Source organism: Roseibium sp. QJM3NY_11, assembly GCF_056173175.1.
This window is the reverse complement of the sequence record NZ_CM149660.1, coordinates 1,925,842-2,377,772: the sequence shown is the minus strand read 5'-3', so window position 1 is coordinate 2,377,772 and position 451,931 is coordinate 1,925,842. Positions and strand designations below refer to the sequence as shown.

418 protein-coding genes, 2 tRNA genes, 2 other RNA genes, 4 pseudogenes and 1 riboswitch (2 of these 427 only partly in view) are annotated in these 451,931 nt (G+C 61.8%); of the genes and pseudogenes, 204 read left to right on the top strand and 222 right to left on the bottom strand.

Translation table 11 applies throughout. The features are described from left to right. The 7 genes from cckA to flgB form a co-directional block, all read right to left on the bottom strand. On the bottom strand, positions 1 to 1,128 hold the beginning of the coding sequence (gene cckA / locus AC0VX3_RS10895; protein WP_475524718.1) for a cell cycle histidine kinase CckA. The gene continues 1,446 nt to the left of window position 1, outside the view; 1,128 of the gene's 2,574 nt are visible here — the first part of the coding sequence; the start codon lies at positions 1,126 to 1,128; its stop codon lies beyond the left edge, outside the window. A 149-nt stretch (positions 1,129 to 1,277) separates the two neighbouring features. Beyond that, positions 1,278 to 2,360 carry a flagellar biosynthesis protein FlhB gene (gene flhB / locus AC0VX3_RS10890; RefSeq protein WP_475524717.1) on the bottom strand — a complete coding sequence of 361 codons (1,083 nt, stop codon included), beginning with the start codon at positions 2,358 to 2,360 and terminating at the stop codon, positions 1,278 to 1,280. Positions 2,361 to 2,369: 9 nt separating this feature from the next. Next, the gene (fliR, locus tag AC0VX3_RS10885; protein ID WP_342892107.1) at positions 2,370 to 3,143 is read right to left on the bottom strand and encodes a flagellar biosynthetic protein FliR; all 774 of its coding nucleotides are present in this window, start codon (positions 3,141 to 3,143) and stop codon (positions 2,370 to 2,372) included. Between the two features lie 8 nt (positions 3,144 to 3,151). After that, on the bottom strand, positions 3,152 to 3,418 hold the full coding sequence (gene fliQ / locus AC0VX3_RS10880) for a flagellar biosynthesis protein FliQ (protein ID WP_342892106.1): 267 nt from the start codon (positions 3,416 to 3,418) through the stop codon (positions 3,152 to 3,154). 38 nt (positions 3,419 to 3,456) lie between these two features. Beyond that, on the bottom strand, positions 3,457 to 3,771 hold the full coding sequence (fliE, locus tag AC0VX3_RS10875; protein ID WP_342892105.1) for a flagellar hook-basal body complex protein FliE: 315 nt from the start codon (positions 3,769 to 3,771) through the stop codon (positions 3,457 to 3,459). Between the two features lie 130 nt (positions 3,772 to 3,901). After that, positions 3,902 to 4,312 carry a flagellar basal body rod protein FlgC gene (gene flgC / locus AC0VX3_RS10870; protein ID WP_342892104.1) on the bottom strand — a complete coding sequence of 137 codons (411 nt, stop codon included), beginning with the start codon at positions 4,310 to 4,312 and terminating at the stop codon, positions 3,902 to 3,904. A gap of 32 nt (positions 4,313 to 4,344) precedes the next feature. Then, a complete protein-coding gene (flgB, locus tag AC0VX3_RS10865) occupies positions 4,345 to 4,749 on the bottom strand; it encodes a flagellar basal body rod protein FlgB (RefSeq protein WP_342892103.1) in 405 nt (134 codons plus the stop codon). 419 nt (positions 4,750 to 5,168) lie between these two features. Between flgB and AC0VX3_RS10860 the strand changes: the two genes are divergently transcribed. The 3 genes from AC0VX3_RS10860 to AC0VX3_RS10850 all read left to right on the top strand — a co-directional run bounded on the left by AC0VX3_RS10860 (position 5,169) and on the right by AC0VX3_RS10850 (position 8,888). Further along, positions 5,169 to 6,968, top strand: a complete 1,800-nt coding sequence (locus AC0VX3_RS10860) for a flagellar biosynthetic protein FliO (protein WP_475524716.1) — start codon at positions 5,169 to 5,171, stop codon at positions 6,966 to 6,968. Further along, the gene (gene fliP / locus AC0VX3_RS10855; protein ID WP_342892101.1) at positions 6,968 to 7,735 is read left to right on the top strand and encodes a flagellar type III secretion system pore protein FliP; all 768 of its coding nucleotides are present in this window, start codon (positions 6,968 to 6,970) and stop codon (positions 7,733 to 7,735) included. Before AC0VX3_RS10860 ends, fliP begins: the two co-directional genes overlap by 1 nt. 97 nt (positions 7,736 to 7,832) lie before the next feature. Beyond that, the gene (locus AC0VX3_RS10850; protein WP_475524715.1) at positions 7,833 to 8,888 is read left to right on the top strand and encodes a DUF2336 domain-containing protein; all 1,056 of its coding nucleotides are present in this window, start codon (positions 7,833 to 7,835) and stop codon (positions 8,886 to 8,888) included. Positions 8,889 to 8,959: 71 nt separating this feature from the next. On the opposite strand, the gene AC0VX3_RS10845 is transcribed toward AC0VX3_RS10850, so the two are convergent. The 5 genes from AC0VX3_RS10845 to AC0VX3_RS10825 form a co-directional block, all read right to left on the bottom strand. Continuing rightward, positions 8,960 to 13,348, bottom strand: coding sequence for a hypothetical protein (locus AC0VX3_RS10845; protein ID WP_475524714.1), 4,389 nt, complete (start codon positions 13,346 to 13,348; stop codon positions 8,960 to 8,962). 168 nt (positions 13,349 to 13,516) lie between these two features. After that, positions 13,517 to 14,245: a MotE family protein gene (locus AC0VX3_RS10840; protein ID WP_475524713.1), complete on the bottom strand. Its 729-nt coding sequence runs from the start codon at positions 14,243 to 14,245 to the stop codon at positions 13,517 to 13,519. Further along, the gene (locus AC0VX3_RS10835; protein ID WP_475524712.1) at positions 14,242 to 14,778 is read right to left on the bottom strand and encodes a DUF6468 domain-containing protein; all 537 of its coding nucleotides are present in this window, start codon (positions 14,776 to 14,778) and stop codon (positions 14,242 to 14,244) included. Before AC0VX3_RS10835 ends, AC0VX3_RS10840 begins: the two co-directional genes overlap by 4 nt. After that, on the bottom strand, positions 14,775 to 16,010 hold the full coding sequence (fliM, locus tag AC0VX3_RS10830) for a flagellar motor switch protein FliM (RefSeq protein ID WP_342892096.1): 1,236 nt from the start codon (positions 16,008 to 16,010) through the stop codon (positions 14,775 to 14,777). The genes AC0VX3_RS10835 and fliM overlap by 4 nt, the downstream gene beginning before the upstream one ends. A gap of 8 nt (positions 16,011 to 16,018) precedes the next feature. Next, the gene (locus AC0VX3_RS10825; RefSeq protein WP_475524711.1) at positions 16,019 to 16,534 is read right to left on the bottom strand and encodes a flagellar basal body-associated FliL family protein; all 516 of its coding nucleotides are present in this window, start codon (positions 16,532 to 16,534) and stop codon (positions 16,019 to 16,021) included. A 325-nt stretch (positions 16,535 to 16,859) separates the two neighbouring features. Between AC0VX3_RS10825 and AC0VX3_RS10820 the strand changes: the two genes are divergently transcribed. The 7 genes from AC0VX3_RS10820 to AC0VX3_RS10790 all read left to right on the top strand — a co-directional run bounded on the left by AC0VX3_RS10820 (position 16,860) and on the right by AC0VX3_RS10790 (position 24,210). Further along, positions 16,860 to 17,558 (top strand): flagellar hook-basal body complex protein, encoded by a 699-nt coding sequence (locus tag AC0VX3_RS10820; RefSeq protein ID WP_475524710.1) that lies wholly within the window; start codon positions 16,860 to 16,862, stop codon positions 17,556 to 17,558. 21 nt (positions 17,559 to 17,579) lie between these two features. Beyond that, positions 17,580 to 18,362, top strand: a complete 783-nt coding sequence (flgG, locus tag AC0VX3_RS10815; RefSeq protein ID WP_348149310.1) for a flagellar basal-body rod protein FlgG — start codon at positions 17,580 to 17,582, stop codon at positions 18,360 to 18,362. A gap of 18 nt (positions 18,363 to 18,380) precedes the next feature. After that, positions 18,381 to 19,364 (top strand): flagellar basal body P-ring formation chaperone FlgA, encoded by a 984-nt coding sequence (gene flgA / locus AC0VX3_RS10810; RefSeq protein WP_475524709.1) that lies wholly within the window; start codon positions 18,381 to 18,383, stop codon positions 19,362 to 19,364. Beyond that, a complete protein-coding gene (gene flgH, locus AC0VX3_RS10805) occupies positions 19,364 to 20,113 on the top strand; it encodes a flagellar basal body L-ring protein FlgH (protein ID WP_348149314.1) in 750 nt (249 codons plus the stop codon). Before flgA ends, flgH begins: the two co-directional genes overlap by 1 nt. Positions 20,114 to 20,310: 197 nt before the next feature. Then, positions 20,311 to 21,072 (top strand): NAD(P)H-dependent oxidoreductase, encoded by a 762-nt coding sequence (locus AC0VX3_RS10800; protein WP_475524708.1) that lies wholly within the window; start codon positions 20,311 to 20,313, stop codon positions 21,070 to 21,072. 173 nt (positions 21,073 to 21,245) lie between these two features. Next, positions 21,246 to 22,052 carry a lytic murein transglycosylase gene (locus AC0VX3_RS10795; protein ID WP_475524707.1) on the top strand — a complete coding sequence of 269 codons (807 nt, stop codon included), beginning with the start codon at positions 21,246 to 21,248 and terminating at the stop codon, positions 22,050 to 22,052. Positions 22,053 to 22,227: 175 nt separating this feature from the next. Beyond that, positions 22,228 to 24,210: a bifunctional 2',3'-cyclic-nucleotide 2'-phosphodiesterase/3'-nucleotidase gene (locus AC0VX3_RS10790; protein WP_475524706.1), complete on the top strand. Its 1,983-nt coding sequence runs from the start codon at positions 22,228 to 22,230 to the stop codon at positions 24,208 to 24,210. 118 nt (positions 24,211 to 24,328) lie between these two features. Here the strand turns inward: AC0VX3_RS10790 and dksA are convergent, their stop codons facing one another. Together dksA and AC0VX3_RS10780 are read right to left on the bottom strand one after the other, a co-directional pair. After that, positions 24,329 to 24,745 (bottom strand): RNA polymerase-binding protein DksA, encoded by a 417-nt coding sequence (dksA, locus tag AC0VX3_RS10785; protein ID WP_342892087.1) that lies wholly within the window; start codon positions 24,743 to 24,745, stop codon positions 24,329 to 24,331. Between the two features lie 165 nt (positions 24,746 to 24,910). Next, positions 24,911 to 25,333: a flagellar assembly protein FliX gene (locus AC0VX3_RS10780; protein WP_342892086.1), complete on the bottom strand. Its 423-nt coding sequence runs from the start codon at positions 25,331 to 25,333 to the stop codon at positions 24,911 to 24,913. 313 nt (positions 25,334 to 25,646) lie between these two features. Here AC0VX3_RS10780 and AC0VX3_RS10775 point away from each other — a divergent pair, with 313 nt between their 5' ends. The 9 genes from AC0VX3_RS10775 to flaF all read left to right on the top strand — a co-directional run bounded on the left by AC0VX3_RS10775 (position 25,647) and on the right by flaF (position 35,167). Beyond that, the gene (locus AC0VX3_RS10775) at positions 25,647 to 26,789 is read left to right on the top strand and encodes a flagellar basal body P-ring protein FlgI (RefSeq protein WP_342892085.1); all 1,143 of its coding nucleotides are present in this window, start codon (positions 25,647 to 25,649) and stop codon (positions 26,787 to 26,789) included. After that, positions 26,789 to 27,112: a rod-binding protein gene (locus tag AC0VX3_RS10770; protein WP_475524705.1), complete on the top strand. Its 324-nt coding sequence runs from the start codon at positions 26,789 to 26,791 to the stop codon at positions 27,110 to 27,112. The genes AC0VX3_RS10775 and AC0VX3_RS10770 overlap by 1 nt, the downstream gene beginning before the upstream one ends. Continuing rightward, positions 27,109 to 27,603, top strand: coding sequence for a flagellar protein FlgN (locus tag AC0VX3_RS10765; protein ID WP_475524704.1), 495 nt, complete (start codon positions 27,109 to 27,111; stop codon positions 27,601 to 27,603). The genes AC0VX3_RS10770 and AC0VX3_RS10765 overlap by 4 nt, the downstream gene beginning before the upstream one ends. A 293-nt stretch (positions 27,604 to 27,896) precedes the next feature. Then, on the top strand, positions 27,897 to 28,292 hold the full coding sequence (locus tag AC0VX3_RS10760) for a flagellar protein FlaG (protein WP_342892082.1): 396 nt from the start codon (positions 27,897 to 27,899) through the stop codon (positions 28,290 to 28,292). A 707-nt stretch (positions 28,293 to 28,999) separates the two neighbouring features. Next, positions 29,000 to 30,502 carry a flagellin N-terminal helical domain-containing protein gene (locus AC0VX3_RS10755; protein WP_475524703.1) on the top strand — a complete coding sequence of 501 codons (1,503 nt, stop codon included), beginning with the start codon at positions 29,000 to 29,002 and terminating at the stop codon, positions 30,500 to 30,502. Positions 30,503 to 31,042: 540 nt separating this feature from the next. Next, positions 31,043 to 32,545: a flagellin N-terminal helical domain-containing protein gene (locus tag AC0VX3_RS10750; RefSeq protein ID WP_475524702.1), complete on the top strand. Its 1,503-nt coding sequence runs from the start codon at positions 31,043 to 31,045 to the stop codon at positions 32,543 to 32,545. Between the two features lie 286 nt (positions 32,546 to 32,831). Next, positions 32,832 to 34,325 carry a flagellin N-terminal helical domain-containing protein gene (locus AC0VX3_RS10745; RefSeq protein ID WP_475524701.1) on the top strand — a complete coding sequence of 498 codons (1,494 nt, stop codon included), beginning with the start codon at positions 32,832 to 32,834 and terminating at the stop codon, positions 34,323 to 34,325. A 91-nt stretch (positions 34,326 to 34,416) separates the two neighbouring features. Then, positions 34,417 to 34,911, top strand: a complete 495-nt coding sequence (gene flbT / locus AC0VX3_RS10740) for a flagellar biosynthesis repressor FlbT (protein ID WP_348149331.1) — start codon at positions 34,417 to 34,419, stop codon at positions 34,909 to 34,911. Further along, positions 34,793 to 35,167 carry a flagellar biosynthesis regulator FlaF gene (gene flaF, locus AC0VX3_RS10735; RefSeq protein ID WP_475524700.1) on the top strand — a complete coding sequence of 125 codons (375 nt, stop codon included), beginning with the start codon at positions 34,793 to 34,795 and terminating at the stop codon, positions 35,165 to 35,167. The genes flbT and flaF overlap by 119 nt, the downstream gene beginning before the upstream one ends. Positions 35,168 to 35,269: 102 nt before the next feature. Here the strand turns inward: flaF and AC0VX3_RS10730 are convergent, their stop codons facing one another. The 3 genes from AC0VX3_RS10730 to AC0VX3_RS10720 form a co-directional block, all read right to left on the bottom strand. Continuing rightward, positions 35,270 to 36,805, bottom strand: coding sequence for a flagellar protein (locus AC0VX3_RS10730; RefSeq protein ID WP_475524699.1), 1,536 nt, complete (start codon positions 36,803 to 36,805; stop codon positions 35,270 to 35,272). A 14-nt stretch (positions 36,806 to 36,819) separates the two neighbouring features. Beyond that, entirely contained in the window at positions 36,820 to 38,673 is a 1,854-nt protein-coding gene (locus AC0VX3_RS10725; RefSeq protein WP_475524698.1) for a flagellar hook-associated protein FlgK, read from the bottom strand. Between the two features lie 70 nt (positions 38,674 to 38,743). After that, complete coding sequence (locus AC0VX3_RS10720) at positions 38,744 to 40,126, bottom strand: flagellar hook protein FlgE (protein WP_475524697.1); 1,383 nt, start codon at positions 40,124 to 40,126, stop codon at positions 38,744 to 38,746. A gap of 312 nt (positions 40,127 to 40,438) precedes the next feature. Here AC0VX3_RS10720 and AC0VX3_RS10715 point away from each other — a divergent pair, with 312 nt between their 5' ends. The 7 genes from AC0VX3_RS10715 (at position 40,439) to AC0VX3_RS10685 (ending at position 47,729) form a co-directional block, all read left to right on the top strand. Further along, positions 40,439 to 41,284 (top strand): AAA family ATPase, encoded by an 846-nt coding sequence (locus tag AC0VX3_RS10715; RefSeq protein ID WP_475524696.1) that lies wholly within the window; start codon positions 40,439 to 40,441, stop codon positions 41,282 to 41,284. Between the two features lie 122 nt (positions 41,285 to 41,406). Continuing rightward, positions 41,407 to 41,943 carry a hypothetical protein gene (locus AC0VX3_RS10710; protein WP_475525163.1) on the top strand — a complete coding sequence of 179 codons (537 nt, stop codon included), beginning with the start codon at positions 41,407 to 41,409 and terminating at the stop codon, positions 41,941 to 41,943. Positions 41,944 to 42,006: 63 nt separating this feature from the next. Further along, positions 42,007 to 42,531, top strand: coding sequence for a SixA phosphatase family protein (locus AC0VX3_RS10705; RefSeq protein ID WP_475524695.1), 525 nt, complete (start codon positions 42,007 to 42,009; stop codon positions 42,529 to 42,531). Positions 42,532 to 42,612: 81 nt separating this feature from the next. Beyond that, positions 42,613 to 44,127 (top strand): YcjX family GTP-binding protein, encoded by a 1,515-nt coding sequence (locus AC0VX3_RS10700; protein ID WP_475524694.1) that lies wholly within the window; start codon positions 42,613 to 42,615, stop codon positions 44,125 to 44,127. Beyond that, positions 44,124 to 45,164: a YcjF family protein gene (locus AC0VX3_RS10695; protein ID WP_475524693.1), complete on the top strand. Its 1,041-nt coding sequence runs from the start codon at positions 44,124 to 44,126 to the stop codon at positions 45,162 to 45,164. Before AC0VX3_RS10700 ends, AC0VX3_RS10695 begins: the two co-directional genes overlap by 4 nt. A 105-nt stretch (positions 45,165 to 45,269) precedes the next feature. Next, positions 45,270 to 46,433, top strand: coding sequence for a polyphosphate kinase 2 (gene ppk2 / locus AC0VX3_RS10690; protein ID WP_475524692.1), 1,164 nt, complete (start codon positions 45,270 to 45,272; stop codon positions 46,431 to 46,433). Between the two features lie 120 nt (positions 46,434 to 46,553). Further along, positions 46,554 to 47,729, top strand: a complete 1,176-nt coding sequence (locus AC0VX3_RS10685) for a vWA domain-containing protein (protein ID WP_475524691.1) — start codon at positions 46,554 to 46,556, stop codon at positions 47,727 to 47,729. Positions 47,730 to 47,734: 5 nt separating this feature from the next. Here AC0VX3_RS10685 and AC0VX3_RS10680 read toward each other — a convergent pair whose 3' ends face one another. Next, positions 47,735 to 48,163 (bottom strand): universal stress protein, encoded by a 429-nt coding sequence (locus AC0VX3_RS10680; RefSeq protein ID WP_342892067.1) that lies wholly within the window; start codon positions 48,161 to 48,163, stop codon positions 47,735 to 47,737. A gap of 67 nt (positions 48,164 to 48,230) precedes the next feature. Next, positions 48,231 to 49,019: an AraC family transcriptional regulator gene (locus AC0VX3_RS10675; protein WP_475524690.1), complete on the bottom strand. Its 789-nt coding sequence runs from the start codon at positions 49,017 to 49,019 to the stop codon at positions 48,231 to 48,233. A 235-nt stretch (positions 49,020 to 49,254) separates the two neighbouring features. On the opposite strand from AC0VX3_RS10675, the gene AC0VX3_RS10670 reads away from it, so the two are divergent. Further along, positions 49,255 to 50,481, top strand: a complete 1,227-nt coding sequence (locus AC0VX3_RS10670) for an MFS transporter (RefSeq protein ID WP_475524689.1) — start codon at positions 49,255 to 49,257, stop codon at positions 50,479 to 50,481. A 24-nt stretch (positions 50,482 to 50,505) separates the two neighbouring features. Here AC0VX3_RS10670 and AC0VX3_RS10665 read toward each other — a convergent pair whose 3' ends face one another. The 3 genes from AC0VX3_RS10665 to AC0VX3_RS10655 form a co-directional block, all read right to left on the bottom strand. Continuing rightward, a complete protein-coding gene (locus tag AC0VX3_RS10665; protein WP_342892064.1) occupies positions 50,506 to 50,826 on the bottom strand; it encodes a 2Fe-2S iron-sulfur cluster-binding protein in 321 nt (106 codons plus the stop codon). A 118-nt stretch (positions 50,827 to 50,944) separates the two neighbouring features. After that, entirely contained in the window at positions 50,945 to 51,307 is a 363-nt protein-coding gene (locus tag AC0VX3_RS10660) for an Hpt domain-containing protein (RefSeq protein WP_342892063.1), read from the bottom strand. A 251-nt stretch (positions 51,308 to 51,558) separates the two neighbouring features. Beyond that, the gene (locus AC0VX3_RS10655) at positions 51,559 to 51,873 is read right to left on the bottom strand and encodes a hypothetical protein (RefSeq protein ID WP_475524688.1); all 315 of its coding nucleotides are present in this window, start codon (positions 51,871 to 51,873) and stop codon (positions 51,559 to 51,561) included. A gap of 280 nt (positions 51,874 to 52,153) precedes the next feature. On the opposite strand from AC0VX3_RS10655, the gene AC0VX3_RS10650 reads away from it, so the two are divergent. Continuing rightward, the gene (locus AC0VX3_RS10650; RefSeq protein WP_475524687.1) at positions 52,154 to 57,526 is read left to right on the top strand and encodes an apolipoprotein A-IV repeat region-like domain-containing protein; all 5,373 of its coding nucleotides are present in this window, start codon (positions 52,154 to 52,156) and stop codon (positions 57,524 to 57,526) included. Positions 57,527 to 57,966: 440 nt separating this feature from the next. Here AC0VX3_RS10650 and AC0VX3_RS10645 read toward each other — a convergent pair whose 3' ends face one another. From AC0VX3_RS10645 to AC0VX3_RS10630, 4 genes are read right to left on the bottom strand one after another with little or no spacing between them, the layout of a single operon-like run. Then, positions 57,967 to 58,572, bottom strand: coding sequence for an ABC-type transport auxiliary lipoprotein family protein (locus tag AC0VX3_RS10645; RefSeq protein WP_475524686.1), 606 nt, complete (start codon positions 58,570 to 58,572; stop codon positions 57,967 to 57,969). Between the two features lie 28 nt (positions 58,573 to 58,600). Beyond that, positions 58,601 to 60,595: an MlaD family protein gene (locus AC0VX3_RS10640; protein WP_475524685.1), complete on the bottom strand. Its 1,995-nt coding sequence runs from the start codon at positions 60,593 to 60,595 to the stop codon at positions 58,601 to 58,603. A 10-nt stretch (positions 60,596 to 60,605) separates the two neighbouring features. Next, positions 60,606 to 61,415, bottom strand: coding sequence for an ABC transporter ATP-binding protein (locus AC0VX3_RS10635; protein ID WP_342892058.1), 810 nt, complete (start codon positions 61,413 to 61,415; stop codon positions 60,606 to 60,608). A 7-nt stretch (positions 61,416 to 61,422) separates the two neighbouring features. After that, entirely contained in the window at positions 61,423 to 62,571 is a 1,149-nt protein-coding gene (locus AC0VX3_RS10630; RefSeq protein WP_475524684.1) for an ABC transporter permease, read from the bottom strand. A gap of 125 nt (positions 62,572 to 62,696) precedes the next feature. Here AC0VX3_RS10630 and dgcN point away from each other — a divergent pair, with 125 nt between their 5' ends. Then, entirely contained in the window at positions 62,697 to 63,710 is a 1,014-nt protein-coding gene (gene dgcN / locus AC0VX3_RS10625) for an N-acetyltransferase DgcN (RefSeq protein WP_475524683.1), read from the top strand. Beyond that, positions 63,707 to 64,690 (top strand): N-acetyl-D-Glu racemase DgcA, encoded by a 984-nt coding sequence (gene dgcA, locus AC0VX3_RS10620; RefSeq protein WP_475524682.1) that lies wholly within the window; start codon positions 63,707 to 63,709, stop codon positions 64,688 to 64,690. Before dgcN ends, dgcA begins: the two co-directional genes overlap by 4 nt. 251 nt (positions 64,691 to 64,941) lie before the next feature. On the opposite strand, the gene AC0VX3_RS10615 is transcribed toward dgcA, so the two are convergent. Then, the gene (locus AC0VX3_RS10615) at positions 64,942 to 65,895 is read right to left on the bottom strand and encodes a DMT family transporter (RefSeq protein ID WP_475524681.1); all 954 of its coding nucleotides are present in this window, start codon (positions 65,893 to 65,895) and stop codon (positions 64,942 to 64,944) included. 90 nt (positions 65,896 to 65,985) lie between these two features. On the opposite strand from AC0VX3_RS10615, the gene AC0VX3_RS10610 reads away from it, so the two are divergent. Further along, complete coding sequence (locus AC0VX3_RS10610) at positions 65,986 to 66,903, top strand: LysR family transcriptional regulator (protein WP_475524680.1); 918 nt, start codon at positions 65,986 to 65,988, stop codon at positions 66,901 to 66,903. A 120-nt stretch (positions 66,904 to 67,023) separates the two neighbouring features. Here AC0VX3_RS10610 and AC0VX3_RS10605 read toward each other — a convergent pair whose 3' ends face one another. Then, positions 67,024 to 68,184: an MFS transporter gene (locus AC0VX3_RS10605; protein WP_475524679.1), complete on the bottom strand. Its 1,161-nt coding sequence runs from the start codon at positions 68,182 to 68,184 to the stop codon at positions 67,024 to 67,026. 120 nt (positions 68,185 to 68,304) lie between these two features. Between AC0VX3_RS10605 and AC0VX3_RS10600 the strand changes: the two genes are divergently transcribed. Next, positions 68,305 to 69,495 carry a protein phosphatase CheZ gene (locus tag AC0VX3_RS10600; RefSeq protein WP_475524678.1) on the top strand — a complete coding sequence of 397 codons (1,191 nt, stop codon included), beginning with the start codon at positions 68,305 to 68,307 and terminating at the stop codon, positions 69,493 to 69,495. A 344-nt stretch (positions 69,496 to 69,839) separates the two neighbouring features. Here the strand turns inward: AC0VX3_RS10600 and AC0VX3_RS10595 are convergent, their stop codons facing one another. The 3 genes from AC0VX3_RS10595 to AC0VX3_RS10585 all read right to left on the bottom strand — a co-directional run bounded on the left by AC0VX3_RS10595 (position 69,840) and on the right by AC0VX3_RS10585 (position 72,828). Beyond that, on the bottom strand, positions 69,840 to 70,835 hold the full coding sequence (locus tag AC0VX3_RS10595; RefSeq protein ID WP_475524677.1) for a threonine ammonia-lyase: 996 nt from the start codon (positions 70,833 to 70,835) through the stop codon (positions 69,840 to 69,842). Positions 70,836 to 70,978: 143 nt separating this feature from the next. Continuing rightward, positions 70,979 to 72,028 carry a glycosyltransferase family 4 protein gene (locus AC0VX3_RS10590; RefSeq protein ID WP_475524676.1) on the bottom strand — a complete coding sequence of 350 codons (1,050 nt, stop codon included), beginning with the start codon at positions 72,026 to 72,028 and terminating at the stop codon, positions 70,979 to 70,981. After that, complete coding sequence (locus AC0VX3_RS10585) at positions 72,025 to 72,828, bottom strand: UDP-2,3-diacylglucosamine diphosphatase (protein WP_475524675.1); 804 nt, start codon at positions 72,826 to 72,828, stop codon at positions 72,025 to 72,027. Before AC0VX3_RS10585 ends, AC0VX3_RS10590 begins: the two co-directional genes overlap by 4 nt. Positions 72,829 to 73,156: 328 nt before the next feature. Between AC0VX3_RS10585 and AC0VX3_RS10580 the strand changes: the two genes are divergently transcribed. After that, complete coding sequence (locus AC0VX3_RS10580; RefSeq protein ID WP_475524674.1) at positions 73,157 to 73,936, top strand: SDR family oxidoreductase; 780 nt, start codon at positions 73,157 to 73,159, stop codon at positions 73,934 to 73,936. Positions 73,937 to 74,016: 80 nt separating this feature from the next. Here the strand turns inward: AC0VX3_RS10580 and AC0VX3_RS10575 are convergent, their stop codons facing one another. From AC0VX3_RS10575 to AC0VX3_RS10555, 5 genes and pseudogenes are all read right to left on the bottom strand, one after another. Continuing rightward, positions 74,017 to 74,733: an OmpP1/FadL family transporter gene (locus AC0VX3_RS10575; RefSeq protein WP_475524673.1), complete on the bottom strand. Its 717-nt coding sequence runs from the start codon at positions 74,731 to 74,733 to the stop codon at positions 74,017 to 74,019. Positions 74,734 to 74,791: 58 nt separating this feature from the next. Next, a pseudogene (locus tag AC0VX3_RS10570) lies at positions 74,792 to 75,223 on the bottom strand (OmpP1/FadL family transporter); the annotation flags it as partial. Between the two features lie 579 nt (positions 75,224 to 75,802). Then, positions 75,803 to 76,930 carry a TRAP transporter substrate-binding protein gene (locus AC0VX3_RS10565; protein ID WP_475524672.1) on the bottom strand — a complete coding sequence of 376 codons (1,128 nt, stop codon included), beginning with the start codon at positions 76,928 to 76,930 and terminating at the stop codon, positions 75,803 to 75,805. Position 76,931: 1 nt separating this feature from the next. Beyond that, entirely contained in the window at positions 76,932 to 77,738 is an 807-nt protein-coding gene (gene thiD / locus AC0VX3_RS10560; RefSeq protein WP_475524671.1) for a bifunctional hydroxymethylpyrimidine kinase/phosphomethylpyrimidine kinase, read from the bottom strand. A gap of 32 nt (positions 77,739 to 77,770) precedes the next feature. Then, the gene (locus tag AC0VX3_RS10555) at positions 77,771 to 78,544 is read right to left on the bottom strand and encodes a hydroxyethylthiazole kinase (RefSeq protein ID WP_475524670.1); all 774 of its coding nucleotides are present in this window, start codon (positions 78,542 to 78,544) and stop codon (positions 77,771 to 77,773) included. A 128-nt stretch (positions 78,545 to 78,672) separates the two neighbouring features. Next, positions 78,673 to 78,783: riboswitch (TPP riboswitch) on the bottom strand. 147 nt (positions 78,784 to 78,930) lie between these two features. Here AC0VX3_RS10555 and AC0VX3_RS10550 point away from each other — a divergent pair. Together AC0VX3_RS10550 and AC0VX3_RS10545 are read left to right on the top strand one after the other, a co-directional pair. Further along, positions 78,931 to 79,167, top strand: coding sequence for an Lrp/AsnC ligand binding domain-containing protein (locus tag AC0VX3_RS10550; RefSeq protein ID WP_342892608.1), 237 nt, complete (start codon positions 78,931 to 78,933; stop codon positions 79,165 to 79,167). A 73-nt stretch (positions 79,168 to 79,240) separates the two neighbouring features. Beyond that, the gene (locus AC0VX3_RS10545; protein WP_475524669.1) at positions 79,241 to 79,639 is read left to right on the top strand and encodes a hypothetical protein; all 399 of its coding nucleotides are present in this window, start codon (positions 79,241 to 79,243) and stop codon (positions 79,637 to 79,639) included. Between the two features lie 82 nt (positions 79,640 to 79,721). Here AC0VX3_RS10545 and AC0VX3_RS10540 read toward each other — a convergent pair whose 3' ends face one another. Beyond that, positions 79,722 to 80,723: a DMT family transporter gene (locus AC0VX3_RS10540; RefSeq protein WP_475524668.1), complete on the bottom strand. Its 1,002-nt coding sequence runs from the start codon at positions 80,721 to 80,723 to the stop codon at positions 79,722 to 79,724. 363 nt (positions 80,724 to 81,086) lie between these two features. Here AC0VX3_RS10540 and AC0VX3_RS10535 point away from each other — a divergent pair, with 363 nt between their 5' ends. After that, positions 81,087 to 82,100, top strand: coding sequence for a putative transporter (locus tag AC0VX3_RS10535; protein WP_475524667.1), 1,014 nt, complete (start codon positions 81,087 to 81,089; stop codon positions 82,098 to 82,100). 105 nt (positions 82,101 to 82,205) lie between these two features. Here the strand turns inward: AC0VX3_RS10535 and AC0VX3_RS10530 are convergent, their stop codons facing one another. The 5 genes from AC0VX3_RS10530 to AC0VX3_RS10510 form a co-directional block, all read right to left on the bottom strand. Continuing rightward, positions 82,206 to 84,503, bottom strand: coding sequence for a xanthine dehydrogenase family protein molybdopterin-binding subunit (locus AC0VX3_RS10530; RefSeq protein ID WP_475524666.1), 2,298 nt, complete (start codon positions 84,501 to 84,503; stop codon positions 82,206 to 82,208). A gap of 153 nt (positions 84,504 to 84,656) precedes the next feature. After that, a complete protein-coding gene (locus tag AC0VX3_RS10525; RefSeq protein WP_475524665.1) occupies positions 84,657 to 85,718 on the bottom strand; it encodes a succinylglutamate desuccinylase/aspartoacylase family protein in 1,062 nt (353 codons plus the stop codon). Beyond that, positions 85,715 to 86,620, bottom strand: coding sequence for a 30S ribosomal protein S6--L-glutamate ligase (gene rimK, locus AC0VX3_RS10520; RefSeq protein WP_475524664.1), 906 nt, complete (start codon positions 86,618 to 86,620; stop codon positions 85,715 to 85,717). The genes AC0VX3_RS10525 and rimK overlap by 4 nt, the downstream gene beginning before the upstream one ends. After that, positions 86,617 to 87,165, bottom strand: a complete 549-nt coding sequence (locus tag AC0VX3_RS10515; RefSeq protein ID WP_475524663.1) for an ATP-dependent zinc protease family protein — start codon at positions 87,163 to 87,165, stop codon at positions 86,617 to 86,619. The genes rimK and AC0VX3_RS10515 overlap by 4 nt, the downstream gene beginning before the upstream one ends. Positions 87,166 to 87,343: 178 nt before the next feature. Continuing rightward, positions 87,344 to 87,925: a VOC family protein gene (locus tag AC0VX3_RS10510; RefSeq protein ID WP_475524662.1), complete on the bottom strand. Its 582-nt coding sequence runs from the start codon at positions 87,923 to 87,925 to the stop codon at positions 87,344 to 87,346. A 185-nt stretch (positions 87,926 to 88,110) separates the two neighbouring features. On the opposite strand from AC0VX3_RS10510, the gene AC0VX3_RS10505 reads away from it, so the two are divergent. Next, complete coding sequence (locus AC0VX3_RS10505) at positions 88,111 to 89,091, top strand: DMT family transporter (protein WP_475524661.1); 981 nt, start codon at positions 88,111 to 88,113, stop codon at positions 89,089 to 89,091. Between the two features lie 122 nt (positions 89,092 to 89,213). Here AC0VX3_RS10505 and AC0VX3_RS10500 read toward each other — a convergent pair whose 3' ends face one another. The 3 genes from AC0VX3_RS10500 to ade all read right to left on the bottom strand — a co-directional run bounded on the left by AC0VX3_RS10500 (position 89,214) and on the right by ade (position 94,085). After that, the gene (locus AC0VX3_RS10500) at positions 89,214 to 90,884 is read right to left on the bottom strand and encodes a long-chain-fatty-acid--CoA ligase (RefSeq protein WP_475524660.1); all 1,671 of its coding nucleotides are present in this window, start codon (positions 90,882 to 90,884) and stop codon (positions 89,214 to 89,216) included. A 306-nt stretch (positions 90,885 to 91,190) separates the two neighbouring features. Further along, positions 91,191 to 92,348, bottom strand: coding sequence for an AAA family ATPase (locus AC0VX3_RS10495; protein WP_475524659.1), 1,158 nt, complete (start codon positions 92,346 to 92,348; stop codon positions 91,191 to 91,193). 15 nt (positions 92,349 to 92,363) lie between these two features. Next, complete coding sequence (gene ade, locus AC0VX3_RS10490) at positions 92,364 to 94,085, bottom strand: adenine deaminase (protein ID WP_475524658.1); 1,722 nt, start codon at positions 94,083 to 94,085, stop codon at positions 92,364 to 92,366. A 386-nt stretch (positions 94,086 to 94,471) separates the two neighbouring features. Between ade and AC0VX3_RS10485 the strand changes: the two genes are divergently transcribed. The 8 genes from AC0VX3_RS10485 to eda all read left to right on the top strand — a co-directional run bounded on the left by AC0VX3_RS10485 (position 94,472) and on the right by eda (position 104,320). Continuing rightward, entirely contained in the window at positions 94,472 to 95,794 is a 1,323-nt protein-coding gene (locus tag AC0VX3_RS10485; RefSeq protein ID WP_475524657.1) for an ROK family transcriptional regulator, read from the top strand. A 25-nt stretch (positions 95,795 to 95,819) separates the two neighbouring features. Next, positions 95,820 to 96,836 (top strand): substrate-binding domain-containing protein, encoded by a 1,017-nt coding sequence (locus AC0VX3_RS10480; RefSeq protein WP_475524656.1) that lies wholly within the window; start codon positions 95,820 to 95,822, stop codon positions 96,834 to 96,836. Positions 96,837 to 96,915: 79 nt separating this feature from the next. Beyond that, on the top strand, positions 96,916 to 97,998 hold the full coding sequence (locus AC0VX3_RS10475) for an ABC transporter permease (RefSeq protein WP_348149412.1): 1,083 nt from the start codon (positions 96,916 to 96,918) through the stop codon (positions 97,996 to 97,998). Next, a complete protein-coding gene (locus AC0VX3_RS10470) occupies positions 97,998 to 98,771 on the top strand; it encodes an ATP-binding cassette domain-containing protein (RefSeq protein WP_475524655.1) in 774 nt (257 codons plus the stop codon). Before AC0VX3_RS10475 ends, AC0VX3_RS10470 begins: the two co-directional genes overlap by 1 nt. 105 nt (positions 98,772 to 98,876) lie before the next feature. Continuing rightward, on the top strand, positions 98,877 to 99,824 hold the full coding sequence (locus AC0VX3_RS10465; RefSeq protein ID WP_475524654.1) for a carbohydrate kinase family protein: 948 nt from the start codon (positions 98,877 to 98,879) through the stop codon (positions 99,822 to 99,824). A gap of 114 nt (positions 99,825 to 99,938) precedes the next feature. Then, complete coding sequence (gene zwf / locus AC0VX3_RS10460; protein WP_342892024.1) at positions 99,939 to 101,414, top strand: glucose-6-phosphate dehydrogenase; 1,476 nt, start codon at positions 99,939 to 99,941, stop codon at positions 101,412 to 101,414. A gap of 151 nt (positions 101,415 to 101,565) precedes the next feature. Further along, positions 101,566 to 103,386, top strand: a complete 1,821-nt coding sequence (edd, locus tag AC0VX3_RS10455) for a phosphogluconate dehydratase (RefSeq protein WP_475524653.1) — start codon at positions 101,566 to 101,568, stop codon at positions 103,384 to 103,386. 295 nt (positions 103,387 to 103,681) lie between these two features. Next, complete coding sequence (eda, locus tag AC0VX3_RS10450; RefSeq protein ID WP_475524652.1) at positions 103,682 to 104,320, top strand: bifunctional 4-hydroxy-2-oxoglutarate aldolase/2-dehydro-3-deoxy-phosphogluconate aldolase; 639 nt, start codon at positions 103,682 to 103,684, stop codon at positions 104,318 to 104,320. 71 nt (positions 104,321 to 104,391) lie between these two features. Here the strand turns inward: eda and AC0VX3_RS10445 are convergent, their stop codons facing one another. Next, positions 104,392 to 104,949 (bottom strand): PilZ domain-containing protein, encoded by a 558-nt coding sequence (locus AC0VX3_RS10445; protein WP_475524651.1) that lies wholly within the window; start codon positions 104,947 to 104,949, stop codon positions 104,392 to 104,394. A 216-nt stretch (positions 104,950 to 105,165) separates the two neighbouring features. On the opposite strand from AC0VX3_RS10445, the gene AC0VX3_RS10440 reads away from it, so the two are divergent. The 5 genes from AC0VX3_RS10440 (at position 105,166) to AC0VX3_RS10420 (ending at position 108,898) form a co-directional block, all read left to right on the top strand. After that, positions 105,166 to 105,954, top strand: a complete 789-nt coding sequence (locus AC0VX3_RS10440; protein ID WP_475524650.1) for a delta-class carbonic anhydrase — start codon at positions 105,166 to 105,168, stop codon at positions 105,952 to 105,954. Positions 105,955 to 106,079: 125 nt separating this feature from the next. Beyond that, positions 106,080 to 107,702 carry a glucose-6-phosphate isomerase gene (gene pgi, locus AC0VX3_RS10435; protein WP_475524649.1) on the top strand — a complete coding sequence of 541 codons (1,623 nt, stop codon included), beginning with the start codon at positions 106,080 to 106,082 and terminating at the stop codon, positions 107,700 to 107,702. A gap of 234 nt (positions 107,703 to 107,936) precedes the next feature. Next, positions 107,937 to 108,206: a glycine zipper domain-containing protein gene (locus tag AC0VX3_RS10430; protein ID WP_475524648.1), complete on the top strand. Its 270-nt coding sequence runs from the start codon at positions 107,937 to 107,939 to the stop codon at positions 108,204 to 108,206. A gap of 49 nt (positions 108,207 to 108,255) precedes the next feature. Next, positions 108,256 to 108,525 (top strand): glycine zipper domain-containing protein, encoded by a 270-nt coding sequence (locus AC0VX3_RS10425; protein WP_342892018.1) that lies wholly within the window; start codon positions 108,256 to 108,258, stop codon positions 108,523 to 108,525. Positions 108,526 to 108,625: 100 nt separating this feature from the next. Further along, on the top strand, positions 108,626 to 108,898 hold the full coding sequence (locus AC0VX3_RS10420) for a hypothetical protein (RefSeq protein WP_342892017.1): 273 nt from the start codon (positions 108,626 to 108,628) through the stop codon (positions 108,896 to 108,898). 127 nt (positions 108,899 to 109,025) lie between these two features. Here the strand turns inward: AC0VX3_RS10420 and ald are convergent, their stop codons facing one another. Continuing rightward, positions 109,026 to 110,165: an alanine dehydrogenase gene (gene ald, locus AC0VX3_RS10415; protein WP_475524647.1), complete on the bottom strand. Its 1,140-nt coding sequence runs from the start codon at positions 110,163 to 110,165 to the stop codon at positions 109,026 to 109,028. Positions 110,166 to 110,349: 184 nt separating this feature from the next. Between ald and AC0VX3_RS10410 the strand changes: the two genes are divergently transcribed. Then, a complete protein-coding gene (locus AC0VX3_RS10410; protein WP_342892015.1) occupies positions 110,350 to 110,820 on the top strand; it encodes an Lrp/AsnC family transcriptional regulator in 471 nt (156 codons plus the stop codon). 84 nt (positions 110,821 to 110,904) lie between these two features. Further along, complete coding sequence (locus AC0VX3_RS10405) at positions 110,905 to 111,795, top strand: SMP-30/gluconolactonase/LRE family protein (protein ID WP_475524646.1); 891 nt, start codon at positions 110,905 to 110,907, stop codon at positions 111,793 to 111,795. Positions 111,796 to 111,839: 44 nt separating this feature from the next. On the opposite strand, the gene AC0VX3_RS10400 is transcribed toward AC0VX3_RS10405, so the two are convergent. The 3 genes from AC0VX3_RS10400 to trhO form a co-directional block, all read right to left on the bottom strand. Next, positions 111,840 to 112,064 carry a hypothetical protein gene (locus AC0VX3_RS10400; protein WP_475524645.1) on the bottom strand — a complete coding sequence of 75 codons (225 nt, stop codon included), beginning with the start codon at positions 112,062 to 112,064 and terminating at the stop codon, positions 111,840 to 111,842. A gap of 52 nt (positions 112,065 to 112,116) precedes the next feature. Continuing rightward, positions 112,117 to 112,707, bottom strand: a complete 591-nt coding sequence (locus tag AC0VX3_RS10395) for a hypothetical protein (RefSeq protein WP_475524644.1) — start codon at positions 112,705 to 112,707, stop codon at positions 112,117 to 112,119. 91 nt (positions 112,708 to 112,798) lie between these two features. Beyond that, the gene (trhO, locus tag AC0VX3_RS10390) at positions 112,799 to 113,623 is read right to left on the bottom strand and encodes an oxygen-dependent tRNA uridine(34) hydroxylase TrhO (protein ID WP_475524643.1); all 825 of its coding nucleotides are present in this window, start codon (positions 113,621 to 113,623) and stop codon (positions 112,799 to 112,801) included. Positions 113,624 to 113,903: 280 nt separating this feature from the next. Here trhO and AC0VX3_RS10385 point away from each other — a divergent pair, with 280 nt between their 5' ends. Further along, a complete protein-coding gene (locus tag AC0VX3_RS10385) occupies positions 113,904 to 114,584 on the top strand; it encodes a GntR family transcriptional regulator (protein WP_342892010.1) in 681 nt (226 codons plus the stop codon). A 140-nt stretch (positions 114,585 to 114,724) separates the two neighbouring features. Here the strand turns inward: AC0VX3_RS10385 and AC0VX3_RS10380 are convergent, their stop codons facing one another. From AC0VX3_RS10380 to AC0VX3_RS10350, 7 genes are all read right to left on the bottom strand, one after another. Beyond that, positions 114,725 to 115,606, bottom strand: coding sequence for a dioxygenase family protein (locus AC0VX3_RS10380; protein WP_475524642.1), 882 nt, complete (start codon positions 115,604 to 115,606; stop codon positions 114,725 to 114,727). Between the two features lie 9 nt (positions 115,607 to 115,615). Next, positions 115,616 to 116,923: a TRAP transporter large permease gene (locus tag AC0VX3_RS10375; protein ID WP_475524641.1), complete on the bottom strand. Its 1,308-nt coding sequence runs from the start codon at positions 116,921 to 116,923 to the stop codon at positions 115,616 to 115,618. Beyond that, positions 116,920 to 117,531, bottom strand: a complete 612-nt coding sequence (locus AC0VX3_RS10370; protein WP_475524640.1) for a TRAP transporter small permease — start codon at positions 117,529 to 117,531, stop codon at positions 116,920 to 116,922. Before AC0VX3_RS10370 ends, AC0VX3_RS10375 begins: the two co-directional genes overlap by 4 nt. A gap of 81 nt (positions 117,532 to 117,612) precedes the next feature. Next, positions 117,613 to 118,698, bottom strand: coding sequence for a C4-dicarboxylate TRAP transporter substrate-binding protein (locus AC0VX3_RS10365; RefSeq protein ID WP_475524639.1), 1,086 nt, complete (start codon positions 118,696 to 118,698; stop codon positions 117,613 to 117,615). A gap of 31 nt (positions 118,699 to 118,729) precedes the next feature. Continuing rightward, on the bottom strand, positions 118,730 to 119,188 hold the full coding sequence (locus AC0VX3_RS10360) for an OsmC family protein (RefSeq protein WP_475524638.1): 459 nt from the start codon (positions 119,186 to 119,188) through the stop codon (positions 118,730 to 118,732). A gap of 6 nt (positions 119,189 to 119,194) precedes the next feature. Then, positions 119,195 to 119,875, bottom strand: coding sequence for a malonic semialdehyde reductase (locus AC0VX3_RS10355; RefSeq protein WP_475524637.1), 681 nt, complete (start codon positions 119,873 to 119,875; stop codon positions 119,195 to 119,197). Beyond that, positions 119,872 to 120,753: a fumarylacetoacetate hydrolase family protein gene (locus AC0VX3_RS10350; RefSeq protein ID WP_475524636.1), complete on the bottom strand. Its 882-nt coding sequence runs from the start codon at positions 120,751 to 120,753 to the stop codon at positions 119,872 to 119,874. The genes AC0VX3_RS10355 and AC0VX3_RS10350 overlap by 4 nt, the downstream gene beginning before the upstream one ends. Before the next feature lie 586 nt (positions 120,754 to 121,339). Between AC0VX3_RS10350 and AC0VX3_RS10345 the strand changes: the two genes are divergently transcribed. From AC0VX3_RS10345 to AC0VX3_RS10330, 4 genes are all read left to right on the top strand, one after another. Further along, positions 121,340 to 121,726 (top strand): YciI family protein, encoded by a 387-nt coding sequence (locus AC0VX3_RS10345; RefSeq protein ID WP_475524635.1) that lies wholly within the window; start codon positions 121,340 to 121,342, stop codon positions 121,724 to 121,726. Between the two features lie 112 nt (positions 121,727 to 121,838). Beyond that, positions 121,839 to 123,116: a malonyl-CoA decarboxylase gene (locus AC0VX3_RS10340; RefSeq protein WP_475524634.1), complete on the top strand. Its 1,278-nt coding sequence runs from the start codon at positions 121,839 to 121,841 to the stop codon at positions 123,114 to 123,116. Positions 123,117 to 123,383: 267 nt separating this feature from the next. After that, positions 123,384 to 123,845, top strand: a complete 462-nt coding sequence (locus tag AC0VX3_RS10335) for a hypothetical protein (protein WP_475524633.1) — start codon at positions 123,384 to 123,386, stop codon at positions 123,843 to 123,845. Then, the gene (locus AC0VX3_RS10330; protein WP_342891999.1) at positions 123,842 to 124,105 is read left to right on the top strand and encodes a hypothetical protein; all 264 of its coding nucleotides are present in this window, start codon (positions 123,842 to 123,844) and stop codon (positions 124,103 to 124,105) included. Before AC0VX3_RS10335 ends, AC0VX3_RS10330 begins: the two co-directional genes overlap by 4 nt. A gap of 353 nt (positions 124,106 to 124,458) precedes the next feature. Here AC0VX3_RS10330 and AC0VX3_RS10325 read toward each other — a convergent pair whose 3' ends face one another. Beyond that, entirely contained in the window at positions 124,459 to 125,232 is a 774-nt protein-coding gene (locus AC0VX3_RS10325; RefSeq protein ID WP_348149458.1) for a hypothetical protein, read from the bottom strand. Between the two features lie 371 nt (positions 125,233 to 125,603). Here AC0VX3_RS10325 and AC0VX3_RS10320 point away from each other — a divergent pair, with 371 nt between their 5' ends. Further along, positions 125,604 to 125,954, top strand: a complete 351-nt coding sequence (locus AC0VX3_RS10320) for a hypothetical protein (RefSeq protein WP_475524632.1) — start codon at positions 125,604 to 125,606, stop codon at positions 125,952 to 125,954. 382 nt (positions 125,955 to 126,336) lie between these two features. Here AC0VX3_RS10320 and AC0VX3_RS10315 read toward each other — a convergent pair whose 3' ends face one another. The 6 genes from AC0VX3_RS10315 to AC0VX3_RS10290 all read right to left on the bottom strand — a co-directional run bounded on the left by AC0VX3_RS10315 (position 126,337) and on the right by AC0VX3_RS10290 (position 133,706). Continuing rightward, on the bottom strand, positions 126,337 to 126,909 hold the full coding sequence (locus tag AC0VX3_RS10315; protein ID WP_475524631.1) for a helix-turn-helix domain-containing protein: 573 nt from the start codon (positions 126,907 to 126,909) through the stop codon (positions 126,337 to 126,339). A gap of 543 nt (positions 126,910 to 127,452) precedes the next feature. After that, positions 127,453 to 127,528 (bottom strand) — tRNA-Lys (locus AC0VX3_RS10310). A 140-nt stretch (positions 127,529 to 127,668) separates the two neighbouring features. Continuing rightward, positions 127,669 to 130,878 (bottom strand): 4Fe-4S double cluster binding domain-containing protein, encoded by a 3,210-nt coding sequence (locus AC0VX3_RS10305; RefSeq protein WP_475524630.1) that lies wholly within the window; start codon positions 130,876 to 130,878, stop codon positions 127,669 to 127,671. Positions 130,879 to 130,882: 4 nt separating this feature from the next. Then, on the bottom strand, positions 130,883 to 132,187 hold the full coding sequence (locus tag AC0VX3_RS10300) for a TRAP transporter large permease (RefSeq protein ID WP_475524629.1): 1,305 nt from the start codon (positions 132,185 to 132,187) through the stop codon (positions 130,883 to 130,885). Beyond that, positions 132,187 to 132,708, bottom strand: coding sequence for a TRAP transporter small permease (locus tag AC0VX3_RS10295; RefSeq protein ID WP_342891992.1), 522 nt, complete (start codon positions 132,706 to 132,708; stop codon positions 132,187 to 132,189). Before AC0VX3_RS10295 ends, AC0VX3_RS10300 begins: the two co-directional genes overlap by 1 nt. 5 nt (positions 132,709 to 132,713) lie before the next feature. Then, positions 132,714 to 133,706 (bottom strand): TRAP transporter substrate-binding protein, encoded by a 993-nt coding sequence (locus AC0VX3_RS10290; protein WP_475524628.1) that lies wholly within the window; start codon positions 133,704 to 133,706, stop codon positions 132,714 to 132,716. Positions 133,707 to 133,921: 215 nt separating this feature from the next. On the opposite strand from AC0VX3_RS10290, the gene AC0VX3_RS10285 reads away from it, so the two are divergent. The 4 genes from AC0VX3_RS10285 (at position 133,922) to AC0VX3_RS10270 (ending at position 138,683) form a co-directional block, all read left to right on the top strand. Then, positions 133,922 to 134,638, top strand: coding sequence for a GntR family transcriptional regulator (locus tag AC0VX3_RS10285; protein ID WP_475524627.1), 717 nt, complete (start codon positions 133,922 to 133,924; stop codon positions 134,636 to 134,638). Positions 134,639 to 135,161: 523 nt separating this feature from the next. Next, entirely contained in the window at positions 135,162 to 136,937 is a 1,776-nt protein-coding gene (locus tag AC0VX3_RS10280) for an acetolactate synthase 3 large subunit (RefSeq protein WP_342891989.1), read from the top strand. 29 nt (positions 136,938 to 136,966) lie between these two features. Beyond that, the gene (gene ilvN, locus AC0VX3_RS10275; protein WP_342891988.1) at positions 136,967 to 137,542 is read left to right on the top strand and encodes an acetolactate synthase small subunit; all 576 of its coding nucleotides are present in this window, start codon (positions 136,967 to 136,969) and stop codon (positions 137,540 to 137,542) included. A gap of 310 nt (positions 137,543 to 137,852) precedes the next feature. Beyond that, the gene (locus AC0VX3_RS10270) at positions 137,853 to 138,683 is read left to right on the top strand and encodes an arylamine N-acetyltransferase family protein (protein ID WP_475524626.1); all 831 of its coding nucleotides are present in this window, start codon (positions 137,853 to 137,855) and stop codon (positions 138,681 to 138,683) included. A gap of 173 nt (positions 138,684 to 138,856) precedes the next feature. Here AC0VX3_RS10270 and AC0VX3_RS10265 read toward each other — a convergent pair whose 3' ends face one another. Together AC0VX3_RS10265 and AC0VX3_RS10260 are read right to left on the bottom strand one after the other, a co-directional pair. Then, the gene (locus AC0VX3_RS10265) at positions 138,857 to 139,339 is read right to left on the bottom strand and encodes an SRPBCC family protein (RefSeq protein ID WP_475524625.1); all 483 of its coding nucleotides are present in this window, start codon (positions 139,337 to 139,339) and stop codon (positions 138,857 to 138,859) included. Positions 139,340 to 139,367: 28 nt separating this feature from the next. Next, a complete protein-coding gene (locus AC0VX3_RS10260; protein ID WP_475524624.1) occupies positions 139,368 to 139,787 on the bottom strand; it encodes an SRPBCC family protein in 420 nt (139 codons plus the stop codon). A gap of 45 nt (positions 139,788 to 139,832) precedes the next feature. On the opposite strand from AC0VX3_RS10260, the gene AC0VX3_RS10255 reads away from it, so the two are divergent. Together AC0VX3_RS10255 and serA are read left to right on the top strand one after the other, a co-directional pair. Further along, positions 139,833 to 140,165 carry an ArsR/SmtB family transcription factor gene (locus AC0VX3_RS10255; protein ID WP_475524623.1) on the top strand — a complete coding sequence of 111 codons (333 nt, stop codon included), beginning with the start codon at positions 139,833 to 139,835 and terminating at the stop codon, positions 140,163 to 140,165. Positions 140,166 to 140,334: 169 nt separating this feature from the next. Next, positions 140,335 to 141,579, top strand: a complete 1,245-nt coding sequence (gene serA / locus AC0VX3_RS10250) for a phosphoglycerate dehydrogenase (RefSeq protein ID WP_475524622.1) — start codon at positions 140,335 to 140,337, stop codon at positions 141,577 to 141,579. Between the two features lie 176 nt (positions 141,580 to 141,755). Here serA and AC0VX3_RS10245 read toward each other — a convergent pair whose 3' ends face one another. The 4 genes from AC0VX3_RS10245 to AC0VX3_RS10230 all read right to left on the bottom strand — a co-directional run bounded on the left by AC0VX3_RS10245 (position 141,756) and on the right by AC0VX3_RS10230 (position 146,056). Further along, positions 141,756 to 142,382: a DUF1826 domain-containing protein gene (locus tag AC0VX3_RS10245; protein ID WP_475524621.1), complete on the bottom strand. Its 627-nt coding sequence runs from the start codon at positions 142,380 to 142,382 to the stop codon at positions 141,756 to 141,758. Beyond that, positions 142,379 to 143,593, bottom strand: coding sequence for a GTP-binding protein (locus tag AC0VX3_RS10240; RefSeq protein WP_475524620.1), 1,215 nt, complete (start codon positions 143,591 to 143,593; stop codon positions 142,379 to 142,381). Before AC0VX3_RS10240 ends, AC0VX3_RS10245 begins: the two co-directional genes overlap by 4 nt. A 215-nt stretch (positions 143,594 to 143,808) precedes the next feature. Continuing rightward, positions 143,809 to 145,068, bottom strand: coding sequence for a GGDEF domain-containing protein (locus tag AC0VX3_RS10235; RefSeq protein WP_475524619.1), 1,260 nt, complete (start codon positions 145,066 to 145,068; stop codon positions 143,809 to 143,811). Between the two features lie 484 nt (positions 145,069 to 145,552). Continuing rightward, the gene (locus AC0VX3_RS10230; RefSeq protein WP_475524618.1) at positions 145,553 to 146,056 is read right to left on the bottom strand and encodes an isochorismatase family protein; all 504 of its coding nucleotides are present in this window, start codon (positions 146,054 to 146,056) and stop codon (positions 145,553 to 145,555) included. A gap of 91 nt (positions 146,057 to 146,147) precedes the next feature. On the opposite strand from AC0VX3_RS10230, the gene AC0VX3_RS10225 reads away from it, so the two are divergent. Beyond that, positions 146,148 to 147,083: a GlxA family transcriptional regulator gene (locus tag AC0VX3_RS10225; protein ID WP_475524617.1), complete on the top strand. Its 936-nt coding sequence runs from the start codon at positions 146,148 to 146,150 to the stop codon at positions 147,081 to 147,083. Between the two features lie 129 nt (positions 147,084 to 147,212). Next, positions 147,213 to 147,962: a pyridoxine 5'-phosphate synthase gene (locus tag AC0VX3_RS10220; protein WP_475524616.1), complete on the top strand. Its 750-nt coding sequence runs from the start codon at positions 147,213 to 147,215 to the stop codon at positions 147,960 to 147,962. 35 nt (positions 147,963 to 147,997) lie between these two features. Here AC0VX3_RS10220 and AC0VX3_RS10215 read toward each other — a convergent pair whose 3' ends face one another. From AC0VX3_RS10215 to AC0VX3_RS10205, 3 genes are all read right to left on the bottom strand, one after another. Beyond that, positions 147,998 to 148,795, bottom strand: a complete 798-nt coding sequence (locus AC0VX3_RS10215; protein ID WP_475524615.1) for a siderophore-interacting protein — start codon at positions 148,793 to 148,795, stop codon at positions 147,998 to 148,000. Positions 148,796 to 149,037: 242 nt separating this feature from the next. Beyond that, a complete protein-coding gene (locus AC0VX3_RS10210; protein WP_342891975.1) occupies positions 149,038 to 149,532 on the bottom strand; it encodes a YHS domain-containing (seleno)protein in 495 nt (164 codons plus the stop codon). Between the two features lie 156 nt (positions 149,533 to 149,688). Further along, positions 149,689 to 150,294 (bottom strand): TetR/AcrR family transcriptional regulator, encoded by a 606-nt coding sequence (locus AC0VX3_RS10205; RefSeq protein ID WP_475524614.1) that lies wholly within the window; start codon positions 150,292 to 150,294, stop codon positions 149,689 to 149,691. 154 nt (positions 150,295 to 150,448) lie between these two features. On the opposite strand from AC0VX3_RS10205, the gene gatC reads away from it, so the two are divergent. The 6 genes from gatC to mdoH all read left to right on the top strand — a co-directional run bounded on the left by gatC (position 150,449) and on the right by mdoH (position 157,678). Then, positions 150,449 to 150,736 carry an Asp-tRNA(Asn)/Glu-tRNA(Gln) amidotransferase subunit GatC gene (gatC, locus tag AC0VX3_RS10200; protein WP_342891973.1) on the top strand — a complete coding sequence of 96 codons (288 nt, stop codon included), beginning with the start codon at positions 150,449 to 150,451 and terminating at the stop codon, positions 150,734 to 150,736. Between the two features lie 101 nt (positions 150,737 to 150,837). Continuing rightward, positions 150,838 to 152,322 carry an Asp-tRNA(Asn)/Glu-tRNA(Gln) amidotransferase subunit GatA gene (gene gatA / locus AC0VX3_RS10195; protein ID WP_475524613.1) on the top strand — a complete coding sequence of 495 codons (1,485 nt, stop codon included), beginning with the start codon at positions 150,838 to 150,840 and terminating at the stop codon, positions 152,320 to 152,322. A gap of 290 nt (positions 152,323 to 152,612) precedes the next feature. After that, on the top strand, positions 152,613 to 153,707 hold the full coding sequence (locus tag AC0VX3_RS10190) for an NAD(P)/FAD-dependent oxidoreductase (RefSeq protein ID WP_475524612.1): 1,095 nt from the start codon (positions 152,613 to 152,615) through the stop codon (positions 153,705 to 153,707). A gap of 230 nt (positions 153,708 to 153,937) precedes the next feature. Continuing rightward, positions 153,938 to 155,515, top strand: a complete 1,578-nt coding sequence (locus AC0VX3_RS10185) for an OpgD/OpgG family glucan biosynthesis protein (RefSeq protein WP_475524611.1) — start codon at positions 153,938 to 153,940, stop codon at positions 155,513 to 155,515. After that, a complete protein-coding gene (locus AC0VX3_RS10180) occupies positions 155,512 to 155,901 on the top strand; it encodes a hypothetical protein (RefSeq protein WP_475524610.1) in 390 nt (129 codons plus the stop codon). Before AC0VX3_RS10185 ends, AC0VX3_RS10180 begins: the two co-directional genes overlap by 4 nt. Position 155,902: 1 nt before the next feature. Next, positions 155,903 to 157,678 (top strand): glucans biosynthesis glucosyltransferase MdoH, encoded by a 1,776-nt coding sequence (gene mdoH / locus AC0VX3_RS10175; protein ID WP_475524609.1) that lies wholly within the window; start codon positions 155,903 to 155,905, stop codon positions 157,676 to 157,678. A gap of 43 nt (positions 157,679 to 157,721) precedes the next feature. Here mdoH and AC0VX3_RS10170 read toward each other — a convergent pair whose 3' ends face one another. From AC0VX3_RS10170 to AC0VX3_RS10150, 5 genes are all read right to left on the bottom strand, one after another. Then, positions 157,722 to 158,072, bottom strand: a complete 351-nt coding sequence (locus tag AC0VX3_RS10170) for a ribbon-helix-helix domain-containing protein (protein WP_342891966.1) — start codon at positions 158,070 to 158,072, stop codon at positions 157,722 to 157,724. 153 nt (positions 158,073 to 158,225) lie between these two features. After that, entirely contained in the window at positions 158,226 to 158,816 is a 591-nt protein-coding gene (locus tag AC0VX3_RS10165) for a DJ-1/PfpI family protein (RefSeq protein WP_475524608.1), read from the bottom strand. Between the two features lie 180 nt (positions 158,817 to 158,996). Further along, complete coding sequence (locus AC0VX3_RS10160) at positions 158,997 to 159,623, bottom strand: DUF998 domain-containing protein (protein ID WP_475524607.1); 627 nt, start codon at positions 159,621 to 159,623, stop codon at positions 158,997 to 158,999. A 32-nt stretch (positions 159,624 to 159,655) separates the two neighbouring features. Then, on the bottom strand, positions 159,656 to 160,423 hold the full coding sequence (locus tag AC0VX3_RS10155; RefSeq protein WP_475524606.1) for a class II aldolase/adducin family protein: 768 nt from the start codon (positions 160,421 to 160,423) through the stop codon (positions 159,656 to 159,658). Beyond that, positions 160,420 to 161,550, bottom strand: coding sequence for a TauD/TfdA family dioxygenase (locus AC0VX3_RS10150; RefSeq protein WP_475524605.1), 1,131 nt, complete (start codon positions 161,548 to 161,550; stop codon positions 160,420 to 160,422). Before AC0VX3_RS10150 ends, AC0VX3_RS10155 begins: the two co-directional genes overlap by 4 nt. A gap of 168 nt (positions 161,551 to 161,718) precedes the next feature. On the opposite strand from AC0VX3_RS10150, the gene AC0VX3_RS10145 reads away from it, so the two are divergent. Then, positions 161,719 to 162,609, top strand: coding sequence for a LysR substrate-binding domain-containing protein (locus AC0VX3_RS10145; protein WP_475524604.1), 891 nt, complete (start codon positions 161,719 to 161,721; stop codon positions 162,607 to 162,609). Between the two features lie 155 nt (positions 162,610 to 162,764). Here AC0VX3_RS10145 and AC0VX3_RS10140 read toward each other — a convergent pair whose 3' ends face one another. Together AC0VX3_RS10140 and AC0VX3_RS10135 are read right to left on the bottom strand one after the other, a co-directional pair. Next, positions 162,765 to 163,178, bottom strand: coding sequence for a L,D-transpeptidase (locus tag AC0VX3_RS10140; protein WP_475524603.1), 414 nt, complete (start codon positions 163,176 to 163,178; stop codon positions 162,765 to 162,767). Positions 163,179 to 163,346: 168 nt separating this feature from the next. After that, positions 163,347 to 165,347: a putative bifunctional diguanylate cyclase/phosphodiesterase gene (locus AC0VX3_RS10135; protein WP_475524602.1), complete on the bottom strand. Its 2,001-nt coding sequence runs from the start codon at positions 165,345 to 165,347 to the stop codon at positions 163,347 to 163,349. A gap of 376 nt (positions 165,348 to 165,723) precedes the next feature. Here AC0VX3_RS10135 and AC0VX3_RS10130 point away from each other — a divergent pair, with 376 nt between their 5' ends. Then, positions 165,724 to 166,374 (top strand): TetR/AcrR family transcriptional regulator, encoded by a 651-nt coding sequence (locus AC0VX3_RS10130; RefSeq protein ID WP_475524601.1) that lies wholly within the window; start codon positions 165,724 to 165,726, stop codon positions 166,372 to 166,374. A 109-nt stretch (positions 166,375 to 166,483) separates the two neighbouring features. Next, the gene (ilvC, locus tag AC0VX3_RS10125) at positions 166,484 to 167,503 is read left to right on the top strand and encodes a ketol-acid reductoisomerase (RefSeq protein ID WP_475524600.1); all 1,020 of its coding nucleotides are present in this window, start codon (positions 166,484 to 166,486) and stop codon (positions 167,501 to 167,503) included. Between the two features lie 329 nt (positions 167,504 to 167,832). Here ilvC and AC0VX3_RS10120 read toward each other — a convergent pair whose 3' ends face one another. The 4 genes from AC0VX3_RS10120 to AC0VX3_RS10105 are packed head-to-tail and all read right to left on the bottom strand — an operon-like array spanning position 167,833 to position 170,926. Next, positions 167,833 to 168,717, bottom strand: coding sequence for a D-alanyl-D-alanine carboxypeptidase family protein (locus AC0VX3_RS10120; protein ID WP_475524599.1), 885 nt, complete (start codon positions 168,715 to 168,717; stop codon positions 167,833 to 167,835). A 28-nt stretch (positions 168,718 to 168,745) separates the two neighbouring features. Then, on the bottom strand, positions 168,746 to 169,507 hold the full coding sequence (locus AC0VX3_RS10115) for an ABC transporter permease (RefSeq protein ID WP_342891954.1): 762 nt from the start codon (positions 169,505 to 169,507) through the stop codon (positions 168,746 to 168,748). Then, entirely contained in the window at positions 169,504 to 169,995 is a 492-nt protein-coding gene (locus tag AC0VX3_RS10110) for a GNAT family N-acetyltransferase (protein ID WP_475524598.1), read from the bottom strand. Before AC0VX3_RS10110 ends, AC0VX3_RS10115 begins: the two co-directional genes overlap by 4 nt. Before the next feature lie 7 nt (positions 169,996 to 170,002). After that, positions 170,003 to 170,926 carry an ABC transporter ATP-binding protein gene (locus AC0VX3_RS10105; protein ID WP_342891952.1) on the bottom strand — a complete coding sequence of 308 codons (924 nt, stop codon included), beginning with the start codon at positions 170,924 to 170,926 and terminating at the stop codon, positions 170,003 to 170,005. A 244-nt stretch (positions 170,927 to 171,170) separates the two neighbouring features. Here AC0VX3_RS10105 and AC0VX3_RS10100 point away from each other — a divergent pair, with 244 nt between their 5' ends. The 3 genes from AC0VX3_RS10100 (at position 171,171) to AC0VX3_RS10090 (ending at position 174,494) form a co-directional block, all read left to right on the top strand. After that, complete coding sequence (locus tag AC0VX3_RS10100; protein ID WP_475524597.1) at positions 171,171 to 172,073, top strand: pirin family protein; 903 nt, start codon at positions 171,171 to 171,173, stop codon at positions 172,071 to 172,073. A 148-nt stretch (positions 172,074 to 172,221) separates the two neighbouring features. Beyond that, the gene (locus AC0VX3_RS10095; RefSeq protein ID WP_475524596.1) at positions 172,222 to 173,418 is read left to right on the top strand and encodes a GNAT family N-acetyltransferase; all 1,197 of its coding nucleotides are present in this window, start codon (positions 172,222 to 172,224) and stop codon (positions 173,416 to 173,418) included. Positions 173,419 to 173,561: 143 nt separating this feature from the next. Further along, positions 173,562 to 174,494 (top strand): PhzF family phenazine biosynthesis protein, encoded by a 933-nt coding sequence (locus AC0VX3_RS10090; RefSeq protein ID WP_348149537.1) that lies wholly within the window; start codon positions 173,562 to 173,564, stop codon positions 174,492 to 174,494. Positions 174,495 to 174,548: 54 nt separating this feature from the next. Here the strand turns inward: AC0VX3_RS10090 and AC0VX3_RS10085 are convergent, their stop codons facing one another. Next, positions 174,549 to 175,205 carry a glutathione S-transferase family protein gene (locus tag AC0VX3_RS10085; protein ID WP_475524595.1) on the bottom strand — a complete coding sequence of 219 codons (657 nt, stop codon included), beginning with the start codon at positions 175,203 to 175,205 and terminating at the stop codon, positions 174,549 to 174,551. A 146-nt stretch (positions 175,206 to 175,351) separates the two neighbouring features. Between AC0VX3_RS10085 and AC0VX3_RS10080 the strand changes: the two genes are divergently transcribed. The 4 genes from AC0VX3_RS10080 (at position 175,352) to AC0VX3_RS10065 (ending at position 179,101) form a co-directional block, all read left to right on the top strand. Then, entirely contained in the window at positions 175,352 to 175,675 is a 324-nt protein-coding gene (locus tag AC0VX3_RS10080) for an ArsR/SmtB family transcription factor (protein WP_475525162.1), read from the top strand. Then, entirely contained in the window at positions 175,672 to 176,163 is a 492-nt protein-coding gene (locus AC0VX3_RS10075; RefSeq protein ID WP_475524594.1) for an SRPBCC family protein, read from the top strand. The genes AC0VX3_RS10080 and AC0VX3_RS10075 overlap by 4 nt, the downstream gene beginning before the upstream one ends. Before the next feature lie 141 nt (positions 176,164 to 176,304). Continuing rightward, a complete protein-coding gene (locus AC0VX3_RS10070; protein ID WP_475524593.1) occupies positions 176,305 to 177,024 on the top strand; it encodes a DUF899 domain-containing protein in 720 nt (239 codons plus the stop codon). A 520-nt stretch (positions 177,025 to 177,544) separates the two neighbouring features. Beyond that, complete coding sequence (locus AC0VX3_RS10065) at positions 177,545 to 179,101, top strand: 2-isopropylmalate synthase (RefSeq protein WP_475524592.1); 1,557 nt, start codon at positions 177,545 to 177,547, stop codon at positions 179,099 to 179,101. 336 nt (positions 179,102 to 179,437) lie between these two features. Here the strand turns inward: AC0VX3_RS10065 and AC0VX3_RS10060 are convergent, their stop codons facing one another. Continuing rightward, entirely contained in the window at positions 179,438 to 179,977 is a 540-nt protein-coding gene (locus AC0VX3_RS10060; RefSeq protein WP_475524591.1) for a GNAT family N-acetyltransferase, read from the bottom strand. A 211-nt stretch (positions 179,978 to 180,188) separates the two neighbouring features. Beyond that, positions 180,189 to 181,139: a tRNA (adenosine(37)-N6)-dimethylallyltransferase MiaA gene (miaA, locus tag AC0VX3_RS10055; RefSeq protein ID WP_475525161.1), complete on the bottom strand. Its 951-nt coding sequence runs from the start codon at positions 181,137 to 181,139 to the stop codon at positions 180,189 to 180,191. On the opposite strand from miaA, the gene serB reads away from it, so the two are divergent. Beyond that, positions 181,138 to 182,028: a phosphoserine phosphatase SerB gene (gene serB, locus AC0VX3_RS10050; RefSeq protein ID WP_475524590.1), complete on the top strand. Its 891-nt coding sequence runs from the start codon at positions 181,138 to 181,140 to the stop codon at positions 182,026 to 182,028. The two genes, miaA and serB, sit on opposite strands and share 2 nt — an antisense overlap. Positions 182,029 to 182,123: 95 nt before the next feature. Here the strand turns inward: serB and AC0VX3_RS10045 are convergent, their stop codons facing one another. The 6 genes from AC0VX3_RS10045 to AC0VX3_RS10020 form a co-directional block, all read right to left on the bottom strand. Next, on the bottom strand, positions 182,124 to 183,611 hold the full coding sequence (locus AC0VX3_RS10045; RefSeq protein WP_475524589.1) for a Do family serine endopeptidase: 1,488 nt from the start codon (positions 183,609 to 183,611) through the stop codon (positions 182,124 to 182,126). A gap of 142 nt (positions 183,612 to 183,753) precedes the next feature. Continuing rightward, entirely contained in the window at positions 183,754 to 183,939 is a 186-nt protein-coding gene (locus tag AC0VX3_RS10040) for a DUF2065 domain-containing protein (RefSeq protein WP_342891941.1), read from the bottom strand. After that, entirely contained in the window at positions 183,936 to 184,868 is a 933-nt protein-coding gene (hflC, locus tag AC0VX3_RS10035; protein WP_475524588.1) for a protease modulator HflC, read from the bottom strand. The genes AC0VX3_RS10040 and hflC overlap by 4 nt, the downstream gene beginning before the upstream one ends. A gap of 2 nt (positions 184,869 to 184,870) precedes the next feature. After that, positions 184,871 to 186,058, bottom strand: a complete 1,188-nt coding sequence (gene hflK, locus AC0VX3_RS10030) for an FtsH protease activity modulator HflK (protein WP_475524587.1) — start codon at positions 186,056 to 186,058, stop codon at positions 184,871 to 184,873. A gap of 230 nt (positions 186,059 to 186,288) precedes the next feature. Then, positions 186,289 to 186,750: a GNAT family N-acetyltransferase gene (locus AC0VX3_RS10025; RefSeq protein WP_475524586.1), complete on the bottom strand. Its 462-nt coding sequence runs from the start codon at positions 186,748 to 186,750 to the stop codon at positions 186,289 to 186,291. Then, the gene (locus tag AC0VX3_RS10020; protein WP_475524585.1) at positions 186,747 to 187,283 is read right to left on the bottom strand and encodes a dihydrofolate reductase; all 537 of its coding nucleotides are present in this window, start codon (positions 187,281 to 187,283) and stop codon (positions 186,747 to 186,749) included. The genes AC0VX3_RS10025 and AC0VX3_RS10020 overlap by 4 nt, the downstream gene beginning before the upstream one ends. A 156-nt stretch (positions 187,284 to 187,439) precedes the next feature. Between AC0VX3_RS10020 and AC0VX3_RS10015 the strand changes: the two genes are divergently transcribed. From AC0VX3_RS10015 to AC0VX3_RS10005, 3 genes are read left to right on the top strand one after another with little or no spacing between them, the layout of a single operon-like run. Continuing rightward, positions 187,440 to 187,814 carry a TfoX/Sxy family protein gene (locus tag AC0VX3_RS10015; protein ID WP_475524584.1) on the top strand — a complete coding sequence of 125 codons (375 nt, stop codon included), beginning with the start codon at positions 187,440 to 187,442 and terminating at the stop codon, positions 187,812 to 187,814. Next, a complete protein-coding gene (locus tag AC0VX3_RS10010) occupies positions 187,811 to 188,491 on the top strand; it encodes a DUF2461 domain-containing protein (protein WP_475524583.1) in 681 nt (226 codons plus the stop codon). The genes AC0VX3_RS10015 and AC0VX3_RS10010 overlap by 4 nt, the downstream gene beginning before the upstream one ends. Positions 188,492 to 188,551: 60 nt before the next feature. Then, positions 188,552 to 189,910: a GH1 family beta-glucosidase gene (locus AC0VX3_RS10005; RefSeq protein WP_475524582.1), complete on the top strand. Its 1,359-nt coding sequence runs from the start codon at positions 188,552 to 188,554 to the stop codon at positions 189,908 to 189,910. 132 nt (positions 189,911 to 190,042) lie between these two features. Here the strand turns inward: AC0VX3_RS10005 and AC0VX3_RS10000 are convergent, their stop codons facing one another. After that, positions 190,043 to 191,113, bottom strand: coding sequence for a serine hydrolase domain-containing protein (locus AC0VX3_RS10000; RefSeq protein WP_475524581.1), 1,071 nt, complete (start codon positions 191,111 to 191,113; stop codon positions 190,043 to 190,045). Positions 191,114 to 191,289: 176 nt separating this feature from the next. Between AC0VX3_RS10000 and AC0VX3_RS09995 the strand changes: the two genes are divergently transcribed. Then, entirely contained in the window at positions 191,290 to 192,675 is a 1,386-nt protein-coding gene (locus AC0VX3_RS09995; RefSeq protein ID WP_475524580.1) for a multicopper oxidase family protein, read from the top strand. 11 nt (positions 192,676 to 192,686) lie between these two features. On the opposite strand, the gene AC0VX3_RS09990 is transcribed toward AC0VX3_RS09995, so the two are convergent. Next, complete coding sequence (locus AC0VX3_RS09990; RefSeq protein WP_475524579.1) at positions 192,687 to 193,481, bottom strand: thymidylate synthase; 795 nt, start codon at positions 193,479 to 193,481, stop codon at positions 192,687 to 192,689. Positions 193,482 to 193,634: 153 nt separating this feature from the next. Between AC0VX3_RS09990 and ssrA the strand changes: the two genes are divergently transcribed. The 4 genes from ssrA (at position 193,635) to AC0VX3_RS09970 (ending at position 195,200) form a co-directional block, all read left to right on the top strand. Beyond that, positions 193,635 to 194,004: a transfer-messenger RNA gene (gene ssrA / locus AC0VX3_RS09985) on the top strand. A 172-nt stretch (positions 194,005 to 194,176) separates the two neighbouring features. After that, the gene (locus tag AC0VX3_RS09980) at positions 194,177 to 194,755 is read left to right on the top strand and encodes an SspB family protein (protein WP_475524578.1); all 579 of its coding nucleotides are present in this window, start codon (positions 194,177 to 194,179) and stop codon (positions 194,753 to 194,755) included. Between the two features lie 16 nt (positions 194,756 to 194,771). Continuing rightward, entirely contained in the window at positions 194,772 to 194,981 is a 210-nt protein-coding gene (locus AC0VX3_RS09975; RefSeq protein ID WP_475524577.1) for a DUF4169 family protein, read from the top strand. Between the two features lie 6 nt (positions 194,982 to 194,987). Then, a complete protein-coding gene (locus AC0VX3_RS09970; protein WP_342891928.1) occupies positions 194,988 to 195,200 on the top strand; it encodes a ribbon-helix-helix domain-containing protein in 213 nt (70 codons plus the stop codon). Between the two features lie 44 nt (positions 195,201 to 195,244). Here the strand turns inward: AC0VX3_RS09970 and AC0VX3_RS09965 are convergent, their stop codons facing one another. Together AC0VX3_RS09965 and AC0VX3_RS09960 are read right to left on the bottom strand one after the other, a co-directional pair. Continuing rightward, the gene (locus tag AC0VX3_RS09965; protein WP_475524576.1) at positions 195,245 to 199,054 is read right to left on the bottom strand and encodes an AsmA family protein; all 3,810 of its coding nucleotides are present in this window, start codon (positions 199,052 to 199,054) and stop codon (positions 195,245 to 195,247) included. A gap of 193 nt (positions 199,055 to 199,247) precedes the next feature. Then, positions 199,248 to 200,672: an FAD-binding oxidoreductase gene (locus tag AC0VX3_RS09960; RefSeq protein ID WP_475524575.1), complete on the bottom strand. Its 1,425-nt coding sequence runs from the start codon at positions 200,670 to 200,672 to the stop codon at positions 199,248 to 199,250. Positions 200,673 to 200,797: 125 nt separating this feature from the next. On the opposite strand from AC0VX3_RS09960, the gene AC0VX3_RS09955 reads away from it, so the two are divergent. Both AC0VX3_RS09955 and AC0VX3_RS09950 read left to right on the top strand, forming a co-directional pair. Next, positions 200,798 to 201,292, top strand: a complete 495-nt coding sequence (locus tag AC0VX3_RS09955) for a thioesterase family protein (protein WP_475524574.1) — start codon at positions 200,798 to 200,800, stop codon at positions 201,290 to 201,292. Positions 201,293 to 201,428: 136 nt separating this feature from the next. After that, positions 201,429 to 203,072, top strand: a complete 1,644-nt coding sequence (locus AC0VX3_RS09950) for a chloride channel protein (protein ID WP_342891924.1) — start codon at positions 201,429 to 201,431, stop codon at positions 203,070 to 203,072. Between the two features lie 25 nt (positions 203,073 to 203,097). Here the strand turns inward: AC0VX3_RS09950 and AC0VX3_RS09945 are convergent, their stop codons facing one another. Together AC0VX3_RS09945 and AC0VX3_RS09940 are read right to left on the bottom strand one after the other, a co-directional pair. Continuing rightward, positions 203,098 to 204,132, bottom strand: a complete 1,035-nt coding sequence (locus AC0VX3_RS09945; RefSeq protein ID WP_475524573.1) for a phytanoyl-CoA dioxygenase family protein — start codon at positions 204,130 to 204,132, stop codon at positions 203,098 to 203,100. A gap of 85 nt (positions 204,133 to 204,217) precedes the next feature. Then, a complete protein-coding gene (locus tag AC0VX3_RS09940) occupies positions 204,218 to 206,032 on the bottom strand; it encodes an aminopeptidase P family protein (RefSeq protein WP_475524572.1) in 1,815 nt (604 codons plus the stop codon). A gap of 250 nt (positions 206,033 to 206,282) precedes the next feature. Between AC0VX3_RS09940 and AC0VX3_RS09935 the strand changes: the two genes are divergently transcribed. Further along, positions 206,283 to 206,486, top strand: a complete 204-nt coding sequence (locus AC0VX3_RS09935) for a hypothetical protein (RefSeq protein WP_342891921.1) — start codon at positions 206,283 to 206,285, stop codon at positions 206,484 to 206,486. A 94-nt stretch (positions 206,487 to 206,580) separates the two neighbouring features. On the opposite strand, the gene AC0VX3_RS09930 is transcribed toward AC0VX3_RS09935, so the two are convergent. Further along, positions 206,581 to 207,471, bottom strand: coding sequence for a 50S ribosomal protein L11 methyltransferase (locus AC0VX3_RS09930; RefSeq protein ID WP_475524571.1), 891 nt, complete (start codon positions 207,469 to 207,471; stop codon positions 206,581 to 206,583). Positions 207,472 to 207,612: 141 nt separating this feature from the next. Between AC0VX3_RS09930 and AC0VX3_RS09925 the strand changes: the two genes are divergently transcribed. Continuing rightward, positions 207,613 to 208,179 carry a tetratricopeptide repeat protein gene (locus AC0VX3_RS09925; RefSeq protein ID WP_475524570.1) on the top strand — a complete coding sequence of 189 codons (567 nt, stop codon included), beginning with the start codon at positions 207,613 to 207,615 and terminating at the stop codon, positions 208,177 to 208,179. A 2-nt stretch (positions 208,180 to 208,181) separates the two neighbouring features. On the opposite strand, the gene AC0VX3_RS09920 is transcribed toward AC0VX3_RS09925, so the two are convergent. Both AC0VX3_RS09920 and AC0VX3_RS09915 read right to left on the bottom strand, forming a co-directional pair. Further along, positions 208,182 to 209,570 (bottom strand): ATP-binding protein, encoded by a 1,389-nt coding sequence (locus AC0VX3_RS09920; RefSeq protein ID WP_475524569.1) that lies wholly within the window; start codon positions 209,568 to 209,570, stop codon positions 208,182 to 208,184. Then, positions 209,554 to 210,282: a response regulator gene (locus AC0VX3_RS09915; RefSeq protein ID WP_475524568.1), complete on the bottom strand. Its 729-nt coding sequence runs from the start codon at positions 210,280 to 210,282 to the stop codon at positions 209,554 to 209,556. The genes AC0VX3_RS09920 and AC0VX3_RS09915 overlap by 17 nt, the downstream gene beginning before the upstream one ends. A 204-nt stretch (positions 210,283 to 210,486) precedes the next feature. On the opposite strand from AC0VX3_RS09915, the gene AC0VX3_RS09910 reads away from it, so the two are divergent. Then, positions 210,487 to 210,957 carry a hypothetical protein gene (locus tag AC0VX3_RS09910; RefSeq protein WP_342891916.1) on the top strand — a complete coding sequence of 157 codons (471 nt, stop codon included), beginning with the start codon at positions 210,487 to 210,489 and terminating at the stop codon, positions 210,955 to 210,957. Positions 210,958 to 211,156: 199 nt separating this feature from the next. On the opposite strand, the pseudogene AC0VX3_RS09905 reads toward AC0VX3_RS09910, so the two are convergent. The 3 genes and pseudogenes from AC0VX3_RS09905 to ligA form a co-directional block, all read right to left on the bottom strand. Next, a pseudogene (locus AC0VX3_RS09905) lies at positions 211,157 to 213,596 on the bottom strand (ATP-dependent helicase). 416 nt (positions 213,597 to 214,012) lie between these two features. Beyond that, positions 214,013 to 215,881: a methyl-accepting chemotaxis protein gene (locus AC0VX3_RS09900; protein ID WP_475524567.1), complete on the bottom strand. Its 1,869-nt coding sequence runs from the start codon at positions 215,879 to 215,881 to the stop codon at positions 214,013 to 214,015. A 449-nt stretch (positions 215,882 to 216,330) separates the two neighbouring features. Then, complete coding sequence (gene ligA, locus AC0VX3_RS09895; protein WP_475524566.1) at positions 216,331 to 218,493, bottom strand: NAD-dependent DNA ligase LigA; 2,163 nt, start codon at positions 218,491 to 218,493, stop codon at positions 216,331 to 216,333. Positions 218,494 to 218,641: 148 nt separating this feature from the next. Between ligA and AC0VX3_RS09890 the strand changes: the two genes are divergently transcribed. Further along, complete coding sequence (locus AC0VX3_RS09890; protein ID WP_475524565.1) at positions 218,642 to 218,827, top strand: hypothetical protein; 186 nt, start codon at positions 218,642 to 218,644, stop codon at positions 218,825 to 218,827. A gap of 155 nt (positions 218,828 to 218,982) precedes the next feature. Here the strand turns inward: AC0VX3_RS09890 and recN are convergent, their stop codons facing one another. The 20 genes from recN to AC0VX3_RS09790 all read right to left on the bottom strand — a co-directional run bounded on the left by recN (position 218,983) and on the right by AC0VX3_RS09790 (position 243,446). Continuing rightward, positions 218,983 to 220,650, bottom strand: coding sequence for a DNA repair protein RecN (recN, locus tag AC0VX3_RS09885; RefSeq protein ID WP_475524564.1), 1,668 nt, complete (start codon positions 220,648 to 220,650; stop codon positions 218,983 to 218,985). A 104-nt stretch (positions 220,651 to 220,754) separates the two neighbouring features. Next, the gene (locus AC0VX3_RS09880) at positions 220,755 to 221,603 is read right to left on the bottom strand and encodes an outer membrane protein assembly factor BamD (RefSeq protein ID WP_342892604.1); all 849 of its coding nucleotides are present in this window, start codon (positions 221,601 to 221,603) and stop codon (positions 220,755 to 220,757) included. 216 nt (positions 221,604 to 221,819) lie between these two features. Then, positions 221,820 to 222,764, bottom strand: a complete 945-nt coding sequence (lpxC, locus tag AC0VX3_RS09875) for a UDP-3-O-acyl-N-acetylglucosamine deacetylase (RefSeq protein ID WP_475524563.1) — start codon at positions 222,762 to 222,764, stop codon at positions 221,820 to 221,822. 254 nt (positions 222,765 to 223,018) lie between these two features. Then, complete coding sequence (gene ftsZ, locus AC0VX3_RS09870) at positions 223,019 to 224,800, bottom strand: cell division protein FtsZ (RefSeq protein ID WP_475524562.1); 1,782 nt, start codon at positions 224,798 to 224,800, stop codon at positions 223,019 to 223,021. A gap of 115 nt (positions 224,801 to 224,915) precedes the next feature. Next, the gene (ftsA, locus tag AC0VX3_RS09865; protein WP_342891909.1) at positions 224,916 to 226,238 is read right to left on the bottom strand and encodes a cell division protein FtsA; all 1,323 of its coding nucleotides are present in this window, start codon (positions 226,236 to 226,238) and stop codon (positions 224,916 to 224,918) included. Continuing rightward, positions 226,235 to 227,149: a cell division protein FtsQ/DivIB gene (locus AC0VX3_RS09860; RefSeq protein WP_475524561.1), complete on the bottom strand. Its 915-nt coding sequence runs from the start codon at positions 227,147 to 227,149 to the stop codon at positions 226,235 to 226,237. The genes ftsA and AC0VX3_RS09860 overlap by 4 nt, the downstream gene beginning before the upstream one ends. Beyond that, the gene (locus AC0VX3_RS09855; protein WP_475524560.1) at positions 227,137 to 228,063 is read right to left on the bottom strand and encodes a D-alanine--D-alanine ligase; all 927 of its coding nucleotides are present in this window, start codon (positions 228,061 to 228,063) and stop codon (positions 227,137 to 227,139) included. The genes AC0VX3_RS09860 and AC0VX3_RS09855 overlap by 13 nt, the downstream gene beginning before the upstream one ends. Further along, entirely contained in the window at positions 228,063 to 229,034 is a 972-nt protein-coding gene (murB, locus tag AC0VX3_RS09850; protein WP_475524559.1) for a UDP-N-acetylmuramate dehydrogenase, read from the bottom strand. Before murB ends, AC0VX3_RS09855 begins: the two co-directional genes overlap by 1 nt. Before the next feature lie 13 nt (positions 229,035 to 229,047). Continuing rightward, positions 229,048 to 230,448: a UDP-N-acetylmuramate--L-alanine ligase gene (gene murC / locus AC0VX3_RS09845; protein WP_475524558.1), complete on the bottom strand. Its 1,401-nt coding sequence runs from the start codon at positions 230,446 to 230,448 to the stop codon at positions 229,048 to 229,050. Next, entirely contained in the window at positions 230,445 to 231,551 is a 1,107-nt protein-coding gene (gene murG, locus AC0VX3_RS09840; RefSeq protein ID WP_475524557.1) for an undecaprenyldiphospho-muramoylpentapeptide beta-N-acetylglucosaminyltransferase, read from the bottom strand. The genes murC and murG overlap by 4 nt, the downstream gene beginning before the upstream one ends. An 18-nt stretch (positions 231,552 to 231,569) precedes the next feature. Next, the gene (gene ftsW, locus AC0VX3_RS09835) at positions 231,570 to 232,727 is read right to left on the bottom strand and encodes a putative lipid II flippase FtsW (RefSeq protein WP_348149616.1); all 1,158 of its coding nucleotides are present in this window, start codon (positions 232,725 to 232,727) and stop codon (positions 231,570 to 231,572) included. A 1-nt stretch (position 232,728) separates the two neighbouring features. Next, positions 232,729 to 234,129, bottom strand: a complete 1,401-nt coding sequence (murD, locus tag AC0VX3_RS09830) for a UDP-N-acetylmuramoyl-L-alanine--D-glutamate ligase (RefSeq protein ID WP_475524556.1) — start codon at positions 234,127 to 234,129, stop codon at positions 232,729 to 232,731. Between the two features lie 4 nt (positions 234,130 to 234,133). Beyond that, positions 234,134 to 235,219 carry a phospho-N-acetylmuramoyl-pentapeptide-transferase gene (gene mraY, locus AC0VX3_RS09825; RefSeq protein WP_348149620.1) on the bottom strand — a complete coding sequence of 362 codons (1,086 nt, stop codon included), beginning with the start codon at positions 235,217 to 235,219 and terminating at the stop codon, positions 234,134 to 234,136. Positions 235,220 to 235,229: 10 nt separating this feature from the next. After that, complete coding sequence (locus tag AC0VX3_RS09820; protein ID WP_475524555.1) at positions 235,230 to 236,660, bottom strand: UDP-N-acetylmuramoylalanyl-D-glutamyl-2,6-diaminopimelate--D-alanyl-D-alanine ligase; 1,431 nt, start codon at positions 236,658 to 236,660, stop codon at positions 235,230 to 235,232. Then, positions 236,657 to 238,126 (bottom strand): UDP-N-acetylmuramoyl-L-alanyl-D-glutamate--2,6-diaminopimelate ligase, encoded by a 1,470-nt coding sequence (locus tag AC0VX3_RS09815; protein ID WP_475524554.1) that lies wholly within the window; start codon positions 238,124 to 238,126, stop codon positions 236,657 to 236,659. Before AC0VX3_RS09815 ends, AC0VX3_RS09820 begins: the two co-directional genes overlap by 4 nt. Positions 238,127 to 238,227: 101 nt before the next feature. Then, on the bottom strand, positions 238,228 to 239,940 hold the full coding sequence (locus tag AC0VX3_RS09810) for a peptidoglycan D,D-transpeptidase FtsI family protein (protein WP_475524553.1): 1,713 nt from the start codon (positions 239,938 to 239,940) through the stop codon (positions 238,228 to 238,230). Positions 239,941 to 239,950: 10 nt separating this feature from the next. Further along, a complete protein-coding gene (ftsL, locus tag AC0VX3_RS09805; protein WP_342891897.1) occupies positions 239,951 to 240,304 on the bottom strand; it encodes a cell division protein FtsL in 354 nt (117 codons plus the stop codon). Position 240,305: 1 nt separating this feature from the next. Then, positions 240,306 to 241,346 carry a 16S rRNA (cytosine(1402)-N(4))-methyltransferase RsmH gene (gene rsmH / locus AC0VX3_RS09800; RefSeq protein ID WP_475524552.1) on the bottom strand — a complete coding sequence of 347 codons (1,041 nt, stop codon included), beginning with the start codon at positions 241,344 to 241,346 and terminating at the stop codon, positions 240,306 to 240,308. After that, positions 241,343 to 241,810 (bottom strand): division/cell wall cluster transcriptional repressor MraZ, encoded by a 468-nt coding sequence (locus AC0VX3_RS09795; RefSeq protein ID WP_475524551.1) that lies wholly within the window; start codon positions 241,808 to 241,810, stop codon positions 241,343 to 241,345. Before AC0VX3_RS09795 ends, rsmH begins: the two co-directional genes overlap by 4 nt. 637 nt (positions 241,811 to 242,447) lie before the next feature. After that, positions 242,448 to 243,446: an AraC family transcriptional regulator gene (locus AC0VX3_RS09790; protein WP_475524550.1), complete on the bottom strand. Its 999-nt coding sequence runs from the start codon at positions 243,444 to 243,446 to the stop codon at positions 242,448 to 242,450. Between the two features lie 182 nt (positions 243,447 to 243,628). On the opposite strand from AC0VX3_RS09790, the gene AC0VX3_RS09785 reads away from it, so the two are divergent. Then, on the top strand, positions 243,629 to 244,075 hold the full coding sequence (locus tag AC0VX3_RS09785) for a cupin domain-containing protein (RefSeq protein WP_475524549.1): 447 nt from the start codon (positions 243,629 to 243,631) through the stop codon (positions 244,073 to 244,075). Between the two features lie 33 nt (positions 244,076 to 244,108). After that, the gene (locus AC0VX3_RS09780) at positions 244,109 to 245,596 is read left to right on the top strand and encodes a flavin-containing monooxygenase (RefSeq protein ID WP_475524548.1); all 1,488 of its coding nucleotides are present in this window, start codon (positions 244,109 to 244,111) and stop codon (positions 245,594 to 245,596) included. A 13-nt stretch (positions 245,597 to 245,609) separates the two neighbouring features. Here AC0VX3_RS09780 and rnpB read toward each other — a convergent pair. Continuing rightward, an RNA gene (rnpB, locus tag AC0VX3_RS09775) (RNase P RNA component class A) lies at positions 245,610 to 246,034 on the bottom strand. 358 nt (positions 246,035 to 246,392) lie between these two features. Here rnpB and AC0VX3_RS09770 point away from each other — a divergent pair. Next, positions 246,393 to 246,995 (top strand): hypothetical protein, encoded by a 603-nt coding sequence (locus AC0VX3_RS09770; protein WP_342891891.1) that lies wholly within the window; start codon positions 246,393 to 246,395, stop codon positions 246,993 to 246,995. Positions 246,996 to 247,008: 13 nt separating this feature from the next. Beyond that, positions 247,009 to 248,694 (top strand): methyl-accepting chemotaxis protein, encoded by a 1,686-nt coding sequence (locus AC0VX3_RS09765; protein ID WP_475524547.1) that lies wholly within the window; start codon positions 247,009 to 247,011, stop codon positions 248,692 to 248,694. A gap of 149 nt (positions 248,695 to 248,843) precedes the next feature. Here AC0VX3_RS09765 and pdxR read toward each other — a convergent pair whose 3' ends face one another. Continuing rightward, a complete protein-coding gene (gene pdxR / locus AC0VX3_RS09760) occupies positions 248,844 to 250,304 on the bottom strand; it encodes a MocR-like pyridoxine biosynthesis transcription factor PdxR (protein WP_475524546.1) in 1,461 nt (486 codons plus the stop codon). Positions 250,305 to 250,388: 84 nt separating this feature from the next. Here pdxR and AC0VX3_RS09755 point away from each other — a divergent pair, with 84 nt between their 5' ends. Next, on the top strand, positions 250,389 to 251,078 hold the full coding sequence (locus tag AC0VX3_RS09755; protein WP_475524545.1) for a pyridoxamine 5'-phosphate oxidase family protein: 690 nt from the start codon (positions 250,389 to 250,391) through the stop codon (positions 251,076 to 251,078). An 87-nt stretch (positions 251,079 to 251,165) separates the two neighbouring features. Here the strand turns inward: AC0VX3_RS09755 and AC0VX3_RS09750 are convergent, their stop codons facing one another. The 3 genes from AC0VX3_RS09750 to AC0VX3_RS09740 all read right to left on the bottom strand — a co-directional run bounded on the left by AC0VX3_RS09750 (position 251,166) and on the right by AC0VX3_RS09740 (position 253,512). After that, entirely contained in the window at positions 251,166 to 251,762 is a 597-nt protein-coding gene (locus AC0VX3_RS09750) for a lytic transglycosylase domain-containing protein (RefSeq protein ID WP_342891887.1), read from the bottom strand. Positions 251,763 to 252,040: 278 nt separating this feature from the next. Continuing rightward, the gene (locus tag AC0VX3_RS09745) at positions 252,041 to 252,823 is read right to left on the bottom strand and encodes a peptidoglycan recognition protein family protein (RefSeq protein ID WP_475524544.1); all 783 of its coding nucleotides are present in this window, start codon (positions 252,821 to 252,823) and stop codon (positions 252,041 to 252,043) included. After that, positions 252,820 to 253,512 carry a molecular chaperone DjiA gene (locus AC0VX3_RS09740; protein ID WP_342891885.1) on the bottom strand — a complete coding sequence of 231 codons (693 nt, stop codon included), beginning with the start codon at positions 253,510 to 253,512 and terminating at the stop codon, positions 252,820 to 252,822. Before AC0VX3_RS09740 ends, AC0VX3_RS09745 begins: the two co-directional genes overlap by 4 nt. A gap of 539 nt (positions 253,513 to 254,051) precedes the next feature. On the opposite strand from AC0VX3_RS09740, the gene AC0VX3_RS09735 reads away from it, so the two are divergent. Then, the gene (locus AC0VX3_RS09735) at positions 254,052 to 256,097 is read left to right on the top strand and encodes a putative bifunctional diguanylate cyclase/phosphodiesterase (RefSeq protein WP_475525160.1); all 2,046 of its coding nucleotides are present in this window, start codon (positions 254,052 to 254,054) and stop codon (positions 256,095 to 256,097) included. Here the strand turns inward: AC0VX3_RS09735 and arsH are convergent. The 7 genes from arsH to AC0VX3_RS09700 form a co-directional block, all read right to left on the bottom strand. Next, on the bottom strand, positions 256,081 to 256,839 hold the full coding sequence (gene arsH, locus AC0VX3_RS09730; protein ID WP_475524543.1) for an arsenical resistance protein ArsH: 759 nt from the start codon (positions 256,837 to 256,839) through the stop codon (positions 256,081 to 256,083). The genes AC0VX3_RS09735 and arsH overlap by 17 nt on opposite strands. Then, the gene (gene arsC, locus AC0VX3_RS09725; protein WP_475524542.1) at positions 256,832 to 257,245 is read right to left on the bottom strand and encodes an arsenate reductase (glutaredoxin); all 414 of its coding nucleotides are present in this window, start codon (positions 257,243 to 257,245) and stop codon (positions 256,832 to 256,834) included. The genes arsH and arsC overlap by 8 nt, the downstream gene beginning before the upstream one ends. A gap of 14 nt (positions 257,246 to 257,259) precedes the next feature. After that, on the bottom strand, positions 257,260 to 257,598 hold the full coding sequence (locus AC0VX3_RS09720; RefSeq protein ID WP_475524541.1) for an ArsR/SmtB family transcription factor: 339 nt from the start codon (positions 257,596 to 257,598) through the stop codon (positions 257,260 to 257,262). A gap of 78 nt (positions 257,599 to 257,676) precedes the next feature. After that, positions 257,677 to 258,225, bottom strand: a complete 549-nt coding sequence (locus tag AC0VX3_RS09715) for a winged helix DNA-binding protein (protein WP_475524540.1) — start codon at positions 258,223 to 258,225, stop codon at positions 257,677 to 257,679. 28 nt (positions 258,226 to 258,253) lie between these two features. Then, positions 258,254 to 259,558 (bottom strand): TRAP transporter large permease, encoded by a 1,305-nt coding sequence (locus AC0VX3_RS09710; RefSeq protein ID WP_475524539.1) that lies wholly within the window; start codon positions 259,556 to 259,558, stop codon positions 258,254 to 258,256. Continuing rightward, on the bottom strand, positions 259,558 to 260,115 hold the full coding sequence (locus AC0VX3_RS09705) for a TRAP transporter small permease (RefSeq protein ID WP_475524538.1): 558 nt from the start codon (positions 260,113 to 260,115) through the stop codon (positions 259,558 to 259,560). The genes AC0VX3_RS09710 and AC0VX3_RS09705 overlap by 1 nt, the downstream gene beginning before the upstream one ends. Positions 260,116 to 260,186: 71 nt before the next feature. Continuing rightward, complete coding sequence (locus AC0VX3_RS09700) at positions 260,187 to 261,182, bottom strand: TRAP transporter substrate-binding protein (RefSeq protein ID WP_475524537.1); 996 nt, start codon at positions 261,180 to 261,182, stop codon at positions 260,187 to 260,189. Between the two features lie 217 nt (positions 261,183 to 261,399). Here AC0VX3_RS09700 and AC0VX3_RS09695 point away from each other — a divergent pair, with 217 nt between their 5' ends. The 3 genes from AC0VX3_RS09695 (at position 261,400) to AC0VX3_RS09685 (ending at position 268,649) form a co-directional block, all read left to right on the top strand. Further along, on the top strand, positions 261,400 to 262,854 hold the full coding sequence (locus tag AC0VX3_RS09695; RefSeq protein ID WP_475524536.1) for a glycosyltransferase family 39 protein: 1,455 nt from the start codon (positions 261,400 to 261,402) through the stop codon (positions 262,852 to 262,854). Between the two features lie 205 nt (positions 262,855 to 263,059). Next, entirely contained in the window at positions 263,060 to 266,644 is a 3,585-nt protein-coding gene (locus AC0VX3_RS09690; RefSeq protein WP_475524535.1) for a hydantoinase B/oxoprolinase family protein, read from the top strand. 250 nt (positions 266,645 to 266,894) lie between these two features. Next, on the top strand, positions 266,895 to 268,649 hold the full coding sequence (locus AC0VX3_RS09685) for a methyl-accepting chemotaxis protein (RefSeq protein ID WP_475524534.1): 1,755 nt from the start codon (positions 266,895 to 266,897) through the stop codon (positions 268,647 to 268,649). A gap of 36 nt (positions 268,650 to 268,685) precedes the next feature. On the opposite strand, the gene AC0VX3_RS09680 is transcribed toward AC0VX3_RS09685, so the two are convergent. Continuing rightward, positions 268,686 to 269,444, bottom strand: a complete 759-nt coding sequence (locus AC0VX3_RS09680) for a HugZ family pyridoxamine 5'-phosphate oxidase (protein WP_475524533.1) — start codon at positions 269,442 to 269,444, stop codon at positions 268,686 to 268,688. A gap of 209 nt (positions 269,445 to 269,653) precedes the next feature. On the opposite strand from AC0VX3_RS09680, the gene AC0VX3_RS09675 reads away from it, so the two are divergent. Next, the gene (locus AC0VX3_RS09675) at positions 269,654 to 270,109 is read left to right on the top strand and encodes a BA14K family protein (RefSeq protein WP_475524532.1); all 456 of its coding nucleotides are present in this window, start codon (positions 269,654 to 269,656) and stop codon (positions 270,107 to 270,109) included. A 123-nt stretch (positions 270,110 to 270,232) separates the two neighbouring features. Here the strand turns inward: AC0VX3_RS09675 and AC0VX3_RS09670 are convergent, their stop codons facing one another. Both AC0VX3_RS09670 and AC0VX3_RS09665 read right to left on the bottom strand, forming a co-directional pair. Then, positions 270,233 to 271,453: an alanine racemase gene (locus AC0VX3_RS09670; protein ID WP_342891872.1), complete on the bottom strand. Its 1,221-nt coding sequence runs from the start codon at positions 271,451 to 271,453 to the stop codon at positions 270,233 to 270,235. A gap of 72 nt (positions 271,454 to 271,525) precedes the next feature. Continuing rightward, positions 271,526 to 272,374 (bottom strand): extensin-like domain-containing protein, encoded by an 849-nt coding sequence (locus AC0VX3_RS09665; RefSeq protein WP_475524531.1) that lies wholly within the window; start codon positions 272,372 to 272,374, stop codon positions 271,526 to 271,528. Positions 272,375 to 272,433: 59 nt separating this feature from the next. On the opposite strand from AC0VX3_RS09665, the gene AC0VX3_RS09660 reads away from it, so the two are divergent. Beyond that, positions 272,434 to 273,060 (top strand): LysE family translocator, encoded by a 627-nt coding sequence (locus tag AC0VX3_RS09660; RefSeq protein ID WP_475524530.1) that lies wholly within the window; start codon positions 272,434 to 272,436, stop codon positions 273,058 to 273,060. Between the two features lie 18 nt (positions 273,061 to 273,078). On the opposite strand, the gene AC0VX3_RS09655 is transcribed toward AC0VX3_RS09660, so the two are convergent. The 22 genes from AC0VX3_RS09655 to AC0VX3_RS09550 form a co-directional block, all read right to left on the bottom strand. Beyond that, positions 273,079 to 274,146 carry a DUF2336 domain-containing protein gene (locus AC0VX3_RS09655; RefSeq protein WP_475524529.1) on the bottom strand — a complete coding sequence of 356 codons (1,068 nt, stop codon included), beginning with the start codon at positions 274,144 to 274,146 and terminating at the stop codon, positions 273,079 to 273,081. Between the two features lie 884 nt (positions 274,147 to 275,030). Then, entirely contained in the window at positions 275,031 to 275,630 is a 600-nt protein-coding gene (locus tag AC0VX3_RS09650; RefSeq protein WP_475524528.1) for an FMN-dependent NADH-azoreductase, read from the bottom strand. A gap of 173 nt (positions 275,631 to 275,803) precedes the next feature. After that, positions 275,804 to 276,058 carry a hypothetical protein gene (locus AC0VX3_RS09645; RefSeq protein ID WP_475524527.1) on the bottom strand — a complete coding sequence of 85 codons (255 nt, stop codon included), beginning with the start codon at positions 276,056 to 276,058 and terminating at the stop codon, positions 275,804 to 275,806. A gap of 230 nt (positions 276,059 to 276,288) precedes the next feature. Then, positions 276,289 to 276,636 carry a hypothetical protein gene (locus AC0VX3_RS09640; protein ID WP_475524526.1) on the bottom strand — a complete coding sequence of 116 codons (348 nt, stop codon included), beginning with the start codon at positions 276,634 to 276,636 and terminating at the stop codon, positions 276,289 to 276,291. Further along, positions 276,633 to 277,097 carry a lysozyme gene (locus AC0VX3_RS09635; protein WP_475524525.1) on the bottom strand — a complete coding sequence of 155 codons (465 nt, stop codon included), beginning with the start codon at positions 277,095 to 277,097 and terminating at the stop codon, positions 276,633 to 276,635. Before AC0VX3_RS09635 ends, AC0VX3_RS09640 begins: the two co-directional genes overlap by 4 nt. Next, a complete protein-coding gene (locus tag AC0VX3_RS09630; protein ID WP_475524524.1) occupies positions 277,087 to 277,302 on the bottom strand; it encodes a DUF7940 domain-containing protein in 216 nt (71 codons plus the stop codon). The genes AC0VX3_RS09635 and AC0VX3_RS09630 overlap by 11 nt, the downstream gene beginning before the upstream one ends. A 554-nt stretch (positions 277,303 to 277,856) precedes the next feature. Beyond that, positions 277,857 to 278,123, bottom strand: coding sequence for a TylF/MycF/NovP-related O-methyltransferase (locus AC0VX3_RS09625; protein WP_475525159.1), 267 nt, complete (start codon positions 278,121 to 278,123; stop codon positions 277,857 to 277,859). Positions 278,124 to 278,153: 30 nt separating this feature from the next. Then, positions 278,154 to 280,127 (bottom strand): collagen-like domain-containing protein, encoded by a 1,974-nt coding sequence (locus AC0VX3_RS09620; protein ID WP_475524523.1) that lies wholly within the window; start codon positions 280,125 to 280,127, stop codon positions 278,154 to 278,156. Between the two features lie 192 nt (positions 280,128 to 280,319). Beyond that, positions 280,320 to 281,798: a hypothetical protein gene (locus AC0VX3_RS09615; protein ID WP_475524522.1), complete on the bottom strand. Its 1,479-nt coding sequence runs from the start codon at positions 281,796 to 281,798 to the stop codon at positions 280,320 to 280,322. Positions 281,799 to 281,817: 19 nt separating this feature from the next. Continuing rightward, positions 281,818 to 282,318, bottom strand: coding sequence for a hypothetical protein (locus AC0VX3_RS09610; protein WP_475524521.1), 501 nt, complete (start codon positions 282,316 to 282,318; stop codon positions 281,818 to 281,820). 2 nt (positions 282,319 to 282,320) lie between these two features. Continuing rightward, positions 282,321 to 284,753 carry a phage tail protein gene (locus AC0VX3_RS09605; protein ID WP_475524520.1) on the bottom strand — a complete coding sequence of 811 codons (2,433 nt, stop codon included), beginning with the start codon at positions 284,751 to 284,753 and terminating at the stop codon, positions 282,321 to 282,323. Continuing rightward, positions 284,750 to 285,337 carry a phage connector family protein gene (locus tag AC0VX3_RS09600; RefSeq protein ID WP_475524519.1) on the bottom strand — a complete coding sequence of 196 codons (588 nt, stop codon included), beginning with the start codon at positions 285,335 to 285,337 and terminating at the stop codon, positions 284,750 to 284,752. The genes AC0VX3_RS09605 and AC0VX3_RS09600 overlap by 4 nt, the downstream gene beginning before the upstream one ends. Positions 285,338 to 285,377: 40 nt before the next feature. After that, entirely contained in the window at positions 285,378 to 285,737 is a 360-nt protein-coding gene (locus AC0VX3_RS09595) for a hypothetical protein (protein ID WP_475524518.1), read from the bottom strand. Positions 285,738 to 285,817: 80 nt separating this feature from the next. Then, positions 285,818 to 286,855: a hypothetical protein gene (locus AC0VX3_RS09590; protein ID WP_475524517.1), complete on the bottom strand. Its 1,038-nt coding sequence runs from the start codon at positions 286,853 to 286,855 to the stop codon at positions 285,818 to 285,820. A gap of 18 nt (positions 286,856 to 286,873) precedes the next feature. Continuing rightward, positions 286,874 to 287,749: a hypothetical protein gene (locus AC0VX3_RS09585; protein ID WP_475524516.1), complete on the bottom strand. Its 876-nt coding sequence runs from the start codon at positions 287,747 to 287,749 to the stop codon at positions 286,874 to 286,876. A gap of 2 nt (positions 287,750 to 287,751) precedes the next feature. Further along, on the bottom strand, positions 287,752 to 288,063 hold the full coding sequence (locus AC0VX3_RS09580) for a Bbp19 family protein (protein WP_348149698.1): 312 nt from the start codon (positions 288,061 to 288,063) through the stop codon (positions 287,752 to 287,754). After that, positions 288,053 to 289,756, bottom strand: a complete 1,704-nt coding sequence (locus AC0VX3_RS09575; RefSeq protein ID WP_475524515.1) for a portal protein — start codon at positions 289,754 to 289,756, stop codon at positions 288,053 to 288,055. The genes AC0VX3_RS09580 and AC0VX3_RS09575 overlap by 11 nt, the downstream gene beginning before the upstream one ends. Continuing rightward, entirely contained in the window at positions 289,756 to 289,983 is a 228-nt protein-coding gene (locus tag AC0VX3_RS09570; protein WP_348149701.1) for a hypothetical protein, read from the bottom strand. Before AC0VX3_RS09570 ends, AC0VX3_RS09575 begins: the two co-directional genes overlap by 1 nt. Before the next feature lie 427 nt (positions 289,984 to 290,410). Further along, positions 290,411 to 290,836 carry a hypothetical protein gene (locus AC0VX3_RS09565; RefSeq protein WP_475524514.1) on the bottom strand — a complete coding sequence of 142 codons (426 nt, stop codon included), beginning with the start codon at positions 290,834 to 290,836 and terminating at the stop codon, positions 290,411 to 290,413. 46 nt (positions 290,837 to 290,882) lie between these two features. Beyond that, the gene (locus AC0VX3_RS09560) at positions 290,883 to 292,088 is read right to left on the bottom strand and encodes a hypothetical protein (RefSeq protein ID WP_475524513.1); all 1,206 of its coding nucleotides are present in this window, start codon (positions 292,086 to 292,088) and stop codon (positions 290,883 to 290,885) included. A 161-nt stretch (positions 292,089 to 292,249) separates the two neighbouring features. Then, entirely contained in the window at positions 292,250 to 292,789 is a 540-nt protein-coding gene (locus AC0VX3_RS09555; RefSeq protein ID WP_475524512.1) for a hypothetical protein, read from the bottom strand. A 19-nt stretch (positions 292,790 to 292,808) separates the two neighbouring features. Continuing rightward, positions 292,809 to 293,216 carry a rhodanese-like domain-containing protein gene (locus AC0VX3_RS09550; protein WP_475524511.1) on the bottom strand — a complete coding sequence of 136 codons (408 nt, stop codon included), beginning with the start codon at positions 293,214 to 293,216 and terminating at the stop codon, positions 292,809 to 292,811. 80 nt (positions 293,217 to 293,296) lie between these two features. Between AC0VX3_RS09550 and ftrA the strand changes: the two genes are divergently transcribed. Further along, positions 293,297 to 294,313 carry a transcriptional regulator FtrA gene (gene ftrA / locus AC0VX3_RS09545; protein WP_475524510.1) on the top strand — a complete coding sequence of 339 codons (1,017 nt, stop codon included), beginning with the start codon at positions 293,297 to 293,299 and terminating at the stop codon, positions 294,311 to 294,313. A 97-nt stretch (positions 294,314 to 294,410) separates the two neighbouring features. Here ftrA and AC0VX3_RS09540 read toward each other — a convergent pair whose 3' ends face one another. From AC0VX3_RS09540 to AC0VX3_RS09525, 4 genes are all read right to left on the bottom strand, one after another. After that, on the bottom strand, positions 294,411 to 294,890 hold the full coding sequence (locus AC0VX3_RS09540) for a hypothetical protein (RefSeq protein WP_475524509.1): 480 nt from the start codon (positions 294,888 to 294,890) through the stop codon (positions 294,411 to 294,413). 44 nt (positions 294,891 to 294,934) lie between these two features. Beyond that, positions 294,935 to 296,515 (bottom strand): hypothetical protein, encoded by a 1,581-nt coding sequence (locus AC0VX3_RS09535; protein ID WP_475524508.1) that lies wholly within the window; start codon positions 296,513 to 296,515, stop codon positions 294,935 to 294,937. Beyond that, on the bottom strand, positions 296,487 to 297,005 hold the full coding sequence (locus AC0VX3_RS09530) for a hypothetical protein (RefSeq protein ID WP_475524507.1): 519 nt from the start codon (positions 297,003 to 297,005) through the stop codon (positions 296,487 to 296,489). Before AC0VX3_RS09530 ends, AC0VX3_RS09535 begins: the two co-directional genes overlap by 29 nt. A gap of 392 nt (positions 297,006 to 297,397) precedes the next feature. Beyond that, positions 297,398 to 302,215: a choice-of-anchor D domain-containing protein gene (locus AC0VX3_RS09525; protein WP_475524506.1), complete on the bottom strand. Its 4,818-nt coding sequence runs from the start codon at positions 302,213 to 302,215 to the stop codon at positions 297,398 to 297,400. A gap of 649 nt (positions 302,216 to 302,864) precedes the next feature. Between AC0VX3_RS09525 and AC0VX3_RS09520 the strand changes: the two genes are divergently transcribed. The 5 genes from AC0VX3_RS09520 (at position 302,865) to AC0VX3_RS09500 (ending at position 306,320) form a co-directional block, all read left to right on the top strand. Beyond that, on the top strand, positions 302,865 to 303,377 hold the full coding sequence (locus tag AC0VX3_RS09520; protein ID WP_348149719.1) for a phage tail protein: 513 nt from the start codon (positions 302,865 to 302,867) through the stop codon (positions 303,375 to 303,377). Positions 303,378 to 303,393: 16 nt separating this feature from the next. Continuing rightward, positions 303,394 to 303,912 (top strand): phage tail protein, encoded by a 519-nt coding sequence (locus AC0VX3_RS09515; RefSeq protein WP_475524505.1) that lies wholly within the window; start codon positions 303,394 to 303,396, stop codon positions 303,910 to 303,912. A gap of 9 nt (positions 303,913 to 303,921) precedes the next feature. After that, a complete protein-coding gene (locus AC0VX3_RS09510; protein WP_475524504.1) occupies positions 303,922 to 304,449 on the top strand; it encodes a phage tail protein in 528 nt (175 codons plus the stop codon). Between the two features lie 76 nt (positions 304,450 to 304,525). Beyond that, on the top strand, positions 304,526 to 305,752 hold the full coding sequence (locus AC0VX3_RS09505) for a DUF8189 domain-containing protein (protein ID WP_475524503.1): 1,227 nt from the start codon (positions 304,526 to 304,528) through the stop codon (positions 305,750 to 305,752). A gap of 13 nt (positions 305,753 to 305,765) precedes the next feature. Beyond that, complete coding sequence (locus AC0VX3_RS09500) at positions 305,766 to 306,320, top strand: GNAT family N-acetyltransferase (RefSeq protein ID WP_475524502.1); 555 nt, start codon at positions 305,766 to 305,768, stop codon at positions 306,318 to 306,320. Here AC0VX3_RS09500 and AC0VX3_RS09495 read toward each other — a convergent pair. The 4 genes from AC0VX3_RS09495 to AC0VX3_RS09480 all read right to left on the bottom strand — a co-directional run bounded on the left by AC0VX3_RS09495 (position 306,313) and on the right by AC0VX3_RS09480 (position 307,982). Further along, positions 306,313 to 306,606 (bottom strand): DUF6916 family protein, encoded by a 294-nt coding sequence (locus tag AC0VX3_RS09495; RefSeq protein ID WP_342895285.1) that lies wholly within the window; start codon positions 306,604 to 306,606, stop codon positions 306,313 to 306,315. The two genes, AC0VX3_RS09500 and AC0VX3_RS09495, sit on opposite strands and share 8 nt — an antisense overlap. A 133-nt stretch (positions 306,607 to 306,739) precedes the next feature. Next, positions 306,740 to 307,117, bottom strand: a complete 378-nt coding sequence (locus AC0VX3_RS09490; protein WP_348149731.1) for a hypothetical protein — start codon at positions 307,115 to 307,117, stop codon at positions 306,740 to 306,742. Between the two features lie 110 nt (positions 307,118 to 307,227). Continuing rightward, a complete protein-coding gene (locus tag AC0VX3_RS09485) occupies positions 307,228 to 307,644 on the bottom strand; it encodes a hypothetical protein (RefSeq protein WP_475524501.1) in 417 nt (138 codons plus the stop codon). Then, positions 307,644 to 307,982: a hypothetical protein gene (locus AC0VX3_RS09480; protein ID WP_475524500.1), complete on the bottom strand. Its 339-nt coding sequence runs from the start codon at positions 307,980 to 307,982 to the stop codon at positions 307,644 to 307,646. Before AC0VX3_RS09480 ends, AC0VX3_RS09485 begins: the two co-directional genes overlap by 1 nt. A gap of 247 nt (positions 307,983 to 308,229) precedes the next feature. Between AC0VX3_RS09480 and AC0VX3_RS09475 the strand changes: the two genes are divergently transcribed. Beyond that, positions 308,230 to 308,964 (top strand): LexA family protein, encoded by a 735-nt coding sequence (locus tag AC0VX3_RS09475; protein WP_475524499.1) that lies wholly within the window; start codon positions 308,230 to 308,232, stop codon positions 308,962 to 308,964. A 298-nt stretch (positions 308,965 to 309,262) separates the two neighbouring features. After that, a complete protein-coding gene (locus tag AC0VX3_RS09470; protein WP_475524498.1) occupies positions 309,263 to 309,445 on the top strand; it encodes a hypothetical protein in 183 nt (60 codons plus the stop codon). 53 nt (positions 309,446 to 309,498) lie between these two features. Here the strand turns inward: AC0VX3_RS09470 and AC0VX3_RS09465 are convergent, their stop codons facing one another. After that, positions 309,499 to 309,978, bottom strand: a complete 480-nt coding sequence (locus AC0VX3_RS09465; RefSeq protein ID WP_475524497.1) for an RNA polymerase sigma factor — start codon at positions 309,976 to 309,978, stop codon at positions 309,499 to 309,501. A gap of 301 nt (positions 309,979 to 310,279) precedes the next feature. On the opposite strand from AC0VX3_RS09465, the gene AC0VX3_RS09460 reads away from it, so the two are divergent. After that, positions 310,280 to 310,711 carry a hypothetical protein gene (locus AC0VX3_RS09460; RefSeq protein WP_475524496.1) on the top strand — a complete coding sequence of 144 codons (432 nt, stop codon included), beginning with the start codon at positions 310,280 to 310,282 and terminating at the stop codon, positions 310,709 to 310,711. Positions 310,712 to 310,772: 61 nt separating this feature from the next. On the opposite strand, the gene AC0VX3_RS09455 is transcribed toward AC0VX3_RS09460, so the two are convergent. Beyond that, entirely contained in the window at positions 310,773 to 311,723 is a 951-nt protein-coding gene (locus AC0VX3_RS09455; protein WP_475524495.1) for a GlxA family transcriptional regulator, read from the bottom strand. Positions 311,724 to 311,800: 77 nt separating this feature from the next. Here AC0VX3_RS09455 and AC0VX3_RS09450 point away from each other — a divergent pair, with 77 nt between their 5' ends. The 5 genes from AC0VX3_RS09450 to AC0VX3_RS09430 all read left to right on the top strand — a co-directional run bounded on the left by AC0VX3_RS09450 (position 311,801) and on the right by AC0VX3_RS09430 (position 318,217). Then, a complete protein-coding gene (locus AC0VX3_RS09450; protein ID WP_475524494.1) occupies positions 311,801 to 312,961 on the top strand; it encodes an acyl-CoA dehydrogenase family protein in 1,161 nt (386 codons plus the stop codon). Then, complete coding sequence (locus AC0VX3_RS09445) at positions 312,958 to 314,991, top strand: acetate--CoA ligase family protein (protein ID WP_475525158.1); 2,034 nt, start codon at positions 312,958 to 312,960, stop codon at positions 314,989 to 314,991. Before AC0VX3_RS09450 ends, AC0VX3_RS09445 begins: the two co-directional genes overlap by 4 nt. Further along, a complete protein-coding gene (locus AC0VX3_RS09440) occupies positions 314,991 to 315,773 on the top strand; it encodes a carnitinyl-CoA dehydratase (protein ID WP_475524493.1) in 783 nt (260 codons plus the stop codon). Before AC0VX3_RS09445 ends, AC0VX3_RS09440 begins: the two co-directional genes overlap by 1 nt. Before the next feature lie 108 nt (positions 315,774 to 315,881). Then, entirely contained in the window at positions 315,882 to 316,793 is a 912-nt protein-coding gene (gene bcoG / locus AC0VX3_RS09435; protein WP_475524492.1) for a 3-dehydrocarnitine:acetyl-CoA trimethylamine transferase BcoG, read from the top strand. Then, complete coding sequence (locus tag AC0VX3_RS09430; protein WP_475524491.1) at positions 316,790 to 318,217, top strand: carnitine 3-dehydrogenase; 1,428 nt, start codon at positions 316,790 to 316,792, stop codon at positions 318,215 to 318,217. The genes bcoG and AC0VX3_RS09430 overlap by 4 nt, the downstream gene beginning before the upstream one ends. A gap of 58 nt (positions 318,218 to 318,275) precedes the next feature. Here the strand turns inward: AC0VX3_RS09430 and AC0VX3_RS09425 are convergent, their stop codons facing one another. The 3 genes from AC0VX3_RS09425 to AC0VX3_RS09415 all read right to left on the bottom strand — a co-directional run bounded on the left by AC0VX3_RS09425 (position 318,276) and on the right by AC0VX3_RS09415 (position 321,245). Further along, on the bottom strand, positions 318,276 to 319,823 hold the full coding sequence (locus tag AC0VX3_RS09425) for a bifunctional AfsR/SARP family transcriptional regulator/alpha/beta hydrolase (RefSeq protein WP_475524490.1): 1,548 nt from the start codon (positions 319,821 to 319,823) through the stop codon (positions 318,276 to 318,278). Between the two features lie 258 nt (positions 319,824 to 320,081). Then, positions 320,082 to 320,375, bottom strand: coding sequence for a BA14K family protein (locus tag AC0VX3_RS09420; protein ID WP_475524489.1), 294 nt, complete (start codon positions 320,373 to 320,375; stop codon positions 320,082 to 320,084). A 168-nt stretch (positions 320,376 to 320,543) separates the two neighbouring features. Beyond that, entirely contained in the window at positions 320,544 to 321,245 is a 702-nt protein-coding gene (locus tag AC0VX3_RS09415) for a Crp/Fnr family transcriptional regulator (RefSeq protein ID WP_475524488.1), read from the bottom strand. Between the two features lie 126 nt (positions 321,246 to 321,371). Between AC0VX3_RS09415 and AC0VX3_RS09410 the strand changes: the two genes are divergently transcribed. Together AC0VX3_RS09410 and AC0VX3_RS09405 are read left to right on the top strand one after the other, a co-directional pair. Next, a complete protein-coding gene (locus tag AC0VX3_RS09410) occupies positions 321,372 to 321,884 on the top strand; it encodes a FecR domain-containing protein (protein ID WP_475524487.1) in 513 nt (170 codons plus the stop codon). After that, positions 321,881 to 323,740 carry a CHASE2 domain-containing protein gene (locus tag AC0VX3_RS09405; protein ID WP_475524486.1) on the top strand — a complete coding sequence of 620 codons (1,860 nt, stop codon included), beginning with the start codon at positions 321,881 to 321,883 and terminating at the stop codon, positions 323,738 to 323,740. Before AC0VX3_RS09410 ends, AC0VX3_RS09405 begins: the two co-directional genes overlap by 4 nt. A 51-nt stretch (positions 323,741 to 323,791) precedes the next feature. Here AC0VX3_RS09405 and AC0VX3_RS09400 read toward each other — a convergent pair whose 3' ends face one another. Further along, a complete protein-coding gene (locus AC0VX3_RS09400; protein ID WP_475524485.1) occupies positions 323,792 to 324,352 on the bottom strand; it encodes a cytochrome b in 561 nt (186 codons plus the stop codon). Positions 324,353 to 324,936: 584 nt separating this feature from the next. Beyond that, positions 324,937 to 325,140 (bottom strand): hypothetical protein, encoded by a 204-nt coding sequence (locus AC0VX3_RS09395; protein WP_475524484.1) that lies wholly within the window; start codon positions 325,138 to 325,140, stop codon positions 324,937 to 324,939. 239 nt (positions 325,141 to 325,379) lie between these two features. Here AC0VX3_RS09395 and AC0VX3_RS09390 point away from each other — a divergent pair, with 239 nt between their 5' ends. From AC0VX3_RS09390 to AC0VX3_RS09360, 7 genes are all read left to right on the top strand, one after another. After that, a complete protein-coding gene (locus AC0VX3_RS09390; RefSeq protein WP_475524483.1) occupies positions 325,380 to 326,981 on the top strand; it encodes a hypothetical protein in 1,602 nt (533 codons plus the stop codon). A gap of 27 nt (positions 326,982 to 327,008) precedes the next feature. Continuing rightward, a complete protein-coding gene (locus AC0VX3_RS09385; protein WP_475524482.1) occupies positions 327,009 to 328,307 on the top strand; it encodes a phosphatase PAP2 family protein in 1,299 nt (432 codons plus the stop codon). A gap of 24 nt (positions 328,308 to 328,331) precedes the next feature. Beyond that, on the top strand, positions 328,332 to 330,680 hold the full coding sequence (locus tag AC0VX3_RS09380) for a S8/S53 family peptidase (RefSeq protein WP_475524481.1): 2,349 nt from the start codon (positions 328,332 to 328,334) through the stop codon (positions 330,678 to 330,680). Between the two features lie 672 nt (positions 330,681 to 331,352). Next, a complete protein-coding gene (locus AC0VX3_RS09375) occupies positions 331,353 to 331,859 on the top strand; it encodes a hypothetical protein (RefSeq protein WP_342895308.1) in 507 nt (168 codons plus the stop codon). A gap of 272 nt (positions 331,860 to 332,131) precedes the next feature. Beyond that, the gene (locus tag AC0VX3_RS09370; RefSeq protein WP_475524480.1) at positions 332,132 to 333,031 is read left to right on the top strand and encodes a hypothetical protein; all 900 of its coding nucleotides are present in this window, start codon (positions 332,132 to 332,134) and stop codon (positions 333,029 to 333,031) included. A gap of 22 nt (positions 333,032 to 333,053) precedes the next feature. Then, positions 333,054 to 333,362 carry a hypothetical protein gene (locus AC0VX3_RS09365; protein ID WP_475524479.1) on the top strand — a complete coding sequence of 103 codons (309 nt, stop codon included), beginning with the start codon at positions 333,054 to 333,056 and terminating at the stop codon, positions 333,360 to 333,362. A gap of 80 nt (positions 333,363 to 333,442) precedes the next feature. Further along, on the top strand, positions 333,443 to 334,339 hold the full coding sequence (locus tag AC0VX3_RS09360; RefSeq protein WP_475524478.1) for a hypothetical protein: 897 nt from the start codon (positions 333,443 to 333,445) through the stop codon (positions 334,337 to 334,339). Positions 334,340 to 334,413: 74 nt separating this feature from the next. Here AC0VX3_RS09360 and AC0VX3_RS09355 read toward each other — a convergent pair. After that, positions 334,414 to 334,490 (bottom strand) — tRNA-Ile (locus AC0VX3_RS09355). 293 nt (positions 334,491 to 334,783) lie between these two features. On the opposite strand from AC0VX3_RS09355, the gene AC0VX3_RS09350 reads away from it, so the two are divergent. After that, positions 334,784 to 335,833 carry an AI-2E family transporter gene (locus AC0VX3_RS09350; RefSeq protein WP_475524477.1) on the top strand — a complete coding sequence of 350 codons (1,050 nt, stop codon included), beginning with the start codon at positions 334,784 to 334,786 and terminating at the stop codon, positions 335,831 to 335,833. 145 nt (positions 335,834 to 335,978) lie between these two features. Further along, a complete protein-coding gene (locus AC0VX3_RS09345; RefSeq protein ID WP_475524476.1) occupies positions 335,979 to 336,722 on the top strand; it encodes an SIMPL domain-containing protein in 744 nt (247 codons plus the stop codon). 49 nt (positions 336,723 to 336,771) lie between these two features. Here the strand turns inward: AC0VX3_RS09345 and AC0VX3_RS09340 are convergent, their stop codons facing one another. Then, complete coding sequence (locus AC0VX3_RS09340; protein WP_475524475.1) at positions 336,772 to 337,359, bottom strand: GNAT family N-acetyltransferase; 588 nt, start codon at positions 337,357 to 337,359, stop codon at positions 336,772 to 336,774. Positions 337,360 to 337,512: 153 nt separating this feature from the next. Then, positions 337,513 to 338,610, bottom strand: coding sequence for an NAD(P)/FAD-dependent oxidoreductase (locus tag AC0VX3_RS09335; RefSeq protein WP_475524474.1), 1,098 nt, complete (start codon positions 338,608 to 338,610; stop codon positions 337,513 to 337,515). A gap of 366 nt (positions 338,611 to 338,976) precedes the next feature. Between AC0VX3_RS09335 and AC0VX3_RS09330 the strand changes: the two genes are divergently transcribed. After that, complete coding sequence (locus AC0VX3_RS09330) at positions 338,977 to 339,519, top strand: dimethylsulfonioproprionate lyase family protein (RefSeq protein ID WP_475524473.1); 543 nt, start codon at positions 338,977 to 338,979, stop codon at positions 339,517 to 339,519. 13 nt (positions 339,520 to 339,532) lie between these two features. Here the strand turns inward: AC0VX3_RS09330 and AC0VX3_RS09325 are convergent, their stop codons facing one another. The 4 genes from AC0VX3_RS09325 to AC0VX3_RS09310 form a co-directional block, all read right to left on the bottom strand. Then, positions 339,533 to 340,390, bottom strand: a complete 858-nt coding sequence (locus AC0VX3_RS09325; RefSeq protein WP_475524472.1) for a transglutaminase-like domain-containing protein — start codon at positions 340,388 to 340,390, stop codon at positions 339,533 to 339,535. A 10-nt stretch (positions 340,391 to 340,400) separates the two neighbouring features. Further along, on the bottom strand, positions 340,401 to 341,516 hold the full coding sequence (locus AC0VX3_RS09320; protein WP_475524471.1) for a permease: 1,116 nt from the start codon (positions 341,514 to 341,516) through the stop codon (positions 340,401 to 340,403). Next, complete coding sequence (locus tag AC0VX3_RS09315; RefSeq protein ID WP_342895319.1) at positions 341,509 to 341,859, bottom strand: ArsR/SmtB family transcription factor; 351 nt, start codon at positions 341,857 to 341,859, stop codon at positions 341,509 to 341,511. The genes AC0VX3_RS09320 and AC0VX3_RS09315 overlap by 8 nt, the downstream gene beginning before the upstream one ends. Positions 341,860 to 341,984: 125 nt before the next feature. Beyond that, positions 341,985 to 342,650: a TetR/AcrR family transcriptional regulator gene (locus AC0VX3_RS09310; RefSeq protein WP_475524470.1), complete on the bottom strand. Its 666-nt coding sequence runs from the start codon at positions 342,648 to 342,650 to the stop codon at positions 341,985 to 341,987. 178 nt (positions 342,651 to 342,828) lie between these two features. On the opposite strand from AC0VX3_RS09310, the gene AC0VX3_RS09305 reads away from it, so the two are divergent. Further along, positions 342,829 to 343,740, top strand: coding sequence for a shikimate dehydrogenase (locus tag AC0VX3_RS09305; RefSeq protein WP_475524469.1), 912 nt, complete (start codon positions 342,829 to 342,831; stop codon positions 343,738 to 343,740). 46 nt (positions 343,741 to 343,786) lie between these two features. Further along, positions 343,787 to 344,215: pseudogene (locus tag AC0VX3_RS09300) on the top strand (3-keto-5-aminohexanoate cleavage protein); the annotation flags it as partial. Between the two features lie 59 nt (positions 344,216 to 344,274). On the opposite strand, the gene AC0VX3_RS09295 reads toward AC0VX3_RS09300, so the two are convergent. After that, positions 344,275 to 344,868, bottom strand: coding sequence for a TetR/AcrR family transcriptional regulator (locus tag AC0VX3_RS09295; protein ID WP_475524468.1), 594 nt, complete (start codon positions 344,866 to 344,868; stop codon positions 344,275 to 344,277). 86 nt (positions 344,869 to 344,954) lie between these two features. Between AC0VX3_RS09295 and AC0VX3_RS09290 the strand changes: the two genes are divergently transcribed. After that, positions 344,955 to 345,755 carry a crotonase/enoyl-CoA hydratase family protein gene (locus tag AC0VX3_RS09290; RefSeq protein WP_475524467.1) on the top strand — a complete coding sequence of 267 codons (801 nt, stop codon included), beginning with the start codon at positions 344,955 to 344,957 and terminating at the stop codon, positions 345,753 to 345,755. A 33-nt stretch (positions 345,756 to 345,788) separates the two neighbouring features. On the opposite strand, the gene AC0VX3_RS09285 is transcribed toward AC0VX3_RS09290, so the two are convergent. Further along, complete coding sequence (locus AC0VX3_RS09285) at positions 345,789 to 346,229, bottom strand: ketosteroid isomerase-related protein (protein ID WP_475524466.1); 441 nt, start codon at positions 346,227 to 346,229, stop codon at positions 345,789 to 345,791. Positions 346,230 to 346,516: 287 nt separating this feature from the next. Between AC0VX3_RS09285 and AC0VX3_RS09280 the strand changes: the two genes are divergently transcribed. Together AC0VX3_RS09280 and AC0VX3_RS09275 are read left to right on the top strand one after the other, a co-directional pair. After that, positions 346,517 to 347,632 (top strand): PAAR domain-containing protein, encoded by a 1,116-nt coding sequence (locus AC0VX3_RS09280; RefSeq protein ID WP_475524465.1) that lies wholly within the window; start codon positions 346,517 to 346,519, stop codon positions 347,630 to 347,632. Continuing rightward, the gene (locus tag AC0VX3_RS09275) at positions 347,562 to 348,677 is read left to right on the top strand and encodes a hypothetical protein (protein ID WP_475524464.1); all 1,116 of its coding nucleotides are present in this window, start codon (positions 347,562 to 347,564) and stop codon (positions 348,675 to 348,677) included. The genes AC0VX3_RS09280 and AC0VX3_RS09275 overlap by 71 nt, the downstream gene beginning before the upstream one ends. A 173-nt stretch (positions 348,678 to 348,850) precedes the next feature. Here AC0VX3_RS09275 and AC0VX3_RS09270 read toward each other — a convergent pair whose 3' ends face one another. The 4 genes from AC0VX3_RS09270 to AC0VX3_RS09255 all read right to left on the bottom strand — a co-directional run bounded on the left by AC0VX3_RS09270 (position 348,851) and on the right by AC0VX3_RS09255 (position 355,307). Continuing rightward, the gene (locus AC0VX3_RS09270; protein WP_475524463.1) at positions 348,851 to 350,101 is read right to left on the bottom strand and encodes a DUF930 domain-containing protein; all 1,251 of its coding nucleotides are present in this window, start codon (positions 350,099 to 350,101) and stop codon (positions 348,851 to 348,853) included. 118 nt (positions 350,102 to 350,219) lie between these two features. After that, a complete protein-coding gene (gene rpoD / locus AC0VX3_RS09265) occupies positions 350,220 to 352,211 on the bottom strand; it encodes an RNA polymerase sigma factor RpoD (RefSeq protein WP_475524462.1) in 1,992 nt (663 codons plus the stop codon). A 486-nt stretch (positions 352,212 to 352,697) separates the two neighbouring features. After that, positions 352,698 to 354,629 carry a DNA primase gene (dnaG, locus tag AC0VX3_RS09260; RefSeq protein ID WP_475524461.1) on the bottom strand — a complete coding sequence of 644 codons (1,932 nt, stop codon included), beginning with the start codon at positions 354,627 to 354,629 and terminating at the stop codon, positions 352,698 to 352,700. A gap of 177 nt (positions 354,630 to 354,806) precedes the next feature. Then, entirely contained in the window at positions 354,807 to 355,307 is a 501-nt protein-coding gene (locus AC0VX3_RS09255) for a GatB/YqeY domain-containing protein (RefSeq protein ID WP_342895330.1), read from the bottom strand. A gap of 244 nt (positions 355,308 to 355,551) precedes the next feature. Between AC0VX3_RS09255 and carA the strand changes: the two genes are divergently transcribed. After that, positions 355,552 to 356,748, top strand: coding sequence for a glutamine-hydrolyzing carbamoyl-phosphate synthase small subunit (gene carA / locus AC0VX3_RS09250; protein ID WP_475524460.1), 1,197 nt, complete (start codon positions 355,552 to 355,554; stop codon positions 356,746 to 356,748). Positions 356,749 to 357,004: 256 nt separating this feature from the next. Here carA and AC0VX3_RS09245 read toward each other — a convergent pair whose 3' ends face one another. After that, positions 357,005 to 357,442 carry a MerR family transcriptional regulator gene (locus tag AC0VX3_RS09245; protein WP_342895332.1) on the bottom strand — a complete coding sequence of 146 codons (438 nt, stop codon included), beginning with the start codon at positions 357,440 to 357,442 and terminating at the stop codon, positions 357,005 to 357,007. Between the two features lie 833 nt (positions 357,443 to 358,275). Here AC0VX3_RS09245 and AC0VX3_RS09240 point away from each other — a divergent pair. From AC0VX3_RS09240 to AC0VX3_RS09225, 4 genes are all read left to right on the top strand, one after another. Further along, complete coding sequence (locus AC0VX3_RS09240; RefSeq protein ID WP_342895333.1) at positions 358,276 to 358,518, top strand: helix-turn-helix domain-containing protein; 243 nt, start codon at positions 358,276 to 358,278, stop codon at positions 358,516 to 358,518. A 172-nt stretch (positions 358,519 to 358,690) separates the two neighbouring features. Beyond that, positions 358,691 to 362,053: a carbamoyl-phosphate synthase large subunit gene (gene carB / locus AC0VX3_RS09235; RefSeq protein ID WP_475524459.1), complete on the top strand. Its 3,363-nt coding sequence runs from the start codon at positions 358,691 to 358,693 to the stop codon at positions 362,051 to 362,053. 122 nt (positions 362,054 to 362,175) lie between these two features. Further along, positions 362,176 to 362,649: a transcription elongation factor GreA gene (greA, locus tag AC0VX3_RS09230; RefSeq protein WP_342895335.1), complete on the top strand. Its 474-nt coding sequence runs from the start codon at positions 362,176 to 362,178 to the stop codon at positions 362,647 to 362,649. Between the two features lie 112 nt (positions 362,650 to 362,761). Continuing rightward, entirely contained in the window at positions 362,762 to 363,247 is a 486-nt protein-coding gene (locus AC0VX3_RS09225; RefSeq protein ID WP_475524458.1) for a hypothetical protein, read from the top strand. Positions 363,248 to 363,278: 31 nt separating this feature from the next. On the opposite strand, the gene AC0VX3_RS09220 is transcribed toward AC0VX3_RS09225, so the two are convergent. Continuing rightward, on the bottom strand, positions 363,279 to 363,746 hold the full coding sequence (locus AC0VX3_RS09220; RefSeq protein ID WP_342895337.1) for an Lrp/AsnC family transcriptional regulator: 468 nt from the start codon (positions 363,744 to 363,746) through the stop codon (positions 363,279 to 363,281). 197 nt (positions 363,747 to 363,943) lie between these two features. On the opposite strand from AC0VX3_RS09220, the gene AC0VX3_RS09215 reads away from it, so the two are divergent. The 3 genes from AC0VX3_RS09215 to AC0VX3_RS09205 all read left to right on the top strand — a co-directional run bounded on the left by AC0VX3_RS09215 (position 363,944) and on the right by AC0VX3_RS09205 (position 367,024). Beyond that, complete coding sequence (locus AC0VX3_RS09215; RefSeq protein WP_475524457.1) at positions 363,944 to 365,014, top strand: mitochondrial fission ELM1 family protein; 1,071 nt, start codon at positions 363,944 to 363,946, stop codon at positions 365,012 to 365,014. A 97-nt stretch (positions 365,015 to 365,111) separates the two neighbouring features. Beyond that, complete coding sequence (gene trxB / locus AC0VX3_RS09210; RefSeq protein WP_475524456.1) at positions 365,112 to 366,080, top strand: thioredoxin-disulfide reductase; 969 nt, start codon at positions 365,112 to 365,114, stop codon at positions 366,078 to 366,080. 47 nt (positions 366,081 to 366,127) lie between these two features. Next, complete coding sequence (locus AC0VX3_RS09205; protein ID WP_475524455.1) at positions 366,128 to 367,024, top strand: LysR family transcriptional regulator; 897 nt, start codon at positions 366,128 to 366,130, stop codon at positions 367,022 to 367,024. 563 nt (positions 367,025 to 367,587) lie between these two features. Here the strand turns inward: AC0VX3_RS09205 and msrP are convergent. Both msrP and AC0VX3_RS09195 read right to left on the bottom strand, forming a co-directional pair. Next, the gene (gene msrP, locus AC0VX3_RS09200) at positions 367,588 to 368,550 is read right to left on the bottom strand and encodes a protein-methionine-sulfoxide reductase catalytic subunit MsrP (protein ID WP_475524454.1); all 963 of its coding nucleotides are present in this window, start codon (positions 368,548 to 368,550) and stop codon (positions 367,588 to 367,590) included. Positions 368,551 to 368,657: 107 nt separating this feature from the next. Next, positions 368,658 to 370,721: an elongation factor G gene (locus AC0VX3_RS09195; RefSeq protein ID WP_475524453.1), complete on the bottom strand. Its 2,064-nt coding sequence runs from the start codon at positions 370,719 to 370,721 to the stop codon at positions 368,658 to 368,660. Positions 370,722 to 371,126: 405 nt separating this feature from the next. On the opposite strand from AC0VX3_RS09195, the gene AC0VX3_RS09190 reads away from it, so the two are divergent. Further along, entirely contained in the window at positions 371,127 to 371,426 is a 300-nt protein-coding gene (locus AC0VX3_RS09190) for a hypothetical protein (RefSeq protein WP_475524452.1), read from the top strand. Positions 371,427 to 371,453: 27 nt separating this feature from the next. Here the strand turns inward: AC0VX3_RS09190 and AC0VX3_RS09185 are convergent, their stop codons facing one another. Both AC0VX3_RS09185 and AC0VX3_RS09180 read right to left on the bottom strand, forming a co-directional pair. Further along, on the bottom strand, positions 371,454 to 371,933 hold the full coding sequence (locus AC0VX3_RS09185) for a DUF992 domain-containing protein (protein WP_475524451.1): 480 nt from the start codon (positions 371,931 to 371,933) through the stop codon (positions 371,454 to 371,456). A 504-nt stretch (positions 371,934 to 372,437) separates the two neighbouring features. Further along, positions 372,438 to 373,637, bottom strand: a complete 1,200-nt coding sequence (locus AC0VX3_RS09180; protein ID WP_475524450.1) for a pyridoxal phosphate-dependent aminotransferase — start codon at positions 373,635 to 373,637, stop codon at positions 372,438 to 372,440. Between the two features lie 289 nt (positions 373,638 to 373,926). On the opposite strand from AC0VX3_RS09180, the gene AC0VX3_RS09175 reads away from it, so the two are divergent. After that, the gene (locus AC0VX3_RS09175; RefSeq protein ID WP_475524449.1) at positions 373,927 to 375,660 is read left to right on the top strand and encodes a caspase family protein; all 1,734 of its coding nucleotides are present in this window, start codon (positions 373,927 to 373,929) and stop codon (positions 375,658 to 375,660) included. Positions 375,661 to 375,701: 41 nt separating this feature from the next. Here AC0VX3_RS09175 and AC0VX3_RS09170 read toward each other — a convergent pair whose 3' ends face one another. Further along, positions 375,702 to 376,829 (bottom strand): hypothetical protein, encoded by a 1,128-nt coding sequence (locus AC0VX3_RS09170; protein WP_342895347.1) that lies wholly within the window; start codon positions 376,827 to 376,829, stop codon positions 375,702 to 375,704. A gap of 265 nt (positions 376,830 to 377,094) precedes the next feature. Continuing rightward, positions 377,095 to 377,667, bottom strand: coding sequence for a TetR/AcrR family transcriptional regulator (locus AC0VX3_RS09165; RefSeq protein WP_342895348.1), 573 nt, complete (start codon positions 377,665 to 377,667; stop codon positions 377,095 to 377,097). Positions 377,668 to 377,736: 69 nt separating this feature from the next. Between AC0VX3_RS09165 and AC0VX3_RS09160 the strand changes: the two genes are divergently transcribed. From AC0VX3_RS09160 to AC0VX3_RS09135, 6 genes are all read left to right on the top strand, one after another. After that, entirely contained in the window at positions 377,737 to 378,144 is a 408-nt protein-coding gene (locus AC0VX3_RS09160) for a RidA family protein (RefSeq protein ID WP_475524448.1), read from the top strand. Between the two features lie 88 nt (positions 378,145 to 378,232). Next, positions 378,233 to 378,553 (top strand): hypothetical protein, encoded by a 321-nt coding sequence (locus AC0VX3_RS09155; RefSeq protein WP_475524447.1) that lies wholly within the window; start codon positions 378,233 to 378,235, stop codon positions 378,551 to 378,553. 97 nt (positions 378,554 to 378,650) lie between these two features. Continuing rightward, a complete protein-coding gene (locus AC0VX3_RS09150) occupies positions 378,651 to 378,860 on the top strand; it encodes a hypothetical protein (protein ID WP_475524446.1) in 210 nt (69 codons plus the stop codon). 506 nt (positions 378,861 to 379,366) lie between these two features. Continuing rightward, the gene (locus tag AC0VX3_RS09145; RefSeq protein WP_342895352.1) at positions 379,367 to 379,777 is read left to right on the top strand and encodes a DUF3775 domain-containing protein; all 411 of its coding nucleotides are present in this window, start codon (positions 379,367 to 379,369) and stop codon (positions 379,775 to 379,777) included. A 219-nt stretch (positions 379,778 to 379,996) separates the two neighbouring features. Beyond that, positions 379,997 to 380,122, top strand: a complete 126-nt coding sequence (locus AC0VX3_RS09140) for a hypothetical protein (RefSeq protein WP_342895353.1) — start codon at positions 379,997 to 379,999, stop codon at positions 380,120 to 380,122. 67 nt (positions 380,123 to 380,189) lie between these two features. Continuing rightward, positions 380,190 to 381,149 (top strand): heparan-alpha-glucosaminide N-acetyltransferase, encoded by a 960-nt coding sequence (locus AC0VX3_RS09135; RefSeq protein WP_475524445.1) that lies wholly within the window; start codon positions 380,190 to 380,192, stop codon positions 381,147 to 381,149. Here AC0VX3_RS09135 and AC0VX3_RS09130 read toward each other — a convergent pair. Next, complete coding sequence (locus AC0VX3_RS09130; protein WP_475524444.1) at positions 381,141 to 382,016, bottom strand: phosphotransferase; 876 nt, start codon at positions 382,014 to 382,016, stop codon at positions 381,141 to 381,143. The two genes, AC0VX3_RS09135 and AC0VX3_RS09130, sit on opposite strands and share 9 nt — an antisense overlap. A 76-nt stretch (positions 382,017 to 382,092) precedes the next feature. Between AC0VX3_RS09130 and AC0VX3_RS09125 the strand changes: the two genes are divergently transcribed. After that, positions 382,093 to 382,392, top strand: coding sequence for an Rdx family protein (locus tag AC0VX3_RS09125; protein WP_475524443.1), 300 nt, complete (start codon positions 382,093 to 382,095; stop codon positions 382,390 to 382,392). A 383-nt stretch (positions 382,393 to 382,775) separates the two neighbouring features. Here the strand turns inward: AC0VX3_RS09125 and AC0VX3_RS09120 are convergent, their stop codons facing one another. Continuing rightward, positions 382,776 to 383,174, bottom strand: a complete 399-nt coding sequence (locus tag AC0VX3_RS09120; RefSeq protein WP_475524442.1) for a carboxymuconolactone decarboxylase family protein — start codon at positions 383,172 to 383,174, stop codon at positions 382,776 to 382,778. Beyond that, positions 383,113 to 383,604, bottom strand: coding sequence for a MerR family transcriptional regulator (locus AC0VX3_RS09115; RefSeq protein ID WP_475524441.1), 492 nt, complete (start codon positions 383,602 to 383,604; stop codon positions 383,113 to 383,115). Before AC0VX3_RS09115 ends, AC0VX3_RS09120 begins: the two co-directional genes overlap by 62 nt. Before the next feature lie 227 nt (positions 383,605 to 383,831). On the opposite strand from AC0VX3_RS09115, the gene betC reads away from it, so the two are divergent. The 3 genes from betC (at position 383,832) to AC0VX3_RS09100 (ending at position 388,814) form a co-directional block, all read left to right on the top strand. Then, positions 383,832 to 385,346 (top strand): choline-sulfatase, encoded by a 1,515-nt coding sequence (betC, locus tag AC0VX3_RS09110; RefSeq protein ID WP_475524440.1) that lies wholly within the window; start codon positions 383,832 to 383,834, stop codon positions 385,344 to 385,346. Positions 385,347 to 385,522: 176 nt separating this feature from the next. Further along, a complete protein-coding gene (uvrB, locus tag AC0VX3_RS09105; protein WP_475524439.1) occupies positions 385,523 to 388,423 on the top strand; it encodes an excinuclease ABC subunit UvrB in 2,901 nt (966 codons plus the stop codon). 157 nt (positions 388,424 to 388,580) lie between these two features. Beyond that, a complete protein-coding gene (locus AC0VX3_RS09100) occupies positions 388,581 to 388,814 on the top strand; it encodes a hypothetical protein (protein ID WP_475524438.1) in 234 nt (77 codons plus the stop codon). Between the two features lie 258 nt (positions 388,815 to 389,072). Here the strand turns inward: AC0VX3_RS09100 and AC0VX3_RS09095 are convergent, their stop codons facing one another. Beyond that, complete coding sequence (locus AC0VX3_RS09095) at positions 389,073 to 389,360, bottom strand: GIY-YIG nuclease family protein (protein WP_475524437.1); 288 nt, start codon at positions 389,358 to 389,360, stop codon at positions 389,073 to 389,075. Between the two features lie 247 nt (positions 389,361 to 389,607). Continuing rightward, positions 389,608 to 389,781, bottom strand: a complete 174-nt coding sequence (locus AC0VX3_RS09090) for a hypothetical protein (RefSeq protein ID WP_475524436.1) — start codon at positions 389,779 to 389,781, stop codon at positions 389,608 to 389,610. Positions 389,782 to 390,193: 412 nt separating this feature from the next. Here AC0VX3_RS09090 and AC0VX3_RS09085 point away from each other — a divergent pair, with 412 nt between their 5' ends. Next, positions 390,194 to 391,396 carry a DUF1176 domain-containing protein gene (locus AC0VX3_RS09085; RefSeq protein ID WP_475524435.1) on the top strand — a complete coding sequence of 401 codons (1,203 nt, stop codon included), beginning with the start codon at positions 390,194 to 390,196 and terminating at the stop codon, positions 391,394 to 391,396. 35 nt (positions 391,397 to 391,431) lie between these two features. Here the strand turns inward: AC0VX3_RS09085 and AC0VX3_RS09080 are convergent, their stop codons facing one another. Then, the gene (locus AC0VX3_RS09080) at positions 391,432 to 391,788 is read right to left on the bottom strand and encodes a hypothetical protein (protein ID WP_475524434.1); all 357 of its coding nucleotides are present in this window, start codon (positions 391,786 to 391,788) and stop codon (positions 391,432 to 391,434) included. 262 nt (positions 391,789 to 392,050) lie between these two features. Here AC0VX3_RS09080 and AC0VX3_RS09075 point away from each other — a divergent pair, with 262 nt between their 5' ends. After that, complete coding sequence (locus tag AC0VX3_RS09075) at positions 392,051 to 393,526, top strand: coiled-coil domain-containing protein (RefSeq protein WP_342895366.1); 1,476 nt, start codon at positions 392,051 to 392,053, stop codon at positions 393,524 to 393,526. 83 nt (positions 393,527 to 393,609) lie between these two features. Here the strand turns inward: AC0VX3_RS09075 and AC0VX3_RS09070 are convergent, their stop codons facing one another. Beyond that, entirely contained in the window at positions 393,610 to 394,611 is a 1,002-nt protein-coding gene (locus tag AC0VX3_RS09070; protein WP_475524433.1) for an NAD-dependent epimerase/dehydratase family protein, read from the bottom strand. Between the two features lie 97 nt (positions 394,612 to 394,708). Beyond that, on the bottom strand, positions 394,709 to 395,011 hold the full coding sequence (gene clpS, locus AC0VX3_RS09065) for an ATP-dependent Clp protease adapter ClpS (protein ID WP_342895368.1): 303 nt from the start codon (positions 395,009 to 395,011) through the stop codon (positions 394,709 to 394,711). A gap of 369 nt (positions 395,012 to 395,380) precedes the next feature. Between clpS and AC0VX3_RS09060 the strand changes: the two genes are divergently transcribed. From AC0VX3_RS09060 to AC0VX3_RS09045, 4 genes are all read left to right on the top strand, one after another. Beyond that, the gene (locus AC0VX3_RS09060) at positions 395,381 to 395,941 is read left to right on the top strand and encodes a chalcone isomerase family protein (protein WP_475524432.1); all 561 of its coding nucleotides are present in this window, start codon (positions 395,381 to 395,383) and stop codon (positions 395,939 to 395,941) included. Between the two features lie 28 nt (positions 395,942 to 395,969). Beyond that, the gene (locus tag AC0VX3_RS09055; protein WP_475524431.1) at positions 395,970 to 397,256 is read left to right on the top strand and encodes an MFS transporter; all 1,287 of its coding nucleotides are present in this window, start codon (positions 395,970 to 395,972) and stop codon (positions 397,254 to 397,256) included. A gap of 35 nt (positions 397,257 to 397,291) precedes the next feature. Then, positions 397,292 to 397,660, top strand: a complete 369-nt coding sequence (locus AC0VX3_RS09050; protein ID WP_475524430.1) for a DUF6665 family protein — start codon at positions 397,292 to 397,294, stop codon at positions 397,658 to 397,660. Between the two features lie 275 nt (positions 397,661 to 397,935). Then, positions 397,936 to 398,871, top strand: a complete 936-nt coding sequence (locus AC0VX3_RS09045; RefSeq protein ID WP_342895518.1) for a DUF1402 family protein — start codon at positions 397,936 to 397,938, stop codon at positions 398,869 to 398,871. 3 nt (positions 398,872 to 398,874) lie between these two features. On the opposite strand, the gene AC0VX3_RS09040 is transcribed toward AC0VX3_RS09045, so the two are convergent. Continuing rightward, a complete protein-coding gene (locus AC0VX3_RS09040; RefSeq protein WP_342895519.1) occupies positions 398,875 to 399,537 on the bottom strand; it encodes an MBL fold metallo-hydrolase in 663 nt (220 codons plus the stop codon). Positions 399,538 to 399,746: 209 nt separating this feature from the next. Here AC0VX3_RS09040 and AC0VX3_RS09035 point away from each other — a divergent pair, with 209 nt between their 5' ends. The 7 genes from AC0VX3_RS09035 to AC0VX3_RS09005 all read left to right on the top strand — a co-directional run bounded on the left by AC0VX3_RS09035 (position 399,747) and on the right by AC0VX3_RS09005 (position 405,430). Beyond that, positions 399,747 to 400,844, top strand: coding sequence for a DUF1176 domain-containing protein (locus AC0VX3_RS09035; protein WP_475524429.1), 1,098 nt, complete (start codon positions 399,747 to 399,749; stop codon positions 400,842 to 400,844). A gap of 214 nt (positions 400,845 to 401,058) precedes the next feature. Continuing rightward, positions 401,059 to 401,868 carry a cold-shock protein gene (locus AC0VX3_RS09030; protein ID WP_475524428.1) on the top strand — a complete coding sequence of 270 codons (810 nt, stop codon included), beginning with the start codon at positions 401,059 to 401,061 and terminating at the stop codon, positions 401,866 to 401,868. A 178-nt stretch (positions 401,869 to 402,046) separates the two neighbouring features. Beyond that, positions 402,047 to 402,571, top strand: coding sequence for a GNAT family N-acetyltransferase (locus AC0VX3_RS09025; protein ID WP_475524427.1), 525 nt, complete (start codon positions 402,047 to 402,049; stop codon positions 402,569 to 402,571). Continuing rightward, positions 402,568 to 403,416, top strand: coding sequence for a 23S rRNA (adenine(2030)-N(6))-methyltransferase RlmJ (locus AC0VX3_RS09020; protein WP_475524426.1), 849 nt, complete (start codon positions 402,568 to 402,570; stop codon positions 403,414 to 403,416). Before AC0VX3_RS09025 ends, AC0VX3_RS09020 begins: the two co-directional genes overlap by 4 nt. Positions 403,417 to 403,510: 94 nt before the next feature. Further along, on the top strand, positions 403,511 to 403,957 hold the full coding sequence (locus AC0VX3_RS09015; RefSeq protein WP_348149894.1) for a cytoplasmic protein: 447 nt from the start codon (positions 403,511 to 403,513) through the stop codon (positions 403,955 to 403,957). A 30-nt stretch (positions 403,958 to 403,987) separates the two neighbouring features. After that, on the top strand, positions 403,988 to 404,674 hold the full coding sequence (locus AC0VX3_RS09010) for a ribonuclease T2 family protein (protein WP_475524425.1): 687 nt from the start codon (positions 403,988 to 403,990) through the stop codon (positions 404,672 to 404,674). A 105-nt stretch (positions 404,675 to 404,779) separates the two neighbouring features. Further along, positions 404,780 to 405,430, top strand: coding sequence for a glutathione S-transferase family protein (locus tag AC0VX3_RS09005; protein WP_475524424.1), 651 nt, complete (start codon positions 404,780 to 404,782; stop codon positions 405,428 to 405,430). A gap of 48 nt (positions 405,431 to 405,478) precedes the next feature. Here AC0VX3_RS09005 and AC0VX3_RS09000 read toward each other — a convergent pair whose 3' ends face one another. The 3 genes and pseudogenes from AC0VX3_RS09000 to AC0VX3_RS08990 all read right to left on the bottom strand — a co-directional run bounded on the left by AC0VX3_RS09000 (position 405,479) and on the right by AC0VX3_RS08990 (position 407,493). Next, a complete protein-coding gene (locus AC0VX3_RS09000) occupies positions 405,479 to 406,279 on the bottom strand; it encodes an SDR family NAD(P)-dependent oxidoreductase (protein WP_475524423.1) in 801 nt (266 codons plus the stop codon). A gap of 61 nt (positions 406,280 to 406,340) precedes the next feature. Then, a pseudogene (locus tag AC0VX3_RS08995) lies at positions 406,341 to 406,652 on the bottom strand (dihydroxy-acid dehydratase); the annotation flags it as partial. Positions 406,653 to 406,806: 154 nt separating this feature from the next. Beyond that, positions 406,807 to 407,493, bottom strand: a complete 687-nt coding sequence (locus tag AC0VX3_RS08990) for a GntR family transcriptional regulator (protein ID WP_475524422.1) — start codon at positions 407,491 to 407,493, stop codon at positions 406,807 to 406,809. 246 nt (positions 407,494 to 407,739) lie between these two features. Here AC0VX3_RS08990 and AC0VX3_RS08985 point away from each other — a divergent pair, with 246 nt between their 5' ends. The 3 genes from AC0VX3_RS08985 to AC0VX3_RS08975 all read left to right on the top strand — a co-directional run bounded on the left by AC0VX3_RS08985 (position 407,740) and on the right by AC0VX3_RS08975 (position 411,251). After that, positions 407,740 to 408,753: a TRAP transporter substrate-binding protein gene (locus tag AC0VX3_RS08985; protein WP_475524421.1), complete on the top strand. Its 1,014-nt coding sequence runs from the start codon at positions 407,740 to 407,742 to the stop codon at positions 408,751 to 408,753. An 88-nt stretch (positions 408,754 to 408,841) separates the two neighbouring features. Continuing rightward, entirely contained in the window at positions 408,842 to 409,654 is an 813-nt protein-coding gene (locus AC0VX3_RS08980) for a TRAP transporter small permease subunit (RefSeq protein ID WP_475524420.1), read from the top strand. A 4-nt stretch (positions 409,655 to 409,658) separates the two neighbouring features. Further along, positions 409,659 to 411,251, top strand: coding sequence for a TRAP transporter large permease (locus AC0VX3_RS08975; protein ID WP_475524419.1), 1,593 nt, complete (start codon positions 409,659 to 409,661; stop codon positions 411,249 to 411,251). On the opposite strand, the gene AC0VX3_RS08970 is transcribed toward AC0VX3_RS08975, so the two are convergent. The 3 genes from AC0VX3_RS08970 to AC0VX3_RS08960 all read right to left on the bottom strand — a co-directional run bounded on the left by AC0VX3_RS08970 (position 411,246) and on the right by AC0VX3_RS08960 (position 416,851). Continuing rightward, positions 411,246 to 414,428 carry an efflux RND transporter permease subunit gene (locus AC0VX3_RS08970; protein ID WP_475524418.1) on the bottom strand — a complete coding sequence of 1,061 codons (3,183 nt, stop codon included), beginning with the start codon at positions 414,426 to 414,428 and terminating at the stop codon, positions 411,246 to 411,248. The genes AC0VX3_RS08975 and AC0VX3_RS08970 overlap by 6 nt on opposite strands. A gap of 44 nt (positions 414,429 to 414,472) precedes the next feature. Beyond that, complete coding sequence (locus AC0VX3_RS08965) at positions 414,473 to 415,984, bottom strand: efflux RND transporter periplasmic adaptor subunit (RefSeq protein WP_475524417.1); 1,512 nt, start codon at positions 415,982 to 415,984, stop codon at positions 414,473 to 414,475. 198 nt (positions 415,985 to 416,182) lie between these two features. After that, complete coding sequence (locus AC0VX3_RS08960; protein ID WP_342895387.1) at positions 416,183 to 416,851, bottom strand: outer membrane protein; 669 nt, start codon at positions 416,849 to 416,851, stop codon at positions 416,183 to 416,185. 362 nt (positions 416,852 to 417,213) lie between these two features. Here AC0VX3_RS08960 and AC0VX3_RS08955 point away from each other — a divergent pair, with 362 nt between their 5' ends. From AC0VX3_RS08955 to AC0VX3_RS08930, 6 genes are all read left to right on the top strand, one after another. Continuing rightward, on the top strand, positions 417,214 to 418,233 hold the full coding sequence (locus tag AC0VX3_RS08955) for a calcium/sodium antiporter (protein WP_475524416.1): 1,020 nt from the start codon (positions 417,214 to 417,216) through the stop codon (positions 418,231 to 418,233). Positions 418,234 to 418,312: 79 nt separating this feature from the next. Further along, positions 418,313 to 420,298 carry an excinuclease ABC subunit UvrC gene (uvrC, locus tag AC0VX3_RS08950; protein WP_475524415.1) on the top strand — a complete coding sequence of 662 codons (1,986 nt, stop codon included), beginning with the start codon at positions 418,313 to 418,315 and terminating at the stop codon, positions 420,296 to 420,298. Positions 420,299 to 420,440: 142 nt separating this feature from the next. Then, complete coding sequence (locus tag AC0VX3_RS08945; protein ID WP_475524414.1) at positions 420,441 to 421,550, top strand: endonuclease/exonuclease/phosphatase family protein; 1,110 nt, start codon at positions 420,441 to 420,443, stop codon at positions 421,548 to 421,550. A 97-nt stretch (positions 421,551 to 421,647) separates the two neighbouring features. Next, positions 421,648 to 422,226, top strand: coding sequence for a thymidine kinase (locus AC0VX3_RS08940; RefSeq protein WP_475524413.1), 579 nt, complete (start codon positions 421,648 to 421,650; stop codon positions 422,224 to 422,226). 446 nt (positions 422,227 to 422,672) lie between these two features. Beyond that, positions 422,673 to 424,391: an ORC-CDC6 family AAA ATPase gene (locus AC0VX3_RS08935; protein WP_475524412.1), complete on the top strand. Its 1,719-nt coding sequence runs from the start codon at positions 422,673 to 422,675 to the stop codon at positions 424,389 to 424,391. Then, complete coding sequence (locus AC0VX3_RS08930; protein ID WP_475524411.1) at positions 424,388 to 425,218, top strand: hypothetical protein; 831 nt, start codon at positions 424,388 to 424,390, stop codon at positions 425,216 to 425,218. The genes AC0VX3_RS08935 and AC0VX3_RS08930 overlap by 4 nt, the downstream gene beginning before the upstream one ends. Positions 425,219 to 425,688: 470 nt before the next feature. Here the strand turns inward: AC0VX3_RS08930 and AC0VX3_RS08925 are convergent, their stop codons facing one another. Continuing rightward, positions 425,689 to 426,546, bottom strand: a complete 858-nt coding sequence (locus tag AC0VX3_RS08925) for a hypothetical protein (protein ID WP_475524410.1) — start codon at positions 426,544 to 426,546, stop codon at positions 425,689 to 425,691. Positions 426,547 to 426,898: 352 nt separating this feature from the next. On the opposite strand from AC0VX3_RS08925, the gene AC0VX3_RS08920 reads away from it, so the two are divergent. Together AC0VX3_RS08920 and AC0VX3_RS08915 are read left to right on the top strand one after the other, a co-directional pair. Next, entirely contained in the window at positions 426,899 to 427,420 is a 522-nt protein-coding gene (locus AC0VX3_RS08920; RefSeq protein WP_475524409.1) for a helix-turn-helix domain-containing protein, read from the top strand. 146 nt (positions 427,421 to 427,566) lie between these two features. Then, a complete protein-coding gene (locus tag AC0VX3_RS08915; protein ID WP_475524408.1) occupies positions 427,567 to 428,511 on the top strand; it encodes a glutathione S-transferase family protein in 945 nt (314 codons plus the stop codon). A 648-nt stretch (positions 428,512 to 429,159) separates the two neighbouring features. Here AC0VX3_RS08915 and AC0VX3_RS08910 read toward each other — a convergent pair. Next, the gene (locus AC0VX3_RS08910) at positions 429,160 to 429,402 is read right to left on the bottom strand and encodes a type II toxin-antitoxin system Phd/YefM family antitoxin (RefSeq protein WP_475524407.1); all 243 of its coding nucleotides are present in this window, start codon (positions 429,400 to 429,402) and stop codon (positions 429,160 to 429,162) included. A 567-nt stretch (positions 429,403 to 429,969) separates the two neighbouring features. Here AC0VX3_RS08910 and mscL point away from each other — a divergent pair. The 6 genes from mscL (at position 429,970) to AC0VX3_RS08880 (ending at position 433,872) form a co-directional block, all read left to right on the top strand. Then, the gene (mscL, locus tag AC0VX3_RS08905) at positions 429,970 to 430,416 is read left to right on the top strand and encodes a large conductance mechanosensitive channel protein MscL (RefSeq protein ID WP_475524406.1); all 447 of its coding nucleotides are present in this window, start codon (positions 429,970 to 429,972) and stop codon (positions 430,414 to 430,416) included. A gap of 225 nt (positions 430,417 to 430,641) precedes the next feature. Continuing rightward, a complete protein-coding gene (locus AC0VX3_RS08900; RefSeq protein ID WP_475524405.1) occupies positions 430,642 to 430,944 on the top strand; it encodes an HlyU family transcriptional regulator in 303 nt (100 codons plus the stop codon). 136 nt (positions 430,945 to 431,080) lie between these two features. Then, positions 431,081 to 431,653: a CDP-diacylglycerol--glycerol-3-phosphate 3-phosphatidyltransferase gene (gene pgsA / locus AC0VX3_RS08895; RefSeq protein WP_342895398.1), complete on the top strand. Its 573-nt coding sequence runs from the start codon at positions 431,081 to 431,083 to the stop codon at positions 431,651 to 431,653. 41 nt (positions 431,654 to 431,694) lie between these two features. Next, positions 431,695 to 431,946 carry a molybdopterin converting factor subunit 1 gene (gene moaD / locus AC0VX3_RS08890; RefSeq protein ID WP_475524404.1) on the top strand — a complete coding sequence of 84 codons (252 nt, stop codon included), beginning with the start codon at positions 431,695 to 431,697 and terminating at the stop codon, positions 431,944 to 431,946. A gap of 4 nt (positions 431,947 to 431,950) precedes the next feature. After that, a complete protein-coding gene (locus AC0VX3_RS08885; protein ID WP_475524403.1) occupies positions 431,951 to 432,442 on the top strand; it encodes a molybdenum cofactor biosynthesis protein MoaE in 492 nt (163 codons plus the stop codon). A gap of 122 nt (positions 432,443 to 432,564) precedes the next feature. After that, positions 432,565 to 433,872 (top strand): multidrug effflux MFS transporter, encoded by a 1,308-nt coding sequence (locus AC0VX3_RS08880; RefSeq protein ID WP_475524402.1) that lies wholly within the window; start codon positions 432,565 to 432,567, stop codon positions 433,870 to 433,872. Positions 433,873 to 433,942: 70 nt separating this feature from the next. Here AC0VX3_RS08880 and AC0VX3_RS08875 read toward each other — a convergent pair whose 3' ends face one another. Further along, positions 433,943 to 435,034: an alcohol dehydrogenase family protein gene (locus AC0VX3_RS08875; RefSeq protein WP_475524401.1), complete on the bottom strand. Its 1,092-nt coding sequence runs from the start codon at positions 435,032 to 435,034 to the stop codon at positions 433,943 to 433,945. 68 nt (positions 435,035 to 435,102) lie between these two features. On the opposite strand from AC0VX3_RS08875, the gene AC0VX3_RS08870 reads away from it, so the two are divergent. Continuing rightward, complete coding sequence (locus AC0VX3_RS08870) at positions 435,103 to 435,624, top strand: TetR/AcrR family transcriptional regulator (protein ID WP_475524400.1); 522 nt, start codon at positions 435,103 to 435,105, stop codon at positions 435,622 to 435,624. 314 nt (positions 435,625 to 435,938) lie between these two features. Here AC0VX3_RS08870 and AC0VX3_RS08865 read toward each other — a convergent pair whose 3' ends face one another. Continuing rightward, the gene (locus AC0VX3_RS08865; protein WP_475524399.1) at positions 435,939 to 436,841 is read right to left on the bottom strand and encodes a branched-chain amino acid aminotransferase; all 903 of its coding nucleotides are present in this window, start codon (positions 436,839 to 436,841) and stop codon (positions 435,939 to 435,941) included. 245 nt (positions 436,842 to 437,086) lie between these two features. Between AC0VX3_RS08865 and AC0VX3_RS08860 the strand changes: the two genes are divergently transcribed. Genes AC0VX3_RS08860 through AC0VX3_RS08850 form a run of 3 tightly spaced genes read left to right on the top strand, consistent with a single transcriptional unit; the run spans position 437,087 to position 439,790 of the window. Next, complete coding sequence (locus AC0VX3_RS08860) at positions 437,087 to 437,650, top strand: MarR family winged helix-turn-helix transcriptional regulator (protein ID WP_475524398.1); 564 nt, start codon at positions 437,087 to 437,089, stop codon at positions 437,648 to 437,650. Positions 437,651 to 437,685: 35 nt separating this feature from the next. Beyond that, the gene (locus tag AC0VX3_RS08855) at positions 437,686 to 438,384 is read left to right on the top strand and encodes a response regulator (protein ID WP_475524397.1); all 699 of its coding nucleotides are present in this window, start codon (positions 437,686 to 437,688) and stop codon (positions 438,382 to 438,384) included. A gap of 11 nt (positions 438,385 to 438,395) precedes the next feature. Further along, positions 438,396 to 439,790 carry an ATP-binding protein gene (locus AC0VX3_RS08850; protein ID WP_475524396.1) on the top strand — a complete coding sequence of 465 codons (1,395 nt, stop codon included), beginning with the start codon at positions 438,396 to 438,398 and terminating at the stop codon, positions 439,788 to 439,790. 6 nt (positions 439,791 to 439,796) lie between these two features. On the opposite strand, the gene AC0VX3_RS08845 is transcribed toward AC0VX3_RS08850, so the two are convergent. Together AC0VX3_RS08845 and AC0VX3_RS08840 are read right to left on the bottom strand one after the other, a co-directional pair. Beyond that, positions 439,797 to 440,168, bottom strand: a complete 372-nt coding sequence (locus AC0VX3_RS08845; RefSeq protein ID WP_475524395.1) for a tRNA-binding protein — start codon at positions 440,166 to 440,168, stop codon at positions 439,797 to 439,799. Positions 440,169 to 440,237: 69 nt separating this feature from the next. Further along, the gene (locus AC0VX3_RS08840; protein ID WP_475524394.1) at positions 440,238 to 440,936 is read right to left on the bottom strand and encodes a TetR/AcrR family transcriptional regulator; all 699 of its coding nucleotides are present in this window, start codon (positions 440,934 to 440,936) and stop codon (positions 440,238 to 440,240) included. 315 nt (positions 440,937 to 441,251) lie between these two features. Between AC0VX3_RS08840 and AC0VX3_RS08835 the strand changes: the two genes are divergently transcribed. Beyond that, entirely contained in the window at positions 441,252 to 441,725 is a 474-nt protein-coding gene (locus AC0VX3_RS08835; RefSeq protein ID WP_475524393.1) for a YciE/YciF ferroxidase family protein, read from the top strand. A 71-nt stretch (positions 441,726 to 441,796) separates the two neighbouring features. Here AC0VX3_RS08835 and proC read toward each other — a convergent pair whose 3' ends face one another. The 3 genes from proC to AC0VX3_RS08820 all read right to left on the bottom strand — a co-directional run bounded on the left by proC (position 441,797) and on the right by AC0VX3_RS08820 (position 443,722). Then, positions 441,797 to 442,615, bottom strand: coding sequence for a pyrroline-5-carboxylate reductase (proC, locus tag AC0VX3_RS08830; protein ID WP_475524392.1), 819 nt, complete (start codon positions 442,613 to 442,615; stop codon positions 441,797 to 441,799). Next, positions 442,612 to 443,112, bottom strand: coding sequence for a type III secretion system chaperone family protein (locus tag AC0VX3_RS08825; protein WP_342895411.1), 501 nt, complete (start codon positions 443,110 to 443,112; stop codon positions 442,612 to 442,614). The genes proC and AC0VX3_RS08825 overlap by 4 nt, the downstream gene beginning before the upstream one ends. Before the next feature lie 343 nt (positions 443,113 to 443,455). Then, a complete protein-coding gene (locus tag AC0VX3_RS08820; RefSeq protein ID WP_342895412.1) occupies positions 443,456 to 443,722 on the bottom strand; it encodes an accessory factor UbiK family protein in 267 nt (88 codons plus the stop codon). Between the two features lie 206 nt (positions 443,723 to 443,928). On the opposite strand from AC0VX3_RS08820, the gene lgt reads away from it, so the two are divergent. The 10 genes from lgt to AC0VX3_RS08770 all read left to right on the top strand — a co-directional run. Beyond that, entirely contained in the window at positions 443,929 to 444,765 is an 837-nt protein-coding gene (gene lgt / locus AC0VX3_RS08815) for a prolipoprotein diacylglyceryl transferase (RefSeq protein ID WP_475524391.1), read from the top strand. Beyond that, complete coding sequence (locus tag AC0VX3_RS08810) at positions 444,762 to 445,850, top strand: class I SAM-dependent methyltransferase (RefSeq protein WP_475524390.1); 1,089 nt, start codon at positions 444,762 to 444,764, stop codon at positions 445,848 to 445,850. Before lgt ends, AC0VX3_RS08810 begins: the two co-directional genes overlap by 4 nt. A gap of 54 nt (positions 445,851 to 445,904) precedes the next feature. Continuing rightward, positions 445,905 to 446,669: a peptidoglycan editing factor PgeF gene (pgeF, locus tag AC0VX3_RS08805; RefSeq protein WP_475524389.1), complete on the top strand. Its 765-nt coding sequence runs from the start codon at positions 445,905 to 445,907 to the stop codon at positions 446,667 to 446,669. A 9-nt stretch (positions 446,670 to 446,678) separates the two neighbouring features. Continuing rightward, positions 446,679 to 447,836 (top strand): M24 family metallopeptidase, encoded by a 1,158-nt coding sequence (locus tag AC0VX3_RS08800; RefSeq protein ID WP_475524388.1) that lies wholly within the window; start codon positions 446,679 to 446,681, stop codon positions 447,834 to 447,836. A gap of 91 nt (positions 447,837 to 447,927) precedes the next feature. Next, positions 447,928 to 448,461, top strand: a complete 534-nt coding sequence (locus AC0VX3_RS08795) for a hypothetical protein (protein WP_342895417.1) — start codon at positions 447,928 to 447,930, stop codon at positions 448,459 to 448,461. A 242-nt stretch (positions 448,462 to 448,703) separates the two neighbouring features. Continuing rightward, positions 448,704 to 449,636, top strand: coding sequence for a ribose-phosphate pyrophosphokinase (locus AC0VX3_RS08790; protein WP_342895418.1), 933 nt, complete (start codon positions 448,704 to 448,706; stop codon positions 449,634 to 449,636). 431 nt (positions 449,637 to 450,067) lie between these two features. Beyond that, on the top strand, positions 450,068 to 450,343 hold the full coding sequence (locus tag AC0VX3_RS08785; protein WP_475524387.1) for a hypothetical protein: 276 nt from the start codon (positions 450,068 to 450,070) through the stop codon (positions 450,341 to 450,343). 52 nt (positions 450,344 to 450,395) lie between these two features. After that, the gene (locus tag AC0VX3_RS08780; protein ID WP_475524386.1) at positions 450,396 to 450,578 is read left to right on the top strand and encodes a hypothetical protein; all 183 of its coding nucleotides are present in this window, start codon (positions 450,396 to 450,398) and stop codon (positions 450,576 to 450,578) included. Positions 450,579 to 450,705: 127 nt separating this feature from the next. Beyond that, positions 450,706 to 451,380, top strand: a complete 675-nt coding sequence (locus AC0VX3_RS08775; RefSeq protein WP_475524385.1) for a lasso peptide biosynthesis B2 protein — start codon at positions 450,706 to 450,708, stop codon at positions 451,378 to 451,380. After that, a protein-coding gene (locus AC0VX3_RS08770) for an asparagine synthase-related protein (protein ID WP_475524384.1) crosses the window boundary here: on the top strand, positions 451,377 to 451,931 show its beginning. 1,116 nt of this gene lie beyond the right edge of the window; the window shows 555 of its 1,671 coding nt (coding positions 1–555); its start codon is at positions 451,377 to 451,379; its stop codon lies beyond the right edge, outside the window. Before AC0VX3_RS08775 ends, AC0VX3_RS08770 begins: the two co-directional genes overlap by 4 nt.

Here is a 451,931-nt window from a genome sequence, read left to right as displayed (position 1 = left end):
TTTCAGGAACGGCGCGTTGGTGCGGAGCACCCGTCCTTCCTTGTCGAGGGAGGCAATCGCGATCGGTGTGTTGTTGAAGAACCGCGCGAAGCGCACCTCGGCGGCCCGGAGCGCTTCGGAGACCTCCTCACCGCGCGAACGGTTGAGCACCAGGGTCCGGCTGTCGCCCGGCTGGCCGTTTTCGCCGAACGGCACCCGGTGCAGCAGGCGCACCGGCAGGCCGCGTCCGTTGCGCGTGACGAAGTCCAGATCGAAGGTCTCGCTCTTGACCTCGCCGGCCTGGCCCTTCAGGGAGCGGATCAGTTCCGTGCCGTCGCCGCGCACGATGCTGGACAGATCCAGATCACCTGCATCGAACTGGGCAAGATCGTAGCCCAGCCAGTCGGCCAGCGTCGCATTGAGATAGACGATGCGGCCTTCCCCGTCGCAGGAGAAGAACCCGGCCGGCGCATGGTCGAGAAAATTGATGACCCGCTGGAGCTCCTGGAAGGAGTTCTCCTGTTCCGCCCGGTCGCGGGTGATGTCCGACAGTTGCCAGACGGCCATCGGCTTGCCGCCGCCGCGTTCCTTGGGAACCTGCAACGGCCGGATCGACACGCGGTACCATCTGGCGGTGCCGTCCGACCGCCCGAGCGGAAACGGCATGCGGATTTCTTCCTGTGCCCGCCGGCCGTCGCGCATGGCCTGCGACAGGCGGAAAATGGCATCGGCCGCGTCCGGGTCGGACGAGAACACCCGTTCGACCACCCGGATGTCCTCGGCGGTTTCCGCACCGGTCAGATCGGCATAGGCCTTGTTGGCATAAACGAGCCTGCCGTCCAGGTCGGTGATCAGAGCACCGTCCTCAAGCGTGTCGACAAAGGCGGACGCCAGCGGATTGCTCTCGCCGGGACGGGCCGACAGGCGCAGAAACCCGATGGCTCCGGCGAACAGGCAGAAGACACCGACCACGGCCAGGATGCCGAGCAGCGCCAGAATGAACGGCTGGGCAACGTCCCGGTCCATCACCGCAAAGGCAGCAGCCGCTCCGACGAGCAACAGTGCCAGGCCGACGAGCAGGCCAATGTTCCCGGATCGCTCCGGACGGCTGATCATCGGTCCGGTCGGCGGTCCGTCCATGTCATTCATTCATCCAGTCTCCCCGGCCCGATTCGCATTTGAATGGACCGTTTATAAGCATTCTGCGCTTAATAGCCGATTTCAACCGGTATGCGACCAAGTCTTGTTGAAAATAACCTGTTTGCTGTGGTCTTTGTGCCAAGCATCCACCACGGGGATCACGGGTTCCGCCGCCAGGCAGCGCGCTTGCGCATGCGGAAGACGAAGCCGATGACTTCCGCCACCGCCTTGTAATGATCTTCCGGAACGTCCTGGTCGATCTCGACCGTCGCGTAGAGTGCCCGGGCCAGCGGCGGGTTTTCGATCACCGGCACATCGTTTTCCTTGGCGATCTCACGCATCCTGAGTGCCACGGCATCGGTGCCCTTGGCAAGGCAGAGCGGCGCGCCCATGCCTTCTTCGTATTTCAGCGCCACCGCGTAGTGGGTCGGGTTGGTGACCACCACGGTGGCCTGCGGCACGGCCGCCATCATGCGCTTGCGTGAACGCTCCATCCTGAGCTGGCGGATCTTGCCCTTGACCTGCGGGTCGCCCTCGGTCTGCTTGTATTCTTCCTTGATCTCGCGCAGCGACATTTTCTGTTTGTTGAACCATTTGTTCTTCTGGTAGGCGAAATCGGCCGCCGCGACGACCGTCATCACCGCCAGGATCGCGGCCAGGCATTGCAGGATCAGCACCCTGGCTTCCGGCAGGATCACGCTCGGATCCGCGAAAATCATGATGTCGGCTTCGTCGCGGTGCGGCCACACCACCGCCACCATGACCGAGCCGACTATCAGGATCTTGGCCATTCCCTTGGCGAAATTCACCAGACTGTCGGCGGAAAACAGGCGTTTGAAGCCGGACGCCGGTGACACCTTGGACAGTTTCGGCTTGATTGTTTCCGCGGTCAGCAGCGGCGGGTTCTGAACCAGATTGCCCGCCACCGCCATGGCCACGAGGGCCAGAAGCGGCACGCCGACAATCAGGGCGACGGACTGGCCGGTGTCCCGCCACAAGGCCTTCAGCGCGTAGCCGTCGACGGGGATCTGGTGGGAATGTTCCAGATAGCCCTTCATCAGATCCGCCAGGGACACCACCGTTCCCGGCGCGAAAATAGCGATGATCAGCGTGGCCCCGGCCAGGGTGAACCAGGTGCTGACTTCCTGCGATTTGGGAATGTCCCCCTTGTCATGCGCCTCCTTGAGGCGTTTTTGTGTGGGGTCCTCGGTTTTCTCCGACTGGTCGGTTTCGTCAGCCATTTCTCACCGCTACCCCACGATAAACTTGCCGAGCGCTTCCTGAAAATGATCCAGATAGAACATCATCAGGGTCGCAACCAGCGCCAGGAGGAGAAAGAACCCGATCGCGATATTCACGGGCATGGCGATAAAGAAGATCTGCATCTGCGGCATCAGCTTGTTGAGCAGGCCGAGGCCGAAATAGAACACCAGTCCGACAACGAGAAACGGCGCGCTCATGCGTATCGCGATCGAAAAGACATGGGCGACGGTTTCCACCGCGTTCTGGGAGAAATCCCCCACCGGCGGCGCCAGTCCGGGCGGAAAGATCGTGAAGCTGTCGTGAAGCGCCGCGATCACCAGATAATGGCTGTCGCTGACGAAGACCAGGGTCATGCCCAGTATCGACAGGAAGTTTCCGTAGAGCGCGCCCTGCTGGCCTTCATTGGCGATATCGGTTCCGAGGGCGAAGGCAAGCCCGGACTGGTTCGCCATGATGACGCCCGCGATCTGCAGGACGGACGTGATCATCTTGGCACACAGGCCGATGCCGAAGCCGATGGCGAGCTCGCTGAAGAGAAAGAAAGCCAGTCTCGGTGCGTTCTCCGTCAGCCCCTCGGGATATTGCGGTGCGCCGATCGGGTAGAGCACCAGGGTCAGCGCCAGAGCGATTGTCAGGCGGAAACGCGTCGGGATCGTGCTTTCCCCAAGCGCGGGCAGCAGCATCACCATTGTGCCCAGCCGCGCGAACATGAGCATGAATACGGCAGCGACCTGGGGCAGATAATCAAGCTGGATGGTCATCTTCGATCCTAACCGGTGGTCAGGATCAGCTCGGTCACCCGCGCCATGAACGCTTGCAGCAACTGGCTCATGAACGGCAGCGTGATCAGGATGGTCACGAAGATCGCCAGGATCTTCGGCACGAACACCAGTGTCATTTCCTGGATCTGGGTCAGGGCCTGGAACAGGGCGATGACAACGCCGACCAGCAGACCGACGACCATGATCGGTGCGGACACCAGGATCATGGTCCAGACGGCTTCACGGGCAAGGTCGAGAACTTCACCGCCGGTCATGTCATACTCCCCGGGGCAAGGCCCCTAAACGGTACCGATCAGATCGGCATCCTCATGATTTCCTCATAGGCGGAAATCACCCGGTCGCGCACGGCCACCATGGTTTCCAGGGCAACTTCGGTTTCCGCGATCGCCGTGACCACATCGACGACGTCGGCCTTGCCCTCGATCATGTTGACGGCCTTCTGGTCGGAGACGCGCCCGTTTTCGACAACCGCGCCGACGGCTTCCTGCACCATCTTGCCGAAATCAACAGTCTCCGCCTGCGTATCGCCGACTTCCATGGCGCGCGCCTGCTGTTGCAGCTTGGCGGCCATCTGGTAGGCGTTGTTTGCAATCGATGGGCTGGACATGGCTCCGGCTCCCTTCCCGTGTCAGATTTTGAGCATCACGCGTGCAGTCGGCGCGCGCGCTGCGAGTTTCCGGTTTCGATCAACTTTCGCGCATCGACCGGACCGCGCACGGCGCCGGCGATCCCGCGGATCAGGTGCGCAGGATGTCGATGGTCCGCTGCAGCATCTTCCGCGTCGAATCGATGACATTCAGGTTGGCTTCGTAGGTCCGCTGCGCTTCGCGCATGTCGGTGGTCTCTATCAGGGAGTTGACATTGGGATGCAGCACGTAGCCGTTCTCGTCGGCTGCCGGGTGCCCGGGTATGTGCACCGACCGGAACGCGCTCTGGTCTTCCGCGATCTTGCCGAGCTCGACGGTGTTGGCTTCCAGTTCCCTGTCGAAATGTGCCTTGAAGGTGGGCACCTTGCGTCGATAAGGCTCTTCTTCCGGGGTCTTGGCGGTCGAATTCGCGTTGGCGATGTTCTCCGCGATGATGCGCATGCGCCCATTCTGGGCCCGCAAGCCGCTCGCGGAAATGAACAGGGATTTGATCAGGTCCATTTTTTCGGTCCTTTATGTCTTCCGGCTGCGCCTCAGGCGCTCTTCGACAGGGCTTTGCGGATCAGGCCGAGGCCCTTGGTGTAAAGGGTCGTCGCGGCCTGGTAGTCCATCTGGTTCTCGGTGATCTTCATCATCTGCTCCTCCAGATTGACGCTGTTGCCGTTTGGCGTGACTTCAAACGTGTCACGCCCCTCGACCTTCGCGTCCGTCTGCCCCGCCAGTGTTCCGGTCAGATGCCCGGCATTGGTCGTGAGCGTCGACAGCCCGAAGGTCTCCCTCCCGATATGTTCCGCGAAGGTGTATTCCTTCACGTCGCGTGCGCCGTATCCCGGCGTGTCCGCGTTGGCGATGTTTTCGGCAAGAACCCCCTGCCGGGTCTGGTGCCAGAGCATCTTCGATTTGAGTGCCTGGAAGAGCGGCACATCCGTTACGGCCATCCGATTCACCATTCGTTAACCACATCGGCAATGATTGCCGGTCAAATGGTTAACGAATGGTTAACGCCAATCCCGCACACGCGGCGCAACTCCTTCAATAACCGGTGGAAGAGACAACATTCCTTTGCATTTCGCGAAAAGAACCCTGCCGCCGGCAGGCAAATTTTGCCTGCTTCTGTTAACTTTCATCACTAGGGAGATTCGAGGTGGATCGGCAAGCGGGCGATGCCGGTCTGGACGGCCCCGGGCGGCACCCGCCGACGGGAAAGACCAGATAACCGAAAGATTTGAGACAGCATGTCAGCGCGAAGCGTCGCACGGATTTACTGGGGATAAGAACACGCCTCCTCATTGGGGGCTAAAAATCGACGTAACCGGCAATTGCATTCAAGGCGCAGGCGGGGCGGCACGAGGGTAAGATGTACAACTGGATTGAAACGACTTTGAACGTGAGCGGGAGCGTCACCCAGATAATCGCGGTCATTCTGGCGCTCGCGGTGGTGCTGCTGCTGTTCGCGCTGTTCATATTCATCCTCAAGCGGCTGACGGGCAATCAGTCGACACAGAGCCGCAACCGTCAGCCGCGTATCGCGGTGATGGACAGCGCGACGATAGACACCCGCCGCCGGCTTGTGCTCATCCGCAGGGACAATATCGAGCACCTGATCCTGGTCGGTGGCCCGAGCAACGTCGTCGTGGAACAGAATATCGTCCGCAACACGCCCCTGACACAGGCCCAGAAACAGACCATGCCACAGGCACGGTCCGGGCAGCATCCGGGCTCCGGCATCGGCGGGACTTCTGCAATGAGGTCACCGATGGCGCCCGGTCCGGACATTCCGGCACGTCCGGATGACACGGTCGTAAACGGCGAAACCACGCCTCCTTCTCCGGCCATGCTCGCCAGAGCTCCCGCACCCGCCCCCGCGCCAACTCCCACACCTGTCCCCACGGCCCTCGCCGCGCCCGTTGCCGCTTCTGTTGCCGCTTCCGTCGCCGCGTCCACTCCGGAAGCGCCCGCCGGGGCAGCGGACACCAAACCTCAGACCGCACCGGTCGCCGGCTCCGGACCCGAAACCCAGGGCAGGACACAGGCCGTACGGACGCCGCTGCCCATCCGGGCAAAGACCGAAGCCGGTCGGGAGTCCGGCCAGGCGTCGGACCTCCTTAAGGCGGCGACCCGGAACGGCTTCAACAAGTCCGTGACCAAGGGGCCGGCTACGGACAACCCACCCGACAATCCGCCCTCCGCCCCGCCGGCTTCACCTGCCGCGGTGCCCCCTGTCGTGCGGCCGGCTTCCCAGCCGCCGATATCAAAGTCACCGGCGGTTCCGCCCGCACAGCCGGAAACCAGGGCAGGCGCGGCGCTCAAGTCCCTGGCACGACCTTTCAGCCCGCGTGACCGGCCCTCCTATGGCACGCACTCGATCACACCGCCGGCCTCGGGTCCTGCAGCCCGCGCGAAGACGGCCCTGATGAAGCCCACCGAGCCCGAGCAGCCGGCCGATGCCGGCGGGTCGAACCTCGCCGCTTCGCTGCCGCCCCACATGAGCCAGGCCCAGGCCGGCGCCGTTCAGGCGAAAGATGCCGTGCGACCGGCCGGCGCCGCGCCCGGGGAGACTTCACCGGAACAGGCCCAGCCTGTCACGGCAGGCACCGCGTCCGATGTTCCGAAGCCGGACCCGGCTCCGGTCGTGACGGCGGAACCGGCCATGCCCAAGGATGCGCCCAAAGGGAGCGACGAGAGCCCGAGCGGCGGCACGGACGGGGAAAAGCTTTCCCCGACACCTCTGGCCACCGCTGGAACGGCCTCCCCGAATCCGGAACAGAAACGGGATCTCGCTCAGGAACCCGCCCCCGTCGTTGCAGTGCCAAAGGACATCAAACTCGATCCGGACGACCTGCTTGAAGACCCGCCGGCTGCTGTTGCCGAGGCCGCTGAAACCGGGGCCGCCGAAACCGGGACCAAGGTCAAAGCGACCGGGCCGGAACAGGACCAGCACCAGTCTTCCAGCGTGAATCCGCCGGATGGACCCGTCGGCGACGAAAGTTCTTCAAACGGCGAGACCGATCAAAAAGGAAACGCCCCACCTGTGAAGGCAGTCTCTCAACCGACGGCAGGGCCGGCAGCAGTTGCGAAACCGGGTCTGGGCGACAAGAACCCGATTGAAGAAGAGATGGCGAAGATCCTCGACGAACTGGGTGGGCATCCGAACTGATGCAAGGACCCTCCCGAAATTCGCGCAAGGTCGGTTGGACCTGTCTTGCGGCTCTCCTGACCGCGTTTCTTGTCATCCTTGCCGGTCCGGCTGCGGCACAGGAAATCTCGGTCGGGTTCGGCGAGGATGCCACCCTGACCGAACGCGCCGTCCAGCTCGTCATTCTGCTGACGGTTCTCTCGCTGGCGCCTTCGATCCTGATCATGGTCACCAGTTTCACCCGCATCGTCGTGGTGCTGTCACTGCTGCGTTCGGCCATCGGACTGCAGACGGCGCCCCCCAACATGGTGATGGTCAGTCTTGCACTGTTCCTGTCCGCCTTCATCATGATGCCGACGCTTCAGGAAGCCTATGACGCGGGGGTCCAGCCGCTCGTCGACGGCGATATCGAGATCGAGCAGGCCTATGAGCGCGCGTCCGACCCGTTCCGCTCTTTCATGCTTTCCCAGGTCCGTGAAAAGGACCTTGCCCTGTTCCAGGAACTTTCCGGTCAGGACGCCCCTGAAGGGCCCGAGGACCTGTCGATGGCCACCCTCGTTCCGGCTTTCATGATTTCCGAGCTGCGGCGCGCCTTCGAGATCGGCTTTCTGCTGTATCTGCCGTTTCTGATCATCGATCTGGTGATTGCCTCGGTGCTGATGTCCATGGGCATGATGATGCTGCCGCCTGTCGTGATCTCGCTGCCTTTCAAGCTGATTTTTTTCGTTCTGGTGGATGGCTGGAACCTGGTCGCAGGATCGCTGGTGAAAAGTTTCGGCGGCGGCTGAGACTTCGGCCCGCCGGTAGAGAAAATTTAAGACAAACCTGTAAATATTGCGGACCGGCGTCGGGTGGTCATGTCCGGATCTTAATAGTGGCGGGTCAGTGTTACCAGAACAGCTAGAACAACTTGCAAGGCTCAAGGATCCGGAAGCGAGATCCAGGCTCATCCGTACCCTTGTCGGCGAATATGCGCGCTCGGAAGACCACGATCCGAGCGAAACCGAACGGGAGCTGTTCTCCAGGATCGTCCTGTCCGTTTTTGACCAGCTGGACCGGGAAGCGCGATACGAACTGGTCGTGCGTCTTGCCAAAACCGATCGCATCATCCCGGATCTCGCGGACCGCCTGGCCCAGGAAGACTACGATCTTTCGGAGCCGGTCATCGAAAGCTCGCCGATGATCAGCCAGTCCGCTCTGATGAGCCTGGCCAAGTCCGGGGGCAACGACAAGCGGCTGTCCGTGGCGCGGCGTCCGGATCTGAGCGAGGAAATCACCGACACGCTGATCGCGCGCAGCAGCCGGGACGTGGTGCATGCCCTTCTTGACAATCTGGACGTCCCGTTTTCCGTCAAGGGAACGCTGGCCATTCTGATCTTCGCCAACACGGAGGCAGCAGTGCTTGCCGCGATCGCCCGCCGCGCGATCAAGGACGAGGACTTTCTGAACACGCAGATGCATGTTCTGGAAACCAACTGTCCCCTGATCCCACCACCGCTCAGGAAAGCTCTGGAGACGGGCGACCTGGAACGGCTCGCCGCCTCGATTGAAGAAAACAGGAGAGACGGCGACATCGAACTGGACGGCGTTCTTTTTTCGCGGCACGAGGCAAGCATCCAGATCGCCAACGGCGAATTGTCCTTCGATGCGATCCTGAGAACCCTGTTCGAACAGGAACGTCTTGACGCCGCGATCTGGCTCATCAGCCGCAAGATCAATCTCGCCGACGAAGTCGTCGCCGACACGCTGAAGTCGGACGCGGATGGCGCAATCATGCGCCTCATGCTTCAGACAGGCATTCACGACAAGACCTACCGGGATTTTCTGAAGGCCCGTTGCGACTGGCTGGATCGCAGCACCAGATCCATTCCGGATCTGGTCATGCGCTACAAGGCCGAAATGAAAAAGCCGCACCTGGCGGGCGCCCTGCCCGCACTTTGAACACCAAGCGCCCTCCGCCTGCCGGCAGAGTTGGCATCAGGTAAGGATCCATCGCGCTTGCCCGTGGCCGGTCAGCCTGCCGCATCTTCCGGCTCGGGAACGGCGGCAGCCTGATCGGGACTGCGATCCGGCGACATGTATTGCCGGCGGTATTCCTTCAGGAATGTTTCCAGGGAATCAATATCCGCGAGCCGGTTCGCCACTTCGAGGAACTCGACCCCCTGCGCTTCGATCGGCCGGGTCACGACATCGAAAGCCAGTGCCTCCGAGCTGTCGGACATCTTCTCCATGTATTTGGTCTGCAACCGCTCCAGGCTCAGCTGGTCGCCGGCGAGCGAGTAGGCGATGGCCGCCCTGAGGATGTCGCGCCGTTCAAGGTCGTCCAGCGGAATGTTGTCCGACCAGCGCGACCCGTGCATGGCCTCGAGCTGCTCCCCGGTCTCGCGCCAGCTTTCCGCGGCCCAGAACGTGTCGGCTCTCAGCCGGTCGACATCCGAGCCGCGCATGTTGCGGACAAGCTCCAGAGCGAGGTCGGGACGTCCGCTTTCCGTCAGTGCCCGGGCCTCGACGATGTTGCGCTGGCGTTCGAGGGTGGACGGCAGGCTGGCCTGCCGTGTCCGGTTCAGTACACGCAGCGCCTGGTCGGCCTTGCGGTCCATGAGATAGATCGCTGCCAGGTCGGCCGCGATCTGCGCCCGCGCCGCGCCTTTCAGCCGGTTGTCCACCTGGTGGCGCAGCAGATCGGTCGCCTGGTCGAGCAGATCGACCTCCACCAGCCGTTTGGCGAGAAGCCGCACCATCTCGTCGCCCTGACGGCCGATCGGCGTCATTTCCCGGAAGTCGTAATAAAGCGCCAGGGCCTTGACCGGCGGCATCTCGCTGGCCTTGCCGTCAAGGAAGAGAGAATTGAACAACCCGTTCATCTCTTCCTGCAGCAGGCGTGTCGTGTCGCTGTCCGGTTCCGCCTGCACCGCCGATTTCATGGCTTCGAACGCTTCCCGGTACTGGCCACGCTCCGCGAACAGTTGTGCCAGGAAGCGCAGCGTCTTCAGCTCGATTTCGTCGCCGCGCCAGGAGGTTGACAGTCCGGCCAGCCGGTCGATGGTCTCGTCGACATTCTGTTCGCCGTCCCGGTAGCGGATCCTGAGGGCCCGGTATTCGGCTTCGGCCGCGCGCGGCCTGTCATCGGAGCGGGTGACCAGATCGAACACTGTCAGGGCTTCCTGGGACCGGCCGGAAGCGTCCGCGACCCGGCCTCTCAGGATGTCGTAACGGGCCGCCTGGGCCTGCGTGACCTCCGACGGCTCGATTTCAGCCAGAATACTGTTGGCGACGCCGAAATCATTGACCTCGACCATGGACTGCGCGGCGGCGAGCTTGAACTCGGTCTGAATGGCCGACGGATAGTTTCCGACCACGGCACGTCCGCGCGGCATGGCAATGCGCGCCGGTGTCCAGTTGCCGAGCTTGACATCGACAATCGTTTGCCAGACGGCGGCATCCGGGCTGTTCTTCAGGTCCGGCCGGTTCAGATAGGCATAGGCCTCGTCGGGCCGCCCGGCCATGGTCTGGGCCGCGCCCATCATCAGGTTGAACGAGCTGTCCTCGGCCAGAGCCGGTTCTTCCTCGAGCGCCAGCTTCATCAGACCGAGCGCTTCCTGGGGAAACTGATGCGCCAGGTAGAATCGCGCAAGCGCCATGAGCGGTTTCCGCCGCTGGCTTTCAGGCGAGGCGGACAGATTGGCTTGCAGCGCCAGAAGTCGGGTCCGGTAGGCACCGGGGCCTTCGGTGCTCAGGGAAACGAATTCCAGATAATTGCCGTCATCAGGATCGACGATCGTGTTCAGGGAACCGGTCCCGCCCCGCAGATGGCGGCTCGACAGCGCCAGTCCGCCTTCCTTTTCGATAAGCACATCGTCCCCGAGGATCTGCATCTTGACGTTGTCGGATTTCGTCACGATCGCAATACCCTGCGCGGAGCTCAGGGCCTTCAGGTCGACAAAGGTTTGCGGCTTCAGAAGTCCGCGCGGCGGACCGAACCCTGTGACCAGGGAGATTGAATCTCCGACGAACGGGTCCGTGACCTGACGGATGTTCTGCGGGTCCTGATAATAGACCCTGAGGACGGAGCCGCCGTCTCCCCGGACGGTTCGCTCAAGCTGCAGGGGCCGCGAAGGCTCCAGAATCATGTCTCCGATCACGAGGGACCAGGCATTCCCGTCGACCCCCACCGTCGCCAGGACAGGATCGTTCATGTCCATGCGCAGGATCTGATAGTCATCAAACTGCTGGACATCGATGGTTTCCGCCGTTTCCGCCAGCGCGGAGGCCATACCGCGCGTGTCGATGGTCGCATCGGTATCGAAGACAAGCCAGATGCTGTCGTTGCGGCGGAATACGGCACTCGAGACGGGTTCGGAAAACGGAAACACCACCCGCACGGTGTTGCCGATGCGCCTGGCTTCCGCGGAGACGAAATTGCGGGCTTCCTTGGCAAAACTGTCTGGCGGCCGCTCCGGTGAGGGCGGCATGCCGTCGGGATCACTGCCGGAGGAAGCACGCCAGGCCTCCGGTGCCGCGCCCTGGGGCCGATCGGGCAACTGAATGCCCGCGGGCACGCCGCTGCCCAGGGACGGTGTGGTCTGAATCTGGACCGGCGCCGTGTCGAAGGGCGCCTCCGGCTGGTCGCCGCTGCCGGGCACTTCGGCCGGCTGGATAGTCGGAATGCCGTTGTTGCCGGCTTCTTCCTGTTCCTGAGGCTGACCGATCTGCTGGGTCGAAAGATCAAGCATCGGCGCCTGTCGCACGATGTCTTCTTCCGGCAGGGTTTCACCCAGGGGCAGCGCGCCCGGAGCTGCCTGCGCGACAACAACCGGTTCCTGTGCGGCCTGCCCGACAACAACCCGTTCCTGCGCAGCCTGCGCGGCAATGTCCAGATCTTGCGCGCCGTCGCCGATCCCGCTCACCGAACGATCCGCCGGACCCGTTGGGCCACCGGAAATGGCCGCGGTTGTGAGCACTTCATCTGCCGGCTCCGCACCAGCGTCTGCCGCTGCGGGTGTTGCAGCCGCCAACTCAGGAGCGGGAACCGTTTCGACCGCCGCTGCCGCCATTGCCAAATCGGTGGCCAGATCGGTCGCCAGATCGGTTTCCAGATCCGTCTCGCCGTCCGTTGCCGAAACCGCGACATCGCTCGTCATGAGCCCTGCCGGTATCTCCGGCTGCGGACCCGCTGCCTGCATCGGAGCTTGCGGAGCGGCCGCGACAAGGACCGGCTTGGGCCGAGGCGCCATCGCGATCCGCGGCGTTGCCGCATCGCTCGCCGGTTCTGCATCCGGCCCGGTCGGGTGCGGTATCGCCGCGGACAGATCCGGGGAGCCCTCCGGCATCCGGTCTGTATCCGGGGCCCGGGCACCATCACTGCCGCCGTCATTGCCACCGCCGCCGAGCGGAACGACGGTATAGGCCGGAGACTCGTCCGCCTTCGATTCCTTGAGCGCGCCACCGCCACTGGATGCGCCCGTGTCTGCGCGTGGAAGTCCGCGCGGATCCGTGACCTCACGCGTGTCCCTGAGGCCGGGCGCGGTAATCATGTTCTTGCGGTTTTCATTGTCCGCGACGGACAGTTCCTTGTTGATGAGCGCGTTGGCCGGATCGTTGACTTCCATGTTCTCCGGCGTGACGTCGATCACGTAGGTCTGTTCCTCGCGGAACGCCCTGATGTCCACCGACGGTTCGACCCGCATCAGGAACTTCAGCTTGCCCTGGTCCAGAAACGAGGTCGCATCGATCACGCCTTGCGGCAGATGCGCCCTCAGATGGGCGATATCGAGCTGCGCCGGATGGTTGAACGTCACCTTGATGATGTCGTTTTCGCGAACGAATGCCGTATCGAACTTGATGGACCAGTCGAACACAAGGCGGGTGAACGTCGGATGTTCTCCCACATGGAGGGTCACTTCGGGACCCTCTTGTGCTTTCAGCCGCGCCTGCTCCAGTGCGCGAACCTTGCGCATGGCTTCCTCGGCCCGCTTTGCCAGTTTGCGCACGACATCGTCCGGCAGGCCGGGCGGCAACCCCTGCCAGGTCATCGGCAGGATGTCGACAAACAGCTTTTCACCGGCTTCCAGCGTGTTGATCTGGTACTGCGCCTTGAGCGCAAAACGGATGGCGCTGCCATCGGGATCCCGCCGGGCGATCGTCACATAGTCGCCGAGATCGAGCGGCACGTTGTCCACGTTGATATCGATGGGTTCTTCGAAGGATATTCTCAGCACGCCGCCGGTGATGACCGCGTCGTAGATCGGCAACAGGGTGCGGTCCTTGAAGGTCAGCACGATGCGGCCATGGCCGTTTTCCTGCGAGACGTCGACCTCGACCGGCTCCAGTTGCTGGGCCTGAACCTCGATCCCGGACACGGCTGCGAGAGCCAGCAGCGCGAACCGGAGAAAAGCCGCCACGCACAGGGCCCGCCACCTCCCGGCCGCGAGACCGGTTGAGCAGATCTTCTGATATGTCAGGAACGGTCCTGGCAAGGTGTTCAGTCCTCGGATGACGCCAACGCGATATTGTTAGTCAGGTCTTGTTAACGTGCCCTTACGCCAACTTCGTAAATCCGCCGGAACCGCTCAGTTTGACGGGATTTTCGGCAGCGTGTCCTGGCCCGGCGCCCGTGCCTGAACGGGTTGTGCCGGTGCGATCGGCGCGGACGCATTGGTGGCGATCGCGACGGTCAGCCTCTCCGCGGCCTCGGGAGACATTCTGGCCAGAACATCCGCCATCTTGCGCGGCTTCATCTGGCGGACGACTTTCAGCAGGATCGGCAGGCTCAACCTGTCGAAGATCCGCGCGGCGTCCTTCGGTTTCATGTTCTCGTACATGGTGACCAGGCCGGCGATTTCGTCTTCTTCCTGCTTCTTCTTCGCTTCGACCGCCGCCTCGATCCGTCCTTCGAGCTTCTTCAGTTCCTCGACCTGCTGCTTGATGCGCTCTTCGGTCGCCTGAAGAAGCTTTTCCCGCAGGTCGAGCTGACCTTCCTGTTGCTGCAAGGACTCGCGGCGCTTGCCGAGGCTCTGCAGCACCGCCCGCTCCGCGGCAGACCCGCCTATTTCCAGGCTGTCCGGCAAAACCGGCTGGTCCGGCAGCTCACCTCCTCCCGGAGGTGGCGGCGGAGGCGGTCCCCCGGGCTCCATGGCCGGGTCCGCGGCTTCCGCGGCATCGCCGGCGGCTGTTTCCTGCGCGACCGCGCCATTGATGGAAATCTGGCTGCCATCGGGCCCGAGTGTCAGGCCCAGCAGCTTCAGGGCGAGCAGCGCGCTCGCCGAAATTCCCAGCAATGGCAAAAGTCTCAAGTTCATGCAGCAGCACCATTGCGTTTGCGGAATTGTTCCAGACGCGCGGTCGCTTCAGCGGCAGCGCTGCGAATGTCGGACGCACGCGTGGCCCGCCGGCGTTCCGGCTCCACGGCAGTCGGCTGCGGCGCGTAGTGATTCGGGTCCGCAGCAGGCTGAACCGCATAGGCGTCGCTCCGCGGCGCGGGCTCGCGAAGCGGCCCTGCCGAGCGGGCTGCCTCCGCAATCTGCGTTATTCTGGTAAAGACTTTCTCACCTTCGCCGACGTGTTCGGCAAGTTTGTGGGACATGGTTTCCGCTTGCTTAAGACGGCTGCCGAGGGTCTTGTCCACGTCCGCGGCCGTCGTCTTCAGGCCGAGGATGGCCCGCTCCGCGATTTCCGTTGCCGTCATCAGTTCGGAAATGGTTGCCCTGAGCACCTGCTCGTCCGCGCGCAACCGCTGCAGCCTGCGGTTCAGAATCCAGCAGTAGCAAATGGTGATCAGCAGCAGCACTGCGACCAGGCCTTCAATGATCATTCCAAGTGGCAGTGTGCTCATGATGAGTCCATCTCATTCTGCATGGCGCGCTCGAAGGCGGCCAGGGTCATTTTGGGCTTGCGCAGGTTCTTTGCGACACGAATGGCGATGGAATCCTCCACCTTTCCGAGCGTGCCCTCACTCAGGGGGACATTGCCGCACTTGATCAGCACGGGATCGCTCGGAGCCACGTCGAAGACGAGGGTCTGGCCGACATCCAGGCTGAGGACCCGGCCGAGCGGCAGATAAGTTTCGTGCAGCACGGCATCTATCTCGATTTCCGCGGCATGGATCTCGGACGCCAGGTGTCCTTCCCAGATCGGGTCGCGGCCGAACTTCTCGCCCATGAACATCTGCAGCAGCAGATCGCGGATCGGCTCCAGCGTCGCATAGGGCATCATGATCTCGACCGAACCGCCGCGATCTTCCATATCGATGCGCAGTTCGACGAGAATGGCCGCGTTGGCCGGACGGGAAATCGCCGCGAAACGCGGATTGGTCTCCAGACGTTCCAGATTGAAATGCACCGGCGACAGCGGCGCGAAGGCCTGCTCGGCGTCCTGGAGGATCAGCGCAACCATCTGTTGCACGAGACCGGTCTCGATGGTCGTGTAGGGGCGACCTTCCACGCGCACGGCAGAGGTGCCGCGGCCGCCGCCCAGCAGAACGTCGATGATCGAATAGATCAGACTCGATTCAACCGTGATCAGTCCGAACCCGTCCCATTCCTCGGCCTTGAAGACACCGAGAATGGCCGGCAGGGGAATGGAATTCAGATAGTCGCCGAAACGGACCGAACTGATGGAATCCAGCGAGACTTCCACGTTGTCCGACGTGAAATTGCGCAGGGAGGTCGTCGTCAGCCGCACAAGCCGGTCGAAGACGATTTCCAGCATCGGCAGACGTTCATAGGAAACCATCGCCGAGTTGATCAGCGCGCGGATACCGCTCTGGTCGCCTGCGATCGTGTCCTCGATATTGAACCCCAGGAGGTTATCGATTTCCTCCTGGTTGAGGACACGATCGGCGCCGCGTGTCGCGTTTTCCAGATCCGGCTCGCTGTCGTCGATCATCGCGGCCCATTGAGCCGCCATATCGTCGGAACCGCCAGCGCCCTGCTCCTCCAGAGCAGCGCCCCAGGCGGCCGCGAGATCGTCGTCTTCTTCGCCGGCGGCACCCTGCTCCGCAAGGGCGGCACCCCAGGCGTCGGCCATGTCCTCTTCGGACAGATCGTCTTCTTCGGTATCAGCCATTCATCAATTCACTGAACAAGGATTTCCTTGAACAGCACCCCTTCAACCTTCGCCGGATAGACCGACAGATTGATCCGCCTGAGCAATTCTTCCTTCAGACGGAACAGACCGGCAGACCCTTCCAGGTCCGCGGGGCGCAACTCGCGCAGATAGATCTGGAACGCATCCAGAATTCTCGGCAGATACGGCTGGATCTGATCGATCATCGCGCGATTTTCGACTTCCAGCGCAATCCTGACCTTTAGGTAGGTGGTGCGCCCGTCCGTCGCCAGATTGACCGTCATTTCCGGCAGATCGTAGAACATCACCGGTTTCTGGACTTCCTGGGCCGCCTGCGGGTCCCCGGGAACCGGTGCTGGATCACCGCCGCCCATCAGGAAGAAGTAATAGACCGCCCCGCCGACAACGAGCAGAAGAACCAGCCCGATACCGCCGAACAGGATCATCTTCTTCTTGCCGCCACCGGCAGCTTTTTCCGCGTCGTCGTCGCCGTCATCGTCGGCTGCGGCATTTTCGTCTGTCATTCGGCACTCCGCATCCAGCCAGGCGCTCGCGCGCGCCATTTGTTACTAAAGTGTTAATGGTTAACGAAAGGTTACCAGGCCATTAACGCGAGTCACCGGGCAAAAATTGCCAACCGGTTAACTTCTGCCGGAATCTCTTGCCGCACGCACCCTCCCCTTTCGCGTTTTACCCACATTTTCCAAGGATTTATAAACTGGCACGCCTCGTGCATTAACCATACCGAGCCCGTGGATCTGGGGAGATCGACCGGCTCGTCGGGGAGCATGAAGGGAACCGTTCGCCATGGAGAACGCACAACTAGTCGCCTTATCGAGACAATCGATTTTGCGGAATCATCTGGATGTCATCGCCAACAACATGGCGAACATCAACACATCCGGCTTCAAGTCGCAGAATATGCATTTCGCGGAATACGTGATGCCGGTCGCCGACGGCACTGCTTTCGAGCAGCCCGATCGCAAGATTTCCTATGTGGACATGTTCACGACCAGGACCGACTTCACGCATGGTCCCGTGAAACTCACCAATAATGAATTCGATCTCTCGCTCAACAGCGAAGGGTTTTTCGCGGTTCAGCTGGAAGACGGCACTGAAGCCTATACACGCAGCGGCGCCTTCCGGCTTGATTCCACCGGACAGCTCATTTCCGCCGATGGCCGCCCGGTCATGACCGAGGGCGGGCCGATCTCCTTCACTGTCGAGGACGGTCGTGTCGAGATCGCCGGCGACGGCACCATCGCCACGGAGCAGGGCATTCGCGGAAAGATCAAGGTCGTCGACTTCGAGGACGTCCGCACCCTGGAAAAAATCGGCGACACAATGTTTCGCGGAGAGAACCCGCAGCCGGCCGCACAGGTGCGACTTGTGCAGGGCGCTGTTGAAGGCTCCAACGTCTACGGGGTCACCGAGGTCACCCGCCTGATCGAGGTCACCCGCGCCTATGACGCGACCTCCAAGGTGGTCAAGGATCTGGACGAGCTTCGCCAGCAAGCCATCTCCACACTCGGCAAGTTTCAGGCCTAACCGGCATCAGGGAAGAATACGATGAAAGCACTCCACATTGCCGCCACGGGCATGAAAGCCCAGGAACTGAACGTCGAAGTCATTTCGAACAACGTCGCCAACATGCGCACGACGGGTTTCAAGAAGCAGCGCGCCGATTTTCAGGACCTGCTCTATCAGAACCTGAGACGCATGGGCACGGAGACATCCGACGCTGGCACGATCGTTCCGACCGGCATCCAGATCGGCTCCGGCGTCAAGATTGCTTCGACGGCCCGCATCATGTCCCAGGGGTCTCTCGAACAGACCGGCAAGAATCTCGACCTTGCCGTCCGCGGCGAGGGTTTTTTCCAGATCGACCTGCCGGACGGCAACACCGGTTACACCCGCGACGGATCGTTCGAGCGGGATGCCGACGGCCAGCTCGTGACCGTTGACGGATATGCCGTCGTTCCCGGCATCACGATCCCGGAAACCGCGCAGGATATCACGATCTCCAATACGGGCGTCGTTCAGGGTGTCGACGTGGGCGGCAACACCGTCCAGCTCGGACAGATCCAGCTGGCCCGGTTTGTGAACAAGGCAGGCCTTGAAGCGATCGGCGACAATCTTTTCCTTGAAACCGACGCCAGCGGCGCGCCTGAAAGCAGCAACCCGGGGGATGACGGTTTCGGCTCCCTGCAGCAGTATTTCCTCGAAATGGCCAATGTCGATGCCGTGACCGAGATCGCCGACCTGATCTCGGCGCAGCGCGCCTACGAGATGAATTCCCAGATCATCCAGGCTGCCGACGAGATGTACTCGACAACCACCAACCTCCGCTAAGACGGGAAGGCTGACACCATGATGAAACACCTGCTGAAAGCCGTGACCGGCCTGCTGCTGGTGGGCATCTCCGCCTCCCTGGCTCTGGCGGACGAGCGCCCTGTGCTGCGCTCTCAGGTCATGACACTGTCCGATATCGTGACCATCGGCGATTTCTACTCCAACACGGGCCTGCTCGCCTCCAAAGCGCTGTTCAGGTCCCCGGACATGGGCACCTCCGGCAATGTCCCCGCCAGTCTGGTCGCCGAACGGGCCAGGGCCGCAGGTCTGACAGCGGCAGGCACCGACGGCCTGCGGACCGTCGTTGTCTTCCGGGGCGCCACCAGGCTCAACCGCGACCAGCTCGCCGGCCTGGTGCGCACATCGCTTGCGGACCGCAACGCCGGACTGGATCCCGACAGGCTCGACATCCGGTTGCTGCAGGCCCCCGACCAGGTGCTTGCGGACCCCAAGGTGCACGACCCTATCCGGATCGACCGGATCGAATGGTCCCGGAACAGTGGCCATTTCACGCTCCACGCCACGGTCGCGGTGGAAATCGGAACCCAGCCGCTGATCCTGTCGGGTGTCGCCACGGAAATGATCGACGTGGTCGCCGTAACGCAGCCCTTGCGGCGCGGCGACATTCTGAAGGAAGAGAATCTGGACGTCATCCGCATGGCCCGCAGCAAGGTGCCGGCAGGCGCGTTGACGGATCCGGACGACGTGGTCGGCAAACAGGCGCGGACGAACATTCGGGCCAATGCCCCCCTGGCGCGCAAGGACTTCCAGCGCCCCATCCTGATCCAGCGCAGTGAAAAGGTCACGGTCACATACCTGATGTCGGGAATGAAACTGACTTCCCGTGCCCAGGCCATGGATGACGGTGCCAAGGGCAACGTCATCGATGTCATGAACCTGCAGTCCCGGCGCATCGTCCCGGCGATTGTCACCTCCCGCGGCCAGGTACGCGTTCATGCCGCCAATCCAGTTGTTGCAAGCTTGAACAGCGAGACAAACTAATGCTGAGATCCGTTTCCAGAAATCTGCTGGCAAGCATCGCGCTTTCCGCCCTCGTCGCCGGTTGCGGCACCGCCGACAAACTCGCCAATGTCGGCCAGCAGCCGGCCCTGAACGCCATCCAGGACCCGACCACCACGCCGGGATACCGTCCGGTCCAGATGCCCATGCCGGAACCCCAGCAGGCGCATTACAACCCCAATTCCCTGTGGCAGTCGGGCAGCCGGGCCTTCTTCAAGGACCAGCGCGCCAGCCAGGTCGGTGACATCCTGACGGTCGTCGTCACCATCGACGACGAGGCCGAATTCGAGAACGACACCGAACGCAGCCGGTCCGAAAGCAGCGGCGCGGGTGTCGGCGGGGCTCTCGGCACCGCCATCGACACGATCTTCATGCCCGCAAGCGCGGCCGCCAGCGATATCGCCAACACCAACAGCAATTCGAACTTCCAGGGATCCGGCAGCGTCGACCGAACAGAAAGCCTGCAGACCACCGTGGCGGCGGTCGTCACCCAGGTCCTGCCCAACGGCAACATGGTGATCGAGGGCCGCCAGGAAGTCCGTGTGAACTTCGAAGTCCGCGAACTGATCGTCGCCGGCATCGTCCGGCCGGAAGACATCACCGCGAACAACCGCATCGCCAGCGAACAGATCGCCGAAGCCAGGATCGGCTATGGCGGGCGCGGCCAGATCACGGATGTTCAGCAGCCGCGTGTCGGCAACCAGGTGCTCGATATCCTGCTGCCGTTCTAAAAGTACGGAGCAATGCAGGTTTAAAGTCCCCCGGCCGGAACCGGTGGCATGTTCTAGAAGTCTCACAGGTTCCGGCTGATGACGGGCACGACGTCTCGCTCCCCGAGCGTCGTGCCCGTTCTCTTGTTTGGCTCTCGGTCGCAGTCGGGAGTATCCCCGGACCAGGCGAATGCCAGGGACGCAGAAGGCGGAAAACCATGACCACAACCCTGATCGTGCTCGTGCACCCTGCCCCGGACTCCTTCAATGCCTCCTGGGCGAAACAGACGGACACGAGCTGCAGTTCCCTGGGTGACGCAGTGCTCTGGTCCGATCTCTATGGCCTGGGCTTCGACCCCGCCGAACGGTCGTCTCATTACCCGGCAGACAGCGTGAGCGCGCCATATGACGTGCTCAGGACCCAGCAGGCGGCGTCAGAAGCGGGCTGCCTGCCGGAGGCCGTGCAAGACGAAATCGACAAGGTCCGCGCCGCCGACCGGATCATTGTCCATTTCCCGGTCTGGTGGTTCGCGCCGCCGGCCATGCTCAAGGGCTGGTGCGAACGGGTTCTCGTCAACGGCGGGCTGCACGACACCGGCAACCGGTTCGACACCGGCCGCTTCCGCGGCAAATCCGTCCTGTTCTGCGCGACCACGGGATCGAGACAGGCGGAAAGTGCCCACAACGGCAAGGAAGGCGATATCCAGATGCTGCTCTGGCCCCTCGCCTACACCTTTCGCTACCTCGGATTTGACGTCTTGACGCCGAGGCTCATCCACGGCGTGCATGGCTACCACAAGGGTACCGCCAGGCACGATCTGGAAACCCGGCTGAGGGCGGAACTTGCCGGCCATCACGACACCATCGCCCGTTACGACGCCCTGCCGCGCCTGAGTTTCAACGCCGATGACGATTTCGACCGGGGCCGCTTGCGCTCCGATGCTCCGAGCCATTCGCGCTTCATACGGCACGAGCCGTGAGCCTTAACCAGCCAGGTGCCATCGTCGGTTTCCGGTTGCAACCTGCCGACCCGATGTCCCCCGCCAGCATCCGGCGTGCATCCGGTCCGGAACCTTCTTTTTCCTGTCGGGATGACGACGGGCTGTTTTGAGCTAGAATGCCCAAGGGTTAATTGCGATTCAGCGAGGATTTCATGCGCGGTTCCATCTTTCTCATCTTCGGTGTCTTCCTCCTGGCCGCGACGCCGGCATGGAGCGCGAGCTGCGGCAACGGCCCGGCCGGGTTCGACGCATGGAAACAGGCATTCATTGCCGGATCCGCGCAGCACGGCCTGAAGCAACGGGTGGTGCAGCGGGCCCTGAAGGATGTCCGCTACAATCCGAAGGTGGTCCGGCTGGACCGCAACCAGAAATCCTTCAAGCTGAGTTTCGAGCAGTTCTACGCAAAGCGCGTCAACAACGCCATGATCCGGCGCGGACAGAAGCTCGGCAAGACCTATGGCCGGATCTTCAAGGGCATCGAGCGCAAATACGGCGTTCCTGCTCCCGTGATCCTGTCGATCTGGGGCCTGGAGACCAATTACGGCAGCTTTTCCGGCAACATGCCGGTGCTTCAGTCGCTGGCCACGCTAGCCTATGACTGCCGCCGCGCCAGGTTTTTCACCAACGAGCTGGTCAACGCCCTGATCATCGTGCAGCGCCGGGACATGACGCCCGCCGAGATGAAGGGAGCCTGGGCCGGCGAAATCGGCCAGACCCAGTTTCTGGCCTCGTCCTACGTCAAATACGCTGTCGACTACGACCGCAACGGCCGCCGTGACCTGATCCGCTCCATCCCGGATGTGCTCGCCTCAACGGCAAACTACCTTGCCAAACACGGCTGGCGCCGGGGTCAGGGCTGGGCACCGGGCACTGCGAACTACAAGGTCCTGCAGAAGTGGAACAAGGCCGGCGTCTACGTGAAGGCGATCTCGGTCATGGCGGCCAAGATCGGCGGCTGAGGTGGACGTTCAGACTTGACAATATCTGCGGCTCAGGCAGCCTGATCCGTCATACGGTTGCAATCGCGGCGGCGCAAAATCCCTGCGTCAGTATGGCATGCGTCAGCAAGGCATGCGCCCTACGGGGACGCCGCCCCGCGAGAACACGCGGCCGCAGCCGAACAGGAGCATTGTCATGTCCATCTTGAAAGACGTATCCCTCTCGCGCCGCGGCCTGCTGACGGGAGCCGCCGCGACCGGCCTTGCCGCGGCCCTTCATCCTTATTCCGTGCTTGCGAGCGACGGCACCGCGCACATCCGGTTGATGGAAACGACCGACCTCCACGTTCATGTGTTTCCCTATGACTACTACGGCGACCGCCCGGTCGACACGGCGGGTCTTGCCCGCACGGCCACGCTGATCCGGCAGATCCGCGACGAGGCCACCAATTCGGTTCTCGTCGACAACGGCGACTTTCTGCAAGGCAATCCGATGGGCGACTTTGTCGCCTATGAGCGCGGCCTGCGCGACGGCGACGTCCACCCGGTCATCAAGGGCATGAATGTCCTGAATTTCGACGCCGCCACCCTTGGAAACCACGAATTCAACTACGGTCTGGACTTCATGATGAAGGTCCTGTCCGGCGCCAAATTCCCGGTCGTCTGCGCAAATCTGGTCAAGGGCACCACGCTCGCCGGCAACGCCCGCCAGGATTCCCTGTTCCTGAAGCCCTACGTGATCCTCGACAGGCAGGTCACCGACGGCGCCGGCAACAGCCATCCCCTCCGGATCGGCTTCATCGGCTTCCTTCCGCCGCAGATCATGAGCTGGGACCGCCGCCACCTGGAAGGCAGCGCCAACACCCGCGACATTGTCGATACGGCAAAGGCATTCGTGCCGGAAATGCGCGAACAGGGCTGTGATCTGGTGGTCGCGCTGTCCCATTCGGGTATCGATGCCGGCAGCGCCACCGACGGCATGGAGAATGCATCGCTGCACCTGGCGGCGGTCGAGGGCATCGACGCGGTCTTCACCGGCCACCAGCATCTGGTGTTCCCCGGTCCGGCCTATGAAGGCCTGCCGGGTGTCGACAGCCAGAAGGGAACCTTGTTCGGCAAACCCGCCGCCATGGGCGGTTTCTGGGGCTCCCATCTCGGGGTGATCGACCTCATGGTCGAGCGCGACGGCAACGGCTGGCGCGTCGCCAACTTCATGACCGAAGCCAGGCCAATCTATGAAAAGGAAGGCCGCACGGTCACGCCGCTCGTGGACAGCCAGCAGGATGTGCTCGACGCCGTGCGGGAAGATCACGAAGCAACGCTTGCCTATGTGCGCCGTCCGGTCGGCAAGACCTCGGCACCGCTGCATTCCTATTTCGCGCTGGTCGCCGACGATCCCAGCGTCCAGATCGTCTCCAGGGCACAGATCTGGTACATCGAACAGATGCTCAAGGGCACCGAATGGGAAGGCCTGCCGGTGCTGTCCGCCGCCGCGCCTTTCAAGGCAGGTGGACGCGGCGGTCCGGACTATTACACCGACGTGCCAGTCGGAGATGTTGCCATCCGGAACGTCGCGGATCTATATCTCTACCCCAACACGGTGCGCGCGGTCGCCATCAAGGGCAGCACCGTCAAGGACTGGCTCGAACGCTCCGCAGGCATCTTTTTGCAGGTGGAACCGGGCAAGGCCGACCAGCCGCTGATCAGTCCGGACTTCCCCAGCTACAATTTCGACGTCATCGACGGCATCACCTATGAGATCGACCTCACCCAGCCGTCTAAGTTCGACCCGAAGGGCGACCTGGTCAATCCCGAGGCCAGCCGCATCGTCAATCTGGCGTTCAACGGCGCGCCCCTTGATCCCGACCAGACCTTCGTGGTGGCCACCAACAACTACCGGGCCGGGGGCGGCGGAAATTTCCCCGGCATCACCGACGATGTCGTGGTTTTTGTCGGGCCCGACACCAACCGGGACGTTCTGGTCCGCTACATCGTGGACCAGGGCACGATCAACCCGTCCGCGGATGCCAACTGGGCCTTCCGTCCTGTCGCCGGCGCCACGGTGCTGTTCGAAACCGGCCCGGGCGGCGCGGAGCATGCCGCATCCGTGAAGGGCGTGCGGATCGAACCGGCCGGCGACGGCGCGGACGGTTTCGCGCAATACCGGATCACTCTCTGACCACACGGTCCCGGCAAGGGTCAGAGCAGCGGAAAACAAAAAACCTTCCCTGACAGGGAAGGTTTTGAAAGGAATTCAGGTTCGCCGAGCAAGCGGCAAACAGGCCGTTTTCTGGAAGTCAGTCGTCCCGGTACACTTTTTCCCGGCGCTCATGCGCCTCCTGGGCTTCGATCGACAAGGTCGCGATCGGACGGGCCTCAAGGCGCCTGAGAGAGATCGGCTCACCGGTCTCTTCGCAGTACCCGTAACTCCCGTCCGCAATACGCTCCAGGGCGTCATCGATCTTGGAGATCAGCTTGCGCTGACGATCCCTGGCCCGCAACTCGATGGAGCGGTCCGTTTCTGACGACGCGCGGTCCGCGAAGTCGGGATGATTGGTGTTTTCTTCCTGAAGATTTGTGAGCGTTTCCTTGCTCTCTTTCAGGATCTCGTCTTTCCAGGCAAGCAGCTTGTTTCGAAAATATTCGCGCTGCCCGTCATTCATGAACGGCTCGTCTTCTGAGGGTCGATATTCAGACTCAATTTCAACCGACATCGATAGCTCCGGATTCCCGTTATGCCGGGCGCAATATATAGCCGGTTCCGTCAGCCTACAACGGTTCATTTATTAAAAAAGGCAGAATGGAAAACCTATATCTTTCAGAGCCTTGCGTAAATTTCAAACGATTTCACGGCAAAATTGAACCGTTTCGCACACCTGTCAGTCCGTGAATCGGCCGAGCTTGGCCAATTCGACTTTGACCCGCAATTCGATCTCTTCCAGCACCGAATCGATCTGTTGGTCACCGCTTGGCGGACGGCTCGCAACCTGACTGGCGAGCAGTTCCAGTCGGTCCTCGGAGACCTGGCCTGCCAGCAGATCGGTCTTCACCGACTCCAGCGTGTCGAGCAGCGAGTGGCCATGCCGCGTGGCCCGGGAACGGCGTTCGGCGCGTTCATCCACTTCCTGCAGGGCCAGCAGCGCATCCATGCCCTGGATTGCCGCCCCGCCCGCGGTCTGTGACGAGTGCGCAACTTCCGCGCCCATGTCCGGCGCGAACTGGTCCGCTCCCGCGGAAGCCTTCTTCTTTGCGCCTTTCCCCTGCACACCGGTAATGGGTTTGTTGCTGGTGATACGCATCATCGACCTTTCAGTAGGAATGACGGCAATCGTGACCTGATCACGGCAACGCCTGTCAGTTTCTGCCGGGAAGGGTAAATGAGTCCTTGTGACGGAGGCAATATTTGCCGGGCCACACACACAACTCTTTAACCCGTCTCAACAGTTTTGCGTGGATAGGCTGGCAATGATAGCAGCATTTGGCGCAGAATCCGGTCAGATTGTGTGAAAGAACCGTATTCACCGGAAAAGTGGCACGGCTCTCGCATTGCAAAAGCCCAGACAGGACCTCCGGCACAGCTGGCCGGACTTCAAAATGGCGGACCAGAATTAGCTAATGCGATATCTCGGTGAAAAGATTTCCGGAAAAGTCGGTCGGCGCGTGCTCGCTGCCGCAGCCCTGGCATTTGGACTGGTCGCGGTGCTGGTTCCGGCGCACGCCGCGTCACGGATCAAGGACATTGCCGATTTCGAGGGCATTCGTGAAAACCAGCTGATCGGTTACGGCCTGGTCGTCGGTCTGAACGGCACCGGCGACTCCCTGAACAACTCTCCCTTCACCCAGCAGAGCCTGCAGGCCATGCTGGAGCGGCTGGGCGTCAACACCCGCAACGTCGATCTCAACACCGATACCGTTGCCGCCGTGATGGTAACGGCCAACCTGCCGCCCTTTTCCACCCAGGGCACGCGGATCGACGTGAATGTCAGTTCCCTCGGAGATTCAGAATCCCTGCAAGGCGGAACACTGCTTGTGACCCCCCTGGTCGGTGCGGACGGTGAAGTCTACGCCATCGCGCAGGGCTCTGTTGCCATCGGCGGGTTCTCGGCCCAGGCGGACGCGGCCTCGGTCGTTCGCGGCGTGCCCACGGCCGGCCGCATCGCCAATGGCGGCCTGGTCGAGCGGGAGTTGGACTTCAAGCTCGCCTCGCTAACCACGCTGAGACTGGCCCTGCGCAACCCCGACCTGACCACCGCACGGCGCGTCGCGCTGTCCATCAACGAACTGATCGGCCTGCCGACCGCCGAACCGCTTGATCCGGCAACCGTGCGCCTGGATCTGCCGCAGCAGTATGACGGCAACATCGTCGATCTTCTGACCGATATCGAGCAGCTCATCGTCGAGCCGGATCTTGCCGCCCGCATCGTGATTGACGAGAACTCCGGCATCATCGTGATGGGCCAGGACGTAAAAGTGTCCATGGTGGCCGTTGCCCAGGGCAACCTGACGGTGACGATCGCGGAAACCCCTCAGGTCGTGCAGCCTCTGCCGTTCGCGAACGGCGAGACCGCCGAGGTGCCGCGTTCGGAAGTCACGGTCAACGAGGACGGCACGAAACTCGCGATCGTTCCGGAGACAGTCACCCTGAAACAGCTTGTCGACGGCCTGAACGCCCTCGGGATCGGACCGCGCGACATGATTTCCATCCTGCAGGCGATCAAGGCTTCCGGCGCCCTGCAAGCCGATATCGAGGTGCTGTGATGATGCAACAGGTCTCGCCCCAGATGACAACCGCTGCGCTTCAGTCCGACCCGCAGGACGCCCTGCGCGGGGTCGACCGCAGCAACAAGTCCGCCGTCCGGGATGCGGCCGTGGAATTTGAGGCCGTGTTTCTCAACACCATGCTCCAGAGCATGTTCACCGGCCTTGACGAGGGCGGCACCTGGGGCTCAGGCCACGGGGCGGATGCCTGGCAGAGCCTGTTGATCGACGAATACGCACGCTCCATCGCCGAAACCGGCGGCATCGGCCTCGCCGACAGCGTGGAACGCGAACTGCTTGCATTGCAGGAGGGGTCACGATGACCGCACAACCCAACGCCAATACCTTTCCCTTTTCACTCGAGCGGCCCAACAGCCAGCCGGATGCGGAGAGTTTCTGTTCCGCCCTGTCCGGCACCATGGAAGCGCTGCTTTCGGTCATTGAGATGGAAACGGATCTGGTGCGGGCGGGCAAGCTCAAGGAAGCCGGCGAATTGCAGCCGGACAAGGCGCGCCTGATCCACGAATACACGCGCGGCATGATGACCGCCAAGGACCATGCGGTTGCACTGGGCAACCTGGCCCCGGCCGCGACGCAGAACCTGCGCCGCCAGCACGGCGAATTTCAGCCGGTCCTGCGCATCAATCTGGCGGTTCTTTCCACCGCGCGCGATGTCGCCGGTTCCATCGTTTCCACGGTTGCCAAGGTGGCCGGGGCCAGGAACCCAACCGCGCCGACCACCTATGGCAGCAACGGCTCGGCGCCCACAGGCCCGCAATCGGCTCGCGGGATCGCGATCAACCAGTCGCTTTAGGCAGCGCTCACGATCAGCGCGTCGAAGACGGTGCCCCCCCCAACGCAGGTCGAGCGCGGGAGGCGGCCGGACAGGCCGCTGATGGGTGGCGTCTCCTGGTTTGGCCCGGCCATGTGAAAGCTGCTGATACCCTTTGAAATGGCGCCGGAGGGTACAAGACGACATTTTGGAACGGCTCCAGACGGATAAGCCGGGTTCGCTAAAATTCTAATCATTCCGTGAACGGAACATTCATTCCCTTACGTTAAGTTGGGCCTTGAACGGGTAATCGTATCAACCGCCCGGAGGGAATGATGCTGGACACGGGATTGGCCCGGCCGCCATCGCCGACCTACACGGCGATCACGCCGGCAACACGGGCTTCGGAACAGAACGAGCCGTCCTCCAAGACGGAATTGCCGGTCGAAGAAACGGTAACGCCGTCGACGGAAACGGACAACAGCCAGAGATCCGCGAACAACGAACGCGATCAACGTTCGCTTGCCGAGCAGCTTGCGCCGACCGTCGAACGCCAGAACGTGATCGATCCGGACAGTGAAAGCCTCGTCTACGTCGCGACCAACACGGAAACGGGTCAGGTCGTTCGACAAATTCCGAGCGAAACACTGTTGCGCATGCGTGCCTATGCGAAAACCGTCGAAACGCAACAGACGCAGGAACCGGCTCAGCCGTTCCAGCGCGTCGTCTGACACTGCACAACACCAGCCGCGACAAACAAGTCACCGCCTGACAGTGTCTCAAGGTGCGCTCCGGCCCACCTGACAGCTCCCGGCTGCTCGAACGGCGACATGATCTGTCCGCCAGGCCATGTCGCACCAGGCCGGTTGGTTTCCCCCTTCCCCCGCCGCAGGCAATCCGGAAAGTCGACATCCGGCGGTTTCCAGTTCCTTCCGCCTGTTCCGGGCCCCTCCCCGATTTGCCAACCCCGTTTCGCCAGGCTCGTTTGTCTCCCCAGTTTTGCCGGCTCCGTTTTTCCAGCCTTGCAAAGCGCCCGCGCAAGCCTGCCCGCACTATTTCTTCCGGCCGGCCGGTTTCGATCCGGCTGTCCGAAAGACCCCTGTTCTGGTGAGTGGGACAGCGAGCCGCCGGGACGCGTTAAGACCTTTGGCGCAAAGGCGCCGGTTCTGACCGGATTGCGACCGCACGCGGGGGATTTCCCCGCCCGATCGACGGGCTTGGGGCACACCGGCAGGCAAACAGGTCGAATCTTCCAGGCATTTGAAATCAAAAGCTTTTACGGAATCGACCTTCAGCTTTACTTAGGCAGTTTTACGGGCTGTTAAGGTTAACATGTGCTAACCACGTTTCTTTAGAAATTGTTTCAGCAAACCACGGATAGATGAGCGCCGGATCCAGGAAGGATCCTTGTATCTTGTACTCCTAGAAAGGAAACATTGTGAGCGATATCACTCTCTCCAGCGCAGTTCGCGCAAACCTGAACACCCTTCAGTCCACCGCCGATTTCATGTCCGATGTCCAGAACAAACTGGCCACCGGTAAGAAAGTGAACTCCGCACTGGACAATCCGAACAGCTTCTTCACGGCTTCCGGCCTGACGTCCCGTGCAAACGACCTGTCCACTCTGCTGGACGACATGGGCCAGTCGGTTCAGACCCTGAAGGCTGCGGATGAAGGTATCTCCAGCATCACCAAGCTGGTTGAATCCGCCAAGGCGAAAGCCAACCAGGCGCTTCAGTCCCAGAGCCAGTACGAACGCAAGCAGTTTGCGGGCCAGTACAACGACCTCCTCACCCAGATCGAAGATCTGGCCAAGGATTCCGGCTACAAGGGCAAGAACCTGCTCGCCGGTGACGGCAACGAGCTCACCACGATCTTCAACGAAGACTCCACGTCCAAGCTGAAGATCGACGCAGTCGACTACACCGACAGTTCCCTGTCCACCGGCCTGAACCTTTCGGATCTGGAAGAAGGCCAGGGCGCGACGACTTCGTTCACCCTGCAGGGCGGCAAGTCCACCATCACCCTGACGGACGGCACCACGACGCTGAACTCCAGCTCCACGCTGTCTGATTCCAACGTGATCTCCACCACGACCACTCTGGAATTCGTGAACGCGATCGAATCCCCGAACGCTGTCATTGGCGGCTCCGGGTCGGTGACCGCCGGCGCAAGTGTTCAGGACCTGGTTGACGGACTGAACGACATTGCAGGTGTTCGTGCCGAGTTTGACGACACGTCCGGTGAACTGACCATCTACAGTGATCAGGACTTCCACATCTCGGATACGGTTGACACGCACTCCGCTGCCCTGTCGACCTTCGAAGTCGCAGCAACGGCACTGGCCACCTCCACGTCGCTTCTGGCCGATACCGGTTCGTTCGCAGTTGGTGACACGCTGACGCTGACCGACGGCAACGGCTTTGAACTTGGTGCTCTGGAAATCGAAGACGACACCTCCGTTGACGACCTGGAAAACTTCGTCAATGACTTCCAGGGTGTATCGGCATCGTTCAACTCCTCTTCGGGGCGTCTGGACATCACCTCCGAGGTCGACCTGTCCCTGACCAGTGACAACGATGACTTTGCAAGTGACGGCTTCACGGCCAACACCTCCGGTGTTTCGCTTTCAGCGATCTCCGACAGTGGCTTTGCAACGGATTCCGACATCAACCGCACGGTTGACCGTCTGAACACGGCGCTCAGCTCCCTGCGGACACAGGCGTCTGAATTCGGTACCAATCTCTCCATCGTGGAAAACCGTCAGGACTTCACCAAGAACCTGATCAACACTCTGGAAGAAGGTTCCGGCCTCCTGACCCTGGCAGACACCAACGAGGAAGGTGCGAACCTTCTTGCTCTGCAGACACGTCAGAGCCTGGCATCCACCTCGCTGTCCTTCGCGGCACAGGCGGATCAGAACGTTCTGCGTCTCTTCTAAGAACGAAGACGACAAAAAACACGGGAAAGCGGGCTTCGGCCCGCTTTTTCTTTTTTGGGGTCCGGCCCCTGCGAACCGGTGCCCAATCGCGCCAATCAGCCTGCCCCCCTGCCCGTGACAGCCGCAGACGCAGCCTCAGACGCAGATCTCGGCGCATAAACGCCTTGTGCTTCCAGTCCGCAAAAGGCGGATCCGGCAGAACAACAAGCGCCCGTCAAAAAAATTTTCCGATTCCTCTGTCCGGAGCCGTCTCGCTTCGGCCGGCCCATCAGATTCAGCGGAAATCCGCGCCCGCAGCAGGGACATCTGCCGGCCATCGCCGCTTTTCGGCATTTATCACAATGCGATTTCCACGACCCGCGCAGCCTCGATAAACGCAGCGTCCTTCGCGATTCCTGGCAGGCATCGACAGCACGACAACGCTCTGCCAATCCCAAAATTCAAGCGCTTAACCATTGATTAAGGTTAACGGAGAATGATCGTCCTCAACCTGCTCAGGAAGAGCAGTCGTACATTGTGACCCAGGAAAGGGATATTCAGATGGCGGACATTACTCTGTCTGCTGCCGTAAGGCAGAACCTCCTCACTCTTCAATCCACCGCTGATTTCATGGCAGGCGTCCAGAACAAACTGGCCACCGGTTTGAAGGTCAATTCCGCGCTGGACAATCCGAACAGCTTCTTCACGGCTTCCGGCCTGAACTCCCGCGCCAGCGACCTGTCCACCCTCCTGGAAGACATGGGCCAGTCCTTGCAGACCCTGAAGGCAGCCGACAAGGGCATCCAGACCATCACGGATCTGGTCGAGACCGCCAAGGCAAAGGCCAACCAGGCCCAGCAGACCCAGAGCCAGTATGAGCGCAAGCAGTTTGCCGAGCAGTACAATGGCCTGCTCGAGCAGATCGAAGATATCGCGAAGGACAGCTCCTACAAGGGCAAGAATCTTCTCGCCGGCGAAGGCAACGACCTCACCACAATCTTCAACGAGGACTCCACGTCCAAGCTGAAGATCGACGCGGTCGACTACACCGACTCCTCTCTGTCCACTGGTCTGAACCTTTCGGATCTGGAAGAAGGCCAGGGCGCGACGACCTCGTTCACCCTGCAGGGCGGCAAGACCACCATCACCCTGACGGACGGCACCACGACGCTGAACTCCAGCTCCACTCTGTCTGATTCCAACGTGATCTCCACCACGACCACTCTGGAATTCGTGAACGCGATCGCATCCCCGAACGCTGTCATTGCCGGTGCCGGTACGGTGACCGCAGGTGCGACAGTTCAGGAGATGGTTGACAGCCTGAACGGCATTGCAGGTGTTCGTGCCGAGTTTGACGACACGTCCGGTGAACTGACCATCTACAGTGATCAGGACTTCCACATCTCGGATACGGTTGACACGCACTCCGCTGCCCTGTCGACCTTCGAAGTCGCGGCAACGGCACTGGCCACTTCCACGTCGCTTCTGGCCGATACCGGTTCGTTCGCGGTTGGCGACACGCTGGCACTGACGGACGGCAACGGGTTCGAACTCGGCTCACTGGAAATCGAGGACGACACGACGGTCGATGATCTCGAGAATTTCATCAGTGACTTCAATGGTGTTGACGCGGCCTTCAACACATCCTCGGGCCGCCTGGACATCACCTCCGAAGTCGACCTGTCCCTGACCAGTGACAACACTGATTTCGCTTCCGACGGCTTCGCAGTCAACACGAGCGGCGTCAGTTTGTCGGCAATATCCGACAGCGGGTTCGCGACCGACTCCGACATCAGCCGGGTTGTCGACCGCCTGAACACCGCTCTCGGCAACCTGCGCTCCCAGGCGTCCGAATTCGGTACCAACCTGTCCACTGTAGAGATCCGTCAAGACTACACAAAGACGATGATCAATACTTTGCAGGAAGGTGCAGGACTTCTGACCCTGGCCGATACCAACGAGGAAGGCGCGAACCTCCTGGCCCTGCAGACCCGTCAGCAGCTTGCCTCGACGTCCCTGTCCTTCGCCTCTCAGGCCGATCAGACAGTGCTATCCCTCTTCTAGGAAAGCAAGAATCAGCCGCGCGGCTGATTCACCAAAACGGCACCTGGAAACGGCGGATCATTGGTCCGCCGTTTTCGTTTTCAAACGCAAGCGTACTTTGGAAACATCGATTTTCTGCATATTTTCAATGTCTTGCAAGAAACCTTTTGGTAACTTTTATTTACAGTAAGTTAACCTGCGCATCAGTGATTAACTTTCTATTCAGATTTGCGACGAGGGCACATGGCTCGACCTTGCGGTCTTGCAAGCCACTCGTGGTGTACTGAATAGGAAACGGTGAAGTCTGATGCCTGATATTGTTCTTTCAAGTGCCGTCCGGGACAATCTCCTGTCACTTAAACAGACGGCTGACCTGCAGTCGATCACGCAGACGCGGCTGGCGACCGGCCTCAAGGTCAACACCGCGCTCGACAATCCCAACTCCTTTTTCACCGCACAGTCCCTGAATGACCGGGCCAGCGACCTGACCAAGCTGCTCGACAACATGGGACAGGGCGTCCAGACCATCCGGGCCGCGGACAAGGGCATCACGTCGATCACGAAGCTGGTCGAGACAGCCAAGGCAATGGCCAATCAGGCGCTGCAGACCTCGAGCGAATACGAGCGCAAGCAGTTCACGGCCCAGTACAACGATCTGCTTGAGCAGATCGAGGACATGGCGCGGGATTCCAGCTACAAGGGCAAGAACCTTCTGGCCGGTGCCGGCAACGAACTGGAAGTCATCTTCAACGAGGACAGCACGTCCAACCTGACGGTCGATCCGGTCGATTTCACGGACACCTCGCTGGATGACGGGCTGAACCTGGACGATCTCGATCCCGGTGGCACCGGCACGTCCTCCTTCAATCTTTACGGCGGCACCACGCAGTTGACTCTCACCGGCTTGCAGGCGTCGTCGAACCTGAGCGATCTGGGCGACTGGTCTGTCGGCGACGTGGTCACGGTGACCGACTCCTCCGGGACCACCAACCTCTCGATCGGCACGACGATCACCACCGTGCAGGATTATGTCGACGCCCTGAACGATATGAGTGGGGTTCATGCGAGCTTCGACGAAGATACCGATTCGATCACCATCGTGTCCGGCCTCGACAATCCGCTTTACGTTTCCAAGGACGCGGCCGGTGGCGGCACGGCCACCGACGGTGGCGCAACCGGCGGCACGACATCGACGCTGTCGGTCACCCCGCTGAGTTCGACCGCCACCCTGATCTCCTCCGGTGGCTTTCAGGCAGGCGACACGATCACAATCACCGACGGCAACGGCTTCGAACCGGCCTCGCTAGAACTGGATGACGAAACGACCGTCAGCGATCTGGTCACCTTCATGGATAACGTGAAGGGTCTGGACGCCACCTTCTCCGGCGGCGGCATCAGCCTGATCGGCGAGGTCTCCTTCAGCATCTCAAGCGACAACGTCGACTTCAACCGGATGACGCTGGGCAGCGCCACGAGCACGGTGGACCTGGCGGCGGCGGCTTCCGAGTTCAAGACCGACACGGATATCAACCGGACCCTTCAGGCGATCAACGCGGCCCTGGACGAGCTCCGGTCAGCAGCCCGGCAAATGGGCACGGCGCTCTCCACGGTGGAGATCCGAACGGATTTCACCGAGAACCTGATCAATACGCTTGAAGTCGGCGCCGGTGAACTCACCATTGCGGACATGAACGAGGAAGGGGCCAACATGCTGGCCCTGCAGACACGTCAGCAGCTCTCGTCAACCGCTCTGTCGCTTGCGAACCAGGCGGACCAGAGTGTTCTCAGCCTGTTCGGTTAACATCGAGGGCTTGTATCATTAAGGTATCGAGGACACTCGTTAACTGTTTCGTTAACGTTTTACAGCGATACTCATGCGTGGAGGTCACGGAATGGCGCTCAAGGTCGAGCTGAAACCGGGCGAACGGATTATCATTGGCGACAGTGTGATCACCAATGACAATCAGCGAACCCGCCTTTTTATCGAAGGCCAGGCTCCCATTCTGCGTGAGAAGGACATTCTTACGCCGGCCACCGCCGATACACCGGCCAAACGGGTCTATCTGGCCGTTCAGCTGATGTATCTGTCAACGGACATAGAGAGAATTCAGGAGAACTACTTCACTCTTGTCAATGACATTGTAAAGGCCGCGCCGAGCACGATCCCCTATGTTACCAGGATTAGTAACGCCATTCTAACCGGCGCCTTCTATAAAGCACTGAAAGAAGCACGTAAGCTCATTGAGTATGAAGGGACGCTGATAAGCCATGTACAAACAGGCAGCGCAGGCTTACCAGAAAGCGAGCCAGGTGGCAGTGTCACCGAGGGAGCTGGAAGCGAATCTGCTGATGAAAGCCGCAGCCCGGCTTCAGTTGATCAAGGATGAATGGGACGACTCTTCCCTGGCGGAAAAAGACGACGTACTGGTCTACAACCGCAAGCTCTGGACGATCCTGGTGACTTCGGCCACCAGCGTCGAGAGTGAATTGCCGCAGGACATCAAGAACAACATAGCCTCTCTGGGCGTGTTCGTGTTCAAGCAGACCATGGCGATCATCACGTCCGACAACGTCACCAAGGTCGGTGTTCTCATTAACATCAACCGGGCGATTGCCGAGGGTCTGAGGTCCCGGCCGGAATAATTTGAATACACGCAATCCGATGAACAAAAGGCCGGCGCATCCGCGACCGGCCTTTTTTGTTGCCTCCGGCCCGGGCCGGAATTGCGTCAGTCACACGGACTGTCAGAGATAATCGGACAGGGTCAGGTTGAAGACGATCGACGAGGCCTGATAGGAGACTTCGATATTTGTCTTCAATTGAAGGATCTCCGCAGCGATAAGGTCCTGATCTATCCCCTCGATTTCCGCAATGGTGCCTTCATAGGTGTTTTTCATCTGCACATGCCGGTCGCCGGTCAGCGACACGGTCCGGTGGGTGATCGCGATGTCCGTCGCGATATCGACGATCCCTGACTGGTCAACGCCCGGCGGGTGCAATGTGGTTCTCAGGTTGGTCGACAAGGCGTTGTAATATTCCTCGTCGACCTGTGTTCCGCCGGAGAAATCCGCGGCGACGAACGCCGCCAGTGACTGAACCAGCTCCCTGAGCGGGGTCTCGTTCGCGCGAACGCCGTAGTCCACTGTCAGATTGCTGTCGACCACCGCGCTCTTGTCGTCACGCGGGTCCGTGGTCGTGGTGTTCCGGCCGGTATACCATTCCACCGTGGTCGCGCCGCCAGCCATCAGGGCTGTCGCCGTATCATAGGGAGGCCCGTCGATACGTTGCGGCTCTTCGCCGTTGTAGGTACTGAAGAACTCCTCCGCCGCCCACTCGTCGGAAACGGCCCGCAGGGTGGTCTGGGCCTGGTTCTCGATCTCGGCTTCCAGCAGGTCGCGCAGGTTTTGCGCGGTTTCTTCCAGATCCGCGCCGATCGCGAAGGTTCCGTCGGCTTCGTTCGTGGTCGCCGCCGTGAACTCGACCATGATCGATTCCGCATGATCGGGCGGCAGGGTCAGCTCCAGAGAAATCGTTTCCCCGAGTTCCGGCTGCCCCGTGAACTGGATATCGACGCTGTCGGGATCCGCCGCCAGCGGCCCGGTGACCGTCACGTTGGACAGTGTCGAGGTGACGGCGGCAATGTCGAAGCCGAAGTCGTGGGCACCATCCTCGGAAATGGTGAACGTGGAATCCGTCGGCACAATGCCGGCATAGTTGGTCACAAGGGCCGACGTGTCTGTCCGGCCATTGTTTCCCGCGCCGAGATTGGCCGATGCAAACTCGCTGATATAGCTGCGCAGACCGTCCAGCCCCCCTGCCCCGTCCAGGATCGTGTCCATGGTGGCGACCGGGTCATTCACCGCGTCCGTGCCGCCGAACACGTAGTAGCCGGCCACTTCCGAATTCAGAATGTTGAGCGTTTCGGTGAGCAGCAGCTCCGCCCGCGACTGGGTCTGGGTCTGACCGTCGGACTGCATCACGAAGTCATTGGTATCCAGGGCGGATTTTGCGTCCTGCCGGAGATCCTCCAGCCGGTCGAGCGCCATGTTTGCCGTTTCAAGATGCAGGTTGGCGACCGTGATGGTGTGCTCGTAGGTCTCGATCATGCTGACCTTCTGGGTCAGCTGGATGTCGAGGAGGCGGCGGTCGCCGACTTCCCCGAAGGTCGTCCCGACCTTGCCGCGGGCAAGCTGCGTGGTCTTTTCCGTCAGCTTGTCGTTCAGCTCGCCAAGCTGCTGGGTCAGATAACTCCGGGACGTGGTGATATTGGAAATGGCCATGACGCACCTAACCCTTAAACGATGTTCAGGAGCTCGTCGAAGAGCTCGTTGATGGTCTGCATGACGCGCGCATTGGCTGCGTAGGCGTTTTCAAGCTGGACCATGAAGGCAAGTTCCGCATCCAGATCGACCGCGTAGCTCTCCTCGTAGCGGATCGCCAGGTTCATCGTCAGTGCTTCTTTGGAATCCGCGTAGGTCGCCGCATCCTCGGCCTGGTTTCCCTGAAAGGCGACGGTCTGGTTGACGAAGTCGAGGACAGTGCCCTGGAACGGAGAGGAAGACGTGCCGATCCCCGAACCGGGGTCGTAATAGGTCGTTGCCGTGGTCATCGCTTCTGACAGATACTTGACCCTTGCAGGATCGTTGGCGGTGTTGGCAGACGGTGTCGTCTGGTAGTTCACCAGCAGCGCGCTGTCTGCGAGAAGGTCCGGATTGACACTGATCGCATTGGCGTAACCGATCCGCTGGCCACCATCTTCCAGCGCGTCGGTGAAGAGTTCCGGTGCGTCCCGGCTGTCGACAAAGATCGCCAGACCGAGGCCCTGATCGCTGTTCGCCGTCACCGTGACATCCGCGGTCAGGCTCTCGACGGTTGTCGGCCCGCCGGTGTCGCCAAGGACACGCAGTTCGTCCGAGCCATTGTTGCTGACCTGAAGCCCTGTTGCACCGAGCGCGGTGATGATATCGGCGATATAGGTTGCCGGCGTCCCGCTCGAGATATCGATCCCGAAGACGGTGTCGTCCGGATTGGGCGTCGCGGAATTGTCGAGCGGCAGCAATGCCGGATCGTCAACACCGACCAGCGTCACGGTCTGCGCCGCACCGCTGGTATCGGTATATTCGACTGTGATGGTGTTGCCGGACTGAAGCGCCGAAACATCCAGATCGAAACCGTCGTCGAGACCGACGGTCACCGCCGTGCTTTCCACCGTGACATTGGAAAAGGCCAGGGAGACCTCGGCCGCGATCGTATCCAGCTGCGCCTGGGCTTCAAGGAGAATGTCGTCCCTGAGTTCGGCGGTCGCAACCATGACACCCGAGCGCGAACCTGAAATCAGGTCGAAGGTCGTCCCCCCCGGTGTCGTCACATACACCGAGTTTCCGCTCTCACCGGGTTGCAGCGAATGCGTTTGCGAGAAGCTCAGGGTCGAGGCCTTGTTGTCCGCGTAAAGCTGCTGGCCGTCGGCTGTCTGGATGAAGAGCGTTTCGTTCGCGCCCTTGGAGATGTCGACATCCAGATATCCGGAAAGCTGTTCCACGAGCCTGTCGCGCTCGTCTTCCATGTCCACCGTCGAAATGCCGGACTGCGCCGCATCCCGGATGGCGGCATCGATATCCTCGATGCTGCCGAGCAGACCGTTGACGCTGTCCGCCTGGCTGGCCAGCGCATGATCGGCTTCCTGACGCAGGTCGGTAATCTGCTGGTAGGATGCATTCAATTCACGCGCGAAGGCGTCGGCCACCGCGATCACGTCGCTCTGGGCGGCGTAATTGCCCGGATCATTGACCAGAATAGACAAGGAGGAAGCCAGGTCGCCCGCCAGCGACGTCAGGTTGCTCTTGTCGTCAAGCGTCCCGAAGATGTCGTCAAGCCGGTCGGTGAAGTTCGAGATCTGCCTTGAGTAGTTGGTATCCGCCAGGGAGTTGAAATAGTCGGTCTGGATCTGCTCGTCGACAATCCGGCGGACTTCCGCGGCATTCATGCCCGCGACATTGCCCGACCCGTCGAAAAAGACGTTGGCGGAGATGGTTTTCTTGGAATACCCGACCGTGTCAGCGTTGGCGATGTTGGTCGCGGTCACGTCCAACTGGCGCTGATTGTAAGTGATTCCGAAAACCGCCGTATTCATGGCGCTGGTCAATCCCATGGCGGCTTCTCCTTCGTGAAACGCGACTAGGCCGGAGAGACCGGCGGGTCAGGCCCGCCGGTCCGTTTTGTTACCTGACCATGTTCAGGGCATCGTCGAGCATCTCGTCCGCCGACGTGACGATCCTCGAATTCGCGGAATAGGCCTGCTGGGTGATGATCAGCTTGGAGAATTCATCCGCGATATCGGCGTTCGACAGTTCCAGGTTGTTGGACAGGATCTGTCCGCCCCCGCTCAGGTCGGCTTCGCCGGACGAGGTCGTTGCCGAGAACGCCGCACCATCGACGCGCTGGAGGTTCTGTTCGGCCTCGAACGTCGCCAGCGGGATTTCATAGACCGCACGTTGCTGGCTGTTGGAATAGTTTGCGATCACCCGGCCCGATTCATCCACCGCAACGCTGGTCAGTTCACCGGCCGCATAACCGTCCTGATCAAGCGAAACGGAACTGGCCGTGCCGTCCGGGTCCGAATACTGGGTCAGGGATCCGTTGGCGAACGAGAACTCGACATTGGCGGCCGTGGTGCTGCCGATCGTCAGCGAGGCGACGGTGAACCCGTCGCTGGTGCCGTTCACGGCGCCGATCACGCCCGCGGTCATTCCGCTCAGGGCACCGGTTGTATCGAATTCGACATCGCCGACATCATACCAGGCGTTGGTTACATCGCCGCCGGACCCGATGTACATGGACCATGTGTCGGCCACGGGACCGACGGAATCATAGTTCAGCGTCTTGGCGTAGCGGACCTCGACGTTCATTGCGGTTCCGTTTTCATTGTAGATCGTGATCGACCCGCCGGAAATGGAACTGTCGAGGAAGTCCTGCTCGTCCGCAACGGCGACGTTGCCCGCACCGACAGCGGCGGCCAGCAGGGCCGTGTCTTCGTCCGTGCCGTCATAGTCCTCGGTATCGGGAACACGCGGCAGGTTGGCCTGGTAGTCGACCGCTGTTGTAGCGGAGGCCGCCAGAGGCTGGTTTTCGATCTGGACAACCGTCGGAGCATCACCGATCGCATTGCCCGTATCCGGATCAAGTTCGAACCCCTGCAGGTAATACCCTGCCGCGTTGATCAGGTAGCCTTCCTTGCTCCGCTCGAAATCACCGCCACGCGTATAGTAGGTTTCCTCGGCGAATGTGGTCGACCCGTCGACCACGTCCGAAGCCTTGGTGACGACGAAGTAGCCTTCGCCGTTGATGGCCATGTAGGTATCAACATCAACGGACGTGATGTCGCCCTGCACCGTGTTCGTCGCGCGGGAGGTGGCGAAGGTGGTTCCGGAGACCTGCTGGGCCTGGATCGCCCCGCCTCCGGACACCATGTCGGAGAATGTCGTATCAAGCCGCTTGTAGCCACTCGTCTGCGAGTTGGCGACGTTACCTGAAATGTTCTCCAGAGCCGTGGCCTGCGCCGCCAGTCCGGAGACGGCCGAATTAATAGCCCCATAAATACCCATTTTCGGTCCTCTTTATAGATTGGGCACTGCTGACCCGGGCATGCGCCCACAATCGGCCTGTTCACGCAAAGCCCGTGCCAACCCCAAGAGAAGATGCATTAATTAAACAATTTCAATAAGTTAAAAGAACAATTCCGCTGAAGAATCCGCCCTAACGCCCCGGCAAGCACCGCCCTGCCGGGCAATTTCTTCCCCGCCTGATCGGCAAGTCTGTCCCTTTCGGATTGCACCGGGACCCCTGCCTTTTAATGGCTTGCGTCGCCGGTCCCGGCCTGCCACCTTGCGCCGGAATGACGAGGAATGGACGGCCACATGCGTTTTGAAGGAACTGCAGACTACATAGCGACGGAGGACCTGCGGATTGCGGTCAATGCGGCCGTCGCGCTCGAGCGCCCCCTCCTGATCAAGGGCGAGCCGGGCACCGGCAAGACGGTCCTTGCCGAACAGGTGGCAGGTGCCCTGGAGGCGCCTCTGATCGAATGGCATGTCAAATCGACCACCAAGGCCCAGCAGGGCCTTTATGAATACGATGCGGTGTCGCGCCTGCGGGACAGCCAGCTGGGCGATGAGCGTGTTCGGGACATCAACAACTACATTCGCAAGGGCAAGCTCTGGGAAGCCTTCGACGCGCCCGTGAAGCCGGTCCTGCTGATCGACGAGATCGACAAGGCGGATATCGAGTTTCCCAACGATCTGCTGCTGGAACTCGACCGGATGGAGTTTCACGTCTACGAGACCGGCGAGACCGTGCGCGCGAAACAGCGTCCGGTCGTGATCATCACCTCGAACAATGAAAAGGACCTGCCGGACGCGTTCCTGCGCCGCTGCTTCTTCCATTTCATCAAGTTCCCGGATGCCGACACCATGACGGAAATCGTGGAAGTTCATTTCCCCGGGATCAAGCAAAGGCTCCTGTCTGAAGCCCTGCGGCTGTTCTACGATGTCCGCGATGTCCCGGGCCTGAAGAAAAAGCCCTCGACATCGGAACTGATCGACTGGATCAAGCTGCTTCTGAACGAGGACGTTGACCCTGAAACGCTTCGTCAACAAGATAGTGCCAAGCTGATTCCGCCGCTGCATGGCGCGCTGCTGAAAAACGAACAGGATGTTCACCTGTTCGAACGGCTCGCGTTCATGGCACGCAGGGAAAGAAGCTAGAACGGTCCTTGTCCGCCCGGAGGCGGGCAAACTGCTCTGAAATCGAGCGTCCGCTCAACCGTCGGCTGATCCGCCGGGCTGAGCGGGCATCCGCCGTTCCGGCGACACGGGAGACCGTCTTGATGCGACTGGCCGCATTGATATCTGTTTTCGCCGCCGTCGGCCTGTTGACCGGTCCAGGTGGCCTCGCCTGTGCCCAGGTTCCGCCCGAAAAGGATGCCGGCTGGCAGAGCGATGTCGGCGGCCTGCGCCATTTCACGGGTCTGCGCTGTCCCGACATGATCGGCTCCTACTACCGGATCAAGGTGATGGAAGGCAACGAGGTCAGCCTCGCCGGCTGCATCTATACCGGCCGCGACGGTGTCACCGCCGTGCTGCGCAAGCATATCGAGGGCAGCGGCCGGCGCGAAGCCCTCGCCTTTTCCAGAAGTTACAAGGCGGCGGGTTTCGAGCCGATCAAGCTGTCGGGCGCGGCCGCTTCCGGCATTTCCTTTCGTACGCGCAGCTGGACGCCGACCAGTCTGTGCGAGACCCTGTGGTACTTTTCGGGCGCGAAGGCGGACTTTACCCTTTGGCTGTCCTATACGCTGCCGACCCAGGAAATCGAGGTCGGCCCGGCCGTGGCCGCCTTCACCGGGGCCCTTGCCAGCCAGAACTGACCCCGGCCGGAAAAGGGCCGGGTTTCGCGTCCAGCCTGCGCAACACGAGAACTGGATACCAACATGCGGCTCCTACTGCTCAGACACGCCAAATCCGACTGGGGGGAACCTGATCTGGCAGATTTCGACCGCCCCCTGAACAACCGCGGCAAGGCCGCCGCGTTCAAGATGGCGCGTTACTTCAAGGACAACGGCCTGCTGCCCAGTCAGATCCTGTGCTCCACGTCCCTGAGGACCCGCGAAACGCTTGCCCGGCTCCTGCCCGGCTTTCCGCAGGAAGCGCAGATCCATCTTCTTTCCGATCTCTACAGCGATAGCGAGGGCGATTACCTTGGCTTCATCCGCAAACAGGGAGGACGGGCGCAAAGCCTGATGGTGATCGGCCACAACCCGGCAATGGAGAACACAGCCCTCACGCTGACGGGAACCGCAGATGCGGCAGCTGTTGCAGATCTCAGGGAGAAATATCCCACCGCCGGTCTCGCGGTGATCGATTTCGACATCGCCGACTGGTCCGAGCTGCAGCCCGGGACCGGCCATCTCGACAGGTTCATCAAGCCCCGCGACCTGAAAGACGATCCCGCTTAGGCCACGTTCGAGACAACCACGCACGGTTCCAAAAGACAGCGCTTCGGTCTTCCATTTGCACTTGGGCCGGCCCGCGCCTACATGAAGCCGCTGGAGGCGCATGTGAACCCACTGACGACACTTACCGAGGAAACCAGGCTGGCGCTGGCGAACCTGGCCGATGCGGCCACGGATCTGACGGTGCCGAGCCTCAGGCTCGGGGTGACCGGGCTTGCAAGAGCCGGCAAGACCGTTTTCCTGACCGCTCTCGTCCACAACCTCGTTCACGGGGGCAGACTGCCGCTGTTTTCAGCGGCAGCCGGGCAGCGGATGACGGGCGCTAGCCTTCAGCCGCAGCCGGACGACGCCGTGCCGCGCTTCGACTATGAAGCTCATGTGCGCGCACTCGTGGGCGAGCGGATCTGGCCCGAGTCCACACGCCAGGTGTCGGAATTGCGTCTGACCATCGACTACGAAAGCAGCTCCTATTTCTACCGCAAGCTCGGACCCGGCCGCCTGCATCTGGACCTGGTCGACTATCCCGGCGAGTGGCTGCTCGATCTACCCTTGCTGGACAAGGATTATGCGTCCTTTTCCGCCGAGGCCCTGCAGCGGGCCCGCGCGGGCAGCCGCGCGAAAATCGCCGCGCCGTTCTTCGAGACACTCGCGCGGACCGATCCCGACGCGCCCGAGAGCGAGCCTGCGGCGCGCCAGCTGTCCGAGGACTTCAAGACCTATCTGGCGGCCTGCCGTGCCGACGCCCATGCCCTGTCGATGTTGCCGCCGGGCCGCTTCCTGATGCCCGGTGACCTGGACGGATCCCCTGCCCTGACCTTCGCACCGCTCGATATTCCCGAGGGTGCCCATGCCGCCCGGTCCGGCACCCTGCGTGCCATGATGGAGCGGCGCTATGAGGCCTACAAGTCCCACGTGGTGCGCCCGTTCTTCCGGGACCATTTCGCCCGGCTCGACCGTCAGATCGTGCTCGTCGATGTGCTCCACGCACTCAACGCCGGGCCTCATGCGGTTGCGGATCTGGAAGTGGCGCTGAGCGAAGTGCTCGGTGCGTTCCGGCCGGGCAAACGCAGCTGGCTGTCTTCGATCGTGTCGCGCCGGATTGACAGGATCCTGTTCGCCGCGACAAAGGCCGACCATCTGCACCGCACGGATCACGACCGGCTGGAGGCCATCCTGAGACGGCTGGTCGCACGCGCCGAGGAACGTGCCCGGTTCAAGGGCGCGGAGGTCGACGTGCTGGCGATAGCCGCGGTGCGCGCAACGCGCGAGGCAACCGTCAAGCACCGGGGCGACGAATTGCCCGCCATTCTGGGCACCCCTTTGCCGGGAGAGCGCCTGCACGGCGACACCTACGACGGCAACTCGGAAATAGCCATGTTTCCCGGGGACTTGCCGAAGGATCCTGAATCACTTTTTGGAAAGGATGACTCGGTTTCTGAAGGAGTTCGACCAGAGTTTCAAACCGCCCAGGCCGAGCTTCAGTTTCTGCGGTTCCGTCCGCCGGTCCTGGACACCACCGCGGAAGGTCTGACCTTGTCCCTGCCCCATATCCGCCTGGACCGGGCGCTTGAGTTCCTGATCGGAGACCGACTGGCATGACCGGATCAACGCCCCCCTCCGGACGCAAGCCGGCCGCCTTCCGCCTCGATGACAGCAAGGTCCGGATGAGCGATGGCGAAACAACGCGCGCGTCCGCGGACGAGGCCCTGGTCACCCCGACCGTTGCCGACGACGAAGAGCCCCGCCTGCCCCGCGAGGTGAGCACACCGAAGACGGCCTTCGGTTTCGGCAAGTGGCTGATGATCGGCCTGTCGGGCCTTGTCTCGCTTGCCGTCGGCCTGGCCGTGGACAGCCTGATCCGCGACCTGTTCTCGCGCACCGAATGGCTCGGCTGGCTGGGCGTGGCCCTGGCCGGTGTCGCGGCCCTCGGTCTGCTCGGACTGATCGTGCGGGAAATTGCGGGACTTGTCCGTCTGGGCAAGATCGATCATCTCAGGGACAGGCTTCTGGACGCCGCCGAAACCGACGACACAAGAGCCGCCACGGAAGGGCTGCGAGAGCTGCTCGCGCTCTACCGCGACCGTCCGGAGACCGCACAGGGCCGGACGGCCCTGAACGGGCACATGCGCGAGATCATCGACGGCACGGATCTTGTCAAACTCGCCGAACGCGATCTGCTCCGGCCGCTGGATCTGGAAGCGCGCCGGATCGTGCTCAACAGCGCCAAGCGGGTGTCCATCGTCACCGCCGTGAGCCCAAGGGCTCTTGTCGATCTCCTGATGGTCCTGTTCGAGAACCTGCGGGTTATCCGGCGGGTCTCCACACTCTACGGCGGCCGGCCCGGCACGCTTGGGTTCCTGCGCCTGGCAAGACAGGTTGTTTCCCACCTGGCGATCACCGGCGGCATGGCTGCCGGCGACAGCCTCACATCGGATCTGCTCGGCCATGGCCTCGCCGCCCGTCTGTCCACCCGTCTGGGCGAAGGGGTCGTCAACGGCCTCCTGACCGCACGGATCGGGATCGCCACCATTACCGTGTGCCGGCCCGCCCCGTTCATCGACGGCCCGGGCCCGAGGGCGTCGGATTTCATGAAAGAGCTGGTGCGCACGGCAGAAAAAAACGCTCCGGAAAAATGATCCGGCAAAGCAATTTTCCGTCGCGGATCACAAGATTTGAGCGGCATCAATGCGCCAGATCAAACCAGGTGTTACCGACCCCGTGTTCAGAACAAGGGGATATTCATGCCTGTGCTCACGAGAAAAACCAATTCCGTCACTGATGCCGAATCCGCAGCAAAAAAAGTCGATGAGACAGTAACGCCTGCAGCCGCTCCCGCGGCGGCGATGGCGACCGGGACGACAAAGTCAGAAAAACTTCCGAAGACCGCCGCAAAAAAGGCATCCAGGTCTCGCAGTCCCAAAGCCTCAGGCGACGAGCCCGAGCACCGCGAGGCCGAGGCAACGACCACTGACGCCTCGCCTGTCGCGGAAGCCAGGCCGCCTCGCGGAACCACCCTGCACACGCTGGCCCAGATGCGTCATGATCCATCGGCCATCCATCATGTGTTCGAGACCGGCGAATACCCCTACACGACCAAGCTGCGCCGACAAGTATACGAAAAACGCAAGGCCAGGCTGCAGGCTGAGCTCTTGAAGGCCCAGCGCTGGATCCAGGAATCCGGCAAGCGTGTGGTGTTGCTGTTCGAGGGGCGCGACGCGGCCGGCAAGGGCGGCACCATCAAGCGTTTCATGGAGCATCTGAATCCGCGAGGAGCCAGCGTCGTAGCTCTTCAGAAACCGACCGAGCGCGAAAAATACCAGTGGTACTTCCAGCGCTACGTGGAAAACCTGCCCTCTTCCGGTGAACTCGTCCTTTTTGACCGGTCCTGGTACAACCGTGCCGGCGTGGAACGGGTGATGAACTTCTGCACCCCGAACCAGTACCTTGAATTCATGCGCCAGGCTCCCGAGCTCGAACGCATGCTCGTGCGCGACGGGATTCTTCTTTTCAAGTACTGGTTTTCCGTCACCCGCCAGGAGCAGCTCCGTCGCTTCCAGCAACGTGAGAAGGACCCGCTGAAACAGTGGAAGCTGTCCCCGATCGACAAGGCTTCTCTCGACAAATGGGATGATTACACCGAAGCTAAGGAGGCCATGTTCTTCTATACGGACACGGCCGACGCGCCCTGGACTGTCATCAAGTCCGACGACAAGAAACGCGCCCGTCTGAACTGTCTGGAACATTTCCTCAACTCCCTGCCCTACCCGGACAAGGACACAAGGATTGTCGGCAACCCCGACCCGCTCATCGTCGGCTCGAGCCAGCATGTCATCGGCCGCGACAGTCACATCCTCGGCAAGACACTGCACCCGGACCTGAAAGGCGGCCGCTCCGGCGACAGCTGATCAGTCCAAGAAACCGCTCGGGTGGACAGGCAATCCCCGTCCGCCCGCCCCCGGTGTCCGGCCTCGCGAACACCTTTTGGCTGCTCGACAGGATCAGGGGGAAGCGGTAGGGTCCGCGCCATGTTCATCACCTTCTTCACCGAACTCAAAGCTGCGGGAATTCCGGTCTCGCTCAGGGAATACCTGACGCTGATGGAGGCGCTCGACCGGGACCTGGCGGAAAAGAGCGTGGAGAATTTCTATTTTCTCGCCCGCCTGACCCTGGTGAAGGACGAGAGCAACCTGGACAAGTTCGACCGGGTCTTCGGCCATGTCTTCAAGGGGCTGGATCTTCTCAGTGACGTCCCTCAGACCGACATCCCGGAAGACTGGCTGCGCAAGCTTGCCGAAAAGCACCTGAGCGACGAGGAAAAGGCGCAGATCGAGGCCCTCGGCGGCTTCGAGAAGCTGATGGAGACATTGCGCGAGCGCCTGAAAGAACAGGAAAAGCGCCACCAGGGCGGCAACAAGTGGATCGGCACCGCCGGCACCTCCCCTTTCGGGGCCTATGGCTACAACCCGGAAGGCGTGCGCATCGGCCAGCACGAAAGCCGGCACCGGCGCGCGGTCAAGGTCTGGGACAAGCGCGAGTTCAAGGATCTCGACGACACCCAGCTGCTCGGCAGCCGCAATATCCAGGTCGCCCTGAAACGCCTTCGGAACTTCGCCCGCACGGGAGCGGCCGACGAACTGGACCTGGATGACACCATCCGTTCTACCGCGCACAAGGGCCTGCTCGACATCAAGATGCGCCCGGAACGGCACAACGCCGTCAAGGTGCTGCTTTTCTTCGACATCGGCGGGTCCATGGACGACCATATCCGGGTCTGCGAGGAACTGTTTTCAGCGGCCCGGTCCGAATTCAAGGTGATGGAGCATTTCTACTTCCACAACTGCCTGTACGAATATGTCTGGAAGGAAAACCGGCGCCGCCACACCGAACGCATCGACACCATGGACGTGCTGCACAAATACCCGGCGGACTACAAGATCATCTTTGTCGGCGACGCCTCCATGAGCCCTTACGAAATCGCCTATGCGGGCGGCTCGGTGGAACACTGGAACGAAGAAGCCGGAGCCGCCTGGATGGAGCGGCTGACCGGGCTCTACAAGAGCGCGGTCTGGCTCAATCCCGTGCGCCGGGAACACTGGCACTACACCCATTCCATCCAGATGCTGAACGAACTGATGGACGGCCGGATGTTCCCGATGACCGTCGAGGGTCTGAGCGAGGCGATGAAGGAACTCGCCAGGTAAAGCCCTCAATCGCCGCGCAGCACCAGCACCGAGCACGGTGCATGGCGGACGATATGGGCCGCGTTCGAGCCGACGAAATACGTCGACAGACCAGGCTTGTGCGATGTCATCAGGACAAGATCGCAGGCAGCCTTTTCAGCCTCCTCGATCACCTCGTGATAGACGGACCCCATTCGCACCGTCACGTCGACCGCCCCGGCCGGTACGTCGAGACCGGCTGCGATCTTGTCGAGAATGGTGCCGGTCTCATCGAATTCACGTTCCTGCCACCCTTCCGGCAACTGGCTGGCCACGAAACTCTGGACTTCCGGACAGACCGCCAGCAAATGGATCTTTGCGCCGTAATCGCGCGCCATTTGCGATGCTTTCGCGAGCGCGTCCTCGGCAAAGCCCGTTTCGGCAGGATCGACGGGCACGAGGATTTTCTTGAACATGGCATGTCTCCCCAAAAAGATTATCCCTCTTTTTGGAACGCGGCACGCGGGGCCGCCATGAGCCAGATCAATCGGCTTCGCCGCCGCCGAAATAGCGGCCCGGCGTAACCCCGAACGCTTTCCTGAAGCTCGATACGAAGGCGCTGGGGCCCTCATAACCAAGCTTGTGGGAGACATCGGAAACGCTCCGGCCGGACGCCAGCAGTTCCAGGGCCCGGAACAGCTTCACCTGCCGGCACCATGTCCGGTAGCTCAGACCCGTTTCCGCCTTGATCCGTCGTTCGAAGGAACGCACGGACGTGGCGCATCGCTCTGCCGCCTCCGACAGCGAGGGCACATGGGCCGGGCAGCGGACCACCCCTTCGCACACGTCCCGCAACCGCTGTTCCTGCGGCATGGGCAACTGCAACGGCGCCGCGGGCAGCATCTTGAGCTGGTCCAGGATCACCCCGGCGATCCTTGCCGCCGGACCGTCCGCGGTCTGGGCGCGCGGATAGGACATGAATTCAAGGATCAGGGCCCTCAGGAGCGTCGTCACCTGCATCACTTGCGGTGTCTGCGGCAGGTCCCTGGCATGCTCGAACTGCACGTAGATGTAGCGCAATTCGGTGTCCGTCAGATAGCGTGTCTGGTGCCCGAGCCTGGGCGGCAGCCAGACGGCCCGCTCGGGGGGCACGAAATAGGTGCCCATGTCGGTGTCGATGGCGATGGATCCGCGCACCACATGAAACAGTTGGGCCGCGTCATGCGCATGCCAGTCGTTGTTTTTGCCTTGCCGTCGCGTGCGCGCGTAGCCAATGATCGGAGCGGCGATCGCCTCCCGGGGAAATTCGGCCAGTTCCGGATGTATGCTCATGATACCGATCGCGATCCTTGTGCCAAAAAGGGGTGATCAACCCGCTTTGGCATGACCTGACGCCGGGTCCGCCCGGGGCAATGCGTTCATGCCGTTCGATTATAGTGCGGAAAGCGAGGGATTTTGGCAAGTCAGCAACATTTCATGACAAAACGGCGCTAACACGCAAGGTCGGGATCAGTTTAGAAGCGTGTCTCGATATTGTTGAACATTTTCCAGATTGCACGGCCACGGAATGACCTACTTCACGCAGAATGCGCACCCCGACGACCTCAAAGGCTGGCGCTCGCCGACCGTTCTGTTGATGATCATGGCCGGCGCCATGCAATTGTCATTCGCGGCCTGGTGGAACCTGATGAACAATTTCGCGGTTCAGGAACTGGATTTCACCGGACGTGAAATCGGGATCCAGCAATCCATCCGCGAGATCCCGGGGTTCCTCAGCTTTCTCGCCGTCTATCTCCTGCTTGTCATGCGCGAGCAGACGCTGGCCTATCTGTCCCTGCTGCTGCTCGGCGTCGGCGTCGCGATCACCGGCTATTTTCCCACGGCGATCGGCTTTTATCTGACCACGCTGCTCATGTCGGTCGGCTTCCACTATTACGAGACCATGGCCCAGTCCCTGTCCCTGCAGTGGCTGCCCAAGGCGACGGCGGCTGCCAGCATGGGCAAGATCATCTCCGTGGGCGCCTTCGCCCAGTTGATCGCCTACGGCCTGATCTTCGTCGCCTGGAAGACATTCGACCTGTCCTTCACCGCGGTCTTCGCAATCGCGGGCGGGCTGACACTGGTCGTTCTGGCTTTCCTGATAATGGCCTATCCGCACTTCCGAGAGGGCGTGCCGCAGCACAAGAAACTGATCCTGCGCAAGCGCTACTGGCTCTATTACGCCCTCACTTTCATGGCCGGTGCCCGGCGTCAGATCTTCACCGTCTTCGCCGGTTTCCTGATGGTCGAGCGTTTTGGCTACGACGTCCACGAGGTCGCCGGACTGTTTTTGCTGAATGGTGCCTTCAATATGGTTCTGGCCCCCAAGATCGGCGCGCTGATCGTACGCTTCGGCGAGCGCAAGGCCCTGATCCTGGAATATGCCGGCCTGATCCTGGTCTTCACGACATATGCGTTCGTCACCAACGCGACCCTGGCGGCGAGCCTCTACGTGATCGATCACGCGTTTTTCGCCATCGCGATCGCGATCAAGACCTACTTCCAGAAAATCGCAGACCCGGCGGACATCGCCCCGACAGCGGGTGTCGCTTTCACGATCAACCACATCGCGGCCGTGTTCATACCGGTTCTGTTCGGATTGATCTGGCTGGTATCGCCGGCGGCCGTATTCCTCGCCGGCGCGGCCATGGCTGCGGTCAGTCTTTTCCTCGCAAGCCTGATACCCGGCAATCCGGACAAGGGCCGGGAGGTCGACTTCTGGTACCGGAAACCGCTGGCTCAGCCGGCGGAGTGAGCCGGATAGCCGGAATTGCCGGTGTCAGGCCTGCCGCTCGGGCACATGGATCACGAGACCGTCCAGGTCACCGGTGACCTTGATCTGGCAGGACAGACGCGAGTTCGGCTTCACGTCATAGGCAAAGTCGAGCATGTCCTCTTCCATCGGCTCCGGAGACCCGGTCCTGTCTTTCCAGGCATCGTCGACATAAACATGACAGGTGGCGCAGGCACAGGCGCCGCCGCATTCCGCTTCGATTCCCGGAACCATGTTCTTGATGGCGTTCTCCATCACCGTGGAGCCTTCAGAGGCGTCCACGTCGGTCTGGTTTCCGTCAGCGGTTACAAATGTGATTTTCGGCATATGTCGCGTCCAAGCCCTGGAAATGAGGATCCCAGTTGACCGACATAAAGATTCCACACGAAAGGTCAAGGACCCTGCCTTGTCTGCGCGTCAATCTGACACCGGCCAGGACGGAATTTCAGCCTTCCAGAAGATCCCGGATGTAGGCATTGACCTCGTCGACCACAGCGGCGAGATCCGTCGTCGACCCGTCCATGCCGGAATGCATCCGGTTTTCCAGGGTCTCGCAAGCCAGGGCGACCCGTTCGGCGCCGATTGCCCGCGCGGAGCCTTTCAGCGTGTGCACGAGGTCGAGCCGGATGGCCGTGTCCGCTTCACCTGAGAGCCGCTCGAGCGTGTTGGTCGACTGGGATTTGAACAGATGCAGGACCTGGACCTCGAGATCACGGTTGCCCAGCGTGTTGGTGGCCAGTTGCACCAGATCGATCGGTGCCACAGAGCCGGTCTGACCGGCAATACGGGCCAGGGAAGAAGAGGCCATGCTGTGCTCCACGCTACGCGCTGCCTGCCTGACGGCACCCTGCCGCAGGCTCGTGATGTCGAACAGTGTGCGCGCGGATCCCCAAACAGCGGGTTAAGCGGGGCGTCCGATCGGGCCGATCACGGCAAAGTCCCCAAAAAACTGATTTCTTGGTTAACGTGTTTTAACGTGCCCGGCAAAAGCGGCTTAAAAAATCCTTGCATTTCCGGTCTTTTTTTGAATCGCTAAAATTTTAGACATCTGATTCGCCGTTAACTTTTTTTATGTTTTTGACTTGCGGACAAGACCTCGATCGCTGCAGGCGTCAGTTTGCAAACGAGCCAATCGGGCTTGATTGGGTTGGAAAACCAAGGTTCTGCCCAGCCCGCGTCGATACAGGCACGGATTGTACGCGCAGGAACTTCGCGGCCGTTTTCATCGAACAGGGGCAGCTTTCCACCCGGCTGTTCGAGCCCCTTCTGCAACCACCGCTTTTGCGGCGCGGTCAATTTGCCTGGCTTTGGTGCATCGTGCGCCGGACCGCCGCCACCGGTTTCCGCAGCGTTGTTTTTCTTCGATTCTGGCATTCGGACCGCCCTCTAAGTGACTCACGCTGTTGCCGTTTCTTGTTCGTTAGGAGAGATTGTGCCATTACAGTTACTGATGCGGCAAGGTGGGGAGTGAACCGTCGAACGAAAAGTTCACGGTCGGTCAGCGGCGGCCCTCCCACACGAACAGGTTTTGCGGCGCCGGTCCCCTGCGACGGCGCGCAACGAGGACGCATCCGGTAATTAACTTTAACAGGCTGCGCCAGCAGCCTGGCTTGAATACCGGTGTGTAATGAGTACGGATGTGAGGCGACCCTAAATGGCAAATCCGACAAAGGCGAAAGATCCTGCGGAAGCAGCTCTGTCTGCGGTGGAAGAGGCCCTGAAACTCGATTTCGGCGGCCCTGAGGCCGCTGCGTCAGAGTCAGCAGCCGAAGCAAACACGGTGGCAGCCGACCCGGCGAACCGGCCCCAGGCGGAACCACGAGGCCCGACACAGCGCGAGGAGCGCCAGTCGCGCCGCCGCGGCCGCGGCGGACGTCCGCCGGCAGCCAATGACGACCGCCGCAACATCGGCAACCTCATCTATGCCTTGCAGCGCCGTCCCTCTTCCGCCCCCTTCTGGGGCGCCCTTGCCCTGAGCGCGGTCTGGGCCGCACTCGGCAGCAGCCTTTTCATGAGCGCATTTTCCGACAAGGTCGCTTCGTTCAGCGACCCTCAGGCTTTGTTGTCCTCGCCCGAGATGATCCTGGCCGCCGTCGGGATCGGTGTCCCCATCATCTTCTTTTTCGTCATGGCCATGATGATCTGGCGCGCGCAGGAAATGCGCATTGTCGCCCGCGGCATGACTGAAGTCGCCTTGCGGCTGGCCGAACCGGAAGACATGGCCAAGGAATCCATCCTGAGCGTCGGACAGGCCATCCGCCGGGAAGTCGCCGCCATGGGCGACGGCATCGAGCGCGCGATCGCCCGCGCCAGTGAGCTCGAGGTCCTGGTCCACAACGAGGTGTCTTCCCTCGAACGCTCCTACAACGACAACGAACTCAAGATCCGTTCGCTGATCGACGAACTGGTCAGCCAGCGTGAATCCATCGTCATGAATGCCGAGCGCGTGCGCGAGACCATCGCCGGTGCGCACGAGAACTTCGCCTCCCAGCTTTCCAGCACCTCGGGTGAACTTGGCAGCACCGTCGACAAATCCGCTCAGCGCATGATCGACGCCGTCAACAGCCGGGTCGAGGAACTGACGGCGACCGTCGACAGCCGCATCGAGTCGCTGGGAGCCACCCTGAACGCATCGGGCAATGAACTGGTCGATTCCCTGACGGTCCGAGCCGACGACTATGTCGCCCGCCTGTCGAGCACCGGCAGCGAACTGGTCGACAGTCTGGCCGAGACCGGCGCGACCATGTGGGAAACGCTCACGGCCCGCGGCAACGACGTCAACGAACAGTTTGCGACGACAGCCGGCACGTTTGTCGAGACGCTGTCCGCGCGCAGCGCCGAGATCAATCAGACACTGGCATCGTCGAGCAATTCGGTGATCACGTCCCTGAGCGACAAGGCAGACGAATTCCGCACCACCCTGGAGACCACCGGCACAAAGGTCGGCGACATCATCACGGTCCGGGGCGAGGAGATCAACGCCAACCTGTCGCTGACATCCGGACGCCTGATCGACACCATCACCTCGCGTACCGAGGAACTGGTCGCCACCGTCGACACCCGCGTCACGACACTGGATGAATCCCTTGCCGAAACCGGCAACCGGGTTGTCGAAAGCATCTCCGAAAAGGGCCAGGAAGTCACCAACACCATTTCCATTCGGGGTGCGGAAATCGTCGACACCTTGTCGAGCCGCTCCACCGAAGTTGCCGAAATTCTGCGGGGAACCGGCGAAAGCATCGTGGTCGACCTGTCCCTGCGCGGCGGCGAAATCGCGGCCAAGCTGGACGAGACAGCCGGCTCGCTCACGGAAACGATCACCGTGCGCGGCGGCGAGCTGGCCGAGAAGTTCGACACCATCTCCGAACGCATCTACACCGCCATTTCCATCAACGGCAGCGAGCTGGACGAACGCCTGGCTGCCCGCAGCAATGAAATGGCGACCATTCTCGAGCAGCAGACCTTCGATTTCCGCCAGACACTGGAAAGCGTCTCGGGCCAGTTTGCCGCCGGCCTCGGCGAGCAGACCGGCGCATTGACGCTGAGACTGGCCGAGACCGGTACCCAGCTCGCCGAACTGATCGGCAGCCGCGGCGACCGGGTCACGGGCGACATCAATGAAATCAGCGGAAAGATAGCCGAAACGCTGGAAGTGCGCGGCCAGGCGCTGCAGGACGGCCTTTCAAGCCGCCTCACCGAGATGGAGACCATTGTCGGCGAACGCGGTGGACAGCTTGTCGAGGCTTTCGACGCCAAGACCACGCTCCTGTCCGAAGCCCTCGACACCCGCCTGTTCACCCTCGACACCACCTTCGCGGCCCGGATCGACACGATGGACGTTTCGCTGGGCGAACGCATCTCCACCATGGATGCATCCCTGGGCAGCCACATCAACACGCTGGATCTCACGCTTGACCAGCGCACGGCCGCCTTCGAGGCCACGCTGGAGGCCCGCACCCAGATCCTTTCGGATGCGATCGAGAACAGAACCTCCGGCATCAGCGAAGCGCTCGAGGAAAAGACCCGCAACATCTCCGACGTGCTGGGCGACCGCTCCGACGCGATCACGCTCCAGCTCGGCCAGCGCATCGAAGCGGCCGGCAACACGCTTGCGGAACGCGCCGAGAACATCGGCCAGTCCCTGTCCGAGCGTGTGGACGGCGCCGCGACTTCCATGGCCGAAAAGGCGGAACTGATCTCCGCCTCCATGAGCAGCGGCACCGACCGGATCGACGAGACACTCGATGCCCGTGCCCGCCAGATTTCCGAAACGCTGATTTCCCGCACCAAGGAAATCGCGAGCGCATTTGTCGAAGGCCAGGAGGAAATGACCTCCGCCCTCGACAACCGCCTCGCGGAGGCCGGCAGTGTGCTTGGCAAGCAGAGCGAGCAGCTGACGGAATCCCTGTCCGAGCGGATTGCCGAGATCAACGTTTCGCTGGGCGCAAAGGTGTTCGAGGTCGCAGAAACCCTCGACAGCCGCGCAACCCAGCTGGAAAGCCTTCTGAACGAGCGGCTGGAAAGCATTTCCGGCACCCTCACGGGTGAAAGCGAGCGTGCCCGCGACATTCTCACGGCCGTGATTTCGGAGGCAGGTGCAACGCTTTCCACGGAGAGCACACGCCTGCGCGATGTTGTTCAGGAAGCCGTCACCGCAGCGGTTCAGACCCTTGCCGACGAGCGCACCAGAACCGTCGAGATCGTCGACGGCGCCCTCAGCCAGGCAACCGAGAAACTCTCCGGTGAAGGCGACCGCATGCGCCAGATCGTTCTGGGCACCGTCGGCGAAGCCCGCGGCGTCCTGGTCGGCGAGAGCCAGAAAGCGGCCGACGCCGTCACCTCGGCAATGCAGCAGGCAACCGGCGCCATGTCCGGCGAAAGCAGCAAGGTCCGCGAGCTTGTCCTGTCGGCCGTTGGCGAGGCAGCCCGCGCCATGGCCGCCGAGAGCGACAATGCCAGAACGCTTTATGCCGGCACCCTGGCCGAATTCACCGGCTCGCTGACCGGTGAAAGCGAGAAGGTCCGCAACGACCTGTCCGGTCTGATCGCGGAGATCTCCGGTAACCTGTCTGCGGAGAGCGAACAGGCCCGCATGACGCTGGCGAAGACCCTGGAGGAAATTCGCGGTCAGATGTCCAGCGAGGCCGGCATCGTGCGTGCCCGCGTCAACAGCGCGGTTGCGGAAGCCGCCGATCTTCTGGTCGGACGCGGCAATGAAGTCGCCAACGAACTGCTTGAGAAGGCAACCAGCCTCAACGAGGCCTTCGGTGCCCGCTCCGGCGAACTGGCAAGGATTGTCGGCACGGACGGCAACGAGCTCATCAACGCGATCGAAACCCGCGCCAGTGACCTCACCGGACGTTTTTCCGAGGTCCACAGCGCGATCCTGGAAGCCATCACCGTCAAGGGCCGCGACGTGACCGACACGTTCGCCCACACCGGCCTGGATGCGACACGCTCCCTCGTCGAAGCCGGCGACCGGATCGTCTCCAGCATCAGCGAACGCAGCGAACAGGCAACCACCCTGCTCAGCGACACCAAGCGCCGCCTGGAAGCCGACGTGACCAACATCCTCAACAAGATCGAGGAATCCAACACCAACCTCCAGAACATCGTCTCCGTTGCCGGTGAAAACCTCAACGAGGTGGAAGGCAACCTTGCCCGCCGCGCCGGTGAATTCCGCTCCGCGGTCGACCGGGCCGTCGGGGAGACCAATTCGACCACAAACCTCATCACGGAACAGGTTTCCAACCTGCGCGATGTCACCGAGACGACGCTCGCCGATATCCAGAACCTCACCAGCCGCTTCAGCGGCCAGTCCGAGGAACTGACCAAGGCCGCGCGGCATCTGGAGGACACCAACCGCTCCGTCGAATCCCGCGTGGCCGACCGCCGCACAGCGATCGAGGAAGTCGCCGACACGCTCCTGTCCAAGACCGAGGCTGTCGACACGCTCATGCGGTCCTTCACCCAGACATTGTCTTCAACCCTGGAAACAGCCGACGACAAGGCCCGGGACGCCGCCAACATGCTCAGCGCCGCGGCAGAAGCCGCATCCAAGCAGGTGTCGGAGCAGTTCGAATCCATGCGCCTCACCGCCGGGATGGAGGGTCAGAAGGCCCGCGACGCCATTCGCTCCGCCCAGGACGACATCATCTCCGAAATGTCGCGGACGGTCACCGATGCCTCCGAGCGCTTCAATGATGCCGCCACCCGGATGCGCGATGTCGCCCGCGAGGTTCACCATGAACTGGAGGCAACCCGCTCCGAGTTGAAGCAGGGCGTTCTCAACCTTCCTGACGAGGCCGAGGAATCCTCGGCGGCGTTGCGCAAGGTGGTCAACGAGCAGATCCGCGCGCTGACCGAGCTTTCCGAGATTGTCGCCAAGCAGTCCAACGTGCTGGACATCTCCCGGCCTCAGGCCCAGGCGTCCACCGGCACCGCCCCTGCGCGGCAGCCGGCCCCGCAGCCCGCGCCCGCGCCCGCCAGCTATACCCCGGCAGCACCGGTCACCGAGTCCCGGCAACCACAAAGCCGGCCGGCGGAACCGCGCCGCCAGCAACCGGCTCCGGCCAACGCCGGCGGATCCGGCGGCAAGGGCTGGGTCGCCGATCTCCTGCGCCGCGCCTCCCGCGACGAGGACGATGCCGGCTCGGACACGGACATGAGCCGCACACCGCTTCAGACGGTCGAAAGCCTGAACTCCCTGTCCGTCGACATTGCCCGGGCAATCGACCACGAGACCTTCATCGATCTGTGGAACCGGTACCGGAACGGTGAGCGGCATGTGTTCACGCGCCGTCTCTACACCCTGCAGGGTCAGCAGACCTTTGACGAAATCCGTCAGAAGTATGCACGCGACCCGGAGTTCCGCACCGCCGTCGAACGCTATGTCGCCGACTTCGAGCAACTGCTGGCCCAGGTATCGCGCAATGACCGGGACAACATGCTTGGTCAGACCTACCTGACATCGGACACCGGCAAGGTCTACACCATGCTGGCCCATGCCAGCGGCCGCCTCGACTGACAGATCCGGCGAAACCGGACCATGAAAAAGCCGGCCTTCGGGGCCGGCTTTTTTTGTCTGCGAACGAAGTCACGCGGTCATTGCGAACGGTCTGCAGCGCAGCCTCGCTGCGCGGGCATCCTGGCTCGCAAGGCAAAGGTGCGCTGACCGCCGAGGTTCCGCGCACCTCGTCCGCTCACCCGTTCCAGTGGGACGGCAAGGCTCTCAGGGAGCGCTTTCGAGATTGCAGGAAACCATGAGCAGATTGACTGAAGAAGGTTCACCGACAAGGGCCGCGTGATCTCGGCACCAACCGGACGAACCTTCAAGAAAGGTCCGTCACCAGCTCGTGATCAGGAGACCAATTGCCCGGCATCTCCGCAGCCAGTCTTGCGGAACCAGTCTTATGGGACCAGCCTTGTAGTACCGGGTATGTGGTGTCGTGGATACGATCGGTTCGCTCAGACGTTCCGGAGCGCCCAGCCTGCCATCTCGGCGAAGACCCGGTCGGCGGAGGCGTTCATTGCCTCGACCGCCTTGTCCACCGTGGTGCTGCCGCTGGGCGTCTCGGCACGGAAGACTTTCGTGGCGACAGTGCGGCCGTTGCGGTCGTTGACCACCCGTGCGGAGATTTCGACGACACCGCGATTGGCGCCTTCGATCTGAAGTTCGAACGCGCGGATCTCGGTCTGCAGCTGGTAGTCGATCAGGAGACCGTCGCCGGGAAGGCCGACGCCGCGCAGACGGCCGGTGTTCTGCAGCGTTTCGACCAGCTTGAGCTGGACCACATTGGGAAGGGTATCCGCCCAGGCGGAGCCCGGGAAATAGCTGTAGACCGGCCCCTTGTCGACAACGGCGATGTAACTGGTGTCGAGCGCCTTGAGCGCGCGCGGTGAGGCCACAAGCATCTGGACACGGCTGGACCGCCCGGCAAGACTGCCGACGTTGGCGGCACCGATGCTGTAGTAGGCGGACGGCGTGGTACTGGCGCAACCGGAGACCAGCATACCGACCCCGAGCGCTCCCAGAACGCCGCGGCGGCTTATCTCTGTGGTTGCCTTCGTCATAAACCCCTGCCCTCGCACATTGTCACTGTCACCTGCGCCGTCCGCCGGTATAGGTCGGAACGTCCTCACCGCCGAAAATCACCCGGTTCGGACTGCGTTCGAAGCTTTCCGCCGCCCGCTGGATCGATATCAGCGTGCGGTTGACCTGCGCCAGCGCGGCCGCGAAATCGGCGGAGCCCTGTGTCGCGAACTTGGACAGGCCACCGGCGATTGAATCGGCCCGGCTTTCGAATGCCACCGCAACCTTGCGGATCGCCTCGGCGGCCAGTGTTGCCTCCTTGATCAGGCCTTCGCCGTCGCCGTCCACCATGGTCGAGACTTTCTCGACCAGGCCTTCCACGCGCACCGAGGTGGCGTTCAGCGTCGAGGTCATCTGTTTGGCATCGGTGATGATCTGATCGACATCCGGCGTGCGTTTCGAAAGGTTCGCCGTCATCTGCTCGACATTGTCCGCGGCCTTGCGGGCGGTTTCCAGGATCGCGGGAATACCGTCCTGCGGATCAGAGAGGCCGGAGGTCGCGGATTCCACGGAGCCGACGATGCTGGCGACCTTTTCCGGATCCACGGCTTCAAGCAGCTCGTTGGCCGTTTCCAGCGTCCCCGCGAAACGTTCCGCTGCGGTCTGCACATCCGTGATCAGGGCCGCGATCCGGTCGTCCTGGCCGCGCACGGTTGCCGACACGGCCTCGAAATTCTGGACCGTCGACTTGGTGGAGGCGATGATCTCGTTGATCTGGCCTTGCTGGCCCTTGAAATTGTCGATGATGCCGGTGACGTTATCCACGGCCTTGCCGACCTTCTGCGGATCGACATTCACCAGGATCTCGTCGACCCGCGCGAGAGAGCCGTTGAGGCCATCCGTGAAGGTGCTGACCGAAGCAACCACCTGTTCGATTTCGAGCGGATCGATGGCCGTTGCGATTTCAACACCGCGGCTCACGATGTCGTCGACTTTCGCAACGACGTTGCGGCCGCCTTCGAGAATATCCGCGATCGCGCCTTCACGCTGCTGTATCGTACCGACAATCTCGTTGACATTGTTCATGGTCTCGCTGGTCGAGACGATCAGCTTGTTGATATCGTCGGTGCGCTCATCAAGCACCGCGCCCAGGGCCGCTGCGCCCTTCATCACCTTTTCGACTTCTTCCGGTTTGACCGCCGCGACAATCTTGTGGACGCTGTCGAGACCCACATTCAGGTTCTTGGTGAATGTTTCCAGTTCCTTGGCGGCGCCCTGGGCGTCCGCCATCAGCAGATCGATGTCGTTGCTGGCCTTGCCGAGGCTTTCGGAAAACTTGCTGAAATCGTCGACGATGGCGGTAACCTTGTCGGAGGGCACCGCGGCAAGCAGGCGTTCGCCCTGGTCGACCAGCTTTTCCAGCCGGCCGGACAGACTGCCGAATGCGTCCGAGGCCTTGCCGATGCTGGCCATGAAGTCCTTCACGCCATCGGAATTGGCCGCCAGCGCTGCGGAGAACGTCTCCGCGTTGTTGACGATCTTGGTAATGGCCGGAGCGTTGTCGTGCAAAAGGTCATCGACGGTCTTCATCGTCGTGTCCGCGCGCTTCAGAACGTCCCGCGCACCATCGACGATATCATCGAAGAAGGACCGGTCGGCGTAGATCACCGGAACAGTGTGTTCGTTGCCGTCGAGCATGAAATCCGATTGCTGCGTGCCACCGCTCAGATCGACATAGGCGACGCCGGTAAGCCCGGTAAAATTCAGGGTTGCCTTGGAATCCTTGCGCAAGGGCGTCGTCGGCTTGATGCCGACGGTGGCCACCACCTTGGTCGGGTCGTCCGGGGCGAAATCGAGCGACTTGACGTCCCCGACCTTGATGCCGTTGAACAGCACCTGACCGCCCACCGGAAGACCGGTGACGGGGCCGGGAAAGATGATCTTCATCTCCACGTTCTGCCTGGATTCCGCCGTCACGGCGAGCCAGTATACAAAGCCGAACGCACCGATCAGGATGGCCACCATAAAAGCGCCGATCAGAATGTAGTTCGCTCTGGTATCCATTCAGTCCAACCTATATTCGACGCAACGCCCGTTCTCCCCGGAAGTAGGAAGTAATCCAGGGATCGTCATTAATCATCATGTCGTCCAGTGTTCCGATGGCCAGAACACGCTTATTCCCAAGAACAGCGATTCGATCACAGATAGAATGCAGACTATCGAGATCGTGGGTGACCATGTAAACAGTCAATCCGAGAGTCGAACTGAGATTTGCTATGAGCGAATCAAAGGCCGCCGCCCCGATCGGGTCGAGACCGGACGTTGGTTCGTCCAGAAACACCAAATCCGGATCAAGCGCAAGGGCGCGCGCAAGGCTCGCCCGCTTGATCATGCCGCCGGAAAGTTCCGATGGCAGCTTGTCGGCTGCGTCCTGCGGCAGCCCGACCAGTTCGAGCTTCAATGTCGCCAGTTCGTCCATCAGCCGCGGCGACAGTTTCAGGTGCTCGCGCATGGGCAACTGGATGTTCTGCTTGACGGAAAGCGACGAAAACAGCGCGCCTTGCTGAAACAGCACGCCCCAGCGGCGCTCGATCGCCTTGCGCTCCTGCCCGCTGGCCGTCGACAGGTCATGACCGAACACCGAGATGCTGCCGGAGCGCTTCGGGGTCAGCCCGAGTATGGTGCGCATGAGAACGGACTTGCCGGTTCCCGACCCTCCGACAAACCCGAGCACCTCGCCCCTGCGGACGTCCAGATCGAGGTCCTGCAGAATGATCTTGCTTCCGAAACCGACGGTGATATCGCGGACGGACAGCACGTTTTCCGAACTGTCGCCCGTCTCGGCCGGCGCATGGGAGGAGGTATCTGCGTCAGTCAACGTCATCGGCCGATCAAACTCCTATGGCGGCAAAGAATATGGCGAAGAACCCGTCCACAACGATGACGAGGAAAATCGCCTTGACCACCGACATGGTCGTATGGCGTCCGAGCGACTCGGACGAGCCCTCGACTTTCAGCCCTTCGACACAGGCGATCAGGCCGATGATCAGCGCCATGAACGGTGCCTTCACCAGTCCGACGGCGACGGTTTTGGTGGTGATCGCGGCCTGCAGCTGGGTCAGAAAGGCAGCTGGCGGAATGTCCAGATAGGCCCAGGTGACCAGGCCGGAGCCCAACAGGGCCGACATGTCGGAAATGAAGGTCAGGATCGGCAGCGCGATCATGAGCGCCAGGATGCGAGGCAGCACCAGCACTTCGGTTACGCTCAGTCCGATCACATGCAGGGCATCGACCTCTTCCTGCATGCGCATCGAGCCCAGTTCCGCCGTGAAGGCCGATCCGGACCTGCCCGCCACCATGATCGCGGTCAGAATGACGCCGATCTCTCTCAGGACCAGAATGCCGGCCAGGTCGACGACGAAGATATCCGCGCCGAATTGCCGGAGATAGAACCCGCCCTGCTGCGAGATGATCGCGCCGATCAGGAAACTCATCAGGGCAACGATGGGCACCGCGCCGATGCAGCTGCGGTCGAACTGGACGGCGATGGAAATACTGCGCAGGCGCTTGGGCTGCAGCAGGACTGTCGACAGCACCAGACCGAGCGAGCCCAGAATGTGCAGCATCGCCAGGGTGTCCTGGTAAATATCGACCATATGCCGTCCGGTGGTCTCCAGAAAGCCCGCGATGGAAAATGCCTGCCGGTCCGGTTTCCAGTTCGGCGGATGGTGGCGTTCGATTTCATCGAACAGGGACTGGCGCACCTCTGACACCCCGGTCAGGCCGACCTTGCGGCCCTTGAACTCCAGACGGCCGCGGGTGCGGTGGATCAACCAGGCCCCGCTGGTGTCCAGATGATCGATTCGCGAGACGTCAATACAGGTCAGGTGGTCCCAGGGGACAGTCAGATCCGCCAGCATCTTTTCGGCATCGCCGATGGTGCTTACGGCCCAGTCACCGGCGAAAACCAGACGGTGCCGGTCGGGACCGTCCGCTTCCAGAGCGATGGAAGGTGCCGTGTTTTTCTCCAAGAATGCCATTCCGGCTGGCTGCCCTCTTGCCGCTGGTTGATCAACACCCGTATACCTGAAGGACAAGATCAATACCAACCGTCAATGTGAACGGATCCGGTCGACCGTCCAGACGCCACTTGAAAGCTCTCCCAATGGAAATAGCCCGCCCCTACCTGTTGTTCCTCGGTGATGTTCCCGATGCGCTCGCGGCCAAGACCGCCATCGGCATTGTGGATTGGCGCAAGGACTGGTGTCTCGGCCAGGTGCGTTTGCCCGGCTGCGGCGCGGACACGGGCCTGCCCGACATGTCCGTCGCGGACGGCGCCGCCGCCGGCGCGAAGACCTTCATCATCGGGGCCGTCAATGCCGGTGGACGCCTGCCGGACCATTGGGTGGACTCCGTGGTTGCCGCGCTCGAATCCGGCATGGATGTCGCGTCCGGGCTGCATGTGCGCCTCGCCAGCGTCACCGCCATCCGCGAGGCTGCCGAGAAGAACGGCCGCCAGCTTCATGACGTGCGCCACAACACCGAGGCCTTCGCCACCGGAAAAGGCAGCAAACGCGCCGGCAAGCGCATTCTGGCCGTCGGCACGGATTGCTCGGTCGGCAAGAAATACACCGCGCTTGCCATGGACAGGGCCATGACGGAGCGCGGATACACCAGCGCCTTCTGCGCGACCGGCCAGACCGGGGTGTTCATTTCGGGGCGGGGCATTTCGCTCGATGCGGTGATCGCCGACTTCATTTCCGGCGCCGCGGAATGGCTGTCGCCGGAAACCCCGGAGGATCACTGGCAGATCATCGAGGGCCAGGGATCCCTGTTTCATCCCTCTTTCGCCGGCGTCACGCTCGGTCTGCTGCACGGCTCCCAGCCCGACGGCTTCATCGTCTGCCACGAGCCGACCCGGACAAAAATGCGCGGCGTCGACACACCGCTGCCGAGCATCCAGCAGGTCATTGACATGACCATCGCCTGCGGAAAACTGACCAACCCGGATATCCGCTGCGTCGGTATCGCGGTCAACACGACCGCGCTCGATGACGACGAGGCCCTGGCCTATCTGGCCAAGGTCGGCGAGAAACACGGCCTGCCGGCAACCGACCCGGTGCGCTACGGCATGGAAGCGGTCGTCGACAAGGTGTCCGCGGAATTCGGTGCGCCATGAGCCTCGAGGTAAGCATCCGGGCGGAGCGTTTCGAAATTGCGGGCGGTTTCAGGATTTCCCGCGAGACCCGAACTCATGCCCAGGTCGTGGTCGTCACTCTGCGGGACGGCGCCCATGCCGGACACGGGGAATGTGTTCCCTATCCGCGCTACGGCGAATCGCTGGACAGCGTGCAGGCGCAGATCGAGGCCGTCGTGCCGGATCTGAAAAACGGCCTGAACCGGGACCGGCTGCTGGGTGCCATGCCCGCCGGCGCGGCCCGCAATGCGGTCGATTGCGCCCTGTGGGACCTGGACGCCAAACGGGCCGGCAAACGGGCCTATGAACTTGCCGGCACCGCCGCCCTGCACCCGGTCACGACCGCCTTCACCATCAGCGTCGACACCCCGGAGGCGATGGCTGAAAAAACGCGCGCGGCCGCGCATCGGCCGCTTCTGAAGATCAAGCTGGCCGGCGCCGGAGACGATGCCCGCATCGCCGCCGTTCGTGCGGCCGCACCGGACAGCACTTTGATCGTCGACGCCAACGAAGCCTGGGATGAAAGCTGCTTTGAGACCAACATGGCCGCCTGCGAAGCCGCCGGCATCGCCCTGATCGAACAGCCGCTGCCGTCTGCCGACGACGGCCTGCTGGCCGGGCTTGAGCGCCGGGTCACGATCTGCGCCGATGAAAGCCTTCACCCGGGCAGCGGCATCGATGGCCTGAAAGCAAGATACGACGCGGTCAACATCAAGCTCGACAAGGCCGGCGGACTGACAGCGTCGCTGGAACTGGTCAAGGCGGCCAGGGCCGCGGACCTCAAGATCATGGTCGGCTGCATGCTCGGCACGTCGCTCGCCATGGCCCCCGCCGTGCTGATCGCGCAAGCGGCCGACTATGTCGACCTCGACGGGCCGTTGCTCTTGGCCGAGGACCGGACACCGGGCCTGCGCTTCGAAGGCAGCACGCTCTATCCGCCCGAGCCGGAGCTCTGGGGGTAGCCGGAGCTGCGGTGTAAGGGTATCGCGAGAGCGCCGGACCATTGGGCTTTTTGCTTCGTCTCACACTGAATGAAGGTCTGGTTCGGGAGCGAGAAGAGACGGTCGGCTTGCGGTCGTCGACCGGTGGAAGCGGACATTCCTCTGTCCTGGCCGCGTTGACGCTACCGGCCCTTGGAAGACTTTTGATTGCAAGCAGCAAAGAGCCGCTTCCAGCTCATCAACGGCGTTCGCCAGTTCACAGCGAACGGCGGCTATTCTTGCCCTGATTTTTCTGCAAGCTTGATTTTGCTTTCGCCGGCTGCCGCTTTTGTGCCAGCGAGAACGAGCATTCCAGCAATGACAATCAGCGTCATCCCGGCGACCGTAGCGCGGTCCGGGACCTCTCCAAAGAACACAAACCCCCAGAACACGGCAGAGATCAGATAGGCGTAGTCGAACGTTGCGATGACCTGCGGACGAGGGGACTGGTAGGCCCGCGCCAGTCCTATCGTGACCGCAACTATCAGCAGCGCCATGACGAGAAGAACAGACATGGTGTCGGGATCGACGGGGGACCAGGTTCCGAGCAGAAACGGGTAGTCTGCCGCCCCGCCCGGCTGAACGAGGATGAGAGCCCCGCTGACGACGGATCCGCAGACCACCAGTGCGATGTTCAGGCTGATGGCCAGAGCGACGGGCGCCTCATCTGCGCATTTGGCGCGTGTCAGGACAGCGGCTGCCGCATAGAGGAATGCGGCAGCTACAGGGACGAGCGAAAGAGGCGTGAAGTCCGAGCCAACCGGCTGGACCACGAAGAGGACGCCGACAAAGCCAAGTGCCACGGCAACCCAATGCGCCGGTCGGACAGCGTCATTCAGGAAAACCGCTGAAAGCAAAACGATAAAGAGCGGCGCGGTGTAAAGCGAAGCTGCAATCACCGACAGATCAAGCACGGGGATCGCCGCGTAAATTGCCAGATACATGGCGACGAGCAGAGTGCTGCGAAGCGACACCCACCCCACTGCGCGCGGCCAAAACCGGCCCCATGCCAACAGCATCAGGACCGGCAAGGCAAGGCACGACCGGCAGACGTAGATCTGCCAGAGCGTCATGTCGGGACTGGCGTATTTCACAAAGGCGTCCGTGAGGGCCATTGCGGATACGGTAAGCAGAATGGTGACGACACCGGATGTGACGGTGCGCTCCGTAGCGGCTGATGTGGTCATGCGAGGTCCTTCCTGCCCCGCATCGTAAGGATTTACGAATTAGGTCTGAATGCTATATATTCTCAGCATCATGATTAGAAAAATTACACAATGAACCGAGCTGAACTTCTTGGCCTTCGCACTTTTCACACGATCGCGGAGCACAGGACGCTTCGGGCCGCGGCAGCGGTTCTCGGGGTCAACGCATCCGCCGTTTCCCAGCAACTGAAGGCATTCGAGGAGCAACTCGGAACGGCATTGTTCGTGCGCAACACCCGCTCCGTCGTGCTTACGGATGCGGGCCACGCGCTCCACGAACGGACGCGGCATATGCTGTCCGAGGCAGATGCGGCTCTCGAGGCCATAAGGTCTTCCGCAGGCGAAGCGTCCGGTCCGCTACGCATCACGTTGCCATTTCGTGCCTGGCAGTTGGCGATCGCTCCACGTCTGGCATCTTTCAGAATGGCCTTTCCCGGCGTCGAACTCGACCTCTCAATCGACGAAGAGCTGACGGACATAGTGGCCCGGGGCTTTCATGCGGGAATCCGGCTTGGAGACTATCTGTCCGGTGACGTGATTGCTGTGGCGCTGACCAAGCCCATGCAAGGTGCGTATGTCGCGGCACCCGCCTATCTCGATACCTTTGGACGCCCGAAGGAACCGCGCGACTTGCTTGACCACGAATGTATTCGCTATCGCCGGATCAGCACCGGGCAGATTGCACAATGGGAGTTTCTCGTGAATGGGAACGTACAGACGATCAGCGTGTCCGGCTCTCTCGTATTTAACGATTTACGATCTGTCATCGATGCCACCTGCCATGGTTTTGGAATCGGATGGTCACTGAAGGCAGGGCTGGACCGTCTTATCGAGAGTGGATTGCTTGCTGCCATCCTGACGGACTTCACACCTGAACGCCCGGGGTTCTTTCTCTATTTTCCACGTCAGCTGCAAGACATGCCTCGCTTGCGTGCATTCATTGATCATTTCTCTCTCGGAGCTGCGCCATCGCCGGAACGCAGTATGTAGATAAGATACCTCAATACCACCGGGCCCCGAAAACAGACGTTTAGCCAGCGGCAGGATTGCAGATAGGACCGGGGGTCGATGAACGACCAGTTTTACGGCGCTAAGCAGACCTCCCCCCCCTCACCCCATCCGCCGGCGCACCAGCGGTGTCAGGGCCAGCATGATGAGGGTTCCGGCCAGGGACACCACGGCCATCAGATGGAACGGCCAGTCCGGATTGATGTCGTAGAGCGCGCCGCACAGGCTGAGGCCGACGGCCATCTGGATGCCGATGGAGGTGGCCAGCAGGCCCTGGCCGGTGCCGCCCCAGCGGCTCGGCACGACTTTCGAAAGGATGGCGACGGCCCCCAGATGGGCCGCGCCGAAGGACAACCCGTGCAGGAGCTGCAGCGCCGCCATGGTGGCCAGGGTGTCGGCAAGCGGGAAAAGACCCCAGCGCAGCACCGCAGCAACCCCGGCGGCAATCAGAAACACCGGCGGATCGAAACGCTGCGCGAGCTTGCCCGCCACCGTGAACAGCGCGATTTCGGCCAGGACCCCGACGGCCCACAAGCCCCCGATGACAAAATCCGGCACCGCCATGGCCTGCCAGTACAGCGTGCCGAAGCCGTAAAAGGCCGCGTGACTGGCCTGAAACAGTCCGAGCACGGCGATCACGGGCCAGAACCAGACGCTGCGGAAAGGCGTTGCGACCGGCGCGGCGCCGGAAGTTTGGCCGTGACCGGCCCTCTCCTGGCGCGGCAGGGACATCGCCACGGCCCCGGTTGCCAGGGACGCGGCCACGATGGCCAGAACGATGATCCAGGAGGTCCCTGCCGCGGCAAGCGCACCGCCGACCAGGTTGGCAAGGACGAAGCCCGCGGAGCCCCACAACCGCATCCGGGCATAATCCGCGCCGGTATTGCGCTGCACGTCGAGCGCATAGGCATCGCTCAACGGCACGATCGGGGCATTCATCACCATGTAGCCGATGACCGCTACCGCCAGCAGGGAGGAGCTGCCGGGAACGAACAACAGCGTCAGGAAGAGCGCGCCGGTCAGCGAATAGACCAGCACGGACAGGCGCCGCTGGCCGGTCCTGTCGGACAGGTTCGACAAGGCCGGGCTTGCCGCGATGCGCAAGATCGTGCCCGCGCCGAGAATGAATCCGATCTCCGCGGCGCTCAGGCCGCGAAAACCGAGCACCACGGGGAAGAACGGCAGGAACAGACCAAAGCCGAAAAAATGGCCGGCAAACAGGCCCGAAACCCTGGCGCCGATGGAGGGGAGAGAAATTGACATGTCAATCCTGACGAGGAATCGCCTAAAAAGGATGTTAACGATTTTCGCCGTACCTTGCAGGAGGAGTTGCCCGTGTCACGGCAATAATCGACCCTCAGGCAAGTTGAGAATCGCGGCCACATGAAAGCGGAAGCAACACAGGAACAGCCGGAGCTGATCGGCGAAGCCGAATATCACACTCTTGAACAGACGCTGATGGAGTCCGATCGCGGTCGTCGGTTTCTGAAAGAATTTCTCAATCGGCACAAAACGCCCGAGACCACTGAAATCCTGGGAGCCATACACCGGCTCGAGAAGGTCGTGACTCGCGAGCGAAAGGTTCCCGATCTCGACAAGATCCGTCTCGACATCGGCGAAATGCACGAGGCGATCGAACGAACCAAGGCCGAGATCTCGAATATCAAGGCCGAAGGCGAGGAAAGCAACCGGTTCGTCGATGCCTCGCACGAACTCGACCTGATCGTCACGCAGACCGAAGGCGCCACCCAGAACATTCTTGAAGCTGCCGAGCAGATTCAGGAAAAAGCCTGGGTGTTGCGTGAGAACGGTGCCGACAACGCCACCTGCGACGAAATCGACGCCAGCGCGACCGAAATCTTCATGGCCTGCAGCTTCCAGGATCTGACCGGACAGCGCACCAACAAGGTGGTGCAGGTTCTGCGGTATCTGGAAAGCCGGATCAACACGATGATCGGCATCTGGGGCATCGAGGAGCGGGAAGCCGACGATTCGGCCGGACCTGTCGACAGCCGTCCGGACTCGCATCTTCTGAACGGTCCTCAGCGTGACGGCGACGGCGTCTCCCAGAACAACGTCGACGAACTCATGTCCGTGAGCGACAACGTCTTCGACGCGGCGATCAAGGCAACCGATGCCGCCCCGGAAAAACCTGTCCATGCGAGCGACGCGGACGTGGATGCCATCATGGCCAGTGCAGGCGCAAGCGATGCCGGCGACGACACGTCAGGCGACGGCGAACCGATGGACGCCGCCGCGATCGACGATATGTTCGCCGCACCGGCTGCTGCGGACGCCGCCCCGGAAGAGGACGTGGCCGAAGCCGAGGAAACCGGCACCGACGATGCGGACGCCACGCTTGATGAAGACGCGATTGAAATGCTGTTCGACGCCGAGGTGAACGCCGAAGCAGAAGAAGCGAAAGCGGAAACAGAAGCTGAAGCAGAGACAGAGACAGAGGCAGAAGCGGAAGCCGACGCTGACTGGGAACTGACCGCGGAAGCTGCCGAAGAAGACGGTGAAGATGCCCTGAAAAGCCTGACCGAGGCGGAACGCCAGGCGCTCTTCAACTAGGCCGGCAGGCGACGGAAACACGAAAGGCGCTACCGGTCCGGTGGCGCCTTTTCGCATTTCGGCAGATCTCCACCGGACGCCTCATACCAACCTCAACAAATAGAAACCCATTGGATGGCTTGTTCAGGGCTGCCGGCAAGGAGCGGTGCGCAGATCGGCCTGGTTGGCCGGTCAAGGGGCGCAACGCAGTCCGGTGGGCCTGAACAAGCCACCGGAGGCCATGTCATGAGAGTGTTCCGCCGCGTCGCGCGTCTTGGCTGATGTCCCACATCGCCCTGCGACACGCTCCTCACGGAACACTCTCATGTCATGGTCGAATAGGTTTCTATTTATTGAGGTTGGTATCAGGCGGCAAGCGCTGTCATCAGCATCTGCGGATCAATGTTGCCGCCGGTCAGAACAACCCCCACGGTCTTGCCGGCCAGGGGCAGCTTTCCCGACAGAACGGCGGCGAGCGCCACGGCGCCGCCGGGCTCCACCACGAGTTTCAGCTCCGTGAAGGCAAATGCGACCGCGGCAAGCACTTCCCCGTCCGTCACGGTCACGCCTTCCCCGGCCAGCCGGCGCAGAATGGAAAACCCGATTTCGCCGGGGCTGTCAGACAGAAGCGCGTCGCAGATGGAGCCGGTCTTTGCAGGGTTGGAGAGGATCTCGCCGGCTTCCAGCGAGCGCTTGTAGTCGTCGAACAGGGCCGGCTCGACCGTATGAAAGCGTGTTGCCGGCGATCTGGCGGCCAGCGCAAGCGCGATGCCGCTGGACAGGCCGCCGCCGCCCGTACAGGCCAGAACGTCATCCAGTTGAAGACCGAGCGCAGCCGCCTGGTCAGTCAGTTCCAGCCCGACGGTCCCCTGCCCGGCAATGACCGCCGGATCATTGTATGGATGAACGAAGGTGGCATCGGTCTCCCGGCAAAGCGCTGAGGCAATCACTTCCCGGTCCTCCGTTTCCCTGTCATAGGTCACGACCCTGGCTCCCAGGCCGCGGGTGCGCTCCAGCTTGATCGCGGGGGCGTCAGCAGGCATGACGATGGTCGCCGGCATGCCGAGCAGCCGCGCGCCTGACGCAACGCCCTGGGCGTGATTTCCCGAGGAACAGGCCACCACGCCCTTCGGCCGGTCTTCGGCCGGGATCTGGCAGAGCCGGTTGAACGCACCACGAAACTTGAACGACCCGCTGCGCTGCAGGTTCTCCGGCTTGATCAGCACCCGGGCCGAGGCGCGCTCGTCCAGAAGCGGGTGCCGCAACACCGGTGTCACCAGCGCCTCGCCGCCGATCCGTCCGGCCGCCGCCAGAATATCCTCAAAGGAAACCGCCAGTTCGGAAGTCTTCGGGTTTGCCATCGACAGGCTCCTGTTCCAGGAAAGAGTTACCGGCCGACAGTGATTTCACAGCACGGCACCAGGTGCCAGCAAGAAATTGTCCCGGTGTCAATTTGCCGGATCGGCATTAAAGCCGGGAGCGTGGGGCAAAAGCCCCGGCCCGATTATTCCGCAGCCTTCGCGGCGGCGGAGCGGGCATTGTAGAGATCCCGCGCCTCGATGCAGTTCTCCAGGAACTGGCGCGCACTGGCCGCCCAGGTGTAGTTCATGGCGATTTTCCGGCAATGATCCCGGGGAATGTCCAGGGCCGCTTCGCATGCTTCCCGAAGGTCCTTGGAAAGAACGCCCGAGCCCGTGTCGCCGATGACATCCAATGGCCCCATCACCGGGAAGGCGGCCACCGGAACACCGCAGGCAAGAGCTTCCAGCATCACGTTGCCGAACGTGTCGGTCAGCGAGGGAAACACGAACACATCCGCATCGGAATAATGCCGTGCGAGATCCTCGCCCACCTTCGATCCGGTAAAATGCACACCGGTGTATTCGCGGCGCAGGCTGTCGAGCTGCGGGCCGCCGCCGACCACCACCTTGGAGCCCGGCAGATCGAGATCCAGAAACGCCTTGATGTTCTTTTCGATGGCGACCCGGCCGACATACATGAACACCGGACGCGGCAGGTCGGCGGGCAGGACAGACCCCTCGTAGGGTTTGAACAGCTGCTCGTCCACACCCCGCGACCAGCGCATCAGGTTTTCAAATCCCCGCTCGCGCAGATCCTGTTCGAGAGAGCGCGTCGCCACCATGCAGCCGCTGGCCCCATTGTGGAACCACCGCAGCCAGCTGTAGGACCAGGTCAGCGGGACCGGCAGCCGGGCCGACACATATTCGGGAAAGCGCGTGTGGTAGCTGGTGGTAAACGGCCGGCCGGTCTTCTTGGCGACACTCGCCGCGAGCATTCCGAGCGGTCCCTCGGTCGCGATATGCAGATGCTCGCAGCCGTAGTCCTCGATCTTGCGCCGCACGATGCCGCGATGGGTCAGGGACAGCCGGATTTCCGGATATGTCGGACAGGGAAGTGTCTTGAACTCCAGCGGCGACAGAAATTCGACACGCACGCCGATCGCCTCGAGTTCTTCCGCCGTACGTTCCAGCGACCGGACCACACCGTTTATCTGCGGATGCCAGGCATCCGTTACAATCAGGATCGAACTCATGCGGCGACCGGTGCTTCCTTGGATTTCACCGGCGCGGCTGTCGCCTGGGTATTGTCCACCCATCGGATCACCTCAAACGTACCATCGTGGTGTTCGGCAACGGCCGTGCAGCTTTCGACCCAATCGCCTGTATTGATATAGTGGATACCGTTCATGTCGCGGTCGGCGGCATGATGAATGTGCCCGCAGATCACGCCGTCCACGCCCTGCCGGCGCGCTTCGTCGGACAGGGCCTCTTCGAAACGCCCGATGAAACTCACGGCGTTTTTCACTTTCAGCTTTGCCCAGGCCGACAGCGACCAGTAGGTCAGACCGAGCCGGCGGCGCACGAAATTCACCCAGGTGTTGATGCCAAGGGCGCTCACATAGGCCTTGTCACCGAAAAAGGCCAGCCACTTGGCATGGCGGATGACCACGTCGAACTGGTCTCCGTGGATCACCAGGTAGCGTTTGCCGTTGGCGGCTTCGTGCACGATGCTGTCTGCGACCTCGACCCCGCCAAAATGGGTCCCGAGAAAACTGCGCAGGAACTCGTCGTGATTGCCCGGAATATAGACGATCCGCGCGCCCTTGCGGCCCTTGCGGAGGATCTTCTGGACGACGTCATTGTGTGCCTGGGGCCAGTACCAGGCGCGTTTCAGGCGCCAGCCGTCCGCGATGTCTCCGACCAGATAGAGGGTCTCTGCATCATAGTCCTTCAGAAAGTCGAGCAACAGCTCCGCCTGGCACCCGCGCGTACCAAGATGAACATCTGAAAGAAACAAGGCCCGATAATGTCGCGAAGCCTCAGCGGTCGACATGGCGCATCTCCAAAATCCTGTTGGGGCGCTATAGACGCGATTCAGGTATCACTATTATGACAACGCGGGAACCGCCAGGGCCGGGTTTGTCTTCCACCGGAATGATTAGAAACTCTTGCCCCTGGGGAATGGCACAGGTCTATCGGCTGCCCGCGCGTGTGAAATCTTGTCGGGTCTGCCCCCCGCTTGCGGCATGACCTTGCCTCCCTGCACCCGTCCCCCTTGAACCGGGTCCCTCATCTGCCGCCTTGCTGCCGCGCTGCGGGTTTGACAGCTCCCGCTTCGGGGGTCACATAGGGACCCACAACCATCACGAAGGAGATCGGTCATGGAGCTTGGCCTGAAAGGCAAGAAGGCAATCGTGTGCGCATCCAGCCGCGGACTGGGCAGAGGCTGCGCCGAAGCACTGGCGGAAGCGGGCTGCTCGATCGTTCTGAACGGACGTGACGAGGCGGCTCTGGCAGCGACACGCAGCACCATCGAGGATCGATTCGGTGTTGAGGTGCGCGTCGTGGCGGCCGATGTTTCCACCCGTGCGGGACAAGAGGCTCTGCTGTCCGCCTGCCCCGAGCCCGATATCCTGATCAACAACAATGGCGGACCGCCCCGCAAGGACTATACGGAACTTGATCGCGAAGCGCTTCTGGAAGGGGCCCTCCAGAACTTCGTGACCCCGGTCGAACTGATCCAGGCCGTCACGCCGGGGATGAAGCAACGCGGCTTCGGGCGCATCGTCAACGTCACCTCGCTGTCGGTGAGGATGCCGATCGAGGGCCTTGACCTGTCCAGCGGGGCCCGGGCCGGACTGACCGCGTTTCTGGCCGGCGTCTGCCGCCAGCTCGCCCCTCACGGTATTACCGTCAACAATCTGCTGCCCGGCAAGATGGACACGGACCGCCTCAAGGGCGGTTTTGCCCGTGCGGCCGAGCAAAGCGGCCGCAGCATCGACGAGGTTCGGGCCGAACAGGCTGCCGAGATCCCCGCGCGGCGTTTCGGAACGGCGGAGGAGTTCGGCCAGACCTGCGCCTTCCTGTGCTCCCGCCAGGCCGGCTACATCACCGGCCAGAACATCCTGCTGGACGGCGGGCTGTTTCCCTCGGCCTTCTGAGACCCAATGCCGTCCATCGAAACGCGAAAGGCCGGGGAACACCCCGGCCTTCCTTGTTTTCGTGACCGTGAGGATTCGGTTCAGAACTTGTAGCGCAGCGATGCGGAGACAATGTTCACATGGCTGTCGACATCAGCCGCGTAGGTGCCGAAGGTCGAATTGTAGTCCTGATGGTCCGCATCGATGTTGATACTCGTCGATTCCGGGATGATGTGGGTGTAGCCCAGATCAACGGACAGATTCTGGTTGAAGTTGTAGCTGGCACCGGCGGACAGCCACCAGCGATTGTTGTCCGGCAGGCGGGTCGAGCGGATTTCCTCGTCGATCGGGGAAATTTCATACCCCAGACCGGCGCGCAAGGTGAGCTTCTCGTTGAAGTCGTACTCGCCGCCAAGCGAGAAGAACCAACCGTCATCATAGTTGAAATGCAGGGTGGTCAGCGTGGCGCCGGTTGCGTCGGAGGTCGCCCGCGGCGATTTCAGCCGGCTCCAGTTGGTCCATTCGACGGTTCCCAGAACCCGGAACTTGTCGGTCAGCCGCTGTTTGGCGGAGATGTTGACCATATCCGGCGTCACCACGCCAAGCCCGATCGCACTTCTGGTCCCGCTGGCGAACAGGTCGCCTTCCAGATCGTGACCGACACCAGAGCGGTAGCCGATGCCAATTTCGGTGCCTTCGAAGGGGCGCACGGTCAGACCGGCCGTGACACCGAAACCGATGCTGTCGCCCTTGATCTCGTTCGACCGCGGAAAGCCTGCGCCCGAGGTCGCATCGGCGGACTTCAGGGAGACGTTCAAGATACTGAACCTGGACGCCGACCGCGACCGTGACCATGTCGTTGATCTGATAGGCGATGGCCGGGTTCACGTTCAGGGAAAAGACCGAGGACGACCTTGAATAGAACTGGCCGGCCCAGTTCAGATCGGGTTTGGTGGACAGACCGAAGGGCGCATTGATGCCGACACCGAAGATCAGCTTGTCGTTGAGCCGGTAGGCGGCGTAGGACGCGGGAATGAAAGCGTCGGAGGCGATATCGCCGCTGCCGACGGACGACGTTCCCAGCAGCCCCCCGGACAGGGTGCCATCGATATCCGACACCGGGAACAGGCCCGAGCTGTGCGCCTCCACGGTCAGCCCCTGCTGCGCGCCCATCAGGGACGCCGGGTTCCAGTATATCGACGAAATGCCCCCACCCGTCGTTCCGTATCCCGCAAAGGACATCCCCTGAAAATAGGCACTCTGTTCACGCAGCGCGAAGCCACCTGCATGCGCAGTTCCCGCAATCATGGATAGTGCTATCGCAGTCGATGCAAATAGAACCGAATTTTTGTTTGCGCTCTTCATAGCGTTTCCTCCCTTGTCCGCCCCACCGGGACGGGTCACGACATCCAGTGACTGATTTTTCGGAGAAAGAGCCGGGATACAACACAATAATAAGGGCGATTGCGTATGCGACAACACATGCTGCACTGCAAAATACGATGCAGGAAGACGAGAAATTTCTATCGGAGGGCTTCAGAAACTTCCAAAACAACACTTCCGGAGACTGTTCTTCATGGTATCGACACACTTTCGATCACTTGCCCAAAAAACAGGCAATAATTCCATGACCTTCCGATAACGTCAATTAGCACCGCAACGTTGCGACTTTGTCACAGGTTTCCTAAGGGAATATGTTCACTTCTTGCCATAAGTGCCTTGCAATCACTTGGTAAAAACATCGATGGAAAGTCTTCCTTCCCGGTCAGATCCGGCTCGGCCCCAAGAGACCGGCCTGCCCTGCCGGGGTCTCCTGGGGTGGTCTCCTGGGGTGGTCTCCGGGGCGATCTCCGGGGCGATCTCCCGAACCCGGTCCGGCGGACCGGGTCAATCCCGACGCGCAGGGCGCTCGCCGTCACGTGCCGCCATGAACCGGCGCATGGCGACATCGCTCCAGGGTGAAAGGCGGGACAGCGCAGCCTGCTGACTGTCGTGGATCCGCCTGCCGAGGGCGTCCTTGTCCGCGAAGTCCGCAAGGACCTTTGCGGAGGTCTCTCGCAGGGCCGTCATCACGTCGTCCGGATAGGGCAGCACGGTGACCCCGTCCCTTTCCTGAAGCAGACGCAAGGCCCCGGCATTTTCCCAGTCGCTTTCAGCAAGCGAGCGGCCGTTTTCCGCCCGGCAGGCTTCCAGCACGATGGCCCGGAGATCCTCCGGCAAACCTTCGAGCGCCACCTGATTGAAAAGCGCTTCGCCGGTGCCGTTCGGCTCGTGGAAGCCGGGTGAGTAATACGAGCTGGCGACCTTGTGAAAACCCATCGCCCGGTCGGACCAGGGACCCAGAAACTCCGTTGCATCCAGAACGCCGCTCTGAAGGGCCTGGAACAATTCGCCCGGCGGCAGGCTGACCGGTGTCGCGCCGAGCCGGCGCATCACTTCGCCGCCAAGACCCGGCATGCGGATCTTCAATCCCCTCAGGTCGTCGAGGCCAGTGATTTCGCGCTTGTACCAGCCCCCCATCTGCACCCCGGTGTTGCCCGCCATCACCGGCTTCAGTCCGAAGGGAGCATAGAGTTCGTCCCAGAGCGCCTGCCCGCCGCCCTGTTCGATCCAGCTGATGTGCTCATGCGGCAGCAGGCCGAAGGGGATTGCGGTGAAATGGACGGCGGCCGGGATCTTGCCCTGCCAGAAAAACGAGGCCGTGTGCGCCATCTGCGCCGTTCCGGCGGAAACCGCGTCGAAGACGCCGAGCGCCGGCACCAGCTCTCCGGCCGCAAACAGCCGCACGCGCAGCCGCCCCCCGGACATCCTGCCGATGCTGTCGGCGATCCGCCGCGCGGTCACGCCGGGTCCGGGCAGGTTCTTCGGCCAGGACGTTACCATCTTCCATTCGATGGTCGCCCCGTCCTGCGCAAGCGCCGGCGCGGCCAGTGCCGCCGTGCCGGCAGCCGCGGACGCCCCCAGAAGAGCTCTCCGGTTGATCAGCCTGGTCTTGTGCGAACGTCCTTCGGACATGTCATTTGCTCCAGATTTCATGAAAATGGTGGACCGGTCCGTGCCCCGCGCCGATCACGAGCCTGTCGGCGGCGGCAATGGCCGCGTGGACATAGGACTTGGCATCCCGGATCGCGCTGTCCAGGTCCTTGCCGAGGGCCAGTCCGGCCGCGATCGCCGAGGACAGGGTGCAGCCGGTGCCATGGGTGTTGTCCGTGGCGACCCGTTTCGCCCGGAGCCAGGTCACGTTTCCCTGCGAGTCCGTGAAAAGATCCGCGCTTTCGTCCGTGGTGCCGTGTCCGCCCTTCAGCAGCACCGACCGCGCACCGCGCCTCAACAGGCTGTCGGCCTGCGCGCGCATGGCCGTTTCACTGTCCGCCATCGCTGTCTCCAGCATCCGGGCGGCTTCATGAAGGTTGGGCGTGACGACATCCGCGCGCGGCACGAGCACCGACATCAGGCAGTCGACGGCGCTGTCGGCCAGCAGCGGGTCTCCGGACGCGGCCACCATGACCGGATCCAGCACCACCGGCCCCGTGTCATGCCGCGTCAGCCCTTCGGCAACCGCCTCGATCACGTCGACGCGGGCCAGCATGCCGATCTTGGTCACGTTCACCTTCAGATCCGAATAGACCGCATCCATCTGCGCCAGAACGAAATCGGGCGGCACCTCGTGAAGGGCGCTCACGCCCAGCGTGTTCTGCGCGGTCAGGGCCGTCAGCACGCTGGCGCCATAGACACCCAGAGCGGAAAATGTCTTCAGGTCGGCCTGGATGCCGGCCCCACCGCCGGAATCCGAGCCTGCTATGGTCACCGCGATCGCGGTCATGGCGTCTCCTTCGTGTGTTCTGAATACATGTTTCAGGCGGCCTTGAGCCGGGCCTCGATATCGCCCAGGCTCATCGCGTAAAGCGCGTCGAGCAGTTCAGGAACCAAGGTTCCCGGCCCGCCGGCCCTGGCGGCCGCCATTTCGCCGGCGATGTTGAACACCGACAAGCCACAGGCGGCAGCCAGCGCCCGGTCGGGCTCGACGCTGGCAAAGGCGGCCAGAACCGCGCCGCCCGCGCAGCCCGTGGCGGTGACACGTGCCATCAGCGCATGTCCGTTCATGAGCCGGAAATCCCCGCCCCTGCTCTCGATCTTGTCTTCCGCGCCGGTCACCGCGAACACCGTGCCGCCCGCGATCAGCTTTTCCACGCTGTCGCGATCCGGGAACAGCGCCTCCATTTCCGGCCCATTCAGACGCACAAGATCCGCCCCGTCCGCCAGCAGCTTCCCGGCGAAGGCGCAGCGGACGGGCGACCGGTTGACAAAGACCGGATCGAGGCAGACCGGATGCCCGGCCGCCCGCGCCGCCTGAACGGCAAGCGGGATCGCCACACGGCGGCTCGCATCGAGTGTTCCCAGATTGACCAGCAGTGCGTCCGCGCTCGCGGCAAAGCCGGCGACTTCGTCTTCGGCGATGGTCATGGAGGGCACGGCACCGAGCGCCAGCAGCACATTGGCGGTGAAATTCTGGGCGACTGCGTTGGTGATCGCATGAACGCGCGGCGACTTCTGCCGCACCCGCTGCAACAGATCGTGAACCGTCACAGCGGCAAGAGGCGCGGTGGATGCGGCGACGCTGAGGCTCATGAGGCACCTCCGGCAACGGCTGACCACATGCCGGTTACGTCTGTGCCGAGATCGCACATTCCGGTATCGCCAGCGCCAGTAGCGCCAGTTCCGGCATCGCAATGAAACTGAAACGGGCCGGTGGCCCAGAAGGTCATCATCTCAAATCCCTCCGCCGGTACAAGCCGGATCAGGTTCAAGGAGTTGGCCAGCCGCCTCTCAGCCCGATCCACGATCGCCGGGCACCCCCATGAGATATCGAACAGCTAACAAGGCTCGACCTGCAATGCAAGTCCCTGATCGCTGCGGGACATTGCCGACGGACAGCAGAAGCGATTGACTGGATTGGCGAGATGCGCGATGTCCTAGGTCATCATTTTGCACTGTCCCAGCATCCGGAGCGCCGCATGACCCCGTTTTTCGTGATGATCAAATGCCAGCTCGGCAAGACCTACCAGGTCGCCAACGCGATCGCGGACGCGGAGATTGCCTCCGAGGTCTATTCCACCAGCGGCGACTACGATCTTCTGGTCAAGGTCTACATCGAAAACGGCGCGGATATCGGCCATTTCGTCAATGAAAAGGTGCATCCGATCGATGGCATCCAGGACACCAAGACGATCATCACCTTCAAGGCCTTCTAACCCATCCTGCCACCCTATGGACGCAGGCTGCCCGAACGTGTTTTCCACCGCTCCGATTGTCAGGAGAAGCCCCATGCGTATTTTGAAATCCGCCGCCCTCGTTTTCGGTCTCAGTCTCCTGCCACTTCCGGCGACCGCCCAGGGCATGCCGCCGGAGCAGATCAAGCAGATCCTCGACGTGACCAAGGCAAGCTGGGTGTCCTTCCGCGACTGGCAGGGCCAGGATCTGGTCTATTTCACGCATCTGGAAGCCTGGAAGTGCGGCATCGAATATGTGTTCTACGGTGTCAACGACGGCCCGATCGACCAGGAGTGGGCGCTGGACGCCTGCAATCCGGACGCGCCCAACGCGGTTCTCAAGGACAAGCCCTATATCGCGCGGCCCGGTGGCTCGGTGCAGTCCGTCAGCGTTCAGCTGATCTACCCGGACGGCACGAAAAGCCCGGTCGAGCGCTTCGAATACAAGCGGTAACGGTCACCGGATTCGGGAACTTCGGACTGGGCGGGCGGATCGGGACTGAACCCTGCCCCTGCCCCTGCCCGTAAAGGCAATCTCACGATCTCGACGGCGACGAGGCCCGGCGGGCCTTGGTCCGGTCGAGGCCCAGCTTGTGCTCGCGGAAGATGACGAAGATCCCGGCGGCGATCACGATCAGCGCCCCGGTCACGACTTCCGGCACGGGCACCTCGGAAAAGACCACCCAGCCGACGATGATCGCCCACAGCATGTTGACATAGTCGAACGGGGCGATGGTGGATGCATCCGCGAAACGGTAGCTCTGGGTCAGCAGGATCTGCCCGACCCCGCCGGCAAGGCCGAGAAGGACCAGAAGGCCGGCGGTCGGAAGATCCGGGACGATCCACGCCTGCCCGGGCAGAACCAGCCCGAGCGGCAACGTCAGCAGCGCCAGCACGGTCGAGGATCCGGCAAACCAGGTGACGATGGTCGACGTGCGCTCCGTCTCGCAGAGTTTGCGCACGGTGATCATGGCGAGCGCGGCGAAGCCGGCCCCCACAACCCCCAGCATTGCGCCGAACTTGGACGGCCCGTCGAGATCTCCCTCGCCGAGATGCGGCGACAGCACGACCAGAATACCGATGAAGCCGACGCCGACCGCGCTCCAGCGATAGATGCGAACGGTTTCACCGAGCAGGAAGAAGGCCAGCACGACCACAAACAGCGGTGTGGCAAACCCGATGGCGGTGGCATCGGGCAGAGGCAGAAGGTAAAGCGCGGTGAACGAGCAGACCATCGCCGACAGGCCGACCGTTGCACGCGTCAGGTGCCTTCTCGGGTTGGCTGTCCGGAACGCGAGACTGAGTTCGCCCCGCATCGCCACCATCATCAGAACCGGAAACAGGCCGAAAAAATTGCGCGCGAACACGAGCTGGCCGATGGGAACCGTCTCCGCGGCAATCTTCAATGCCGTCGCCATCACGAAAAAGACCAGCGTGGAGGCCAGTTTCAGGCTGATCCCGAGCAAGGGGGCCTGCCGGGTCATGCCGGTCGGGGCCGGCGGACCCGCAGGCCCGGATTTCAGGGTCGAAGACGCCATGTCGGGGATATCCAGATGCCGGCAGAAACGCCCCCCGAACGGAGGGCCGGGCGCACGCAGACCTGAGAAAGTCCAACGCTGCATCCGGACGAATTTCTGCGGCGGTTTTCGGGTGCCCGCCTGCCGGCGGACGACGTGAGGGACGGGTTCGGTTGGGACAGGACAGCCAGTATCTCGTGACAGCGGCCCCTTTGCAATCTGCCGAAGCAACATTTCGGCGCACCCGACCCCATGCCCACTCGGTATTTGTGCCCGGTCGCGGTCAAAACCTCTTCAAAACCGCTTCATCGGGCGCCACCGCTCTCCCTTTGCCGGAGCGGTTATCTATAATCAGCGAAACCCCGATTCGAGAGGCTCGACCACATGTTCCGTTCCTTTTTCCAAAACCGCACATGGTTCCTGTGGGCCTGGGTCGGGTCGGTGCTCATTCTGTGGGTGACCTGGTACAAGGTTCAGCTCGATGTCAGGATCAACGAGTGGTTCGGCAGTTTCTACGACATGATCCAGAAGGCACTGACAGAACCGGGCAGCACCACTTTCGAGGCCTATATGGCCGAACTGTCGACGTTCTTCTGGATCGCTGCGCTCTACGTTGCCATCGCCGTCGTTCTGGATTTTTTCATCAAGCATTTCATCTTCCGCTGGCGCACCGCCATGAACGACTACTACATGGCCTATTGGCATGTGGTGCGCGACATCGAGGGCGCCGCCCAGCGCGTTCAGGAAGACACCATGCGCTTTGCCCGGATCATGGAGGGGCTCGGGGTCGCCTTCATGCGCTCGGTGATGACGCTGATCGCCTTCCTTCCGCTTCTGTGGGAATTGTCCAAGAACGTCACGGAACTGCCCTGGATCGGGCCGGTTGACCACGCGCTTGTCTATGTCGCCCTGCTGTCCGCCGCGTCCGGCACGGTTCTGCTGGCCGCGGTCGGTTTCAAGCTGCCGGGCCTGGAATTCAACAACCAGAAAGTGGAAGCCGCCTATCGCAAGGAACTCGTCTACGGCGAGGATCACGAGGAGCGTGCCAGGCCGGAAACCGTGGCCGAGCTTTATGCCGGCGTCCGCAGGAACTACTTCCGACTGTTCTTCCACTATCTCTATTTCGATGTGGCCAAGTGGTCCTACCTGCAGGCGACCGTTCTGGTGCCTTATCTCGCCCTGGCGCCGACCATCATCGCGGGAGCGATCACCCTGGGCGTGATGCAGCAGATCGTTCGGGCCTTCAGCCGGGTCGAAAGCTCGTTCCAGTACCTGGTCAATGCCTGGACGACGATCGTGGAACTGATTTCGGTCTACAAACGTCTGAGGGCGTTCGAGACTCATATCTGGGAATACGAGCGCAACGGCGGCACACCCCAGCCGATGCCCGCGGAATAAGGCCAGTGGAATAAGGCCTGGGACAGGGCCACACTCAAAAAGCCGCCCGGGCGGGCGGCTTTCCGAATGCTGCAGGACAGTGGTGACGCGGTGAAACGCCGGCGCCTATCTTGCCGCCTGAATCGCGTCCCAGACCCGAAGTGGAGTTGCCGGCATGTCGATCAGGTCGGTGACGCCGGCGCCTTCCCTGAGGGCCATCTGCAGCGCATTCATCACGGAGGCGCAGCCGCCGATGGATCCGGCCTCCCCGGCCCCCTTGATGCCCATGGCATTGGTCGTGGAGGGAATATTGCGGGTCTCGAAACGGATTTCGGGAAGATCGCCCGCCCGGATCATCTGATAGTCCAGCAGGGACGCCGTCAGGAGCTGACCGTCGTCATCGTAGACCGTGTGTTCGCACAGCGCCTGGCTGATCGCGGACACCGTGCCGCCATGGACCTGGCCGACCAGCAGCATCGGGTTCACCGTGACACCGAAATCATCGACGATGACATAGTTCACCACCTTGACGTTACCGGTCTCCGGATCGACTTCCACTTCGCTGATATGGGTTCCGTTCGGATAGGTGGCTTCGCTCTGCGAGACCTCTTCGCTGGCCTTCAGCGTTTCCCCCGCCGAAGCGGCGATCTCGGCCAGTGTGACCTGCTGGTCGGTTCCCACCACCCGCACGACACCGCTGTCCAGTTCGAGATCCTCGATCCCGGCTTCCAGTTTGTCGGCCGCCAGTTCCTTGACCTTCTTGACCAGCGCGACGCTGGCATCGCGCACCGACGGCAGGCCGATGGGGATCGACCGCGAGCCCCCGGTGCCGCCGCCCTTGCGCACCCGGTCGGTATCGCCCTGGATGAATTCGATGTCCTCGATGGTCACCCCGAACTGCTCGGCGACAACCTGGCTGTACGCCGTTGCGTGCCCCTGGCCGTTGGTCTGTGTGCCGATCAGCAGGGTCAGGCCGCCAGAGGCATCAAGTTCGAGTGTCGCTTCCTCGCTGCCGGGAAACGCGCAGGCCTCCACGTAGCTGCAGATGCCGATGCCGCGGTATTTGCCGTTTGCCGCACTGGCCTGCTGACGCGCCTTGAAGTCCGCCCAGCCGGCGACCTCAAGGGCCCGGTCCAGATGGCCCGCGAAATCTCCCGTGTCGTACATGCGCCCGGTGCCGGTGGTGTAGGGCAACTGCTCCGGCCGGATGAAATTCCTCCTGCGGATTTCCACCGGACCAAGCCCGGTCTCTTCGCCGGCCTTTTCAATCAGCCGCTCGATCAGATAGGCGGCTTCCGGCCGCCCCGCCCCGCGAAAGGCATCCGTCGGCACCGTGTTCATGTAGACCCCCTCCACTTTCGCGAACACGGCGGGGATGTCATAGAGACCGGAAGTCATGGACGTGCCCACATAGGGAATGAACGGTCCGAACTGGTGCAGATAGGCACCCATGGCGGCCTTGACGTCCACCCTGAGCCCGAGGATCCTGCCGTCGCTGTCAAGCGCCAGCTCCGCATGGCTGAGATTGTCCCGGCCATGGGCATCGGTGACGAAATGATCCATCCGCTCGCCCGCCCAGCGCACCGGCCGGCCGAGTTGCTTCGCCGCGATCATGGCCAGCGGATACTCCCGGTAGCAGAACCCTTTCGTGCCGAACCCGCCACCGACTTCCGGCGTGATCACCTGCAGGTCTTCCTCCGGAAGATCCAGTATTTCGCAAATGACGTTGCGCATGCCATGGCCACCCTGGGTGCCCAGGGTCAGCTTGAAACGCCCGCTTTCAGAGTCGAATTCGGCCACGCAGCCGCGCAGCTCCATGTAATTGGCCACGACGCGGTTGTTGACGAGATCGACGGAGACGACCTTGTCCGCGCCGGAAAAGGCCTCTTCCGTCCGGGCCTGATCGCCCTGGCCGTAGGTAAAGGCGACATTGGTTCCGAAGTCCGGCCAGACCTTCACCGCATCCGGCGCAAGCGCGTTTTCGATCCCGACGACCACGTCCAGAGCATCGTAATCGACCTCCAGCGCTTCGGCGGCGCTGCGGGCTGTCTCGAGGTCATCGGCAACGACGAACGCGATCGCATCGCCCACATAGCGAACCTCGTCCGCGCACAGCACCGGCTGCTCCGGAACCCGAAACCGGGATCCGTCGATCTGCTTCAGCAGGGCCTTGCACGGCATGGTTCTGCCGGCCAGCTCTGCCCCGGTCAGAACCTGGCGGACCCCATCCATCGCGCGCACGTCCTCGACATTGTCGAGCCGGATCCGCGCGTGGGCCATGGCTGAACGCAGGACGTACCCGTGCAGGCATCCATCCGGCTTGTAGTCCGCCGTATAGACACCGCGCCCGGTCAGGAGCGGTTCATCTTCCTTGCGGCGCAGCGCGGCGCCAACGCCGAATTTCGGAGTGACCATCTGGTTCATGAAACTGGACCTGCTAATTTGGGAAGGCAATCCCGAGAACGATTGAGCTTTGTTCGCGACGACCGGGTTGAACATAGCGCCCTGAAGGCACCTGGGCCAGAGGGGCTTGATGTCCAATGCACCGGCGAGAACGCTTTGTCTGGTGCGACGAAGTTATATGATTTCATCCTCGTCGAACAGGGGATCGGCTTCAAGTTGGGACGCGAGACTGTCGAGGGTCAGTTCCGCGTCGTCTTTCTCGCTGATGGCGGCAATGTGAAACAATCCGTCGCCTTCGTTGACCACTGGCAGATGGGTCCGCCCCACGATCAGCCCGCCATAATCCGCAATCACGTCCCGTTCGTTCTCGCCGAAGGGATCGGAGACGATCCCCAGCAGCATGCCCGGCTCGATCATGTCACCGGTCGACTTGAACGGTCGCAACAGCCCGCCCGCCGGAGCGCGCACCCAGTAACTGGACTTCGTCAGCATGGAGCGGGCCTTCGGCCGTGTGATGCCTCTGGAGCCGACCATCTTCAGCGCCCGCATCACCCGCAGGATGCCGGAGACGCCGGCACGAATGGCCATCTCGTCGAAACGCAGGCCCTCCCCCGCCTCGAATACCAGCACGTCGGTCCCCTTGGCCTGGGCGGCCGCGCGCATGGACCCCTCGCGCAGTCTCGACGTCATCATCACCGGAGCGCCAAAGGCCCGCGCCAGGGACAGGGTGTCCGGCCGCGTCGGCGAAAACCGGATCTGCGGCAGGTTGATGCGGTGGATCGCCGCCGAGTGCAGGTCGATGCCGTAATCCGCCCGGTCGACGATCTCGCGCATGAAAAGTTGCGCCAGCCGTCCCGCCAGGGAACCGCGCTGGCTGCCGGGAAAGCACCGGTTGAGATCGCGGCGGTCCGGCAGATAGCGGGAATGGTTGAGAAATCCGAAGGCATTGACGATCGGCACGACCAGCACCGTGCCTTTCAGTTTCTCAAGTTCAGGCGCGTCCAGTTGCGGTGCCTTGAGGATCCGCCGCGCGATTTCAACGCCGATGATCTCGTCGCCATGGACCGCCGCACTGACAAATAGAACGGGCCCCGGCTTGCGCCCGTGCAGCACATGCACCGACATGGTGACCGGGGTGTGGTCCGACAGCACGCTGACCGGCAGATCGATCGTGCGCCGGGTCCCCGGAGCGATCTTGTGATCGCCGATCTCGAAGGCCTTGACGCGCGGGCTCAACCGCGTCCCTTTGTCTTGGTCTTGCCGGCTTGCGCGGTCTTGCTGAGAAAGTCGATGATCTTGCCGGCGACGTTGATCCCCGTGGCTTTTTCGACCCCTTCGAGCCCGGGTGAGGAATTCACTTCCATGACCACCGCGCCGTGGTTGGACCGCAGCATGTCGACCCCGCAGACGTTGAGCCCCATGGTCTTGGCCGCCCTCACCGCCGTGGAGCGTTCTTCCGGCGTGATCTTGATGGAATTCGCGGTGCCGCCCCGGTGCAGGTTGGACCGGAACTCGCCCTCCGCCCCCGTGCGTTTCATGGCCGCGATGACCTTGCCGCCGACAACCAGCGCCCGGATGTCCGAGCCGCCCGCCTCCTTGATGAACTCCTGCACCAGAATATTCACATTGGCGCCGCGAAAGGCCTCGATGACCGACTTGGCCGACCGTTCCGTGTCCGCCAGAACGACCCCGATTCCCTGTGTGCCTTCCAGCAGCTTGATCACCACGGGGGCGCCGCCGGCGGTCGCCAGGACTTCCTCGGTCATTTTCGGATCATGGGCGAAGGTCGTGACCGGCAGACCGATCCCGTCGCGCGCCAGCAACTGCATCGAACGCAGCTTGTCGCGGGACCGGCCGATCGCAACGGATTCATTGAGCGGGAACACCCCCATCATCTCGAACTGGCGCAGCACGGCAAGGCCGTAAAAGGTGATCGAGGCCCCGATTCTCGGGATCACCGCATCGAACCCGGTCAGCTTGTCGCCGTTGTAATAGATCTCCGGCCGCCGCGAGGCGATGTTCATGTAACACCGCAAGGTGTTGATGATCTCGAGTTCGTGCCCGCGCTCCTCGGCGGCTTCCTTGAGGCGTCGATGCGAATAGAGCTCCGCGTTCCGCGCCATCATTGCAATCTTCATCGGTCCTCGTCCCCTGGTCTCGGTAGGGTGGCTGAGTCTTGGCGGGTAGCTGAGCGGTGGCTTGTCACCTGTGACGCGGCACCGGCCACGTCCGGCTTGCCGGCCAGAAACGACCGGCCCGCATGCACCAGAACCTTGTGCCGCCGGATGGCCGTGCGCCCGAGGATCATGTCAAAGCCCATGTTGGTCCGGTCCGCCAGCGACACGTCGACCTGCCAGCGATGGCTGCCCAGATGCAGCAAGGTGCGTATGACAATCCGGCGCTCCGGCACACCGCTCGTATTCTTGATGCTGCGCTCGTCGAGAACCGGTACTTCAACCCGGAAATCGCTGTGATAGCGGGACGCGGGAACGCGAAACCGCACCCAGTTCCGGCCGTCCCGGTCGAAGACTTCCTGGTTCTCTGCGTGAAGCGCGGATGTCCGCGCTCCGGTATCGATCTTGGCACGCATGTCGAACACGCCCAGTTCAGGCAGACTGACGATTTCACGCCAGCCGATCACGTCGTCAGCGGCGGCGGGACGCTTCTTTTTCGCGGTTTTCATTCATTGAAGTCCTGGCGCCCCGTCACGGGATCACCGATTGGTTCACTTGCCGGGCGAGGATGGCATGGCCTGCATTGCGGCGCAATATGGGACAGCCCCGTCTCCGCACCGCTCCTGGCCGACGGACCGGATCAAGCCATCGAACAGGTCCTTGTGTGTTGAGCCTGCCGGTGTGCCTTCAATAGGGATCTTTCGGCGTCCTGTCCTCCGACAGGCTGCGCCGCGTGTCCCGGGTCAGAAGTTCGATCGCGTCCGCCATATGCGCTTCCTGGATATTGTAGTCGCCACGGGCGACCCGGATGCGGTGAGCTTCCAGCATGACCTCGCCCATCGGCACCCCCTTGGGTGGCACGAAGCGGTAGCTTGCCAGCTCGATCAGAAGACCGAGTGGGTCACGGAAATAGATCGAATCCATGAACCCCCGGTCTTTCGGGCCGCTGTGCTCGATGCCGCGTGCATCCAGCCGTCCGGCGATCTGGCGAAACGTCGCCTGGGACACGTCCAGCGCCAGATGATGGACGCAGCCGATGGTCTGCGGTGCCGGCTCCCGGTCCGGTGTGCGCTCCTCACTGGTGAAAATCGTGATCAGCCGGCCATCGCCCGGGTCGAAATAAAGATGGCTCTGATCCGCATCGTCCAGATTGGGCTGCTCGAACACGAAAGGCATGCCCAGCAGGCCCTCCCAGAAGTCGATGGAGGTCTGCCTGTCGGCCCCGACCAGCGTGATGTGATGAATGCCCTGTGTCTGGATCTTCTGCATGGTTTGCCTCCCCTGTTTGGAGGATTATGCCGTTCCGGAGCGAATGGGCCAACCGCAGGGCCTATCTTTCTGGACGAAACGCGCTAAGCTTGCCGCAACTGCAACGAAAAGCCCAATCCGGCACGTGCTCTTGCTCCGGCCCCCACGGCCCGCCGCATCCGCATGCCGTCCGCCCGGAAACCATTATGGACATGCAAAGCAAGCCGCCGGCGCCTCCCAGGGCCGCCGGCAATCGTTTCCATCGCAGTCTCGCCAGAAGGACGGCGCACCTGCCGTCCAACACCATCGGCGCGCTCTGGATCCTGCTGGCGGCCTTCCTGTTTTCCATCATGGTCACGCTGATCAAGTTTGTCGGCCAGGATCTGGGTGTCTTCCAGATCCTGGTCGTCCGCCAGGGTGTCATGCTGATCATCGTCGCCCCGAAGATCCTCAGCGGCCTGCCGACGTCCCTGGCAACCAGGCGGCCCGGCCTCCAGATCACCCGCATCGTCGTCGCCGCGACAGCCATGCTTTTCGGCTTCACCGCGGTCATCGAGTTGCCTCTGGCGGACGCGACCGCGATCAGTTTCTCCAAGACCTTCTTCCTGACGATTTTCGCCATCTGGCTGCTCGATGAAAAAGTCGGCGTGCACCGCTGGGGGGCGACCATCGTCGGCTTCCTCGGCGTCGTGCTGATGCTGCGTCCCGATGGCGATGGCCTGTTCGACCCCTTCGCCCTGATGGCCCTCGCCGGAGCGGCCTGTGCCGGCATGGTGATGATCGTGGTGCGCATGCTCACGCGGACAGACGCACCGGTCACCATCCTGACCTATCAGGCCTTCGGCGTCGGCCTGATCATGCTGATCCCCGCGGTGCTCACCTGGCAGGCACCAACACTGACGCAATGGGGGGTACTGATCCTGATCGGCATCGTGTCCTGGGCGGCCCAGATGGCAAACATCCAGGCGTTCAAGGCCGGCGAAGCCACCGCCATTGCCTCTCTCGACTATACCAGGCTGCTTTACGCCACCGTTTTCGGTGCCCTGGTCTTCAGCCAGTGGCCCCGGCTGGAAACCCTGATCGGTGCGGCAGTCATCATCGCCGCCTCGATCTACACGGTCCGGCGCGAGGCCAAACGCGGCCGCGAACTCGCCCGCGCCGCCGAGGGGCGCGGGTATAACAACTGAGGTTTGCGCGCGATCGCGAAGACCCGCAGACCTGAACGCCTGGCATCATTCCGGGCAGGTCCGGCAGATGGCGGACACCGATCCGGGGGTGTGCGTTTCCCCGCATCGGCATCGTGAAAGCCTCAGCCGCGTTGTGCCTCGGCCTGGGCCCGTTTTTTCGCCTCTTCCTCGACCAGTTCCTTTTTCGACAATTTGCCGACCATGGTTTTCGGCAGCTCGTCCCGGAACTCGAATTCCCGCGGCAGCTCGATGGTTGACAGGTGCTCCCTGAGGAAGGTCTTCAGATCCTCGCCTGTGAGGGAACAGCCGTCCTTCAGCTTTATGAACGCCTTGGGCGACTGGCCGCGGTATTCATCCGGAATTGCGATCACGATCGTCTCGTCGACCGCCTCATGCTGGTAGATCGCTTCCTCGATCACGCGCGGATAGACGTTGTAGCCGGAGCACAGGATCAGGTCCTTGATCCGGTCGACCAGATAGATGAAACCGTCCCCATCGATATAGCCGACGTTGCCGGTATGCAGGTAGCCGTCCCCGGTGATGCTGTCGGCTGTGGCATCCGGGCGTTTCCAGTAGCCCTTCATGATCTGCGGACCATGAAGCATCAGCTCGCCCTTTTCGCCGGACGGAACCTCGCTGACCCTGTCCTCGATACTGACGAAGCGCGCGCTTGTTCCCGGCGCGAGCCGGCCGATGGAGCCGGCCCTTCGGCTATCGTTCAGCGGATTGACCGCGGCCACCGGCGAGGATTCGGTCAGGCCGTAGCCTTCCACGAGGACGCAGCCGGTGATCTTCTCGAAACTTTCCTTTACCTCGACCGGCAGTGGCGCCCCGCCGGACAGGCACAGATTGATGCTGGAAAGATCGTATTTCTCGGTGATCGGCGCGTTGTTGATTGCCGTGTAGATTGTGGGAACGCCCGGAAAGAGCGTCACTTTCTTGCGCACGATCGCCTCGAGCAGCGCTTTCAGCTCGAAGCGCGGCTGCAACACCATTTCCGCGCCCAGAATGATCGACAGGTTTTGCGCAACCGTCATGGCGAAGACATGAAAGAACGGCAGCACGCACAGCATGCGCTCCTCGCCCTCGCGCGCCTTTTCGAAGATGCAGCGCATCTGCTCGATATTGGCGGACAGGTTCCTGTGCGTCAGCATCGCGCCCTTGGGCACACCCGTGGTACCGCCGGTATATTGAAGCACCGCAACCGTCTCGTTGACGTTGATCTCGACCGGCGCGGGCGTGTTGCCGCTGGTCTGGAGCTCGTGAAACCGGATGTGGGCCGCGTCCCCTGGAATGTCGGCCAGTTCCTTGCGCTTGAACAGGCCGAACAGGATCTTCTTCAGCGTCGGCAGGCAAAAGCTCATCGGACAGACGATGATCGTGTCGAGGATCTTTTCGCGCCGGACCTGCTCCACCTTGTCGTAGATGATCTTCAGATCCATGGTCACCATGATGCGCACATCGGCATCGCGCGCCTGGAATGCGAGTTCGCGCTCCACGTAGAGCGGATTGAAATTGACGACGGTGGCGCCGGTCTTCAGGATCGCAAAATAGAAGATCGTGTAAAAGGGCGTGTTCGGCAGACACAGTCCCACATGGCCCCCCGGCCCGACACCCATGGCCTGCAGGCCGGCGGCTGTCGTGTCGACCAGGTCTCCCAGCTCCGCATAGCTCCAGACCTTGCCCATGAAATCGGCGGCCGGCCGTGCGCCGAACCGGGACACGGTGGCATCGAGATAGTCTTGTACTGGACGGGGCTCAAACGCCGCGTTCCACTCCTCCGCAGTCGTCATAACGTTCTCCAACGCATCGTTATCGCTTCACTGCGCGGATCGGCTGCAAACCAGAAATTCCCGGAAATTCAAAGACCTCCCTGGAACTTCTTTCCTCCATTGCACCCGGGCGTCAGCAAAGTGTCACCTCTCTGGGTCTCTTCTGACATGACGCAACCTTCCGTTCACGTCAACTCGCGACGTAACGACACCCCGGTACTTTTTTTGCAACCGCCCCTTCATGACAGCTAGATAAGACCTCCTGGGCGGTTGGCAATAGTTTCGGCAAATCAGAAACTTATGGAACACGTTTTGAATTCTTGACGGTCACCGTTTCGGCCACGCCCACCTGGGTGCATCGACACCGTCCACAACCGTCTCTCCCAGCTCCTTTCGCAATTCATACCGGACGCAGTCTTTCTCGGCGGCCAGTTCGCTGACCAGGGGCAGCGCATGCGAAACGACGATCACCTGTGTCTTTTGCGCGGCCCGGCCGATCAGGCGCGCAAGGGGTTCCAGAAGCGCCGGATGCAGGCTGGTTTCCGGCTCGTTCAGCACGACCAGCGGCGCGGGCCTGGGCGACAGAAGCGCCGCCGTGAGCAGCAGATAGCGCAACGTACCGTCCGAAAGCTCGCTCGCCCTGAGCGGTCTCAACAGTCCCTTCTGCCGCATCAGCAATTCGAAATAGCCGTCATTTACGGAGATTTCGATACCGCCACCGGGAAAGGCGTCGTCGATGGCATCCGCGAGCCCGCGCTCGTCGCCGATCTCCAGAATGGTCTGAAGCGCCGCCGCCAGATCGCCGCCGTCGCCGCCAAGAACCGGTGTCCTTGTTCCCACCTTCGGAAATCTGGACGGCGCGTCCCGGTCGGTCCTGAGATGATCGTAAAACCGCCAGGCACGCATGCGTTCGCGCATGACCAGCAGCTCAAGCCCGTCTTTCGGATCCGCCGCATGGGTCATCATGCTGTCGAAGCGGGCAAGGTTCTGCAGGACGGGCAGTCTCTGCCCCCGCTCGTTCAGCACGCGCACGGCCGGGCCGTTGCGGCCCGCGATTTCATTCGACCGCGACAGGGCCTCCCCGGCCCAAAGGGCTTCGGCCTTGATTTCGGGATCCATGGAAAACATCGAATGGCCCGCATCCGCCGGAAGCCCGAGATCTATGGCATAGCCATAGTCTTCATCGGCAAATCCCAGCTTCAGGCTGACAACGCCCTTGCGCAGAACGCCCTGCACCGGCTGTTCGCCTGTTTTCATGGCCCGGGAGAACGCCTCGGGACCGGCCCAAAGGGTCGAATTCAGGCCTCCTTCCGCGGCCAGCGAGGCGATCGCCTGGCCCTGCGCCACCTCGGCCAGCAGGCGGATGGACCGGTAGAGGCTCGACTTGCCGCTGCCGTTCGCCCCGGTCACCAGCGTGATCCGGTCCAGCGGCAGCACAAGATCGCGCAGTGAACGGTAGCCGGAGACGGCAAGGGTCAGGATCATGGCGAATGTCCTTTGTCAGGATCCCTGATCGATGAGCTCGAACCTGTTGACGTTGAACATGCCGAAATCGGTGATCTTCAGATGCGGAATCACCGGCAGCGGCAGGAAGGCGACCTGGAGAAAGGGTTCCGCAAGCGTACAGCCGAGCTCCTTGGCGGCGGCGCGCAGGTGTTCCAGCTCCGTCTTCACGGTCTCGAACGATTCCAGGCTCATCAGACCGGCCAGCGGCAACGCGAGTTCGGCCTTGACCCCGTTCTTGTCGGCTACCGCAAAGCCGCCCTTCATGGCGATCACCCGGTTGACCGCATGGGCCATGGCCTCCTCATTGGCGCCGACCACGCAGATGTTGTGGCTGTCGTGCCCGACGGACGAGGCGATCGCGCCGCGCTTCATGCCGAAGCCGTTGACGAACCCGAGGCCGATATTGCCGGTGCCCTTGTGCCTTTCGACCACGGCCACCTTCAAGACGTCCTGATCGAGATCGGCAAGCGTCTTGCCGCCCGTCACCGGCAGGGTCCGCTTCAGGTGTTCGGTGATGATTTTTCCCGGCACGACACCAATGACGTCCGCTTCGCTGTTGCGGGCGGGAATTTCGAATTTCATGGCGGTGACCGGCCCCACCTTGACGCTGTCCAGACCGACAGGTGCAACGATCTTGCGCCTCTGAAAAACCTCGTCACGAACAACAACACCGCCGCTGACGACCTGGGCGACCCGGCAATCCTCGAAATCGCTCAGGAGCGCGATGTCCGCCCGCTTGCCCGGCGCGATCACGCCCCGGTCCTTCAGGCCGAACGCATTGGCGGCCGACCAGCTCGCGGCCCGGTAGACGTTGAGCGGCCTGATGCCCTTGGCGATCAGACGGCGGATCATGCTGTCCAGATGACCTTCTTCGGCAATGTCCAGCGGATTGCGGTCGTCCGTGCACAGCGCCACGAAGGCCGACACGTCCGGCGTCAGGATCGGCGCCAGCGCCTCCAGATCCTTCGACACCGAGCCCTCCCGTATCAGGATGGCCATGCCCTTGGCGAGTTTCTCCAGGGCCTCTTCGGCCGTGGTCGCCTCATGATCGGTGCTGATACCCGCCGCCAGATAACCGTTCAGGCCGTCCCCTCTCAACAGCGGCGCGTGGCCGTCGATATGACCGCCCTGAAACGCCGCCAGCTTGGCAAGCACCTTGGGATCGCGCGCCAGAACCCCCGGAAAATTCATGAATTCGGCAAGGCCGATGACACTGGAGTGATCCCGGAACGGCAGCAGATCGCCGATTTCCAGACACGCTCCGGAGGTCTCAAAGGCCGTCGCCGGAACGCAGGAAGACAGGTTGACCTTGAGGTCCATGACCGTTTCTAGAGAGGATTCCAGGAAGTAGCGGATCCCGTCCGCCCCCAGGACGTTGGCGATCTCGTGGGGATCGCAGATGGCCGTGGTCACCCCGTGCGGCAGCACGCAGCGATCGAATTCGAACGGCGTGACCAGGGAGGATTCCACGTGCAGATGCGTGTCGATGAACCCGGGGACGGCCGTCAGGCCGGTGCCGTCGAGTTCGACCTTGCCCGAATAGCGGCCATGGGTGCCCACGATCCTGTCGCCGACGATGGCAATGTCTGTTTCCACCGTCGTTCCGTTGACCACGCTGAACAGATGGACGTTCCTGATCACCAGGTCGGCAGGCTCCGCGCCCGTCCCCGCGGCGATTGCCCGCGCCAGAAACCCTTCGTCGTGATTGACCGGCATGCGCTCTTTCTCCGATTCTCCAAGTCCAGAGACAATACGGCACTTGCGCGCATCGGCAACGGGGTCACTCAAGCGGACCGGCGATACCCCCCCATTGCAACCGTTCAGGCCGACCGGGCAGCAAAATGGGACGATAAACAGCGCGCTCTCTCCGGTTCCGCTCTGCAAACGTCCTTTCACGGCCCTTCGGGTCCCGGCGCGGATCTGGGTTTTCAACCTTAATTCCAGAAACTTGCCGCACTACAATGCAGAAACATTGCGCTGCAACAGCATTTCGGAATTGACAGCGCGATCGAACGGACAAATAATTTCATCAAAATAATTTATTCTGAAGTGCCTGACCCTGTCGAGATTACGGACAGGCGCGAAACCCGGGAGCGAGAATTTTGGAGGGAACCCGCAAAAGCGGGCGCGGATCGAATTCCGCGCAATTGCGGCGCTACAACGAACGCATTGTTCTGCAAATTCTCAGACGCGCCGGAGAAGCGTCCAAGGCCGAACTTTCCAGAGCCGTGCAACTGACCAATGCCGCCATCGGCGCGATTATCCAGAATCTGATCGAGGAAGGCCTGATCGTCGAGGCGGGAAAACGCCATGACGGCGGCCGCGGCCAACCAGCCACCATGCTCCGGCTTGCCTCCGGGGGCGCCTATTCCTTCGGCGTCCGGCTGGACCGGACCAACATGGAAACGGTGCTGATGGACTTTTCCGGCCGGCTCGTCGCCCGCCGCCTTCACGACCTGATCCTGCCCGCGCCCGAACGCGCCCTGGAAATCCTGACCGAGGACCTTGCGATCCTGCGCAGCCACCTGAGCGAAGAGCAGCAAACGCGCATCACCGGGATCGGCCTGGCACAGCCGTTCAACCTTGGCGCCTGGCTGCACGAGCTTGGCCTGCCGGCGGCCCACTTCAGGGAATGGGACGACTATGACCTGGCGGAGGCGCTGCAGGGCGCGACGGGTCTTCCCGTTTTCAGCGAGAATGACGGCACGGCGGCGGCCGTTGCGGAGCACTTTTACGGCCTCGGCCGCCAGAACGACGACTTTCTCTATATCTTTCTGGGGCCGGCCATTGGCGGCGGCCTGATCGTGAAGGGCGACGTCCTGCGCGGTGTGACCGGAAATGCCGGAGATGTCGCCATGATCCCCGTTCCGCCGAGCCGATTGCCGACCGCCCCCAAGGCACGCCATTCCTGGGACCTGCTGATCACGCGCGCCTCCCTGGTGGCGCTGGCACGCAATCTGGCGCCGGAGGATTTCGGCGGGCTGCAAAGGACGGACCTGCAGCAAGCGGTCGATGACGATGCCCTCCCCTATCGAGAATGGATGGAGGATTGCGCCGAGGCACTCGCGCTTGCCTTGCGCTCGGCCTATGCCCTGTTGGACATGCCGCTGATCATTGTCGACAGCGATCTCGGCGGCACCTTTCCAGACACTTTCAAATCTCTCCTGAAGCAAGCCGTCGAGCACGCCGCGCCCGAGCAACGCCAGTCTCCGGAAATCGCATTCGGCAGTTTTGGCCAGGACGCCGGTGCCATCGGCGCGGCCAGCCTGCCACAATTCTTCAATTTCTCGCCCCGGGCAGCGATCCTGACCGGTGGACGAGACAGCGGACCCGCCGGAGCTGGCGGCTCGGAAGACAGAGCCAGCTTTCCGGCAAGGGCAGCACGGTTGGGAACACATCTGGCCACACCCGACCGTTCTAATTAAGACAGGGCCAGGGAGGAAGAAAAACATGATCCGCAAACTACTTGCGACAGCATCCGTTCTCGCCGTTACGGCGGTTGCTCCGGCCGCGGCAGCAGATATTTCTGCCTGCCTGATTACCAAGACCGACACCAACCCGTTCTTCGTGAAGATGAAGGAAGGGGCGACCGCCAAGGCTGAAGAACTCGGCATCGAGCTGAAATCCTTCGCCGGCAAGGTCGACGGCGACCATGAAACCCAGGTAGCGGCCATCGAGACCTGCATCGCCGATGGCGCCAAGGGCATTCTTTTGACCGCGTCCGACACGTCGTCCATCGTGCCGGCTGTTCAGCAGGCCCGCGACGCCGGTCTGGTCGTGATCGCTCTCGATACGCCGCTTGAACCGATCGATGCCGCGGATGCGACCTTCGCAACCGACAATTTCCTGGCCGGTGAACTGATCGGCAGCTGGGCTGCCGCCAGCCTCGGCGACAAGGCCGCGGATGCAAAGATCGCCATGCTGGACCTGGCCATCAGCCAGCCGAGTGTCGGCGTTCTGCGCGATCAGGGTTTCCTGAAAGGCTTCGGCATCGACCTGGGCGATCCGAACAAATGGGGTGACGAGACCGACGCCCGCATCGTCGGCAACAACGTCACCCAGGGCAACGAGGAAGGCGGCCGCCGGGCCATGGAGAACCTTCTTGCCAAGGACCCCATGATCAACGTCGTCTACACCATCAACGAACCGGCGGCTGCCGGCGCATATGAAGCCCTGAAGTCCATCGGCCGCGAGAACGACGTTCTGATCGTGTCCGTCGACGGCGGCTGCCCGGGTGTGCAGAACGTCAAGGACGGCGTGATCGGCGCCACGTCGCAGCAGTATCCGCTGCTGATGGCCTCGCTCGGCATTGAGGCGATCAAGTCCTGGGCCGACAATGGCACGAAGCCCGAGCCGACACCCGGCAAGGATTTCTTTGACACCGGCGTTGCTCTGGTCACCGACAAGCCCGTCGACGGCGTTGACTCCATCGACACCGCCAAGGGCACCGATCTCTGCTGGGGCTAGATTTCCCCGATAGCAAGACACGAAGGGGGCATGGGAGACATTGCCCCCTTCAGGAATGGCGCAGGGAGGAAAAACAGGCATGACCTCAGACACAAAACCGGCCGGTGACCAGGCCGGCTTCGAAGCCGCCGCGGCAGCCGCTCCGCAGGCCGTCGCCTCATTCGATGACCACGGTCACGGCATCGGACAGAAAATCCAGCACAGGCTGCACCAGACACCGTCGCTGGTACCGCTGATTGTCCTGGTCCTGTCTCTCGTCGTCTTCGGGCTGCTGCTGGGCTCGAAACTGTTCTCGCCGTTCGCGCTGACCCTGATCCTGCAGCAGGTGCAGATCGTCGGAATTGTCGCCGCAGCGCAGAGCATCGTCATCCTGACCGCGGGCATCGACCTGTCGGTCGGCGCGATCATGGTGCTGTCTTCTGTGGTCATGGGTCAGTTCACCTTCAGATACGGCTTGCCGGTGGAAGTGTCCATCGCCTGCGGCCTCGTCTGCGGCACCCTGTGCGGCTATCTCAACGGCTTCCTCGTCGCCGTTGTGAAATTGCCGCCCTTCATCGTGACGCTCGGCATGTGGCAAATCGTGCTGGCAACGAATTTCCTCTATTCCGCCAATGAGACCATCCGCTCCCAGGACATCGCCGCCAACGCTCCGCTGCTGCAGTTCTTCGGCACCAAGGTCAATGTGGGCGGTGCGATCTTCACCTATGGTGTGATCTTCATGGTGGTCCTGATCCTCGTCTTGGCCTATGCCTTGCGGCAAACCGCCTGGGGCCGCCACGTCTATGCGGTCGGAGACGATCCGGAGGCGGCCAAACTGTCCGGTGTACAGGTCAAAAAGGTGCTGATCTCCGTCTACATGGTGTCCGGCCTGATCTGTGCTTTCGCCGGCTGGGCGATGATCGGCCGCATCGGCTCGGTCTCGCCGACCACCGGTCAGCTTGCGAACATTGAATCCATCACCGCCGTCGTGATCGGTGGCATATCGCTGTTCGGCGGGCGCGGATCGGTGCTGGGCACGCTGTTCGGCGCCCTGATCGTGGGCGTGTTCACGCTCAGCCTGCGCCTGCTCGGCGCGGACGCCCAGTGGACATACCTCCTGATCGGCATTCTCATCATCGGTGCGGTCGCGATCGACCAGTGGATCAGAAAGGTGTCAGTCTGATGGAACCTGTTTTGCAGGCGCGCAAACTGGTCAAGCGCTACGGCCGTGTGGTGGCCATGGACCACGCCGATTTCGAACTCTATCCGGACGAGATCCTGGCGGTGATCGGCGACAACGGGGCTGGCAAGTCCACCCTGATAAAGGCCCTCAGCGGCGCGGTGCTGCCCGACGGCGGCGAGATCCTCCTTGATGGCAGGCCGGTGCATTTCGGCTCGCCGATCGACGCGCGCGATGCCGGCATCGAGACGGTCTACCAGACCCTTGCCATGTCCCCGGCCCTGTCGATCACGGACAACATGTTCATGGGCCGCGAGCTGAGGAAACAGGGCTTTCGCGGCACCTGGCTGCGCCAGCTCGACCGCAGGAAGATGGAGGAGATTGCCCGCGACAAGCTGAACGAACTGGGCCTGCTGACGATCCAGAACATCAACCAGGCGGTGGAGACCCTGTCCGGTGGCCAGCGCCAGGGCGTGGCCGTCGCCAGGGCCGCGGCCTTCGGCTCCAAGGTGGTCATCATGGACGAGCCGACGGCGGCCCTCGGTGTCAAGGAAAGTCGGCGTGTCCTGGAGCTCATCAAGGATGTGAAGGCAAGAGGAATGCCGATCGTCCTGATCAGCCACAACATGCCCCATGTCTTCGAGGTCGCCGATCGCATTCACATTCACCGGCTCGGCAAGCGCGCTTGCGTGATCAGGCCCTCGGACTTTTCCATGTCCGACGCGGTCGCGATCATGACAGGGGCCATGGACCCGCCCGGGAGCCTTGCGGCGTGAGGCCATGTCTGAATAGGTGGCCTGAAAAAATCGGCTGAATGCCGTCGGAAACGGCGCATTGCCTGCGCCTATCCCTGAAAAGAAAACAAGAGTTCTGGAAGACATATGTATCTGATTTGCGGTGAAGCGCTGTTCGATCTCTTTGGCGAAAACACGACCGGCGACAGCGTCTCCTTTGACGGGCGTATCGGCGGTTCACCTTTCAACGTGGCCATGGGACTTGCACGACTGGACCAGGACGCCGCCTTCTTCGGCGGCATCTCGAACGATGCGCTGGGTGAGAAACTGGTCGGAAAATTCCGCAAGGAGGGGGTCTCGGAGCGGTACATCCTGCGCACCGATCACCTGACGACGCTGAGCGTGGTACAGAAAGACGATCGCGGATCGCCTGCCTATACGTTCTATGGCGAAAACGCCGCCGACCGCATGATCACGGAAGCCGATTTGCCGGATTTCGAAGCGCCGCCCTCGTTCGTGCATGTCGGCTCCTACACGGCACTGGTAGAACCGGTTTCCAAAGCCCTGAAAGCACTGATAGAACGGGAGAGGCCCCATGCGCTGATCTCCTTCGATCCGAACATCCGCCCGACGGTTGTCGGCGACATGGACCGGTGGCGCCGCAACACGGAGGCATTGATCCCGATGACAGACCTCGTCAAGGTAAGCGACGAGGATCTGGAGCTGATCGCCCCCGGTGAACCTGTCACCGAGATCGCGCGCAAGTGGCTCTCCGCCGGCGCCAGCCTCGTGATCGTCACCAGGGGCGAAGACGGCGCTTCGGCCTATGCGTCCGGTGTCACCGTCGACTGTCCTGGCATCAGGGTACAAGTCGAGGATACGGTGGGGGCCGGAGACACTTTCCAGGCGGCACTTCTGGCCGGCCTCGGACATCTGGGCGTCCTGAACCGGGAGACACTCTCGACCCTGGACGAGGCGCGCCTGAAACGCCTTTTGAAGTTCGCCGTCAAGGCAGCCGCGATCACCTGTTCCAGGCGCGGCGCCGACCTGCCGCGCAAAAGCGAACTGGAAAAAGAATGGTCCGCCTTGAATTGAGGGGCTGACAAGAGAATTAAACCGATTTAAAAACCTGACGCACAGGTGCAGTGCAACATTGACCGCGCCACCAGTGCTCCGCAGGACAGCAAAGCTGTAGAGAAGGAAAGAAGCATGGCGGTACGCGTCATTGAAGTGGATGAATTCGATCTCATCGTGTTCGGGGCCTCCGGCGATCTTGCCCACCGCAAGCTTCTGCCGGCCCTTTACCATCGCGATGCCGACGGCCAGATGCCGGAAGAGGCCCGCATCATCTGCAGCGCGCGCCGTGATTATTCCGACGACGACTACCGGGACTATGCCAGAAAGGCCCTGGAAGAGCATGTCGCCGATCTCGATGACGCACACCTGGAACAGTTTCTGAAGCGCCTGCGCTACGTCAAGATCGACATTGCCACAGGCGTGGGTTTCGAGGACCTGAAGACCATCCTTGATGACCGTCCGGACGTTATCCGGGCCTTCTACCTGGCGGTCGGACCGGATCTGTTTGGCACGATTTGCGAAAATCTTGGCCGGATCGGCGCCGTCAACGAGCATTCCCGCGTCGTCATGGAAAAACCGATCGGCAAGGACGGCGCCTCCGCGAAAGCGCTCAACGACACGGTCGGCGCCGTGTTCGAGGAAGACCAGATCTTCCGTATCGATCACTATCTCGGCAAGGAAACGGTGCAGAACCTGATGGCTCTGCGGTTTGCCAACGCGCTGTTCGAGCCGCTCTGGAACGCGGCGCATATCGATCATGTGCAGATCACCGTGGCCGAGTCCCTGGGGACAGGTGGCCGCGCCGGCTACTACGACACCGCCGGGGCCCTGCGCGACATGGTCCAGAACCACATCTTGCAGCTGCTGTGCCTGGTGGCGATGGAGCCGCCGGAATCCATGAACGCCGACAGCGTCCGGGACGAAAAGCTGAAAGTGCTGAAGGCGCTCGCCCCGATCAGCGAACAGAATATCGACAGGCTGACGGTGCGCGGTCAGTATCGGGCCGGAGCCTCGGCCGGCGGAGCCGTTCCCGGATATCTGGAGGAGCTCGGCAATGACGAGAGCCGCACGGAAACATTTGTCGCCCTGAAGGCCGAAATCGCCAACTGGCGGTGGGCGGGTGTGCCGTTCTATCTGCGCACCGGCAAGCGGCTTGCCCAGCGCGTGTCGGAAATCGTCGTCCAGTTCCAGCCAATCCCCCATTCCATCTTCGATGCCGAAGCCGGCGCGATCACCGCAAACCGCCTGATCATCCGCCTGCAGCCCGATGAAGGTGTCCAGATGCAGATCATGATCAAGGACCCCGGCCCGGGCGGCATGCGCCTGCGTCAGGTGCCGCTCGACATGAGCTTCGCGGAAGCCTTCAAGGTGCGCAACCCGGATGCCTATGAGCGGCTGATCATGGACGTGATCCGCGGCAACCAGACCCTGTTCATGCGCCGGGACGAAGTCGATGCCGCCTGGGCGTGGATCGACCCCATCCAGGCCGCGTGGACCGCGTCCAAGGACACGCCGAAGGGATACACCGCGGGCACCTGGGGACCTTCCGCCTCGATCGCCCTGGTGGAACGCGACGGCCGGACCTGGGCGGAGGACGACGGGGCCTGACCCCGCGGTCCGGACCACCCGGCAGCGCCTTTCCCGGCAGCGCCTTCGTCGGTCAAATCGATTGAACGGGGTACGGGCGCGCGAGGAGCGCCCTGTCTGCCGGATAACGCAAGAGCCAGGCCGCCCGACGGCTAGCAAAGGAAACACAGGTATGACCATCCAGGATCGCATTGGCGACGTTACCGAACGGATCGTCAAACGCAGCCACGACAGCCGCTCCCTCTATCTGGACCGGATCGGCCGGGCCGCCGACAAGGGACCGCAGCGCTCGCGCCTGTCCTGCGGCAACCTGGCCCACGGCTTCGCCGCCTGCGGTGTTTCCGACAAGCAGGCCTTGTCCGGTGACGTGGTGCCCAATCTGGGCATCATCACCTCCTACAACGACATGCTGTCGGCCCATCAGCCCTATGAAACCTATCCGGCCCTGATTCGTCAGGCCGCTCATGAAGTCGGCGCCGTCGCCCAGGTCGCCGGCGGCGTCCCGGCCATGTGCGACGGCGTCACCCAGGGCCAGGACGGCATGGAACTGTCGCTGTTTTCCCGTGACGTGATCGCCATGGCGGCCGCCGTCGGCCTGTCGCACCAGATGTTCGACGCCGCCGTGTTCCTCGGCATTTGCGACAAGATCGTCCCGGGCCTGGCCATCGCCGCGCTGTCCTTCGGCCACATGCCGGCCGTGTTCGTGCCTGCCGGCCCGATGACCACCGGCATTTCCAACGACGACAAGGCCAAGGTCCGCCAGCTCTATGCCGAAGGCAAGGTCGGCCGTGACGCCCTTCTGGAAAGCGAATCCAAGGCCTATCACTCTCCGGGAACCTGCACCTTCTACGGCACGGCCAATTCCAACCAGATGCTGATGGAGATCATGGGCCTGCACATGCCGGGCGCATCCTTCGTCAATCCGGGCACGCCGCTGCGCGACGCGCTGACCCGCGAAGCCGCCAAAAGGGCGCTGGCGATCTCCGCACTCGGCAACGAGTTTACGCCTGCCGGCGAGATCATCGACGAGAAGGCCATCGTCAACGGTGTGGTCGGCCTACACGCCACCGGCGGCTCCACCAACCACACCATGCACCTGGTGGCGATCGCCGCCGCCGCGGGCATCCGGCTGACGTGGGACGACATTTCCGATCTCTCCGACACGGTCCCGCTGCTTGCCCGTGTCTACCCGAACGGCAAGGCGGACGTGAACCACTTCCAGGCCGCCGGCGGGCTTGCCTTCCTAATCCGCGAACTGCTCGGCGACGGCTACCTGCACCAGGACGTTAAGACTATTCACGGCACCGATCTGTCGGGCTATACGGTCGAAGCCAGGCTCGACGCCAACGGCAACGTGGTCCGCGAACAGGTCCCGGCGGTTTCCGGCGACGAAACGGTTCTCGCCCCTGTCTCCAAGGCCTTCCAGCCGACGGGCGGCCTGAAGATGCTGACCGGCAACATGGGCAAGGCCGTCATCAAGATCTCGGCGGTCGCCCCGGATCGCCACATCATCGAGGCGCCCGCGCGCGTGTTCCATGATCAGAACGACTTCCTGACAGCCTTCAACAACAAGGAACTGACCGGCGATGTCGCCGCCGTTGTGCGGTTCCAGGGCCCGAAAGCCTGCGGCATGCCCGAGCTGCACAAGCTGACACCCTGCCTCGGCATCCTCCAGGACCGCGGCCACAAGGTCGCCCTGATCACCGATGGCCGCATGTCCGGGGCCTCCGGCAAGGTGCCGGCGGCGATCCATGTGACGCCGGAAGCCGCCGACGGCGGTCCGATTGCGCGGATCCGGGACGGCGACATGATCCGGGTGGACGCGATCAGCGGCGATTTGACGGTTCTCGTCGATGAAGCCGAGTTCAACGCCCGCCCCCTCGCCCAGGCCGACTTGAGCCACCATCAATTCGGCGTCGGCCGCGATCTCTTCGCCGCCTTCCGCAGCAATGTCGGAACGGCAGACACCGGAGCGCATGTGTTTGGGGAATAGGAGCCAGCACGTGGAAACTGACGTTGTGCCATCAGTCGACCGTCGTTTGACCGCGCGTTGCCGCATTTCACGGTCTCGCTTTTTGTTCGGCGGTGTTCTTCTGCGCCCTTGTCGGCCGACACGATCGATCGGTTAGGGGCGAAACCGGTCTCGCGAAGGGCCGTCCTGTTTGACGGAAAGACACTGCGGAGCACGGGATTGCGCTCGGAAGGTTACGGGCCGCACCGATCCTTCCAACTGGAATTCAGATCTATCGGTGCGGTCAACACACACTAAAAGAATACAGGGAGGCGATATGGCCCAGGACATAGAAAAGATCGAACAGGTGATGTGCGCCGCGCCGGTGATCCCGGTGCTGGTGGTGGAGGACCCGAAAAAGGCTGTGCCCATGGCCGAGGCCCTGGTGCGCGGCGGACTGCCGTCGATTGAAATCACCTTGCGCACGCCCCGTGCCCTGGAAGCGATCAATGCGGTCAACGAGCATGTCAAAGGCGCGATCGTCGGCGCGGGCACGGTGCTCGACGACAGGCAATATGATGCCGCCATCGCCGCCGGTGCGCGCTTTATCGTGTCTCCGGGCGCGACGGAGGCCCTTCTCGATGCCGCTGACCAGCACAGCGTCCCCCTGCTGCCGGGCGCGGCCACCGCATCGGAAGTCATGTTCCTGCTGGAGCGCGGCTATCAGCGGTTGAAGTTCTTCCCTGCCGAGCAGGCAGGCGGCGCCTCCTACCTGAAGTCCCTCTCCTCGCCGCTGGCGGCTGCGAAGTTCTGCCCGACGGGCGGCGTCAGCCTCGACAAGGCCCCGGACTACCTGAAGCTTCCGAATGTTTTGTGCGTGGGGGGATCCTGGATCGCCGATGCCAAGGCCATCGCCGCCGAGGACTGGCAAGGCATCGAGGACCGCGCGCGGGCTGCCGCGGGTCTGAAAGGCTGACAACCGCAGCGCGGTCTCATGTCATGCCCGGGCGTCTCGTCCGGGCATCTCGTCCGGGCCGGGCACCGGCCTCAGGCCTTCTCGTTTTCCTCGAGCGTGCGGTCCCACAGCAGCCGCAGACCTGCGGACGCTTCATTGCGCCATGCGAATTCCGCGATGACCGGGCGGTCGAACTTCTTCATGGTGAGGACCACTTCCTCGGGCAACGCGGTCATGCCGTCCGCCATGATACGGCATCCGTTGTTGCCCGCGTCCACGATTGTTCCCGTGATCTCGGTGATCCCCTCGAGATCCGACAACTTGGCGGCGATATTGACGTTGTTGCGTTTCTCCCGGCGCTTGTCGCTGACTGTCTGTTCGGACTTGGCAAAGACGACCACCGCGAAGTCCTTCTTGGCGGATGTCACGAGAGCCTTGACGAGCTTGTTCGACCCCTGGGCGCGGATACCGATGTTCTTGTAGAGCTCCTTGATCTCGGCCGAGGCAATACGGCATCCCCATTCGTTGACGTTGGAGATGACTGCTTCGATGACCGACATCGTATCGAAATCAACAATCAGCACGTCTTCTTCCGCGTCCGGCTGATCCAGAAGATGAGAGAGATCGCCTAATTTGTCTTCCGGCTTCATTTCCAAATCATCCGAGGCTGGGACATGCGGATTTCCAATCGATAAAAATCTATTGAAAAGTACCACACGACGGAAGTTTAAGTTCCTTTAAGGTGGCGATGCAAACCGTCACGATTCTCATTTACACATCAGGTGTCTCCGCAAATTTTCCATTCGGCGCGGAGCCCAGAAGTCTGACGGACGATGCCAGCAGATGGCAAGGCAAGAGAGAAGAAAATGACCGGTGTTCTTAAAATTTCCGCGCTGTTCTGCGCGGTCTCGTTTCTGGCCACGTCGGCTCATGCCGCCGCCCTGTGCCAGGGCTTCGGCCCTCAGACGCCCCGGGACATTGCCGACAAAAACGGCTTGAATACGCACGCGGTGTCCATCGCGCCCGCGGCCGATCAGCTGAACCTCTGCAATATCCACACGCACACAAATGCCGAACACAAGGGTCCGGGCTTTGCGATCTTCGCCGGCGATGGCGAGTCGGGCGGCTTCAGGTGCAACGGCACCGACGGCCTGACCGCGGCAGAGCTCGCCGAACCTGACAGCACCGCCTTTCACGGCGTCAGGCCGGGCGACACGATCGAGGTCCACTGGGTTTATTCCTCCTGCGACATCGAGCCGGGCAAAGGCCTTGACTCCTGCATGTCGGAGACCTGCGCCAATCCGCAGCTGCGTGTGGAAGCCCAGGCCTTTCTCGTCGTGAACGACCCCGCCGCGCTGGATTTTGGCGGATTTTCCTATGACGGCACGATGCGCGAGGGTCTGCATCAGCCCAAGGCCCTGCCCTCGGGAACCGGAGCCCCGGTCACCTTTATCGGCTCCACCACCGGACCGAGCTACACCGAGGAAGTCTGCTCGCCGCTTCAGGTGACCTGGAGCGTCCGCCCCCAATGCGCGAAACTGGATATCAACTCGTTGAACGCCTGGGCCCGGAACGGCAACGTCTTCGAAGAAGATCATTCTCACGGCGTGCGCCAGCTCGTGACCGCACCGGAACTTCTGGCCCCGATCAACTGAGCCTCGCACCGGTCCGGAGGCGGCGCCGCAATTTTCACTCCACCTCGCAGGACCTCTGTGGTATTCGGGGCGCCGCCGGCATCGGCAGGAGACCGGCCTGTTAAATCGGTTGAAGGGGATTGTTCATGGCTCTCGACGAAGCATTTGAGGCCCTCGCGCGGCAGGCCGGACAGCTGCGCAAGACCAACCTGCGCGCGCTTTTCGCAAGCGACCCGGACCGCTTCGACAGCTTCTCCGCCAGTTTCGACGATCTCCTGCTCGATTATTCGAAGTCGAAGATCGACGCCACGGCCTTCGCCCTGCTGCTCGACCTGGCCAGGGCCGCCGATGTGGAAGGCCGGCGCGCGGCCATGTTTTCCGGTGAAAAGATCAACACGACTGAGAACCGCGCGGTCCTGCACACGGCTCTCAGGAACCGCTCCGACCGTCCGGTGCTGGTCGACGGCAAGGACGTGATGCCCGACGTGCATGCGGTCCTGGACGCCATGGCCGACTTTTCCGAAGCCGTCCGCTCCGGTGAGCTGACCTCCTTCACCGGCGATGCCTTCACCGATGTGGTCAATATCGGCATCGGCGGCTCCGACCTCGGCCCGGCCATGACCACCCTGGCGCTCAGGCCTTATCATGACGGCCCGGAACTCCACTATGTATCGAACGTGGACGGCGCCCATATCGCCGACACGCTGGAAAGTCTCGATCCGGCCACGACCCTGATCATCGTGGCGTCGAAGACTTTCACCACCATCGAAACCATGACCAATGCGCAGACCGCGCGCACCTGGATCGCGGACGCCCTGGGCGAGGACGCCGTCGGCGACCATTTCGCGGCCGTGTCGACCGCCCTCGACAAGGTTGCCGCCTTCGGCATCGACGAAACCCGCGTGTTCGGTTTCTGGGACTGGGTCGGTGGCCGGTATTCCATCTGGTCGGCCATCGGCCTGCCGCTGATGATCGCCATCGGCCCGGATGCCTTCACTGATTTCCTGGAAGGCGCACACGCGCTTGATACCCATTTCGCCGAAACCCCGCTCGACAGCAACCTGCCGGTCCTGATGGCACTGATCGGGGTCTGGAACCGGGATCTCCTGGGATACGGCGCAAGGGCGGTGCTGCCTTACGACCAGCGCCTGTCGCGTCTGCCGGCCTATCTGCAGCAACTCGACATGGAATCCAACGGCAAGAGCGTGCGCCTGGACGGAAGCCCGGCGGCGCAGGACACCGGTCCCCTCGTATGGGGCGAACCGGGGACCAACGGCCAGCACGCCTTCTACCAGTTGCTGCATCAGGGAACGACGGTTATTCCCTGCGAGTTCCTGATCGCCGCAAACGGGCACGAGGACGATCTCAAGCATCACCACGATCTGCTGATCGCAAACTGCCTGGCGCAGTCCGAGGCGCTGATGCTCGGCAGGACCCTTGACGAGGCCCGGGACAACCTGAGCGCTGCGGGCCTGTCCGGCGAGGACGTCGACCGTCTCGCGCCGCACAAGGTGTTTCCCGGCGACCGGCCCTCGATGACGCTGGTTTACGACCAGCTGACGCCATTCGCACTTGGCCGCCTGATCGCGCTTTATGAACACCGGGTCTTTGTCGAGGGCGTGATCTGGGGGATCAATTCCTTCGACCAGTGGGGCGTCGAACTGGGCAAGGAACTTGCGACCGCCCTGCTTCCCATGGTCAAGGGCGAGGCACCGGCGGCATCCAAGGATTCCTCTACAAAAGGGCTTTTGATGAAACTTCGAGGCTGATCGAAGGAACTTTCTTTACTCAATGGCGTTTACACCTTGGGCGCTCTCGCCATAATTTCGCCCGACCAGAGCGGTCTGGTCCACCATGCCGGGAGCCTGAATCGACTGTCCGGCAGGACGCTGACCTGTAAGGCAATGAGAGATTGCCCGTGCCGGGAAAGCGGCTTAGTCTCGGCGAGGCTTATATTTTGTCGGTCGCGCCGCCATCGGCGGACCCCAAGGGAGATGGTATCGATGAAAAAACTTGTTCTGCTCGCAGCAGTTGGCCTTGCTCTGGCTGGGTGCCAGTCCGACAGCCAGCGTGACCGCGCCCTGGTAGGCGGCGGTCTGGGTGCTGCCACGGGCGCTGCTATCGGCGCAGCTGCAACAGGTGATGTCGGCGGAGCCCTGATCGGCGGTGCGATCGGTGCGGCAGGCGGTGCGATCGTCGGATCCGCAACCACGCCGAAGAACTGCGTTGCCTATGACCGCTACGGCAACCCCTACAGGGTCGCCTGCCCCTGATCCCAGCAGGCACATTTCAGACTGAGATGCTAACTTACAGGTAGAATTGATGAAAAGACTTGTTCTGGTTGCCGCGGCAGCCATGTTCGTTGCGGGCTGCCAGTCCGACAGTCAGCGGGACAGAGCGCTGGTGGGCGGCGGCCTTGGCGCCGCGACCGGTGCCGTGATCGGCGCTGCCGCCGGCGGCGGCGTGGGTCCGGCACTTGTCGGCGCGGCCATCGGCGGGGCCGGTGGTGCCATCGTCGGATCGGCGACCACTCCGAAAAACTGCGTTGCCTATGACCGCTACGGCAATCCCTACAGGGTCGCCTGTCCCTGATACCGGCATCGTAAACCGGGATAACCGGACTGATGGTAACGATCTGTTAACCATCTGACGACACCCTTGGCGGATAACTGTTTTCGCCAGGGGAATCAGGATGAAACCCATCCTTGTCGCATCCGCACTCGCGCTCTTTCTTGCCGGCTGCGCCAATACTGAAAGCCAGCGGGACAGAATGCTGATCGGCGCCGGTCTCGGTGCCGCCACGGGTGCCACAATCGGCGCCATCGCCGGATCGACCGTGAACGCCACCCTCGCCGGCGTGGCGCTCGGCGCCATCGGCGGCGGTATCGTCGGCGTCGTCACCACCCCCCGCAACTGCATCGCCCGCGACCAGGACGGCACCCCCTACAAGGTGCGGTGTCCTTGAGGTCCAAAAAGATCTCCATCTGATTTTTCGCTCGAACCATCCCGAACGCGGTGGCAGAGCGCGCCAGCCTGAACAAAAGGCCGGCTCCTGAAAGCCGGCCCTTGTCGTGTTTCGAAATCAACCCTGATCAGGCCGCGGCGCTTGCCCGTGCCTGCTCCAGCGCCACCTTCGGATCGACATAGTCGTACCCCAGAGCGGTGGCAACCGCTTCGCAGGTCACCTGCCCGCCGATCACGTTGAGCCCCGGCAAAAAGTGCGGATCGTCGAGCAGCGCCTTTTTGGCGCCCTTGTCGGCCAGTGCCAGAGCGAACGGCAGCGTCGCGTTGTTGAGCGCGTGGGTCAACGTCTTCGGAACGGCTCCCGGCATGTTGGCCACGCAATAATGCACGACATCGTCGATGATATAGGTCGGGTCGGAATGCGTGGTCGCCTTCGAGGTGGCAAAGCAGCCACCCTGATCGATGGCAACGTCCACCAGCACCGAACCCGGTTTCATCCGGCTGACCAGATCCCTGGAGACCAGCTTGGGGGCCGCCGCACCGGCCACCAGCACGGCACCGATCACGAGGTCGGCGTCCAGCACATGCTTTTCCAGGGCAGCTTTCGTGGAATAGATCGTCGTCAGGGCCGGTCCGAAGGTCTGGGCAAGCTCTCCCAGAACCGCCGTGTTGCGATCAAGCACGGTGACATCCGCGCCCAGTCCGACCGCCATGGTGATCGCATGGGAGCCAACGACACCGCCGCCGATCACAACGACCTTTGCCGGTGCGACACCGGGAACACCGCCGATCAGGGTCCCCGAGCCGCCATGGGCCTTTTCCAGTGCCTTCGCGCCGGCAATCACCGCCAGGCGCCCCGCCACCTGGGACATCGGCACCAGCAACGGCAGCCCGCCGCGGGCATCGGTCACGGTTTCATAGGCAATGCAGGTCGCGCCGGACTTCACCAGATCGGCTGTCTGCTCCGCGTCCGGCGCCAGATGCAGGTAGGTGAACAGAATGTGATCCGGGCGCAACATCGCGCGCTCGACCGCCTGCGGTTCCTTGACCTTGACGATCATCTGCGCGCTTTCGAACACTTCCCCGGCACTCGACAGGATCCGCGCACCGGCGGCCTCGTAGTCGGCGTCGGCGGCACCGATACCGGCCCCCGCATTGGTTTCGACCACGACTTCGTGGCCGTGCGCCACCATCTCGTGGACGCTGTCCGGGGTCAGGCCGACCCGGTATTCATGATTCTTGATCTCTTTGGGAACACCGATGCGCATGACCAAGTCTCCTCTGGAAGCCGGTTTGATTGCCTCCAAGTTTACGCCCGGCTGGATCGCATGTGCTTGCGTTCGGAGGGAGGAAAGAGCGATTTTGCGCAATTTTATTGCAACAGGTTGACCATTCATCAAATTTAATGCTGGATACCATCCCGATGTCAGCAATAATTGCGGTGCAGCATACATGAAGCTCGATCGTCTCGACCGGAAAATTCTCACCGTCCTGCAAAGCGACGGCCGGATCGCCAACGCGGACCTTGCAGAAAAGGTCGGCCTGTCCGCTTCCGCCTGCCTCAGGCGCATGCGCGCCCTGGAAGATGCGGGCATCATCGAGAACTACGTGGCGCTGCTGAGCCAGAAGAAACTCGGCCGGCACATGGACATCTTCGTGGAAATCTCCCTGACCGGACAATCCAGGGAAACACTGGAGAATTTCGAACGCGCCGTCGCCCGCTCGGAGGAAATCATGGAGTGTTTCCTGATGGCGGGCGACGCCGATTATATCCTGCGTCTCACGGCCGCAGATCCGATCGATTTCGAGCGCATCCACCGTGACCACCTCTCCCGGCTGCCGGGTGTGCTCAGGATGAAATCGTCCTTCGCCATCCGGCCGATTGTCCGCAGGACGGCTATCCCGCTGGAGGCGGCCCAATAACCGCCAGCAGCCTCGACGCAGAAGGCGCTGCCCGCTATAGTCCGCATCCGTTCAAATGCCCGGCTTTTCAAGGAACCCGCCACGGTGTCCCACACGATTACCCGTTTTATCGACACGACGTATCAACTTGCCGAATGCCCGACCTGGGATGATCGTAAAAACCGCCTGCTCTGGGCCGACATCCAGGGCCGCACCATCCAGTCGATGGACTGGGAAAGCCGCAGCATCACCACGTGGCACTTCGACAATGAAGTCGGCTCCTTCGGCCTGACCGACGATGACAGGCTGATCGTCGGCGTCTGGGACAAGGTCATCCTGTTCGATCCGGACACCGGCTCCAGGGATGTTCTGGCGGACGTGCAGGCGCACGAGCCGCGCACCCGCCTCAACGACGGCAAGGTCGGCCCTGACGGGGCTTTCTGGGTGGGCACGATGGACACCAGTTCACCGCGCGCGCCGATTGCCGGCCTCTACCGGATCGACGCGGGTGGCGAGGTCGCCGAGATCCGGGACGAATTGCAGTGCTCCAACGGCCTCGCCTGGACGCCGGACGGCACCTACATGTTCCATTCCGACACGTCGCCCGGCTGGATCGAGCGCTACGGCTTCGACCCTGAGACCGGTGCCCTCGGCTCGAAGATGCTCTTTTCCCAGCAGACCAATGCCACCGGCCGTCCGGACGGAGCCACGGTGGACGCAAACGGCAATTACTGGAGCGCGGGTGTCTCCGCCGGCGTGCTGAACTGCTTTGCCCCCGACGGCAATCCGCTGGAGGCGATCGGTCTTCCGGTCGCAAAACCGACCATGCCGTGCTTCTGCGGCCCGGATCTCGATCACCTGATCGTCACCAGCATCAGACAGCCGGCCGACCCGACCGCAACCGAACCGGACACGATGTCGGGCGGGCTGTTTCTGGTGGAAGGTCATGGCCGGAAGGGCTTGAAGACATACCGGTTCAGAACCGCGGCGGCCTGAGCAGCGAGCGACGCAAGGCCTCCTGAGCCCTGCCCGACCATCTGTCAGTCTTGCTGACGCCCGCAGGTCTTCAGCGCTGCGATCACCTGTTCAGCAGTGACACCGGGCACCTGGATCTTGGTCTCGCCGAAGAGATGCACGATGGCCTGATCGCCGCTGGCGGTCTGCTCGTTGTAGATGCGCACTGACTGGTTTTCGGCAATGAGCACCGCCATCGAACCGCCTTGCACGGAGAGCAGGATCGACGACGCGACCAATGTGCAAATCATGTTTCAGCCCCGCTGATGGAGTATCGCGATCCTGTACCGGACCGATCCGGCGTCAGTACCGGCAACCACGCACCCGGACCGGCTTCCAGACCGTCTGCGCGGGCTGGACCAGGATCTGCCGGGCCACGGTCCTGTAGACGGCCGGTTTTTGCACCCGGTAACTTGAGGCGGGCTGGACCACAACCTTTTCCCTGACGGTGCTGTAGATGGCGGGCTGCCGGACGGCGACCTTCGAGGCCCGCTGAACCAGGACCCGCTGATTGATTGTCTTGTAAACCGCCGGGTGCTGAACCTTGCACAGGATCTTGCGCCCCTTGATCATCCGGTACTCCCAGCCGACGCTGGCCGGTTGCACCAGTGCCCGGCTCCGCTGCGTCTGGTAGACCGCCGGTGAGGTGCGGTAGCTGACTCGCTCCGGCTGCACCAGCACGCGCCGTGTCTGATAGCCGTAGACGGCGGGTTTGCGAACCAGATGGCTCGACGCCGATTGAACCAGAACCTTCTGATGCACCGTCCGATAGACGGCCGGCACCGTGGCCTGCTCGTAGCAGGACAATGCCCGCCCGCCGGCATGAACGGAAGAACCAAGAAACGGAATGACGGCCAGCGCAACTGCGGCGGCGCTCCAGAACCTGTGACGCATGAACTTCCCCCAGTCTGGTGCAGGCACTTTCTGTGCACTGCTGACTTTAGGAAAGATTCACAGGGCGTTAAAGCGAAAAAGTTAACAAACGTTAAGATTTGGTTTCCGCGAGGGCACCCGCACCCACGCTCAGGCCCTTTTCGTAATCCGTATCCTCGTTGAGGATATGGCGCGCTTCCTCGGGAACCCAGGCGCCCCAGCACGGCTGAAGCTGGTGATCGACGGACACCCGGTCGTCGAACACGAAACATTCGCCTTTCCACAAGCTCTGGTCCTGCGGCACTGTCTCCAGGTAGTTCAGGATCCCGCCTTCCAGGTGGTAGACGTCCTCGAAGCCGTTCTGCAGCATCCATGCGGTGGCCTTCTCGCAGCGAATGCCTCCGGTACAGAACATGGCCACCTTCGGTTTGGCCTTCAACGGGGCCGCGCCCTCAACCCAATCCGGAAACTCCCGGAAGGCCTGGGTTTGCGGATTGAGCGCCCGCTCGAACGAGCCGAAAGCAAACTCATAGTCGTTTCGGGTGTCGATCACGACCACGTCCGGGTCGGAAATGAGATCGTTCCAGTCTTCCGGCTTGACGTATTGGCCGACGATCTCGTTCGGATCGATACCGTCCACCGCAAGCCTCACGATCTCCTGCTTCAGGCGCACCTTCATCCGCTTGAAGACGTGGCGATGTGTCCAGGCCTCCTTGTGAACCAGCCCCTTCAGCCTTGGATCGCTGCGCAGGTGATCCAGAACTGCGCGCACGCCGGCCTCCGGACCGCACAGGGTGCCGTTGATGCCTTCCGCGGCCAGCAGCAGGCTGCCGCGCACATCCCGGGCCTCGCAAAAGACCTTGAGCGGGTCACGCATCGCCTCGAAGTCGTCGAGTGTCGTGAACTGGTAGAGGGCTGCAACAAGAATGTCGTTCATCAGGCTTGATCTTGTGTCCGGAACATGGGGCCGGATCGGGCGGGCGCACCTGGCGACCTGCGTCGCGATCCGGTTTTCTGGCGCCCTCTATACAGCCCCGGAGCCTCGACTGCAAAGTCCGCATTTCCCCGGACCTGGCCGGGACCATGCCGGGCTCCTGCCTTCCGGCTGGGCCCGACCGGCGCCAGGTCCGCTCGTGCACAAATTTCTCTTTGTGGCGACCGGTGGATCAGCGTAAATGAAACTGGTATACCCGTCAGAAAATCGATATTATAGAAAAATGGCCATAAAACCGCATACTGATCCCGCTCAGGAGCCCTCCGCCACCCAGCGCGCATATCTTGCCATCAGGCGGATGATCCTGATCGGCGAACTGTCGCCCGGCGAAAAACTCAAAATCGAGAACCTGCGCAAGTTCCTGGACATGGGTGGCTCCCCGATCCGGGAGGCGCTGACCCTGCTGGTGTCGGACCTGCTGGTGGAACGGCTCGACCAGAGGGGATTCCGGGCCGCGGAAATCAGCCCCCACAATTTCGCGGAAATCCTGAAGCTGCGCTGCCAGCTTGAGGAAATGGCGCTGCGCGAGAGCCTGAAACATGCGAGCACCGACTGGGAGGACACGCTCGTCCTCAGCCATCACCGGATGGTGCGCGAACCGCGCGAGAACATTGAGCGGTTCGAGGAGTTGCACAAGGCCTTTCACATGAACCTTATCGGTGCCTGCCACTCGCCGGTGCTGCTGAAGTTCTGCAATCAGCTCTATGACCTCAACATCCGCTACCGGTACCTTGCAGGCAGGGCTTTGAATTATTCCAAACGGGACATCGGCAGGGAACACACGGACATCATGAATGCCGCGGTTGACCGCGACACCGATACCGCATGCCGGCTGCTGCTCGACCACTACCGCACCACAGGCGCCTTTCTGGAAAAACACTTCCGGGCGGAAGCCGCGGAGTAGGCCCGGCTTCGAACGACCGCTGCCTCTTCCGAAGCTCGTGGCGGAAGGTCGTCGCGGAAGGTGGTGACAGTCGCATTCGATCGAACGCGAGCTTGAACCAGCCGAATGCGGTGCCCTGCTCCGCAAGCCGGGGAGAGCTGTTAGCGCTCCCCCTCCTCGCGAACCAGAACCAGGTCGAACGCGGCCTCCAGATAGGGCCCGTCGACCTTGCCGGAGAGAGCGAAGCCTTCCGCCGGGAAGGACTCGGCCGGCTGTTCCACATAGGTCATGACAAGATCGTCGCGCACACCGAAAACCGTGTCCTGGTCGAGATACGGATCGTCATCGGGGAAGATTTCCGTGACCAGCGTCTGGAAACCCGGCGCCTTCACAATGTAATGGAGATGGGACGGCCGCCAGGGATGGCGCCCGCTGGCGCGCAGGATGTCTCCCACCGGACCGTCGCTCGGCACGGTGTAGCTGACCGGCTTGACGGTGGTGAAGCCATAGCGCCCGTCCTCCCCGGTGACCTGGAGCCCGTGAAAGGAATAGGTGTCCTGGTCGGGGTCCTGGCTGGAATAGAGCCCGTTCGGCGCTGTCTGCCAGATGTCGAGTTCCGCGCCCGCAATGGGATTTCCGTCCGTATCGCGGACGGTTCCCACGGCCAGCAGCACCTGATCCGGAAAGTCCTTGCGCAGATCCCCGCCCAGGGGCAGCGGCGGCGACCCGGTGATGTGGAACGGCCCGAGCACGCTCGACGATGTGCCTTGCGGGTGCGAATGCAGCATGTCGACGAGAGAAGACAGACCCAGCACATCCGAAAGCAGAACGAATTCATGCCGTTCGGCATCCGAGATCGTGCCGGCCCGTTCGAGAAACTCGACCCCCTTGCGCCATTCGTCATGGGTGAGGTTGGTTTCGCGAGCGAACGCATGCAGGTGTGTGACAAGGCTCTTCAGGATCTGCTTCAGTCTCGGGTCGGTCTCCGGCCCCAGATAGTTCATGAAGACGTCGGTGATGTTGTCCTTGGTGACGTGACGCATGGAACCCTCTTAGTTCAAGATGGCAAGGCTGAGCGACGGCCAGCGGATCAGCGCGATCAGGACGACCAGCATCACCAGCGCAAAGGGGAATGCGCCGATGAAGACGTCCTTCAGCGAGATCCTCGGATCGTTCAAGGTGGCCTTGATGACAAAACACGAAATGCCGAGCGGCGGGGTCAGAAGACCGATTTCGGCGCCGACGACGGTGACGATCCCGAACCAGACCAGAGACAGGCCCATCGGTTCGACCAGCGGCAGGAACAGCGGCACGACGATCAGGATGATCGAGGCCGTGTCGAGAAGCGTTCCCAGGAAGATCATCATCGCCACATAGATCAGCATGATCCAGAAGAAACTCATCTCCGTCTCGGTCAGCAGGTCGCCGAGTTCGTTCGGCAGCCCAGCCAGACCGAGCATGCGGCTGTAGATCGATGCCGCCGTGATCAGGAACAGGATGGAAGCCGTGATGTGGCCGGTTTCCAGGAGTGCGTTCCAGAGGCTCTGCCAGGAAAGCTGCTTGCGCTGAAGCGCGATCAGCAACCCGAACAGGGAGCCTGCCGCCCCGGCCTCGACCGGTGTCAGCCAGCCGGTATAGATGCCGCCCAGAACGGCAACGATCAGGAGCAGCGTCGGCACCGTCTTGTCCGCGATCTCCCGCAGCGACATCCACTCGCTTTCCTCGACCTTCCGTCCGCCGACAAAGGCAGGCGTGAAGCGCCCCATCAGGAAGATCGCGACCACATAGGCGATCGCCAGCAGGATCCCCGGAACGACGCCGGCCAGGAACATGTCGCCGACGCTCTGCTCGGCCACGAAGGAATAGATGATCAGCATGGCCGAAGGCGGAATGATCATGCCCAGCACCGACGATCCCGCAACCACGCCGACCGCGAAGCGCGGATTGTAGTCGAATGCCAGCATCTGCGGCACGGAGACCTTCGAGAACACCGAGGCAGAGGCGATCGACGAGCCCGTCACGGCGGCAAAGACGGCGTTGGCGCCGACTGTCGCCATGCCGATCCCGCCCTTCACGCGACGAAAGCCGGTGTTCATGACCTGATAGATATCCGCCCCAAGGCCCGCCTTGGCGACGATCAGCCCCATGAAGGTGAACAGCGGCACGGTGGCGAACGTGTATTCCATGACGCTGTCGCCGATGGCGATCTTCAGCAGGTTGACCGCGAGGTCGAAATTGTCGCGCATCAACAGGATCGAAACGAACGACACCAGGCCGAGGGCGATGGGAATATAGACACCGAGATAGACCAGAAAGACGATCGCGACGACCGACAGGATACCGATTTCGATGGGGCTCACGCGGTATCTCCAGACTTGTCGTTTTCTTCACCCAGCCGGACCGGAGCAACCGGGCGGGCGGGCGAGAGGACCTTGAGCAAAAACAGAACCGTGCACAGAACGGCACTCAGATAGATGGCCAGCTTGAGCGGCCACCAGGGTGCGGTAAACACGCCGGGCACACCGAAATAGTCCCGGGTCTCGTACATTTCGACGAATTCGGGCCAGATGGCATAGGCGACCAGCACCATGAACAGCGCCGACGCGAGATTGATCAGCCTCCGGAGCGTTCCGGCCAGTTTCGGCCGGGTCATCTGGAGGATGGTCAGGAATCCGTCGGAGCGGGTCAGCCGGTCCGTGCGCACCACGTCCGGCAGCTGCAGGAAGACAATCAGGACCATGGTGAACTGCACCACCTCGACCGCGCCCCGGAACGGTGCATTGAAGAAACCGCGCGCAACCACGTCGTAGTTCACGACCATGATCAGGGCGAGCACGATCAGCGTGCCGAAGGCATTGGCCGCCATGGCCACGGCATTGGCCAGTTTGGATAGGGCGCGCACGCCATCTGCAAGGGGACGCAGCATTCCGGAGACCCCGTCGGTGCGATTGAAAGGACGAGAGATCATCGGTCTTCCGACAGAGCCGGATCACCGATGCCGGAACCATGCCGCTTGTCCAGGGTCGCGGCATGGTTCGTCTGACAGGCGTTACTGGGGCAGATCAGCCGACCAGTCGCGCACGGGTGTGAAACCGGCCGCTGCCAGCTTCGCCAGATAGGCTTTCAGCATGTCGCTGCCCGGCTCGTCCTTGCCATCCAGGTCGGTCGCCCATTCCACCGCGATGTTCGGCATGGCCGACGCCCATGCGGCACGCTGGGCAGGGTCCATTTCGACCACGGTCCCGCCGGATTCGACGTAGGCGTTCCGGCTTTCCTCCGCCCGGTCCATGGCAATGGCGGCAACATGGTCGCGATAGGCAACGGCAACTTCCTCAAGCGCGCCTTTCACTTCATCCGGCAACTTGTCCCAATAGTCCTTGTTGACGGTAATGGTCTTCGAGTTCACCGCTCCCAGATCGGCTTTCAGCATGTAGGGCGCGACTTCGGCGATCTTGAAGGTCTTGGCGGCTTCCGGCCACAGCAGCGCGTTGTCGACGAGCCCGGTCTGCAGCATGTTGTAGAAGTCGGTCAGACCGCCGCGCACACCGGCAGCGCCTTCGATGCCTTCCAGGTACCGCAGGTTCATGCCCGCTCCGGCCACTTTCTGACCTTCAAGATCGGAGACCACATTGACCGGTTCCTTGGAAAACACCTGATAGGTGTCGAGCACCACGCCGGTCGCCAGATAGACCTGGTTCTGGGCCTCGAACTCCTTCTGCATGGTCGGGAATTCCTTGGCGATCTCGTCCACTGCCTTGGCGACAGCCCGCGAATCGGCCGAAACAAACGGCGTCACCGCGGCAATCGCCTGGCTCGGCAGCTTCGAGGAATGGAAGATCGTGGTGACGATGCCGATGTCACCGAGGCCGAGCTTGACGCCTTCAAGAACACCCTTCGGCTTGACGATGGAGCCGCCGTAGCTTTCCTGCCAGTCCATCTTGTAGTTGCCGGTCGCGGCAAGGCGCTTGTCGACCTCGGGGATGAAGAAGTTCGTGAACTCCTGCACCCACAGTGCCCGGGCCGGATAGCCGTCGATAACGACCGCCTTGATGGTTTCCGTTGCCTGGGACGGCAGGGACGCCGCGCTCAGGAGCGCCAGTGCCAGAGCGCTGCGCCGTGTCATTTTACCAATCATGCTATTCTCCTCCCAAAGAATACAAGACGGCTCAGGCTTTCTGCCAGTCCGTCCGGATCAAGGTACCCGCCTGCTCAAACAGCTTGGACAGAGGGCAGTATTTGGCGACGTCTGTTGCGACGTTTCGAAGATCCGCTTCCGTAAGCGGGCCGTCACAGGTCACCACCTGCCGCAATTCGACAAACGGGACGTCAATCTCTTCCGTGAGCGTGACGCCCCTGCGGTCGAAAGCGCAGGAAATTTCGATTTTCAGATGCCCGAGATCGACACCCAGCTTGCCGGCGCATTTGTGGCCGATGACATTGGTGCAGCCCGCAAGAGCCGCCAGCGCGGCCTCCGTCGGAGCAGGACCCAGATTGGTACCGCCTCGTGCGACCGGCTCGTCGATCGAAAAGCTCAGGTCGCGAACGGTGATGTCGGCCCGCGAATGCGACAGGCCTTCACCTGCCGCCCGCAGCTTCACCACAGTTTTATCTCTCAAGGCAGCCATGGCATCTCACAGAAACCGGCAAGCCATGTCGAACGGCAGGCGCGGCAGTTTGTGAAACAGCGCCGTCTCGTCGGCATAACCAAGATTGCACAGAAAATTGGATTTCAGCGTCGTTCCGGAGAAGAACTCCTCATCGACAATCTTGTTGGAGAAGCCGGACATTGCGCCGACATCCAGCCCGAGCGCACGCGCCGCGATCATGAAATAGGCGCCCTGCAGGGTCCCGTTTCTGAATGCAGTCGCTTCGCAATGTTCGGGCTTGCCCTCGAAATGCGGCCGCCGGTCCTCGTGCGGGAACAGGTACGGCAGCTCTTTCCAGAAATCCAGGTCATGGGCGATGATCACGCTCACCGGCGCGGACATCATCTTGTCGATGTTCTTGTCCTTCAGGGACTTGGCCAGCCGCTTCTTGGCCTCCGGTGTCTCGATGAAGAAAAACCGCGCCGGACAGGTATTCATGCTGGTCGGACCGGCGGCCGTGATCTCGTAGATCTGTTCAAGAAGGTCACGCGGAACAGGCTTGTCCTGCCACGCATAGTGGGACCTGGCGGTTCTCAGGATCAGATCGATGCTGTCATCGTCGAGCCTGCCGGCACGCTCGCGCAGCGCGCGAACGCTCTCCTGAGCCTCGGCGCGCAACCTGGCCAGGGCTTCTCCGGTCGGGGCTTTCGAAGCGATGGTGGTCATTCGGCGGCCTCCGTCGCGCGGATTTCCTCCTCGGCGACAATCGGATTGGCGCAGATGCCGAGGCCCTCGATTTCGATCTCGACCGTTTCACCCGGCCTCAGCCAGCGCGGCGGCTTCTTTGCATGTCCAACGCCCGGAGGCGTGCCCATGGCAATGTAGTCGCCCGGCTCGAGCGTGGTGAATTCGGAAACGGTCGAGATCGTCCGCGCCACGCTCCACAGCATGTCCGAGGTCGATGCGCTCTGCAGGATCTCGGAGCCGACACGGGACTCGATCTTCAGGCCTTCCATCCCGGTCGGCAATTCGTCCGGAGTGACCACGACCGGCCCCACCGGGCCAGTGGCGTCGAAGTTCTTTCCGGGCGTCCACTGGTGTGTCTTGCGCTGGTATTCGCGCACGGAGCCGTCATTGAAGATGGTATAGCCGAACACATGCGCGAGGGCGTCTTCCTCGCGGATATGCTTGCCGCCCTTGCCGATGATGACCATCAGCTCCGCTTCGTAGTCAAGCTGCTCGGAGCAGGATGGCCGGACCATCGGCGCACCCGCCGGGATCATCGATGTGTTGCAACGCATGAACAGCGCCGGATAGACGGGGATTTCGTAGCCGCCTTCCTTGATGTGATCGACGTAATTGAGCCCGAGGCAGATGATCTTGCCGGGCTGCGCGACCGGAAGACCGGGTTTGATCGATGCGATCGGCTCGGCGTTGATCTCGCCCCGTCTCGCAAGAAGGCCGTCCAGCTCGACGCGTCCCTCGATGATTGCCCGCAGGTCGGTGCCGACCCGTCCGTCGAGCGCGGTCAGGCTCCAGGCCTTGTCACCCTCCACGAGATAGACACCCTGCCCCGACACACCCGTCCCAGTCATAAATCGCATAATCGCCTCGGTGTTTCCCAATTTTTTGTGACTTTGGCGACTATTTTTAATTTTGTCAAATAATATCGATTTTTTTGAAGGCGATAAACCTGCCCACTGCCGGACTGGTCCGCGCCAGTGGCAAAACGTCAAACCATTCAGGGAAATAGGCGCCTGCCGTTTTTAACGAAACCCGGCTTCCCATCACTCGGCCCTGTCGAAATACCGCTCCAGTCCTTGCCTGTTGGGGACCTGCCCGCTTCGCAAGGACAGCATCAAGTAGGGTGAACGGTTCCCGGCGGCACGGACCGCAAGCAGGATCGCCTTGTTTTCCTGAACCGCCGTCACGCCATTCGCCCCCTGAAATTTCCCATCAGGGTTCCGGTGGCGTTCTCGTTCACGTAGCCTTCGGTTCGTTCCATGAGAATGACACCACACAGAAGTTTGCGAACATCCGCGTCGTAGACCGGACGGCAAGAAGCGACGGCACACTGCCCATCGCGCGGTCCCTTCAGCGGGGCCAGCCTCAGGCAGGCTTTAGCGACTATTTTTCATATTGCCAGTTAATATCGATTTTTTTATAAACAGGGGAAACGGGAGATGCATCATGCCGAAATGGACGGACTACAAGCGCGCCGCACGCGAACGCGGCGCTCTCGCACTTGAACTTTTCGTCGTGACCTCGGTCACCGCCGGCCCCAACGCGGACATACCCGGCACGCTGCCCGACCATCTTGCCTATCAGGCGGATCTGGAAGCTGCGGGAAAGCTGACCTTTGCAGGACCGCTCTCGGATGCCACGGGCGAGGAAATCCAGGGAGACGGCCTGATCGTCTACAGAGCGGCCAGCCTTGCCGAAGCACGGGCGCTCGCCGAGGAAGACCCCATGCACAAGAGGGGCGTCAGGACATTCACACTGCGCCGCTGGCTCGTCAACGAAGGCAGCCTCACCCTGTCGGTCGGACTGTCGACCCGAAAGGTCGATCTGGCATAGACGCCGCTCCGGCCGGAAAACCGGATTTTGCCTCCCTTGCCCGGTTGGGTCTTGAGGAGAGGATGCTTATGTTCATGCCGGCACTTGGAACCCGACATTCCTGGAGAAGATCATGTCCCTATTCGGCGATCTGCTGTCGACCATATTCGAACGCCGCGCGCTGACATTCTCACCGGGCCGGCGCGATCCGCGCCCGCTCGAAGAACTTGTCGGCGCCCTTGTCGGCGCCACAGGAGAAGTCACCGGCCTTGCCGTGGCCGCCAGCATCCTGCAGCGCTACCAGGAACTGGACGACGATGCCAAACTGGCGTTTTTCCACCATCTTGCCGGCAACATGAACATCGATCCGGACCGGGTGCGCGCGACGCTCGACGCCTACCAGGCCGAGCCCGGCAAGCAGACCTACCGCGCCTTCATGTCCGCCGTGGAGCCGGACCGTCAGGAATTCCTGCGCCGGCTGAACCAGATCCCGGGCGCGACGGAGATGCTGGTGCGCATGCGGGCCGATCTGCTGCGTCTTGGCGGCAAGGATTCCGAGATCCAGGCACTCGACCAGGATTTCCGGCATCTGTTCGTGTCCTGGTTCAACAGGGGCTTTCTGGTGCTCAGGCCGATCAGCTGGGAAAGCCCGGCCCATATCCTGGAAAAGATCATTGCCTATGAAGCGGTGCATGAAATCGAGAGTTGGGAGGACCTGCGCAGGCGCCTGGTGCCCGGCGACCGGCGGTGCTTCGCCTTTTTCCACCCGGCGATGCCTGACGAACCGCTGATCTTCGTCGAAGTCGCCCTGACCGCCGACGTTCCGGGCTCCATTCAGGACCTGCTCGCGGAGGACCGGGAACCGCTCAGCGCGGAAAAGGCCAGGACAGCCGTCTTCTATTCGATTTCCAATTGCCAGTCGGGTCTTGCCGGTATCTCTTTCGGCAATTCGCTGATCAAGCAGGTCGCCGCGGATCTGGCCAGCGAATTGCCGAACATCCGGACGTTCGTTACCCTGTCGCCGATCCCGGGCCTGACCAGATGGCTCGTCGCCGAGGACATTCCGTTCGCGGACGCGGATCCCAAACGGCTGCGCCAGCTCGCCGCCCATTATCTGCTGTCGGCAAAACGTCCGGACGGTCTGCCGGTCGATCCGGTCGCCCGTTTTCACCTGGGCAACGGCGCCCAGGTCCACGCGGTCCACACGGAGGCCGACACGTCGGAAAAAGGCCGCGTCCAGTCGGCCGGCGTGATGGTCAACTACCTTTACGACCTCGGCAAAGTCACCCAGAACCACGAACGCTACGCAGCCCAGAAGGAAATCGCCGCGTCTTCGGACATCCGCGGACTGGATGCGGCCGTCAGAAAACAGGACCTGAGGAGAGCGGTGAGCGAGCAACCCGCGGCGTAATGCGCCGGAGTAATGCGCCAGACCGGCCCGCCTGTTCTGCCGGCTTTCCTGTCCCGCCGGCTCGTCTCTCCTGCCGATCGATCAGACCGGGCAGCCAGCCTTCGCGGCGATCCGGTGCATTGCTGTCCGGCGGGCGGATGAACACCGTCACCCGCAGTGAGGCATCGTTCCTGAACGACCGGGAAACCATAAACCGTATTCGGTGTCGATTTTGGACATGCTGCATGCTAATCAGGAAAGCAGCCCAACAGGACAGGGACGAATACCGTGTCATTTCATGCCGACCCCGAGACGCCGCCCGCCGGATCCCGGGACACCGATCAGGTCATTCATGCCTGGTTTCTGGATCTGCTCGGCACGCGTCCGGACAAGGAGATTTCCGACTTGCTGGGAATCACCAGTTCGAAACTCTGGAAGCTCAAGAAAGGCCACCAGCGCCTGCAGGCCGCCGAACTGGTGATCCTGCACCAGGGCCTGAACGCACCGCTTCCCCGCCTGGTTGCCGTTGACGGCGCACCGGCAGATGACCTTGCGGCCCTTGCCGGGCCGGCCAGATCCGTCGACGACAAGGCCCTCTTCGATTTCGCCTATTCGCGGGTCTCCGACCTGGAGGCCGGGAAACCTGCCGACCAGCGGGCCAATGAATTCGAGAAACTCAAACGTGTCTTCCACATCCTGGAGACGATTCGCGACACACCCGATGCGCTGGAACTGAAGGACATTCAATGAGCAACAAGGACGAATTCACAAAGGAACAAATGAAATTCCTTGAGCTGTTTCACATCGCGGCCCTGTTCGATTGCCTTTATATTCTCGACTTCCACTGCATGAACGAATTCAACCACGACAAGGTGTCGGACCTGACCGACCAGGGCCGCTATCACCTTGCCGTTCTAGCCGAAAAAGAGATCTTCGAACACGCGATCGAGTCCGGATACCAGCCGCCACGGCCATTCAAGGGAGACGGGGACCGTGATTTCGTTTCTTGAGCAACTGCCTCTGAAACACGTCGAACACGGCGCCGCCGGCGAGGAGGCGCGGTTCCTGTTCAGCTTCTGGCGGCGCAACGAAGGCATCATGCGGCCCGACCCCGGCATGATCCACCTGTCCAGAAAACTGCTGCTGTTCAAGCCGCTGTTCATCCCCGGCGACGTGCCGCCGTCGACAATGATCGGCCAGGACACGACGTTCCGGAAATTCCTGCCCCCCACGGACAAGCCAACCTCACTGCCCCCGGCCTACCGCGAGCTGGTTGCCCCCGGCTATCACGCCTCGATAGACGGCGAGCCTTGGTTCGACATCCAGCGCACCGGCTCCATGATGGGCGAAGGCACCCCGGACCTCACTCTTGAACGCCTGATTCTGCCGTTTCGGACACCTGGAGGGTTTGTGCGGATTTTCTGTCTGCTGACGCTCTTGGAGGAACACTCACGATACGGTCGATCAGATCCAGAACGTCGTCCCGCGCGTTTCCGGCCAGAAACAGATCGTTGTCAATCGGGATGGGACCACCGGACGCCCACCGCACCGCGTTTTCATGCAACCGGGTGAACCCGCATGAGCGCAGGAAACCGTCCTTGAACACCCGTTTTTCCATCCAGCCATAGTAGAAATCCGCGTCCCATTCGTCCAGCGCCTCGATCTGGACAATGCGGTTGAGCAGACCGCCGAGATGCGCGTTCTGCCATTCGGGCTGAACCTGGGTTCCGCCCAGATAGACCGTGTCTCCCGTGATGGCCTGGGCGAAGCGCGGCTGCTCCGGCGCCAGCACAACCTGGCCACCGGTCTCGGCGGGAAAACAGCGGTAGAAGTGCTTGCGCCAGTAGTCGGCCAGCGACTGCGGCGGCCGGATCCGGTCCAGGCGCGCGCACACGCGGCCGACCAGGCGCCCGTTTGGTTCCGTTAGCCCCAGCCAGAATGCCTGACCGCTGGAAAATGTCTGTGTGCCCGGTGAGAAATGCGCCTCCAGCAGCTTCAGGCCGCTGTTTGCAGCCATGGCGTCGATCCGCTCGAAATCGTGTCCCCGCTGCAGCGTGAGCCCGTAGTCGCCAAACACCTTGTCGATTGCGCCCCAGGCGCGCTTCAACAGGATTGGATCGACCGCAGTTCGCAGCATGCTCATGTGTCCGCCTTTATCTGTTTTTGTATTACCTTGTCCGCAATCGAACAACGCCGCCGCGGTGTGGCGCACATCTCGTATTATCACCAAGGTTGAGGAATGGACGTTCGAGAATACCGACACAGGCATTACGGTAAATGTACCGACCATCTCAACAAAGAAAAATGTCCCGGGGCACTGGATGGCCTGTTTCAGGGGGGGCGGGAGCTTATTGGTCACAGTCCGGTGGCGTGCAAGAGACTTGCTGCGATCAAAGAGACCAGCCGTGTGGACCAAAGCCATTTCAAAGAAAAGGCTTTGACGGGGAGCATGCCACGTGCGTCAAGGACGTTCCCGGCGCCAAAACGGCTGTGCTATGGTCATCTCCGATGACGGAAGCTGAAGAACTGATTGTACTTGCCGCGTTGCTTTGGCCCGTAGGCTTCTTGTGGCTGGGCCGGCTGACACGCGGAAGGCGATTTCGGCGGACGGCCTGGATGACCTCGGCTGCCTGGTGGGGCGCGGTGCTGGTTTATGCCAATGTCGACGGCAACTGTTCCGGTGGCCTGATCTTCGGCTATCGGAGCTGCGGCTGGATTCAAGACGATACCGCCAACACTCTGGCATTGAGTGCCGTTTTTTTGATCGGACTTGGTGTTCTCATGTGGATTGGTCTTTTTTTCTTCGGGCTTGTGCCCGCCCTATGGCGCAGCCTGCGCAAGGTCCGTGTTACCCGTTAAATAGGGTCAAAAGAGAAACGCTCCGCAAGGTTGCAAAACCAGACCATTCCGGCGACGAATACGTGGCCAAGAACGATCGCTATTGGGCGTAAATTATTGAAGAGAATGGTGGGTGAGTGGGGGCTCGAACCCCAGACCCGCTGATCAAGAGTTATGAGTAGATTATGCATTTTCAATAACTTACGGGAAGAAAACAATCAAGTCGTACGGTTTTGGGATGGCAAGGGTTACACGATACGAGATGGCACACTTGCGGACATTTCGGACGTCGCAACTAATGATAGTTTCGGCCCTAAACCATCGTTGATGCCGACCACAGCGAATGACTGATGTTGCCCACCCTTGCCATTGAAATGCATGTAACAGACTTACAAATTCCGTTTCACGCTGCGAAAGCCTGAGGTAGTGTGCGCAAAAAGCTAAGCTTTATATCAACGGGCCCATAGGGCGTTTGAATTCTTAGGGGCACACCTTGTCTGGCGGGAATGCGCACATCGATCGGAAACTTGTATTCGGCGGGCTGCCGAGGCACACCTTGAACAAGAGGAACACCCGCCGCCACCGTTAGCTCTAGCCTCACATCCATAAAGTTGGGCTCGTCTCGGCATGGCTCATATGTGCCGTCGTATGAAACGCCGCCATCATGTCCAAACACCAGCCCGTCGACGAATACAAGGGCCGCCACGCCATTTCCTGACGCTCCAACATATTCAACCGAGTACATTCCATCATACATGATCGGGTTCTCCTGATAAATGCGGGCAATTTCACGCGCCTGGAGTGCGCGTGGTAACGACTGCAAAAGTTTGATGTATGCGGTCGTCGAACTCGGAACTTCTCGATCTCCTGAACACCACATGTTTACGGCGCGGGTAGTGACGCCCAGCAGAAGGGCGAGTTTCTTTGGATCTAGGCCAAGTGCGTCCAAAGTTTCGGTGAGCTGTTGTGCATTCATAATTTCTTAATAAGCCAGACAACGTTTCAAGTCAACACTTGTTCTCAATTTTAAGAACAAAATGCATCACTTCAACAGAACAGATAGTGTCTAAATATGTTTCCTTTGAAGAGGATTTTTCGAATCCTGTTGCATATCGAAATGAGCGGCTGGCGTTCACGCAGTGTCTGAAAGTCCGCACAAAAGCCGTTCATTGAATGCGCAGAGAATTCACACTCCCCGCCCAAAATTCGATTTGAGAGAACTGGCGCGCAGGTCACTCACGGGCTCGCTTTGTCCTATCCCCCCTTGGTTGCTTATTTCTAGAAGCACCCCTAGTCCCGGCTCTTCAGGTCCCGCTCCAGGCACTGCGGCGCCTCCCGGATCCAGCGCATGTCCGCGCGCATGTCAGCCACGTCCCGGGCTTCGCGGATCCGTTCAGCCATTCGCGCTCTGGAGCTCTCTTCCAGGTCGCGGATCCGCTGGTCACACGTTCCCAGCCTGTTCACGGCGCAAGAGATGCGCTTTTCCGGCAAATACCCAGCGATTTCAAGGAGAAGAGAATGGTGGGTGAGTGGGGGCTCGAACCCCAGACCCGCTGATTAAGAGTCAGCTGCTCTACCAACTGAGCTACACACCCATCAAGCTGCAGCGAAAGCATATCATATGCCGCAGCGAAGGTGCGCTGTATAACGGACCTGTTTCACCCGCGCAATGGGGATGTGACACTTTTTTGTCGCCGAGGCCGGAAATGCCCCCCGGCGGAATGACTGCCGCGTTTCAGAGATCGACCGCGATTTCCCCGCCCGGTTCCGCCGCGCGCGACTGGCACAGGATGATGGCATGGGCACGCTGCGCTTTCGAGAGCACGAAGTCGCGGTGCTCCACCTCGCCCGAGACGAGACCGCATTTGCACACACCGCAGATGCCGTCGGCGCATTTGACGTCGATGTGGATGCCGTTTTCGGCCAGGACATCCGTCGCCGACCTGTCGGCGGGCACCAGCAACGACTTGCCGGATTTCACCAGTTTCAGGGTGAAATCGTGGTTTTCGTAATCCGGCACTTCCGGAACGGAGAAATATTCCAGGTGCCTGGCCTCGTCCGGGTACCCCTGCCGCTGCGCGGCCTCCACGACCGAGGTCATGAACCGGTCCGGCCCGCAGGTATAGACATGCCAGCCGTCGCGATAGCCGGCGAGCACCGTGTCGAGATCGGCCCGGCTGCCCTCGGCGGAAACGTGCAGATGCACCCGGTCCGCCCAGGGCATGGCGGCGAGATCCGCGAGATAGCCGCCGCTGTCGCGCGACTTAACCGAATAATGCAGTTCGAATTCGCGGCCCAGCGCATGCAGGCGATGGGCCATGGCGATCATCGGGGTGACGCCGATGCCGCCGCCCATCAGCAGCGACTTCGCCGCCCCCTCCTCCAGCGGAAAATGGTTGATCGGCCGGGAGACGAAGATCTTGCGTCCTTCGGAGAAGATCCGGTGCAGCAGCTTCGAGCCACCCCGGCCCATGTCCTCGCGCAAAACACCGATCTGGTAGACGGACCGGTCGGCGGGATTGCCCGACATGGAGTATTGCCTCAGGAACTCGGGGGCGACGACGATATCGAGATGCGCGCCCGCCTCCCAGGCCGGCAGGTCGCCGCCATCGATGGCCCGGAATTCGTATTTGGTGACATCCCCGGTCATGTGCGCGACCTTGGAGACGACCACCCGCACGACCGGGCTTTCGCCGGCCGCCGTATAACGGTGAATGACACTGTCGTCGCCCGCCTCCAGCCGGCGCTTGTATTCCTCTGCCGTGACCATCGCCTGATAGGCCTCGATGCCGGCCTCCCGGTCCATCGGAAACGGATAGGGAAAGGGGTGCGGTGCCAGCGGCGCCGGATAGACGGCCAGCGTCTGGTCCTCGTATTTCAGGTCGAGATCCTTTTGCAGGTCGCGCGCATTGACCGGCAGGCGCGCGGGCTTGTAGCCGCCATCCTCATGGAGCTCCAGGTCCCACCACCATTTCTTCACCGGGTTGAGCCCGCCCCGCCCGGCCATGTCGTCCAGCTTCGCCAGATACGGCGCAGCGCCCGGAAGCGTCATGGCGGCCCAGCGGAACGGCTTTTCGGCAAACAGTCCCTCCAGGTTCCAGGGACAGGTCTTCATGCAACGCCCGCACATGGCGCCACCTTCGGTGGTGATCCGGTAGGTCGCGCATTTCTGGCTGTCGCTCTTCCAGATCTCGTAGCCGTTGAACATCAGTTTCGGCCCGGCGGTGATCGCCCCGCTGGGGCACTCGCGCGCGCATTTGTTGCAGGCGCCGCAGAAAGCCTGCAGGCCGAAATCGATCGGTTTGTCATGGGCCAGCGGCATGTCCGTGGTGACCACGCCGGATTTCAGACGCGGCCCGAGGAATGGATTGAGGATGACCTCGCCGATGCGGCTGACCTCGCCGAGCCCGGACAGCAGCAGCAGTGGCGGTTGCAGCACCTCGCCGTCGAGCACCGAATGCGCCTTGGCCTTGTAGCCGAGGCGGCGGATCTGTGCGGCGATCACACCGCCCAGAAGCGAAAACCTTAAATAAGCGCGCATCGACTGGGCGACGGAAATCCAGTCGTCTCCCGACGCGCCCTCCATCGTTTCATACCCCTGATCGATGATCATGCTGATCGCCTGATCGTGGGGCGGATCGATGGCGGCGCCCGTTGCGTCGTGGGAATACCAGGTCCAGTCCGGACAGCGGCTGATGCCGACTGCGTCGACACCGAGGAAATAGGCCGCCGCCTTGACGTTCAGCGCGTCGCGCTGTGGATCGGCCACAGTTTGTCCGGTGGCGGACGCGCCATCCTGCAACAGCACGAAGGCACCCAGCATCCGGCGCTGCGCCATGGACGGCGCCGCCTTGCGGGCGTAATAGCCGCCCTTCGCGCCGTTCTGAAGGGCCTTGCCCATGTCGCCGAACTGCGCCCGTGCGAACATGTCCGTGCGTTTGGGCACCCGCGCCACATGCGCCTCGTCGATATAGGTCGTCGGCGTGTCGACCCGTTTCAATGTCTCGAACGGATGCGGTCCCATGACAAAATCGCGCTTGTCAAAAGGATCGCCGTTGAGCGCAGAGCGCCGGAAGCCCGCCCCCACCCACCAGGCGGGGCCCTTGGTCCTGAACCAGGGCTGGTCCTTCATGGCCTTCAGCGGGCCGTCCACCGCGAGATCGAAGGTCGTCGTGATCGCGGCGACGCCAAACCGGTCGCCGACATAAGGATTGACCAGCCGGCCGTCCTCGACGCTTGCCAGCCCCGCAGCCACGGTTGCGATGTTCAGATCGATGTCCGAGCTGGTCGCCGTATGCGCCTTGGCGTCCCAGCCGAGCAGGCGGATGTAGTTGGCCAGCACAACCGCCGTCTCGCTCGCCCTGAGGCAGGCGCGATGCGCCTGGGCATCGCCGAGCCAGTCGGTCCCGGGCTCGTCCGGCCTCGGATCGCGGGTATGGTCGTAGAGAAAGACGATCGTGCGGGTATGGCCGGTGATGGTCGACGGCGGCGCCTCCATGGACTCCTTGAGGTCGGCCATGATCATGTCGATGCCGCTTGCCAGCGTCTTTGTCTGCCGGGTCTTCAGGTCGTGCGCCAGGCGGTCAATGTCGGGATTGCGGACCGGCTGGTCCAGCAGCGCTTCCTCCGGCAGGGGCCCGATGCCGACCATCGCCGCATCCGAGAAATAGCCGAAGCCTTTCAGGTGCTCGGCCCGCTCTCCCGGATCGTCCGGGCAGCCGGCCCGGGCCTTGTTGACGAGGCCGTCGCGGATGGCGTCCATCATCGCCTGATAGTCGCCCATCGCGTTGACGATGGAGGCCGGCGTCTGCGGGCGGCGGAACTCCAGCGGCCGGAACGCCGGCACAAGGGCATAGTCGGGTGTGCCCCCGCGGGCCAGCCGTTCGAGCGGAAACGGACCGAGGTGCACCGGCCTGTTCTTGTCGGAAAAGAAGCGAATGGTCACAGCGTTACCCGAACATTGTTGTTGGCAGAACGAGGGCGATCTGGGGGAACAGGACGATCAGGAGGATGACCGCCAGCATCGCGAACCAGAACGGCCAGATGCCCTTGAAGATCGTGTTGAGCGAAACGCCTTCCGCGATGCCCTTGACGACGAACACGTTGATGCCGACCGGTGGCGAAATCAGGCCCATCTCCAGGGCGATCACCATGAGAACCCCGAACCAGATCAGGTCGACTCCCATGGACTGCAGGATCGGCTGGACCAGCGGCACCGTCAGCACCAGGATCGCAAATCCGTCCAGAAACATGCCCAGAACGATGAAGACGGCCAGGATGGCGAGCACGACCTCGACTGGCGACAGGCCCAGCGTCCCGATCCACGCCGTCAGGGTGACGGTCACACCGGTGAAGCCGATGAAGGTCTTGAACACGAAGGCGCCGAACAGGATCAGGAACACGGTCCCGGTTGCCTTGAGCGTGCCCGTGGTCACGCCCTTGATGTTCTCCCAGGTGAGCGCCCCCCGGATCACGGTGACGAGGAACGCAAGGAACGCCCCGATACCGGCAGCCTCGACCGCGGAAAAGACGCCGGCATAAATGCCGCCGATGGTCAGAACGATGATCCCGACAATCCAGGACGCCCGCACCAGCGCGGAGAAGCGCTCTCCGAGCGGAACGGCCTGCGCCGCCTGCGGCGCCTTCATCGGATCGCGGAACACCACCAGCCAGATCGCCAGGATGAAGGACAGGGTCAGAAGCAGGCCGGGCAGAACGCCGGCCATGAACAGGCGCCCGATGGATTCCTCGGTCAGGATGGCATAGACGACGAAGCCCGCAGAGGGCGGGATCAGGATACCGAGCGTCCCGCCCGCAGCGATCGCGCCGGTGGCAAGGGAATTGTCGTAGGAATAGCGCTGCATCTCGGGCAGGCTGACCCGGCCCATGGTCAGGGCTGCCGCCAGCGACGAGCCGGACAACGCGGAAAAACCGGCGCAGCCGACAATGGTCGCCGAAGCCAGCCCGCCCTTCATGTGCCCGAACCAGGCGTGGGCGGCGGAATAAAGATCCCGGCTCATGCCGGAAATGCCCGCCAGGTTTCCCATCAGGATGAACAGCGGCAGGATCGTCAGCGGATAGCTGGACGCTTCGCCGAAGATTTCCGTCGCCATCACCGGCAGGCTTGCCTGCGGGCGGATCATCCAGATGCCCGCCGCGCCGACAAGCATCATCGACGTGCCGACAGGCATGCGGATGAACAGCAGTATGAACAGCAGCGCGAAGCCCGCGAGCGCCAAGGTCGTTCCGGTCATCAGTCCGCAATCTCGTTCGGGTCATCGCCTGCCCAATGGGCAAGGCCAATACAAAGGTGAAGGACCTGGACCAGAGCGTAAAACGCCATCGCCGCGACAAGTCCGTAATAGAAGGGCTGATGCAGGAGCCCGAGATTGGAGGTCATGGCACCGCAGGCGATGCCGCAGGACCCTTTCTTGAAAAGCGCATAGGCGGCAAGACCGAGAATGCCGGTATTCAGGACCCGCGCCGCCGCATCGGTCACCCGGGTCACACGCCGCCCGGCGATCATCGCAATCACGTTCACGCTGACATGGGCGCCCTTGTGCGCGCCATAGGCGACCGCACCGGCCACGGCCACCGAAAGTGCCATGGTGGAAATGTCCTCGATCCCGAAGATCGGATCCCTGAGCACATACCGCCAGAACACCGAGACGATGGTGACCAGCGCCAGCACGAACAGGGCTGCGCCGCCGACGGCCGCGAAGAGGCCGGCGATCCGGCCGGCCCCCTGCTCCAGACGGCTGAACGGAGAAGACATTGCCTTCACCCGTCTTTTCCGGTCATCAGACGCATGATTTCGGCGCCGGTCATTCCCTGGCCGAGTTCACTCTCGAGCCACATGTCCATTGCAGGCTGAATGGCCGCGTCCCAGCGCGCCCGCTCTTCAGCGGACAGTTCGATCACCTCGACACCGTTCTGTTCGGACACGTTGATGCCCTTGGCGGCGATCGCCTTGTACATCTTCGCCGCGTCCATCGACAGGCTCTTGCCGGAAACCTCGTCGACCCAGGCCTTCTCCTGGTCGCTCAGGCTCTCCCAGACACCCTTGTTCATGAGCAGGACAAAGGCCGATCCAGCACCTGGAATATTCGTCGTCAGGTAGTTCGCGGGCTCGTGGAGCTTGAAGGACAGCGCCGCCGAGGGATCGATGGAGATGGCGTCGACGACCCCGTTCGACAGGTTCTGGTTGATGACGCTGACCGGCTGCGACACTGCCGACGCACCGAGCGCCTCCGTGAACGGAATGTCCTGCGCGGAGGTGACGCGCACAACCATGCCGTCGATGTCCTCGAGCGTGCGCACAGCCTTGTTCCTGGTGAACAGCGCCTGCGGATCGTTGGCCCAGAGAGCCAGGATCTTGGCGTCGAATTCCTTCTCGATCACATCACGGGCGCGCCACATGGCCTCGGTGCAGTCGACCGCGTCGGAACACATTCCGGGCGTGGTCACCGCCGTCGTGATCGGAAACAGCTGCGCTGTGTAACCGGGCAGGTGGAAAGCGATGTCGGCAACGCCGTCCAGAAGGATCGAATACTGCTTCGGCGGCGACGAATTCAACGCCCCGCCGGCAAATTGCGTCACCGTCAGCGCGCCCCCGGAAACCTCGGCAAGCCGGTCGGCGAACGGGGTGAAGACAGCCTTGTTGAGGGGGTGCGCCGGCCCCATGAAATAACTTAAAGCCAGGTCGCGCGCCTGCGCCCCGCCGGAAAAGACAATCGTCGCGGCCAGGGCCGCGGTGGCAAATACGGATTTCATCCCACTCCTCCCAAAGTGTTCAGGGCGTTCCGGCCGATTTCCCCGGCGCACATGCGCATATCCGTGTCCGGATTCTTGTGTTGTGCGTTCCCGGCAGCCAATGTGCCCGAAGCGAAAACGTCCCACAAAACGTATTCGAAGTTAAGTGAATAATGATCTATAATCGTAATTTCGGGATGAAAATCCCAAATTTCGTATTCATAAAAGGATGATCCATGACCTCCAACACCGAGCAAGTGCTCGCTTTCGTGCGCGGGCAGATCCTGCGTGGGGAAAGACAGCCCGGTGAGCGGATCAGCGAAGCGAGCATCGCCGGCGAAATGGGCCTTTCGCGCACCCCCGCGCGCACCGCGCTCGCCGCACTGGAAGCGGAAGGCCTCATCGGCAAACGCCAGGGCCGCGGCTACACGGTGCGCTCGATTTCGATTTCCGATATCACCAAGACCGTCGAGGTGCGGGCGGCCCTGGAAGCCCTGGCGGCCCGAACCCTCGCCGGCCACGGCATGAGCACGGAAGTGGAGCAGACACTGCTCCGATCCATCGAAACCACCCAGGACCTCCTGGAACGTGACACCGACGAGGCCCGCGGCATCGACTTCATCGGCGGCTACACGGACGCGAACATCCTGTTTCACGAAACGATCATGCGGAACTGCGGCAATGAACTGATCGCGCATACCTACGAGCGCATCGCCATGCTCCCCTACGCGGCGCTCGGCACGCTGGCTTTCGAACGGGCCGATTTCAAGCGTGAACGCATGCGCCTGACCGTCGGCCACTCCCAGCACGTCATCATCTTCGACGCACTCCGGCAGGGCGACGCCCAGCGCGCCGAAGCGATCATGCGCGAACACAGCAGCGCGACGCTGAACTACACGGATCTGTTCGTGAAGAAGGATTTTTCCGGCACCGGATACAACACCCAATCCTGACCCTCCCCGTCCGCGGACTGTCGCGGGCCAAGCGCCTGCCGAAACTTTCAAAAAGAATGCGCCTTCGCGGCGCAATAAATGAAATTTGGGCTTGACCGGATTCATCCGCCTCACTAGGGTGCAGCGCATCAAGACCGGGCGGACGTGCCGGGCTTGTGTCTTTCAGGCCGGATGCAGCCGGGCGCGTGAAAAGCGGTGGCAAAGAACGGCGGAACGGGCGGGGAAACCCATCACACAGTCCGAAAGAGGCCCTGACGGCCTGTAGTTTCAAAGGACCGGGACGACATGTCGATGTCGCTCATTCTAGTTGTAGTAGGAAAGCGCGCCTCCGCCGCGGGATAGCCCCGTACGGACAGGATGGCGCGCGAACAAGGCTCCCCGAGGGGCCTTTTTTTGTACCCGCCTCCTGACACCGCCTTCCCGCCACAGACCGGACCTTTGATGCTGCAAGCGGCTGGACCGAAACACAAGATGATGAGAGCCGGGCCCGGATCCTCGGGCGGCTGATGCAAGGACGAAACGAATGACACGGGAAATGACCGGCGCTGAAATGGTCATCCAGGCGCTGAAGGACCAGGGTGTCGACACCATCTTCGGCTATCCGGGCGGCGCAGTGCTTCCCATCTATGACGAGATCATCCAGCAGGAAGGTCTTGAACATATTCTCGTGCGTCACGAACAGGGCGCCGGCCACGCGGCCGAGGGCTATGCCCGGTCCACCGGAAAGCCCGGCGTTGCTCTGGTGACTTCCGGTCCCGGCGCCACCAACATGGTGACCGCCCTGACCGACGCCATGCTGGACAGCATCCCGCTGGTCTGCATCACCGGCCAGGTACCGACACACCTGATCGGCAACGACGCCTTCCAGGAGTGTGACACGGTCGGCATCACCCGCCCCTGCACCAAGCACAACTGGCTGGTGCGCGATGTCGACGACCTGGCCCGCGTCCTGCACGAGGCGTTTTATGTCGCCACTTCCGGCCGCCCGGGTCCGGTCGTCGTCGACATTCCCAAGGATGTCCAGTTTTCCATGGGCACCTATCAGGGCCCGACGCCGAACCCGGCCGCCGCGCACAAGAGCTACCGGCCGCAATTGAAAGGCGACGCGGCAAGCATCCGCATGGCCGCCGAACTCATGGCAGCCGCAAAGAAACCGGTGCTTTACACCGGCGGCGGTGTGATCAATTCGGGTCCGCAGGCTTGCCAGCTTCTGCGCGAACTGGTGTCGCTGACCGGCTTTCCGATCACCTCCACGCTGATGGGCCTCGGCGCCTATCCGGCCTCCGGCGACAACTGGCTCGGCATGCTCGGCATGCACGGAACCTATGAAGCCAACATGGCCATGCATGACTGCGACCTGATGATCTGCATCGGCGCCCGCTTCGACGACCGCATCACCGGCCGTACCGATGCCTTTTCGCCCGGATCCCGCAAGATCCACATCGATATCGACCCGTCCTCGATCAACAAGACCATCAACGTCGATCTGCCGATCATCGGCGATGTCGCTCATATTCTGGAAGACCTCGTCCGGATCTGGCGCGCGTCGTCGATGAAGTCCGAACCGGCCGCCATGACCGACTGGTGGACGCAGATCGACGCCTGGCGGGCCCGCAACTCGCTGGCCTACAAGCCGAACAGCGATGTCATCATGCCGCAACACGCGATCCAGCGGCTCTATGAACTGACCAAGCACCGCAAGACCTTCATCTCCACCGAAGTCGGTCAGCACCAGATGTGGGCGGCCCAGTTCTACGGCTTCGAGGAACCGAACCGCTGGCTGACCTCCGGCGGCCTCGGCACCATGGGCTACGGCCTGCCGGCGGCGATCGGTGCGCAGGTCGCTCACCGGGACGCGCTCTGCGTCGACATTGCCGGCGACGCCTCGATCCTGATGAACATCCAGGAAATGTCGACCGCGGTCCAGTTCGGCCTGCCGGTGAAGGTGTTCATCCTGAACAACCAGTACATGGGCATGGTGCGCCAGTGGCAGCAGTTGCTGCACGGCAACCGCCTGTCCCACTCCTACACCGAAAGCCTGCCCGATTTCGTCAAGCTTGCCGAGGCCTATGGCGGGGTCGGCTTCCGGGTGGAAAAGCCCGCCGATCTGGACGGCGCCATCGAGGAGATGATCGCGATCGACCGGCCGGTCCTGTTCGACTGCCGTGTCGCCAACCTTGCCAATTGTTTCCCGATGATCCCGTCGGGCAAGGCCCACAATGAAATGCTGCTGCCGGACGAAGCCAACGACGAAGCGCTCGCCACCGCGATCAGCGCCGAAGGCAAGTCGCTCGTTTGAGGCGCACAAGGCAAGAGGAACTGAAGACCATGAATGCCCAGCAAAACGTCGATGCGCCGTCCGCCTATTTCCTGGCCGAAGTCAGCAACGAGATCGAGACCCACACCCTGTCGCTCCTCGTGGACAACGAACCGGGCGTGCTCGCCCGCGTGATCGGCCTGTTCTCCGGACGCGGCTACAACATCGACAGCCTGACGGTATCCGAGACTGAACACGAGAAGCATCTGTCGCGGATCACCATCGTGACCACCGGCACGCCGATGATCATCGAACAGATCCGCCACCAGCTCGACCGGCTGGTGCCGGTGCACCGGGTGACCGATCTGACGGTGCGCGCCAAACGCATCAATCAGGACAAGCCCCTGGAACGGGAACTGGCCCTGGTGAAAGTCACCGGCACCGGCGAGAAGCGCCTGGAGGCCCTGCGCCTGGGCGATGCCTTCCGCGCCACCGTCATCGATGCCACCACCGAGCATTTCGTTTTCGAGATCACCGGCCGCACCTCCAAGATCGAGCAGTTCATCGCCATCATGAAACCGCTCGGCCTGGTGGAAGTCTCCCGCACCGGTGTCGCCGCCGTCCAGCGGGGTCCGGAAGGGCTTTGAACGCCCTTTGACCAATTGCAATCAGGACCCGCCGCGGCCCCGCGGCGGGTTTTCAATTTTCCGCCGCCCCTCATTCGGCCTCATCCTGAGGAGAGCGCCAGGCCCGTCTCGAAGGATCGGCTGTGCATTCAGGCGCAGGGTGCCGATCCTTCGAGACAGCGCTCCGCGCCGCCTCAGGATGAGGCTGGTAAGTTTTGCGGCAATCACCCGATTTCCCGATGGCCGGAGCTGATCGAAAGGCCTCAAGTCTTTTAATCTCCTCGATGTCGGCCTACATGCGTCAGGTCCCTTCAGCTTGCGGATCCCCCCCATGCCCTTTGACCTTGCCGCCTATCTCCACCGCATCGGACTTGAAACCTGCACTTCCGATCTGGACGGCCTGAAGAAGCTGCAGGCGGCACAGATAAGTGCCATACCGTTTGAAAACGTGCTGCCGTTTCTCGGGCAGGTGCCGGGTCTCGATCCGGAAAGTCTCTGGCAAAAACTCGTCATGGAGCGCTGCGGCGGCTACTGTTTCGAGCTGAATGCGCTGCTGGGCGACGCCCTGGCCTCGCTCGGGTATTCCACTCGAAAAGTGCTCGCCCGTGTGCGCATGGGCGCTGGCGAAGGCGGCGCGCGAACCCACCTGGCATTCGTAGTCACGCTGGAAGGCGACGAATGGCTGGTCGATGCCGGCTTCGGCGGTCAGGCGCCGGCCGAACCGGTCCGGATCTCGGACGACCCGCAGCCGATCCGCGACCAGAGCTACCGCATCCGTTTCGAGGAAGCCTCCGGCGAACATGTCCTGGAACGCGCCACCGGCGAAGGCTGGTTTCCGCTTTACGGTTTTGACCGGGTGGAGGTGCGCCCGGCAGACATCGAGGCAGCCAATTTTCTGTGCGCGGCGTCGCCGAAACAGTCCTTTGCCGGAAGCATGAAATTCTACCGGCTGACGGACACGGGCTTCCTCAGTTTTCTGGACGGACGCGCCCGGCTGGCTGGCAATGGCGACAAGCGCGTATGGTTGATCCGGGATACCGAGGACCTTGAAGATTTCATGCGCCGGGACCTTGGTCTCGGCTATGGCGACGACACCATCCGGGCCATCGCCAAGCGGTTGGAAGACTTGAAGAAAGCGCCCATCCAGACGACCACATCCTGAGGAGGACCGTCAGGTTCGTCTCGAAAGGCGGGCGACGGGCACAAGAGAAAATTGCCCAGCCTTCGCACAGTGCTTCGCGCTTCCTGGGGATGAGGTCCTGTGGGTGTTCGCCGACGGCACCCTCTCTGTCGCCTGCCTCGATCTCGTCAGAAGAGGTAATACGAGAGACCTTTCTACCTGTAAAAACCCTCGCGCAGATTGATGCCGTGCTCGAGCCAGGCCTTGAGCGCGCAGAGCATCTGGGTCCAGCCCTCGCAATTGCCGTAGGATGCCTTCAGGGCACCGGGTGTCTCGCGCCATCCCTCCTCACTGATCGTCACCAGCGTGCGGCCGTCGTCGAGCGCCTCGAACGTCATCGTGATCGTGGTGTCGTAGTCTGAGGGAACCGGCGTTTCGCTCGTTGAACTGACCTCCCCGCACTCATACGCCGCCCATTTGAGGACGACCGCCCTGTCCTTTTCGACCCGCTCGACCGTTACGGGGAACCGGCCCGGAAAGTCGGCAAAGTCCCAGTAGACAATTGTTCCGGTCTCCAGCCGCCCATCGGCGCCTCCGGTTGTGAAATAGGCCGAAAGCCGATCCGGATCGACCACCGCCTCGAACACCTCCGCAACCGGTTTTGCGATCCGTCCGGCGATTTTGAATGACAGGTTCATGGATTTCTCCGCGAGTTCCACATGCGTTTCAGGGAGCCCGCTCCGCACAGGCCACCAGATTGTCCAGATGATACGTCCAGCCCTGCCGGTGGCTGCTCAGGAGCCGGTCCTGCAGATGTTGCGGCGCGCCCATCCAGCCGCCATGGCAAAGCAGGAGGCTGCTGCCCTCGCCCTTCTCCGCCAGTACGAAGGTGACGTGCGTATCAAAGGTCCAGTCGTCGTCGCGCCAGCTCAGAGCAAGGCGACTGGAAGGCTCGTATGCGACCACCTCGCCACGCGTGTCGTGCTCCCCGGCCGAGTCCCGCCAGGGTTCATGAAAGACCCCGCCGGCGCGAGGCTCAAGGCGAACCTCCTTGCCCCACCAAAGCGATGGCGTCACCAGCACTTCCCACAGACGCTCGGTGGAAACGGCGCAATCCCGGTCCAGCCGGATCTCCGGATCGCTCATGGCTTTCTCCTTGTCCGAGGCAATTTAATGTTATAATTTTATAACATGTCAAGTGAGGATGATTCGGACCTGATTTTCAAGGCATTGGCGGACGGCCGCCGGCGACGCCTGCTTGACCTCTTGAAGGATGCCCCCCAGACCACCGGCGCCCTGTGCGCGGCGTTTCCGGAACTCGACCGTTGCACGGTGATGCAGCACATGCGCGTGCTGGAAGCAGCAGACCTGATCATCGTGCAGCGCAAGGGCCGGGAGCGCTGGAACCATCTCAACGCGCTCCCGATCCGGAAAATTCACGATCGCTGGATCGGACCCTACGCGCAAAACGCGGTCACTTTGCTGGACCGGCTCAAGACTGATCTTGAAACACCCCACAATTGATGCAATTCGGCTCCGCAGACAGTGTCGTGTTTCCATCCCGGGCGCCACGCATTCCGTTGAACGCCGGCACGATGCTCTGGACGCGACACGGTTGAGCGCGTATACGACACCCGCGCTTCAGCGCCTCCCCGGCGCATTTCAAACTCATCAGACTTGAAGGCTTTCCGCCATGATACACGGTCTTTCCCGGCCGAAAAACCAGATCCGCTGGCTGCTGCTGGAAGGCATTTCGCCGACCGCGCGCGCGATCCTGGACAAGAACGGTTACACCAATGTGGAAGTGCTCCCGGGCGCGCTCGAGAAAGACGCGCTGATCGAGAAACTTCAGGGTATCCAGATACTCGGCATCCGCTCCCGCACCCAGGTCACAGAAGAAGTGCTGGAGGCGGCCAAGTCCCTGGTTGCCGTGGGTTGTTTTTCCGTCGGCACCAATCAGGTGGACCTGACCGGCGCGCTGACCCGCGGTGTTGCCGTGTTCAACGCGCCGTTTTCCAACACACGCTCTGTCGCGGAACTGACCATCGCCGAGATCGTCATGCTGATGCGCGGCATCTTCCCGAAATCCACGGCCGCCCACGAGGGCCGCTGGCTGAAGAGCGCCGTGGGCTCGCACGAAGTGCGCGGCAAGACCCTCGGCATCATCGGCTACGGCAATATCGGCACGCAATTGTCCAATCTTGCGGAGGCCATGGGCCTTCGGGTGATCTATTTCGATCTCGTCGACAAGCTGCAGCATGGCAATGTTTCCCCTGCTGACAGTCTGGACAACCTGCTGGCGCAGTCCGATGTCGTTTCCCTGCATGTCCCGGACACCCCAGGCACCCGCAACATGTTCGGCGCCGGTGAAATCGCCAAGATGAAAAAGGGCGCTTTCCTGATCAACAACGCCCGCGGCAAGGTCATCGACATCGACGCCCTGGCCGGGGCGCTGAAGTCCGGTCATCTCGCCGGTGCCGCCATCAACGTCTTTCCGGTCGAGCCGAAGTCCAACAAGGACGAGTTCGTTTCGCCCCTGCGCGGCCTCGACAATGTCATCCTGACGCCTCATGTCGGCGGTTCCACGGAAGAAGCACAGGACCGGATCGGCGAGGAGGTTTCCAAGCGGCTGGTGGAATATTCGAACGTCGGCTCGACCATCGGCGCGGTCTCCTTCCCCCAGGTGCAACTGCCCAAGGGCACGGACGCGACCCGTTTCATCCAGGTGCATCACAATGCCCCGGGCGCCATGCGCACGCTGAACGACCTGTTCACCCGGCACAATCTCAACATCTGCGCCCAGTACATGCAGTCCCATCAGGACATCGGCTACGTGGTGCTGGATGTCGACAGCGTGGTCGAGGATCCGGTCAGGATCCTGGAAGAGATCCGCGCCCTGCCGAACACCATCCGGGCCCGGTTGCTCAACCGGGTCTGACCGGAGACATCTCCGCCGTGATCCGGGTTGGCCCACGGCATTGCCCGGGATTGCCCGGGGTTGTTTCTTGGCGATCGGGTTGTTCTGTGAAGGTTCTCCCCGGGCCTTCCATACTGCCCGTGGAGGTTTGCGACAGGCGTCCGAGCCAGACAGGACCCTGTCGGACAAGGCGGGTTTCAGTCCACCGGGTCAATGACCAGCAACAGTCTGGTGCTGTCGGCCTGGTCCGGCGGGGGCGACCTGTGAAGAAGCTCCGTGCGCTCCGCGCCGGGCCAGCGGGTTCCCCGGAAGATTGCCGCGGCGCCGGTCCGCAGACGGCGAACCCGCCGCAGATCACTCTCCTGTCCCGCCGGCACATACTCCGATCCCGGTCCGCGATAGCTGCACAGCAGCCGGGCCGGAACGGCGTCTGTGTGAAATTTCGGACACATGACGCCGCAGGCGACATCGAGCCGGATCTGCACCCTGGAGACATTCAGCAGACGTCCCAGGATCAGGGCGAGTGCGCCGGCATCTCCGGCCAGCATGATCCGCTCCCGGCTCTCCGGCAGGCCGGCCATCTCGCAAGTGGCCGAGACCGCCGCCTCGACCCGCCCGACCGGGATCACGGCCTTCATTTTCGGCAGGCTGCGGATCGGCAGGCCATCGACCCACCGCTGAAAGTCCGCGTCGGGCGACCGTGTCCAGATCGCCGCACCGATCCTGGGCGCATGGATATCGGCAAGAATATCGGCGGTCCGGCCCATGATCACGTCCCGCGCTACGCCTGCGCGAGCCGTTGTCTCCGTCTCTGCGAGGGTCATGCCGCTTCACCTGCGCGCCGGAACTGCGGGAACGGATCGGGCAGATGCCGGAACGCGGACAGGTCGTCCCCGGCCTCCGGCCCGATCAGACAGGCATCGAGCCGGGCCGTCAGCTCCGGCCAGTCGATGCCCGTGCCGATAAAGACGATTTCCTGACGGCGGTCGCCGAACGGCTCGACCCAATTCGCCTTGGCATAGGTGCGGGCGCGCTCGTCCTGCGGCCACCGGCTTGCCGGGACCGAGGCCCACCAGGTCCCGATCGGTCCCGTGCCGGACAGGGCGCCGGCAAGGGAGTATTCGATCACCCAGTCCGGCCGGCTGCCGATCCAGAAATGTCCCTTTGCCCGGATGACCCCCGCGAGCGCCGAGTTCAGGACTTCGTGGATCTTTTGCGGATAAAAGGGTCGCCGTGCCCGATAGACATATGAAACCACACCATATTCTTCCGTTTCGGGAACGTGATCGGCAAATCCGTAAAGCTCCTTGGCCCACATCGGGTGCTCGTGCGCCCTGGCAAAGTCGAACAGTCCCGTATTGAGAATGTCGTTCGGGGTCACGTCGGAAAAATCGGTTTCGATAATCCTGGCATCCGCATTCAGGCTGCGAATGATCTTTCGGGCGGCATCGACCCGGTCAGGTCCGGCTGCTGTCACCTTGTTCAACACGACCACATCGGCGAATTCGATCTGGTCGGTCAGCAGATGCACCAGAGTGCGTTCATCGTCCTCGCCCAGGGTCTCGCCGCGGTCGCGCAGAAAGTCGTGGCTCGAAAAGTCCCGCAGCAGATTTGCCGCGTCGACAACACTGACCATCGTGTCGAGCCGGGCGACATCCGACAGGCTGTTGCCGTCCTCGTCGCGAAACTCGAACGTTGCCGCGACCGGCAGCGGTTCGGAGATGCCCGTCGACTCAATCAGCAGGTGGTCGAAGCGTCCCTCTTCCGACAGGCGCCGCACCTCGTTGAGAAGATCGTCGCGCAGCGTGCAGCAAATGCAGCCGTTCGACATTTCCACCAGGGTCTCATCGGTGTGGCTGAGCTCCGCCCCGCCTGCCCGCACCAGATCCGCGTCGATGTTCACCTCGGACATGTCATTGACGATGACGGCGACTTTGAGACCGGCGCGGTTGCTGAGAACACGGTTCAGGAGCGTTGTCTTTCCGGCTCCCAGAAAGCCGGAAAGCACGGTTACGGGAAGGCGTGGATCGGACATGAATGTTACCTGCGCTAAATATGTTATGTTATTACATAACTAGCGCAGGAAGACCGGCCATGACAAGAGCTATTGCCCGCACTTAGAGACGGCAGGCATCGCGCACTCGGGAAAGGTCTTCTAGAGAGCGCAGCCATCCGTCTGATTTTGCGAGAATTTCGCGTGTTGCCATACCGTTCGGGAAACCGGCACGGATGCCCCGGTCGGCGATCCGATCAAGCGGCCGCGGCTGGCCCGATGACCCGGTCGCGCCCGGCCCCCTTGGCATCGTAGAGCCGCCGGTCGGCGACCCGGAACAGGTCGTCGATGCTCGTCCCGTCGGCAGGCGCACTGGAAACGCCGATGCTGACGGTGACCGTTTCCGGCAGGTAGACCTTGCTGAAACGCGCGATGCTCCTTCGCAGTCGCTCGGCCATGGAAACCGCCGCCTCTGCGGGCAGGCGTTCGCTCAGAAGCACGAATTCCTCGCCGCCGACCCGGAAAAGATGGTCGTCGGAGCGCAGGTTTTCCTTCAGCAGACGCCCCACAATCTTCAGCGCCTGATCGCCAACCTGATGGCCGTGACGGTCGTTCACCCGCTTGAAGTGGTCGATATCGATCACCAGCAGGGAAACCTCCCGCCCTTCCTTCAGGTTCCGGGCGAGGATCTGCGGCGATCGCACCTCGTACTGGCTGCGGTCCAGCGTCCCCGTCAAATGGTCGCGAACCGAAGACTCAAGCAGTTGATGGTAGCGCTCCCGATAGGTCAGCACGTGGAAGACATCCCTGAGCGGCCGGTTCGACAGCCAGACCTTCTCGTTGTCGAAGTATTTCAGGTAAACGACGAACAGGACCGTATAGACAAGCACCGCCGCCATCTTGGCGGTCCAGCCACCAAGGAAGACATACCCCGGCGCATCGGTCACATAATGAAGCGCCAGAAAGAAACCGGCCTGGTCGAAAGTGAGCGCAAGCGCGCCACAGATCAGGAAACGCCACCCCAGATGCCGGCCGAACCAGTTGCCGATGCGCTCGTACAAAACGATGATCAGAATTGAATCGATGAAGAGCAGTATCGAGCCCCAGATCATCAGGAGCCCGATTTCGTCGATGAAGCCGATGTCCGGAACGCGCCCGCCGGTGACGATGACGGTGTCGTGGTTCCTGAGGATCATGACCAGCGCGACAATCAGGAAATTGCCGACCAGCAGCCCGTAGATCGCCTGGCGGACGACCAGTGCGTCCTCTCGGATATAGAGCAGCAGGATCATCAGCAGCTTGCCGGAAAACAACACCGTGGAGCCCGGCGAGACGATCCCGAACGGCAACTGGATGTAGAACACGCTGGCGAGATAGGTTTCCAGGAAATGCATCACGCCCAGCGCGCACATGAACACGCCGATTCCAAGCACCCTGCGTGCCCGCAAAAGACACATCATCACGATGAAATAGACGGCCGCCTGAGCCAGAAGAAGAAGTACGTTGAAAGTTGCCATGTTCAGGTCGGTTTCTGTCTTCGGCCTTGGATAGGGTCGCGAATGAGCCGTTGGGGAGAGGGCAAAAGGAAGCAACTCGCGAGGGGGACGCCATCTTCGCCCGGATGTGAGGGGGATCAAGCCGGCAAAACGGCACCATCTCCGATGGCCGCCTGCCCCCGCCGCTCACAGCAGCGTCGAACAGGCTTTCCGGACATTCGGCCGTGCTTCGCGCCCCTTGGCATCCCCGCCGGATGAAGCTCCTTTCAGACTTTGTAGGGAAAACTGACAGGAGTATGCCGTGATTCTTTTCACAGGCAACTGCACTGCGGGGGCTTTCCGGTCGTCGGCCCCGTGCAAAGCAATTGCGCTCGGCTTGCAATTGCCAACGGAAATACAACCCCGGATTACATCACCGGAGTAACCGGAGCAGCTCCCGCGCGGCAAAGCGGACAGGCGGCCCGAAAACTTCGGGTTGCCGGCGCGTGACCTCAAAATTACGGCTCTAGTGCCAGATATCGCTCGAACCCGCGACCCGCAATTTAGATCCCAGCGCATTGAGCGCAATTTTATGCACCGACTCGGTCGGCGCAGCGCAAAGATCACCGATGACGGTGACGTCGAACGGTTCGGCCGCCTGTGACATGGCTGTAAACACCACGCAATTCTGGGTCATCATGCCACAGATCAGCAAGTCCTCGACACCTTCGAGATGCCGGGACAGATCTGTATTCTGAAAGGCATCGGCCACCTGTTTGACCACCACCGGCGCGTTGCCCGCCGCGGCCAGAATTGATGGCCGGACGGCATTGCCGCTACCGCCGTTGGCGAACAGCCCCGTCTCTGCTCCGGAAACATGGCGCACCAGGACAATGCGGTCGCCGGCCGTTATGGCGCGGCCGATCGCGGCAACGACACGCGCCTCCACCTCCTCGGCCTGATGCAGCGGCAGGGCGCCGCCTGCGAAGTAGTCGTTCTGGATGTCGATCACGAGAAGGGCGCGGTTCATCTGTGTTTCTCCTTGTCACAGCCTCCAGGCTATCGGTTCGAAGCACTGTTTTGCAGTGGCCCGCAGGACATGTTCAAGGTAGTTTGGGCCAATGCGCATCGCGATCATCGCCTATCAGGGCGTCAGCCCCTTCATGCTCTCGACACCGCTTGCGGTGTTCGGCGAGCCGTTCCTGGCCAGCGGACACGAAGTGATGGTATGCGGTGAAAGCAACCGGATATCCGCTTCGGGCGGCCTCATCATCGAAACCGCTCATCCGCTGGCGGCCGCCGCCCAGGCCGATGTCGTCATCCTTCCCGGGTGGCGGGATGCCGGCGAGACGGTCTCGCCCGGCATCTTGCGGCAACTCCGCATGGCCCATGAACGCGATGCGATCGTCGTCGGCCTGTGCCTCGGCGCCTTCGGACTGGCGGAGGCAGGGCTTCTTGACGGACATCGCGCAACCACCCACTGGGCGCGGGCCACCGAACTCCGCGCAAGATACCCAGCCGTCCGGATCGATCCGGCGGCGATATATGTAGACGACGGCCAGGTGATTACCTCGGCGGGTATCGCCGCCGGGCTCGACTGCTGCCTGCATCTGCTTGCCCGGGTGTCAGGCATCGCGGAGGCCAACCGGGTCGCCCGCCATCTTGTCGTGGCGCCGCAACGGGGCGGCGAGCAACCGCAGCTGATCGACCGGCCCGCCCCCGCCACGTCGGCGGAGCGCCGCATCGCGGATATTCTCGAACGCCTTTGGGCCACCCCCGAACAAAACCCTTCTCTGGATGAACTGGCAGCACGCGCCGGGGTCAGTCGCCGCAGCCTGAGCAGGCATGTTCGCGCGCGCACCGGGGGCAGCCTGGGTGGCTGGCTCCGCCGCGCCAGGATCGCCCGTGCCCAGGACATCCTTCTGCGCGGCGAAAAGGGACTTGAGCGCATTGCGGTGCGCAGCGGTTTTCCCGATGCTCCGTCGCTCCGCAAAGCCTTTCGCGGCGAACTGGGCATGACCCCGACACAATGGCTGGCCAGACAAAGGGCCGGATAGAAACGGCACCGGAAACATTGTCTCTAGTGACAATTCCCTGTTTGACTTCAAGGACTTTCAAAACAATCCTGCCACGATAGCCCAACGACTTGAATCAGGTTCTCAACCTCTTCATCCGGAAATACAACAATGCCTGCCGTTTCGCGCCTGTCCGTCAACGTCAATGCCGTCGCCATGCTGCGCAACCGCCGCGACCTGCCCTGGCCGAGCGTTACCGGCCTGGCCGCGATCGCCATGGAAGCGGGCGCCAAGGGCATCACCGTGCATCCGCGCCCGGACCAGCGCCACATCCGCAGAACAGATGTTTTCGAGCTGTCCGAACTGATCGAGGATCGCTTCCCGAACAAGGAACTGTGCCTGGAGGGCTACCCCGCAGCCGACTTTCTGCAACTGGTCGAGGAGGCCCGGCCCGAACAGGTCCTGTTCGTCCCCGACGATCCGGAGCAGACCACCTCCGATCACGGCTGGAATTTCGCGAAAGACACCGGCGCGCTCGAGACCGCCATCGCGGCCGCAAGGGAATGGGCGGTGACGGTGTCCCTCTTCTGCGACCCGGACCCGGCAGCACCGGAGCATGCCGCCCGGCTGGGCGCCGAACGGATCGAGATCTACACAGGTCCTTATGGTGCCTGTTACGACGATTTCGACAGGGCCACCCGGGAACTCGACAGGGTCGTCGCCACGGCGGAAGCCGCCCGGGCCTGCGGTCTTGGCGTCAATGCCGGCCACGACCTGACCGTCGACAACATTCCGCCGCTGCTTGCCAGGGCGCCCTTCATCCGGGAAATGTCGATCGGCCACGGCTTTACCGCCGACGCGCTGGTCCACGGTTTCGCGGAAAGCGTCAACCGGTTCCGCAAGGCCATGGGCGAACTCTGAGGCAGGCCGCACCGGAGCGCGACTTGCCGGATGTGTCAGGCGGCTTCCGCGCGTTTCATCTGCTGGTGTTCGTCCTCGACCAGGCCGATCTTCCAGTAGCCTGAAATATACGTGTCGGCCTTCGGAAGCTTACGCTCATTGTGGAGATAGTCCCGAAGCGCCCGGATCACGGAACTCTCTCCCGCGATGCAGGTCTGGACGGTCCCGTCTTGCCAGTCCAGCGCCCTCACGAAATCGACTTGAGCCGTCGACGGCCTGTGGACGTCCTCCTGCACAAGCCAGTGCAGATCGATCCCTTCGGGCGCGGCAATCTCGCGAATGTCGTCGGCTGAGGGAACCTCGAACACAGCGACACCGCGTGCTTCCCCAGGCAGGGCCTCGAGGGTTGCTTCGACCACCGGCATGGCGGACAGGTCTGCGGCGAACAGGTACCAGTCGGCGTGGAATTCGGTGATCTTCGGCTGGCTCGGGCCGAGAAAACCCAGAAAGGATCCGGGACCAGCGCGCTGCGCCCAGCGCGTCGCCGGACCGTTGTCTCCGTGGGCGACAAAATCGATGTCAAGCTCGAGGCTGTCGACGCGGAAGGTGCGCACGGTGTAGGTCCGCACCGGATGGATCTTTTCCGCAGGCCCGTCCGGCTCGAAATAGGCCTCGAAGTCCTGCCGGGCTTCGCCGTCGCGCGGCAACACCAGCTTGCAGTTGGCACCTTCATGACCGGTCGGGAAACCTTCCAATTCAGGACCGGCGAAAGTGACCCGGATCAGGTTCGGGCTGAGATAGTGCGTCGACGAGACGGTCAGAAAGCGGGGACGGCGTTTCGGTCGGTTGGCCAATGGGCACCTCACAAATGATGACTATAATACTCATGATTTAGCATCGACGTCCCGGAATTTGAAGAGCCCTCCAAGCGAAAAGATGTAACCGCCTGCCGCCGTCCCCGTGACGGGGCTCCGGCGGGGCGCGACCAGGAGCCGGCGCGCACCTTGAAGATGCCCGGCGGAGGGCCTGTCAACAAGCTGAGCCCGCCTTGCGGGCGGGCTCTTGTCTTTGGAGGCAATCGGTAAGGCGCGAGGTCTCAGTCGCGGATGATCGGCTCTTTCAGGTCTTCCGGCTTTTTCTCCCGGATGATTTCCCAGTTCAGGGTTGCGTTTTCGATGTGGCCGGGCACGTCCTGCTCGAACCGGTCCTGAACCTTGAGAGAATTGTTCAGGTAGAGCTTGCCGTCGACAATGGACCAGGCCTCCGGAACAACCGGAACCTTGAAGCCCATGGCGGCGCCAAAGGCACAGAACCCGCCATATTGCGGTGCATATTTGGCCGGGTCGGCGGCGAACGTATCCCGGTTTTCCGCCGAAGAGAATTTCCAGGTCACCTCGTCGTAATCGAACGTGTAGGCGTCGGAGCCGGCGACTGGTTTGCCTTCGGTGAAATAGGCCACCGGATCGGTTCCGCCAATCGCGGCACCGCCCTTGGTGAATGTGGTGATTTCATCAGCGGACGCCGTGAACGCGGTAGCGGAAAACAGGGCGGCAAGCCCCAAAAGAACGGACCTGGACGTGTAGAGCGGCATGACTTTTTCTCTCCCGGAGTTACGAGCTGGCAATCAAGGCCGGTGCAGGGGCGCACCGCTTGGAATGAAAAATGTCGCCTGACGCCCCGGATGGCCAATCACCCTTGATCACGTCGCCGATAACGCCGGGAGAGCGAAACGTGATCGGACCCCGGGTTACATGCCTGGAAGGCCTTGGTGCCCCTCCGGATCGCGCGGCGCGACGAGACCAAGCACCAGGAAGATGGCCGTTGCGATGTCCTCGTCCGTGATCCGGACACCACGGACGATCAGCCGGAATGTGACCAGGCCGAGCAGGAGATCGATCCGGGTCTCCATGTCCGCCTCGAAAGGCGTCGCAATGAAGATCTGCCGCATGAGGAGACGGCGGCCTTCCTCTGCCTCATCCAGCACGGCGGCAATTGCCGTCTTTTCCCTTTGGGGCATCAGGGCACGCAGGGCTCCGCCCAGCGAGGTCTCCTGAAGGGCGCCGACCATGCCGGTAAGACACTGTCTCAGGTCTTCCGCCACACTGACCCGCTGCGGTGGGCCGGGGGTGGCATCAAGGAGGGCATGTGCGACGGACGCCGCGACCAGCTCTTCCTTGTTCTGGAAGCGCCTGTAGACCGCCTGCTTGCTGGTCCGTGCGTGCGCCGCGATCGCCGCAACGGTGGTTCTCTCGTAGCCGTTTCGGGACAGGACAACGAGTGTCGCCTCCCTCAGGGCGTCGCTCACACGCAAATCCAGCGGACGGCCGGCAGACCCGGCTGCTGCCTGTGGCATCGAAGCAAGTCCTGTTTCGGTTACAGTTGGTACCGTAATAATCCCGATTCCGGTTCGGCACAACGCCGGAGACTTGCCTTTCGGCGCCCACCGCTGCACACAGGGACAAATTCCGCGCGGCAGCCGGCCGCACGCTCCAGTAAATGAGGACCTCATGTCTGTTGATACCGAAACGGTAAAACGTGTTGCCCACCTCGCACGGATCAAGGTGAGCGACGACGACGCCATCCGCATGACCGGCGAGCTGAACACCATTCTCGGTTTTGTCGAGCAACTCGACGAAGTCGATATCACAGGCGTCGAGCCGCTGACTTCGGTGGTCGAGCAGACCATGAAGAAACGCGCCGACGGCGTCACCGACGGCGGCAAGGCCGACGACATCGTCCAGAACGCGCCCGTTTCCGAAGATCATTTCTTCATGGTTCCGAAGGTCGTCGAATAACGGAGCCGCAAGGAGATGCGTAAAGCCGCACCTGCCTCCGCATTCGCCCCCATGCTGGCAATTGCCACAACGACCTGACCAGATCCGAAGAGACCCGAGCCATGACCGATCTCACCAAACTCACGATTGCCGAGGCCCGCGACGGCCTGAAAAACAGGGATTACACGTCCCTGGAACTCACCGACGCCTTCATCGGCAACATCGAAGCGGCAAACGCTTCTCTCAATGCCTATGTGACCGTGACCGCCGACAAGGCCCGCGACATGGCGAAAGCCTCCGACGAGAAACTGGCCAACGGCAATGGCGGCGCGCTGGAAGGCATTCCGCTGGGCATCAAGGACCTGTTCGCCACCAAGGGCGTGCACACCCAGGCCTGCAGCCACATTCTTGACGGTTTCAAGCCGCCTTACGAATCCACCGTGACGTCCAACCTGTGGGCCGACGGCGCCGTCATGCTCGGCAAGCTGAACATGGACGAGTTCGCCATGGGTTCCTCCAACGAGACCTCCTATTACGGCCCGGTGATCAACCCCTGGCGCAAAGAGGGCTCAAACCAGGGTCTCGTTCCCGGCGGCTCTTCCGGAGGCTCCGCCACCGCGGTTGCGGCCCGCATGTGCATGGGGGCCACGGCGACCGACACCGGTGGTTCGATCCGCCAGCCGGCTGCCTTCACCGGCACCGTCGGCATCAAGCCGACCTATGGCCGCTGCTCGCGCTGGGGCGTGGTTGCCTTCGCCTCCTCGCTCGACCAGGCCGGACCGATCGCGCACACGGTGCGCGACAGTGCCATCCTCCTGAAGTCCATGGCCTCCGTCGATCCGAAGGACACCACGTCCGTCGACATCGAGGTCCCGGACTACGAGGCCGCCATCGGCAAATCCGTGAAGGGTCTGAAGATCGGCATTCCGGCGGAATACCGCATGGACGGCATGTCCGGTGAAATCGAGGACCTGTGGCAGAAAGGCATTCAATGGCTGAAGGATGCGGGCGCGGAGATCGTCGACATCGCCATGCCGCACACGAAATACGCCCTGCCGGCCTATTACATCGTCGCCCCGGCGGAAGCCTCCTCAAACCTTGCCCGTTATGACGGCGTCCGCTACGGCCTGCGCGTGCCGGGCAAGGACATCGCCGAGATGTACGAGAACACCCGCGCCGAAGGCTTCGGCGAGGAGGTCAAGCGCCGCATCCTGATCGGCACCTATGTGCTGTCCGCCGGCTATTACGATGCCTATTACCTGAAGGCCCAGAAGGTCCGCACCCTGATCAAGCGTGATTTCGATCTGGCGTGGCAGAACGGCGTCGACGCGATCCTGACACCGGCAACGCCCTCGGCCGCCTTCGGCGTTGCCGACCAGGACCTGCATTCCGATCCGGTGAAAATGTATCTCAACGACATTTTCACCGTCACCGTGAACATGGCCGGCCTGCCGGGCATTTCCGTGCCCGCCGGCCTCGACAAGGACGGACTGCCGCTCGGCCTGCAGCTGATCGGCAAGCCTTTCGACGAAAGCACCCTGTTCCAGGTCGGCCAGGTGATCGAGGACGCCGCCGGGTCGTTCGATCCGGAAAAATGGTGGGGCTGATTCAGGTCCAACCGCTTGCGTGACCTGGGATCCCCCACCCCTAACCCCTCCCACAAGGGGGAGGGGAACCATGCGCTTCATCGTCCTGGCCGAAATTGCAGGCTCAAGAGCATCTGGCGGTCACTTGTGCCAAACCATGTCCGCGGCCTTGTCCCCTTCCCCCTTATGGGGAAGGGTTAGGGATGGGAGTAAACGGCGAAGCCGTAACTTGGCTGAACCGATGATCTCTCCAGGTCGAAAGTCTGTTCAACACCCGTCACTTCAGCGGAATTTCCGGAAAGAGCCGACGCATGCCTGATATCGAAACCATCGTGATCGGTGCCGGTGTCGTCGGCCTGGCCTGTGCCCGCGCCCTGGCGCTCTCCGGGCGCGAGGTCATGGTGCTCGAGCGGCACGGCCTGATCGGATCGGAAACCAGCGCCCGCAATTCCGAGGTCATCCATGCCGGCATCTATTATCCGCCCGGCAGCCTGAAAGCGGCGCTGTGTCTCCCGGGCAAGAACCAGCTCTATCGGTTCTGCGCCGACAACGGCATCGCCCATGAGCGGATCGGCAAGCTGATCGTGGCCGCCGACGAAGCCCAGTTGCCGGAGCTGGAGCGCCTCCACCGGCAGGCCACCGACACCGGTCTGGACGATCTGGTCTTTTACGATCGCGACAAGCTGCGGGAGATCGAGCCGGAACTCGACTGTTGCGGCGCGCTCTGGTCCCCGTCGACCGGCATTATCGACAGTCACGGCTTCATGCTTGCCCTGCAGGGCGGCCTTGAGGACAAGGGCGGCCAGGTCGTGCTCAACACCCGCGTCAGCCGGATCGAACCGTTTGAGGGCGGCTACCGTCTTGAGGTCGACACCGGCGATGCCGGGGCCTATTCCCTGACCTGCCGGGAGCTGATCGTTTCCGCCGGGCACGGAGCACCCGGACTGATGCAGGATGTTGCAGGCGCGCAAGCGCCGAAAGCCTATCTGGCCAAGGGCAATTATTTCAAGCTTCAGGGCAAGGCACCGTTTTCCACACTGGTCTATCCAGTGCCGGAACCCGGCGGATCGGGTGTTCACATCACCATGGATCTTCAGCACCAGGCCCGTTTCGGCCCGGATGTGGAGTGGGTCGATGAGATCGACTACGAAGTCGATCCGGCGCGCGGCGACAGGTTCTATGCCGCTATCCGCAACTACTGGCCCGGTCTGCCGGACAAGTCCCTGATCCCGGATTACTGCGGTTTCCGCCCCAAGATCACCGGCCCCGGCGAACCGGCGGCCGATTTCAGGATCGACGGTCCCCGGGCACACGGCCACACCGGGCTGGTTGCGCTCTACGGCATGGAATCCCCCGGTTTGACCTCGGCCCTTGCCATTGGCGATCACGTCGCCGGGCTGCTCTGACGGCGCCGCTCCCCAACACCCGCAATTGACCTGAGCAACGCAACCAATCGCACAGTCCCGCGTTTGATTGACAAGCGATCACGCGTGTCGTGCTGCAATGCACAGAAATGCCGTCATTTGGTCCGCATTTCTCCTTAAAATTGCTGCACTACGCGTGCTCATTCAAGGAGTGACCCAAAAAGATCACTTTAAATTCAACAAGGTGGCTAATCGTCTTGATCAATCGGCGTATGTTCTTGTCAGCAACGGCCCTGTGGGCCGGTGTGCTCTCCAGCAGGGCGATTCCGGGCTATGCCGCCGGCGACGACGCCGCGCCCGCACCATCAGCCCTCCCTTCCGCTGAAAGCCCGGATTTCGACTTCGAAACCCTTGTCCTCCGGATGAAGGAAAAGGCCGGCACGGCTCATGCCCAGGTGACACCCGACCTGCCGGAACTGCTGTCCGGGCTTGCCTACGATCAGCACCGCGCGATCCGGTTTTCGCCCGACCGCGCGGTCTGGAAGGACAGCGACGGCAGCTACCGGCTCCATGCCTTCCATCCGGGCTGGCTCTACAATGAAACGGTGGACCTATACGAAATCGTCGATGGCAAGGCCCGGCCGCTTGCGTTCACCGGCGCGGATTTCGACTATGGCGCGCCCCTCGATGCGGACAGGTTCCGGGGTCTCACCCTGCCGGGCATTGCCGGTTTCCGGCTTCATCATCCGCTCAACACACCGGAGTTTTTCGACGAGCTGATCGTGTTCCTCGGCGCAAGTTATTTTCGCGCGCTCGGCAAGGGCAATGTCTACGGCCTGTCCGCGCGTGGTCTTGCCGTCGACACCGCAGTCGGTGGACCGGAGGAGTTTCCGCGCTTCACGCGATTTTACCTGGAACGGCCCGCCAAAGGCGCGCGTGAAATGCGCCTTTACGCGGAGCTCGACAGCGAGAGCGTCACCGGGGCCTATCAGTTCACCATAAAGCCGGGCATCAACACCGTGGTGGAAGTGGACGCACGTATTTTCCTGCGCAGCGATGTGGAGCGGCTGGGCATCGCGCCCCTGACCTCCATGTTCCTGTTCGGAGAAAACGACCGGCTCGGGTTCGACGACTACCGGCCGGAGGTCCACGACAATGACGGCCTGATGATCCTGCGCGGCGACGGCCAGCGCCTCTGGCGCCCGCTGCGCAATCCCGACAGCCTCGCGCTGTCCTTCTTCAGGGAGGAGAGTCCCGCCGGGTTCGGCCTGTTGCAGCGGGACCGCGGCTTCGATCACTATCAGGACACCGAAGCCAAATACCAGCGTCGTCCCTCGCTCTGGATCGAGCCCGTCAACGACTGGGGCAGCGGCCAGGTGATGCTTGCCGAAATTCCGGCCGACAAGGAAATTCACGACAACATCGTCGCCTTCTGGGTTCCCGAAGCTGATGCAGTGGCCGGTTCGGAACACCGTTTTGCCTACCGCATGATCTGGGGCCAGGACCCGGAACCGGGCACCGAACTGGCGCGGGTGATTGCGACCGGCACCGGTCACGGCGGCGCGGCGGCGTCAGATCCCGACCCCGACCTCAGGAAATTCGTGGTCGAATTCGCAGGGGACACGATGTCCGGGCTCGGAGCGGATGATCCCGTCGAACCCCGCCTGTCCGTCCGCAACGGCTCCGTCAGGCACAAGCACATTCAGCGCCTCGAAGGCGGCACCTGGCGGGCGATACTCGACATTGAGCGCGAAACCCCGGATCGCTCCGTCGAGATGATTCTCGCGCTGCAACTGGATGGCTCCGACATCACGGAAACCTGGCTGTATCAATGGAGTGGCAACTCATGACGATGCACATGAACTCTTCCGGCAATACCGGACTGCCCGGCCCTCACCGGGCGGGATGCGTTTTCGAGGAAATCCGCTCGGTCCTGAACAGGCCCGACCTGTCCGACGCGGTCATTCTGGAAACCCTGGCCGAAGCACGAACCGATCAGGGCGGCATCTTGAGCCCGCAGGACCTGGTCGCCGGTCTCGGCGATGCGGCGCAGCGGGCCGGCCTGATCCGCACCCTGCTGGTGCCACCCCCGGCGCACGGCCTCGACATGCCATTGCATGACCTGAACCCGCCGGCAAGTATCCGGCTGACACCGCTTCTGCGCAGGTGGCGGCGCCTCCTGCCGGCCGCCCGGCCCCGGTTGAAACGGGCCGCTATCATCGCAAGGAGCCGCTGACATGGCGCCGGACGCGCCCGCCGCCTCACCAGCCATTGGCCGGCGGCTGGCCATGCTTGTGGTGGCCAGCGCTTTCACCGCCGCGGCGTCCTACATGTTCGCAACGGTCGTCCAGGCCGACGGGTTCGACTGGCTCGACGTCATCCGGATCGCCCTGATGGCGGTTGCCGCCTTCTGGCTCGCCTGGGGCGGATGCATCGCCCTGTTCGGCATCCTGTTCCGGTTGGATCCGCCGCCGCGCGCCGCCACCTGCCCCGAAGGGCGCACGGCGATCCTGATGCCGATCTACAACGAGGCGACGGCTCCGGTCTTCGCCCGGCTGGAAGCGATCATGCGCTCGGTCGGCGCCCTGGCTGCCCGCGACCGTTTCGACTTCTTCGTCCTTTCCGACACGACACGGTCCGACGTCGCGCAAGACGAGCTGCGCGCCCATGAAAGGCTTGTAGCCAGGTTACGCGCGGGCGGGCATCTGTTTTACAGGCGGCGGCAACAGAACACCGGACGCAAGGCCGGCAACATCGCGGACTTCCTGCAAACGTCGGGAGGCGCCTATGACTATATGCTCGTTCTGGACGCCGACAGCCTGATGGACGGCGACACCATCCTGGAAATGGTGCGGCGCATGGAGGCGGATCCGCGCCTCGGACTGCTGCAATCCCTGCCGCGGATCATCGGCCTCAACACCCTGTTCGGCCGGCTGCTTCAGTTCGCCACCGGTCTCTACGGTCCCTATTTCGCGCGCGGGCTTGCCGCGCTCCAGGGCGACGAGGGCACGTTCTGGGGTCACAACGCCCTCATCCGCACTCAGGCCTTCGCATCGACCTGCGGCATGGCGCCCCTCACCGGTGCGCCGCCTTTCGGCGGCCACATCCTCAGCCACGACACGGTCGAGGCCGCTCTTCTGGCGCGCGACGGCTGGAAGGTGCGTCTCGATCCGGACCTGACCGGGTCCTATGAGGAAGCGCCTGCCAACATGGTCGATTACGCCAAACGCGACCGGCGCTGGTGCCAGGGCAACCTGCAGCACAGCCGTATCCTGGCGGCGCCGCGGTTCCGTTTCTGGAGCCGGATCTCGATCCTCCAGGGCATTTTCGCCTATCTCGCCTCGCCGATCTGGTTCCTGTTCCTGGCCGCCAGCCTTGCGGCCCCGCTCGTCGCCGCGCAACCGGTCTATTTCGACGGCCGCTCGCTTTTCCCGGTGTTTCCATATCCGCAGACGGTGACGGCGCTGGCGCTGTTGTTCGGCCTGGTTGCCCTGCTGATCCTGCCGAAACTGCTGCTGGTCGTCCGCGCGCTTGCCGGCGGCAAGGCCGGCGATTTCGGCGGCGCTCCGCGGCTCGTCGCCAGTTTCTTCCTGGAGATCCTGCTGACCTCGATCCTCGCGCCGATCCTGATGATGTTTCACTGCCGGTCGGTGGCCCAGGTGCTGACCGGTGCCGACAGCGGCTGGCCCACCGCCGACCGGGACGACGGCTCCCTGCCCTTTGGCGCAGCGCTCTCGGCCACATGGTGGATGAGCGTCACGGGGGCCGCGGCGGCGCTGTTTTCCAGCGCCCACGTGCCGGAGCTGTTCTACTGGTTGATGCCCGTGTCCCTGCCCCTATTGGCCGCTCCCCTGCTGGTCTGGCTGACCTCTTCGGTGAAACTGGGCAAGGCAGCCGCGAAGCTGGGGCTGTTCGCTATCCCCGCCGACACGACGCCGGTCGCGATTGCCCAGGGAATGCGGCTGGCACTCCGCCAGCAGGAAACGGACGTCCTCGGCGAAATCGCCGCCTGACGGCCGGCGGCCGCCCGCCAGGTCTCCGCCGCGGGCCTCTCCATCAGTGGACCCGGCCGGTCTCCGCTTCCAGAATGCCGTCCGCATCCAGTCCGGAAATCGGCAGCCTCGTGTCCGTCGGCACGTCGCCAGACAGTTGCAGCGCGAGATAACGGCCGCAGCATACCCGCAGGAAACTGGTGAAATTGCCGAGATCGTGGCCGGCATCGATGCTTTCGTGATGCAGTCGGGTGATCAGTTGCGCGACGTTCATGCCATCGCGCGCGCCGATCTCTTCCAGCACTTTCCAGAAGAAGGCCTCCAGCCGCACGGACGTCACCATGCCGTCGATGCGCAGGGATCTGGTGCTGCTTTCCCAAAGGTTGGGGTCGGCGTCGATGAAGAGTTTGCACATGGCTGTATCCGGTCTGGTGGCGTTGAAGCTTATTGCCTTTCCCGGCCCCTGAAAAGGCCCGCCCGAGGACTGCAAGCAGCCTGGGGCGGGAGCCGTAGCCATCCGGCGCCTTTAGTGGGAAGGCGGCCCGGAAGGTTCGGAAGCAGGTTCTGCTCAGGCCGCGGCTCTGGACGCATCCGCGGACAAGACCGAGTTGAACTGGGACAGCCATGCAGGATGGGCCGGCCAGGCAGGCGCGGTGACCAGATTGCCGTCCGTGACGGCGCTGTCGATGGCAATGTCGGCATAGGTCGCGCCGGCCATTTCCACTTCCGGGCGGCAGGCGGGATAGGCCGAGACGGTCCTGCCCTCGATCACCCTTGCGGCGGTCAGGATCTGCGCGCCATGACAGACGGCGGCAACCGGCTTGCCCGCCTCCATGAAGTGTTTGACGGCGGCCAGAACATCGGCATCGAGCCTCAGATATTCCGGCGCCCGGCCGCCCGGGATCACCAGGGCGTCGTAGGACGTGGCATCGATGTCCGCGAAGCTCGCGTTCAAGGTGAAGTTGTGACCCCGTTTTTCACTGTAGGTCTGGTCGCCCTCGAAATCGTGGATGCAGGTGGCGACGCTCTCGCCGGCCTTCTTGCCCGGGCACACCGCGTCGACCGAATGGCCCATTGCGAGCAGCGTCTGGAACGGCACCATGGTCTCGTAATCTTCGGTGAAATCCCCGGTGATCATAAGGATCTTCTTCGCACTCATGCTTTTTCCTCCCACAGCAAAACAGCGATGGCACAAAGGCTAGCAGTCGAAGGGAGCAAGCGGGTATTAGCAGACTACTACCGTGAAGAATACGTGGTTTGCACGCGTTTGCCCCGCTTCACACCGGCATTGCCGGCCCGTACCAGGTTCGCACCACATACGGTCTGGCGGGGCCGGGCCTCACGAACTGCCGGACCTTGCCTGCATGCGCGCCAGGGCGACGCCCACGATCGTCAGCCAGAGATAGATCAGCGTTTCCAGCAACCGCTGAAACAATCCGGCGAACTCCTGGCTCTGAACGGTGCCGGCCAGCAGCACCGCTCCGCTCAGAACCAGCCCGGCGCCGGCGCTTCGGGGCAGGTTTGCGATGCCCCGCCTGTTGAGGCGGAGCGTGACCAGGAACAAGCCGGCCAGGGCGGCAACATAGGCCAGGAAACCGGCGCTGACATGAATGAGATGCGACCTCGAGGGCTGCTCGGGACGGCACTCGAAATCACACGGATAATAGGCCGCCGTCAAAAGCAGGACCGCGTAGAACCCGACGAGGGCCAGTCCCGCGATCGCCGGGCCATCTCTGCCGACCGCGCGAAAGGCCAGTGCCACGAACAACAGAACCCAGAGTTCGGCCACCGCAAAAACAGCCAGGTTCACGGTGGCACCGTGGACCGTGCCCGTCGCGCCGAGGGCGCTCATGAACCGGGAAAGATGGCTGTAGTCCGGATAGAGACTCCCGGCCACGAGCACGCCGCAGGCAAGCCAGATGAAACTGAGCAAAGGCAACAGGATGAGGGCGTTGGGCCTGATCATCGGCCGGGACCGGCACAGCCAGCGACGACCGATCAGGTCTTGTAGTCCGGCTCCGTGCGGTCCAGCTCCCGCTTCCAGTACTCGAAATGGGCGTAACCCATCCCGACATAGGGCTCCCATTCGGCAGCCGTCTTGGCGGCGAGATTGTCGGACATGACGGCCAGGGGCTGGCCCGAGGCATAGGCTTTCAGCAGGGTTTCGGCGGCGCGTTCGAAGAAATAGAGATGCTCGAAGGCTTCCGGGATGGTCTGCGCGGCGATAGAGACACCGTGATTGCCCATGATCAGCACCGGCTTGTCGCCGAGCGTCACGGCGATGCGGTGGCCCTCCTCCGCCTCGTCGGCCATGCCGCCGAAACCGGGATCGACCGCGACCTTGCCGAAGAACCGCGCCGTGTTGAGATCGATCGGCTTCATCGACGGGTCCTGGAGGGTCGCCAGCACGGTGGCGTTGGGGGGATGGCAATGAAACAGGACCTTTGCGGCCGGATTCATGCGGTGAACCGTGCCGTGAATGCACCAGGCGGAGGGATCCGGCGCATCCGCGCCTGCCATCACCTGATCGTCATGGGCGTCGAGCAGCAACAGGTCGCTGGCCTTCACATCCGAAAAATGCCGCCATTTCGGGTTCATCAGGAAGGTTGCACCGTCGTCGGAAACCGCCGCGCTGAAATGATTGCCGACGGATTCGTGCCAGCCCATCCGGACCGCGATCCGGAACGCCGCCGCGAGATCCTGCCTGAGGGCCTGCTCGGACTGCCGTTCCGGGGCGCCGAACGCGACATCGGTGACAACATTCATTTGAACCGTCCTTCTCCGGCCAGCACCCGGTAGGTGGAGCGCATCTCGCCCCGGTCGATGTAACAGCCCCGCAGATGCCGGTCGCCGCTGGTGGCCGAATAGGCTGCCCTGCCGTGCACGATGCGGTGATTGTCGAAAACGATACACTCACCCGCATTCAGACGGAAGCGCATCATGTATTTTTCATCGCGCATCATGCGTCCGAAACGGCAGAAGGCCGGGTAGAACCGGTTCAGATCCTTTTGCGGCATGTCGAAGATATCCGCATGATGCTGGCTGATCGTGACGCCGGAGATGTTGCCGTATTCATCCAGTTCGATGACATGCTGGCGCGCCCGCATATCGAACGTGTCATGCTCGCAGTAATAAGGCACATCGGTAGAGACCAGCAGCTCGAAGTCTTCCGGGTGCCGTTCACGGAAATCCGCAGCCACCGCCAGCCCGTCGACGAACAGCGAGTTGCCGCCTTCGACCGAATTCGCCCGGCAATGGAGAAACTGGACACCGGGTGCAAGGTCCTCGTCCGGCAGGTCCGTATGCAGCGGCAGCGCCTTGGACGTGAACGCCAGATTGGTCGGCTTGATGTGGGTCTTGACCTCGAAATCCTGTCCGAAATAGCTCGGCCGCACATGACCGATCAGACCGGCGGTGTCTTTCAGCGCATCGTCCGTGTCGGGCAGTCCGGTGAGCAGGGCGATCCCGTCGACGAGCATGGCCCGGCTCCAGTCGCGCACGCAGGCCTGATCGGCGATGAGATCCTGATGGGCAAAACGCGCCATATTCGGATAGTGATCCGCAAGCCAGGGCACACGCGGCAGATTGGCGACATCCGCCCGCTTTTCGCCGTTCGCATAGGCGGCAAGCCGGTCGAGCGGCATCCGGGTGACATGCGCCGATCCGGCCCAGGCGATTTCCAGCTCTCCACCTGAAATCGACGCGGAGACGGCCTTCGGCGCTGTGTCCTCCGCGAAGATGTCGAACACGCGTTCGCGGGTCTCGGGATCGAAGGAGCTGGGACAATTGTCCCGCAGCCAGTAATAATTGAAATAGGCGGTCCAGCCGTCGGTCAACGGCACGTCGAGCCCCTCTTCCTGCAACAGCACGCCTGCGTCACCGGTTCCAAGCATGTTTCTCGTCCTTAACTTAACCGCGCGCACTTCGCCTGTCTTTCTCGAAGGAGTGGCTATAGCGCTTTAATTACAATCACTTTGATCACAAATTGCACTTGCGGAGCGGATTTGAAAAGGCGATAAAAACGCAACTTGACTTAAGCAATTGCTTAACCTGGAACAGCCATGCACCGCCTGCCCCCGCTCCGGCTTCTCAGTGTTTTCGAAACCGTGCAACTGGCCGGCAGCGCCAAGGCGGCGGCAGGCGAACTCAACGTGTCGATGTCGGCGATCAGCCAGGCGCTCAAGCAGCTGGAGGACCATGTCGGGGTAGCACTGATCGATCGCGGCACGCGGCCCGCAAGCCTGACCGAAGCCGGCAGGATTCTTCTGATGGCCGTCACCGAAAACCGCGAACGACTGACCGGCGCTCTCGACGACATCCGCGCCCTCGACGACCCGATGGGCACCACAATCACCCTCGCCTGCACCATCGGTTTCGCCACATACTGGCTGATGCCGCGGCTGGAGGCCTTTTATCTCGATCACCCGGATCTGGCGATCCACGTCCAGACGACGTCCCGGGAAGTCCCTCGCCTCGGTCCGGGCACGGACATCGCCCTGCGCTATGGCGACGGCCATTGGGACGACGGCGATGTGACGCTGCTGTTCCGGGAGCGTGTGGAGCCGGTCTGCGCACCCGCCTACCTCAGCCGCATCGAGGCCGCAGCCGGCAGCCTGGCCGCATCGTTCCTGATCCATGTGGCAACCGACGACCGGCGCTGGATCTCCTGGGCCGACTATCTCGCCCGCACCGACCAGCGCGCCGCAGGATCGGCCAAGGGCCTGCGCTTTTCCAACTACGTCCAGGCCACCCAGTCGGCCCTGTCAGGCCACGGCGTCATGCTCGGCTGGCGCTCGATCACCGGCGACCAGGTGTCCAAAGGCCTGCTCGTCCCCACCGGCCTGCCACCCCTGCAACCCGAAAACGCCTACCACGCGGTCCTGTCACATCGGAGCCGGAAGACGGAAACGGCAGAGGTGGTGCTGAAGTGGCTGAAGGCCGCGGCGGAATGATCAGGTGGGGTCGTCGTCGGGCTGATCTTCCGCGCCGTCCCGGACGTGATCCGGGACCTTTAGGGCGGGGGACATGCGAAAGACCCTGGCTCAAGGCCGGGGCGGCGTGCCGGGATCAGGTAATGCGGGTTTCTGCGGTGCCGCCGGCAGCCGCCTCAGCGCCTGATGACAATGCGCGTATCACTGTGCCCGGTCTGCCGGACCAGATTGAACAGGCGCGCGGCATGTTTGGGGGCGAGGCGGATGCAGCCGTGGGAGGCGGGCCGGCCGAGGTTCTTCAGATCGGTGGTGCCGTGGATGGCGTAGCCGCCGAGAAAGAAGATCGAATGGGGCATCGGCGCCCAGTTGTACTTGCGCGAATGCCAGTCGGCTTCCAGCCGGGTCGGCCGGTAGCTGCCGATGGGCGTGCGGTAGCCCTTGCGCGCGGTCGACACCGGCCATTTGTTGCGCAACCGGCCATCGACATAAAGATAGAGTTTCTGTTCGGAAATATCGATGGTGGCGGTCACCTTCTGGGCCGCGCTCGCACCGGCAAGCGTCAGAGCCAGGAAGGCCGGAACCAGGAACATTCGGATCAGAGGGGCAACAATAGCTTTCCGCAACCTCAACATTACAATCCCACCCGACAACAACGAACACGTGAAACACTCATTCAACCAGAATAATCACGGGCAATTTTCGGGTTCAACATATTTCGACAACGGAATGTCTTGGCTGTTCGGACTCGGGATCTGCATTCAACGGAATGCCTTCCTTTCCCCACCGGAGTTCAACCGGCCGTCAGCAATCCTGCGCAGTGCCAGATGCTCGGCGACGAACGGCGCCAGATCTTGGGCGGGCATCGGCAGCCCGTAATAGAAGCCCTGGAAATGATCGCAGGACAGGTCGTTGAGGGCGTGAACCTGGGCCTCGGTCTCGATCCCCTCGACCGTCACGGTCATGTCCAGCCTGTGGCCGAGTTCGATGATCGTGTTCAGCACATGGCGCGATTTCTCGTCCTTGTCCGTCACGGAGCCGATGAAGGACCGGTCGACCTTGATCTTGTCGAAATGGTATTTCCACAGATAGCCCAGACTTGAATAGCCGGTACCGAAATCGTCCATCGCCAGGGAGACACCCATCGCGCTCAGGGCTTCCAGCTGACCGGTGACATTTTCCTCCTGTTCGATCAGGATATTCTCCGTCACTTCCAGTTCCAGCCGATGCGCCGGCAATCCCGCCGCCTCAAGAGCCTCGCTGACGGTCCCGACAAGTTTGCCATCGCCAAACTGCTTCGCGGACAGGTTCACCGAGACAAACAGCGGCTCCGGCCAGCTCGCCGCGGTTCTGGCTGCCTCCTGAAGAACCCAGACGCCGATCTTGTTGATTTCGCCGGCATCTTCGGCGATGGAAATGAATTCGTCCGGGGCAATGAAATTGCCGTCCGCATCCTTCAGCCGAAGCAAAGCCTCGAAGCCGACGACTTCCAGCGAGGATTGCTGGATCAGCGGCTGGTAATGCACTTCGAACCGGTTCTGCGGGAATCCCGAAAGGATGCATTCCTCCACGAAACGGCGCCTGGTGATTTTCTCTTCCAGGTCCGGCGTGAACAGCACCCAGGTGTTGCGACCGGAGAGTTTCGCCTGGTAAAGGGCGATATCCGCCTTGTGCATCTGCTCCTTGAGACTCAGCTCGTGCTCCAGGTCGAAATGGACCCCGAGGCTCAAATGACCGGTCAGTGCGATGCCGTCTGTCCGCACCGGTACGCTGACGGCCTCCCTGAGGCTTGCGACAAGGGCTTCGATTTCGTCCATCGTCCGGTTGTGTGAAATGAAGACGAACTCGTCCCCCCCGAACCGGGCGCTCAGGTCGCTTTCCCCCAGATGGGAGGAAATCGCGTTGCCCACATGGCGCAGGAACGCATCGCCGGCCTTGTGTCCGAACGTGTCGTTGATCGTCTTGAAGTTGTCCAGATCGATGAAGATGATCGCCGCCTTCTGCAGGTCCAGGCGCCCGGACTGGCACGCTTCCTCCACCTTCTGGAAGAACGTCGCACGATTGTGCAGACCGGTGAGCTGGTCACGCGAGGACAGCAGGCGGACTTTTTCGCCGGTTTTGACCTGTTGCCGCATCTTGATGATATAGGCGAGGAACGGCACACCGAAACTCAGAAGAACGACAAAGCCAAGCGCGGCTGCCAGACTGACAAAGTTGGTCTGGAAGAGCGCGGCGACAGGCGTCTGGTCGAGATAGACCTCGACAACACCGATACACTCGCCGGATTTGGTGAACACCGGCACATAGGCCTCGACATAGAGATCAGGGCGGTTCTGCTTTTCCCGGCCGTCCTGAACGTCGATCAATGGTTTTCCGGTGTCCAGCACAATCTGCGCATGGCCGTTGTGATCGGTTTCGGCTCCCACTTCCAGCGGCACGCCGAGCTCGTCGGAAATCAGAACCATTTGCGCATTGGCATTGAACAGCTTGAAACGGAACACGTCCGCGACCTGGACCGCCGTTCTGATGACGGTCTGCTGATCTGCGGTTGTCTCTCCGGTGGCGATCAGTGCCGGCAGACCGGGCATGCTCTCGGACAGATACATGGCCCAGTTGATGGCCTTGCGTTCCGCATTGGCCTCGATCACGGCATCAACCGTCCGGCCGATCGCCAGTTTTCCGACGGCAAGCATGACCACAATGAAGACGATCAACATTGCAAAATTCAGCAAGCCGCGAACACCGCCGGTTTTATCAAACATGCCTGGTTCTCGCTTCTTCTCCAAATCCATACAATACAGAGATAGACTAATAATTTTATAACTCTGGTATCGTTGATGACCTTGAATTTACTCGCTAAAATTGATTGAAGATCTTTTCACTGTCATTATTTACAATAAATCCCGGAAAAACAGTCAGACCCTCCAGGTCGCAGTCAATCACCGTGCCTGGAACCCGGCGGTCCCCGCAGGCACTACAGCGCCGTTGCCGCGTGCCTTCCGGCTGTCTTCGCCCCCTCGTGCGATTTTCCCATACAACCTCTTGACCTCTTTGACCGCCGGTGCAATAACCACTCCGAACCGTACCGTACGGTTCCCTAAATTCATGCCCTTCCGCCATCAACCGACCTGACCGACCATGACAGCAGCCGCCTTCGACATCGCCACTTCCCACCCGGATGCCGCGCCCGAATTTTCGCCGCGGCAACAGGTGGTCTTGCAGCACGCACTGACACTTCTGGTCGATGGCGGCGAAAAGGCATTGACGACGGCAGGGCTGGCGCGGACCGCAAGCTGCTCCAAGGAGAGCCTGTACAAGTGGTTCGGTGACCGGGACGGATTGCTCGCCGCCGTGGTCGCCTATCAGGCGAGCCAGGTCCAGTTTCCCTCCGAGGCCGGTGCGACCGCCGATGCGGCGACTTTCCGGGCGCATGTGACGGCCTTCGTCGAGGCGCTGCTCGAGGTTCTCTTTTCCGAAACGTCGCTGGCGCTGAACCGGCTCTCCATCGGCCAGTCCAACACCAATTCCAACCGGCTGGGCCAGCTTCTGCTGGTGCGCGGCAAACACATGATTTCAACGCGTGCCCGCGCCATGCTCGACAGCGGCCGCCGGCACGGACTGCTGAGGTTCGACGACTCGAACGATGCCTACCAGGTCCTTTACGGCCTGGCGATCCGCGACGTTCACATCCGACTTCTTCTCGGTGAAGCCGCAGGCGCCGCCGAGAAGGACCTGAATTCCCAGGCCAAAACGGCGGTCGACCGCTTCTACCGGCTGTTCGGGGCCTGACCGGGCAACTGCTCGGACCGGCTCACCGGGGAACACTTCGAAAAACAACGACCGGACAGAAATCCGGCTCTTGAAACAAAGACAGACTGCAGACGGGAGAAAGGAACCCATGCGCGTTTATTACGATCGTGATGCTGATCTCAACCTGATCAAATCCAAGAAAGTCGCCATCATCGGCTACGGCTCCCAGGGCCGCGCCCATGCCATGAACCTCAAGGACTCCGGCGCACGCGACATTGCCGTCGCGCTGCGTGCGGGCTCCACCACCGCGCTGAAGGCCGAAGCCGACGGCTTCAAGGTCATGACCGTGGCGGACGCCGCGGCCTGGGCCGACCTGATGATGATGGCAACCCCGGACGAGCTCCAGGCCGACATCTACAAGGACCATATCGCCGACAACATCCGCGACGGCGCGGCGATCGCCTTCGCCCATGGCCTGAACGTCCATTTCGGCCTGATCGAGGCGAAAGCCTCCGTCAACGTCCTGATGGTCGCACCGAAAGGCCCGGGCCATACCGTGCGCAGCGAATACGAGAAGGGCGGCGGCGTGCCGTGCCTGATCGCCGTTCACCAGGACGCATCGGGCAACGCCCAGGATCTCGGCCTGTCCTACGCCTGCGGCGTCGGCGGCGGACGCTCCGGCATCATCGAAACCACCTTCAAGGAAGAGTGCGAAACCGACCTCTTCGGCGAACAGGCGGTTCTGTGCGGCGGTCTGGTCGAACTGATCCGCGCCGGTTTCGAAACCCTGGTCGAAGCCGGTTACGCGCCGGAAATGGCCTATTTCGAGTGCCTGCACGAAGTCAAGCTGATCGTGGACCTGATCTACGAAGGCGGCATCGCCAACATGAACTACTCCATCTCCAATACCGCGGAATGGGGTGAATATGTCACCGGTCCGCGCATCGTGACCTCCGAGACCAAGGCGGAAATGAAGCGCGTCCTGACCGACATCCAGACCGGCAAGTTCACGTCCGACTGGATGCAGGAATACCGGGCCGGCGCCGCCAAGTTCAAGGCAACCCGCCGTCTCAACGACGCCCACCAGATCGAGGAAGTCGGCGAGAAGCTGCGCGGCATGATGCCGTGGATCAAGTCCAACGCGCTGGTCGACAAGACCAAGAACTGATCGATCCGATCCGAACGAAAAAAGAGCCCCGCTGGCGACAGCGGGGCTTTTACGTCTGACAAACTCAATTTCGTCATTCCGGCCGGTCTGCAGCGCAGCTGCATGGCCAGAGCCGGAAACCAGCGTTTACTTCGCGCCGCAGGCGCGTCCTTACCCGTGATTTCAGAGGTTTGACTTGCTCTGGTGCTCGCTTTCGCTCGCGCTGATACGCCAGGTTCCGGATCAGCGCGCAGCGCCGCTGCACTTGTCCGGAATGACCAACTGAGAGCCTGTCAACAAGCTGAGCCCCGCTTGCGACAGCAGGGCTTATATCCTGGAAGGCCTCCGTCTTACGAATAGCTCTCGATCAGCCGCGTGACTTCCCGGTCCCGGGCCGCTTCGCTTTTCCCGCCCATGACCACGACGATGAGTTGCCGGCCGCCGCGGTTGGCGGTCGCGACCAGATTGTAGCCGGACATGCGGATATAGCCCGTCTTCAGGCCGTCGACGCCCGCGACCGTGCCGATGAGGTTGTTGGTGGCCCGGAACGAACGGCCGTTGTAGGAAAACGACTTGGCCCTGTAGTAGCTGCCATATTGCGGAAACCGCCGCTTCAGTGCGAGGCCGAGCCTGGCCATGTCCCGGGCCGTCGTCACCTGGCCCGGATCCGGCAGACCCGTGGCGTTGACGAAGCGTGTTCGGGTCAGGCCAAGCGCCCGTGCCTGCTGCGTCATCTGCCGGGCGAAGGCCGTTTCGCTCCCGGCCAGGTTCTCGGCTATCACAACGGCAACATCGTTGGCCGACTTGACCGCGAGCGCCCGCGCGGCCTGCTCCACCGTGATGGTCGACCCCGCCTTGAGCCCGATCTTGGCCGGCGGCCGGGACGCGGCCCGAGCCGACACCGTGAGCGGCGAGGACAGGGAATAACGTCCGTCCGACACGGCCTCGAACAGGAGATACAGCGTCATCATCTTGCTGAGCGAAGCTGGAAAGCGCGCACCATCCGCATCGACCGCATAAAGCTCCTCGCCGCTCGCCGCATTGACAACAAGGGCAGAGAACCCGCGCTCAACGGCGGTTGCCGGTGCATGGCTGACCACCGGAAGCGGTGTGCTCTCGATCGCCCCGGCGGCACCGGGACCGGAAGGAGCCGTGGACGGCACCGTCTGGCAGGCGGCCAGCAATCCGGCAACAACAAAGACAGCGGTGCGTTTCAGCAAGAAAGTCCAGCGCATTCCAAACCCATCCATCAACGGCCGGCGCTCAAGGCTTCAGGCGGTAACCGGTCCTGAATATCCAGTGCACGATGGCCAGCGACCCTGCAAGAAAGATCAAGGTCGCCAGCAGCGACAGCCACAGGCTGACATCCGCCTGACCATAGAAACTCCAGCGGAAACCGGAGATCAGGTAGACGACCGGATTGACCAGGGTGATCTTCTGCCAGATTTCCGGCAGCATGTTGATGGAATAGAAGCTGCCGCCCAGGAAAGCCAGCGGCGTGACGATCAGAAGCGGCACAAATTGAAGTTTCTCGAAATTGTCCGCCCAGATACCGATGATAAAGCCGAGCAGGGCGAAGGTGACCGCGGTCAGCAGGAAAAACGCCGCCATCCAGAACGGGTGCTGGATTTCAAGCGGCACGAAGAAATTCGCCGTGATCAGGATGATCAGGCCGACGAGGATCGATTTGGTCGCCGCCGCGCCGACATAGGCGACGGTGATTTCGAGGAACGACACCGGAGCGGACAGGATCTCGAAGATGGTGCCGGTGAAGCGCGGAAAATAAATTCCGAAAGCAGCATTCGAAAGGCTCTGGGTCATCAGCGACAGCATGATCAGGCCGGGCACGATGAATGCACCGTAACTGACGCCGTCAACTTCCGATATGCGTGAGCCGATCGCAGCGCCGAACACCACGAAATAGAGCACGGTGGAGATCACCGGTGAAATGATGCTCTGCATGATGGTGCGCTGCGTGCGCGCCATCTCCGCCACGTAGATTGATTTGACCGCTTCGAAATTCATGTGCCCGCGTACCCCGCATCCAGGATCAGTTCCATCCGGGGCAAAGTGCGTCCCGGGATCGAGCCGGACGGTGCCCGGCCTGTGGTTTGAAAGCCCATGCGGGCATAAAACGGTTCGGCGAAGGGATCCGCATCCAGGCCGATCCGGGTCAGTTGAAGCTCACGTGCCCGCTGCAGCAACACGTCGAACAGGCCCTGCCCCACACGCTTGCCCTGCCACTGCGGATCGACAAAACAGGTCTCGAGTTCACCCGAGACGCGGTCCGCGCCGGTCGACAGGCGGATGCATCCGACCGGTTTCCCGTCCGGCCCTTCCGCCAGCCAGAAGTCGTCGTCCTCGATCCAGCTGTTGCGTACCCGCAATTCGTCGGCGCATCGGGCCATGAAGGCATCGTCATAACCATTGGACTGCTTGGACCGCATGCACAGGTCGCTCAGCGCGTCCCTGTCCGCCGGTTCCGCCTTGCGGATGGTGAATTGGCTCGTCATCGGCCCCTCATCCCTGCTTGACAAGGTCGACGAAGATGTCCTCGAGCGTGGACTGGTCCGTCTGCAGATCCTGGAAGCGCACCCCGGAAGCAGCAAGGTCGGTCAGCAGCGCCGTGATACCTGTCCGTTCGGCCTGACTGTCATAGGTGTAGACCAGACTGGAACCGCTGTCCTCGAGCCGCAGACCGTAGCTCGCCAGATTGTCCGGGACGGCTTCCAGAGGTTCGTTCAAGCTGAGGGTCAGAAGCTTGCGGCCAAGCTTGCGCATCAGTTCGGCCTTGTTCTCGACTAGGACGATCTCGCCATTGTTGATCACGCCGACCCGGTCGGCCATTTCCTCTGCTTCCTCGATATAATGCGTCGTCAGGATGATCGTGACACCCTTGTCGCGAAGGTCTCCGACGATACGCCACATGTCGTGCCTGAGTTCAACGTCGACCCCTGCCGTCGGCTCGTCCAGGAACAGGATCTTCGGCTCATGCGCCAGCGCCTTGGCGACCAGAAGCCGCCGCTTCATGCCGCCGGACAGCGCCATGATCGCGTTGTCGCGCTTGTCCCAGAGGGTCAGGTCCTTCAGAATCCTGTCGACCAGATCGCGGTCGGGCCGCAGGCCGAACAGGCCGCGGCTGAAGGCCACCGTGTCGCCGACCAGTTCGAACGGGGCCGTCGGCATTTCCTGGGGCACCAGGCCGATCAGCTGACGCGCCTTCCGGTAGTCCTTCAGGGCGTCATGGCCACCGACATGAATGGTGCCCGAGGTCGGCTGCACCAGCCCGCAAATCGTGCTGATCAGGGTCGTCTTGCCGGCACCATTCGGTCCGAGCAACGCGAACACCTCGCCTTCGGCGATGTCCAGGGACACCGATTTGAGCGCCTGGAAACCACCGTCATAGGTCTTTTCCAGGTCGCGTACGGACAGTATCGGAGCCATCAGTTTCAACCGGTTTGAATGTGGGATTTGACCAGATGGCCAACAGGCGAGCACACTTGCATGTGGGCAGGGCCGCCGCAAGATGCAAGGCCGTGCGGATCGGCCTGGAGCGGTCGCCGGCCGACTGCACCGCTCAGCCATTGTTTCGGCTCATGAAACACTGCGTTTGGCCGAACCGGTCTGGGTTTCACGGGCCCCGCCGCTATAGTGTTCTGTGTAACAACGCCCAAAGCAGGAACCCGTCATGTCCATCCGCCCCGTCACGCATATCGGCACCACGCAACCGACCATGGAAGGCGCGGGCGTCAAGCTGGAACGCGTGTTCGGTTTCCAGGATCCGGAGATGCTGGACCCGTTTCTCCTGCTCGACGACTTCCGCAATGAGCGTCCCGAAGACTATCTGAAGGGCTTTCCCTGGCATCCGCACCGGGGCATCGAGACGATCACCTATGTGCTTGCCGGCACGGTCGAACACGGCGACAGCCTGGGCAACACCGGAAACCTGGGCGCGGGCGACGTGCAATGGATGACCGCGGGCCGCGGCATCATGCACCAGGAAATGCCCAAGGGCGACGCAACCGGCCGCATGCACGGTTTCCAGCTCTGGGCCAACCTGCCGTCCTCCCTCAAGATGAGCGAACCGCGCTACCAGGACGTCACGGCCCCGGACATTCCCGTGGTCGTCGACGACGACGGCAGCTCGGCCAGGGTCATCTGCGGCGAATTCTGGGGCAAACGCGGCCCCGTCGACGGCATCGCCGCCGACCCGCAATATCTCGACATCCATGTCCCGGCGGGAACAAAAAAGCGCTTCAAGGTGGACACCTACAAGCAGACCTTTGCCTATATCTTCGAAGGCTCAGGCACCTTCGAGGGCGCTTCCGACCCGTTCGGCGTGCTGACGGAGAAAGAGTTCGGCAGCGAGGAGCTGAAATTCCGCGACCGGACAGGCAACCGCTCCCTGGTCATCTTCGGCTCCGGCGACGAGATCGTGGTCCAGGCAGGCGCGCAGGGCATCCGTTTCCTGCTGGTCTCCGGCGCCCCGATCCGTGAGCCGGTTGCCTGGCACGGCCCGATCGTGATGAACACCCGCCAGGAACTGATGCAGGCCGTCAGCGAACTGCAGAATGGCACGTTCATCAGATAGGCCGACGTTGACATTGGACATTCCCGGTGCTTTCGGGCGGGACGACCGGTTGGCGGAAGCTCCGGGCAGGCGCATGTGTTTCCGCTTGCCTTTGAACCTTCACAATGACCGGTTATGCCTGCGCATCGCCCACCAAGCCGGACTGCCCATGCCCCTGAAACTCCGCCCTGCCACAATCGCCGATGCCCCCGCACTCACAGACATTCTCCGTTCCGCAAAGACCACCCGGGGCTTTGTGGAAGACCAGATGGCGGAATGCCGGAATTCCCGGAACATAACCGAAGCGACGATCCGGTCTCTTAATGTGACCGTGGCCGAGCAGGACGGTAAACCGGTTGCCTTTTCCGGCCTGAGCCAGCAAGGCGCGGACACCCTGCGCATCGACTTTCTGGTCGTCGCACCCGAGACCCGGCGCCTTGGCATAGGAAACCTGCTCCTGACGCGCGCAGAGGATGATGCCAGAAACCGGGGTCTGCTACGCCTCTTTCTGGAGACCGGCCCGCAGGCGGATCCATTTTATGAGACCCGGGGGTTTCGAACCATTGCCACAAGGCGAAGCGAATTGTCACCGGACACCGACATTTCGCTGATGGAAAAGCGGTTATCGCAAGGTGTGCACAAGGTCCGGGCCCTGGATATCGGTGTGTCGTCTACTCCATGGGCTTTCGAGATGGACAATGAACAGGAAATCCTGAGCCATTTCGAGGATGCCAAAAAACGCATCGCCCTCCTGTGGAACGGACGCACCTTGAAGCTGACAGGGTTCCGCTTCGAGGACGGTGTCTTCAGCGGGAGCTGTTGTGAAAGTTCATTCGCCGCCCATCTTGCCTGGCGCGACTGGGGAGCTCCAGACACGTCTGCCTTCAATCTCTTTGGGTCCGCGATCCTGAGATCCGGTGACGGAGCACTTCTCTATGGTGTCATGTCCGCGCGCACAGCCACCGGCGGTCTGATCTATCCGCCGGGCGGAAATCTGGATCTCACCGATCTCACCCCGGATGGCAAGGTCGATGCGGTTGGGGCAATCTATCGTGAACTGGAAGAAGAAACCGGTCTCACCGGCAAGGACGTTCGACCGCGCGAACTCCTGATTGCTTTCGACGGCCCGCGCATTTCAATTGCACAACTGTTCGACATAGACGGAAAAGCGGAGAACCTGCGGGAGCGTATCCTACGCTTTTCCGAAGCGAGCGAAGAGCAGGAACTGGCCGATATCCGTATCATCCGCCACCGGAAAGACCTCGAAGACCCCTCGATAGTGCCTTTTGCCCGCGCCATCGGCGATTATCTGCTTCCGCACCCAAACATCCCCGGTGAACCGGTCCTGGGGACGCAGGCGGCGTGATCCGCTTCGGAATGCGTGGTCCCTGCGGCAAGCTTTTGTTCACCATGATAGACCGATAGGCACTGGCAGGACTTGCCCAGACATGCAAAAGTCCGCTCACCTCAGGAACCGTTGCCGGATCAATTGCCAGGGAGAACGTAAATATGGGCCGTCGCTACGCGATACTGGATGTCTTCACCAACACCAGCCTCGCCGGGAATCCCCTGGCCGTGGTTCTGGACTCCGAAGGCCTGAGCGACGAGCAGATGCTGAAGATCGCCGGAGAGTTCAATCTTTCCGAAACGGTCTTTGTCTTTCCTCCCGACAAACCCGGCCAGTCCGCCAGCATGCGCATTTTCACGCCGAAACTGGAATTGCCCTTTGCAGGGCATCCGACAGTGGGAACAGCCATACTGATTGCCATGGAACGCTTCGGCGATGTGTCCGGCGAACAGGACTCCGTGGTCGTTCTGAAGCAGGCAATCGGTCCCGTTCGCTGCGCGGTGATCCTGCGTGAAAACGCGGCTGCCTTCGCCGAATTCGATGTGCCGAGCCTGCCGGAGCCGGCCGGCCCCACGCACAATACCGAGTTGATCGCAGCCGCCCTCAACCTGGAGCCCACCGATATCGGCTTCGAGAACCATGCCCCGTCGCGCTTCCGGGTCGGCCCGCCCTTCACATTTGTGCCGGTGCGCGATCTCGATGCGCTGGCCCGGGCCAAGCCAGTGCCGTCCATGTGGAAGGCCGGGTTCGGCAAGAATGGCAACAACGACAACACCGGCGATCACAACGACGCCTATGTCTATTGCCGCGAGACCCGTTCCCACGACAGCGCATTCCATGCACGCCTGTTTGCGCCCGAGATGGGCATTCCGGAAGATCCGGCCACCGGATCGGCTGCCGCCGCGTTCGCGGGCGTGGTCGACTATTACGACGACCTGCCCAATGGCACGCATCATATCCGGATCGAACAGGGCTTTGAAATGGGCCGCCCTTCCCTGATCGATCTGGAAATCGATATCGAGGGCGGCGCGATGCATGCCGTCCGCATCGGTGGCCAGGCCACCCTTGTCGCGCGTGGAGAACTGTTCCTCTGACCCTGTTGCCGGCGGCCCGGATGCGGGCCGCCGGCAAGGTCGCGTTCCGCCCGACTATTCCGCCGCTTCGGCGAGGGCCCGTGGTGCCGTGGCGCTCCACGACGGCACGTCTTCCAGACGCAGATACCACGCCTTGATGTTCGGATAATCGTCCAGAGGAACCTGCGATCCCGGATGCATCGCCAGTGCCGAGTGCGAGCCGACGGCGAAATCCGCCACCGTCAGCCTGTCCCCGAGAACAAAGTCTCGGCTCTCCAGGTGGCTTTCCAGGACGGCCGCAAACCGGTGGTAGTTTTCCAGGGCGGCATCGATCTTTTCCTGGTCGGGCGCGCCCAGGCCAAAACCCGCCTTGGCCACCGTTTCCCAGACGATTTCACCCAGCGCCTTGTTGTAGTGAAGGACCTCCCAGAACATCCAGCGCAGAACCTCGATCCGCCCGATCCGGTCCGTCGGACAGAATTCCCCGGCCCCCTGTCGCTCACCCAGATAGATCATGATGGGATTGGATTCCCAGAGTTTCAGATCGCCATCGACCAGGACTGGAACTTTCTGGTTGGGGTTGAGAGCGCGAAACTCCTCGGTCCGGTGTTCTCCCTTCATCAGGTCGAATTTGCGGATCCGGGTTTCCCCTTCAAGTTCCAGATGACCAATGGCCGCCAGAACACGGCGGCTGTTGGGGGACACGTCGGTCACATAAAGCTGCATCATCATTCTCTCTCCTGCTTGACACTTGCGCGGCATTGCCGCGGGCCGGTCGGTCAATGATCGAAAGCCGGCCATTTACTCAACCTTCTGGTTGACTATAATGAAAGCAGATGTTAGTCAACCAAAAGGTTCACTTTATGACAGCGACGGACATGCCCCAACTCGACCAGACCTTTTCCGCCCTCAGCGACGGCACCCGCCGCGCCATCGTTGCCCGGCTGGCCGAGGGAGAAACATCCCTGTCCGATCTGGCAGAACCGTTCGACATGTCCCTGACCGCGGTGTCCAAGCACCTTCGGGTCCTGTCCGATGCGGGTCTGGTCGACATCGAAAAACGCGGCCGCACTCGCCATTGCCGCCTGCGCGGCGCTCCGATCAAGGAGGCCGTCGACTGGCTCGGAAAATACGAAGCGTTCTGGATCGATCGCTTCGACGCCCTCGCCCGACATCTCGCCAATGAGGATCGTGACAAATGACCGTTCAACAACCTGCCCGTGAATTTCTGAAATCGTCCCCCGGACTGGAGCCGATCATCGTGGAGGGCCTGTTCCGCGCCTCCCCTGCCCGGGTCTTCCGGGCCTTCACCGAGCCGGAAGAGGTCCGCTGCTGGTTCGTGCCCAAGGGCGGCAACCTCGTTTCGGCGGAAATCGACCTGAAGGTTGGCGGCCGCTGGCGCTTCGTCATCGAAAGGACCGCGGAAAAGCAGATCCATTTCGAGGGCGAGTACCTGGCGATCGATGCCCCCAACCGGCTGGAATTCAGCTGGCGGCACGTCCAGGAATTCGCCAACGGCGAAAGGGACGCGACCGACAGCTCGAAGGTCATCGTCACATTCCTGGAAGCCGGCAAGGCAACGGAAGTGAAGCTGCGCCACGAAGCCATCAAGTCCGAGGATGCGCGCCGCGGTGTCGGCGGCGGCTGGAACGGCTGCTTCGGCCGCCTGGCGGACTTTGTCGCGGCGTGAGGCGCTGAGCGAAACGCACAACCGGTTGGCTTAGCAGTCGACAAAACTTTGGTTCAACACGCTGAAATGCGAGTGGGCCCCGGATCTGCGCTGCGCTGGTCCGGGGTGACACCCGGGTTCAAACCAGGCAGGGAGAAAACCATGACCACCCCGAAAATCGTCAGCCGCGAGGACTGGCTGGAAGCACGCAAGGCATTTCTGAAAAGGGAAAAGGCCTTTACCAGGGAGCGCGACGCACTTTCCGCCGCGCGCCGGGATCTGCCCATGGTGATCGTCGAGAAGGACTATGTCTTCGACACGCCGGAAGGCAGCAAAACGCTTGCGGACCTGTTCGGCCCGCACCCGCAACTGCTGATCTATCATTTCATGTTCGGCGAAACCTGGCAGGAAGGCTGTCCGAGCTGTTCCTTCTGGGCGGATAACTTCGACCGGCTCGACGCGCATCTGGCCGCACGCGACACGGCTTTCGTCGCGGTCTCGAATGCTTCACTTGAGAAGCTCGAAAACTACAAGAAACGCCTGAACTGGAGCTTCAACTGGGTTTCGACCGCCCAGAACGGTCATGGCAACGGCTTTGGCGCCGATTTCGGCGTGACGTTTCCGGACAGGAAGGATCCCACGGGGCTCGGCTACAATTACACCGGCCGTGTCTTCGGTGAGGAAATGCCGGGCGTCAGCGCCTTCCTGAAGCAGCCTGACGGCCGTATCGCCCACTCCTATTCCACCTATGGCCGCGGCATCGACGGCCTGAACATGGCCTACAACTTCCTCGATCTCACCGCGATGGGCCGTCACGAGGGCGATCTGCCTCAACCGATGGCCTGGGTGCACCGGCGGGACATGTATGGGGCGGAAGGGTAAGACCCCGGCCGAAGGCCTCGGCTTGCTGAAACTCGCGACAGCAGCTTCCACAGCGCGCTCCGGCCAACAGCCGGAGCGCATGTCGCAGCACCGGAAATCACAGGCGGCACGCCCTGTCTGCGGGATCTGCCTGGCCAGACAAAAGCCGGTTGCATCGTTTTCCATCCTGACTTAAAAACAAGAACCGTTAACCGCCGGGTCACGCTTTTGCGTCACGCTCGACGGATTGCCGAAATGCAGACAATCGATCTGAAGACGACCAAAGGCCCAAGACAGACCCATGATCGCGCCCCGCGACATCTCCGGTTTTTCTTACGACGCGCGAACCGAGCGCGGCGGCCTCATCCTACTTGGCGATCTCCTCCTTCTTAGATGCCCCTGAGCGTCGGCTGATCCGCGTTTTTGTTGCGGAACGGGCACTTGGGGGAGAGTTTTTCAAAAAAACCGCATCACGAACACCGGATCGCACCGCCCGCGCCAACACCGTTTACGGGACAGATCCAAGCCAGGACAAAACACCATGACCGCCACTTCCCAGAAGGACCAGATCCGGATCTTCGACACCACCTTGCGCGACGGCGAACAGTCGCCCGGCGCGTCGATGACGCTGGAAGAAAAGCTGCAGATCGCCGAAATCCTCGACGAGATGGGCGTCGACATCATCGAGGCCGGCTTCCCGATCGCGTCCAATGGCGACTTTGAAGCCGTCAGCGAGATCTCCAAACGCTCCACAAACTCCGTGATCGCCGGGCTGGCACGCGCCATCCACGCCGATATCGATCGCTGCGGCGACGCCGTGAAACATGCCGGCAAGGGCCGCATCCACACCTTTGTCTCGACCTCGCCGATCCATCTGAAGTTCCAGATGAACAAGACGGAAGAACAGGTTCTGGACATCATCACCGACACGGTGACCCGGTCGCGCAACCTGATCGACGACGTCGAATGGTCGGCGATGGACGCCACGCGCACCCCGATCGACTATCTGTGCCGCTGCGTGGAGGCGGCCATCAAGTGCGGCGCAACCACCATCAACCTGCCCGACACGGTCGGCTATGCCACGCCCGACGAATACAAGGCCATGTTCGAGCAGATCCGCGAGCGGGTGCCGGACAGCGACAAGGCGATCTTCTCCGTCCACTGTCATGACGACCTGGGGCTCGCGGTGGCCAATTCCCTGGCCGGAGTGGCCGGCGGCGCCCGTCAGATCGAGTGCACCATCAACGGCCTCGGCGAGCGCGCGGGCAATGCCGCTCTGGAGGAGATCGTCATGGCGGTGCGAACCCGAGGCGACGCGCTGCCCTTCGAGACCCGGATCGATCCGAAATTCCTGGTGCGCGCGTCCAAGATGGTCGCCGGCGCGTCCGGCTTCGCGGTCCAGTACAACAAGGCCATCGTCGGCAAGAATGCCTTCGCCCACGAGAGCGGCATTCACCAGGACGGCATGCTGAAGAATGCGGAGACCTACGAAATCATGCGCCCGGAAGATGTCGGCGTGAAAGCCACATCGCTGGTCATGGGCAAGCATTCCGGACGCCATGCCTTCCGCGACAAGCTGAAGGAGCTGGGCTTCGATCTGGGCGACAATGCCCTGCAGGATGCCTTCCGCCGCTTCAAGGACCTCGCCGACCGCAAGAAGCATGTCTATGACGAGGACATCGAGGCTCTGGTCGAAGATGAAATCAGCGTCCTGGGCGAAAGCACCAAGGTGATCGCGCTGACGGTCATTGCGGGCACCGGCGGGCCGCAGAAGGCAATCCTGACCATGGATGTCAATGGCCAGCACATCACCAAGGAAGCCACCGGCGACGGTCCGGTCGACGCCACTTTCAACGCGATCAAGTCGATCGTGCCGCATGAGGCGACCCTGTCGCTTTATCAGGTTCATGCGGTGACCGAAGGCACGGACGCGCAAGCGGAAGTCTCCGTGCGCCTGGAAGCCGGCGGCCGGATCGCCACCGGCAAGGGCGCCGACACCGACACGCTGGTCGCCTCGGCCCGCGCCTATGTCTCGGCCATGAACAAGCTGGCCCTGCGCCAGCAGACCGGCAACCCGGGCGCCTTGCAGGCGGTCTAACAGCCGAACCGCAGACCGTCATCTGAAAGGGCCGCGCAAGCGGCCCTCAAACGGCTGACAAACCCCTGGCGTCATTCCGGCCGGTCTGCAGCGCAGCTGCATGGCCAGAGCCGGAAACCAGCGCATACTTCGCGCTGCAGGCGCGTCTTTGCTTCTTGTTTCAGATGTTTGACTTGCTCAGGTGCTCGCTTTCGCTCGCGCTGACACGCTGGATCCCGGATCAGCGCGCAGCGTCGCTGCGCTTGTCCGGGATGACCGACTGAGAACCTGTCCACATGCCGAGGGCCGCGCGAGCGGCCCTTTTCAGTAGGTGTGGGTATGAGTGGGCAGTCCGTCTCAGGCGCTCAGAAGGTAGGACTGCATGGATGGACTGAAAAGCTGGAAGACATCGGCCTGCATGCCTTCGATCACCTTGCTTTCCCGGTGACGAAATCCGCTGTCCTGAACCACTTCGCGCATGGCCCGGTTGTCGGTGCGCACCACGGCGACCAGATGAGAGAAATAGGTGTTCTCGAAAAACCATTCGGACAGCGACCGGCACAGGCGTTTGGGCAGGTCCTGATCGCGCTCAAGCAGAGCGTGGCGCAGGCAATAGTTCAGGCTGATTTCAGAAGTCTCGCTGACCGGTGTGAACCCGGCCCAGCCCTGGAACGCCTCATCGGCCGAAATCGCCTTCCATTTCGCGAAGCCCAGATCGTCCTGTGTCTGCTGTGCGGACCGCACCAGTTCGGCGGCATCCACGACGGAGCAATTGGTTGAAAACTCCGTACACCGGTTTCCATAAGGATCGGAATGAAGGTCCTTGAGCAGATTGATATCGGCCGGAGCGAATGGGACAAGCCGCACCGAACCGCATTCGAGAAAGATCGTCTGCACAGTGTTCTCCCAGAATTGAAATCCACGCAGCGGGCACTGCCTCCGCAAAAGCGGCTCCGGCTGCGTACCGGATTTATGTAACCCTGAATTGTGCCATCCCCATGGCAGTCGCCAGCATACTGTCAAAAGAGGCAAAAATATATCCGCAGTACCAACAGGTTAAGGTGATACTTCCGCTGCACCGCACATCGGCGAAGTTGCCATTGTCATCTCATGAAAGGCGCTGAAATCGGTCCAGATTGATTTCGTCCGAAGGATCAACCCGTTGCCAGTCACCCATCTGATTCCGGAACCACGTCTCCTGCCGTTTCGCGTATTGCCGCGTTGCAACAGTGAGCCTGTGGATCGTTTCCGCGCGATCGGCCTCGCCCGCCAGAAAGGCGCCGATTTCCGGAACGCCGATGGCGCGCATGGCCGGCAGCGTGGGCGGCAAGCGTCGTTCCAGCAAGGCCCGCACTTCCGCAATCCCCTCTTCGGAAAGCATCAGCTCCGCGCGCCGTGCAATCCGCTCATGCAGCCACGGCCGCGGCGGAGCCAGCACGACGCGCTGGCACATCTCTGCCGCAAGCAGCGGCTCCGACTGATGCGCGCTCTGCCAGCGGGCCAGCGGCGTGCCGGTCGCCATCAGCACTTCCAGCGCCCGCGCAAGACGTTGTGGATCGCCAAGGCGTGCGGCCGTTTCCTCATCGCCCCGGGCGGCAAGTTCCCGGCGAAGCCCCTCGACTCCCTCCCTGTCGGCAAGGTCCCTGGCCTCCGCCCGAATGGCGTCGGGCACTTCGGGCATGTCGGCGAAGCCTTCCGTCAGCCCCTTGAAATAGAGCCCCGTGCCGCCGATCAGGATCGGCAGACGGCCCGCGTCACCGGCCGCCTGAAGCTCCCCGGCGGCAAGACGCAGCCAGGCGCCCGTGGAAAACGCGGTCGACGCCGGCAGCACCCCGTAGAGCCGGTGCGGAACCTCGGCCTCTTCTTCGGCAGAAGGCCGCGCGCTGACCACGCGCAGATCCCGATAGAGCTGCATGGAGTCGGCATTGATGATGACGCCATTCAACGATTTGGCCAGCGACAGCGCCAATGCGGACTTGCCGCTGGCCGTCGGCCCGGCTATCAGAATGGCGCGTTTGCCCAAAGCCTTTGTCCCGCTGCCTTTCAAGGAATCGTCCATGTCACTCGTCGCCACCTTGGTGTCCACACCAACAGCGCCCGCCGTCGATACGGACCTTGTCCGCAAGGCGTCCGACGCTCTTGGCGTATCGGGGACAACCACCGTTCTGACCCCCGGACTTGCAGCCGATATCCGGTTTTCAGGACAAGATACAAGCTCTGCGGCAGCGGAACTGCGCTCCGTCGTCGGCCAGGCTCCCGTTGACGTCTTTGTGCAGCCTGAGAGCGGCCGCCGCAAGCGCTTGCTGATCGCGGACATGGATTCCACCATGATTCGCCAGGAATGCATCGATGAGCTTGCCGCTGAACTTGGTCTGAAAGACCGGATTTCGGCAATCACGGAGCGGGCCATGCGCGGCGAGATCGAATTCGAGCCAGCCCTGCGCGAGCGCGTTGCCCTCCTGAAAGGCCTCCCGGTCTCGGCCATAGACACGGTTCTCAGCGAGCGCATCCAGCTTATGCCGGGCGGCCGCACCCTGGTACAGACCATGAAGGCGAACGGTGCCTATTGCGCGCTGGTCTCCGGCGGCTTCACCCATTTCACCAAGGTTGTCGCCAACATGATCGGCTTCGACGAGAACCAGGCCAACACGCTGCTGGAAGACACCGGCCTGCTGACCGGAGAGGTCCGGGAACCGATCCTGGGCAAGGACGCCAAGCGCGCCCGTCTCGAATACCTGGTCGCGGACCGGGGCCTGTCCCTGGAGGAAACCCTCGCAGTGGGTGACGGCGCCAACGATCTTGCCATGATCGAGCGCGCGGGCGCCGGCGTCGCCTACCGCGCCAAGCCGGCCGTTGCCGAAGCCGCCGATTTCCGCATCGATCACGGCGACCTGACCGCCCTGCTCTACCTGCAAGGTTACGCGGAACACGATTTCGTCCTGAGCTGACACCTGTCCGCAAATGCGATTGCGAGCAAACTCCGGAGACAAAAAGGGCGCCACACCGGGCGCCCTTTTCAATTTCGTCGAGGTCAGGCTACGGCCTATTCGTCCTCAATCCTGACAGGTACGAAGCGGACATCGCCGGACGGATTGGCCAGCAGCAGCAGCGCCGAACGCCGGCCGTCTTCCTTCAGCTTCTCGACCTGGGCTTCGACATCGGCCGGTGTCTCGACAGGTTCCTGGGCGACTTCCTTGATGACGTTGCCCGCAATGACCCGCTTTTCTTCGGCGGACGTGCCCGGCTCGACTTCGGTAACAACAACGCCGGTGACCCCTTCTTCGATGGAGAACTGCTTGCGCAGCGCATCGTCGAGCTCCGCCAGCATCATGCCCAGCACCTTGCTCTTTTCGGCGGGCTTGTCCTCCGGCTGGTCATCGGTGGTCGCGCTTGCTTCCTCGATCTCGTTCTCTTCCAGGCGTTCGAGCGTCACGCTGATGGTAACCTCTTCGCCCTTGCGCAGGACGATCACTTCGACGTCCTTGCCGATCGCCGTCTCGGCAACCATGCGCGGCAGTTCACGCATCGTCTCGACCTCGTTGCCGTCGAACCTGACGATGACATCGCCCGGCTCGACCTTTGCCTTGGCGGCAGGTCCATCGTCGGTCACGCCGGCGACAAGCGCGCCCATGGCCTCGTCCATGCCGAGGCTTTCCGCGATTTCGTCGGTGACTTCCTGAATGCGCACGCCGAGCCAGCCGCGGCGGGTTTCGCCGAATTCGCGCAGTTGCTCGATCACCCGGGTGGCGGTCTTGGCCGGAATTGCGAAACCGATGCCGATGGATCCGCCGGACGGCGAGATGATCGCCGTGTTGATGCCGATCACGTTGCCGTCCATGTCGAACAGCGGACCGCCGGAATTGCCCCGGTTGATGGAGGCGTCGGTCTGGATGAAGTTGTCGTAGGGTCCGGAATTGATGTCGCGGTTGCGGGCGGACACGATACCGACCGTCACCGTTCCGCCGAGGCCGAACGGATTGCCGATGGCCATCACCCAGTCACCCACGCGGATGGAGTCCGAATCGCCGAGCGAGACGGCCTTCAAGGGGGCTTCCGGCTCGACTTTCAGAACCGCAAGGTCGGTCTTTTCATCGGTACCGATGATTTCCGCCTTGAGTTTGGTGCCGTCATTGAAATTCGCGGTGATTTCATCCGCCCCTTCAATGACATGGTTGTTGGTGATGATAATGCCTTCGGTCCCGTCGACGACAAAGCCGGATCCCAGGGATTGCACACGGCGCGCCTGGTCTTCTCCGGGGTTCTGCCGGTTGAAGAATTCCTCGAAGAATTCCTGGAACGGCGAGCCGTCCGGCACTTCCGGCATCGGCACCGAGCGCCGGCCCTGCACGGTCTGGGCTGTGGAAATATTCACAACCGCATCCCCCAGGTCTTCGGCAAGGTCCGCTACGGAAACCGGCCCCTGGGCCCGGGCTGTATCGGCAGGCTGAAAGGCAGCCATTCCGCCAAGCAGGATGACTGCTGCCGCCATCGCGCCCCGGATCATCCGGCGGCGAATAAATTCTGGAGCCATAGGGCTTTCTCCTCATCCCAGCCTTGGACGTGCTGCTCGATTTGTTTGCACCGAGCAGTCAGCCGATGGGTTTCTACTGGTTATTGAACCAGAATATAGAACGGGCGGGACGTTTTTGCGCCTCCCGCCCGAAAACTTTTCGTTATCCGCGAATGATCCACACAAGAAACACGCCGATCACCGCCGCGACAAGGCCCGTCAGGCGCAAGGTCTGGTCAGGTGTCTCGAGCGCGCTGCGCATGATGGACTTCATGCCACCGGGCACGAGCGCGTAGAGAACACCTTCAAGCACCAGGACCAGGCCCAGCGCGGTCACCAGCTCGCTCATTGAGCGGCAAGTGACGGCGACCGGTCGGAGACCCCCTGACTGTCATTGTCATTCTTGGCCGAGGGCAGCACGCCCATCGGATCCTTGAAGAAGCGGAAGAAGCTGGAATCCGGAGACAGCACCAGGCTGGTGTCGCCCGACCGCAATCCGGCTTCATACGCCTGCATGGACCGGTAGAAGGCGAAGAACTCGGGATCCGCACCGAAGGCCTCGGCGAAGATCTTGTTCCGCTCCGCGTCACCCTCACCGCGCTTGATTTCCGAATCCCGCTTGGCTTCGGCCACCAGGACGGTTGCATCGCGGTCCGCGCGGGACCGGATTCGGCGGGCGGCTTCTTCACCCTGTGCGCGGATTTCCGTGGCTTCCTGCTGACGTTCCGTCTGCATCCGGGCGTAGATGGCCTGGGAGTTGGCATCCGGCAGATCCGCGCGGCGGATCTTCACGTCGATCACCTCGATGCCGAGTTCCTCGGCATTGGCATTGATATCCCGGCGGATGTTTTCCATCACGCCGGAACGGTCGTCCCGCACGAGGGCGGCGAAACTGGTACGGCCGATCTCGGAACGCAGGGAAGACTGAAGCAGGGTGGACAGACGCCGGTTGGCGGTCTGGACATTGGCGACGCGCTGGTAGAACAGGACCGGATCCGAGATCCTGTAGCGGGCGAACGCATCCACGATGAGGCGCTTCTTGTCCGAGGAAATCGGCTCGAGCGGCGGCATGTTCAGGTTCAGGACGCGCTTGTCCATGTAGACCACGTTCTGGATGAACGGATACTTGAAGTAGAAGCCCGGTGTGGTTTTAGGCTCTTCCACGATCCGCCCGAGCTGCAGGACCAGGGCCTGTTGGGTCGGGTTGACGATGAAGATCGACATGTAGCCGAGCACGGCCACGGCGATCAGGATGACTGCGAGAATACCACTGCGCATGATCAGTTTCCTCCGGTCCGTGCGGTCGTGGCGGAGTTGCCGCGTCCGTTCAGGTCATTGAGCGGCAGGAACGGCAGCACGCCAGATCCGGAGGACTCGCTATCAATGATGATCTTGTTGTTGGCTCCCAGGACTTTTTCCAGGGTTTCGAGATAGAGACGCTCCCGGGTGACACCCGGTGCCTTCACGTATTGTTCGTAGATCTTGGTGAAACGCTGGGACTGACCGGTCGCCTCGGCGATGGTCTGGTCCTTGTAGGCGTTGGCCGCTTCCTCGACCCGGGCCGCTTCACCGCGCGCTTCCGGTACGATCCGGTTGGCGTAGGCCGTGGCTTCGTTTCTGATTCGCTCTTCATCGGCGCGCGCCGCCTGAACGTCGCGGAAGGAGTCGATGACCTGTGCAGGCGGATCCACGCGCTGCATCTGCACCTCGGCGACCTCGATGCCCGCGCGGTACGAATCCAGCGTGGTCTGCATCAGGGTAACGACGTCATTCTGGATGGCGACGCGGTTTTCGGTCAGGATCGAATCGATGTTCGAGCCGCCAACCGCCTCACGCATTGCGCTCTCGGCGACCGCTTTCACGGTCAAGGCCGGGTCCTGGATGTTGAACAGGTAGTCGCTGATCCCCTCACGGGTGTTCTTGATGCGCCAGAGCGCCTTGAAGCCGACATCGATGATGTTCTCATCGCCGGTCAGCATCAGGCTTTCTTCCGGAACGTCCCGGGACCGGACCACGCCGGCGCTGCTGACGATTTCATCCACGCCAACGGTGGTTTCCCGCTGAAGCTCGACCTTGGGCCGGTAAACTTCCCCGACCGGATAAGGCCAGTTGTAGTTGAGGCCCGGAGGGGTCTGGTCGGTCACTTCACCGAGCACCAGTTCCACGCCCACTTCGCCTTCGTCGACGACATAGAAACCGGTCGCCAGCCAGCCGATCACGACCACGCCGATGACAATCAGGACACCGATGACACCGAGTCCGCCGCCGCCGCCGCCCGGCAGCACATTCTTCATGCGGTCCTGCGTGCGTTTCAGGAGCTCTTCCAGATCGGGGGGATTACCGCCGCCTCCCCGGTTCGATCCTCCTCCCCAGGGGCCGTTGTTGTTTCCACCGCCGCCCCAGGGGCCGCCGCCGTTTCCGCCACCTTTCCAGGGACCACCGCCACCTGACTGATTGCTCCAAGGCATCAATATTTCCTTCTGTGATGCCCGGCAGGCGCTGCCGGGCATGGGGGTTCACCCCTTCTGACTCACCGTTGGTTATAGGGAGGTTGCCGTCAGCTTTCAACGGCAAGCCCATCTCCCGAACCTCGACAAAAGCCTTAAATTTTCCCGCGCCGGAGGTGGGACCTGAAACAGGCCGTGTCAAGCCGTCCGGCACAATCAGCCGCCCCTAGCAGTCGGAATCTACCCGAATATCAGGGCCGGATCATGTCGATATGCGGAATCCCGTCCTGGAGATAGGTCTCAGAGGCGCGCCTGAAGCCCAGCGACCCGTAGAATTTTTCCAGGTGAGCTTGCGCCGTCACGTGGATCTCGCAGTCCGGCGCCAGTTCCTCCGCCTTGAGGATGCCCGCCTGCATCATCGACCTGCCCAGGCCGCCGCCCCTTGCCTCCTGCGCGATCACCACACGGCCGATCCGCGCGGAGGTGCGCTCAGGGTCGACAAACAGCCGGATCGCCCCAAGGAACGCGCCTGTTTGCCCGGACCGGACCAGACAATGCAGCGCTTCGGGATCCTTGCCGTCGATATCCGCGTAAAGTGAGGCCTGTTCCACAATGAACACGTCCTGCCGAAGCTTGAGCAGGTCATGGAGATCACGGCGATCCAGCTCGTCGAAGGCCGCCCATCTGAACTGGAGAGTGTCGTCTGGGGTCATCTGGTCTCTACCCGGCCTTGGCAATCCTGGCGGCGGTAGGTCACGAAGGTGAAATCCGCGCTGTCCCGGTCGGTGCGCTCGCCCTTCACACGGGCGGTCTCCCGCCACAGCGCCGGGTCGATTGCGGGAAAACAGGTATCGCCTTCGGGAGCCGCCTCCACCTCCGTGATCTCCAGCCGGTCGGCTGATGCCATCGCTTGCGCGTAGATCTGTCCGCCGCCGATGCACATGATCTCGTCAACGCCGAGGTCCGCTGCCAGAGCGGTCGCCCGTGCGATCGCGGCCTCCAGAGACGTTGCGGCTTCCGCGCCAGGAGGCGCATAATCCGGGTCGCGCGAGATGACCACATGCGGCCGCCCCGGCAGCGGTTTGCCGCCGAACGAAAGAAAGGTCTTGCGGCCAACGATCACCGGTTTGCCGAGCGTCAGCTTCTTGAAATGCTTCAGGTCGGACGACAGCTTCCAGGGCATGTCATTGTCCGCTCCGATAATTCCGTTCCGTGCCACCACGGCGATCAGGACAAGCTCGGGCAACAGCCCCTCCGAATCCGGTTTTCTTTTCCCAATGCGCCTCCTAGCATGATTCAGAACGGTCTTGGCAAATCGCCCCTCTTTTCGGGCCGGTGTCGGTTTTGGCCCCGGCCAGCCGTCCTTGCCGGTAACTAGGGTCGACAAGGGAGAAAACCGACCATGTCCGAGTTGATGGAAACCGTGCTCATCGAGCGCACCCGCGCGCTGATACCCGATACGTCCGTCGAGCAGAAGCGCATGTTCGGCGGCACCTGCTTCATGGTCAACGGCAACATGCTTGTATGCGTCTCCAGGCGCGGCCTGATGGCACGGGTCGGCAAGGAACAGGAGGCCGAGGCGCTTGCCCGGCCTCATGCCGCACAATGCAGGCCGACCGGCCGGCCGATGCCGGGCTTCATCCGGATCGAACCGGAGGGGATCGAGACCGACGACGACCTGCGGCACTGGGTCGAGATGGCCAGGGTCTATGTCTGCGCTCTGCCGCCCAAGGCACCAAAGCCGAAACGCATGAAATCCGGAAAGGCGGACCGATGACCGCCCCTGCGTTTCAACCGGGTACCTTCCGGTTCCTGAAGGATCTCGCCACCAACAATTCCAGGGACTGGTTCGACAGGAACAAGGCCGACTATCAGCGGCTGGTCAAGAAACCCGCGGACGCCTTCCGCGCCGGCCTTGCCGATGCGCTCGGCGACCTGACCGGCTGCGCAATCACTTCAAAACAGTTCCGCATCAACCGGGACCTGAGGTTCTCCAGCGACAAGACACCCTACAACACCCACATCCGCATGGCCTTCTGGCCGGCAAGCGCCGCATTTGAAGGCAAGGACGCGCAGCCGCCGGGATTTTTCCTGTCGATCGAGCCGGAGCACATCCGGCTGGGAACCGGCTGCATGGCATTTTCCAAACCGGTCCTTGGCGCCTATCTGACTGCTCTGGAGGCCGGCCGGGGCGGCGAAGTCACCAAGGTGCTGGATGCGGCCGGAAGCCGGGGGTTCAAGGTTTCCGATCCCGATCTGGTCAAGGTGCCGCGCGGTTTCCCGAAGGATCATCCGCACGCGGATCTTGCCAGGCGCAAGGGGCTCGCCGTCTGGCGGGATCTTCCGGACACGGGCACGGTTCAGGACGAAACCGCCATCGCCACACTCGTCAAGGCATGGGCGCCGGCCCTGCCGGTCTGGAGATACTTGTATGACTTGCAGGAAAAAGCTTGATCCAAAGCGCTTTGGAAACTATCAACTCACCATGTTCATTCGACCATGAAACGAGATGAGATGGCTTCTCCCAAAGACCTGGCCCAGCGCTTTCCAAAGGATTTCCTGTTTGGCGTGGCGACCGCCGCATATCAGATCGAGGGCGCTGCCGACGAGGACGGCCGCAAGCCGAGTATCTGGGACGCGTTTTCGAAAATGCCCGGCCGGGTCTTCCAGCGCCATTCCGGCGACGTTGCCTGCGATCACTATCACCTTTGGGAAAGCGATCTGGACCTGATCAAATCCCTTGGCGTCGACGGTTACCGGTTCTCCATCGCCTGGCCGCGGATCCTGCCGGAAGGGCGCGGTCCGGTGAACGAAAAGGGACTGGACTTCTACGATCGCCTGATCGACGGCATGATCGAACGCGGCCTCAAGGTCTATCCGACGCTCTACCACTGGGACCTGCCGCTGCTTCTGGCCGGTGACGGCGGCTGGACCGCCCGCAGCACGGCCGAGGCTTTCGCCGACTACACGGATGTCGTCGTCAGGCGCCTCGGCGACCGGATGGACGCGTTGGCGACCATCAACGAACCCTGGTGCATCTGCCATTTGAGCCATCTCTACGGCATTCACGCCCCGGGCGAGAAGAATGCAGAAGCCTTCGCCAAGGCGGTGCACACGCTGAACCTTGCCCATGGCCTCGCCACCCGGGCCGCCCGCGCCGTCCGCCCGGACCTGCCCATGGGCATCGTGATCAATGCCCACTCGATCTATCCGGCAACGCAGAAGCCGGAGGACAAGGCAGCTGCGGACCGTGCCTTCCTGTTCCACAACGACATCTTCTTCTCGCCGGTCTTTCAGGGAACCTATCACCCGGAGATCCTGTCAGCCTATGGCGACAGGATGGACATCCGCGATGGCGACATGGAGACCATCGGCCAGCCGCTCGACTGGTGGGGCCTGAACTATTACACGCCGATGCGCGTTTCCCACGACCCTGAAGCGGTGGACTATCCGCAGGCCCGCGCCAATCCGCCGGAACCGGGCCCGGAGCTCACGGATATCGGTTGGGAAGTCCATGAAAAGGGTCTGTCGGACCTGCTGAAAGAGCTTTATGCGCGCTACCGGCTGCCGGAGTGTTACATCACCGAAAACGGCGCCTGCTACAATGACGCTCTGGTGGACGGCATCGTCAGCGACCAGCGCCGCATCGACTATCTGGAACAGCATTTCGGCGCGGTGCTTGACGCCCGTGACGCAGGTGTTCCGGTCAAGGGCTATTTCCTCTGGAGCCTCATGGACAATTTCGAATGGGCCGAGGGCTACAGCATGCGCTTCGGGATCGTTCATGTCGATTACGACACCCAGGTCCGCACGCCGAAGGCCAGCGCGCACTGGTACCGGGATCTGGTCGTGGCGCACAAGGCATCACGATAGATCCGGTGTTCGAACGCCGGATCAAGGGCCCGTCCGTCATGACGGGCCGCCGGCCCTCCCCGGAATGAGGCTTGTCCGGCTGTTGCCCGGGCATCGATGCGCGAAAACCATGTCAGTGAGACAGGCTCAGGCTCAGGCTTCCCGCAGGTTCGCCAGGATGATTTCGCTCCACACCCGGGTCGGCGCAACCCAGGCGTTCCAGGCGTTGTAATTGCCCGAAAAGATCACCGCGGCCACATCCGCCTTTGGACAGAGCCAGAGCCGCTGACCGCCGTTGCCGAAGCCCGCGAACCATGGTGTCGGTCCGCCGAGCGCAGGAACCGGTGCCTGGCCGCAGAACCAGAAGTAGCCGTAGTCGGGGCCCTCTCCGGTCGCGATAACCGGCGTCAGCGCGGCTGCAATCCAGGCTTCCGGGACGAGACGGCGGCCCGCGTGCAAGCCATTGTTCAGGACCAGCCGGCCGATCTTCAACAGATCGGGCGCACTCAATCGCAGACCCGAGGCAGGTGAATGGGTCCCGTCCGGGCCGGCGCTCCATTCGAACCGCGTTATGTCCAGCGGACCGAACAGCACTTCGCGCGCAAGGTCGGGCAGCTTGCAGCCCGTTCCCGATTCAAGGATCGCGCCGATCAGAGCCGTCGCGCCGCCGCTGTAGATCCAGCGCGTTCCGGGATCCGCGACAAACGGGCGTTCCAGGATATAGCGGAGCCGGTCCGGGGCGCGTTCCATTGCGATTTCGCTGTTTTCCGGATCGGTATAGGGCCGGGTTTCGTCCCAGTCCATGCCAAGTGTCATGGTCAGCGCGTGCTCGACGGTGAGCCGTTTGCGTTGCGGGTCTTCGGCCAGGTCCTCATAACCCGGAAACAGGGCGAGCAGCGGCGTATCGAGCCGGGGGACGTCGCCGCGTTCGAGCGCGATGCCGTAGAGCAGGCTGACGATGCTCTTTGAAACGGAGCGCAGGTCATGCAGCGTCTGCGCGTCGAAACGCACCTCGCCCAGGGGCACGCCCCAATTTTCGTCCGGGCCGGTCCCGTAGCTTTCCAGCACGGTCTCGCCGCCCCGTTCCGCCAGCACCGCATGAAGATGCGGCAGAAGCCCGGAATCGACCCCCGCGCAGAGCTTGCGGCCAATTCCCGTGTCGAAGCCGCGGTTTTCAGCAGCAAGTGCGTGGGGAGACAGGGAAACACCGTTCGCGGAGACCATTGTGTGCAATTCCTTTCGTCAAATGCGGTCCACAATGAGGCTCCCAGACACGAAACGCGAGTATATTCTGGCCGCCGGCGGCGCCGTTTCCGGCCTTGGTCTTGACCTTCCAGCCGCTGGAACCACCATTGTTGCAGCGGGGTGGCATCAACGTGCAGTCCGGGAGGTTCGACAAGGTGAATCGCAGATCGTTTCTGAAGGCCTCCGTGGCCGGGTGCGCGAGCATGCTGGCACCCGCGTTGTCCATGGCACAGTCAGATGACGGCTTTTTTGAGCTCACGGCGGAAAAAGGCCGGGCTCGGCTGTATGGCAAGGACGGCGGCCTTTCGGACCTGTGGCTCTATAACGGCCGATTGCCCGGCCCGGACATCCGGGTAACGCGCGGGCAGCGTGTCCGGGTCCGCTTCATCAACAAACTGGACGAGCCGACCTCCGTGCACTGGCACGGCATCCGCATCGACAACGTCATGGACGGCGTCGCCGGCCTGACGCAACCAGCGGTCAAACCCGGCGACAGTTTCGATTACGATTTCGTAGTGCCCGATGCCGGCACCTACTGGTACCACGCCCACACAATGAGCTGGAACCAGGTGCCGCGCGGACTTGCGGGCCCCCTGATTGTCGAGGAGAACGAACCGGCGTTCGATCCATCACTCGACATCACCATGATGCTGAACGATTGGCGGCTCGACGACAACGGTGTTCTGGAAACCGGCAGTTTCGGTGCGAGACACGATTTCTCCCACGCCGGCCGGCTCGGCAACTGGCTGACGATCAACGGGGATTCCATGCCGCAGATCCCGCTGCAACAGGGACGCTGGCACCGGTTGCGCCTGATCAACAGCTCCGCCTCACGCGTACTGGATATCGCCCCGTCCCGCTTCGGTGCCAGGGTGATGGCCCTGGACGGCCAGAGCTTCAACGTCCCCCGCGACATCGCCGGCACGGTCCGGCTGGCGCCGGCGCAGCGCATGGACCTGGTGATGCGGCCGGAAGAGACCGGAGACATTGCCTTCGAAACCATGACCGGCAAGCCGTTCACCTTCGCGACCTTCAAGGTGGGCGCTGCAACGGCGACTGACCGTCCCTTGAGCATGCCGCCGGCAAATACCCTGCCGGAACCGGACCTCGAAACCGCCCGGATCCTGCCTCTCGACATGGCGGGCGGCGCCATGGGCGGCATGCGCGGCATGATGACGGGCAGAACGGAAGACGATCTGCGGAAAATGATGCAGGACGGCCTGTTCTGGGCCTTCAACGGCAAGGCCGGCATGGATGAAACGCCCATGTTCACCGCCGCGCGCGGCGAAACCATCGTTCTGGAAAGCCGCAACGACACAGCTTTTGCCCACGCGATCCATCTACACGGCCATCATTTCCGGGTGCTGGAACGCAACGGTGAAAAGCTGGAAAATCCGGACTGGCGCGACACTTTCACGACCGAACCGGACGAGACCGTGAAGATCGCCTTCGTCGCCGACAATCCCGGCAAGTGGCTGATCCACTGCCACATGCTCGGCCACGCGGCCTCCGGCATGATGTCGTGGTTCGAGGTGGGCTGACCCCGTGAGCGTTACACCGCGATCGGCGCCGAAATATGCGGGTGCGGATCGTAGCCGGTCAGTTCGAAGTCTTCGAACCTGAACGCGAACAGGTCGGTGACCGCCGGATTGATCTTCATCTGCGGCAGCGGCCTCGGCGACCGCGTGAGCTGTTCGCGCGCCTGATCGAAGTGGTTGGAATACAGATGCGCATCGCCGAGCGTGTGCACGAAGTCGCCCGGTTTCAGGCCCGTCACCTGGGCGACCATCATGGTCAGCAGCGCATAGGAGGCAATGTTGAAGGGAACGCCCAGAAACACGTCCGCGGAGCGCTGATAAAGCTGGCAGGAAAGCTTGCCGTCGGCCACGTAGAACTGGAACAGGGCGTGGCAGGGCGGCAGCGCCATTTCGTCGACCAGCGCCGGGTTCCAGGCCGACACGATCAGCCGGCGGCTTTCCGGATTGGTGCGGATCATTTCCAGCAGGTTGGCAATCTGGTCGATGGAACGGCCGTCCAGCGCCGGCCAGGAGCGCCACTGGTAGCCGTAGACAGGTCCGAGTTCACCGTTTTCGTCGGCCCAGTCGTCCCAGATCTTCACCCCGTTTTCCTTGAGGTAGCCGATATTCGTGTCGCCGGCGAGAAACCAGAGCAACTCGTGGATGATCGATCTCAGGTGCAGCTTCTTGGAGGTGACCAGTGGAAAGCCCGCGGACAGGTTGAACCGCATCTGGTGACCGAAGAGCGACCGCGTTCCGGTTCCCGTCCGGTCTCCCCGGTCGATGCCCTCGTCCAGGATTTTCTGCATGAGGTCGAGATACTGCTGCACGGGTCCGGCCTTTGATCATTTGCTCTTGAGACTGCTGGTAATGTCGCAGATTTTCGCGAAAACGCAGCCCTTCACGCGGACTTTCCCCAGGTTGCCTTGCGACGCTGCGGTTCCTGACCGATTGAGCCGGCGAACTGTCCGGCATGCGACATCCCCCTTTCATTTCAGCTCCAAAGCCCCTATATCAGGGATGCTGGTTCGCCAGCTACGGCAATAAACTGTCAGTGCAATAAACCTATCGGACCCGGGGGCGGTACCCGGCGCCTCCACCCAAGCCCATGCGGCCAACATACGGAAATGTCATGGGTTTCGGCGGGGGCGAAATAGGATCGACGAGGGCGTAAAGACTGGTCTTTTGCTCGGCATTGTACCACCGTTATCGGGCTATTCTAGTAGTTGCAAATGACAACTATGCTATGGACAACGCTGTCGCTGCGTAACGCAGTGCCGGTAGTCCACCAAGTCCCGTAGGGTAGCACCTTCAGGCGGGGTCCGGAGGCACCTGGCAACAGAAGCCTCCACTTTCTCTCCCCCGAAATTCCCGCGGCCGGTCCCGCCAGTGCAGGCAGAGGCAATCCTGTGCGCGAACGCCACAATAATCTGGGTTCACCTGGAAAAGAGCCTTTTCTTTTTGACCCCGGACCGTCAAAGTGTTCGGGATAAACGACATTCCCAGCGAGATTCGACGAAACCTGATGTCTGAAGACCTTCTGCGATACGACATACTGATCCAGGACGCGCTGCGTGGCGCCGTCAAGAAAATACTTGCCGAAGTCGGACGCACCGGACTGCCCGGAGACCATCACTTCTACATCGCTTTCGACACCAATGCGCCCGGCGTGCGCATCTCGCAGCGTCTGAAAGAACGCTATCCGCAGGAAATGACCATCGTGCTTCAGCACCAGTTCTGGGACCTCGCCATCGGTGAGCATGCCTTCGAAGTCGGTCTTTCCTTCGGTGGCGTTCCGGAAAAACTGCTGGTGCCGTACTCGGCTATCAAGGGTTTCTTCGACCCGTCGGTGCAGTTCGCCCTCGAATTCGATCCGGGCAAGACGGCCGAAGAGCTTCCCGAAGAACTGCTGGAGGCCGTCGAGGAACTTGCCAAGGCCGAGCAGGAGCATGCCGACGGCCAGTCCAAGGCGGACGCGGCGAATGCCGGCAAGGAAGCCGCGGGCGAGCAATCCAACGACAAGGATGCCGCGGCTGTGCAAACGTCCGACAGCGAGGGCGGCGGCGAAGTCGTCTCTCTGGACGCGTTCCGCAAGAAACCCTAACGTCATGGGCTCATGAATGAGCGCGGATATCATCAATCTGCGCATGGCGCGCAAACACAAGAAGCGTGAGGCCGGCGACAAGGCGGCCGAAGACAACAGGCGCCTGTATGGCCGCTCGAAGGCCGATCGCGAGGCCGCGCGCCGCCGCCGCGAAGACCTTGAAACCCATGTCGACAGTCACCGTCTCGAAAACCCCGGCCCCTCCGGGGACAAGGACAGGGAGTGAACCGGCATGGCGTTGGTCAAACGCTCGCTATCCCTCCACGGTCACCGCACGAGTCTGGCGCTGGAACCTGAATTCTGGGATGTGGTGGACGGTTATGCCGACGCCCGGCACCGCTCTCTTGCAACCGTGATTGCCGAAATCGACGACAGCCGCGATCCGCAGGATCCGCTGTCCTCCGCCGTCAGGGTGTGGGCGCTCACTCTTGTAAAATCCACATGAACTGACACCGAAGCAAGACCGGCCGCGCTCTCCGGGTCCACCGACTATTGCGGCGCGCCGGGCAACAGCAGAGGCCCGCCGACATCTCGGGTGATCAGATCTTCAATCGAAACGGGCGGCTCGAGCGGAGGCAGGCCGCTCGCCGGCTTGGCGGATGGCGACGAGGGGATCGATGCGGTGCTCGATGTATCCAGCAAGTCACGGATACGATTCGCGAACGGCACCGCCGGCAATTCCACGCCGCTGTGCCGCTGCGGTGTCTTCGCCCGGGGCGTGCTCTGGGGAATATCCTGAGGAGTATCCTGGGGCAGCAGACTGGTGTTGTCCTGTTCCCCCGGCTCCTGCCGGGCGTCCCCCGAAGACCCTTGTTCAAGCCGCAGGCGGTCCTTTTCCGCCTCGTCCGCCGCAATGCGCGCACGGCGCGCCTCTGACTGCCTTTGCCGCTTCAGTTCGCGCACCAGACGATCCCTTTCCAGGATTTCGGCCTGAAGCTTTTCCACCCGCTCGACCTCCTGTTCGAAAGCGCGCAGGGTGAGATAGGCGGTGAACGGCGCGATATCGATGCGGCGAACCGGCTGCTCGATCGGCCCGGAGAACAGGAGACCGACCTGGGGTTCGGCTCCGGTGACGGCATCATCCCCCGGATCGACGGTCAGCGAGAAATCGGCATCGAGCTCATGGGTCCCGAGATCCAGTTCTGCCGAACCGAAAATCTCGGCCCGCTGCGCGTCCACCACCACGTTGCGGGCGCTCAACCGGCCGCCCACCAGTGTGAGCGTGCCGTCGACACGCTGGAACGGCAGGCTGCCCGCAGCCATGTGACTGACAAAGACCTCGCGGATCCGTTCGTCTTCAAGATCGAGCCCTGAATCCACCGCCCGCGTCACCAGCGGGAAAGCATTGGGATTGAGGCCCCGGACCTCGCCGTTTTTCATCGCGAAGGTGCCACCGCCGCTGAGCCCGGTGGCAATGGCGGAGATCGACCGGCCGGCCCCCTCGAATTCAAGGAAGAGGTCGAGCGTTCCCGAAGCGACGGCCCTGCCCTCGCGCCTCCAGAACAATTGCCGCATGTCGGCGTCGTCCAGCTTGACCCTTCCGGACATGGCGGCCTCCGCCTCCGTCCTGCGGATCGAAAGGCTGCCATTGAGTTCCCCGCCCGCAAACGCACCGGTCAGACCGTCCAGACGCATGCGCGACGGCGACAGGCGCAGCTCGCCGCGCGGCGCGGTCACCGCGCTCTCCCCGTCCAAGAGCAGCCGCGCCGCCTGGAAATCGAGCGTCACGTCGAAGCCATCCAGGAGCGGCGCCCCAAACGGTGCCGACGGCCACACACTCGATCCGTCGCCAGCGGCAAACCACTGGTCCGGACCCAGCACGAGTTCCGACAAGCCGCGCAAGTCGGCCTGGCTGACTTCAAGCTCGCCGGTAAAGCGTCGGTTGCGTTCACCCGGAGCCGGTTCCAGATCGCCTTCCAGCCTCGCCTTGAATTGGGTCTCGCCGAACGCTCCCTCGGCTTTGCCGATGGTCAGCGCGCTGCCGACGCCGTCCAGATCCACGGCAAGTCTTGCCGGGATTGTCCCCGTCATCACGGGCAGAATGCGCCCGGCCATCAGTGCCAGGGGAGCAAGGTCGTCCGTTTCGGCCGCCAGCGACAGCCGGTATTCCGGCCTGGCATCCTCTTCAAGCGTGAGGCTGCCGTTCGCGTCGAACTGCGAGGCCCCCACGGCCGCCGTCAGATCCACCGACAGACCCTGTTCCGGAACACCGCTCGCGGTGATGGCAAGCCGGCCGGTGCCCGCAGCCTCCACGGGGATGACGTCAAAACCGAGCTGCTGCAGCATCCTGCCGCCATCCGGTCCGCTCAATCCAAGTGAAAGATCTATGTCCGCGGCGTGCCAGTCATCGACGCGGCCCTTGAGTGCCGCTTGCAGCGACGCCTCGGCGTCACCGGCCGTGCCATCAAGGCTGAGCGTCATATCGGTCGCATCGTTGACGGCGGCGGCCGTCAGGCTGGCATCGAACCTGGCCGGGACAAGACTTGCCGCGGCCCGTTCAAGACGCTCCACAAAAACCGTTCCCGGAAAGACGCTGGCCGCAAGGGCCACCAGCCCGGAAAGGTCACGGGCATCGAGCGTTCCGGCAACGGCGCCCTCCGGCGCGGACAGCAGATTGCGGATTTCGCCATCGACATCGATGCGTGCTCCCGCCAGGTCCTCTGCGAACAGGCGGTCGATGCGCAGGCCGCCGTCGGAATATTCCGCCTCGAGTGAAAGGCCCTCTCCTTCCACGCCGCGGGCAACCACTTGCCGGGCCCGCAGCCGCACCGACACGTCCAGGCCCGTGGTATCGCCGGAGCCGCCTGCCTCTGCCTGCCGGGGCCGAACCAGGGCTGCGAGGCCTTCGATCTGGTCGAGATCGAGACGGTCGGCATCGAGGCTGAGCGAAAACACCGAATTGACGCTGCGCTGCTTGCGATAGGCAAGCCCGCCGCGCGCCTCCGCTCCGGCGAGCGTCAGCCGCAGATTGTCAAGTGCCGCGCCTTCCGGAACGAGGTTCAGACGCCCTTCCAGGGATACCGGATCCATGGCACTGACACCAAGGTCCTCCTGGCGCCACCAGCTCAGCAGGGACCCGGGCTGGTCGGAACTGACCGACACGGCGCCGCGATAGGTCAGCGCGGGCTCGAGGCCGAGATCCCCCTGGGTCGCGACCATGGTGCGTCCCGGCAGACGCCCGGCGAGGCGGGCAATCCGCCAGCCGCCCAGCATGGTCTCAAGATCGAGCCGCACATTCTGGATGATACCGCCCCCGGCGACCAGCGCCGGCACATCCATGGAAATCACGCCATCGACAGGCGGCAGCGGCACGGCCCGCAACGCGGCGATCAACTGACTTCCAGCCGCGTCGATCTGTACCGGTGCCTGTGGCCCGCCACCGAGCAGCCGGTCGAGGTCGATCTGCTTGGACCTGGCACGAATTTCAAACCGCTTGTCGCCGGCATAAACCAGATCCGCGTTTCCCGTCATGCTGAGCCGGCGGTCTTCCGGTCCATAGCGGAACTCGAAGTCCGGCACCGCGACCTCGGCAATATCGGCCGTGAACTGCCCTTCGGCACGCCACTCGTTGCGATCGTCCTCGTCCAGGTCCACGGAGGCGATGGTGAACCGCCCGTCGAAGGCGGGCGCGGCATCAGCTTCCTGCAGCATGCCGTCAAAGGCGAAATTGACCGGCCTGTCGGTGGGGGTCACCTCCCCCTTGATCCGTATGCCGGCATCGTCCTGGGCCTTGCCCGTCGCCAGACTGACGGTATAGGGCGCACCATTCAGGGTCAGGCTTCCAGATGCCTTGAACGGACCGGTCAGCGTGCGGGCCGATACGGACAGATTGCCGTTGTCGATGCGATGGGTTTCCCCCGAACGGGCATCGACGATCGACAGGGCACCGTCGCGGATCGTGACCTTGTCGAAGGCCAGGTCCTGCGGTGCGAATTTGGCGAGGGCCCCGTCGGAGGTCATCGCGGTGAGCCAGTCCAGACGGCCTTCCTCGTCCAGGGCGAGGGACAGGTGCGGGCGGTCCAGCTCCATGTCGACGACGCGGATCTCCCCCTTGAGCAAAGGCGGCAGTTCGACGCGCATGTCGAATTTCGACACCACCAGAAGCGGGTCCTCCGCTTCACCGACCCGGACGTCGGAAAAGCTGATCGAAGGCGCAGGCAGAAGCCTGAGGTCCGCCTCGCCCAGCACCGTCACCCGGTGACCGAGCGCGCGCTCCGCATAGGTTTCGAACGTGGACCGGTAATTGGTCCAGTCGACAAAGAACGGCCCCACCAGTGCTGCAACCAGCACCAGGATCACGGTAATTCCCAAAGTGATGTAGAAGGAGTTCAGGCCATGTCTCCTTGTTCTGCGATGTCACCGGAAACCATACCGGACAGGTTTACCCCATCGCCGCTGCACTGCAAACACGGTTTCACCATCACCGGCCCGCAACGGCCATTCCGGCGGGCGGCACTCCGGTTCGAGCATCGTGAGCTGATTCGATACAATATCATGACTGCGGCAGGATCTTGCCCGGATTCATGATATTGTCCGGGTCCAGCGCCTGCTTCAGGGACCGCATCACCTCCAGGGCCTCGCCGTGCTCGTGGGCCATGTATTTCTGCTTTCCCTGACCGACACCATGTTCGCCGGTGCAGGTCCCCCCCATATCGATCGCCCTGAGCGCCAGCCGCCCGACGAAGGCCTCGGTTCTGCGCCGTTCCTCGGCATCGTCGAGGTTGACCAGTATCTGGACATGAAAATTGCCGTCTCCGACATGCCCCACGATCGGCGCCAGGAACCCTTCGGTGCGAATATCCTCGGCCGTTTCCGCGACACAATCGGCGAGCCGCGAAATCGGCACGCAAACATCCGTCACCATGATATCGGCCTCCGGGTTCAAGGTCTTGCCGGCCCAGTAGGCGTCGTGCCGGGCCGCCCAAAGCCTGGTCCGCTCCTCTGCGGCGGTGGCCCACTTGAACGGGCCGCCGCCGAATTCCCCGGCGATTTCCGAAAATGTTTCCGACTGTTCGCGGACACCGGCTTCCGAACCGTGAAATTCAAGAAACAAGGTCGGCGTCTCGGCCAGATCCAGCTTGGAATAGGTGTTGCAGGCCCGGATCTGCATCGCATCCAGGAGTTCGATACGGGCAACCGGAAGCCCCATCTGGATGGTCGTGATGACCGCGTTGCAGGCAGCGGCGATGTCCGGAAACGTGCAGATGCCTCCTGAAATGGCTTCCGGCTGGCCATGCAGGCGCAGGGTCAGTTCGGTTATCACGCCGAGTGTGCCTTCCGAGCCCACATAAAGCCGCGTGAGATCATACCCGGCCGACGATTTCCTGGCCCGGCCGCCGGTCTTGATAATGCGTCCGTCGGCGGTCACCACGGTCAGCCCGAGCACGGCGTCCTTCATCGTCCCGTAACGCACGGCGTTGGTCCCGGAGGCACGGGTCGCCGCCATGCCGCCGACCGTCGCGTCGGCGCCCGGATCGATCGGGAAAAACAGCCCCGTGTCCCTGATGTAGCTGTTCAACTGCTTGCGCGTCACTCCGGCTTGTACCCGGCAGTCGAGATCCTGATCGTTCACTTCCAGAACCGCGTTCATGCGCGACAGATCGATCGAGATGCCGCCGAAAGGCGCGTTGAGATGTCCTTCAAGGGAAGACCCGGCACCGAACGGAATAACCGGAACCTTGTGCTCCGCGCAAAGCCGCACCACGTCCGCCACTTCTTGCGTGGATTCGGCGAAAACCACAGCGTCGGGCGGCTGGTTCTCAAGCCAGGTGGTGGTGTGTCCGTGCTGCTGCCTCAGCGCAGGCGACGTGGCACAGCGGTCCTGAAACCGGTCCTTGAGTTTCGAAATGACCGCTGCGGTCGCCCCATGTGTGTCCACCGCCAGCGCTTCGTCCGGCGCATTTGCCAATTCCGGCATGTTCACTCCTCCCATGCACGGCATTGGCCGTGCGGTAACAACCTGAATATGTTAGCCCAAATCCGATTGGTCAAAGCCGTAACGGCCTTTGTGTCCTGAAACCTGATACCACCGGGAGAAGATCGATGACAGTACGTTGGAAGACGGAACCGGTCGAAAGTGAAATCATGACGGTCCGGGAGGACTGGATCGACTACAACGGTCATCTGAACATGGCCTATTACAACGTGCTCTTCGATACTGCTGTCGACAATGTCTTTCAGCGGATCGGTCTGGGTCCCGATTATGTCAAAACCCGTGGGGCATCGTTTTTCACGGCGGAAGTTCATGTGTGCTACGTGCGCGAACTGGAGGCGGGCGCGCCGGTGGTGGTGACGTTGCAGTTGATCGATTTTGACGAAAAGCGCGCCCATTTCTATCAGGAACTGCGTCACGCCGAGGACGGCTGGCTGTCGGCGACCTCCGAGCAGATGAGCCTGCACGTCGACATGAACGCCCGCAAGGTAAGCCCCTGGCCCGAAGACATTCATGCGGGCCTGACCGCGCTCGCCGAAGCCCATGCCGGCTTGCCCCGTCCGGAACGCGCCGGACGGCATATCGAAATCCGGGAAAAGCCCTGATTGTCCACATTCCCAGGGTCAAAACCCCACAAACTACGTAAACAGGGCAGCGCATTCGATTGCAGACCTGTTCTTTCGGGCTGGCTCTGTCACAATGCAGGCTCGAAAGAACGCGACGCCCCATCGATCGAGTCTGATGCGCAAGATACTGGAAACAGCCGGTCAGCTTCCCGAAATCCTCACCGGCTGGATAACGCCGAATCTGCGTCAGTACCGGGCAAGCCGGATGCACGTCGTCTGGATCCTGGCTGTCTTCGTCGGCGCGTTGGTTGCGCTCGCGGCGATTGCCTTCCGAACGGCGATCGGGCTGTTCCAGTGGCCGTGGCTGGGCACGACGACCGAATTGACCTGGCAGGCCGCCGCCGGCCAGCCCTGGTGGGTCATCGTGCTGGCACCCGCAGCGGGCGGTCTGGTGGTTGGCTGGATCCTGCAGAGATTTCATCCGCAGAAACGGGCCGGTGCCGTCGCCGATGTCATCGAGGCGCGCGCCAATGGCGGACGGGGTCTGCCGCTGAAATCAGGCCTCTGGTCGGCACTTGTGACCACGATTTCGCTCGGAAGCGGGGCCAGCGCCGGGCGTGAAGGCCCCGTCGTCCATCTCGGAGCGACCCTGGGCACCGCCGTCTGCAGCTATTTCAGCCTGCCGGATTCCGCAAGGCGCGTTATTCTGGGCTGCGCGGTCGCAAGCGCGGTCTCCGCCTCGTTCAACGCGCCTATCGCGGGCGTGCTCTTTGCCCATGAAGTCGTGCTCGGTCATTATGCGGTGTCCGCTTTCGTGCCGATCGTTCTGGCATCGGTCATGGGCACCCTGCTGTCCCGGCTCTGGTTCGGCGATATCGCCGCCTTCGAGATCCCGGCCTACGAAATCACGTCCTATCTGGAAATCCCCGCCTTCGCCCTGCTCGGCCTTGCTTGCGCGGCCGTTGCAATCATTTTCCAGTTTGCGCTCATCGGGACAGACTGGATCGCCCGCAACATCACCATGCCGCTGTGGCTGCGCCCGGCCATCGGCGGCCTGATGGTCGGAACCCTCGGCGTATTCTTTCCAGGCATCCTGGGCGTCGGCTACGAGGCGACCGATCTCGCCCTGAAGCATTCCCTGTCCATCACCACCTTGCTGGCACTGCTCGTGGTGAAGACGGCAGCGACGGCGATCACGCTGGCATCGCGATTCGGCGGCGGCATATTCTCGCCTTCCCTCTACCTTGGGGCCATGACCGGGGGCGCCTTCGGCCTGATCGCGGCCGCGGTTTTCCCGGAGATGGCGTCAAGCCACGGTCTCTACGCCATTCTCGGAATGGGCGCCGTTGCCGCCGCCGTGCTCGGGGCCCCCTTCTCGACCACGGTGATCGTGTTCGAACTGACCGGCGGCTACGCCCTGTCGATCGCCCTGCTCCTGTCGGTGTCGATCGCCACCGGACTGACGCAAGCGGTTCACGGCAAGTCCTATTTCCATTGGCAGCTCGGAATGCGCGGCTGCTTCGTGAACGAAGGTGTCCACCAGTTCCTGAGCGAAAAGGTCAAGGTCCGCGATTTCATGGATCCGCCGCCGGAGACCGAGGAGGAGCGCACCTTCAATCCCGGCGAGGACGGACCCTACCTGCACGAGACCGACACTTTGGAAAGCGCCCTGAAAAGCTTCGATTCCTGTGGCTTGTCCGCCCTGCCCGTGGTCCGCAAAGGCGATGCGACCCGCATCATAGGCATCGCCAGACATGTGCGGGGACTGCGCTATTTCAATGCGGCCCTGATCAATGCGACCCGCGAAGAGCACAGTTGATCCGCTCCGGACGTTTCGAGGCGTTTCAGAACCTGGACGGATCGGTCGCCAGCACCTTGCCCGCGTAACGATGGGAGGTGCGCCCCTTCAGGCGCATTTGCAGATCTTTCTGCGCCATGTGGATCTGGGCCTGGCGCCCTTTCAGACCCGGCAGGCTGAACAGGTCCGGCCCGGTCCACGGCACGAAGGGATTGCGGCGCAGAGATCCGTAAAGCCCGATCCTGACCGAAGGCCGGTCGCTTGCGGCGCGGGCGTGGAAGCCATGCGTATCGGCAACCACCAGAGAATTTCCCGGCACCGCGAACCGCACGGGCTCGCCATACTTCAGCCGGCCGAATTCTTGGGAAGTCAGGCGGAAGGAACCGCCCGCGTGGTTCCCGTTTTTCGCCGAAGCGGCCGCCAGGCTCTGTTCGCGTTCCCATTCCAGCCGTTCGGGCGTCATGCGGTGTGAGCCCGGGACGTAGCAGAAGGGCCCTTCGCGATCATCTATATCGTAAAGAAAGAACCAGGCTTTCGCGGTCGGATGGAACGTGTCGGAATGAAATGCCGTCTGCGGATCCGCCTTGCGTTTTCCGTCCGGGTTCGTCATCACGATGTGCAGATAGACCAGCGGGTCACTGTTGGTGGCCCCCACATAGCGCAAGCCGTTCTGGAAGGGATGGCTCCAAACGGCCGACTTCAGATACGGCAGATCCTCGAGCACCTTCGGCGGCAGGGGAATAAAGCGCGTGACGGCGTTGCCCTGGCGCATGTCCCAGGCATCGAACGGCGTTGTCTCGATTTCCCGGCGCAGCCCGGCAATGTCCGCATCCGGCAGAAGATCGTGTGTCACGATGAAACCGTCGCGCTGGTAAGCTGCGCGCTGTTCCTCGCTCACCAGGGACGCCAGCCTTGCCCGCCTGGCATCCGCCATCTGCTCGGCCAGTCTGACGCGTTTCACATGCAGCCCGGCCTCGTTGAGCCGGCGGCTGCCAATGAGGGGATTGTCACGAAAGGACTTGGCCCCCGTGGCCAGCTCGGCTGCGTAAAGGGGCATCTTGAGAACGTCTGCCGCGCGCATTCGGAACCTCGGATATCAATTTTCAGCTGCAACATGGACCATGGCCGGGGTCGCCTGACCGGAATGGCCAGCCCCACGCGCTGTTCTAGATCGCTTTGGTCGCCTGTTCCAGCCAGATCCGTTCCCTGGCGCCGACCAGAGGCCCGATTTCGGACCGGACCCGCTCGTGATACCGGTTCAGCCAGGCCCGTTCGTCATGGGTCAGCAGCGCCGTCTCCACCAGCCGGAGATCCATCGGCACCAGGGTGATCGTTTCGAAACTGAGCATCGCCCGCTCGCCGCCTGCAATGTCGGCAGGACCCGTGACGATCTCGAGATTCTCCAGTCGGATTCCGTATTCTCCCGCCGGGTAGTATCCCGGTTCATTGGACAGGATCATCCCCGGCTTCAACGGCACCGTTCCTGTCTTGGATATGCGTTGCGGGCCCTCGTGCACACTGAGATAGGCGCCGACGCCATGGCCGGTGCCGTGGTCGAAATCGAGGCCTGCCTTCCACAGGTCGATCCGGGCCAGCGTGTCGAGCTGTGCCCCTGTCGTGCCTTCGGGAAACTTCGCCGTCGAGATGGCGATATGCCCTTTCAGCACCAGCGTGTAGTGGCGCTTCATCTCCGCGCTCACGTCGCCAACCGCGATCGTGCGGGTGATGTCGGTGGTGCCGTCCTCGTACTGGGCGCCCGAATCGATCAGAAACGGCTTGCCGAGCGGGATCTTCAGATTGCTGGACCGGCCGACACGATAGTGGCAGATCGCCCCGTTGGGGCCCGCGCCTGATATCGTATCGAAGGAAATGTCCTTCAGAACGCCGGTCTCCCGGCGGAATTCCTCCAGTTTCTCCGCGACGCCGATTTCGTCGAGCGCGCCTTTGGGCGCAACCTCGTCGAACCACGCGAGAAAATTCACATAGGCGGCTGCATCGCGCACATGGGCGGTCCGCGCCCCGTTCAGTTCGGCTTCATTCTTGATTGCCTTGGGCAGCAGCACCGGATCCTGGGCTTCCACCAGCGTGCCGCCGGCCCCGGTGATCGCGTCCGCGATACCGATCCCGGCCAGGGCCGGATCGATCAGGACCCGTGCTCCCTTGCCACCAAGAGCTTCCAGTCCCGGCAGAAACGCCCCCGGTTCGGCGAGGTCCGTCAGGCCTGACAGGGCATCTCGAACCGAATTGGACAGTTTGCGGCTATCGATATAGAGCGCCGGCCGCCCCTCGGACGGGACCGTCGCGAAGGACAGCGGAATCGGCGAGTGCGTCACGTCGGAGCCACGGATATTGAACAGCCAGGCAATGGAATCAGGTTGCGTCAGCACGCAGGCATCGGCTTTCTTCTCAAGAAGTGCTCTCTGGATCTCGGCGAGCTTGTCTGTCGCCTCCCGCCCGGCCAGTACGACCGGGTAGAGCGACACGTTTCCAACCGGCGGCTCCGGACGATCGTCCCAGACAGTGTCGACCGGATTGTCTTCGAGCCGCACCAGTTCCGCTCCGGCCTGCTCGCAGACAGCACTCAGGCGGCGCACTTCCTGCACCGTGTGCAACAGCGCGTCTATGCCCAGTTTCTGACCCGGTTTCAGGCGCTGTGCCAGCCAGTCCGTTACCGGCTCGGTGATGAGATGACGGGCGGGAAAGACCTCCATGTCGACCTGCTCGCGCACCTGAATGGTGTATCGGCCATCGACGAAAATCGCCGCTTCCTCGCCGAGGACCGCTGCAACCCCGGCAGAACCGGTGAACCCGGTCAACCACTGCAGGCGGCAGTCGTGCGGCGGCACATATTCACCCTGGTGGGCGTCGGCACGCGGAATCAGAAACCCGTCAAGGCCACGGCGGGCGAGTTCGGCTCTGAGAAGCGCTGCATGCGGCGCTCCGCAGGAGGGATCGCTGAGATCGTCAAATGTCTGGTACATGCGGGACACGGTAATTTGGCCGCTGCAACGGATCAAGCGGGATAATTCATTCCGGTCTGACCGATCCGAAGAAAGTTCCACCCCCTTTATCGCAGCGCAACAAATCATTTCGCATATGCGAAGAGCGCAGGGCAGTCATGCGTCTTCAGGCCTACCTGAATCAGGCAGGAAGGGGCATATAAGGATCAGAAAATAAAAAGACGTTTCTCCCTAGGGAAGCTCTTGTACCTCCATAAAGGGAATGATCACGATGACCATCAAGACAACCACTTCGACCCGCGCCGGCGGCAGCTTCATGCGCCGCGCTTTCGATCGCATGATCGAAGCCCGTTCGGTTCAGGCTCGCCGCTATGTCAACGGCTACCTGCTGTCTCTGGACGACGCAACTCTGGCAGCCCACGGTTACGACCGTGACAGGCTCGAGCGTGAAGGCGCTTCGACCAGCGCATTCTGAGGCCTTCGGTCTCCGCAAACACCACTGTGCACCCGTAAAGGCCCGCCGGATTTTCCGGCGGGCCTTTTTCCTTGCGATTCTGCTCGCGCCTGGTTCAGGCCGTTTTGCGGCCGCGCACCAGTGTCAGGGTCAGCCAACCGTCCTTCTGGCGGCGCCTGTCCAGGACAAATCCCTGACACCGGTAGGCGAACAGGATCCTGGGACCGTCCTCGATGCGCAGGCCCGACAGGACCAGCGTCGCGGTGCGGGTCATGCGTTCGCCGATGGATCTGGACATCTTCATCAGCGGCCGCGCCAGAATGTTGGCGATCACGAGGTCGAAGGGCCCATAGAGGCGAAATCGCCTGTCTTCCATGCCATTGGCCGTGAAGCCGCTGATCAGATGCGACGCCCCGTTGAGACGGGCGTTCTGAAGTGCCGTGCGTGTTGCCACCGGGTCGATATCCGTCGCCAGAACACCCTGACGGCCCTTGAGCGCGGCCGCGATGGCCAGCACGCCCGTTCCCGTCCCCAGATCGAGAATGCTGTCATATTCGCGCAGGGACAGCAGCCTGTCGATTTCCTCCAGGCACCCCGCCGTCGTGCCGTGATGGCCGGTCCCGAAGGCAAGCGCCGCCTCGATTTCTAGGCCGATGGCCCCCGGCGGCACCTTGTCCCGGTCATGCCCGCCATGCACGACGAACCGGCCGGCCCGGACCGGCTTCAATCCCTCGAGGCTTTTTTCCACCCAGTTGATATCCGGCAGTTCCTCCGCTTCAAGCGGTGCGGCGAAGGCATCGGCGCCGACCCGGTCGCGCACCGTCGCGGCGGCTTCATCCGGCTCCATTCCGAAAAGAAGGATTTCCGCGGCCCATGTCCGCCCATCCGCAGTGACCTCGTAAATGGTCACAGGATTGCCGTCGTCTTCAAATGCGCGTTCCAGGATTTCCGAAATCCGCTTGGCTTCGAGTTCTTCGGCAGTGATCCGTACCCGGATGGTTTTCATGTCCGCAATTGCCTTCGGTGATTGGCTTCAAGGCGAGCGGTATACCGGCAAGCCGCGCCCTAAACCAGCGAATCAGGTCCGAAAGACTGGTCAATTCGGTGCAATGCCCCATTTTTCGCTTGAATAGAGAGGAATTGAGCCATGCAGGGCGCCACCGAAATCATCCGCCTGGTCACACTCTTGCGCGTTTTGGCAGTGATGCTCCTGAGCGCCGCCTTGATGACGTTGGCCGCGTTGGCAGCTTCCCAAAAGGAGGCCCTGTTCGAAGCGTTGAAAACCGCGCCGAGCGAGATCGAAGCCGAGAAGATCGAAAACGAAATCTGGAAATCCTGGTTCGAGGCAGCGCCGAATCCCGAGATACAGGCCAGGCTCGAAGAGGCCATGAGCCGCCGTCACGCCTATGACCTGGCCGGTGCACGCGCGCTGCTGGACAAGATCATCACCGAAGCACCGGACTATGCCGAGGGCTGGAACCAGCGCGCCTTCGTCCTGTTTTTGCAAGGAAATTACGAAGCCAGCCTGGAGGATATCGCACGCGCGCTCGCGTTGGAACCACGCCACTTCGGTGCCCTGTCGGGAAAAGCCATGATCTTCATGACCCTTGGACGTGTGAAACTCGGCCAGCAGGCCTTGCGTGAAGCCGTCGAAATTCACCCCTACCTCAAGGAACGCACCCTGCTGGTCCAGCCCGGTGGCGTGGATCTTTAGCCTCAGCCATCTTCCGGAGCGGCCTTTCGCCCTGCTTTGTCCGGCCTGGGACCTTCGGCGACGGGCAGGGTGAGGCGCACCGTAAGACCGCCACCGGCGGTGTCCAGCAGGTCGAGACGGCCCGAAGCCGCTTCCGCGACCGCCCTTGCCGTCGGCAGCCCCAGACCGAAGCCCGTGCCTTCGCGGAGCTGGCGCGCCGCGTCACCGCGCTCGAAAGGTTCAAGCAGGCGCACCCGGTCGGCCTCGGCGATCCCCGGACCATGGTCGATGACGTCGATCCGCACGGTGTCGTCCTTGCGACAGGCACGAATCTCCACATCGCGGGCGTAATGCGTGGCGTTGTCGACCAGATTGCACAGGGCGCGCGTCAGCTCGGTGGTGCGCGCCTCAACGGCCAGACCGGCCTCGAAGCCAAGCGTGACCACATGCCCGATATCCGCATACTGGTCGGCCAGGGACTGAAGAAAGCTGGGCAGATCGATCCGCTGGACAGGTTCCGAAGTGGCGCCGTCGCGCAGAAAGATCAGCGCGGAATCGAGCTGTTGCTCCATCTGCTGGAGATCCCGGAGGCTCCGGTCGCGAATCTCGCCCTCTTCCAGAAGATCCAGGCGCAGCCCCAGCCGGGTCAGTGGTGTCCTCAGGTCGTGGCTGACGGCGGCGAGCATGCGTGTCCGCTTGTTCAGAAATTCGTCGATCCGGAGCTGCATCCGGTTGAACGCGTGAGCCGCGGCGCGCACCTCGCGCGGGCCGGCTTCGCGGATCGGCACCGGCGCGGTGGAGCTTTCCCCGAAATGCCTGGCGGCTGATGCCAGGTCCGACAGCGGGCCGACCAGACCCCGGGCGGCCCAGATCATCAGGCCGCAGAAGGTCAGCGCCAGAAATCCGAAAAACAGGAAGAAGGGCATTCCCAGAACGGAAGGTGGTGGGGCCCGCAGGCCCCATTCGGCGGCAACAAGCGCACCGTCCCTGAGCCTGACATAAATCAGCGGTCCGGAATTCTTTCCGCGCAACCCGGGACCGACGACGTGTTCAAGGCGCATCCCGAGCAGCGTATCTCCGGTCCGGAATGGACCGTACCGGGCGCCTTCGCCTCTAACGTCGGGACCGGCGAGAACCTCTTCGCCGACCAGTTCGATCGATATGTCGGGAAGATCGGTCCGGAGCGCTTCGAGCACCGCCCGCCGGTCCTGCGCCTCGGTTTCGTTCAGCTTCCCGATGGCCACACTGACGAAATGGCTGGTCATGATCGAAAGATTCTGGTCGAGACGCTGCTTCAGAACAAAAATGACCGCCGCACCGACGATGATCATGAACAGCCCGGAAACGGCCAGCAGCACCAGGATCTGGTGCAGCATGCTGTCCGGCCAGAGCCGGTTAAGCAACCGCTTCATCCCGCGCCACCGGAGCCACGAATTCGTAACCGCCGGCACGCACCGTTCGAATGAACTGGTAGGGCGCTCCGCCCGCCTCGAGCTTAGACCGTAACCTGCTGATCAGGATGTCGATATTGCGCCCGTTGGTCGCGCCGAACTGGCCGTATGTCAGCTCGACGAGCTGTTCCCGGCTCAGAACCCGGCCACCGCGTTCCACCAGAACCTGAAGCAGGTTGAATTCCGCAGGGGTCACGGACACGAGTGCTCCCCCGCAATTGTGCAGGGTCCTCAGCCGGCAATCCATCTGCCACGATTCGAAATGCAGCATCCCCACAGCGGCCGGAGCCGCGACGGACCCGAGTTCGACACGGCGAAACAGCGCGCGCACCCGGGCGATCAGTTCCCTCGGACTGAACGGCTTGGGCACATAGTCGTCCGCCCCCACCTCCAGCCCGACCACACGGTCGATATCCTCGTTCTTGGCCGAGACGATGATGATCGGCACCGAGCTGGTCGCGCGCAGGCGCCGGCAGATGCTGATGCCGTCCTCGCCGGGAAGCATCAGGTCAAGCAGAACGAGATCGACCCGGTTGCTGGCCAGCAAACGGTCCATCTCGATTCCGTCACGCGCCAGCGTGACCTTGAAATCACTTGAGACCAGATGCCGTTTGATCAGCAATCCGATTTCGGAATCGTCCTCGACGACTAGGATGTGTGACGGTCTGTGCATGGCAGGACCATATCCCTTTTCAGGCCGGATTTTCAGCCGTTTCGCGAGGCCTGTATTCCGGAAAACTGTTTCTGTCTGTTTCTCGTAAAATCAACGGAAACAAACCGAAAACTGCGGCCCGCGAGAGTTAAGATGCCGTTAACCTTTCCGGCGCCACCGTCCCCGAAGTATAGGCGTATCAACCCTTTCACGGAGTGAACGAACATGCAAATCGGTTCAATGCCAATGATGCCGCCGGGTGGCTCGCCCCGGGACCAGGCGGTCAACAGCCTGAGCGCGCAGGTCGAAGCGGGCGAAATTTCCGCCGACGATCAGGATGCGATGCTGGAAGCGCTGGACGCGATCCATGCCGAACGCATGGAGTCCGGCCCGCCGGAGCAAGGCAGCACACCACCGACCCAGGAAGAGATGCAGGCGAATTTCGACTCGATGCTGTCGGAACAGGTCGAGGCCGGGACCCTGGATCAGGAGCAGGCCGACAAACTGGCGGACCTGTTCGAGGAAGGAGAGCTCGGCGGACCTCCTCCGGGCGGACAGAGACCACCTCCCGGCGGCGAGACAGAAGACCTGATGAGCGCGATCCTGTCCCAGCTTCAGAGCGGATCGGCCTATGACGGCTCAGGCGAACAATCCGTCTCCAGCGTCGCGTCCCTGTTGGCTGATTACACAGCCTGACATGCTGCGGAGCGCCCCTGCCCCGGCTCAAGTCGGGCCGGCAGGAGACAAGACTCCCGCCATCCGGTGACAGCAGCACATCCACTGTCACCCGACCGCCGCTTTCGGGAAGCCGGCCGCCTCCTGGCGGCCGGTTCTGTTTTTCGTCGTGGGCTTTTGCTTCGGGGAACAGGGACTCGAAACGACGCCGGTTTCCGGCTCAGTGCCGCTCGACAAAACTGTCGATGACCTTCTTCACGCCCGCCTTTTCGAAATCGATGGTCAGCTTGTTGCCTTCGATCAGTCTGATGGCGCCGTAGCCGAACTTGATGTGGAACACCCGCTCGCCGACAGAATACTCCGACGGCGTGTCGCTGACGGATTTGGCGACCAGTTCGCCCTCGATCGTCAGCGGCCCCTGGCGCTTCGTGCGCGCGGATTGCTGGCCGCGCCCCCCGCTGTCGGAGAACCCGTCAGAGGCTTGCCGGGCGCGCTGTGCCCGTTTCCAGCCCGGCGTCGAATAGCTGCCCTTCTCGAAAGGATCGTGACTGTCGAAACGGGACGGACCGTAACCACCGCCGGCATACCCGCCATAGTTCGAGGAAGGTTCGCCGATCTCGACATGTTCCGGTGGCAATTCATCCAGAAAGCGCGACGGCACGGTCGATTGCCACAGGCCGTGAATGCGCCGGTTGGAGGCAAAATAGAGTTTCGCCCGTTTTTTCGCGCGCGTGATGCCGACATAGGCCAGCCGGCGCTCTTCTTCCAGCCCGGCGCGCCCGCTTTCGTCCAGCGCGCGCTGATGCGGAAACAGCCCCTCCTCCCATCCGGGCAGAAACACCGTGTCGAACTCAAGACCCTTGGCGGAATGCAGCGTCATGATGGAAACCGCATCGGAAGCATCGGCACTGTCCCGGTCCATCACGAGGGAAATGTGTTCCAGGAACCCCGCCAGGGACTCGAACTCCTCCATGGAGCGGATCAGCTCCTTGAGGTTGTCCAGCCGCCCGGGAGCCTCCGCAGACCGGTCCTGCCGCCACATCTGGGTATAGCCGCTTTCATCGAGAATGATTTCGGCAAGCTCGGTATGCCTGATCTGATCGAGCTGACGCCGCCAGCGCTCGAAGTTGTCGAGCACGGTCTTCAGGGCGTTGCGCGGCTTGGGCTTCAGCTCTTCCGTGTCGATCAATTGACTGGCGGCCTGCATCAGCGGAATGCGCTCGGCACGGGCGAGGCCATGCACCAGTTTCAGCGTCGCGTCGCCGAGGCCGCGCTTCGGCGTGTTGACGATCCTCTCGAACGCCAGATCGTCCGCCGGCTGCGCAACACAGCGGAGATAGGCCATGGCGTCCCGGATTTCCATGCGCTCATAAAAACGCGGTCCGCCGATGACCCTGTAGTTCAGCCCGAGTGTGACGAAGCGGTCCTCGAACTCGCGCATCTGGAACGAGGCCCGCACCAGCACCGCCATTTCGTTCAATGCGTGCCCCTTTGCCTGCAGGGCCTCGATCTCGTCGCCAATGCTGCGCGCCTCTTCCTCGGAATCCCAGACCGAGGCAACGGCCACCAGATCGTGGTCGGGCTCGTCGAAATCGGTGAACAGCGTCTTGCCGAGACGGCCTTCGTTGAAGGAGATCAGATGAGATGCGGTTGCCAGAATATGGCTGGTCGAGCGGTAATTGCGTTCCAGACGGATCACTTCCGCGCCCTTGAAGTCGTGCTCGAAGCGCAGGATGTTGTCGACCTCGGCCCCGCGCCAACCGTAGATCGACTGATCGTCATCGCCGACGCAGCAGACATTCGGGTTGCCCTGGGCCAACAGGCGCAGCCACAGATACTGGGCAATGTTGGTGTCCTGGTATTCGTCGACCAGCATGTAGCGGAAACGCCGCTGATACTCCGCAAGGACGTTCCGGACGGCTCTTGAACAGGGTGATCACGTGCAGAAGCAGATCCCCGAAATCGGCCGCGTTCAAGATCGAAAGACGTTCCTGGTATTGCTCGTAAAGCTTGCGGCCCTTGCCGTTGGCGAATGCGCGCGCCTCTCCCTCGGGCACCTGATCCGGGGTCAGGGCACGGTTCTTCCAGCCGTCGAGCATCCCGGCGAAGGCCTTGGCGGTCCAGCGCTTGTCGTCCAGCCCCTCGGCCTGGATGATCTGCTTGATCAGGCGGATCTGGTCGTCCGTGTCGAGAATGGAAAAACTGGATTGCAGGCCCACCAGTTCGGCATGCTTGCGCAGGATCTTCACACAGATGGAATGGAAGGTGCCGAGCCAGGCCATGCCCTCGACATTGCCGCCGACAAAGCCCGCGATGCGTTCCTTCATCTCCCGCGCGGCCTTGTTGGTGAAGGTGACGGCAAGGATCTCGAAAGGGCGCGCCAGACCTGACGCCAGAATATGCGCAATCCGGGTGGTCAGAACGCGGGTCTTGCCCGTTCCCGCTCCGGCCAGCACAAGCAGCGGACCCTCCGTAGTTTCCACGGCAAGCCGCTGCTCCGGGTTCAGTCCGGTCAGATAATCAGGCGCCCGCCGGGCTGCCATCGCCCGCGCGGCGATCCCGCCTTGCGGGCGCACAGGTGCGGGAGCCGGCTCCGCCCTGGTTCCGACAGGCTGAAAAGGATCGTCAAATGGATCGTCATACCCGTCCGGGTCTGCCATGGTTTACTGGTCCGGTTGCCAAGAGGTCTTTGCGAGAACATTATAGCAACAAAGCGGCGCTGGCGAGGCGCAGATCAGGGAATTGATGGGGACAAGACGTGGTGGCCGTACCGGAAACCTGAAGCCATTGACCGGCGATACTTGCTCACCGCACAGATCTGCAAGGAACGTCTTTGGTGAGGACTGAACTGGGTGCCGTCGTTTGAACAGGTTTCGGAAAGGCCGTGACACCGCTTGTCCCTGCCGGTCGAGTTCCGCCTTGTCGAGGCGGGTGTCAACCAACGGCCAGTCCAGGACCAACACATTCAGCACCGCAGTTGATGCATACCGTAATTTAGGCGGCCACGGCAAAGGCCGGCGTCCTGATGACGCCGGCCTTTGGTATGTCTGCAATGCTATGGCAGGCGCGGCCTGGTTCAGGCCACCTGTTCGCGCACTTCGCCAAGGAACTGATTGACGGCCTGGGAAAGATCCGCAGCCACCAGGCCCAGTTGTTCGGCGGACTGGCTCATCACCTGCGACTGGTCCCGGGTCTGATCGATCGAACTGGACACTTCGGCAACATTCGAGGCCGCCGAGGTGGCACCGTCCGACGCGAAGGTGATGCTCTGGGTGATTTCGCTCGTTGCTGCGCTCTGCTCGTCGACGGACGTTGAAATGGTTTCCGACACCGACTGGACTTCCTGGATCCGTTCGACAATCGACCGGATGGCGGCAACCGACTTCTGGGTCGAGTTCTGAACTCCGGTGATCTGGCTCGCGATCTCGTCGGTCGCCTTCGCCGTCTGCGTGGACAGTTCCTTGACTTCCGCGGCAACCACTGCAAAGCCCTTGCCGGCTTCACCCGCACGGGCGGCCTCGATCGTCGCGTTCAGGGCCAGGAGGTTGGTCTGTTCCGCGATTGCCCGGATGATTTCGACAACCTCGCCGATCTTGTCCGCAGTTTCCGCGAGAAGCGAAATATCCCGGTCCGCCGAGATTGCGGTTTCGGACGCATCTGCAGAGATTTCCGTGGCGGAGTTCGCCTGCCGCGAAATTTCGCCGATGGAGGCGGACAGCTCGGCGGCGGCTGACGCCACGGTCTGAACGTTGGCGGTCGCCTGACCGGTGGCGGCATCGGCAGCCTTGGCGCTTTCGTCGGCATGCATGGCGATCTTGATCATCTCGCCGACACTGGACCTCATGCCTTCGGTCTCCGTGGAAAGCTGTTCCTGGATCGTCGACACCGAGGTTTCGAAATGGTGGATGGCGTTTTCCAACTGCTCGGCGCGCTTCTGGCGCGCTTCCCGCCTTGCCGCTGTCTCTTCCTCCATCTCGCGCTGATGGCGGAGATTGTCCCGGAAGACTGTGGACGCACGGGCGATATCACCAATTTCGTCAGGTCTGTCCGTGTCCATGATCACGACATCCAGATCGCCGTCGACCAGGCTGGTGACACTGTCCCGCTGCCGGCTCAGGGTATTTGTGATCGAACGGACCTGCCAGATGACCAGGGCAAGCGTGGCAACAACAAAGACAACTGCAAGGACCGAAAGCCAGAAAACCTGCTGTGAAAGCCCGGCGACATCCGCATCGGCGGCCGCTTCCGCCCTGTGAATGAGTTCATCGGAGAACTTCTTCATGAGGTTCAGCCGTTTGGTTGCCATGGCAAACCACACCGACCCCTCGACACCTTCGGCATCCAGCGTCTGAGGCAGAGCGTGGATCAGATCACGCCAGGCCAGTGCCTGATCGACATCGGCTCCCGTGACCATCTTCTTCCAGAGTTCTTTCTGTTCGGGAAGTGCAACCGATTTGAACTCTTTCAAAAAGGCACTTTCCCCGCCGTAGTTGGTGAGGACCGATTTGTAGATCGTTGGATCGACCTTGCCGGTGGCGTTGAACTCGTTCAGCAGGGCCGCACCCGTCGCCCGTTCCAGCCCGCCGGCCTCCATCGCTTCGACAATCGTCAGGAAAGGCAGAAGTTCCGCAGTTATTTCTTTGGAAGGGCTCACCTCCGTTGTAAGACCGACGACATGGATCAGCTCTTCCACTTCGTGCGAATAATGCTTGAGAACATCCTTCACCTGAAGTTTCTTCCCATCCACTTCCTTGCGAACTGTCGTGATCTTGTGCACTTCCTCGGCGACATGATGCAGATCCTTGATGAGGTCGTCGTCGCTGAGTTCCAGTGATGCCAGATGGTCGTCGAATATCTTGAGCGCGGCATCCGTATTGGAGCGTTGCGCTTTCAGCTTGCCACCGAGGCCGGAGTCATAGTCGTTCTTGATCAAGCTGACAGTCATGCCGCGTTCTTTTTGCAGCTCGTGCACCAGATTGCCGGAATCTTCGGCAATTCTCGTCATCGGCCGCATAAACGAATGATGCGACAGCTCGACAGCTTTTTCATAGACACTGAACGCTGCGAAACCCATTAGGGCAATCATCGGTACACACGCAAGAACCGCGACTTGTAGCCTGATACGTTTCATGGACATCGCCCTCCGGGAAAAAATAACTCTCCCGAAACTGTACGGAACCCATTACTCAATCTTTAAATCACCGTGTGAAATAATTAAAAATCGAATTTTTTGGGGCGCACATCAAGTTAAATCAATGCACGATTGAAGATGTACGCAATAAGAACATTGTAGTTTTTACTAGTTTCAATTTACTGAGATTATCGTGACGCCAAACGTTCAAAATATCGACCTGCTTCCGGGACAAAATACAGGCTCAACAGCAAGCGGCAGCCTCATGCGCCGACCAGATCGAACCAGTCATCCTCGGAAATCACGTCGACCTCCAGCTCCGCGGCCTTTTTCAGCTTTGAGCCCGCGCCGGGCCCTGCCACGACGAGATCGGTTTTCTTCGACACGGAGCCGGACACCTTGGCGCCGAAACGCTCGGCCATGGCCTTGGCCTCGTCCCGGGTCATCCGTTCCAGTGACCCGGTGAAAACGACGGTCTTGCCGGCGACGGGAGATCCGGACGCCTCGATCTTTTCCGCATCCTTCGGGCTCACCTGCGCCAGCAGTTTGTCCAACTGCTCGCGGTTATGGGCTTCAGCGAAAAATTCCACCAGCGCCTCGGCAACGATATGGCCGACCCCGTCGATGTCGTTCAGCTCCGCCCAGGCCTCCCCGTTCGGATCACGGGCCGCCTGCATGGCCTGATAAAAGGCATCCCAGGACCCGTAGGCCCGCGCGAGCAGCTTGGCATTGCCCTCGCCGACATGACGGATACCGAGCGCGAAGATGAAACGGTTGAGATCGATGGACCGGCGTGCATTGATGGCTTCGAACAGGTTCTTTGCCGAGACCGCCCCCCAGCCTTCACGATTGCGCAACTTGGTCAGGGACTGCTTGTCCCGCTCTTCCAGAGTGAAGATCTCCGCCGGCGTTGTCACAAGTTTTTCCTGGTAAAACGCATCGACCTGTTTGTCGCCGAGGCCTTCGATGTCGAAGGCATTGCGCGAAACGAAGTGCTTCAGCTTTTCCGTGGCCTGCGCCGGGCAGATCAGACCGCCGGTGCAGCGACGTATCGCGTCCACCCGGCCGGTCTTCTCGTTTTCCTCACGCACGGCATGGCTGTCGCAGGCGGGACACACCGTCGGGAACTCGTAGGGCTTCGCGTCCGCAGGGCGCTTGTCCAGATCGACATCGACAATCTGCGGGATGACATCCCCGGCCCGCTGGATCCTGACCGTATCGCCGACGCGCAGGTCCTTGCCTTCCCGCAAAGGTTCGCCATCCTGGCCGATGCCCTTGATATAGTCCTCGTTGTGAAGCGTCGCATTGGAGACGACGACACCGCCGACGGTAATCGGCTCAAGCTTCGCGACGGGCGTCAGCGCGCCGGTGCGGCCGACCTGGATCTCGATGTCGTTGAGGATCGTGAAGGCCTGTTCGGCGGGAAACTTGTGCGCGATCGCCCAGCGGGGCGAGCGCGAAACGAAGCCGAGCCGTTCCTGCAGGTCCAGCCTGTCGACCTTGTAGACAACACCGTCGATGTCATAGTCGAGCTGCGCCCGGCTTTCCTCGATGCGGTGATAGACGGCCAGAAGCTCCTCGACGCTTTCACAGCGCTTCATCAACGGGTTGATCTGGAAACCCCACCTGCCGAGACATTCAGCCATGGCGAACTGGGTGTCTTCCGGCAGCGCGCTCATCTCGCCCCAGGCATAGGCAAAGAACCGCAGCGGCCGGGAGGCCGTGATTTCGGACTTGAGCTGGCGCAGCGACCCGGCGGCCGCGTTGCGCGGGTTTGCGAAGACCTTGCCGCCATTGGCCTCCATACGCTCATTGAGCGCCTGAAAGTCCTTGTTGGCCATATAGACTTCGCCGCGCACCTCGACCACATCCGGCACATCCGACACATCGCCGCTGAGCCGGGCAGGAATATCGCCGATGGTCCGGGCATTGGCGGTGACGTTCTCACCCGTGGTGCCGTCACCGCGGGTGGCCGCATAGACCAGCACGCCCCCCTCATAGCGCAGCGACAGGGACAGCCCGTCGATCTTCGGTTCCGCCGTCACCGCCAGAACACCCTGCAAGGGATCGAATTTCAGGAACCGGCGGACGCGGCCGACAAATTCCCGGACGTTGTCATCGCTGAAGGCATTGTCCAGCGACAGCATCGGCACCCGGTGGGTGATCTTGCCGAATCCGGAAGCCGGCGCCGCCCCGACCTGGCCGGACGGGCTCTCTCCAAGCACCAGCGCGGGAAACCGGGCTTCGATCCGCGCGTTGCGCTGCCGCAGGGCATCGTAGTCCGCATCGGAAATGACGGGGTCATCTTCCTGATGATAGCGCCTGTCATGTTCGGCGATTTCCGCCGCCAGCCGTTTCAGCTCCCCCCGGGCTTCCTCCTCGGTGAGGCTGTCAACATCGGTTTGGGCAACTGGGGTGTCAATCATGATGTCTTCACGGATTTTGCCGGCGCATGGGAACGGATGGTTTCATGTATCATCCGGATACCGGAACCATAAGGCATGCTCAAGCGTTCTTGTCACAACCTCGCGGCAATTCTGCCGCCGGACAGAGTTTGAACGACAGGAGACTGAAATGGCTTTCCAGGACCGTGACACGCATGGTGCAGCGACATCGACCGGCAGCAGCGCAGGCTGGTTCATGGCGGGAGCCCTTGTCGTGGCGCTCATCGCCGGCGGCCTGTTCTACTTCAACGGCTATTTCACGGAAGACGACGACCTCAGCATCGAGCTGAGCCTGCCGAAGCTGGACGCGAACTGAAATCATCCGCATCGGACTTGAAACATGTGCCGGTTGGCTTGAACACCCAACCGGCACTGTTGTGCGGCGTGTCAGACGCCCCTATCGCGCCTGGCGATGCTCCGGTTGAGCCGTATTCCGCAACCGCCAGGCCGGGGCAATCAGGCGCGTCGCCGTCACTCACCGACCGTCAGCAGCCTGCGCGCCGCCGCCCGCGCTTCTTCCGTTATGACGCTTCCCGCCAGCATCCTCGCGATTTCCTCGCTGCGGTGATCGGCATCGATACGCTGGACCCGTGTCGCCACGCGATCCGGTTTCAGAGCTTCCTTGGCGATCAGGAAATGGCCCTCCGCCCGGGCCGCAACCTGCGGCGCATGCGTCACCGTCAAAACCTGAACACTGCGTGCCAGGCGCGCCAGCCTCAGGCCGATGGCTTCCGCCACCGCCCCGCCGACCCCGGTATCGATTTCGTCGAACACCAGCGTCGGCGCTGAGCCCTTGTCGGCCAGTGAAACCTTCAGAGCCAGCAGGAACCTGGAGAGTTCGCCTCCGGACGCAACCTTCATCATCGCACCGGGCCGGGTGCCCGGGTTGGTCTGGACGTGGAATTCCAGCTGGTCGATGCCGCTGCGGCCCCGGCTGCCCGGGTCGCTGGTGAATTCCACGATGAATTTCGCGCGCTCCAGCTTCAGGTCCGGGAGCTCGGCCTCGACGGATTTCTCCAGCGCCCTGGCAGCACGCGCGCGTCTGGAAGACAGTGCGGCCGCCTTCTTGTCGTAGTCCGCGCAGGCCTTGGCCGCCGCGTCCACCAGGGCCGCCAGCCGGTCCTCCCCCGCGTCGAGATCGGCCAGATCAGTGGCCATGCCCGCGCACAGCGCGGCCAGGCCATCTACCGGAACGGAGTATTTCCGCGAGGCGGCACGAAGCGCGAACAGCCGCTCCTCGACACTCTCGAGTTCCCTGGGATCGAATTCCGTCTGCCGCAGTGCATTTTCCAGACCGCCCCGGGTTTCCTCCAACAGGTCCAGCCCCTCCGCGAGCGTGCGCACAGGCTGCGCCAGCAGATGCGGCACCTGGTCGGACTTGCGCTCCAGACGGCGCAACAGGCTGGCAAGCTCGGGTATGGGGGACGCCGAGCCATTGAGGGTCTCGAACGCCTCGTTCAGATCACCTGCGATCTTTTCAACCTGCATCATGTCCGTCCGGCGGGCGGCGAGCTGGTCTTCTTCTCCGGCCTCCGGCTTCAGTCCGGACAGTTCCTCGACCGACGACTTGAGATAATCGGCTTCATTGCGTGCCGCCGCGATCCGGCGCTCATGGTCCGTCACGGCTTTTTCGGCGGCCTTGTATGCGGCGAACGCACGCGAGACCGCCTCCACATCGCCGCTCAGCCCCCCGAACACATCGATCAGCGCCCGGTGGCTCTCCGGATCGACCAGGGCCCTGTCGTCGTGCTGACCGTGGATTTCGACGAGCAGACCACCTGCCTGGCGCAACAGGCCGGCACTGACCGGCTGGTCGTTGATGAAGGCACGGGTGCGGCCATCGGCGGTCTGTATCCGGCGCAAAATGATGTCGCCGTCATCGTCAACGTCGTTTTCCTTGAGGAAGACCCGCACCGCATGGTTCGCTGCCACGTCGAACACCGCCGTCACCTGCCCCTGGGCCTCGCCGTGCCGGACAAGGTCCGCATCGCCGCGCGCACCGAGCGCCAGCGAAAGCGAATCCAGAAGGATGGATTTTCCGGCGCCGGTTTCGCCTGTCAGAACCGACATGCCCGCGGCAAAATCAAGATCAAGGCGGTCAATCAGGACGATGTCACGAATAGACAGCGTGACCAGCATGAAAGGAAGCTCCCATAAGTTCTGCGCGGCCCACCATATAGGAGGTCCGAGCAGTCTTGCCAGAGACCGTCAGGGCATTTCAACGTCTATCGTGATCCGAGGGGCTAAATACTTTTAAAGGCACGGCTGATCCAGCTGCCACTGTCCTCTGTCGGCTGAAGGCCACCCTTGTTCAAAAGAGCGTAGGCATCCTTGTACCACTGGCTGTCGGGATAGTTGTGCCCCAGCACCGCAGCCGCCGTTTGCGCCTCGTTGACCACCCCCAGCGCGTAATAGGCTTCCGTCAGACGGAACAGGGCCTCTTCCACATGCCGTGTGGTCTGGTAGTCGACCACAACCGTCTTGAACCGGTTGATCCCGGCGATGTAGTTGCGTTTTTCCAGGTAGTACCGCCCGACCTGCATTTCCTTGCCGCCGAGCTGGTCCTTGACGACCCGCAGTTTCTGTTCCGCGTCCGGCACATATTCGGACTCCGGAAACCGCTGAATCAGCTCGTTGAAAGCAGCAGCGGATTTGCGCGTCACGCCCTGATCGCGCGTGATGTCCGGCATCTGGCGGAAATAGGCCTGGCCGGCCAGATACAGCATGTAGGCGGAGTCCTCGTCACCCGGGTAAAGCGTGACGAAACGCTTCGCCGCGGTCACGGTCTCCGTGTACTTGCCGCGCGTGTAATTGAGATACGCCAGGTTCACCAGCGACTTCTTGGAATACTCGGAATAGGGATACAGCTTGTCGAGTTCTTCGAACTTCTGGGTCGAGTCGCGCAGCTTGCCCTGGGCACGCAACGCCAGTCCCTCATTGAAAAGGACTTCAGGAGGCGTGTCGTTGAGCGCAAGCTCATCCAGATCATCCTTGCCACCACAGCCCACAAGCGCGATCGGCACGGCCAGAACGGCCATTTTCAGGAAAATCCTGATGCGTCGGGTTCTGCTGACTTCAGAACCGGTTTCCATTCCGTTCACGCCTATGCTCCCGGGCAGTAGCAGCCCATCGACCGCGAATACCGCAGCCTTCCAATTTCATCGACAGGAGTGTTTAACGGAGTTTGCCTGCCCCCGCCACGTCCTGATCGGCCATGTGACGGTTTTTTTAAGCAATTTTATGGCAAGAAGGCCGAATTCCGCTGAATTGAAATATGCCAACTCCGACGCCCGGCCGGAAAACGGCCGTCAGGAAACGTCCGGACCGAAGGCCGCCGCGGCAGCCAGACCGCCCTTGTCCACCTGTCCAACCTTGCGAAAACCCGGAGATTCGACCAGCTCGAACGCGCTGGGATCCTCGAAAAGCTTCACCAGAATGGCATGATTCATCTTGTGCCCGCCCTTGTAGGACCGGTAGAGGCCCAGGATCGGCAGTCCGGCAAGAGCAAGATCGCCGATGGCGTCGAGCGCCTTGTGGCGCGCGAATTCGTCCGGCCAGCGGGTGCCTTCCGGGTTGAGCACCTTGTCTTCGGCAATGGCAACGGAGTTTTCCAGGGACGACCCGAGCGCGAAGCCCATCTTCCAGAGCTGCTCGACGTCCTTCACGTAACCGAAAGTCCGGGCACGCGACAGGTCCTCGCGGAACACGTCCGGCGTGATGTCCGCGGCGTACTGCTGACGGCCGATCAGCGGCGTGTCGAAATCGATGGTGATGTCGAACCGCGTCCCGTTGTAGGGATGCAGCTCGCACCATGCGGTGCCGTTATCGACCCGGACGGGCTTCCGGATCTTGAGGTAGCGGCGGCCGCGATCCAGCTTTTTCAGGCCGATCTGTTCGATCACCTCGACAAATGCTGAACTGCTGCCGTCCATGACCGGCATCTCCGGCCCGTCGATCTCGACGACCAGATTGTCGACACCCATGCCAAACAGCGCGGCCATCAGGTGCTCGACGGTTGCGACCCCTTCATTCGAGGGATCTCCGAGGACAGTGCAAAGGGCGGTCGCGGAAACCTTGCTCCAGAGAGCCGGAACTTCAATCGTGGAATCCTGATCCGTGCGGGTGAACACAATCCCCACACCAGCTTCGGCGGGTACTAGGCTGATCGACGCGGGCTTGCCCGAATGAACACCGATCCCGCTCAGGGTCACCTGATCGGCAAGCGTGGTCTGTCGGTCAACATATGTGGTCATAAACCCTGCCCTTCCGGTTTGCGGTCAAAAAGGTCCGAATTCGCCCAAGCGAAGTTACGGTTCCTTAACGATCCCGCGATGAAGGGGAAGATAGTCCTGTTCTAGGGCAGAACGAAATAAAGCTTTATTACGGTTTGTAACGATCCACACAAACGCAAGGTATTGATTACAAACAGAAAAATCTTTCCTGTAACAAAACAGCCCGGAGCGTGAACTCCGGGCTGGGCAATCAGGGAAACAGATCGCGTTTTGATTCAGTTGGCCTGGCGGCGCAGGAACGCCGGGATTTCCAACTGCTCGTCTTCACTGGCACTGGCAGGCTTGGGCGCTGCACGGCCCGTGCCGTCGAGCTGGCCAGCGGCCCCCTGCGAAGCGGCACGCTGTTGCGGTGCCCGCGTTGCCGGTTGCATCTGAGGTGCCGGACGGGGAGTAACAGGCGCTGCGGACGGCTCCATTTCCTCGTCTTCCTCACGGCGGCCGAGACCGCTGGCAAGGCGCCGCAAAAGCCCCATCGGCCGGCGCTCGTCGTCCTCGTGATCGCCGAGTTCCGCGTGATCCTCATAGACCGGAGCCGGTTGAGGCTGTGCGGCAGCCCGTGCAGGTGCGGCCGCCTGCGAATCGGCCGGCGCCGTCTGCTGGGCCAGGATTTCCCGCTGGGCAATCGGCGGAAAATCCTCGACCCTAGGCATACGCGGTGCCGGATTGTGTTCCGCAGCGACCGGCGGGATATAGGGCTGGCTGACCGGCGTGTCGTCCACGACGGCGGCCGGCCTTTCCTCCTCGATATCCATCATGGAGGCCTTGCCTGTCATCGAGGCGCTGGCAGGCTGCACCCTCTTGATCTCGACATCGGGATCGCTGGCCACGGAAACCGTCTGCTGATCCGGCAGGGCCAGTTCCTTTTCCAGGGATGCGACGGCTTTGGCGGCGGCATCCTCGGTGCGGGGCTTTGGCGCAGCCGGAGCCGTCCGTGCGGTTGCGATTTCCGGAGTGCGGCCTGCAGCCGGCGCGTCGGATTTCACGAACTGTGTGGCGGCGGCGGACTGAAACGGAGCGGCCAATGCGCCCTCCTCCCGGTCGATGCCGGTTGCCACGACGGAGACACGGATGATGCCGTCCAGCGTTTCGTCGAAGGTCGCGCCCAGAATGATGTTGGCGTCGGCATCGACTTCTTCGCGAATGCGGGTCGCCGCCTCGTCCACCTCGAACAGCGTCAGATCGTTGCCGCCGGTGATGGAGATGAGCAGGCCCCGAGCGCCCTTCATCGAGGACTCGTCGAGAAGCGGGTTCGCGATGGCGGCTTCGGCGGCCTGCTGCGCACGTTTCTCGCCGCTGGCCTCACCCGTTCCCATCATCGCCTTGCCCATGGACCGCATCACGGAGCGCACATCGGCGAAGTCGAGGTTGATAAGGCCTTCCTTCACCATCAGGTCGGTGATGCAGGCAACGCCCGAATAAAGCACCTGGTCGGCCATCGCGAAGGCGTCGGCGAAGGTGGTCTGCGCGTTGGCGATCCGGAACAGGTTCTGGTTCGGAATGACGATCAGCGTGTCGACATTGCGCTGCAATTCATCGATGCCGCTGTCGGCGATCCGCATGCGGCGGGCGCCTTCGAACTGGAACGGCTTGGTCACCACGCCGACGGTCAGGATGCCCTGTTCGCGTGCCGCGCGGGCAATCACCGGAGCGGCCCCGGTACCGGTGCCACCGCCCATGCCGGCGGTGATGAACACCATGTGCGACCCGGACAGGTGATCGTTGATCTCGTCGATCACTTCCTCGGCAGCGGCGGAGCCGACTTCCGGCTGCGATCCGGCTCCAAGACCCTCCGTGACGGCCACACCCATCTGGACGAGGCGTTCGGACTGGTTCATGGCCAGCGCCTGGGCATCCGTGTTGGCGCAAACGAAGTCGCACCCCTGGAGACCCGCAGTGATCATGTTGTTGACGGCATTTCCGCCCGCACCGCCGACGCCGAAAACCGTAATCCGCGGCTTCAGCTCCTGAATGTCGGGCATCTTCAGGTTGATGGTCATATTATCCTCGCGACCCACTGGCGCCCCCGATACGGGAGAGGCCTCTTCTTCCCTAATTTCTACTGCCGCTGCCGGCAGATCCGATTCCTGGCTGTCGTCTTCTTGGCTCATCTCGTCAGAAGCTTTCCCTGATCCACTGCCCCACACGGGACAGATAACCAGATTGACCGCTCCACCCGGATCGACGGTTCTTGTGTTCGAACTGTTCGATCTGGGCGACCTGCGGATAAATCAGGAGGCCGACCGCGGCGGCGAATGCCGGTCCTTTGGCAGCCTCGGGAAGACCGGCGACGCCTAGAGGCCGGCCAAGACGGACGTTGCGCCCCAGGATGTGACGCGCAACTTCTCCAAGACCCGTGAGCTGGCTTGCGCCTCCGGTCAGGACGATCTGCTTGCCGACACGTCCGGCAAATCCGGACGCCGTCAGCCGATCTCTCACGAGTTCTAGGATTTCTTCCACACGCGGCCGGATGACCCGGGTCAGCGCCGAGCGCGGGATCTGGTTCGGCAGGTCGCTGTCGCTTTCCAGCGGCGGCACCGTGAGCAGGTCACGGTCATCCGAGCTGGAGCTCAGCGGCGAACCATAAAGCGTTTTCAGGCGTTCCGCGTCCTGGAGACGGGTCGCGAAGGCGCGGGCGATATCGGTCGTGACGTGATTGCCGCCAACGGCGATCGCATCAAGATGAACCATGTGCCCGTCGACGAAGACCGACAGCGTCGTGGTGCCGCCGCCCATGTCGATACAGGCCACGCCGAGCTCGGCCTCATCGTCGACAATGGTCGACAGGCCACTGGCGAAGGGGGCCGCCACCATGGTTTCCACATGCAGGTGGCCACGGTTGATGCACAGTTCGAGGTTGCGCACCGGCGGGATTTCCGCGGTAACCACCTGCATCTCGACGCCGAGCTTGTTGCCCATCATGCCGCGCGGATCGCGAATGCCCCGGCTGCCATCGAGAGAATAGGAAATCGGCAGGGCGTGGGTCACCGCCCGCCCGTCCGTGATCGAATGGCTCGAGCCGGCCGACAGGACCCGCTGGATATCGGCTTCCGAGACGCTGTCACCGGCCAGGGGCACGCTGGCACTGTAGATCTCGCTCTGAAGCCGGCCGCAGCTCACGTTGGCGATGAGCGATTCAACCGTCACACCCGCCATGCGCTCGGCGCTGTCGACCGCCTGCCGGATGGCCTGTTCGGCCGCATCCATGTCGACGACGACACCCGACTTGATGCCGCGCGAGCGCTGATAGCCGTAGCCGAGAACCTCGACCTTGTGCGAGCGGCTGGACAGGATCGACATGTCGTCCCGAGGCACCAGTTTGGCGATCAGGCAGCAGACCTTCGTCGATCCCACGTCCAGCACGGACATGATGACCGAGCGCCGGCTCGGCAGCGGCCGCATTCTGGGCAGGTACAGGTGGCTTCCGGAACGGCTCATGTGTCCCGCTCCTTCCTGCCGGACCGGCCCTCGCCGCCGGTCATGATCTTGCGTTCTTCGGCGGCTTCGTCAGACAGGCGGACCGTGATACGGTCCGCAAGACGCATGTCGATCGCAACGATATCGCGTGACAGAAGCCCGCTCTCCTCATCCATTTCCACCAGATCGGCCAATGCCGCATCGATATTGCCCTCGGGCAGCCGGATTGAAATGCCGTTCTCCAGTTGCAGGTCCCAGCGCCGGTCGGACACCAGGAACGCGGCACGAACCCGCGGCCGCAGGGCCGGCACGTTTTCCAGCGCGGTGTTGATTTCCGTCGCCCGCCGTTGCGCCCCGTGATTGACCACCAGCAGCAGATTGGCATAGCGGCCGTCGACTTCGTCGGTGATCACGTCGCCTGATTCGTTCACGATCGAGACCAGGTCTCCGCGCTGCCACAGAGCATAGGGAACCCGTTCCTCGATATTGATCTGCAGCGTGCTCGGATAGAGCTTCATCACGGAGGCGTTCTTCACCCAGGCCATCTGGTCGAGGCGTGCGCGCGCGCCGGCGGCATCGAACAGGGCGAGCGACGTGCCTTCATGGATCTCGAGGGCTTCCAGGATCTGGAACTCGTTGATTTCACGTTGGCCGGACAGCTTGACCGCCTCGATCCCGAAGCCTGCCGCAGACAGCAGCGCATCGGAGACCAGGCGACCGTGGCCGCCTATGACTATTCCATAACCAATTGTTAAGGTTAAGAAACCCAGAGCAGCAGCCGATCCCGTCCACCGTGGCAGATGGGCCAGCCGACCGGCCGACCGCCAGACCGGCTGACGGTGCAAACGCGCGACACCACGCCCGCGCGGAGCCAGTTCGGCCTCCAGCGGGGTCAGTAAGTCCCGGGTCCTTTTGCGTGCTAGCGACAGCAACTCGCGTCCTCAACCATCCAGCTTACCAGGTCCTTGAAACTCATTCCCTTGTGGGCCGCCATTTCGGGCACAAGGGAAGTCGGCGTCATGCCTGGCTGCGTGTTCACTTCAAGACAGATCAGGTCTCCGGTCCCGTCCTCGCGTTCATCGAACCGGAAGTCGGCTCTGGAAACGCCACGGCATCCGAGAGACTGATGTGCCTTGACTGCTAGTGTCTCAATGGTTTGGTAAACAATCGGTGAAATTTTCGCAGGAAGAATGTGTTTTGAACCGCCCTGTGCATACTTTGCGTCATAATCGTAGAAGGCCTGCCCCTGGGTAATGATATCAATGACGCCGAGGGGCCTGTCATCCATCACCGCACAGGTCAGCTCCCGCCCCCTGATGAATTTCTCGCACATCAGAACCTCGGGAAACGGCCAGTCCCCGCGGCTCAGCTCCTGTGGCGGAAACTCTTGATCTTGCTTGACAATCAGGACACCGAAGCTCGATCCTTCATTGATCGGCTTGAGCACGTAGGGGGGCGCCATGGGGTGGTCGCGCAGGATCTCGCTGCGGCTCACAACCACGTGATCCGTTATCGGAACACCGGCCGCCGCCATCACCGCCTTGGCCTTCACCTTGTTCATGGCCAGGCTCGAGGCCATCACGCCGGAATGGGTGTAGGGGATGTTAAGAAACTCTAAAATTCCCTGAACGCAGCCGTCCTCGCCGAATGGACCGTGCAACGCATTGAAGACCACGTCGGGCTTCAGATCCTTCAACACGGCCGAGACATTCCGGTCCACGTCGATGAGGGTGACCCTGTAGCCGGCCTCCTCCAGCGCCTTGGCGCATTCGGCACCGGTGGACAGACTGACCGGGCGCTCGGCGACCCAGCCGCCCATCAGGACGGCAACATGTTTCGCGGCCATTACGCTGGCTCCCCCTGTTCACCTAAAAACGGTTCGATCTCACCCTCGGGCCCGAACGCGCCCAGACGCTTGATTTCCCATTCCAGCCGGATACCGCTGTGCTTCAACACCCGCGCCCGCACGGTCTCTCCCAGCAGTTCCAGGTCATGGCCGCTCGCATTGCCCGTGTTGATCATGAAATTGCAGTGCATCTGAGACATCTGCGCACCGCCGATCGTGAGCCCCCTGCATCCGGCGGCGTCCACCTCTTTCCAGGCGGACGTGCCGGGCGGGTTCTTGAACGTGGAGCCACCGGTTTTCTCCCGGATCGGCTGGGCCTTTTCCCTGTGGGCAACCACATCCGCCATCTCCTGGCGGATTGCGGCCTCGTCCCGCGGCACGCCTTCAAACACGGCGGCGGTAAAAACGAGGTCCGCAGGCGCAGCCGAATGGCGATAGGCATAGCCCATGTCGGCGTTTTCAAGGACGACACGAGCGCCGTCCCGGTCTATGGCCGTGAGTTGCACCATGCGCTCCCGGGTTTCGGTGCCATGGGCGCCCGCATTCATCCTGAGCGCGCCGCCCAACCCCCCCGGAATTCCTGTGTAAAACGCAAACCCCCCGAGCCCTGCGGCAGCGGCGGTTTCCGCCAGCCGTTTGTCGGGAACCGCCGCACCGGCACGAAGCCGGTTGCCGCCGATATCCGTGACCGCGCCGAAGCCCTTCGCGCTCAGCCGGACAACAATGCCTTCGAGCCCGCCGTCGCGCACCAGGAGGTTCGACCCCAGCCCGACCGGCAGAACCGGAATCTCGCGGGGCAGCTTCTTCAGGAACGCGGCCAGATCGTCCTCGTCCGCCGGCTGAAACATCAACTGCGCGGGCCCGCCCGTGCGGAGCCAGGTCACGGCGGCAAGCGGCTGGTTCGCCGTCAGCCTGCCACGAATGCCTTCGGACAATTGGGGTAGCCGCTCAAGCAGGTCCGGGAAACTCATCAACTGGCCTCCCTTAAAGATCTTCGAGCTGTTTCGGCAACGCATAGGCCCATTGCGTGATGTTGCCCGCCCCGAGACAGACCACATAGTCGCCCGGCTCCGCGATGTCATTGACGGCCCCTGCCAGCTCTTCCGGCCCCTCGATGGCCCGGACCTGCCGGTGTCCGCGTGTTTTCATGCCCGAAACCAGATCGGCATGACCGGCCCCCTCGATCGGCTGCTCGCCGGCGGCATACACAGGCGCGATGATCACCGCATCCGCATCGTTGAAGCAGTTGGAAAAGTCGTCGAACAAGCTGTGCAGCCGGGAATAGCGATGCGGTTGCATGACCGCGATGACCTTGCCCTTGGCGGATTCGCGGGCAGCATGCAGCACGGCCCTGATTTCCACCGGATGATGCGCATAGTCGTCGAAGATCTCGACACCCATCACTGTGCCGGTATGGGTGAAGCGGCGTTTCACGCCTCCAAAGGCGGAAATGCCCTTCCTGAGATTGTCCGCCCCGACGCCGAGTTGGGACGCCACCGCAATCGCCGCGGTGGCGTTGGCGACGTTGTGCAGGCCCGGCATCGGCAGGACAAGGTCTCTCAGCTCGGTGACTTCCTGACTGCGCCGGTCCCGGATGGTGACGGAAAAGATCGACTTGCCTCCATCCATGGAGACATCCGTGAACCGCACGTCCGATTGCGGGTTTGTGCCATAGGTGACGACCCTGCGGTCCTCGATGGTCCCGATCATGGTCTGGACCTCCGGATGGTCCAGGCACATGATGGCGAAGCCGTAGAAGGGCACGTTCTCGACAAATTGGCGGAATGCCGCCCGCACGCCGGCAAAATCGCCGTAGTGGTCCAGGTGCTCCGGATCGATGTTGGTGACGATGGCGATATCGGCCGGGAGCTTGACGAAGGTACCGTCGCTTTCATCGGCCTCGACCACCATCCAGTCGCCCTTGCCCATACGGGCGTTGGTGCCGTAGGCGTTGATGATGCCGCCGTTGATGACGGTCGGATCAAGCCCTCCGGCGTCCAGCAGCGCGGCGACCATGGATGTGGTCGTGGTCTTGCCGTGGGTGCCGCCGACCGCGATCGCCTGCTTGAAGCGCATCAGTTCGGCCAGCATCTCCGCGCGCCGCACCACCGGGATCAGCTTTTCCCGGGCGGCAACCAGTTCCGGATTGTCCTTGCGGATCGCGGAGGACACCACCAGCACTTCCGCATCCCCGAGGTTGTCCGCCGAATGACCGACCGTTACGGAGATGCCGTTCTGGCGCAGACGCTGGACATTGGCGTTTTCCGCCATGTCCGACCCCTGCACTTCATAGCCCAGCGTCTTCAGCACCTCGGCAATGCCGCTCATGCCGATTCCGCCGATGCCGACGAAATGGACCGGTCCGATATCCTGCGGCATCTTCATGGCCGGTCTCCTTGTGAATTCGATACTTTCTCGACCAGATCGGCCAGCCGCTTCACCGCGTCCGGCCGGGCAACGCTGCGCGCCTGTCTGGCGGCCTCGATGAGCAGGTTCGGAGCGTTCATGAAACGCTCGAGCTCGCTGGCCAGGCGGGCCGGGAAAAGGTCGGCCTGCGGGATCGGCCATCCGCCGCCCACTTTCTCCAGCACTTTCGCATTCGCCGCCTGGTCCTGATCAAGCGCACCGGGCAGCGGCACCAGGATCGCGGGCCGGCCGAGAACGCTGAGTTCGCTAACGGAAGAAGCGCCGGAACGGCAGATCACCAGTTGGGCCTGAGCGATGCGCTGGGGCATGTCCTGGAAGAACGGCGCGCATTCGGCCTGAACACCGAGCTCGTCATAGGCAGCCTGCACCCGGTCCATGTCTTCCGGCCGACACTGCTGCACCACCCGTAGCCGTGCCCGGGCCTCCGGCGCAAGCTTTTCAAGCGCCGGCGGCAGCAGGTCCGAAAAGAACCGTGCCCCCTGGGACCCGCCGAACACAAGCAGCCTGAACAGCCCGTGGGTGTCCGGAGGCGTATAGAATATTTCCGAAGCGTTCAGCACCGCGTCCCGCACCGGGTTGCCGGTCTCCACGAGCTTGTCCGTGAAGTCTTCCGGCAGGTTGTCCATGGGCAGGCTGGTCGCAATCGCGGTCACGCCTTTCGCCAGCAGCCTGTTGGCCCGCCCCATGACACCATTGGCCTCGTGCAGGATCGACGGGGTGCCGGTCAACCGCGCGGCGAACATCGGCGGAAAGGTCGGATAGCCGCCGAACCCCGCAACCACATCCGGTTTCAGCGAACGGATCACCTTGCGGGCCTGCACCGTTCCCAGCAGCAGGCGCACCGCCGTCCTTGCCAGTGCTACGGGATTGCGCCCCCGCAGGGTTTCGGAAGCGATGATGTGAACCTTGCGCGCGGGAAAGGCGCTGCCGTATTTGTCCGCCCGTTCGTCGGTCGCAAGTTCCACGATCCAGCCGCGCCGGATCAGCTCGTCGGCGAGCGCCTGTGCGGGAAAGAGGTGGCCGCCTGATCCGCCGGCCGTCAATAAAACTGTCTTGCTCATGGAAACCGATCAGAAAACTTACATCAGGGACGAGGGTGAAAGCCGGCTCACGGTGACAACGTCACCCCGCGACGGCTGCGGTCGTCTGCGGGTGAGCGCCAGGATGGCGCCGGCGGTCATTGCGGACGACAGCATCGACGACCCCCCATAGGAAATGAACGGCAATGTCATGCCCTTCGACGGCATCAGATGGAGGTTCACCGCCAGATTGATGGTCGCCTGCAGGCCGAAGAGAACCACCAGTCCCGCCGTCGCCAGACGGCTGAACGCATCCTGGTCGCGGCTTGCATGTTTCAGGCCGCGCAGCACGATGAAGGCAAAGATCGCAACCAGCAGCAGGCAGACGATCACGCCGAATTCCTCACCGACGACGGCGAAGATGAAGTCGGTGTGGCTGTCCGGCAGAATGCGCTTCACGGTGCCCTCCCCCGGACCTCGACCGAACCAGCCACCGGCAAGAAAGGAATCCCTGGCCGTGTCCACCTGATAGGTGTCGCCCGAAGCCGGATCGAGGAACCGGTCGACACGGTTGGTCACATGCGGCAGGAAGGCATAGGCGGCGAACAGCCCGGCCACGCCAATGGCCCCAAGCGCCATGATGATCATCCAGGAGATGCCGTTCAGGAAGAACAGCCCGGCCCAGACCATGCCAAGCAGCATGGTCTGGCCGAAATCCGGTTGGGCGATCAGAAGCGCGGCGCAAATGGCGAAAAGCACGAAAGCGAACAGGACCCCTGGAACCTCGCGCCGGCGACCGCTTTCCGACAGCAGAAAGGCAATCAGGATCACGAAGGCGGGTTTCAGGAATTCCGACGGCTGCAGGGAAAACCCGGCCAGATAGATCCATCGGCGTGCGCCCTTGGCCTCGAACCCGACGAACAGGGTCGCGATCAGGAGGACCAGCGACACGACAAACACGATCAGCGCGGCCCGGCGGATCACGCGCGGTGCCATCAGCGACCCGGCCAGCATGATCATGATGCCCGGGATCAGGTACATGGCCTGACGCTTGACGAAGAAAAACGTATCGACGCCCAGCCGTTCGGCCACAGGCGGGCTCGCGGCGAAGGACAGCACCACTCCGCCGACCATCAGCAGACCGAAGGCGGCCAGCATGTAATGATCCACGGTCCAGAGCCATTCGGCGAAGCGGCTGCGGTCAGCGCGCGAAACCATGTCAAGCGACCTCCTGAGTGTTGCCGGCGTCAGGCAAGGCACGCACCGCATCTACAAAAGCAGCGCCCCGCAATTCGAAATTCGGGAACTGGTCGAAGCTCGCGCAGGCGGGCGACAGCAGAATTGCAATCTCCTCGGCGCCGTCTTCGGCGGCTTCGGCGGCAGCATCACGGACCGCCTGAGCCAGGGTGCCGCTGACCGCGCAAGGCACGCGGTCCTCAAGCGTCTTGGCGAAGTCTCCGGCGGCCTCGCCAATCAGAAAGGCCTTGGCGATCTTCGAAAAATATTCCTCGAGCGAGGAAATGCCGCCTGCCTTGGCCCGGCCGCCCGCGATCCAGTAGATCCGTTCGAAGCTTGCCAGGGCCCGGGCCGCCGCATCCGCGTTCGTCGCCTTGCTGTCGTTGATGAACAGCACCCGTCCCTGTTTGGCGACGACCTCCATCCGGTGATGGAGCCCCGGAAAGGTTTTCATCGCGGCCGCAATATCGGCGGCCGGACGTTCCAGGGCGCGCAGCGCTGCAAAGGCGGCGGCCGCATTCTGGCCGTTGTGATCCCCGCGCAGGCTGTCGATCCCGCCGAAGTGCGCGACTTCCGTCTGCGACGCGCCATGCGCCTCGATCAGACGGCCGTGCCGGGCGTAGATCCCGTCCGCGAGTTCGCGTTCCCCGGCAATGCGGCAGACCGGTTTGCGCGCCAGTTCCAGCCGGTCGGCAATCGCCGATGACAGCCCGTCATCGACGCCGACCACAGCAACCTTCGATCCGGCGACCAGACGCTCCTTGATCGCGGCATAGTGCTCCATGGAGCCATGCCGGTCGAGATGGTCCGGCGACAGGTTCAGGTGAATGCCGACGGACGGGTCCAGGGACGGCGTCAGGTCGATCTGGTAGGACGAGCATTCGATCACGTAATGCCGGCCGGGCTGCGGCGGCTCCAGCTCCAGGATCGGCGTGCCGATATTGCCGCCCATCTGCCCGTCAAGCCCCAGTTCCTTCAGAAGATGAGCCACAAGCGCGGTGGTGGTCGACTTGCCGTTGGTCCCCGTGATCGCGATCAGCGGCGCCGCCGGACAGAATTTGCGCCGCTCCCGGCAGAACAGCTCCACGTCGCCGATGATCTCCACCCCCGCATCGCGGGCAAGTTCCACGGACCAGTGCGGCGCCGGATGGGTCAGCGGCACGCCGGGGGCAAGCACCAGCGCGGCAACCCCGGACCAGTCGAGAGCGCGCAGGTCAAGGGTCTCGATCCCTTCGGACACCGCCTGCTCGACGCGGGCCTGATTGTCGTCAAAGCACACCACATCGGCACCGCCCGCCCTCAGCGCACGCGCCGTGGCCAGTCCGGATCCGCCCAGTCCGAACAGGGCGACCTTTTGATTTTGAAATGTGGTGACCGGGATCATGGACTTACCTCAGCTTCAGCGTGGCAAGGCCGATCAGGGCCAGAACGACGGAGATGATCCAGAAGCGGATCACGACCTGGCTCTCGGTCCACCCCAGTATCTCGAAATGGTGGTGGATCGGCGCCATCCGGAACACCCGCTTTCCGGTCAGCCGGAATGAAATCACCTGCACGATCACGGAGACCGCTTCCAGAACGAACAGACCGCCGATGATTGCCAGAACGATCTCGTGTTTGGTGGCCACGGCAATGGCCCCGATCATGCCGCCGAGCGCGAGCGAGCCGGTATCGCCCATGAAGATCGCCGCCGGTGGCGCATTGAACCACAGGAAGCCCAGTCCGGCGCCGATCACGGCACCACAGATCACCGCGAGTTCACCCGTGCCGGACACATGATGGATCTGCAGATAGCTGGCGAAGACCGCATTGCCCGAGAGATACGCGATCAGGCCGAAGGAGGCGCAGGCGATCATGACGGGCACGATGGCCAGACCGTCGAGCCCGTCGGTCAGATTGACCGCATTGCCGGCTCCGACCATCACGAAGGCAGCGAACGGAATGAAGATCAGTCCGAGGTTGAGGGTGAATTCCTTCAGGAAGGGAAAGGTGATGGCCTCCGAGTATTCCGACGTGTCCAGCAGCGTGACCGCATAGGCGGCAATGGCCGCGATCAGAAACTCCAGCCCCAGCCGCGCCTTTCCGCCGAACCCCTTGTGGGAGGACTTGGTCACCTTGAGGTAATCGTCATAAAAACCGATGCCGCCGAACCCGAGCGTGACACCGATCACCACCCAGACGTAAGGATTGGACAGATCCGCCCACAACAGCGCGGCCATCAGCGCCCCGGACAGGATCATCAGCCCGCCCATCGTCGGCGTTCCCTTCTTGGTCAGAAGGTGGCTCTCCGGCCCGTCGGAGCGGATCGGCTGGCCGTGACCCTGGCGAAGCCGGAGGCTGGCGATAATGCGTGGTCCGAACAGAAACACGAAGAAAAGGGCGGTCATGATCGCGCCGCCGGTCCGGAAGGTGATGTAGCGGAACACGTTCAGTGCCGAAACCTGATCCGCGAATTGCCCCAAGAAATAAAACATAAGTTGCCCCTTATTCCGCTGCGATATCGTCCGCAGGCGGGTATTCTTTTTTCAAGGTCTCGACAAGCGGACCCATGCGGGTTCCGAGCGATCCCTTGATCATCACCACATCGCCGGCCCTGACGTCGTTCAGCAGCACCTCGTGCAGATCCTTCGCGTCCTCGCAGTAATGCGCGCGCAGATCGTGCGGCAGGTCCTGCCAGAGCGCGTGCATGTGCGGCCCGGCGCAATAGACAGTGTCGATTCCGGCTTCGGTGATCGGCTGCAGCAGTTCGGCGTGCAGCCGGTCGGCATCGGATCCCAGTTCGCGCATGTCGCCGAGAACCGCGATCTGCCGACCGGGCCGTGTCACCGGCGCTTCGCCGAGGACGGCGAGCGCCGCGCGCATTGAGGCCGGGTTGGCGTTGTAGCTTTCGTCGATCAGGACAACGTCTCCGTCGGGCAGCGGCAACCGGGTGACCTCGCCGCGCCCTTTGGGTGCGCGCATGGTATCGAGGGCCAGACCGGCTCTTGCCAGATCGGCTCCCAGTTCCACCACCGCGGTCAGCACCGCCAGGCTGTTCTTGACCAGATGCCTGCCCGGCGCGCCGATCTTGAAAGTGATCTCGTTGCCCAGTATGGACGCATCGACGCTGGAGCCGGCCGGATAGCTGGCCAGCTTCTGCACGTGGCTGTCCGCGGCGGGATCCTCACCGAAAGTACGGATTGTCGATACTCCGGCGGTGGCCGCCAGGAACTTCAGCAGATCGTACTGGCGATTGTCCCTGTTGAGGATGGCAACGCCGCCGGGCTCGAGCCCTTCGAAGATCTCCGCCTTGGCCTGAGCGATCTTTTCCACGCTGTCGAAGAATTCCAGATGAACCGGCTGCACCGTCGTGATGATCGCCGCATGAGGACGCACCATCCTGACCAGCGGCGTGATTTCACCCGCATGGTTCATGCCGACTTCGAAGACCCCGTATTCGGTGTCCGCGGGCATGCGCGCCAGTGTCAACGGAACACCCCAGTGATTGTTGAAGGAGGCGACCGAAGCGTGAACCTTGCCGGAAGGTGCCAGCGCCAGCCTGAGAGCTTCCTTGGTACCGGTCTTGCCGACGGATCCGGTGACCGCGACAATACGGGCGCCGGTTCTGGCACGCGCGGCGACAGCCAGGCCGCGCAGGGCCTCCATCGGATCGGCGACCACGACATACCGACCGTCTTCGGGCAGCTCCGCCAGGCGATCCTCGGCGACCAGGGCAACCGATGCGCCCGCCTCCAGAGCCGCTGCGACGTAATCATGGCCATCCAGCCGGTCACCCCGGATCGCAACGAAGGCTTCGCCCGGTTCAAGCGTCCGGCTGTCGATGGATATTCCGGTAATGTCCGCACCGGCATCGCCCCTGGTGCTGCCACCGGCAGCTTCGACAAAGGCATCCAGGGTCCAAAGCGGGTCGCTCATGTGTTTCCTTCAAGACTGATGGCGCGCCTGACGGCTTCGTGATCGGAAAAGGGAATCACTGTGTCGCCAACAATCTGGCCCGTTTCGTGACCTTTTCCCGCAACACACAGGATATCGCCGGACCGGAGGCGCCGGACGCCTTCCGCGATCGCTTCGAAACGGTCGCCGATATCGAGCGCTCCGGGCGCGCCCTCCAGAACCGCCTTGCGAATGTCTTCCGGTTTTTCCGAACGCGGATTGTCGTCCGTGACGATCACAAGATCCGCATGCCGCGAAGCCGCAGCACCCATCAACGCCCGTTTACCGGAATCGCGGTCGCCGCCGGCCCCGACCACCACTGAAAGAGTGCCTCTGGCGAAGGGTTTCAACGCCGCCAGGGCGTTGTCCAGCGCGTCCGGTTTGTGCGCGTAGTCGACGAAGACAAGTCCGCCCCGCCCGGTTTCTCCGGCAAGTTCAAGCCGTCCCGGCGCGCCTTTCAGGTTTTCCAGCGCGCGCAGAACCGCCCCCGTATCGAGCCCGGCGGAGATGGCAAGCCCCGCCGCGACCAGCGCATTGGCAACCTGGAACCGCCCGATCAGCGGCAAGGTTACCTTGTATTCGCCACGGGCCGAAATCAGCGTCAGTTCCTGGCCCGCCCCGACAGGCTTCAATCCGGCCAGCTTGAGATCCTTGCCGGATTCCCCCACGGAGAAGACCGGAAGGCCGCGCTTCGCGGCCTCGGCCAGCACCCGGTCGGCGTATTTTTCACCTGGATCGACCACAACGCTCGCGCCCAGGGGCAGCAACTCGGAAAAAAGCCGCAACTTGGCGCGCAGGTAGTCCTCCATGGTCGGATGATAGTCCATGTGGTCCCGGCCAAGATTGGTGAACGCCGCAGCAGTCAGGCGCACCCCGTCGAGCCGGTGCTGGTCCAGCCCGTGCGAGGAGGCTTCCAGAGCCACGTGATTGACGCCTTCGCGCTTCAGCTCCGCAAGGAGACGGTGCAAGGAGACGGGGTCGGGCGTGGTCAGCCCGCCATAGGTTTCGCCACCTGGCTTGACGACACCGAGCGTACCGAGGCTCGCGGCCGGATGGCCTGCGGACTGGAATATCTGGCGAACGAAATGCGCAACCAACGTCTTGCCCGCGGTGCCGGTCACGGCAACGATCGTGTCCGGCTGGTTTCCGTAAAACCGCGCCGCCATCCAGGCAAACGCCTGACGCGGTTCATCGGCGCCGATGATGGCGGCCTTTGCGCCACAGGAAGCCCTTACCGTGTCAACGTCGTCGCTTGAGCATAAAACAGCAACAGCCCCGGCCGCGACCGCGTCCGGGACAAACCGCGCTCCATCGACCGACGCCCCCTTGAAGGCGGCGAACAGAAAGCCGGGCTGCACCTTGCGGCTGTCCGCCGTCAATCCGGAGATTTTCAGACCGTTCGCCGCTTCAGGCACGAAGAGGCCGGCGGCCAGATATTCAAGATCCATGTGTACCGATCATCTGCTGTGCGTCGTCCTGGCATTGAGCTTTTGAAAAAGACCGGAAATCGGCTGCGACCCCGCCAGCATTCAAAGCCCGTCACGTCTCCTTAATAGGAAATCTCGATTGGTTCATCCCCCTTGCCGAAACGTGGCATCACACCGAGCATCGGCGCGGACCTGCGAATGATCGCCCCGGTGACCGGCGCTGCGTTGAGACCGGCGGTGGCGCCGATGCCTTCGCGCTCGGATTTCGGCTCGTCGATCACGACAAGAACCACGTAGCGCGGATCGTCCATCGGAAAGGCGGACAGAAACGAGTTGCGACGCTTGTTGTTGACATAGCGGCCATTCTCGATCTTTTCAGCAGTGCCTGTTTTCCCGCCGACCGTATAGCCCGGAACGTCGGCCCTGCGGCCGGATCCGGACAGGACGTTCAGGCGGAAAAGATAGCGCATCATCCGGCTGACTTCCGGAGAAAGGACTTGTTTGCCAAGCTTTTGAACGTCGTCCTGCCCACGCGGCAGGAAGGTCGGCGGCAGCAGGATCCCGCCATTGACCACCGCAGCCGCCGCAACGGCGGTCTGCATCGGGGTGACGGACAGGCCATGGCCGAAGGAAATCGTCATCGCGGCAAGTTCGTTCCATTTCGGCGGCAGCAGCGGGGCAGCGTTTTCCGGCAGCTCGGTGTCGAGGCGCTTGGTCAGATGCAGACGCCCGAGGAATTCCTTCTGCCGCGCGACCCCGGTCGCCAGCATCATTTTCGCGGTGCCGATGTTCGAGGAATAGATAAAGATCTCGGGCACCGAGAGGATCCGGTTTTTCCCGTGGAAATCGGTAATGGTCTTTCCTGCGGCCCGGATCGGGCGCGTCGCGTCGAAACTGTCATTGATGGAAACCGCGCCCGAATCCAGCGCCATTGCGGTGGTAAACGACTTGAACACAGAGCCCATTTCAAAGACGCCTCCGGTCGCCCGGTTCAGACGGTCTTTCTCAAGCGCCTGCGACCTGTCGTTCGGATCGTAATCGGGCAACGAGGACATCGCCACCACCTCGCCGGTCTTGGCATCCAGCACGATGCCGGCAGCGGCGATTGCCTGGTAGCGCTCCATTGCCTTGACCAGTTCGTCGCGCACCACATGCTGCACACGCAGGTCGACCGACAACCGCACGGATTCCATGCCCCGGTCCGACGTGAAGCCGAGGGACTGGAGATCGGCCAGCCACGCATCGTCGATATACTTCTCGATACCCGCCAGTCCCTGATTGTCGACATTGACCGAGCCGACGATGTGACCGGCCGTCGGACCGCCCGGATAAAACCGCTGGTTTTCAGAAAGGAAGCCGATGCCCGGCACGCCAAGATTATGCACGTCCTTGGCCTGCTGCTGCGTCAATTCCCGCTTCAGCCAGACAAATCCGGCCCCGCTTTCCAGCCGGCGGCGCACGAGCGGTTCATCGAGTTCGGGCAGAACCCGGATCAGCCCCTCGACCGCCTCGTCAACATCCAGGATGCGCCGCGGCTCCGCAAAAAGCGACGCTGTCTTGATGTCGGTCGCAAGGATCTCCCCGTTGCGGTCAATCAGGTCCGGACGCGATGCCGAAACGGAATCCTGCGCGGAGATCCAGGCACGCGAAGGTGCCTCTTCCATCTGCGCGAGCATCACCAGCCGCCCCCCGATCGCCAAGTAGACACAGGCGAAAGCCAGCATGGCGACATAGACGCGCGATTTCACCGCACTGGAGGAGACCGAACCGCGCACTGCCTTCGGCTGCACGCGCCGCACCTGAAGAAAACTTGCCGGTTCACTTACCGTCGTCATTGTCAGCTCCTCACCGGATCACCGTGGACGAGCCGGCGTAGCCACCCATCTGATTGCCGCCGATCGGCTCAAGCATGACCGGACGGGCCGGCAAGTCTTCCGGCGTCACGATCTGCTTCACATCGAGCGCATCGAGCTGCAGATAATCGTTGTAACGTTCGACCAGAGACTGCAGACGGTCGGGCTTGTTCAGCAGGCTCCATTCCGCTTTCAAATGCCGGATCGCATCGCGCTCCTCGTCGATCCTGCGCTGGAGGTCGGCCACTTTCTCGGCAGACTTCGTCGCCGCAAGCTTCATGTCGTAGACGGTTGCCGCACCGATCACGACCGCCAGTATGAACAGGATGTTCAGCGTCCGAACCATTTCAGCCCCCTAGTCCGTGAAAATCCGCAAGACGCGGCACACCCGCGGCATGAATGTCCAGCACCCGCGCAGGCGCCGCGGTCCGCCGCCCGGCCCGAAGCTTCGCCGAGCGCGCCCGTGGGTTGCTTTCGGTCTCGTCCGAAGCCGCCTCGACCGCCTTGCGTGTCAACAATTCGAAAGTCGCCGGCGGCACCTCCGCCTCCGGCATGTGACGCGACCCGCCGCCACGGGTCTTCGTCCGGTCCTGAAAGAACCGCTTGACGATCCGGTCCTCCAGGGAATGGAAGCTCACCAGCACCAGGCGCCCGCCGGGCTTCAGGATGCGTTCCGCGGCGCCCAGCGCCTCGGCTGCCTGATGCAGCTCGCCGTTGACGTAGATGCGGAGCGCCTGAAAAGTCCGGGTGGCGGGATGAATCTGGGCTTTCTTCGGCGACCGGCCGAGCACCTTCTCGATCAGGTTTGCGAGTTCCAGCGTGCGCGAGAACGGCTTTTCCTGGCGCGCCCTGTCGATGGCATGGGCCACGGTCGTGGCCCGCTTTTCCTCGCCCAGAAGGCCGATCACCCGGATCAGGTCCTTCACGGGCAGTTCGTTCACGACATCGGCGGCGGACGGACCGGCCTGCTCCATGCGCATGTCGAGCGGTCCGTCACGCATGAAAGAAAAACCGCGATCGGCCTCGTCCAACTGCATGGAAGAGACACCGAGATCGAGAACAACGCCGTCCGCGCCTTCGAACCCGCTTGCCCTGACATGCGCGTCGAGCGCGGCGAACTGACCAGGCACCAGGTTCAGGTTGCCGTTCGCCTTGTCGACCAGGTCCTGCCCACCTGCGATGGCATCCGGGTCCCGGTCGATACCGACAACCCTGGCGCCGCGCGCCAGGATCGCCCTTGTATATCCGCCCGCGCCGAACGTGCCGTCGACAACGACCTCTCCCGGTTGCGGATCGAGCCAGTCCAGAACCTCCGACAGGAGAACCGGCACATGACGCCCAGGTCCGCCTGCGGCAGGATCTGCGTCTCTGTCGCCTGGCGCCATCATGCCGGCTCTCCTCCGGAGGAAGCGGGGTCAGACCCCGACAACATCGCAAGCGCGCGCTTTTGGGCCTCTGCGCGATACTCGCGAAACTTCTGTGGCTCCCAGATCTGGAATTTGTAGTTCATGCCGACAAATGTGACCTGGTCGGTGATGCCCGCATGGTCCCGGATCATGTCGGAAATGGTGATGCGGCCATCCCCGTCGATGCGTGGATTTTCACTGGCGCCGAACAACGCCACGGCCAGCGCATCGTGATCCGGAGACAGTTTCGCGAAGGCTTCGGACCGTTTGTTGATCTCGTCAAGCAGATCATTGCCGCCCGCGTCGACCGCATCGCAATGGGAAGATGCAATGCAATAGAGGCCCTCGAACCCGTCTCTCGCCAGCACCGCACGGAAGGATGCAGGGATCGAAACACGACCCTTGGCATCCAGCCGGTTGGTAAAGTGAGAAACAAAGCCGGCCATAAATTCCCTCGAAGCGGGTCCCGCCCGTTCAGATCCCCTGAAGCCTGCCGCGTTCCATCGAACGCGCCCAGAACGCTCCAACCCGTTTGAATAGACCGGCGTCCCGACCCCCGCCGATCACGACAGGCCGTCCGCTGGTCTCGTTACCCTGGAATGAAAGAAAGGCCGGCTATCCGCCAGGACATGCAATTTGCGAAGACGACCGTTGCCGAGCCGTTAAACCGCTGCCCTGAGCCCTACTGAAATGGGCCCGCACTCCCCATTCTGGGTTCTTATGGGATACCATGGGATTTAATGGGCGGTCAATGGAATCTCATGGATTCCAGCTCGATTTGATCGCACACGACCCCGTCGGACGACCTTAAGGCGAACATGCTTAATGAAGCCTTGACACAAAAGAAGAATCGAATTCGCAGGATTACGGAGGTTTGGGATTTTCTCCCCCGGCACGACGGCAAAATGTGCCTAGCGGGAAAGACTTGTGGAGAAGAGGGTTTCGTCCGATGCCCGTCCCGGCACCTCGCTGGCTGCGTGCAGTTACTCGGCAACGGCAGCACCGCTTCGGGTCCGGCATTTATGGACAGCTGCAACGAACAGGCCGCCGGCACAACAGCGTTGCAGAAGCACGCGCCGCTGCTTAGCCGAAGACCCGCGCGCGCTGTGTTTCTCGCGGAGATTCCCCGAAACGCTGTTTGTAGCCGACTGAAAACCGGCCGAAATGACTATGGCCGGACGCTTCCGCGACGTCGGCGACCGAATGATTGTCGCCATTGGCCAGCAGCAGATGTCGCGCGTAGGCCAGCCGCATGTCGTGCAAATAGTGAACGGGGCCGGTACCGAATTCCCGCTTGAACAGAATTTGCAGATTGCGCGGTGTGGTTCGCGCATGGGCACAGATGTCCAGAAGATTGATGTCTTCCAGGAAACGTTCACTGATCAGCTTGAGCGCGCGTTTGAGAATGGCAGGCGCCGAGGCAGTTTCCACCCGTTCCAGCAACGCTGAAACCGTATTGGGCTGACACTCGAGGAGGGAAGCGACCAGTGCCTCTTCCAAGGCCCGCTGACGGCCGTCCTGCACACCACCGAAGGCAAGGCCGTCCTCCGTGGCTCCGAACAGACCAAGCAGCCGGCGGATCCAGGCAGCACTTTCCGGCTTGCGCGTGTCAAGCCCGACTGCAAAGCGAACCCGTCCCAGCGGCATTCCCGCCATTTTTTCCGTCACGTCCTGCAGGAAACCCTGTTCGATCTGGAGAAGGATCTGCTCGCAGCCGGCATGCCAGCGCATTTTCGTGTGCCGGTCCGGATTGAGAATGCTCGCCGTCACCGGGTTTGACACCACCGTGCGGCAGCCATTGGCAATTTCGGCGGCGCCCCTGATCGGCACCTGGATCAGGTAGAATTTCGTCAGCTCGCCCGGTTCGATTGTCACATCGGCGCCATAGCGGATGTAATTGAGCGACGTCCGAAACCCCGGCGCCCTGTTCTGGCAGGCGTCGAACCGGTCCAGCGAGGAACTCCGATCGAGACGGTGGCTGCAGAAATGCCGGCCCACGATCTGGCGGGCCTCGTCGACATCCGTCGTTTCGAAGCAGCGGAACCGGTCGAGCGGCGGCCTGCGGTCTGCCTGGATCACCATGGGTAAAGCATGCCGCCGACCGCGCCGCGATGCAAGCCGCCAGCCGCGGCACGCTGCGGAACACTGCGGTACACTGCGGCATCTGACAGCAGCGGATCAGGAAATTTCGCTTTCCGGATAAAACAATCCTCACGCACGCGCTTAGCCTTCCGATGTCATCCGACAAGCATGAGGGGAACAAAATGCAACACGGAGCAGGCATCACCGCAGCCAATGCGGGTCTCGACAACATCAGCTGGAATGTGGTCGGTCACACCTACACACCGAAGGTCCTCAGCGGCAACGCATTCATCTGGCATGCCGTGATTCCGGCCGAAACCTTTGTACCACCGCATATTCACACCACGCAGGACGAATGGATCGTCGTGCTGGAGGGTGAGCTGGAGGTGGAAATGGGCGGCGCGGTCCACAAGGCCGGGGCCGGCGACACGGTGCGCATGCCCATGGGCGAGGCACACGGCATCTTCAATCGCTCCGGCAAGACGGCAACCTGCGTCTTCGGCGTGGCTCCGGCGCGCAAGCTGTTCGACCTGTTCGGGGCTCTCGACGGCGTCACCGATCCGGCGGAACTGGTCCGGCTGTCCGCGCTCCACGAGGTCGACTTCCTGCCGCCGCCCGACCAGGCCTGATCCAGCGACGCCAGAGACAAGAGGACTTCAGCAATGACAAAACGCAAAACTGTCGCCGTGATCGGCGGTGGCGTGAGCGGGCTTGCGGCTGCAAAAGCCTTCGACGAGCGGGGCCACCGCGTGCTCGGACTGGAGCGAAGCCATGATTTTGGCGGCGTCTGGGAGCCATCACGGTCCTATCCGGACGTGCAGACCCAGTCGCCAAAGGATCTGTACCGCTTTACCGATCTGCCTATGCCGCAGAACTATCCGGAATGGCCCAAGGGTCCACAGGTCCATGCCTATCTCCATGCTTATGCGGAGAAGCACAAACTGGAGAGGCTGTACCGGCTGAACACCAACGTGGTCTCGATGGATCGGCGCCAGGACGGCAGGCCCGGTTGGGCCCTTACCCTGGACGCCGCCGGCAGGACCTGGACCGAAGACGTTGATTTCGTCGCCATCTGTACCGGCCAGTTTTCCGACAAGAACATCATCACACACCCGGGCCAGCAGGATTTTCAGGAGGCCGGCGGTCAGGTGATGCACAGTTCCGAATACACCGACCCGGCCATGGCGCGCGGCAAGCATGTGGTTGTACTGGGGGGCTCGAAATCGGCAACGGACCTCGCCGTCAACGCCGCAAGGAACGGCGCCGGGTCCGTAACGATGGTCTATCGGGAGCCGGTCTGGCGGATCCCTTACTTTGTCGGCGGCATCAACTTCAAGCGGCTCCTGTACATGCGCGCCCAGGAGCAGCAGTTCAACGGCTGGGGCGGAAGCGCGCTCGGCAAGGCTGTCCGAACCGCCTGCAAGCCACTGATCTGGGCCAATTTCCGTGGCCTTGAAACACTCCTGAAATTTCAGCTCAAGCTGAAAAAGTGGGACATGGTGCCGGACGTGCCCATCGAGAAGGATGCGTCCTGCTCGCTGCCCATCGTCACACCCGGCCTGTTCGAAGGGTTCGAGAACGGCTCCATCCGTCCAGTGCGCGGCACGTTCATGGCCTATGAACCAGGACATGTTGTCCTGTCGACGGGAGAGAAGATCCCCTGCGACCTGTCTGTTCTGGCCGTTGGCTGGAAACTTGGCATTCCTTACCTGGCCAGGGAATTCCGGGACAAGCTGATCGAACCGGACGGGCAATACCGGGTCTACCGGCTGTCGGTAAACCCGGACCTTCCGGACATGGGCTTTGTCGGCTTCAATTCCAGCTTCTGTACGATTCTGTCGGCGGAAATGATCGCCAACTGGCTGGTACGCTTTGCCGACGGCCAGCTCGACAATCAGCCAAGCGACGGGGAGATGCGAACCAACATCGACGAGATGTTGCACTGGCGGCGCCAGGAACGCCCGGCGGCGCAGGTCTATGGCGGGCTCTGCTCGGCCCCGTTCCATTTCCGTCATTTCGACGAATTGCTGAAGGATATGGGGGCGACGAAACGCAAGCGGGCCAATCCGCTGGCGGAGCAGTTCTCCTATCCGAATGCGGACGCCTACGGCAGTTTCCTGGACAGCGCGCCACACTATGCGGCGAGTTGATGCAGGACTTAAGTGTGCCAGCCGGCCTGTAAGCCGGGTTCTGTATGGCCCCCTCCGAATGCGAGATCCGGAGCGGACGTGACAGCCATTCATCTGGGACGCCTGTTGCCAGACGCCTCACGCAACCAACCCGGACAGCTGGCCTGGAAACCGGCCTGGCCAGGATTGCTCCTGCCCGCGCTGTCCCTATTCGGTCTTGCTCCCGGTGGGGTTTACCATGCCGCCTCTGTTGCCAGCTGCGCGGTGGGCTCTTACCCCACCCTTTCACCCTTACTCCGGCACTGGCCTTGCGGTTTGTGCGGAGCGGTTTGCTTTCTGTGGCACTTTCCCTAAGGTCACCCTCGCCGGGCGTTACCCGGCACCGTGTTCCCATGGAGCCCGGACTTTCCTCCCCCGCGGCCTTTCGGCACTTGCGGCAGCGGCTGTCCGGCCGACTGGCGCCTGCGGACTTAAGTGGCTTTGCGCTCAAGGTCAAGCAATGTGCGGACCGGGTCGGTTTCCACAGCCCTCGTCGCGTGACCATTGTCGGTCCGCGTCCTCTTCGCCATCTCCCATGAGACACCTGGAGGACTGGTACTTCCAGTCGGCTACAGGCAATACGATAGAGCGTGACCTGCGGAGAGTTGCGAAGTTCCACCGTGACGTAACGAACGAAAAAACAACCTTGAGTAAATAATGAGTGATTTCACCTATCGACATTTATAACAATAATAATTCCTTGAAAAAGTTGAAGTTGTTTAGGTCAGATTAAATTTTTTACCTCAACCTACAGTCAAACTTATCTAGGAGACCTGCCATGCGCGGATGGAAAATCTGTTTGCCGTTTGCTTTGCTGCTTTCTTCGCAAGCCGCAGCCGAAACGGCTCTTGATCCCAATGAACTGATCACTCCCGCCGTGATCGAAAGTGTCGGTGACTGGTTGGCCAACCCGATCGTCTCACTGTCGATCAATGCCCAGAACAACCTTCGGGGCGCGCTTTCCCAGGCCGATATCGACGCGCTCGACAAACAGTGGCGCGCGGAAAGGGAGGCAAGCGACAAGCCCCTGATCTCCGCGACCCTGTCTGCGCCGCTGTCCATCTACCTGCTCAGGGTTCAGGCGGGGTCGCTCGGGCTCTACCCGGAAATCTTCGTCATGGATGCCAATGGCCTGAATGTTGGCCAGAGCGCGATTACCGGCGACTACTGGCAGGGCGACGAGGACAAGTTCCAGAAAACCTACCCCCACGGACCGGACGCGATTTTCATCGACGCGGCGGAGTGGGATGAAGACCGCAAGATCTGGCGCGCCCAGTTGAACCTGCCGGTTACCGACCCTGACACAAAAAAGGTGATCGGAGCCGCAACGGTTGAATTCAACCTGACCGAACTTCAGCGCCGCCAGTCCCCGAATTCGTGAACGGATAGACCCCATGCTCAAGAACTTATCTGTCAGCAAGAAAATCGCAGCAGGCTTTCTGACGCTGGCGCTCATCGGCGCCGTCGCGGGCGGCACAAGCGCAATCGAGGCAATGTCGGCGCGCGAAGAAGTCAATTCGGCGAACGCATTGTCCACCCTGAATACCCAGACCGCTCAACTGAGCGAAAAAATTGTCGGGCAGGCACTTGCGGTCAAATCCTTCCTTCTCACGGGCAACCGCGACTGGCTGACCAGATCGCAGGAGCTGGACGGTGAGATCTCCGGCCAGTTCACGGAAGTCGGCCAGCTGATTGCGGACACGTCGCCCGAATTCAAGGGAAACCTCGACGAACTCGAAGCGAACTGGAAGGCCTGGTACTCTCAAATCGCGGCCCGGCAGGTTGACCTCATGCGGTCCCCCGACACCGTCGACCTTGCCCGCGCGATCGAGCTGACACCCGAAAGCACAGCTCTTCTTGCGGCTGTCCAGCAGGTCAGCAGAAATTTCACGGACGCGGTCGGTGAGAAACGCCACGCCTCCGGCGTACGGCAGGACGCCCAACTGCAGACAGTGGTGTTCGTCGCGATCGCCAGCGCTGTTGTGCTCACGGTACTGGCCATGGTTCTTGGCTTCGTGAATCACATTCTGGTTTCCGTCCCTCTTGCGCGTCTGTCCGGCATCACCCAGAAGCTGGCGACAGGAGACACCTCCCAGACTGTCGATGTCGCCGAAAGGGGCGATGAAATCGGTCTGCTTGGCCGTGCTCTTGGCGTCTTCAGGGAAAACCTGATCCGCACGCGTGAACTGGAAGTCGCCGCAGCCGCGGACAGGGAAAACGCGGAACTGCAAAAGCGGCAGGAAATGGAAAATGTCGCCAGCGGGTTCGAGACCACGGTTTTGAGCATCTACAACGGCATGATCACCAAGCTTGAGGAACTGACGTCCTCGGCCGGGTCCCTGTCGAACATCGCCAACAACACGACTCAGGAGGCTCTTGCGGTTTCCGCTGCGGCCGAACAGGCCACCACCAACGTCAACACGGTGGCAAGCGCGACGGAAGAACTGTCCGCCTCGATCCGCGCCATCACCGAACAGGTCCGTTCCTCGTCGGACATTGCCCAGAACGCGGAAACGGAAGTCGAACGGTCCAACCAGGCCGTCTCGAGCCTGCAGCAGGTGGTTGCGCGGATCGGTGACGTGACCAAGCTCATCACCGACATTGCCGAACAGACCAACCTGCTCGCCTTGAACGCCACGATCGAGGCGGCCCGGGCCGGAGAGGCCGGCAAGGGATTTGCCGTGGTTGCCTCCGAAGTCAAGGCACTGGCCTCGCAGACTTCCAAGGCAACGGAAGAGATCGACCGTCAGATCACCGAAATGCGCCAGGCAGCGGACGCTTCCACGGAAGCCACCGGTTCGGTCGCCGACATGGTTCGCAAGATCACGGAAAACACGACCGCCATGTCCGGAGCCGCTGAAGAGCAGAACCTGGCAACAACGGAAATCGCCAGCAGCGTCGCCGAGGCCGCGCAGGGTACCGAAGGCGTGTCCCGCTCGATCGCGGAAGTCAGCGATGCCGCCGGCGAAACCGCCAAGCTCGGCACCGACATGAACGCCACGGTCGGCGAACTCCATGACCAGTCCAACAGCCTGCGTCAGGCAATGGAAGACTTCCTGACCAAAGTGCGCGCGGCCTGAGGAAGGACCGCCGCCACGGCAGGTATCCTTCAGGCAATGCAACATTATTTCCCGCGGCAGTTCTCTGCCGCGGGAGCAGCCACGCCGAAGAGACGCTTTCGGCCCGGCGGCGCTCCTGGAAGACGCCCATGGGACGGTTCATCCGCATCTCACGCCTCCAGAAGACCGGCAAGGGCTTCGGCGCCCCGCTCGATCTGCTCTGCAGTGGCGCCCGCAAAGCCGATGATCAGGCCGTTTCTGTGGTCCCGGTCAAGATAGCAGCTGCTGAGCGGAGACACCGAGAAGCCCTTTTTCTGCATGGCCCGCGCGACCCCGACATCATCGACAGGGTCGCGGAATTTGACGGCGACCTGCACGTTTCCTGTGGGCGGCGCCACCTCCAGCCGGTTGCCGAGGCGCCTGTTCAGCGTCTCAAACAGATGGGTTCCCCGTTCCTCATAGACATGACGGATCAGCTTGAGATGTTTCTGGTAGGCACCGCCATCCATGAAGCGGGCCAATGCAGCCTGCGCCTGAACGTTGGCGGCACAGCCCATGTTGCGCATGAGCTGTGACATCGGTTCGACCAGCGGCGACGGAACGACGCAATAGGCAATATGCAGTCCGGGCATGAGGCTCTTCGAAAAGGTGCCGAGATAGATCACCTGCCCTTCTGCGGCCAGACCGTAGAGAGCGGCGACCGGCCGCCCGGAAAACAGGAATTCGCTGTCATAGTCATCTTCCAGAATGATCGCTCCGGCGGAGCGCGCCGCTTCCAGAAGCGCGAGACGCCGGGCCAGCGGCATGCGTGCTCCGAGCGGATAGTGATGCGACGGCGTGACGTAGATGAGTTTGGGAGCCCCGCCCACGGCACTCATTTGCGCCGCGTCCGCACCTTGGGCATCGACAGGCAGCGGCCGTATCCGGAGCCCGGCTGCATGAAACGCCGTTCGTGCTCCCAGATACCCCGGATTTTCCAGCCAGACCTCGTCGCCGGTGTCCGCAAGCGCCTGGCTCAGCAGCGCCAGGCTTGCCTGCATGGATCCGGTGACCAGGATCTGGTCCGGCGCGGCCCTGACACCGCGTTCGGCGGCTAAATGACGTGCAAGCTGCCGCTTGAGCGCGGGCACGCCGGTGTAGTTTCGATACTGCAAATCGGCGCTGCGCTCGTGCCGGGCCGCGCGTCGCAGGCAGCGCGCCCATTCCTCATATGGAAAGCAGTCGAGTGCCGGCGCGCCCGGCCGCAGTGCGCCGTCATCGGACAGCCAGCCCTCTCCGCGCAGGTTGACCGCCAGCCTTTCGCCACGCCCGGACAGGACAGGGTCGGCCACCCGGCCGGGGCTGCCGGGCGGCGCCCCTTCCGGCAGCAGGTTTTCAGCGATCCTCGGGGCAGCCCCCGGCCGGACTGAAATGATCCCTTCAGCCTGGAGCAACTCGTATGCGGTGTTCACCGTGTTTCGGGCAACATCGAGGGACAAGGCGAGGCGCCGGGTCGACGGCAACCTCGTTCCCAACGTCAGCAGACCGGTGCGCACGGCCTGCCGGACTTCCCGGTAGATCTGCTCCGGCAAGGGGATGTCACCTGCCCGATCCAGGGTCACGATGCCTTCGGAAAAAACTGGTTCTGCCATTTTTAAAAAACAGGCCCTTTATTAGGTCCAATTTATCGAAGAAACCTCAGGAAACAAGACAAGATTTTGAATTGGACCCACGCCATGACGCACCCGGACACCCGCCTTGCAAAACCCCGGACATCCAATGATCTTCCGCGCCATGCAAGGATCCGGCAGATGAACCGGGGTGGCTACGACCGTGACCTCGCCTATGGAATCCTGGATGCCGGCCTGGTCGCCCATGTCGGCTTCATCCAGGACAACAGGCCGATGGTCATTCCCATGGCCTATGCCCGGATTGGCGACAGGGTCTATATCCATGGCGCCAGCACCACACGCATCATCAAGGCCAACGGCGCCGGCGTTCCCGCCAGTCTCACCGTGACCCTGGTCGACGGCATCGTTGTCGCGCGTTCCGCGTTTCATCATTCGATGAATTACCGCTGCGTGGTTCTTCACGGCACGGCACATCTGGTCGATGACCCCGCCGAACAGACCGACGCGCTCGCAGCCATTACCGATCACCTGCTGCCCGGACGCTGGTCGGAATGCCGTGACATGACGCCAAAAGAGCTGAAGGCCACCGGTGTTCTCGTGATGGACATCGACCACGCCAGCACCAAGGTGCGCACGGGCGGACCGGTCGATGACAAGGACGATCTCGGGTCGGACATCTGGGCCGGTGTCGTGCCGGTTGTCACCGCGCTGGGGCAGCCCTTTTCAGCCTCGGACGTGCCGGACCACTCACCGGTTCCGCCATCGGTTCCGGCCGCGCGCAAAAAGTTCATCTGATGGGGAAGCGGTCCCGGAACGAAAAAACCCCGCCGGACATCCGGCGGGGGCTCTTTTGCGCCCATTGGCGCCAGTCTTGAAGACCGGTCAGCTTGAAGCCAGGATCCGCTTGACCTTGGTGCAATACCGCCGGCTTACCGGGTTCATGCTTCTTGCATAATGGCCTGCATTGTAGCGCAGAATGGTACCGCACAGGTCCCCGTTGGCGCGCTTGTGAGCGCCCGCGAGATACTTCATGCCCCATTCGAGATTGGTTTCAGGCTTGTAAAGGGCCTTGGTCGAGCCGCGATAGCCTAGCCCGCGCGCCGTCGCCGGCTTGATCTGCATCAGGCCGACTTCCCCGGCTCTGCCCCGTGCGCGCGCGTTGAAGTTGCTCTCCACTTCGACAACGGCCTTGGCAATCTTGACCGGCACACCATGCTTGGCCGCGGCCTTGCGGATCAGCTTGGTATATTTCTGCTGGGCGGAGACAGACCGCCGCGCCGCGGCCTTCCTGTTCACACTGGCGACCTTTTTCGATTTGGCCGCGGATGATGTTGCATCCTTCGATTTCTTGTCAGCATCGATGATGTGAAGGATGGGCTCGTCTCCCGCACCGGCAGACACGGCGGTCGGCATGAGGGTCGCGGTTGCACAGGCGAAAAGGCATAGCGCCCCAGTCAGTTTCTTGATTGACCGTAACATGAAGTCCAGCTCTTTTTGGTTTTCGTTGCGTTGATTTCTGGCCGAAGAAATGCCAGCGCTATGGGACCAAAATGGGCTCTGCCCGATCACGAATTATTTCGTTTTATTGCAGAAAAACCTGCTGTTTCCGTGCGAAATCATGGCAAAATCGGCAGTTTGTGGCAAAATAAGGCAAGCATTTCGGCGGGAGCGCGGCCCCGACAAGAATGACTGTGATCCATCCGGATATTTTTATTCGAATTTGCCGCGCGGAAGGAACCGGTTCGGTGCGCAGGCGTTCACACTCCCGCGCCGGCTGTGCCCGACATCGACGGTAATTTGCGCAGCAGCGCATTCAGGGTCTCGATAGTGGACTGGTCGACGACACCGTCGACCTTCTCCTGACGGAAGTGCCGCTGGAAAGCGGTCACCGCTTGCCGGGTTTTCAGATCGAACTCCCCGGTTATGTCCAATTCATAGCCGTAAAGCGCCAGCATGGACTGAAGGGCCTCGACGGGCTGGCCGCTGTCCCCCTGTTGCATGAACAACCCGGAACCGAGCGGAAAGGGAGGCACGTAAAGGCCGATACCGGATGCCGCAAGCCGGTCCCAGGGAAACAGTTCTCCCGGGTCTTCCTTCCGGTCGGAGGCGATGTCGGAATGCCCCAGAACCATCCAGGGGTCGATACGGTGGCGCTCGCAAATGTCGCGCACCAGGGCAATCACCGCCTCGATCTGGGCTGCGGGAAAGGGCCGGTATCCGTGGTCATGGCCGGGATTGACGATCTCGACGCCGATCGACCGTGAATTGATATCGGTCTCCCCCTTCCAGAAACTGCGCCCCGCATGCCATGCCCGCCGCGATTCGGGAACACACTGGAGAACCGATCCGTTTTCGTCGACGAAATAGTGGGCGGAGACCTCGGCGCGCGGATCGCACAGTCTTTGCAGGGCCGCCTCGGCGCTCGGCATTCCGGTGTAATGCAGCACCACCATGTCGATCGGCGCCCCCGGAGCCCGCTGGCCATGGTTGGGCGAGGGATGAATTCTTGCCTTTATGCCGGTGTCCGTGGCGACGCTCATAGGCCTCTTTCCGCACAGATCTGTGCCCAGGCATCGTTGAGCGCGGCAAGGCGGTCGTTGGCGATCCGCACGAATTCTTCCGGAACGCCCCTCGCGATCAGGCGATCGGGATGGGTTTCCTGAACTTCCCGCCGGTAGTGCGCTTTCAAGTCCAGATCACTTGCCTCCGAGCCAAGACCGAGCACCTCGTAGGGGTTGCCCTCGTTGCGCACATGTCTGGCGAGGATCTTCGAGAACTCGCGATCGTCGATTCCGAAAACCTCGGCCACCCTGGAAAGATAGCCTATTTCGCTTTCGTGGACGACGCCGTCGGCTTTCGCAATGTAAAAAAGCCCGTCAAGAATATCGAGCAGCGTCTTCCTGTCGTAAGGAAACAGGTCGGCGAGCTTTTTGGCATAGACCTCGAAGCCGGCAATGTCCTCCTGAGCCAGATTGAACAGCCGTGCAACGTTGCGCTCTTCATTCGGCGGAACGTCGAACAGGTCACGGAAGGCCAGGATTTCGTCCGTGGTCACAACACCGTCCGCTTTGGCCATCTTGGCCGACAGGGCGATCATCGCAACAGTGAAGCCAACGCTGCTGGTGCCTTCCGGCCGCGCCAGCACAAGCTGAACCAGCCGGTCGACGATTTGTGCGCCACCGGTTCCAATCGCCGCGACAATTGCCCCGAGGCTGCTCCAGACACTCACAAATCAGCTCCTGCGGGACATTGAGGAATTCAGGCGCCTCGGCCTGGCTCGAACCACCATTTGAAACGGTCAACTTCACTCTTATCGACCCAGCCGGGATTTGGCCAGATCAATGGATCACCAATCGGAGCAGACCGGCCGCCGGTATTTTGCGGACACGATCATCCCATTGATGCGGCCCTCCGGCAGGTGGCTATCTCCCGGACAGTTTTCCGGTCCGCACGACACGGCCACCGAAATCTCTCTGGTTGCAAGGGGACCAAAAACACTTTTCTCACCCCGAAGGCCCGATTTCCGGGGCGATTCATGATGGTTAAAGGAATTATACCTAGTCTCTGCTGTCGAATGATGGCAAAACGGTACCGCCCCCGATGGCAAATTTCATTGTTAGAAGCAACACTGTTATTTTCTTCATTTCGATGTCGCTGGTCCTGACACTCGCGCTGGGAGTTTATGCGAGCAACCGCCTGCTTACCCACTGGCTTCTCGTTCGAGGCCTTGAACAGGTATTTCTTCCACAGGAACCAGCCTTGAACAATATGCTCCGGGCCGTCGCCGACACGTCGTCAGCGCCATCCGTGGTATCCGGATTGCGCCTGTCCGCACAGCAGCCAGGGCGGACGGACTTCCCCAAGGACCAGTTGGAAACCCTGCAGAAACTGTTTCAGGTGGCAAACGGACGGTCCATGGTGCTGGACGCCGCGACCCTCCTGCCCGCCGCAACGCCTGACGGCGGTTTCCAGGCTACAAGCCTGGCCGCGGTTCCCTGGGACACGGAAAACCTGCTGCGTTCCTCCAAGCTGCTGGACGTGGCGAAAGGGACGCTGGACGAGAGCAGACCGCTTGCGGTCATCCCCGACATGACCTGGCTGGGGAAATTCGGCCACAACGCCTTGATTGCCTATCGGCCGGCCAAGGCTGATCCCGGTCTGCCGGGCCTGTTGCTGCTCGTGACCCAGCAGGAGCTCCTGACCAGCCTGACACCTCTGATCTGGTCCATAAGTGCGGCCATCGGCGGATTGTGCCTGGCCTCCTTCGTCTTTGCCGGTATCCTGCTCTGGATGCGGTTTTACGATCAGGTCCGCACCAATCGCGACATCCAGTTTCTGGCACATCACGACACGCTCACGGGGCTGCCGAACCGGGCCGTCTTCAACGCCCGGCTGACGGAAGCCCTTCGCCTGGCACAGGCCAAGGCCTCCAACATCGGCGTCATGCTGATCGACGTGGACAAGTTCAAGGACATCAACGACACCTATGGTCATGGCACCGGAGACGTTTTCCTCCAGATCGTCGCCGAACGCCTGAAGGCGGTTTTCGGCAATCACCTGGTCGCCCGACTGTCTGGCGACGAATTCGCTGTAATGCTCAGCTCGCTTTCCGATCCTGCGCGAATGACCCGGCTCGCCGCCGACATGATGTCCGCCACCAATGCCCCCTGTACCATCGACGGCAAGGACATCGGGATCTCGCTCTCCATCGGACTTGCACGCGCAACCGACGGATCCTGGCGCTCGTCGCGTCTGCTGCATTGCGCCGACCTTGCCCTCTACCGAGCCAAACACAGCGGACGCTCGACCTTCTGCTGGTACACGGCCGAACTCGACGCCGACGCCCAGAAACGCAAGGAAATCGAGGAAGGCCTTGCGAAGGCCCTGAAGTTCAACCAGTTCAAGCTTCTCTATCAACCGCAATACGCCCTCAGAGATGGAGCCTTGAAAGGCTACGAGGCCCTGATCCGCTGGGAACAGCCGGGCAAGGGGATGATCAGGCCGGACGTTTTCATTCCGATTGCCGAAGACACGGGACTTATCGAGGAAATCGGCACCTGGGTCCTGAACAACGCCTGCCTCGAGGCGGCTCTTTGGGAGGACAAGAGCCGCAAGGTCGCGGTGAACGTCTCAGCGGCCCAGTTCATCGCCGGAGAAACCCAGAAGCGGGTCGCCCAGGCCTTGCAGATGTCACAGCTGGATCCGCAGCGCCTGGAAATCGAGATTACCGAGAGCCTGCTGATTTCGAACACGCAGGCCGTGCTCGACACGCTCAGGCAGATCCGCGACATGGGCGTCTCGATCGCCATGGACGATTTCGGTACCGGCTATTCTTCGCTGAGTTATCTGAGCCTGTTCCCCTTCGACAAGATCAAGATCGACAAGGCCTTCATTCAGAATCTCGGCAAGGATGCCAGCACGGACGCGATCGTCACATCGATCGTCGGCCTTGGCCGGTCTCTGGACGTGACAATCACGGCCGAAGGTGTCGAGACCGAGACCCAGGCGGTCCTGCTCAGCGCCACCGGCTGCGATCTGGTGCAGGGCTTCATGTTCGGGAAACCCGACGCCGTCGAAAAACACGAAGCCGCCTTTCCGGTTTTCCCGCTGAACACCAGTGGCGGCAGATGGTTTCCGCAACAAGGAACACCGGCCGCCGCATCGCCCAGGATCAGGCATTCGCCAAAGCTTGCACGAAGTGCGAGGGCCGTCGGCGAGCAGCCGGATCCCTCCTCTGTAGACGGAGGCCGGGACAGGAACAAGGACGCCGACCCGCTCGGCGGGCCGGACGCTCCGCTCAAATCGACGGTGTGACCGCACCCGATGCCTCAGCCAGGACGGCCGGGGTGTCCGCGCCCTTCAAGCGGGCCGCTTTTCGTTCCGAATACCGGTCAACCAGGTAGTCCGACTGGCCGCGCAACAAAAGCGTGAATTTCATCAGTTCCTCGATGACATCGACCACCCGGTCATAGAGCGGCGACAGCTTCATGCGCCCGTCCTCTTCGAATTCCTGATAAGCCCGGGGCACCGACGACTGATTTGGAATGGTCATCATGCGCATCCAGCGTCCCAGAACACGCATCTGGTTGAGCGCGTTGAAGGACTGGGAGCCACCGGAAACCTGCATGAGTGCCAAGGTCTTGCCCTGGGTCGGCCGGATGGCGCCAAGGCTCAAGGGAATCCAGTCGATCTGCGATTTCAAGATACCGGTCATGGCGCCGTGGCGCTCCGGCGAGCACCAGACCTGGCCTTCCGACCAGGCGCACAGCGCGCGCAGTTCCGCCACCTTCGGGTGATCCGTCCCCGCGTCATCCGGCAAGGGCAGTCCGGAGGGGTCGAAGATCCGTGTTTCCGCGCCGTAGTAATGCAACAGGCGTTGCGCTTCCAGGGCCAGAAAGCGGCTGTAGGACCGTTCCCGCAGGGACCCGTAAAGCAGCAGGATACGAGGGGGATGGCCGGGACGGTCCGGTGCGAACAGCCGCGTTTCGCTGATCGGTGCCAGATCCTCCCCCGAAACATTCACGAGGCCGTTTGAACCGCTTCCCGACTCAGCCATGCGTTTTTCCCGAGGTCACCACTTCGCCGTCTTCCTTGGTGAAGGAGCCGATATCTTGCTCCAACAGCGCCATGACCTTTTCAGACGGACGGCACAGGGCCACACCCATCTCCGTAACAACGATCGGTCTGTTGATCAGGATCGGATGCGCCATCATGAAATCGATCAACTGGTCGTCCGTCCATTTGTCGTCGCCCAGGCCCAGCTCGTCATAAGGCGTGCCTTTCTGGCGCAGCAGATCTCGCACCGGAATGCCCATGCGAGCGATGAGATCGACAAGCTCTTCCCGGCTGGGCGGCGTCTTCAGATATTCGATGATACGCGGTTCGGCGCCGGATTCGCGGATCATTTCCAGCGAATTGCGCGACGTCCCGCATTGCGGGTTGTGATAGATCGTAATGGTCATGGGGATCGGTCCTGTCACACACTTTCAGGCTTTGTTTGGTCATCGGCAGGAAAGCCGCATACGGCCGGATTGTTGCCGCAGCAGTCTTCCATGAGGAAGGTCAGGAGGTGCCGCATCCGGTCGTGGTCCACGGCATAGTGGATATGCCGGCCTTCCCGCCGCGTGGTCAGCAGACCGGCTCGGTCCAGCGTCGTCAGGTGGAACGACATCCGGGTCGGCTGAATGTCCAGCCGCTCGGCAATCGTTCCCGACGGCAACCCGTTCGATCCCGCAGCCATCAGCAGCCGGAAGGCCGCCAGACGGTCTTCCTGCGCCAATGCGCCAAGCGCGGATATGGCCTCCTGCTGTTCCATATTTCGATATTACAAGAAATTTTGGATTATTCAACAAAAAGAGGCCGCGCGATCACGCCTCCGAAGCAACAATGGGGGTTACATCGCGGCGGCAGCCCTGGCCGCCTGGTCGTAATTTCCCGAAACCAGCCGAAGCGTTGCAGCAAGCCGCGAGAGTTCGCCTTCGTCGAGGCCCAGCGCCTTCATGGGTTCGACCAGCAGGGCTTCGCGCAGACGCCGGTACTCCATGCAGGCGGTTTCGCCTGCCGCAGTGATCCCGGCGGTCTTTTCCTTGCCCCTGCGCCCGGACGCGATCAGGCCCGCCTTCTCCAGCTTCTTGAGGGCATAGGTCACCGTATGGGTGTCTTCGATATTGAGCACCAGACAAATGTCGGACAACGTCTTGGCCCGGCCGCGGTGATTGACCGAATGCAGCACCAGCACGTCCAGCGGCCCCAGCCCTTCCGAGCCGCTGGCCGCCATGCAGCGGACCATCCAGCGGTGATAGGCATTGACCATCATTGTGACCGCGAACTCGACCTCGGACAGAGCCGGCATCGCACCGGAAGCCAGGTGCGCGGCGGAAACCACCGGTCCGATCGGCGTAACGCCCTTCTGACCGGATCTGGGGTCGGATTCATCCGTCATCGTCGAGATCTCCAGCGCGGTTTCACATTCAGTTGCTCAGCATCGTCTGCGGCAGCCACAGTGCCAAGTCCGGAAACACCACGATCAGGACGACGGCTAGGATCATCAACAGGAAGAAAGGCAGCGCCATGACGGCGACCTTGAAGATATTGTGCCCGGTCATGCCCTGAAGAACGAACAGGTTGAAGCCCACCGGCGGTGTGATCTGGCTCATTTCCACGACAAGCACCAGGTAGATGCCGAACCAGATAAGGTCGATGCCTGCCTGTTCCACCATGGGAAGGATGACCGACGTGGTCAGCACGACGACCGAAATGCCGTCCAGAAAACATCCCAGCACCACGAAGAACAGTGTCAGCGCGATCAGGAGAGCATATGGCGACAGGTTCATGGCCCCGATCCAGGCCGCCAGTTCACGCGGGATGCCGGTAAATCCCATCGCAACGGTGAGGAAGGCAGCTCCTGCAAGAATGAAGGCGATCATGCACGACGTGCGCGTCGCCCCCATCAGGGCCTCGGAAAAGCTGGTCCGGTTCAGTGTTCCGCTTGCCCAGGACAAAAGCAGCGACAGCAGCACACCGATGGCGGCCGCTTCCGTCGGCGAAGCAAGACCGGCATAGATGGAGCCGATCACACCGACGATCAGTCCGATCACGGGGAACAGGCGCCGTGTGGCCATGAGCCGTTCCAGGAATGGCACCGGCGCTTCCTTCGGCGGCATCTTGTGTCGGTTCAAAAGCGCCCAGATCACGACATAGCCCATGAACAGAAGGCACAGCATCGCGCCCGGCAGGACCCCGGCCATGAAGAGCCGTGCGATCGACTGTTCGGTCGCCGCACCATAGACAATCAGGATGATTGAGGGAGGGATCAGCAAGCCAAGCGTTCCCGAACCGGCAAGCGTACCGATCGCCATGCGCTCATCGTAGCCGCGCTGGTCAAGTTCCGGCAGGGACATGCGCCCGATGGTGGCAGTCGTTGCTGCGGAGGATCCCGACACGGCGGCGAACACCCCGCATCCGAGAATATTCACATGCAGCAGCCGGCCCGGCAGATTGCGCATCCAGGGCGACAGGCCGGCGAACATGTCTTCAGACAGCTTCGACCGGAACAGGATCTCGCCCATCCAGATGAACATCGGCAGCGCGGTCAGATCCCAGGAGTTGGCGGCCCCCCATACGGTTGTCGCCATGACCGGGCCGGCCGGAACGGAGACAAGAATCATCATCGTGGCAAGTGCCACCGAAAACAGGGCAACGCCGACCCACAGGCCGGTGAAAAGCGCCGCCAGCATGCCGAGGCCGAGCAGGAAGGCAATGAGCGAAAGGTCCATTATTCCATCCCCTCGATCGGATCGGATTTTTCGACCGTTTCAAAACTGGGCGCATGGCCGGTCAGCAGCAGGATCAGATCATCCAGAAGGGCGATGGTGAACACGGCCAGCCCGAGGGTCATCACTGTCTGCGGATAGACCAGCGGGACTGGAATGATGCCGAAGGAAACCTCGTTGTAGACGTAGCTGTCGAAGGCAAGCCAACCGGCGTTCCAACTGAAAAACGAAGCAAGTCCCAACGCGGCGGCAACGGCCCAGATGTTCAGCAAGCGCGCCAGCACGGGCGGAGCGGACTGCAGCAGCATCGACACGCGGATATGGTCGCCGTTCCGGAACGTGCCCGCCAGGGCAAGAAAGGATGCCCCTACCAGCAGGAAGCCGGCAATCTCCGCGAGTGAGGGGACAAGGAGCCCCAGGGGATCAAGCCCGAGAAATGTCCTCGCACCGTCGAGCAGGCGCCCGAGCACCTGAAGGACCACGAGAGACGCGATGACCGCGAGACAGCACGCAGCCAGTACCGTAGACGCTTGATAGAGCGCGTTCAGAGCCTTCCGCATCGGCTTCCCCCGGATGAGCAACTGAGAATATGAAACGCCGGATCAGGAGATCCGGCGTTTTCAACTTCGCTTTAGTTCTTGTAGGCTTCCAGAACAGCCGCGCCGGTCTCACCGGCCTGTTCCTGCCATTCGGCGGACATGGTCTCTCCGATCACGGCAAGATCCTCGATCAGCTGCTTGCTCGGCTGGACAACAGTGATGCCATTGTCGACAAGCATCTTGGTCTTGGTCGTGGTTTCAACCTTGGAAGCTTCCCAGCCGCGCTTTTCGGCGATTTCCGCAGCCTCGAGCACCGCGGCCTGTTCAGCCTCGCTCAGGCTGTCGAAGGCGCCCTTGTTTACAATGACCATGTTCTTTGGCAGCCAGGCCTGGGTATCATGATAGTGGGTCAGGAAATCCCAGGCCTTGGAGTTGGCGCCGGTGGACGGCGACGTGATCATGGCCTCGACGCGGCCGGTCGAGAAAGCGGTCGGAATGTCCGGCACTTCAACCTGGGTCGGAACGGCTCCGGCAAGTTGCGCGAGACGCTCGGTCGCCGCGTTGTAGGCGCGGAACTTCAGTCCCTTCAGGTCGCTGCCCTGGGTGACCTCTTTCTCTGCATAAACACCCTGAGGCGGCCACGGCACGGTGTAAAGCAATTGCAGTCCCTGTGCGGCAAGCTTTTCTTCCAGGGCCGGTTTGGAGGCCTGGTAGAGCTTCCAGGACTTGTCATAGGACGGCGCCAGGAACGGCACGGAATCGACCCCGAACACGGCATCTTCGTTGGACAGGCGCGAAACCAGCACTTCACCAATCGGCGCAAGCCCCTTGCGCACGGCATTCTTGATTTCCGGATGCTTGAAAAGCGAGCCGGCGGAATGGATCTGAATGGTCAGGGAGCCGTCGGTCTTGTCCGTCACATCCTTGGCGAAGGCGGCAATGTTCTGGGTGTGGAAGTTGCTGTCGCCGTAAGGCGTCGGCATGTCCCACTTGGTTTCGGCGGCAGCGGCAGCCACACCTGCCAGTCCAAGGGCGGTGGCGGCGGCCAGACGGAGTCCGGCCCGGTTCAGGAAACGTGATTGCAGCATGATATTCTCCTCTAGGAAACGGGCGTTGCCCATCGGGATGCTGGTCCGTGTGTCTTCTGTGAACACCAGGCGGAGCACATCCACCTGAAGAATAGACTCGTATCCTGAAACCATCAACAATTTATCGATAAATTGCGAACAAGCCTGCCCGCCAGAACCTGCTTTCCTCTCCCTGACGAATTGGCTAGCGTTCGCGCACCAAATCGGAGGAACAATCTTGGGGCTGAAAACCGCCGCACGTCTTCATACCCGCAGGTACCTGAACCTTCTGCTTCTGGTGACCATTGTCGGCGTGGCGGCGCTTGCCCGGCTTCCCGGGCTCAACCGAACCAGCCTCTGGTACGACGAAGCCGTCAGTTGGAGCCAATCGCGCGGATCCTTGGCTGGGCTTCTGTCATCGGTCGCATCCGACAACTACCCGCCCCTTCACAACATCGTCCTGTGGCTCACCATGCCGGTGCTTGGCGACAGCGAGACGGCTCTCCGGCTGCCGTCGGCCCTGTTCGGGCTTTTCGCGGTCATTCTGATGTACCTGCTCGGCAGATTTGTCTGTGACAGGTGGACGGGTTTGCTGGCAGCGGCGCTGCTCGCCGTTTCCCCCTTTCACATATGGTATTCGACCGAAGCACGCATGTATGCGCTTCTGGCGGCGACCGGCCTTGCGTTTCTGCTGGCGACCCTGACAGTGCTGCGCAAGCCCGGTGCGGCCTCGCTGCTGGCGCTCGCCATCTCCGGAACCGCCTTCCTTTACACCCATATCTACGCCCTTCCGGGCTTCGCATCGGTCGGTCTCGTCTGCGCCGCCTTCGCGTTCCGCGACCTGATCCGGCGGGAACCGATCAAAACCTCCGGCGCGATCCTCGCCTGTGCCGCGATGACCGCAAGCACCCTTGCCTTTCTTCCATGGCTGCTCATCCTGACAAGCCGGGCGCGGTCCGTCGCGCAGGAAGGCTTCTGGATTGCCTATCCCGACCTGCCGTTCCTGAAGACCATGGTGTTCAACATCTCCGGATCGCTGTCCTTCTTCAGCCTGCTCGCCGGTCTGGCATTGACCGGGCTTGTTGCCGGACTGGTCGCGGCCCGCAGGCCTGCTCGCACCGGGAGCCACCGGCAAGATCTTGTCTGCGCCGCCTACACGGCGGGGCCACCGGTGCTGGCCTATCTTTATTCCGTGCTGGTTCAGCCGATCCTGTTCGACCGGTATCTGATTGCGGCCTGGCCCGGCCTGCTTCTGCTGGCCGCCATGGCGGCCCGGCGCCTGCTGCCGCATATCGCACCATTGGCGCTTCTCGCGGCGGCCCTGGTCCTGACATTTCCGGAACTCAGGTTCACGCTCCGGGAAAAGGTCAGACCCGAGTGGCGCCTGATCGTCCAGGACTATCTGGAGCGCCGCCATCCCGAAGACCGCCTGGTCCTCTACAAGGGGTTTGCCGCACCGGCCCTTGCCTATTACCTGCGCGAACCCGAAGCATTCGCTCCGGCATCCGACCGGAACACGCTCGCACATCAGGGCACGGCCGGAGCCCGCTGGCTGTTGATCGTTCACAGCAACGAACACGAGACGGCGGAGGCCAGGGCGGCATTCGGCATCGTTCAGCCTGCCCCCGTCGCACGGCGCTTTGGCTGGGGAGCCAGCGGCCTGTCGCTCTTTGAAAAAAGCGTGTCCGACTAAGTGTGATTTCCCCTTTATCGTGCGTGGAATTCCCTGCCCTGTACGGCCGTTTCAACCAGGTGAAAAGCCGCCGAAAGACGTCTTGTAATTTTTTTCATCGACAATTTATCGATAAAATGTAAATGTAAGATCACAAACCGGAAATGCGAACTACCGGCGATGAGCCCTGCACACAGGGCGAGCCGGCGGAAACAGGGGGAAGATTATGACTGGCAGATGGGATTTCTGGATCGATCGCGGCGGCACCTTCACGGATATCGTGGGACGCGCACCAGATGGGACCCTGCATCCTCACAAGGTCCTTTCCGAAAATCCCGAAGCTTATCGCGATGCCGCCATCCAGGGCATTCGCGATCTTCTGGGCATCGACAAAAACGCGCCGATTCCCTCCGGCAAGGTCGCAACCGTGAAGATGGGCACGACCGTCGCCACCAACGCGCTGCTGGAACGCAAGGGCGAACGGACGGCATTGTTCATCACCAGAGGATTCCGTGACGCCCTTGAAATCGGCTACCAGGCACGGCCGAACATTTTCGCCAAGGAAATCATCAAACCGGAACTGCTCTACGAAAGCGTGCACGAAATTACCGAACGTGTCAGAGCGGACGGGACGATGGAAACAGCGCTGGATGAAGATCAGGCCCGGCGCGAGATGCAGGCGGCCTGGCAGGATGGCATCCGGTCGATCGCTATCGTGCTGATGCACGCCTATGCCTATCCGGCCCATGAGCAGGCCCTCAGGAAAATCGCCGAAGACATCGGCTTCCCTCAGGTGTCGGTCTCTCACGAGGTTTCACCGCTGATGAAGCTGGTGGGACGCGGCGACACCACGGTAGTGGATGCCTATCTCTCCCCGATCCTGCGCCGTTATGTGGACCAGGTCCGCGAGGAACTCGGCAGCGGGCCTCGGCTCATGTTCATGCAGTCCTCCGGTGGCCTGACCGCTGCCGACCTGTTCCAGGGCAAGGACGCAATCCTGTCCGGCCCTGCCGGCGGCGTCGTGGGCGCGGTCGAGACCTCCCGAATGGCCGGGTACGACAAGATCATTGGCTTCGACATGGGCGGCACCTCCACCGATGTCTGCCACAATGACGGCGACTATGAGCGCGCCTTTGAAACAGAAGTCGCTGGTGTGCGCATGCGCGCGCCGATGATGATGATCCATACCGTGGCCGCAGGCGGCGGTTCGATCCTGCATTACGCGGATGGCCGCTTTCAGGTCGGCCCTGATTCTGCCGGCGCCAATCCGGGCCCGGCCTGTTACCGGCGCGGCGGGCCGTTGACGGTCACCGACGCCAACCTGATGACAGGCAAACTGTCGCCCGCCTTTTTCCCGAAGATCTTCGGACCCAACCGGGACCAGCCGCTCGACGAAGAGGTTGTCGGCAGCAAATTTGCGGAACTGGCGGACAGGATCGGCGACGGCCGCTCGCCGGCCGAGGTCGCCGACGGTTTCCTCAAGATCGCCGTCGAGAACATGGCCAACGCGATCAAGAAGATTTCCGTCCAGCGCGGCTATGATGTCACCGAATACGCGCTGACCTGTTTCGGCGGCGCGGGTGGCCAGACCGGTTGCCGTGTCGCGGACAGTCTCGGAATGAAGACCGTGATCCTGCATCCGTTCTCCGGCATTCTGTCGGCCTACGGAATGGGCCTTGCCGATATCAGGGCCAACCGCCAGCAGGCCGTGGTCAGGACACTGAACGAAGACCTGCTGCCGGAACTCGACACCCTGCGGAACCAGCTTGCCGGCCAGACGGAAGCCGAACTCGATCAGCAGGCCATTCCGGCCGATGCCCGAAAGACAACGGCAACGGCACATCTGCGCTATGACGGCACCGACACACCGCTTCCCGTGCCGCTCGGCGGCGTTGCGCAAATGCGCGCCGCCTTCGAGCGCGCGCACCATAATCAGTTCGGCTTCGCCTACGAGAACAAGCCCGTTGTTGTCGAAGCGCTTGAAGTTGAAACCGCAGGCGGCGGTGCCGGCCTTGTCGAGCGCGACTTCAGCCTTTCCTCCGATATCGCAGCGCAAGCCTCAACGATGCCTGTATATTCCGAAGGCGCCTGGCACGAAGCCGGCATATTCAAACGCGATGTGCTCAGGCCGGGCATGAAGGTGGCCGGACCGGCCGTGATCGTCGAACCGCATGCGACCATCGCGGTGGAAAACGGCTGGCAAGCGGAAATCAATGCCAAGGACCACGTCATCCTGAAGCGGGTCGTCCCGCTGAAACGGTCCGAGGCAATCGGCACAAAGGCCGATCCGGTCATGCTGGAAGTGTTCAACAACCTGTTCATGTCCATCGCCGAACAGATGGGGGTAACGCTCCAGAACACGGCCTATTCGGTCAACATCAAGGAGAGGCTGGACTTTTCCTGTGCCGTATTCGACGCCGACGGTGCCCTGGTGGCCAACGCCCCGCATATGCCCGTGCATCTTGGTTCCATGGACCGGTCGGTCGAAACCGTCATCAAGCTCAACAAGGGAAAGATCAGACCGGGCGACGTGTTTGCCCTGAACGCTCCCTATAACGGTGGAACCCATCTGCCCGACATCACGGTTGTTTCGCCGGTGTTCGATGACGAGGGCGGGAAAATCCTGTTCTGGGCGGCGTCACGCGGCCATCATGCCGATGTCGGCGGCTCTGCGCCCGGTTCCATGACCCCGAGAGCAACAAATGTCGACGAGGAAGGTGTTCTCTTCGATAATTTCAAGATTGTCGACCAGGGCCATTTCCGTGAAGCCGATCTTGTTGAGCTTCTCACCGATCACGCCTTTCCTGCCAGAAATCCGCACCAGAATGTCGCAGACCTGTCGGCCCAGATCGCGGCCAATGAAAAGGGCATTCAGGAACTCCGGAAGATGGTGACCCATTTCGGCCTGGAAGTTGTCCAGGCCTATATGGGCCACGTCCAGGACAACGCGGAAGAAAGCGTGCGCCGGGTCATCGAGGCGCTGAAAGATTCCGAATACGAATATCCGACGGACCAGGGGGCCGTGATCAAGGTCAGGATCACCGTCGACAAGGAAAAGCGGGAAGCTACCGTCGATTTCACCGGCACCTCGGATGTGAAGCCCAACAACTTCAATGCTCCCGAGCCGGTGACCCGCGCCGCGATCCTCTATTGTTTCCGGGTGATGGTGGACGGCGACATTCCGATGAATGCCGGCTGCCTGAAGCCGATTCACATCATCATTCCCGACGGCTGCATGCTGCGGCCGACCTATCCGGCCGCCGTGGTGGCCGGAAACGTCGAAACATCGCAGCACGTCACCAACGCCGTCTTTGCCGCACTCGGCGCCATGGCAAACGCACAGGGAACGATGAACAATCTGACCTTCGGCAACGACACCTATCAGTACTACGAGACCATCTGTTCGGGCTCGCCGGCAGGGCCGGGTTTCAACGGCACCGACGGGGTTCACACCCATATGACGAATTCCCGCCTGACCGACCCGGAAGTGCTGGAATTCCGCTTCCCGGTGCTTCTGGAGGATTTTCATATCCGCAAAGGGTCCGGTGGCAAAGGCAAATGGTCGGCGGGTGACGGCACAAGGCGGACATTGCGGTTCCTGGAAAAAATGGACTGCGCCATCCTTGCCTCGCACCGCACCGTGCCGCCCAAGGGTCTTGAAGGGGGCGAAGACGGCGAGCTTGGCCGAACGGAAGTCCGGCGACTGGACGGGACCGTCGAACAACTCGAAGGTTGTGACCAGACCATACTGGAAACCGGCGAAGCCGTAACGGTCATCACACCGACACCCGGCGGATGGGGAAAGGCCTGACTGCCGTCAGGCTGCAATTGAAGAATCAAACGACAAACCGCGCCTCCGGGCGCGGTTTATTATACAGGACTTCGTTCCAAACGTTACCACAACGGCACCTATTCCCTTGCGTAATTCCGCAATCCTGCCGCTGGAAATTCTACTTAAAAGGTCTTTTTTCTTCTTATAGGAAAGCATATTTACCAATTTTTCAACCAAGCACAACTTAAGATTGGCAATCCCGGATCCGATTTCAATCGAGGTTGCCCGAATGCATTTGACAAACCCGATTGCCAGCTCTGTATCTGGCAAAATTCTCGTACTCGTTGCGACGCTTTGCAGCGGTCTCGTGATTGTTGCTGCGGTCGCAATCTATCAGATGAACGCAATCGGGAAAGAACTCGCGAATATTGCTGAAAAGGACATCCCGCTCACTGAAGCCATCAGCCACGTAACCACTCATCAGCTGGAACAGGCAGTGCTTCTGGAGCGTATTGTGCGGATTGCCGGGGTTCACGCGAAAGATGAGACCACAGCGCTGCATTCCCTGAAAGCAACCGTGCAGAAACTGGAGATCCAGGTAGGCGAAGAAATCTTGAAAGCCGAGAAATTGGCCCAGTTCGCTCTCGACCATTCAACCACAGAAGCGGAGCGCAAGGAGTTTCTGCATGCCGTCGAGCAACTCAAACGCATCGAAGTCGAGTACGCCCAATACAAGGCCCATGTCGAAGAGATATTGCATCTCATAGAAAAAAACGAACTCGTAGAAGCAGGAAACCTGCTCGCGCTGATGGAAGAGGAACAGGAGCGGCTTGATCAAGAACTCGTCGCGCTTCTGGAGGAGATCGAACGCTTTACAAATGAAGCCGCTGTGGCTGCCGAAAACCACGAGAAACAGGCGCTCCTGCAAATCATCTTCATCGCTTTGGCGACCTTCATTGTCTGTGGCGTCGGGTCCGTGCTTTTTGCCCGCTACATGATTTCCAGGCCTCTCGGACAGGTCTCCAACGGCCTGCTCGAACTCGCCCAAGGCAACACGCAGGTGGAGGTCGTCGTTCGGTCGAGGGATGAAATCGGCAAAGTTGCAGAAGCATTTGAGACGTTCCGCGTGAATACGATAGAAATGAAGCGGCTTCAGGAACAGGCGCGTGAGGAAGAGTTGCAGGCCGAGACAGATCGCAGAGAAACGCGCCTACGGCTGGCTGACGAATTGGAAAATTTGCTGATGTCGAGTTGCGACACCGTGACCGACGCCTTGAAGGAGTTGTCGGAAAGTACGGACCAGCTTGCAAGAAACAGCCAGGATACCGAAGAACGCGCCAACACGGTCGCCGCGGCCGCGCAGGAGGCAACCACGAGCGTTCAGTCCGTTGCTGCCGCTTCAGAGGAACTGGCAAGCTCCATTCAGGAAATAAGTCGCCAGATCATCTTGGCCAATACCTCGACAACCCAGACGTCGGAACAGGCGGAAACATCCTGCAACACCGTCGAAAGCCTGTCCGCCTCGGCCGACGAAATCAACGATGTCCTGAATCTCATCAGTGACATCGCCTCACAGACCAATCTTCTGGCCCTGAATGCCACGATCGAGGCAGCCAGGGCCGGCGAAGCGGGCAAAGGCTTTGCCGTCGTGGCCTCGGAGGTCAAGGCTCTCGCCAATCAGACCGGCCAGGCGACCGGCCAGATCGGATCGCAGCTGAGCGGCGTGCAATCCGGGGCCGCATCCTGTTCTCAGTCCATCATGACCGTCGTCAGATCCATGACCGATATCAGGGACCAGATTTCGGGCATCGCCTCGGCAATCGAGGAACAGAATGCTGTCACCTCGGAAATCGCGATGAATGTGAACCATGTGGCCAGTGGCAGTGAAGACATTTCCCTGAACATTTCCGAAGTCAACCGTGCAGCCCGGACCTCCGGCCAACAGGTAATAGAGGTCGTAGGCAGAATACAGGAGGTCTCCAGCCATATCGGCACCATTCGGACAGGCCTGAACGACTTTCTCGGGCACCTGCGCGCTGCGTGACAGGCAGGCATGGAGGACTATTGCGGCAGAACCGGCTCATTCGTTGCGGGCTTGCAGAGCCAGAGCAACAAGCGTTGGCCGCAAGTCCTTGGGATCGTCCAGTGGCTCTGTAAACCAGAGCCGTTCAATCCGGTCTCCCGCAACAAGGTCCAGCCCTTCGGGATCGAGACACGCAAGGCGCCAGTTGGCGTCCACCGCCCCGCACAGCACTTCGGCATAGAGCTTTATCGCGTCCCGGTGGTCCTCGTTCATATGCGCCACGGCGCCCGTCTCGAACGCCGCCCAATGCTCCGGATCGTTCACGGGTGCCAGCAGGTCTTCCCGGGTCAGCTCGAATGCCTTGCCGAAACCGCCGTTCAGGCTGGCACGGAGAAGCTCCAGCCGGAAGAATGAAAAGTCACCGAAATCGACATAGAGCTCTGCCTTCGGGTGACGCGCCAGATATCGCGCGCGCAGCCGGTCATGGACCGGGCTTCCTCGTTCCACCTGCTCGGCGTTACAGAAAAGCGAGGTCCGGGGATGAGCCAGAGGGTCGCCCTTCCCGGGTTCGCCGACAAGCAGGGAACAGGCCGGGGTCTTGAGAATGGCGGCGGTGTGACCGGAAAGTGTACTCGTGAGAATGACCGGAGTTCCGTCAAGATCCGTTGCGACGGAGACCCGGCTGGCCAGCGGATGCCCGCTCCCGGCTTCGAGCGCGGCAAGAGCACCGAACCTTGCGGAGCGGATCAGCCCCTTGGCCAGAAGGCGGGCCTCGTCATCAGTCGAACGAATAACGGATTTGTTTTCTGTATTCACATTGTTCCCTGTTCCTGGTCGAGATCACCGGCAATCAGGCAACCGGTTTCCGGCAGCATAATACGCGCCCGAACCCGCACCGCAAATCTGAACATCAGATGAACGGACATCTCAGAACCGGTTCAGACCGTGCGTGTCAATCTCCCCCCATCAGCAACGGCGCCACTCACGAATGGCGCGCCTTCGAAGAGAGATTGACGATGAACAGCATGAGCAAACGCATTCTTGCCGCCGCATTGACAGGCGCGCTCCTCCTGCCGACAGTCGCCACTGCAGAAGCCGGACCGAGAAACGGCTGGCAGGATAATCGCGGCGGCCACAACAAGAATTATGGCTCCCATCGCAAACACAAGCATCACAAGGCCCAGCCGCCCAACAGGAATCATAAAGGCAATGGCAATGTTGGCGCTGCAGTTGCCGCCGGCGTCATCGGCCTTGCCGCGGGTGCCATCCTTCTTGGCGCGACCAGCCGGCCGAGCCACGCTGCCCCGCCGCCGGCCAACTATTATCCGCAGGCCCCCTACCCTGGCCGTGTCAGCGGCACCGTCGGTTACCAGCCGTGGAGCCCGGCCTGGTATCAGTATTGTTCGTCCAAGTTCCGTTCGTTCAATTCGTCCACCGGCACTTACACGACCTATGGCGGCGAACAGCGCTTCTGCCAGTAGACCGGGCACCAATCCGGCTGCGGGCCCCAATGGCCCCCATGAACTTGCGGCCGCAAGAAGCCTGCCAGCCCGACTGGTTACCTGCTTGCGGCCGCACATTCATTCGCGGCCTTCACGGCACGCTCAATCCGCCATCGTCTCGATCGACGCGAACCCCTCCGGGGCTTCTCCGGCCTCAAACGGTGTGCTGACCTCGATCACCTTCTCCGGGTAGAAACCGTTGAACCGCGTGCGCAGTGACAGGCTGTAGGCACCGATATGTCCTATTTCGATCCAGTCACCGGTGTCGACGGTCTCCGGCAACCAGAACGGACGGGACAGGATGTCAACGCTGTCGCACGTCGCTCCGCAGACCTTGAAGGGGACAATCTTGTCGGCCTGCCCGGAACGGGTCCTTCTGGCGGGGTCCGGAATGAACCGCGCCGGCAAGGTGATCTTGCCGGTCCAGCTGTCCGACAAGGAGGCCCAGATACCGTCGTTGATGTAGAGCCGGCGGCCCTTTTTCAGCAGGACACGCACGATCAGCGAAATCGATCGCGCCACAATCACCCGGCCGGGCTCCGCCACCAGCGGCATGTCATCAAACTGCCAGTCGGCGATATCCGTCTTGACCTGGCCCATGAGATCCTCGAGCGATGGCATTTCCCGAACCTTGCGCCGCGGATCATGGCCATAAACTGCGGGAAATCCGCCGCCCACGTCCAGTTCGACGATTGGCACACCTGCCCGCGATCTTATCCAGTCCGCGGATGCCAGGGCGCGTTCGTAGGTTTCCGGATCCTCGATCTGGCTGCCGACATGGAAACACAATCCGCATTTGAAGCCGATCCGGTGGATGCGCTTGAGCAGTTCGACCGCATGTCCCGGCGCCGCCCCGAATTTTTTGGAGAGTTCATAGGCCGCGTGCCCCTTCGTGGCGATGCGCACGAACAGGCTGATCCTGCCTGGATCGATATCCAGGGCGCGAACGATCCTCAGAATTTTGGCGACTTCGTCCTCATGGTCCAGCGAAAGCGTCCGGATCCCGTATTCCTCGAGCGCAAGACGAATATCGGACTGCGCCTTGATCGGATGCATGTAAAGCATTTCCGCCTTGGGCGCGGCCTTGCGCACAGCGGCGAATTCGGCCGGCGACGCAACGTCAAAACAGTCGATCCCCGCCTTGGCAAGGGCTTTCAGGACAAAGGGCTCGCCGTTCGTTTTTACCGCGTAAGCGGTTTTGCCGGGAAAGAGGCTTTGAAACTGCTGTGCATCCTGCTGCAACACCTTGGGCCGGAAGCAGTAGACAGGCTGATCGGGTCGCAATTCGAGGGCGGCTTCAACAGCGGTTTCATAGCGTTCCATGGGCGGTTCCGGCGTTGGTTGTCAGCACCTCAAGGGAACAATGTTCTGGCTGTATTGCAACACGGGAATGACCTATTGACAGATAATGTAGGTGCAATCGCGGCCATGACAGCCGATATCCAGATGGAAATGGGACTTGTGGTTCGGATCGGCTTCGGGGCCGAGCACAGTAGTGAACCGCTCGCAGGCGGCCGTATGAATACGCTTGAGAAATCGTCCTTTCGCACCTTGACGACCCCAGTCCTCATCAATGGAGATACTGGACCCGTCCTGGAATTCGAAGCCGGAAATGTCGATGGCCTTGCCAAGCGCGTGCTCCGACAACTTGCCGTCCGGCTGATTGTTGCGTCTGCGACACTGGTAACCCGGTCCGCTTCCAACGCGAACGGGCTGCGTCCCCAGAAGGCCGTCGGCGGCGGGCAGGACATCAAGAAGAAGCCAATCCGCGACCACTTTCGAAAAATCGCAGGAAAGCAGCACCGGACCGGGAAAGGCAACTTCAACGCTCCCTTGCCGAACACCAATCATCCCGACGGGTTCGGCGATCCCGCACCCCTTGTCCTCGTCCTGGGCCGGGCTGTTAGCACGGTCACCGGAAAACGGTTCCCTGTCTTCGAAAAGAGCGCCTGGAATGACGCATGAGCCGCGAGCCTGTGCATTTTTGGGCTGACGACCGGCGCGATCTTGGTGTTCCGGCCCCGGCTCCGACCTCGGCTTGGTACGCGGGATATCGATCCCTTCGACAAAGGGCGTCTGACCGACGCTGCCGAGCGGCTTCATTTCCGGCACCGGCGCTGCTCTACCCGCCTGCGGTATCAACCAGATGAGACCGGCAAGGGCACCCACAATTCTCCATGATGTCTTCCGCATCGGCTTCCGTTCATCCTCTTGAACTGCCCGGCTCTTGAACTGCCTGGTCATGATTGAAGATTCGAAAGCGCAGGTCTATGGTCGGCGATCACTTTTGAAGGACGGTCCCCGTGACATTTGAACTCTATGCGGCTTATGTCGTCGCAACTCTTGTCGTGCTCGCCATCCCCGGACCGACGATCATGCTTGTCGTCAGCTATGCCCTCACCCAGGGCCGCAGATCCGCTTTCGCCACAGTCATGGGCGTTGGACTTGGCGATGCGACGGCCGCAATCGCCTCCCTCATGGGGCTGGGTGCCATTCTGGCCACATCTGCGGCCGCATTCAGCCTGCTGAAATGGGTCGGAGCGGCCTATCTGGTCTGGCTCGGCATCAAGATGTGGCGCAGTCGCCCTGAGGCACTCGGCGCTCACCAGGTCGCTCGGGTCCCGGCCAGAAAGATCTTCTGGCACGCCTACATCGTCACCGCATTGAACCCGAAAGGCATCATCTTCTTCATGGCCTTTCTGCCGCATTTCATCGCGCCGCAAGCCGCGGTCCTGCCCCAGTTGACATTGCTGGGGACGACCTTTGTCGTGCTCGGTGTGTTGAATGCCGCGGTGTACGCTTTGGCGGCCGCCTTCCTCGGCAGAAAGCTGACAAGCCCGTCGCTTCTGCGCCTGGTCAACAAGGTCGGCGGCGCCTTCCTGGTGTCCGCTGCCGCCATGACGGCAACCTTGCAGAAAAGCAGCAGCTAGGGCGGTTTCGAAGACAGGTCAGCGACTGGAGGCGAAGGGAATGTTCTTCTTTACCGGCGCCTCGCCGGCACCCTCCTTTTCAGAACTTGTTCCGAATGAACCGGTTGTCTGCTTGAGGGTTTCCAGAGAACGTTTGGCCCCCGCTTCGCTCAGCGCTGCATAACGTTGGATCGCAGCGTTGAGTTCGAGCCCGCCCATGCCCAGGCGGCGCGCCCGCATGGTCAGAATGTCCTTGTAGGCTTCCGCGGAAACGCCGTTGGCCTTGCACAGGATGATCAGGGGTTTGTCGCTGGCGGTAAAGAGCAACTGGGAGACAGCTGCCGGTGGCAGATCGCTCAGCTTGGCGAGTAGAATGCCCAGTTCCGCCGTCTGGTCGGCCCGTGCGAACTGGGAAACGACATCGTCGATTTTGATCTTCTTGGCGACCACATCCTTGATCAGGGCATTGGACTTTTCGCGGGCATCTTCAAGCTTGTGCGTCCTTGCGGCAACTTCGGTCGCAGCGCGCCCTGCCAGCAGGTGGACAAGGGAGTTGTCCGCGCCGAGCGCACTGATGCGTTCCTTCAGTTCTTCGGTCAGAAGTGGCAGCAGCGCCTGAGCGGCATCTTCGGGCAGGTCCGCGCGGTTGGCCAGCGCGGCCTGGATGGTTTCATCGGAGCGTGCCTTTTCAACCAGTTGCAAAAAGGAGGCATCGGCAAATCGAGCGCCCTTGTTCTCCGCGACTTTGCTCAGCAACGCGGCATCGCCCCGATCCACAAGGACCGTCGTCACCTCCGCAGAAACGGATTCGCGGCAGGCGATCGCGCCCAGATGCTCCATTGACGCGGACGTTGCGATCTTGACCAGGTCTTCGGATGTCAGAACCGGCGAGTTTTCAAGGACGGGCTGCGCGACGGAAATTTCATCCTGCGCAAGTTTCACCATCAGCTCACGGGGCGCTTCCTCGACGTGGCACACTCTCTTCGAAAGAATGACGCGGGTTTCCTCTTCCAGCTGGCCCAGAACCTTGAGAACAATGTCACCGAAAAGAAGGCTTATCTGTTCGTCCCGTTCTTTGCCGGAGCTGACAAAAAGATCGGTCAGCATGCCTACGAAGCTTTTGCGGCCTGTCGCGCTGCTGTCTCTGGCCAAGTCTGTCAGTTTTGCAAGATTAACCATTGTCACTCCAACGCATTGATCGCGCTACGTCGGATCCTACCATTCCCCCCTTAACAGTAGCCTACCGGGCCAGCCGGGCTCCTGCTTCGAGGGCGTGCTTGACCATCTCGACGCGCTCACGGTCATCGTTGGTTCGGGTTTTCATTAGCCGGGGCGAAGTTAGCCGGAGAAAAATTGTCGCATGCGTCACCCGGGCGGTCTCGTTTATGATCAATATCTTAATTAACAAATCTCAAAACGGCACAACCGGAAACTGCACTGCGTCATTGCAATGCAGCATATTTTTCGCTTCTTTTCCCGCCGACGCTGCCCTAACATTCCTCGGTCAGACAGAGGTAATCGGGAGCGGACATATGACCCTTGTACGGAACCTGAATGTGATTGCCTTTCTTGCAGCTTTCGCTTTTTTGGCTGCAATCGTGGTTGGTTTCATCTGAGCCAACAGGCAAAACGGACTAAAACCGGCCCCTGCACGGGCAATGCGGGCAAAAATTTCAATAAAAAGAATACACAAAAAATCGGGCCAGCCGCACCAGAAGGTGCTGGCCGGCAGCGATGCCTTGCAGAGAGCGCGTCGAAGACCCGCAGAAACTCATCCGGCTGAGTGGGAATACCGTCGCGTATCGCTCTTGTACTATGCGTTCGCCGCACCTTTGAAATACAACCCTTGGATGCATTTCCTGATTCCGGGCTCTTTCGCGCGGCTCAGAAACTGACAAACACGGGCACGAGCAACGACCTGACCACCACGGCTACTCTGATGACCGGCATGTATTCCATCCCGGTCATTGAGCTGGTCGGGAAATCCGGAATCAGGCCGCAATCTGCAGCGTTTCGGCCAGCGCCGCCTCCCGTTTGGACGGATCCAGCATCAACTGGTCAGCAGCCACGATCTTGACTTCTGTAATGCCCATGAAACCGAGCACATGTCCGAGATAGGTCGTCGCGAAATCAATCTCGGAGCCGACCTTGGTCCCTCCGGACGCAACAATCACGTAGGCCTTCTTGCCCTGAAGCAACCCGACGGGACCATTTTCCGTATACTGAAAGGTTTCCCTCGCACGTGCGACCAGATCGATCCAGGCCTTCAACGCAGCGGGAACCGAAAAATTGTAGATCGGCGTGCCGATGACGATCGTGTCGGCGGCCTTCAGTTCCCTTACCAGCGTGTCTGACAGCGCCAGTTTCAAGCGTTGGTCCGCGCTCCGTTCAGCCGGGGCCGTGAATGTCGCGCCGACCCAGTCTTCATCCAGGAACGGCAGGCCCTGCGAAACGTCCCTGCTGATGACCTTGGCTTCCGGCGTCTTGCTCAGCAGACCCGTCACCAGCGCGTCCGACAGGTCACGCGTCACCGAACCGGACTTGCGCGCCGAAGCATTGACCTGAAGGATCGTATTCTCTGGATTGCTCATGATTTGCTCCAATCACTGACCGCCGAATATCGGCATGTTGTTCGTGATCCAGAGGTAATCAGCAGTCGGAGAGCCTTCTAGGCATGAAATACTGAACAGTGTGTCAAGCCACTCGAGAGCCGCCAACAGGCTTCGACACGGCCTTTGCCGGTGGCGGCGGCACGAGCCCCTGGTCAGCCGCCCCACTTGACACTTGAAAAGAGCTTGTAAAGACCGGCCAGCGCCAACGCCCCGACGACCGTGTTGATGATCTTTCCCTTGACGCTGGAAGTTCCCTTGCGCAGATCCCGCAGGAAATGCATGTCCTTTTGGGCTTCCAGAGGCTGCTCGAGATCGATGCCGAGCGCACGCAACACCTCCTGAGCGACTTCCCGGCCACCTTCCCTGCCGCTGTTTCGGGCCAGTTCGTGCAGTTCCTGTTCAGTCACCTCGCCTCCCTCCATATCCGTTTTTGACATCGTCGTACCACGCGCCGCACCGATGCAGCCTCGCATTGGCGCGGCCCAGCGCCTGGTCGGTCCGCAACAGGGCCACGTCCAGCGGCTCCGCGATCCTGACACCGGACCTCTCCCTCTTCCGGCAGTCGCCCGGATACGCCGGCAGAAGTCTGGAAGCTTCCAGATGGCCCGTTTGCGAGGCGGAACGGCTGAGCCGGTCGTCAGCGGTCGCGCAAGCGCTCAACAAGGCCAGGGTGGACAACGCAAGTGTCCTCGACAGCAGAAACATAGTGCTCTAATTCCTCAATTGCGGCTTCGGCCTGCGCCGTGGCCTTGTCGATTTCGGTTTGCAGGTGCTCTCGCGCTCTGTCCGACACGGATTTCCGGCGCTTGGTTTCGACGAGCTGCGCCCGCGCGGCCATAAGTTCGTTTTTTGCGACATATTCCGCCACCGCCCTGCGCACCGCGCTTGTTCGATCGATCGTGTGCCAGAGGAAAAAGCTTCCCAGAACGGCGGTGACGGCAAGGAGCGCACATGCGGTGCGGCTCTGCAGGATCAGTCCGATCATCGCAGGCCCTCCAGACAGAGCCTGTGCTCCGCTGTGCGCCGGTTGACCAGGCCGCGCAGTGTCCGCCCGCCGGCCTTCCTGAACCAGGTTGCCGCGTCGCACGCGCCCTTGAAATCCCCGCGATTGAGCCGTTTACGCGCGGTTGACCGGCAGAAGGCGCCAACACCGATATTGTATGTCAGGCTGACAAAGGCCACGTAGCTCTTTACCGGTATGCGATCGGGCCGCTTCAAACAGCCACGCAGGCCGGCTTCGTGGCGCTTGAGCGAAGCAAGCAGCATCCGATCGCATGCCGCCTTCGTGTGCCTATCCCCAAGCCGCACGCCCAGGGTTTCGCCGTAACAGACGGTCGGAACGCCGACCACATCCCGGTACGCTGTCAGACGGAGACCCTCCCAGCTCACCACAAGCGCGATTGCGGCCGCCGCCACGGCCCCGGCAAGGCGGGTCCTACGTTTCATGATCGAAATCCTTTTGAGCGAGAAAACGGGCTACGAAGGCACCTGAGGTGGCCAGGGCGGAAAACAGCGCCAGATGCCCGGGCTCCAGAAAACCTCCGAGCCACGGAGAAACGGCCTCCACACCGGACAGGAACGCCGCAAGCAGCATCAGCCGCACGCTCCAGGCCCTGCCCAGGACCTGGCGCCAGTCAGTAATGAATTTCATGAAAAATGCTCCCGAAACAAAACCGCCAGGTGGGCGGTTTCAGACTGCTGACAAACCCTCAGCCCGTCATTTCGGACAAGTGCAGCAAGGCTGCACGCCGATCCGGAACCCAGCGCGCAAGCGCGAGCGTTAGCGAGCACGGAATCCAGGTAAACGATTGTGATTCTAGAAAATGAGAGCGCGCCTTTGGCGCGCAATACATCTGGTTTGCTGATCTGGCATGCAGCTGCGCTGCAGACTTTCCTGATTGACCCGGGCGGGTTGTCAGCAATCTGAAACCGCCTGGTGGGCGATTACGCTTTGCAATCTGGTTTTCAGATCGCCATCCGGGACGCGGCGTAAAAAGACACCGGCCCCGGGGCAGTAACTGGCCTTCGGAAATACGCCCGCGATGGCAAAAGCACACGGTTCCCCGATCCCGGATTGCTCTTGGCTTGGCCGGAAGAACGACGAAGAACGCGCAACCCCGTCCCACACCCAAGAGTGTTGAGCCCGGGATCACCGTGTGCGGTTCGCTTTGAACCGAATGATTGAAAATCGTCTGCCGAAAAAGCCTACGGCTTTATCAGCACTCCAGACCCGGTGGGCATGGTCAATATCGAGCAGCCCTTTTTAGACGCGAACTCATTCCACATCTCGTACTGCTCTTCATTTGATTGAAATGCATAATCATCGATAAGAACAATCGCGGATCTCGAAAGCTTGTCCCAAAGCTCTTCAATAACTTCTTTTTCGTACTTCGCGTGATTAAGGTCGACTGAAAGATACGCAATCTTGTCCAGGGGAGCGAGCGCAAGCGTCCCCGGGAGCGCTCCCTGAATCAGCTTCGCATTGGGGAATGGCGAAAAATGTTATGCGACCCTCACCCAAAGAGCTGTTTTTTCTCCAGAAACACCACGTGAACGCCACGTGCCAGAAAGCTGAGAGCTTTTTGACCCACTGTGAGAACTATCAATATATTGATCATTGTTTGACGAAATAAGGTAGATCCCTCTCGTCATATTCCTGCTTGGGATACTTCCATATGACGCAATTAAAACATGACCAATCGGGAAATTCGTTGCCCCCGTGCTTGATTGTGTGTCCACCAGCGCGACCTTGTGAAGCCCCCCGTCGTTTTCCTCGATAACAAAACTGTTGGAACTGTCGTCCCACCCCAGGCTCCTCCAGGTATTGCTGTTGTCATCGTAAAAATAGTGCCAGCTGTCCCCGCCACCGTTCTTGCCGGTATAGGTATTTCCGTGGACCGAGAAATTGCCTGTGATCGTAAGGCTGCCGGCCATCGAATCCGACGTGTCGGCGCGAAGAAATTGCGCGCTGTCGAGCCCATCGAGCGTTCCCGCATTGTAGCTGGTGGAACCGGTCGGTCCCTGCGGCCCGGGCGCCCCGGTTGCGCCCATCGCACCGGTCTCCCCTTTCAGGGACAAAAGCCCCCAGTCTTCCGGTGAGGTGCTCGGGTTCCGGGCAACATTGACCGTCAGGGAAATATAAGCCGACCCATTGTAGGTGACCGTCTCGTCGGAATTGTAGGTCTCCCCCGAGGACCACATGCCCCGGTAGATCAGCCCGGGGTCCCCCTGCGGCCCCTGGGGCCCTTGCGCACCGGTCGGCCCTTGCGTTCCCGTGTCCCCTTTGGGGCCCTGCAGGCCTTCGGGCCCCTGCCCCCCTTGAGGGCCTTCCGGTCCCTGGACGCCCTGTTGCCCCTGCAGCCCGCGGTCTCCCCTTGCGGTCACCGGATCCCATTCCACCGCCGCGTCTTCAGGCTGAACACCCGTGTGGTCGGCCACGCAAATATAGTAGGATCCGTCACTGGAAACCGTATCCTTGACCGCATAGGCAACCGAACTCGACCAGGTTCCACGGTGGTTCATGCCCAGAGGGCCTGCGGGACCCTGAACACCCTGTGGGCCCTGCAGCCCTTGCGGACCCCGGCCGAAAGGAACCCCCGTCGACCACGTCCCGATCCCGTTGGACAGTTTGAAGTAAACCGTCCCGGTCTCGACATCGAGGAAGGAGAAGTTCGCCGGCTCCGCATCGAAGGCTCCCCGATCCACGGTCAGTCCGGAGGCATCCGGGTCGAAGGACTTGCCGATCGGCCCTTCGGGTCCCTGCGGCCCCTGGGACCCGATCGGCCCCTGCCCCCCGGTCGGCCCCGCCGGCCCCTCCGATCCGCGCGGGCCTTCCGGTCCCTGCAGTCCTGTCGGTCCCCTTGGCCCCTCGTAACCCAGGGGACCACGCTCGCCTTGCGGCCCTTGCGGTCCTTCCGGTCCCTGCGATCCGGCCGGTCCGAGCGGCCCCTGATCGCCGACCGGTCCCTTTGGTCCCTGCGCCCCCGGCAGCGACGCGATTTCAAGCACCTGTTGCAGGGTGGGAAGGTCCTGGTTATCGGCGGCCTCCAGCCCGTTGATCACCCGCCGGCCTTCCAGGTTGAAACCGCCATTTCTGTCCAGAAGCGCCCGTGTCGCCAGCGACTGCATGTTGATGGCGCTCCGGTCCATGGCTTTTTCCATGATCGCCGGATCGATCTCGCCACCTGCCAGGCTGTAGGGTTGGCGGAAATCGCTTACCAGAAGCACCGTCAGTTTCTCTCCCGGCTGCAGCGCTTCCGGATCGAAAAACACCGTGCCCGTCGCAAAGGCGCCGCCTGTGAAGAACCAGTTGCCCGGCCCTTGCTGGTAGACCCAGACCTCGGTATTTCCCTCTGTATCCGAATGGACGACTTCAAGGTTGGTTTCATCGACAAACTGAAACGGCAAGTCGACACGGTTGGTCACGCCGTCGCCCAGGATCTGGACGCGGCCTTCGGATAAGTTTGCTACTGTCATGATTTGACCCGTTCCTTCAGGCGCCGGACCGCCGGATGAGCGATGGCTGCCGGGGGCCCCCGGAAGTCTCGCGTTGATTGGTGTCGAAGTTTTCCCTTTGCGGCGGAGACGGAAAGACATCATCGCGCACAGTGATCATACGGCGAAAATACGCCGTTCCGCCGCGCCGGCGAACCGTGCGGGAGACCGCCTTCAGCCGTCCCGCGCGCTGGCTTCCTGTCCGCCCAGCCGCCGCAGAATTTCCGCGGCGTCGACGAGAGCCATCCGGTCGTCCGGCCTCCGCTTGCGGAACCTGTCTTCCAGCCGCGCGCGCAGTGCCGGGTCATTGGCTTCGGCGAGTTGCCGCGCCGCTTCGGCCCTGCTCATGCCCCTCGGACCGGTGAGGATCCGCCACTTGGCCCGGGCATCGCTCAGTGCCTGGCCCGACGCGCCCATATGCACGGATATCGGGTCGATCCGGAACAGGTCCGTCAGGGCTTCATGCCCCTTGAGGACGTTGTCCGGATCCGGACTTCGGAGCTCTTTTTCCAGGCCGGCGGTAAAGGTGGGCGGCAACAGCTTTTTTCTGCGCAGCAGTGTTCTCGCCACCACGCCCGGAGCCGTGCCCGCCTCGGTCAGGCGGTGAAAGGCCCGGTCCGCATTCCGGCGGTCTTCGCTGGAAGCCGCATTCGCGGGCGCCGCCTCGCGGGCCCAGTCTGCCGCGGCCAGGCTCTTGTCCTCCTCCCGGCTCTGCTCTTCCAGCATCTCCAGCAGCGCCGTCCTGCGTTCCGCCTGCAGGATCCGGTTGTGATGGATGATGTCCGGATCGAACCCACGCCCCTCTTTCGCGATTTGCGCGGCGATCCGGTCTTCCTCGTTCACATCGTCCTCCGCCAGTTCATCCCGGGCCTCGGCATCAAGACGGCCCAGAACGTGCGGCGGCAAGTCCATTGCTGTGGCAAAGGTCTCCAAATCGGCTCCGGATGGCAGGCCGGCGCCGTCCGCCGGATCTTGCGCGCCTTCAGTGCCCGGCCTGTGCAGCAACAGGAGACGCTCCCTGGCGGGCCAGGACCGCAGCCAGGCCTCGCCGATGGCATTTCTGCCGGATTGCAGCAGCCCTGCCTTTTCTTCTGTCGGCAAGGGCGAGCTTTCCAGAAGACCGGTCATGGTCGCAACGGCGGCGTCGAACGGCTCTCGCTTTTCCCGAACACCGGTAACCAGTGTCTCCAGGACTTCGGAAATGCCATCTCGAAAATACTGAAGATTGTCGGCGTATTCTGCCGCCGCGAAACGCGCCACATAGGCCTCGCGCCGACTGTTCAGTTCACTTGAGAGGCGGTCCCGGAGCCGCGGCGGCTGCGCCTCGCGCGCGGCCATGCCGTCCTGTTCCAGATGCGCAAGCATCGCTTCGGTGAAGCCGGTCGCGCCGGGCGGGACCGTTTGCCGGGTCTCGGCTTCCCGGTGGGTCAATCCGGCATCGATTTTTCGGATGGCCCGCTGTGTTTCAAGACCATCGATCTGGTCCTGGCGCATGCGAAGGCGTTGCGCCAGCTGTCCGGCCTGACCGGCGGATTGCCGGATCTGCCGGCCGAGCCCGCTGGTCGCGGTCCCCACCGCCGTATCGGCGACAACCTGTGGATCCCGGATCGCGGAAAGGCTCTCCGGTCCTCTGAATTTTTCCAGTCTAGCCAAGAGTGTTCACCCTGTCTGGTCAGCGGATCGACGCTGCATTTCTGTAATAGGCGTTGCCGAGTGTTGTGGCCGCTCCGGTCACGCCCCCCAGCATGGCCCCGCGCGCTCCGATCCGGCCGGCGGATCGATGCGATCTGGCCCTTTCCCGCGCTGTCGCGGCTTCAAAGGAAAGGCTGCCCCTCTCCCCTTCAGCCCGATACCGGATGGCCTCGATGCTCTGGGCGGCTTCCAGCGCGTTGTCGTCCTGGAGATCGGTCAGCGATCCGGTCTCGGAGAGGCCGCGCTCCGCACCCGCCGCCCGGTTGTAACCGAGCATGCGGTCATGGCGCTCAAGGCTGCGTTGCCGCTCGAAGGAGGCTCTGGTCTGGTTCACTTCCTTCTGGCGTTCGGCCACCTCCGCCCTGCGTTCCTCGGCCTGGGCATTGGCCTGGGCCTGTTGTTGGATGCCTTTGGCCTGCGTGGCGGCTCCCGCCAGGGAGCCGATCACGGAGACAGCGGTCAGAATTGCCGGATGGCACATGGTCAGGGCTCCGCGTCATGGCCGAAATTGACGGCCAGAATGGTTGAAGGTTTGCCGCCGCGGGCTTCCAGCACGAGCTGTCCACCATCTTCCCAGCGGGTGTCGACGGACTGGTCGAGAATGCCCGAACGCAGCGGCGCCGGGGCACCGGACGGGTCACCTGCCCGGTAGTAGATGAGTTCATCGAGATAGGTTTCCTCCGCGCCTGCCTTCAGGGTTCCTGTGTCCAGCACCGCGATCCTGCAGCTGTCGGCCCTCATCTTCCGGCCCATCGCCGAACCGTCCCTGGCATTGACCGGATAGGGCAGCGTCTTTGCCCGCGCCCTCACGTCGAGACCGACGAGGATGGTGGTGGCGGTCTGCCCGTTCGGCAGGCTGACCTGCCCGCCGCTCACCCGGGCCGGATAGTCGCTTCCATCGGCATAGAGGATCACCTCTTCCCCTTCCAGGTAGCCGAGCCCCGAGACGCTGTTGACGGCGGCACCGGCATATCTCGACGCGCAGTCGAGATGCCAGGCGTCTTCGATGTTTCCACCGGCGAACGGTCTTTGCATGATTTCGATATAGCGGCGCACCTGGCCGTTGATAGTGCGCTTGACGATCATCCAGATCTCGTCCGACAGCACCCCGGAAAGGTCCGCCATACATTCCACATCGCCGCCGAAGTCGTGCCGGTGCATGCCGTAGACCTGCTGCTGGCGTTCATAGGTGAAGCCCACACTGCGGCCGGTGCGGTCCCATTGCCAGATGATGCTGTCCGGATATTGCTGGTAGCAGGCCCCGGCTATGCCATTGCGGAACAGATGGGATTGGACCTCGCTGACCGACTGGGAAACCCGCCCGTCGGCGGAAAAATCGTAGGCGACTTCACGCATGTCCGTGCCGTAAGCCCCGAAATAGAGCAGGACCGACCCGACCTTGATCGGACTGACGCCGTTGGCGCCAAAATTGGTTTCCGGTCTCTGGTCGACATTATCGGGACCATAGGGATCCTGCTCCGTTGCCTTGCCCACCGCCCTGACGGCCTTGGTGGTTCCCACGATCAGGTCGTTGTCGTCCACCAGCCACTGGATCCGGTTGACCTGACCCGACAGGATTCCGGCCGTGACGGCATCGGAGGCCTGCAGCACGTGGGAGACCGAAAAGTTCGTGAAATCCTCGCTCTGGCTCTCCCAGATCTTCTGCGGTTCCTCGCGCGTGCCGGCAAAGGCCAGACGGCTCTTGTGCCAGCCGATGGTTTGCGGCCAGCCGGTCGTGTCCGACCACGCCCCCAGCCGCCAGGTGCTCTGGGCCTTGGCGTTCTGGAGAGACTGCCCGTAAAGCCGGACTTTCACCCCGGTTGGCGACGTGCGGCTGACGATCTTGAACCAGCGCCAATACCCGTCCGACCCGCGAAAGCGGATATGGCGACCAACGTCCGACCCTTGAAATCCGGCGCCGCCATTGATCCCGGCCGTGCCGGACGCCGTCAGGTTGAAAGCTGTTTGCGTGTCTCCCGACTGGTGAAACACGATCTGCCCGATCGCCGCGTTGTCCGAATTCGGCCCGCCGCCTTGCGTGAAGCTCAGCCGATAGTAGGAGAACGCCGTCTCGTTGTGAAAGGCATACTGGCGCCATTCATTGGAGGCCCAGGTATCCTGGCCGTCCTGAGTGTCCACTATTATCCAGCTTGACCCGTCACTTGACGCCTCGACGGTCCACTGCCACGGCATGTCGTCATTCTGGCTGTTGTCGTTCGGCGCCTGCAGCATGTAGCCGTCGATCACGACCGCCTCCGCAAACCGGTATTGAATCCAGCCGGCCGACCCCGACGCAAAGACGGTCTTGCCGTCCGACCGGTCGAACACCCTCCAGGCGGTCGCACTCCCGTTCGATGCGCTGACCGCACCGCTCGGGGACGTGTTGGAAGTCATGTCCGGAACCGGGTTTCCCGTGTCTGACGGCTTCAGGTTTGTCGGCGATATGTTGACGTCCAGAAAGGGACCGTCTTCAAATGCCATCGGCTCGATGCGCCAGGTTGTTTCCGCGAAACGTTTCAGTGCCTGGGGTGGTACCCCGCCGCCGGCGATGAAAAGCGTGTCCGTGGACTGCACGAATTTGAGATCCGGCAGCACATCCAGGCTGTAGGGCGTCGTCACGTGAACGGATCCGACCCGTCCGAGACTGGTATAGACCCTGAAATACCCGTCTCCGAACTCAAGCATGTAATACTGGCCATTGCCGAATTCGAACGGGATCAGCCAGCCGCCTGCCGTGCTGTCCGCCATCTGACCGACAAATCTGGTGCCGCCCCGGCGCCTGATGCCGCCACGCTTGAGCGTGACGAAATTTTCGCATTCGGCCAGCGACGACCGGAACAGCTCCAGCTCGGAGCGATAGAGCAGCTCGGGGTCCAGTTCGCCCCGGCTGAACGTGGCTTGAAGGTGATAGCTCATCGGTCTGCTATGATGTCCTGGTCAATCATCGGCAGAGGGGTTCCCTGCCTGGCGTCAACGCTCCCGGCATGCTCGAGAGCTTGCCTTGCGGCATCTCTCAATGCCTCTGCCCGGCTGTTCTTGCCGGTGATCGCATGCGCGCATCCTGCCGCCAGAAAAAGCGAAAAACCGTTCACGAAGAGAGGCGAGAAGTCCGCCTCCCGGCTCACCCGGCGGACATACCGGAGCGGGAACGGTGGGCTGTAGTCGGTAAGGATTTTCTGGCCGGCAACCTCGAAAGGTATCAACGCTCCATTCGGTGCGCCGTTCACGCTCTGGAGCGGAATGCGCAGGCAGGCGGCCGGTTTCCTGTATTGAAAGGCCCACCGGAAGGGAGGCGGGTCCGTTTCCACCGGCAACCAGGCCAGTTCCGTCGCGAAATCCCAGTCATGCATGGCGAGATAGGCGTCCCGATGGGCCGCATAGTGATTGCGGAACCAGCGCGACGCCACGGAAGAATAATCGAAGTCTCTGATTGGCGTTTCCTTCAGATGCGCGAGCGCTAGATTCGCCATTTCGACGGGTGTGTTGACCGTACCGGACATGAGAAACGCCTTTGCTGTGGATCGGGAGTGTCCGTGTCGATCAGGCAGCCGGCGGAAGGGCCGGCCCCTGTTCGTAGGCCTCCAGTACGCGGATCGTCTCCGCCTTGCCTGAGGTCTGCTGCCCGGCATATTCGGCCGCCATCGTCTGCAGCGTCTTCCAGTGCGCGGTGCGCCACCCCGGGGGCAAGGGTCTTCCGGCCTGTCCCGGCACTGCCGGCGCCCCCGGCGTCTCGGCGCTTTTCTGTTTGCGGTTCCAGTCGGCCGAAAGCGCGTCCGACAGCCGGGCCGCTGTGTCACCGGCATCGAGATCCTGGTTGCCGAAACGGGCCCAGAAATCCCTGTTGTGATTGTTTTCCAGACGCTTCAGATGACGCATCCTGCGTTCGATGATCTCGCTCATGGCTCTCTCCAGAAGGAAAAAAGGGGGCAGCCGAAAGCTGCCCCCGGACTGCTGTCTCGGCCGGAGTGCCGGCTCCTGGATCAGATGTTCACCTTGAGGCAGGCGAACTTGACGTTCTTGCGCGCGTATTTCCGGTCCCAGTTCGCTGCATTGCGCAGCTCGGCCAGGCTTGCGCCCTGCGATTTGGCAAGCGTCGCGCCGGTGAAGTCCATCCCGGCCGGGTGGATCAGCTCGAAGCGGCGCGTGGTCAGATAGTCCGCGCCACCGCCGTCGCCGATATCCGGATCCCGGGTGATTTCCGTGCCCTCGTTGCCATAGATCGTCTGCCTGTTCGGCACCTCGTCGATATGCATGAAGGCACCCGGGGCGAACAGGAAACAGGAATATTCGTCCGAACTACTGCCCGCCGTCACCGGCATCATTTCCGAATGAACCACCATCATGCCGGCGTAAAAGGGCACTTCAAACGGGGCTTCGGACGGTTTCTTGAACTCGATCTTCTCGTCGTCGAGCAACGTGCCATAGACAAAACTGTGCATCGCGATCGCACGCAGGTCGTCCAGGTTCTCGCCCATGGTCAAGCGGGCGCGGTTGATGGCCTGGTAGCTGATGCGGTTGGCGGCGGTTGGCGAGCCGATGTCGGAGTAGATCGAATAGACCATGTCGCCGCCGTCATTGGCCACATTGTCGGCAAAGACACCTTCGGTGGTCGCGATGATGCGCTCTTCCTTGCGCCGGCCCCAATAGGCACCGATGCGTTCGGCAACCCTGTTCATGGCACTGTCCCCGCGGCCCGTCGCCGCGTAGCTGGCGACCGTTTTCGCACCGTATTTCTTCGCCAGCCGGTGTTTGTAGGCTTTCATGTCGCTGGCCGAGATCTTGGAAGCGGAAATCTTGTTGTCGCTGTCGTCGATCACCGTCGGCTCGGTGTCGTCCAGGTCCTCCCAGTACGGCACCTCGATCTGGTTGCCACCGGTCTTGAAGCGCTTGGCAATCTCCGGCGCGGGCGCGGCCAGAATGCCGGATTTTTCCAGCAGGATCAGTTTCGCCGGTTTGTTCTCGGCCATGTAAGGCGTGAATACGCGCGGGACCACAATGTCTGAAATTGCAGAAGTCATTGAATTTCCTTCTTTAAATTAGAGGCTGAACAATTTGGGATCGCGACCGGCCGAAACGATCATCTGTCTGGCCCGTGCCGGATTGCTTTCCAGAAGCTCTGACTGCTGTTTGAGGTCGGGCCTGTCGGTATCGAACGGGTTCGCTCCGCTCCCCGCATCACCGAGATCGGCGAGACTGTCCTCGGCCAGGGCCCTGTCGTGAATGAAGGCAAGCAACTTCACAGCGGTCGGGTCCGCCACCTGCTGCAGACCGGTTTCATCGGCTCGGGTCAAAGCCCCTTTCTCGGTGAACCAGCCGGTCAGATCGACCCCGGCGGTCTTCAGGCCGGAAAGCGCCCGGTCGGCCTTCGCCACCATGTTCTGATATCCGTTGCTGGCAGGATTGCCGTATTCCCTGACAAGGGCCTGATGGGCGCGTTCCACGCTCGCGGCCTCTTGCGTTGCGGCCCCGGCGGCGGCTTCCTGCTGTGCCGCGAATTGCTCCGACATCTTGCCGATCCACCGGTCGTGCAGCTTTTGCGCCGCCGAAGGCGGCAGTCCCGCCTCCCGGAACCATCCGCCTGCCTCTTCCGCAAAGGCCTGATCGTAGGGAAAGTCCTCCGCAAGCGTGTCCGGCATCTTGAACTGATAGCCGTTTTCAGGTGTCCAGCGTTTGGACAGATCCGAATAAAGCGCGGCCACGTCCTCCGGGCCGGCCGTTTCATCGGGCAAGGGCACCGCATTGCCCAACTGGTCCCGCAGACTGCGGTACCCTTCGAAAACGCCGTCGACACCCTGCCAGCCGTTCTGCTCGGCAATGGCCCGATTGTCTTCGCTCAGGCCGGACAGAAACGCCGGCGCACCCGGGTCTGACGCGGCAGGCTCGCCCGTCACCGCGTTCATCGCATCGCTCATGGTCAAAAGTCCTCGTCGGTTTCGAAATCCGGCAGCGTTTCCAGACGGGCGGCCTCCTGAAGCGCCGCATGCTCTTCAGGCGACACCCGGATCATGGAAAGAATGCGTGCATACAGCGCCTTGCGTCCGTCCAGATACCCGCTGGCGCGCGGACCAAGTTCTGCCGGCGGCGCCTGGTAGATCCCGCTTTCAGCGGCGAGATCGGCCAGCACAAGTTCGCCTTCCGGACATAAAAAAACGGACCGATAGGCCCGTTCGATTGTTGCCGGTCTGTCCTTCCGCCGCCTGGCGGCGCGTTTCAGGCTAGCCCACATCCGGCACGCCTCCTGGCTTCGCCAGCGCTTTCAAAAGCGGCGCGCCGTCCTTTGCCATCCGCGCCATGCTTTCGCCGGTCGCCAGTTGCTGATGCTGCTCGGCCTGCGCCGCGCGGTCCGCGCGCAGCGCTTCCACCTCTTCCGGCCGCCGTTTCAGTTTGGCCGGCAGCCCGAGAGCACGTCTGGTGAGGTCATATTCGGCCTCCCGGTCATGCAGGTCGAGAATGGACGGATCCGCGGCACCCGCCGCTCCCAGGTAATCCTGGAAACCCATGATCGCCTCGAAATGCCCGGCTTCGCGCATCTGATCGATCGGAGCTGTCGAAGTCAGCGTGACGTTGCCTTCAAGAACGCTGTCGGGCGGTTCCAGCGGAGAGCCCGTGGCAAATGCCCCGCGGCGGCCGAGAACACCGATCTCCCGTTCGAACAGGGCCTCGTTTCCGGCCAGGATGTTCGTCGAGAACGGGCCGATCATGTCCGCCATTTCCTTGCGCCGGATATTGACCTCGGTCGCTGTGCGGCCGGCACCTTCCAGCAGCGTTTGCCACAGATCGCCGTACAGCCCGATCCTGAGCTTTTCCCGGATGCTTTCGATCTTGCTGTCCGCGGCGCCGGGGTTGACGGTATCGACCATCGGACGGAACAGCGGCCGGCCCTGTTCGTCGATCAATCCGGGGTTGGTACGGCCCGGATTGAGGTCGAGCTGGCGTTCCTCCCGGTGCGTGGCAATCGGCGGCCGGACGGCCTGGGAACTCGCGATCAGTCCATCCCTGGCAAGGCTCTGCAGGCTCTTGATGTCGCTCATCAGCTTGGCCTGCGGCGGCGAGCCGTAAGGCGAAAGCCCGTCCCGGTCCCACCGGCTGATCACGAGCGGATATTCGAAGAACCCGCCCCGCCGGCAGATGTGCTGGCCGTCCTCCTCGAAATGAATGCTCTCGAACCGGGACTTGCGTGCGTCGGGCGCATCAATATGCCCCCCTTCGCGCAGGAAACACGCATGCACGAACACATGCTCTGTGTTCTTGCGTTTCGGGTCTGCGGCATCTTCCTTCACACCTTGCGAGACGTTGCCGCCATACTCCTTCAGCGCCTGCCAGGCGGCCAGCCTGCGCACACGGAAGAAGCCGCAATCGTTGCCCTGTGCGTCCACCACGAGATAGACCTCGTGAAGCGGCACGTAGCGGTAGTGGACGGGCGTGCGAATGTCGGCGAGATTGTCCTCGTTCTCGAGCGGAAACAGCACGCCGGTTCCAAGCTTGACCGTGGACAGGATCCGCGAGCGGTTTGCCAGGGAAAATCCGGATCGGCCGGCGTAGCGCACCCGGAAGAGGTGATCCCGCACCAGTTCGAAAAACTCTTCGTCCGCCTGGGTCGGGGGCGGTGCGAAGGGATCGCCGAAACTGACCCCATGCCAGTAAAACCCTTCCGGCATGGTCAGGGAGCCGACGCCGGACGCCAGCCGGTCGAGCAGCCACACCGCTGTCGGGTCAAACAGCTTCCGTGACCGCTGCCGGGCGGCCGATTGCCGGAAAACACTCATGCCATCGGCGGCGCTCACACCGCCCGGGCGGTTGAAGGCGCGCTCCATGTCCGGAGCCGTGTAGGTCACATAATCCCGCCAGTCGGCCTCGTACCACTGCCGCTCGGAGCGGGCGGACTGCAGCTCCGATTTCAGGTCGTCGACGATCCCCATCACGCGCGTCCCAGAAGCGTCACGCCGGGCCGTGACTTGCTGCCGAAATCGGGCACGCCCAGCGGACTGGTCAGATTGGTGGCCCGCGTGCTGTAGGCGGCCGCTTTCCGGCGCCTGTTGTTTTCCTGAAGGTTCCTGGCTTGCCGCTGCGGATCGGGCGCGCGCGGCGGCGGCGGTGTCGGTTCGGGGTCCGGCTGCTTCGAGCCGCCTCCACCAAATAGGCACATGGTCGGTTCCTTTCCTGATTTGTGAGGCGCTGGAAAACTCCCGACCCGGCACATGGCCATGGTCCCTGAAAAGCCGCGCGGCATTTCTGGCGCTCCGGCAATGATGCAGGAGCGAGTCTTGTTCAATCGGGCGTGAAAAAGAAGCGCGTTCAACCCGGACCGGGAGCGAACGCATTCGTTCGCCCACACCAGTCCAAGGTAACGTTGTAAGGCTTGTTTTAGCCCTGAATTGACGACCGGTCCAGCGCGGCTGCCGGTCTCAAATTGCTGTTTAGAGGCGCTGGTTCTGAAACCGCCCTGTTTTCCGGCGGTTCGTGGCAAACAGCTGTTGTGCGCTGGAGGACCCTGATTTCTCCCGCTCGCCGCAAACCTCCAGTGGAGTGGATGGCCTATTGGCAGTCCGGTCCCGGCCAGCCGTTCCGACCTGTCATTCCGGCCGACCTCCCATTCCCGGAACCATCGCCTGAAAACTTTTCGTAAGCAGATGGTGGTGACCGGCGTCATCTTCATAGGACAAGGTCAGGCGCGGACCGTATCCCCGGTCATCCGCCGGCCCTTGCCGCCGGTCGGAGCCAGTCCACTCATTCGCAGACAGATAGGCGTGCCGTGCCTTGATGCCGCGTTTGGCCAACTCGGCCTCGGCATCCTTTCGCACATACGCGTGCCCGCTGGCAGCCTCCTCCGGATAGACCTTTTCAACCGGGTGCTGCAGCACGCTCCCCTTTGCGTCAGCGGCGAACGCGGACAGGCCCCAGGTCTGCTGGAACCGTTCGGTCGCCAGAAGGTGCGCGGCCTCCCAGTCGCCATTCATCTCGACATAAGTCCTGGCCAGGTGGCCCTGATAGTCCGCCACCGCCGCGGCCTCCATCTCGGTGCTGCTGCCGAGATGGCGATAGCGGTCATAGGACGTTCTCGTTTTCCTGCCTGCTGCCGTGTTGCGGCGGATGTACTCCGGCTGGGTCCTCCGCTCGCGGGCCAGACCTCCCGGAGTGATCCTGAAGCATCCGGTCGGCAGCCGCTGCATCTTCCGTGTCCCGCTGTTCTGGAGACACGGGCCACGCTCCGGGCAGCCCCGCCGCCGGATCAGACTGGAGATCAAGCGGGCTTGCCTGACTGTGACCATCGGCTTCGGGCCGCTGGTCCTCGGAAAACGGGCTGTCGGACCATCGTTTGTCTCGCTCGTAAACCACGTGCGGCAGCACGTTTCGATCGAAATCGTCCCGGGCTTTCGATTTGTCCGGATGCCAGATCCCCCGGATCAGCTCAGCCAGGATCTGCCGCTGCCTGCCGGTATCGTCGCCAAAGGTCTGCTGCAGGTTCTGCGCGGTCGCGTCCCAGTCAATGCCGTCATAGCGCTCGAGGATATGCTTCGGATAGGCGGACTGCCCGGCATAACTGTCGAGCACGGATGTGATTTCGGCGCGGGCCGTTTCCAGCACGTCGCCCCAGCCGGCTTCGGAACTCCGTTCGACAGGCGCCTTATGCCTGCCATTGGTGGAATTGGTCAGATGTCCGAGGTTGCCTTTGTTCTCCTGAAGGAACCGGTCTTGCAGCCGGCCCAGGACAGTTTCGTAGGTGACGGCGTCTTCCGATACGCGCGGTTCGTAGTTTTGCGCCAGGAATGAAGCGATCGGCTGTTTGAACACGTCGGCGTTCTCGAAGCCCGCCGCCGGAAGCCTTGACGCCGATGCGGGCAGGTCCTTGCCGGAGACGGGCAGACCCGCCGTCGCAAGCGCGGCGGCCACCAGCGTGTTGCTGTTGACCAGTCTTGGCGATGTATCGTCGTAGACTGCCGCCATGGTGTCGTAGTCGACTTTCGCCTGCTCCACGAGCTGGGCGAAGAAGGCCGTCTTCAGGTAAATATCCTCTAGGTCAGGGCCACTTTCGAGCAGCCTGCTGTCATCGGGGGATCGCTGATCCACCGGCACCCAATCGCGGGACGCCGGTGTATAGGGCCCGATTTCCACATCGATGATGTCGACAATCGACAGGACACCTGGCCCTCCGCGCACCACATACTCCTCGCCCATGCGGTTGGTGTAGATGATGAAAAGATGGCCATGCCCGAAAGGGGCTTCTGAAATGCGCAGTTCAATCGTTTCCATGGAAAGCTCACTTTTTGCCACGCCCCGCCCGTTCAATGGCGAAGAAGTCGGGAAGCCGGACCTTCGGACTTGGATGCATATTGGGCGCGTCACAGCTCGGGTGACGCGCAGCCCGCACCTGGATCAGCACGTTCAGCGGACCGGTTCGGCCTTGCCGTGGCTCAGATCGGAGCCGATGCGATCGCGGCCCAATACGCAAGGCCCACGACGGCAACGAACAGCAGCAGCGAAACGCATCTCAGAATCTTGAACTGCAATCCGAAATCCGACCTGAAGGCACGTACGACCTGAACCAGGCTGGCGGCCAGATCGGCAATCAGAAGGCCGCCGATCGCCCAGGGAGCCGCTATAAAAAGAAAGAACAGGAATTCGCTTCTGATGAACATCCCGTCGAAGACGCAATAAAGAAAAAACAGGCTGGATGCCATGATCAGCGTCAGTGAAACGATGTTCAACGCCCCGTACGCATCCTTCCGGAACAGATTGAAGTTCAGGATTAAGCGGTAGATGACGACAAACGGCGTCAGGACGAAAACGGTCATTTGAGCCTTTCTGATCCGGAAGCCCGATGCGGCAAACCTTACACTGCACGACTGGTTCATTTTGTTCACCAAATGTTCCAATGTCAACTGGGATTGGCAGAAGATGGAAAGTACACCCGCGCCGGTCCGGACCGGCGCGGCGGCTTTCTTCAGCCCCACGGGCCTCGCGTATGGGCCGTCACCCGGGGTCTTCGTTGCCCGTTGCAAGCTCGAACCCCTCGTCCAGCCAGCCGATGATCCCACCCGCCATGATTTTCACCGGGCGCCCGAGTTCGGCGAGGCGCAACGCGCCGCGGGCCGCGCCGTTGCAATGCGGTCCGGCGCAATAGGTCACGAACAGCGTATCTTCCGGCCAGTTGGCCATCTTCGAACGAATGATCTTGCCGTGAGGCATGTTCACGGCGCCGGGAACATGCCCCTTTTCGAAGAGGGCCGGGCTTCTGACATCCAGCAGCACGAACCCGGGATCCCTGGCCAGCGCGTCATGCACGTCCCAGCAATCGGTCTCGAACCTGAACTCGGCCGCAAAATGCTCTCTGGCGAGATCGCTCGGCGCAGCGGGAACGGCGGTAACATTGTTGGACATGAGAAACTCCTTTCCCCTTCCTTGTGACCGCTCGGGACCATTCTTGGCAATTGGCGTAAAAGACATTATACGTATAAATCATGCCAGAATGGATCGCACCTCCCTTTCCCGCTGAACCGCCTCTGCTTTCAGGCCCCCTTGTGGCGGTTCTGGTCTACGACGGTCTGTGCACTTTCGAGTTCGGGATTGCCTGCGAGATTTTCGGCCTTGCCCGCCCCGAATTCGGATCGGACTGGTACCGCTTTGTCAGTTGCGCCATTGACGATGGTCCCTTGCGGGCCCAGGGCGGTCTTCAGATCGCTGCCGATCACGGAGCCGATCGCATCGACCAAGCCGATATCATCGTTGTTCCGGGCTGGCGGGGCGCAGATGCCGCCGTGCCTGAAGCGTTGACCGAAAGACTGCGCCGCGCCCACCGGCGCGGAGCCAGGCTCGTGTCGATCTGCTCAGGTGCCTTTGTCCTGGCTGCAACCGGTCTGCTCGACGGCCGGGCAGCCACCACACACTGGCGCTACGCGGACAAGCTGCGTGTCCGTCATCGCGAAATCACGGTGGACGAAACCTCACTCTATCGTCAGGAGAACCGGATCCTCACATCCGCCGGCAGCGCGGCCGGGATTGACCTGATGCTGGAAATTATCCGGCAGGACTACGGGCCGGAAAAAGCCAACTCCGTCGCGAGACGTCTGGTCGTCGCCGCGCACCGCAACGGCGGTCAGGCGCAATTTCTCGAACGGCCGGTTGCCAGGCGCGAAGGCGGCGAGGTCGCACCGGTTCTGGAACAGGTCAGAAATCGCCTCGCTGAGGCCTGGACCATTTCCGCCATGGCAGCGCTCTGTCACATGAGCCCGCGCACCTTTCAGAGACGGTTCACGGAAGCGACCGGCCAGGCCCCCGGTGACTGGCTCGCCGGAGAACGGGTGGAGGCCGCCAAGGATCTCCTGGTTTCCGGACACGATGACGTGGAAACGATCGCCGCCCTGGTCGGCTTCGGCAGCGCCCACGCCCTGCGCCACCATTTTCGCAGCCGGCTTGGATTGCGCCCGACCGAATACCGTGCCCGGTTCCTCAGCGGCGCCGCGCGGTCGATGGCTTGAGAAAGCTTGCTGTCGTCTACCAAGCTCAACAGATAAGAACCCTTTTGACCATGCCCTTCGGTGACTTGGTCTTGTCCCGCGCCAATCTCGGAAGATGTCACTTCGGACCCGGGTCAACCGGAACCGGGCCTGGCGCGCTCCCTGACCGGCGATCGGCCTCCTGCCGCACCCAGGCGTAGACGTAAAAATCCTCCCCGCCCCGACCATAGGATTTCAACAGGCCTTCCTGCGTTGCCCCGAGAGCCTCGATCCAGCCATGCGCGATATAATGCTCCTTGTGTGTAATGACCTGCAGCCGTCGGCAATCGCGTTCGATGCGCTGGCGCAGTTCGGCAAAATGCAGGGTCATCCGCGGTACGCAGCGTTTGAACCGGTCCGTACCGAAGGCCCAGGCCTGCCAGTGGTCCGGATCGAAGGCCGAGGCCCTGCTGAAACCGAAGGCGGCTGCCGGTTGCCCGTCGTACCAGATCGACCACACCATGCCTGGAACGGCCGTTTCAACCGCGCAGATCCCCAGCGCCCGAGTGTCCCAGGTCTCCCAGAGACAGGCGATTTCCTGGAAATCCTGCCGGCGCATGTTGGCGGCAATGAAACTGGCATCGCGAACGCACAGGCGCTTGATCAGAACCCGTCGAGCGGATCGGCCATTGGCGTCATCTGGTGCCGGATCTTCGTTTTCTGCATTTTCGTCAGGGCAGCCTTTTCCGTCCATCCCCACGCCTCCACCATGGCATCGGCTTCATCCGGGGACGATCCGAGCCGTTCCTTGATGTCTTCCTTGCTTTCGATCAGGATCCTGCCGTTTTTCATCTTCCAGCGATGAGCGGTCAGTTGCGCCTTGACGGACGCTGACCGCTTGATGGCCAGACCCGCGCCGCTCTTGGGATGCAGCGCCTCTCTCAGCCGCCAGTAGAGCTGCGCCCGCAAATTGTAGAAGGGGATCCGGCTGTCCTTGGCGCATTCTCCCGATTGTGCTGAAAACACGCATTTCTCAACCGGAATACCGTTTTCCCTTTTGAGAAACCCGACCGTGTCCCCGCCCCAGCCTCCGGTGCAGTCCACAACGATCAGCGCGCTGTCCCGCCGTTCCCGGATAATGAGGGAGCCGACATCCGACCCGTCCTTGGTGTCGGCGCCCTTGCGAACGATGTTCTGTGCAAAGCGTCTTCCGTGCAGCGGTTGGAGAACCGTCTTGTCCTTGCCACCCTGGGCGACATCGACGGCAAGCACGTCCATCGGCCGGTCTGCATCCACACCTTGGTCAAAACGCTGAAAGGCCAGCTCGACCCAGTCCGAAGGGATCACCTGCCAGTCGTGATCCTGACGTGCCGCCAGGAAATCTCCGGTTTTGAGCGCCGTGCGCATCGGCTCGGGCATCTGGTCGAGTTGCGCGTCATAATCGGCGCCCAGAAATCTGTTGTCCCGGCGCCGCGCCGGAATGAAGGTCCGGCTCTTCGGCGTCCGCAGTTCGCCCTCGATCTCGACAGGCGCCGGCCCGTCCACCCAGACCGTCCGGATAGCATCGCCATCGTCGACGAACACGGCCCAGAGCAATTCCCCGGGCGCGGCCTGACGGTAGCGGGGATGAAGCGGGTCCAGCCACGGCGCGAACCAGTCGCTCAGGAAATCGCCCTGCCCTCCGATCGGCGGATTGGTCGCGATCAGGCCCCGGCACTTCTGCTCCGGGCGGGTCGAACGCAGCCATCCGAGAACGAAGATGATCTTGCGCGGATCCATCTGCGCGCCTTCGTCGAAAGCCTTCAGGTCATGGTCCCGACCCTGCCAGTCTTCTTCCGAGCCCGGAAGACCCAGATGCCCGAACTCGATCATGCGCTCGTCCGGGCCGGTCCATCGAGGGGGCTTCCCGGAAATCCTGCCCATGTCCGCCGCGCGCATCAGGGTATTCATGCGCTCGATCAGCCCCTTCAGAGACTTCAGGGATTGCCGGAAGATCGCCGCCTTGTGGTGGGCAAACAGCGCCAGCCCGGCAATCAGGTCCGTCTTGCCGCCCCCGGCGGCCCCACCGTAAAGCGTCAGGTCGGCCTCGGAAAAATAGCCCTCTGTCTGCGGCCCCGGCTGTGGACGCCACACCGAGAACTGTTCCAGGACACCGGCCTCATCCAGTTGCTTTTGAAGCTCGACACGTTCCGGCGCCGCCATGCTGTCGATGTGCTCAATCAATGTCTCGAGGGCGGTTGCCATCCTTTGGAATATCCTTTGCTTTCGGCAAATCCTCGGCAGATGACAGGTCCTTTGAAGTCAGCAAGGCCATCACCCCCAAAGCGATCTCCTCCGAACTGCGTGGCTTGAAAGCCGCGACTCTCCCGGTCTTGTCCGGCCTGCCTGCAAGGCCTGCACCCCCGCTTTCCGGCCGGTCCTGCCAGCCGGCATGGCGTTTCATCGCCAGGGACCAGGCACTGGCATTGAATTTCGAAAGCGCGCCGGTCGCCCCTTCCTTGCCGATCCTTTCCCATTCCAGCAACCCGAGCCTTGCAGCTTCCTCAAGCTTTCCGGGAGGAAAATCCTCAGGAAACTGTTCGGTGAAATAGCGCAGGGTCGTCCGGTCCGCACCGGGGAAACTGTCGACCGAAAATCCGGCGGCCAGATGCGCACAGAACTCCGCGCACGCCGCCTGTCGTGCCTCGCGCGTTGGCCACTTCAGCGCGGCCGCCGCCTCGTCCGGCATGGCCATGCCTGCCTTCCTCCATCTGGATTTCAGGTGAAAACGGGATCGGAATTGGATTGATTGTCGTGGCACCCGGGCATGCCTGCGCTCTGGTGCGCGTCGCGTTTAAACGGTGTCAAGGTTCAGGAAAGCGCCCGAGGCAGCGTCTGCTGTGCAAATGCGTTCGGGCGGTCTCCTGAATTCAACTGAACGCGACAGGCACCAGGCCGCATGTCTCCACGATGACTTGATAGGGCCTGTTTTAAGCCCGTTTTGACGACCCTGTCCAGTACGCGCACTTTCCTGAAACCCTTGTTTAGACAAAGGCTTCAGGAAACCTCGTTTGGATCAGAAGGATCGCCGGCCCGGCAGATTGAGCGCCCGGAGGACCTTTCTTCTGCTCGAGCCGGCCGGTTCGCTCAGAACGGCACCTTCACATTCAGCGTCACGCCGAAGGAACTGAAGTTTGCCGCCCCGATGCCATCGTAGAAGCCCTCACCCGAGATCTGGATGTTGCGGCCCGGGACGAGCAGTCCGGCACCCGCTTCAAGGCGCGCGCGCAGGTCTTCATCCGACGAAGCCAGCGTGGCATCGGTCGGACTGGAATCCTGCAGCTTGTTGAAATCGTAAATCCCGGACAGCGTCAGATAGGGCGAAAACAGCAACCTGTCGTCCAACACCAGGTCCCAGGAAACCTTGGGACCGAATTCCACCCGGCCCAGATCGAAATCCTGCGACGGGATCAGGCGGCCGAGCGTGTCGGTATAGCTTTCCTGCTCTTCGTAATAATAGGTGACCCGCGCGAATGGGCTGACCTTGACGGTGTCGCTGAGCTTGAAATCTCCCGTCAGTCCACCTTGCAGCAGGAACCTCTGCGTCTTGAAGTCGTCCTCGAACAGGCCGAGCGCGTTGACGGTGTTGTAGGACTGACCGTAGGTCAGCAATCCGTCCAGATAGAAATTCTGGTGCACGCGCAACGCGACATAGGGCCCGGCCATCCAGCCTATCCCGTCCGACGATGTATTCGCCGCATCGTTGCTCTCGTCGGTGATATCGAGTTGCCCCATCAGACCAAAGACGGCCCGGTCCTTGTAGCGGTAATCGACCCCGGCAAAAAACAGGCCGGTCTGGCTGTCGCTGTTGTTGTTCTCGGTGACCGCGTATGTGCCCTGCGCCCAGAAATCCCAACCCGATATCGGCTCGGCCTCGCGGGCGCCCTCACCTGACCCCTCTCCGCTGGTACCGCTCAGGATCGCAAGCGTGTCCTGTGTTTGCGGCTGCGGCCCGACCGCCGTGTAGCTCATGGTGTCAGACGAGGAGAAGTGATCGAAAGCGGCGTATCTCTCGGGACCAGCCGGCGTTGGACTGCCTGCCTGATCGCTCGCCTGGCCTTCACCTCCAGCACGGAGGGAATCCACGAACGCCCTGAGGGAGAAATGGAAATTGCCGGACCTGGAATAGGGCGTGACGTCGAAATTGAAACCGTTTTGCCCGGATTGTTGGCCGAAGGGACCACCTGTCAGGCGCGAGACGATATCCGGTTGTCCGGAGACGATTGCATTGGCCCGATTGGTCACGAAAGAGGCGATGACTTCCTTGGTCTTCTGGATATCGGCTTCCGAATCCCGGTCGTTGGTGAGCGAGAAGGTGACACTGGTCAGCCCGGAGGCGCTGGCGGTGACGTTGTAAGACGTGAGCGATCCGCCCCCCTGATAGGGCGATGCCGTCGAATTGGCCGTCATCGCCGAACTTGTCGCCGTACCATCCGACGCGGTGGTCACCGTGATCGTATTTGTCCCGGTGCCGGAGAATGTCAGCGACGCCCCCGTTGACGGCGCGGTAAAGGTCACATCCACCCCTGCAACGCCGTTGCCGCTGTCATCCGTCACGCTCGCCACCAGCACCTCGTCGAATTGCATTTCGACTTCGGCGGCCTGCCTGGAGCCGGACGTGACCGCCAGGTTGGAGCCCCCGCTGCTGGCTGTACCGCTGACGGTGAAATTGAACGGGTTCTCGTCGGCGTCATTGTTGACAAGGGACAGGCCGAAAGAGAAGGCGCCCGCCGAATTTGGCGTGTATTGCACCTGAAACGTCGTCGTGCCCCCGCCGGTCGTCACGGTCGTCGAGCCCGGAGCAGCGATGGAATCGACTGCCACATTGCTCTGCGCGGAGCTGGTCGCCGTCGCCAGCGTCAGATCGTCCGTGCCGGAGTTGGTCACCGTATAGGTGACCGTGACCGCCGATCCGGCGGCCTGAGATCCCTGCGCATTGGTGCCGCCGTCGGTAACCGCTCCGCCGATATCCGCGGAAACGGAAATCTCGGGCGTCCCGGTGGCCGTTCCACTGACCGTGAAATTGTACGGGTTCTCGTCAGCGTCATTGTTGACGAATGACAACCCGAAGGAAAAGGCCCCCGCCACGGTCGGCGTATATTGCACCAGGAACGTCGTCGTCCCGCCCCCGCTCGTCACGGTCGTCGAGCCGGGCGCCCCGATGGTATCGACGGCGACATTGCTCAGCGCGGAACTGGTCGCCGTCGCCAGCGTCAGATCGTCCGTGCCGGAGTTGGTGACAGTATAGGTTACCGTGACCGCCGACCCGGCAGTCTGGGTACCCTGTGCGTTGGTGCCGCCATCGGCAACCGCGCCGCCGATATCCGCGGAAACGGAAATCTCCGGTGTACCGGTCGCCGTTCCGCTCACCGTGAAATTGTACGGATTCTCGTCGGCGTCGTCATTGACGAACGACAGTCCGAAGGAAAAGGCTCCAACCGCTGTCGGCGTATATTGCACCTGGAAGGTCGTCGTCCCGCCGCCGCCGGTCACGGTCGTCGAGCCCGGCGCACCGATGGAATTGACAGTCACATTGCTGGGCACGGAACTCGTCGCGGTCGCGATCGTCAGATCATCCGTGCCGGAGTTGGTCACCGTGTAGGTTACCGTTGTTGCAGAAGCGACAGCCTGCGTCCCCTGCGCGTTGGTGCCACCGTCAGCAACCGCGCCGCCGATATCGGCCGAAACGGAAATCTCGGGCGTACCGGTGGCCGTCCCACTGACTGTGAAATTGAACGGATTCTCGTCGGCGTCATCATTGACGAACGACAACCCGAAGGAAAAGGCTCCCGCCAGTGTCGGCGTGTATTGCACGGCAAACGTTGTTGTCCCGCCGCCGCCTGCCACCGTTGTCGAGCCGGGAGCCCCGATGGAATTGACCGTCACATTGCTTGGAGACGAACTCGTCGCCGTTGCGATCGTCAGATTGCCTGTGCCGGAGTTGGTCACCGTGTAGGTTACCGTAACTGCCGAACCCGCGGTCTGAGCCCCTTGCGCATTCGTGCCCCCATCGGCAACCGCCCCGCCGATATCGGCCGAAACGGAAATCTCCGGCGCTCCGGTCGCCGTACCGCTGACCGTGAAGTTGAATGGATTCTCGTCGCCGTCATTGTTGACGAACGACAACCCGAAGGAAAACGCCCCCGCCAGGGTCGGCGTGTATTGCACGGCAAACGTCGTCGTCCCGCCGCCGCCTGTGACCGTCGTCGAGCCCGGCGCACCGATAGAATTGACCGTCACATTGCTGGGAGACGAACTTGTCGCTGTTGCGAGGGTCAGGTCGCCCGTTCCCGTGTTGGTCACCGTATAGGTCACCGTCGTTGCCGATCCTGCGGCCTGAGATCCCTGCGCGTTGGTACCACCATCCGAAACAGCCCCGCCGATATCGGCGGAAACGGCAATCTCGGGCGTACCGGTCGCCGTCCCGCTGACGGTGAAATTGAACGGATTCTCGTCGGCATCGTCATTGACGAACGACAACCCGAAGGAGAAGGCGCCCGCCAGGGTCGGTGTGTATTGCACAACAAATGTCGTCGTCCCGCCGCTACTTGTTACTGTCGTCGAGCCCGGCGCTCCGATAGAATTGACCGTGACATTGCTCGGAGACGAACTCGTCGCCGTTGCGATCGTCAGATCGTCCGTGCCGGAGTTGGTCACCGTGTAGGTTACCGTAACCCCCGAACCCGCGGTCTGAGCCCCTTGCGCATTAGTGCCGCCATCAGCAACCGCCCCGCCGATATCGGCCGAAACCGAAATCTCGGGCGTACCGGTCGCCGTTCCGCTTACGGTGAAATTGAACGGATTCTCGTCAGCGTCGTCATTGACGAACGACAGGTTGAAGGAAAACGCCCCCGCCAGTGTCGGCGTATACTGCACCGTGAATGTCGTCGTGCCGCCGCCGCCTGTGATCGTCGTTGAGCCCGGTGCACCGATGGAATCGACCGTCACATTGCTCGGAGACGAACTCGTCGCTGTTGCGATGGTCAGGTCGTCCGTTCCCGTGTTGGTCACCGTATAGGTCACCGTCGTTGCCGATCCGGCGGTCTGGCTGCCCTGCGCATTGGTGCCGCCATCCGAAACAGCCCCACCGATATCGGCGGAAACGGAAATCTCGGGCGTACCGGTCGCCGTCCCGCTGACGGTGAAATTGAACGGATTCTCGTCAGCGTCGTCATTGACGAACGACAGGTTGAAGGAAAACGCCCCCGCCAGTGTCGGCGTATACTGCACCGTGAATGTCGTCGTGCCGCCGCCGTTCGTGACCGTTGTCGAACCTGGTGCTCCGATGGAATTGACCGTGACATTGCTCGGAGACGAACTCGTCGCTGTTGCGATGGTCAGGTCGCCCGTTCCCGAGTTGGTCACCGTGTAGGTCACCGTGACAGCCGACCCTGCAGTCTGGCTGCCCTGCACATTGGTGCCGCCATCCGTAACAGCCCCACCGACATCGGCGGAAACGGAAATCTCGGGCGATGTGGGGGCGGCAAGCGAGCCGGAACCTGCGTTTTGGGTATATGTAACCGAAAACGCCCCGCTGATCGGCGCGGCACTATAGCTTCCCGAGACGGTACAGCCGCTGGAACAGTTGTAGGTGCTGCTGAAGTCGTTTGCCTGGCCAAAACTCGAACCATCGGCAATGTTGTCGGTGCCCCCATCATGAACGATGACTATGGACGAAAAGTCTCCGGCAGGATCGTCGATACCGATGAGGTCAATCGTAACCGAAGAACCGCTTCCAGCATTGAAGTTGATGTAGTTGTTCGTTCCCGGGAAGGTATTTGTCAGAGAACAAGTGTCGGCAGTCACGTCGAGCGTCAGGTCGCCACCGGTTGTAACCGTCAGGCCGGAACAATCGTCCCAGGCCGCCTTCGCGCTCTGAACGTCGACTGCACCAAATGCGCACATGGCCAGCAACACAACCAGAAAAAAACGCACGAAGCCGGAAACGAGCCCGCGGCCCGTAACCAAATCATTAAAACTGCTTGGAACAAGCTGCCTAGCGCCGGAAATCACATTCCCCCCCTGAAATTCCCACTTCCCCTGAAGCTTGCGCCTCCAGCCGCACTTGCACGCATGTTTGCGCCACACAACCGGAGCCACCTGACTCTCACAACTAAAACGAGATTTTTTGGAAAGCAATCATTAGTAATTTTTTACACGTAATTCTCTCAAAGATAGAATTTAGGTGTAACCTGACAGCCACACAGCCCCTCTGGCGGCAAAGCCGCTCCTCGACCTTGACATTTCCACCTCCCCCGATTTTTCGATTAAATTTTCATCAATATTTCCAATAGCTTCCCAATGACTCTGTGTTTTTATAGAAAAACTCTGCAGAAAAATTGGCTGATTTTTAGTCGCCCGAGCCACCCGGGGTTCCGGATGGCCCCACTTTGCGTTCGAAATTTTTTTGATTGCATGAATTTGGAAATGTATGTGATGGTTGTGAAAATATGCAGAAATATACCGGAAACATACAACCTAAGATTCTATTCCGAAATTTTCCGAAACGATCAAAGCTATTGAGGTTCCTTTAGGGGAGCAATTGGGGAGGAACATGTCAGAGCCTTTTCTTGCCGAAGTCCGCATGGTCGGATTCAATTTCCCACCGCGCGGCTGGGCCTTCACGGATGGCCAGATCCTGCCAATCAACCAGAATCAGTCGCTCTATTCCCTGCTGGGCACAACATATGGCGGGGACGGGCGGACGTCCTTCGCCCTTCCCGATCTGCGCAGCCGCACCCCCATTCACAAGGGCGACGGGTATACGCTCGGCCAGAAGGGTGGAGCCGAAACCGTAACCCTCGTCGCCGCACAGATCGCCGCCCACACCCACACGGTGAAGGCTGTCTCGGTCGCGGGCAACGACAGGTCGCCGGAAGGCACATTGTTCGCGGCGGAAGTCGGAGCCGATCTTCCGTACCGTGAGCCGCAAGCTGCCTCAACAACGGCCCTGCGGTCCGGAACGGTCACGAACGCAGGCGGGGGGCAGGCACACAACAACATGCAGCCTTACCAGACACTCAATTTTTGCATCGCCCTGCAGGGGCTGTTTCCCTCACGTAATTGACGCCGGAGGACACTGGATGTCTGAACCTTTCGTCGGTGAAATCCGTATGTTCGCCGGAAATTTCGCCCCCCGCGGGTGGGCCTTCTGCGATGGCCAGCTTCTGGCGGTTTCGCAGAACGACGCCCTCTTTTCCCTCCTGGGAACCATTTATGGCGGGGACGGCAGGACCACGTTCGGCCTGCCGGAGTTGAGGGGACGTATTCCCCTTCACGCTGGCACCGGACCGGGACTGAGCCCCAGACGGCTCGGATCCAGGGCCGGCAGCGAAAAAGAGACCCTGACGACCAACCAACTCGCCAGTCATTCTCACGATTTCAATGCAAATACAGCCGAGGCCGACAGTCTTGCCCCGCAGGGCCGGGTAACTGCGGAAGGCGTTGGGGTCAATCTCTACGCGGCTGTCGGGCAGGATGTCTCGATGGCATCGAACATGGTCGCCAATACCGGTGGGGCGCTTTCCCACACCAACCTGATGCCGACCCTTTGCGTGAACTTTATCATCGCGCTCTTCGGTATTTATCCGAGCCGGCACTAGGAGGCGGACATGTCAGAACCTTTTATTGCAGAAATTCGAATTTTCGCAGGCAATTTTGCACCGCGTGGCTGGGCTTTCTGCGACGGGCAACTGTTGCCGATTGCCCAGAACACCGCGCTCTTCTCCCTGATCGGGACCACCTATGGCGGGGACGGGCGCACCACGACCGCTTTGCCGAATCTGCAGGGGCGCGCGCCCATGCACCCGGGCCGCGGTCCGGGGCTGACATCGCGCCGCCTTGGTGAAAGGGTCGGCGCCGAGACGGTCACGCTCACTGAAGCGCAAATCCCCTCCCACAGCCATACGGTCCGGGCAAGCAGCACCAGTGGCGGAATTGCCATACCGGCGGTAACGACTTCTTTCGGGCGATCAGGCTCCGACCGGGCGTACCATTCGGACACGACGTCGAACCTCGTCGACATGGCCTCCGAGGCACTGTCCACCACAGGTGGCGGCCAGGCGCACGACAATGTCCAGCCCTACCTGGCAATGAATTTCATCATCGCGCTCCTGGGGGTCTACCCCTCACGCAGCTAGCGGCAACGGCCTTTTTCGAATGCACTCAGAATTTTGACCTGGCGAGGCTGCCAAGTTAAGCGGAAGGACACATCAAATGTCAGTCGAAGAAGCAATCCCCGAAATGTTCGAGGGAACCGTTCAAACCGCGCCAAGCTACTTTCGGATATTCCTGGCTGCGGTCACCCCGAACGGTGAACTGGAATACAAGGATCAGCAAAGTGAAAATGGCCCGTTTTATTCGTACTTTACCCGCCTGACCGAGGCCACTTTTTCAGCCGAACATCTTGCAGCATCGGTGACGCAGCACGGCTATGTCGCCTTGCTTGCCCAGGACGCGAAGTCGAAAGACCTGGTTTACCTGCACGAAAGCGACGAACCCAATGCGTCGAACCGGTTTGCTGTCGCCGAGAACCTCGGCAAGCCGGACGGTGTCGCCGGATTTGTTGAAACGGCGCTGATCAACGGTCTCACCGGTCGCCAGAACATCTTCGCGACCAGTTCTGGTTCGTCCAATCACCTCTGGTGGAAATTCCAGAACGTCAACAGGATCATACAGGAGACCATCACGGTGACTCCGCCCGGCAGCGAAACGCCGATAGAAATCACCGTTCCGGTCGAAGTTCCGCCTGAACAACCCTGGTCGGACTGGCAGCAGATTCCAGGGGTCCTGGCCACTCTGTCTCCTGTTCAAAATGCCGACGGCCGCATCATCATGTTCGGCATGGACAGTGACGCGGTTCCTTACATGAATTTCCAGTCCAGCGATCACCCGTTCCTCCCGGAAAAATGGGAAGGCTGGCAGGACATCAGAGGTGGCCTGACCGGGTTCGAACAGATCGTCGCCATTCTTGATGGCAATGCGATCGTGCACGTCTTCGCGCGTATCGGCAGCAAGATCTATATGAAGGTGCAGGACGAAGTCAGCTCCAACTCCTTCTCCGAATGGTGTCTCTTCGCTTCTTTCAGCGAGCCGGTTCACACCATGACCGTGGCCGTGTCCTCCAACGACGGCCTGTATCTCGCGGCGCAGGTCGGCTCCGGCCCGGAAAGCCCTGTCTACGGCGCCTATCAGACCGGACATTCGGACCAGTCATGGTCTGCAATGCAGATCATTGCCCATGTGACGAACGACAGCAGACTTGTGCTGCAACCGAATGCGGACGCCAATCTCAGTCTTTTCGCTTTGGACAGCAGCTCCGGCAAGGCAAGCTATGTGGACCAGTTGTACATCGGGCACTGGTCTGCGGTCTGGCGCAGCCTGAACATCACTCCGTTGTCCACGATTGCCCTGACGCAGGACATCACGCCCAATCCACACTGACGGACCGGTTTGCATGAATTTGCCACTCGAATCCACAGTCCTGGATTTGCCTCTGAGCGCGCGGGCAGGCCTTAAGGGAATTGCCTACCGGCCCGTGCACCAGGACGGCGACCTGCCCTTTCTGGCAGCGCTGTATAGGTCCACGCGGGAAATCGAACTGGCCAGAACGCCTTGGTCGGAAGCTGAAAAGCAGGCCTTCATCGACATGCAGTTCAAGGCGCAGCACCAGCATTACCAGGCTCATTATCCGGCTGCGCTCTGGCTGATCGTCGAGCGGGAAGGCACACCGCTCGGACGTCTCTATCTGGAACGCTGGACCACGGAACACCGCATCATCGACATCGCTCTTGTTCCCGAGGTCCGCGGGCAAGGGATCGGCAAGGCCATCCTGGAAGACCTGGCCGAAGAGGCCGCCGCCGCCGGCAAGGCGCTCAGCATTCACGTCGAGAAGGAAAACCCGGCAATGCGGCTCTATCAGCGGCTCGGATTCGAAACCCGCGAGGACAAGGGTGTCTACGACCTGCTTGTTCTTCCTTGCGCCGTCGGCGCCGAGGACTTGCTCAGGTGAACACCGCCTCATACTGGATCCCGGCGTCTTTTTCGGCGACCGGAACCAGAAAAATCTCCTGTTCGCCGAGATCCTGCTGATAGAGCTTGTAGGTCGACTGCTCCAGTTGCGGCTCGTGCGGCCCCAGCCAGAGGACCGAGAACGCCCCGCCGCCGCGCTCACCCGACCCCAGCGGCTTCACCTCGACAAGGGAAAGCTGAAGATCCGCGTCAAGCGAACGGACTTCAAACGCCGTATCCTTCAGCATTTCAAAATCCCGGATTGTCAGCGCCTGCATATCAGTCATGAAGATCTCCCAAGTGCGGTCAAGGCTGGCCAGTTCGTGTTTCTTCTCAAGAAGTTGTAATTCAGACGCACCTCAACCGCAAAGGGGTTTTGAGCGGAACGACAAACTGACCCGCTGCCTGCCAGGCAGCCGGTCACACCGGACCGGTGTCTCCGGCGACGCTCCTGGCAATCCTTGCCAGAACAACCCGGTTCCGGCTCGTCACCGTCGACCGTTTCCAGCCATATTTCTCGCAGACCTTCGAAAAGACACCGGCGCCCGCCTTGCACATGACCTCAAATTGCAGGGCACGGCGGGCGTCGTGATCTTCGACCAGGGAAAACCAGGTGATCGCCTCTTCCGCCCGGCTGATCGTCCTGGGCGGATAGGTCCGGCGACGCCTGATCAGTTTGCGCCGATAATCGGGCCAGGCCGCCAGAACGGATCGGGGGCCGTCCCCTTTCCCCGTCGCTGCGATCACTTCGACGGCCTCGATCAGCCGCTCCATCACCATTTGTGCCGCATCACTCATCAATCGGGCTCCTTTTGGACTGTCGGAAAACCGCAAGGCTTGCTGCGGCCGGCAGGCTTTATCCCGGGTCCCGGAACTGCCGGCCTTCAGGACCATGCGGACGGAAAGGGTCAAGCCGCCCGTCTCTGCGATCCGGCTCCCATGCCTTTGTCGAGTTCGTAAGACAGGAGAACGGACATCGTGAGCGTTGGAGCGGAGGGGTTGAGTTGCTTCGCGACATCGAGCAAAGCGCCCAGGTCGATCTTGTCGAATTGGTCGAGAAACCCCCGGCGTTCGACCCAGTCAGGCTTGCTCAGCACCAGCCAGGAGACGGAGGTGAAACAGGGCGCTGACCAGTTTCCCCGGTTTTCAGCCGTATTGATCAATCCGAACACCAGCCGCAAATGCTCCGGCCCGTGTTTTTTGAGCAAGGTCTGGCACGTCCGCCGTGCCTTGGACTGATGCCGCCCTTCGCTCCGCCGGGTGTGACTGATGAAATGCACACCGAATTCGGCGGCAATCCTGTCGACCAGACCTCCCGATGCCATCAAACCGCTCCTCTTTTTTCCGTATGGCCGTGCCGCAGCCTGGCGAAAGCATCCTCGGCGCGCTCCCGCGCCGATCCGAATTTTTGTTCACTTTTTGTTCCTGATCTTCTCGTCTCGGACGATCTGACCTCCCGCGACTTGGGGACGGGTCCGTTGCCGGCCTGATGACGCGGGGCCTGGTCCCGCTTGAGCTGCCGCAACTCCAGTGTCAGCAGTCTGGTTCGCGCTTTTTCCAGCGCGTAATCGTCTTCCAGCCGTGACCCGGGCCGTTCGGCCCGGATCCGGCAATAGGCGACCTTGCTCCGGGCTTCTTCGATTTCTTCGCTGATATCTTTCATGCCCGGTCCTCCGGAGCTGCCCTGCCGACCGGCGAAGACGTTTCAGAGCGATCAGCTTTACGCTCGAGGCCGCCCGCTTGTGGGGCACCCCTGGTTTGAGGGCTCGGTTCGGCTTTCATGACGGCTCCCACGCTGTAAATGTCCACTACTCGTTTTGTACGTTTATTGCGTACGAACGTCAAGGTGGACTGCGTATAAAAATGATGATAAAACATACGCACCGACATCAGCCAGAGCACCTGAAACCATGGATACGGACGAACATTCCGTTGTCTCGGCACAACTCGCGACCCTGAAAGACCGCAGCGGATTGTCGATCCGCGCGATCGCCCGGGCCATGGGCTATCAGAATGCGTCGTCGATCCAGAGGTATTTCAGCCCGGACTATCACAAGCCGGCTCTGCCGGCGGATTTTGTCGCCAAACTGCTGCCGGTTCTTGTCGGCAGGGGCACCCCGCCTGTCGCTCGCGAAGACGTTCTGACCCTTGCTCCCGACACGCTCACGGACCTGGAAGCGGCCAGCGCCCCCTCACGGGCAGCAATCGCCCTGGACCTCAAGGGACAGGTTGCGGCCGGGCTATGGATGGAAGCGGGTCTTTTTGAGACGGACGCGGTCAGGCAGACCAGCATAGCGGGTGATTTGCGCTATCCGAGCGAAAGCCAGTACCTGCTGGAAATCAATGGCGAAAGCCTGAATCGCATTGCCCGCAACGGCGACTTCGTCCTGTGTCTGGACTTCGCCGAGGCAGGCATCGAGGTCAAATCCGGCGATCTCGTTGTTGTCGAGCGCTCGCGCGACGGAGGCCACACCATCGAGCGCACGGCAAAGCGCATCATGCGCCGCGATGGCATGATCGAGCTGCACCCTGAATCCGACGATCCCAGGTTTCAGGAACCGCTGATCTTCGGCGAGCATGACGAGGAAGCAACCGAAGTGCGCATCATAGCAAAGGTCCTGAGCGTCATTCGCCAGATCGTCTAGAGAAGACGGCAGCACAAACGCCCCCGCGCATCATGGGTCCGCCCGGCCAGCCCACCCTCAAAATACGTTTTCGACATACAGAAAAGATATGCATATTGATTTATACGCTTTTTGCGTATATGCATGACTGGTTGTTTTGGGAGAGTTTGTATGACTTTGAACCTCGACATGCCGTTCTATTCGGTCATTTGTGAACTTGGGAACTGCTACTACACCCCGGAGATCGACCTGGAGGCCATGAACCTGGCCCGGATCATCGAGGAACGTCCAGGCCGGTCAGTTCGAGGAGGTACAGGCGGTGCTGGAATTCAACCCGGCGGAAGGCTGGTGCAACGATGTGACCGGCGCCGTTCTCGCCGCCGCCTTCCCCATGAACGAACAAGCGGCGGAAGAAGACACGGCTGACGAAAACTGGTCGGACTACCGCGACGAGCGGCTGGAGGGCCGCCGCGCCGGCGTCACGGTTCTGGTGGCGGCCTGAACACCGCTGCCATGGAGGTCACAGCGTCGGAAAAGGCAATCGGACACCGTGACCTAAGCCGCAATGAGCTGTCTGGCGCGCGACAGCCTGCTCTTCACCGTGCCGACAGCAACCCCCATGCGCGTGGCGATCTCGCCGGTGGGCAGACCCGAGAAAACACGAAGTTCCAGAACGTCGCGGTCCTCCTTGCGCAAACTCTGGATCGACCGGGTCACGTCTCCAAGTTCGAGGTACTTTTCCTGGGCCGGGCACGTCTGCGCTTCCAGATACCAGTCCTCGATCGGCAGATGTTCGCCGCGCCGTGCGCGCTGCCGCTGATCGTCCCGATAGGCATTGCGGACAATGGTGAACAGCCAGCGGCGGAGTTCCGTACCTGTCCGGAAACGGCTCCGGTGCCGCAACGCGCGCTCCAGCGCTGTCTGCAGGAGATCGTCCGCCGTCTCCGTGCACCGTGTCAGCGACCGGGCATAGCGGCTGACATGCGGGATTTCGGATTTCAGATCAGCGGCAAAACAGTCTTGCGGGCAGGTCATGCCATCATCCTTTTCTGGAGGCCATGCCCAGGATGTAACGATGCCCGGAGGCATTTTCAGGCACTTCAAGATCATTTCATCGGAACTTGAAAATGTGCCCGCCGCCAGACACCGGAAGACACCTGAAAGTCACGGACCGGTTACCGAACCGGAAAACCGGCCGTTTGGAGACGGACATCGCCGGCCACAAGCCATCGACCGGAACTCAGAACCGAAATCAGTCACGGCAGGTAAGCTTTTTGTGTCCGTTTTATTACCGGAGCGTCCGCAACCGATCCGCCTGCGCATCGTTGATCCTGTCATGAACACCGGACGCCTTTGCAAACGGGTGGACGTGTTCATGAACGCAAACCCGCACTGGAGCTTGAACATGCGTATGACCAAAAAAATTCTGTCGACCCTGATGACCGCCGCTGTTGTCTCGGGCACATTTGCTGGCACCGCACTGGCGGTGGACCCCGACGAATTCCGTGGTGACAGAAACGGCGAGAAACCGGTGTCGGTCCGGCAGCAGCAGCCTGCCAACGCAAAGGCGCTTGCCGATGCACGCAGCGGCAACCTCCTCATCCTGCCGGCCCTCGGCAGTCACAATGGCGAGTACCGGGCAACGATCGGCGAACTCGCGGCCAGCCGCACCACCTATACCGGCACGGTCACCAATGCACCGCGGATCGCGCCCGCGGGACCGGGCGATTACAACGGCACCGCAAAGATCGGCCGCGTGCAAAACTAGGCATCTGTCTTACCAGAAAGGGCCGCGCATCTTGCGCGGTCTTTCTCGTTTGGCCTTCGCCTCAATGCGGAATGCGCCGGTGATCCCGCGGCGGATGACCGAATTCCTGCCGGTAGGCCCGGGTCATGGCGCTCGAATTCCGGTACCCGCATCGCTGGGCTATTTCTGCGATTCCAAGGCCGGTCCACTCGACGAACCGGCGAGCTTCCCGCAGCCTCAGAGCCTTGTAGACGCCATGTGGCGTCATCTTCAATTCGCTCCGGAAACGGCTTTCCAGGGTGCGCTGGTCGACACCCAGCCGGCCGGCGAGATCGCCAATCGGCAACGGCGCCTCGATCGTTCGCCGCATCAGTGCGGTGGCACCGCGCACGAGCGACCCCGCGGACAGGCGCTGATAGGGATCATAGGCCTCCTGCCGGTCCCCATGCATGAACAGCGCAGCGACCTCCAGCGCGAACAGCGCGCTGTGATGCCGTTTGATCAGTTCCAGCGCCAGTTCAATTGCCGTCGAGGCCCCGCCGCAGGTGCAAAGATCAGCTTCCAGAACGAACCGTCTGTTCACGGCCTCGACCTCGGGAAACTGCTCCGCGAACTGGGTGAATTCATCCCAGTGAATGGTCGCCTCGCGACCGTCCAGCAGACCCGCGGCAGCCAACAGCCAGGCACCGGTATCCAGGCCGGCAAGCGTCGTGAAGCGCCGGCGCGCTGCTCTCAGAACCTGCATCACCTTCGCATCGCCATGATCGCGATAGCCGTAACTTGGCATGACGAACAGAAAGTCGCCTCCCGGCATCGCGTCGTTCCAGGACGCCGTTGCGACCGGCAGGCCGCTGGACGAGGTGACCGTGCCGCCATCCGGACTGACGTGCTGCCAGGAATAGAGCTTCTGCCGTGCGATCGTATTTGCGGCCCGGAAAGGTTCGACGGCGTTTGCAAGGCAATGGTTCGAGAAACTCTCGAACAGCAGAACGCAGATTTTCCGGACTGAGGACGATTTCTGTGAAATCTGCATGATTTTTCACCAAAACTGCATGATAGCCGCCGCGCCTTTGTCTCACTCTGCAAGTGCTGAGACAACAGGAGATCCCGATGCAGTTCGGTCTGAGCGAAGAACAGGAGATGATCGTCGCCACCGTGCGGTCCTTCGTCGAAAACGAGATCTATCCGCATGAGGACCAAGTGGAGAAAACGGGTCAGGTGCCCGACGACCTCGGTGACGAGATCAAACGCAAATGCATCGACCTCGGGTTTTATGCCTGCAACTTTCCGGAGGAGGTTGGCGGCGCCGGTCTCAGCCACCAGGATTTCACTCTGGTGGAGCGGGAACTCGGACGCGGCTCCATGGCCCTCACCCATTTTTTCGGCCGCCCGCAAAACATCCTGATGGCCTGTGAGGGCGCCCAGCGCGAGCACTACCTGCTTCCCGCCGTGCGCGGCGAAAAAATGGATGCTCTTGCGATCACCGAACCGGACGCCGGATCTGACGTGCGCGGCATGAAATGCCAGGCGGTCCGCGACGGCGGCGACTGGGTCATGACCGGGTCCAAACACTTCATCTCCGGAGCCGAGCACGCGGATTTCTTCATTGTCTTTGCCGCCACCGGTGTCGACGACACTCCCAAGGGCCCGAAGAAACGGATCACGTGCTTTCTGGTTGATCGCGACACGCCGGGCTTCGAGGTCCGGGAGGGCTACAGATCCGTCAGCCACCGCGGCTACAAGAACTACATCCTTTATTTCGACAAGTGCCGTCTGGCCGGCGATCAGGTCCTCGGCGAGGTCGACCGCGGCTTCGACGTGATGAACGACTGGCTCTACGCCACCCGCCTGACGGTCGCCGCCATGAGCGTTGGCCGTGCCCGCCGCTGTTTCGATCATGCGCTTTCCTTTGCCGCCGAGCGCAGCCAGTTCGGTCAGCCCATCGCCCGGTTTCAGGGTGTCAGCTTCCAGATCGCCGACATGATCACCGAGATCGATGCGGCCGACTGGCTCACGCTGGCCGGGGCCTGGCGGCTGGATCAGGGCCTGCCCGCCAACCGCGAGATCGCAAGCGCGAAGCTCTATGCCACCGAAATGCTGGCCCGCGTCACCGACGCGACATTGCAGATCCATGGCGGCATGGGCCTGATGGACGATTTCCCGATCGAGCGGTTCTGGCGGGATGCGCGCGTGGAGCGGATCTGGGACGGCACCAGCGAGATTCAGCGCCACATCATCAGTCGCGATCTCCTCCGCCCGCTCGGAGCCTGACCATGCGGTCCCTGGAACGCCTGCTGCGGCCCGCGTCCATAGCCGTGATCGGTGGCGGCACCTGGTGCGAAAACGTTGTCCGGGAATGCCGCAAGGCCGGTTTTGTCGGTGCGCTCTGGCCTGTTCACCCGAACCGCCCTGAAATTGGTGGCTGCCCGGCCTGGTCCGCGCTCGATGACCTGCCATCCGCGCCCGATGCCGTCTTTGTCGGTGTCAACCGCCACGCGACAGTCGATGTGGTCGGGGCTCTCGACCGTCTCGGGGCCGGCGGCGCCGTGTGCTTTGCCTCCGGTTTCCGCGAGGCCTCCCGCGAGCTTGGAGACGGCGCGGACCTGCAGGAGGCTTTGGTGAGGGCCGCCGGAGACATGCCCCTGCTCGGCCCCAACTGCTACGGCTTTCTCAATGCCCTCGACGGTGCGGCGCTCTGGCCGGACCAGCATGGCCTGACGCCGGTCTCTCGCGGAGTGGCGATCGTGTCCCAGTCCTCGAACATTGCCCTCAATCTGACCATGCAGGCACGCGGACTTCCACTCGCCTACGTTCTGACTGTCGGCAACCAGGCCCAGACAGGTCTCTCGGCCATCGCCGGCGCGCTTCTCGACGACGACCGTGTAACGGCCATCGGGCTGCACATCGAAGGGCTCGATGATCTCGCCGCCTTCGAGGCCTTTGCCCGGGAGGCCGGACGCCGGGGCAAGCCTGTCGTTGCGCTCAAGGTGGGCCGGTCGGAAGCTGCCAGAACTGCCGCGATCTCCCATACTGCGGCACTCGCCGGCAGCGCCGCCGGATCGGACGCCCTGTTCGAACGCCTGGGCATTGCTCGGGTCAACAGCCTTCCCGCGCTTCTTGAGACGCTGAAACTGCTGCATGTCAGCGGTCCATTGGCCGGCGCGGACATCGTTTCTATGTCCTGCTCGGGCGGCGAGGCCAGCCTGATCGCCGACACCGCCCATGGCAGCCGGCTTGCCTTTCTGCCTCTCGATGACGGCCAGAAGGAAGCGCTCGCCGGCGCTCTCGGCCCGAAGGTGGCGCTCGCGAATCCGCTCGACTATCACACCTATATCTGGGGTGACGTTCCGGCCATGAGCCGCTGCTTTTCGGCCATGATGCAGGGCCCTGCCGATCTGGGGATCGTCATTCTGGACATTCCCCGCATGGATCGCTGCGATCCGGGCGCATGGTTGAAAGTGATCGATGCGGTCGAATGCGCAAGAACGACCTCCGGCAAGCCGATGGCAATCCTGAGCACCCTGCCGGAGGCGATGCCGGAATCCGTCGCCGCCGATCTCATGTCGCGCGGCATCATTCCCCTGTGCGGCCTCGACACCGCAATCACCGCAATCGAGGCGTCCGCCCTTCTGTCGAAGCCCGTTTCATCGGCTCGCATCCGCAGCCCCGGTCCCGTCGACGCGCCCCGATTGCGGAGCGAGCAAGAGGCCAAGGCGATCCTGGGAGAACATGGCCTGAAGATCCCGGCAAGCCGCGCCGCCGCAAGTCCGCAAGAGGCGGCGCGCATGGCTGAGGAACTCGGATTTCCGGTGGTCCTCAAGGGTACGGGCCTTGCCCACAAGTCCGAGGCGGGTGCCGTCGCGCTCAATCTGAACTCCGCCTTGGAGGTAACTGCAGCGGCATTGGCCATGCCCGCGCCGGCTTTTCTGGTGGAGGAAATGGTCTCCGGCACGCTGGCCGAACTCCTGATCGGGATCGTTCAGGATCCCGCTCATGGCTATGTCCTGACCCTGGCCGCCGGGGGCGTGCTGACGGAACTTCTTCAGGACAGCCGCTCGCTGATCCTGCCGGTAGACGCGACCGACATCCGGCGCGCACTCGCCGGCTTGAAAATCGGCCGTGTTCTTGCCGGCTACCGCGGCAGCCCACCCTGCGACCTGGAAGCGATCGTTGCTGCGGTGCTTGCGGTTCAGGATATCGTCTTCACCGCACCGGTGGCGGAAATCGAGATCAACCCGCTCCTCTGCGGCGCGGATTTTGCCGTTGCTGCGGACGCATTGCTCATAATGGGAGAACACTGATGGAAAGCCCCGTCAAAACCGAACGGCGCGGCCACATCCTGGCGGTTACGCTGGACCGGCCAAAGGCCAATGCCATCGACCTTGCCACAAGCCGGATCATGGGGGAGATCTTCACGGAGTTCCGCGACGATCCGGACATGCGCGTGGCCATTGTCACCGGCGCCAGCGAAAAGTTCTTCTGTCCTGGCTGGGACCTCAAGGCCGCCGCGGCCGGTGATGCCGTGGACGGCGATTACGGCAAAGGCGGTTTCGGCGGTCTCCAGGAACTGCGCGGCCTCAACAAACCCGTCATTGCCGCCGTCAACGGCATCTGCTGCGGCGGCGGTCTGGAACTGGCCCTGTCCGCCGACATCATCCTGGCCGCCGATCACGCCACATTCGCCATGCCGGAAATCCGCTCCGGCACCGTGGCCGACGCAGCCAGCCTCAAGCTGCCGAAGCGCATTCCCTATCACATCGCCATGGAGATGCTCCTGACCGGCCGCTGGTTCGACGCGGAGGAAGCCGCCCGCTGGGGCCTGATCAATCACATTTATCCCGCAGAGGATCTGATGTCCCAGGCCTGGAAGCTGGCGGATCAGCTCGCCTCCGGCCCGCCGCTCGTCTATGCGGCGATCAAGGAAATCGTCCGGGAGGCCGAAAACATGAAGTTCCAGGACGCCATGAACCGCATCACCGGAAGCCAGTTTCAGACCGTCGAAACGCTCTACCGCTCTGAAGACCAGAAAGAAGGCGCCCGCGCCTTCGCGGACAAGCGCGACCCGGTCTGGAAAGGTCGCTAGATCGACGGCTGTTCAATCGGGTTCGATTGGACAGCCAAAAGTTGATCGATTCAAAAGTGTTCGAGCATTGTTCGTTCAACGGAACGCAAGATGCTCCAGGAGAAAAAGATGCCGCTACAAATGAACCGCGAGGTCTTCATCACCTGCGCCGTGACCGGGTCGGGCGCGACCCAGGACAAATCCCCCCACGTGCCGCGCAGCCCGAAGCAGATCGCCGACAGCGCGATCGATGCCGCGAAAGCGGGCGCCGCGATCGTCCATTGTCATGTCCGTGATCCGGAAACCGGCGCGCCGTCGCGGCGGCTGGATCTTTACCGGGAGGTGACCGACAGGATCCGCGCCACGGATGTGGATGTGATCCTGAACCTCACCGCCGGCATGGGGGGAGACATCGTCTTCGGGTCGACTGACAAACCGCTCCCGGTCAATGAGCAAGCCACCGACATGATCGGTGCGGCCGAACGCATGGCCCATATCCGCGAATGCCGCCCGGAAATCTGCACGCTCGATTGCGGCACCATGAATTTCGCAGAGGCGGACTATGTCATGACCAACACGCCGGGCATGCTGCGGGCCATGGGCTCGATGATGAGCGACCTCGGCGTGAAGCCCGAGATAGAAGCCTTCGACACAGGCCATCTCTGGTTCGCCAAACAACTGGTCGAGGAAGGCACCCTCGCTGCCCCGGCCCTGGTCCAGCTCTGCATGGGGATACCCTGGGGCGCGCCCAGCGACCTCAACACCTTCCTGGCAATGGTCAACGCCATTCCGGAAGACTGGACCTGGTCCGCCTTCAGCCTTGGCCGGGACCAGATGCCCTATGCCGCTGCCGCCGTGCTCGCCGGAGGCAATGTGCGCGTCGGTCTGGAAGACAATCTGTTCCTGGAGAAGGGCGTTCTGGCCTCCAACACCCAACTGGTCGAAAAGGCCGCTGGAATAATCGGTGGCATGGGGGCGAAGATCCTGGGTCCTGACGCCGTCCGGGCGAAACTCGGCCTGACCAGGAGGACACCGGCATGAAGGCGGCAATCATCGGCGGCGGCGTGATCGGTGGTGGCTGGGCCGCCCGCTTTCTCCTGAACGGCTGGGATGTTGCCGTGTACGACCCGGACCCGGAAGCATCCCGCAAGATCAACGAAGTTCTCGCCAACGCGCGGCGCAGCCTGCCGGCGCTCTATGACCGCTGCCTGCCTGAAGAAGGCACCCTCACCTTCACGGAGGATCTCGGCGAGGCGGCCGCCGATGCGCACTGGATCCAGGAAAGCGTGCCCGAAAGGCTGGACCTGAAGCACAATGTGCTGGCCAGCCTGAGCGAACTGGCCCCGGAAACGGCCGTCATCGGATCGTCGACATCGGGTTTCAAACCCTCCGAACTCAGTGAAAAAGGCGCGCGTGCCATCGTCGCCCATCCCTTCAATCCGGTCTATCTGCTGCCGCTGGTGGAGCTGGTCGGTGACGGCGTGGAAACGGACCGTGCCGCCGGTATCCTGCGCGCTATCGGCATGTACCCGCTGATCGTGCGCAAGGAGATCGACGCCCACATCGCCGACCGCCTGCTGGAGGCCGTCTGGCGTGAAAGCCTCTGGCTGGTCCGGGACGGCATCGCCACCACGGAGGAAATCGACGAGGCCATCCACATGGGCTTCGGCTTGCGTTGGGCGCAGATGGGCCTCTTCGAGACCTACCGCATCGCCGGTGGCGAAGCCGGCATGAAGCATTTCATGGCCCAGTTCGGCCCGGCGCTGCAATGGCCCTGGACGAAGCTGACGGATGTACCGGACTTCACCGGGGAGCTCGTCGATCTGATCGCCGGTCAGTCCGATGCCCAGTCGGGGCACCTCTCCATCCGGGATCTCGAGCGGCGCCGGGACGACAATCTGGTCGGCATGATGCGCGCGCTCAAGAAGAACGGCAGCGGCGCGGGCGATATTGTGTCCCGGCATGAGCAGGCCTTGCCCCATCGCGAAGCCGAAGATCTGCCGGTGACAGGCGACCGCCGGATCCCGCAAAGTTGGACCGACTACAACGGCCACATGAACGAGGCCCACTATCTGGAGGCCGGCGCGGCCGCCACCGACAGGTTCATGGAGATGATCGGAGCGGACGCGGATTATATCGCCTCGGGCAAGAGCTACTTCACCGTCGAGAACCATCTGCGCTATCTCGACGAGCTCAAGGCCGGCGAGCGCCTGACGATCACCACCCAGGTGCTTGAAGGCGAAGGCAAGAAGATGAAACTGTTTCATGTCCTGGCAAACGTCGACGGCGCTCCCGCGGCAACCATGGAGACCCTGTTGCTCCATGTTGATCTGACCACCCGCGCGAGTTGCCCGCCGGACCCGGCGGTCGCGGAAAAACTCGCGGCATACGCCTTGGCTCACAGGCATCTGCCGCCTCCTGATGGCGCCGGCAGGTTCGTCGGTCAGAAAAGATCGCCGGGATAGGGGACCGCTGCCGCCATTGTTTCTTCCGGAGGCCGGGCCTGTCCGGATGCGGTGACGGTCAGATCCCGTGTTTCTTCAGGAAACCGCGGATCTTCCTTGTGCAAACGTCCAGGGCGGGCTCCCGGTCGACCAGGATGTGGTTCCGGCTGTCCAGGGGAACGAATTCCGCATTCGGGATCCCGGCCGCCAGGGCCTGCCCGAGTTCCAGCGGAATACGCTGATCCTCCCTGGAATGAAACACGATGGTTGGCACGTCGATATGCGCCAGGCGGTCACGTACGTCGATATGTCCGAACGCCTCCTGAAAGCGGGCGGCGTTGGCCGACGAGGTCGACCGCCGCTGGAATTCATCGAACCAGTCCAGATCCGCAGGCGCAGCATCCGGCATGAAGGTCTGCGAGAAAATATGACGATAGGCCGGGTTGTCGGTTCCCCAGCCAAGTTCCGTCAGCTTGATGACGGCATCCCTTCGCGCCTGTTCCTCCGGCGTCGCCAGCAGCCGCCACCCGGCCGCATATCCGCTGATCAGGACGAGGCCGCTGACCCGGTCCGGATGCCGGGCTGCGTATTCGATCGATACCGCGCAGCCCTGTGAAATTCCGATCAGGGGAAAGCGCTGCAGACCCAGCGTGTCGGCAACCGCCTCCAGATCCTCAACGAAAGCCTCGAAGCTGAGATCCTGAACCTCCCAGTCCGACAGCCCGCAGCCCCGTTCATCATAGCGGATGAAGGACCTGTTCCCGGCAATGTCCGCGAAACACTGCCCCCAGATCGGGCTGGCCCAGTCGAATTCGAGATGTGTCAGCCAATTCGCCGCCTTCAGAATGGGCGGCCCGGTGCCAATCGTTGCATGGGCGATCCTTGTGCCGTCCGGGACATCGCAAAAGCCTATCTTCTGCGCCCGGACCGCATGCGCCCGGGCGCGCGCCAGCCGTTCCAGAACACCGTTTTTTCCCGCTTTTCCCCGCAGATAAGACGACATCTCTGAGGATTGGGCGATGGGACGCGAGACGGTGCGCTGTTCGAGCGCATCCGCCGTATAGGGATCGATCGATCTGAGCAGCGCAAGCCATTTACCGGCAGCCAGCGGCGCCGTGTTCGGATGGGCCAAAATCCGTTTCAGAAGCTCGACGCGGCCGCTGTCCACATCCGCCCGCTCGGCGGCGAGCCAGGCGTTGAACGCCTCGTCTCCGGCATCGTCCAGCCCGACCAGAAAACTGTCGTCCAACTGGCGAACCATGTGCTCCAGCGTTCCCAGAGGAATGTCCCATTCCGGGTCCAGGAGTGCGGAGCGTATGTCCTGTATGTCGATACGGACGCCGCCCGGATCGAAGAACACCCGCTCACGGTCCGCGACGATGTGGCTCTCCTCGGGAGACCCGATAGCCCGCCTGAGCTTGCTGAGTGCCCACCTGAGCGATGCCTTCGGATCATCGGGCAGATCCCAGAACAGTTCGCACAGGCGCTCACGCCGGTGCGGCCGTCCGGTCGCAACCAGAAAGGCGAGCAATGCGCGCGCCTTCCTCGAGGCTGGAAGCACGGCTTCGCTGCCGGCGACAAGCACACGCATCTGCCCCAGAAGGGATATAGTCAGGTCGGCATCCATGAGCGGGTTCAGGCCTGTTCGAGACCACTGATATCATTGTCTTTTACTACCCCCCGGGCAACAATGAAATCAACCATGGGTGCCTGCGGCAAACCCGGTTGCCGCTCTGCCGCTCCAACCGAATGAGGCGCGGCCTCCCGGCAGGCATCTCGGCGAAGCTCCCTTTCTGTGCCCGGGCGGGCCCCAACACCGGCTTCCGGGGAAAAACTGCCGTTTGGGGCCTGCCTCTTCGAGAGGCATTCATCTGCCGCCTCCCGCCTACCGGGCGATATAGGGAGACCAGCACTGCTGACGCGGGCCGCTGTATGGCTGGTAGGTGTTGTCGAAGGTATTGTAGGTCTTGAACCGGGTGTGGCACCAGTCGGCATGCTGGCGCCAGACGCGGTCTCGAATATGGGCAAACGGACGATTGGCAGTCGTCCTGGCGTGTCCGGAATTGTTCTTGTAGGAATTGCCGTATCCGCCTGCGGATACGGCGGTCGTACCCGTCATGGCGGCGGTCGCGGCCATGACAGCCAGTGTGGCGGTTCTCAGAACAGTCTTGCGGAGCATGTCCGGTTTCCTTCTCGGCTGTTGGTCGGCGACGTTTCGTCCGCCGATGACCGATACCCTAGGAAGGAACCCGGGGCCCCACCTGTGACGCGCGGCACCCTTCAGACAGCATGCCGAGAAGACCAGCGGACTGCGGCAACAATCTGACGCGCGGAAAACAGGACCGCTCTACTCTCCGTGTGCCAGTGCCTCCAGCCGCGACCGGTCCTTGAGGATCAGCCATCCGCCCTGAAGATCGATCACGTCCGCCTTCTGCCATTTCTTCAGACAACGATTCACGTTTTCACGGGAATTTCCAATCATGCCGGCGAGTTCGGATTGGGACTGCGACAGCTTGGACAAGGGTTTGTCGGCGGTTGCTGGCGAGGCGGTCGACAGCCGCAGCAGCAGCTTGGCAAGGCGGGCCGGAAGATCGAGAAATGCGATCTCGATCATGCGTTCGTCCGAACGGCGCACCCGCTGGCACAGCAGTTCGATCAGCTTGATCGAGAATTCGGGATTGTGCTGCAGGATGTCGAGAAGCGCCCTGCGTTCAAGAACCACAAGCGTGCAATTTGTCAGCGCCGTCACGCTGGCGGAGCGTTCCTGGCCGTCCAGCAGGGCGATCTCTCCGAAGACATCGCCGACCGTCAGGTCGTTCAGCGTCACTTCCCGGTCGCTGGGCGTGAACATGGATACGCGAACCGAGCCTTCCGCGATCGCCATCATGCTCTGGCCGGGCAATCCCATGGTGAATATGATGTCCCCGGCGGCGAAGCGTTTTATATAGGAAAAGTTGGCCAGCTCCTGCTGCGTCTTGCTGTCGAGCGCATCGAAGATGAAACTCTTGCTCAGCAATTTCTCTTTCTTGAAGTCGCCGTCGACGCTCATGATCTTCTCGTCCCGTGTTTTCGAGCAGCACAACGCTAGTGACAACGGTCACATCCTATCTACCCGTGAAACTGATGTATGAGGGAACTTGAGGGCGCTTGAAAAGCTCAAATTGGGAATCGGACGATGAAAAAACTTGTAGTTTTCACAATGTGCTCCCTGCTGACGGTCCTGACCTCGCAATCTCTGGCGGCGCAGACCCTCAGCGATTGCGCCAGAACCGAACTCCAGGATCCGGCGCGGATAGTCTATCAGTGTGCCGGCGGGATCACTCTGGAAGCCGAGGCTGCGGCAGCCCTGGGCATAACCGAGCGGACGGCTGACGAACGGCCCACAGACGCCGAGCTCACTTCGGACGGACTTTACATCGAGGTCACGCCGGGCAGCGGCCCGTTCCAGATCCGGACACCGCATGCGATCGCGGCGGTTCGAGGGACCGTTTATGTGGTCGATGTCACCACGACCATGACAGCGGTTTTTGTCCGCCGCGGCGAGGTGAGCGTGTCCCATGCCGGCAGCTCCGAGGAAGTCGTCCTGACGCCCGGTCTTGGTGTGGACGTTGTCCCCGGCGAACCGCTGGTCACGCGGCGCTGGCCGGCTGAACGCGTGGAAAATCTTCTGCAGCGTTTCGGTAGATGAAACCCGTCTTGCCGGTCGCGATTGTCGTGCTTGCCCTGGGGATCGGGATGTTCTGGGCGGGTTCCCTCGCCGGAACCCATCTCTCGGGGACCGCCAGCGTCATCGACCGCTTCGAAACCGTATTGCTGGATCTCAGGATTTCCCTGACCGGACCGCGCCCGCCGCCCGGCGATGTCGTCATCGTGGCGATCGACGACAAGACACTCGACGCCGTCGGCCCCTATCCCCTGCCCAGGGACCGACTGGCGGAGCTGGTCACTCGGATCGCTCAGGCCGGTGCCCGGGCGCTGGCCGTCGACATTCTGTTGTTCGGATCGTCCCGGGCCGAAGACGACAGGTCGCTGGGCCGGGCCATTGGCACCCTTCCGACGGTGATTGCCGGTGCCGCACAGATGCAGGAGGCCGCGAGCATTGTCCCCGTGGTCAGGACAATGCTGTCTCCGGCGCCTGCCATAGCCGACGTTGCCGCCGTCGGCCTGGCCAATATCGTCACCGATACCGGCGGCACTCCGCGCCATATTCCTATGCTGTTTCTGGCCGAAACAGGCCTGCAGCCCTCCTTCGGGCTTCACGCGGCGGGTATGTTTCAGGGCGAACCAGCCACCATCACCGGCAACGGCCTGCGGTTCGGAACCCGCACCATTCCGCTGGACCTCGGCTGGCATCTCGCGCTCAATTACTACGGACCGAGCGGCACCATCGCGACCGTGAGCGCCGGGGACCTTCTCCTGCCTGACGCCGGCGCCGAGGTTCCCGCGGCCGCTGTTCTGGAGGGCCGGATGGTCGTCCTGGGCGTGAGCGCGACGGCGGTCGGCGACAGGTTCTCCACCCCGTTTGATCCGGTGATGCCCGGCGTCGAGGTCCAGGCGACCGGGATCGCCAATCTCATGGACGGCACGCCCCTGGTTCGCGATACGCAGACCCGGATACTGGATGGCGTCGCCGCCTTCATCATCACGCTTCTCGGCATGCTTGCGGTCATCACGCTGCCCCTGGCACCGGCCTCGGTGTTTTATCTGCTTCTGCTGACCGGGTGGCTGGCCGTCTGTACCGTCCTGTTCTCCAACGGAACCTGGCTGAACGGCGCCCTGCCCTTCGCGGCCAGCCTGCCGCCCGTCATTGGCCTCATCATCACCCGTCAGATCGCCGACCGTATCCAGTCGCGGCGCAATCACCGCGCGCAGGAAGCCCTCAGCCGGTTCCAGTCGCCCCGGCTGGCGCGGCGGATTGCCGAAGACCCGTCTTTCCTAGAAATTCCACAAGAGCAGACGGCGGCCATCCTGTTTGTCGACCTGTCCGGCTATACCCGCCTCAGCGAAAGTCTGGGCGCCTCGAAGACCCGGGACTTTCTGAAGGAATTTCACACGATTGTTGTCAATGTGGTCAGCGCGCACGAAGGACTTGTGCTCGATTTCATGGGCGATGGTGCCATGCTCGGCTTCGGTGTTCCGGAAGCGGACCGGCAGGATCCCCTCAGAGCGCTGCGCTGCGCGTTTCAGCTCGAACGCGACATTTCGGTGTGGCTCCTGAATTCAGGCCGCGCCGCCGACATCAGCCAGGTCCGGGTGGGTGCCCACATTGGACAGGTGGTTCTGTCGCGTCTGGGCCACGACAGCCAGCAACAGATCGCTGCGACCGGCGACTGCGTCAATGTGGCAAGCCGGCTGCTGGAAGTCTCCAGGAACCGCGCCGCCAGTGTGGTGGTATCCGCGGATCTGATCAGGGCAGCCGAAACCGTCACAGGCACGCAAATGACCCCTCCGCGACTGGAAACAGTTGGCATCCGGGGCCGCCGGCAGGAGTTGCAAGTCGGCTTGTGGACGGCCGGAGAGACCGAAGCCGCCGCTCGGGTCTGACCGGTCCGATACCGACCTGGGCCGGCGGGCCCAACGGAGATTGCGCGGCCTTCAAAGGATCCGAAACAGCGTCCTGTCCCTGCGGATCACGTGATGAAAGAGCACGGCGCCAATGTGAAGACCGAACAGTGCCAACAGGATCCAGGCACTCCACTCATGGATCGCCGACAGGGTCCAGGCAATGTCCGGGCTCTTGCCCATCGGGCTCCAGACCTCGACAAGACCGAACCATTTCAGCGGAAAGCCGTGCGCGTTCGTGGCCAGAAAACCGGACAGTGGCATGATGATCAGGAAGGCATAGAGCAGGCCGTGCACGCTGGAGGCGGCGAACCGCTCGATCGCCGGGCCTTCGGCCTCCGGTGATCGGGCCACCAGCTTGTTGCCGACCCTGACCAGCATCAGCCAGAGCACCAGAAAGCCGAGGCTCTCGTGCAGCAGGTAGAAGTTCATCACGACTTCTTTCTTGGCAAAGCCGATCATCAGGCCCATCGGCCAGGTCAGCAGCACCAGCACGGCCACCGCCCAGTGCAGGATGCGTGTCGTGCCTGCATGATGTTCGCTCGGTCCCGCGGGCAGGGTCTCACGGGTCTCTGTCGTCAGTGTCTCGGTCACGGAAAGCTCCAGTCTTGTCGGCATGTGCTTGGATCGCTGTCGGTCGAAGGGGAGTTTCGCCCGATCATGGCAAATTAAGTGCGAAATTGACCGGAAATCGTCCGGCCGTCAAAGAATGGCGTCAGAACAATGCGACGCCCGCTCACGGGTGATCCCCGGGTGAGGGTTCGTATCGGCCCGGGAGACACCCGGTTCCCGGCGCGCGCCCCTTGAAACGGGTCCGGGGTTCGCGTTTCCCGGCAGCCGGATTCCGGCCCCGCACGCGATACCTGTCATGATGATCTCCCATCCGGCGCCTGCGTCCCGGTCCGGGCACGCTGCCTCTCTGGCGGAGCACCCTCATGTCCTCCGCTTCCGGCAGGTTATGACATCCCCGGTGCAAGCGCCTGTGACGGACGGCACTCCGGAAACGGGCTCTCCATGGAATGAAAAACCCGGCAAGTCACAGGCCAGACGGACTGTCAGGCGCTGACTTGCTCGGGGTATGAAAAACGGGACCAAAATCACAAGAAAATCAGAAAATATCTATATTACAAATACTTAAAAGATCAACACAGATCAGTTTTCTCACATTGAATGCACCGTCACTCAATCCGGAACAACGTCTTCTCACCCAGCACGACAAGCCATTCGATCATGTTGCGAAGATTGGGATCGGCGATTTCCTCGTTCTTTATGGCGCTCTGCAAACGCTCCCGTATGAGAGGCCAGTGCGCATTCAAATCGACGAGATTTCTGATTTGAACCGGGGTGCCATCTAGCACGATCCAATTGCGATCATTCTGCATTTCCAAACTCCTTCCAACTCCTTGAAACTCTACAAGTGTTCGCGCTCGGCTCAGCGTTAAAAAAACGTGAATCGGGAACTCGCCCCTAGATTTCAGAAGAGCCTCAGGTTTTACTAAAAAGCGAAGGGGGCAGCATCTTGAGTAAGCAAAAAGTATTCATACGGCTGTATGGAGCATTTACCTGCTCATACCCGCAACCGGATGATGTTCTTCCACTTACTGGAAAGACAGCCGCCCTGGTGGCGCTGCTGGCCAGTGCGCCCAATGGCCGGCGCACACGTGCCTGGTTGCAGGACATGCTGTGGCCCAGATCCGGAGAACAGCACGGCAGGGCCAGCCTCCGGCAATCCCTTGCGAAACTGAAGCGCATCCTGGGCAGTGTCTTTTCCGAAGTTGTGGAGTCCAACAATCAGGAAGTCTGGATGAACCTGGACGCTCTGGAGTTTCTCGGTTCACCGCTGGATGGCGCCTTGCTGGAAGGGCTCGATCTGGCTGGCGCCGACGGATTTGAATCTTGGCTGACCGAACAACGCCAGCGCCTTGTTGCGGGACTGGAAGACGACGACAACACCGGCCTCCGCGCAGCGGTGCCTGCCCGGCCGAGCGGCGGTCAATCGGGCAAAACTGAATTCAGGCCGTTGAAGCTGCGTCCGGCGATCGCGATCCTGCCTTTTGCGCATTGCACGGCCGACACCGTCGAGGCGACCTTCGGTGACATGATCGCGGGTGACCTGTCGCGCCAGATAGCACGCGCTCACGGAATCGATGTCATTTCTCATCTTTCCTGCCGGATGCCCGGATTTGTCGACGCGGATCTGAAACGCCTGCGTGAGACTTATAGCGTCGATTATCTGGTCACCGGATTCCTGCGCTCTTCCGGAAACACCCTCACCCTGGATCTTGAATTCACAGACAGCGGCTCGGCTGTGATCGTCAACGCGCAGCGCTTTGAAAGAACCAGACTGGATTGGCTTCATGGCGGCGCCGACGTTCTGCAGGACGTTGCGTCTTATGTCGTCGATTCCCTGTTCAAGGGAGCCATCAGGAGCGTTGCCACGCGCTCCTTCGAGGATCTCGATGCCCACATGTTCCTGATGTCGGCAATTTCCCTGATGCACAGGCAGGATCTTGCGAGCGTTTTGAGGTCCCACCAATATCTTGAAAGCATTATCGACCGTTTCGGCCCCTGTTCGCTTCCCTATGCCTGGCTGGCCCAATGGTACGTCCTCTTCCTCGCCCAGGGTTGGAGCACGGACATCGCCGAGGACAAGAATGCCGCCCGGTTGATGGTTCAGCGCGCCTTGGAAGCAAATCCGGATTGCAGTTTTTCCCGGATCATGGATGGCGTGGTCTCCTACCAGCTCGAACGGGATTACGCGCGTGCGCGCCTGACGTTCGATGATGTCCTGGCAGTGGACGAAAACAACGCCCTGGCCTGGTTCTGGAAGGGGACGGCCTTCGCGTTTGAGGGGGCCGGCCGCGAAGCGGTCGCCTTCACCGACCGGGGACGGCTTCTGACCCCTCTCGATCCGGGGGGATATCTCTACACCACGCTTTCAGCGGCAGCGCACCTGTCTGACCGGAACTATCGGGACGCGCTGAAATTCGCCGATCATTCCCTCGGCCTGAACCGCCATCACGCCTCGGCCCTGCGTGCGAAGATCATTGCACTGGACGGGCTCGAGCGCTTCGAGGAAGCGCGCAATGCGGCCAGTGACCTGGTGAAGATGTATCCCGGTTTCACGATCAGCAATTACCTGTCCGCGCACGCCGCCGCAGAACTGGAGATAGGCCGGGAATGGGCCCGGGCCCTCAAGAACAGCGGAATACCAGATCAGTAAATACACACAGTAATCAGGAGTAGAATCATGTCTTTTGCAAGTGGTACAAGTGGCGCTTCGGGAGCGTCTGGAGCCAGCGGTGCCTCCGGTGCCAGCGGCGCGTCGGGTGCCAGTGGCGCATCCGGTGCCAGCGGTGCGTCCGGAGCAGCCGCTGGCGGTCGTCAATTCTCAGGCTATATGGCACAGAGTGTCGTCAATGCCCGCGACGCCATCGTCGGACCGCGCTCGAGTTGGGCCATCAAAGACGACGTCAGGCATCTTGGCGCCGATGATCCGAACGACACACTTTGGTGGCCCGACTGGGCACGGGCAACTGTCATCCACTGCGAATTGATGAGCGGCCTGCGCATCACCGTGGACAGGCCCCCGGCCCCAAAAGAAACTGAGACAGGATCTGATGAAGAAAGCAAACCTGCTGAGGACGGCACACCGAGTGCTCTGCCCTCTTTGGAACCCGCAGTCGTGAATATCTCCCATCGTGATGAATCCCGCTACGCTTCAGGGGCGGGTGGCGTGCAAACCCTGGCAAAGATCAAGAGGCCGAGCGAAGCATTCTTCGCCGGCCAGACGGAGCTCGTCTGGTCCTATGCGGATCTGCGGGAGGACCGGTTGCCGGAGATCGTCAACCAGACCGGCTATCCGGATCACTATCTCGGCGTGATCCTGTCCCTGCACCCGGACCGGACACGCTATACGCTGGAACTGATGGGCATTGCCCAGCGATTTGCAACCGCAGTCGTTCAGAATGCGAAGATGGCGCTGGCCTGCAAGCGGCCGGATCTCTATTCGGCCGAGATCCAGCCTGCCATCCCCATGCCGGGCCATGGGGCACTGCCCTCCGGCCACGCCACCGAAGCGACAGCAATGGCCATGGTTCTGGCCAAGGTCTCGAACAATCAGACAGAGAAGGGCACGACTGAAAACCGGTACGAACGCATGCTGATGCTGCAGGCGGAACGGGTTGCCGTGAACCGCACCGTCGCCGGCCTGCACTTCCCGGTCGACAGCATCTCGGGAGCGGCCCTCGGCCTGTGCCTTGGCGAGTATTTCGAGGCCCGGGCGATCGCCGATCAGGAGTGTGATGATCCGGTCTCACCGAAGATCAACCCGTTTGTCTTCGACACCGACCTTGGCAAGAAAGAGGGGGAAGTCGATGACGAGACCGCACGGGCCAAGGCCACGGACTTTTTCATACGGGAGTATTACTCCAACGGAGAGAGACTCCCGGGCAGCCTTGTCGGTTTCGGAACCGATGAGGTGACGGTTCGCCACAGCGTGCCGCAACTCGCACATCTCTGGAACTTGGCACGCCAGGAATGGCGCTAAGACAGCTGGAGGTGAGAAAGATCAATGAAAAATGCAGGCTGGAAAAAATTCAAGCGGAACTATGGGAAACTTGACCCCTATTCCGATTGGTTGCTGCGGACTGGAGAAAACAGTGTCGACTTCTACCGTTTATTCGGCAATCAGAAAGAAGAGTGGTTTCTTTCCTTCCTCCGCAAGGAGCCTCAAGATTCGGAACGAAGCGATCAGAATGGCGACAACGGCCAGGAAAACGAGAAAAGTATAGTCTGGAGACCAGCTTCAACCTATGCATTCAAACTAGTACAGGCGCCGTATGAAATTTTAAAAGTTAACCTGCTTCTGAAACTTCTGGACCACTCACCAGAAGAAAAGACAGACGCCACAAACGGATCGGCGGACGTCGATGCAGACGGTGAATCGATACACCGCTCCGACGAGCGCTGGAAGGAAGCATATTTCCAGTTCGCCCCAATGGATGAAAACATGGTTCCCGAGAAATTCGAACCTGACGCTCCCGGGCCGGCCCTGAAAGATCTCGACGTTGATCCAAAAAAGGCGGTCATCATCGGTGTGATCGACGATGGCATCAACCTCGCCCACGAGCGGTTCTTCGATTCGAAGGGAAATTCGCGAATCGATTACGCCTGGCACCAGGACGGGATCGCGGAAAAAGATTCGTCCGTGATGTTCGGCCGGGAAGTGACAGGGCTGGAGCTCACGACACTCAGCAAACAATACGATACCGAAGAAGAAATCCTGCGTGCTCTCGGGTTGATTGATCCGGTCGAGGCGGAGGCGACAACGCTGAGCAAGAGTTTCAGTCATGGTACCTTCGTGCTCGACCGTCTGGCCGGCTATCCCTCCGATGACAAAAGATACACGACGGACGCCCATGGAAACCGGCGTTTGCCTGATGAGAACGAAGGCACGAACCCCGAAGATCGCCGCATCGTCTCGGTGCAACTGCACCGCAGGGTGACGGAAGAAAGCTCCGGGGTGCTCTACACACTGTTCGCGATGCTCGGACTGCAATACATCGTTGACCGGGCCCGTCTGGTGGCGGAGGAGATCAGGAATGGCACGGGCCGGAAAGTGCCGCTAGTGGTCAATTTCAGCTACGGCCTCGCCGGCGGCCCCCACAATGGCAAGCACCTGTTCGAGCGATTTGTCGACCAGATGGTGAAAACACTTGAAAATGACGAAGATCTCGGACCTCTGATCGTGTCGATGCCGACCGGAAACCGTCATTTGCTCAAGGGGCATGCCCATGTCCGCGCAGAAAAAGACGGCACAGAATGTCTGGACCTGAACTGGATCACACAGCCACAGGACAAGTCTCCCAATTACCTGGAAATCTGGGTACCCAGGCCGCCTGAAGCGTCTTCAGGTGATGGGGAGGATTCTGACCGCAAGCTGCACCTGAAATTGGAGCCACCGTTCGGGGGCAAAGAATTGTTCCTGACGCTTCCATTTGAATTGACGAAGCCTGGTGACGAACAGGGCCGGGAACTAATTGATGAAAATGACAATGACAACATCCTTGCCCAAGTCACCCTGGATACCCTGGACGCGGACAATGCCGATGACAACAAACGGCTGCATCCCGATGAACCTGACCAGTATCCAAAGGCCCGAATCCTGATCGCCCTGGCACCGACGTACCCTGTGTCCGATGACAAGGCCCATATTCCCCCGGGCGTTTGGCGTGTGACGGCTCATACCAAGCTGATGGCAGGCGAATATATGGAGGCCTGGATCCAGCGTGACGATTCCCCGCCCCTGTTCCGGCGTCCCGGTCGTCAATCCTATCTGGAATTGAAGGACTGGACACCTGAGTGGCAGCGCGAGGATGAACTGACCGAACACATTCATCCACTCGAACCGGGAGCCGGTGTCTCCCGGTATGGCGCGATCAGCGGCATCGCCACAGGGCACAACATGCTGCGGGTCAGCGGTGTGCGCCTTTACGATGACAATTTGCCGGCCCTCTATTCCGGAGCACCTCACGAGGGAATGCGCAGCGTCAGGGCTGCGCCCCCGGCCGACCGGTCCCGCGTCCATCGCGGGCTTGTCGGAACAGGGGGACGCAGCGGCAGTACGCAGGTCATGACCGGCACCAGTGTCGCGGCACCGATCGTGGGACGGCTCTTCGCAAACTACCTGGCCGAAGAAAAACCGGCTACGACCGAGAACCCGATAACAGGCTTTTTATCAAAAAACCAGCTCGGCAAGCAGCCGCCAAAGGCCAATCCTTCTCCCGCCAGGCAAGTGCTGGAGGCGAATCCCGATCTTGAAAAACGCCGGGGTGGCCCGCCACTCAAGATTGGCGACCCGAACGATACCTACGAACACAAGTTGTCGAATGGCCGAAAATGGCCGTTCCTGAGGCGATAACGAAAGTGACTTACCTAAGCACCGTTTTCTGAAATTTTTACACTTTGTTAACGGCTCGAAGACACCCCGTTGACGCCACTTGACCCGGGGTGAACCGCTCGATCAGACGAGCGGATCACCCTGGAGGTCAAGATGCTTTTCTTGAAAGGACATGGGCGGCACGTCGTCCCCGACGGGACGCGCAGCGCCCCGAACTACCCCGCCCACACATGCGTTTCCGAAGCCAGCGGCTTTGCGCCCGGAGAGCTGGTCCCCTTGATCGTCAAAAACACGCGCCCGTTCGGCTGCTCCTTCGAGAATGCGACAATTCCGGAGGATGGCGAAGGCTATGGTGGAGCAGCCAGTCGATGGCCCCTCTCGCTTCAGAGGCGCTTTCTCAAAGAATTCAACGGCCCCAAAACACATTTTACAAGTTAAATATTTGAAAAAAATCGCATACTTTTATGTAACGGAAAATATTATTCGCACAAAATTAATTAAATTATCAAAATAACAATAAATTAAAGTAAAAATCACACACTTTCACGTTTTTCTAACACCACAAACATAATTTTTACATTCATAATCGAACTGTCGATACGGAAGAACACGACTTCCTCAAGCATCTCTCCGTGTCGCAGCTCAATTCCGGTTGAGCAGTTTCACTCGCCACAGAACGCAAGGAGAACGCAGATGGCTGGTACAGTTCAATTCAATCGGGACGTCGCGGAATGGGGACCGAAGGTCAAGCCCTGGGAAAAATCGGAGGATGTCGGTTTCGTCATCTCTGAAATTCTCGAGCTCTATTACCCGGTCGGCTCCCTGATGACGGCCAGGATCTCGGGCAACTGGCTCGGCGAAGGCGAAAAGCCGGAAAACAATCCGGAAACGCTGGATCTGATGCTTCAGATGCAGGAAGCCGGTGGAGACGAGTATGTGGAAATCATTCTCCGCTCCACCACCTTCACCCCCTTCTACGCCGGGTATCTCTTCGGCAACGAAGTCGAGATCACCGACACGCTCGTCAACGGCCACCGTGTCCTGATTTCGTCGAACGGTCACAACAGGTTCCGCTACGAATTCGATGGCGCGCAGTATTCGCTCGCCGGCGTCCTGACGCTGGCAGGCGTCTCGACCAACGCGGTTGATGCCTGGCGTCACGGAACCAAACGCAGTGCCCGCGCGAGAAAAGCCGCCTGAGCGGTCCCTGCCCCGGCTCGGCGCGCCTCCTGCGCGGCCGGGCCGGGACAGTCCCGATCCATTCCGTTGCATCTGCAATCCAGCCTGAAAACGGCCCGGTTCCTCCCTGCCGGCAGTTGATTGCAGCATCCGGCGCGGAGAGCGACCCGCCACCCGGCGGATAGCGCTCTCCGCCGCTGACCGCACTGGCAGCCGCCCGGATTCTCTCGGGGCCGCAAGGCCCGCACATCCGAACCGTCTGGCGGTGGCTTCGCAGGAAGAAAGGAACAGTCATGTTGTCATCACTTGCCCCCGGGCTATTGATCCGGAAGCTCTTGCCAATTCTGATGCTGCCGCTACTCGGCGGCCTTGCGGGATGCGCCCTGTCGCCGGCGACATCGGACGTCGAGGCCTTCGGAAAAGCGGCAACCAGGGCTTCCGCGGCGGTGGCGATACCCGACCAGTTGCAGAACGAACTCCTGCTCAAGATCGCCGTCAACCGCAACGCCTGCCGGTATTTGCAGGCCGGTTCCTACAGTCTCGCCTCAAAACCGTCGAACAGCGCCCTTGAAACCATCCGGGAACAGGTGAAGTTCGTCCGCGCGCTCGAGGCCTATTCCCGGGCACTCGCCGGCGTCGCCGGTCCCGAAGGCCTTGCCGACCTGCGCGCGGCCGCCAACGGTTTTTCCGATCAGGTCTCCACTGTTGCGGCCATAGGGCCGTTCAGCCCGGGCGCGGCCACTGTCGTCGGCCCCGTCGCCAAGGTTCTGGTCAACGCCGTCGTGAATGTTTCCGAACTTCGCAGACGGAAAAAGATGAAAGAGATCATGACCGCGACCGATCTTTCGATCCTCAGGGGCGCTCGCAGGATCGGTCAGGATTACAAGCAGATCGAAGCACATCTGAAGCGTCTTGTCTCGGCCTGGAACGGCAGCGCGCGCTGTGTCCTCACCCAGGTGCGTGCGTCGAACGGGGCCGGTGCCTACGACCTCTTCACCCGGTTCGACAGGGACTACCGCACCTACCGGGCGCAGGTAAAGACCGTCAACGAGGCCGTCAATCTTGTCGGTCAGATCGTCGCGACACACCAGAAACTGGTCGAGTCCGAGGGTGATTTCGAAGCGGCGCTCGCCGGCTTCAATCAGGCCATCGCCGATTTCAGCGCCCTGAAGCAAGTCCTGCTGACCAACTGAAGACACGGGAAGGACCCTACCAATGCCCAGCAACAAGGCAGCTGCAAAAAAGCTCAGAAACTGCATTTCCGACCTCTGGCTGAGCAGAAGCAACGGACGGACCCCGGCACAGATCGACCGGATCGACGCCGAACTGCGCCGTGTGGAGGAAGAATATTTCGCCCTTCTGGGCGTCCCGGCAAATGCGACCTACGCCGAACTTACCGGAGACCTCACCCGCGCCAGCAACGGGCTCAACGCGATCAGGCAGGACCGTGACGACTTCACCAACGGCCTTGTCACTGCGACCAAGCTGCTCGGATCGATCTCGGCCGTACTCAAGCTTATTTAGGCCGCCCAAAAGAAATAAGCCGGCCCGTACGTGACCCCATCGCCACAACCCGAAAATGGAAAACCTCAAGGAGACTGAAAATGAAACAGGACAGTATAACCGCAACCGCCATCGGCAGCCGCAGATTTGAAAAGGACCCGGACCTTTGCCTGGTCTATCGCATATTCGGAGCGAGTGGCGCCCAGGTGAACTGCCCGGAGTTTTCAGACGAACTCTCGCTACTGGCAAAGCAGGACAGTCTGGAAGCCCGCTCCGCGCAGAGTGACATCAAGATCTGCGCGGATGGAGATTCCTGGATCAATATCCTGATCGAATTTTCCCATGCGCTCGGTTACAACAAGACCTTCTTCGATGTCCTGGAAGAGCGCTACCGGACGTTGAGCACCGCGTGCCCGGGCGACACCTTCGAGCAGATGCTGCAGGAAAAGACCTTCAAGGTGCACATCGATTCCGGCATCAATGATTTCTTCATTTTTTCAGGTGGCGGCGTCGATGTTCTGGGCGGCGGCGCCCTGACCAGACTTCTGAAAACCAAGGCCGACGGCGGTGGGTCCTCCGATCCAGAGGACTACCTGAACCTCGACAGGATCGACGCCGCGCTCGGGAAACTGAAGTCCGGGTATCTGGAAATCGCCCAATACGTCAAGGTAAGGTCACCCAGAACGGTTATGCTGGTGCACGGCTACGACTATCCGGTCGCACAGGCGGACGGTCCCTGGCTTGGCACTCCGTTCCTCAAACGGAATTTCGACATCGGCAGCGACAGGGCCCTTGTCGACGGCATTCTGGCCTACCTGGTCGACCGCTTCTACGGCATGCTCGATGACGTTGCGCGCAACATCAGCAACGTGACGGTCGTGGACGTGCGCAATGTCGTCAAGGGGCGCTGGACCGATGAACTGCATCCGAAGAAAGCCGCTTCGGAGGACATCGCCGCCGTCTACCAGAATGTGATGGAGGGCAGCCCGGTCTCCTAGCGAGACCGACTGAATGAAACCCCGAAGAGAGCCTGGGCCACATTACTGGCTCAGGCATCGAATTGAAGAAGAAATGGTGGGCCCGGAGGGACTCGAACCCCCAACCAATCCGTTATGAGCGGACGGCTCTAACCAGTTGAGCTACAGGCCCACGGCAGGCATGGCCGCGGTGGCGGCGCCTGCATCGTCTTCCCTATACCATGGCAACTTTCAGGGGCAAGTGCTTTGCGCCGACGAAGGGAAAGGCGGGTGCAAAAAGGTCTGGAAAGGGCACCTTGCCGGTGGCACCGGACGGCGCGCCCTGCGCGCGGGCAGGCGCCCGGCCCCCAGTTGCCACCCGCTCCCCCGGAAACAAACAGCTTTACGCCGTCAGCGGAACCGACCTAAACAGGACAGGCGCTCCCAGGAGCCGTCGCCGCCTGTCCCGCCAACTCCGGAGCCGCCATGCGATCCCCGCTTCTTTCCGTCACGCTGAGCGTGCTGCTTGTGTGCCTGGTGGGCTGGCTTCTGGTGGTCGGACGCTCGCTGATCCTGCCCTTCGTCATCGCCCTGATCGTCTGGTACATGATCAATTCGCTGGCCCATCTCATTCAGGCGATCCCGATCGGGCGCCGGCACCTGCCCGGATATGTCTCCTTCTCGCTGGCACTGCTGGTGATCTTCGCCGCCGCGACCCTGGTGCTGGATGTGGTCACGGTCAACCTGACGCAGCTTGCCCTGGACGCACCCATCTATCAGAAGCGCCTGGAGGAACTGTTCGGCCAGTTTTCCTCTCATCTCGACCTGAATGACCCGCTTGAGATGAAGGACCTGTTTCCGGAATCGGTCGTGCCGCGCATGGTCACCGCGGGGGCGAGCCTTGTGACCACCCTTGCCGGCTCCGCCAGCCTCGTCTTCATCTATGTCCTGTTTCTGGTGCTGGAACAGTCGACCTTCGACGCCAAGTTCGAACGTCTGTTCTCCTCGCCCGAGCGCGCGGATGCCGCCTTTGCCATGCGCGCGGAAATCAACCGCTCGATCATGCATTATTTTTCCATCAAGACTTCCGTTTCCATCGCCACCGGCGTGCTGACCAGCCTCGTTCTGATCGCGATCGGCCTGCCCTACGCGGCCCTGTTCGGCTTCATCGCCTTCCTGCTCAACTTCATTCCCACGATCGGCTCCCTGATCGGCGTGATCTTCCCGAGCCTGCTGGCGCTCGTGTATTACGACAATCTGGGTCCGTTCATTGCCATCGCCTCCGGGCTCGGCCTGATCCAGTTTACCATCGGCAACCTGATCGAACCTCGGCTGATGGGGTCCAATCTCAACCTGTCGGGCCTTGTCATCATGCTCTCTCTGGCTTTCTGGGGCGCGATCTGGGGGATCGTCGGCATGGTTCTGTGCGTGCCGCTGACCGTGATGATCGTGATCGTCTGCGCCCGCTTCGAAGGCGCGCGGCCCGTCGCCGTGCTGCTGTCGCAGACCGGTGAAGTCGGCCCCCTTCCCCGTTGAAGACAGCCTGACCGGCCCCTGACATCCGGCGTCGGCGCCGCGGCCGCGATGAACTCCGCATGAACGCGTTCGTCATTACCGCGCCGCAATCGCGGCAGATGCTCCCAACATCGAAATTCGGTTTGATATCAAGGACAAGATCACAATGACATCCCGTCGTTTTCGTCCCGCACGCTTTCTGCGCACCGCCGCCCTGGCCGTGGCTCTGGGGGCCGCGCTCGCGGGTGCTGCCCCGGCCCTGGCCCAGGACCCGGCATCTCTGTCCGGCATCCTCACCATGGAAGGCCGCGGCACCGTGTCGGTGGCGCCCGACATGGCCGTGATCACCGCCAGCGTGGTCTCCACCGGCAAGAACGCGGCCGGAGCCCTCTCGGAAAACAGCATCGCGGTCGCCCGGGTCATCGAGGCCATCAAGGCTCAGGGGATCGCGGCAAAGGACATCCGGACCAGAGGATTCGGCATCTACCCGCGCTACGACCATTCCAAGGCAACTGAGGGCCAGCCCGAAATTCAGGGTTATGAAATTCGCAACGGTGTCGAGGTCAATGTCCGCGACCTCGCCAAGCTCGGCGATCTGCTGACCCTTGTGGTCGACAGCGGCGCCAACGCGGTGGACGGCATTCGCTTCGAGGTCAGCGACCCGGGTGAGAAGCTCGATGAAGCCCGCCAGGGCGCAGTTGCGGACGCGCGGCACAAGGCCGGGGTCTTTGCCGCGGCTGCGGGCGTCGAACTGGGCGGCATCGTCTCCATAGCCGAGTCCGGTGTCGACATGCCCCGTCCCGTCATGATGCGTGCGGAAGCCATGATGGCCAAGTCCGGCCCGGTGCCGGTGGAAGCAGGCGAGGAAACCATCGCCGCCACCGTGACCATCCGCTGGTCGCTGAAATAGGCTCGGGCAGCACCGCCAACGCCCATGCCGGTTCCCCCCGGCATGGGAGCTACAGCGTCCGGTGCCACACCTGCATCGGCTTTTCGCTTTCCTCGCTGTCCCCCACGTCCAGCCACGGAAACGCGACCACCACTTTGTCGAGCTTGTCATAGCCGCGCTTGCGCCAGAACGGATCCAGCGGCGCGTAATCCGCCGGTTTCATCGGATGATCGCCGGGCCGGACAACCGCGCAGAACACCGCCTCTTCAAATCCCAGCGCGCGGGCATGGTCTTCGCGTTCCTCGAAAAAGCGATGACCGATCCCCTGGCCGCGCCAGGCAGGATCCAGAACCGACTCCGCCATGTAGAAGATCTTCGACAGATCGAGCCCGCGCGCCTGGAGGGGCCGGCGGAACGCCGCAAGCTCGCCTTCCAGCGGCGCACCGGTCGCCGCTCCGACCAGCCTCGCCCCGTCATAGGCCCCCACGATCACGGTGCCGTCGGTGTCGGCATAGCGCTGCAGGTATTTCGCCTCATAGTCCGCGGTTCCCTCATACAGATAGGGCCACGCCCGAAACACCGATATCCGCAGCGCGGCCAGTTCGTCGAGCGCATGCCTTACGGCGTCACCGGTCAAACGTCTGATATCGACTTTCATCGCCAATTCCCTCTTCCGGCAAGATGGCTCGAAGTGCATTTGCCGCCGGGCTGCGCATGAGCGGCGTCCGGGCGCCTTCGTCTCGTTGCCGCCCCATACCTGATAGCTGATCCTGAAACCCGTTCATGATCCCCGTTATGGGCAGCGACCTGCTCAGTCCCGGGCTTCCAGCCAGGTCCGCGCCGTCTCCATGTCCCTGTTCATGACACCGTCCGCCAGCTTGAGGCCGACCGCGGCGCCGAACTTGTAGCCATGCCCCGAACAGGCCGAGACGACGGTCGCCCTGTCCTGGGTCTCGACGAAGAAATGCTCGTCGGCGGTGAAGGTGTAGGCGCAGGTCACCACGTCATCGACGCGGTAGTCCCCGATCCGCGCGAACGGCGGCGAAAAGTAATCGCGCAGGGTCTCGCCTTCGCCCGGCTTCGGCACCCGGTCCTGATCGGGCTTCGCCTTGTATTTGTGGATCCCCGCGCCGAACTTGAGCCCGGTTTCGGCCACCGGCGGCAGCACGTAGCCGTCGATCGATCCGCCCGGATCCAGGATCGCCGGTGCGTTTTCCCATGCCTCGCGCAGATCCTCCGGCGGCGTCAGGTAAACGACGGCGGTGCGGTAGGTGGTCAGGCTGACATCCAGTTTCGGAAACAGGCCGAGCGTCCAGGCGCCCGTCGTCACGATCACATGGTCCGCCGACAGGCGCGCCCCGTCTGCCAGCAAGACCGAGCCCGTCGCCGCATCGACGGACGTGACCTCTGTGTTTTCACGCACATCCGCCCCCCGGGCGACCAGCCAGTCCTTGAGCTGCGAAGCGATCCGCCGGCACAGCAGAATGCCGCCTTCCGGGCTGACGGCGCCGTAGCGGATGGTCGCCGGATCGACAAAGGGAAAGCGCACGGCGGTTTCCTCCGGCGTCAGCTCTTCCAGCGGATACCCGCCTGCGCGCAAACCGTCCCGGTAGACATCTCCGCCGTCACCTGCCTGTTGCGACAACAGCATGAAGCCGGTCTCGACGAGATAGCTGTGACCGAGATCGGCCCACATCTCGTCCCAGGCCGCGTATGCTTCGCCGATCCGGCGCTGGTAGCCGCCCCGGCCGCCATAGGCCCGTCGGATGATGCGGTGCTGGTCACCGGACGCCGACAGCGGATTCGGCACCGGCCCCTGTTCGACAAGCGTGACCGGAACGCCCCGGCGGGTCAGGGCCCAGGCGGTGGATAGGCCGGCAATGCCGGCGCCAACAACAAGTATTGTCATGCGAGTCGTCCTGCTGCGTGAAGCGGCAGAGTATCCTCACGATACGAGGATGCAAGACGGGATGCCAGATGAGATGCCAGATGGGATGTCAGTCGGGGCACCGGCAAATCGGCCCATGCCGGTTCTGTGACCTGGATTGCCGCAAGCAGGAAAGTATCGCCTTCGCCTGGACGTACCTTGGTGAGGCCCCTCGCTGAATATGAGGAAACCGCATGCTGAATATGACCGCTCCGGGCCAGGAGACGCTGGCGCAGAAGAGGCTCTCCGATTATCCCGACTGGGGGGTATCTACTGCGGGAGATCTATGAGGCCTACCGTTTTCTGTCTTCCGGAGGCAGCGACAAGATCCGCGCGCACCAGCGCGCCGTGCGCGAGGCCATCAGCCGGGTCAGCAAGTCCAAGTCCGAAATCCGGTTCGACGCGCCGGCGCAAAAGCCGGTCACCGCCCACCACAAACGCGCGCTGGACGAGGGGCGCCAGGAGCACACCGCGCCGCTTATCCGTGCCGTCGAAAGCATTCAGGACCATCTGATCTGGCAATACGGCTATGAAAAGGTCTCGCGCGGGCTCGACAAGACCTATGCCTATGCCTATGCCGAAATCTGCGGCCTCAACGGCCCTGTCCTGACCACCGAGGTCATTCTGGGGCTGGTCCTGTTCGCGCCCGGCTGCACCTACCCGGCGCATGCGCACAGCGGCATTTCGGAAAGCTATATCTGCCTGTCAGGTGCGGTTTCGGAAAATCACCAGGGCGTCTACGCGCCGGGCTCGATGATCTTCAACCCGCCGGAGCACACCCACCGCATCACCGTTTCCAAGACCGAACCGGCCCTGCTCACCTATGCGTGGATCGGCCCCCAGCAACAACTCGCCGGCCAGAAAATGGTGTTCAGCCGCAAAGGGGGATGAAGACCGGGAGCCGTCAGGCCGACGCAACCGTCTCGTCGACGACCTCCCGCCGGATCGTGACCTCGGCCTTTTCCAGCCTGCCTTCGTGGCTTATCCAGGCCGGTTCGTTGATCAGTTTCACACCCACGATACCGGCGGCGGGAAAGGTGAGGCCCATGGAATGCGCGACCGCCACCCGGTCGCCCGGCTTGGGGTTGAGACCGCAACAGATCTCGCGCGTGCCCATTTTCAGATGATGGGCGATATCCCACTCCAGAACAACGCCATTGTGGCGTGTCACCACCCAGCAGTGCCCGTCCTCACAGGACCCGTTTTTCTCCTGCGGAAAGAAGTAGCCGGTGATGTAGCCCGCCTCGTATCCGGCGGCACGCAGGGACGCGATCAGATAGGTGTTGATGTCGACGCAGGACCCTTCCGTCAGGCCGCAGGCAAGATAGGGCACTTCCTCGCAGCCGTCATTGAAGCGCACGTCAGGATGGGCATAGCGGAATTTCTCCGCGGCCGCATTGACCAGCGCCTGGATGGCCGCATGGCCGTCCGGCTGCGCGTCGGCAATGTTGATCGCGTCGAAGACCAGCTCCCTTGCAGCCTGCGTGTAACGGTTCCGGTGCGGCATGAAGACTGCGTCCGGATACCCGTGCCCGCCGCTCATGTAGGTGTACCGCAGCGCCAGCGTTTCGTCTCCCTGCGGAGTGACGAGCGCAGCCATCTGACCGGTCGTGCTTTCGCCGGTCAGGGACATGCGGCCGTCACTGACCTCGAAACCGGCGGTCATCCGGTGTGGTGTCGGCAGTCCGACCGGGACCAGAAGCTTGCGACCGCGTTCTTCATGCGGGGCCACGGTGACGGTTACAGCGACAGTGGAGCGCATCTTCAGGTCCTCATACAACCAGCTGGAAGATCAGGCCGGACAGCACGGCGCCGACAAAGCCCAGTCCGAGATAGGTCGCGAACACCTGCGGCTTGACCAGCGACCAGACCGCGGCCATCGCCGGGATCGAGCTGACCGCACCCGCGATCATGAAGGCCATCGCCGCGCCGGAACTCATGCCCTGATCCACAAGACCGGCCAGGAGTGGCGGCGCCACGTAGCTGTTGAGATAGGCAGGCATGCCGACCAGCGCGGAAATCACGATGGCGCCGAGCCCGTTGCCGCCGACAACACCGGCGATCAGGTCAGCCGGAACATAGGTAACAAGGGCAGCTTCCAGCACATAGGCCAGGGCCAGCCACTTGACCAGGAACAGCGCGTTGACCCTGAGCTCGGTGCCGAACTTTGCGGTGCGTTCCGTTTCCCGCCAGAACTGCCACACCGGACGGCCGGTCTGCGGCGAGGCCCCGCAGCCGCAGCCGCTGGCCGAGGATCCGATCTTCACCGGATTGGACAAGGCCCCCGTGCGCAACAGCATCGCCACAAGAAAGCCGCCGAACAGACCGAGCACGACGGCAAACACCGCCTTGCCGATGGCAAACGACCAGCCGAGCGCGCCGGCAGTGATCAGAAGGGTCGGCGGGTCGATCAGGGGTGAGGACAGCCAGAACGCCATGATTGCCGACAGGGGCGCGCCGACGGCCAGAAGACCGGCGATGAAGGGAATGACTTCGCAGGAGCAGAAAGGCGCCAGCCCCCCGAACAGCGCGGCAAGGACGATCGCCTGGGTTTCACGCCCCTCGAACGCCCGGGCGACATAGGCTTCCGCGCCCGCCGCCTTCAGCCAGGCAATCAGTGCCACCGCGAAGGCGATATAGGGCAACGTGCCGAGAAAGGCCTTGATCGCGAAACTCACGAAGGGAACAAATTGCGGCTGGTCGAGCAGCAGCACGAGCAGCGGGCCGCCGAGGACGATGGTCCAGGTCGACAGCAGGACACGTCGTCCCGGAAAACGCGTCCAGGACCATTTCGAGGCCGGCGTGCTGCAGCAGGATGTTTTCGGGGCACAGCAGCTAGCAGATCCACCTCCGCCCCCACTCCGCAGATCGTTCACGGTATCAGTCATCGACGAACTCACTTTTCCGTTTTGGCCCGCTTGGCTCACTAGGCCCAGCGCAACCGTTTGCATCCGCGCAGCATTCCTTCAGGATGTATCCGGCGAGGTTTTCCAGGTGATCGAAGGCGGCGTGATTGATCACCGACCGGCCGTCCTTTTCCTGCCTCACCAGTCCGGCGGCGGCGAGGAACTTCAGGTGATGGGCAAGGGTCGACGCCGCCATGCCCGTCCGGGACTGGATGTCACCGACCGTCAAACCGCCCTGCCCTGCCTTGACCAGCGTCAGAACCACCTGCAGTCGGGCTTCCGAGCCCAGCGCTGAAAAACCTTGCGCCGCGATTTCCAGATCCATGAAAGCCTCATCCAATATAACTATATTTCTAGTTATATAGTGATTTTGGATCTGTCAATGGCTTTCGACGCCCGGTGCTTGCAGGCAGCGCAGGCGGCGGCTGCGGATCGGAAACGATTGAAGGGTCAGGCAGCCACGAAACGCAGCACGGTTTCGGAAACATCCGCTTTCAGGATGTCCTGTCCGGCCGCCGATTGCAGCTCCGGACCGAACAGCATGGAAAAGGTCGTCGCGTTGGAAACGTTGAAGAAACTCATTGCCGAAATCAGCCAGTGTATCCGCAAGGGCGCCAGCCCGTCCCGGAACACGCCGTCGGTGACCCCCTTGGAATAGACCCCTTCGATCTGCGCAATGGCAGCCTCGTTGAGGCTCTTGATCTCGTCGGACTGCTCAAGGTAGCGGCCATTGTGAATGTTTTCGATCATCACCAGACGGATGAAGGCCGGATTGTTGCGGTGATGCTCGAAGGTGAATTCAACCAGTCTTGCCAGAGCCGCGCGCGGGCTCAAATGGTCCAGGTCCAGTTGCTCCTCGCCCTCGCGCACCTTCTTGTAGGCCGCCTCGAGCGCCTTCAGGTACAAGGTCTCCTTGTCCCCGAAATAATAGTAGATCATGCGTTTGGACGACCGCGTCTTGGCAGCGATTTCGTCCATCCGGGCACCCGACAGGCCGTTGGTCGCGAACTCTTCCAGCGCCACGGCCAGGATATTGGCCCGAACGCCTTCCGGATCCTGCTTCCATCGGGCGCGCGCGGAACTTTTCCCGGACGCCACCGTCTCATTGATTGACATGCCTTTTTCTAGCTCAGCCTGCCGCCCTGCGCCAGCCTTAATTAACTGTCTGGTACATTCCTCCTTGACTGAATTAACTGGTTAGTTCATTTTGCCGCCATAACGAAGCCGCAGCCGGATAAAAACCCCGCGAAGAGGGAAACCCCGGCTGACGGCCGGATCCGTGGGAGGAACCTGGGTGAGCACCGCAAGTGACATTTTGCTGGCCGGATTGATCGGACGCGGTATAGCGCGATCGAGAACGCCGGAAATGCACATGGCGGAAGCGGCCGCCCAGGGGATGCGCAGCGTCTATCGCATCATCGATGTCGACCTGCTTCCCGCGGACGACCAAAACATGAAAACCATTGTGCACGCGGCGGAATTGACCGGATTCAACGGTCTCAACGTCACCTATCCGTTCAAGATGGAAGTGATTGACCTTCTTGATGAACTCTCGCCCAACGCGGCCGCCGTCGGATCGGTCAACACCATTGTGTTCCGTCACGGCAGACGTATCGGCCACAACACCGATCTCTGGGGGTTTGCGGAAAGCTTCCGGCAGAACATGCCGGACGCACCCCTGGAGACGGTGCTTCTGCTCGGTGCGGGAGGAGCGGGTGTTGCCGTTGCCCACGCGTTGGCGGACTGCGGCACCCGGCATCTGAAAATTTTCGACCTGGACCCGGCCCGCGCCGAACAACTGGCTGCTAAGGTTCAGGCGAACCGCCCAGGCCTGAGCGTTGCGCCTGTTACCACCGTCACCGAAGCCGCCCGCCTGGATCTGTCCGGCGTGGTCAATGCCAGCCCGGTCGGCATGGCCAAGACGCCGGGCACACCGTTTCCGTTCGAGTTCCTGCGGCCCGGCATGTGGGTCGCGGACATCGTCTATTTCCCCCTGGAAACGGAGCTGCTGGCCGCCGCGCGGCAACTCGGCTGCCGCGTCCTGCCGGGATCCGGCATGGCGGTCTTTCAGGCCGTCCGGGCCTTTGAACTCTTTACCGGTCGGCGCGCCGATCCGGTTCGAATGAAGGCAGCGTTCGATGCCTTCGATGCCTTCGACACGATACCGCGGGCAGCCGCGGATGCTTGGGTCAACCTGCCGTCATGAGGCTCATGAAAGCAGGCAAGTTGATCGTTTTTAAAAGGATTGGAAGAGCCTGCGGATCACGCTCAACGGCGCTGAAAACCGCAAGACCCTGGCCGGGCATTTCATCTCGGAAGGCTTCAGGTCCGGCATCCAGCACATCGCCTTTGGATCCGGTGACATCTTCCAGACGGTCAGTGCGCTCAAGCGGAACGGTTTCGCGCCACTCGAGATCTCCCCGAACTACGACGACGACCTCGACGCCCGGTTCGGCCTTGAGGAGAGTTTTCTGGAGGCGTTGAAATCCTCCGGCATCCTCTATGACCGGGACGACACCGGCGAGTATTTCCAGCTCTACAGCCCCACTTATGGCGAGGGCTTCTTCTTCGAGGTGGTCGAGCGCCGTGGCGGCTACAAGGGCTACGGCGCCGCCAACGCCCAGTTCCGCATCGCTGCCCAGAAGCGGCGTTTCCGGGCAAAGGGCGTGCCCGTCCGCTGAATGGCAGAACCTGGCAGCCGACATCCCGCAGAGCACGTGAAGTTAGGGGGCGAGCGAAGTCAGGCGCGCTGGATCATGGTCCCGACAGTCACCGCCACCAGCGTCTTCGCCGCCGTGCCGGCCGCCTCCGCATAGGCCGCGTCACGGTGCACGAGCATTGTTGAAAACGCGCCATCCAACAGCAGCACCACATGACGGGCCAGGTCCTGGAACCGCTCGACGCCGGATGCTTCGAATTCTGCCGCCATCCAGGCCTCGAATTTCTTCTTGTGGGCTGCGCCGACCTTCATGGCCGGATGGCCTGGCATGTCGGCAAGCTCGGCGGCCGTGCGCAGGAAGCCACAGCCTTTCCATTTCGGATGGCGTGCGGACGCCGCAAGATTGCGGAATATCGCCTGGACCTTGTCCGCCAATCCGCCATCCGCTTCCTCGAACCAGCTTCGGAACAGATCCAGATTGGGTTGGTCGCGGGAGACCAGATAGGCCTCGATCAGGTCGTCCTTGCTCTTGAAATGATAATAGACGGTCTTCTTCGTGATCCCGGCTTTCGCCGCGATCGCGTCGAGGCTGACCGCGCGGATGCCTTCGGCGTAAAACAGCTTGTTCGCGGCCGTCAGGATCCGCTCGCTGGCAGTGGATGAGGGGCGTGTCATTCAATAAGTATACTCACCAGTGAATATACTTCAATGCCCGCCCCGGCTAGCCTCCGGATATCGAAATTACACAAGGGAGACGGACCATGTCCAACACCGTGCTACTGGACCGCCAGGGAAAAACAGCGCTGTTGACGCTCAACCGGCCGGAAAGGCTCAACGCGCTCGATTACGCGACCAACGATCTGATCTTGCAATATCTGGAGGAGCTCGAGCGGGACGATGCCATCCATACGGTCGTCATCACCGGCGCCGGCCGGCGCGCCTTTTCCGCCGGCGGCGATATTCACGAATTCTCCGCGACCATCGCGGCCGGAGCCGACATCGCCGTCCGGGAGTTCTGCCGCCGCGGACAGGCCATGACCGCGCGGCTGGAGGCCTTTCCCAAGCCGGTCATCGCCGCCGTCAACGGCCTTGCCTACGGCGGTGGCTGCGAGATCGCAGAAGCGGTGCATCTTGCCGTCGCCGCCGACACTGCCATGTTCGCGAAACCCGAGATCAATATCGGCATTCCGCCCACCTTCGGCGGCACCCAGCGCCTGCCCCGGCTGGCCGGGCGCAAACGGGCCCTCGAATTGCTGCTCACCGGCGATCCGTTCACGGCGCAGCGGGCCTTCGAACTCGGACTGGTCAACAAGGTGGTGCCGCCGGAGGCTGTCCTGGATGCGGCGTTCGAACTCGCCGGCCGCATTCAGCGGCACTCGCGTCATGCCGCCGCCCGCATCCTCACCGCCGTGACCCGCGGCCTGAACACCGGCATCGCCGAAGGCCTTCAGATCGAACAGGAGCAATTTGCGCGCATGGCGGTGACCCGCGACACCCGCGAAGGGCTCGACGCCTGGATCGAACGGAGAATTCCCGATTACGACAGCGATGGAACGCCCTGACCCCTCTCGGCGAAGGGGCGCGGTTTCAAGGCGTCACGCCTCTTCGGCAACCTGTTCGCCGGTTCCGTCCTTCACCTGGTCGATCCAGTTCTGAAGGTTGTAATAGGTTGTGATACGGGCGATATGGCCGTCGCGGATCTCGAAGAAACTGCCCGCCGGCAGCTTGTAGGTCTGGCCATGAGCTTCAGGCAGACCGTTGTCTGTATCGATATAGGTGCCGTTGACGATGAATTCGGCCGCGGCGCGTGTTCCGTCCTCCGTCACCAGCAGCACGATCTCGCTGAGCCGCTCCTTGTAGCAGCGGCTCATGTGCACGTTGAACGACCAGAACTTGTCCTTGCCGATACGCCGTTCGCCCTGGTTGACGTCATGAACAAGATCGTCGGCGACCAGGCTTTCCATCTTCTGGCTGTCGCCCGCGTTGAAGGCGGCGAAATACGTGTCGATCAGAAACCGGGACTGCTTGCTGGCCATGGATCCTCGCAGTGGCAAAATTACCGTGTACCGCGAGTGTGCCCGCGCGCCCCCGTCACCGCAAGGGGCAAGTCATCAGGCGGTATACGGAATTTTACCAAAGCCGCTTCAAAGCGGACGAAACCCTGTCAAAGACCCGGCAAAGACCCGGCAAAGACTCGGCGTGGTCCCGGCAAAAGCCCGGCAAGGCAGAGGTTTTTCAGGGAGAAGGCGGCACATCCGAGATTGACAGGTCGGCACGACTTAAAGATGATCAGACCGGATATTTTGTTAAATTCGGTTCTTTCATGCGTTTCCCCGCTGCCCGTCTGTCCGACATGCATACCTGCCCGATGTGCATGGGCGTGCCCGCTCCCATCGTATGGAAATGCGCCTACACGGTCCTGACCGGCAAGATGCCCCAGGCCCGTATCGGCGACATGTGCGTGTGTGTCGGTCCGCCCCCGCCCGCCGGCGGCGACCCGATCATCACCGGTGCCTGGAATGTCCTGGTCGAAGGCAGCCCGGCCGCCCGCATGACCGACCTGACGGCCAAGGGCGGGGCCATCATCACCGGTTTCCCGACGGTCCTGATCGGGATGCAGGGTGCGGGAGGGGGCGGTGGCGGCGCGGCTCCGGTCGGTCTGTTCGATCTTCTGAAGAATCTGCTTTCCGAATTTCTGTCCGCTGTCTTCGCGGCCCAACGCCAGGTCTACAAGGACGGCTTCGACGTCGCTCTCGCAGAATCTGCGGACAAGCTGAGCAAGTTCCTGTTTGCTGAAGGCTCACTTGAAATCGAACGCGAAGGCCTGATCGGCCAACTCATGGCCAAGTTTGATACCGGTCTCGCAAAATGGGATGTCTCCGGGCACTTCTTCGAGGCTTTCCCCTATATCGGCGGATACACGAAAGGCGATGTGCTCAGGCTGCAAGCCAGGGACGAACTCGGCGTCGTCTATGGCGGAGGCCACACCCTGGGTGTCAAGGCAACGGGTGCAACCGCCGGCGCAGGTTTTTTCATCGGAGATGACGAAAACAACCCGTGGTATGAAGCCGGTGTACAGGGCGCAGCAGGACAGGCGGAACTCGCCGGAGAAGCACTCGTTGGCTATGACGGCCGCCGCGCAGGTCTTGCGGTCGGCGGAAAGGCGGCGGCTGACGGCCTTGCCGGCGATGTCGTCAATGAAGTCAACATTCCGATCCCGTTTACGGACTACTCGATCGGCATGCGCGGAAAGGTTGGCGTTACCGGCTATTCTGCCGGGGCAGAAGGGCGCGGATATGGTTTTTATGATACCGAAACGGACCGGGCACATACCGGTCTCTCGGGCGGCATTGACGCGGGCGCTGGTCTTGGCGGTTCTATCGATTTCAGTATTGGCAAGCGCTACAAGGACCGAAATCGCGATAGCGCAGGCTTCTAGCCCAACGGACAAAGGTCGAATGCAAGACAACCGGAAAATTGCCAAAACTCCGCCCCCGTCTGCCTTCCAGCAGGGCTACGGTATTTTCCAGTACCGCAACACTGTTCAATCCCTTTTTGATTTTTCAATTCGCCTGCCGGACACCTGGACAGCCTACCCTGTCGCAGACAAGGTCCCGACGGATCAGATGCCCCTCACGGTCCTGCTGACCTCCCATGGTTCTGACAAGAATGTCGAACTCCTTGTGTGGGGGAATCTGATGCCCCGCGAAGTCAATCCAGTCGACTGGCTGGACGGGTGGTTACACTCTCAGAGCCTTCGCGCACTCGATATTCAGATGCGCAAGTCCTCGTATGGTGTGCTTGCCGACGTTCTCGCCACCGGTACGAACAAGGGCAAGGTCACGCTTCACCGGCTCGCGACATTCAAGGACGGCAACCGGCTTTTCCTCCTCGAAGCGCGCTCGCCTGCCACGCCTCCCGAAACGGTGAGGCAGATGCAAACGCTCTTTTCCGGTGCCTTGACCGGCTTCAGGCTCAGCAATCCGACACATGAGCGTTTTGCCGAACCCTTCGCTTTTCAACAACTTGATGGAACGAAACCGCTTCAGGTCGCGGTTCCGGAAAGCTGGCAGAAGACGGTTTCTCAAAATGCTCCGGAGGGCGGCGCGGCGTTGCAGTTGGACAACCTTGCGGACGGCACGTCGCTCGGCACAATCATCATTGTCGCGTCATCCGTTGCCGGCGATGCACCGGCTCTGGAAAAAGTGACGCTTGAGAATCTGGCGGCAAACGGAATTGGCATTGTTCCGGATTCAGGGACATTCGGAACCGTCGAAGCGACACCTCTTCCGAGCCAGTTGGCGCGCGTCGACGCCAAACGTGGCCACCTTGACCTGGAAATGACATTGCTGCGGGCCGGCTCGGCGGACGTCTCGGTTTCCGCCATCCTTCTCTCCCCCGCGCGCTCGACGAATTTCGAAGCCTGGGCCATCAACCGAAGAGCGTTTGAAATCGTCGTGGAATCGCTTCAGCCGCTACGATAACGCACGTTGCATTTGTCTTGCCGCATGGGACCATGTCGAAAGACGTGGCTCATAGCAGCGGCGCTTGCCACGATGCGGCGTCTCGGCTCATCTGACCCGCCTCGCTGCGTGAACCGTTCGGCACCATCAAATGCATCAAAACACATGGTGCTTGAGAGGCAGTGGCGCCCCCCTCAAAACCCCGTCAGCCCCCGCTCCAGCCACTGGCTCTGGGGGATTTCGTTCCCGATCTTGAAGGCGAAGTTTTCCACCCGGGTCACGCCGCTGTCGGTCTCGCAGCGGAAGGAGACGTCGAACCAGCGGCCCAGGCTCCGGAAGGCGGCGGTTTTCGGTTGCAGAACGTTGCCCGGCGGCGGGCGAAATCTCGGCAGCAGTTCCGGCGGCAGGGCGCTGACCGAGGAGATCTGCGCGCGCAGCTCCGTCATGCACAGAAGGTTCAGCCGCTGGCCCTCGGACATGCCGCGCATCGCGGTGCGTGCCTGCGGGGCGTCCAGAATATCGCGCGAATAAAGCTGCCTTGCCGCCAGCATGCCCGCCGGCGGGCCTGACGCTCCCGTCCGGGCGGATTCGCGGCGCGCCGCCGGAGCCGTCTGCGCCGCGCGGGCCGGCTTGGGAGCGGGCGTCGCCTCGGTGACGATCGGCCCGACCACGCCAAAATCCTCGGGCGCCGTAATCTCCGCGATACCGGTGTCGGTTTCGGCCTCCGTGCCCGATGCCGCTTCCGTCTCTTCAGCGGGGTCGATCACCGGCGTGTCCGCCGTGTCGCTCTCCTGTGGCGCGTCTTCCGGCACAGGAACCGGGTCAGGTTCCGCATCCGTGTCTTCCCCGGCCTCTGCCGTATCGGTCTCGGCCGCCGGATCAGCTTCGCCTGCGGTCGCCTCTTCCGCTGCCTCCGTCTCGGCGTCCGTCTCCTGAGCTGTTTCGGTCTCGGCCGGTTCTTCGTTCTCTACCGGCTCTGCTGGCTCTACCGGCTCTTCAGGCGCTTCCGCGTCGGCCCGCTCCTCCGGCGGCGTTTCCTCGCCCACCGGGCCGGTGTCCTCCTCGCCGAATTCCTCGACCGGCTGCAGCACGGGCACATCCGCCGGCGGCGTTGCGGCCTCCTCCGGCTGCTGCGGTGCGGGCGGCGGGGCCGGAGGTGGCGGTGGAGGGGCGACTGCCGGCTCGGCCTGCTCCGGTTCGGGAACGTCCGGTTCTTCGGGTTCCGGCTCTTCGGGCACGGCGGGCGGGGACGTTTGCTCGGGTGGCGGCACCAGTTCCACCTCGACCGTGTCTTCAATCGGCTGCGAGACATATCCCGATATGACGCCGGTCAACATCAGCGCCGCCAGCGCATGCAACACCAGCGAAATCGCAATCCCCCAGCCGAATCCCTTCCGGTCCTGGGGTTCGTCCCCGTCCATCGGTCGGTCCATATCGGCGATCATGGCCAAGAAAATGCCCCTGGTTCGGTTTCGGCGGTCGCAAGTCCGGCATCCTGCACCAAAAAACCCGGCGTCGCCGCCGGGTTCCTGGAAGGGTGTCTGTCGGGCTCCGTGGCAGTCCTCAGCTGTCGAGGAACGAACGCAGCTTGCGCGATCGGCTCGGGTGCTTCAGCTTGCGAAGAGCCTTGGCCTCGATCTGGCGGATACGCTCGCGGGTGACCGAGAACTGCTGGCCGACCTCTTCAAGCGTGTGATCGGTGTTCATGCCGATGCCGAAGCGCATCCTGAGAACACGTTCCTCGCGCGGGGTCAGCGAGGCCAGCACGCGCGTGGTGGTCTCGCGCAGGTTCGACTGGATCGCCGCGTCGATCGGCAGCACCGCGTTCTTGTCCTCGATGAAATCGCCGAGATGGGAATCCTCCTCGTCGCCGATCGGCGTTTCGAGCGAGATCGGCTCCTTGGCGATCTTCAGGACCTTGCGGACCTTTTCCAGCGGCATCTGCAGCTTTTCGGCCAGCTCTTCCGGGGTCGGCTCGCGGCCGATCTCGTGCAGCATCTGGCGCGAAGTCCGCACGATCTTGTTGATCGTCTCGATCATGTGCACCGGAATACGGATGGTGCGGGCCTGGTCGGCGATCGAACGGGTGATCGCCTGCCGGATCCACCATGTGGCATAGGTGGAGAACTTGTAGCCGCGCCGGTATTCGAACTTGTCCACCGCCTTCATCAGACCGATGTTGCCCTCCTGGATAAGGTCCAGGAACTGCAGGCCGCGGTTGGTGTATTTCTTGGCAATGGAAATCACCAGGCGCAGGTTGGCCTCGACCATTTCCTTTTTGGCGATGCGCGCCTCGCGCTCGCCCTTCTGCACCATCGCGACGATGCGGCGGAATTCGGTGATCTCAAGGCCGGTTTCCGTCGCCAGCGTCTGGATTTCCTGACGCAGCTCGCGGACGGTTTCCTTTTCCTTGGCGATGAAGTTCTTCCAGCCACGCGTGGACAGATTGGCGACCTTGCGCAGCCAGTTCGGGTCGAGCTCGGCCCCCTGATACTGCTTGAGGAAGTCGGTGCGGTCGACGTTGTAGCTGTCGGCCAGCCGCAGCAGGCGGCCTTCATAGCCCATCAGGCGCTTGTTGATGTCGTAGAGCTGGGCCACCAGCGCATCGATGCGGTTCTGGTTGAGCGACAGGCTTTTGACATCGACGATGATGTCTTCTTTCAGCTTCTTGTAGCGGCGCTCCTGGCTCGGCGACAGGGTCTTGTTGGCCAGCTTGTTTTCGACAAGCTGATCCTGCAGGCGGCGCAGTTTCTTGTAGTTGTCGGCGATGTTGTCGAAGGTTTCCAGAACGCCCGGCTTCAGTTCCGCTTCCATGGCGGAGAGGGAGACGTTGGATTCGAATTCGTCGTCGTCATCGTCCTCCTCGCTCTCGCCGTCCTGGTTCTGGGTCTCCTCGGACGTCCCTTCGGTCTTCTCCGGCGCGCTCTCGCCCGGTGCCACATCGTCATTGGCGACAGCCGGCCCCGCCTTGGCGTCCGGCCCGGCATAGGTCGCTTCCAGGTCGATGATGTCGCGCAGCAGGACCTGGGCTTCGTTCAGCTCGTCGCGCCAGATGATGATCGCCTGGAACGTCAGCGGGCTTTCGCACAGGCCCGCGATCATGGCTTCCCGGCCGGCTTCGATCCGCTTGGCGATCGCGATCTCGCCCTCGCGGGAGAGCAGCTCCACCGAGCCCATTTCGCGCAGATACATGCGCACCGGATCATCGGTGCGATCCGCGGGTTCCTTGGTGGTGGTGGTCTTGGTAACAGCCGTCTTGGGAGCGGTGACCAGTTCGCCGCCGTCAACTTCTTCAGGACCGTCTTCGGCTTCGTCGGAATCGATCACGTTGATCCCCATATCGGACAGCATTGACATGGTGTCCTCGATTTTCTCCGACGACACCTGCTCTGACGGCAGCACCTCGTTCAACTCGTCATAGGTGACGTAGCCGCGCTTCTTGGCGGCCTTGATCATCTTCTTGACAGCGGCATCCGACAAATCCAGCAGCGGACCATCCGGGCCGTCCGCGCTCTGTTCCTGAGTGTCGTCTGCTTGTGTCGCTTTGGCTACCATATCGTGCTCCAGTTCGTGGCCGGTCCGGCCACGCCGCGCCTATATTCCGACTTCAACTCAATTCGCCCTCAGCGCGCCAGCTATGCGAGCGGCGGCGTCCAGAGGAATCATTGCGAATAGGTTTGTAAGCCGTGTCCCTTAAGTCCCAATTAACCGTACGCATTTCGACAATGACAGATTTCAGCATCGGCACAGCATACGGCCATTCATGTCTGCATTCGCTGATCGAATGCGGAAGAGGTATTCATACGGGTTGCAGCTGTTTTAAGACTATAGCCGCGAGCAGGCTCATAGGCTGCGGCGCGTGAAAGCTGCAAACGTTCTATTTAGCTCGACACGCGCGATTCGCAAGTGTGATTCGTCACAGGTCAATTGAAAAATGTGTTTTTTTAAGGCACTTGGCCACCAAAACAGGTGAATAGACGGCATCTGCCGACACGCAGCCAACGGAGTGCCGACACTAACGCGCGGTTCCTGCGCGCTCCGTTATTGCGCCGCTGCGACGGCAGCCGGTGCGGACCGGATCTTTCTGGCACGTTCCGCAAGATCGGCTTCGTCGCGCGCGCATTCCTCGCGCCGGCGACCGAGATCCTGTGTCAGCGCCTGAATGCGCATCCAGGCATGTTCATCGAGTTGCTCGTCCGCGTTTGCCAGTTCCGCCGACAATTCCTCATCCAGCGCATTGAGTTCCAGGACATCCAGGAAATGCAGGAACGCCGCCTCGACGAAATCCTCCGGCGGATTTGATTTCAGAAGGGGAAAGCGATGGATCAGCGCGGAGAACTCGGAACCGTTCTGTTCCTGCAGCCCCATGCTCTCCGGCCGGGTTTCCGACATGATGTCCCTGAGCGGACCGTCGAAGGTGCTGGTCAGGTCGGCAATCGGAGTGTCCTCGAGATCGTCAACGATCCGGCACAGGACATCGCGCAACTGACGATGCAGGTCGTTGGTCAGCGGCAACATGGAAAACCGCTCGAAATTCCTGTCGAGCATATGCGGATAGCGCATGCTCAAACCCAGTACGAGGCGTTCCGTTCCGAAATCGTCGCTCGCGGCCACCCGTTCCCTGCCCGTGCCCAGCGCGGACACCGTCTCCCCGGTCTTGCCGCCGCCTTTTCGGGTCTGCCGGGCCTGCTCGAAGAACAGGTTCGACAACCTGAAGCGCAGATCGAGCTGATAGCGGCGGCGCACCCGTTCATCCCGGATCGTGCCGATCAGATCGTCGAAACGCTTTTCGAGCGCGGCCTTGCGCTCCGGCGTGTCCAGGCGCGACGCAGAGATCTCCCGGTCCCAGACCACATCGAACAGAGCCCGCGCACGGTCCGTTTCCGCCTGGAACCCCTCCAGCCCGCGCTGTTTGATCAGGTCGTCCGGATCCATGCCGTCCGGCAAAAAGCAGAACTGGAACGAAAAACCGCTTTTCAGGACCGGAAAGATCCGGTCGATCGACCGGTGCGCCGCCGCGACCCCGGCTGCATCGCCATCGAAGCAGATCACCGGCTCCGGAGCGAATTTCCACAGGCGCACCACCTGATCCTCGGTGAAGGCGGTTCCGAGCGAGGCGACCACATGCTGGACCCCGGCCTGCCAAAGGGCGATTGCATCGAGATAGCCCTCGACAACCACCGCCTCCCCGGACTTGTAGGCCGGTTCGCGCGCGCGGTGCGCATTGAACAGCATGACGCCCTTGTGAAACAGGGGCGTTTCCGGAGAATTCAGGTATTTGGGCTGTCCGTCCGGCGACAGCGTACGCCCGCCGAAGGCGACGACACGGCCACGGTCGTCCTGAATGGGGATCATCAGCCGGCCCCGGAACCGGTCATAACAGGGCCGCCCGCCCTCCGGCCTGATGACGAGACCCGCCTCCACCATCAGATCTTCGGAAACGTCGCGGGCAGCCAGATGGGATTTCAGCGCGGTACGGCTGTCCGGCGCGAACCCGAAACGGAATTCCGACAGGGTTTCCGCCGTCAGCCCCCGCCGGCCACAATAGGCGCGGGCGTCTTCGCCGCGCGGTCCCGCATATTCGGCCTGGAAGAACCGGGCGGCCATTTCGCAGATTTCCGCAAGCCCGGCCCGTTGGGTCTCGCGCCGTGCGGCCTGCGGATCGGGTGCGGGCAGCGCCACGCCTGCATTTTCGGCCAGCCGCTCGACGGCTTCGGGAAAACTGAGCCCCTCGGTCTCGCACACGAAGGTGAAATGGTCGCCCGAAGCCCCGCAGCCGAAGCACTTGTAGCGGTTGCGCCGGTCATCGACGTGAAAGCTCGGGCTCTTTTCCTGATGAAACGGACAGCAGGCCCAGTAGTCGCCCCGTCCCGGCTGCGTCTTGCGCCGGTCCCAGGTCACGCGGCGGCCGACCAGCTCCGACAGGGTCAGCCGGGCGCGGATTTCATCTAGAAGGCGCGGTTCGAAACGCATGGAACGCTAACAGCCCGGGGTCAGTGGATACATCAGGGCCCGGCAGCGGCCACGGGGCGGCGCCGGAACGGTCTGACAAAATAGAGTGTCTTCCGGCCTGATGCCAGAGGCACGGAGCATCAAGAGAACCGCTCTGGACAGGCTGTTGACAAGCGGCCGGCGGGGCCGGGGCACGGCCTAGTCGCCGCCGCTCTCCGGTGAAGCGGCTTCCGGCTTGTCGTTGCCGTCGGTCCGCAGCATGTCCTTGACGACGCAGGACGCCTGCACGAAGTCCATCTTGCCCGGATAGCGGGTCTTGAGTTCGCTCATGCAGCGGCCGATGTCGCGCAGGCCCTGGGCATCGATATCCTTGACCGTTTCCTCGCAGATCGAGCGCATTTCGTCGCCGCTCACCTGAACCGGCAGGAATTCCCGGATGATGTCCTGTTCGGCCCGCTCCTGCTCGACAAGATCAAGCTGTCCACCGCTTTCGAATTCTTCGGCCGAGATTTCGCGCTGGCGGATCATTTTCTGAAGGATGTCAATCACTTCGTTTTCTTTGACGCCGTCCTTGCCGTTTTCGCGGGCGGCGGCCTCACGGTCTTTGACGGCGGTCTGCACAAGGCGCAGGGTCGCGCATCGGCGCTTGTCGCCATCGTTCTGCGCCACCTTCAAGGCCGCGTTGATTCTGTCGCGCATTTCTGTGCGCATGGTTCACCCTACCCCTGCCGTGCTGAGGGATGAAGCGCCTCGACGCCCGTCCCACTAACCAGCTAAGTTATTGAATTTTAGATATCTTTTTTCAGAGGATCAATATTGACGATCCAAGCCGCTTCCCATAGAGTCCCGCGCTGAATGCAGGCGGCCACCTGCAGGCATCTGGCCTGCCGCGAACGCCTTTCCTGCAGTGCATGATGTCACCAACAAGATCTGGAAACAAGACATGACGACAGCAGACGCATGGTCCGAGACCCCGGCGACCGCCCTGCTCGTGTTATCCGACGGCAGCATTATCGAGGGACAGGGCCTCGGCGCCACGGGCCAAGCCGTTGGTGAGATTTGCTTTAATACGGCCATGACCGGTTATCAGGAAATCCTCACGGACCCCTCCTATTCTGGACAGATCATCACCTTCACATTTCCGCATATCGGCAATGTCGGCACCAACGACGACGACATCGAGACCGTCAACATGGCCGCGGACAGTGGCATCCGCGGTGTCGTTCTGGCTGCGGCCATCACCGACCCGGCAAATTACAGGGCGGCCAAACATCTCGATGCCTGGCTGAAAAGCCGCAACCTGATCGGCATCAGCGGCGTCGACACCCGTGCCCTGACCGCCCTGATCCGGGAAAAGGGCGTACCCAATGGTGTCATCGCCCACGCTCCGGACGGCCAGTTCGACATTGACAGCCTGAAGGCGGCGGCGGTCAACTGGCCCGGCCTGGTCGGAATGGACCTTGCGAAGGACGCCTCGACCACCCAGTCCCATCCCTGGTCCCAGACCACGTGGAAATGGAACGAGGGTTACGGCGAAGCAAGCGACGCCTCCTACAAGGTGGTTGCGATCGACTATGGTATCAAGCGCAATATCTTGCGTCTGCTGACCGACGCCGGCTGCCAGGTCACCGTGCTGCCGGCCACGGCGACGGCGCAGGACGTTCTGGCGCACGATCCGGACGGCGTTTTCCTGTCCAATGGACCGGGCGATCCGGCCGCCACCGGCGCCTATGCCGTCAGCACGATCCGCACGGTGGTCGAGAAAGGCATTCCGACCTTCGGAATTTGCCTCGGGCACCAGATGCTGGCCCTGGCCCTTGGCGGCAAGACGGTCAAGATGCACCAGGGACACCATGGTGCGAACCATCCCGTCTTCGACCACACAACCGGCAAGGTCGAGATCACCTCGATGAACCACGGTTTCGCCGTCGACGCCGACAGTCTGCCGGACAACGTGGCCCAGACCCACGTCTCCCTGTTCGACGGCTCCAATTGCGGACTGGCCATGAAGGACAAACCGGTCTTTTCCGTCCAGTACCATCCCGAAGCGTCTCCGGGACCGCATGACAGCAATTACCTGTTCAAGCGGTTCACCGGATTGATGGACACGTCCAGAACGCTCCAGGACGCGGCATCCTGAAACAGCGCGCCTGACCGCCGGCCGCTGCCTTCGGACACGGCCCTTTGAACCAATGAGCGTTGTTTCGGCCCGGTCGGTCCGAAAAGAAAACCGCGTCAAAGCCTCCGCGCCACGCGCGGCAAGCCGCGGAGGCTTGTCCGCGCTATCGCGCGCCTGTTTTCAGGCCGGAAACCGCAATTTACCGTCCGCGTTCAAAAGAAAACCCGGCGCATCTGTACACGCCGGGTTGATCGATTGACGGAAGCGCCGCTCCGGTTCAGCCGACGAGATCGTCGAAAGTTCCCAGGATCTGTCCGACTTCGACGATCTGCTCGTCGAGCATCTGCTTCTGCTCGAGCAGGAGTTCCTGCTGCGCCCGGCAGATCTCCTGGAGTTCCTTGTACTGAGTGTCGCGCTTGGTGCTGCCTTCGACCAGTTTGATCACCTTGCGGATCTCCGCCAGGGTCAATCCGATCTTCTTTGCCTGCAGGATGACCCGCATCCGCGACACATCCCGCTCACCGTAAAAACGGCGCGCCCCCTTGCGTACGGGATTGAGAAGCCCTTTTTCCTCATAGAAGCGCAAGGTGCGGAGGGTCACCTCGAACCTTTCCGACATTTCCGAAATCGCAAGTGCGCGGTCGTCCATGACCACATCTTGTGTCGGACCAGCTATGTCCGGAATAACGACCATTTTGGTAGCTGCTTTGTTCATTTTTCTAAGCCCGATCTTGTCTTTTTTGTTCCAAGCCCGGCTGGGTCTTGCAGAGCTACCCGACGTTGCGATCCCACCTCCGGTCCGTCGGGTCCCACTAGCACGGCAAAAAACAGCTCCTTCAGCTTGAAACGCAATGCTCACCGCTTCGGAAGCCCCCACACCAAACTCACAGGAGACTAAGCCCTAGTTTAATACAACGGATTGACAGTTAAAATCTACGTGAAAATTAGAAATATTGGCGATTTTCCGCAAAAGAATCAGTGTTGTGGAAACTATTTCTCATATCCGGATAACAAGAACACAAAACTGCGAATGTTTAATTGCTTCGAATATACGTCATAATCATATAAATATTAATTATCGATAATTTAGCACCAATGAATAGACTGCATCTCAATAGACCAATCCCACCCAAGTTATCTTGAACTTCCAACAACCGGCACAGGAAAACTACTTAGTTCTCCTTTTCTTACCCCTGATATTTATTACAATTCACAAGATGTGCCCCGTTGCCACATCACTGCCGTTAAATTGACGCGCATGTGGCATTCGGTAGCAGCCTTCCCGCCATCGCACGACATTGGCTGCAAAACAGCCGGCACCGGCTGCGCCCCGCTCCCCGGAAAGGCAGCGCCGACTCGGCCGGCCACCGCCAGCGCGACGGCACATAAAGAGCACATTGTGCACTTCCTGATTGACAATTGGGCATCCAGGTTATTTCTGTCACGTGGGTGGGACGTGCAGCGCCAAAAAAGGGCGGCATGAAATCAGGGTACTCCGGAATTAAGACGAAAATGGCCGATTCGAAATCAAAAGACGCGGTGTCAGGCATGACCCCGCAACAATTCCGCCACTGGCGACGCGCGCTCGGATTGAAGCAGAAAGACGCGGCAGATCGGCTCGGGCTCAAGAAGCGCATGATCCAGTATTACGAGAAGGGCAACCGCGACGGCCGTCCGGTTGAAATTCCGAAATCCATCCGCCTGGCCTGTTACGCGCTGTCCCACGGCATCGGAGACTATGACGGTCAGGTCACGGTTCCGTTGCCCATGGAAAGCAAGGACTTCGAATAAAGTCGTGTTTCCGCCCCGGAAAACGTCTACTTCCGTCCCGGGCGGGGTTTCCTAGCGCGCTGCTTTTCCCTATAAGACGCGCTCAGCCAACACTGTCATTCACGTCAAGTCCGGGTCGGGCCGCATAACGAAAGCCGTTATCCGGACTGGCCCCTGCGAGCTGCGAGCCGAGATGCCAAAACGCACAGATATCTCTTCCATCCTGATCATTGGTGCCGGACCGATCGTTATCGGCCAGGCCTGCGAATTCGATTATTCCGGCACCCAGGCCTGCAAGGCACTGCGCGAGGAAGGCTATCGCATCATTCTGGTGAACTCGAACCCTGCGACGATCATGACGGATCCCGATCTCGCCGATGCCACCTATATCGAGCCGATCACCCCGGAGCTCGTCGCCCAGATCATCGAAAAGGAGCGCCCGGACGCGCTGCTCCCGACGATGGGTGGCCAGACTGCGCTGAACTGTGCGCTTGATCTTGAAGAGATGGGCGTTCTGGAGAAATTCGGCGTGGAAATGATCGGAGCCCGCGCCAACGTCATCGAAAAGGCGGAAGACCGCGAAAAGTTCCGGGCCGCCATGGACACCATCGGACTTGAGAACCCGCGCGCCTGCATCGCCTCCTCGCCCGCGATCCGTGACGACAACGGCCGCATCACCGGCTACGACCGCAATGCGGGATATCTGAAGGCCATGCGCGCCATCGACGAGATCGGACTGCCCGCCATTATCCGGCCGGCCTTCACTCTGGGCGGCACGGGGGGCGGTGTTGCCTACAATCGCGAGGAATACGAGGCCATCGTGCGCTCGGGCATCGACGCCTCGCCGGTCGGCCAGGTACTGATCGATGAAAGTCTGCTGGGCTGGAAGGAATACGAAATGGAAGTTGTCCGCGACACCGCGGACAATTGCATCATCATCTGTTCCATCGAGAACGTCGATCCGATGGGCGTGCACACGGGCGACAGCATCACTGTCGCTCCGGCGCTGACGCTGACGGACAAGGAATACCAGATCATGCGCGACGCCTCGATCGCGGTGCTGCGTGAGATCGGCGTCGAGACCGGCGGCTCCAACGTGCAGTTCGCGGTCGATCCGGATACCGGCCGCCTCGTTGTCATCGAGATGAACCCGCGCGTGTCGCGCTCCTCCGCCCTCGCTTCCAAGGCAACCGGCTTCCCCATCGCCAAGATCGCCGCCAAACTGGCGGTCGGCTATACGCTTGACGAACTGGAAAACGACATCACCGGCGGTGCGACGCCGGCGTCTTTCGAACCGACCATCGACTACGTCGTGACCAAGATCCCCCGGTTCGCATTCGAAAAATTCCCGGGTTCCGAAGCCACGCTGACCACCGCGATGAAATCGGTCGGAGAAGTCATGGCCATCGGCCGGACCTTCAACGAGAGTCTTCAGAAAGCGCTGCGCGGTCTGGAAACCGGCTTCAACGGACTGGACGAAGTCGAGATCCCGGGCCTCGACCAGGGCGATGACCGCAACGCCCTGCGCGCCGCCGTGTCCATCGCGACCCCCACCCGGCTCCTGAGCGTTGCCCAGGCCATGCGCCTCGGCATGAGCGTTGCAGACGTCCACCAGGCCAGCGGCATCAACACCTGGTTCCTGGAACAGATGGCCGACATCCTGGCAATGGAAGCCAGAGTGCGGAACATCGGCCTGCCCGGGGATGCGGCCAATCTGCGCAAGCTGAAATCCATGGGCTTTTCCGACACGCGCCTGGCAAGCCTTGCCGGCATGGAGGAGAGCGACGTGTTCGGGCTGCGGCAGAAACTCGATGTTCATCCGGTCTACAAGCGCATCGATACCTGCGCCGCCGAATTCGCCTCGCCGACCGCCTATATGTACTCGACCTACGAAGCACCGTTCATGGGCGCGCCCGCCTGTGAAGCTGACCCCTCGGACAGGAAGAAAGTCGTCATTCTGGGCGGCGGTCCGAACCGGATCGGCCAGGGCATCGAGTTCGACTACTGCTGCTGTCATGCCGCCTTCGCTCTGGAAGATGCCGGCTACGAGACCATCATGGTCAACTGCAACCCAGAAACCGTCTCCACGGACTATGACACTTCGGACCGGCTCTATTTTGAATCGCTGACCGGCGAGGATGTTCTGGAGATCATCCGCAAGGAACAGCAAAACGGCACCTTGCACGGGGTCATCGTCCAGTTCGGCGGCCAGACGCCGCTGAAACTGGCCCAGACACTGGTCAAGGCGGGCGTTCCGATCCTGGGCACGTCACCGGACATGATCGATCTGGCAGAAGACCGCGACCGGTTCCAGAAACTGCTGGTCAAGCTCGACCTGAAGCAGCCGGAAAACGGCATCGCCTACTCGGTCGAGCAGGGCCGCCTTATTGCCAGCCGCCTGGGCCTGCCTCTGGTTGTCCGCCCGTCCTATGTTCTGGGCGGCCGCGCCATGCAGATCATCCGGGACGAGGAGGCGCTCAACTCCTATCTGCTCGGCACCTTGCCGGAACTGGTCCCGGCGGAAGTCAGGGCTAAATATCCCAACGACAAGACCGGCCAGATCAACACCGTTCTGGGCACCAATCCGCTTCTGTTCGACCGCTACCTGGACGGAGCCATTGAGGTCGATGTCGATGCGTTGTGCGACGGCAAGGATGTCTTCGTCTGCGGCATCATGGAGCATATCGAGGAAGCCGGTATCCACTCCGGCGACAGCGCCTGCTCGCTGCCGCCCTTCTCGCTCGGCGAAGACGTGCTGGCCGAACTCAAGCGCCAGACAAGCGCGCTCGCCCTCGCGCTGGAAGTCGGCGGCCTGATGAATGTGCAATACGCCATCAGGGGCGGCGAGATCTACGTGCTGGAAGTCAATCCGCGCGCCTCTCGGACCGTGCCCTTTGTTGCCAAGACCATCGGTGTTCCGGTTGCCAAGATCGCCAGCCGAATCATGGCGGGCGAGAGCCTTGCCTCATTCAACCTGTCTGAAAAGGCCTTCAGCCACATTGCCGTGAAGGAGGCCGTGTTCCCCTTCGCCCGGTTCCCCGGCGTCGACACCATTCTCGGCCCGGAAATGCGGTCAACCGGTGAGGTCATGGGTCTCGACACCGCCTTCGGCAAGGCCTTTGCCAAGTCTCAGATCGGTTGCGGCACGGGTGTTCCCGGCGAAGGAACGGTGTTCGTTTCCATGCGCGACGAGGACAAGGCCGGTGTTGTCGAGGCGGTGCGCAATCTGGAAACGGCCGGTTTCAGCATCATCGCAACCAGCGGAACCCAGAAATTCCTGGAGCAGCAGGGCATCCCGGTGAAGAAGATAAACAAGGTCCTTGAAGGCCGTCCGCATATCGTCGATGCTATCAAGAACGGTGACGTCCAGCTTGTCTTCAACACGACCGAAGGCGCGCAGGCCATTTCCGACAGCCGGTCGATGCGCCGGGCAGCTCTCCTGAACAAGGTGCCGTTTTACACGACCCTTGCAGGGTCCGTTGCAGCGGCCAAAGGCATTGCCGCCCACAAAGCGGGGAGCCTTGAAGTAAGACCTTTACAATCCTACTTCGGCTAAGGCTAATATACTCATTGACCGGCCGGGAAAGCGCGCCTTTCCCGGCTTGGTTTGTTTTTGTTAATGCGCGGTCCTTTAAGAAGAGCAAGATAAGGACCCAATAAGCTGAAGGTCTGAGACCCATGGAAAAAGTTCCGATGACCTCCGCCGGTTACAAAATGCTTCAGGATGAACTGAAGAAGCGTACCGGGGTGGAGCGTCCGCGCATCGTTGATGCCATTGCTGAGGCACGCGCACATGGCGACTTGTCGGAAAACGCCGAATACCATGCGGCCAAGGAAGCCCAGAGCCTCAACGAAGGCCGCATCGGCGAACTGGAAGACAAGTTGTCCCGCGCTGAAGTGATCGACGTGAGCAAGCTGTCCGGCGACTTTGTCAAGTTCGGTGCGACCGTCGCCCTCATCGACGAGGATACGGAAGAGGAAAAACGGTACATGATCGTCGGCGATGTCGAGTCGGACGTGAAACAGAACAAGGTGTCGATCTCCTCGCCGATCGCACGCGCCCTGATCGGCAAGTCCGTCGGCGACAGTGTTGAGGTCGCCGCCCCGGGCGGCGCGCACTCCTACGAGATCGTCGAAATCAAGTTCGGCTGATCAGCCTCTTTTCCCGCCGCATGCGCCGTGCCTGCGGCGGAAGTCGATTTCTCCCTTTGACGTGTGTCGGTCGATCGTTAATCTGACGGTCGGCGTGGCGGAGAACAATCGAATGGTCTTTCATGCAATAGCGATCTGGCTTCTGGTGGCCTCGGTGCCCTTGTGGGTCTATCGGTGGATCGTCTATGTCGGGCTGAACGCCCGGGAGCGGGCGATCTTCAGGCGGCTTGTGACCGGCCGGGCGGAAAGTGCCTTCCGATTCGGTGCGCGTGTGTTCGGGTTTCTGGTGGTCCTGGCATCCGCCGTGATGCTGCTGGTCTATACTCTGCGCTATCTGAAGCAGGGATCGATCGAGATCGGCGCCTTCAAGGAGACCTTCCGGGGCCGCCTGTATTCGGGGATGGACCCGCTCGATCAGGCACTGAACTCATACCACTACGAGCAGTCCCTGCCGATTGCAGTTCTGACCACATGCCTGCTGCTTTCCGTTGCGTTCACCCTGGTTGCCGCCGCCTTGCGGGACATCTCCATTCTCGGCCGTCTGCGCCGGAAGCTGAAGAAACTTCAGACCCGTCTGGGAACAGAAATGCCCACATAGCGTCTGCGCCCTTGCGCGCGCGCCGGACCGGTCAGTCGATCGGCACCACCGGTTCGTCCTTGGTGCGCCGGATCGTCAGCGCGGTGCGCACGCTGTCCACATTTGTTGCTGCGGTCAGATCGCGGATGATGAAATTCTGGAACGTCTGCAGGTCGGGTGACACGCATTTCAGCAGGAAATCGACCTCGCCGGACAACATGTAGCTCTCGCGCACCAGCGGCCAGCTCTGCACCGTCTGCTCGAACGCAATCAGATCGGCTTCGGTCTGGCTGTGCAGCCCGACCATGGCAAAAGCGGTCACATCGTAACCCAGCTGTTTTTCATCGAGCAGGGTGCGGTAGCCCAGAATGAGCCCCGCCTCTTCCAGGGCCCGGACGCGGCGAAGACAGGGAGGCGCGGAAATGCCGACCCGCCGGGCCAGCTCCACGTTGGTCATCCGGCCGTCCTCTTGCAATTCTTTCAGAATCTGCCAGTCAATGGCATCGAGCCGCGCTTTCAAACCAGTCTCCTTCGAACTTCACACTTGACCGGGATGGACATCATTGCCACCGGAACGGTCTGCGTCTTGCGGGATCAGAGAGTCCCGCGCTAACGTGTGCTTCCGGTGCCGAGTTATGATTTTTTGCGCGGTTGTGCAAGACTATAACAAAATTGCGCACGATTTCGAAAGATTACGACAGGGGACGTTCTCCGGACATGCCGATTTCTCGGGAGACCGCCCAGCCGACCGTCTGGATCGTGACAGATGGAAAGGCCGGAGACCTGGCACAATGCGTCGGGGTCGCCGACGCGCTCGGCTTTGCCCGTGAAATCCGGCAGGTCGCGCCCCGGCCACCATTTTCCTGGTGGCTTCCGTTCGGACCGACGGATCCCAGGGAATGGGAAAGCCGTCCCGGCAGTCCGCTCACGCCCCCCTATCCGGACATTGCCATTGCCTCGGGCCGGCGCGCGGCCGGATATCTGCGCCGGATCAGGCACAGGTCCGGTGGCCGGACCTTTACCGTCTTTCTGAAGGACCCGCGCACCGGCCCCAATGCGGCCGATCTGATCTGGGTGCCCGAGCACGACAGCCTGCGAGGCCGCAATGTCCTGGTCACCCCGACCTCGCCGCACCGGTTTTCCAGGGAAAAGCTCCGTGAACTGCGTTCCCTGTCCGCGCCGGAAATCGACCGGCTGAAGAAACCGCGCGTGGCGGTGCTGGTCGGCGGCGACAGCCGTCACCACAAGTTCACCGAGGATGACCAGCTCCGGCTCCTGAACGGCCTGCGCGGGCTGGCGGAGGCGGAGGCAGCGGGCCTGATGATCACGGCGTCACGCCGCACGCCCCCGGCCCTCGCCTACGGCCTCGCCAGCCTCGCCAAGTCGGGCGGCCATCTCTATTGGAACGGCACCGAGCCGAATCCGCTCGGACTTTACCTGGCCAGGGCGAATGCGATCGTCGCAACAGCCGATTCCACCAACATGATCGGTGAAGCTGTGGCGACCGGAAAACCTGTTCATGTCTTTCATCCGAACGGCGGCCACAACAAGATCAACCGGTTTTTGGGAAATTTGCAGCGCCTTGGTGCCATTCACCCCTTCCCAGGCCCGCTGAAAACCACTACCTACGAGCCGATAGATGCCACCCCCGTCATCGCGGAGCGCATTCTTGCGGACTACGCGGTATTCCGGCGGCAACAGGAACAGGCGAATTGCCTCACGGACATTCATCCGGATTTGCCGGATTTGCCGGATCTGAATGAGCGTCCGGAAGCGGATCGGCCTTGAGACGACAGAACATCGGACATTCGCAAGGATGCACGATATTCCGGGAAACGACTGCCGGTGTCATGACCGGTACATACGACAGGACAAGGGTGCGCCCATGAGCACGAAACACAGCAAACTTCTGATCATCGGCTCCGGCCCGGCCGGCTACACAGCGGCGATCTATGCCGCTCGTGCCATGATCGAACCGACCCTCGTCGCCGGCATTCAACCGGGCGGCCAGCTGACAATTACGACCGATGTCGAGAACTATCCCGGTTTCGCCGACCCGATCATGGGTCCGTGGCTGATGGAACAGATGCAGAAGCAGGCGGAAAACGTCGGCACCCGGATAGTCTACGACACCATCGTCAAGGCCGACCTTTCCAGTCGTCCATTCCGTCTGGAGGCCGACAGCGGCACGGTCTTCACCACCGACACCCTGGTGATCGCGACCGGCGCCCAGGCCCGCTGGCTCGGCCTGGCGTCCGAACAGGACTACATGGGCGCGGGCGTCTCGGCCTGCGCGACCTGCGACGGTTTTTTCTACCGCAACAAGGAAGTCGTGGTGGTCGGCGGCGGCAACACCGCTGTCGAGGAGGCGCTCTATCTCGCCAATCTTGCCTCAAAGGTGACCCTTGTGCACCGGCGCGACAGCTTGCGGTCGGAGAAGATCCTGCAGGAGCGCCTGTTCCGCAATCCGAAGATCGAGGTCATCTGGGACTCCCAGGTCGACGAGATTCTGGGCGGTGGCACGCCCAAGGCCGTCACCGGAGTACGGTTGAAAAACACCAGAACCGGCGCGCTTCAGGAGATTTCCACAGATGGTGTGTTCATCGCCATCGGACATGCACCGTCGGTCGAACTGTTCAAGGATCAGTTGACGCTGAAGCCGAACGGCTACCTGGAAACCGCGTCGGATTCCACCAGAACCACGATCCCGGGCGTCTTCGCGGCCGGTGACGTCACCGACGACATTTATCGTCAGGCGGTCACGGCCGCCGGCATGGGCTGCATGGCCGCGCTTGAAGCAGAGAAGTTTCTGGCCGAACATGAAGTGACATCGGAAAAACAGGCGGCCGAGTAAGGCCGCCAACGGTCGCACGGCGGAAATCGTCCTGCGGAGGGGCACGCATGGATTGGGACAAGTTGCGCATCTTTCATGCGGCCGCGCAGGCCGGCAGTTTCACACATGCCGGCGACGCGCTCCACATGAGCCAGTCCGCGGTCAGCCGGCAGGTCAGCGCCCTGGAACACGATCTGGGCGTGTCCCTGTTCCACCGCCATGCCCGTGGCCTGCTTCTGACGGAACAGGGCGAACTGCTTTATCGCACCGCCAGCGACGTTCTGATGAAGCTGGAAGCCGTCCAGTCCAGTCTGACAGACAGCAAGGAAAAGCCTTCGGGCGCATTGAGAGTGACCACAACGGTCGGTCTCGGCTCCACATGGCTGACCTCCCGGATCAAGAATTTCATCGACCTTTATCCGGATGTCGACCTGCATCTGCTGTTCGATGACGACGAACTGGATCTGGGCATGCGTGAGGCCAACGTCGCCATTCGCCTGCGCCAGCCGACCCAGCCCGACCTGATCCAGCGCAAGCTGTTCACCGTGCATTTCCACGTCTATGCGGCGCCGGAATACCTGCAGAGGTTTGGCGCGCCCCAGTCCATCGACGATCTCGACAATCACCGCATTGTCACTTTCGGCGAGCAGGCGCCCGCCTATCTCCGGTCCATGAACTGGCTGGAGACCGCAGGCCGCTCGGCAACGAGCCCCCGCCGGTCCGTGCTGAAGGCCAACAACATCGTCGCGATCAAGCGGGCGGTGCTGTCCGGGGTCGGCATTGCCATGCTGCCGGACTACATCATCGACATGGCCACCAATCTCGTGCCGGTCATGACCGGACAGGAAGACAAGGTGCCCTCCTTCGACACCTATTTCGTCTATCCGTCCGAACTCAAGAACACGGCCCGCGTTACCGCATTCCGGGAATTTCTGCTGACCAGCGCTGAAAAGTGGACCTATTAGAGCCTGTCGCGTTCAAACCGATTTCCGGTTCCGGGAAAGCGCCCGAGGCAACATTCGCGGTGCAATTGCTGTCGCGCGATTTCCTTCAATTGAATTCAATGCGACATGCGCGAGCTCCCCGGTCGGGAGGATCGGAATCGGATCAGAAACTAGGCATGCCCAAACATGCGCCCTTCATGAAAAGGGGCTTTTCTCCCGTCCAACCACTGTTTTTTTACCCGGTGTTAAACTTTTTTCGGGTTTGACGGGCACGGCAAGATCGACCCAAGATATTGAAAAAATGAAGATTTTATCTGATAAAGTGACTGGAAAGTCATGATCTGCATTAAACGCATAGCAGATACCCACCCCTGCCTCTTGTTTATGCGACTTGTGCACTGCATATAAGCATCACTGTTGGTCACACGGGCATCACGTCCTCCTCCCAGTGATGTCCAGACCAGCTGTTCCCCTCTGGAAGGTGATTCTACTGTTTTCAGTGAATCAAACAGACTGCCGGGTCTCTTGAGACCCGGCTCTTTTTTTGTCTGCACCGCAGTGCGGCATGGCGGAGGAGACATTCCCTACATGTAGAGAAGCTCGCCTTTCATGCCCTTGTAGAGATGGGCGACCTGCTCTTCATAGCCGTTGAACAGCAGTGTCGTGCGGCGCTCGTCCGTTCCCAGCAGCTTTTCCGACGCCTGCGGCCAGCGCCGGTGCGGCACGGACGGGTTCACATTGGCCCAGAAGCCGTATTCCTTCGGCTGGATTTCCTCCCAGAAGCTCACCGGCCGCTGGTCGGTGAACGTGATCCTCACCACCGACTTGATCGACTTGAAACCGTATTTCCACGGGCTGACCAGGCGCACCGGAGCACCGAACTGATTGGCCAGCGGCTTGCCGTAGACACCTGTGGCCATGAACGCCAGCTCGTTGGTGGCCTCCTCAAGCGTCAGTCCTTCCACATAGGGCCAGGGATACCAGGACTGTTTCTGCCCGCTTGCAACGGATGGGTCGTGAAACGTTTCGAAGCGCAGGTATTTCGCGCCGGTCTGCGGACCCGCGAGCCTGACCAGATCGGCAAGCGCAAATCCGGACCAGGGCACGGCCATCGACCACGCCTCGACGCAACGATGCCGGTAGAGACGTTCTTCGAGCGGCATTTTTGCCAGAAGATCGTCGATGCCGATCGTTTGCGGATTGTCGATCAGCCCGTCCAGCGTCACCGTCCAGGGGCGGATTTTCAAATCCTGCGCCGCGGACCAGATCTGCTTGTGAGAGCCGAACTCATAGAAATTGTTGTACTTGGAAGCAACGTCCTCGTCCGTCAGGTCCCGGTCGAGCTGGAAGGCCGGATTGCGCTGCACCGGATAGAGCCCCGCACTCGGATCGTCTTCGGCGAAGGCCGGGCGCACGCCGAGACCGCTGCCGAGCAATGCGCCACCGCCGACAAGGCCCGCCAGGATCTGCCGCCGGTTCAGGAAGATGTGCTCTGGGGTTGCCTCACGTTCGGGGAGTTCCCAGCTGCGCCGTTTCAAAATATTCATCTCAAGTCTCCCGTTTGTCCCGGAGGAAACCGGAAACGTCCATCAATGGCAAATAACGCCCTGGTGACCGGCAAAGGGCGGCGCAGCGGACCGTCGCCCCGGCAGGCTCACGCAGCCTGTTTCCCCGAGCGCTGCAGTGCCAGCGCCGCCGCCTTGCCGGACAGTTCGGACAGGTGGTCGAAATGCGCCGTGTAACTGGCCACACCGGCCGTTGCCGAGCGCAGCTCGACAATCAGGTCGCCGATCTCCGCTTCCGGCATCAGGGCCTGAACCTCGTCCCAGCCGGGCCAGCCGGGCCGGGCGTCGAAGCCGAGCAATTGACCCCGCCTTGCGGACACGATGGCGTTGACCCTGGCCGTCGTGTCGCTGGGACAGGCGATCACCACCTTGTGGACCGGCTCCAGCAGCACCGGTTTGCAATCCGGCAATCCTTCCCGGATCGCCTGGATCCCGGCCATCTTGAACGCCTGGTCGGAACTGTCGACGGAATGATAGGATCCATCGGTCAGACACACCCCGATGTCGACCACCGGAAATCCGAGCGGTCCTTGCCTCAGGGCGTCCAGGACACCGTCCCTGACCGACGCGATATACTGTTTCGGAACGACGCCTCCGGAAATCGTGTCGGTGAACTGGACACCCTCGCCGCGCGGCAGCGGTCCGATCTCGAGAACCACATCCCCGAACTGGCCATGTCCGCCGGACTGCTTCTTGTGCCGGCCGCGCACCTTTGTGCTCGACCTGATCGTTTCCGCGTAGGGGACATGCGGCGCATGCTCGGCGATGTCCATCCCGTATTTGCCCGCGAGCCGCTCCTGCGCGACCCTGAGATGCATCTCGCCCTGCCCGGACAGAAGCGTTTCGGCTGTGGTCTGGTTCTGGCTGACCGTCAGCGACCGGTCTTCTTCCACCAGCTTTGCAAGCGCGGTGGAAAGACGGACCTCGTCCTTGCGCTGCGAGGCGGAAATGGCCGATGCTAGGACCGGACAGCGCTGTTCGAATTCCTCGAGGCTGGAGGTCCTGCCCGGTTCGAAACACAGAAGATCGCCGGTCTGCACATCGTCCAGCCTGCCCAGGGCCACCAGCTCCCCCTTGCCCGCGGTCGCGATCTTGATGGCCTGCTGGCCGAAAACCGAAAAAAGACCCGACACCTTGATTTCGCTGTCGCCGTTCAGGAACAGGCTGTCGCCGTCGCACACTTCCCCGTCCAGAACACGCGCAATCGACAGCTTGCCGCCATGCTGCGTATGCAGCGTCTTGACCACCTGCAGCGCCTTGCGTTTCCGGGTGCCGAGAATCCGGCGCGCCAACAGGTCGACGCCGGGCCCTTCGTGGCGCAATGCCTTCAGCAGCCGGCCGACGCCGTTGCCATGCTCGGCGGAGCCGAAAAACACCGGGCAGATCAGACCGTCCCGCATCTCGTTGACAAGATCGGCGAACACCTGGTCCCGGTCGGGCGCGATGTCCTCCAGCAGGGCCTCCATCAGATCGTCGTCGTGATCGGCGAGATGCTCCAGCATGGTGAAACGGGCTTCATGTTCACGAAGCCTGTCTTCGTCGGACATGTCGATCCGGCTGCTCGGCTCCTTGTCGTGGTAGACGTGGGCCCGTTCCAGCGCCAGATCGATGAAGCCCGCTGCCTGACCCTCTTCCCAGATCGGGATCTGCCTGAGCACCAGCGGCACGGCGGACGCCGGCTGCAGAAGGCTCAGGACATCGCGCACCCTGCGGGTGCTCTTGTCGATCTTGTTCAAAAACAAAACCCGCGGAATGGCGCGGGCTTCAAGGGCTTTCAGGATAAGCTGCAAGGCGGGAACCTTGCGCTCGTCGTCCTCCGCCACGACGACGGCCACATCCGCACCGCTGAGGGCCCCGTCCATTTCGCTCAGGAATTCGACCGATCCCGGACAGTCCACAAAGACGAACCTGTCGCCGAGATAGTCGGTATCGGCGATATTCAGTTCAACGCTCATGCCATGCGCGCGGGCTTCCGGCGCGCCGTCTCCGACCGTGTTGCCGGCCGCGACCGTTCCCTGTCGGGCCACCTTGTCCGTGCGCGCCAGCAACGCCTCCAGGAGGCTGGTCTTGCCGCTGCCGTACGGTCCGACCAGGGCGATACAGCGCGGCGTGGTGCCGGCTGACGAGTCCTTCTCATGTGTGTTGATTGCCATATTGAGCCTCCCGTTGGTTCGAGGATATCCTCGACACAACGCGGCACGGCCCCATGCAACGGACGCGGGCCCGCCGCGTCTCGCCCCGTTGGGATCGAAGACAGGCGGTCAGGCGCTTCTGGTCGCACCGGACCCCGGATGTCGGTCGTTCGACCCTGGGCGGTCTTGCATGGTCGCGCCAATGCCGCGAGTAACGCAAGGGAATCTTACGCCGCAGCGCAGCATTCCGGGGCTCTCCCGAGTTTTCACGCAATCCTGCCGTCACCCGTCAGGATCGTTGCAATAATCCGGAAATTTGTCTTTGGCCCGTCGGCGGCAGTTGAGACAAGAAGGGGGTGGCAATGCAGGCGCTGCGCACTAGTTTCTTGAGTTCACGGAACAGGCAAGCCGGATGGAGAAACCTTGGTGAAACGCCCCCTGGTCATACTGACCGCTCTGCTGGCGATTGTGCTGGCCGGGCAGGCCGCCGCGCAGAACAACACTTTGCGCGGCTTGACCAATTCCAGCCCGAACCGGTTGCCCTCCGCCCAGCAGCAGCTCAACCAGAACCTGAACCAGCAGAAGTCGGATTTCTCGACGCGCCGACAGCTCGAAGGCGCCAACAAGCTGAACCGGACCGATCAGATCAATCGGCTCAACACGCGGCCGGACACATCGCAGACGCCGTGCCCGGCGGGCAATGAAGCCTGCCGGGAGCGGAATTGACGCCGGGCCGGTCATAAGACCTGTGCGTCAGTTGATCTGTTCCAGGGTCAGCTTGCTGACACCAAGCGTCAGGTTGGTGCCGGTCTGGCTTTCCAGGCTGAACGGATTGAGTGCGATCGAGCGATCGAACCCGCCAAGCAGGGCATTGGCCTTGATCCCGGCACCGACGCTCGCCCCGGCGGTCAGCCCGCCGTAGGTTCCGGCGAGAAGCCCCGGCTTGCGGTTGGCCGATGGTGCCAGAACACCCCAGACCAGGGTCGCCTCTTCGGTCTTGCCGATGTCGAGCCCATACTCGCGGACCTTGCCGTTGTAATATTCCACCGGACCGCCATCAACCGGAGCAAAGCTGCAGCCGAGCGTGGCCGAAGAGCCGACAATGAAGCTGTGTTCGCCTTCCACAAGGCAGCGCAATGTTCCGACCTCTACCTTCGGGCTGTCCCCGGCGGCCAGGGCCGGTGCCGCGGTACCAAGCAGCGCGGCGGCAACAACTGATGTCAGAAAACGCATTTCGAAAAACTCCCAATCAGGTACAGAACCGCCGCGGGCCTCATTGCCGGCGGCCGGGTCTGTGACCTCGTGGGATATGGTCATTCATCGCGTCAAAATCGCGGCGGTTTCAGATTAAATTTCGGTCATGGCGAAACGTCCCTGCTCAGGTCCACGGCGGCGCGAAATGAGCTCCTTCCCTGACGAAAAAAGGGCCGCCCAAGGGCCGCCCATGCGGCGCTTCAGCTTGTTGACAGGTTCTCAGTCGGTCATTCCGGACAAGTGCAGCGAAGCTGCGCGCTGATCCGGAACCTGGCGCATCAGCGCGAGCGAAGGCGAGCACCGGAGCAATTCAAACATCTGAAATCATTATTAAAGACGCGCCTGCGGCGCGAAATAATCGCTGGATTCCGGCTCTGGCCATGCAGCTGCGCTGCAGACCGGCCGGAATGACCCACGTGAGTTTGTCAGCAGTCTGAAGGGCCGCGCATGCGGCCCTTCTCGATCCGTTCCGGCAACCACTGCCTATTTCAGGTTGCCGCAGAAACGCTGGATGCGGGTGCAGGCTTCTTCCAGGGTTTCTGTCGAGGTCGCGTAGGAAACCCGGAAATTCGGGCCAAGGCCGAACGCCGAACCGTGAACCACAGCAACGCCTTCGGCTTCCAGCAGCTCCGAGACGAAATCCTCGTCGTTCTCGAGCACCTTGCCCGACGGCGCGGTCTTGCCGATGGTCCCGGCACAGGACGGGAACACGTAGAACGCGCCTTCCGGAACCGGGCAGGTCAGGCCGTTCGCCTGGTTGAGCATCGACACGACCAGATCGCGCCGGCCCTTGAAGATCTCGTTGTTCTTCGGAATGAAGTCCTGGGATCCGTTCAGCGCCTCGACGGCGGCCCATTGTGCGATCGAGCACGGATTGGAGGTCGACTGGGACTGCACCTTGGCCATGGCCTTGATCAGCTCCGCCGGACCGCCCGCATAACCGATCCGCCAGCCGGTCATCGCATAGGCCTTGGAGACGCCGTTAACCGTCAGCGTACGCTCGTAGAGAGACGGCTCGACCTGGGCAGGTGTCGTGAACTTGAAATCGTCATAGACCAGGTGCTCATACATGTCGTCGGTCATGATCCAGACCTGCGGATGCTTGACCAGCACCGCGCACAGCGCCTTCAGCTCGTCTTCCGAATAGGCGGCACCGGACGGATTGGACGGCGAGTTGAAGATCAGCCATTTGGTCCGCGGCGTGATCGCCGCGTCCAGCGCTTCCGGCGTGATCTTGAAGGTCGACTTGTCCGCTTCCACGATCACCGGCTCACCCCCGGCCAGCAGCACCATGTCCGGATAGCTGACCCAGTAGGGAGTCGGGATAATGACCTCGTCACCGGGGTTCAGTGTCGCGATCAGCGCATTGTAGAGCACCTGCTTGCCACCGGTGCCGACGGTGATCTGGCTGGTCTGGTAGGTCAGCCCGTTTTCCCGCTTGAACTTGTCGGCAATGGCCGCCTTCAGTTCCGGAATGCCGTCGACCGCGGTGTATTTGGTCTTGCCGTTGTTGATGGCCTCGATGGCGGCCGCCTTGATGTTGTCGGGGGTGTCGAAGTCCGGCTCGCCAGCGCCCAGGCCGATGACGTCACGGCCTGCGGCTTTCAGTTCGCGCGCCTTGTTGGTGACGGCGATGGTCGCAGATGGTTGAACACGCGCCAATGCGTCAGCAAGAAAGCCCATAATGTCCTCCAGGGGAAACGGGAATAACAGCGCGCGGACCCTAGAACTGTGCGCTGCGGAAGACAAGGCCCAATGGGTAATTCTGTCGAGTCGGCGAACAAATAATGCCCGTCGGCCCGGGACCAGACGTCACCGGCGCACGGCCGGGTTCGGAGACCGTTCGGCGGCACCGGCCGATTGGTCCGGGAAGGACCAGCCTTGACGCAGCAACTTCATTGACTTCATGATCAACTGCCCGACTTTTTTCCAACCGGTCACATTCGAATCCAAGCATTTCCTGGGGAGCTTCATGCAGAAAATTTCGCTGCTTTTCATTCTGGTTCTTGCGCTTGTCTTCAGTCCACTGACGGCTGCCGCGAAAGGCGACCGGGTCGCCCTGGTCATTGGCAATTCAAGCTATCACCATGCCACTCAACTGGAAAATCCGATCAATGACGCAAATCTGATTGCAAGCAAATTGACGGATCTCGGGTTTAGCGTCCATCTGATCAGGGATGCCACTTTCGAGTCCTTTACCGAGGGACTTAGAAAGTTCGAGGCAGAACTGCAATCGGCGTCGACGGGCATGTTTTACTACGCTGGCCATGGCATGCAGTTTCGCGAGGAGAATTACCTTCTGGCAACCGACGCCGAGATCATCGATCAGCAGGACGTGGTTACGAGCGGCAAGAACCTGAACGCGATCATCAGGATGATGGAAGCCCATGTCCCGCTCAGCCTGGTCTTCATCGATGCCTGCAGGAACAATCCCTTCGCCGATACTCTGCGAAAGAAACTTGCCGGCAGGGCCCGGGCGCTTGGCCTCAGCCGCGGTCTGGCCGCTCCGCAACGAACCGCGAATTCGCTGGTCGCGTTTGCCACGAAACCGAATGAGGTCGCACTCGACGGAGACAGCAGGAACTCCCCGTTCACCATCTCGCTCGCAAAACACATCGTGACCCCCAACCTTGAAGTCTCGACAATGCTGAAGCGGGTGACACGCGACGTCCTGGACCTCACCGGCAACAGGCAGCGACCGGAAGTGGTCGCCTCCATGACATCCGAGTTTTATTTCTTTCACAACAGTGCGCTTGTGGCCCCGGTGATCACCTATGACAATGATGTCGAACAGGAAGCCGCCGCCGCACTTGCCTTGAAGGGGGCTGTGGAGAAAAACACAATTGTCGGCTACCGCGCCATCATCGAGCATTTTCCCACGACGGTGGCATCCGATGTTGCAGACAAGCTGTTGAAGGATTTGCAGCAGCAGACGATCTCGGATCAGTCAGCCTCTTCCGATCAACGTTCCGAACTCTCGCTGTCGACGCAAACCCTGCTGGACCGCATCGACGAAGCCAGTAGAACGGGGGCGCCCATCGAGGTCACGAACACCTCCCCGGAATTGATCGAACAAAGTCTCGGTCTCGACATAGGCGGATATACGAAGATCCAGACCGCTTTGACCATGTTGGGGCATGACGCGGGGACACCGGACGGTGTTTTCGGCACCAAGTCCCGCTCGGCCCTGCGCGAATTCCAGATCGCCGCCAAGGTCGAGGACTCCGGATACGTAGACCAGGAATCACTGATTCAGCTGATCAAGGTTTTTGAGGAAACGCCAAAGGTCTATGACGGTGTCTGGGATTTGGAGGTGCATCGCTTCAATCCTCATCCGGAAGACCCTTACCAGGTAAACTCGAGAACCTTGCTTTCGTCGGCGCGGCTGCGGTTTCGGGAAGGCCAGTTCTATCTGCTGGACTGGAAAAACTACGCTGGCGCGTCCCGGAACGACGACAGGAATCCCTTCGCAAACTTCCGCGGATTTGTTTCCACCGGCAACAAACTCACGGTCAGGCTCGAAGCGGACTATCTGTATGGCAAGAAAAAGATTCGGACCGTCGAGATCAAAGGCTCCCTACCCGAATTTGTCGCCTATGGTTCGCGATTGAATTTCACGGGTCCGCGTCTGGAACGCAACGGGCCGAACGACGAAATGTGGGTCCGCCTGGAACTGAAGCGCCTGCCGGCGGAAACGCCCCGCTGAACCCGAGGGCAGCGGGGAGGCCGTTTCAAAAACGTCTGCGGCTATGACCGCGTTTCCAGTATCAGCTTCGGTTCTTTCTTGTCGCCGTCGATCAGGCTGCACTTGAAGCGTTTCTTCTTGGTCTGGCCGTTGAGCGTGGTCACCGGCACCGAGAGCGGCACATCCGATTCCTGCTTGGCGGATTCCAGCAGGGACGCATAATTGCTCGGATGCAGCAGCGATTCCGTGATCGGTTTGCTGTCGATGACTTCGGATGTCAGATGATAGGTCTTCATTGCGGCGCCATTGGCCGCGATGATCATGCGCGACTTCGTGTTGATCACGAGCATGGGCGCGCTGCACACCTCGAAGACCCGGGCGAAATCGACGTCGCCGCTGGGATGGCCCGCGGAGAACAGAACCCCGCCGACCATTCCGTCGATGCGGAAATACATGGCCTCGTAATTGAGTTCCACGCTTTCACCCGAGGCCAGCAGATACTTGCCCCGCCCGCTCGCGCTCGCGCGCCGCGTCAGTGCCGCCAGGGCCAGGGACACGATGGTGCGGCCGACGCGGTTCTGGATATGAGCGATGTTCCGTCCGAGAATCATGCGCGCGGACTCGACCTGGAAACACTTCAGGAAGCCTTCGCTCGCAAAACGCACGTAGCCGAAATTGTCGACCAGCAGCACCACACGCGTGGACGAAGCCACGAAGTGCTGCAGGATCGGCGCGAGACCGAGCACGACATTGCCAGGATTGTCGTCATTCTCGCCGATGGAGGGAAAACAGATGGCCAGGATGCGGCCATCCGGCAATTCGTAGCGATAGGCGACGATCGGGATCCCGGGGATGCGGTGATCCGGTCCTCCGCCGACATCGAATGGTCCCGCCTGACCCTCGCGGATCGCCCCTTGCACAAGGCGCAGGATCGTCTTGCGGTCCTCCGGCGACAGATGGCGCAAGGCTTCATTGGAAGGTGCTTCCTGCAGATCCTTCACTTCGCTGTTGAAGCTCTGCGACCCGACCTCATGCCACAGAATGGTCTTCTTGCTGATGTCGGCAATGAAGAACTGGAGTCCTGCCAGCGACAATGCCGGGATTTCACCAGGCTGTTGTGGTGTTTCCTCCGGCGTCACGGGTTCGCGCGGCGTTTCAGCCGTTGCACTCTGCGCTGCGTTGATTGTCATGCCGTGCCCGGTTTGTTGCTGTCTGGTTCCCTGGAGCGAGTATCCAGAGAAAAAGAAAACAAACACTGAAACAGCATTGTAAAATCGCGGCGGATTGCGCGATTTTTCAAATTATACGTATGTCACAACTGAATTCTGTACATATTTTACTGTTATTTTTACCAAAGTTTAATTTGCGCAGGTTTTCCCGGCAGATCCATCGAAGAATGCGCGACTGCACGGATGCCAACCGCACCAGACAGGAGCCCGCCTGTTGCGGGTGAAATTACAATATCGACCTGAAAACCGATGCGACCTGATCGGTCGTCGGTTTCGGCCCCTGCCCTGTGGCATACATCAGCGATATGCCGTCGATCAGCCCGGCGCAGGTCTCTATCGGAGCCTCCTTGCCGTCCTCGGAAATCAGCTTCAGGAAAAACGCGATCGGCCTGCGGGCAGCAGCGGTCAAGGTATCGCCGACACCAGCAAGATCCTCCCGGCGCGCGGCTGCCATGGTCAGTTCCATCCGGGCCAGAAACAGGTGCCGCGAGGCGTCGGTGTAATCGACCATTTGCTCGGCGACATAAGCGACGGCCGCATCCATCCCCTCCTTCGCCACCTTGTCGGCAAAACCGACTTGAAGGTCGTCACAGTCTTTTTCCAGAAGAACAGCCAGATGGTGCGCCGCCGCCGCCAGAAGCGCCGCTTTCTTCGGATAATAGTAGGAGGTCGATCCCTGCGGCAGGCCCGCGGCCATGTCGACGGCGCGATGGGTGACACCCTCAAGCCCCCGCTCCGCCAGAAGATCGATGACCCCGTCCAGAATGCTGTCTCTGCGGGCGGCTTTCTTGTTTGACATTTTACCTCTACAAACGTAGTAATTTTTTATACCACTGCATCATAACACGCTACAAAGGCCGTATTTCTTATGACACAGTCCATAACCCGATTGAACCCGCCGACGCTGCCCGACGCCAGCGCGATCGGTTATTCCCAGATTTCCGTCGTCGAAGCCGGTCGGCTCGCATTTGTCTCCGGGCAGGTCGCCTTGCGCCCCGGCGGAGACCCCGTCCCGTCCGGCCTGGCCGAACAGGCCGGGATTGTCGCTGCAAACGCGAAGGCCGCCCTCGAAGCGCTCGGCGCCACACCGCGGGACATTGCCATTGCCCGCTGTTTCGTGACCGACCTGACCCCGGAGAGGCTCGGCCTCGCCTTTTCTCCTGTCCTGGAAATGTTCGACGGCGCGCAACCGTCTGTCACCGGTGTCGGTGTCTCGGCTCTGGCAGACCCGGACTTCCAGATCGAGCTCGAACTGACCGTTCGTCTGCCGGATTGAAAGCCCGCGCAGTTCGCCGCCTGCTCCCGCACACAACAGTTTGTGCCGCCCCCCCGGCCAACTGCAAGTCCTTCGCGAATGCCGCAAAATGGACATGAAAACACACGGCGCCGGTCCAATTCGCGTCCGCGTGCCGGCGCAATTTCAACCGACATTGGGATCGTTCAAGCGGATGGAGGCCCCGATGGCACACGGCAAGACTGATACGCAGACGCACACCACGCGGCACGCAACCTTCCCACAAGCTTTGATGTTCATGCTCGCGGTCAGCATCTTGATGTTGATGTCCGCTTTCGAGCCACGTCTGGCGATGCCGCTGGCGGCCTTTGCGGTGATGGCGTCACTGACCTGGCTGCTGGGCCAGCGTCTGTTCCAGCAATTGACCGGCGCCACCGGCAGGCCGGACTGACGAACGGCGCCCCCGGCGGGATCCATCCGGTACCCAAACCGGCGTTCCCTGATGGAACGCTTCAACTTTCACCAGAACCACGCGACTGAATTTGACCATGTCCAGTGCCGACAACACCAATCTACCCAGGTCCGCCCCCCGGCGCAGCGATCTGCATGAAGCCCGCCCCCTGTTGCAGGCGATTTTTCTCGGCATCGTGCTGGCGACAGCCCTGGTCGGCGCCGCGGTTCTGACCGGCGCAAACGCGCCGGGCAATGCCAGGGAGCAGCCGGTTCCCGTCACCCGGACCCAGGCGCCTCATCCCTGATCCGGGAATGAGTCGAACCGCCCCTGCGGTTCGCGATCGGTCCCCTGCGGCCGCACCGGCGACAGCAGTTCCCCCGAAAGCCGATCCACCTCTGGCTATCCCTCAAGAACGCCGGGGCCCGACCCCATGCGAATTGCATGGATGCCGAACCCCGACTGCCCGGTCCGCCCCGGCAGGAACTTGTCTGCCCTGATTGTAGCCCAGTCCGAAGAACACGTGTGCGGCACCGCATTCATTCGTTCAAACCGTCCGGCGTTGATCCCGGTCAAGGACAGGAATGTCTCTGTCGGGCAAGTAAAGCAACGGGGACGGTCCTTCGCAAGGCCCTTTCGCAGGACGCCCGCCACAAGCCCCGGCAGTTAACCGAAAGCTCGTTCACCAACCCGGGATACCGGGGATAACTTGCAAACAGAACCGGGCGCATCGCAGAGGGAATTCGCACCATGACCATTGCCAACGGCCAAAAGTGGATCGATAAAGATAAGACAGGCTCGTCGGAGGCAACAATGGACATCGACCTCACACTTTCCGCGGACACGATCCGCCTGCTGGCGCAGAAGGCCCGGGCGGTTGCCTCCTCCATCGAGGACACCTTCGAGGACGGCCATGAAGGCGACGTTGAATTCGACGCCGACACGCTGGAGGAAGGTCACAATCACGACGGTCTTGCGGAAGAGGAAAACGACGACCTGTCCGACGAGGAACTGCGCGAACTGATCGAAGACCTCAATGTCGACGAAGCCTCTGAACTTGTCGCCATCACCTGGATCGGGCGCGGCGACTTCGACGCCGAGGATTTCGGCCAGGCGGTGGAACAGGCCCGTGAACGCGCGGTCGGGTCCACAGCGAAATATCTGCTTGGCATGCCACTTCTCCCCGATCATCTGGAAGCCGGGCTGGACGCGCTCGATCTTTGAAGGCAGGCGGTTTCTTGCGGGCTTTCAACAGCTTCGCCAAGGTCAAGCGAAGGCGCGAAACTTTGACGGTTCCTCCACAACTTGACGGTTTCCTTGGGAAAAGCTGTAAGGAATTGATTTACCATCTTTCCGCTGCCCGTCATTTGCCGCAGTCTTGCCGGGCTTTGGAGGCACGACCGATCCCGGTTGGCCATCCGCTGATCCAGGGAGTTAAGGGCAATGCTGCAGGACCCGGCGAACCAGGATGCCTATTCCGTCCATCGTCCGTCACCGTGGCCCTTCGTCGGCGCCATGGTTGCGGCTTCGGCGTTGATCACCACGCTGGTTGTCGCCTTCAGCAGCTAGAGGCGTTCCGGCCCGCGGCGGATCTTTCCCCGGCGTTTGGCCGGGCTTGATACGGAAAGTTTCCTGAATGCCCGCAACGCGTCTGGCCGTGCTTGATCTTGCCCGTGGCCTCGCCGTTGTCGCCATGGCGGCCTATCACCTGTCCTGGGACCTGTCCTGGTTCGGCTTTGTCGACTGGCCGGTCGCACAGGGTGGCCGCTGGCGCATCTTTGCCGCGTGTATCGCGGGCAGTTTCCTGTTTTTGTCAGGTGTCAGCCTGGATCTTGCGCACCACAAGGGCGTGCGCTGGCGCGCCTTCGGACGCCGCCTGGCGGTCATTGCGGCCGCCGCCGCCGCCGTCTCCGTGGCAACGTTCTTCACGTTCGGCGACACCTATGTCCGCTTCGGCATTCTGCACTGCATCGCTCTTTCCAGCGTGCTTGCCCTCCCCTTCACGCGCTGGCCGTTCCCGGTCACGATCGCGGCCGCAGCCATCGTTTCAACACTGCCCCTATGGGCGGCTTCAGACAGTTTTGACGGGCAGCTCTGGCTGTGGACGGGACTTGGCACCCCGGCATACGGCAGCGTCGACTATGTGCCGCTCGCGCCCTGGGCCGGCGTCACCCTGGCCGGTGTCGCCGTCTCGAGCCTGTTTCGCTCGGCGCGCATCTGGGACAGGCTGTCCGCGATCCGGGCAACGGGTCCCTCCGGCCGGTCCACCCGGTTCCTCGGCCGCCATTCGCTGTCGGTCTACCTGCTGCACCAGCCCGCCCTCTATGGCCTCGTCTGGGCAGCGACGCTACTGGCGGGCGATGTCGACCGGGCCGCCAATGCCTTTGTCCGCAATTGCTCCGTTGCCTGCCAGGACACGCTCGGCACCGCCGACCTCTGCACGAACGCCTGCAGTTGTACCGTTGCCGCTCTCAAGAGCGACGGCATCTGGACCGCGCTCAACGATGCCCCCGACACCCCGTCGCTGCGGGAGCGGATGAACACCCGGTACGCGCAATGCCTGGCCGATCCGGATGTGCTTCAAAAGCTAGATTAATCCGCGCACCCGGGCGAGTGCCCGGTCCCTGCGGCTGCGTGCGAACGGCAGGAAGAGGCCCGCGTCCCGGCCTCTCGCCACCTGCTCCAGTGCCCACAGCGCCGAAACCGCATCGCATCTGGCTTTCATGGCTTCGAGCCGGCCTGCGCCGGGCACCGGCCCCGTCGGCGCCTGGCGGTCCTTGTAGGCATCCAGAAACGCGCCTTCCTGAGCCTCGGAGAACCCGTGTTCCAGGATCGCATAGGCCAGGTCCCATGCCGGATCCGCCATCGCGGAATATTCCCAGTCGATCAGCCAGAGCCGGTCCCCCGTCCACAGGCAATTGCCAGGTGAAAGGTCGCCATGCACCGGCACCCGCCGGATGGTCCCGGCCTTGCCGGCCTCCCTGGCAAGATCCCGCATGGCCCGATCGAGGGGGGCGATCTCGGATGCGAGTTCCACCGCTGGATCCAGAAAATCGCGTTGTGCCCGGTAGACGTCTTCCGGTTCGAGAGCCCCTGCGAACGCCACGCCGGAGCCGTGAAGTCTGGCGAGCATGTCGCCAAGATGCCCCGGGACACCCTCCGGTGCACCCGCCACATCATCCACGGCAGCAGTCAGAAGTATGCCCGCGCCCGGATGGACAAAAAGCGGCGGCGGGGCGAGCCCGAGTTGCGCCGCCAGCGCGAGGTTCTGCTCCTCCGCCTGCCTGTCGACCAGCCCCGCGTTCTCAGGTCTGGGCAGGCGCAGGAAGAAGACACCGCGTGTGGCTTCCAGCCGGTAGACCCGATTGGTAAGCCCTTTCTGCGGCAGGACATTTTCAAGCACACCGCAGATCGCCGCCAACTCCGGGTGGGCGTTGAACGCCTCGAGAACATCCATGCTCATGGTGTCTGGTATTGCGGTGGGAGACTGTGGCACAAGCAGGAGAAATCACATGGTCCGAAGAAGGAGAACGCGCGCCATGACGGACGTTCCGGTTCCCCATATCATCATCACATATTGCCGCCAATGCAACTGGCTGCTGCGCTCAGCCTGGATGGCCCAGGAAATTCTCTCCACCTTCTCCGAGGAAACCGGCGCCGTCACACTCGTCCCGGGAACCGGCGGCACCTTCACCATCACTTGCGACGGCCAACCCGTCTGGGACCGCAAACAGGATGGCGGTTTCCCGGAAGCCAAGGTCCTGAAACAACGCCTGCGCGACTTGCTCTGGCCGGAGATGGATCTCGGACACTCCGACCGGCCTCAATCAGGCGGCTGACACCGTGGACAGGGAGACGATGACACCACCCTCCCCTTCCGTCATCAACCCTGTTGAGCGACGCGAGGGCTTAATCCTTGAGGAACGAACAACCCGGGATGAAGGTGCCGGAGACGGAACTCCAACCTCCCCGGCGTCCTTCCGGGCAAGTGCAGCGTTAGCTGCGCGCCGACCCGGAATCCAGCGCATCATTCGCGCCTAAGGCGCGGCCATTTCCTAAGTAATGGTAGATGGAAACTTGTGTTCGCGCACGCTCGCGCTGATGCGCTGGTTTCCGGATCTGCGTTCGAATTGTGTCTCACTTTTCCGGAATGACAGTCGTGAGGGAAGTACTCAGCCCCTCACGTCACTCAACAGGGGCGCTGATGGTTGAAAGTTCGCCTTCACGCAGCCGCGTCCAGCTTGTCGAACACCTCCTGCGCAGCGTTCAGCCCGTTGATGGCCGCCGGCAAGCCGCCGTAGACCGCCATCTGCCAGATCGCCTCGACGATTTCCGCACGGGCCGCGCCCGCAGCCAGCGTATGCTCGATGTTGACCTTCAGTTGCGGCCCGGTCTGTCCGCCCAGGACGGTCAGTGCCGCGATGGTGCACAACTGCCTTGTCTTCAGGTCCAGCCCGGGCCGGGCATAATGGCGGCCATAGGCCCATTCAATGAGGCTCTCTGCGAACTCCGGGAGCAGCGCGTCATAACGCTCCGATAGAATGGATTCGAGGTCGGGATTAAGGTCCTTTATCAGCGCGCGGCCGCGCTCCAGTGCTGCTGTCGTGGGAGCTGCTGTCATGGGGAATGCTGTCCTGATTTGGCGGCGCGCCGTGTTCGGTCCGGGCACAGCTTTCGAAGGCCGGATCGACGGGCTCACCCGCCTCCATCCTTCTGTAGAGATCAACCTTGTCGTCCAGGACGTGCAGCGTTTCGGTCAATCGTGCGATATCCGCGGTGACTTTCCTGCGATGGTCTTCCAGCATTCTCCGGCGTTCGGCCAGCGACGCGCCCCCCAAAGACCGCAGCTCCGCATAGCGCAGCCGGTCCCGGATACCCATTCCGGTCGCCTTCAGGCGATCCAGAAATTCGATCCAGCGCAGAATGGCCCGGTCATAGACCCGCCGCCCTCCGCTGTCCCTGAGCGGGCGCGGGATGAGACCTATCTTCTCGTAGTACCGCAATGTGTCGGTGGAAAGCCCCGACTTTTCCGCAAGATCGCCGATACGCATGTGTGTCTCCGAACAGGACGATTTCCCTGACTTACGGGTTGAAGTGCACTCCAGGTCAAGCAGTATTTTCCCGTCTCCCTGCAGCCCCTACTCGCGCCACCCTTTCGGAAAACTACCGCAAGACCCGGCCTCTGCGTCGATTTTGATTGATCAATCAATCAAAAAAACAGCATCATGGTCTTTTGCCAGCTCCGCCGATTTCCGAACCTGAGAAAGACCATTTGACCATGGACCGCAAGAACATCCTGATCCTGATGGTGGACCAGTTGAACGGAACCCTGTTTTCCGACGGTCCGGCAGAGTTTCTGCATGCACCCAACCTGAAGAAACTTGCCGAACGCTCCGTGCGTTTCCAGAACGCCTACACCGCCTCGCCGCTGTGCGCACCGGGCCGGGCCAGTTTCATGTCAGGGCAATTGCCGCGCCGCACCGGCGTCTATGACAATGCCGCCGAATTTGCCTCCGACATTCCCACATATGCCCATCACCTGCGCCGCGCCGGCTACACCACCTGCCTGTCCGGCAAGATGCATTTCGTCGGCCCGGACCAGATGCACGGTCTTGAAGAGCGCCTGACCACCGACATCTATCCGGCCGATTTCGGCTGGACGCCCGACTACCGCAAGCCGGGCGAGCGCATCGACTGGTGGTACCACAACATGGGCTCGGTCACCGGCGCGGGTGTCGCCGAGATTTCCAACCAGATGGAATATGACGACGACGTCGCCTTTCAGGCCGTGCGCAAGATCCATGATTACGGCCGCGGCAAAGTCGACCGGCCGTTCTGCCTGACGGTCAGTTTCACCCACCCGCACGACCCGTATGTGGCGCGCCGGAAATACTGGGATCTCTACGAGGATTGCGACCACCTGCTGCCGGACGTGCCGGCAATGGCCTATGAAGATCACGACCCGCACTCGAAGCGCATTTTCGATGCCAACGACTGGCGCAGTTTCGACATCACCAAGGACGACATCCGCAAGTCCCGCCGCGCCTATTTCGCCAATATCTCCTACCTCGACGACAAGATCGGCGAGATCCTGCATGCCCTCGAGGCCATGCACCTTGCGGATGACACCACGATCCTGTTCGTCTCCGATCACGGCGACATGCTCGGCGAACGCGGCCTGTGGTTCAAGATGAGCTTCTTCGAGGGGGCCTCACGCGTGCCGCTGATGATCGCCGACAGGGACCTCGCCCCCGGGAACATATCAACACCGGTCAGCACCCTCGACGTTCTGCCGACCGTCTGCGACCTCGGCGGCATCGACATGAGCGGCATCATGCCCTGGACAGACGGCACAAGCCTCGTCCCGCTGGCTCAGGGAGCACCCCGCACCGCCCCCGTGCTGATGGAATACGCCGCCGAGGCGTCCTACGCGCCGCTGGTCGGCATCCGCGAGGGCGACTGGAAATACATCCACTGCGAACTCGACCCGCCGCTTCTCTTCAACCTGGCCGACGATCCGAACGAACTGGTCAATCTCGCCGCCGACCCCGCCCACGCACAAACCGCCGTCCGCTTCGCGGAACTGGCCGGCCGCCAATGGGACCTGTCCGCCTACGACGCCGAGGTCCGCCAGTCCCAGGCCCGCCGCTGGATCGTCTACGAGGCCCTGCGCAACGGCGCCTATTTCCCCTGGGACTACCAACCCCTGCAAAAAGCCTCCGAACGCTACATGCGCAATCACATGGACCTGAACGAGGTGGAAGAGGGGCAGAGGTTTCCGAGGGGGGAGTGAGCGCAACGCCCCCTCATTCCAACGGCAGATCGCGATCCCGCACACCCGGCGCTCCGGTTTGAACGCCGCGCTTCCTGACACCCTCCTGTCAGGAGACCGGCAGGAAGTCCGCATTTCCGGAACAAAGCCGCAACCGCCCCCTTTTCTCACACGCGCAACCGGACCATATTGCGCAGATGAACAAGCGCCCCACCAGATCCGCCTCCGACGACACCACCGCCCCCGAAGGCCTCGGCGAAGCGCCGCAGAAGCCCCTGTCCGGAACACCGCTCGGTGGTTCGATTTCCGACTGGGCGGCGGAAATCGCCGAGGAAGCGGACCGGCAGGCACCTACAAAGACCGCAAGGTTGAAAGAGGTCCCGGCGCAAGGCGGAGGCAAGGCCAGCCGGACGCCGGCCGGCAAGGCCGCAAAGAAGGAAAAACCAACCAGGTCGGCCCGTGGCACCTCTATCGGCAAGGCGGACAATGCGCGCGAGCGGGCGGCCGGGGGTCTGAATCCGGTCGCCGGGCTCGACATGTCGCTGGAAGAGGCCGAAAGCCTCGAAAAACAACTCAAGCAGCACAAGAAGGACAACAAGAAAAAGAAGGAAAGCAAGTTCGGCGAGCTGACCGGCAACCAGGGCGCCACCGCGACCGTGGAGGCGCTGTCCGCGCTGATCGAAAGCGGCAATCCGCTGCACAAGAACGGCGAATTGTGGGTGCCGCACCGGCCGGAGCGTCCGCAGAAGTCGGAAGGCGGCGTGCCGATCGTGCTGAAATCGGCCTACGAGCCGCGCGGCGATCAGCCGACCGCCATCGCCGACCTGGTCGAGGGCATGACCAGCGACGAACAGACCCAGGTGCTGCTCGGCGTCACCGGCTCGGGCAAGACCTACACTATGGCCCAGGTGATCGACCGGACCCAGCGCCCCGCGCTGATCCTGGCCCCCAACAAGACCCTGGCCGCCCAGCTCTACGGCGAGTTCAAGTCGTTCTTTCCCGACAACGCGGTCGAGTATTTCGTCTCCTACTACGACTATTACCAGCCGGAAGCCTACGTGCCGCGCACGGACACCTATATCGAGAAGGAAAGCTCGATCAACGAGCAGATCGACCGGATGCGCCACTCGGCCACGCGCTCGCTGCTGGAGCGCGACGACGTCATCATCGTCGCCTCCGTGTCCTGTATCTACGGTATCGGCTCGGTGGAAACCTACACCGCCATGACCTTCGCCATCGAGGTCGGCGAGCGCATGGACCAGCGCCAGCTCATCACCGACCTGGTGGCCCTGCAGTACAAGCGCAACGACGCCGCCTTCCAGCGCGGTACCTTCCGCGTGCGCGGCGACACCATCGAGCTGTTTCCGGCCCACTACGAGGACCGCGCCTGGCGCATTTCCATGTTCGGCGACGAGATCGAGGCGATCACCGAATTCGACCCGCTCACGGGCCAGAAATCCGGTGAGCTGAAAAGCGTCAAGATCTACGCCAATTCGCACTATGTGACGCCCAAACCGACCCTGAACCAGGCTGCCAAGTCGATCAAGGCCGAGCTGAAAGGCCGGCTGGAGGAACTGAACGCCCACGGCCGCCTGCTGGAGGCGCAGCGGCTGGAACAGCGCACCATGTTCGATCTTGAAATGCTGGAGGCGACCGGCTCCTGCCAGGGCATCGAGAATTATTCGCGCTACCTCACCGGCCGCAAGCCGGGCGAGCCGCCCCCCACCCTGTTTGAATATCTGCCCGACAACGCCATCGTCTTCGCCGACGAGAGCCACGTCACCATTCCCCAGATCGGCGCCATGTACAGGGGCGATTTCCGCCGCAAGGCGACGCTGGCCGAATACGGCTTCCGCCTGCCGTCCTGCATGGACAACCGGCCGCTGCGCTTCGAGGAATGGAACGCCATGCGGCCACAATCGGTCGCGGTCTCCGCCACCCCCGGCTCCTGGGAACTCGACCAGTCCGGTGGCGTCTTCGCCGAACAGGTGATCCGGCCAACCGGCCTGATCGACCCGCCGGTGGAAATCCGTCCTGCCACCAGCCAGGTCGACGATCTTCTCGGCGAAGTCCGCGAGGTGGCCCAGAAGGGCTACCGCACCCTGGTGACCACCCTGACCAAGCGCATGTCCGAGGACCTGACCGAATACCTGCACGAGAATGGCGTGCGCGTGCGCTACATGCATTCCGACATCGACACGCTGGAACGCATCGAGATCCTGCGCGACCTGCGCCTCGGTGCCTTCGACGTACTGGTCGGCATCAACCTGCTGCGCGAGGGCCTCGACATTCCCGAATGCGCGCTGGTCGCCATTCTCGACGCGGACAAGGAAGGTTTCCTGCGCTCCGAGACCTCGCTGATCCAGACCATCGGCCGCGCCGCGCGCAACGTCGACGGCAAGGTCGTGCTCTATGCCGACCGCATGACCGGCTCCATGGAACGGGCGATTGCGGAAACCAACCGCCGCCGCGAAAAGCAGCTCGCCTACAACGAAGAGCACGGCATCACCCCGGAAAGCGTCAAGAGCAACATCGCCGACATTCTCGACAGCGTCTACGAGAAGGACCATGTCACCGTCGATGCCGGCTTCGCCGAGGAAGGCTCCCTCGTCGGCCACAACCTCACCGCCCATATCGCCGACCTGGAAAAGAAGATGCGCGACGCCGCCGCCGATCTCGACTTCGAGACCGCCGCCCGCCTGCGCGACGAAATCAAGCGCCTGCAGCAGACCGAACTGGCGGTGGCCGACGACGCCATGGCCCGCCAGTCCGCCGTCGACGACAAGACTGGCGGCTACCGCGGCGACCGCGCCTTCGGCGCCGGCGGCACCAAGGAGGGCGCTTCGGGCAAGAAGAAACAAACCGCCCGCGACAAGGCGCGGGCCGCAAAAGACAAGACCGCCCTGCCCGCCCCCAGCGCCAAGGTGCGCAAGAATTCCCTCGACGAGATGACCGTCGGCCGCACGGAAGTGCCATTGGGATCAGACGATCCGAAGCCGGTGGCGAGGGCAAAAATCGGCGCGGGGTCCTATGAGGATCCGGCGGAAGAAAAGCGGCAAAGAGGTCGGCCGAAGAAGAGTGGACGGCCGGGGCAGTGAAGCGGTCGCTCTGGAAACGACTGACTCCAGAGAGCATGTTGCCCGCCGGCGTTCTCATGCCGGTCGTGTGAGACCAATACGCTGAGGGCCGCGACCACTTTCAATCATTACCGCCGCAGGCTAACCTTCCCCGAATACCAGTTTTTTGGAAAAGTTCATGCACGCCATCCTGGCCATTCTGGGTGCCATAATTGGTGCCGTCGTCGGATATGTCGCGGCCTTTGTGGTCGCCTATCCGATCTTCGTCGCCATAGACGGCCCGGACAGGGACGGCGGCATCGCCATGGGCATCGCTGTAACCGTCGGGCCGCTGATGGCTGTCGTCACGGCGGTCCTTTTCCTCTTCCTGGTTCTGAACCTGGTCAAGCCGAAGGCCCGGCCTGGACGGTAGACAAAGGTTAAAGCGGACATGCCTTCGGCATGAAGAACCCGCTGGGTTCCGGGTCGGCGCGCAGCTTGCGCTGCGCTTGCCCGGAATGACGGCGGTTGGCGGCGTGTTTCAGCCTCTCCACCGTCATTCCGGGCAAGTGCAGTGGTGGTTGGATTTTCGCGCCACCCTCTCCACTCGTCATTCCGGACGGTCTGCAGCGTAAGCTGCATGGCCAGAGCCGGAAGCCAGCGGATCAGCGTGAGCGCAGCGAACTCCGCTTCACTCCAGCCCTGTCGCCGTCAGGTCCAGCCAGTCCGGATTGCTCGCCTCAATGAGATCGAGCTTCCACGCCCGCTTCCATGTCTTCAGCCGCTTCTCCCCCGCGATCGCGTCCTCGATGCGGGCGTGTTCCTCGGCGTAGACGAGGCGGGTGACGCCATGGGTCGTCGAGAAGCCGGAGATCACGCCGTTTTGATGTTCGAACATCCTCCGTGGCAGGTCCGTGGTCACACCGATATAGAGCGTGCCGTTTCTGCGTGTGGCGAGGATGTAGACATGGGCGGGCATGCCACGAGTATTTCGGGTGCGGCGGTGTTTTGCAATTTGGATCTGGTCATGCCTTCGGCATGAAAGATGTGCTGGGTTCCGGGTCGGCACGCAGCTTCGCTGCAGACCGCCCGGAATGACGGTGGTGGGAAATGTGTTTCAGCCTCTCCACCGTCATTCCGGGCAAGTGCAGCGAAGCTGTGCGCCGACCCGGAACCCAGCACATCAGCGTGAGCGTAAGCGAACTCCGTTTCCGGCGAGCTCCGCCTCAGATCCCCTTGAAAAGAACGCCGGCCGCAAGCACGGCCCAGGACGCGATCAGGAGGTAGGTCGTGGAGACGCCGACGGCGGGCACGGCGATGCCGGCGAGCGGCAGGACGGCAATGACGAACAGTGCCAGGGAAATCAGGAAAACGATAAAGGACGGGGGTGTCAGTCGCATGGCTGCCTCATGAAAAATCGATCGATTGAAGAAACTCGGGACGGGCCGGAAAGTCCGGCCGCCTGCGCCCATTCGGAGCGCCGCGGCCACATGAAATGGACCGGTAAGGATTGTCAATGACAGAAGTGCCCTGTGGTCCGCATTCCCGCGCCGCCGCTTTCTTTGGATCCCCGTCGCTCGGCCAAGGCCGAGGCAACTGCGGTCCGGTCGCTTCGCCGCCCGGCCCCCTGGACCGGCCCCCAGAGCGGCCCACCAACCGGTGACCCTCCCCTAAAGGAAGCCATTGACTTCCCGATCGCCGCCGCCAAAGGTGCCGTGAAGCATTCTGGACAGACAGGGACCGGTTTCGAAGGCCCTGAACCACGGACAGGCGATGGAGTTTACCGGTCATCGCACGGGGGAGATATCGATCATGCGTTTTATCTTGACGTTGCTCGTCAGCGCTCTGGCCTGCGGTCACGCGGCCGCGGAACTCGGCAAAACCGGCTTTGACGACTGGGCGGTGTCCTGCAACGCCAAGAATTACTGCATTGCCGAAACAGCGGGCGAGGCCTCCAACGGCGAGGCGTTCCGGCTGAAGGTCGAGCGTGGCGCCAAACCGGACAGCCAGGTGTATGTGACCTTCGATCCGGCAACGAAGCTGCAGACCGGTCTGCCGGCACGGATCGAGATAGAGAGCATCGAAGAGGAAAACTACGGCTATTTCGGCAAGGTGAGCAAGGTCTACAAGGGCAACGAGATGACCTTCGGCGGTGACGCGGACCGTGACCTGATGGAAAAGCTGCGCATGGGCGAGGCGGCGGCCATCCAGATCGAGTTCGGCGGCGCCACCGGCACGCTGACCTACCGGGTGTCGCTGACCGGGATCACCCACGCCCTTCTGAGAATTGACGAGGAACAGGGCCGCATCGGCCGTGTCGACGCCATTGTCGCCTGGGGCGGCTTGCCGGCGGAACAGGACACGCGCATCGCGGCTGCCCCACAAGGTGCAAGTCCTGCCAGACCGCGGCCCGCAGCCCCGGAAGCTCCTCAGGAAGCTCCTCAGGCAGCTCCTCCTGCGAACGACCTGCCGCCGCCAATCATGCCCTCGCAGGACTTGAACAACAGCGGCATCGACCGCGGCGCGCTCGGCCAGGTCTATGCGGTGAGCGAGATCCCGGACTCCATCCAGATGATGGGTTACCGCACGCTCGATTGCCAGCTTGAGGAGACCGTGCCCGCGTTCGGAGCGAAATATTTCGCCGAAGGCGACGTTGAGACCTGGATCGTGCCCTGCCAGATGGCCGACGCCAATGTGCCTTACTACATGGCCATCCACATCCCGTTCGATCCCTCGCTCGACGAATGGAAGGAATTCGAGACCCCGCCGGGCTTCAACCAGCCCAACCACGCGCTGGTCAACAATCTTTTCTATGATCCGGACACGGGCAACGTCACCGGCACCACCTATTATTCGCCCAATTACGACTGCGGCGCCTTCGAACGCCACGAGGTCGAGGCCGAAAGCGGCAATTACACTCTGGTCGAATATCTGGAAAAATCCGGCTGCGACGGCGTCACCGGACCGCCCGAAGGCTGGCCGCTCAACTGGACCATCGACGAAATGGGCGGCTGAGATCGACTGTTCCTGGTGAGCGGCCCTTCCGGTTGTCAGTCGCCGAACAGACCGTGAAAGGTCGCGCATTGCACCACCATGACGCCGTTCATGGTTTGGGCATTCATGTCGATGACGATCTCCGCATAGGCGGACGCCGATCCCACGATATACTCCAGCTCGGTCCTGCAATCATCGAGGCCGCCGTCGGATTCGATCAGGATTTCACCCGCGCCGCCCCCGCCCGGGGCGACCTTCAACGTCAACCCGGCCGGATTCTCGTCAACGTGCTCGAGCATCGTGATGGCAAGAATGTCCTTGCCGGCGATCCGGTAGGTTACGAATTGCTGGTAGGCCGAGGCGGGCACGGCAAGGGCAAGACAGATCAAGGCGACGGGAATGAAAGAACGCATGCGGAGCTCCGGAGGGCTGGGGTCGAAATGGCGCACGGGCGGTATGGAATGCACAGGCAAGGGCAGGTCATCGCCGTTAACCATAGGCGCAATTCCGTTAAAATACCGGGGATATCTGTCTTTTGAAGGTAACACTTAACAATGTATTCTCGACAAGAATCCCGCTGAGTCGTTGAAACCCACCCGTCTTATGGGTTAAAAAAGAATGAACGTATTGCGTATCTCTCACCGGCGGCTCCGGTGAGGAAGTCAGGAGACAGGAATGGGCATTTTCTCGAAAACCTCGCGCCCCGGCGACAGTCAGGAGCAGCAGGTCGAGACCGGCACGGATGACACCGACATCCAGGCCGCCATTGAGACATCCGGTCAGAGCAATGTCGAGCATCTGTCTCCGTTCGCCCTGAGAATGCAGGAAAAGATGAACCAGCTCGACGGTCTGAAGACCCGTGTCGGCGGGCTCAATCAGACCTTCGAGCAGATGGAAGCCTTCGCGGCGGAAAGCCAGACCTCGATCCGCATGATGGCGGAATTCCTGGAAGCATCCCGCACGAGCGTCGAGACCGAGGTCCGGCTGAAGTCGGAAAACGCCAAGATCTCCACCGACCTGCTCGATGCCCATCACAAGGTGAAGACGCTCACCACCCAGCTGGAAGACGCCCAGGCGGAAGTCCATTCCCTGCGCAAGCGCGCCACCGAGACCCGGACCGCACTGGAGACGGCGCGCAACGACATCGTCTCGATCCGCGACAACAACAAGAAGGTCAACGAGGAATACCGCCTCCAGAGCGCCAAGCTGGTCGAAGCCAATTCCCAGGTCTCCGACTTGTCCGGTCAGCTCAACGACCTCAAGGCCAAGTTCGAGACTCTCGAGAAACATGCCGAGGGCCTCGGTTCCGATCTTGAAGCCGTCCGGCACCGGGAAAAGGAACTGCAGCAGAACCTGTCCGAAAGCGCCAAGCTGCTGGAAGACGAAGTCCGCAAGAACAACCAGGCCTCCAGTGATCTGGAATCGGCCAAGCGCGAACTCGGCGAGTTCCGCAACGACAACATCGATCTCAAGTCGCATCTGGACGTCACCAACCAGGAACTGGCCTATGCCAAGTCCCGGCTGGAGGAAGAACAGCGCAAGCACGACAACGAGGTCTATGCGCTCAATGCTGAAATCGAGAACCTCTCCTCACAGCGCCGCATCGGCGCCCAGTCATTGCAGGAGATGGCGCGCGAGAATTCCACTCTCAAGGAGCGCAACCGGGACCTTATCAAGCGCATGCAGGAAATCGAACACCTGCTCGACAGCGCCCAGAAGAACCACGAGAAGGACCGCAACGAGCTGATGGCGACAACCGCCAAGCTGCGTGAACTGAACCTGCGTTACAACTCCGCCCTGACGGACCTGAACCACCAGCGCAATCAGAACCAGAAGTTCGCCGACAACCTGGAAGACCTCATCGAGGAAAACAAGCGCCTGCAGCGCTACAAGATCCAGGTCGATACCGCCAACGAGCAGATCGTTCAGCTCAAGTCGGTCATCACCAACTACCAGATGGCCATGGAAGGCAAGGGTCCGGCGGAAGAGCTCGGCATCACCCTGGGCGTCGATCCTGCCGTGGAACTCGGTATCACCGAGCCGCTGCCGAGAGAATTCGAGCCGATGAACATCGATGCCGACGGCGACGATGGCCCCGATGACGACGCACCGGGCGGCGGCGACGACAAGATCGTCAAACTGCGCGACTAGATCGGCCGAAAGGCATTGACGGACATGACTGTCGAGACAAGGCCCCGGACGCATCGTCCGGGGCCTTGGTGCATCGAAACCGGTCAGAGAGAGACGTGAAGCCGGCGGGCACGGGCCCGCAAACCATCGCAGATGGCGCGCAGCTCTGCCTCGACCGAGCTTTGCTGACGATAGCCCAGCGCGCGGATGCGGCTGTCGTCAAGCAGGCAACCGGCTTCGGCCGGGGACCCGTCACGCACAGGGTGCAGACCGGTGGTCCGCCCCACTGCCCGGAACACGCGGCGGGCAATCTCAAGCGCACTCAACCTCTCTTTGCCCGCCACATTCAATATTGTCAGGGTCTCATCGCCGGGTTCGCTGGCTGCGACACGGCCGATGGCCGCGGCAAGGTCGCCGACCGGCAGAAATTCCCTCTCCCGGACGCCCGCGCCTTCGATCGCCAGGCGCTGGCCTTTCAACGCATCCATGACAAGTCCGGGCAACAGCTGGTCCGGTCGCTGCCCCGGTCCGACCGCATCCGCCGGGCGCAGGATTGTTGCCCGCAAGCCCTCATGTGCCGCCAGCATGACCGCTTCCTCCGCCATGGCCTTCGACACCGCATAGGGGGTCACCGGTTTCAGCGACGCGGTCTCGTTCAAGGGTCCGGTGGAGGGGCCGTAGACCTTGCTGGAACTCACGTGAATGAAGTGCTTCACCCCCTGCTCCCGCGCAATGGCCAGGAGAGTTTCCGTACCGGCCACATTCACGTCGAACATGCGCTGCCGCTCGGCGGAGGTGCCGGCCATGCCGGTTTCCGCCGCGAGGTGAACGACCGTGTCGCAGCCTTGAAGCGCCGCCGCGACATCGTGCCGGGACCGGATGTCGCCGCGCATGACCGGCAGGCCGCCGGCGTCACCGGCCGGGGCAAGGCGGCGAAAATCGGCGGCACGGGTAAAGCCGTCAAGAATCCGCGTTTCGCCGGCCTGCTCAAGCCGGGCGAGATGCCGGAAAACGCGCGCGCCGATAAAGCCGAGGCCGCCGGTCACGACCACCTTGCGCAAGGCACTGTTCTGTTTCGGAGCAAGAGGTGTCTCGCGGGGTTCCATATCGGCACAATTCCTGAAATCTGCAGTATCTGACTGCAGCTTCAGCAGAATTCATGCCAGCGGCATCGCGGGAGATCCTGTCCCGGCGTGACCGGGACTATTCCGGCTCAACGGTGAATTGAAGCGGATAGCCAAGCTTGCCCGCGGCGTCGACCGCGCGTGTCGCCTTTGTTTCGGCAACATCCTTCGGATAGACGGAGACCACGCACAAGCCCTTCTGATGAGCGGTCATCATGACCACCTCCGCCTGTGCCAGATCAAGTCCGAACTCCGCCTTCAGCACCAGAACGACGAATTCCCGCGGCGTGTAGTCGTCATTGAGCAGCAGCACCTTGTACAGCTTCGGCCGCTGCACCTTGGTGGCCTGCTTCAGTCGCGGTTTCAGATCGGTGTTGCTCATGACCACTGGCCCAATACCAAAGATAGTTGACTGGAGAACGCTTGCCGCGCCCCTCGCGCTGCTGTTCGCACACCCTAAGAGCATGCGCGAAACGGCCTCGAAAGGGTCTGCGGCACCCAACAGTATAATGCATCGCGAAATCGAAGAAAACATGACGGTGGCCGTAACGGCACTTTCATGCGGCGGGCCGGAGGCAATCTGCCCGAATTCCGGGTAGTTCCTCCCGTGACAGTTGAGTTGTCCGGCGGAAAATCCGTCGCATTCGGGCATTTCCTCCTGCGCAGCGTCCTTCCGGCAATCCGGAAACGAACGTCATGCGTAGTCTTGTGGCACCTGCCCGTCGTGTCACCACCGGAGGATGACTGGAAAATGCCCCGCTTCGACTTGCCTGACATTCGAAAACCCCTGAGGGCAGTGCTTTGCGGCCTGCTGCTCGCAGCCACTCTCACGGCGACCGATGCGCGCGCCGATCTCGCAGCAGTAGCAAGCTCTGTCCCGTCAGCCGAGCTTGTCGGCAAGGGGCGCATGACCATGTTCGGCTTCAAGGTTTTCGACGCGGAACTCTATGCGCCGGGCGGCACCTACCGCGCAGCCGACCCGTTTGCCCTGAAACTGATTTACCTGCGCAATTTCAAGGGCGGAGACATCACCGAAAGCTCGATCAAGGAGATCCGCCGCCAGGGCGGCGCAACCAGCGGGCAACTGGCCTCCTGGGAGAAGCAACTGCGGCTTATCTTGCCGAATGTCTCCAGGGGCCAGTCGCTGACCGGCGTGCGCACCTCCGGCGGGGCCACGGATTTTTACAGCGGCAGAAGAAAACTCGGCACGATCAACGACCCGGCCTTCACGAAAAAGTTCTTTGCGATCTGGCTGGGCAATTCGACACGCAATCCCCGCCTGAGGGCAAAGCTGGTCGGCGCCGGCGCGTGACGGCCGTCTCAGGTCCGGAGCAGGCTCCGTGACAGGTCAACCGGCGCGCCCGGTCACGCGATCGACCCTTGCCGCATATGGCGTCATGGCCTTTCCCCTGGCCTTTGCCGGGTTGCCGATATATCTGCACGCCCCCGACTTTTATGCCGTGACCTTGCAGCAGCCGGTCGCCGCGCTGGGCTCCGTCCTTCTGGTCCTGCGCCTGATCGATGCCTTGCAGGATCCGCTCATCGGCAGTCTCAGCGACAGATTTCATGACAGGCGCCCTGCAATCCTCGCGATTGGCGCGGTGATGCTGGGTCTGGGGTTCTGGATGCTGTTCCATCCTCCCGCCACGCTGCCGCTGCTCTGGTTCGCGGGATCGGTCCTGGTCTGCACGACAGGCTTCTCCGTGGTCTCGATCAACTACCAGGCGCTGGGCGGGCTCTGGCGGGCGCAGCCCGCCGATCGCACCCGTGTGACCGCCAGCCGGGAAGCCTTCGGTCTAGTCGGATTGCTGATCGCGGCCATCCTGCCGACCGTTCTGGCAAGCGGCGGCAGTCCGGCACGGGCCTTTCACTGGCTTGCGCTCGGATACCTCCCGGTGCTGGCCATCTGTTACGGAGTGCTTGTCCGGTGGATGCACACGGCCCCGCTCACACCACCGGAAGCGGGACGAGACGGCACGGGCTGGTGGACCCTTCTCAGGGACCGCTGGCGCGGGCTTTTCTTCGCACTCACGGGCCTGAACACCTTCGCCAGTGCCGTTCCTGCGGTGCTCGTCCTGTTTTTCATCAGGGACCGCCTGGATGCCGAAGCATATACAGGGCTGTTTCTGCTCATATATTTCCTGTCCGGCGTTCTCTCGATGCCTCTGTGGACGCGCCTTGCACGCGGGCTCGGCAAGGTGCGAGCCTGGCAGATCTCCCTCGCCGTAGCCATCCTCACCTTCAGCGGAGCGGCATTTCTGCAGCAGGGGGATCTGATCGCCTATGCGCTGGTCTGCGCGTTGTCCGGGCTCGCGCTGGGCGCCGATCTTGCGCTGCCCCCCGCGATCCTTGCCGATCACATCGAAGCCGACCGGCGTCAGGGGGAAGCCTCACGTCTGTTTTCGATCATGGCTTTCGTGTCGAAATCCGCTCTCGCTCTCGCAACCGGCCTTGCCCTGCCCCTGCTCGGGCTGTTCGGCTATCAGCCCGATGGCGTGGTCACGCCCGGCCTCGCCTTGGGGCTGAGCCTCACTTACGCAGGCATACCCTGTCTGCTCAAGCTTCTGGCGCTGGTAGGGCTGATCGTGTTCGAAAAAGACCTTGCCCTGAACAGAACCCCCGTGTGATTTTTGGAAATGTCCGTCACGACCGGTAGCACGCCATGACCTTACGACCGCCCGCAAACGCCGGATCCGCCGGCACGGACCCTCTTGCCGCTGCCCTGGAACAGGAAATCCTGAACGAGAAGGCATCGACACTTGCCAGGCTCACCGGAAAGCTGGAACGGGCACTTGCGGGCCTGAAGGAGATCGAGACGGCGGAGGGTCCGGCCGCAGGTGCGTACCAGAAGCAGCTCGCCTTGGCGGGGGAAGCGCTCTGGCACGTCAGCATCCAGCGTGAGTTGTGCGGCTTGCGTGGGCACACCGCCTTTTACGACTTCATGGGTGTACCAAAAGCGGTGCGTCTGCGCATGGGCCCGGCCAACAGCACCCTGAAGTCGCAAGAACCCGGTCAAACGCAAGGGTTGTGACCGTCATCACTTCTTTGTTGATGCCCCCGCGCTACAGCAAGGAACCTGTTGCATATTGAGAGCGGCAGTGGTCTTTTCTGGGGGCAATTTGCAGGATGAAAGAATTTCGGTGGCAATTGGCGGGCTGTGGGGGACAGCTATGGCTCGCCGGCGCGAAGGTTTGTTCCCGTCGCGTCATACACAACAATGGCAGACGCAGAACGGTCAAGATGTGCACGAAGACCCCTCAGCTTAGCTTCGCCGCCCGACTGGCGAGCACATGTCTGCTTGTCGCGATGCTGACCGGCCCGCTCGTGCTGCCGGTCGCATTCATCGGCGACGCGCTGGCGCAATCGGTCCGGGCCGTACCCGAGGGCAACCGGTACCGGTCCCAGCCGAAGATTCCCTTCGCCTCTTCCCGCCGGACCGCCGCCTCGAAATCCTCCTATGATGCCAAGTTCGACAAGGTCCTGGCCGTTCTCAAACGCGACCGGCGCCTGCTCGGATCCATCAAGCGTGTGGCTTCCCGGTACGGCATCGAGCCGATCCACCTGATCGGCGCCATTGTCGGGGAACACACCTACAATTACGACACGCTCGACAGCGCCCAGTCGTATTACGTCAAGGCGTTGTCCTATGCAGGCATCCGCTTCGAATTCGAGCTCGACGGCGAGCATGTCGACACCTTCATCGAGCGCCCCCAGTTCGACCGCTGCCGCAAGGAGCACGTTCAAAAGAGCAGCGACCGGCGCTGGTCCTGCTACGAGAATGTCTGGAACAGCAAGTTCCGGGGCCGCAAGGTCGATGGCACGCGCTTCCCGAAAAAGAACTTCAACGAAGCATTCTTCCAGCCCCTGTTTTCAGGTCAGAGCTTCGGCCTCGGGCAATTGAGTCCGCTCACGGTGCTGAAAATGACGGACCGGGTCGCCCGCCAGAGCAACTACCGGAAGCTGGAAGCCTCCAATCCCAGGGAGGTCTACAAGGCCACCATGGATCCCAACATCTCGCTGCACTACATGGCGGCGATCATCCAGGATGCCATCGCCGCCTACAAGTCCGTCGGCAAGGTCGATATCTCGGGAAATCCCGGCCTGACGGCCACGCTCTACAATCTTGGTGATCCCTGGAGCCGAGCTGCCAGGTTCCGGCGCAGCGGCCAGGCCTGGCCCCGGGAAAACTACTACGGCTGGCTGGTCAACGACCGTATCGAGGATCTGCAAGCCTTGTTGTAGGCCTCATGTCAGAAACGGGTTTGTTTCGCGTTCATGACCGATCGACGAGGCCTGTCCGTGACCGGGCAGGAACGAGACGTCATCGCCGAGCGGCAGCAGTTTTTCCTTGATGGAGCGGATCAGCGTGGCGTGATCGGCGCCCGGCAGGTCGGTACGGCCGATCGATCCGGCAAACAGCACATCTCCCGAAATCGCGAACCTGAGTTCCTTGTCGAAGAACACCAGATGGCCGGGCGAATGTCCGGGACAATGCAGCACGTCGAACTGGCGCCCGGCGATCTCGACGGTGTCGCCTTCCACCATCCAGCGGTCGGGCGTCACCGGCCTCACACCATCGACACCGAACTGCGCCGCCTGGTCGGCAACCCGTTCGATCAGCGGCCGGTCGGCTTCATGCGGGCCTTCCACGGGCACCTTCAGCGCTTCGGCCAGATCGGCGGCCCCGCCGACATGGTCGATGTGCCCGTGGGTCAGGACAATCTTTTCGACCGTGACACCCTGTTTCTCGATGGCTGCGAGAATCCGGTCGATATCGCCGCCCGGATCGACCACCGTGCCGCGCAGGGTGGCCGGGTCCCAGATCAGCGAACAGTTCTGCTGGAACGCGGACACCACGATGACCATCACCTGGATCGGCGGAAAGTCGCTGTCGCCCGGCTCGGCCATGCCGGAATTCTCGTTTTCTTGCGGCATGACTGCCTCCTTGTCGCAACTTTCAGGAGCAGTTCCCGTTACACGAAACTGTAACAAATACGGGACAACGCCACCCGGTGTCGTGTTTCTGTTCACTAGCGGCTTCACCTTGCCGCGTGCATTTCGTACAAGATGAATGGGCCTGTGAGAAGATGCCTTACACAATCGGGTAGCCGGACCTTATGACGCCAAGACTGTTGACACTGCTGATCTCCGCCGCAGCGGCTCTGCTGACCGCCACGGGTGTCATGGCGCAGCCGGGCAGGACGGCGCCCAGTTTCGAGGGGTGGACAGTCGATTGCGGCAATACCGGCGTCTGCTTTTCCTCATCCTTCACCCGCAGTCAGTCTGTCTGGGTCGATCTCCGCATCGTCCGGGACTGGCAGGCGGAAGCCCAGCCTCTCGTACGCCTGACGACCAACACGCCGCTTCCCAGTGAGGGCACCCTGCGGTTCGAGCTTGACGGCGCCGCCATCGAGGCGCTGCCGATCGAACAGCTCCGGGAAATGCAGCCGGCCGTCAAGACACCGGCCGGCTTCCGGCCGCTCGGCGGCGAAGGGTTCTGGTATCCGACCGGCCCGGCCACCACGACCCTTCTGGAGGCCATGCGCACCGGCAGGGAACTGACGGTCCACTTGCCTGCCGCCAAGGACGCCGACCCGGTCGCAATCCCCGTCCCGCTGCAAGGCGTCAAGGCAAGCCTGCTGTGGCTCGACAATCGCCAGAACCGCACCGGAACCGTGTCGGCCATCGTCGCTCCCGGCACTGACCCTGCCATGGATGCGCCCCATGCGATCGCTCTCATGAGTCCCGACCAGCTTCCACCGGAAGTCGCGGCGGTCTGGTCGGCCAACCGCCTGTGTTCCCGGATCGATCCGACCATCTTCACCAGCCTCAATGCCGTCAGGGTGCCGCTGGCCGAAGACGCCTCGCTCTACATCATCCCGTGCGGCGCGCCCACGGCCTACAACAGTCCCTACGTCGCGGTGCTGTCCGGCAAGGATGGCGCGGCCCGGCAGGTCCAAGTCGCGCGCATGTCCGAGAAGGGACCGGTCGCAACCGATCTGATCTACAACGCCAAGTGGGTCCCTGCCGATCAGCAACTGATCAGCTACTTCAAGGGCTCCGGTGTCGGTGAATGCGGCCTCTGGAACCGTTGGGTCTGGAACGGCACCGGCCTCGTGCTTCTGGAGGAGGCCACCAGAACGACATGTGACGGTACGGCACCCGACTTGTCCAATTGGTCAAGCACCTGGCCTCCCCAAAAGGCCCCGAATTAGCGCGCGGCCCAAGGATTTTCTTGCGATTTCGTCTTTTCCGACCTTATGATGATGGGGCAGCGGTTGGAGAGGGATGCGGCAAGTTTGTTTCAACCCGCTCCTGGAATGTTGATCAGGCGCACACCGTGCGCATGAGGAAAGCGACTCGACTGAGAAGGCGGGTGAGATTGGTCGTTATGTGCCATCACGGCACAGAAACTAAGGTGATTTGGTAATGCACGATGGCGATTCGGACCGGAGGTCGCGTGGTCGGCGCGGCGGCAAGCGCGAGTTTGGCGGTCCGCAAGACTTCGGCAGTGACTTTGGCGGAAGCGATTTCGGCGGTGATTTTGGCGGTGGCCGGGACGGCGGCTACCGGGGTGGACGAAGCGGTGAGTTCGGAGGCGGCCACGGCCGCGACGACAGGAATGGCGGTGGCTACGGCGGCAATCGTGACGGCGGCGGCGGCTACGGCGCCAACCGGCAAGGCGGTGGCGGCTACGGCGGCAACCGTGAAGGCGGCGGCGGATACGGCGGCAACCGTGAAGGCGGCGGCGGATACGGACAGCGCGAAGGTGGCGGTGGCTACGGCGGCAACCGCGCGGGCGGTGGCGGCTATGGCGGCAATCGTCAAGGTGGCGGCGGATACGGCAACCGCGAAGGCGGCGGCTACGGCAGCGGCGGTGGATATGGCGGCAACCGTGAAGGCGGCGGTGGCTATGGACAGCGCGAAGGCGGCGACAGCTTTCGCCAGCCGCGCCAGGACGGGCCACCGATGGAACGCGGTCCGCGTCAGTCCGGAACTGTGAAGTTCTTCAAGTCCGACAAGGGCTTCGGCTTCATCACCCCGGAAGAAGGCGACACCGACGTGTTCGTTCACATTTCGGCCGTGGAACGCTCCGGACTGTCCTCGCTCGACAGCGGCCAGCGCATCTCGTTCGAGACCGAGCCGGATCGGCGCGGCAAGGGACCCAAGGCGGTCAACCTGCAGGTTCTCGAGGAAGACGGCAGCGACGCGCCGGACACTTCGCCTGCCGGAGAATAGGCCCTGGCGGGACTGTCTTCGTGACGCAGGATTTTTCCCTTCACTTCAGGGCGCGGCATCGGCTGCGCCCTTGTTAATTTAAGGCATGTCTGCGCAGACACTGTTCACGAAGTTCCGCACCGCCTATAAGGCGCCGTACCGCGACGGTGAACATCCCCCGTTTTTACCAGGTGACTTGATGGCATCAGACGTTCCCTCCTCCCCGATCATCCGTCCGTTTCTGCCGGGCGATCTCGACCGGCTTCTGCAAATCAACAACGCTGCCGTTCCGAACGTGAACGGTCTCACCGCCGAGGAACTGCTGGACCTCATCAACGGCGCGCTAATCTGCCTTGTTGCCGAAATCGATGGCGTTCCGGCCGGTTCCCTGCTGTGCCTTGGCGACGGACTGGACTACGACAGCCGCAATTATCGCTGGCTCAGCGAGCGCGTATCCCACTTTGCCTACACGGACCGGATTTCCGTGGACGCGGACAGGCGCGGCCGCCAGATCGGCGATGCGCTCTATGCCGCGCTGTTCCGGAAGTTCGCCGGAACAGGCAGAAGTTTCATCTGCGAAGTCAACGAACGGCCGCCAAATCCGGGGTCCCTGCGTTTTCACAACCGGCTGGGATTTGAGGAGATCGGCCGCGCCGACCACGGCGACAAGGCCGTCATCTACCTGAAGCGGGCGCCCGAACCCCAGTCCGGCACCGCATCGTGAACTACCGCCACGCCTATCACGCCGGCAATATCGGCGATGTCCTGAAACACATCGTTCTGTCCCGGCTCATCGTCTATTTCCAGCGCAAGGACAAGCCCTTCCGCATCCTGGACACCCATGCAGGCATCGGCCTGTACGACCTGACGTCGGTGGAAACCCAGAAGACCGGCGAGTGGCAACAGGGCATTGCCAAGGTGCTCTCGGCGGATATCCCGGAGCCTGTCGCCGCCCTGCTGGAGCCCTGGCTCGGCGTCGTGCGTGACCTCAATCCGGACGGCAAACTCCAGTATTATCCCGGATCCCCGGTCGTCGCCCGCCGGCTGCTGCGAAAGACTGACCGTCTGACGCTGACGGAACTCCATCCGGAGGATTTCAGGGTCCTCTCGGAGCAGTTTGCCGGTGACCACCAGGTCAAGACGATCCATCTGGACGGCTGGCTGGCCATGGCCGGTTTTCTGCCCCCGAAGGAAAAGCGCGGTCTGGTTCTGATCGATCCGGCCTTTGAGGTGACGAACGAGTTCGACCGTATGGGCGATGCGCTTGTCAGGGCCTTCAGGAAGTGGCTGGGCGGGACCTATGCGCTCTGGTACCCGCTGAAAGATGTCCGGGAGATCCGCCGGATGCACGCAAGCCTCAGCGAAGCGGGCCTGCGGGATGTACTGACGCTGGAACTGAGCACCGGCAGGAGCGGCCCCGACACGAGAATGCTGGGGTCCGGCATGACCCTGGTCAATCCACCTTACACACTTGCCGATGAAATGCGGCTGGTTCTGCCTTGGCTTGCCGATGTGTTGCATCAGGGACCGGGCGCAGGCTGGAACGTTACGCAACTCATCGTCGAATAACGCGGCGACCGGTCACAATTGACCGGATCGGCGCTTGACCTTCCGACCCGCCTCCCCCATCGTCTCCACACAGTCCCCCTTCCGGAGTTTAGCCGTGCGATTTGCCCGTTTCGTCCGTTTGACCCTGTCGGCGCTGACCTTGAGCGCTAGCCTTTCGGCCCCGGCCGTTGCCGACGATCATCGTGTCTATTTTTCGTTTTCCGGCGAAAACCGGCTGCCGGTTTGCACCGCGGCTTCAGTAAAGAGCGCTGTGTCGGGCGCCATTGCCCGGGCCCGCAAGGACTACTACGGCGGCCGCACGATCCTGAGCCTCGACGAGATCAGTGAAGTCGGCTACGGGCAGAACGGTGTCAGCCCGGTGGCGCGCCGGTATTGCCGGGGCAAGGCCGGTCTTTCCGACGGCAGTTTCCAGTCGGTCCAGTACATGGTCGAGGAACACGCCGGCTTTGTCGGTGTCGGCTGGAACGTCGAAGCCTGCCTGTCACCGCTTGACACCTGGCGGGTCTATGGCGTCGGCTGCAGCACCGTGCGCCCGCACTGAGCCGCGGTTCATAGCGAAAGACCTTTCCAGATGTCGCGATCGACCCGTTGCCGGGACTTGCCGGCCTGCCTTCTGACCCTCTGCCTCCTGACCATCTGTCTGCCGATCATGCTGCTCGGCCAGCCCGCCAGGTCGGATGAAGCGGGCGATTTCGATTTCTATGTTCTGGCCCTGTCCTGGTCGCCCACCTACTGCAAGCAGGAAGGCCAGAACGCCAGCCGCCATCAATGCGACGTCAGCAATGCGTTCCGCTTTGTCGTTCACGGGCTGTGGCCGCAATACGGGCGGGGCTACCCGGAAAGCTGCTCCGGTGCGCCGCAGCGCATCGACCGCCGGATCGCCGTGTCCATGGAAGACATCATGCCGAGCCACAACCTGGTGTTTCATCAGTGGCGCAAGCATGGCACCTGCTCGGGGCTGCCGCCCGAGGAGTATTTCGACCTGACCCGCCGGGCCTATGAAAAGATCACCGTTCCCGGCGTATTTCGCACGCTCGACAAGCCGGGGAAATCAGCCCCCGCAACGGTCGAGAAGGCCTTTCGCCTCGCAAACTCCGGTTTGAGTGAAGACGGCATGGCGGTGACCTGCGACCGGGGAGAGCTCGAGGAAGTCCGGATCTGCCTCACCAGGGATCTGGAATTCCGGGCCTGCCGCGAAGTCGACCGGACCGGTTGCCGGTCCGGCAAGCTGACGGTTCCACCACCACGCCCCCGTTAAGTGCCCAGTTAGTCGCCCCAGTAAAACGCCCCTGTTAAACGCCCTCGTTAGACGTCCCAGTGAGACGTCCCCAAATGCCGCCCCTGCAGTTCTGGAGTCCGGACCATGATGATCCTTCGTTCCTCGCCCCCCTCCCCCTTTGGCCGCAAGGTCAAGATCGCCACGGCGATCCTCGGCCTGAAGGACCGTGTCACGGTCGAAGATACCAACACGGCCGATCCTTCCGACAGCATTCGCGGCCAGAATCCGCTCGGCAAGATCCCCGCGCTGATCCTGGAAAACGGCGACGTTCTATACGACAGCGCCGTCATTCTGGAGTATCTGGATTTCCTGGCTGGCGGGAACACGCTCTTTCCCGATGGCGAAGCCCGGTTTTCCGTGCTGCGCGACCAGACCCTGGCCGATGGCATCATGGATGCGGCCATCCTCCGGGTTTACGAGAAACGGTTCAAGCAACCTCAATACCGCGATCCGGCCTGGGATGCCTATCACGGCGCCAAAGTCGAACGCGGCCTGGCATATTTCGAGGAAAGAACACCGGCTATTCCATCGACCCAGGCTGACGTTACGGCCGGCACACTGACGCTCGCCTGCGCCCTTGGCTACCTCGACATGCGCTTCGGCGGCGACTGGCGACAGGGCCATCCCCGTCTGGTCGCCTGGCTGGATGCGTTCGAGGCTGCGGTTCCCGCCTTTGCCGACACGAAGCAACAGCCCGCTCCCGTGCCGGACGACGCTGCCGCGGAGCTGCGATAACCCGCCAAAAAAACCCGCTTTCATGGAAATCCATGAAAGCGGTCGGCTTCATGTGCGCAGTCTCACCTCGAATTTTCCGTCGATCGGCCAGTTGATGCCACATGAGGCGCCGCCGTCCACCCTGATCGTCTGGCCCGTCAGGAAGGCGGATGCCGACGAGATCAGAAAGATCGCCGTGCCGACAAGGTCGTCCACCCGTCCCATGCGTCCGAGCGGCGTCACCGTCTTGTTCCAGGACTGCAGGTTCGGGTCCGACCAGAGTTTTTCGGTCAGATCCGTCAGGATAAAGCCCGGCGCCAGAGAGTTCACCCGGATGCCGTGACTGCCCCATTCCAGCGCCAGCGCGCGGGTCATGCTGGACAGGCCGGATTTCGACATGCCGTAAGGCGCGACCTGGGCGAGCGAACTGAAAGTGGACAGGCTGTCGACGTTTATGATGCAGCCTTCGCCCTGCCGGATCATCTGCTTGCCGACGGCCTGCGCCATGAAGAACGCGCCGCGCAGGTTGATGTCCATGATCTTGTCGAATTCCTCGGGGGTATAGTCCACCGCCGGCTTGCGGGTGTTCACGCCCGCGCAATTGATCAAGGCATCGATCCGGCCGACGTCGGCAACGACCCTGTCGACACAGGCGGCAATCGTATCCGTGTCGCTGACGTCACAGGTTTCGAAGGTCATCCGGTTCGCCGCCGCAGCACAGGCGGTCCGCAAGGTTTCCTCATCGCGGCCCGTGATGATCACCCTCGCATAGCGCGCAGCCAGCGCCCCGGCCATCGCCAGACCGATCCCCCGGCTGCCGCCCGATACCAGGACGATCTTCTCCGATACGTCGAAAAGCTGTTCGGTCAATTCATCAACTCCCGCTACGACCGGCTTCTCAGGCCGGTGTTTGTTGCACCGAACCCGACGGTCAGTGGCTGTCGTGCGGCAACATGTGCCTGACCTTCCGGTAGGACGTCGCCATTTCGAGACAGCCCCTTTCGGCAAGCTGGCCGACATTCGCTCGGTAAAGTTCCTGCCAGGGTGTCTGGTTCTCAAGATCCGGCGGCGACCAGTTTTCGCACCTTGCGGTCCGGTCTGCCTCATCGACCAGAGCGTCGAGTGTGCGGCTGTTCAGGTCCAACCGCACCGTGTAACCGTTCTTGAGCAACGCCAGCCCGCCACCGACCGCGGCTTCCGGCGATGCGTTGAGGATCGAGGGGCTCTCGGAGGTGCCGGACTGAAGGTCCTCCGGCGTGAAGCCGTTGTTCTGATAGCGCTCCAGATAGAGCGCCGTCATCGCGGAATTGTTCGGATTGTCGAACCATTCCTGCGACCTTGATTTTAATTTGGCTGAATACCGTGAGCGATAGTCGTCCATTGCCGCCTTGCCTCTGTCAGCTGTCGGACGCCGTGGCGGCCTCCTTTTCGGAAAACACGATCCTGATGTTGTCGATGGCCCGCCTGAGATGGTCTCTCATTTCTCCGGACACCTGCTCCTTGTCCCGCAGGCGCAGGCCCTCGACGATCCGGCCATGATCGATCATCGCCTTGTCCCGCGCAGACCGGTCCCGCGCGGACAGGAACCGGACGCGCCACAGCCGTGAGTGATACTGCTTGTGGGTCTTGATCAGCGACGTGTTCTTCGTCGAGGCGACGATGGCCTCGTGAAACGACATGTCGATCTGGAAGAACTTGATCTGGTCAGGTTCCTCCACATTGGCGAGCATCATCCGGTGCTTTGCCTCGATCCTGTCGATTTCGTCCTGGCTGGCCGCGTCGCAGGCACATTCCCCGGCCAGTCCCTCCAGCGCCGACTGAACAAGCAGCAGATGGCTTACCTCGACAAACGAAGGATTTGCCACGACCGGACTTTTGGAAGGTGACATTTCGATCAGCCCCTCCGACTCCAGTACCAGCAACCCCTCGCGCAAGGGTGTCCGGCTAACGCCGAGCGCAGCCGCGGTCTCGCGTTCCGGGATGTTTTTCCCCGGCGGCAACTGCCCCAGCAGGATCTGTTCGCGCAGGACATCGGCGATTTGTTCGCCGAGCCGCTGGCGCGGCAGGGATGGAAGGTCGATCATGTTGTCTTGTTTCAATGCCACAGGCGGTCTCAACAACGGTTCGGGTTTCCGGCATTGACGAAGGGTGTCCATCAATGCCTTTATCTGCATTTGGTATACCAAGCAAAAATTTGCAGGTATAGCAATTATTGACATGTCCGCGCGTTCTCTTTAGCTGTAGAATTCGGGACTGCCCGCTGACCGGGAAAAACGGCACGGGCCCCGCGTTTTCCTGGGAGGGAACAACGGAACTGGGAGGAAGAGATCATGAAATTCACAAGTCTGGTGGCCGTCGCCGCCTTGTCCGCCGGGATTGCGACCGGCGCATCTGCAGCCGACTTCAATCTTCGCATACAGACGCATTACTCACCCGAAGCCGTTTCGGGTAAGCTCGCGCAGGAATTCATCGACAATATCGAGCGCATGTCCGGTGGCCGTGTCGAGATCGAAATGTTCTGGTCGTCGGCCGTCGTCGCGACCGTGGAAGGGTTCGACGCCGCTGCGACCGGCATCCTCGACGGCGAAATGCATGGCGGCGCTTACCAGACCGGTAAAAACCCCGCCTTCCAGTTCGTGGGCGACCCGATGGGCGGCTACGACACGCCGTGGGAGCTGTACAGCTTCTACTATTTCGGTGGCGGCAAGGAGGCTGCGAACGAGTTGTACGAGGCGCACAACATGCATCTCGTCGGCTGGTGGACCGGTGGTCAGGAAGCCATGTCCTCGTCGCGGCCCATCGCGGGACCGGAAGACCTGAAGGACTGGAAATTCCGCTCGCCTCCCGGCCTAGAAACCGAAATCTTCGCCGAACTGGGTGCATCGCCGATCGTCATCGATTTCACCGAGGTGTTCACTTCGCTTGAAACCGGCATCATTGACGGTGCCGATGCATCAAGCCTTGCGAACAATGTCGGTCTTGGACTTTATGACATCGTCGGCCACGCCACCTATCCGGGCTTCCACTCCATGCCGGTGGACCATGTAACCTTCAACCTCAACGTCTGGAACAGCTTTCCGGACGACATCAAGGCGATCATCGAAACGGCGACCCAGGCCCTGGCCTTCAAGACGTCGATGTCGATCCATATCGCCAACGAGGAAGCCGCTGCCACGCTGAAGGAACAGGGCGTGAAGCTCTATGACTGGTCGCCGGAAGACCGCGCCGAATTCCGCGCCGGCGCACAACGTGCCTGGGACGGCTGGGCCGAAAAGACGCCGGAAGCCAAGGCACTGGTCGAGGCGCACCGCGCATTCCTGCGCAGCATCGGAAAAATCCAGTAAACTTGAACGCTTGGAAAACGTGAGACCTGAACGGGCCCTTCGGGGCTCGTTTTTCTCGCTGGGTCGTTGAAACGCAAGGGAGGGCGGTGTGTCTGTTCAAGCGGAAAGCGTATGGCTGGGGCCCGCCAGAAAACCGGTCCGTATCATCATGGTGACCAGTTTTCTCGGCGCCGTGGCGATTGTCCTCGGGCTGATCCTGGGCGGATTGTTTTTCGGCGCCGAATTCGACATGAAGCAGGTCCTGTCGCCGACGCAGACGCCGACCGTGCTCGCGATGCTGATCCTGGCAACGATTGCCCTGCTTTCGGCCGGCATCTATCTGTCCGACACGCGCGGTGTGATCGAGTCCGAGCCCTCCGGTTTCTTCGACATCGTCAGTCTGATATGCGCCCGCCTGGCCATGATGGCGACCGCCGGCATCGTGCTGGTCATGTTCTTCGAAGTCATCTCTCGCTATGTTTTCTCGAAACCGACACTCTGGGCAAATGAGCTGTCCCTGTGGATCGCGGGCATCGTTTTCCTGCTCGCGGGCCTCTATGCGATGCAGCAGCGCAGCCACATTCGCATCTTCATCATCTACGACCTGTTTCCCCGCTGGCTCCAGAAGCTTTCGGATGTGATTTCGGTCTTTCTGATCTGGGTCTTTACATCTTTGCTGATCTGGGGCGGCTACAACGAGGCCGTGGCCAAGTTCTTCCGGTGGGAAACGTTCGGAACCGCCTGGGATCCGCCAATTCCCGCCACCATCAAGCCCGCGATCCTGATCATCGTGCTTCTGGTGGCCATCCAGGCCCTGTCCAACCTGATCGCCGATTGGAACAAGGCTCCGGAAGTTCACCTTCCGGTCGACGAAATTGACGAGCATGAGATCGAACTCATTCGCAAGAATTTGGAGGGCTAGCCGAATGGACGTCGGAACGATTTCACTACTCCTGCTGCTCGGCCTGTTCCTGCTGCTGGCCATGGGCATGCCGCTTGGTTTCGCTTCGGCCACCCTCGCCGGCGCTGTCCTTGTGCTGAAATTCGGACCGGACCTGCTGTTCCGGGATTTCGGGCGCGGGCCTCTGGCTGTCCTCGGCCAGGCGATCTACCGGCAGATGACGAATTATGTCCTGATATCTGTTCCCCTGTTCATATTCATGGCGGCGCTGCTGGAACGCAGCGGCATCGCCAAGGACATGTACTCCTCGCTCAACGTGTGGCTCAGCCGGACCCGGGGCGGCATTGCGATCGTGACCTCGATCATGGCCGTGATCATGGCGGCGATGTCCGGCATCATCGGCGGGGAAGTCGTCCTGCTCGGGTTGATCGCCCTGCCGCAGATGCTCCGCCTCGGCTACAACCAGAACCTCGCCATCGGCACGATCTGCGCCAGCGGGTCGCTGGGCACAATGATTCCGCCTTCAATCGTTCTGATTTTCTATGGCCTTGTCACGGAAACCTCGATCAAGGCGCTGTTCACGGCCTCGTTCCTGCCGGGTTTCATGCTGGCCTCGTTCTTCCTGATCTACATCATCGTCCGGACGCAACTGAACCCGGACCAGGCGCCCTTGCCCGAACCTGATCCGAACGACCCGCCCGGCAAGGAAAAAGCGTTCCTGTTTGCCGGCTTCATGACCGTGATCGTCCTTGCGACCACAGTCCTGCTGCTGGTGCGCACCCTGTTTCTCACCGCCACCGGAGCGAATGCCGTCACCGAAGGCGTTGACCCGGTCACCTGGGGCATGGTGTCGGACCTGCCGTATCAGGCCGGCATACTGATAGCCGGGTTCCTGCTGATCGCATTCGTCTTCGGCCGCGACAGGATCCGGCTGGGATGGGAGATGGGCAAGGGCCTCGTTGCCCCCCTGGTCGTCATCGGCGTCGTTCTCGGGTCGATCTACGGTGGCATCACCGGCATCACCGAGGCCGCCGCGATGGGTGTGGTCGCGGTCTTCGTGATTTCCGTTCTGCGCGGTGAAATGAGCCTGAACGTTCTGCTGGACTCCCTGATGCGCACGATGAAATCCACCGGCACCATAATCTGGGTAACGGTGGGCGCCGCAGCGCTCGCTGCCGCATACACGCTCGCCGGCGGTCCGGCCTATGTCGCCAATCTGATTGTCGGAACCGAGCTGCCGACGATGGGCATCATTCTGGTGATGATGGTGGTCTTCCTGATCATGGGGATGTTCATGGACTGGGTCGGCATCGTTTTGCTGATCATGCCCGTCTTCCTGCCGATCGTCCTGGCAATGCCCGTTGAGGAACTCGGCTTCCTCGGCAATGTGGAGCCCAAACACGTCGCAATCTGGTTCGGTGTGGTGTTCACCATGAACATGCAGGTCAGCTTCCTGTCGCCGCCCTTCGGCCCGGCAGCGTTCTATCTGAAGTCGGTCGCCCCGCCACACATCTCGCTGACCGACATCTTCAAGGGCTTCCTGCCCTTCATCGCCATACAGCTTCTGGCCCTGCTGGTCCTGCTGACATGGCCGAACCTGGTCTCGGTGTTCCTATGAGGTCCGGCTCCCCGACAGGGAGCCGCGCCCGCGTGCCTTGAGGAGCCGGCGGCCGCTGACCATCGCCTGACCGAAGTCCTTCTGTGCCATCAGGAACGCGGGAACCAGGAGCAGCACGAGGAACAGGCCGAAGCCGAGCCCGTAGGCCAGCGTGATCACGGTGGGCAGCAGGAATTGCGCCTGACGGCTGGTTTCGAACAGCAGCGGGGCCAGGCCGAACACCGTCGTCGCCGTTGTCAGCACCACGGCACGCAGACGGTCGCAGACACCGTTCACCACCGCCTGGCGGAACGGATGGTCCCGGGCGTATTCGTCGATCGTCGTGACCAGCACGATGCTGTCGTTGATGATGATCCCCGCCATGCCGATAAAGCCGACCACCGAGAACATCGACAGCGGAATGCCGTGGAGGTAATGCCCCCAGATCATGCCGACGCAACCAAAGGGGATGATCAGCATGATCATCAGGGGCCGAGTCCAGGATTCGAAGATCCAGCACAAAACCAGATAGATTCCGGCCAGGCACAGGGCAAAGCCGATCATGGCATCCGACAGGAAGGACTGCTCCTGCTCTGCCAGACCGCTCATCTCGCTTTCCACATCGAACTCCGAGGCAAGCTGAGGCAGCAGTTCGTCCTGCAACAGCGCCGTGACCCGCGCGGCCGCCTCCGGATCGTCCTCCGAGACGTCACCGGTCACACGCAGGGTTCTCAGGCCATCGCTCCGGCGCACGGAGGCAAAACCGTAATTGCTGTCGATCCGCACGATTTCGCTTAAGGAGACATAGGTGCCCGCATTCGTGCGCACCCGGGTCGTGTACAGGAAAGAAGCGTCGGCTTCCTCGTCGGGCATCAGCACCTTGACCTTGGCCGTTCGTCGTCCCACCGGAAACTCGGCGACTTCGATGCCCTCCAGCCGGTTGCGCAGGATCTTGGCGACATCGTCGGTCGTGAAACCGAGCGCCTCGCCTCGCGGCGTCAGCGTCAGGCTGAGCTCCGGCTTGTCGTAGGAAAGTGTGTCCTCCAGCGCGCTGACGCCGTCCAGCGGCGCCAGCGACTGCTTGAGGCTTTCGGCGGCTGCCTTCAGGTTCTCGGTCGCGCTGCCATAGAGCTTGACGTCGATCGCGTCACCGCCCGGGCCTGAGCGCTCCCCGCGAACGGCCAGCGTTTCCAGCAAGGGCGGCTTCCGGATCTCTCCGCGCCAGTCACCGATGAACTGGAAGGCGGAATAGGGGCGAAGATCCGGGTCCAGAAGTTCGATCGAGATCCCTCCGAGCTGGTCGACATCCTTCGTGTCGGCCCCGCTCAGGCCACGCCCGGCGGTGGCGCCGACCGTGGACAGGGTAAACAGAACCGGTTCCGCCCCGTATTCTTCCGCGTAGCGCGCGTTGACGGTATCCAGCGCCCGTTCCATCTCGGCGATCATCGCCTTCGTGTCCTCACGCTCCGCTCCCGGCATCATGGCAATGCTGGCGGACACCACGGCACGCTCCGGCGCATTGAAAAACCGCCAGCGCACGCTGCCGTCGAAAAACAGCGACACGGACAGGGCAAGGATCATCACCGCCAGACCGATGGCGGGATAACGCAGCTGGATGACCCGGCCGATGCCCGGTCTGAACGCGGTTTCCCGGAACCAGACGAACCCCCGGTTGAAGGCCCTGTTGGGCCAGTCGTACCAGCGCGGTTTCTTGCTCGCGGACAGGGCGTGGTTCATATGCGCGGGCAGGATCAGGAACGATTCTATCAGGCTCGCGATCAGCACCACCGCAACGGTGAACGGAATGTCGGCGACCAGGCTGCCGAACCGCCCTCCGATCGCGGTCAGTCCGATAAAGGCAATCAGGGTGGTGATCGAGGCGCTGAACACCGGCGCCGTCATGCGCCGCGCCGCAAGGCTCGCCGCCTCGGCCGGCGAATGGCCCCGCCGGTGCAGGAAGTCCGCGTGTTCCCCCACCACGATGGCGTCGTCCACGACGATGCCGAGGCAGATGATCAGCGCAAACACGGAGATCATGTTGAGGGTCAGCCCGAAGGCATACATCAGGCCGATGGTCGCCGCCATGGCCACGGGAATACCGGCAGCAACCCAGAAGGCGGTGCGCGACGACAGGAACAGGAACAGGAACGCCAGCACGAGACCGAGCCCGAACGCCCCGTTCTCGATCAGGATGTCCATGCGGTCGATGATCGCCTGGGAGCGCGTGTTGGTCAGTTGGACCACGACCCCCTCGGGCAGGGTCCCCTGGAACTCCGCGGTGATCCTCTCGACGGCGCGCTGGATCGCAATGGTATCGCCCTGCGCGCTCCGGTCGACCCGCAGCACCACCGCCGGCATGCCCTTGTGATAATAGGCCCGTCCGCTTTCCACACCCTCGGTCACGATGTCCGCGACGGACCGCAATTGCAGCTTTTCGCCCTGGGAAGGGGCTTTGACGACGATCTCGCCGAGTTCCTGCTCGGAGCGGCGCGCCTGTCCGGTTCTGAGCCGGGCACCTCTGCCGCTGATATCACCGGCGGGTGTGGTTTCCATCTCGGCGGAAACGGTCTCGGCGATTTCGGCGAGGGTCAGATCATGCCGTACCAGCATGCTTTCACCCACATTGACCCGGATGATCGGATCCGCCAGACCCTGGATCGACACCCGCGTCACGTCCTGCCGGAACAGGACCGTCTGCAGATCCTCCGCGAAACGCGCGAGCTGATCGATATCCACCGGGCCGTAGATGACCACATCGGTGACCCGGTCCCGGTAGACGCTGCGCGAAATTTCCGGTTCCTCGACACCTTCCGGCAGGCTGGAACGGGCCTGGTCCACCGCCGCCTTGACCTCGTCCGTGGCCTGGCCCATGTCCCAGCCGTCCTCGAACTCAAGTTCGATGCTGGCCTTGCCCTCGCGGGAGATCGAGGTTGCCTCGTCAACCCCGTTGATCGCCAGCAGCTGCGGGCCGAGAATCTCGACCACCGACCGGTCCATGTCCTCCGGCCCGGCACCGGGCCAGCTGATCTCGACATCGACTTCCTCGCGCACGAAATCGGGGAAGAACTGCGTTCGGATCTGTGTTCCCGCCGCCACCCCGCTCAGCAGCATCAGCGCAAGCAGCAGGTTCGCGGCGGTCTTGTGCCGCACCATGTAATCCAGCAATGAAGCAAATTGAGAGCCGCCAGGAGAACGCATTTCAAAACACTCCACAGTCAGTGCGAAAACCCGAACCGGGCGGCCTAGCCGCTGCGGCCGGACCGTTGTTCAAGACGATCGATCAGATCCTTGGGCACCATCGGCTTGTTCAACAGGGCAAGCAGACGGGCCTTCCGGTTTTCAGGAATGTCGGACGTGGTCAGCCGGGCGATCAGCGCGGCACGCCTTTCCGGCTCCAGCGCGACCAGATCCCCGGACGGGCGCGGGGCGTCCGGTTGCGGCTCCTGCACCGAAACCGGCGCGCCGTCTTTCGGAGCTTGCCGGCCGTCGTCGCTCCGCCTGGTGGTGACCTTCAGGCCGGTTCCAAGCTGCGGCAACCGCTCGCGCACGTAGTCGGCGCCAAAGGGAACATCGGCCAGCACCACCTCATTGCCCATCCGGCGCAGGACCGTGCTGCGGATTTCCTCGATCCGGTCCCCCTCTCCAACCACGAGAAGTCGGCCGTCTTCCGTGACGGCGGCGGACGGTACGAGCGCGACATCGTGCAGGGGCGGCTCATTGACCTCGACCTTGACGAAGTCTCCGGGACGCAGCACCGTTCCCGGCTCGATTTCCAGGGATGCGAACAGCGTCCGGCCCGCCTCTCCCTCCGAGACCACCGCCGCGGACCGGTCGACCCGTCCCGGTACCTCGATCGAGCGTCCGCCGAGTTGCAGCATCACGTTGACCGGCGCCTTGATGAGCGAACCGCTGTCGTCGAGAAGGCGCGAGAATTCGCTGGTCGACAGCGAGAACCTGACTTCCAGCGCTGCCGGATCGATCAGTTGCGCCAGGGCTTCGGAGGCACTGACCCGCCGGCCGAGCGTGGCGTTCACTTCGGAGAGATAGCCGTCGAACGGTGCCGTGAGGGTCGTCTCGTCGAGCACCCGCTGCGCGTCCTTCAGCGCCAGTCTGGCGCGTTTCACGGTCAGGTCCATGCGCTCGATACGCTTGCGCGCGGTGATCACCGCCTGCAGCCGGTTGCTCAGGGACTGCTCCAGCGACGCAACGCCCAGTTCCTCGGCCTCGACCTGAACCGCGGTCGAATAGCCCTTGTCCTTCAATTGCCGCTGACGCTCCAGCGCCTGTCGGCGCAGCTCAAGCTGACGGCGCGCGGCTACAAGTTCCTGCTCGGCGCCGACAATGGCCTCCTCGGCTTCGGCTTTCTGCGCTTCCGCGTCCGCAAGGGCCGCCTCGGCGTCCAGAACCAGGAAATCCGCATTGGCCGGATCGATCCGCAGGAGCAACTCGCCTTCGGCAACGGCGGCGCCGTCGCGAAACTTTGCGGCGACATCGACAAGCCGGCCTTCGGAACTGGCCCTGAGCTCAAGCGTGCGCCAGCTTTCGATCTCGCCATAGGCGGTCGTGACCGGAGCGACGGTCTGCGGAGTGAGTTCGGCGACATTGACCGAGTAGCTGCGTTCCCGGGCAGGCCGCTTGCGCACCGTCTCTTCCACGGTCATGACCCCGTAGAGCCGGTAGACGCCGAACCCGGCAAAGCCGATCATCACCGCCATCAATGCCAGACCCACGAGCCCGCGCACCAGGAACCGCATACACCTCTCCCACCGAAACAGAGCGCCGCGCGCTGTTCGCACGCGGCCCCGACGAATGCGCACGAAAAAAACGCGCCTGAATCACATCGCTCAAACTACCATGCATGTAAGGCGAAATTCTGAAAACCTTGTAACCACTTGTAACAAAAAACCCGGCACCTTTCGGTGCCGGGCCTGTTGCCAAAATCGCCGGTCAGGTCAGAACTTGTAACCAACCCCCATCCGCACCTGCGAATTGTTGAACTCCGAGCTGACACCCGTTCCGTTCAGGTTGAAATCCTGGCTGCCGAAGTCCTGGTAGACGTACTCGAGCCGGGCGCTCACGTTGTTGGTGATGGCCGCCTCGGCACCCGCACCGACGGTCCAGCCCAGCGCTGTCTTGCTGTCCTTGTCGCCGGCCCCGGAGAGTTCCAGGTCGGCCAGGGCGAGGCCGCCGGCGCCATAGACCATGTATCGGTCGAAGGTATAGCCGACGCGTGCCCGGATATTGGAATTCCAGTCCGACTTGGACGTGACGTTCAGGCCGCCATTGCGGCGCGAGTCTTCCAGGTCCGTCAGACTGAAATCGGCTTCCGCGCCGAGAACCATATTCGGCGTGACCTGGAAATTGTAACCGGCATAGAGACCGCCGGCGACGCCGTTTGCGTTGGTGCCCAGACCGGTATTGCCGGATTCGTTGGCGAAGTTGCCGAAGGCCCAGCCGAGGTTGCCGCCGAGATAGATCCCGGACCAGTCAATGCTCTGCTGCGGAGCCGGAACCGCCTCGTAGGCCGGTGCCGGTGACTGGGGCAGATCCGCGGCCAGTACCGGTGCGGTAGCGGCCGTTGCGGCGGTCAATGCCATGCCAGCAAGTGCAAGACGTTTCATCAAAGATACTCCAGATCCACATGACTCGTTATCAGATAGCCGGACAGGCCGGCCAAGTGCGAGCAGGACGGGCGTCACGCGTCCCCACTCTCCCCCTCAGGCGAGATATGGGGAGTGTTTGTGGCGGATCAGGATTGAGATTTGGGAGTTTTGATGGCAAATAACGGCAACAATCAGACAGGTTCAATGGCCCGTTAAGACCATTGCAATTTGCACGTTCCGTCGCCATCTGCCGGGTAGAAAGATCGTTGTCCCCGCCTTTCCCCGGATCAATCTATTGCGTATAAGGCGCCCAACCGGACTTGGCTCCCTTCCAGGGGCCGGGCACGTCGATCACACCAGACCGGAACCGGAACTCGTAAATGCTGTTTGACTACATCAGCCTCGCAGGCGGACTTGTTGTTCTGATTATCGCAGGCGATGTCTTGGTCAGAGGGTCTGTCGGGGTAGCGCAGCGTCTTGGAATTCCCAATCTGGTCATCGGCCTGACCATCGTTGCCTTCGGAACATCGGCTCCGGAACTGGTCATTTCCCTGAATGCCGCCCTGGCCGGTGCCGGCGGCATCGCCATCGGCAATGTGGTCGGATCGAATATCGCCAATGTGCTTCTCGTCCTGGGCATGCCCGCCCTGATCGCGGCAACGCCCTGCGGAGAGACCGGCGCGACCCGCAACGCTCTCTATATGGTCGCCGTCACGCTTGTCTTCATCGCCCTGTGTTTCTTCACCCCCATCGGCTTGCCGGCGGGGCTGCTGTTGCTGGCTCTTCTGGGCGTTTTTCTGGCGGCCTCGACGATCGTGGCGCAGCGCCACCGCAAGGAGCAGAAGGCGATTGCCGCCGCGGCCGCCGGTGCCGCCGTCGCGACTGCAGACGCCGCCGACGGAGCCGACGATATGCTGGACGATGTCGAAGACGTTCCCGATTCCCTCTGGATCGCGTTTGTCTATATTGCTCTTGGCATGGTCGGATTGCCCCTTGGCGCACATTTCACGATCACCGGCGCAACGTCCATCGCCTCGGCCTGGGGCGTGAGCGAAGCGGTCATCGGCCTGACCGTGATTGCGCTCGGCACGTCGCTTCCGGAACTCGCCACCACGGTCATGGCGGCCATCCGCCAGCACGGCGCGGTGGCCATCGGCAACGTCATCGGATCCAACATCTTCAATCTGCTCGCGATCATCGGCATCACCGCCGTGGTCGTTCCCATCGATGTTCCGTCCGAAGTGTTGAAACTGGACATCTGGGTGATGCTGGCCTGTGCGCTAATACTGACGGCGCTGGCCGGTTTCCGCGTCTGCCTCGGCAGGATTTCCGGCCTCGCGATGACCGCCGCCTACGCCATTTACATCGCCACGGTCTACATGTTCGGGCATGCCGCCTGAGCATCACACCCTTGCACCGGTAACAGCGGATCGCCCCGGGCCTCTTTCCTGAAGGCCGATTGACGCTTAAATGTCTGCCATGCAGGACAAAACCGATTCTCATAACGAGGGTGCGCCCGAGCCCCAGGAAGACGCGGCAGCCGTGCGCAAGGGCGTGGAGGTCATCGCCGACGAGGTCAGGCGCCTGCCCAACGGACCGGGCGTCTACCGCATGCTCGATGAAGACGGCCTGGTTCTCTACGTCGGCAAGGCGCGCAGCCTGAAAAAGCGGGTGACCAGCTACACCAGGCTTCAGGGTCAGTCCAATCGCATCGGCCGCATGATCCTGGCGACGGCGGCGATGGAATTCGTCGTCACCCGGACGGAAGCCGAAGCGCTCCTGCTGGAAGCCAATCTGATCAAGCGGCTGCGCCCGCGCTTCAACGTGCTGCTGCGGGACGACAAGTCCTTCCCCTATATTCTCGTGACCGGAGAGCACCCGGCACCGGCCATCGTCAAGCACCGGGGCGCCCGCAAGCGCAAGGGCGACTATTTCGGGCCCTTCGCCTCCGCCGGAGCCGTCGACCGCACGATCAACGCCCTGCAGAAAGCCTTCCTGATCCGGACCTGTTCGGACAGCTTTTACGAAAACCGCACCCGCCCCTGCCTGCAGTACCAGATCAAGCGCTGCGCCGGCCCGTGCACCGGGGAAATCGATCCGCAGGACTACGCCGGTCTCGTCTCGGAAGCCAAGGCGTTCCTGTCCGGCCGCAGCCAGCTGATCAAGAAGCAGCTCGCCGAACAGATGGAAACGGCGTCCGCGGATCTGGAATTCGAGCGCGCCGCCATTTACCGCGACCGCCTGTCGGCCCTGTCCCACGTCCAGGCCCATCAGGGCATCAACCCGCAATCGGTCGAGGAAGCCGATGTCTTCGCCATCCATCAGGATGGCGGCCAGAGCTGTGTCCAGGTTTTCTTCTTCCGCACCGGCCAGAACTGGGGCAACCGGGCCTATTTCCCGAAGGCCGACAAGTCCCTTGAGGAAGCCGACATCCTGGAAAGCTTCCTCGCCCAGTTCTATGACGACAAGCCGGCGCCCCGCCAGATCCTTCTGTCCCATGCGCTTGAAGAGCAGGACCTGCTTGCGGAAGCCCTGAGCGAACGCACCGGCCGCAAGGTCGAGATTACGACGCCGAAGCGCGGCGAAAAGAAGGACCTGGTGGACCACGCGCTCACCAATGCCCGCGAGGCCCTTGGCCGCCGTCTGGCGGAAACCTCCAGCCAGGCCCGGCTGCTGAAGGGGGTCGCCGAAGCCTTCGATCTCGCCGCTCCGCCGCGCCGGATCGAGGTCTACGACAACTCCCACATCATGGGCACCAATGCGGTTGGCGGCATGATCGTCGCGGGGCTGGAAGGGTTCAACAAGGGGCAATACCGAAAGTTCAACATCAAGTCGGAGGATCTCGTTCCGGGCGACGACTACGGCATGATGCGCGAGGTCCTGTCCCGGCGTTTTTCGCGCCTCCTCAAGGAACACGCCCGCCCGGAGAAACCGGAAACACCGGAAACACTGGAGCCGCAGGAGGTGGCCGACGGCGATGAAGCTGGCGAAGACCTGCCGGCGGCCACGGACATGCCCGCCTGGCCCGATCTGGTTCTGGTTGACGGCGGCCAGGGACAGCTCACGGCCGCGCGCGAAACCCTGGAAGGCCTCGGCATCACCGACGTGCCTCTTGTCGGGATAGCCAAGGGGCCGGACCGGGATGCCGGACGCGAGAAATTCTTCATTCCCGGACGCCAGTCGATCATGCTGCCAGAGCGCGATCCGGTTCTTTATTTCGTCCAGCGCCTGCGCGACGAGGCGCACCGGTTCGCCATCGGCAGCCACCGTGCCCGCCGCAAGAAGGACATCACACGCAATCCGCTGGACGAGATCGCAGGCATCGGCCCGACCCGCAAGAAGGCCTTGCTGACGCATTTCGGCACCGCCAAGGCGGTATCGAAGGCCGGACTGGAGGATCTGGCGGCTGTCCCGGGCATTTCCGAAGCCATGGCAAGGCTGGTCTATGACCATTTCCATGAGTGAGGCCGGCTGATGGGGCTTTCCGGACCGGTGCTGCTCCCCGCTCCTCGATGGCCCGCCCCGAGCCTGCTGCAAGCTTTGCCCACGGACCCGGGTCGCTTGTGCTATGCACACCGCACCACACCGTATGCCGGAAACGCCAGCCATGCCGCTTGACCCCCACCCAAGATCGCGATCCCCGCTCCAGGCCTGTCTCTCCTTCGCGGGCTGGTGCGGCAACCTCGGCGCTGTTGCGGTCTGCGTCCTGGGCCTGTCCGCGTTTCTGGCACCCGATTTCTGGCTCGCGGACAACATGAGCTTCTTTCTGAGGCAGTTTCTCGCAGCCGGTCTGGCGGGCTGCCTTGCCGGAGCACTCGGCCTTCTGGTCCGTCATCGCCTTGCCCGGGTCTACCGCCTCCTCTGCTGCCTTGCGCTGGCGGCGCTGATAGGCCTTGCCGGACTGACCGGAGCCCGCACGCTCGCCAACACCAGGCCCGCGGCTCCGCTTGCGGCGGGCGAGCCTCCGCTCAAGATCGTCTCCGTCAACATTGAACGCCTTTTCCTCGGCGACACGGTTTTTCAGGAGTTCCTGGAAACGGAACGACCCGATGTCATCGTCCTCCAGGAAGTGCTGTGGGGACTGCAGGAACGCCGCTGGCAACGTCTTGGCCTCAGCGTCGGAAGCGCGGGGGAACACGGCTTTCCACATCATCTCAGGGTCGGAGATCTCGGCGGCCTTGCCGTCTATTCCCGCTTTCCGATCGTCGAGACGGACTCGCGCATAATCCAGGGGGACCTTCCGACCGGCGCAAATGTCTATTACGACGCCGACCGCGAGGTGCTGTCGCTCACGCTGGACACGGGCGCAGCGCCGCTGCATCTGGTGGCCATCCATCCGGACAGTCCGCGCACCGAGGCACGCTGGCAGAACAAGCGCAGCTATTTCGACGAGGTCGACAGGATCGTCGACGGGCTCAAGGCCGGCAACGGTGACAACATCGTGGCCATCGGCGACTGGAACAGTGCACCCTGGTCCGCCCGGTTCCAGGAAACGCTCGACCGCAACGGCCTGAAGACCGCCTATCCGGACGGCTGGCCCCAGACCACCCGCTTCTTTTTTGACTACCGCCTGCACTGGATCCTGGGCGCACCGGTCGACCAGTTCGCGGTCTCGAAGGACATTCAGGTGGTCGATGTGCGTCTCGGCCCCGACATCGGTTCGGACCATCTTCCGCTTATTGTCGAACTTGGCCAGACCTCGCTTCCGGCCAATTGAGCAAATGGCTGTGGTTTCAACCGAAAAGTGTTTGAGCCGGCGCCCGGATTTTTGAAGACTGGCCGGACCTTGAAGACCGATTCCCAGTAAGAAGCGCATGGCCAAGCTCTATTTCAACTATTCCTCGATGAACGCCGGCAAGTCGACGGTGCTGCTGCAGGCCGCCTACAACTACCAGGAGCGCGGCATGACCACGCTCCTCATGATCGCCGCCTTCGACAACCGCGCCGGCAAGGGCCGGATCGCCTCCAGGATCGGGCTCGGCGCCGATGCGGACATCTTCAACGCCAGGGACAATGTCTACGACCATGTCACCAGGGCCCTCGAAGCGGGCAGGATCGATGCGGTCCTCGTCGACGAAGCCCAGTTCCTGACCGAAGACCAGGTCTGGCAACTGGCCAGGATCGCCGACGAGCTGCGCATTCCAGTGATGTGTTTCGGCCTCAGGACCGACTTTCAGGGCAAGCTCTTCCCCGGCAGTGCCGCCCTGCTCGCGCTTGCCGACAATCTGAAGGAAATCAAGACCATCTGCTGGTGCGGCCGCAAGGCCACCATGGTCGCCCGGCTCGACGCCGACGGCCGCATCGTGGAAGAAGGCGACCAGGTCGTCATCGGCGGCAACGAGACTTACGTCTCGCTGTGCCGCAACCACTGGACCCGGCGGGAACTGGGATGAGCCAGGACCGGCAGCATTTCACGCTTGTTCCGGAATTGCACCGTTTCTGATGTCGGGTGTTGGGTGGAGAGCAAGCGAAGGTCCGGAGAGGGCGGGATGCGGGCATTTGTTGCGGGTGCGAATGCATCTCGGTCTCAAGGCGGAAGCGGACTTTCGAGTCCGCATTCCGGGTTGGTGCCAGGAAATAGGACACGTGGGGGGAGGAGTATGAATTCGCCGCCCTGTCGTATGAAACCGAAATGCCAGCTCACTCTGGTTGCTCTATTTTCGGAAAGGCCTGCGAGTAACTTTCAAGTTTTCGCGGTCGTTTGAAGTGCTGAACGACATTTGGCCGACTTAGGCTTGTAAATTGAAGCAGCATCCTGGATTCTAGAGCATACTATACAAATCCCGAGAGCGCTTGGCGCTGAAGCGGGTCAAGTAAGGCGCGCGCACCGAAAATGACTATGACCTTTGACGTTGAGAACCAGAACGAGCTCCCAATAGAAGAGAACTTTGTGGAGCAAGCTGAATATATAGATCGAGCGAAGTTTCTGGAGCTTTCAGCGCAGCACCCCGATGAGGTGAGTATTCTGAAGAAGTTAATGGGCGGTGGCGCGAAGCTGCTCATTGGGCCAAGAGGGTGCGGGAAGAGTACTCTAATGAGAAAAGCTTTTTTCCACATCCTTGAAAGCGGCAAAGGCAACGCGATTCCCATCTACGTCAATTTCAAACTGGCTTTGAAGCTAGAGCCCTTTTATGTGAATGGTCCGAATGCAACCTACTGGTTTAAAGCCTGGTTAGTGCTGAAAGTACTTTTGGCAGTATGGGAAACATGGGAGTTTGAGGACGACATTATTTTGCCCTCAGAATTTCCACCAAGAGAGAAACTCAACAAACTTATTGATATTTTAGAAGCCAGCCGCGCCGAAGATGATCAAGTCAACAATTTTAGTATCGGTTTTTTGACTGAAATTATGGACGACCTCGCAACCGAGAACAGTGCAAAGCGAGTTGTCATTCTGATCGACGATGCGGCGCATTCATTTTCGGAAAAGCAACAAGAAGACTTTTTTGATTTCTTTAGGGCAATTAAGTCGCGGACAATCTCTCCAAAAGCTGCGGTTTATCCCGGAATAACTGCCCATTCCGCAAGCTTTCATGTCGGGCATGATGCAGAGCAAATTGACGCGTGGGTCAAGCCATCAGGGCAGGAATACGAAGATTTTATGTTGTCTTTGGCAAACAAGCGCTTTGTAGGTACCAACATTGATGTGGTCTCTAAAAATGAAGAAGATATTCGCTTTCTAGCGTACTGCTCTTTTGGAATTCCGCGAGCATTTCTAGGTATGCTCAGGTCGATTTATAACTCTCAGGAAGCGTATAAGACAACGGACGGTACTCTCAACAAAACCGGCATCCTACGCCTGTCTAGATCTGGGCGTGACATGTCGCATGCCGTCTTTGACTCTCTTTCATCCAAATTGCCGTCCTATGAAAGCTACGTGACTAATGGCGCGAAGATTTACCAAGCAATCCTTTCACAAATAAAAGACTACAATCGAGGCAAGGAGCTAGAAAAACAAGGCTTGCAGTTTGCTATTCGCATGCCAATCGAGGCTGATATTGAGAAAGTATTCGGCTTTCTCCAGTACTCAGGATTAATTATGCCGTCCGGGTCGATACTAAAAGGTGAGAAGGGTTCGTTTCAGCATTATCATGTCCATACAGGAGATATAACCGCGGAAAACGTGATTGTGGGGCAAAGAACTAAGTCGATCGCTTCATTCTTGAAGGTCATTCGGGCAACCAAGCATCAGGCTTGGCCTCGGTTGACTTCAGCGGCTCTTTTGGAAGTAGCAGAAACCAACGCCAACGACTTCACCCTAACACTGCCAGTATGCCATGTGTGTGCCTCTCCGAGGAGCAACCCAGAGGCGAGATTTTGTTCGAATTGCGGAACGCAACTCAAGCCCTCCTCTGCATACGAGGCATTGGTGGGTCAGCCTATATCTGTATTGCCAATCTCAAAGACGCTGGAGAAGCGCATTCGAGACCATTCCAATATTCGAAAGGTTCGAGATATATTGCTTGACGTGGATCGACAGACATTACTAGGCATTCCCTATGTCGGTAAAATTCGTGCACAGCAGATTGTCGGCCACGCCGAAGAACATGTGTCATGACACTGAACATAGAAGATTTTGCGAATGGAGCCCCCGCCTCAAGTAGTATCGGCTCAATAGACGAGTACTTAGTCGAGACTGACTACCCCAACCCGATTGACGCATACATTTTGTATTCAAGAAGTTTATTAAGGTACGGCACCGCAGATCGGCTTGCTGAGAATAAACATCTTGGTGGATTACTTCTTCTGGGCTCAGTATCAGCTGCAGAAGCCTATTTTCGATCCATATTATCATTGGCTTTGGAGGCTTGTCCTATTTGCAGGCAAGTTTCGGCAGAAAAGCAGATAAATTTGGGAGGAGCACTGTGGCATGGCCACGCGGAATTTAGGCGAAGTGCATTTGAACACATGTCCTTCAGCTCCAAAGAAGAGCTAAAGAAGGCAACGCGCCAGTTCATTAGGTTTGACCTGAGAGACGCAAAGTTCAAAGGGCCGCTGGATCAATTCGAATTAGTTTGTCATCTCAGGCATGGGCTCGTCCATAACGGAGGCACTCTACCCGGGCGCAATGCGGTCCAAATTGAGGCCAAAGCCTACTCAAAACCAGTACGGATAAACGTGAGCTTTCGTCTCTTGCAGAGAACCATTGAGGCCGTGGACACGCTGGTTTTAACTCTTAATCGTGAACTCTTCGCAGAAATGTGCAAAAGATGGGCCGTAGATTGGAGGCAGCGCGCCGATTGGGATCCTTCAGCTGAAGATCGGGCGTTCCGGAAATTATGGTCGGCTTTTACAAGCAATGAACTTATTGGGGCGCGGACCGGTCGATCAGCATTCTCGCGCAGTCGATGTATGTCGCAAGTGCGAGATTACTATAATCTCTGAGCCGTTCAGTTTTTCCAGCGTCAGGGTTATCTAGGCAGTTATGAAGAATTGCCTGGGGCTGCATCAATTAGCATGCGAAGCGTAGGTTCGGTCTGATAAGGTCGCACTGCAGCATGTCGCGTAACTGATGAATTTCAGCTCCGGACCGAAAAATACATTTGGCCTAGTTGGTGTGAATGTCTCCTTCAGCAGCCTAGTGTCCGCAAGCAGGCGGTCACTTGCCGGCCCCGTTGCGGTCGTTCATCGGTTCCGCAGCGAACGCCCGCTTCCCGCCCACTTTAGGCCTTCGCTGGTCTCGCAACGAACGGCTGCTTTAAGGCTCGGTTCGAGAGCTGCACAATAGCTGGAACAGCGGCGCATTGCTGCCGTTCAGTACACTCTCAGCGAAGGTCGGTTTTGACTCAGAAAGGAGACTGCCGGGAATTGCGCGCCTTCTCGCAGCAAAAAAGATGACCCCAGCCAACGTAAAATCAATTCAATCTGTTCAAATAACCTGACGCAGAACCGCTTCCAGACATTGAGAAAAAGACGTCGTTATCGCGCTCAGCGCTGTTTGACTGCGTCCGAACTCTGTTCCTCAGAGCCTCTGCTGTAATGGACACCCCAACCTCAAGATTAGAATGGTGTTCACCAAGGCTTGGATCAATCAGGCCATGCTGGTACCGGTCGACAAGCGCTTCAGGGAGATCAACCAGCCAGAAGTTTTCATCAGAATGGAACGACAGAAGGATCTTGTATGGGTCAACCCCGTGTTCTTTGATCATCGCCTCAATCAGAACCATGCCGTCATCAGGTGAAAGGCCGACCTCCTCGCGAATGGCCTGGGGGGCTGCCGTGTATCTGTAGGCGGGTGACGCCCTGCGCGGCAGTCGAAAGAACAAGGGTGGCTTTTCAAGCAGGCTGGGGCAGAGAGCACCAATTTTTTCGATGAACACCTTTCCGACGCCGAAATCGTCGCCATGAAAGGCAATCATGTGTTCAACCGATTTGTAGGCAATGTGTTCGTGCCCAGCGAATTCGGCGGAATTCGCATCACCGATCCAAACGTCGTTCTGGTAATCGACATCCAAAAGCGTGAATTCACATCCGGTGATCCCGATGCTGAAATTCCATTGGTGCTCAAAAAGACGATTTGCGTCTCCCGGATTGCGCATCAGGATCTTGATCCCAATGACACCAAATGGCGCTTCGCGTGAGATCATCTTTTGAACGGCGCCGTCCTGAATATCAAAGACAGTGGAGGTGTTCCACAAGTCGATGAGATGAGACTGGAACTCTGCGCCTATCGTATCAATCAGTCTTTCAACGCGGCCCTTGCTTGGTGACACATCAGTCTCCGGTCTCTGTTTGGTCACTCATTCCAGACCAATATATGTCATCTACGCAGTATCAGTAACTCCCTGCCTTTCAAAAAAGCGCCCCTGAAGAGGTTTGGTGTGTCCGACACATCAGACCTTCATTCGACCCGCAATGAACGGCTGTTCCACGTCCAACTTGTGAATTCAATCCGTCTGCGGTGAATGACGGCTTTCGGGAGCAAGGGGAAAACCGACACATGTCCGATATGCGTGCGCGGGATGCTTCAACAATTTCAAAAAGGATCGGCGTTGCGTTGTTCTCATGATCTCATGTGAACGCGGGCTGGTCGGGGCGACAGATCAGCGGCGCCGAGATCTGAAGATGTTTTTCAAAACCCCGGTTGCGACCGCCAAGAACGTTGTTTCAATTGAGGGCAAGACCTCAATCGAGCGGAACCAATCAGCGCTGGCCGATCCACAAACCGCCCCGCTTGCTTTCCGGGAGCTCAGAGAACTGATCCGCAACTGTCCACCAATGTCATTTGGTGAGACCCTGCGTCAGTTGATGGACACGTTCGTCAGAGACGGATTTTTTGATCTGGGCGAGGTTGCAGGCAAAATAAATTTTGGGGCCAGAACCATTCAACGCAAGCTTGCCTGCGAGGGAACCTCTTTCACACACCTTTTGGCGAATGCGCGGCGCCGATACGCTGAAGAACTTCTGACCAAATCCAACTTAACAATTGCGGAGTTATCCCTGCACTTGGGTTTTTCCTGCCGGCAACGCTTTATCCGAGCCTTCAGGTCATGGGCCGGTATTAGCCTAGGACTGTTCAGGTTGAAGGTTCAAGAACGAACCTCGGCAGATAGGAACAGTGCCATCAGATGGGTTCTTATTTGTTGAGGTTGGCATTAGAATTCGCTGCGAATTGAACGACTGACCACCCACCGCAGAAAGCAGACGTTTGTTTCATGCGTTTCTGGGTTTTCCGGAGACGCCATTTCCATTAAAGCTCCAACGGTCTATCCCGATCAACCGAAAGCGGTGAGATGAACGACGCAGCGACCGAGATAATTCTGCACAACTACCCCCAATCGCCTGTTGCCGAAAAGGTGCGCGTCGCCCTCGGTATCAAGAGGCTCTCCTGGCGGGACGTGGAGATACCGAGGCTGCCGCCAAAACCGATGCTGACCACGCTTACCGGCGGATACAGGAGAACGCCGGTCATGCAAATCGGAGCAGATATATATTGTGACAGCCAGTGCATTCTGCGCGAGTTGGAACGCCGCCATCCCGCATCCTCCTTTATGCCTACGGCAGACGTAGGTCTGATGTGGTGCCTCAGTCGTTGGACCGACGGGGCGCTTTTTGATCTCGCAGTCAAGATCGTGCTGGGTTCAGCTGGAGAGAACCTTCCAGCGGATTTCGCCGAAGACCGCGGCCGGCTGTATCTCGGTGAGAACTGGGCAGAAGGTTTGAAGACAGCGAACACCCAGTTGCCGCATTTGGTCGCCCAATTGCGTGCGCCACTGTACTGGCTGGACACGATGCTGGCAGATGGCCGGCCCTTTTTGCTCGGAGATGCACCAGGGGCGATCGATGCCCAGATGTACCACGTGGTCTGGTTTGTCCGCGGTCGCTTTTCCGGCGGTGAGGCTTTGTTGTCCGAGTTCACCAATCTGGTTCGATGGGAGACGAACGTTCGCGATCTGGGGCACGGCTCATCCAGCAGTATGTCACCCTCAGACGCAATTGATCGGGCCCGGGAGCAGGCACCTGTCACTGAGCCCCGGGTGATGCCCAATGACCCACAAGGGCTCAAAACTGGCATGCCCATAACCGTTAGCCCGGATGTGGACGGCGGTGAGCAACCGGTCGAGGGAACCGTGGTCTATGCCGACGCGGAAACGATTGCTGTGGAACGCACGGGCGATGATGTGGGCACGCTGTGTGTCCATTTTCCACGCGCCGGCTATCGGATCTTGCTCGTCTGAAGAGCTTCTATGCCATCCGATTGAATTCCATCCCTGGTTCCAAATGCCGCGAACGACCCAGTTGCGCCTTCATTTCGGACACCGGGCTATCAAAGCCGGAGACCCGTCATTCGCTGCGTTCTGCACGAGCGGCAGCTATGGGCCGGAATCGACACCTCGTCCTGGGCCGATCAGAGTCAGTCAAGCCCTATCAGAGCACGTCATTCGGCCCATCTCCTTCGAAGACAGGTTGTCGCCGCGGAGACAATATTGACCATCCAATCAAAAATACTCCATGACAACTCTTGCGCGAATTTTGATAACCTATTGGAAAAAAGAAAATCTATGTGCGAGCAATGCGCGCTGGTTTTCGACCCTTGATAGCTTTCGCTAGCTTAGCCTGAACCTGTTTGGTGAATTTGATGCTGAACGCGCCTATCCGACCGCCCGGTTCGAAGTAATAAGACTGTTCTGGGAAGTCGGAGTTGAACTCGTCACAGATCACCCGAAGACTGAGGTGTTCATCGAGCCCGGCCCGCATTTTTTTTCGATCTGCGGAACTTCGATGAAATGAGGGCCTTCCGCCCTTCGGTTTCGCTGCGGCCGGCTTGCCAACTCCATAGATACGAATAGTCCCAGACATCGCCCATGCTTGGTGTGCCCTGTCGATCAGTCATTCTCGATACTGTCTTCCAGCGCCGAAAGCAGATCACTGGAATCGGCATCGGACAGTTCAGTCACGTGAACGGCTTTTCTGGTATCCGTCTTCTGCTGAATGCGTTCGAACTCTTCGATCGTCAGCATGACGAAGCGGGATTTTCCGTGCCGTTGAATGGCAACAGGCTCCTGGGCCGCCGCTGCGAGGACATCCCCGGTCTTGTTCGCAAGTTCTGTCGAACTGAAAGCACGCATGGCAGCCTCCCATTGGGTTTCGATAAAATCACTATATTAGCTAAAATGGGTAAAATAAACATTTTCAAAGCGAGATATCTGCGTTTCCAAAAACTGTTGCGGATAGTCAAATGACCGCTCCGGCCCGGAAGGAGCCCACCCTTTGTCAGCACGAAACTCCCCTCGCCTGAACCGCCTGCTCGCCGCTATTCTCCATTGCCGCCGCAAGGCGACCAGGTCGTCATCGGCGGCAACGAAGCCTGCGTCTCGCTGTGCGGCGACCACTGGAGCCGGCGGGGGTTGGGGCAGGACGCAAGCCCCTGCAAAACCTCTCCCTTCACTTGGTCTCCTCACGCCCGGACATTGGGAAAACAGGCAATCTTTTTACCGCTCGCGAATGTGTTAGTTTGCCCGCGCGGCGCCGCACGATGGTGGGCAGCCGTCACTGAAGGGGACAGGCATCCGGCACGCGCGCAGACGCGAGCGGGATGCTTCAACAGTTTCAAAAAGGATCGGCGTTCCGTTGTTCTCATGATCTCATGTGAACGCGGGCTGATCGGGGATTACAGGGAAAATTGGGGTCAGCACATGATCAAGGAATTTCGCGATTTCATTGCCAAGGGCAATGTCATGGATCTTGCCGTCGGTATCATCATCGGCGCGGCATTCACCGCCATCGTCTCAAGTCTTGTCGGCGATCTCATCAATCCCGTCATCGGGCTCGTGCTCGGCGGGATCGATTTCACGTCGATGTTTGTCGTTCTGTCCGGTGATGTGCCCGCGGGCACCAGCCTGACGGCCGCCCGTGAAAGCGGCGCGGCGGTATTCGCCTACGGCGCGTTTCTCACCGCCTGCATCAATTTCCTGATCATCGCCTTCGTGGTGTTCATGCTCGTCCGGACCGTCAACAACATCAAGGCCGCCGCCGAGAAGCCGGACGATGTCGAACCCGAAGTCGAAACCGGTCCGTCGGAACTGGACATCCTGATCGACATCCGCGACCAGCTCCGCGGCGGTGCGGGTCCGTCCAGGTAACAGCCGCCGTCAACATCGGCCCGGCGGCCGTCCCGGCCGCCCCATACCTTCAGGCCCCGCGCGGAACAGGCGCCGGGCCGGAAGGTCTTGGGGGCAGCCGGGCGCCGCCATCCTGCCGTCCGGCGATTGCCGGCCGGACGCAATTCAGCCCATCTCGCCTTCAAGCGCAGCTCACACCTTGAAGCCGCGCCCGCGCCCTCGTAAAAGGGGGCACTTGGATCAGCAATGGGTGACACAATGCTCGGCAAGATTTTCAAATCCCTGTTCGGGTCGTCTGCGGAGGGCGGAAAAAGCAGCTCCGAGGCCGTCACGCTCGACTATGACGGCTACATGATCATCGCGGACCCCCAGTCGGCCAATGGCCAGTATCAGGTCTCCGGCCGGATAGAGAAGCAGGTCGGCGAAACGACGAAGGTGCATACCTTCATCCGCGCGGACACGCTGCCCGATGCGGAAGGCGCGGCCGCCGAGATGATCCGCAAGGCGAAAATGTTGATTGACCAGCAGGGCGATAGCATATTCGATTGATGCTGCGGTCAGTTGGACCACACCGGCGATGCCGCCCTGCAGCGCCCCCAGGCGCTCCGGGTGCGGGAAACGGATGCCGGTGGCTGCGCTTGCCCGCCACAAGCACCCTCGCTCCGCCTCCTATGCGAAAGCCGACATGAAACGAAATATTGTTCTGAGCCTGCCCAATCTTCTGACCTACGGGCGCATTCTGGCAGTCCCGGCTGTGGCATTCTGCTTCTATTTTGAAGGCAACACCGCCCGCTGGATCGCTCTTGGCCTGTTTGTCATTGCCGCGATCACGGATTTCTTCGACGGTTATCTGGCCCGCGCCTGGCAACAGCAGTCCGCGCTCGGCCGGATGCTGGACCCGATCGCGGACAAGTTGCTGGTCTCCGTGAGCCTGCTGATGCTGGCCGGCGACGGCACCATCGGCGGCTGGTCCATGATTGCCGCCATCATCATCCTGTGCCGCGAGATCCTGGTGTCGGGCCTGCGCGAATTCCTGGCAGAATTGCAGGTGTCCGTCCCGGTGACCCAGCTTGCCAAGTGGAAGACCACGGTGCAGCTGATCGCCATCGCCTTTCTTCTGGCAGGCCCTGCAGGCGATACGGTGTTCGCCTACACCACGGATCTGGGGCTGGTCGCGCTTTGGCTGGCTGCTATCCTTACCCTATATACGGGCTACGACTATTTCCGCGCGGGCATCGGTCACCTGATCACCGAATAGGTCGCTGCTCCGCTACTGAACACCTGTCACCGGGAGGCCTCATGAACATTCGCTATTTCGCCTGGGTCCGCGAACGGGTCGGCGTCGAGGAAGAAACCATCGAGGTTCCGGCCTCCGTCGCCACCGTCGCCGACCTGATCGCGCATCTGAAAACGCTCGACGAGACCTACGCGGCCGCCTTCGACGAAGAGGACGCCATTCGGGTGGCGCTCGACCAGGTTCATGTGGAGGCTGATACCGTCCTTGGCGACGCCAGGGAAATCGCTTTCTTTCCACCGATGACCGGCGGCTGACCCCATGACCGTCACCCCGCTTGTTCGTGTCCAGCTAGAAGACTTCGACGCACAGGCCGAAGCAGGACGCCTGACCGAGGGCCGCAGGGATGTCGGCGCCCTGGTCACCTTCACCGGTCTCTGCCGGGACGAGGCGGGAACCCTGAGCGCCCTTGAACTGGAACATTATCCCGGCATGGCCGAGGCCGAACTTGGCCGTATCGCCGACGAAGCCATCAGCCGCTGGCCTCTCACAGGCCTGACCGTGATCCACCGGCACGGACGGATCCGGCCCGGCGAGAACATCGTTCTGGTGATCGCCGCCTCCTCGCACCGCCGCGCGGCCTTCGAGGCGGCCGATTTCCTGATGGATTTCCTGAAAACCCGCGCCCCGTTCTGGAAGAAGGAACACCTTGTCCAGGCCGAAGACGGGACCGGGGAAGGCGACGGCAACCGGACCAGCGCCTGGGTGGAGGCCAGCACGAGGGACAGCGCGGACGCCGACCGCTGGACCTGAAGACGTCAAGAGCGTAAACTGAAGGCCTTTCCCGCCGCGATCCGGCCCCGATCCGGCAACTTCCCCCGACGATGCATCCTTCGGCTTTCCGGCCGCCATCCTTTTGAATTGGTCCCGAACCCGTGACACACGACAGTGACTCCCCTCATGCGGACACGGCGCGATCCGCCGCAGACCAGGCTTCCTCCGGCGGCAATGCCGAAATCCTGCGCGAGCCCGGAATTCCGTTCACGGAATTTGTCGCGATCATCGCCATGATCATGGCCCTGAACGCCATGGCGATCGACGTGATGCTGCCGGCCCTGCCGGCCATCGGCGATGCCCTGAACATCGTCGAGGAAAACAACCGTCAGCTGATCCTGCTGTCCTATCTGATCGGGTTCGGCGGGGCCCAGCTCTTCTTCGGGCCGGTCACGGATGCGTTCGGACGGCGGCGCATCCTCGTCGGCGGCCTTGCCCTCTACAGCCTGGGAAGCGTCGCCGCGATTTTCGCCATGGATCTGGACACGCTGCTGGCCGCCCGTATCCTGCAGGGCATCGGCTGCGCGGCGGCCCGTGTCGCCGCGCTGTCCGTCGTGCGCGACTGTTACAGCGGCAGAAGCATGGGCAAGGTGATGTCGCTCGTGATGATGGTGTTCATGGCCGTGCCAGTGATCGCCCCGTCGATCGGCCAGGCGGTGCTGCTCGTCGCCGGCTGGCACTGGATTTTCGCCCTGCTGCTGTTGTCAGGCGTCGCGGTCCTGATCTGGTCGGCGCTCAGAATGCCGGAAACCCTGCCCCCGGAAAGTCGCCGGCCGATGGTGCTGGCCACCATCACCAGCGCCTACCGGACAGCGCTGACAACCCGCATCGCATTGGGCTACACGGTTGGGACCGCGTTCGTCTTCGGCGGGCTGTTTTCCTTCCTGGCCATGTCTCAGCAGATCTTCGTCGACATCTTCGGTCTCGGCACCCTGTTCCCGATCGTCTTCGCCGCAGTCGCGGTCACTATGGCCGCCGCGTCTTTTACCAACGCCCAGCTGGTGGAAGCCATCGGCATGCGCCGCCTGTCCCACGGCGCTGTCGTAATCTACACCGTCCTCGGTCTCGCTATTGCGCTCGTCCCCGCCTTTGGGCAGGAAAACTTCTGGCTGTTTCTGGTACTGGCAACGGCGGCCATGACCAGCTTCGGCTTCGTCGGGGCCAATTTCAACGCCATGGCCATGGAGCCCCTCGGCGCCATCGCCGGGACCGCCTCCTCCGTCATCGGCACCATCAGCACCCTTGGCGGCGCGCTTCTGGGGTACGTCATGGGGCAATTGTTCGACGGCACGACCCTGCCCCTGGGCCTTGCCTTTTTCCTCTACGGTCTTGGCGCTATCGGCTGCATCCTTTATGCCGAGCGCGGCCGGATGTTCAATGCGCAGCACGACAAGTCGGCCACCGGCTGACACCTGCAGGCAGGCTCCGGCCCGCCTGCGTTTCTGGCGGTGTTTGGCGGTGTTTGGCGGCGTCTGGCGATCACGCCCCGATTTCGATACCGATCTTGCCGACAAAGGATTTGTCCAGAAAGGCTTCCTGCGCCTTGCGCAGGTCCTTCAGAGGATAGGTCGCGGCCACGACCGGACGGATATCCCCGGCCTCGATGTAACCGACCAGGTCGGTAAATACATTCGACGCCTGAAGCGTGCTGCCGATCAGGGTCAGGTCATGAAGATAGAGCGTACGCAGGTCCAGCTCGACGATCGGACCCGCGATTGCCCCGGACGTGACGTACCGCCCGCCGTTGCGCAGCGCTTCGATGAGGCCGGGCCAGCGCGGTCCGCCGACCAGGTCGAGGATCACGTCGAAGGCCCCTTTCGGCAGATCCGCGTCCCGGCTCAGGGTTTCATCGGCACCCAGCGCCTTCAGGTCAGCCGCCTTTGACGGACTGGTCAGAGCCGTCACATGCGCGCCCCGCCGCCTGGCAAGCTGGATCGCCGCGGAGCCGACACCACCCGATGCGCCCGTGATCAGCACACGTTCGGCGCCGACGCCACCACGCTGGATCATCCCTTCTGCGGTCGAGAAAGCACACGGGAAAGATGCCAGTTCGACATCGCTCAGACCGGAGACGACCTTGATCGCCTCGCTCGAACGCGCCTTCGTGAATTCGGCGAACCCGCCGTCGCATTCCGAACCGAACGTCCAGACAACGGGATCGCCGCTGTCATCCGTCCCACCGTCAGCGGGCACGGTCTGTATCGTCCGCACCAGCACCCGCTCCCTGACCCGCCCCTCGGCAACGCCGTCGCCCACGGCTACGATTTCACCGCAGCAATCCGCACCCTGGATCCTCGGAAACCCCAATGGTTTGCCTGACCACGCGCCATCGTCGTTGCTGTCGCCGCCATAGCCGCCTGTCGCACCGGAAGCGGTGTCGCCGCGCACGGCTTTGGAATACCAGCCCGTACGGGTGTTGATATCGGTGTTGTTCACCGAGGCCGCACCGACCCGGATCAGAACCTCGCCCTTTTCCGGCACCGGGACCGGCAGGTCCTCACGCCAGACCAGTTTCTCCAGTCCGCCATGGCCTGTCAGAACCATACCTTGCATCGTTTGCGGGAGCGTCATGCGGTCACCTTCAGTAGAATGATTGTTCTACTTGCCTTGGTAGAACAATCATTCTACCAATGTCAACCATGACCGATACGATGACCAGAATTGCCTCCGGGCTGGAACGGGCGTTCGCGGAACACGGGTTTGCGGCGCCAAGTGTCGGCCATCTGCGCGACGCCGCCGGCGTCAGCCTGCGCACGCTCTACAAATACACGCCCTCGCGCGAGGAAATGGTCTATGCCGCCCTGGAACACCGGAACCGGCGTTATCTGGAGCAGGTCTTCGGCAACCTGCCGGCAGATCCCGGCAGCGCTCTGGATGCAATTTTCGACCGGGTCGGTGACTGGATGCGTTCTGAAACCACGAGAGGATGTCTGTTTCACGCAGCGGTGGCGTCCGCCCCGCAGGATGACCGGCTTGTCGATCTCTTGCAGAGCCACAAGGCGGAAATGGCACGGCTCGCGTCCCGCGCTGCACGGCTCTGCGGCAGGGAAGTCGAATTGACGCTGATCATCGAGGGACTGACACAGACCTGGCCGCTCCACGGCAAGACCGCCGTCGAAAGCGCCAAGAAGCTTGGCCGCATGCTGCAGGGCTCTGCGTGAATCTGTCTTGAAAACAAAAAAGGCGGGCCTGGGCCCGCCTCAACTTGTCGACCAACTCTCAGTTGGTCTTTCCGGACAAGTGCAGCAACGCTGCGCGCTGATCCGGAACCCGGCATGTCAGCGCGAGCGAAAGTGAGCACCAGAACAAGTCAAATATCTGAAATTAAGAGTTAAAGACGCGCTTGTGGCGCGACGTAAGCGCTGGTTTCCGGCTCTGGCCATGCAGCTGCGCTGCAGACCGGCCGGAATGACCCCGCGGGTTTGTCAGCAGTCTGAGGCGGGCCTGGGCCCGCCTTCCCTGAAGTTTCCGTCCGTCAGCCGGCAACCGCCTGGAGCGCAGGCTCTTGCGGACGCACCACCGTGTCATAATCGATCATCAGGGTCTTGATGATCTCGCCGACTTCATAGGTGTTGCCGTCGATCTCGGAGACCGGCGTGACTTCCGCCGCGGTTCCCGTGACGAAGCACTGTTCAAAGTCCTTCAGTTCGTCCGGCAGGATCGTCCGCTCGACCACTTCGATGCCGCGGTCCCGTGCCAGGCCGATCACCGTGCGGCGGGTGATGCCGTCCAGGAAACAGTCGGGCGTCGGCGTGTGGATCTTGCCGTCCTTGACGAAGAACACGTTGGCGCCGGTCGCCTCAGCCACCTGGCCACGCCAGTCGAGCATCAGGGCGTCGGTATAGCCCTTGGCCTCGGCGGCATGTTTCGAAATCGTGCAGATCATGTAGAGCCCTGCCGCCTTCGCCTTGTAGGGGGCGGTTCTCGGATCGGGGCGCCGGTAGTCCGCAAGATCGAGGCGAATGCCCTTCAATCGTTCTTCCGGCTTGAAATAGCTCGGCCATTCCCAGGCGGCAATCGCCAGGTGAATGGTGTTCTTCTGGGCGGAGATCCCCATCATCTCGCTGCCGCGCCAGGCGACGGGGCGAATATAGGCGTCGGTCAGCTTCATGCGCGCAAGTGTTTCTTCCTTCGCGGCATTGATCTGTTCGGCCGTCCAGGGAATGTCGAAGCCGAGCATGCGCCCGGACGCCAGCAGACGCTCGGTGTGCTCTTCGGATTTGAAGATCCGGCCGCCATAGGCCCGTTCGCCTTCAAACACACTGCTGCCGTAATGCAGCCCGTGGCTCAGCACGTGCAGTTTCGCTTCCGACCAGGGAACGAAGGTACCGTCGTACCAGATATCCCCACTCAGCTGGTCAAAAGGCGTTCCAGCCATCTTCTTTCTCCCGCGCGTTCTTTGAACGCAAATTGTTTTAACGTCAGCAGAGGCGAATGACGCCAAAGACTTGCGCCGGTTTCACCGCTGTATTTTTTGCACAGCACGCCAACTATCGGTATCCTGATGGTCACGGCGATGTTGATTGGATTCGTTTAGCATCTGATGCGTGAAAATGCACCTGAAAGACCGATCATTTCGTTCGTGACCGTATACAAGTAACAATCGACCAGAATTATGTCAATATGACTGACGTAAATTTCAAGCCGGCCCAGACCCTGCCCAGGCAGGACCCGGATGCCGAACAACCGGACCGACCGGAGACAGAGGACGGCGCCGCGCTGACCTATGACCTGATCGAGCTGCTGTTCTTCGCCTATCGCGATTTCACCGGGGATCCGGACGATGTGCTGGCCGAATACGATTTCGGCCGCGCCCATCACCGGGTGCTGCATTTCGTCGAACGCAATCCGGGCATCATGGTGACGGATCTCCTCGGCATTCTGGGCATCACCAAACAGAGCCTCGGCCGCGTGCTGAAACAACTGGTCGATGCCGGCATCGTCGAGCAGCGCGAGGGCCACCACGACCGCCGCCAGCGGCTGCTGTACACCACCGAACGCGGCCACGCCCTGGCCACCGATCTGGCTCTGCTGCAGCAAAAACGCCTTGAGCGCGCCCTAATTGGATTGCCTGATGGCAGCGACGAGATCATCCGCACATTTCTGCTACAGATGATCGATCCCGAGATGCGCCCGGAAATTCTGCAACTGATCCGCAGTTCCTTCGACCTGAAAGCCGCGGACTGAACACGGCGCTGCCCGACAAGGATTGTTTTGAAGACATGAACACCCAGGTGCCTGACGACAACGCCAACCACATCCTGCTGGTGGACGACGACAAGCGGATCAGGGACCTCCTCTCAAGGCTGCTGAAGGAGAACGGATACCGTGTCACCACGGCGGCGAACGCGGCCGATGCCCGCAGATGTCTCGCCGGACTGGAATTCGACATGATCATTCTCGACGTGATGATGCCCGGTGAGACCGGCCTGCAACTGGCGGCCGCTCTCAGACGGGACTCCCAGATCCCCATTCTCATGCTCACCGCCCGGTCCGAGGCGCCCGACCGCATTGCCGGCCTGGAGGCCGGTGTCGACGACTACCTGTCCAAACCCTTCGAACCGCGCGAACTGATGCTGCGCACCGCTGCCATTCTTCGCCGCGGCAACCAGCAGCCCGTGATCGCCAGGGAGGAAATCCACTTCGGTCCGTTCGCCTTCAATGCGGCGCGGGGCGAACTCAAGAACGGCGATGCCATGGTGCGCCTGACGGACCGGGAAAAGCAGATCCTGTCGATCTTCGCCGAACAGCCTGGCGCAACGGTCCCCCGGCACAAGATCGTCGGCGGCGACAGCGGCCTCGGCGAACGCACCGTCGATGTCCAGATCAACCGTCTCAGGCGGAAGATCGAGACCGATCCGGGCAATCCGGTCTACCTGCAGACGGTCCGGGGCATCGGCTACCGGCTGGCCTGCGACTGACCCGGATGAAGATGACCGATCCTGGCGCCTGGTTCCGGCGCCTCCCGCTTTCCGCACCGATGAAGCCTCTGCTTGCCACCTACCGGCAGGTCTCGCGGCTGATGTACCGCATCATGCCGAAGGGTCTTTATACCCGCACCTTCCTGATCATCGTCGCACCGATCGTGATCCTGCAGTCGGTCCTGGTATTCGTCTTCATGGAGCGGCACTACCAGCTGGTGTCCCAGCGCATGTCCGAGGCGGTCGTGCGCGACATCGCCGCCGTGGTCTACGTCCTGGACAATTATCCGCAGGACCCGGACAACAGCCGGATCGAGGAACTCTCCTCGCGCGCGCTCGGCATGTCGATGACCGTCACCCCGCTCGAGCCGCTGCCGCCGCCGACGCCAAAGCCGTTTTTCAACGTCATCGATCAGGAACTGAGCAAGGCCATCAGCCAGAAGATCGGCAAGCCGTTCTGGATCGATACGGTCGGACGGTCCCGTTTTGTCGAGATCCGCATCCAGCTCGACAACGCCATCTTGAAGATCTTCACCCGGCGCAGCCAGACCTATGCCTCCAACTCCCATATCTTCCTTGTCTGGATGTTCTCCACGTCGCTGGTGCTGGTGATCATCGCGCTGTTGTTCCTGCGCAACCAGATCCGGCCGATCGTGCGCCTGGCCAATGCCGCCGAAGCCTTCGGCAAGGGCCGGCCGGTGGAAAATTTCCGCGCCAGTGGTGCGCGCGAGGTGCGCCGGGCCAGCCTGGCCTTCATCGACATGCGCCGGCGCATCGAACGGCAGATCGAGCAGCGCACCACGATGCTCGCGGGGGTCAGCCATGACCTGCGCACCATTCTCACCCGCCTGCGCCTGCAACTCGCCTTTGTCGGTCCGTCCCCGGAAAGCGAGGCCATGCGCAAGGATGTCGACGAGATGAGCCACATGCTGGAGGACTACCTCGCCTTCGCCAGCGGCGACGGCGACGAGGACATCGAGCAGACCGACATGGCCCTGCTTCTGGAAGAACTGGAAGAGGAGGCCGAAATCTCCGGAAACGATGTCACCACGCGCTTCGAAGGCCCCGCGGAGGTCGAAGTCCGGCGTCTTTCGATGAAGCGCTGCCTGTCCAACCTCATCACCAATGGCTCCAAATACGGCCACCGTGTCGAGGTCTCCGGCAAGATCGAGAAAAACTGGCTCACTGTCCTCATCGACGATGACGGCCCCGGCATTGCCGAGGACCAGCGCGAGGCAGCCTTCCGGGCGTTCCACCGTCTTGATCTGGCCCGGAACATGGACGAGACCGGCAGCGGCCTCGGCCTCGCCATCGCCCGCGACATCGCCCGCGGCCACGGCGGCAACGTCTACCTCGAAGACAGCCCCCTTGGCGGCCTCAGGGCGCGGGTCAGGGTGCCGGCGTAAGGGCTGCTAGTAGAGCCGTCCCCCGACCGGCACGTCCTTGTCCGGGGTCAGCAGCACCACCTCACCGTCCTCGTCCGGAACTCCGAGGGTCAGGACCTCGGATCTGACCGGACCAATCTGGCGCGGCGGGAAGTTGACCACCGCCATCACCAGTTTGCCGGTCAATTCATCGGGCGTATAATGCTTCGTGATCTGCGCGGAGGTTTTCTTGATGCCGATTTCAGATCCGAAATCGATCCGCATCTTGTAGGCCGGCTTGCGCGCCTCCGGAAATTCCTCGGCCTCGATAATGCGGCCGACGCGCACATCCACCTTCAGAAAATCGTCAAAACTGATCTGATCGCTCAAGAATTCATCCCCTTGTTGTGACGCGACCATCGCCGGTCACCGGGACCTGTGCAAGGGGCAGCCGCAACTGAACCGCCCGATGCGATAGACCCCTCGCCTTCACGCACCCGCAGGCGCTTCACCGTCAAGGTCTGCGTCGGGGCCGGTTTCATGGTTCCGGTCCTTCCAGCGCCCGCGTCCGCCGGCAGCTTTTTTCAGGAACGAACGCACGCCCCTGGCAAAACCTTCCAGACCGTTCAGGCGTTTCATGAGGTCGGATCCCCGGTCGAGTTCTTTGTCGAGCCGCGCCATCGTGCGCGGCATGCCCTCATCCTCTTCGTCCAGCCAGACGCCGACGACACGGCCGAACGCGATCGCCAGGGCCCGCGCCACGACCGTCGCCTTCACGCCGGACACGTCGATCCCGGAGGCGATCAACATCCATTTCTGGGAACGCGCCGCGATCCGGTTGAATTCAAGCGCCACTGCAGGGTCATGGCGGGCGGCCTGATGCAGCGCACGCACGGCCTCCCGGTGTTCTGCCAGAGCGTCGATCCGGGTCATGAGCACGTCGAACAGGCGGTCGCGCGGCGGCTGGTCGCCCATATCGTCGTCGCGACCGTCCAGCACCGTCTTGTCGATCTTCTCCGCGAATGCGGCGACAAGCTGCGCCTTGGATGCAAAGGCACCGCGCATGTCCGACAGCTTCACCTTGGCGGTTTCGGCGATCAGCGTCAGGGAGACATCCTCGTAGGGATGAACGGACACAAGGTCCAGGAACGTCTGCAGAATCTTCTGCCGGGTCTTCGCGGTCGCCATGAAACGGCCTCCAGGTTTCTGATGTTCCGAACATAGGAAGCCGATGGCACCAGGGGAAGGGCGGCAGAGCGCCGCGGAGCCGATATCGGACCGGGCATCCGGCAGTTGCGCACCTTCTTTCTTGCCCTGTCGGACGGAACCGCATCGCCGGCCAGGGCGTTGACCGGGGGTAGGATGCGATGCCGACTTGGTCCTCCGGGCCCGCCACGCCCTAGGGATTTCCTGGTGGCTCGCGATCCTTCGACAACAGACCCATGGCGGGATCCGCCGAAAACCGTCCCCTGCCCGGACGACCACCCCGAGGAGACACATGCGATGAAAACCCTGGCTGATGCATTTGAACACACGCTGCAGGATATTTACTACGCCGAGCAGCAACCCGTGAAGACCATGCCGAAACTTCAGGAAGCGGCCAACGGCAAGAAACTGAAGGATTCGATCGGCGAACACCTCGAGGAGACCAGGACCCAGGTCAAAACCCTAGAAAAGGTCTTCAAGTCGATCGGCAAGACGGCCTCAGGCGAAAAATGCGACGCCATCGAAGGCCTCCTGAAGGAAACCGACGGCATTCTGAAGGAAGCCAGCGGAACCGCGAAGAACGCCGCGCTGGTCGCGGCCTGCCAGGCTGTCGAACATTACGAGATCGCCCGCTACGGCACGCTCAGGGAATGGGCCAAGGTTCTCGGTTTCGATGAAGCGCACGATCTTCTGACCGGCATTCTCGATCAGGAAAAAGCCGCCAACAGCAAACTCACCGGTCTGGCCGTCTCGGCCATCAACGAGCAGTAAACGTCTGACCGCACGGGGTGGAACGCGCACTCAAAGGCGCGTTCCACCCCGTGCCACAGCGCGAAGTGGTGTCAGTCGGCCAGCTCTCTTGCCCGTCTGGCGGCAGCGGCAACAGCCGCGGTCATGACCGGCTGAAGGCCATCGCCGGACATCAGCACGTCCAGCGCCGCAGCGGTGGTGCCGTTGGGACTGGTGACGTTCTTCCTCAGCGTTGCCGGCGTGTCGCCGGACCGGTGCATCAGTTCACCGGCGCCGCAGACAGTGGCAACCGCAAGTTCGCTGGCAAGGTCCTCGGGAAGACCGGCCGCGCGGCCGGCCTCGCTCAGGGCTTCCGCCAGATAGAACACATAGGCAGGACCCGATCCGCTGACCGCGGTCACCAGATCGATCTGGTCCTCGCTGTCCAGCCAGACCACCTTGCCGACGGCCGACAGAAGCCCGTCGACCTCCTGTTTCTGTGCCGCGCTGACTTCATCGGTCGGATAGACCGCCGTGATGCCGCGTTTGACCATGGCGGGGGTGTTCGGCATGCAGCGGCAGACCGGCACCTGGCCGAATTGATCCTGAAATCTGGAAACGGGCGTGCCGGCCGCAACCGACAGGACGAGCGTGTCCGGCTGGACAACGGCTTTGAGCCCCGGCAGCACCTGGTCCATGAGCTGCGGCTTGACGGCGATCAGCACGATCGACGGCCGCAGATCCTCTCCGGCGGAGGTCACGTGACGAATGCCGTGCCGTTTCAGCAGATCTTCCATGTCGGCGGCCAGATGCGGGTCCGACACGACAACCGCATCCGGATCGATGCCATCCGCCATCCAGCCCGACAGCATGGCCCCGCCCATCTTGCCTGCTCCGACAAGAAGGAAGGGGCGCTCCTTTGAAAAAATCATGCTTCTCCCGCAGTTTCGAACAACGCCGTGCTCAACGCTTCCTGCGCCGACTGGCCGGCCCAGACGACGAACTGGAATGCCTGATAGAAACGCTCGCAATTATCAAGGGCATTGGTCAGCATGGCCTCGATCTGCGCCGACGAGGCTTCCGCCCCACCCGACAGAAGCAGGGACTGGCGGAACATCACCACGTTTTCCTTGTTCCACAGGTCGAAGTGGCCCATCCAGAGCTGCTCGTTGACCAGGGCCAGCAGACGAAGCACTTCCGTCTTGCGCAACTCGGTCACTTTCAGGTCGAATGCGCAGGCCAGGTGCAGCGCCTCGACGTCTTCCATCCAGGAAAAGGACACATGATAGTCGCACCAGTTGCCCTCTAGGGAAATGGTGATCTCGTCCTCGTCCGACCGCTCAAAGGCCCAGTCGTTCAAGGCAGCGACAGTCTCTATCATGTCCACGGGGTTGCCAGGTCGCTCGAATTCGATCTCGATGAGGCTCATGATGCCTTCTCCCCTTTCGAGCCGGGGGCCGAATACCCGATCAGGATAACCGGGCGGGCCGCCGGGAAATGTCCCATGCCGGAGGAGCAAAACGCACCTTTGATGGCCCTTTCGAGAACCGGTTCCATCTTGCTCCGACGAATCCCTGTTAACTTCGAGTATAGGAGCAGGAATCACTTGAGGGATACATACCTGACGCTTCTTGAAAGCCGAATCTTGTGGACGACCAGGCAAGAAAATTGGACACACTGCTCAAAAACATTGCATCTCCGCCAAGTTCATTCGTCGCATTTCTGTCATCAACAATTAACAGAAATCGCTCGCGACGACGTCAATCCGGGCCTCAGGCGTCACCGCCGCCATCGGTTCCCGGCTTTTCCAGGGCGGCCAGCCGTGCTTCGAGGTCCTCGACCTTGTCGAGAGCCCGCACCGCCATGTCCTTCACGGCCTCGTGTTCCTCGCGCGAAACCACATCCATGTCGGACAGGAAACGCTCCGCCTGGGCCTTGAAGGCGGTTTCCACCTCGCGGCGGGCTCCCTGCGCGACACCGGCTGCATCGGTCATCAACTTGGCGAAGTCATCGAGAAGACGGTTCGGGCCTTGGGTCATCGGACCCTCCTTGGTCGCTATTCAAACGGATGCATGACAGGTATGGGGGAATGGCGGCAACTTCAAGATCCAAATGCGCCGCACCCGGCTCACGGGCTGGACAGGACCGGGATGACTTGACGGAGGCAACAGGATCGCGCAAGCGTTGCGCCGGAATTTCCCGCCGGAAATTCTCCTCCGTTCGTACGCGATAAAAAGGTCCCGCTGTGCCACCTCTTCTGGTTCTGCCCTTTCCGGCGATCGACCCGGTGATCGTCGAATTCGGCCCCTTCGCCCTGCGCTGGTACGCGCTGGCCTATATCGTCGGCATCGTCCTGGCCTGGCGCTACATGCGGATCCTGGTTCTCAACGACCGGCTCTGGGGTGCTGCCAGACGGCCGGCACCGCTGGAAATCGACGACTTCGTCCTGTGGGGCACGCTCGGCATCATCATCGGCGGGCGTCTCGGATATGTCCTGTTCTACAATCCGGCCTATTACCTCGCCAACCCGCTCGAGGCCCTTGCCGTGTGGTCCGGCGGCATGTCCTTCCACGGCGGCTTTGCCGGCACCGTCATTGCCATGGTCCTGTTTTCCTGGCGGCGCGGTCTGTCCGTCTGGACCCTGTTCGACCTGGCCGGATGCGCCGCCCCGATCGGGCTGTTTTTCGGCCGGATCGCCAATTTCGTCAATTCGGAGCTGTGGGGGCGTCCGGCCGACGTGCCCTGGGCGGTGATCTTTCCCAATGGCGGCCCGGAACCGCGCCACCCGAGCCAGCTCTACGAGGCCGCGCTGGAGGGGGTCCTGCTGTTTGTGTTGCTCCGCCTGCTCAGCCATCGCTTCCAGCTGCTGCGCCGCCGCGGCTTTCTGGCCGGTGCCTTCGCCTTCGGTTACGGCCTCTGCCGGTCAATCGCCGAAATCTACCGGGTTCCCGACGCCCATATCGGTTATCTCGGCGGCTTTCTCACCATGGGCATCCTCCTGTCCCTCCCGATGATCGTTGCCGGTCTGGCGGTCATGATCTGGGCCGCACGCCGTCCCCGGACCGGGGCCGAGGCTGCGTGAGCGCGCTAAAGGACAGGATCCGCGCACGGATCGCCGCCGAGGGACCGTTGTCGGTGGCCCAGTACATGTCCATCTGCCTCGGCGACCCCAAGGACGGTTATTATACGACCCGCGAGCCGTTCGGCGCGGATGGCGACTTCATCACCGCCCCGGAAATCAGCCAGATGTTCGGCGAGCTGATCGGCGCCGCCTGTCTTTCAGCCTGGGATGCGCTCGGATGCCCCACCCGGTTCGACCTGGTCGAACTCGGCCCCGGCCGCGGCACCCTGATGGCCGATTTCCTGCGCGTGGCCGCGCTGCGCCCGGCCTTCATCCGGGCGGCCCGGCTGAACCTCGTCGAGACCAGCCCCCGCCTGCGGCGGATCCAGGCGGATACTCTTCACGGCGCTTCGCTTCAGCCGGCCTTCCGGGACCGGTTCCAGGATGTCCCGGCGGGTCCCCTGATCCTGGTCGCCAACGAATTCTTCGACGCTCTGCCGATCCATCAGTTCCTCAGGACGGCGGACGGCTGGCGGGAACGGCGGATCGGGCTGACGGCGCAGGGAGACCTGACCTTCGGCATCGGGACAGCCGCCCTGCCGGCAACAGCTGTCCCCGCATCGCTCGGCTCGGCCCCCGAAGGCGCTATTCTGGAAACCCAGCCCGCAGCCAACGCGGTGGCCGAGGAAATCGGCGCGCGCATTGCCGGACACGGCGGCGTGGCCCTTTTCATCGATTACGGCTACCTGAAAACCGCGACCGGCGACACGTTGCAGGCGCTTTACCGGCACGACCGCGACGACGTGCTGGCCCATCCCGGCGAGGCCGACCTCACTGCCCATGTCAATTTCGAGGCCCTGGCCGCCGCAGCCACCCGGGGGGGAGCCACGGCCCTTGCCCCCCTGACCCAGGGAGATTTCCTGCTGCGCTCCGGATTGCTGGAGCGGGCCGGAGCCCTCGGCGCAGGCAAGTCTCATGACGAACAGGAAGCCATCCGCGACGCGGTCGAACGGCTTGCGGCGCCGGACAGAATGGGAGACCTCTTCAAGGTGCTGGCCGTAACGAACTCTGGATTACCAATTACGCCGTTTGACAGCGCGCCCTGAACCTCCAAGGATCGGAACCGGCAATCCGGGATTGCGCGCGCAGGAGAGACTTGCATGAAACTCGAAGCGGATGTCTTGAAGATCAAAGGCCTGCGCCACGGCTTCTTCACACGAAGGGGCGGCGTGTCCGACGGCATCTATGCCAGTCTCAATATCGGCCTCGGCTCCGGCGATGCGCGGGATCTGGTCCTGGAAAACCGTGACCGGGTCGCAGCGGACCTCGGTGTCGGTTCCGGTCGTCTGGTGTCGCCCCATCAGGTCCACTCACCTGACGTGATTGCCGTCGACGGACCGTTTCGCGAAGGCGCGGACCGCAAGGCGGATGCCCTGGTCACGGCGACAAGAGGGCTTGCCATCGGCGTGGCGACGGCCGATTGCGGCCCGGTCCTCTTCGCCGACCCGCGTGCAGGTGTCGTCGGCGCCGCCCATTCCGGCTGGAAGGGCGCCGTCACCGGCGTTCTCGAAAACACGGTCGCCGCGATGGAGGCCCTCGGGGCGGCAAGGTCCGGCATCACTGCCGTGCTGGGCCCGGCGATCTCGCAACAAGCCTATGAGGTCGGCCCGGAATTCCATCAGCGTTTTCTCCGTGACGATCCGGAAAATGCGCGCTACTTCATTGCGTCGCAGAAAGCGGGGCATTTCATGTTCGACCTGCCGGCCTTCATCACGGCGCGGCTGGACGCCCTTGGTCTGGGGACCGTGGCCGACATGGCGCTGTGTACCTATGACGAGGAGGAGCGGTTCTTTTCCTACCGCCGGACCACCCATCGCGAAGAGCGGGACTACGGCCGCCAGATCAGCGCAATCGCCCTCTTGTAAGGACTTCTCATGACCCTTCATTTCTCGCAGGACGAGTTCGAACGCCGTCTCGACACGCTCAAGACCGTGATGGCGTCCGAGAAGCTGGATGCCATGCTGCTGTTCGCGCAAGAGAGCATGTACTGGCTCACCGGCTACGACACCTTCGGCTTCTGTTTCTTTCAGTGCCTGGTGGTAACCAGCGACGGACGCAAGGTTCTGCTCACCCGCTCCGCGGACGAGCGCCAGGCCAGGCACACCTCCAACATCGAAGACATCCGCATCTGGATCGACCGGGGCGCCGCCAGTCCGGTCAGCCAGTTGAAGGAGATGCTGTTCGACATGGATCTCCTCGGCAGCCGGCTGGGCATAGAATACGACACCCACGGCATGACCGGAAAGATTGCCCTCCAGCTCAACGAGGAGCTTACCAGCTTCGCCGACATCCGCGATGCCTCGCCGCTGATCCCGCAACTGCGTGCGGTCAAGAGCGCCGAGGAGATCGTTTACGTGCGCAAGGCGGCAGAACTGGCCGACAAGGCCTATCATGCCGCTCTGGACGAGATCCGCCCCGGTGCGGACGAAGGCCGTATCCTGGCCGCCATGCAGGGCACGATCTTCGAAGGCGGCGGCGACTATCCGGGCAATGAATTCATCGTCGGCTCCGGCAGGGATGCGCTGCTGTGCCGCTACAAGTCCGGCCGGCGCAGGCTTTCGGACCAGGACCAGATCACCCTGGAATGGGCAGGCAGCTACCGGCACTATCATGCGGCGCTGATGCGAACGGTCGTGGTCGGCACACCGACCGGCCGGCATCAGGAGATGTATGTTGCCGCCCGCGAAGCGCTCGCCGCGGTCGAGACCCAGCTCGTTGCGGGCAAGACGTTCGGCGACGTCTTCGATGCCCATGCCGAACGCATGGATCATCACGGCATGATGCCGCATCGGCTGAATGCCTGCGGCTATTCACTCGGCGCCCGGTTCACCCCGAGCTGGATGGACGCGCCCATGGCCTACAAGGCCAATCCGGCGAAGGTGCAGCCCGGCATGGTGATCTTCATGCACATGATCCTGTTGGATTCCATCTCCGGAACCGCCATGTCTCTCGGCCAGACCTATCTGACCACCGGCGCCGCTCCGGAGTGCTTGTCCACGCTGCCTCTCGACCTGCCGGTCAAGTCAGGCTAAACCAGTTGCAAATCAGCGGCCCCGCCAGTCCCCGTTTGTCATGTATCGGCCGCAACCGTCCCGACTTAGAAATCGAGAGCCAGGCCTCTACATGCCCATAAGTTCCTGCCAGTCCTCCTTTTCGTTCCCGCGTCTGCTGCCGCGTCTTCTGGCGGCTGCCCTGCTGTCCGCCGGCCTCGCTGCCTGCCAGGCGTCTCCTCAGCCTCCCGGCCCGGTCACCAGCGCGGTGCCGACGCCGTCCATTGCCGGTCAGGCGGATCCGGAAGAAGGCGTCACGCTCGCATTCGAACCCTTCACGGGAGCGCCCGGCAACATCGCCGACGAACTCTCCGAATTCATCGGTTCGGAAGCCCGCAAGCAGGGCATCACGCTGGTTCGCCGGGTGGGCGCGGCCGCCACCTATCGCGTGAACGGCTACCTGTCCGCGACGGGACAGCCTTCCAGCGGCACCGTGTTTTATGTTTTCGACATCGTCGACGGCAACGGACGCCGCCTGAAACGAATCTCCGGAACCGAAGACACGGGCGGAGCCTCCGGCGACCCCTGGCAGGCGGTCGGTTCGGGCACCCTTTCGCGCATCGCAAATCGCTCTGTGGTAGAGATAAAGGCATGGCTCAACCGTTAGGGGATTGAAGAGCCGGGTAAAAATTCACCACTCGTCATAAAAAACAAAAAAAAGCAGCTGTCTCGGGTCAAGGGCTGTTGTGGTCCCGTTCCCTGGTTGTTACAACGCCGCCGCCTGCCGAGGGTTCTCATCCGATGCTCCCGGCTCCCGGCATCCGACTTAAGACATAGTCCCTTTCCGCGTGTTTGCATGGCTCGTTTCCGTCAGCAGGCCCGGTGTCGCACCAGAAGGACTTGCGGCTCATGAAGATCGTCGCTGGCAACTCCAATCGAGCTCTGGCCGAGGAAATTTCCAGATATCTGGATGTCCCTCTGGCCAAATGCCAGGTCCGGCGATTTGCCGACCAGGAAATCTTCGTCGAAATCCAGGAAAACGTGCGCGGAGAAGACGTCTTCGTCGTGCAGCCGACCAGTTACCCGGCCAACGACCACCTGATGGAGCTGTTGATCATCATCGACGCCCTTCGCCGGTCCTCCGCCCGCCGGATCACTGCGGTGCTTCCCTATTTCGGCTACGCCCGGCAGGATCGCCGCGCTTCCGGACGAACCCCGGTTTCCGCGAAGCTGGTGGCCAACCTGATCACCGAAGCCGGTGCCGACCGCGTCCTGACCCTGGATCTCCACGCCGGACAGATCCAGGGTTTTTTCGATATACCGACGGACAACCTGTTCGCGGCTCCCGTCATGACCCGGGACATCAAGGAACGTTACGCCACCGACAACGTGATGGTCGTTTCTCCGGATGTCGGCGGCGTGGTCCGCGCCCGTGCGCTGGCCAAGCGCATCGACGCCCCGCTCTCGATCGTCGACAAGCGTCGTGACAAGCCCGGAGAATCGGAAGTCATGAACATCATCGGTGAGGTGAAGGGCTTCGATTGCATCCTGGTCGACGACATTGTCGACAGTGGCGGCACGCTCTGCAATGCGGCCGAAGCGCTGCTTGCCAAGGGCGCCAAGTCGGTGACCGCCTATATCACCCACGGCGTTCTGTCCGGTGGCGCGGTCGCGCGTGTGACCTCTTCCAAGCTGAAGGAACTGGTGATCACCAATTCCATCGAGCCGACGGCCGCCATCACCGCCGCGTCCAACATTCGCGCCATATCCATCGCCCCGCTGATCGGTGAAGCCATCAACCGCACGGCGCTGGAAAAATCGGTCTCGAGCCTGTTCAACTGAGACCGGCGAAACACGGTATCCGCGGCATTCCCCGCACGGACTGACATCCGCGCCGGCAGCAGCTTGGTGGCCGGGCTTCCTCGTCATCCTGTGACGGCCTGAAGCCCGGCTGCAAGGCCGCCCCCGACACGTGAGACATGCCGTCCGGCCTACCCGCATGTGTTGCATCTGCCCGCGCCACGCCCATCCTCCGAACCCGCCTTTTCGCTCGGAGACTGATTGCCTGCCGCCGCAGATCTCCCTCCTTTTCAAAGACGAACAATCTGTTGTTTTATATAACAAAAACAGCCTACCGCTCACGAACGAATACCTTCAAAAAATAATTTCTGAGTCATTGACTCATATTTATTTTGCAAATACCCTTATTAGGTGCATTTGAGAAATATGACTATTCCTGCTTGACTTTTGCAACCTACGGAGAGGAGACCGCAATGAACAGTTTTTCCTTTTTTTCCGCGATAGCCGTATGCACGTCGCTGCTGTGCAGCCCGGCATTCGCGAAGTCCGCCCCGCCCGACACAATGGCGAGCGTCATCGAGCAGCTCCAGACCTTCAACAAGAAGGAAGCCATGTGGTCGAAGGGAATTTTGATTGACGAGCGGATCCTGCCGTTCTCCGGCAATCGCCAGGAACTTCTCGACCGGCACAGCAAGCAGCATGGACCGGTGGCCGGCGGTGACGGCGAGTGCTGCAGTTGCCACTGGTAAGTGCGCCCCGTGACCGTCACGCGCAAATGCAATCCCCTGCGAGGAAAATCCCATGACGTCGATACTCAGGTTGCTTAGGAAAGCCTCTCCCACACCGGACCGGGAGCCGATCTGTCCGGACATGACGGAAGTCGGTCGGGCATCGCTTCTGACCAGGGGCTGGGAGTTCGACCGCGTCGTCGATACGTCGACCTTCGACAAGGTCTACAACGCAAAATCCTGCCCAATGGTCTGACGGCCAAAGAGGCATGTGATGACGTGCCCATGCGGTATTGGAGCGTTTTCGGCAGGAAACACGTCGCGGTGCGATCGGTCGACAAGACCTGCGGCACCCACCGTAAACGTTCCAGCACCGGCCTCCGGTGAGCCATATCCGCTGGCCGGAAAGCGGACATGATCCGACGGATGAACCAGATCAGAAGCCACTTGGTACACGAACATTGGATTACATAAACAACAAAGCAAAATACTCCGCCCGGGCGGGACAGGCGTGTTTTTCCCTGAACGTATTTCTGGATAAATACTACAAAGAGACAATTGAAAGTGAAAACCCGGCACCGGGCGACTGCAACCAATCGGCTTTCTATGTTCTCCATGATCAGGACTACACGACAACGCGCGTCTTTGCGTCGGTCTTGAAATACATGTCCTGCAGGGTGCTGGCCAGGGCTCTGGTGTTGTCAGGACTGGCCAGGACGATCGTTCTGCTGCGCAAGAAGTATCTGCGGCATCGCAAGACACCCGGCCAATCCTTCCAGCGTGACTATCAGTACTACCTCCTGGTTCAGAGCTTCCTGGGCAAGGCGCTGTGCCTGGAAGAATGCGTGACCTTCCTGCTGTATTTCCGAAGGCACGCCCTGGCCCTGGATCTTGTTTTTGGCATCAAGCCGGAACCGTTTTCCGCGCATTGCTGGGTGGAATGCAAAGACGCAATCCTTCTGGACACCGATTTTTCAGCGCATGAGTACGTCCAGATCTGCCGCGTCGGCCTTGGCCGGGGACCAGGACCGTGCCCGCGAGGGGATTGCGGAAGATGATTGCCGGTGCACACGGATTTCAGCTTGTTTCCGATCTTGCCTTGCGGGAAATACCCGCGCGAACTCCGACCCCGTGGCAGCTTTTCAATCTGTCCGCCGCCGCTTCGAACGAAGAAACAAGGTTCAGGGAGCTCTCATTTGAAAGGCTGGACACGCGCGAGCTGGCCCGGACAATCCTGTATAACGGCGACTTCAAGAGCTGCTTCGTCCTGAACTGCGCGCATGAACTCCATATTCTCAGGCCGGCATTCGCGCGCTCGGCGGTCTTCTACAAGCACGTCGGCAATCAGGTCTATCTGACATCGGATCAGCCGGATCGGAAACTTCTTCGGGAAATGGACCTTGAAATCGACCCCGACTATGTTCGGGACTATCTCTATTTCGGGAAATTCCTCAGCAAGAGAACCGCGTTCCGGAACGTGTTCGAACTAGTAAGCGGCAGCTCCGTCGTCTTGTCGAAGGCCGGTCTCGGGTATCCCGCCCGCATAGAGGACCACCTCCAGTCTCCAGCACATACCCCCTGTCCTCCGGAGGAACTGGCCTCGTGTCTT

Bases quoted from the DNA above. Each gene is read 5' to 3' on its own strand.
- flhB (WP_475524717.1), bottom strand. From the start codon at position 2,360: ATGGCTGACGAAACCGACCAGTCGGAGAAAACCGAGGACCCCACACAA.
- fliR (WP_342892107.1), bottom strand. From the start codon at position 3,143: ATGACCATCCAGCTTGATTATCTGCCCCAGGTCGCTGCCGTATTCATG.
- fliQ (WP_342892106.1), bottom strand. From the start codon at position 3,418: ATGACCGGCGGTGAAGTTCTCGACCTTGCCCGTGAAGCCGTCTGGACC.
- fliE (WP_342892105.1), bottom strand. From the start codon at position 3,771: ATGTCCAGCCCATCGATTGCAAACAACGCCTACCAGATGGCCGCCAAG.
- flgC (WP_342892104.1), bottom strand. From the start codon at position 4,312: ATGGACCTGATCAAATCCCTGTTCATTTCCGCGAGCGGCTTGCGGGCC.
- flgB (WP_342892103.1), bottom strand. From the start codon at position 4,749: ATGGCCGTAACGGATGTGCCGCTCTTCCAGGCACTCAAATCGAAGATG.
- AC0VX3_RS10860 (WP_475524716.1), top strand. From the start codon at position 5,169: ATGTACAACTGGATTGAAACGACTTTGAACGTGAGCGGGAGCGTCACC.
- fliP (WP_342892101.1), top strand. From the start codon at position 6,968: ATGCAAGGACCCTCCCGAAATTCGCGCAAGGTCGGTTGGACCTGTCTT.
- AC0VX3_RS10840 (WP_475524713.1), bottom strand. From the start codon at position 14,245: ATGAACTTGAGACTTTTGCCATTGCTGGGAATTTCGGCGAGCGCGCTG.
- AC0VX3_RS10835 (WP_475524712.1), bottom strand. From the start codon at position 14,778: ATGAGCACACTGCCACTTGGAATGATCATTGAAGGCCTGGTCGCAGTG.
- fliM (WP_342892096.1), bottom strand. From the start codon at position 16,010: ATGGCTGATACCGAAGAAGACGATCTGTCCGAAGAGGACATGGCCGAC.
- AC0VX3_RS10825 (WP_475524711.1), bottom strand. From the start codon at position 16,534: ATGACAGACGAAAATGCCGCAGCCGACGATGACGGCGACGACGACGCG.
- flgG (WP_348149310.1), top strand. From the start codon at position 17,580: ATGAAAGCACTCCACATTGCCGCCACGGGCATGAAAGCCCAGGAACTG.
- flgA (WP_475524709.1), top strand. From the start codon at position 18,381: ATGATGAAACACCTGCTGAAAGCCGTGACCGGCCTGCTGCTGGTGGGC.
- flgH (WP_348149314.1), top strand. From the start codon at position 19,364: ATGCTGAGATCCGTTTCCAGAAATCTGCTGGCAAGCATCGCGCTTTCC.
- AC0VX3_RS10800 (WP_475524708.1), top strand. From the start codon at position 20,311: ATGACCACAACCCTGATCGTGCTCGTGCACCCTGCCCCGGACTCCTTC.
- AC0VX3_RS10795 (WP_475524707.1), top strand. From the start codon at position 21,246: ATGCGCGGTTCCATCTTTCTCATCTTCGGTGTCTTCCTCCTGGCCGCG.
- AC0VX3_RS10790 (WP_475524706.1), top strand. From the start codon at position 22,228: ATGTCCATCTTGAAAGACGTATCCCTCTCGCGCCGCGGCCTGCTGACG.
- dksA (WP_342892087.1), bottom strand. From the start codon at position 24,745: ATGTCGGTTGAAATTGAGTCTGAATATCGACCCTCAGAAGACGAGCCG.
- AC0VX3_RS10780 (WP_342892086.1), bottom strand. From the start codon at position 25,333: ATGATGCGTATCACCAGCAACAAACCCATTACCGGTGTGCAGGGGAAA.
- AC0VX3_RS10775 (WP_342892085.1), top strand. From the start codon at position 25,647: ATGCGATATCTCGGTGAAAAGATTTCCGGAAAAGTCGGTCGGCGCGTG.
- AC0VX3_RS10770 (WP_475524705.1), top strand. From the start codon at position 26,789: ATGATGCAACAGGTCTCGCCCCAGATGACAACCGCTGCGCTTCAGTCC.
- AC0VX3_RS10765 (WP_475524704.1), top strand. From the start codon at position 27,109: ATGACCGCACAACCCAACGCCAATACCTTTCCCTTTTCACTCGAGCGG.
- AC0VX3_RS10760 (WP_342892082.1), top strand. From the start codon at position 27,897: ATGCTGGACACGGGATTGGCCCGGCCGCCATCGCCGACCTACACGGCG.
- AC0VX3_RS10750 (WP_475524702.1), top strand. From the start codon at position 31,043: ATGGCGGACATTACTCTGTCTGCTGCCGTAAGGCAGAACCTCCTCACT.
- AC0VX3_RS10745 (WP_475524701.1), top strand. From the start codon at position 32,832: ATGCCTGATATTGTTCTTTCAAGTGCCGTCCGGGACAATCTCCTGTCA.
- flbT (WP_348149331.1), top strand. From the start codon at position 34,417: ATGGCGCTCAAGGTCGAGCTGAAACCGGGCGAACGGATTATCATTGGC.
- flaF (WP_475524700.1), top strand. From the start codon at position 34,793: ATGTACAAACAGGCAGCGCAGGCTTACCAGAAAGCGAGCCAGGTGGCA.
- AC0VX3_RS10730 (WP_475524699.1), bottom strand. From the start codon at position 36,805: ATGGCCATTTCCAATATCACCACGTCCCGGAGTTATCTGACCCAGCAG.
- AC0VX3_RS10725 (WP_475524698.1), bottom strand. From the start codon at position 38,673: ATGGGATTGACCAGCGCCATGAATACGGCGGTTTTCGGAATCACTTAC.
- AC0VX3_RS10720 (WP_475524697.1), bottom strand. From the start codon at position 40,126: ATGGGTATTTATGGGGCTATTAATTCGGCCGTCTCCGGACTGGCGGCG.
- AC0VX3_RS10715 (WP_475524696.1), top strand. From the start codon at position 40,439: ATGCGTTTTGAAGGAACTGCAGACTACATAGCGACGGAGGACCTGCGG.
- AC0VX3_RS10710 (WP_475525163.1), top strand. From the start codon at position 41,407: ATGCGACTGGCCGCATTGATATCTGTTTTCGCCGCCGTCGGCCTGTTG.
- AC0VX3_RS10705 (WP_475524695.1), top strand. From the start codon at position 42,007: ATGCGGCTCCTACTGCTCAGACACGCCAAATCCGACTGGGGGGAACCT.
- AC0VX3_RS10700 (WP_475524694.1), top strand. From the start codon at position 42,613: ATGAAGCCGCTGGAGGCGCATGTGAACCCACTGACGACACTTACCGAG.
- AC0VX3_RS10695 (WP_475524693.1), top strand. From the start codon at position 44,124: ATGACCGGATCAACGCCCCCCTCCGGACGCAAGCCGGCCGCCTTCCGC.
- ppk2 (WP_475524692.1), top strand. From the start codon at position 45,270: ATGCCTGTGCTCACGAGAAAAACCAATTCCGTCACTGATGCCGAATCC.
- AC0VX3_RS10685 (WP_475524691.1), top strand. From the start codon at position 46,554: ATGTTCATCACCTTCTTCACCGAACTCAAAGCTGCGGGAATTCCGGTC.
- AC0VX3_RS10680 (WP_342892067.1), bottom strand. From the start codon at position 48,163: ATGTTCAAGAAAATCCTCGTGCCCGTCGATCCTGCCGAAACGGGCTTT.
- AC0VX3_RS10675 (WP_475524690.1), bottom strand. From the start codon at position 49,019: ATGAGCATACATCCGGAACTGGCCGAATTTCCCCGGGAGGCGATCGCC.
- AC0VX3_RS10670 (WP_475524689.1), top strand. From the start codon at position 49,255: ATGACCTACTTCACGCAGAATGCGCACCCCGACGACCTCAAAGGCTGG.
- AC0VX3_RS10665 (WP_342892064.1), bottom strand. From the start codon at position 50,826: ATGCCGAAAATCACATTTGTAACCGCTGACGGAAACCAGACCGACGTG.
- AC0VX3_RS10660 (WP_342892063.1), bottom strand. From the start codon at position 51,307: ATGGCCTCTTCTTCCCTGGCCCGTATTGCCGGTCAGACCGGCTCTGTG.
- AC0VX3_RS10655 (WP_475524688.1), bottom strand. From the start codon at position 51,873: ATGCCAGAATCGAAGAAAAACAACGCTGCGGAAACCGGTGGCGGCGGT.
- AC0VX3_RS10650 (WP_475524687.1), top strand. From the start codon at position 52,154: ATGGCAAATCCGACAAAGGCGAAAGATCCTGCGGAAGCAGCTCTGTCT.
- AC0VX3_RS10645 (WP_475524686.1), bottom strand. From the start codon at position 58,572: ATGACGAAGGCAACCACAGAGATAAGCCGCCGCGGCGTTCTGGGAGCG.
- AC0VX3_RS10640 (WP_475524685.1), bottom strand. From the start codon at position 60,595: ATGGATACCAGAGCGAACTACATTCTGATCGGCGCTTTTATGGTGGCC.
- AC0VX3_RS10635 (WP_342892058.1), bottom strand. From the start codon at position 61,415: ATGACGTTGACTGACGCAGATACCTCCTCCCATGCGCCGGCCGAGACG.
- AC0VX3_RS10630 (WP_475524684.1), bottom strand. From the start codon at position 62,571: ATGGCATTCTTGGAGAAAAACACGGCACCTTCCATCGCTCTGGAAGCG.
- dgcN (WP_475524683.1), top strand. From the start codon at position 62,697: ATGGAAATAGCCCGCCCCTACCTGTTGTTCCTCGGTGATGTTCCCGAT.
- dgcA (WP_475524682.1), top strand. From the start codon at position 63,707: ATGAGCCTCGAGGTAAGCATCCGGGCGGAGCGTTTCGAAATTGCGGGC.
- AC0VX3_RS10615 (WP_475524681.1), bottom strand. From the start codon at position 65,895: ATGACCACATCAGCCGCTACGGAGCGCACCGTCACATCCGGTGTCGTC.
- AC0VX3_RS10610 (WP_475524680.1), top strand. From the start codon at position 65,986: ATGAACCGAGCTGAACTTCTTGGCCTTCGCACTTTTCACACGATCGCG.
- AC0VX3_RS10605 (WP_475524679.1), bottom strand. From the start codon at position 68,184: ATGTCAATTTCTCTCCCCTCCATCGGCGCCAGGGTTTCGGGCCTGTTT.
- AC0VX3_RS10600 (WP_475524678.1), top strand. From the start codon at position 68,305: ATGAAAGCGGAAGCAACACAGGAACAGCCGGAGCTGATCGGCGAAGCC.
- AC0VX3_RS10595 (WP_475524677.1), bottom strand. From the start codon at position 70,835: ATGGCAAACCCGAAGACTTCCGAACTGGCGGTTTCCTTTGAGGATATT.
- AC0VX3_RS10590 (WP_475524676.1), bottom strand. From the start codon at position 72,028: ATGAGTTCGATCCTGATTGTAACGGATGCCTGGCATCCGCAGATAAAC.
- AC0VX3_RS10585 (WP_475524675.1), bottom strand. From the start codon at position 72,828: ATGTCGACCGCTGAGGCTTCGCGACATTATCGGGCCTTGTTTCTTTCA.
- AC0VX3_RS10580 (WP_475524674.1), top strand. From the start codon at position 73,157: ATGGAGCTTGGCCTGAAAGGCAAGAAGGCAATCGTGTGCGCATCCAGC.
- AC0VX3_RS10565 (WP_475524672.1), bottom strand. From the start codon at position 76,930: ATGTCCGAAGGACGTTCGCACAAGACCAGGCTGATCAACCGGAGAGCT.
- thiD (WP_475524671.1), bottom strand. From the start codon at position 77,738: ATGACCGCGATCGCGGTGACCATAGCAGGCTCGGATTCCGGCGGTGGG.
- AC0VX3_RS10555 (WP_475524670.1), bottom strand. From the start codon at position 78,544: ATGAGCCTCAGCGTCGCCGCATCCACCGCGCCTCTTGCCGCTGTGACG.
- AC0VX3_RS10550 (WP_342892608.1), top strand. From the start codon at position 78,931: ATGACCCCGTTTTTCGTGATGATCAAATGCCAGCTCGGCAAGACCTAC.
- AC0VX3_RS10545 (WP_475524669.1), top strand. From the start codon at position 79,241: ATGCGTATTTTGAAATCCGCCGCCCTCGTTTTCGGTCTCAGTCTCCTG.
- AC0VX3_RS10540 (WP_475524668.1), bottom strand. From the start codon at position 80,723: ATGGCGTCTTCGACCCTGAAATCCGGGCCTGCGGGTCCGCCGGCCCCG.
- AC0VX3_RS10535 (WP_475524667.1), top strand. From the start codon at position 81,087: ATGTTCCGTTCCTTTTTCCAAAACCGCACATGGTTCCTGTGGGCCTGG.
- AC0VX3_RS10530 (WP_475524666.1), bottom strand. From the start codon at position 84,503: ATGAACCAGATGGTCACTCCGAAATTCGGCGTTGGCGCCGCGCTGCGC.
- rimK (WP_475524664.1), bottom strand. From the start codon at position 86,620: ATGAAGATTGCAATGATGGCGCGGAACGCGGAGCTCTATTCGCATCGA.
- AC0VX3_RS10515 (WP_475524663.1), bottom strand. From the start codon at position 87,165: ATGAAAACCGCGAAAAAGAAGCGTCCCGCCGCCGCTGACGACGTGATC.
- AC0VX3_RS10510 (WP_475524662.1), bottom strand. From the start codon at position 87,925: ATGCAGAAGATCCAGACACAGGGCATTCATCACATCACGCTGGTCGGG.
- AC0VX3_RS10505 (WP_475524661.1), top strand. From the start codon at position 88,111: ATGGACATGCAAAGCAAGCCGCCGGCGCCTCCCAGGGCCGCCGGCAAT.
- AC0VX3_RS10500 (WP_475524660.1), bottom strand. From the start codon at position 90,884: ATGACGACTGCGGAGGAGTGGAACGCGGCGTTTGAGCCCCGTCCAGTA.
- AC0VX3_RS10495 (WP_475524659.1), bottom strand. From the start codon at position 92,348: ATGATCCTGACCCTTGCCGTCTCCGGCTACCGTTCACTGCGCGATCTT.
- ade (WP_475524658.1), bottom strand. From the start codon at position 94,085: ATGCCGGTCAATCACGACGAAGGGTTTCTGGCGCGGGCAATCGCCGCG.
- AC0VX3_RS10480 (WP_475524656.1), top strand. From the start codon at position 95,820: ATGATCCGCAAACTACTTGCGACAGCATCCGTTCTCGCCGTTACGGCG.
- AC0VX3_RS10475 (WP_348149412.1), top strand. From the start codon at position 96,916: ATGACCTCAGACACAAAACCGGCCGGTGACCAGGCCGGCTTCGAAGCC.
- AC0VX3_RS10470 (WP_475524655.1), top strand. From the start codon at position 97,998: ATGGAACCTGTTTTGCAGGCGCGCAAACTGGTCAAGCGCTACGGCCGT.
- AC0VX3_RS10465 (WP_475524654.1), top strand. From the start codon at position 98,877: ATGTATCTGATTTGCGGTGAAGCGCTGTTCGATCTCTTTGGCGAAAAC.
- zwf (WP_342892024.1), top strand. From the start codon at position 99,939: ATGGCGGTACGCGTCATTGAAGTGGATGAATTCGATCTCATCGTGTTC.
- edd (WP_475524653.1), top strand. From the start codon at position 101,566: ATGACCATCCAGGATCGCATTGGCGACGTTACCGAACGGATCGTCAAA.
- eda (WP_475524652.1), top strand. From the start codon at position 103,682: ATGGCCCAGGACATAGAAAAGATCGAACAGGTGATGTGCGCCGCGCCG.
- AC0VX3_RS10445 (WP_475524651.1), bottom strand. From the start codon at position 104,949: ATGAAGCCGGAAGACAAATTAGGCGATCTCTCTCATCTTCTGGATCAG.
- AC0VX3_RS10440 (WP_475524650.1), top strand. From the start codon at position 105,166: ATGACCGGTGTTCTTAAAATTTCCGCGCTGTTCTGCGCGGTCTCGTTT.
- pgi (WP_475524649.1), top strand. From the start codon at position 106,080: ATGGCTCTCGACGAAGCATTTGAGGCCCTCGCGCGGCAGGCCGGACAG.
- AC0VX3_RS10430 (WP_475524648.1), top strand. From the start codon at position 107,937: ATGAAAAAACTTGTTCTGCTCGCAGCAGTTGGCCTTGCTCTGGCTGGG.
- AC0VX3_RS10425 (WP_342892018.1), top strand. From the start codon at position 108,256: ATGAAAAGACTTGTTCTGGTTGCCGCGGCAGCCATGTTCGTTGCGGGC.
- AC0VX3_RS10420 (WP_342892017.1), top strand. From the start codon at position 108,626: ATGAAACCCATCCTTGTCGCATCCGCACTCGCGCTCTTTCTTGCCGGC.
- ald (WP_475524647.1), bottom strand. From the start codon at position 110,165: ATGCGCATCGGTGTTCCCAAAGAGATCAAGAATCATGAATACCGGGTC.
- AC0VX3_RS10410 (WP_342892015.1), top strand. From the start codon at position 110,350: ATGAAGCTCGATCGTCTCGACCGGAAAATTCTCACCGTCCTGCAAAGC.
- AC0VX3_RS10400 (WP_475524645.1), bottom strand. From the start codon at position 112,064: ATGATTTGCACATTGGTCGCGTCGTCGATCCTGCTCTCCGTGCAAGGC.
- AC0VX3_RS10395 (WP_475524644.1), bottom strand. From the start codon at position 112,707: ATGCGTCACAGGTTCTGGAGCGCCGCCGCAGTTGCGCTGGCCGTCATT.
- trhO (WP_475524643.1), bottom strand. From the start codon at position 113,623: ATGAACGACATTCTTGTTGCAGCCCTCTACCAGTTCACGACACTCGAC.
- AC0VX3_RS10385 (WP_342892010.1), top strand. From the start codon at position 113,904: ATGGCCATAAAACCGCATACTGATCCCGCTCAGGAGCCCTCCGCCACC.
- AC0VX3_RS10380 (WP_475524642.1), bottom strand. From the start codon at position 115,606: ATGCGTCACGTCACCAAGGACAACATCACCGACGTCTTCATGAACTAT.
- AC0VX3_RS10370 (WP_475524640.1), bottom strand. From the start codon at position 117,531: ATGATCTCTCGTCCTTTCAATCGCACCGACGGGGTCTCCGGAATGCTG.
- AC0VX3_RS10365 (WP_475524639.1), bottom strand. From the start codon at position 118,698: ATGATTGGTAAAATGACACGGCGCAGCGCTCTGGCACTGGCGCTCCTG.
- AC0VX3_RS10360 (WP_475524638.1), bottom strand. From the start codon at position 119,188: ATGGCTGCCTTGAGAGATAAAACTGTGGTGAAGCTGCGGGCGGCAGGT.
- AC0VX3_RS10355 (WP_475524637.1), bottom strand. From the start codon at position 119,875: ATGACCACCATCGCTTCGAAAGCCCCGACCGGAGAAGCCCTGGCCAGG.
- AC0VX3_RS10350 (WP_475524636.1), bottom strand. From the start codon at position 120,753: ATGCGATTTATGACTGGGACGGGTGTGTCGGGGCAGGGTGTCTATCTC.
- AC0VX3_RS10345 (WP_475524635.1), top strand. From the start codon at position 121,340: ATGCCGAAATGGACGGACTACAAGCGCGCCGCACGCGAACGCGGCGCT.
- AC0VX3_RS10340 (WP_475524634.1), top strand. From the start codon at position 121,839: ATGTCCCTATTCGGCGATCTGCTGTCGACCATATTCGAACGCCGCGCG.
- AC0VX3_RS10330 (WP_342891999.1), top strand. From the start codon at position 123,842: ATGAGCAACAAGGACGAATTCACAAAGGAACAAATGAAATTCCTTGAG.
- AC0VX3_RS10325 (WP_348149458.1), bottom strand. From the start codon at position 125,232: ATGCTGCGAACTGCGGTCGATCCAATCCTGTTGAAGCGCGCCTGGGGC.
- AC0VX3_RS10320 (WP_475524632.1), top strand. From the start codon at position 125,604: ATGACGGAAGCTGAAGAACTGATTGTACTTGCCGCGTTGCTTTGGCCC.
- AC0VX3_RS10315 (WP_475524631.1), bottom strand. From the start codon at position 126,909: ATGAATGCACAACAGCTCACCGAAACTTTGGACGCACTTGGCCTAGAT.
- AC0VX3_RS10300 (WP_475524629.1), bottom strand. From the start codon at position 132,187: ATGACCGGAACGACCTTGGCGCTCGCGGGCTTCGCGCTGCTGTTCATA.
- AC0VX3_RS10295 (WP_342891992.1), bottom strand. From the start codon at position 132,708: ATGTCTTCTCCGTTCAGCCGTCTGGAGCAGGGGGCCGGCCGGATCGCC.
- AC0VX3_RS10290 (WP_475524628.1), bottom strand. From the start codon at position 133,706: ATGAAATCCGTATTTGCCACCGCGGCCCTGGCCGCGACGATTGTCTTT.
- AC0VX3_RS10285 (WP_475524627.1), top strand. From the start codon at position 133,922: ATGACCTCCAACACCGAGCAAGTGCTCGCTTTCGTGCGCGGGCAGATC.
- AC0VX3_RS10280 (WP_342891989.1), top strand. From the start codon at position 135,162: ATGACACGGGAAATGACCGGCGCTGAAATGGTCATCCAGGCGCTGAAG.
- ilvN (WP_342891988.1), top strand. From the start codon at position 136,967: ATGAATGCCCAGCAAAACGTCGATGCGCCGTCCGCCTATTTCCTGGCC.
- AC0VX3_RS10270 (WP_475524626.1), top strand. From the start codon at position 137,853: ATGCCCTTTGACCTTGCCGCCTATCTCCACCGCATCGGACTTGAAACC.
- AC0VX3_RS10265 (WP_475524625.1), bottom strand. From the start codon at position 139,339: ATGAACCTGTCATTCAAAATCGCCGGACGGATCGCAAAACCGGTTGCG.
- AC0VX3_RS10260 (WP_475524624.1), bottom strand. From the start codon at position 139,787: ATGAGCGATCCGGAGATCCGGCTGGACCGGGATTGCGCCGTTTCCACC.
- AC0VX3_RS10255 (WP_475524623.1), top strand. From the start codon at position 139,833: ATGTCAAGTGAGGATGATTCGGACCTGATTTTCAAGGCATTGGCGGAC.
- serA (WP_475524622.1), top strand. From the start codon at position 140,335: ATGATACACGGTCTTTCCCGGCCGAAAAACCAGATCCGCTGGCTGCTG.
- AC0VX3_RS10245 (WP_475524621.1), bottom strand. From the start codon at position 142,382: ATGACCCTCGCAGAGACGGAGACAACGGCTCGCGCAGGCGTAGCGCGG.
- AC0VX3_RS10240 (WP_475524620.1), bottom strand. From the start codon at position 143,593: ATGTCCGATCCACGCCTTCCCGTAACCGTGCTTTCCGGCTTTCTGGGA.
- AC0VX3_RS10235 (WP_475524619.1), bottom strand. From the start codon at position 145,068: ATGGCAACTTTCAACGTACTTCTTCTTCTGGCTCAGGCGGCCGTCTAT.
- AC0VX3_RS10230 (WP_475524618.1), bottom strand. From the start codon at position 146,056: ATGAACCGCGCCCTTCTCGTGATCGACATCCAGAACGACTACTTCGCA.
- AC0VX3_RS10225 (WP_475524617.1), top strand. From the start codon at position 146,148: ATGCGCATCGCGATCATCGCCTATCAGGGCGTCAGCCCCTTCATGCTC.
- AC0VX3_RS10220 (WP_475524616.1), top strand. From the start codon at position 147,213: ATGCCTGCCGTTTCGCGCCTGTCCGTCAACGTCAATGCCGTCGCCATG.
- AC0VX3_RS10210 (WP_342891975.1), bottom strand. From the start codon at position 149,532: ATGCCGCTCTACACGTCCAGGTCCGTTCTTTTGGGGCTTGCCGCCCTG.
- AC0VX3_RS10205 (WP_475524614.1), bottom strand. From the start codon at position 150,294: ATGCCACAGGCAGCAGCCGGGTCTGCCGGCCGTCCGCTGGATTTGCGT.
- gatC (WP_342891973.1), top strand. From the start codon at position 150,449: ATGTCTGTTGATACCGAAACGGTAAAACGTGTTGCCCACCTCGCACGG.
- gatA (WP_475524613.1), top strand. From the start codon at position 150,838: ATGACCGATCTCACCAAACTCACGATTGCCGAGGCCCGCGACGGCCTG.
- AC0VX3_RS10190 (WP_475524612.1), top strand. From the start codon at position 152,613: ATGCCTGATATCGAAACCATCGTGATCGGTGCCGGTGTCGTCGGCCTG.
- AC0VX3_RS10185 (WP_475524611.1), top strand. From the start codon at position 153,938: ATGTTCTTGTCAGCAACGGCCCTGTGGGCCGGTGTGCTCTCCAGCAGG.
- AC0VX3_RS10180 (WP_475524610.1), top strand. From the start codon at position 155,512: ATGACGATGCACATGAACTCTTCCGGCAATACCGGACTGCCCGGCCCT.
- mdoH (WP_475524609.1), top strand. From the start codon at position 155,903: ATGGCGCCGGACGCGCCCGCCGCCTCACCAGCCATTGGCCGGCGGCTG.
- AC0VX3_RS10170 (WP_342891966.1), bottom strand. From the start codon at position 158,072: ATGTGCAAACTCTTCATCGACGCCGACCCCAACCTTTGGGAAAGCAGC.
- AC0VX3_RS10165 (WP_475524608.1), bottom strand. From the start codon at position 158,816: ATGAGTGCGAAGAAGATCCTTATGATCACCGGGGATTTCACCGAAGAT.
- AC0VX3_RS10160 (WP_475524607.1), bottom strand. From the start codon at position 159,623: ATGATCAGGCCCAACGCCCTCATCCTGTTGCCTTTGCTCAGTTTCATC.
- AC0VX3_RS10155 (WP_475524606.1), bottom strand. From the start codon at position 160,423: ATGAATGTTGTCACCGATGTCGCGTTCGGCGCCCCGGAACGGCAGTCC.
- AC0VX3_RS10150 (WP_475524605.1), bottom strand. From the start codon at position 161,550: ATGCTTGGAACCGGTGACGCAGGCGTGCTGTTGCAGGAAGAGGGGCTC.
- AC0VX3_RS10145 (WP_475524604.1), top strand. From the start codon at position 161,719: ATGCACCGCCTGCCCCCGCTCCGGCTTCTCAGTGTTTTCGAAACCGTG.
- AC0VX3_RS10140 (WP_475524603.1), bottom strand. From the start codon at position 163,178: ATGTTCCTGGTTCCGGCCTTCCTGGCTCTGACGCTTGCCGGTGCGAGC.
- AC0VX3_RS10135 (WP_475524602.1), bottom strand. From the start codon at position 165,347: ATGTTTGATAAAACCGGCGGTGTTCGCGGCTTGCTGAATTTTGCAATG.
- AC0VX3_RS10130 (WP_475524601.1), top strand. From the start codon at position 165,724: ATGACAGCAGCCGCCTTCGACATCGCCACTTCCCACCCGGATGCCGCG.
- ilvC (WP_475524600.1), top strand. From the start codon at position 166,484: ATGCGCGTTTATTACGATCGTGATGCTGATCTCAACCTGATCAAATCC.
- AC0VX3_RS10120 (WP_475524599.1), bottom strand. From the start codon at position 168,717: ATGCGCTGGACTTTCTTGCTGAAACGCACCGCTGTCTTTGTTGTTGCC.
- AC0VX3_RS10115 (WP_342891954.1), bottom strand. From the start codon at position 169,507: ATGAATTTCGAAGCGGTCAAATCAATCTACGTGGCGGAGATGGCGCGC.
- AC0VX3_RS10110 (WP_475524598.1), bottom strand. From the start codon at position 169,995: ATGACGAGCCAATTCACCATCCGCAAGGCGGAACCGGCGGACAGGGAC.
- AC0VX3_RS10105 (WP_342891952.1), bottom strand. From the start codon at position 170,926: ATGGCTCCGATACTGTCCGTACGCGACCTGGAAAAGACCTATGACGGT.
- AC0VX3_RS10100 (WP_475524597.1), top strand. From the start codon at position 171,171: ATGTCCATCCGCCCCGTCACGCATATCGGCACCACGCAACCGACCATG.
- AC0VX3_RS10095 (WP_475524596.1), top strand. From the start codon at position 172,222: ATGCCCCTGAAACTCCGCCCTGCCACAATCGCCGATGCCCCCGCACTC.
- AC0VX3_RS10090 (WP_348149537.1), top strand. From the start codon at position 173,562: ATGGGCCGTCGCTACGCGATACTGGATGTCTTCACCAACACCAGCCTC.
- AC0VX3_RS10085 (WP_475524595.1), bottom strand. From the start codon at position 175,205: ATGATGATGCAGCTTTATGTGACCGACGTGTCCCCCAACAGCCGCCGT.
- AC0VX3_RS10080 (WP_475525162.1), top strand. From the start codon at position 175,352: ATGCCCCAACTCGACCAGACCTTTTCCGCCCTCAGCGACGGCACCCGC.
- AC0VX3_RS10075 (WP_475524594.1), top strand. From the start codon at position 175,672: ATGACCGTTCAACAACCTGCCCGTGAATTTCTGAAATCGTCCCCCGGA.
- AC0VX3_RS10070 (WP_475524593.1), top strand. From the start codon at position 176,305: ATGACCACCCCGAAAATCGTCAGCCGCGAGGACTGGCTGGAAGCACGC.
- AC0VX3_RS10065 (WP_475524592.1), top strand. From the start codon at position 177,545: ATGACCGCCACTTCCCAGAAGGACCAGATCCGGATCTTCGACACCACC.
- serB (WP_475524590.1), top strand. From the start codon at position 181,138: ATGTCACTCGTCGCCACCTTGGTGTCCACACCAACAGCGCCCGCCGTC.
- miaA (WP_475525161.1), bottom strand. From the start codon at position 181,139: ATGGACGATTCCTTGAAAGGCAGCGGGACAAAGGCTTTGGGCAAACGC.
- AC0VX3_RS10045 (WP_475524589.1), bottom strand. From the start codon at position 183,611: ATGGCTCCAGAATTTATTCGCCGCCGGATGATCCGGGGCGCGATGGCG.
- AC0VX3_RS10040 (WP_342891941.1), bottom strand. From the start codon at position 183,939: ATGAGCGAGCTGGTGACCGCGCTGGGCCTGGTCCTGGTGCTTGAAGGT.
- hflC (WP_475524588.1), bottom strand. From the start codon at position 184,868: ATGCGCAGTGGTATTCTCGCAGTCATCCTGATCGCCGTGGCCGTGCTC.
- hflK (WP_475524587.1), bottom strand. From the start codon at position 186,058: ATGCCTTGGAGCAATCAGTCAGGTGGCGGTGGTCCCTGGAAAGGTGGC.
- AC0VX3_RS10025 (WP_475524586.1), bottom strand. From the start codon at position 186,750: ATGACCCCAGACGACACTCTCCAGTTCAGATGGGCGGCCTTCGACGAG.
- AC0VX3_RS10015 (WP_475524584.1), top strand. From the start codon at position 187,440: ATGTCCGAGTTGATGGAAACCGTGCTCATCGAGCGCACCCGCGCGCTG.
- AC0VX3_RS10010 (WP_475524583.1), top strand. From the start codon at position 187,811: ATGACCGCCCCTGCGTTTCAACCGGGTACCTTCCGGTTCCTGAAGGAT.
- AC0VX3_RS10005 (WP_475524582.1), top strand. From the start codon at position 188,552: ATGGCTTCTCCCAAAGACCTGGCCCAGCGCTTTCCAAAGGATTTCCTG.
- AC0VX3_RS10000 (WP_475524581.1), bottom strand. From the start codon at position 191,113: ATGGTCTCCGCGAACGGTGTTTCCCTGTCTCCCCACGCACTTGCTGCT.
- AC0VX3_RS09980 (WP_475524578.1), top strand. From the start codon at position 194,177: ATGTCTGAAGACCTTCTGCGATACGACATACTGATCCAGGACGCGCTG.
- AC0VX3_RS09975 (WP_475524577.1), top strand. From the start codon at position 194,772: ATGAGCGCGGATATCATCAATCTGCGCATGGCGCGCAAACACAAGAAG.
- AC0VX3_RS09970 (WP_342891928.1), top strand. From the start codon at position 194,988: ATGGCGTTGGTCAAACGCTCGCTATCCCTCCACGGTCACCGCACGAGT.
- AC0VX3_RS09960 (WP_475524575.1), bottom strand. From the start codon at position 200,672: ATGCCGGAATTGGCAAATGCGCCGGACGAAGCGCTGGCGGTGGACACA.
- AC0VX3_RS09955 (WP_475524574.1), top strand. From the start codon at position 200,798: ATGACAGTACGTTGGAAGACGGAACCGGTCGAAAGTGAAATCATGACG.
- AC0VX3_RS09950 (WP_342891924.1), top strand. From the start codon at position 201,429: ATGCGCAAGATACTGGAAACAGCCGGTCAGCTTCCCGAAATCCTCACC.
- AC0VX3_RS09945 (WP_475524573.1), bottom strand. From the start codon at position 204,132: ATGCGCGCGGCAGACGTTCTCAAGATGCCCCTTTACGCAGCCGAGCTG.
- AC0VX3_RS09940 (WP_475524572.1), bottom strand. From the start codon at position 206,032: ATGTACCAGACATTTGACGATCTCAGCGATCCCTCCTGCGGAGCGCCG.
- AC0VX3_RS09935 (WP_342891921.1), top strand. From the start codon at position 206,283: ATGACCATCAAGACAACCACTTCGACCCGCGCCGGCGGCAGCTTCATG.
- AC0VX3_RS09930 (WP_475524571.1), bottom strand. From the start codon at position 207,471: ATGAAAACCATCCGGGTACGGATCACTGCCGAAGAACTCGAAGCCAAG.
- AC0VX3_RS09925 (WP_475524570.1), top strand. From the start codon at position 207,613: ATGCAGGGCGCCACCGAAATCATCCGCCTGGTCACACTCTTGCGCGTT.
- AC0VX3_RS09920 (WP_475524569.1), bottom strand. From the start codon at position 209,570: ATGAAGCGGTTGCTTAACCGGCTCTGGCCGGACAGCATGCTGCACCAG.
- AC0VX3_RS09915 (WP_475524568.1), bottom strand. From the start codon at position 210,282: ATGCACAGACCGTCACACATCCTAGTCGTCGAGGACGATTCCGAAATC.
- AC0VX3_RS09910 (WP_342891916.1), top strand. From the start codon at position 210,487: ATGCAAATCGGTTCAATGCCAATGATGCCGCCGGGTGGCTCGCCCCGG.
- AC0VX3_RS09900 (WP_475524567.1), bottom strand. From the start codon at position 215,881: ATGACTGTCAGCTTGATCAAGAACGACTATGACTCCGGCCTCGGTGGC.
- ligA (WP_475524566.1), bottom strand. From the start codon at position 218,493: ATGATTGACACCCCAGTTGCCCAAACCGATGTTGACAGCCTCACCGAG.
- AC0VX3_RS09890 (WP_475524565.1), top strand. From the start codon at position 218,642: ATGGCTTTCCAGGACCGTGACACGCATGGTGCAGCGACATCGACCGGC.
- recN (WP_475524564.1), bottom strand. From the start codon at position 220,650: ATGCTGGTCACGCTGTCTATTCGTGACATCGTCCTGATTGACCGCCTT.
- AC0VX3_RS09880 (WP_342892604.1), bottom strand. From the start codon at position 221,603: ATGGAAACCGGTTCTGAAGTCAGCAGAACCCGACGCATCAGGATTTTC.
- lpxC (WP_475524563.1), bottom strand. From the start codon at position 222,764: ATGACCACATATGTTGACCGACAGACCACGCTTGCCGATCAGGTGACC.
- ftsZ (WP_475524562.1), bottom strand. From the start codon at position 224,800: ATGACCATCAACCTGAAGATGCCCGACATTCAGGAGCTGAAGCCGCGG.
- ftsA (WP_342891909.1), bottom strand. From the start codon at position 226,238: ATGAGCCGTTCCGGAAGCCACCTGTACCTGCCCAGAATGCGGCCGCTG.
- AC0VX3_RS09855 (WP_475524560.1), bottom strand. From the start codon at position 228,063: ATGGCCGCGAAACATGTTGCCGTCCTGATGGGCGGCTGGGTCGCCGAG.
- murB (WP_475524559.1), bottom strand. From the start codon at position 229,034: ATGAGTTTCCCGGACCTGCTTGAGCGGCTACCCCAATTGTCCGAAGGC.
- murC (WP_475524558.1), bottom strand. From the start codon at position 230,448: ATGAAGATGCCGCAGGATATCGGACCGGTCCATTTCGTCGGCATCGGC.
- murG (WP_475524557.1), bottom strand. From the start codon at position 231,551: ATGAGCAAGACAGTTTTATTGACGGCCGGCGGATCAGGCGGCCACCTC.
- ftsW (WP_348149616.1), bottom strand. From the start codon at position 232,727: ATGGTTTCGCGCGCTGACCGCAGCCGCTTCGCCGAATGGCTCTGGACC.
- murD (WP_475524556.1), bottom strand. From the start codon at position 234,129: ATGATCCCGGTCACCACATTTCAAAATCAAAAGGTCGCCCTGTTCGGA.
- mraY (WP_348149620.1), bottom strand. From the start codon at position 235,219: ATGTTTTATTTCTTGGGGCAATTCGCGGATCAGGTTTCGGCACTGAAC.
- AC0VX3_RS09820 (WP_475524555.1), bottom strand. From the start codon at position 236,660: ATGAGCGACCCGCTTTGGACCCTGGATGCCTTTGTCGAAGCTGCCGGT.
- AC0VX3_RS09815 (WP_475524554.1), bottom strand. From the start codon at position 238,126: ATGGATCTTGAATATCTGGCCGCCGGCCTCTTCGTGCCTGAAGCGGCG.
- AC0VX3_RS09810 (WP_475524553.1), bottom strand. From the start codon at position 239,940: ATGACGACGGTAAGTGAACCGGCAAGTTTTCTTCAGGTGCGGCGCGTG.
- ftsL (WP_342891897.1), bottom strand. From the start codon at position 240,304: ATGGTTCGGACGCTGAACATCCTGTTCATACTGGCGGTCGTGATCGGT.
- rsmH (WP_475524552.1), bottom strand. From the start codon at position 241,346: ATGATGGCGCCAGGCGACAGAGACGCAGATCCTGCCGCAGGCGGACCT.
- AC0VX3_RS09795 (WP_475524551.1), bottom strand. From the start codon at position 241,810: ATGGCCGGCTTTGTTTCTCACTTTACCAACCGGCTGGATGCCAAGGGT.
- AC0VX3_RS09790 (WP_475524550.1), bottom strand. From the start codon at position 243,446: ATGGTGATCCAGGCAGACCGCAGGCCGCCGCTCGACCGGTTCCGCTGC.
- AC0VX3_RS09785 (WP_475524549.1), top strand. From the start codon at position 243,629: ATGCAACACGGAGCAGGCATCACCGCAGCCAATGCGGGTCTCGACAAC.
- AC0VX3_RS09780 (WP_475524548.1), top strand. From the start codon at position 244,109: ATGACAAAACGCAAAACTGTCGCCGTGATCGGCGGTGGCGTGAGCGGG.
- AC0VX3_RS09770 (WP_342891891.1), top strand. From the start codon at position 246,393: ATGCGCGGATGGAAAATCTGTTTGCCGTTTGCTTTGCTGCTTTCTTCG.
- AC0VX3_RS09765 (WP_475524547.1), top strand. From the start codon at position 247,009: ATGCTCAAGAACTTATCTGTCAGCAAGAAAATCGCAGCAGGCTTTCTG.
- pdxR (WP_475524546.1), bottom strand. From the start codon at position 250,304: ATGGCAGAACCAGTTTTTTCCGAAGGCATCGTGACCCTGGATCGGGCA.
- AC0VX3_RS09755 (WP_475524545.1), top strand. From the start codon at position 250,389: ATGACGCACCCGGACACCCGCCTTGCAAAACCCCGGACATCCAATGAT.
- AC0VX3_RS09750 (WP_342891887.1), bottom strand. From the start codon at position 251,762: ATGTTACGGTCAATCAAGAAACTGACTGGGGCGCTATGCCTTTTCGCC.
- AC0VX3_RS09745 (WP_475524544.1), bottom strand. From the start codon at position 252,823: ATGAGCGTCGCCACGGACACCGGCATAAAGGCAAGAATTCATCCCTCG.
- AC0VX3_RS09735 (WP_475525160.1), top strand. From the start codon at position 254,052: ATGCTCCGGGCCGTCGCCGACACGTCGTCAGCGCCATCCGTGGTATCC.
- arsH (WP_475524543.1), bottom strand. From the start codon at position 256,839: ATGGCTGAGTCGGGAAGCGGTTCAAACGGCCTCGTGAATGTTTCGGGG.
- arsC (WP_475524542.1), bottom strand. From the start codon at position 257,245: ATGACCATTACGATCTATCACAACCCGCAATGCGGGACGTCGCGCAAT.
- AC0VX3_RS09720 (WP_475524541.1), bottom strand. From the start codon at position 257,598: ATGGAACAGCAGGAGGCCATATCCGCGCTTGGCGCATTGGCGCAGGAA.
- AC0VX3_RS09715 (WP_475524540.1), bottom strand. From the start codon at position 258,225: ATGACGGATGAATCCGACCCCAGATCCGGTCAGAAGGGCGTTACGCCG.
- AC0VX3_RS09710 (WP_475524539.1), bottom strand. From the start codon at position 259,558: ATGGACCTTTCGCTCATTGCCTTCCTGCTCGGCCTCGGCATGCTGGCG.
- AC0VX3_RS09705 (WP_475524538.1), bottom strand. From the start codon at position 260,115: ATGCGGAAGGCTCTGAACGCGCTCTATCAAGCGTCTACGGTACTGGCT.
- AC0VX3_RS09700 (WP_475524537.1), bottom strand. From the start codon at position 261,182: ATGCTGCAATCACGTTTCCTGAACCGGGCCGGACTCCGTCTGGCCGCC.
- AC0VX3_RS09690 (WP_475524535.1), top strand. From the start codon at position 263,060: ATGACTGGCAGATGGGATTTCTGGATCGATCGCGGCGGCACCTTCACG.
- AC0VX3_RS09685 (WP_475524534.1), top strand. From the start codon at position 266,895: ATGCATTTGACAAACCCGATTGCCAGCTCTGTATCTGGCAAAATTCTC.
- AC0VX3_RS09675 (WP_475524532.1), top strand. From the start codon at position 269,654: ATGAGCAAACGCATTCTTGCCGCCGCATTGACAGGCGCGCTCCTCCTG.
- AC0VX3_RS09670 (WP_342891872.1), bottom strand. From the start codon at position 271,453: ATGGAACGCTATGAAACCGCTGTTGAAGCCGCCCTCGAATTGCGACCC.
- AC0VX3_RS09665 (WP_475524531.1), bottom strand. From the start codon at position 272,374: ATGACCAGGCAGTTCAAGAGCCGGGCAGTTCAAGAGGATGAACGGAAG.
- AC0VX3_RS09655 (WP_475524529.1), bottom strand. From the start codon at position 274,146: ATGCTGACCGATCTTTTTGTCAGCTCCGGCAAAGAACGGGACGAACAG.
- AC0VX3_RS09650 (WP_475524528.1), bottom strand. From the start codon at position 275,630: ATGAGCAATCCAGAGAATACGATCCTTCAGGTCAATGCTTCGGCGCGC.
- AC0VX3_RS09640 (WP_475524526.1), bottom strand. From the start codon at position 276,636: ATGATCGGACTGATCCTGCAGAGCCGCACCGCATGTGCGCTCCTTGCC.
- AC0VX3_RS09635 (WP_475524525.1), bottom strand. From the start codon at position 277,097: ATGAAACGTAGGACCCGCCTTGCCGGGGCCGTGGCGGCGGCCGCAATC.
- AC0VX3_RS09630 (WP_475524524.1), bottom strand. From the start codon at position 277,302: ATGAAATTCATTACTGACTGGCGCCAGGTCCTGGGCAGGGCCTGGAGC.
- AC0VX3_RS09620 (WP_475524523.1), bottom strand. From the start codon at position 280,127: ATGACAGTAGCAAACTTATCCGAAGGCCGCGTCCAGATCCTGGGCGAC.
- AC0VX3_RS09610 (WP_475524521.1), bottom strand. From the start codon at position 282,318: ATGTGCCATCCGGCAATTCTGACCGCTGTCTCCGTGATCGGCTCCCTG.
- AC0VX3_RS09605 (WP_475524520.1), bottom strand. From the start codon at position 284,753: ATGAGCTATCACCTTCAAGCCACGTTCAGCCGGGGCGAACTGGACCCC.
- AC0VX3_RS09600 (WP_475524519.1), bottom strand. From the start codon at position 285,337: ATGTCCGGTACGGTCAACACACCCGTCGAAATGGCGAATCTAGCGCTC.
- AC0VX3_RS09595 (WP_475524518.1), bottom strand. From the start codon at position 285,737: ATGAGCGAGATCATCGAACGCAGGATGCGTCATCTGAAGCGTCTGGAA.
- AC0VX3_RS09590 (WP_475524517.1), bottom strand. From the start codon at position 286,855: ATGACTTCTGCAATTTCAGACATTGTGGTCCCGCGCGTATTCACGCCT.
- AC0VX3_RS09585 (WP_475524516.1), bottom strand. From the start codon at position 287,749: ATGAGCGATGCGATGAACGCGGTGACGGGCGAGCCTGCCGCGTCAGAC.
- AC0VX3_RS09580 (WP_348149698.1), bottom strand. From the start codon at position 288,063: ATGTGGGCTAGCCTGAAACGCGCCGCCAGGCGGCGGAAGGACAGACCG.
- AC0VX3_RS09575 (WP_475524515.1), bottom strand. From the start codon at position 289,756: ATGGGGATCGTCGACGACCTGAAATCGGAGCTGCAGTCCGCCCGCTCC.
- AC0VX3_RS09570 (WP_348149701.1), bottom strand. From the start codon at position 289,983: ATGTGCCTATTTGGTGGAGGCGGCTCGAAGCAGCCGGACCCCGAACCG.
- AC0VX3_RS09560 (WP_475524513.1), bottom strand. From the start codon at position 292,088: ATGGAAACGATTGAACTGCGCATTTCAGAAGCCCCTTTCGGGCATGGC.
- AC0VX3_RS09550 (WP_475524511.1), bottom strand. From the start codon at position 293,216: ATGTCCAACAATGTTACCGCCGTTCCCGCTGCGCCGAGCGATCTCGCC.
- ftrA (WP_475524510.1), top strand. From the start codon at position 293,297: ATGCCAGAATGGATCGCACCTCCCTTTCCCGCTGAACCGCCTCTGCTT.
- AC0VX3_RS09540 (WP_475524509.1), bottom strand. From the start codon at position 294,890: ATGCGCCGGCAGGATTTCCAGGAAATCGCCTGTCTCTGGGAGACCTGG.
- AC0VX3_RS09535 (WP_475524508.1), bottom strand. From the start codon at position 296,515: ATGGCAACCGCCCTCGAGACATTGATTGAGCACATCGACAGCATGGCG.
- AC0VX3_RS09530 (WP_475524507.1), bottom strand. From the start codon at position 297,005: ATGGCCATGCCGGACGAGGCGGCGGCCGCGCTGAAGTGGCCAACGCGC.
- AC0VX3_RS09525 (WP_475524506.1), bottom strand. From the start codon at position 302,215: ATGTGCGCATTTGGTGCAGTCGACGTTCAGAGCGCGAAGGCGGCCTGG.
- AC0VX3_RS09520 (WP_348149719.1), top strand. From the start codon at position 302,865: ATGTCAGAGCCTTTTCTTGCCGAAGTCCGCATGGTCGGATTCAATTTC.
- AC0VX3_RS09515 (WP_475524505.1), top strand. From the start codon at position 303,394: ATGTCTGAACCTTTCGTCGGTGAAATCCGTATGTTCGCCGGAAATTTC.
- AC0VX3_RS09510 (WP_475524504.1), top strand. From the start codon at position 303,922: ATGTCAGAACCTTTTATTGCAGAAATTCGAATTTTCGCAGGCAATTTT.
- AC0VX3_RS09505 (WP_475524503.1), top strand. From the start codon at position 304,526: ATGTCAGTCGAAGAAGCAATCCCCGAAATGTTCGAGGGAACCGTTCAA.
- AC0VX3_RS09500 (WP_475524502.1), top strand. From the start codon at position 305,766: ATGAATTTGCCACTCGAATCCACAGTCCTGGATTTGCCTCTGAGCGCG.
- AC0VX3_RS09495 (WP_342895285.1), bottom strand. From the start codon at position 306,606: ATGACTGATATGCAGGCGCTGACAATCCGGGATTTTGAAATGCTGAAG.
- AC0VX3_RS09490 (WP_348149731.1), bottom strand. From the start codon at position 307,117: ATGAGTGATGCGGCACAAATGGTGATGGAGCGGCTGATCGAGGCCGTC.
- AC0VX3_RS09485 (WP_475524501.1), bottom strand. From the start codon at position 307,644: ATGGCATCGGGAGGTCTGGTCGACAGGATTGCCGCCGAATTCGGTGTG.
- AC0VX3_RS09480 (WP_475524500.1), bottom strand. From the start codon at position 307,982: ATGAAAGATATCAGCGAAGAAATCGAAGAAGCCCGGAGCAAGGTCGCC.
- AC0VX3_RS09475 (WP_475524499.1), top strand. From the start codon at position 308,230: ATGGATACGGACGAACATTCCGTTGTCTCGGCACAACTCGCGACCCTG.
- AC0VX3_RS09465 (WP_475524497.1), bottom strand. From the start codon at position 309,978: ATGACCTGCCCGCAAGACTGTTTTGCCGCTGATCTGAAATCCGAAATC.
- AC0VX3_RS09460 (WP_475524496.1), top strand. From the start codon at position 310,280: ATGAACACCGGACGCCTTTGCAAACGGGTGGACGTGTTCATGAACGCA.
- AC0VX3_RS09455 (WP_475524495.1), bottom strand. From the start codon at position 311,723: ATGCAGATTTCACAGAAATCGTCCTCAGTCCGGAAAATCTGCGTTCTG.
- AC0VX3_RS09450 (WP_475524494.1), top strand. From the start codon at position 311,801: ATGCAGTTCGGTCTGAGCGAAGAACAGGAGATGATCGTCGCCACCGTG.
- AC0VX3_RS09440 (WP_475524493.1), top strand. From the start codon at position 314,991: ATGGAAAGCCCCGTCAAAACCGAACGGCGCGGCCACATCCTGGCGGTT.
- bcoG (WP_475524492.1), top strand. From the start codon at position 315,882: ATGCCGCTACAAATGAACCGCGAGGTCTTCATCACCTGCGCCGTGACC.
- AC0VX3_RS09430 (WP_475524491.1), top strand. From the start codon at position 316,790: ATGAAGGCGGCAATCATCGGCGGCGGCGTGATCGGTGGTGGCTGGGCC.
- AC0VX3_RS09425 (WP_475524490.1), bottom strand. From the start codon at position 319,823: ATGGATGCCGACCTGACTATATCCCTTCTGGGGCAGATGCGTGTGCTT.
- AC0VX3_RS09420 (WP_475524489.1), bottom strand. From the start codon at position 320,375: ATGCTCCGCAAGACTGTTCTGAGAACCGCCACACTGGCTGTCATGGCC.
- AC0VX3_RS09415 (WP_475524488.1), bottom strand. From the start codon at position 321,245: ATGAGCGTCGACGGCGACTTCAAGAAAGAGAAATTGCTGAGCAAGAGT.
- AC0VX3_RS09410 (WP_475524487.1), top strand. From the start codon at position 321,372: ATGAAAAAACTTGTAGTTTTCACAATGTGCTCCCTGCTGACGGTCCTG.
- AC0VX3_RS09405 (WP_475524486.1), top strand. From the start codon at position 321,881: ATGAAACCCGTCTTGCCGGTCGCGATTGTCGTGCTTGCCCTGGGGATC.
- AC0VX3_RS09395 (WP_475524484.1), bottom strand. From the start codon at position 325,140: ATGCAGAATGATCGCAATTGGATCGTGCTAGATGGCACCCCGGTTCAA.
- AC0VX3_RS09385 (WP_475524482.1), top strand. From the start codon at position 327,009: ATGTCTTTTGCAAGTGGTACAAGTGGCGCTTCGGGAGCGTCTGGAGCC.
- AC0VX3_RS09380 (WP_475524481.1), top strand. From the start codon at position 328,332: ATGAAAAATGCAGGCTGGAAAAAATTCAAGCGGAACTATGGGAAACTT.
- AC0VX3_RS09375 (WP_342895308.1), top strand. From the start codon at position 331,353: ATGGCTGGTACAGTTCAATTCAATCGGGACGTCGCGGAATGGGGACCG.
- AC0VX3_RS09370 (WP_475524480.1), top strand. From the start codon at position 332,132: ATGTTGTCATCACTTGCCCCCGGGCTATTGATCCGGAAGCTCTTGCCA.
- AC0VX3_RS09365 (WP_475524479.1), top strand. From the start codon at position 333,054: ATGCCCAGCAACAAGGCAGCTGCAAAAAAGCTCAGAAACTGCATTTCC.
- AC0VX3_RS09360 (WP_475524478.1), top strand. From the start codon at position 333,443: ATGAAACAGGACAGTATAACCGCAACCGCCATCGGCAGCCGCAGATTT.
- AC0VX3_RS09350 (WP_475524477.1), top strand. From the start codon at position 334,784: ATGCGATCCCCGCTTCTTTCCGTCACGCTGAGCGTGCTGCTTGTGTGC.
- AC0VX3_RS09345 (WP_475524476.1), top strand. From the start codon at position 335,979: ATGACATCCCGTCGTTTTCGTCCCGCACGCTTTCTGCGCACCGCCGCC.
- AC0VX3_RS09340 (WP_475524475.1), bottom strand. From the start codon at position 337,359: ATGAAAGTCGATATCAGACGTTTGACCGGTGACGCCGTAAGGCATGCG.
- AC0VX3_RS09335 (WP_475524474.1), bottom strand. From the start codon at position 338,610: ATGACAATACTTGTTGTTGGCGCCGGCATTGCCGGCCTATCCACCGCC.
- AC0VX3_RS09325 (WP_475524472.1), bottom strand. From the start codon at position 340,390: ATGCGCTCCACTGTCGCTGTAACCGTCACCGTGGCCCCGCATGAAGAA.
- AC0VX3_RS09320 (WP_475524471.1), bottom strand. From the start codon at position 341,516: ATGACTGATACCGTGAACGATCTGCGGAGTGGGGGCGGAGGTGGATCT.
- AC0VX3_RS09315 (WP_342895319.1), bottom strand. From the start codon at position 341,859: ATGGATCTGGAAATCGCGGCGCAAGGTTTTTCAGCGCTGGGCTCGGAA.
- AC0VX3_RS09310 (WP_475524470.1), bottom strand. From the start codon at position 342,650: ATGTCAATCAATGAGACGGTGGCGTCCGGGAAAAGTTCCGCGCGCGCC.
- AC0VX3_RS09295 (WP_475524468.1), bottom strand. From the start codon at position 344,868: ATGACACGCCCCTCATCCACTGCCAGCGAGCGGATCCTGACGGCCGCG.
- AC0VX3_RS09290 (WP_475524467.1), top strand. From the start codon at position 344,955: ATGTCCAACACCGTGCTACTGGACCGCCAGGGAAAAACAGCGCTGTTG.
- AC0VX3_RS09285 (WP_475524466.1), bottom strand. From the start codon at position 346,229: ATGGCCAGCAAGCAGTCCCGGTTTCTGATCGACACGTATTTCGCCGCC.
- AC0VX3_RS09280 (WP_475524465.1), top strand. From the start codon at position 346,517: ATGCGTTTCCCCGCTGCCCGTCTGTCCGACATGCATACCTGCCCGATG.
- AC0VX3_RS09270 (WP_475524463.1), bottom strand. From the start codon at position 350,101: ATGATCGCCGATATGGACCGACCGATGGACGGGGACGAACCCCAGGAC.
- rpoD (WP_475524462.1), bottom strand. From the start codon at position 352,211: ATGGTAGCCAAAGCGACACAAGCAGACGACACTCAGGAACAGAGCGCG.
- dnaG (WP_475524461.1), bottom strand. From the start codon at position 354,629: ATGCGTTTCGAACCGCGCCTTCTAGATGAAATCCGCGCCCGGCTGACC.
- AC0VX3_RS09255 (WP_342895330.1), bottom strand. From the start codon at position 355,307: ATGCGCGACAGAATCAACGCGGCCTTGAAGGTGGCGCAGAACGATGGC.
- carA (WP_475524460.1), top strand. From the start codon at position 355,552: ATGACGACAGCAGACGCATGGTCCGAGACCCCGGCGACCGCCCTGCTC.
- AC0VX3_RS09245 (WP_342895332.1), bottom strand. From the start codon at position 357,442: ATGAACAAAGCAGCTACCAAAATGGTCGTTATTCCGGACATAGCTGGT.
- AC0VX3_RS09240 (WP_342895333.1), top strand. From the start codon at position 358,276: ATGACCCCGCAACAATTCCGCCACTGGCGACGCGCGCTCGGATTGAAG.
- carB (WP_475524459.1), top strand. From the start codon at position 358,691: ATGCCAAAACGCACAGATATCTCTTCCATCCTGATCATTGGTGCCGGA.
- greA (WP_342895335.1), top strand. From the start codon at position 362,176: ATGGAAAAAGTTCCGATGACCTCCGCCGGTTACAAAATGCTTCAGGAT.
- AC0VX3_RS09225 (WP_475524458.1), top strand. From the start codon at position 362,762: ATGGTCTTTCATGCAATAGCGATCTGGCTTCTGGTGGCCTCGGTGCCC.
- AC0VX3_RS09215 (WP_475524457.1), top strand. From the start codon at position 363,944: ATGCCGATTTCTCGGGAGACCGCCCAGCCGACCGTCTGGATCGTGACA.
- trxB (WP_475524456.1), top strand. From the start codon at position 365,112: ATGAGCACGAAACACAGCAAACTTCTGATCATCGGCTCCGGCCCGGCC.
- AC0VX3_RS09205 (WP_475524455.1), top strand. From the start codon at position 366,128: ATGGATTGGGACAAGTTGCGCATCTTTCATGCGGCCGCGCAGGCCGGC.
- msrP (WP_475524454.1), bottom strand. From the start codon at position 368,550: ATGAATATTTTGAAACGGCGCAGCTGGGAACTCCCCGAACGTGAGGCA.
- AC0VX3_RS09195 (WP_475524453.1), bottom strand. From the start codon at position 370,721: ATGGCAATCAACACACATGAGAAGGACTCGTCAGCCGGCACCACGCCG.
- AC0VX3_RS09185 (WP_475524451.1), bottom strand. From the start codon at position 371,933: ATGCGTTTTCTGACATCAGTTGTTGCCGCCGCGCTGCTTGGTACCGCG.
- AC0VX3_RS09180 (WP_475524450.1), bottom strand. From the start codon at position 373,637: ATGGGCTTTCTTGCTGACGCATTGGCGCGTGTTCAACCATCTGCGACC.
- AC0VX3_RS09175 (WP_475524449.1), top strand. From the start codon at position 373,927: ATGCAGAAAATTTCGCTGCTTTTCATTCTGGTTCTTGCGCTTGTCTTC.
- AC0VX3_RS09170 (WP_342895347.1), bottom strand. From the start codon at position 376,829: ATGACAATCAACGCAGCGCAGAGTGCAACGGCTGAAACGCCGCGCGAA.
- AC0VX3_RS09165 (WP_342895348.1), bottom strand. From the start codon at position 377,667: ATGTCAAACAAGAAAGCCGCCCGCAGAGACAGCATTCTGGACGGGGTC.
- AC0VX3_RS09160 (WP_475524448.1), top strand. From the start codon at position 377,737: ATGACACAGTCCATAACCCGATTGAACCCGCCGACGCTGCCCGACGCC.
- AC0VX3_RS09155 (WP_475524447.1), top strand. From the start codon at position 378,233: ATGGACATGAAAACACACGGCGCCGGTCCAATTCGCGTCCGCGTGCCG.
- AC0VX3_RS09150 (WP_475524446.1), top strand. From the start codon at position 378,651: ATGTCCAGTGCCGACAACACCAATCTACCCAGGTCCGCCCCCCGGCGC.
- AC0VX3_RS09145 (WP_342895352.1), top strand. From the start codon at position 379,367: ATGGACATCGACCTCACACTTTCCGCGGACACGATCCGCCTGCTGGCG.
- AC0VX3_RS09140 (WP_342895353.1), top strand. From the start codon at position 379,997: ATGCTGCAGGACCCGGCGAACCAGGATGCCTATTCCGTCCATCGTCCG.
- AC0VX3_RS09135 (WP_475524445.1), top strand. From the start codon at position 380,190: ATGCCCGCAACGCGTCTGGCCGTGCTTGATCTTGCCCGTGGCCTCGCC.
- AC0VX3_RS09130 (WP_475524444.1), bottom strand. From the start codon at position 382,016: ATGAGCATGGATGTTCTCGAGGCGTTCAACGCCCACCCGGAGTTGGCG.
- AC0VX3_RS09125 (WP_475524443.1), top strand. From the start codon at position 382,093: ATGACGGACGTTCCGGTTCCCCATATCATCATCACATATTGCCGCCAA.
- AC0VX3_RS09120 (WP_475524442.1), bottom strand. From the start codon at position 383,174: ATGACAGCAGCTCCCACGACAGCAGCACTGGAGCGCGGCCGCGCGCTG.
- AC0VX3_RS09115 (WP_475524441.1), bottom strand. From the start codon at position 383,604: ATGCGTATCGGCGATCTTGCGGAAAAGTCGGGGCTTTCCACCGACACA.
- betC (WP_475524440.1), top strand. From the start codon at position 383,832: ATGGACCGCAAGAACATCCTGATCCTGATGGTGGACCAGTTGAACGGA.
- uvrB (WP_475524439.1), top strand. From the start codon at position 385,523: ATGAACAAGCGCCCCACCAGATCCGCCTCCGACGACACCACCGCCCCC.
- AC0VX3_RS09100 (WP_475524438.1), top strand. From the start codon at position 388,581: ATGCACGCCATCCTGGCCATTCTGGGTGCCATAATTGGTGCCGTCGTC.
- AC0VX3_RS09095 (WP_475524437.1), bottom strand. From the start codon at position 389,360: ATGCCCGCCCATGTCTACATCCTCGCCACACGCAGAAACGGCACGCTC.
- AC0VX3_RS09090 (WP_475524436.1), bottom strand. From the start codon at position 389,781: ATGCGACTGACACCCCCGTCCTTTATCGTTTTCCTGATTTCCCTGGCA.
- AC0VX3_RS09085 (WP_475524435.1), top strand. From the start codon at position 390,194: ATGCGTTTTATCTTGACGTTGCTCGTCAGCGCTCTGGCCTGCGGTCAC.
- AC0VX3_RS09080 (WP_475524434.1), bottom strand. From the start codon at position 391,788: ATGCGTTCTTTCATTCCCGTCGCCTTGATCTGTCTTGCCCTTGCCGTG.
- AC0VX3_RS09075 (WP_342895366.1), top strand. From the start codon at position 392,051: ATGGGCATTTTCTCGAAAACCTCGCGCCCCGGCGACAGTCAGGAGCAG.
- AC0VX3_RS09070 (WP_475524433.1), bottom strand. From the start codon at position 394,611: ATGGAACCCCGCGAGACACCTCTTGCTCCGAAACAGAACAGTGCCTTG.
- clpS (WP_342895368.1), bottom strand. From the start codon at position 395,011: ATGAGCAACACCGATCTGAAACCGCGACTGAAGCAGGCCACCAAGGTG.
- AC0VX3_RS09060 (WP_475524432.1), top strand. From the start codon at position 395,381: ATGCCCCGCTTCGACTTGCCTGACATTCGAAAACCCCTGAGGGCAGTG.
- AC0VX3_RS09050 (WP_475524430.1), top strand. From the start codon at position 397,292: ATGACCTTACGACCGCCCGCAAACGCCGGATCCGCCGGCACGGACCCT.
- AC0VX3_RS09045 (WP_342895518.1), top strand. From the start codon at position 397,936: ATGCTGACCGGCCCGCTCGTGCTGCCGGTCGCATTCATCGGCGACGCG.
- AC0VX3_RS09040 (WP_342895519.1), bottom strand. From the start codon at position 399,537: ATGGCCGAGCCGGGCGACAGCGACTTTCCGCCGATCCAGGTGATGGTC.
- AC0VX3_RS09035 (WP_475524429.1), top strand. From the start codon at position 399,747: ATGACGCCAAGACTGTTGACACTGCTGATCTCCGCCGCAGCGGCTCTG.
- AC0VX3_RS09030 (WP_475524428.1), top strand. From the start codon at position 401,059: ATGCACGATGGCGATTCGGACCGGAGGTCGCGTGGTCGGCGCGGCGGC.
- AC0VX3_RS09025 (WP_475524427.1), top strand. From the start codon at position 402,047: ATGGCATCAGACGTTCCCTCCTCCCCGATCATCCGTCCGTTTCTGCCG.
- AC0VX3_RS09010 (WP_475524425.1), top strand. From the start codon at position 403,988: ATGTCGCGATCGACCCGTTGCCGGGACTTGCCGGCCTGCCTTCTGACC.
- AC0VX3_RS09005 (WP_475524424.1), top strand. From the start codon at position 404,780: ATGATGATCCTTCGTTCCTCGCCCCCCTCCCCCTTTGGCCGCAAGGTC.
- AC0VX3_RS08990 (WP_475524422.1), bottom strand. From the start codon at position 407,493: ATGATCGACCTTCCATCCCTGCCGCGCCAGCGGCTCGGCGAACAAATC.
- AC0VX3_RS08985 (WP_475524421.1), top strand. From the start codon at position 407,740: ATGAAATTCACAAGTCTGGTGGCCGTCGCCGCCTTGTCCGCCGGGATT.
- AC0VX3_RS08975 (WP_475524419.1), top strand. From the start codon at position 409,659: ATGGACGTCGGAACGATTTCACTACTCCTGCTGCTCGGCCTGTTCCTG.
- AC0VX3_RS08970 (WP_475524418.1), bottom strand. From the start codon at position 414,428: ATGCGTTCTCCTGGCGGCTCTCAATTTGCTTCATTGCTGGATTACATG.
- AC0VX3_RS08965 (WP_475524417.1), bottom strand. From the start codon at position 415,984: ATGCGGTTCCTGGTGCGCGGGCTCGTGGGTCTGGCATTGATGGCGGTG.
- AC0VX3_RS08960 (WP_342895387.1), bottom strand. From the start codon at position 416,851: ATGAAACGTCTTGCACTTGCTGGCATGGCATTGACCGCCGCAACGGCC.
- AC0VX3_RS08955 (WP_475524416.1), top strand. From the start codon at position 417,214: ATGCTGTTTGACTACATCAGCCTCGCAGGCGGACTTGTTGTTCTGATT.
- uvrC (WP_475524415.1), top strand. From the start codon at position 418,313: ATGCAGGACAAAACCGATTCTCATAACGAGGGTGCGCCCGAGCCCCAG.
- AC0VX3_RS08945 (WP_475524414.1), top strand. From the start codon at position 420,441: ATGCCGCTTGACCCCCACCCAAGATCGCGATCCCCGCTCCAGGCCTGT.
- AC0VX3_RS08940 (WP_475524413.1), top strand. From the start codon at position 421,648: ATGGCCAAGCTCTATTTCAACTATTCCTCGATGAACGCCGGCAAGTCG.
- AC0VX3_RS08935 (WP_475524412.1), top strand. From the start codon at position 422,673: ATGACCTTTGACGTTGAGAACCAGAACGAGCTCCCAATAGAAGAGAAC.
- AC0VX3_RS08930 (WP_475524411.1), top strand. From the start codon at position 424,388: ATGACACTGAACATAGAAGATTTTGCGAATGGAGCCCCCGCCTCAAGT.
- AC0VX3_RS08920 (WP_475524409.1), top strand. From the start codon at position 426,899: ATGTTTTTCAAAACCCCGGTTGCGACCGCCAAGAACGTTGTTTCAATT.
- AC0VX3_RS08915 (WP_475524408.1), top strand. From the start codon at position 427,567: ATGAACGACGCAGCGACCGAGATAATTCTGCACAACTACCCCCAATCG.
- AC0VX3_RS08910 (WP_475524407.1), bottom strand. From the start codon at position 429,402: ATGCGTGCTTTCAGTTCGACAGAACTTGCGAACAAGACCGGGGATGTC.
- mscL (WP_475524406.1), top strand. From the start codon at position 429,970: ATGATCAAGGAATTTCGCGATTTCATTGCCAAGGGCAATGTCATGGAT.
- AC0VX3_RS08900 (WP_475524405.1), top strand. From the start codon at position 430,642: ATGGGTGACACAATGCTCGGCAAGATTTTCAAATCCCTGTTCGGGTCG.
- pgsA (WP_342895398.1), top strand. From the start codon at position 431,081: ATGAAACGAAATATTGTTCTGAGCCTGCCCAATCTTCTGACCTACGGG.
- moaD (WP_475524404.1), top strand. From the start codon at position 431,695: ATGAACATTCGCTATTTCGCCTGGGTCCGCGAACGGGTCGGCGTCGAG.
- AC0VX3_RS08885 (WP_475524403.1), top strand. From the start codon at position 431,951: ATGACCGTCACCCCGCTTGTTCGTGTCCAGCTAGAAGACTTCGACGCA.
- AC0VX3_RS08875 (WP_475524401.1), bottom strand. From the start codon at position 435,034: ATGACGCTCCCGCAAACGATGCAAGGTATGGTTCTGACAGGCCATGGC.
- AC0VX3_RS08870 (WP_475524400.1), top strand. From the start codon at position 435,103: ATGACCGATACGATGACCAGAATTGCCTCCGGGCTGGAACGGGCGTTC.
- AC0VX3_RS08865 (WP_475524399.1), bottom strand. From the start codon at position 436,841: ATGGCTGGAACGCCTTTTGACCAGCTGAGTGGGGATATCTGGTACGAC.
- AC0VX3_RS08860 (WP_475524398.1), top strand. From the start codon at position 437,087: ATGACTGACGTAAATTTCAAGCCGGCCCAGACCCTGCCCAGGCAGGAC.
- AC0VX3_RS08855 (WP_475524397.1), top strand. From the start codon at position 437,686: ATGAACACCCAGGTGCCTGACGACAACGCCAACCACATCCTGCTGGTG.
- AC0VX3_RS08850 (WP_475524396.1), top strand. From the start codon at position 438,396: ATGACCGATCCTGGCGCCTGGTTCCGGCGCCTCCCGCTTTCCGCACCG.
- AC0VX3_RS08845 (WP_475524395.1), bottom strand. From the start codon at position 440,168: ATGGTCGCGTCACAACAAGGGGATGAATTCTTGAGCGATCAGATCAGT.
- AC0VX3_RS08840 (WP_475524394.1), bottom strand. From the start codon at position 440,936: ATGGCGACCGCGAAGACCCGGCAGAAGATTCTGCAGACGTTCCTGGAC.
- AC0VX3_RS08835 (WP_475524393.1), top strand. From the start codon at position 441,252: ATGAAAACCCTGGCTGATGCATTTGAACACACGCTGCAGGATATTTAC.
- proC (WP_475524392.1), bottom strand. From the start codon at position 442,615: ATGATTTTTTCAAAGGAGCGCCCCTTCCTTCTTGTCGGAGCAGGCAAG.
- AC0VX3_RS08825 (WP_342895411.1), bottom strand. From the start codon at position 443,112: ATGAGCCTCATCGAGATCGAATTCGAGCGACCTGGCAACCCCGTGGAC.
- AC0VX3_RS08820 (WP_342895412.1), bottom strand. From the start codon at position 443,722: ATGACCCAAGGCCCGAACCGTCTTCTCGATGACTTCGCCAAGTTGATG.
- pgeF (WP_475524389.1), top strand. From the start codon at position 445,905: ATGAAACTCGAAGCGGATGTCTTGAAGATCAAAGGCCTGCGCCACGGC.
- AC0VX3_RS08800 (WP_475524388.1), top strand. From the start codon at position 446,679: ATGACCCTTCATTTCTCGCAGGACGAGTTCGAACGCCGTCTCGACACG.
- AC0VX3_RS08795 (WP_342895417.1), top strand. From the start codon at position 447,928: ATGCCCATAAGTTCCTGCCAGTCCTCCTTTTCGTTCCCGCGTCTGCTG.
- AC0VX3_RS08790 (WP_342895418.1), top strand. From the start codon at position 448,704: ATGAAGATCGTCGCTGGCAACTCCAATCGAGCTCTGGCCGAGGAAATT.
- AC0VX3_RS08785 (WP_475524387.1), top strand. From the start codon at position 450,068: ATGAACAGTTTTTCCTTTTTTTCCGCGATAGCCGTATGCACGTCGCTG.
- AC0VX3_RS08780 (WP_475524386.1), top strand. From the start codon at position 450,396: ATGACGTCGATACTCAGGTTGCTTAGGAAAGCCTCTCCCACACCGGAC.